This window comes from Rahnella inusitata, assembly GCF_018288855.1.
Taxonomy (GTDB): domain Bacteria; phylum Pseudomonadota; class Gammaproteobacteria; order Enterobacterales; family Enterobacteriaceae; genus Rahnella; species Rahnella inusitata.
Genome location: NZ_CP065024.1, coordinates 173015 through 634387, shown reverse-complemented (window position 1 = coordinate 634387; position 461373 = coordinate 173015). Strand labels below are relative to the sequence as shown.

The following is a 461373-nucleotide window of genomic DNA, read 5'->3' as shown; positions in this document are numbered from 1 at the left end:
CCATGCTGCAAGCAGCGCAGTCAGTGCCACCGCAATGATGCACACCGAAAGCAGCGTCAGGCCGCCGAGGCTGAAAATCCACACGCCAAGCGGCGCACCGATAGCCATCGCGCCGTAAGTCACCACCCCGCTCCACGAAATCACTTTGCCGATATGCAGGGAGCCGACCACACCAATGCCCCACAGTGTTGAGCCGGTTCCGGCAAAACTTTGCCCTGCGCCCAGCAGCAAACGCCCGACGCACAGCAGCGCCAGACTGGCTGCCGGTGATGCATCAAACCACAGCGCCAGCAGGTAAAACACGCCGCTGAGCAGGCACCCGCTCAGCCCGAACATGACGACTTTTTTTGGCCCGACTTTATCGGCATAACGCCCGGCGTGCGGGCGACTCAGCAGCGTCGCGAAGTATTGCAAACTGATCACCAGCCCTGCCCAGAACGCGCTGTAACCAAGATGGTCATGCACGTAACCCGGCAAAATCGCCAGCGGTAAACCGATGGTCAGATAGTTGGCAAAATTAAACACCAGAATCGAAAGAATACGCAGTGTGGTCTTTGAGGAAGGGGCAGGAGAAATCTCGGGCGAAGCGGGACCAGGCATGGAAATCAGCGTCTCACGAAAGAAGGTTTAGCCGTTATAAGAAACCGCGCAGGAGCGTTGACTTTATGGGTATTTGGCTATTTTCGCAACAGATTGAACCGCCGTTTTATTCAGCCTTCCTCTTACTGCCACAAAAGTGACACATCGCTGTCACACGCGCTGCTTATGGTCGGATTACTTCAACTGGAGGACATCCTATGTTCAGCATGGATACCCTGTTTCAGGATCTCGACCCGCAGCACAAAACCCCTTCCTGGCAACGCCGTCTGTTAAAAACCCTGTTCCGCGAGAAAGAATTTCACCGCTTTGCCGACCAATATCAGCACCTGAAAGGGATCGATATGGTCGAGCAGGTGCTCGAGCAGTTTAACATTCGCTGTGAACTGACCGAACGCGACCGCGAGCAGATCCCAAGCTACGGCCCGGTAGTGGTCGTGGCGAACCATCCGATTGGTACGCTCGACGGCCTGGCGCTGCTGCACGCTGTAGCCTCGGTGCGCCCGGACGTGAAAGTGGTCGCCAATCAGCTGCTGTCGCTGGTTTCGTCGCTCGGCAGCCTGATGATCCCGGTGGATAACATGGGCAACCGCACGCGGCGTCATCAGGTGACGCAGATGCAGGAACATCTGGAGAATCAGGGCGTGCTGATTGTCTTTCCGGCGGGTGAAGTCTCGCGCCTGAGCTCGAAAGGGGTGCGCGACGGTAAATGGCACACCGGTTTTATCCGCCTCGCTGCCAAAGCCCGTGCGCCAGTGGTGCCGGTGCATATCAGCGGCAGCAACAGCGCGTTATTTTATTTCAGTTCAATGGTTTACCGCCCGCTCAGCACGCTGCTGCTGGTGCATGAGATGTTCGGCCAGCGCGGCAACAGCCTGACGCTGAAAATCGGCGCGCGCATCCCTTTTTCCAGCTGGCACGACGGACAAATGCTGGTGGGCGATCTGGCGGCACGTTTTCGTAAACACGTTTATCGTCTCGGCGCTGGCAAACCGGGTCTGTTCCATACTGAATCATCCATTGCCCGCGCCGAAGACCGCGCGGTGCTAAAACATGCTCTGGAAGCCAGCGAAGTGCTGGGCAAAACGCCGGACGGTAAGATGATTTATCTCTACCGCCGCCACGGCGAAGACACCGTGCCGATCCTACGCGAACTCGGGCGGCTGCGAGAAATTGCCTTTCGCGCCGTCGGGGAAGGCAGTGGCCGTCGTCGCGATCTCGACGGGTACGACGACGATTATTTCCATTTGGTATTGTGGGATCCGCAGGCGCTGGAAATTGTCGGCGCGTACCGGTTTATTCCAACTGCCGATCAGGTCGCAAGCAAAGGCCTGAACGGTATTTACAGCCAGAGCCTGTTCCAGTACGGGCATCAGATGGATCCGATTCTGGCGCAGGGAATTGAGCTCGGGCGCAGCTTTATTCAGCCTGCGTATTGGGGAAAACGCGGGCTGGATTATCTGTGGCTGGGCATCGGTGCCTATCTGGCGAAGTATCCGCAGACTCGCTATCTGTTTGGCCCGGTGTCGATTTCCGGCGGAATGCCGCTGCCCGCGCGTGATTTGCTGGTGGCCTTCTATCGCTTGTATTTCGCCCCTGCTCTTCCGCTGGCCACCTCCCGCCGTCCCTATCCGGCTTCACTGCCGGACGTGTTAGCGCAGTTTTGTGGTGACGATTATCAGGAAGATTTACAGCGTCTGAAACGTCTGCTGGCCAATCTCGGGAGCAGCATTCCGGCGTTGTATAAGCAGTATTCCGAACTTTGCGAAACCGGCGGCGTGCAGTTTATTGATTTCGGCAGCGACCCGGAATTCAATCACTGTATCGACGGGTTAGTGCTGGTCGATCTCAGCCGCTTAAAACCGGCAAAGTTTGAACGTTATATCGCTGTTCATCAGTAACTTATCCGCTTCTCACATCTGCACTTTTCACTCTTCGGACGCGTCCTACAACCATGAAGGACGCGCCTGACTGTTGATGGTTTCTTCATCGCATATAGTCGCTGGCAACAAACTCAGCGGATGAAGAGACACCCCACTCATGAACAAAATCTATCGCGTTATCTGGAACAGCGCCCTGCGCTGTTTTATGGTCACCTCTGAACTGGCGACCGGGAAAACCAAATCCAGCTCCGGCACTAAGGTTGGCATGATTACCACCGCCGTGCTGCTGACGTCCTTTACGGCGACAGCTGCACCGAACGGCCAGGTGGCCGTAAACAATGCCTCGGCCACTTACGATGATTATCAGGTCGCCACGACGGCCAACTCGCAATATGCTCTCTGGGCCGCAAACAATGCTGACCTGACCTTTACCAATAATCAGGCGTCCACCACCGGAAGCGCAGCTTATGCTGCACTGGTGCAGAGCGGCTCAACGCTGAATCTGGATAACGTGCAACTCGGCACGTTCGGTACGAATACCCACGTGCTTTATGCCACTGCCGCCACCGTCAACGCCAACAACCTGCGTATGCTGGCTGTCGGTGCGGGCACTTATGGGATTAATCTGCTCGGTAACAGCGTATTTAATGGCACCGACGTGAAGATTAGCAGCACCGCAACCGGCATTTTGGTGGCCGATTCGACACTGGATATCGATGGGTTAGAGATAATCACCAGTGGCGCTAGCGGCTACGGCATTCGTTACACCGGTGCCGCCGCCGATGCCAATGTCAAAAATGCCACGATCAATACTGCAGGTGACACCGGTGTGGGCATATTAGCTCAGGCGGGAAGCATGACGGGTAATAACATCGCCATCACCACAACGGGGAATAATGCCCGCGGTATATTCATGCAGGGCGCAGATACCCAGCTGAATATCGATACCCTGAGCATCGACACGCAGGGCACCAACAGTTATGGCATTCAGAGCGCGATGACCGGCAACGGCGCACTCCATGTCAGCAATGCGACCATCAGCACCGCTGGCTACGGTGCCAGTGGGATCCTCGCCCAAAGCGGTACCACGACAGCGAATAACGTCGCGATCACCACTACAGGCGTCAGCGCACGCGGTATTCTGGCGTCGGGGACAGACGCACAGGTGGTGGTTGACGGCGGTACGATTACGACATCGGGCGGCGGAGCCTACGGTGTTCAGGCTGCGGGGGGTGCCAGCGTTGACGTCAGTAATTTGGACATCACCATTAACAATACCGGGCAGTTAGATGTCGGTGGTGCAGCCGCTCTGGTGGCGACAACGGGCAGTACGCTGAAAGCCGACTCCATCAACATCACAACTAACGGCAACGCGGTGTGGGTATCTGATAGCCAGTTTGATGGTAATAACCTGATTATCAATAAAACCGGTGGATACCACGGCCCGGCAGTCTGGAGTTATGGTACGGGCATAATGAACCTGACCAATAGCCAGATCACCCTTAATACACCCGCGTCTTATGGCGTGGTGAGCGACGGTGAATCCGCCACGCTCAATAACGTGAGCATCAAAAGCGACGTCGGCGGTTGGGGTGTCGAGACCCGTTTTAACTCTCAGCTGAACGCCAAAAACGTCGATATTGTAATGAACAACGCTAACGGCGAACTGACCACTCTGCCTGAAGCGGGGATCTGGAACCGTAATGGCACAGGTCTTACAACATCAAGCTTTGAAGATTCCCGCGTCGTGGTGAACGGCAGTAATGCCACCGGCATACTGGCGAGCACCGGAGAGCAGCAAATCGCCTTAAAAAACACGCAGATTTCCAGTGATAACACGGCAGTGACGGTACTCGCAGGCTCTTCGTTCAACCTGAACGCAGACGGCTCAACGCTGAGCGCCAAAAATCTGCTGGTCGGCGGCCAGGCAAATGACGCTGGTGACACCGTCGGTTATATCAACATTAACGCCACCAACGGTTCGATACTGAGCGGAGACGTAAGCATCGACCGCGATGTGAACAGCAACACCGCGCTTTCCCTCGATGCATCCGCATGGAAAGGCGTATCCACTGGCCTGCATACGCTGAACCTGAACAACGCCAGCCAGTGGACGGTTACCGGTGATTCCAACATCGGCGCGCTGAACCTCAACGACAGCACCGTGATGTTCAGCCACTTTGATGACAGTTTCGAAACCGTCATCGTCGAGGGTGATTACACCAGCAGCGGCGGCACCTTAATCATGAACAGCGTGCTGGCGGGCGACAACTCGGCGCATGATTCCCTTAAGGTCACCGGCAACACCGCCGGCGACACCAACGTGGTCATGAACAAAGCCGGTGGCAGCGGCGCAGAGACCATACAGGGTATCGAAGTGATTTCGGTGGGCGGCAATTCCGACGGCGAATTCATCCAGAAGGGCCGTATCGTGGCCGGTGCGTATGATTATCACCTGATGCGCGGCCTCGGCGAACAGGCGAAAAACTGGTATCTGATAAGCGACGTGGCGCCCGTCGATCCGGTGAGTCCCATTGATCCTGTGGATCCGACAGTTCCTGTGGATCCTGTAAATCCGGCCAAACCGGTGGATCCTGTGGTGCGCCCTGTTGTGCCGACGAAAATGATCACCCGTCCGGAAGCCGGCAGCTATCTGGCAAACATGTCGGCGGCGAGCAATATGTTTAACCTGCGTCTGCACGACCGTGGCGGCGAAACGCTGTATACCGATGCGATCACCGGTGAAAAGAAAACCACCAGCCTGTGGATGCGTAACGTTGGCGGCCACAACACCAGCAAAGACAGCAGCGGTCAGCTGGATACGCAGACCAACCGCTACGTGTTGCAACTCGGCGGTGATCTGGGCAAATGGTCATTTGACGGCACCGACAGCCTGCATATCGGCGCGCTGGCCGGATACGGTAATGCACAGAGCACCACCGATTCCAACGTGACCGGCTACCGCTCGAAAGGTCAGGTCAACGGCTACAGCCTCGGCGTGTACGGCACCTGGTATCAGAATGCCGAAGCACAGACCGGCGCCTACGTGGACAGCTGGGCGCAATACAGCTGGTTTAACAACAGCGTGAAAGGCGACGGTTTGCCGCAGGAAAGCTATAAATCACAGGGCGTGAGTGCATCACTGGAAGGCGGTTACAGCTGGAAACTCGGTGAAGACAGCAAGAAAAACAGCTACTTCATTGAGCCTAACGCGCAGGTTATCTGGAGCAACATCCAGGCGGATTCACTGACCGAGAACAACGGCACCCGCGTCAGTACGCAGGGCAACGGCGACGTACAGTCCCGCGTAGGGGTTCGCGCTTCGATGAAAACGCACAGCGAAAAACAGCAGCCGGTGTTCCAGCCGTACCTCGAAGCGAACTGGATCAACAACAGCCAGAACGCGGGAGCGACACTCAACGGCGCCAGCATCGGACAGCGCGGCAGCAAGAATATCGCCGAAGTCCGCGCCGGTGTTGACGGGCAACTGACCCAGCGGGTCAATTTGTGGGGCAATATCGGCCAGCAGATGGGCAGCGAAAGCTATCGTGACACCAGCGCCACGCTTGGGGTGAAAGTCAGCTTCTGATGTAAAGACGTTAGATATACTTGAAATATCAATTTAAAGGGCTCACGTGTTGAGCCCTTTTTTATAGAGTAAGTTTTTCAGAAAACCGTGCTCAGATATTTCGCAGCCAACAGACTGACTTTATGGGCAGGTTCCCCGATAGTCGTCCGCCATTGCCATTTTCAGCAACAGGTCATGGCCGATATAATTGCTCCAGTTGAAAGAGTTCTGTAAGACAACGACCGCATTCTTATGCTTTTTATCGAAACCAATATAACTTGAGTACCCGCCAATATAACCAACCTGATAAGTGATCACCTGATTATCTTTATGGTCAGTAACCCACGCGATATTGGCTGCTTCGATATTACGCTCGAAATAAATCTTTTCAGACACTCTTATCGCCGAATTAAGCTCGCTTGGTTCTGAATCTGTAATATGCGCACGGAGGTATTTCAGCAAGTCGTCAACGTTACTGTATAAGTTCGCCGCAGCGACCATATTATTCGTGAAATACCAGTCGGGTACTACTTTGCCACGGCGGATAAATTTCGGCTGATCGCCCGCATGGCCTATTGCGCGATACGGATACGCTTTCAATGTCGGGCCGTGAAAACTGGTACTGCCCATTTTCAGCGATCTGAAAATAAAGTCATAAGACAGCTGCTGGATATCTTCGCCGGTCTTTAACTTCAGTATGTATCCGAGCAGCGCATAACCCAGATTAGAATATTGAGGCTCCGGCGTTTGCGGACGTTTAAACGAGGAGAGATCGTTCAATACCGCATCGCTGTCCAGTTCGTTATAGAAGTTATCACCAGTGTAGAGATACTTAAGGAAGCTCTGCAACATGTCTTTGTTCATGTTTTGGCGCGGTAAACCCGAGGTGTGGGTCGCCAGTTGCAACAAGGTAATGTTCTTCGCATCGTCACTCAGCGGGGTGTTTTTCGGCAACAAATCAGACAGTTTAGCGTCCCATTTCAGCAGCCCTTTTTCCACCAGCCCCGCCACGACTTCGCCGGTCACGCCTTTACTGATTGAACCCAGCGCGAACAACGTTTCTCCGTCGATTTTGTGAGCCTTGACCGCATCGGTATAACCGTAGCCCCACGTCCGGGAGGTACCGTCATTGCGGATGATGCCTATCGCCAGTCCGCTGGCCTTTTCCTTTTTGATATACTGGGAAACGATGCCATCGACCATCCCGTCGATATTTTTCGTGCAGGCAAGCTGCTTCACCGCCTGGGGACTTTCCTCCACCTGCATCTCAGACAGCGTGCCGCATGAGGTCAGCAGCAAAGGCAGCAGGGTACTTAAACCGGCCAGTCTTCCCGATACTCTTTTCATTGCATTGATTTATCAAGCGAAGTAGTACCGGAACAATGACGGGTGTACATCAGACGACCTTGCGAAAGTGGGGGACGCACGCCGGATGGCGCACTGCAGGCCGCACACTGAGTGATTTCGTTGATTTTTACAATCGGAATGTGACGCGAAAAACCAACATCAGGAAACCGTAAACACTCAGGCAGGCTCTGAAATCTCGTGGAACCCGCTGATAAAACCTTCCAGCGAGCGCCTGGCCTTTCGTCAGAGCAGAGTGTGAGGTCACAGATTACATAAACGCGATGTCATGGATGACAGTCTTTTGAGTGTTATTAACAACAACCTGAGTTTTTTAAATAAACCGAAAAATAGAAACTCATTTTATTTTGGAAACTTATCGTAGCGGGCTTCGTCCTAAAAAAGAGGCCGATCGTCAGATCGGCCTCCTTCATTTCACGCTATGCAAAAAAGCTATGCCCAATCAGGCAGAGGTCGCAGGTTTCTGCTCAGAACTCGCCTGAGCATTTTGCAGCATGCGTCGAACCGGAATGATCAGCACAAACAGCACCGCTGCGCAGATCAGCAACGCAATGGAACAGCGCGCGAAGAGATTCGGCAGCATATCCAGTTGATCGGCTTTCACGTGACCGCCAATCAGACCCGCCGCCAGATTACCCAGCGCACTGGCGCAGAACCACAGCCCCATCATCTGCCCGCGCATTCTTTCCGGTGCCAGCAGCGTCATGGTCGCCAGACCAATCGGACTGAGGCAAAGTTCGCCCAGGGTCAGCATCAGAATACTGCCTACCAGCCACATGGGTGATACGCCTGCGCCGCCGTTGGTCAGCACATTTTGTGCCGCCATCATCATGATGCCAAAGCCCGCAGCCGCACATAAAATACCGATGATGAACTTGGTGATGCTGCTTGGACGCACATTGTTGCGCGCCATCATCGGCCATGCCCAGCTAAATACCGGCGCAAGAATGATGATAAACAGCGCATTGATTGACTGGAACCATACGGCCGGGATTTCAAAATCACCGATCATGCGGTTGGTGTAGTCATTGGCAAACAGGTTGAATGAGGTCGGCTTTTGCTCGAACGCGGACCAGAAGAAGGCAGCAGAAACCAGCAAAATAAAGCAAACCAGTAACCGGGCGCGTTCTTTGCGGTTCAGGCCGGCAAACACAAACAGGTAAATAAAGTAGAGGGCCACCGAGGCGGCAATCACGTAGACCAGCACACTGGCGACCGCGACCGGATTGATCACAATCACGCCCTGAGCAATCAGCGCAACGACGATCGCCACACCTACCGCCAGCGCCAGTAACCATGCGCCAACGCCCTTTTTCTTCGCCACCGGGTTATTCCAGGTGGAATCTAAACCGACTTCGCTGTCATAGCGTTTCATCGACGGCACGGCAAACAGGCGGAAAATCACCAGTGCGATCAGCATCCCGATACCACCGATACCAAAACCCCAGTGCCAGCCATGGGTTTTTATCAGCCAGCCGGAGATCAGCGGCGCGATAAATGACCCCATGTTGATGCCCATATAAAACAGCGAGAAACCGCCGTCACGACGCGCATCGCCTTTTTTATACAGCGTGCCCACCATGACTGAGATACAGGTTTTGAACAGGCCAGAGCCGAGGACGATAAACATCAGGCCGATAAAGAACAGGCTGTCGCCCATAAAAGCAGAGAGCGCAATCGACAAGTGGCCGAGAGCAATAAGGATCGAACCGTACCAGACCGCTCTTTGCTGCCCGAGCCAGTTATCCGCCAGCCAGCCACCCGGCAGCGCGGCGAGGTACATACAACCCGCGAAGATACCGACGATAGCCGAGGCGTTTTCACGCGCGAGCCCCATGCCGCCTTCGTAGACCGTCGCCGCCATGAACAGGATCAGTAAAGGACGGATCCCGTAAAACGAGAAGCGCTCCCACATCTCTGTGAAGAACAGCGAGCGCAGCGGATAAGGATGGCCTAAGAAGGTCCGGCCTTCATTTTTACTACCAGAGGAATGCATAAATTCTCCAAAAAGTCTGACGGAGTGTTTGCGAACACTGAACTGCGCGGCGGCTGTCTGGTGGGCCGCTCATCATCATTCAGCCATTATTATTTGATAACAATTGGGGGTTATCTCTAGTGCCAACCGCAGGACTTTAAGATGAAAAGTCGACCATTGTCCACTTTTACAGACTTTTTGACGGTTGATAGGGGAAATGACGGTGAGGAAAATACGTGGCAGTGAGATGGATGAAAGTCATGTGGGAGCACATCATCAGAACGTTAATTCAAATGATCAAAGAGTTAAATTATCGTGTTAAATAAGGGGGCATTTCTTAGTTTACGCGTAAAATCACTGTCCGTGCCGTTGTCTGCGGCGCAGACTCCTAGACCGATTTCGTTGGCTAGGAATGCTCCTAAAGGAACTGATTAACACTATTTATTCAACAACGCTCGATTATTGATAAGTAATGTTAAGAGTAGCTGTAGCATTAGCTTTTCCACCTTTTACTACAGATTTCACTTGGTAATAACGAGCGGTAAATTGTAATAGTTCTTGCCCGCCAGCAGTGTGTTTGAGCATGACATTATTATTCAATACCAATGGCATGCTATTATATAAAATTTGCACACCAATTCCATCTGCAGTATCTGTACTCCCCGCACCGGTTAAGGCAAGCACGCTGGCATCGTCGGTTTCTGAGTTTTGTATTCCGCTCAATGAAACATTGATATTGACTCCGGCATCACATTCTAGGCCGACATTAAAGTCGTAAGATTTTGGCGTGCTTCCTATGCCAGTAAAACCAGAGATTGGCACTTCACCCAAGGGCGCTGAAATATTTTTTGTAGATATTGAGCATTGCAATGCTGTAACAGTTCCGGCATTTAAATAAACATTTTCTACTAGATCGCCATTATCAGCATTCATATATCCAGCTAGCCCAGACTTGAGAGTGCCGGATGTAATAGGCCCAGTTTTTATCAATTGATAATTGACACTGGATGAACCACCAAACCCACCAGTATAGTCAACCAAGTTCCAAACGCCAGGGCCAAGAGTGTAATAAAAATATTCATAATTAAAAGAAAATGCGAGTTTTAAACCGACACCGCTAATATTAGTTTCAAAAACATTAGTCATAGTGCTAGGTGTCGAACTGTAAGCCATTGTGATATATGCTTTACGTCCTGTTGCTGGATTACATGCTATAAAATTGTTTCCGCCTGTAATAGTATATCCTTCGGAAAGAATTGTACCTACAGGTGCATCCCTCGCTATAATAATATTAGGCGCAGTAATTGTGTTATTTTCTACAGGCCCAGACAGATGGCATGATGCTGCGGAACAAGATAATGAGTAAGATAAAGTGATTAATAAAAATAAATTTATAATGATTTTCATGCTAATTTCTCACATGTCTTATGTGTTATAATTCATGTCACGTTTGGCCATGCTTTATCGAAGTTAATAACAATGCAACAACGTGAGTTGTGCATCCCAACACGCGTTTTTGCGACAATTGACTATACATCCGCCTGGTAGTTATATGGCTCATTTTTTATATTGTAAATCCTCGTGGGAATTAGACCTATCACTAACTCCTCCGTAGATGTCCTTATAGGTAACGTTCAAGTTTCCACTGTTAGATCCATTAAATTTTTCGTATCCGTGTTGTAAACCCCTGCTCAGGTTATTGAACGCAAGCGCATACCACTAAACCACCGTCAGAGAACAAAATAACATGAAGGATGGATTTTGTTAAAATTTTTCAGTCCAAAATCAGACCTTCAGTTATGTCGATTAATATGGTTCTGGTACTGAACTGCCCCAACCACGGGCGTCTTTAATCGGCTAAAATACCATGCGAATTAAGGAATATATCCGTCAGCCATGTGCATTAGGTTTTGTTCAGGCCAGAATCAGCGCCTTTGTCACGATTCTCGACGACATACCCCACAGAACTCCCTGACTGGTTTTGAATTTCAATTTTGCCACGGGATACCGCGACAGGATGTAGGAATGTAGCCATCCGATTCTCATTGCGACAGAAAGTTCGTTTCATACAACGAAACAATAAGTAAACCAAGTGGATATCAAGCGCGTAAATTTTTTTCAACCCGGAGTTTTCACGTCTGTCAGCGATAACGTATAAATAAGGACCGCATTATCCTGCTTTGATGTTTTGCTTCCCGTAACATTTTTTACCGGGCTCGGTGGGATCACGATGGTAATCTGCCCGCCTTTACGAAGCAGTTTTATACCGTCACGCAGAACCGGCGGCATATTCTCCACGCGAAATAACTGTGTCGCGTCTTTATTATCAGCACCATCTACCACCGTGCCATCCTTTAGCGCGCCCTCATAATGCACTTCGACGAGATCAGTATCCTTAATCGCTGCGCCTTCACCTTTGTTGTTGATCTGATATAACAAACCGGCTGCCGTTTTCTTCACGTCGCTGTGAGTGGCAAAACCATCAAAATAGGCCTGCTCGTCGGCGAATTTTTTATTATTCGCCGCCTGCGTGAGGATGCCGACCTGCTCATCCATCGCGGCCAGCGTCCCCTGCACATCTTTATCGCTCATTTTACCCTGCCCGCTGAACGTATCATTGAGGCCAGCCATCAGGATATCGCGGTTTATTGTGATATGGATCGCTTTCTCACTGCTGATATTATCCTGAATATAATGCGCGAGAGCGACCCCGATGGCATAAGCCCGCCTTTGTTCTTCGCTGTCGTTCAAGTTCAGCGTTTCAATACTGGCTTCACTGGCTTTTGCTGCGGACTTTTCTATCGGCGCAACCGGATTCGGTTCGGCAACGGTGGCCTGAATGGTCACCGGCAGCCTGGCAACCGGCGGCATAGATTCAGAAGGCGGAGCCGGGGGCATTTCTATCGCCTCTTTGGCCTGTATTGTGGCGGGCTCCAAGGCCCTCCCCGTCAGGGGAAAGGCCGTGAGAATGATGAAGGTAATGAAGCCGCCGCGCTGTTTACTATTGAACATTGACATAACGCACCTGTATAAAATTAAGGGACAGAGACCGGCTAAGCCGTTCATTTAATGTGGGTCCATACCGAGGCAGGCACCTTGTCAAAAAGCTTATTCATCGTCAGTTCCGCCAGGCGGTGATCCGCCGCGGCATTAAAGGCTTCCATTTCCTGCAAGCTGAGGCTGTATCGGTTTTTTTCCATCACTTTTTCGAGCGTTTCCATGTGCCTACAGCGGCGCAGACGCAACAGCCATTCCTTTTTACTCAACATCGTTTACCCTCATAAAACACCCAGATAGATTAATGGGTTGCTTCACCGACCAGACTGCCAGTTCCAGCGCCCACGGCGACCCCTTTAATGACACTTTTACCGGTGGCGGCAGCGGCAACGCCGCCGACCACCGCGCCTGCGGCGCCGCCTTTACGGGCTGCTTTGCCGGTAGAGCCGCTCTTTAGCATCGCGCCGGTACCCGCGCCCACGACCGCGCCACCGACAGTACTTTTCACACTTTTTCCTGTGACGGCACCGATAGCCGCTCCGGCCAAAGCACCGCCGGTGGTTTTGTTAATGGCAAAAGCATTGCCTGCCAGCGTAAGGGTAAGAATAAAAACGCTTGAAATAAGAGATTTCATGAAGTGACTCCTGAAGATATGGGTTGATGGATATGCACATCCATTTGCGGATATGGCATATTGATATGGTGATCGTCGAAGGTGGATTTAATGTTTTCCATCAGGTCGAAATAGACGTCCCAATAGGTCGCATTTTGAGTCCACACCCGGACAACATAAATAAGCGATGATGGCCCGAATTCATTCAGACGCACGGTATGCCCCATCTCATGAATTATTCGGTCATCTCTTTCGATAATGAGCGTCAATAATTGTTTAATTTCATGTACACAAGTTTTGTAAGCCACGCTGACCGTGATATCGACGCGGCGGTGCTTTTGACGGGAATAATTGATGATGTCCCCGGCGATGATCTTACCGTTTGGCACCACCACCGTTTTATTATCTGAGGTGCGCAGCGTGGTCGAGAATATATGCACTTCCTCGATAACCCCGGCGTTACCGCCTACACTTGCATATTCACCGGCTTTGAATGGACGCAGTGATACCAGCAAAACACCCGCGGCAAAATTAGCCAGTGAGCTTTGCAATGCCAGGCCAATAGCCAGACCAGCAGCACCGATTATTGCAATGATAGAAGACGTTTCTACGCCAATTCGCCCCAGAGCAGCAATCACGGCAAAAGCTAATAATCCGTAACGTAACAAGGTGCTGCAAAACTGGGTGATGGTTTTATCTACGCCCCGGTTTGTCAGTAACCGTTTCAGTCCACTGGATAAAACACGGGAAATAAATATCCCCAGCAGAATTATGAAAATGGCACCAATAAGATTAATGAGCCCCTGTGCAATGGCTCCCTGATTATTGGCGACCCATGAATTAAACTCTCTCACTAGGGGAAAAGCTTTGATCTGCATAACGAAAAAAATCCTTAATAAAACAGTGGTCATAAACAGTCGCCTCTGACCGCAGTAGCAATATTTTAGATACCAGGATCAGTACTTGATCCGTCGCGCTTCCTGCCTGCCATCTTGTTTTTTCTGACGCTTATCCTGACGGCAGTCATGATTGCTCTTGTCGTCACTGGTCACACAGTCTTGTTTAGTGCTTCGCGCATCCTGACGGGTGTCCTGACGGGTATCCCTGGCCTCACGACGCTGATCGCCCCGTTCTGTGGCATTTGCGTGCTGAATAATAAAAGGGTAAACAAATAACGCGACTGTCAGCATAACGCCGAGAATACGACACTTCATATTTCCCATATTTCCCATATTTCCTATATTTCCTATATTTCCTATATTGTTAACAGGCTAATTTTATTGAAATAATTTGCGCTTGCATGCGAATTTATATTCATAGGAAGCCAGCGAATCTGGCGTAATTTCATTCCAGTTGTTAAAAGTGTATGAGTCTGTTAGGGTGACTTTCCCCGAGGCTTCGTAGCGGTTGATTTCCTTAATGGAGTACCTGCCTTTTTGACAGTCGATGACGTCTTTGGACAAGATCAGGGTCACGCCATGGGCATCTGTGGTTTTAAACCAGATCAGCGGTAATAATGGCGAGCCAGAGGCACGAATGGCATAGGATTTATTTCCGGTTGGTGAACTGGCCAGATAAGCCCATGCGCTGGCCTGAACCGAACAACATGAAAAAATAATAAAAAAAAGCATAATTGTTAGTTTCATTTTCATCAATACATAGTTAGTTAAAATTATTCTCAACCCAGCAACCAATTCACGATAAGCCAGGAGGAATCATTCTGCACAATGAAATACAAAGACATGAATATTAGAGCTAAACAAATGGCAATTAATAACATAGCGAAGACAACTTCTTATTGACATAAGTACATTTCATAACAACATCATAAAGTTTAATGCTTGTGTTTACGTTTAGCTTTCGCATGATACTTCTTTTGCAAAAACTGATCGTTTTTGTATTCATACCTCGGAACTCAGTACATTCAAAGATTGACTTTCCTGAACCTATACAGGCAATCATGCTTAGTTCGGCATCATTAAAGTTTTCCCGGATGCTCGGATAATCAAAAGAGAAGTCAAATTCACACCTTAATAAATCCATGAACTCATACAGTTGTGCTTTCCGACATATATATTTCACGATGACACCCTTTTTAGATTTTAAGAAGATATTTTCTTCGAGCATGCGGAAGTTATTAGTCGAGTCGACTATAAATATCAGCAAATCCGCATGCTCGATTTCTAACGCATCTTTTTTACTTATTATGGGCGCAGTCATCACGTCTATAATAAATACCGATTCAAAATTAACTCTTTTATTTAATAAAAAAAACAAATATTGAATCCCTTCTGAAATATAATTATCCTGACTGCAAATAGTGCATTTCATAGGAGTTCTCTTTTTTTTCGAAACATAAGTTTATTGGTAAGTAAAATCCATCATTACCACAGATTCAAACGCCCCAGACTCAACGCCACCCTGCGGGCTATATTCTCTGGCGGCGAAGGAGAAAAAGGCATTACGGCTGTCGTCGACTGCCGCAGTCAGAGTGCTGCCGTTGCTGTAAGTGGTTGAATGTGTGGAATCGGTTAATTCCAACATCACATTTTTGGCATCTTCAGTATTTGCAAAATACGTCGGATATTCCGGTGCAGCTGTGCCGCTAATTTTCATCGTCACGTTTTGCGTCCCGGTCGGGCATGCTGTGAGCAGCATGCTGAAACTTTTCCAGTTACTGGCCGAACCTGCTTCGCGCATTTTCCCTGTGTAAAGGTCTTCAAATGCAAACGTCTGATTAGTAGCGCTGATATTACAGGCACCTGACACCACAGTACCGGTGAGACTTATCTGCGACTCTTCAGCATGTGATGCTCCGGTGAACAGAATGCCGGATAAAAAGAGTATTGATAATTTCGATCTCATGAACAAACTTCCCCCTCAGAGCATTGGCTCGAATTTTTACTGATAAGTAAAGGAAACCTGAACAGCTGAAATAATTGTTCCCGGTGTTGCATTCCCTTTCGAATAGGCATTGGCCTTGAAGTGGAAATCAACGGTATGGTCTGCTTCGACGGGATAAGTTTCAGTCGAACCATTACCCTTTGGCAGCCCATTTGTAGAACCATAGATTTCAGTCACTACATTTTCAGCGCTGCCAGTGCTGGCATAAGCCGCTGCCGTTGCACTATCTGGCGCACCACTGAAGGTCAGCGTAACGTGTGTCGTCCCTGTCGGGCAGGCCGATAATTTGATTTCAAATTCTGTCGGAGCGGACTTTGAGCCAGCTTCGGCAAGCGCAGTTGCTTGTGTATCGGCTAAACCAACAGGAATATTCCCAGGGCTATCTATCTTACAAGGTGATGCAACCACGTTCCCGGTGATATTAATATTCACGGGGTCGGCTTTAGCCGTATATACAAAAGCTGTCATTATCATGAACGGCAGAGCCAAATTTTTAAATGTTGTTTTCATGATAATAAAACCTCTCACCGTGAAGGGTAATAATTCATGACCGTCTCGTGGTTTCTTTAGAATATGAATGTTTGAAAAAAACATAAGGCTTACCTGTTATTGACACTTAGTATTAACCATCAGCACACCACTTTCCGGTTTGCTTTCGGGTAATGAATAATGAATCTCACATTGCTCGCCCGCGTCTTTACCCCACTGGACATGCAATGCACCTTTATTTGCTAAACCGGTCAAATACACCTGCCCCTCTTCGCCGACAATAAAACCTTGAGAGTTGTTTTGAGTGAGGTCGGTAACCATCGCCCCGAACGGTACCGTCGCGCCGCCCTGTCGTAACACTGTCATCAATACACGGCTGCCCACGCTGGCGTTATATTTCGCCCGCACCACCGCGCCACGGGTCGGGATCACTGTCTGGGCCATACCGCTGACATCCACATCATCCGGCATACTTTCTGCATCCAGCGCGACAATATTGCGACGATACGGGCTGCTGTAGGGAACAACGGCATAACCCCGGTAGTCGGTTTTAACGCCGGGCTGATTCAGCACGCTCACGCCATTCGCGCCAGGTGCCTGCACCAGAACCACGGTTTCACCGAGTGGCTGGCTGAGCGTCACGCCATCTTTATGGGCTATCACACCTCCGGAAATACCGTAGTTAAGGCGCTGTGAATCCTGGTCGTAGCTATAGCCACCATTCACCTCGGCATACGTGCCTTTATAATCCGCATTCATGTTGCCGTTGGTGGTGGCATCGTGGTTGTCGTAACCTTGCTGAACGCTCCAGCTCAGGTTATTACCGGCAAGCATGGTGCCGCTTAAACCGACGTTCTGTGTGGTGCCGCCGCTGTCGCTGTTGTTTACGCTGTAACTTGCCTGAGTGTTGCTACCCGCCAGCCAGTTGCTAAATGGCACGCTGATACTCATGGCGATCACCTGATCTTTGTCATACGTTTTGCTGTCGTCGTTGTTTCCGGACGTCGAGGCGTTTTTGTTATAACTGTAGTTCACGCTATAACTGATGCCGTGCCAGGAGTTGTTATAACCAACCCCGTAGGAGCGCATACTTTTGCCGTCATTCCAGTAAGCTTCTTTCACCATGCTCAACGAGAGGTTGCCGCCCCCTGCCCACAAATTCTGGCTCAGCGTCAGCTCTTCACGATCACGCGGATGGTCTATCGGTCCGGCATCATCATTACTGGTCCAGGAGTCCAGCGTTTCCTGCAAGGTGTAATAACCTTTGGTCGAATAGCGATAACCCGCCACGGCAAAGTTGGTGCCGGTGTCGGCAAAATTCTTGCTGTAGCGCAACCGCCACGACTGGCCTTTTTCTTCGTCGTCGGGCTTAATCGACGCTTTTGCTATGGTCACATCGGCAGACAGCGCTCCCAGCCCCCCTAAGTTAGTCCCGAGACCGAGAGCCAGCGCCTTATACACTTTGGCTTCCTGCACCCCCCCGTAGACGGTCAGGCCATGTGGCAAACCGTAAATGCCGGTGCCCTGCACATAATCCGTCTTCTTTACGTCGCTGTCGTATGAGCGGTACTGTCCGCCGGTAAGGCTGTATTTAAATCGGCCTTCACGTTGCAACACCGGTAATGAGGCAAACGGCACCACGAAATTCTGTTCACTGCCGTCGGCTTCTTTGACCGTCACGTTGAGGTCACCGCTGCCGCCGGTCGGGTACATGTCGGTAATTTCAAAGGCGCCTGCGGGAACATAACTCTGGTAAATCAGATAGCCGTTCTGGCGGATGGTGACCTGTGCATTGCTTTTCGCGATACCGCGGACTACCGGCGCATAACCTTTCATACTGTCAGCCAGCATGTCGTCGTCAGAGGCAATCTGCGCCCCGCGAAAGGGCACGCTGTCAAAAACGTCGGCAGGCGAGGTGCTGTCACCCAGCGTCATCACACCTTTTAACGGCACCACGTCACGTTGCAGGTAGGTATAAACCGTGTCCCACTTGTCGTTGCCGTCGGTATCGCGAGACCAGGTGGTGTAGTTACGTAAACGCCATGGCCCAAAGTTGGCGCCCGGCCGCAGGTTGGCGTACTGGCTCTGACTGTCCTGCGCATTGCTGTTTTTGGCGTAGGTGTTATCCCCGCTCAGGCTGTAATTGAGCAGGAATGCATTAATCCCTTCATCCCACTGCTCGGGCGGAACATACCCGCGCGCCTGAGTATTGACAGCGGCCTGCGGAATATTTAAAGCCAGTTTCTGATTGCTGAAAATAAATTCAGCCGACGCTTCGGGAATAGCGCTCAAATCTGCACAGTCCTTTTGCTTATTTAAATCCGGATACAAAGTAGTTCTGACACCATAGTTTTTTAATTCTTCCACGCTCAGGCACGGCTGAAGGCTTTGCTTTCCGCCTGCAAGTTCAACCATGCGAAACTCTACTTCGCGGGTATCAACTTTATCGTTATTAAGATAAACATCGACGTGATATTTACCCGGCGCCTGCTGACCACTTTCAAATACGGTCAGATCGGTTTTTTCTTTTTGCGGGTTACCTATCTCTAATAACGCAGGATTAAAATACATTTCGTCTTGTCCGGCCCGGGCTAGTGCAGGCAGTGCCATGGTAAAAAAACCAGCCAGACAGATCCTCTGCAGGCTCATTGGAGATTTCATGTAATAGTTCCCCACGTATGTTTTTCCGAATAAGGCTCAGTAAAAACAACCGGAATATTTAAAATGAAGCAGTATGTTGTGCACCCGAAGAACCATAATCGTTGATCAACGCAAAGCTCAGACTGCTGCCCGACGCTCCGGCTGGAAGTGGGAATTCCGCGCTGGCGTGCGGTGCCGCATAGGTTACGTTTTTCAGCTCTATGCCGTTCACTTTAACATTATTGAAATTCATATAATAATTCCCCGGGTTGGTTACCTGGACATTATTTCCTAACCGTTTCCAGACCAATTTATCCGCATCCTGCTCCGCTGAATGTCCTTTTAATCCTGTCGGCCGATAAATCAATTTAATTGTGGTTTTAACCGCGATTTGTAAGGTATTTTGCGTAATTGATTTTCCCGTAGACGGAATGGATTTCACATTCAGCCAGTACATTGACTCATGATCTTGAGGTAAGTTACCTGCCTGAACAATACGCAAAACGTTTTGCTGATCCCCGTCCAGGCGAAAGAGTGGAGGAGTGATCACGAACGGCGCTTTATTATTGCTGCCGTCTGAACTGTTAATCCACGACTGGATTAAATAAGGGGTTTTATCCGGATTTGTCAAATTAAGTGAAGTTTCTTTCTTGCTAGCATCATAAATAACACGAGTACCACCGACCACAATACCGGCATACGCTGAGTTCAGCGTAAGCAGAAATAAACCAAGTAATGAGAGGGTTTTTAATTTCATCGTTAAATTTCCATTATATTCCGAATGATGTAATATCATCCGGAATATTAAATAATGAGATTAGTTATAGACAACGGTAAAGTTAGCTGCGGCATCTGCTACACCGGCTTTCACGGCAGCACCGGTTGAAATATAGCGGGCGGTGAATGGCAAATCGAACGTACCGGTGTCCGCAGTACCACCAGCTGTAGCAGGGATAGCCGTTGACGCTGTATATAAAGGAACAACTGCGCCTGCGGAATCAGTAATCTGGATACCCACTTGTTCAGCTGAGGGATCGTCTACAGTGCCCGCGGTCAATGCAAGAATACTGTCATCCCCCCCCATCGCCGTGCCGTCGAACTTGATGCTAGCCGTTGTCAGCGCATCCGGGCAGGCAGACAGTTTGATGTGGAATTTCGTGGCATCGGTGGTATCGCCTGCTGCCGCCAGCGAAGTTTTAGACACTTCGCCCATCGTAACGGTAATTGCGCCGTCCGTAGCGCCGTCGACGGTGCAGGCAGCATCCAGAATTTTTCCAGTGAATTTCACCTGGCCATCGGCAGCAAAGGCAGATGATGAGCTTAATGCAATAGCAGTTAACAGCACCGCGGTCTTAATATGTTTGTTCATTTTCAATAGCCTCAGGAAGTACAAATTAACGAGATAAAATTTGAAGAAGAAATAACAGGAGATGTATTTCTTAGGCGCATTTTGCTCCAGCACCGGACTTTTAGATACGATTTATCTGTCCGTTATCAGACTTTCAAAAAATGACTTGCTGGCGGTTGTTTTATGAGCTGATATCACTAAAGCGCCGTTATAGCTTTTGAGTGCTATACTTTAAAAATTGTCTTTTAAAAGACTGAAATTTATAAACTGGAGCGATTATGCAGCGGGAAAAAAAAAGGTCTTCTATATCATTACGTGATTTTAAACCTGTTGAAGACATTGAGATTTTACTTAAGGCCCTTGCCCCGCATGCCATTCCAATTTCTGCATGCAAAGGGCAGCGTTTTAGTTATCTTAGCAACGGCAGACCCATGTGTTATCTAATTGAAACCGGCAGCGTGACTATCCATCGCGCTTCTGATGGCCGAATATTAAGCACCGCAGACGCCCCTTTTCTTCTGGGAACGAGCAATTATATCATTCCTCTTGATCCGGTGTATATTTCGGCAAATGAATCAATGAAAATAGGTGTTATATCTATTGATGACCTGTCATCACGGCTTGAAGTGGATAATTTGTGGAAGGCATTTTCAATGATGCTACTGTTTACGGCCAGTAATTATCTCCATCATAATCTGAATATGGTCAGACCAACATCCTATGATAATGTTCGCATCTATATTCTAGAGCTAAATAAAGAGCCTGATGAAATAAAAAGTAAAACAAACCTTGCTCGTTACATCCAGGACAGAACATTATTATCGCGCAGCCACATTATGAAAATAATTTCTGAACTGAGGAAAGGTGGATACATTGATGTGCACCGTGGAATGTTGCTGAGTGTGACTTCTTTGCCCAAGGAGTTCTAACGGGGGATATGAGGGATTATCTCCCTCATATTTTGACTTTTTACTTAATATTTATTTCTGCGGTCATTTTACAGGTTGCCATTACCGACGTACCACGCGGGGTGGTAACCTGCACCTGATCGCCCGCTTGCTTGCCCTGGCATGGCTTAACCAGTGTTTCTTCGAAGCGTTTTTTCTCCTGCTGGGTTTGAGAATCAGCAGCCTGAGAAAAAGAAGAGACTAACGCAGAAGCTAAAATAGTGCTAAGTAAAATTTTCTTGAACATGATCAATCCGTTTTTAAATAAATTATCACCTGGATATCAGGCGTTCCGTAATCGACTTGCCAACATTTTTTGGCATGGAATTAAATACTTCATCTAACAATTAAATCCTTCCGTCTTATTTGTTATTGTGCCGAAATGGATCGATTACCCCTACTTTTTTATTGTCTGAAATAAGACAATAACGTGTTAATCAGCAAGTATAAAAGCGAAATTTTCTACGAACGTACGTTACTGCAGAGTTTTCATCCCATGGCAAGATATTTAATAACATACCATGTCATAACTTAGTAAATGTATTTTTCAGTGAGCGTAGAGGTTAAACCATAAGTCATAACACTGACTTATCTGTATAACACTAATACCCGTTAGGATAGACAGTAGAATTTAGTCCTATTTATTCTTAATGCCTGTTTCGGATTTATATAGATTTTGACTTTCCCACAGCTATACTCGCTATAAATATCTTCATGGGGTACTGATATTGTTCTCTACCTTGGCACATATTATGGTTTACTCACAGATAGCCCAATTATTTACTCAACTACCCCGTATCGGGGTTTGCTCTATATGTTTCAGTAGGTAAAGATGATAATGACGGACTGGGAAAGACTTCGCCTAAAGTCGCCCACATACTTACCACCTCTGGTCTAATTCATTAATATCATTGAATTGCATACCCTCTAATACAGTTAGGCGGCTCAAACGGGGGCGTTCCCGACCGTCCTATCCCTCCCACGCCAGTTGGGCTTTTTCCCGTATAGCCGAAAACTCCCCAAAACGACCGACCGTTATTTTGGTATTTATTCAGCTCGATCGCGACGGATATTTTGTTAAATAATTCTCTATTGAATAGAATACCTCTCCATGTGTAATGGATATTAGGAAGTTTTAATCGATGAATGCGGGAGTAACCGATTAATTATTAATAAAACCCCAATGAAAAAGATTACAAAACAATCATTCATAGATTAGGTATTCTTTGCATAACCAATCAGAAAAAAATCACAAAAACTTTAGGAGATGGCGATAATGGTTTTTTAGCTGAGGCTTGTGAATCAATACATTACCCCATTTGAGTTGGTCTAGTTGTTGGCCTCTAATCTGCTTTCACTTCCACTACGTGTTAGCTCTCGCCAGATGGTCATGACACCTATCTCCGGCATATTACCCAAAGAAGCCGGTTATTCCTGATTATGGCTGGATCACATACAGAGAGCGGGTCAACGCCACCAATGCTGACGTGATGGAGTGTAATTACTGTACAAAGTTTATTGTTCCAAAACAGCCACCAAATCCTGCGCACACGCCCACGCTGAACTCCATGCCCATTGGAAGTTATAACCCCCCAGCCAGCCGGTGACGTCTACCACTTCGCCGATGAAATACAGACCGGGGACTTTGGCCGCCGCCATCGTTTTCGAGGAAAGTTCTTTGGTATCGACACCACCGAGAGTCACTTCCGCCGTGCGGTAACCCTCGGTGCCGTTCGGCTGCACCTGCCAGTTCTGCAGTTGCTCAACCAGTTCGGCCTGTTGCGGCACGTTCAGCTGTTTCAGCGTGACGTCCGGTAGCTGACCGAGGGTTTGCAGGCATTCGACCAGACGCTTCGGCAGTTGCATCGCCAGCGTGTTTTTCAGGCTTTGATTCGGATGTTCCTGTCGCTGAGCGTTAAGAAATGCCGCCAGGTCAGTGTCTGGAAGTAAGTTAATGCTCACAAACTCACCCGGTTGCCAGTAGCTGGATAGCTGTAAAACCGCCGGGCCGGACATGCCGCGATGGGTAAACAAAATGCTTTCGCGAAAAACGGTGCCATCCTGCGCGGTCAGCACCGAAGGCACCGAGACGCCGGACAATGTCTGCAAATGGTCGAGCAGCGGTTTATGCAGGGTAAACGGCACCAGACCGGCGCGGGTCGGTAAAACTTTCAGGCCAAACTGCTCGGCCAGACGATAACCGAATGGCGTTGCGCCCAGCCCCGGCATGGAAAGCCCGCCGCTCGCCACCACAAGTGAGTGAGTACTTACAGTTGAGCCGTTCACTTTGATAATAAAGCCGTCTTCAGTTTTTTGAACGTCGGAAATCTCGCTACGCAGTCGTACATCCACATTCCCCAGCTCGCACTCTTTATCGAGCATAGCGACAATCTGTTGGGCGGAGTCGTCGCAGAATAGCTGGCCGAGCGTTTTCTCATGCCAGGCGATGCCGTAGCGGTTGACCATGTCGATAAAATCCCACTGGGTGTAACGCGCCAGTGCGGATTTACAGAAGTGCGGGTTTTCCGAAAGATAGGCAGCAGGTTCGGCATATAGATTAGTAAAATTGCAGCGTCCGCCCCCGGACATCAAAATTTTGCGTCCGGTTTTCTTGCCATTATCCAGCAGCAGAACCCGGCAGCCACCCTGTCCGGCCTGCGCTGCACAGAACATGCCTGCCGCACCCGCACCAATGACTACCACATCAACCTGTTCCACTTTTGGCCTCTCTTTTCGTAAAATTCAGCTACGTTTTAAATAGGATACGCTCTGCTTCTGGGCCGATTTTGCCCGCCATGCGCCGCGGATTGTAAGTGACTGACAGGGGTTACACCAGTCGCAGCAGGGTTTTATGGCGCTAAGTAAGCAAATGTTTCAATTAAGAAAGGGTAAATAAATCACTGATTATTATTGATTTAATCTCCGCTTCGGCTTTTTTTGACCCGTTTTTAATCAAAAAAATGTCATATTTTCCTTTTATAGACACCCTGTTCTCGCAGATAATGCGCGGCGTTCATGACCACTAACTGGCGTAACAATTATGCTGCATCTATTTGCCGGGTTGGATTTTCATACCGGTTCGTTATTGATTCTCGCGTTACTGTTTGTTCTGTTCTATGAAGCCATCAACGGTTTTCATGATACGGCCAATGCAGTAGCAACCGTCATCTATACCCGGGCAATGCGTTCGCAATTAGCGGTCGTGATGGCAGGGGTATTTAACTTCCTTGGCGTCATACTCGGTGGTTTGAGTGTGGCTTATGCCATCGTTCATTTGCTTCCAACCGATCTTCTGCTCAACGTTGGTTCCACGCATGGCCTTGCCATGGTGTTCTCGATGTTACTGGCAGCGATCATCTGGAACCTCGGCACCTGGTATTTTGGTCTGCCGGCGTCCAGCTCACACACGCTGATCGGCGCCATCATTGGCGTAGGGTTGACCAATGCATTGATGACTCACACCTCCGTGGTCGATGCATTAAACATTCCTAAAATGATCGGTATTTTTGCCTCTCTGATTATCTCGCCTCTGGTGGGGATGATTGTCGCAGGAACCATGATTTTCCTGCTGCGTCGCTACTGGAGTGGCAATAAGAAACATGCTCGTATCCACCTGACGCCTGCTGAACGTGAAAAGAAAGACGGCAAGAAGAAGCCACCCTTTTGGACCCGTATCGGCCTGATCCTGTCGGCTATTGGCGTGAGTTTCTCTCACGGCGCAAACGATGGTCAGAAAGGTATCGGCCTGATCATGCTGGTCCTGATTGGTGTGGCTCCGGCAGGTTTTGTGCTCAACATGAGCGCCACGGGTTACGATATCACTCGTACCCGCGACGCCGTGACGCACCTCGGACAGTACTATCAGCAGCATGTTGATGCAGTACCGCACGTGGTCGCGCAAACGCCTCTGGTGCCTGCGCCAGACGTGAATATCGCACCGACCGACGCTACGAAAGTGTTCCACTGCGACAGCAGCCACGCACTCGACGCTATCGGCCGCGCGCAAACGCTGCTGACCAATCTGCCGTCTTACAGCGCCCTGGCAACGGATGAACGCAGCCATATGCGTCGCCTGCTGATGTGTGTGTCTGATACGGCCGATAAAGTGGCGAAGCTGCCGGAAACCTCGCCTGCGGATAAACGCTTCCTCGGCGAATTGAAAACCGACATTCTTCAGACCGTCGAATATGCTCCGATCTGGATCATCATCGCGGTAGCACTGGCGCTGGCGCTGGGTACCATGATTGGCTGGAAGCGCGTTGCGACCACCATTGGTGAGAAGATCGGTAAGAAAGGCATGACCTACGCACAGGGCCTGTCTGCGCAGCTGACGGCGGCGGTGTCTATCGGCGTGGCAAGTTACACCGGTATGCCAGTCTCCACCACGCACGTGCTGTCCTCTGCGGTTGCGGGCACCATGATCGTGGACGGCGGCGGTGTGCAGTCTAAAACCGTGAAGAACATCGCGATGGCATGGATTTTAACCCTGCCGGTCTCGATTGTACTTTCCGGCCTGCTGTACTGGATTGCGCTGAAGCTTATCTGATAAACGTCTGAGCTGCGGCTCAGGTAAGAAAAAGGCGACCTTGTGAGCAATCACAGGTCGCCTTTTTGTTTCCTTTTTCACACATCCTCACAACGATTATTCAGGGTTAATACCAGATGAGCATCGCCAGCATACTGATGAGGATAAGCCCCACCAGCGCGGTCGTCAGAACAAACTGACCACGAACTCTCTCACAACGACGGATAAACTCAGGGTCGTGATGTTCAACGTAACGCTGAGCATAGATATATCGCACCAGCCTTATCTGCTTGCTCGGTTGGCCGTGAGACGTAAAGAATCCACCGCCATCCACGTACTGATACAGCAAGGGATCGCATCCCCGAAGCACCACCAGCAATGCGCGCAGAGAAGAGTAATAGCGCAGCATATTCACCACACACACAAAACATAAAGCCCAAAATAGCGCAACGGGACTGATCATGATTCCCCCTCAAGGAGAACTCACCCCGCGCGATGCGGCCCGCAATCGGCCACACACCCGACGTTTCGCCCTGCCTTTCCGCGATTTCACACCCCCGGACACAACGCGGTCCGCCCCTTTTCACATCACAGAAAATTGCCAAAGCAGGAGAACCCTGCATTCATTGAGTGTAGGAAACGAATCTGGAAATGGGGACGCTGGCTCATATTATTTCTATCTATGCTTTATCAGATAAGGAAATGGGATCTGTATGCTTGATTTCTTTAACCATTTTGGGGCTATACTAAAAGCATGAGTTTCGCATGATGCTGATATTGCTGTTAACCGACTTATGGAAGGAGTTTTCTTATGGCTTACAAACACATACTCATTGCAGTAGACCTGTCGCCAGAGAGCAAGGTTTTAGTTGAGAAAGCCGTCTCCATGGCGCGTCCGTATAACGCCAAAGTGTCCCTGATCCACGTTGATGTGAACTATTCGGACCTGTATACCGGCCTTATTGACGTCAATCTGGGCGACATGCAAAAACGAATTTCGGAAGAAACCCACCACGCGCTGAATGAATTGTCGCAAAACGCCGGTTATCCGATTTCCGAAACCCTGAGCGGCAGCGGCGATCTTGCGCAGGTGCTGGTCGATGCAATCAACAAATACGGCGTGGATTTAGTGCTGTGCGGCCATCACCAGGATTTCTGGAGCAAACTGATGTCCTCCGCGCGCCAGCTCATTAATACCGTCCATATCGACATGCTGATCGTCCCACTGCGTGACGAGGAAGAAGAAGCGTAAATCGCCAAAGCGTTGACGTAAAAATGCCCGCAGGTGAAAACCGGCGGGCATTTTTTTATCCAGAACGCAGGTGCGGTGCTTTCTGGTTTCTTTGCGATCTCGTTGTGTTCTTACAGCGGCGTATAAATATCAAACCGGTGGCTTTTGGTCACCACGGCGGCTTGCGCAGGAATATCGGCCATCGGTGGCGCGTAATCCGGGCGTTTTACCACGATGCGCTTGGTCGCTAAGCGGCGCGCCGGTTCCAGCAGACCATCGGCGTCATCATCCGGACCCACCAGCCCCTGAAACACGCGCATCTCTTTCTTCACCAGCGCACTTTTCTGTTTGTGCGGATACATCGGGTCGAGATACACCACTTCCGGTTTCGGCGAAAGCTCAGAGAGCGCCGTCAGGCTGGACGCATGCAGCAGCGTCATACGCTCACGAAGCCACGGTCCGATTTCCGCATCGCGGTAACCGCGCGCCAGCCCGTCATCGAGCAGTGCTGCCACCACAGGATTTCGCTCAAGCATCCGGACTTTGCAACCTAATGACGCCAGCACAAACGCATCGCGGCCCAGTCCAGCCGTCGCATCCACCACATCTGGCAGATAGCGCCCTTTGACACCCACCGCTTTCGCCACGGCTTCACCGCGCCCGCCGCCGAATTTGCGACGGTGCGCCAGGGTACCACCGACGAAATCGACAAAAATCGCGCCGAGTTTTGGCTCGTCGCGTTTGCGTAATTCCAGACGTTCAGGCGTAAGAACCAGCGCCATCACCGCGTCGGGGTCAGACGTCAGATTCCAGCGCTGCGCCAGAACAGATAAGGCGCCTTCGTCGGCGCCTTCTTCACACAGTAAACACACACTCACAGGCAGAGGTTATCCTTTGATACCGTAATGGCGCAGCATAGCATCCAGCTGCGGTTCACGCCCGCGGAAGCGCTTGAACAGCTCCATCGGCTCTTCGGAACCCCCACGTGAAAGGATATTATCGAGGAATGACTGACCGGTTTCGCGGTTGAAAATCCCTTCTTCTTCGAAGCGGGAATACGCATCAGCTGACAACACTTCTGCCCACAGATAGCTGTAATAACCAGCCGCATACCCGCCGGCAAAAATATGGCTAAACGCGTGCGGGAAACGTCCCCAGCTCGGTGATGGCACCACGGCAACCAGCTTCTTGATTTCACTCAGGGTTTGCAGGATCTGCGCGCCTTTTGCCGGGTCATATTCCGCATGCATACGGAAATCGAACAGACCGAACTCCAGCTGACGCAGAATAAACAGCGCCGCCTGATAGTTCTTCGCCGCCAGCATCTTATCCAGCATCTCTTTTGGCAGCGGTTCGCCCGTTTCGAAATGGCCGGAGATGAATGCCAGTGCGTCCGGCTCCCAGCACCAGTTTTCCATAAACTGGCTCGGCAGCTCGACGGCATCCCAAGGCACACCGGAAATACCGGCGACTCCCGGAGTATCGATGCGGGTCAGCATATGATGCAGGCCGTGACCGAACTCATGGAACAGCGTGGTAACTTCGTTGTGGGTGAACAGCGCCGGTTTATTGCCGACCGGTCCGTTAAAGTTGCAGGTCAGGTAGGCGACCGGCTTTTGCAGCTCGCCGTCGGCTTTACGCATGCTGCCGACGCAGTCGTTCATCCATGCACCACCGCGTTTGTGCTCGCGGGCGTACAGGTCGAGATAGAAACTGCCGCGAAGTTCGCCGGTTTCATCAAACAGATCGAAGAACCGCACGTCTTTGTGCCAGGTTTCCACGTCTTTACGTTCTTTAGCGGTGATGCCGTAAATGCGTTTCACCACTTCGAACAGCCCTTCCAGCGCGCGCTGTTCAGGGAAATACGGACGTAGTTGCTCATCGTTGATGGAGAACAGATGCTGTTTCTGTTTTTCGCCGTAGAACGGCAAATCCCAGGCTTCCATCTCATCAACGCCGTAATGTTCTTTCGCGAACGCGCGCAGCTGAGCCAGTTCCTGCTCACCTTGCGGACGCGCACGGGTCGCCAGACCACTGAGGAAGTCGATCACCTGTTTCGGGCTTTCGGCCATTTTGGTAGCCAGCGACATATCCGCGTAAGAATCAAAGCCCAGCAACTGTGCCAGTTCGTGACGCAGTGACAAAATCTCCGCCATCACTTCGCTGTTGTCCCACTTACCGGCATTCGGGCCCTGATCGGACGCGCGGGTACCGAACGCGCGGTACATTTCTTCACGCAGCGCGCGGTTTTCGCCGTAGGTGATGACCGGCAGATAGCTCGGGATATCCAGCGTCAGCAACCAGCCTTCCTGCTCTTTGGATTCGGCCAGCGCTTTCGCCGCCGCCAGCGCGCTTTCAGGTAAACCTTTCAGATCATTTTCATCAGTGATGAGCTTGCTCCAGCCCATCGTGGCATCGAGCACGTTGTTGCTGTAGGTCGAACCGAGCTCAGACAGACGTGCAGAAATTTCGCCATAGCGTTTCTGCTTTTCCAGCGGCAAGCCAATGCCGGAAAGCTCGAAATCACGCAGCGCGTTATCAATGGCTTTTTTCTGCGCCACGGACAGCGTAGTAAAATGCTCGCTGGCTTTTAAATCGCAATACGCCTGATACAAACCGGCGTGCTGACCCGCCCAGGTACTGAATTCAGACAAAATCGGCAGGCACTGCTCGTAGGCTTCGCGCAGCTCCGGGCTATTTTTTACCGCGTTCAAATGACCGACCGGTGACCAGATGCGCCCCAGACGGTCGTCGCTTTCCGCCAGCGGCTGGCACAGATTTTCCCAGGTATACGGCGCGCCTTGCGCGACCACACGTTCGATGGTCTGACGGCTTTCTTCGATCGCAGACTTCATCGCAGGGACAATATGTTCAGGTTGGATCGCAGAGAAAGGCGGCAGGGAGAACGGTTTTAAGAGCGGATTCGACGCGTTTTGCTGTTCAGTCATAGGGCCAGTCCTTCGTTATAGCGTTGGGGGTGATACGCCTGTGGCGCACCACGCCGTGAATTCGGGTCGTCTTAAAGATGACGTAACTTCTAACATGCGGTCAAGGGATGGGGAAATCAATGGGGGGCGGCGATTTCGCCCGCCAGCCACAGACATTCATGTTTTCAATGAGTCCAGTCCGTTACATCAGGCTGCAAGTAGACCTGCTTCGCATTTTTGACCTTTGCCCCTAGCCGCCCGTTAAACCCTGTTTACAGCAGAGTTAATCCTGTTATTTTCATCTGGCATACGCCAGTTTAACTACATCACGATTAAGGGAATAAACGGATATGAAAGCACTCAAAATTGTCACGATAGGCGGAGGCTCAAGCTACACACCGGAACTGATCGACGGTTTTATCCGGCGTTACGATGAAATGCCTGTCTCGGATTATTATCTGGTCGATATCGCCGCCGGTGAGGAAAAGCTGAAAATCGTCGGGGCGCTGGTGCAAAGAATGGTGAAAAAAGCCGGAATACCGATGACGGTGCATCTGACCACCGACCGCGAGGCCGCACTGCGCAATGCGGATTTCGTCACCACGCAGTTGCGCGTTGGCCAGCAGGAAGCGCGTATTCACGACGAGGCGATCCCGCTGAAATACGGCGTTCTCGGGCAGGAAACCACCGGCGCAGGCGGGTTTATGAAAGCGCAGCGGACCATCCCCGTGCTGTTAGATTTGTGCCGCGATATGGAAAGGCTTTGTCCGGATGCATGGCTGATCAACTTCACCAATCCGGCCGGTATTGTCACTGAGGCCATTGAAAAATATTCGCGCATAAAAACGCTGGGTATTTGCAGCGGCGCGAACAGCATGATGATGGATATCGCGAAGGTTTATGACGTGTGTCGTCAGGACGTTTATGCCCGCGTAATGGGGCTGAACCACCTCATTTTTGCCGATCAGATCGCCGTAAAAGGCCACGACGTTACGGCAGAATTCATTGAAAAACTGGCGCAGGGCAATGGCCAGAATCAGCAGAAAAATATCCCCGATACCGGATTAATGCCTGCTTTTATCCGCGCGCTCGGGCTGTATCCCCTTTCCTACCTGAAATATTTCTATCTGCAGCGTGAAATGGTGGCGCACAGCGTGGAGGACAGCCAGATGCGCGGCACGCGTGCAGAGCAGACACGGGAAATTGAACGCCATCTTTTTGAAATCTATAAAAACCCGCGGCTGGATACTAAACCGAAAGAACTGGAAAGCCGTGGGGGCGCGTATTACTCCGATACCGCCTGTTCAATCATCAGCGCGATTTTTAACAACAAACAGGAGATCCACGTCGTCAACACGCTTAATCGCGGCGCAACGCCCGATCTGGATGAAAACAGCGTGATTGAAACGAACGCGGTGATTGATCGTCAGGGCGCGCACCCGCTGGCCTATGGCCGTTTACCGGCGAAAATACGCGGTCTGATCCAGAGCGTCAAAGCCTTTGAAGAACTCACGATCGAAGCTGCCGTCACCGGAGATTATTCCACGGCATTAATGGCGCTTTCGGTGCATCCGCTGATCCCGTCAGTGGATATCGCGGAAAAAATTCTCGATGAATACCTCGCGGTTAACCGGCCTTTTCTGCCGCAATATTAACAATGACAGGCATATAACATCATGATGAAATTCATAGAGTCACGGCTGGTGCCCTGTCTGGTGAAAGTCGGGGATAACGTTATTCTGGTTGCGGTGCGCAACGGTATTACCCTGACGCTGCCGTTTATTATCTCCGGCAGTATTTTCCTGATTATCGCCAACCTGCCGATCACCGGCTGGACTGAATATTTAGGTCAGTTTGGCACGGCGCTGAATGCTCCGGTTCTCGTCACCTTCGGGATCATCGGTTTAATTTCGGCAATGGGCATCAGTTATAATCTTGCGAAACATTATAAGCTCGACGGGCTGACCTGCTGCGCTATTACTGTCGCCGTTTTTCTGATGGCGCAGTTGAATGATGATTACACGCTAAATGTCGATAATCTCGGGGCTTCAGGGTTATTTTCGGCCATTATTCTTTCCATTCTGACCGTCTATATCATCCGCTTTTTCATCGAACATAAAATCTATATCCGTCTGCCGGACAATGTCCCCCCTGCCGTTCTGCAATCCTTTGTCAGCGTCATACCCGCCATTGTTTGCCTGGCGCTGGTGTGGTTTGTGCGGGTGATTTTGCATTTTGATATTAACGCGTTTTTCACGCTGATCCTCAGCCCACTGGTTATCGGGCTCGGCACGCTGCCGGGCATGCTGATTCTGGTGTTTCTTATCTCGTTGCTCTGGTGCTGCGGCATTCACGGCACCAACGTACTTTCTGGTATTACCGCACCGATATTTCTCAAGTTTATTGTTGAAAATACGCAGGCGTATCTCAGCCACCAGCCGATCCCGCATATTTTTGCCGAGGGCTTTTATAATTTCTTTATCTGCACAGGCGGTTCCGGCGCAACCATGGGGCTGGTTCTGGCGATGATGATGTCGAAAAGTCGTTATTATAAATCGCTGGGCAGAATGTCTTTTGCGCCCTCGCTATTTTGTATAAATGAACCGGTCATTTTTGGTGTTCCGATGGTGTTTAATCCGTTGATGATGCTACCGTTAATCATTACGCCCATGCTGCTGTGTACGATGTCTTATTTCCTGATGGCATTTAATATTATTGGCCGCCCTGTATTGCAAATCCCCTGGACGATGCCGCCGTTCCTGAATGCGTATTTTGCCACCGGTGGGAATATCCCTGCGGCAATCTGGTCAGGCGTCATGATTATTATTTCGACAATCATTTATTATCCTTTCTTCCGGCTGATGGAAAAGAAACAGCTGGCACAGGAAGAGGCAACAATCCCTGCGGCGGCAGCGCAGGCCAATGCATAAACGCGGAACACAGAAGAAGGAAATATCATGAAGATAAACTGTGCGTTTGTAGGATTCGGAAAAAGCGCGACACGCTACCATTTACCCTACGTTTTGCAGCGACGCGATACTTTTCAGGTTAAAACCATTTTCGATATCACTCGTCATCCGGACATTGAAAAAGAAGAGGCTTATCAGGGCATCCGCTTCACATCCGATCTGAACGATATTCTGCTCGACGACAGCATTACGCTGGTGACGCTGTGTACGCCGCCGCAAACCCATTTTGACTACGCCAAACTGTGCCTGGAGCACGGTAAAAATGTCATTGTCGAAAAGCCGTTTACACGGACGCTGGCAGAAGCGCAGTTGTTATTTTCGCTTGCGGCGGAAAAAGGACTGACAGTGACACCTTATCAGAACAGGCGTTTCGACAGCTGTTTTCTGGCCGTAGAAAAAGTCATCAGCAGTGGCGTGCTGGGTAACATTGTCGAGTTAGAAAGTCATTTCGATTATTTCCGTCCTGACGCGCCCGATGCACCGGCAGATTATACCCATGGTGCGTTTTACGGGCTCGGTGTTCATCTGGTCGATCAGGTCGTCAGCCTCTTCGGTCGGCCCGAATGCGTGCATTACGATATACGTTCAGTGCGTAATAAAAGTAACCCTGACGACACATTTGAACTGCAACTTTATTATGGCGATACAAAGGCCATTATTAAATGCAGCCATCTGGTGATGCAGCCTTATCCGAAATTCATCCTTCACGGGGAAAAAGGCTCATTTATTAAACAAAATATTGACCAGCAGGAAACGTGTCTGAAAGCCGGGAAATTACCGGGGACGTCAGACTTTGGTCAGGAAACGGAATACGGTGCGTTGAAATATCTGGATGCACAGGGGGAAGCCCTCACCGAACGTGTTGATGCGGGCAACGGGGATTATGGACGCGTTTACGATGCCGTGTATGCCACGTTATGTCAGGGGGCACCGCCGTATGTCTCTGTAGCGGATGTGATGACCACCATGGAAATTCTGCACCGTGCGTTTGAACAACCCACTCCGGCGCTTGTCAGACTCAGCTAAAACGCCTGCCGGCCGGGAGTTGAGGCTTCCGGTTGGCGGTGCGAATGTCTATACTGTTCGAAAATACACCACAACATGAAGAAGTTACCCCCATGGTCGCCCGTTATATTGATATTAAAAACAGCCTGAAACAGGCGATCCTCAATAAAGAATATCGGGTCGGGGACAAAATTCCTTCTGAGCGGGAACTGGCTGTGCGTTATGAAGTGACGCGCGTAACACTGCAAAAAGCCATGCATATGCTGGAGCAGGAAGGCTTTATTGAGCGCATTCATGGCAAAGGCATGTACGTCACCAAAGTTATTGAAGACAACGTTTATCTGCTCAATAACGGCACCAGCGATTCTATTCTCGGTTTTTCGCGCGAATTTAAAGATAACGTCAAAGTTTCCAGTCGCTTAATCAGCCTGAAGACCCTCAAAGCGGATGACTATATCGCCGGTCAGCTGGATATAGATGAAAATGACGACGTGCATTTTATCCGCCGCGTCAGACTGGTGGACAATATTCCGGTACTGGTCGAAGACTCCTATATTCCCTGCGCGGTCGTCGACATTATTCCCGAGTACATTTTACAGAATGCGTCTTTATATGAATTTATTGAGAATAAAGTCGGCCGGAAAATTAAATTCTACAACTCAGTGATCGAAGCCTCGCTGTTTGACGACACGCTTTCAGCACTGCTGGAGAGTGAATCCGGCCTGCCAATGCTGAAGGTGTCGGGGATCACCAAACTGGAAGACGGCAAAACCTTCAACTACTCAATCAGTTATAACCGCGCAGACAAATTCAAAATTAAGAACAGCTGGGTCGGTAAGTGAGATTGCATCTGCAACGTGAAGTATGAAGGATGTAAACAGTTTATACTGTCGGCATTACGCCAATCCGGAACAATAAAGTTATGCTGAGTTACCGCCACAGTTTTCACGCAGGCAACCATGCCGACGTACTGAAACACACCGTGCAGAGCCTGATCATCGAGTCTCTGAAAGAAAAAGATAAGCCCTTCCTTTATCTCGACACCCACGCGGGTGCCGGGCGTTACCAGCTGAGCGGCGAACACGCCGAACGCACGGGTGAATATCTGGAAGGTATCGCGCGCATCTGGCAGCGTGACGATATTCCTGAAGAACTGGCGGCTTATATGTCCGTCGTCGGCCACTTCAACCGCAACGAGAACCTGCGTTATTACCCTGGTTCGCCGCTGATTGCCCGTCAGCTGTTGCGAGAAGAAGACAAACTGCAACTGACCGAATTGCACCCGAGCGATTTCCCGCTGCTGCGCAGTGAATTCCAGAAAGATGACCGCACCCGTGTTTCGCGCGCCGATGGTTATCAGCAGCTGAAAGCTCAGTTGCCGCCACTGTCACGCCGTGGCTTTATCCTGATGGATCCGCCATACGAACTGAAAACCGATTATCAGGACGTGGTCAAAGGCATTCAGGAAGGCTACAAGCGTTTTGCCACTGGCACTTACGCGCTGTGGTATCCGGTGGTCATGCGTCAGCAGATCAAAAAAATGCTGCGCGATCTGGAAGCCACGGGCATTCGCCGTATCCTGCAAATCGAACTGGGCGTGCGCCCGGACAGCGATCAGCGCGGGATGACGGCCTCCGGCATGATTGTCATCAATCCGCCGTGGAAACTCGAGCAGCAGATGAAAAACGTCCTGCCGTGGTTGCTGAAAGTGCTGGTGCCCTCCGGTACAGGTCACACGACGGTCAAATGGGTCGTGCCTGAGTAATCCCACCTTCTGTTGTGCCGGAGCCTGTTTTCAAAGGCTCCGGCTATCAAACCTATCGCAATCATTGATCCAATCTTTTCCACAACCAGCTAAACTCTTGGGCAATTATTTAGATTAGCGACGCCGGTATGGCGTTCTTCATTTTTCACAATTCATGGAAAATCCGATGACCAAACATTATGACTATCTGGCAATTGGCGGCGGCAGCGGCGGTATCGCATCAATCAACCGTGCAGCCATGTATGGGAAAAAATGCGCGCTGATCGAAGCTAAAGAGCTGGGCGGCACATGCGTCAACGTGGGTTGTGTCCCGAAAAAAGTGATGTGGCACGCCGCGCAGATCGCCGAAGCTATCCGCAACTACGGCCCGGACTACGGTTTTGATACCACCGTTAACAGCTTCAACTGGAAAACGCTGGTCGCCAACCGTACCGCGTACATCGACCGTATCCACACCTCTTACGACAACGTGCTCGGCAAAAACAACGTTGATGTGATCAAAGGATTCGCGCGTTTCGTTGACGATCATACTGTTGAAGTGAACGGCGAGAAAATCACCGCAGATCACATCCTGATCGCCACCGGCGGTCGCCCGAGCCATCCCAATATTCCTGGTGCTGAATACGGCATCGACTCCGACGGTTTCTTCGATCTGACCGAAATGCCGAAACGCGTTGCTGTCGTAGGTGCAGGTTATATCGCGGTTGAAATCGCCGGTGTGATGAACGGTCTGGGGGCAGAAACTCACCTGTTCGTGCGTAAACATGCGCCGCTGCGTACCTTCGATCCGCTGATGGTCGATACGCTGGTGGAAGTCATGGAAGCCGAAGGCCCGGCACTGCATAAAGAATCCATTCCTAAAGAAGTGGTGAAAAATGCCGATGGCAGCCTGACACTGAAGCTGGAAAACGGCGAAGAATTTGAAGTCGACAGCCTGGTCTGGGCGATTGGCCGCGAACCGGAAACTGACAATTTCAATCTGAAAGCGACCGGCGTGAAAACCAACGAAAAAGGCTATATCGTCGTCGATAAATTCCAGAACACCAACGTAAAAGGCATTTACGCTGTGGGCGATAACACCGGTGCGGTCGAACTGACACCAGTGGCCGTTGCGGCGGGTCGTCGTCTTTCCGAACGCCTGTTCAACAACAAGCCGGATGAGCATCTGGATTACAGCAACATCGCCACCGTGGTCTTCAGCCACCCGCCAATCGGCACGGTCGGCCTGACAGAACCGCAGGCCATCGAGCAGTTCGGTGAAGACAACGTGAAAGTCTACAAATCGCAGTTTACCGCTATGTACACCGCCGTCACGCAGCACCGTCAGCCGTGCCGCATGAAACTGGTGTGCGTCGGTAAAGACGAGAAAATCGTTGGCATCCACGGCATCGGTTACGGCATGGACGAAATGTTGCAGGGCTTCGCGGTCGCACTGAAAATGGGCGCAACCAAAAAAGACTTCGACAACACCGTCGCGATCCATCCGACCGGCGCGGAAGAATTCGTTACCATGCGTTAATCGAGGAAAATCCTCCCTGCACCTTTGTAACGTTGAAAAACTGGCCGTAACAGGCCAGTTTTTTTATATCTGGCATCACTCCCTGACGATCGTCACCGCTACAGATCTAACGCGTTCTTCACCGCATCTGGCATCGAGGGACGCCCGTTAGTCAGGCAGGTGGCAACAAAAGTGGCGTCGGCGAAAACGATGCCTTCAACTTTGATCTGCTGAACGAAGTTAACGCGATTACGTTTTTCATTTCTCTCAAGTACGCATGTCACTTCAACCTGATCGCCTTTTTTCAGGCTTTTACGAAAGCGCATGGAGTACTCTAATACCATGTACAGGTTGCCCTGAGTAAATTCCGCTTCGATATCAATTCCCAGTGCTTCTCGCATGTAGGCGTGGCGCGCCCACTCCATGTAAAACGGATAGTACAAACCATCCACCACACCCTGAAAATCGATATGGGCCTCATCCACTTCATATTGTTTACTAAACATTTCTTCGCCTTATTCCCATAGTTGCGTAAATGGTTGCGTAACAAAGCATCAGATATACAGCAGTAATTTCATTAGGTAAAAACCAACATGTTTCAAGATGATACCAATCAGAAACTATTTGTTTTGGATACAAAAAGGCCCGGGATCGCATGATCTCAGGCCTGTTTGTTTTAATGCATCGTTATTTTACCGGTAATTCCAGCACATCTTTGGTGGTTATTATTTCAGCGAAAACATCCGCGACTCCTGCCAATGCAGCGCGTTGCAGCGTCGCGTGATCGACGATTTTATTATCCCACGTTGCCAGATCGCGGGTTGCCGTCGCATCCTCCGGGATGATCACTTCATAACCCAGTGGCACGGCGTCACGCGCGGTGGAAGACACACACATGTGCGTCATCAGGCCAGTGACGATGATTTTTTTGATGCCCAGCGCTTTGAGCTGTTTATCCAGATCGGTGCCGACGAACGAGCTTGGCGTTTCTTTGGTGATCACCCGATCGTTACCCGCTGGCTGCAAATCTTTATGGAATTCAGCGAATTTACTGCCCTGGGCAAACAGCGGACCGTTAGCCGGGCCGATGTGACGCACAAAGAACACCGGCATTTTATGCTGATGGGCAAATTTGACTAAACTTTGGGTATGGGTCAGCGCTTTCATGCCGTCGGGGATCGGCATTTTGCCGCTGAAATATTCATTCTGAAAATCGATCACAACCAGCGCTGTTTCATCCGCAACCAGGGACGTGGTCGCCTGCGCGCCGCTCATGGTGCGGATCGTCGGTGCCTGCTCTGCGGTCAGCGTTTTGGCAGCGAAAGCCATGCCGGAAGTCGCCATCGATAAAGCCAGTACGCTGTAAGCCATTAATTTTTTCATCAGTATTCATCCTGTTGTTAAGATTCGCCGGGAGACGTTTCCCCTTTGCGGTACGGGATGCATTGTGTAGATTTACACCGCTGCTCAACAGCCACGCAGGTGACGAAAAGCAGTCGTTTTAGGCCAAAACCACCATTAAGGAGCAATTATGTCGGTTATCAGGGTCGGTATTGTGGTGTTTGACCAGATCATTCCATTTCATCTTTCCGTCCCTTGTGCGGTGTTTGAAAAAGCCCTGAGCGCGGACGGCACGCCGCTCTACCAGTTGCAGGTCTGTTCGGCAGAACCCGGCCAGCTGAGAACCAATGCCGGGTTTTCAATTGTTGCTGAGCATTCTTTGGCCGTGCTGGAACGGGCAGATATGGTGATTGTGCCGAGCTGGAATGATCCGGATGTGCCGCCGCCTCGCCAGCTGACGGATGCCTTAATACAGGCACATCGCCGTGGCGCGAAGATTATCGGTCTGTGTATGGGCGCGTTTGTGTTGGCCGCTGCCGGATTGCTTAATGGCCGCCCGGCGACAACGCACTGGAACTGGATGGCAGACTTTTTGCGGCTCTACCCGTCGGTCTCCGTCGACCCTAACGTGCTTTACGTCGATGACGGCGATATCGTGACCTCCGCTGGCACCGCCGCCAGCATCGACTGTTGTCTGCATCTGGTGCGCCAGCAGTGTGGCGCAGAGACGGCGAACTCCGTGGCGCGGCAGCTGGTGGTTCCGCCGCACCGGCAAGGCGGGCAGGCGCAATTTATTGAACAGCCGGTTTATAACACCGTCAGCGGCGACCGGTTTATGCAGGCACTGAGCTGGGCGTCTGCGCATCTGCAAGAGGATCTGACCGTCGATGTCATGGCCGAAAAAGCCTGCATGAGTCGTCGCAGCTTCACCCGTCGCTTTCAGCAAACCACCGGCACAACCGTCACACAGTGGCTGCTGAATCAGCGTCTGGCCGTGGCGCAGCGTTTTCTCGAGAAAACCGATCAGCCTGTCGAACGCATCGCACAGGAATCCGGCTTCACCTCCGCCCTTTCCATGCGCAGGCACTTCCAGCAGCAGTTCAAAACCTCGCCGTCTTTATACCGCCGGGAATTCCGGCTAAATGTGGAGTAGCGGGTAAGAAAGACACCTCAATCCAATAAAATAATCTTCGGCGTGTCCGGCGCAAACAGCGGTTTACAGAGGATTTTGTAGCTGTCGCGGTCAAAATGTGGGACGGCAATATCAAACTCTTTTGCGGCTTCCAGCGTTTTTACCGTACCCAGATAGAACCAGTGATTGATGACGTGATAATCCGTCTGACCATTCGCTTCTTCGGCGATGGCAATGCGACCGGGATAGGGCCAGCTGCGGATTTTCAGGGCGCTGAGCGCATTCCTCAGACGTTCGTGATGCGCCTCCGGCGTTTCTTTTCCACAGCACACACCGGCGCATTTTCCGAGAGAAAACCGGAAACACGCGCGGTTTTTAGCCAGTTTTTCCAGCCCCAGCGCGCCATAACAAAGCTTCTCCTGATCGGCGATATCCCGGATTTTCTCCACCGCAGACATTTTTGTTTTGAACAGCCCAAACAGGTCTTCGCTGTGGGAGAAATCCACTTCATTGCTGAACACAATATTGGCGGTAAATCCCTGAAGCCGGATGGAGCAAAGTTTGCGGGCGGTACGCAGCCGTTTATTAAACAGCGGACGCCGCGATTTGATCAGATCCGATTCCAGCAGCAATGCGCCGACTTCACCGATAGTCTGGACATAATCGATGTCGCGCGTCATGTGCAGCAATTTTGCCTCTGCGGGATTGCGAAAATGCGACATCACGCGGCTGCGGATATTTACGCTTTTACCGATATACAGCGGAAAAGTCTGGTCATCACCATAGAAAATATACACACCACTGCTGCCAGGCAGGTTCTCTAAAGTATGACGAAGATGTTCAGGATACTGATAAAGCTCGGTAAAAAGCTCTTTCTCGGGATTCCACAAATTAGCTGACCTGCTGTTGCCTGATAAAAACGTATAAAAAATATTCGACAAATAATACTGTCTGTTTATACAGCTCGCAACCCTGCTGGATAAAAAAAGCACGCCCGGCGAAGGAAGTGCCATTTCTTTTGAGCACCGCCTGCGGTTATGTCACCGGCAGTTTATCCAGAATGGCCTGCGCGGTGTTCACATCCGTCACTAAGGAATTGATCATCCCCGAACGTACCGCGCCGATAATCCCCGCGGCTTTTTCTGGCGTGGCGGCGACGCCAATGGTCAGCGGCGTTTTACGCAACTGCTCGACGGAGGCGGCAATCATCCGCTCCTCGCCTTCCCAGTGCAGCAACTCGCCGGACTCGGTGAAGTAATGGCGCAGCACGTCGCCCGCCGCATCGCTCAGCGCCTGCTCGCCCGGCGTGGCGGTGGTGGATTCACTCGGTTTTGGCGTGTGCGTCAGACCGATGCCGACAATCGCCGCATCGAGGCGATCCCACAGCGAAATGATTTCCTGCACGCTGCGATCGGCGAGAAATGCATCGCGCAGCGGCGCTGAAGAAAGATAAGGCGCATGTAAGAAATACGGCGTGCCTTCCATCTGTTCCGCCGCCCGGCGCACAAACTCAGTGATCTGGAAATGGGGCGCAGACTGTTGCATCCCGCCGTTCAGCGCCACGGTCATGATGCCGGGCAATCGCGGCATACCGGCCAGCGTCACTTCGCGCACCGCCCTTCCCCAGCCAATGCCCAACACCGAACCCGACCCTAATCCCGCGTCCTGCAACAGTGAGGACAGCGGTGTCGCCAGCGCGCCCAGCACATTTCCCGGTGGCGCATCGACCACGTAAGCCTGCTTTAATCCGAGGCGTTTGACCAAATCTGACGTCATGTCTTCCGGCGAAGATAATCCCACCACTTCGATGCGCACAATGCCCGCCGCACGGGCCTTATTGAGCAATCTTGAGATGGTGGCCGTTGAGACATCCAGCTTGCGAGCAATCTCGACCTGAGACATATCAGACTCGTAATGCAGCTTCGCCACTAAATGCATCATGGCACGCGTTGCTGCAATATCTTGCAAAATTGGCTCTTTCAGCTTGAAATTCCTTTCAGTAATGAATTACACTCAAATCGTCGATTGAGGGATTATTGCGCAACACCTGTAAAAATGCAATGTGCCGGATCGGGCTTCAACCCTTGTAAACCGGCGTGTTACGCGATTTCTCACCCCTTTTTAGTCCGGGGTAAAGACAGAACGTCCAGTGTAATCGAGATTTTTTCATCTGTAATAAATTTCACGCAAAGGAGAGTTCCATGTCAAAAATGTCTACTTCAGAATTACGCAGCTATCAGCAGATTTGTGGCAAGAATGGCGCAATGCTGGTGATCGCCTGTGACCAGCGCGGTGCCATGCGCAGCCTGCTGGCCAGCGACCCTCAGCAACAATCGGCGATTTCAGAACATGAACTCGGCCTTATCAAAGCGGACATCACCCAATACCTCGCCAGCAAAGCTTCCTGTGTACTGGTTGATCCGGTGTGCGCCGTGCCACAACTGGTGGACGACGGCATTATCGCCCGCGACACCGCCCTGCTGATCGGCCTCGATGCGTCCGGCTGGGATAATTCGCCGGAAGGCTACCGTCTGTCGCGACTGGTCGCCAATGTGGATGCACGCCGTGTGCGCGAGTTGGGCGCCACCGGTGGGAAAATCATGGTGTATTTGCGCTCCGATCAGGAAGAAGCTAACCGCCACAACATTGAAATCCTGCGTCAGTGCATCGACGATTTTGCCCGCGAAGATTTGCTGCTGGTGGTGGAATTCCTGACCTACAAACTCGATAACGAAACCGAGGAAGAATATAAGGAAAAAGTCCCGTCGCTGATTTATGGTGGAACGAAGATTTGTCTGGAATGCGGCGCGAAAGTACTGAAGCTGCCTTATCCGGGCTCCAGACAGGCCTGTGCAGATATCACCACACTGGCGGGTGACGTACCCTGGGCGGTGTTGTCAGCGGGCGTTGATCACACAACCTTCCTCAAGCAAGTGGCGGACGCGATGAGCGAAGGGGCATCGGGCGTTATTGCCGGGCGTTCACTGTGGAAAGACTGCATTTCTCTCGACCGCAGCGCGACCAAATCCCGACTGGAATCACTTGCCGTGCCGCGTCTGAACGAGCTTCAGGCGGTGATCCAACAGTATTTCCGCGCCCCCGCGCACAACCAAACTGAACAGGTGGAACATGTCTGAAAACAGAAGCGCCTCACGAAATGGCTTTGCCGGAAAACGCGTTGTCCTGGTCAACGGGATCCCCGCATCGGGTAAAAGCCGGCTCGCCGTTGAGCTTTCTGAACACAGCGGCTGGCTGCAACTGTCGCTGGATGGCATCAAAAATCCGTTCCTTCAGCGACTGCAAAATGTCGATCGCCCGTTTAACCGCGTGCTGGGTCAGGCCAGCTATCAGGTGATTTGGGATATCGTCGCCAGTGCGCCACAGGGCAGCACCTTTATTGTCGATGCCTGGTTCGGTTTCCAGCCGAAAGACGTTTTGCAGGCATATCTGCAACAGGCGGGCGTGACGCAGGTGGTGGAAATCTGGTGCAAGATTGATGCACAACGCGTGGCTGACCGATTTTCTTCACGGCTTGGCGAACGGTTACCGGGGCATGTTGGGGCAGAATATATTCCCGAATTAAAAATTCTTGCAGGAAATGCGCAGCCCATGGCGCTGGGGCCGGTATATTCTCTCGATCAGAATAATGTCGATGAAAATAGACCTGTAGATATTGTTGTTATTCACGAATGGATAATGAATTCATTCCTTACACAAACCCAATAAAGTAAACAGGGGGATATTACGTTACTGAACAAAAAAAACAGACTGATGTGTGTTTTTTGGCTCAATCATTTATTACGACACATCGTTTTACATTCTTATCTTTGATAAATGAAAGTTTAATTAATAGCAAACAGGGTTGGACAGATCACAGTTTTTATTTAATTTAAATATCATACTGAGAAAAGACCCTATTCATGCGATGAGGTAATATGTTAAGCGACTGGATCAATGAAAGTAATATACAGATAATTCCTAAAACCGATGACTGGAAAAGTGCCGTGGCATTCGCGGTGCAGCCATTAATTGATTCCGGTGCGGCAGAAAGCCGTTATCTGCAGGCGATATATGATATGCATCGGGAAATCGGTCCTTATTATGTTTTGGGCGAAGGCATTGCAATGCCTCACGCCAGGCCGGAAGAAGGGGTTATCAGAACGGCCCTGTCGCTGGTGATTGTTTCTGAAGGTGTTGAGTTCGGCAGTGAAGATAACGATCCGGTTTACGTTATTTTCGCGCTGGCCGCTGTCGACAGCCATTCGCACATTGAAATGATCGCCAGTCTTTCTCATCTGTTCTGCGACGACGAGGCGGGGAAAAGATTAAAAGAGAGTAAAAACAAGCAGGAAGCCTTAGAGATCATCCGACAGTTTTAGACGTGAAGTGAAGAGATATGAACATAACTCGTGATTCATCACCTACAAAATGCGTAAGGAATTCTCATGAAAAGATTATCGATTTTAGCCGTCTGCGGCGCAGGTCTGGGCAGCAGCTTCGCCTGTGAAATGAGTATCGAAGCCGCGTTAAAAGATTTAGGCGTCGAAGCGGATTTATCACACTGTGATATTTCCAGCGCCACGTCCACCCGTGCCGATATTATTATGACCGGTGAAAATTTCCGCTCGCAGTTCCAGCATTACACCATCAACGCCAATATTATTTATCTCAAGCGACTGGTGGATAAAAATGAGATTAAAACCAAGCTGACGCCGGTACTTCAGGAAATGGGTCTTCTTACTGTCCAATAATAAAAACATTGCTTTCCAATAGAACAACTCTACATCTCTACTACAGGGGACGCTTATGTCTTTCCTTCACTTTATTGTTAATGATGTATTAGGCCAGGCATCAATATTAATATCGCTGATCGCGATGATCGGTTTGATCGCATTGAAAAAAAGCCCCGGACAAATTATCACCGGCACACTAAAAACATTGCTGGGATTTTTAGTCTTACTTTCCGGTGCAGGAATTATTGTGAATGCGCTGACCTTTCTGGGGGAGATATTCCAGAAAGGCTTTAATATGCGCGGCGTGGTGACTGACGTCGGGTCGATTGCCGGGATCGCACAACAAACGCTGGGGCGAGAAACCGCATTAATTATGGTGCTGGCGTTTATCGTCAATATTCTGATTGCCCGCCTGACGCGCTTTAAATATATCTTCCTGACCGGTCAGGCTTCCTTATGGATGGCGACCGTCTGTTCGGTCATCGGCTATATGGGCGGCCTGCGCGGTGCGGAGCTTATCATTACCGGCGGCGTGATAGCCGGTGTGATGGCGGTGGGTATGCCTGTTCTGGCGCAGCCGATTGTGCGCAAAATTACCGGTTCGGATGACTTTGCGCTCGGCCATTTCTGCACCATCGGCTATATCGTGCAGGCCGGGGTGGCGAAAGTCACCGGTGACGTCAGCAAAAGCACCGAAGACTTCGAGCTGCCGCAAGCCTTCTCATTCCTGCAGGACACCTATCTGTCGATGATGGTGGTGATGATCCCGATATATCTCATCCCCGCTATCGCCGCCGGTCCGGACGTGGTCGCGCCGTTCTCTAACGGCGTCAACTATCTGGTCTACGCCTTCCTGCAATCGATACAGTTTGTGGTGGGCGTGTATGTGCTGCTCTCCGGCGTCCGTCTGCTGCTGGCTGAAATCGTTCCGGCCTTCCGCGGGATCGCCCTGCGCATCGTTCCGAACGCGATTCCGGCGCTTGATTGCCCGGTGCTTTTCCCGTACGCCCCGAACGCAGTCATCATCGGTTTTATTTCCACCACTATCGGATCCGTCATCGGCATGTTCCTGTTCCCGAGCCTTGGGCTGGCGATGATTTTACCGGGCATGCTGACCAACTTCTTCGCAGGCGGCACGGCGGGGATCTTTGGTAACGCCGTGGGCGGACGTCGCGGCGCGATTATCGGGGGCATCTTCCACGGACTGTTTATCACCTTATTACCGGCGCTGTTGTTACCGCTGCTCGGCAAATTCGGGTTCTCGAACGTGACGTTCAGTGACTCGGACGTCATCAGCGTCGGGCTGGTGTTCGGCCATATTCTCAACTTCTTCCACTAAGCGACCCTGAGGATTTTCAGAGATGGATATACGCATTGAGCAAATTTTAGCGCAGCAGCTGCCACCGCAGGAATCGGCCAAAGCGCTCAACGAGCTGGGAAAGCAATATCAGGAACAACAGGAACTGGATGCCGCCATCGCCTGCTGGGAACAAAGCATGGCCTGTTACGGCAAGCCGGGCTTTGCGCAGGCGCAGCTGATGAAAGCGTACAACGCGCGGCGACGTGAGTGCTCACAAGCCGGTGACGGCAAAGGGCTGGAAACCTTTTCCCAGAAGATTGATGCGCTGATGCAGCAAAGTAAGGATGCGATCCGCTACGGATTCTGAGCGGACGGAGAAACGAAAAAAGCCAGAACATGATGTTCTGGCTTTTGCTTTTTAAAGATATTGATAATCTTAAGGATTCAGCGATTTTGTCCGCTGTGCAAAACTCTTACGCAATTTCTGCAATTTAGGTGGGATCACCGCCATGCAGTAACGGTTTTGCTGGCCCGCTCCATCCCAGTAATTCTGGTGATAGCCTTCGGCCACATACACTTCGCCCAGCGGTTCGATGCTGGTCACAATCGGCTGACTGTGATCCGGCTGCGCGCGCAAAATGGCGGCTTCCGCTTCGGCCTTTTGCACGTCATCGACCGGGAAAATCACCGAGCGATATTGCGTGCCGACGTCGTTGCCCTGGCGGTTAAGCTGGGTCGGATCGTGCGTGACAAAGTGGATATCCAGCAGATCACCGTAGCTCAGTTTTTCCGGGTCAAAACCCACACGAATGGCTTCCGCATGGCCGGTGGCACCGCTGCAAACCTGCTCATAGGTCGGGTTGGGCCGCGCACCGCCGGTATAGACACTTTCTACTGACTCTACGCCGATGACGTCTTTGAATACCGCTTCCGTACACCAGAAGCAGCCGCCGCCGAAAATAGCGTATTCGATTGTCATAAAGACTCCTTCACGTTGAGTACAAGGTAAATATGAGGGCATAAATATAAGGATAAAGGTATCACAACAAAATAAAGCCCACTGGTATTTATCAGGAAGGTCAAAGCGTCTTTATGGATAAAGTCATTTACCTTGTAAATAATAGTGGTATTGCGTCTGATTGATCTGCTTATTTATTCGTGGCAGTATCATTGCGATTGAAATACATGGAATTCCCACATGAAAGACGTTATTGAAGGTTTCCTCAGATTCCAAAAAGAAGCGTTCCCCCAACGCTCTAAGCTCTTCAAAAAGCTCGCATTAAATCAAAATCCTAAAACACTTTTTATTTCGTGTTCAGACAGCAGGCTGGTACCCGAATTAGTTACCCAACGTGAACCGGGTGAACTGTTCGTTATCCGAAATGCCGGTAATATCGTGCCGCCATTTGGACCTGAACCTGGCGGCGTTTCCGCGACCGTCGAATATGCCGTTAAGGCACTGGGCATAAAGGATATTGTCATCTGCGGACATTCCAACTGCGGGGCAATGAGCGCAATCGCCAACTGCACCTGTCTGGATCACATGCCTGCGGTCGCCCACTGGCTGCGTTATTCGGATGCGGCAAAAGCCATCAACGAAGCCACTGAACATGAAACACCGGAAGCCCGCGTAAACGGGATGGTGCATCAGAATGTGGTAGCACAGCTCGGTAATCTGCGCACGCACCCTTGTGTGGCGGTCGCTTTAGCCAAAGGCGAAATTACCCTGCACGGCTGGGTTTATGATATTGAATCCGGCTCTATTGAAGCCTATGACGGCAAGACTTTCATCTCGCTCTCCGATAACCCGGAAGTCACCGCCTCATAATACCTCCCAGCCGGGGGCCAAATAGCCCCCGGCAGACCGCCCGACCCTGCCCACTTTCTCACCGGAAAAGCTCATGCCGATAACCGCGTTAAACCGTCTGGCCGATTTGCCCGCCGCACAGTGGGACGCGCTGGTGCCTGCGCAACAACCGTTTCTCAGCCACGCGTTTTTATCCACACTGGAAGAGAGCGGCAGCCTCGGGCCGAATTCAGGCTGGAGGTCCGAACATCTGCTTTGGCAGGAAAACGGTGAAATCCGCGCCGCCATTCCGGGTTACCGCAAGCGTCATTCGTACGGCGAATATGTGTTTGATCAGGGCTGGGCAGATGCGTGTCAGCGTTCGGGCATTGCCTATTATCCGAAATGGCTGGGCGCGGTGCCGTTTAGTCCGGTGACCGGCGCACGTTTGCTCGGCGATGAAACAGCGGCCATCCGTCTTTTACAGGCATTGCCGGAATATCTGGTGGAAAACGGCCTGACCGGCGCACACATCAATTTCACCGACACCCGCGCCAACCGGCTGCTCGGCGAAGAACCCCTGTGGCAGCACCGGCTCGGCTGTCAGTATCACTGGCAAAACCGCGGCTACCGCGATTTTCAGGATTACCTCGACGCCCTGACCTCACGTAAACGAAAGCAGTTTCGCAAAGAGCGCGAACAGGTCGCGGCGCAGGGCATCGAATTTGTCTGGCTCAAAGGGGCCGAAGTGACCGAGGCGCAGTGGGATTTTGTCTACCGCTGCTACAGCAACACCTACGCGGTGCGCGGTCAGGCGCCGTATCTGACCCGTGATTTTTTCAGCCTGCTGGCGCAGCGGATGCCAGAGGCGATCCGTCTGGTCGTCGCGCAGCAAAATGGCCGTGACGTGGCGATGGCGTTCAGTCTGATCAGCGGCGATACGTTTTACGGACGTTACTGGGGATGCCTCGCCGAGTTCGACCGGCTGCATTTCGAGACCTGCTTTTATCAGGGAATGGAATACGCGATTGCCAGCGGGCTGGCACGGTTTGACGCGGGTGCTCAGGGCGAACACAAATTACTGCGCGGCTTTGAGCCGGTGATCACCGACTCGTGGCACTATCTACGGCATCCGGGTCTGCGCGATGCCGTAGAAGATTTCTTAGTAGAAGAGCGTGCCGGCGTGCAGCGCTGGGCGGATGAAGCCCGTGAGATGCTGCCTTACCGGCACAGCGCCGAACCTTAATCCATCCCGACAAATCCACCGGTCTGATGCTGCCATAAACGGGCGTAAAGCCCGCCGTGCGCCAGCAGTTCGGCGTGATTGCCCATCTCGACAATCTGCCCTTTCTCCAGCACCACCAGACGATCCATTTTGGCAATCGTCGATAAGCGGTGCGCGATGGCGATCACCGTTTTGCCGCCCATCAGCGTCTCCAGACTTTCCTGAATTGCTGCTTCCACTTCGGAATCCAGCGCCGACGTGGCTTCATCCATGATCAGAATCGGTGCGTTTTTCAGTAACACGCGCGCAATCGCGATACGCTGACGCTGCCCGCCGGAGAGTTTCACACCGCGCTCACCGACATGCGCATCCAGCCCGGTTCTGCCCTGTGAATCATACAGTTGCGGAATAAACTCATCAGCACGCGCCTGGCGGACCGCCAGCAACAGCTCCTCTTCCGTCGCACCCGGTCGGCCATAAAGCAGGTTATCGCGAATGGAACGATGCAGCAGCGAGGTATCCTGCGTGATCATCCCGATCTGCGCGCGCAGACTTTCCTGCGTGACGTCGGCGATGTTCTGCTCATCAATCAGAATGCGGCCACCGTCGATGTCATACAGGCGCAGCAGCAGGTTCACCAGCGTCGATTTCCCCGCGCCGGAAGGCCCGATCAGGCCGATCTTCTCGCCGGGGCGGATCGCCAGATCCAGATTCTGGATCACCCGCGCGCCCTTCCCGTAGTTAAAGTTAATATGATCGAAGTGGATCGCCCCGTGATCGACCTTCAGCGCTTTCGCCTGCGGTTTATCCGTGACGGTCAGTGGCTGCGCGATGGTGTGCAAGCCATCCTGAACCGTACCGATATTTTCGAAAATCCCGTTCACCACCCACATGATCCAGCCGGACATATTCACAATGCGGATGACCAGCCCGGTTGCCAGCGCAATCGCCCCGACGGAGATGAGAGATTGCGTCCATAACCACAGCGCGAGCCCCGTACTGGCGACAATCAGCAAACCATTCAGTGTGGTAATGGCGAACGCCATACCGGTGAGTAAACGACCCGCCAGTTGCGTTTTGTAAGTCTGTTCGGTGATCGCATCACGGGCATACTGCTGCTCCAGATCGCTGTGGGCGAACAGTTTGAGCGTCGCGATATTGGTATAGCCATCGACGATGCAGCCCATCAGTTTCGAGCGCGCCTCGGAGGATTCCACCGAACGCTGCTTCACGCGCGGCACGAAGAACCACAGGCAAATGGCGTAGCAGAAAATCCAGATAATCAGCGGGATCATCAGCCGCCAGTCGGCTTCGGCGAACAGGAACAGCGCACTCGCGGCGTAAATCACCACGTGCCAGATGGCATCGACCATCTGCACCGCCGAATCCCGCAGCGAGCTGCCGGTCTGCATAATGCGTTGGGCAATACGCCCGGCAAAATCACTCTGGAAAAAGTTCAGGCTCTGCTTAAGCACATATTTGTGGTTTTGCCAGCGCACCATGCTGGTCATGCCCGGCGTCAAAGTCTGATGCACCAGCAAATCGTTCAGCCCGAAAAACACGGGCCGCAGGATCATCGCGACCGCCGCCATCCAGAGGAGTTCCCCCATATGCTCAGAGAAGAAACTGCCCGGCGGCGTGTCTTTGGTGAGATCGATGATCTGGCTGAGATAGCTAAACAGCGACACTTCAATCAGCGACGCCACCAGCCCGACCACCAGCAGCACGGCAAAACTCGGCCAGACCTGACGCAGATAATAGAGATAGAAAGGAAAGACTTTGCCTGGCGGCTCCCCGCCCGGCGCCTCACGGAAGATGTCGATCATTCGCTCGAAACGGCGAAACAGCATGGTGATCCCCTTTTTAATTGTCCCTAAAAAATACCGGCGCTGATATTTTCCAGCGCCGTAAAGGGGAAAGCTTAGTGCAAATCACACGCAGTGCCGCCGGTTATTTCTTCAGCACCGCATCTTTTTGCAACAGCGACAGCACGAACGCCAGCACCATCACACCGGCGGAAATCTGATACACCGAGTGCAGCGCTGAGGCGAATGCCTGTAAATAATCATCGCGGATGGCCGCCGGTAATTGCTGCACCGCCTGCGCACCCAGTGAGTGCGGGAGCTGCGTGCCTTCGGGGATCAGCTTCTCCAGCTGCGTGCGTAAACCGTGGGTGAACAGTGCGCCAAACGCCGCCACGCCGATAGAACCGCCGATAGAACGGAACAGCGTCACGCTGGATGTCGCCACGCCCAGTTGTTTCATCGACACCGAGTTTTGCACCGCCAGCACCAGCACCTGCATCACCATACCCAGACCGAAGCCAAGGACGCCGATATACAAATATAGCTGCGGCAGCGTGGTGCTCAGTTTGAGATTGCCGAGCATCAGCATGCCGATAAAACTCAGCAGGGTGCCGAAAATCGGGAACATCCGGTAGCGACCAATGCGACTGATAATGCGCCCACTGACAATCGAACTGACCAGCAGCGCGCCCATCAGCGGCAGCAGCTGCATCCCGGCCTGGGACGGCGACGAGCCTTTTACCACCTGCAAATAAAGCGGCAGGAAGGTCATCGAGCCCATCAGCGACATCCCGATGATAAAGCTGATGGCGCAACTCAGCAGGAATGTGCGGTCGCGGAACAGCCCGAGCGGAATGATCGGCTCCGCCGCCAGCGTCTCTTCATAAATGAAACCACCGAGGGTCACCAGGCCAAACGCCAGAATGCACCACAGCTGCGGATCCGACCACTGATAGACCGTGCCACCTTCGCTGGTAAACAGAATGATGCTGGTCAGCGCCGCCGCCAGATAGGCCGCGCCAAGGAAGTCGATTTCGTGGCGAATACGCGCGGTTTGGGATTTAAGCGCGACACCGATCACCAGCAGCGCAAAAATACCCAGCGGCAGGTTAATGTAGAAAATCCAGCGCCACGACATATGCTCCACCAGAAAACCACCGATCAGCGGGCCGATGACCGTCGCCAGCCCGAACACCCCGCCGAACAGCCCCTGATATTTTCCGCGCTCAGCCGGCGGGATCACATCACCCACCGCGGCCATGGTGACCACCATCAGCCCGCCGCCGCCCAGCCCCTGCAATGCACGCATGAGGATCAACTGGGTCATGTTCTGCGCCAGCCCGCAGAGAACCGAGCCGAGCAGGAACACCACAATCGCCGTTTGCAGCACAATTTTGCGGCCCAGCAAATCACCGAACTTACCGTACAGCGGCACCACGATGGTCGACGCCAGCAGATACGACGTCACCACCCACGAAAGCTGATCCAGGCCGCCCAGCTCACCGACGATGGTCGGTAATGCCGTTGAGACAATGGTCTGGTCGAGCGCGGCCAGCAGCATCACCAGTAACAGCGCGGAGAACAGAAGCTTGATCGAAGGCTTCGCTTGCGTCACTTCGCTCTGCGCCGAGTTCATAGTTGTCATGAATGCAATCCTGACTTGTAATTAATTAACTGTATAATTAATATTGACGCATCACTTTCATCCGGTCAATGGATCACCCCGCTCATGACAGACAGAAAAATCTCAGAAAAAGCGACGACAGCACAAAAGGTTCAAAAAGAAGGCGTAACACCCCCACGCCGTCCGGGTCGCCCGAGCGGGGTTAAAAAAGGCGTGGATAAGCGTGAACTGCTGCTGGATGCCGCCCTGAAACTCTTTGCCCAGTCCGGCATCGCCGAAACACCGCTGAGCATGATCGCCAAAGAGGCGGGTGTGACCACCGCGATGCTGCATTACTATTTCAATACCCGCGAGCAGCTACTGGACGTCCTCATCGATGAGCGTTTTCAGCCGGTGCGCGCCGGTTTCAGCGATATCTTTGATATCCACGCCGACGATCCGCTGATGGCGATCACCTCAATGGCGCAGTGCATGATCGATGCGGCAGTAAAATATCCCTGGGTCGCCCCGCTGTGGGTGCGCGAAGTGATCAGCGAAAGCGGCATGTTAAAAAAGCGGATGGAAGAACGTAATGGCGATAAGAATCGCAAAATCGTGCACGACTGTATCACCCGCTGGCAAGCCGAAGGCCGCCTGAATCCGGAACTCGATCCGGCGCTGCTGTTCATCACCCTGTTCGGCCTGACGCTGTTCCCGCTCGCCTCGATGAAAATGCGCCAGGGCGCCGCCTCACCGATTTCCCCCGAAGCACTGCGTAAACACGTTTCAGTGTTGCTCTTTCATGGGGTGGCGCCGCAGAAGCTATGATTAGCGTTAATTAATTTTATTAAATTGTTAGTCCTTCAATGAATAAGAGATCAAACATAAGCTCTTAAATCTGGTTTTATTTCCCTACATTATTTTAAAGAAGGCAATTAATCTAATCCTGAGACGCAGCAATATGCGAAATTGAGAACGGATATTCTCTCAAGGCTGTAGCAAGGAGTTGCTGTTTATGGACTGGCATTAACGTTGTACCAGGAAAGAACCCTCCTTTATTTGAATATGTTGCCCTTGAAAAACTATGTGATACATATCCCCCTTCCTTAGAATTTAATGAAGTTGAACTAAACTTAAGTTGTGCAAATGAATCATTTATTTTTATTAATGAAAATCCGTAACAATAAAGTTCAGGAAGTTTATTTTTACGCATGACAGCAGTATGATGTGTCATACCGACTGCTCTGTTGGCCAACCAATTTCCTTCCTTGTAGGTTTTGAAAGGTGTCATCATTCCCCTGCTCTCTCCCGGCGCACCTGAAGCATAACGATTCATTCCATTGCTAGAAAAGTTGTTTATAACATCATCATCGAGTCTGTCACCCCTTTCCTCAAATATATTTACTGGGGAAATGTAAATCCCTGTTGGTTTAGTGCAAAAAACACCAATAAACCATTGGCCTGACTTAGCCAATTTAAAATCCTCGAAATCAATTTCATTATACATATAGTTCATTTATATATTCCATAAAATACATTAACTAAGATTATAAAGACCAGCTCCAATATAACAAAACTCACAATAAATTAGAGATTTTTTAAATAAAACACATGATTTATTATTTAAGGAAAAGTAACTCATGACAGATTAAATTTGGCCTCATGTTCATCTAAAGGTACTTCCCGATGGCCTCAAGGAAAAGATAGCGTTGAACCGCAGAAGCCTTAGATTTGAACTTTATCCGCTCCGAGAATCAGCGCACATCTCGCTTAAATACCGCATTTTTGTATCGAAAAATACTGCGCAGACTCGACTATTATCATTGGCTAGCCGTCATCATCAATACATAGGGAATGCCTTAAGAATGAAGGGAATGCCGCCGCTGATCCTCGCGCTGCTCGCCAGTTCGTTAGTACTTACTATCGGGCGTGGCGTCACACTGCCGTTTATCACGATTTACCTGACCGAGCACTACCATCTGCTGCCGAAAAGCGTCGGGATTATCCTCGGTGCCAGCCTGGCAATCGGTATTCTCAGCGGCCTGTACGCCGGTTATCTGGTGGATAAATTTAATCACCGCACCCTCATCACCGTATCCATCAGCTCTTTCGGCCTGAGTTTTTTACTGCTGCCGGTGCTGCCGAACGTCACCGGCGTTCTGCTGGTGCTGGCACTGCTTAACGCCTCTTATGCGCTGCTAAGTATTACGCTTAAAGCCTGTATCGCCAGCTGGCTGCCGATCGAGAAACGGGTAAAGGCATTTTCGATGAACTACACGCTGGTAAACGTCGGCTGGGCGGTAGGCTCTTCTCTTGGCGTATGGCTGGCGGGGTTTAGCCCGATGCTGCCATTTGTGATTTCCGGCGTACTGGCCCTCGGGACGGTAATTTCTCTCGGCTGGGGGTTACGCAATATTCCTCACAAGCCGCCGCAGACCGGGCAGGAACAAAAACCACTGCCAAAACCCAATCTGCGCCAGACACTGGGCATTCTCGCCCGCGATCGCCGCCTGATTTACTTCACGCTGGGCAGCACGCTCGGCTCAGTCGTCTTCGGCCAGTTTGCCGGATATCTCTCGCAATATCTGATACTGGTGTCGAATGCGGAGTTTGCCTATAAAATCATTGGCGCGGTGATGATCACCAACGCCGTGATTGTTATCGCCTTCCAGTACGTTTTAAGCAGCCGGATGAAGCAGCAAACGCTGCTGAAATGGCTGTTTCTCGGCACGGTATTCTTTATCGTCGGGCTGATCGGATTTATGACCGCCGGAGAGTCGGTACTGTTCTGGATGATTGCGATGGCGATTTTCAGCTTCGGCGAACTTATCGTCATTCCGGTGGAATATATGTTTATCGACTTTATTGCCCCGGAAAACATGAAAGGCAGCTACTACGGCATGCAAAACCTGAGCAATCTTGGCGGCGCAATCAACCCGGTCATGTGCGGCTTCCTGCTCAGCTACACCGCACCGGCGGTGATGTTTATCGCACTGATCGCCGCTTCGGTGACCGGGCTGGTGTTCTTCTGGATGGGGCACAGGCTGGCGGCGCAAGGCTCCCATTAAACTCCAGCGAGCTACTTTGTTAGTGATACGCCATGAGCCATTTTTAGCGCAGGGGCGATTCTCTGCTCCGCCTGGTGAAGAACGAGACGGCGCAGAGAATCTACTTCCGGATTCATAACGGTTATCCAACTGCGCGCCTGAAATTTACGACTCATATTTCTTCTGAGTTAAAAAACCTAAATAAAGTGCCTGAATAAAGGAAAACTCACGCTATTAACTTTAAATTGATTAATATGTGAAATATTAATTAATTGCATCTCATCTATTCGTCTGATCAATTTTATTTCCATCATTGCATAGATCTTTCTATTATCTATAATGCATATCGGCTTTTTAATTTTCATCACTTAAATGAACGTCATCAAGACGCCAGATGATATGAGCGAGACCGTCTTGAGGCGAGATAACCCACTATTTTTCAGTGTATCATCAATAATACTCACCTGTAAAAACAGTCAGTTAAACAACGAATAATGTGTTTACAAGCCAGAGGGCAATATGAAAAGGAATTTCCCATTAAATCAAGATCGATACTTGGAAAATTTAACCAACGAAAGCCATTTACAAAATGGGGTTTGTTTTGCGATGACTCAGGACTGGCTAATGAACGAAATGTCAGCAACCAGAAAAGACAAGCAATATTATAAAGAGGTTCATCGTTTCTTTTCCCGTCAACGGGCATACTGTGAATTTACCTGGCTCACGCTGGGACAAATGTTGGTATTAAAAAGCGATCGTTATAAATCAACAGATGAAAAGTTACTTCGGTGCTATGAAGGTCAAAGAATTCATCAAGATAATAAGAATGGGTTCTATTTTGTAGCCGTCGTAAATGATGTGGATTTTTTCCACTGTATTGGCGTATCTGTTAATCAGAAAACTTATCGAGTATTTGATGCTAACTATGGCGAGTTTGAATGCTTTAGTCACAATGAAGAAGAATCTAAGTTAAAACTTCGGAGTTGGATAATGGAAAAATATTATTCTCGCAAAAATGCCCCTTACCTGACAATTGCCCGCTTATCGCCTAAATAAACGAAGAGAATGAAGAGCTTAAAAACGGCGGGTATCCTACCCACACCCGCCGTTCATCATTCTTTTCCGTTATTCTTCGAGCCCCCTGTTCTTCAGCATCGGCTCAATTGACGGTGCTTTACCGCGCCAGGTTTCGTACAGTTTTTCGAGATCTTCGCTGTTACCGCGCGAAAGGATTTGATCGCGGAATTTCTGTCCATTTTCTCGCGTCAGCCCGCCCTGCTCGGTGATACCCGCAAAGGCGTCGTCGGCCAGCATTTCGGTCCACAGGTAGGCGTAATAACCGGCGGCGTAGCCGTTGCCCCAGATGTGCTGGAAGTAGCTGGAACGGTAACGCGGCGGGACGTAAGCCAGATTCACGTTGTCCTTCGCCAGCGATTCGGCTTCGAACTTATCGACATCCTGCTGCGGATCGCTCGCGCTCAGGCTGTGCCAGTGCATATCGAGCAGCGCAGCGGCCAGCAACTCGGTCATGTCATAACCTTTGTTAAACTTATTGGCCTTCTCGATTTTGTCCTGCAATGCCTGCGGCATCACTTCACCGGTCTGATAATGTTTGGCGAAGTGAGTAAACACTTTCGGGTCACTCGCCCAGTGCTCGTTGAACTGTGACGGGAATTCGACAAAATCACGCGGCGTCGCGGTGCCGGAAAGGCTCGGGTATTGTTGATCGGCGAACAGCCCGTGCAGGGTGTGGCCGAACTCATGGAACATCGTGATCACGTCATCCCACGACAGCAAAGCCGGTTGCCCCGCAGCCGGTTTCTGGAAGTTCGCAACGTTGTAAATCACCGGTTTTGTGCCCAGCAGTTTGGACTGATCGACGTAGTTGCTCATCCACGCGCCACCGCCTTTATTGTCGCGCTGGAAGTAATCGGCGTAGAACAGCGCCATTGATTTGCCGTCTTTGTCGAACACTTCAAAAACACGTACGTCGGGGTTATACACCGGCAGGTCTTTACGCTCTTTAAAGGTGACGCCGTACAACAGGTTCGCCGCGTAGAAAACGCCATTTTCCAGCACATTATTCAGCTCAAAATAGGGTTTGATCTGCGCGTCGTCGAGGTCATATTTTTCTTTGCGTACCTGCTGCGCATAAAACTGCCAGTCCCACGCCGCGACCTTAAAATCGCCGTGCTGTTTATCGATCTGAGACTGAATATCTTTTGCCTCACGCTCTGCCCGGGCAGTCGCTGCCGGAACAATTTTGTGCATGAAATCCAGCGCGGCCTGTGGCGTTTTCGCCATCTGGTCTTCCAGCTTCCACGCGGCATAGCTCGGAAAACCAAGCACTTTGGCCTGTTCGGCGCGGACTTTGGCCAGTTTCGCGATCAGTTCGCGGGTGTCATTGGCATCGCCTTTCTCTGCGCGATTGATTGAGGCTTCGTACAGTGCTTTGCGCGTTTCGCGGTTTTCCAGCGACTGCAACAACGGCTGCTGCGTGGTATTTTGCAGTACCAGCAGCCAGGCGTTATCCAGCTTGCGGTCTTTGGCAGCCTGCGCGGCGGCGGAAAGCTCGGCATCACTCAGCCCGGCCAGTTGCGCTTTGTCTTTCACCGTCAGACCGCCCGCTTTGGTGGCGGCCAACAGTTTGTTGGTGAACTGAGTGCTGAGCGTGGCCGCCTGCTGATTAAGGGCTTTGAGTTTATCTTTATCCGCATCGGACAGATTCGCGCCTGACAGCTCAAAATCCTTATACGTCACCTCGATCAGGCGCTGGGATTCGGCATCGAGTTTTAGCGACGCGCGCTGGTCATAGACCGCTTTCAGCCGCGCAAATAATTTGCTGTTGAGATGAATAGTGTCATCCATCGCGGCAAGCTTCGGCGACATGTCTTCATCTATTTTTTGCAGCGTATCGTCAGTATTCGCCCCGGTCATCGCGCCAAAGACGTTCTGGACGCGCTGCAACATCACGCCGGATTTTTCCAGTGCGACATACGTATTCTCAAAGGTCGGCGAAGAAGTGTCATCGGCAATTTTATCCACTTCAGCCAGTTTCTGACGGATGCCTTCAAGCAGCGCAGGTTCGTAATCACTGTCTTTATAGAGATTAAATTGCGGAGCCTGATACTCGAGCGGGCTGGCTTTTAAAAAAGGATTATCGGCGTTGATCGCGTGATTCATGACGTGCTCCTGCGTGGCGGGCGGCGCGGATTCTGCCGCCATTGCGTACTGGCTGAACGCCAGACTGGTTGCCATAAAGAGGATGGACAGACGCATTTCAGTCTTCCTTAGCTGATTGAAAGATGGACTCCGTTAAGCCTTTGAGAATAGACGCCTGCCAGCCGATCGGCAAAACGAATACTTAAGTAAATCGTGTTATTACGAGGCAGGTTCCATATTTTCGATCTGTATTTTCTGTCAGGATAAGCCCCTTCGCGGCGGGAAAAATGACAGAGAACGAGATGATCAAAGACCAGACTTTCAGCGACCAGCGGTTTAGCCAGAAGCAGCTGACGGGCGAAATATTTCATGATTGCCGGTTCCTGCGCTGCCGTTTCGACAGCAGTGATCTGTCTGAAGTCGCCTTCGTGAACTGTATTTTTTACGATGATGAAACGCAGGCAGGTTGCTCTTTTCAGCATGCGCAGCTGAAAGACGCCAGTTTCAAAAACTGCGATTTAACCATGGCCGACTTCAAAAATATTCAGGCGCTGGGTCTGGAAATCCGCGAATGCAAAGCCACCGGCGCAGATTTCAGCGGTGCCAGCTTTATGAATATGATCACCTCGCGCACCTGGTTTTGCAGCGCGTTCATGACCAAAAATAACTTCAGCTACACGAACTTCAGCAAAGTCATTCTGGAGAAATGTGAACTGTGGGAAAACCGCTGGACCGGTGCGAATGTGCAAGGCGCGAACCTCAGCGGCTCCGATCTTTCCGGCGGCGAATTCACCGAGTTTGACTGGAACAATGTGAACATCACCCATTGTGACCTGACGAATTCCGATCTTGGCGAACTGAACCTGCGCAAGGTCGATCTCGACGGCGTGAAAATCGATGACTGGCAGCAAAGTCATTTGCTGGAGAAATTAGGCGTGATTGTGATTCATTCGAAGTAAGGAAGAGATTGAAATTTTAAGAAGTGAGAAAAGGTTTTTTGTGCCGGAAATTCAGCAACTGAAACCCAAAAGTGCGCTTCCCCCATGCCCGTCATCAGAATCCTTTGGCTTTGTGCTATAACAGACCTTCGCTGTAACCACGAAATTAACCTCATGAAAGATAATAGTATTTACTCACCGAAAACCTCTGTTCCGGAAAAATCACGGACATTAGGTTGGGCTGATTTATTCTCGCTTTGGTTCTCGCTCGGCATGGGCCTGATGGTATTGCAGGCGGGGGCGATTCTGGCTCCGGGTCTGGGGCTCGCGGGATCGCTGGCGGCTGTTGTGTTGGGTTCCGCAGTGGGCGTTGCACTGCTGGCGCTGGTCGGGGTGATCGGCGGACAGACGGGAATGTCGTCGATGGCATCGCTGAGGCTGAGCCTCGGTAAACGCGGCGTGGCGTTGCCGGTGGTGTTTAATCTGATCCAACTGGTCGGCTGGGGAGCGTTCGAAATCGTCGTCATGCGCGATGCGGCCACACTTCTGGCAAAACGGGCGTGGGGCGATGGCGGCTTGTGGGCCAATCCGACACTCTGGACGATTATCTTCGGCGCAATCGCCACGCTGCTGGCGGCCAGCGGGCCTCTGGCATTTATCCGCGTGGTGTTGCGCCGCTGGGGGATCTGGTTGCTTCTGGCAAGTTGCGCGTGGCTGACCGGTTACCTGTTCCTGCATGCGGATTTATCCACGCTCTGGCACAAAGCGGGAGACGGCTCGATGCCGTTCGCGCTGGCCTGTGACATCGTGGTCTCGATGGCCTTTTCGTGGCTGCCGCTGGTGTCGGATTACACCCGGTTCGGCAAAACCGCCAGACAGAACTTCTGGGGAACGGCGTGCGGATATTTTCTCGGCAGCGTATGGATGATGTCACTCGGCGTGGGCTACACGCTGGCGTTCGTCAGCACATCGACTGACGCTAACGCCCTGCTGCTGGCACTTTCCGGCATCGCGCTGGGCATTCCATTGTTACTGATTCTGGTGGATGAACACGAAAACGCGTTCGCGGATATCCATTCGGCGGCGGTCTCGGCGGGGACATCGTTGCCCATCAGCATCGGAAAACTCACACTGGGCATTGGCTTGCTGTGTACGCTCATCGCATGGGGTGTGCCGCTCACGCAGTATGAAAACTTCCTGCTGCTGATTGGCTCAGTGTTTGCGCCCCTGTTCGGCGTCGTGCTCACCCATCATTTTGTCCTGCACGCTCAGACCCATAAAGACCTGAATGTGCATTCACTGGCAGCATGGATTATCGGTATCGCGGTCTATCATCTGATGGCTCACCTGCTGCCGGACATCGGCGCGACCCTTCCGTCGCTGGTGGTCGCAGGGCTGGTGTGCTGGGGATTAGGGCGCAAATCCTGACCTACGAAAACCGCCCCGAGGGGCGGTTACGGCCACTGGATTATTTCAACTTACCCTGCCCGAAAAAATCGTTATACAACATATATAGATGCGCGGCGCTCCATGAGAAATTCGGGGCGCCCTGCTGCTTACCGTTGAGCGGGTTGTAATTCTCACGGATCGGGCCGTCGGTGATCAGTCCGTCGGCGTGGTCGAAGAAGGTCTGCGCCATAGCGATGGCATCATCGCGATAGCCATATTGCTCCATGCCTTTTAAGCCGAAATAGAGCTGATCGACCCACACGAGGCCACGCCAGTAGATGTCTGCACCGAACGCCGGATTGGTCAGCGAGGCGGTGCCGAGTGGCACGTAGGTGTTGAACTCTTTCGGGTCTTTCATGACTTTTACTACCGCGTCGGCGTGGGCCTGCGTCGCTGCGCCGTTGAACAATGGGGACCAGCCTTCGGGACCTTTGCCACGTTCGACAATCGGCTTGCCTGCACAGCCATTTGCCAGCGGTTTGTCTTCAATACGGATGTCGTAGAAGAAGCCGCTGTGACTGTCGAACATGCAGGTATTGATGTAATCAGCCAGTTTCGCGGCTTTGCTGCGAAAAGCTTCCGCTTCGGATTTCTTGTCGAGAATGTCCGCCATTTCAGCCAGATATTTATTGTCACTGAACATATAGCTGGCTTCGTCCACCGACTCCTGCAACAGCGAATAGCCTAACAGCGTGCCGTCGGCGGCGCGGTTTTCGGCGAAGCTGACCTGCCAGTCCTGTTTTTTACCTCCCTTTTCGACGTATTTCGCCAGCTGTTTGGCATCGATGAAGCCAAAGGCGGCGGCATCGTCACGGCCAGATTCCCAGGAGGCCGCAACTTGCGCGGGGATCTCAATGCTGTCGTATTTTCCTGACTTCACGACCTTGTCGTAATTCTTCAGCCCGGATTCTGTCTGTTCTTTTTGGCCGTCTTTGACGGTAAACAGCATCTTGCCGTCGGCAGTGTTATGCGCTTTATCGCGGGTCGCGCCATATTCCGGCACGCCGTTATGGTTATGATCACGGTTGCGCAACCACCAGTCATGATAAGCGACCAGCTTTGGGTACATCTCAGCCAGCCACGCCTTATCGCCAGTGGTTTTGTAGACTTCCATCACCGACCACGCCGCCAGACTCGGCTTGGTGTTGCGCTCATTCCAGTTGGTACCGTCCCCGCCGCGCTCGGCGCTCGGGTTATAGGCAATAAGATCGGGAACAAAACCGGCATCCCAGGGACGCAACGGATCGCCGGGCTGGATCTGAAACGCAAACACCGCACGGATATTGTCTTTCGCCACCTGCGGATTGAAATGGGCCATCGCGTACGCCTGTTTCCAGGTGTCCCATGGCCAGGTCTGATTACCAGAGAACCAGCGGCCGGTCACCGACGGCGTGACAGAATCAAACTTCATCGCGCCTGCCGCACCGCGCCAGTTACCGTTAAGGGTCTCGATGGCTTTTACCGCCACGCGTTCCTGTGCTTTTGTCGCGTGTGCGTTGGTCAGCCCTTTATTCAAATACCCTTCCCAGCGCTCTTCACTTGCGGTGAGATAAGTGTGCGGATGGAGGAGAATATCGGCGATTTTCGGCTGTTCCTGCTGCACTTCGGCGGCAGTCAGCAGATGCGAATAGGTGGTGTAAATCGTAGTGGATCCGGAGATGTCCGCCTTGCCGGTAAACTGATGCCCCTCGACGGTCGTCTGCATCGGCAGAGATTTGTGGATCTGATACTGTGATTCCCCTGATGTCATCAGGCTGGAAGGCGCACGGACTTTGCCGAAGGTAACGCGCAGCCCGTCAGCCGTCGGGAGGATAGTACGCGTATAGCCGGGATATTCCTGTTCGATGGTTTTATCCGACTGCGGCTTGCCTTCCTGAGCGTGAAGTTTCTCCAGAAGCTGGCCGTCCCACACCAGTTCCAGCGGGGAATCGGTGGTGATTTTGGTTTCAAGCAACGACGTGCGCGAGGTGACGAAACGCAGGGTCAGATCGATACGGATGCCGGGCGCAGTTAGCGTCTGAACAAGCGCGCCGGGAATGCTGTACGCCGTCATTCTCAGCGCGACTTTCTTACCTTCTTTGAAGACCGTCAGGCGGTCAAAATTCTCCGCCATAAAGTTGATGTATTCTTCGGTCAGCAGCGCCGGGCCAGGAAATCCGCCCATACTTTGCGGGCCTGCCGGTAATAAATGTCCATGCCACGCACCGTCATCAAATAACGGATTAAAACGCTGGTGCTCATCGAAATCATAATCGAGCATATATTGTGGCGCACCGGTACGGTTAATGACGTTTTTATAATCCCCTGCATGCAATATCTTGGCATTATTGGCTAGTGCAGTGCCGGAAATAAATAATGCCGCTGAGACCAAAAGTGTGGCGTATTTAAGTCTGCTGACGTTTTTCATTATGATTTACCCCAATAGAAATATTGCATCAGAAATACTGAATTACTGGCGCCGGTATTGTCGTTGCTCATATAAAATTTACTGTCTAATGCCGTCGCGAAGCGGCCACCGTAATATTCATACCAGATCCCAGCCTGTGCATAGGAAGTCGTGGTGTCAGCCGCATTATCTAAATGGTGTTCGGCATAGCTGTACGCGGTGGATAAATAGAGGCCTGACGCGGCTTCCGCCATCGCGCTGACCATCATCCCGGATTCGCTGCCCGGATGATTGCCATCGCCCTTGCCGGTGTGATGCCAGATGCGCCCGGCGAGATTTTTGCCCTGCAAACCGGCGAGAAACAGCTGCCCGGTGCCGTCGGTAAGCTCAAGGCCGTTGAGCAGCGTCAGCCCTTCCGTCAGGTCATATTGCGTATAACCGTTGACCATCGCCCGATATGTGTATTTATCTGAATAACGGTCATATTTTCCAAAATGCAGCAGCGCCTTGCTTTCATCGACACGGCTTTCCGGCGCGGCGGTCACGCTATAGCGAAACTTGCCGGTGAGGTTCTGAATTTTCGCAGCCTGAGTTAAATCGCGCGTATTGGGAATAACGTAACCGTATTCCGGTGTGAAATCGCCCCACCATTGCAGGTCATCGAGTGAGGAATCGTTGCGCATACTGAGGATCATCTCGGTGCCGCTATCCGTACGATAGCCGCCATAAAACCGGTTCAGGCCACCTTCAAATCCGCCCCAGCTATGGTCCGGCACCCAGGCATTTCCCTGATGATCGGCCTGCACTGTCCAGCCTTCGCCATAAATAAGCCCGAACCAGTTGCCGTGCTTTATTTCCAGCCCGCCTTCGATATAAGTTCCATCGCTGTATTTATGCTGATCTTTACCGTTTAAATAGACGCTGCCGCCGCCGCCCATTTCACCATAAAAACGGTAGGCGGTCGCATCCGGGTATTTAGGCGTTATTTCAGGCGGGATTAATACATTGTGTTCGGCAGGTACGGCCTGTTCCTGCGCCCCTAAAGTCATTGGCGAGGCGAATAATAAAAGCATTAATATTTTATTGAGTGATATTTTCTTCATGGTTATGCGCTTCGCTCAGAATGAGAAGTTTTAGGTGAGCCAAAAAGTAAAACGCATAGTAGTAAATATTTTACTAAAATATACTGAATTATTGGTAAAGCGTTAACCTTGTCACATTGCTTTTTTGGGCGCTCACGCAGCCGCAGCGGGTGTACATAAGCGGCTGATCACATTAAGCTACGGCTTTCGTTTACCTATTTATGAGACGCTGATGGCTACTTTGAAGGAAATCGCTGAGGCCGCGAACGTATCCGTTGCGACGGTTTCGCGCGTGCTAAATGACGATCCGAGCCTGAGCGTGAAAGCGCAAACCCGGCAGAACATTCTGGAAGCGGCGGAGCGTCTGGAATATAAGCTGTCCCCTTCCAAACGCAACGCGACGCACCGGATGACCTTCGCGGCGCTGTTCACCTACCGCCAGGGGCTGGAAATCGATGATCCTTACTATCTTTCCATGCGCTATGGCGTTGAAACGCAATGTGAAAAACTCGGTATCACGCTAATTTCTGGTTATGATTTCAGTGGCGATAAACCGTTGCCGTCCGCCGACGGATTTCTGGTCATCGGCCAGCCGCAGACCGCGCTGCATCAGCAACTCAGTCAGCAATCCTGCCCGGTGGTCTTCATTGACGGCGTGATGGAAGACGCACAGTTTGACTGCGTGAATGTGGATCTCTTTAAAATCAGCCAGAAAGTGATCGATTTCTTCATCGCCCAGGGTTACTCGCGCATCGGTTTTATCGGCGGGCGCGATCATCCGGAGTTCGCCGACCAGCGTGAGCAGGCGTTTGTGGAATATGGCCGGCTGAAAAACGTCGTGCAGCCACGGGATATTTATTACGGCGATTTCACTAGCCAGTCCGGCTATCAGTGTGCGAAGAAAATGCTGGCAGAGAACGCGCCCTGGCCACCGGCATTGCTGATTGCCACCGATTCGATTGCGCTGGGCGTGACCCGTGCGCTGCTGGAACATGGCGTGAAAATCCCCGAGCAAATCGCGCTGATAAGCGTCAACGACATCCCGACCGCCCGCTTTGTTTTCCCTTCATTATCAACGGTTCGCATTCATTCAGAAACCATGGGTGCGCAGGCAGTCAACCTGCTGACTGAACGCCTGCGCGATGAACGCAGCGTACCGCTTTCGCTGTTTGTACCGAGCTCTTTGCAGTTGCGCGACACCACGCGCCGCTGATCCGGGGCTGGCACGAACCACTCTCTGGCACGCGGCTTTTCGATGAAAAGGCGGTGTCAGAGGGATCTTCGACGATCGGTAAAATTAACTGCATGATCCTCAAACACATTTTTAAAATTGTGTGATCTCTCTGACAATCAGTAAATGTTTTTAGTTATTTTTACTAAATATTTACTATCTTATTTCCCATAGAAACACGTCTCAGGAGAGATCACGTGAATAATTGGGAAAACATCGACAAGCAGTCAGAAAACCGTTTACCGCCTCGCGCCCGGTTTTTCAGTTATGAAAACGCGCAGCAGGCGCTGAGCTTTGACCGCGCCGCCAGCCAGAATTTTCAGCTGCTTAGCGGCCGCTGGCAATTCCGCTATTTTGCGCATCCGGCGTTAGTTCCTGATGAATTCTACCGTCAGCCCGTGAGCGGCTGGGGTGATATCGCCGTGCCGGGGATGTGGCAAATGGAAGGCCACGGCCAGCTGCAATATACCGACGAAGGTTTTCCCTTCCCGATCGACATTCCTTTCGTGCCCACCAACAATCCGACCGGCGCATATCAGCGCACATTTTGTCTGGATGCTTCATGGGCAGGCAAACAAACCCTGATTAAATTCGACGGTGTCGAAACCTACTTCGAAGTTTACGTGAACGGCCATTACGTCGGTTTCAGCAAAGGCAGCCGCCTGTGCGCGGAGTTTGATATCAGCGCGGCGGCGCAGCCGGGCGAAAATCTGCTGTCGGTGCGCGTAATGCAGTGGGCGGATTCGACCTACATCGAAGATCAGGACATGTGGTGGATGGCGGGGATTTTCCGCGATGTGTATCTCACCGGCCAGGACCCTGTCCATCTGCAGGATTTTTCCGTCGTCACGGCATTCGATGAAAACTACTGCGATGCGACATTGAATATTGATGTCGCTCTGCACAACCTTCATCAGCCGGTCAGCGGTTACCGGCTGCATGCGCAGCTTTGGGATGGCGAACGCTGTATCGCGGAGTTGTCGGCAGAAGGCTTGTGTATCAGCGACGAAACCCGTTGCAGGCTGGAGATGCCGGTCAGTCAGCCACGTCAGTGGAACGCGGAACATCCGGCGTTATATCAGCTGCTGCTGACGCTGTATGACGACGCGGGCAAGGTGATTTCCGTAGTGCCGCAACGCGTCGGATTTCGTGATATCACCGTGCGCGACGGGCTGTTTTATATCAACGGGCGCTACCTCAAACTGCACGGCGTGAATCGGCACGACCACGATCACCGCAAAGGGCGCGCGGTCGATATGGCGCGGGTTGAGCGCGATATCATCCTGATGAAACAGCACAACATTAACTCGGTGCGCACCGCACATTACCCGAACGATCCGCGCTTCTACGACCTGTGCGACATCTACGGCTTATTCGTCATGGCCGAAACCGATCTGGAAAGCCACGGTTTCGCCAACGTCGGCGATCTGAGCCGTATCACCGACGATCCGCGCTGGGAACGGGCCTATGTTGAACGCATCGAGCGACATGTGATGGCGCAGAAAAACCATCCGTCGATAGTGATGTGGTCGCTCGGCAACGAATCCGGTTATGGCTGCAATATCCGCGCCATGGCCACGCGCTGCAAAGCTCTCGACCCGACGCGTCTCATTCATTACGAGGAAGACCGCGACGCCGAGGTCACTGACGTCATCAGCACTATGTATTCCCGCGTTCAGATGATGAACGCGTTCGGCGAATATCCGCACGCTAAACCGCGCATTATTTGCGAGTACGCCCACGCAATGGGCAACGGCCCCGGCGGACTCGCGGAATATCAGGCCGTGATGAACCGTCACGCCAGCCTGCAAGGACATTACATCTGGGAATGGTGCGACCACGGCCTGCTGGAAACCGCCGAAAACGGGAAAATACGCTACACCTATGGCGGCGATTACGGCGATTATCCGAATAATTACAACTTCTGTATGGACGGCCTGATTTACCCTGATCAGACGCCAGGCCCCGGTCTGCGCGAATACAAACAGGTGTTGTGCCCGGTGGAAATCAGTCGCGATGGCGACGCGCTACGCGTCAAAAACCGTTACTGGTTCAGCTCACTGGCGGATATCACGCTGACGCTGACCGTACAGATTGCCGGGCGCTGCGCAGAAACCCGTAAAATCACCCTGCCGCACCTGCAACCTGGCGAATGTGAAGAAATTCCACTGCCGGAATTCACCGTCAGCGGCCAGGAAACCTTCCTTAACGTCAGCATCAGTAAAAATAGCCCGACCGCATACAGCGAAGCGAATCATCCGCTCGGACATTATCAGGTGCTGTTGCAGGCCGCAGAGACGCTGGCGACCTTACCCGATGCGGATAGCCGCATACCGCTGGTTTGCGACGAGCAGAAGCTACTGATTATCGTCAGCGGTCAGGGCTTTCGCCTTGAGTTTTCCCGCCTCGACGGCGAACTGAAAAGCTGGCAGGTCGACGGAGAAGAAATCGTTGGCCGCGCGCCCACACTCAACTTCTTCAAACCGGTAATCGACAATCATAAGCCGGAGTTTGAAGGCATCTGGCAGCCTAATCATTTGCAGATCATGCAGCAGCATTTTCGCTCGCTGCATTGTGAGCGATTGAACAACGACGTCGTGATTGAAGTGCGCACGGTGATCGCTCCGCCGGTGTTTGATTTCGGTATGCGCTGCGTTTACCGCTGGCGGATATCGCCACAGGGCGCGGTCAGTCTGGATCTGTCCGGCTCGCCCTATGGTGATTTTAGCCACGTTATCCCGAAAATCGGGCTGGATTTTGGCATCAGCCGCCGTTTTCAACAGGTGGAATATTACGGTCGCGGGCCGGGCGAAAACTATCAGGACAGCCGTCAGGCGAACCTGATTGGCCATTACCAGCAGCCGGTAAACAGCCTGTTTGAGGACTACCCGATGCCGCAGGACAACGGCAACCGTCAGGATATCCGCTGGCTCAGCCTGCGCGATAACGCCGGAAACGGGATTTTCATTCAGCCGCGCCAGCCGATCAATTTCAGCCTGTGGCCGTACAGTTCGCAAATGGTGCAGCAGGCGCAGCACATCGACGAGCTCACGCCGGATAGCTGCCTGACCCTCAACCTCGACCATCAAATCATGGGGCTCGGCTCCAACTCCTGGGGCTCGGAAGTGCTCGATTCATACCGCGTTTACTTCTCGGCGTTCAGCTACGGCTTCACGCTGGTGCCTTTCCGCCAGCAGGACACCGACAGCCTGAGCCTTGCCGAACAATCCTTTCAACCCCAGCCCTTAGAAACCCCGGAGGCGAACTGATGATTATTCTTGACTCGTTAACTGAATTTCAGCGGCTGTACGGCACAGGAAAAAAATGGCTGCGCTGCATGGAAGCAGTCAATAACGTTGAAAATATCCGTCCCGGCGTTTTTCACTCTGTCGGCGATTCGCTGGTATACCGACTGGCGTCCGGCGCGGAACCGCAGCGGGCAGAATTTGAAGGCCACCGGCGTTATTTCGATGTTCACTACTACCTCGAAGGGAGCGAAGACATTGAATTCGCTGCCAAATCACGGCTTAACATTTTCGCGCCCTACAGCGATGAAACCGATCGTGAACTCTTCACCGGCAGCGGCGAAAAAATCACAGCGCGAAAAGGCCACGTCATCATTTTTGAAAATCACGAAGCCAGCCGCTTCCGGCCAGAAAAAAACGTTAAAAAAGTCATCCTGAAAGTGACCATCGAAGAAAGCTATTTCTTAAACAAATAATAAAAAACTCACCCTACAAATATCGCAGTTGGAGATTCACTATGGCCGGGTCCAGTCGCAATACGATCGGTAAATTTGGATTGTTATCCATGACGTTTGCCGCCGTTTTTAGCTTTAATAATGTCATCAATAATAATATTCAGTTGGGCATCGCCTCCGCGCCGGTCTTTCTGGTAGCGACTGTGCTGTATTTCATTCCGTTTTGTCTGATCATCGCCGAATTTGTCTCGCTGAATAAAAACTCGGAAGCCGGCGTTTACGCCTGGGTAAAAAGTGCGCTCGGCGGTCGCTGGGCATTTATGACGGCGTACACTTACTGGTTCGTGAATTTATTTTTCTTCACGGCGCTGCTTCCGCGCGTTATTGCTTACGCCTCGTACGCATTTTTAGGGCATGACTATATTTTCACACCGGTCACCACCGCCATCATCAGCATCTGTTTGTTCGCTTTTTCCACGCTTATTTCCAACAGCGGTGCGAAATTACTCGGCCCGATGACGTCGGTTACCTCCACATTAATGTTGCTGCTGACGTTTTCTTATATCGTGCTGGCGGGCGCGGCATTAATTGGCGGTGTCGAGCCGGCGAATCCGATCAATGTCGACGCCATGACGCCGCATTTTAACTGGGCATTCTTAGGCATTATCGCGTGGATATTTCAGGCGGCAGGCGGTGCGGAATCGGTCGCGGTATACGTCAATGACGTCAAGGGCGGCAGCCGCGCATTCGTCAAAGTCATCATCATTTCCGGGCTGGTGATCGGCGTGCTTTACTCCATCGCGTCACTGCTGATCAACGTATTCGTGGCGCAGTCTGCGCTGCATTTCACCGGCGGCACGGTGCAGGTATTCGAAGGATTATCGGCACACTTTGGTTTACCGGCGGTAATGATGAACCGCTTCGTCGGCGTCGTTTCATTTACCGCGATGTTTGGTTCACTGCTAATGTGGACGGCCGCGCCGGTCAAAATCTTCTTTACTGAAATTCCTAAGGGGATTTTTGGGGAGAAAACCATCCGTCTGAATAAACACGGCGTGCCGACGCGCGCGGCGTGGATCCAGTTTCTTATCGTCATCCCGCTGATGTTAATTCCGACCCTGGGCTCAAACAGCGTGCAGGAATTAATGAATACGCTGATCAATATGACAGCCGCGGCATCCATGTTGCCACCGCTGTTTATTATGCTGGCGTATCTGAATCTGCGGCTGAAATATGACAACGTTGAACGCGATTTTAAAATGGGCTCTAGAAAGCAGGGGATCACCATCGTCAGTACACTGATTGTGATTTTTACCGTCGGATTTATCGCCTCAACATTCCCGACCGGCGCCAGCATTTTAACCATTGTGTTTTATAACGTCGGCGGGCTGGTGCTGTTCCTCGGTTATGCAGGGTGGAAATACAATAAATATTCTAAAGGGCTGGATGCACAAACGCGTTATCACGAAGACACCCCTTTGGCGAGAATTGTACTGGAATCGCAAAACGAAACGGCCCGCATAAAGGAGGCGAATATCGCAAAATCCCTTTCCGGCGCATGAGGAAAATAAAGGCATAAAAAAAACCGCCTGAGGTTAACAGGCGGTTTTGTTGTTTCCCGGTTAAGGAATTACAGCGCGATATCCGCTGGCAGATTGGTTTCTTCCTGCGCCTGTGCATCGAGCGGGCGCAGCTGAACCACCTCGGCGACCGGCGTCGTCTTCATGGAAGGCGTCTCGAGTTGCAGAATACGGCTGGTTTCCAGCAGCTCTTTCTCGGTTGCTTCCACATTGCCGTTCAGTTTTGTGCCATACGACGGGATGATCTCCCGGAATTTGGCCTGCCATTGCGGGCTGGCGGCTTTCTCTTTAAACACGGTTTCCAGCAGCTTCATCATGATTGGCGCAGCAGTGGACGCGCCCGGAGAGGCGCCCAGCAAGGCGGCGATGCTGCCATCTTTCGCACTGACCACTTCAGTGCCCAGACGCAATACGCCACCGTGTTTGCCATCTTTTTTGATGACCTGCACGCGCTGCCCCGCCACCCAGCGTTTCCAGTCTTTCTGCTCGGCCTGCGGGAAGAATTCCTTCAGCGCTGCATGACGGTCGTTATCACTGAGCATCACCTGCCCGACCAGATATTTCACCAGGTCGAAGTTACCCATGCCGACGTGCGTCATTGGCAGTAAGTTCGAGCTGTTGACGCTCCCGAACAGATCCCACAGGGAACCGTTTTTGAGGAATTTGCTGGAGAAGGTCGCGAACGGCCCGAACAGCAGAACCTGTTTACCGTCGATGATACGGGTGTCGAGATGCGGAACGGACATCGGCGGCGCGCCCACGGCGGCCTTGCCGTACACCTTCGCCAGATGACGTCTCACCACGTCCTGATTCTCAGTCACCAGGAATTCACCGCCGACCGGGAAACCGCCGTAGTCACGCGCTTCCGGAATACCGGATTTTTGTAACAGGGTCAGCGACGCGCCACCGGCACCGATGAACACAAATTTCGCGTTCACGACGTGATGTTTGTGACTGTGTTTGAGATCGGTGATAGTCACACGCCAGCTTCTGTCCGGATTGCGCTGGATGTCGCGCACTTCCTGGCCATTCGCCAGCGTGAAATTGGATTTTTTCTGCAGGGCTTCCACCAGCTGACGCGTTACTTCGCCGAAGTTCACGTCGGTGCCTGCCGTGGTGCGGGTTGCCGCCACTTTTTGCGCCGGATCACGGCCATCCATTACCGCCGGGATCCACTGTTTGATTTGTTCCGGATCTTCCGAATATTCCATCCCGCGGAACAGCGTACTTTCCTGCAGGGCAGCAAAACGTTTGCGCAGGAAATCGATATTTTCATCGCCCCAGACAAAGCTCATATGCGGCACGCTGTTAATGAACGAGCGTGGATTATTCAGCACACCTTTTTGCACCTGATACGCCATAAACTGACGGGAAACCTGAAAGGCTTCGTTGATCGCCACAGCTTTGGTGATATCGACGGAGCCGTCCTGCATCACCGGGGTGTAGTTCATTTCTGCCAGCGCGGAATGGCCTGTCCCGGCGTTATTCCAGCCGTTCGAGCTTTCCTGCGCCACGCCGTCCATGCGTTCGATCATATGGATCGACCAGTCCGGCTCGAGTTCCTGAAGATAGGTCCCGAGCGTAGCACTCATAATTCCGCCGCCGACCAGCAATACATCAACGGATTTTTCGTCTTCTGCGGCCGCAGGCTCGCTGGCACCCAGTGAGTCACGGTTGAGAAGCATACCAAGTATCTTTCTCATGACGTCTGTTTCTCTAAATGTTCAGTTCTGTTTCGTTATGACGATTTGTTATGACTTCTGTTATCACAATCGAACAAGAAATTAGCAAAAAAACACGCGGGAACGTTACTGAATCTTCATTTTTTCAAATGATGGCAACGAATATAACATTATCACTACATAATTTAAAAAAGGATTTAACCTTTCAAAAAAAGAGGAGATGAGAACGTCTGACTTGCGCGCAGGCCGCAATCCGACAGGGTTTTCGGGGATTTATGACGATGTTTTTGACAGATTTGTGGCGTACAAAGAACGCGCAATTCGTGCTAAATCGGGTTTGAGGAAGGAAGAATCTGGAGGAGATTGTTAAAAAGGCGCGGTCTCCCGCGCCTTCCTGATAACGGCTTTAAGATTCAGATTACAGAGCGACGTCAGCCACTTGTTTCTGCTCCTGGCCTTGCTTCGGTGCTGAAGAGTTGTCCGCCGCCGGTGCCGGTTCGACCGGTTTTGGCTGTGGATTATCCAGCATCAGAACGCGGCTGGTGTCGCCCAGTTCTTTCTCCGTTGCGGCCACGTTGCCGTTCAGCTGCGTGCCGTAAGAAGGGATGATTTCCTTCAGTTTGGCCTGCCACTCTGGCGTCGCGACTTTGTCTTTGAACACTTTTTCCATCAGGTGCAGCATGATCGGTGCAGCGGTAGAAGCGCCCGGTGATGCGCCCAGCAGAGCGGTGATGCTGCCGTCTTTCGAGCTGACCACTTCGGTGCCCAGACGCAGAACGCCGCCTTCTTTCTCATCTTTCTTGATGATCTGCACGCGCTGACCCGCTTCCCACAGACGCCAGTCTTCTTTCTTCGCATCCGGGAAGTATTCACGCAATGCATCGAAACGGTCATCGTCGGAGAGCATGACCTGGCTGACCAGATATTTCACCAGATCGAAGTTGTCGATGCCCACGTGGGTCATCGGCATGATGTTGGAGAAATTGACGCTACCGAACAGATCCCACAGGGAACCGTTTTTCAGGAACTTGCTGGAGAAGGTCGCGAACGGCCCGAACAGCAGAACTTGTTTACCATCGAGAATACGGGTGTCGAGGTGCGGAACGGACATCGGCGGCGAGCCAACGGACGCTTTACCGTACACTTTTGCCAGATGACGTTTCACGACGTCCGGGTTCTCAGTCACCAGGAATTCACCGCCAACCGGGAAGCCGCCGTAGTTATCCGCTTCAGGAATACCGGATTTTTGCAGCAGGGTCAGGGACGCGCCGCCTGCACCGATAAACACGAATTTGGCTTTGATGACGCTTTCTTTGTCGCCGTTTTTCAGATCAGCAACCGTGACGTTCCAGGTGTTATCCGGGTTACGTTTGATTTCACGGACTTCATGGCCAAGGCTCAGGGAGAAGTTAGGTTTCTTCTGCAAAGAGGCCACCAGCTGGCGGGTTATTTCGCCGAAGTTCACGTCGGTACCGATTGGAATGCGCGTTGCGGCCACTTTCTGTTGCGGGTCACGACCTTCCATCACCAGCGGGATCCACTGTTTGATTTGCGCCGGGTCTTCAGAGTATTCCATGCCACGGAACAGCGTGCTTTGTTGCAGCGCGGCGTGACGTTTACGCAGGAAATTGATGTTGTCATCACCCCACACAAAACTCATGTGCGGCGTGCTGTTGATGAAAGAACGCGGGTTGTGCAGAACGCCGTTTTCGACCTGATATGACCAGAACTGGCGGGAGATCTGGAAGGATTCGTTGATCTCCACCGCTTTGGAAATATCGATGCTGCCGTCGGGTTTTTCCGGCGTGTAGTTCATTTCTGCCAGCGCAGAGTGACCGGTACCGGCGTTGTTCCAGCCATTGGAGCTTTCCAGTGCAACACCGTCCAGACGCTCAACCATATTGATTGACCAGTCCGGTTCTAATTCCTGAAGGTACGTCCCCAGCGTCGCGCTCATAATGCCGCCGCCGATCAGTAATACATCGACGGGCTTCTCATCTTCTGCGAACGCTGACTGACTGAAGGCAACCACGTTAAGGCAGAGGATCATGGCGAATATCTTTCTCATGACGTCTGTTTCTCTGAATGTTTAGTTTTAGTTTTGCAGGTGAAAGCTATCCAAATTTCCCTGGATAAACGAAATCAACAACCCGATGCGGTGGGAAACAAGCGATTGTTTCCACAGAGTATGAAAGGACAATAATGGGGAGTAACGAAAACTGCGGTGACTAACGACAATTCAACCACACAAATGTTACCGATTACTCATATTATCGAGATTTCGTAAACATTTTAACATTGCCGTTACGTGCATTAAAAATAGTTTAATACTTTAAATAATTACATAAGTTAGTTCCGTGACGAAACTATCTGCCACACACTCAGGCTAATTTTGCCTGCAAACTGGCCGCATGTTCCGCCAGAACCGGCGCCGGACTGTGGCCTATCAGCATGAAGTTATAGCCGGACTGCCTCCAGTAAACGACGTTCATTTTCTGCCGGATTTCACTCTCCTGCGCCGTGTCGTCGCGCTGTTCGCTACGGGTAATGCACAGCGCCATCGGGCCGAAACGTGTGTCCAGATAGGTGATCTGCGCGATGTCATATTCATCGTAATGCAGCATTCGGGCATTTTTCAGCGCCGCGCCCTGCACACTCAGCGCCGCCGGTGTTAACACGATCCCCAGCGATTTCTGCACCCGCGACAGCTGGAGTTGCTGCTGTTCAGGGGAATCGTTGATGTCCGCCAGCGTCTGCGCGGTGTAGAGCGACATGTAATCAGCCACGCGATCGCGCCAGGTGATGTCGGCATACAGCAGGGTCGAATAACGCCCGGCGAGCAGCCCGACCGCCAGAAAACTCACCGATGCGGCAAGCAGTGCGCGACGGCTGACGCCGCGCGAAGCGGCGGCAGGTACATCCGGGATCGCATCCAGCGTGGCCTGAAGCCTGCCGACTGGCGCATCCTGCAACATTGCGCCAAAAGCATCGTGGAAAGGCAGACTGCTGCGCGCCATCTGCGCCAGCCGCTCAGCCAGAACATCGTCGTGCGCCAGCTGTCGTTCAAACTGCGCGCGCTGTTTTGCGCTCAGCTGATTATCGAGATATGCCACTAAGGCTTCATCGGAAAAGGGAGAAGACAGGATTTCACGGTTCATTTTTTTTCTCCCTGTCGTGATGACATTCCGGTATTTTTTGCCAGCGTCAGCCGTGCGGATGCCAGACGGCTCATGATGGTGCCAATCGGCACTGACAGCGTCATCGCCGCCTCCTGATAGGTGAAACCTTCGACATACACCAGAAAAACCGCGTTGCGCTGGGCTTCAGGCAGGCGTTTCACCCGCTGCATCACCTGCGTATGCCAGTGCCTGTCTTCAAAGGTAAACGTCTCTGCGGGTTCATCCAAATCATCCACATCCACAAATCCCTGTCCCTGGCGAACGTGCTGCGCCCTGAGTTCATTGACCCAAACGGAGTGCAGAATTGAAAAGAGCCAGCGATCGACCCCGGCGCTCTCCTTCACCTGCGCGCAGCGCTCCAGCGCCCGCACGCAGGTGGATTGCACCAGATCGTCCGCCACATCGCGCTTATGCGATAATACCATCGCGTAGCGCCACAGGCGGGCCAGACACTGGCTCAGTTCGTGACGTAATTCTGTCGGTGAAATTTATCGTTCCCCGTACTCAGGATTCGGGATGGCCGTCGATAGCTGCACTCAGATCGCGATATTCCTCGCAGCCGGTGCCGCATAAGCCTTTGATGGTTGCCAGCTGCGCTTTGGCGAGATCGGGACGCCCTTTAATCATATAAGCTTCGCCGAGATACTCGCGCACTTTGGCGTAATTCGCATCAATGGCGATGGATTTCTGATAATAGCCGATGCCTTCATCGGTGCGCCCGAGTTTGCGGGTCGCATAGCCGCGATAATTCCATGCCTCTTTGGTGTTCTGATCTTTTAGCGTATTCAGCACCGTCAGGGCTTCCTGATATCGGCCTGTTTTTGCCAGATGGTAGGCGTACTGAGTTTTATCCTGATCCGAAATCATACTGCCTTTATCTACCATGCAACTTTTGGTTTTGCTGTCGTAGATTTGTCCTTTCGGACAATCCGGCGTTTTCTTCGCATCTGAGTCGTCGCCCATCGCGCTGGCGCCTGCACTGAACAACAAGATATTGCCCGCGAAACAAATCACTGACAGCGCCTGAATCATCGTTTTTGTCTTCATTTTGATGTCCTGTAGAGAGGGATCGTTAACTTCGGCTGATTACCAGGACGACACCGTGAAGACGGTTTGAAGAAGCGCGCCGCCCCGACAGTGTTCGTTTAAAGGTAAACACCTGAGCGCGGCTTTCTATTCGGTTTATTTGGTGGTGGGAGCAAAAAATCATACTCAGGTGGGTGAAATATCGCCTATATATAATTCAGGGCGGTTCAAAGCCGCCCACTGACCGCAGAATTTTACTTTGAGCCAGTGAAAATATCAGGGTTAACCCAATAAAGATTTGTTCTGAGTGGCCGATAACCGTAGTGGGCGCTTTATACGTCAAAGGCTGCGCCAACATTTTGTGATTACTGCATATAGAGGTGTGGCAGGTGAGCGAAGTACCCAAAGAGTCGTTTGCTAAGCGTAACACGCTGGCAATTTTGTCCGTTTTACGGGACCTGAAAAAAAATCAGACGCTGGTCATGATCACCCACACCCGTGGTCAATTTATCAGTAAAATTCTGGACGTGAACGCCGACGGCCATCAGTTCTTATTCGATCTGGGCAGTTCCGATTACGAGAATGGGCTGGCGATGGAAGCAGAATCGCTGACCTTTGTGGCGGAACCGACCGGGGCAAAAGTCGAGTTCTCGTGCAGCAAAGTCCGCCAGGTGACGTTTGACGGCCTGCCGACATTTATCTGTGATATTCCGCCAGTGCTGTATTTCATCCAACGCCGTGAGTATTTCCGCGTTAATGTGCCGTGGCTGCCGGACTACCGTTGCAGCGGCAAACTCTCCAATGCCACCGAGTTTGCTTTTCGCGTGAGAGACATTTCGCTGGGCGGTCTGGGGCTGGAAATTGAGGGCACCACGCTGCCGGAAATCACCTCTGGCGAAGTGCTGAAAGATTCCGTGATCCAGCTGGCCGAGCTCGGTACGTTTAAACTGGATTTGCAGTATATCGGCTCGATGCCGCGTAAATCGGTGAGCAACAAAGGCGAGACGGTCAGCTCCCAGCGTCTGAGCTTTAAGTTTCCACGCTTATCGCCCGCGCAGGAACGAGACCTGCAACGGGCGATTTTCGAACTGGAAAAACAACAGCATATGAAAGCGAAACGTTTCCAGCACGATTAACGCTGCCATCAGATAAACATGCCGCCTGATGCTTCGACGCGCTGGGCGGTCATCCAGCCCGCTTCATCGCTGAGCATCAATGCCACCATATCGCCGATATCATCCGGCAATCCGACACGGCCCAGCGCGGTGTTACCCGCCACCATTTTATTCACCTGCGGATTATCGCGCACCATGCCGCCGCTGAAATCCGTCGCAATCGCGCCGGGTGCCAGCACGTTGGCGGTGATGCCGCGCTCGCCTAATTCCCGCGCCTGATAACGGGTCAGCACTTCGATTGCGCCTTTCATGATGGCGTAGGCGGATGAGCCCGGCAGCGCAAAGCGCGCCAGCCCGCTTGATACGTTGAGGATACGGCCACCGTCAGCCATCAGCGGCAGCAGTTTTTGCGTCAGGAAGAACGGACCTTTCAGATGGATGTTCATCATCAGATCGAACTGTTCTTGGGTGGTCTCAGCGAATGCTTCGTGCAGACCGACACCGGCATTGTTCACCAGAAAATCGAAGTTATCGCGCTGCCAGACCGCCTGCAACTGCGCTTTCACCTCTGCGACAAAGGCATCAAAGCTGCTGCTGTTGCCCGCATCGAGTTTGACAGCCACCGCCTTCCCGCCCGCCGCTTGCACCGATTTCACCACCGCCTGCGCCGCATCCTGCTGGCTGTGGTAGGTCAAAATGATATCCACGCCCTTTTTTGCCAGCTTTTCAACGGCATTCTTACCTAAACCACGGCTTGCGCCGGTCACGATAGCGATTTTACGACTCATTTCAGACCTCATTGGGGTTATGTCACTTCTGCCTCGGATGAAACCCAGCCTATTGGATTACCCGCGCGTGATAAATGGTCCATAATGAGTTTCACTGTCTCAATCCAAACAACAATCGGATAAAATGTGGATAAAATACAGTCAATGCAGGTTTTCGTGCGCGTCGCCGAGCTGAGTAATTTTACCCGCGCCGCTGAAAGTCTGGGATTACCGAAGGGCAGTGTGTCTCGTCTGGTACAGCAGCTGGAGACGCGGATGTCCGCCCGCCTGTTGCATCGTTCAACGCGTCGCGTGCAGCTGACGCAGGACGGGCAGGTGTTTTATCAGCGCTGCAAGGAGTTGCTGGCCAACATGGATGAGCTGGAGACGATGTTTCAGTCGAACCCGGCGAACATCAGCGGGCGGCTGCGGGTGGATATGTCAGTCGGTATGGCGACGCATCTGGTGTTACCGCGTCTGGCGGAATTTCTGAACCGCTATCCGGCGCTGGAGATCGAGCTGAGCAGCACCGATCACCGGGTGGACGTAGTGCGCGAAGGATTCGACTGCGTGATCCGCTCGGGCACACTGAAAGACTCGGGGCTTATCGCCCGTCCACTTGGGCATCTGAGCGTAATCAACTGCGCCAGTCCCGGTTATCTGCAACGTTACGGCACGCCGGATCACCCCGACCAGCTGGCTCATCATGCGATGGTGCATTATGAGCAAACGCTCGGCAGCCACACGTCCACGTTCGAATACCTCGATGGCAAGCAGGTGAAAAGCATCAAAAGCGGCGGCGCGGTGACGGTCAACAGCACCGAAACCTACGTGGCGGCCTGTCTGGCCGGGCTGGGGATTATTCAGGTGCCGCTGATTGGCGCGCGGGACGCGCTGGCAAGCGGCCAGCTGGTGAGCATTTTGCCGCAATTTCGCGCGCCGCCCATGCCGGTTACGCTGGTTTATCCCCACCGTCTAAACCTGTCGCGCCGCGTGAAAGTGTTCATGGACTGGCTGACGGAAATCACCCAAACGTTCATTGCCTGACCGCTTAAGCCTGTGCGGGCTCGTCTGCGCCGCACAGGTGTCTATACTTAAGGCCGGATGCACTTTTAAGGATAACATGGATCAATGCCCCTAATTTCAAAAGAAGACCTTTCAAAACACGCGCCGGCAAAGCAGGAAGAACCGACGCCGCTGATTAACATCAAAACCGGCAATCACACGGTAGACAAAAATATCGGCAGATTTTCGCGTCTGGTTGAGCACGTCAAATCCTGGGGATGGGTCGCGCATCTGCTGCGCACCACCGAACGGTTTAACGATCGTCTCGGCAGCCAGTTTGGCGCGGCCATTACCTATTTTTCGTTCCTGTCGCTGATCCCGATTTTGATGGTGTCATTCGCCGCCGTCGGTTTTGTGCTGGCCTCGAATCCGGATTTGCTGGCCGGGATTATCAATAAAATCGTCAACAGTATCAGCGATCCCAATCTGGCGGCCACGCTGAAAAGTACCGTGAATACGGCTATCGAGCAGCGTACCGCCGTAGGTTTGTCCGGGCTGCTGATTGCGCTTTATTCCGGTATCAGCTGGATGGGCAATCTGCGTGAAGCGATCCGTGCGCAGTCCCGCGATGTATGGGAGCGTAACCCGCAGGATCAGGAGAAAATTTATCGCCGCTATTTTCGTGATTTTATCTCCCTGACCGGGCTGGTGCTGGCGCTGATTATCACGCTCTCACTGACCTCTATTGCCGGTTCGGCGCAGAAAACTATCGTGGATGCGCTGGGGCTGGGCGGTATTGAATGGCTGAGGCCAGTGATGACCAGCATCGCGCTGGTGATTTCGATTGCCGCCAACTACCTGTTGTTCTTGTGGATTTTCTGGATGCTGCCGCGTCACAAGCCGCGTAAAAAGGCCCTGTTCCGCGGGACGCTGCTGGCGGCAATCGGTTTTGAGGTTATCAAGTTTGTGATGACCATGACGCTGCCGCGCCTTGCGACCTCGCCTTCCGGTGCCGCTTTTGGTTCGGTGATCGGCCTGATGGCGTTCTTCTATTTCTTCGCCCGCCTGACGCTGTTTGTCGCCGCATGGATCGCCACCGCGCAGTACAAGGATGATCCGCGCATGCCAGACAGCAAAGAACGGGCAGCAAAGAAGAAAGCCGCAACGGTAAACGACAGCGAATTTACGCAAGACCATATCATCGTGCCAGATGATATTCATATCGCAGACGTTAATGCTGACAATGAAATAAGAAGGCAGTGATTACCACTGATTTCACACCATCCTGACCCCAAAAACCAGAATAACTGACTGAGAGCTGCACTTTAATTTCGCCATTTCCCTGTCAGTTATTCTGCATTTCATCTATTCACCGAACGTATGTCTGGTGAAACAAGATGTTAATAAAACAATCGGCCAATCCCGCCTGAAATCCGCTTTCCCCTGCTTTCTGACGCGTTGAAATGCCGCCGCGCTCTGCATAAGATGACTTTTCGCTATACATTTATTTACATTAGTTCCCTCTCACTCATTACAAATAAGAAACACTTATGCAAGCCACCATCACTCCTGAATTAGAAGCTGACGCGCACCTGGTGAGTCAGAACTCCCGCGGCAAAGTCATCGTGGCATCGCTGATCGGTACGGCCATCGAGTTCTTCGACTTTTACATCTACGCGACCGCCGCCGTTATTGTGTTCCCGCATATTTTCTTCCCGCAGGGCGACCCGACCGCCGCGACGCTTCAGTCGCTGGCAACCTTCGCTATTGCCTTTATCGCACGCCCAATCGGTTCTGCGTTGTTCGGCCACTTTGGCGACCGCGTCGGACGTAAAGTGACGCTGGTTGCCTCGCTGCTGACCATGGGCGTTTCCACCGTGGTCATCGGCCTGCTGCCGACTTACGCCACCATTGGCGTCTTCGCCCCGCTGCTGCTGGCACTGGCGCGTTTCGGTCAGGGTCTGGGCCTCGGCGGCGAATGGGGCGGTGCGGCATTGCTCGCGACAGAAAATGCGCCACCAAAAAAGCGCGCGTTGTACGGTTCTTTCCCGCAACTCGGCGCACCGATTGGCTTCTTCTTCGCCAACGGCATGTTCCTGCTGCTGTCGTGGCTGCTGACCGACGAACAGTTCATCGCCTGGGGCTGGCGCGTGCCGTTCCTGCTTTCCGCCGTGCTGGTACTGGTTGGCCTGTATGTGCGTGTGTCCCTGCATGAAACGCCTGTTTTCGCCAAAATCGCTAAAGCAGGCAAACAGGTAAAAGTGCCGATCGGTACCCTGTTCACTAAATACAAAAAAGCGACGCTGCTGGGCACTTTCATCATGGTGGCCACTTACACGTTGTTCTACATCATGACGGTTTATTCGCTGGGCTACGGCACGGCGGCGCAGCCTCTCGGGTTAGGCATTCCGCGTAACGAATTCCTGCTGATGCTGATGATTGGCGTGATCGGATTTGGTGTGATGGTGCCGATTGCCGGCCAGCTGGCGGACAAATTTGGCCGTCGTAAAACTATGATCTGCATTACGCTGCTGATGATTGTCTTTGCGCTTAACTTCCCGGCGATTCTGGGTTCCGGTTCTCAGGCGCTGGTGATGGTCTTCCTGCTGTGCGGATTCATGGTGATGGGCCTGACATTTGGTCCGATGGGCGCGCTGCTGCCGGAGCTGTTCCCGACCGAAGTTCGCTATACCGGCGCCTCCTTCTCCTATAATGTGTCTTCGATACTGGGTGCATCCGTTGCGCCGTACATCGCCACATGGCTGGCAACCCATTACGGGTTGTTCTATGTGGGCGTTTATCTGGCCTTTATGGCAACGCTAACCTTGATAGCGCTGCTGCTGTCCAAAGAAACGGCCCATCAGTCACTGTAACTGACCTGGACACCGTGCCCGGTACGCGCCCGGTACGGTGCCTTCTGCGAAGGTTTCTTATGCGCTTACGACGATTGATCCTGCCTGTCCTGCTCCTGCTTATCGTGATTGCCGCCGCCCTCTGGTACTTCTGGCCTCACAGCTCTAATCCCAACGCCCTGTGGAATATCATCAGCCAAAAATGCCTGCCGAATCAGCAGAGCAACGGCAAGCCCGCGCCCTGTGCGCAGGTCGATGAACAACAGGGATTTGTGGTGCTCAAAGACATGAACGGCCCGCTGCAATATTTGCTGATGCCCACAGCGCGCATCACCGGAATGGAAAGCCCGGCGCTGCTGGAGCCGGCCACACCAAACTTCTTTAGTCAGGCGTGGGCCGCACGGCATTACATGGCGGAAAAGTACGGCAAACCGATTGATGACAGCAATGTCTCATTGGCAATCAATTCTCAGTACGGGCGTTCACAGAACCAACTGCACATTCATATTTCGTGCCTGTTGCCAGAGGTGAAAAACCGGCTTATCAAAGACGGCGCGGCGATGGGATATGACTGGCAGGAACTGCCTGACAAGCTGCTCGGCCACACCTATCTGGCACGCAAAGTCACCCCTGCTGAACTGAATCAGAGGGGCGCTTTCCGCATTCTGGCCGAAGGTGTGCCGGAGGCTGATAAAAAGATGGGACACTTCGGTATGGCGATGGTCAGCCTGCAAGGCGGCGATTTTCTGCTGCTCGCCAGCGAACGCGACCTGCTGAAACTGAACAACGCTTCAACCGAAGAAATCCAGGATCATGACTGTAAGGTGCTGAACCCACGCCCTTAATGATGAAAACTCCTCCCCTGCACAGAGGAGGAGCTGAATATTATTTCTCCTTCATCTGCTGCAATATCGGGCCGCACTGGTTTTCTGCGCTATCGCTCGGCGAGATCAGCGCGAGCAGCGCGGCGGCAGGTGCCACGACAGCGCCTAACGCGACAGCGGCGGCGCCACGGGCAATGAGCGGCCCCGGTTTGACACCAGCATCCGGATTTTTATAGGTGCCGCGCACGTACAGCGGCGAGCGCAGGGTCAGGACACGCAACCCCTTACTTTCCGGGTCGATGGTGAGATCCAGACGCTCGGTCGCCATGTTGGTGCTGCCGGTGATAGTGATCACAGCATTCTCGGTATCGAATACGAACAGACGCGGCGTGACCAGACCGTTTTTGATATTCACATTGGCGGCAGCGCAGTTGATCGCCACTTCATCATCGCCGAACAGCTTCCCGACCAGATAATTCCCGACGTTCAGCCCGGCCAGTTCCATCAGGCTGCGGCTGATGACGCCGTCATTTATCAGGATTTTCATGTCACCGTTGCTGCTGCCCAGCAGCGCCGCGACAGAGTTACCGGTGCCGGTCAGCGTCGCATCACCGTTCAGATCGCCCAGACTGCGCTCCATCGACTCCATTTTCGGCAGCAGCTGTTTCAGTTTTAAATGACGGGCGTGCAGATCGGCACGCGCACGCATCGGCGATTTATCCCCTTCCAGACGAATAGTCGAATTGAGGCTTCCGCCCGCGACGCCAAAACGCAGCGGATCGAGCAGGATTTCACCATTATTGAGTTTCAGATGCGTGCTCAGGTCGCTTAGCGGCAGGGATTCGCCATGCTCGATGCGTTTCGCGCTGAACTTCACGTCAGCATCCATCGCCCCCCAGCTTTTCGTGTCGAATTTCTCCACCGGCAGGACTTTGTCCGCAGGCTGACGCGTCGTCTCACCGCGTTTGGCTTTGTCTTTATTGGAATCAGCACCGATAAGCGGCGCCAGATCGGCAAAGCGCAGCTGTTTAGACACCACTTCACCGGTCAGTTTTGGCCGCGGTTTACTGGCCTGATAGGTCAGGGAGCCGTGGATGTCACTGTCGCCAATTTCCCCGTTAAAGTTCTGATAACGGTAAATTGCGCCGTTTTTATCGTGTAACGTCGCCGATAAATGGCCGTCGGTAGAATACGGTGGCGTTTGCGGTAACAGGACACCGGTCAGGCCGTACAAATCAGACAATGTCTGGCCTGAGAATTTCAAACGTAAATCCAGACCACCGAGGTTCATCGGATCCTGAAGCGTTCCGGCGACGGCCACGCGGGTATTACCCGAGCGCACATCAGCCTGCAACGGGAACAGCGCATCGGCGTCTTTCAGCGCTAACATGCCGCCGATTTTCCCGCTGCCTGAGAGCGATTCACCCTTGTATTTGCCATCCACTTTCCAGCCAAACACGAACGGCGGCGTTTTAGTTTTCGGCGCGTCTTTCTTATCGCCCATGACTTCGGTAAACGGCAGCGGTTTGCCCAGCGGGTCAATCACTGCGCGGAAATCGGCTTTCATTTGAGCGTCTTTGTAATCAATCTGTCCGCGATCAAAAACGATATCGTTAAGCGTGAACGACCAGGCTGACGGCGGCTGCGCCGGGTCTTTCTTGTCGCTGTTGGCGAGATTGAACGTCCAGTTATTTTTGCCGTTGGCTAAACGCAAGAGCGAGGCGTCAGGCTGTTTCAGCCAGATGCGCGGGATCAGCACTTCTTTGTGCAGCAGCGCGAGCGGCGCAATGCTGGCGTCGACGCGGGCAAGTTTCACCATCTGCGCGTCTTTCTCGCCGCCCTGAACGTCGGGAGGGTTACCCAGCACAATGTCTTCGGCGTGAATATGCGGCCACGGCACCCACGCGCGCCAGCCTGCCTCATCCTTCTGACGAGACCAGTCCACACCCAAATCGCCACGGATGGCGAACGTCCGGTTAAGCTCGGTGCTGACTTTTTGGTTGATAGTGGGTTTGAGGCGATTCCAGTCGAACATCGCAATGAAAATGACGATGGCGACCAGCAGAATGATAATCACGCCTGCAATCCACGAGATCACCTTACCTGTGCGCGTCATAAACGGGTTCCTTTCAGACAGTTAACGAATTCCAGAGTTTAAACATAGTTGAATTCGACATAGCTTGCCTGAAACGACACAAAGGCGACGGGACCATACGGAGGGTGGGATTGAGTATAAATCACGTAAAATCAAGGTGATGGGAATGTATCACACCAGTGCAACTCACCCGGCATTTTGAGACTTGCCTGAGCTAAGTTTGGTGTGATTCATTATCCTTCGAAATGTATTGGCAGGTTGTCGAGGCCGTCAAACGTCGCCGGGCGCGCCAGATAGTATCCCTGAGCGGCTAACGCGTCAGATTTACACACCATTGCCCACTCTGCGGCGGTTTCCACGCCTTCAATAATCACGCCTTTGCTGTAGCGGTTCATGAGCGTCACCAGCGTGTAAAACAGGCGCGAGCCCTCTTCGCTCTGACACAGCAGAATAAACAGGTCGCGGGCAATTTTGATGTACTCATAATGCCAGGTCGTGAAAGAAGAAAAGTTGGCGATACCCTGGCCAAAATCATCCAGCCAAAGGCGATCAGACTGTTCTATTTGCGAAAGCGGAATACTCAGCGCATTTTCGGCACTTTCGACCAGTTCAAACCGTACATATGGCATCGCGCTGATTTGTGCGCGCAGCGATGATTCGGACTGCAACATCTCCAGCACCTGACCGTCGACGTTGATCGACGCCAGCAGGCCGTTATCGATAAACAACCGCTGCCAGCGCTGCAAAAGGTCGAGCTGTTCCTGCACGATTTGCAGGCGTTTACCTACCGCTATCGCGACAAAATAATGCTCAGGCGAAATAAATTTCTGCGGTTCCCCGGGATGGAAAACGCCGGTCAGCAATTCAATGCCCAGTAATTTTCCAGTTGTACGGTAAATGGGCTGAAAACGGTACACTCTCTGACATTGACGCCAGTAAGACTGTGCTTTCACGCGCTCAAGGGCGGTAAAAGAAGGCGTAATCAGCCCTAACATCATCTTAGTTATCATATTTTTCTGCCGTCATGAATAAGAGTCAGATAATCAGGGACATGCGGCAACATGTCTTCCGTGACTACAATGTATGACGTGCCGACAAAGTAGTTCGATTTCCTGGCTTTCTTTTGTAGAGATATCTATCGGCGCAGCGCGCAGAAACTTTAATCACTCCGCATTTCCCTGCGACTTTTCCGCACAAAAAACCGTAAACCGGCGCTGGAAGTTCTTTTGTGCAGGCTCTACATTGGAAGCCCTGCAACACTTCATTAACCGCACGTTCCGATTCGGAGAGAAAAATGCCTTACGTCAATATCAAAATCACCCGCGATGGCGCGACTGCCGAACAGAAGAAAGCGCTGATCGCAGGCGTGACCCAATTACTGGTCGATACACTGGGCAAAAATCCAGCGACCACCACGGTAATCATCGATGAAATCGACACGGATAACTGGGGGCTGGGCGGGCGTCCGGTGACGGAACTGCGTAAAGAAAGCAAATAACGCGCTTTTCTATATGTCTGATGTGGAAGCCGCGCGGCTTCCACTTTCACCTCACTTGCACGCTTTTTTCGATCTTCCTCGTAAAAAATAAAACCTCGTTTTAATTTTATTGACTGACCGCATTCTTATGCAGAGACTAGAGCGCAATAATGACGGACTTTTCTTCTCTTTCGTTTTAATGCTTCAGACATAGGCCAGGTACAATGACTCGCAAAAACATTGCCGTTATCGGCGAATGCATGATCGAATTGTCACAAAAAGGCGACGCTTTAAACCGGGGTTTTGGTGGCGATACGCTGAACACGTCAGTTTATATTGCCCGTCAGGTGTCGCCCGACGCGCTGAACGTGCATTACGTCACCGCCCTCGGCACCGACAGTTTCAGCAATGAAATGGTGCAGGCGTGGCAGAAGGAAGGGGTTAAGACCGATCTGACCCAGCGTCTGGATAACAAGCTCCCTGGCCTGTACGTGATTGAAACGGATGAGACTGGCGAGCGCACCTTTTACTACTGGCGCAATGACGCCGCCGCACGTTACTGGCTGGACAGCCCGCACTCTGAAGAAATCTGTCAGAAGCTGGCGCAATTCGATTATCTGTACCTGAGCGGCATCAGTCTGGCTATTCTGAACGACGAAAGCCGCGACCGCCTGATGAGCCTGCTGAAAGCCTGCCGTTCACGCGGTGGCAAAGTGATTTTCGATAATAACTATCGTCCACGTCTGTGGGCCAGCAAAGAGCAGACGCAATCGGCCTACAACGCCATGCTTTCCTGTACCGATATCGCCTTCCTGACGCTCGACGACGAAGACATGCTGTGGGGCCAGAAGCCCTACGAGGAAGTGATTGCCCGCACGCACGCGCTTGGCGTGAGTGAAGTAGTAGTGAAGCGCGGCGCTGACAGCTGCATCGTCTCCAGCGCCGAGGGCGAGCTGCATGATGTGCCTGCGGTGAAACTGCCGAAAGAGAAAGTCGTCGATACCACCGCTGCCGGAGATTCTTTCAGCGCGGGATATCTCGCGGTGAGGCTCACAGGCGGAAGCGCGGTGGAAGCGGCCATGCGTGGACATGAAACAGCGAGCACGGTGATCCAGCATCGCGGGGCGATCATCCCGGTGGAGTTTATGCCGAAGCGGGCATAAGGCGACACTGAGCAGGGCGCAGGTTTGAAAAGCGTGGGGAGTGCAGAGGGGAAAGGCTTTTCCCCTCTTCCAGGTTTCGACGCAGAAAGTCATGTGATAACGGCTGCTGAAAAACCGAATGACTCTCGATCAGATTAAAAAGGGATTTATAAGGAAATCCCTTATTGCACCGCTGCCGTCGGTGCGGCTTCCACCGCCGGACTGGCTTCAGCGGGAGCCATAATCTTATCGTATATCGCCCGCAACTCCCCGGCATTGACCTCCGGTTCGCCTTTCGGCTGCGCGACAATTAACGCCGGATCACGTGACAATTGCTGTTTCAGCTCCTGATTTAACACCGGTAACGTCAGGGTGGAAAGGAACTGTTGACGCAATTGCTGATACTGCTCCGGAGCAATGTCCACGACGCCGTTCTGCTGTGAACGCAAACGCTGACTCATCAGCACGTCGGTGTCGGTGCGAGCGTAGGTGGCGAAAAGTTTGCTCAGCTGATCGTTTTTCTGGGCAATCAGCGCATCGAATTCTGCCTGTGAGATGCCTTTATCACGCATCACCAGTAGCTCTTCGGAAAGGCGTTTAAACAGCTCCGGAAGTTTGGCCTGCGATGCTTCGATGCGGATAGAGCACTGAGCGCGCTGGAACTGAACGTTGCAGTCAAAACCTAATCCCGGTGCGGGCGTTGTGGCGTCTTTCTTACTTTCGAATGTGGTTTTCAGCACTTCATGTAAATGCCAGAACAACGCTTCACGGGCTAAATCGCTACGCCAGTAAGCAGCCAGAGCCTGTGAATCCTGAATCGGTTGCCACGCGCTATCCCACATTAATGACAAACGATCCTGCGTCAGGTTGTCGTCCATCAGCGTCATGGATTTCGTCGTCAGCTCAGAGAGCGTCGGCAAAGTTTGCGGCGTCTGTCGGCTGCCCTTCAGCGGTGAAAAAGTACGGTTGATTTGTTCATTCAGCGTACGGCCATCGACGTTGCCGACCACGAATAATGTCATCACGTCCGGCGTATACCATTGATGATAAAACTTGATCAGGGCATCGATATTGACCGGTTTAGTCGGTAACTGGTCAGGGTTATGTCCCACCAGCGTTGAGCCGGTAATACGTGCACGCCAGAAAGCGTCCTGAGTATCTTGTGGCAATGCCCCCACCGGATCCTGCGATTCCTGACGGGCGGCGCTTACCAAAGCAGGCGTCACCGAGATTTTCCCCGCCGTGTTCGCCAGCCAGTTCAATGCGTCTTTCAGCAAATCCGGACGGTTGTTCGGCAGGCTCAGATTATACAGGGTGAAATCATACGAGCTGACGGCGGGCGGTAATGGCCGTTGCGGATTGATACCCTGCTGCCAGAGAGACTGGAGTTGGGCCGTGCTGAATCCTTCGCTGTGCATTAATGCCAGACGAGGGAGGAAATGGGTGTAGCCAGACTGTTGGGCAGACTCTGCCAGCGAACCGGTGCGTACCAACAGGCGTAATTCAATGCGATCGCTCGGACGTTGTGGTGTGGTCAGAAGCTGCCAGGTGAACCCGTTATCTAATTTCCCCTGCTGCCAGGCCGGGTCGGGTTGTAATGTTTCTGCCTGCACATGACTTGCCGCTGCTGCCAGCAGCAATCCACCAATGAGTAAACGGATTTTGGTGCCCTGCATGTGAACCCCTACGTAATGACAATCTAATTATCAGAGTGCTGTCCTGCCGGTGTCTTAAGACGCGCCCACAGGAACTGAATGCGTAAAATAAAGGCCGAAAAATTGCGGCTCTTCGTTAGACCGCGGGTTTTTCGCAATGTCGCGCACCCGACGAAAATATTCTGGGAAATACCGCAGTGAGCGGTGTTTGAGAGGCATATTATGAAGATAATCCACCGGTTACATCAAGTAAACGGTGGATATTAGGGGGGATTGAGGCCAATTAAATGCGTTTTTTGGAACCTTGAGCGGGTTTTATGCACAGATATCACCCGCTATTTGGAAAGGTTTAAGCGCCTGAAGCTGACTTCTCCGCTTCTGTCAGGCCTTTCTGGCCGTTCAACGTCGCCTTAAGCTGGCCTTCATCGAGCTGACCGCACCACTTCGCGACCACAATAGTTGCCACGCCGTTACCCACAAGATTGGTCAGCGCACGCGCTTCTGACATGAAACGGTCGATGCCCAAAATCAGCGCCAGACCCGCTACCGGCAAATGCCCCACTGCCGATAATGTCGCCGCCAGAACGATAAACCCGCTGCCGGTCACGCCTGCCGCACCTTTTGAGGAGAGCAGCAATACCACAATCAGGGTGATCTGATGCCAGATATCCATGTGGGTATTGGTGGCCTGCGCGATAAAGACCGCCGCCATTGTCAGGTAAATCGAGGTGCCGTCGAGATTGAAGGAATATCCCGTTGGGATCACCAGCCCGACCACCGACTTCTTACAGCCCAGACGCTCCATTTTATCCAGCATACGTGGCAGCGCCGACTCAGAAGAAGATGTCCCCAGCACGATCAGCAGTTCTTCTTTGATGTAGTTAACAAACTTGAAGATGCTGAAACCGGTGAAGCGCGCGATAAGCCCGAGTACGACCACCACGAACAGCACGCAGGTCAGGTAGAAGCACAGAATCAGCTGGCCGAGTTGCACCAGAGAACCTACGCCGTATTTGCCGATGGTGAACGCCATCGCGCCGAATGCCCCCAGCGGTGCCAGACGCATGATCATATTAATGATACCGAAAATGACCTGCGAGAAACTGTCGATTACGTTGAAAATCAGCTGGCCTTTGTGGCCAAGGCGGTGCAGCGCAAAGCCAAACAGTACGGCGAACAGTAAGACCTGCAGGATATTCCCGCTGGCGAAGGCACCGATTACGCTCGAAGGAATGACATCCAGCAGGAACGGAATGATGCCCTGGCTTTGAGCCTGTTCGGCGTAGATTGCGACCGCTTTAGCATCCAGCGCCGCCGGGTCAACGTTCATTCCCGCACCTGGCTGAACGATATTGACGATCACCAGCCCGATAATCAGTGCGAGAGTGCTGACAATTTCGAAATACAGCAGCGCGATGGCTCCCGTACGTCCGACCGCTTTCATGCTTTCCATGCCGGCGATACCGGTGACGACCGTACAGAAGATGACAGGCGCGATGATCATCTTGATCAATTTAACAAAACCGTCACCTAACGGTTTCATTTGCGCGCCGAGGTCAGGGTAGAAATGTCCCAGCAGGACACCCAGGGTTATTGCCAGAAGCACCTGGAAATACAGGCTTTTGAAGAGAGATATTTTCATGACTAGCCATCCTGATGTGAGAGTATCGCCCTCTGTTTTGTAGGGGTACGGATAATGGGCGACTGCCGAAAAGTAACACCATCACAACATCATGGAAATATTTTGTTTCCTCCCGAAAAGACGGGTCATGAAAAAACAGAACTGAAAGCATTCAGCAGACGGAGAGTAAGTAAAAAAAGTACGAAAAGTGACGGTCTGGAGGGGAATTCCTGCCCTGAGGCAGGTTATTCAGTGGGGCAAAACTTTTGTTCGAAGAGGTCTTTTGACAGCGGCGCAGAGAATAAATAGCCCTGGCCCAACAGAATGTTTTGTTCAAGCAGCCACTGGCGTTGCGCTTCAGTTTCGACACCTTCGGCCACTAACTGGATGTTCATCGCTCGGGCGATGGACGCCACAATGTTGACCATGACGTCGTCCTGCGGCAGAACGCCGACAAAGCTGCGGTCGATTTTAATGACATCGATCGGCAACGAGCGCAGGCGGTTCAGGTATTCCAGACCCGAATATCCGAGGCCAAAATCATCCAGTTCGATCGACACGCCCACGGCGCGCAATTCGCCCAGCAGCAGCAGTGCGCGATCTAAATCGTCGATGCGCGCGGTTTCGGTGATTTCCAGCACCAGCTGCCCCGGATTGATTTTATAACGGCTCAGCAGACTGCGAAGTTCAGGCAGGAAATTGCGCTGCTGTACCTGAACACCGGACAGATTCACCGAGAGCGGTAAATTGATGCCACGACTCTGCCAGTCCGCGAGGATCACGCAGCCCAGTTCAAGAATCTTGTAGCCCAGCATACTCATGACGCCAATTTCTTCCGCCAGCACGATGAAATCACTTTCCAGACCGTAGCTGCCGTCGGCCATTTTCCGACGCAACAGTGCTTCAGCACCGACCACCGCGCCGGTGCGCATATTCACCTGCGGCTGGATAAACAGCGTGAAATCATTTTGTTCCATCGCGTGCAGAATGTCGTTTTCCTGCAACAAACGCTTTTGAATCTTTTCCGTTAATTCCGGCTCGAAGAACAGGATTTGATTTTTACCCTGCTGATAAGCCGAAACGCGCGCGGCGCGGGCATTGACCATCAGCTGCTGCGCGGTCGCCGGGGATTCGCCGGTATGCTGCACTATCCCGATGCTGCCGGTCGGATGCAGAGACATATTGCCTGCATCGCTTTCCTGCGGGGCATTGATGCGCTCCATGATTTGTCGGGCAAGGCGCATTGCCATAAACGGTCGGGCAATATCCCCCGCCAGCAAAGCAAATTCGTTATAGCTTAGACGCGCCAGTAAGCAGTGGTCAGGAAGCGCCTCAATGATTGAAGAGACCAGCGGGCAATCCACATGACCGTCATCGCGCAGGCTTTCAATACCGATTAGCAACAGATGAAAGCCCTTTTCAGGCTCGGTGGACTGCAACCTGTGTTGCAGACGCGCCATAAACTGTTCTTCATTACTGACACAGTTTTGCGCGGGCGGCGGCGCGTCACTGATGTGTTGCTGTATTTTTTGTAGCTGTTGCTGATTGCGGTTGTAGCTGCGCACCAGCATTCCGATTTCATCATCTTCATGCAGCAAAGGCATGGTTAGCTGATGAAAGGGCACGTCGCTTTCCGGCAGGGACTCCAGCTCGCGGGCAATAGTGCGCAGCGGTTTGACGATGAGCCGGTTGATGACCCAGCTCAGTGAAATGGTCAGGATCAGCGCCAGCAGCAGGTAAGTCGTCAGCATGGTCGACAGTGCGCTGACAATAAACTGGTACATCCGGTACGAGTCAGCCTGCAAAACCAGATAGGCCAGCGGTTTCGGATCTTTAGGGCTGGCCGCAGCGGAATAAAGAGGAACAGAAATAGTCACCGGCAGATTAAACCCGCGGGAGATCCACGGTGGCACCGGGCGACCCGCCGGGAAGTTGGTGTGCAACGCGGCGATTTGATTAGGCATCACGACTTTCGCGCGGCTGAGGATCCCCACCGGTTGCAGTGTATTCAGGATGTCCTGAGTTTCATTCAGATCCACATCCAACACCGCCTGAGACAGGGGCTCCCTTACAGAATGTGCTATGTTTTCAAGCTGCTGGGCGTAATCATCCCTCCGTTGTTGCACAAAGTGAAACAACTGGATGACGATAAAAAAACAAATAGTTATCGCAGCCACGCTCGACACGGCTGCCATCTGTTTGATTGTTAACGAACGCCTGACCCGCAACATAGTTCTCCATCAACCGCCGACCTGTTTTGCTCCGTGTACCTTATCAGGAACAGTATTTGTGCGCAGTATACCTTATATCGTGTTATTTCGAGGCGAAACAGGGTCGTTTGGTTATAAAAAACAACGTCTTTGCCAGGCAACATTTATCACAGAATGACTTAATGTGTTTTTACTGACGTAAAACCTGCACCCGACAGTAACCCGATGATTTGTGATGTTATTAAAATTCTGAGTTTAGCGCTTCTGATAGAATCAATGTGCTGTGCATCACACTAAAAACAATGGTTTCATCTCACATAACAGAAAGTTTCAGCTCAAATAAATAAAAAACCTTTTGTGACAGCGGGTTAAAGGGGTAATGTTTTCTATGGTGCAATTCCTAATTTTTGTAAAAAGTGCTCTATGCTGTAAAAGAACTGATATATTAAGATTATTCTTATCCCGAAAAAAAACGCTAAAAAATTAAACCTTTTACACTCTTTGTTAGCGGTTCTCGTGTGGCCGTTTTGACGTCCAGATAATCCCCACACAAATATAATCCTACCGGGCGGGATAATATGAATAAATATGACGACATTAAGCGTTTTATGGATAAGACCAACCTTAAAGAGCTTGATTATAAAGAGCTTAATGATAAATCCACCGGCGAATCTATTACTGGTTCAATGAATCAATGGACGTTAATAAAACAGGTTTCTGCCAGCCAGACACCCGGCGGTCCTTTAGACAGCGGGCGCTCCACCCAGCCCACGCCGCAGGCCATTTCTGCTGATGAGTTCTCGCCGTCTTCGGCACAGGAAACGCTGAACGCACAGCATTTGCCCCCCTTTACCGACGCCTCGCATACGCACGACGAGCCACGTTCTTCGGAAGTTTCTCCTCCGGCGGCGGGCTTTGGATTGCTGGATGCTCTGCGTGAAACACTGCCGCCCGCGCCTGCTCATCCGGCCCCCGCGCCAGCGCCGCAGCCAGTTCACTCAACGCCGTCGTTGCACGCACAGTCTGTGGTACCAGACAGCGGTTCGGGTTTGCTCGATTCACTGAGAAAAGCCATGCCTGAAACCGTGCGTCAGCCGCCTGTCGCCCCGGCCGCTCCCGCACAACCGGCTACGCCGGTCTCAACCGTACCGGTTCACTCGCCAGCACCGACGTCCCGTTCAGCCCCATTACATACTCCGGCCCCCGCGCCCGTGGCGTCAGCGGATAGCGAACAGCGCTTTAAACAAATGTTTAAACAGCGGGCTCCGCAGCCTGTCAGCGCTTATCTGCATCGCGACACACCGCTTCAACCTTTGTTAGAGATGATTGCCTCATGCCGTTAGTTTGCGTTTGTTCACCGAAAGGTGGAGTAGGAAAAACCACGGTGGCCTCCAACCTGGCCTACTCGCTTGCCCGTAGCGGCAGCAAAGTATTGGTCATCGACTTTGATGTGCAGAATGCCCTGCGCCTTCATTTCGGTGTGCCGATATCAGATACCCGCGGTTTTGTTGCCGGTTCAGGTAATGAGTCCGACTGGAGCCAGTTCATTCTCAAAGCCGGTTCCAACACCTTTGTTCTGCCGTATGGTGAAGTGAGCGAAGATCAGCGACTGGAATTTGAACATCAGTTAGCCAGCGATCCGCATTTTTTACAGCGAGGATTAAATACCGTTCTAAATTATCCGGGTTTAATTATTATCGCGGATTTCCCTCCCGGTCCAAGTCCGGCATTAAAAGCCGTGCAAAGTATTGCGGATTTACACGTAGTGGTAATGCTGGCGGATACGGCATCGTTATCTTTATTGCCATTAATGGAAAAGAATAAATTAATTGGCACGCCCCTGAATAATAAAAAAGGGGAATATTACGTAGTAAATCAAAGTGACACCCGCCGGACATTAAGTCGCGACGTCACCCAATTCTTCGAACAACGTTTGAATGAAAGATTATTAGGCACAATCCACAGGGATGAATGTGTGCCAGAGGCGAATGCCTCGCAGCGCTCTATTATTGATTTCAGTCCGGTATCCGCGTCCGCGTTTGATATTGAGCTGATCAGCAAAAAAGTCGCCGCTATTTTAGGGATTAAAGTCGGTGATGGTGAGTTACACGCCGCGCCTAAAACCGGCAGTTATTAACTGTCACTGATAACAGCGATCCCAAAGCGATGAATAAATTCCTGTTTTCCCTGCTTGTGCTCCTGCTGCTGCCGGTGGCAGCAGTTATCGTCATCACGCCAATGGACAGCCAGAAGCAGTACATCTTCGGGCTGATAAGCATTAGCCTTTTATTTTTACTGGGCATCAGCAAAAGCCGGCGGATAAGCGTGGTGATGGTCATCATGTCCGTCATGATGTCGACGCGCTATATTTACTGGCGCGCGACGGAAACGCTGCATTTCAATTCCACCATTGAAGCCATTTTAGGCATCGGGTTATTCCTCGCCGAACTTTACGTCTGGCTTATTCTGTTACTCGGTTATCTGCAAACCACCTGGCCGCTGAAACGCACCATCGAACCCTTGCCGGATGACACCACGCTGTGGCCGACGGTCGATGTGTATATTCCGTCTTATAACGAAAGTCTGGACGTGGTGCGTGATACCGTTCTGGCGGCGCAATGTATCGATTATCCAAAAGATAAAATCAAAATATACGTGCTTGATGACGGCAAGCGCGACGAATTTGCTGTGTTCTCCGCCGATGCAGGCGTGGGATATATCACCCGTGATAATAATGCCCACGCGAAAGCCGGTAACCTGAACCATGCGATGAAACTCACCAAAGGCGAGCTGATTTGCGTCTTTGACTGCGACCACGTCGCCACCCGCGCATTTTTACAGGCGACCGTCGGCAGCTTCCTGAAAGACCCGCGTCTGGCGCTGATCCAGACGCCGCACTATTTCTATTCACCCGATCCGTTTGAACGCAACCTCTCTGCTGGGCGCACCATGCCAAACGAAGGCGCGCTGTTCTACGGCCCGGTTCAACAGGGTAACGATAACTGGAACGCCACGTTCTTCTGCGGTTCCTGTGCGGTGATCCGCCGCGTGGCGCTGGAAGAAGTCGGCGGTTTTGCGGTAGAAACCGTGACCGAAGACGCCCACTCGGCGTTGAAAATGCAGCGCCGTGGCTGGAACACTGCGTTTCTGGATATTCCGCTGGCGGCCGGTCTGGCGACAGAACGTCTCGGTCTGCACGTCATTCAGCGTACCCGCTGGGCGCGCGGCATGACGCAGATTTTCCGCGTCGATAATCCGTTATTTGGCCGTGGTCTGAAATGGCAGCAACGCCTGTGCTATCTCAACGCCATGCTGCACTTCCAGTTCGGCCTGCCGCGCGTGGTGTTCCTGACCGCACCGCTGGCCTTCCTGCTATTCAACCTGAACATCATCTCCTCGTCCGCCAGCCTGATTTTTGCGTATGCGCTGCCGCATCTGGTGATGTCGCTGTACATCAACTCCCGCATGAATGGCCGCTTCCGCTATACGTTCTGGGGTGAAATTTACGAAACCGTGATGGCGTTCCACCTGATCCTGCCGACGATTGTCACCCTGCTTGCGCCAAAACGCGGCAAGTTTAACGTGACCGACAAAGGCGGCCTGCTGGACGTGGGCTTCTTTGACTTCAACATCGTCAAGCCGCACCTGATCGTCGCCATTCTGATGATTATCGGTATCGGCTACGGCTTAGTGCGTGCAGTCTTCCATAACTACTTTGCCATCGACCCGAGCGTAATCGCGCTGAACGTGGCGTGGGGCAGCTTCAGCGTGCTGATCCTGCTGGCAGCCATTGCCGTGGCGAAAGAAACCCGTCAGGTGCGTAAAACCATCCGTATTGATGTGGCGATCCCGGCCATCATTCATTACGCCAACGGCATTTCCCTGCGCACCACCACCATCGATATGTCGATGGGCGGCGTGCAGCTGTTGACGCCGGACGTGCGTTATCTGGACGAAGAAATTGAAGAGGTAGAAATTCAGCTGTCCTCGGGCGCGGAAAGTTTTCCGGTGACGCAAATCAGTGGCAACAAAGAGCGTATCCGTCTGCAATTTGAAAATCTGCCGTTGTCGAAACGCCGTGAACTGGTGCGCGTTGTCCTGTGCCGTGCGGATGCCTGGATCGGTGAAGAATATCCACCGGACAATCCGTTCCGCTCGCTGCTCAGTATCATCCGCTGCGTATTTGAGTTGTTCTACAACACATGGAAAGAACGTCGCGGCAAAAATACCCCCGCTGAGACCACCAGCAAGAGTGAAGCAGCATGAAACGACCACGTAAGCCGATGATCAAGCGCCGTTTATTTGCTGTGCCGGGTGCGTCCCTGCTCAGGAAAATCTCCACCGGCCTGCTGCTGACCTTCAGCGGCCTGCCGTTTACGCATGCGGAAGAAGCCCCTGCCCCGGCGATCGATCCGGCCACCAGTCTGCCTGCGGCACCGTCATGGCTGCCGCCCACGCCAGCGATGCCGGAAGAAGCCGCGCCTGCTGACACCGCAGCGCCAGTTGCACCTCAGGCGGTGCCGTCAGAATATATGCCTCAGGCGGATACCACGCCGGTCAATAACAGCGATTCGGCCAATGCAGCAACCCCGGCCATGCCGGTGGCCGATCCCGCAGCCGCGCCTGCGCCAGTGATCCCGCTGGTTCAGCCGGTCACCAGTAATATTACCGTTGCCGAAATGGGCCAGCCAAAAGGCCTGACCCTCAGCGGCGGCCAGTTGCAGTCCGGCATTCTCTTCACCCTGCCGGCAGATGAAGTGGTGACCAACGCCCATCTCTCGCTGGCGCTGAAAATTTCTCCGGCGCTGATCGCCCGCGATACCACGCTGGAACTGATGCTCAACGGCCAGCCGCTGGGTAACCTGCCGCTGAACCAGACCAGCAACGGCGGCGATGTCTACGAGCTGGATATCCCGTCAGCGATGGTGGTCTCGAGCAACAACCTGAGCTTTCGCGTGCATGACAGCAACACCATGACCTGCGAGAAGGATCAGTCGGACAAATATTGGGTCACTATTTTGCCGACGACCAGCATTGGTCTGGAAGGTCAGCAACTGAACATTGGGCGCAATCTGGGCAACTTCCCACGTCCGTTCTTCGACAGCCTGCAAATGCAGGAGTCCAAAATCACCATGGGCTTCCCGGCATCAATGAAACCGGGAGATGTCAGCGCCGCCGCGATGGTCTCTTCTTATCTCGGCATGTTGTCCGATTATCGCGACGTTGATTTTCCGGTTATTCTGAATGATTTGCCCGATCAGAACGGTATTTTGTTCGGTAAACCTGGCGATAAAATCGGCTCTCTGACGCTGCCTGCCAGCAGCGGTGCATCGATTCAAATCATTGATAACCCGATTAATCCGGTCTACAAGCTGCTGCTGGTTCTGGGTAACGATGACAATCAGTTGCGTCAGGCGGCTTACCGGCTGATAAGCGCCGGAATGCCGAACAACACCGATCATCTGGATGTCGCACAGCAAACCATTCCGCCCCGCAAGCCGTATGACGCCCCGCGCTGGATCGACACGTCGCGCCCGGTCACGCTGGGTGAACTGGCAGGCAAAGATCCGGATTCGCTGATTTCCAACGGTATTTATCACGATGGCATTCAGGTGGCGTTCCGCGCCGCGCCGGACTTGTTCATGTGGGATGGCCACAACATTCCGGTTCGTATTGATTATCGCTTCCCGACGGAAAACTGGATTGATGAAGATAATTCGCGCCTGAATGTCTCCATCAACAGCAATTTCCTGCGCAGCCTGACGGTGAACAAAGTCGGTCTGGTAGAAAACATCTGGCGTCGCCTCGGCGGTGACAGCCGTCAGGAACGCTACACCATGCAGCTCGCGCCGTACCTGATTTACGGCGACAACCAGTTGCAGTTCTATTTCGACATCAAACCGAAAAAAGACGCGCCGTGCAGCATATTGACCAGCGATAACATCAAAAGCCGTATCGATCCGAAATCCTTCATCGACCTGAGCGGAAGCTACCATTTCGCGCAGTTACCGAACCTGTCGTATTTCGTCGGTGCATCCTATCCGTATTCCAAACTGGCCGACTTCTCCGACACGCTGATGCTGCTGCCGCCGGAACCGACGGCTGATGAAATTCACACCTTGCTGAACCTCACCGCCCGCGCGGGCAAAGCCACCGGCGTGCCGGTGAGTCATGTGCAGATTGCCTTTGGTCTGAAGGGTGACGAGCAGGGAAATCCGCTGTTTGACCGCGATATTCTGGCGGTCACCACGCTGGGCGATTCCTCCTTTAATCAGCAGTTACTGGCTGATTCGCCGTTTGGCCTGAACGCGAATTCGATGGGCGTAAAAACGCCAACCGAAGTACAGCGCATCGTGGCGTGGCTGACCGGTGACTGGTATCGCCAGCCGGTGGATGCCGACCGCTATCTGTCATCAACCGGCGCATGGCGCGGGTTTGTCAGCTACCGCTCGCGCTGGTCTAACGATCACGTGGTGGTCGTGGCAACCGGTACTGACGATCAGCAGTTGCTGAAAATCCACAGCGATTTGAAATTGCCACAAATCAACGCCAACGTACGCGGCGATCTGGCGATCATTACTGATGAAAACGGCATCCGCAGCTTCTCGGTCGGCCAGCAATTCCCGACCGGACAAATGCCGTGGTACATGATGGTGCTCTGGTACGCCAGCACGCACATCGTGATCCTGTCGCTGATTGCCACGCTGGTCTCGCTGGTGGTGGGCCTGAGCCTGTTCGTCGTTCTGCGTCGCCATGCGGCTAAACGTCTGGGCCACAAATGAAAAGCCTTAAAACAAAAAGAACAACAACGAAGGTAGCCTTTACTCCCGGCTATAACCTGGCGATTACCGGAGCTGGAAAATGAAAAAACATAAACTGTCCTTGGCGGTGATCAGGGCTATTTATCTGGTAGGGATCGCCGGAGTCGTGAGTTTTAGCGCCTCAACGTTTGCCGCGGATACGACCAATCCGGCCATGAAAGCCCTGTTCGATCAGGCGGCTTACTGGCACGAACGCGCCCATGACGATCTGGCGAAAGACGCCTTGCAGAAAGTGTTGCTGGTCGAGCCGAACAACGCCCAGGCGCTGTATCTGATGTCGCTGTACTCGATGCAAAGCGGCGACAAAACCGCGGCAAACCAGTGGCGCGAAAAGCTGTCTGCCGCGTCGCCGGACGATCCGCGCTTAGCATCGCTAAACAGCGCCAAAGCCATGCAGTCAATTCCCCCGGCGCAGCTAGCCTCTGCACGCCAGATGGCCGCGCAGGGTAACGTCAGCGGTTCACTTTCGGCCTACCGCACTATCTTTAATGGCAACCAGCCGCTCGACAGTCTGGCAACCGAATATTACCTGACCATGGCGGGTGATAAATCGCTCCAGCCGCAGGCAATTGCGGGTTTGCAGCAGCGCGTAGCGTCCCGTCCGGACGATACGCAGGCGCGTCTGGCGCTGGGTAAAGTGCTGACCTATCAGGAATCTTCCCGCCGCGACGGCATCAAATTGCTGAGCACCATGGCGGGCAGCAGCAGCGACGCTGACCGCTCGCTGCGTCAGGCGCTGTTATGGATGGCACCGCAGGAAAGCGATCGCGATTTGTATCAGGGCTATCAGGCGCGTCATCCGAATGACACCGGCGTAATGGCCTATTTCCAGAAAAATATCGGTGGCGCGGCGAAAGGTCAGGGCTTTACCGCGCTGAACAGCGGCGACGTCACCGATGCGAAAGCCAAGTTTGAAAGCGTGCTGGCGGGCGATCCGAACGATGCCGACGCACTGGCCGGTTTGGGTTACATCGCGCAGCGCAGCGGCAATTTCGAAGCCGCCTCGCAGTATCTGAGCAAAGCCGCCGCACAGGGCGGACCGAACAGCGCACAGCTGAGTAATCAGGCACAGGATTCTGCGTTCTACGCTCAGCTGGCGAAAGCCAAAGAAGCCGCCGGTTCGGGCAGTTATGACGCCGCGCTGGCCGCGGTCACGCCGCTGACACAGGTCGGCGGGGAGAAAGGTCAGTCCGCAGGATTACTGCGCGCCGACATTCTGCGCCGCAAGGGCGATCTGCCCGGTGCCGAGCAGCAATTCAGCGCGCTTGGCGATAACGCCGATGCCCGCGCAGGATTGTTCTATGTGCTGCGTCAGCAGAACAAAACAGCCGAAGCCAATCAGGTTCTCAAAACGCTGCCGGCGGATATTCAGACCAAGATGAATCCGCCAAAAGTGGCCGACGTCATCGAGCCGTTGCGCCGTCAGGCTGCACAGGCCGTCGCGAACAACGATCCGCAGCGCGCGCTGAACTTACTCCAGCAGGCGCAGGAACGTCAGCCGTCCAACGTCTGGGTGAAACTGGACATGGCGCGCATCCTACAATCTCAGGGACAAACTGCGCAGGCGCAGTCGATCATGGCACCGTCCGCGCGCCCAGGAGCCTCGTCTGCCGATCTCTACGCCGCGGCCTTATTCGCGTCGGAAACCAAAAACTGGTCCACCTCCAGCGCCCTGCTCTCGCGCATTCCGCGCGGCAGTCAGAATCAGGGTATGCGTGAACTGGCGCAGCGCGCCAACTTCAATGCGCAAATGGCCGATGCCGAAAACTATCTGCAACAGGGCAACAGCGCGGCCGCTGCCAATACCCTGCGTGCGCTGGCGCAGAACCCGCCAACAGCACCGGCTGACGTGGGTGCGCTGGCGAAAAATCTGGCCGCCACCGGGCAGCTTCCGCTGGCGGTGCAACTGGTGCGCCAGAACATGCGCAACGGCGTGAAAGGTAACGCCGGGGATTACGCCGATCAGGTCACTGTGCTGAATCAGGCCGGGCTTGGCAACGAAGCGCAGGCGTTCCTGCAAAATCCGGAAATTCAGTCCGGCACGTCGCCGACGGCGCTGGCCAATCTGCGTAACGGTTTCGTTATCTCGCAGGCCGATCAGCTGCGCGAACAGGGTCAGTACGCAGCGGCGTACGACAAGCTGGTGGTCGCGCTGCAAGCCGATCCGCAAAACCGCGATCTGATGTTGGCGATGGCGCGCCTGTATCAGTCCGGCAAACTCAATAAACAGGCCGGTCAGGTTTACAACTACCTGATGGCCAACGACACACCGACGCAGGATGCCCGCGTCGGGGCGATCAATATCGCGCTGGGCGAAGGCGATACGCAGCGTGCGCAGCAGCTGATGAACGGGCTGACCGGCCCGCGCACGCCAGACCGCCTGTTGCTGGCGGCACGCGTTGCCGAGGCACAGGGCGATCATCAGCAGGCGATGGCGCTGTTACGTTCAGCGAAGGGCAAGATGATCGGGCTGGAAGGCGCAGACGGTTCGGCGCAGGTCGCCGGATTGCAGCTGAGCGACAACCCGTTCATCAACCGCTCGACGCGCACCACGGCTTCACGCCCGACAACGCAATCCTCTTACGGCGCCGTCATGCCGTGGCAGGTCTCCGATCAGGTTTCCACGCCGGGGAATATTCCTGCGACCACCGCAGAACCGACGGCAGTGACACAGCGTAATGCGACAGAAAAACAGATCGACGACATGCTCGACGATTTGCAGGGCAAAACCGCCACCTGGGCGCAGGGTGAGATGTCGATTCGCGGACGTGACGGCGAAAGCGGCCTCAGTCAGCTGACCGAAGCCAAAGCGCCGATGACCTTCGCCTTCGTGCCGTTTGATACCTCGCGCCTGAGCATCGGCGTGACGCCGGTTTCGCTCAGCGCAGGCAGCCCGTCCGGTACATCCAACAGCCGCTTTGGGCAAGGCGCGCTGGCTCAGGCGCAGTCCGCGCAGAAAGATGTGGCAGCGGCGGCGTCGGCGGCAGGTCTGAACATCGCCGATTACAGCACTTTCGCCAAACTGCAGGCGGCGGCTTCCACCAATTCCAGCGCAAACTGTAGTTCGACCAACGCGGCCTCGGCGCAGTGCGTGGCCTATAACACCATCACGGGTACCGATCCGACCACCTATTCCGCCCCGGATGCCGGTAATCAGAAAGCCACCGGTGTGGAAGTCAACGCCGCGCTGACCGGTGACAGTTACAAAGCCGATGTGGGCAGTACGCCGCTCGGGCAGGATTTGAGCTCGCTGGTCGGTGGCGTGCAGTGGGCACCGAAACTGACGGACTTCACCACGCTGACCGTGACCGCAGAACGTCGCGCGATCACCGACAGTATTTTGTCCTACGTCGGTACCAAAGATAACTACAGCGGCAAAGAGTGGGGTCAGGTCACTAAAAACGGCGGCAGCGTTAACCTTTCTTACGATGACGGTGACGCGGGCTTTTACGCCGGTGCCGGTTACTACAGCTATCTCGGTAACAATGTGAAGAGTAACCAGTCGGTCAATGCCAACGCCGGGCTGTACGTTCGTCCGTACCGTTACGACGATCGCGAGCTGAAAACCGGGGTTAACGTCGGTTACATGAACTTCGACAAAAACCTCAGCTACTACAGCTACGGTCAGGGCGGTTACTTCAGTCCGCAGAACTACGTCAGCGTCTCCTTCCCGGTGGAATATACCCAGAAGTATGACGACTGGGATATGAAACTCTCGGCATCCGTCGGTTATCAGTCCTATTCTCAGGATAAGAGCGCCTACTTCCCGAATAACCCGGATTTGCAGAAACAGCTGGAAGATCTGGTGGCGGCGGGCTACGGCACCGAGGCTTACTATTCCGGTAAAACCGAAAATGGTATCGGCTGGAATGCTGGCGTCGGCGGCAATTATCATCTGAACAAGAACATGCAGATTGGCGGTCAGGTGGGCTACGATACTTTCGGCGATTACAACGAAAGCAAAGCGCAGGTCTACTTCCGCTATCTGATGGGCCAAAATTAATCCCGGTGGAATAAAACCATGCAAGAACAGAACTATACACAGGTCGCGCAGGAATATTACCGCCAGCGGCACTCCACTCCGGGCTGGCAAAGTCTGGTGCAGGTGCTATTTTCAGGTATTCTGGCATCCGCCGAAGACGAAGATGGCCGCCGTTTTCTCACGCTGATGGGCGGTAATCTGGGGCGACAGCATCCTCTGCCGGTGTGCGCCACGCTCGGCGAACTGGAAGAAAACATCAACCACATTCTCAGCCGTTTCGACTGGGGCGTGGTGAAAATTGAAGCTACCCAGCAACAGCTTGCGCTGGTGCACATCGCCTGGCCGGTTTCGCCGCAAGGTGAAGACGACGAACTGTGGCGCATCGCGCTGATTTCGCTGTTTGAAGGGCTGTATGCCCAATGGTTGCAGGCGCAAGGCGGACAGCCTTACGTTCCCCTGCGCTGGCAGGAAAGCACATCGGAAGGCGCATTCGTCTTCCGCTATCAAAATGGTTTGTAAGGAATTTTTATGTTGGCATTTCGACGCTACGGCCTGGTGCTGTGGTTCGGTCTGGTTTTCTCGTTTTTCACTACCGCAGTAATGGCGCAGGATCAGGGCTGGTCAGCCTACAAAAGTCGCTTTCTGATGCCTGACGGCCGGATCATTGATACCGCCAATAAAAACGTCAGTCACACCGAAGGCCAGGGTTTCAGCATGCTGCTGGCGGTCTTCAATGACGATCAGGCTACTTTCGATAAGTTGTGGCAGTGGGCGAACACCACGCTGTACCGCAAGGACATCGGCCTCTATTCGTGGCGTTACGACCCGAATAACAGCGTGCACGTCGCTGATAAAAATAACGCCTCTGACGGCGACCAGCTGATGGCGTGGGCACTCCTGCTGGCGGGCGATAAATGGAATGACACGCGCTACACGAAAGCCTCCGAGAAATTACAGACGGCACTGATCAAATATAACGTGATTGATTACGCCGGTTACAAAGTGATGCTGCCGGGCGTGACCGGGTTCAATCAGACCAGTAACGTGACGATCAACGCCTCCTACTTCCTCTTCCCGGCGTGGAAAGCGTTTTACGCCCACAGCCACCTGAAAGTGTGGAAGGATCTCGATGAAAGCGGCACCGCGATGCTCAGCAAAATGGCGTTCGGCGAATTACGTCTGCCGACCGACTGGGTAGACATGCAGGCCGATGGCAGCATGAAGCCCGCCAGCCGCTGGCCGACGCGTTTCAGTTATGACGCCGTGCGTATCCCGCTGTACCTCGGCTGGGCGCATCCGGGCAGCCCGCAGCTGGCACCCTTCATTCTCTGGTGGCAGAAGTCGCCACGCACCGCGACACCGGCCTGGATTGATGTGATGACCGGCACCAAAGCGGGCTACAACATGTCGCCGGGCTTACTGGCTATCCGTGATTTCACCATGGCCAACGCCGCTGCCATCAGCCCGAACCTCGCGCCGAAAGATGATTACTATTCGTCTACGCTGCAACTTCTGAGCTGGTGGGCGAGTAAGCAAGGGTAATTTTCTCCGCTGAATAAAAAAGGCCGCTTTCGCGGCCTTTCTCATTTCTATACGTCACCTGATTTACGCGACGGTCTGCGTGGTACCGTTCTCGTCCTGATCCACGGCGAAACAGGCGACCAGCTGATCGCCGTACTGTTTCAGTTGTGGCTGGAATTGTTTGCAGGTGCCGAACGCGCGACGGCAGCGGGCGTTGAAGGCACAACCGGCTGGCGGGTTCAGCGGGCTTGGCAGCTCGCCGGTCAGCTTGATGCGTTCACGGCGCTCGTCCGGGTTCAGACGCGGCGTTGCAGACAGCAAAGCCTGCGTGTACGGATGACGCGGATTGTTGAAGATGGCGTCTTTCGAGCCCTTTTCCACACAGCGGCCAAGGTACATCACTATCACTTCGTCGGCGATATGTTCAACCACCGACAAATCGTGCGAGATGAACACGTAGGACAGCCCCAAATCCTGCTGCAAATCCATCATCAGGTTCAGAACCTGCGCGCGGACGGAAACGTCGAGCGCGGAAACCGGTTCATCGGCGATGACCACGTCAGGATCCAGCATCAGACCACGGGCAATCGCGATACGCTGACGCTGACCGCCGGAGAACATGTGCGGATAGCGGTCGTAATGTTCGGTTTTCAGGCCGACTTTCGCCATCATCGCCAGCGATTTTTCACGACGCTCGGCGCTGCTCAGTTTGGTGTTGATCAGCAACGGCTCTTCGAGGATCTGCCCGACTTTCTTACGCGGGTTCAGTGACCCGTAAGGATTCTGAAACACGATTTGGATCTTCTGACGGCGCAGCTTTTCCGCTGTCGCATCAGGTTTCAGCAAATCCTGCCCGCGGTAATACAGCTCACCGCCTGTCGGGACTTCGATCATGGTCAGCAGACGGCCCAGCGTGGATTTCCCACAGCCAGATTCACCCACCACCGCCAGCGTTTTACCGCGTTCGAGAGTGAATGACACGCCGTCGAGGGCCTTAACTGTACGTTCCGGGGCGAACATCCCTTTCTTCACCGGGTAGTGCTTTTTCAGGTCAATCGCATGCAACAACGGCTGCGATGCGGTGTTATCAGGACTCATAAGTAGGTCTCCCGGCATCATCGAGCGGATAATGACACTTCGACTGACGCCCGTTCGCGAGATCGCGCAGCGCCGGTTCTTCTTTACGGCAAAGATCGGTGGCATACGGGCAACGCGGGTTGAGCAGGCAACCGTTCGGACGGTCATATTTGCCCGGCACTACGCCCGGCAATGACTGCAAACGTGCTTTGTCAGCGGCAAATTCCGGCAAGGATCGCAGCAGCGCCTGAGTGTACGGATGACGCGGCGCACGGAAAATCTCCGTGGCTCTTGCCGATTCCACTACCTGACCGGCATACATCACGATGATGTGCTGCGCGGCTTCGGCCACCAGTGCGAGGTCATGGGTAATCAGCATCAGCGCCATGTTCTCTTGCTGTTGCAGCTCGAGCAGCAATTCGATGATCTGCGCCTGAATGGTCACGTCGAGAGCGGTCGTCGGTTCATCGGCGATCAGCAGTTTAGGACGGCAGGCGATCGCCATCGCGATCATTACGCGCTGACTCATCCCGCCGGAAAGCTGATGCGGATACACGTCGAGACGCGAAGCCGGATCGGGGATGCCGACCAGATTCAGCAGATCGATGGTGCGCTGACGACGGGTCTTTTTGTTGCCACCCTGATGCACCTTGATGGCTTCCATAATCTGGAATCCGACGGTGTAGCACGGGTTAAGGCTGGTCATCGGATCCTGGAAAATCATCGCGACTTCGGCGCCGACAATCTGGCGGCGCTCTTTTTCGCTCATGCCTTGCAGATCACGGCCACCGAACTCCAGCTTTTCAGCCATCACTTTGCCGGGGAAATCGATAAGTCCCATCAGCGCCAGTGAACTGACCGATTTACCGGAACCGGATTCGCCGACAATCCCGACCACTTCGCCCTGTTTCACACTGTAGCTGATACGATCTACGGCGCGAAACGGCGTGCCTTCGTCACCAAAATGCACGGAAAGCTTATCAACGGTCAGCAGCGTTTTGCCGACCGGTACGTCTTGAATTAATGTGGTTTCCATCTCTCGTCCCCTACTGCTTGAGTTTAGGGTCAAGGGCGTCGCGCAGGCCGTCACCCATCAGGTTAAATGCCAGTACCGTCAGCAGAATGATCACACCAGGGAAGGTCACAACCCACCAGGCGCTTTGAGCAAACTGTAAGACGTCGGACAGCATCGTGCCCCACTCCGGCGTTGGCGGTTGCGCGCCCATGCCGAGGAAGCCGAGAGCCGCCATATCGAGGATGGCGTTGGAGAAACCGAGCGATGCCTGAACGATCAGCGGCGCTAAGCAGTTAGGTAAAATATTGATGAACATCTGACGCGTCGCACCGGCACCCGCCACGCGCGAAGCGGTCACGTAGTCGCGGTTCACTTCCACCAGCACCGCCGCGCGGGTAAGTCGCACGTAGTGTGGCAAGGCGACGAACGTCAGCGCCAGCGAGGCGTTGACTATCGACGGACCGAAAATTGCCACCAGCACCAGCGCCAGCAACAGGCTTGGCAAGGCCAGCATGATATCGACCACACGCATGATGATAGCGTCGATGACACCGCCGTAATATCCGGCAAACAGACCGAAAATCACGCCGAGGATCAGCGAAAGCACCACGACCAGGCAACCGACCAGCAGCGATAACCGTGCGCCGTACATCAGACGCGACAGAATATCGCGGCCCACGTCGTCGGTGCCTAACAGGAATTTCCAGCTTCCGCCTTCCATCCAGACCGGCGGACGCAGCAGGGCATCACGGAACTGTTCAGCCGGGGCGTGTGGCGCGATCACATTCGCCCCAATCGCAATCACCAGCATGATGATGATATAAGCCAGGCCAGTCACGGCCCCTTTATTACGCTTGAAGTAATGCCAGAATTCCCGCAATGGCGGCATCGGCACTGGCGCAGCCGTCACGATTTCATTCGCAACGGGCTCTGTAACCTGAGACATTTTGCGCCCCTTATTTTCTGTGGCGAATACGCGGGTTGACCACACCGTAGAGCACGTCTACCAGCAGGTTAACCACGATGATCAAAGTAGCGACCAGCAACACTCCGCCCTGCACGACCGGATAGTCGCGGCGCTGGAGTGCATCGATCAGCCACCGGCCAAGTCCCGGCCAGGAGAAGATGGTTTCCGTCAGAATGGCGCCGCCCAGCAGCGTCCCGACCTGCAAACCAATGATGGTCACCACCGGCAGCAGCGCATTGCGCAGTGCGTGGACGACAATCACCCGCATACGGCTGACGCCTTTGGCGCGCGCGGTACGGATATAATCTTCACCCAACACTTCCAGCATGGAAGAACGGGTCATACGCACGATAACCGCCAGAGGAATGGTGCCGAGCACCAGCGCAGGCAAAATCATGTGCATTACGGCGTCTTTGAAGTCGCCCGGCTCGCCCCAGATGAGGGAGTCGATCAACATAAAGCCGGTCAGCGGCATGCTGTCATCAAGGAAAACGGTATCGCTTATTCGCCCCGATACGGGCGTGAGGTTGAGCTGCACCGAGACCAGCATCACCAGCATGATCCCCCACCAGAATATCGGCATGGAATATCCGGTCAGCGAGATCCCCACTGCCGTGTGGTCGAATATCGATCCGCGTTTGACCGCCGCCAGCACGCCCACCGGAATACCGACAACAATCGCGAAAATCATCGCGCAGATGCCCAGTTCCAGCGTGGCTTTAAAACGCGGGACAAACTCCTGCCAGACAGGGGTTCGGCTTTTTAAGGAAGTGCCCAGGTCGCCGTGCAGCACCCCGTTCACATAGTGGAAGTATTGCTGATAAAGAGGCTTATCGAGCCCCATATCTGCCATTAACTGGGCGTGACGTTCGGGGGAAACACCGCGTTCGCCTGCCATGATGGTGACCGGGTCGCCTGGTATCATATGTACGAAGGCAAAAGTCAGCAAAGTTATGCCGATAAACGTTGGGATAACTAACCCCAAACGTCGGAGTATGAACTGAAACATATCCCGTACTCTCTGTATAAAATGCCCGGAGAACCGTAGCTCGCCGGGCTTATTAGTAGCTCACAAAACTCTATACCGCTGAACTAAAAGACGTAGTGAGCGCGCTGCGAGCAAGGCGGAGGAGCACAGCAATTGAAACATACCCTCAGGCAGGCGAAAATTGCGAGCACCGCACAACGCAGCTCCCTGTGCGCTCAATCGTCAATCATTCCATGCTGACGTTTTCGAAGTGGTGTTTGCCTAACGGGTCAACGACATAGCCTTTGACTTCTTTACGGACAGGTTCGTACACGGTGGAGTGAGCGATGATCAGTGCCGGAGCCTGGTCATGCATCACAACCTGTGCCTGCTGGTACAGCGCAGCACGTTTGGCGTGATCGGATTCAGCACGGGCTGGCTGGATCAAATCTTCAAACGGCTTGTAGCACCAGCGGGAATAGTTGGAACCGTCTTTGGCGGCCGCGCAGCTGAACAGCGTGGCGAAGAAGTTGTCCGGATCCCCATTGTCCCCGGTCCAGCCCATCATCACAGACTGATGTTCACCGGCTTTAGCACGCTTGAGGTATTCGCCCCACTCGTAGGTGACGATGTTGGCTTTCACGCCCACTTTCGCCCAGTCAGCCTGGATCATTTCAGCCATACGGCGCGCGTTCGGGTTGTACGGACGCTGTACCGGCATCGCCCACAGATCGATAGTGAAACCGTCTGCGTGACCTGCTTCTTTCAGCAGCTCTTTGGCTTTCTCAGGGTTGTAATCGTAATCCACAACGTCTTTGTTGTAGCCCCACATAGTCGGTGGGATCAGGTTTTTAGCCGGCTGGCCAGCACCCTGATAAACCGCATCGATGATGGCTTTTTTGTTCACAGCCAGGGTCAGTGCCTGACGCACTTTCACTTCATCCAGTGGTTTTTTCTCAACGTTGAAGGACAGATAACCGACGTTCAGACCTGGCTGTTGCATCAGGTTGATGGTTTTATCTTTCTTCATTGCCGCGATATCAGCGGGGTTCGGGTATGGCATGACCTGGCATTCGTTTTTCTGCAATTTCGCGTAACGCACGGAAGCGTCAGGCGTGATGGAGAAGACTAAACGGTCGATCTGCGGCTTGGTGCCCCAGAAACCAGGGAAAGCTTTGTAGAGGATGCGTGAATCTTTCTGGTATTGCACAAGCTGGAACGGACCGGTACCGATCGGATCCAAATCGACTTTCTCAGGTGTTTTCGCTTTCAGCATGTTATCCGCGTATTCCGCAGACAGGATGGAAGCGAAGTCCATCGCCAGGTCAGCCAGGAATGGCGACTCCGGGCGGTTGAGCACAAACTGAACGGTATTGTCGTCAACTTTGACAATCTTGTTGATCAGATCGCCCATACCCATGCCTTCGAAGTATTCGTAGCTACCGCCAGAAACGCCGTGGTATGGATTGTTTTTGTCGAGCTGACGTTCGAAGGAATACACCACGTCATCCGCATTGAAATCACGGGTTGGTTTGAATTCCTTGTTGTCCTGCCATTTCACGCCTTTGCGCAGATGGAAGGTGTAGGTTTTGCCGTCTGCCGACACGTCCCACTTCTCAGCCAGACCCGCCTGAATTTCTGTGGTCCCGATCTTGAACTCAACCAAACGGTTGTAGATAGGCACGGAGCTGGCGTCATACGTGGTGCCTGAGGTGAACAGCTGAGGGTTGAAGCCTTCAGGTGAACCTTCAGAACAATACACTAACGTTTTTGCCTGCACGCTTGCCGCAACGGTCAGCGCAATCAGGCCCATACTGAATTTCAGTAGCCCCGACTTACCTAAAGAGATTGTCATCGCTTCTGCTCCATTGATTAATGGTGATGTGGATGTGTGTGTTGTGTTTGCAGCTCACGCCACCCTTTATTTTTATTTGCGGGTGACTGTGTTGGTGTGCGCTGCATTAAGTCCAACCAGAGCATGGTGAACTGCCATTTTTTTCCTTCGAACTGTAAAGCGGGCTTTACGGATCTTTACCGGAAATAATCACTGGTCTTCCTTGGGGCTATCAATTTGGCAACTCCTATCCCTGACGTCAATATAACCATCAGGCATTTACACAGACTGTGAGTAACAGCAAACAAACATAAAAAAACATTCCGTTAACCAAATCAGGATGAATGTTCAGTTTTTGAACCCGAAACCCACACAATCAACTTTGTAAAAGAATATTCCTGGGGGTTTTGCACATATTAAATCCCTAAAAATTTCTCGCTAAATGATGAATATATGAACGGTTATTTTTGAGATAGGGGTGGAAACCAGCTGAAAATGCTGAGAAGAGCAGCAGATGACATGGGACTGTCATAAATGGGCTTCACGCACTGACCCCTTCAAACACCCCAAAAAGGCGCAGATGCCCGATGATGGTGCAGCCACCCTCGTGGATATGTTTCGTGTGTTTTTTCACCGAAAGGCACTGTGCGGGCTGAAATACCCCGAAACCAAACTGTTCTTATAATCCAAAGACTGGCGCGTTTTTTGCTTAAATCAGGGGGTATCTGGATTTATGGCAGCAGGTTTTTTGAATATCACCGGCCAGAGGTTTTGTGATGGAACTAAAGTGGTTTGAAGATTTTCTCAGCGTATCTCATTGCTACAGCTTCACGCGCGCCGCCAGCGAACGAAATATCACTCAGTCCGCACTCAGCCGCCGCATCCGCCAGCTGGAAGAGTGGCTCGGCGTTGTGCTGTTTGACCGCAAAACTTACCCCATCCGCCTGACCCCGGAAGGCGAAGAATTCCTCCACGTCGCCCATGCAACGGTATTTTCCATGACGCGGTTACGCCGCAGTTTTCGCGCTAAAGCGCATGAGACGGATGTAACAGTGTGAACAGATTTTATTTGTTTCGCGACAGCGCGAAGAACCGGTAATACCGTCGGCTTCTCCTTTCTTCACCGCGTTGCCGCCGACTATCAGAACTCTACAAATCACAGGAAAGAGGATTTGAAGCTGATGAGGTTAAGGGAGCGCACACAACAAAAAGCCCGCAACCAGAAAGCAGCGGGCTTTTTATAGACGAAAAAAACCTGCTTTAAAAGCAGGTTTTTCAAATGTGGTCGGCGAGAGAGGATTACGCGCATCTTCGATGCTTGCCCTGCGGGCCGTTGCTAAAGCAACGTGGTCTCGCTTCGCTCGGCTCAAACCTCCTTCGGAGGTTCTCATCCTCTTAAACTGCAGGCGAAAAAAAACCTGCTTTAAAAGCAGGTTTTTCAAATGTGGTCGGCGAGAGAGGATTCGAACCTCCGACCCACTGGTCCCAAACCAGTTGCGCTACCAAGCTGCGCTACTCGCCGAATGGGGCGCATCTTACTGCGGTGGTTTCAGAGCGTCAACGGCTTTTTCATCCATATTCACCGACTGCCCAGAAATCATCCGATACGCCGCCAATTTAACCTATTACTTCTGTTCTGCCTGAGGTTTAGCACACCAGTTATTCGCCGGATTGATTCCGCCGTTCGGTGAGGTATAACCCAGACAACCCAGAATCGAGTCGAAAAGCTCGACGTGGCGCTTCTTCGCCCCTACACGCTGCTGCGCCTGAAGCTGCTCAAACGCCTCTTTGTGGTCCGGCTGTTCGAGGAAGCTGTCAGAAGCCCACACCATCATCGGCACACGGAACTGCTCAGGTGGCGCCATTTCGCGCGGCGTACCGTGCAGATGGGAGTTCTCATCAATCGACTCACCGTGATCGGAGGCATAAAACACCAGCGCCTTCTTGTCGCGCAGCTGATCAATCACGCTGTCGATGAAGGTGTCGGTGTAAAGCACGCTGTTATCGAAGGCGTTAATCAGCTCTTCTTTAGTACAGTTGGTTCTCTTACATTCCGGCGTATAACGCGCGTAGCTGCGCGGATAACGCTGGGAATAGAGATAATGCGAGCCTTTAGTGTGCAGGATCACCAGATGTTTCCCTTTCGGGTAATTTTTCAAAGACTGCTGCAATTCATTCACCAGCAACATATCGTCCACCGGTTTACCGTCATTACGCTTTTCAGACGCGATGATTTCACGGAAGGAGAAATTGTTGGTGTCGGCGTTGTTGTAGAACCACAACTCGCTTTGCATCGCGAAGAGTTCAGAAGTGAAACCCAAAGATTTCATCACCGCAAAGATGTTCTGCTCTTTTAGCGTCCGTTGCGGGTTATCTTCCGTCCCGCCTTCGCGCACAAACATGCAACGCAGCGAGAGCTTGGTGGCGGTATCGCAGGAAGTCCCGCGGAACGCCACCAGATTCTTCTCTTTCGACAGGCGCGGCGTCGTATCGCGCTCGTAGCCCAGAAGACCCATGTGATCCCAGCGGGTGGTTTCCCCGATGATAAACACCACGTAGGTGTCATCAATATCCGCCGGCGGCACGTAGGTAAACTCTTTCGCCGGGTCTAAATAATGGCTGGCATCCTGGCCTTCATCAATCTGGGTGTATGCGTACAACCCGAGGGCAGCCAGCCAGTTAGACGGTAAATAGGAGTGCGCGACAACGCCGCCGTAGCTCGGTAAATCGACGTTAGTTTTCTTCTCGTTCACGCTTTGTTTGTGATCAAGATAACGCAGCGGCAACCAGACCAGCAGCACCGTGGCCAACATAACGATCAGCGGCAACGCACGCTGCCCCGGCGTTTTCATCTGTTCAATCAGCGTCAGACGCAGATCATTTTTCCAGATCAGGAACAGCGGTATGGCACTGACCAGCGCCATCCAGATAAACAGTTGCGGCCCAATCACCTCTTTGCTGAGATCGATATCCGTGGTCATCACCGAGACCACGATGCCGTAGCCGATCACCACATTGAACATCACCATGTAATAACTGGCGGCGACGGAAATCAGAACCAGCAGGCTGGCAACGATGCGGAAAAACAGCCGTCCACCCAGCGACAACAAACGCAGCACGAAAAAAGTAAACAGGACGATCGCACACACTTCTGTGACGGCCTGTAGCAGTTCGGTGGAAGTGAAATGATTAATCAAGGCGGCAAAGCGGCGCTGAAACACGGAGACATTGAGGAAAATGCCAATATAAATCGCTAACAATAATGAAATATTTTGCTGCGATAGAGTCTTCACTCTATTCATGTAATGTGGTTTTCCGGAGGATTTTGAAAGATTCTGAATCATTGTGACATGTTTATGTCTGGTGAGTTCACAGATTATACCGAGATTACGTATATATACATACTTCCGGAATGTTCCGTGCCAAAGCGGCTTACAGGCGAGATGAAGGTCAGGCGGGGTCTTTATCGGGGAGAAATCCAGACATGAAAAAGGAGGCCGAAGCCTCCTGGGTATTTCTTAAAACGCCCCTGGTGAAGGCGGTACTTCTAAAAAATCATTTAATATTCAAAGTGACATCGATGTTGCCACGGGTGGCATTGGAGTACGGGCAAACCTGATGAGCTTTGGCAACCAGCGCTTCTGCGTCGCTGCGCTCAAAGCCAGGCAGAGTGATATCAAGCTGAACTTCGATACCGTAACCGCCGGGGATGGCACCGATGCCTACCGCGCCTTCAATTTTCGCGTCAGCAGGGATCTTAATTTTTTCCTGCGCGGCCACGGCTTTCAGTGCGCCGAGGAAGCAGGCGGAGTAACCGGCAGCAAACAGCTGCTCTGGGTTGGTACCGCCGCCCATGCCACCCATTTCTTTCGGCACGCCCAGTTTGATATCTAATACGCCGTCGTCAGAAACAGCACGGCCATCACGACCACCGGTAGCAGATGCATGAGCACGATACACAACTTTTTCGATAGACATATTTCGTTCCTTTTCGGGTCAGATTACTGAGAATCAAAGATGACTTAACTGGAAATATTTAACACGATTTAATCGTGCGCTATGTATTTAATACTAGCAGACAAACTCGAAAGCGCACTCCGGATTTGTCTGTTTGCTGCGATAGGTTTAATCAATCATTCGCTGAACGGCGTTCGTCAGGCTTTATCTTTTAAGTTCGCGCGCAGAGATTCCAGCTGCTGTTTGAGCGTGACCATTTCACTGAGCTCACACTCGGTCGCACACAAAATCGCTTCGGGGATCTCTTTGGCTTTGTCACGCAACTGCCTACCGGTGTCGGTCAGGGTGATAATGACCTGCCGCTCGTCCGCTTTGGCGCGACGGCGCAGCAGAAAACCGGCGGTCTCCAGCCGTTTTAACAGCGGCGTCAGGGTCGCGGAATCCAGAAACAGCTTGTCGCCGATCTCAGAGACGGTCACTTCATCACGCTGCCAGAGAACCAGCATCACCAGATACTGCGGATAGGTCAGATCAAGCTGGCCGAGCAACTTGCGGTAAACCTTATGCAATGCAAGATTCGCGGAGTAGAGCGCGAAACACATCTGCTGATCCAGATGCAGCATGCTGTTGGGCGTTGATTCGGTGTCTGTTTTCATGTTCATGCCGCCAATGTATATAGCGCGCGATATAATCGCAAGCGCTTTTGGGTGAGTATACTAACACTGGTAAATGCCTTCACGAGCTCAACTCTGACACAGATCTTCAAAATCCCCTGATTCTCTGCAACATGTAAGGATAAAACGGATTCGATGATACGCGCATCAGTTGATCCATGCTCACCACCAGCGCGCCATTCTCGCCGCGTGCGGCGAGCGTGCCCAGACGAATACCAAACTGCGCCGGGCCCTGCGGCGTGCGGCCATACAGCGAGTCATCGGGCGGGAACGGCAGCGCAACGTGTGAGAGCGAGAAGAATTCGGAAGGATAATCCAGCCCCAGCGGCGTCGCGACCCCGGCAGTCTGCCCCGCCGCTGTGATCTGCGCAACGGTTGCCGCCTGATCGGGCGCGGCGTTGGTGATCACCGTCGTCTGATAGCGCCTTGGCGCAGGCGGCAATAAGCGTTCAACCGCGGTTTCTGACGACGGACGCAGTAACGGCCCGACGTAGGCGCTGCGGTTGATATCAATTAACACCAGTTGGCTACCGTTGGCGGGCAACTGATTAAACAAAGCGGTGACTACCGCGCGGGTGCTGACGGTGGAATCCACTACCGACTGGAAGGCCAGCAAAGGCGGAAGCTGCGAAAGCCTGCCAGATTTCGCTTCTTTAATAATCTGCTGTTGCAGGATATCGGTCAGCAGATAGGACTGACGCGCCGCTTTCACCGGGAATGAATTGTATTTAAACGGATTGAACTCCGGCATCAGGTTCAGCCATGCGGTTTTAGCGAACGCCGGGAAGATCGCCGGCCAGCCCGCATAACCGGCGAAGCGGGCAAAACTGGTGACGCCAATCATCGGGGAAATCAGCACCACGCGGGAAGGGCGAATCAGGGACGCGTCGTCGAGCGTATCGAGCGTGTATTTCATCGCCAGCGCGCCGCCGTTAGAAAAACCGACCATCTGCAACGGCACCTCGACACCGGCGGCACGACGGGCTTCACGCACGGCCAGCCGCGTCGCCGCCATCCACTGTTCCCAGCCCACATTGGTGAGACCGCCCGGCACCGTGCCGTGTCCCGGCAGGCGAATGCCCACCGCCACGAACCCGCGCTGGCGGTAATCCTCGGCGATATGGCGCAGGCTATAAGGGGAATCCGTCAGCCCGTGCAACAACACGACTGCGCCGACAGGCTTGCCCGCAGGCATCAGCTCATAAGAACGGTTCCAGTCCTGCGCAAAATGTTCGGGATAAATCGGGCTGCGGTCGTAATAGCGGTTCAGCGGGATGCGCTCTTGGGCGTCCAGCTTATCTGTCACTTCCTGCTTCACTTCGACAAACGCCTGCTGTTCAGCGCGTAAATACGCTGGCCAGTCGCTGTTATCCAACTGCTCTGCGCTCAGTTCATCCGGCACCAGTTTGTGCCACGGCTCAAGTGGCGGGCCCTGCAAGGCATCATAGGTCCGCACAGCCAGCAGCGTGATAACCACCAGAATCAGTACCAGTAAAAGCTTTTTCAGCCGTCTGAAGAGAGTGCGAAGTGGCATCAAGTGCATTTTCCTAAAAGCGTCAAAGCGATATGAATATCTTAAAGATATGCCGTTCTTGCTAATTGTGGGCCAGATGATAATGCATTTAAGTTGAACCACGACTGCACGAAGTGCAAATCTTCGCCCCTTTTTTGCTCAGTTGCCCTCCTGTGATGGTGCAACAAACGTACAACGCATTCACAAGCCAAATAATAAATCACTTTAAATCAATAAGTAATGATGTGGCACAGGGCTTGCTTAGGTGAATTCAATCTTGTGTACCAGATGGAATTCAACCTATGACCCACGCTTCACATTCTACGAATTCGCCGTTTCGCGGTTTTACCCTGCGCGAATGGCAAGAGCACTACCGCACGGCGCCGGGCAGTTTGCGTACCACGCTTTCCATGGTGCTGGGCAGTCTGAGTCATACCGATAACGCCTGGATTTATCGTGCAACGGCCAATCAGCTGGAAGACCAGATTGCCCATCTGGAAAGCTTGCGTCAAAAGGCTGAAGGCTCGATAGCCGCCCTGCCGCTGTTTGGCGTGCCGTTTGCAGTCAAAGACAATATTGATATCGCAGGCTGGCCGACCAGCGCCGCCTGTCCGGCGTTCACTTACACCGCCGAAGCCGATGCTACCGTCGTCGCCAATCTGAGAGCTAAAGGCGCGATTGTCATTGGCAAAACCAATCTCGACCAGTTCGCCACCGGCCTGGTGGGCACCCGCTCGCCGTACGGTGCGGTGCGCAATACGTTCAACCCGGATTACGTCAGCGGCGGCTCAAGTTCGGGTTCCGCTTCAGTACTGGCGCGCGGTTTAGTCGCTTTCTCGTTGGGCACCGACACCGCTGGTTCTGGCCGCGTGCCTGCCGGATTCAATAACGTCGTTGGCCTGAAGCCCACAAAAGGCTGGCTGTCGAACAAAGGCGTCGTGCCCGCCTGCCGCCTGAATGACTCAGTTTCCATCTTCGCCCTGACCGTCGCCGATGCCCAGACCGTCGCCCACGCGGCGGGCGGATATGACGCCGCCGATGCCTATTCACGCCCGAATCCACGCACTGCGCCGGTGGCGATTTCCGCCCATCCGCGCTTTGCGGTACCCGACAGTCTGGAGTTTTTTGGCGATGCGCAGGCCGAATTTGAATTCGATCAGGCGCTGGATCGTATGAGCAGCAGCGGCGTCACGCTGGTTCCGATCGATTTCACGCCGTTCCGCGAACTGGCGGAGCAGCTGTATTACGGCGCATGGGTGGCTGAACGCACGGTAGCGGTCGGCCAGATTTTCGAGGAAAGCCCGGAAGTGATGGATCCGGTGGTGCGCGGCATTGTGGCGAACGGCCTGAACTACAGCGCCTGCGACGCCTGGCGGGCTGAATATTTGCGTGCGGAGCTGTCGCGCAAAATTAATCTGGCGCTGGAAGGGTTTGATGCGCTGGTGGTGCCGACCTCGCCGACAATCCGCACGCAGGAAGAAATGGTGCAGGAGCCGGTGCTCTATAACTCGCAATTCGGGATTTACACCAACTTCACCAATCTGGCGGATTTATCCGCGCTGGCGCTGCCATCGAGTCTTCGCGCTGACGGCCTGCCCGCTGGTATCACGTTGGTCGCGCCCGCCTGGCACGACGATGCCTTAGCCAGCTTTGGCCGCCAGTGGCAGCGCAGCCTGACCCTGCCGCTCGGCGCGACCGGCATTACGCTTAAGCCTGAAGAATATATGACGTCCACGCCGCTCACCGCCAGCGTGCGCGTCGCGGTTGTCGGGGCGCATCTCACCGGTATGCCGCTGAATTTCCAGCTCACCAGCCGCAACGCGGTGCGCATCGAGCAAACCACCACCGCCGCCACTTACAAACTCTACGCCCTTGCCAACACCACGCCACCTAAACCGGGGCTGGTACGGGCAGAAACCGGCAGCGCGATTATCGTCGAACTGTGGGACATCCCGCTGGCGCGCTTTGGCGAGTTCGTCGCCGAAATTCCGGCACCGCTTGGCATCGGCTCTCTGGAACTGGCCGACGGTCGCACGGTGAAAGGCTTTATCTGCGAGCCGTGGGCAATCCCTGACGCCACTGACATCACCCATTTTGGCGGCTGGAGAAGTTACATCTCTCACCTCGCCTCCCTGAAAAACGCCTGAGGAGCCACACCTATGTTCACGACTGTTCTGGTCGCCAACCGTGGCGAAATCGCCTGCCGCGCCATCCGCACGCTCAAACGCCTCGGGGTCACCAGCGTGGCCGTGTATTCCGATGCCGACCGTAATGCGCCGCACGTAGCCGATGCCGATATCGCCATTGCGCTGGGCGGCGAAAAGGCCAGCGAAAGCTATCTGATGATCGACAAAATTCTGGCCGCCGCGAAAGAAACCGGCGCGCAGGCGATTTATCCCGGCTACGGCTTTTTATCCGAAAGCGCAGAATTTGCTGATGCCTGCGACGCCGCTGGCATTGCGTTTATCGGCCCGACCGCCGGACAAATCCGTGAATTCGGCCTCAAGCACCGCGCCCGCGAATTAGCCGCAGCCGCCAGTGTGCCGATGACGCCGGGCACCGGTTTGCTGGCAAGCATTGAAGACGCGGTGATTGCCGCGGCGAAAATCGGTTATCCGATCATGCTGAAAAGCACCGCAGGCGGCGGAGGCATTGGCCTGACGCGCTGCGATGACGAAGACGGGTTGCGCGCCGCGTGGGACAGCGTGAAACGCCTGGGCGAACAGTTTTTTCGCGATGCCGGCGTGTTTCTGGAGCGGTTTGTGGATCGCGCCCGCCACGTCGAAGTGCAGATTTTTGGCGACGGTAAAGGTCGCGTAGTGGCGCTCGGCGAACGCGACTGTTCCCTGCAACGCCGCAACCAGAAAGTAGTAGAAGAAACCCCTGCGCCGAATCTGCCACCGGCCAGTCGTGAAGCCCTGCATCGCGCCGCCGTGCAGCTGGGCGAGTCGGTGAATTATCGCAGCGCCGGTACCGTCGAATTTATTTATGACGCCGCGCGCGATGAATTTTATTTCCTCGAGGTTAATACCCGTTTGCAGGTCGAGCATCCGGTCACCGAAATGGTCACCGGGCTGGATTTGATCGAATGCATGCTGCGCGTCGCTGCCGGTGAGCCGCTCGACTGGCCGCATCTGGAGCGGGCACCGCAGGGTGCATCGATGGAAGTGCGGATTTACGCCGAAGATCCGCTGAAAAACTTCCAGCCGAGCCCCGGCGTGCTAACCGAAGTCTTTTTCCCGCAGGATGTCCGCGTCGATGGCTGGGTTTCTACCGGCAGCGAAGTGTCAGCATTTTACGACCCGATGATCGCCAAGCTGATCGTCCACGGCACCGACCGTCAGGATGCGCTGGCAAAAATGTCCGCCGCGCTGGCCGCCACCCGTTTGCACGGCATCGCCACCAATATTGATTATCTGCGTCAGGTCGTAGCCACGCCGGTGTTCCGCGACGGCAATATGTGGACACGAATGCTCGACAGTTTTGCCTACGCGCCGAAGGCCATCGAAGTGATCGCCCCCGGCACCTACAGCAGCGTGCAGGATTATCCGGGCCGTCTCGGTTACTGGGATATCGGCGTGCCGCCGTCCGGCCCAATGGATGATTTTGCATTTCGCCTCGCCAATCGCATTGTCGGTAACCACCTTGACGCCGCCGGTCTTGAATTCACGTTACAGGGCCCGACGCTGCGTTTTCACTGCGATGCCACGATTGCGCTGACCGGTGCGCGCTGTCCGGCAGATCTTGATGGCGAGACGGTGGATTACTGGCAGCCGGTGGCGGTCAAAGCCGGTCAGACGCTGACCCTTGGCCGCGCCACGCAGGGCTGCCGTACCTATCTTGCGGTGCGTAACGGTTTCGACGTGCCGGTATATCTCGGCAGCCGTTCGACCTTTGCCCTCGGGCAGTTTGGCGGTCACGCTGGCCGCACGCTGCGCGTCGCCGATATGCTGACGGTTTCCCAGCCCGAACTCGCCGCCTGCACCACGCCCGCGCCGGTCGGTTTGCCGCAGCCTGCGGCCGACAACATCGTGCCGGTGTATGGCGATCTGTGGAACATCGGCGTGCTCTATGGCCCGCACGGCGCACCGGACTTCTTCACCAAAGAATCGATCGATACCTTCTTCGCCGCCGAATGGCAGGTGCATTACAACTCCAACCGCCTGGGCGTGCGTCTGGTCGGCCCGAAACCGCAGTGGGCACGGCAGGACGGCGGGGAAGCCGGTCTGCATCCGTCGAACGTGCATGACTGTGAATACGCCATTGGCGCCATCAACTTTACCGGCGATTTCCCGGTGATCCTGACCCGGGACGGGCCAAGCCTCGGCGGTTTCGTCTGCCCGGTGACCATCGCCAAAGCCGAGCTGTGGAAAGTCGGGCAGGTCAAACCGGGCGATAAAATCCGCTTCCATCCGATCAGTTTCGAACAGGCACAGGCGCTGGAACTGGCGCAGCAAGGCACTGTCGACTCGCTGATGCCGGTGAACGCCATGGCGCTGCCGGTGCCGTCGCTGCTGCCAGACGCCACCGCGTCCGCCACCATTCTCGCGGCGTTACCGGCCACGGCACAGCGGCCTTCGGTGGAATACCGGCAGGCGGGCGACGGCTACGTGCTGATTGAGTACGGCGACAACGTGCTGGATCTGGCGGTGCGGATGCGCATTTATCTGCTGATGAACGCCATCCGTGCGGCCGGTCAGGCGGGCATCGAAGAGCTCTCGCCGGGCGTGCGGTCTCTGCAAATCCGTTATGACAGCCGCGTGTTGCATCAGGGCGCGCTGCTTGAGCATTTACTGACGCTCGAACACAGTCTGGCGGATGTCAGCCAGCTCAAAATCCCGACCCGCATCGTGCATATGCCGATGGCGTTTGAAGATTCCGCCACGCTGGGCGCAGTGGAACGTTATCAGCAGACCGTGCGCGCCGATGCGCCGTGGCTGCCAAATAACGTCGATTTCATCCAGCGCACCAACGGGCTGGCAAGCCGCGAAGAAGTCAAAAACATCATTTTCGATGCCAGCTATTTAATCCTCGGGCTGGGCGATGTGTACCTCGGCGCGCCCTGCGCAGTGCCGGTCGATCCGCGCCATCGCCTGCTCAGTTCCAAATACAATCCGGCGCGTACCTACACCGCCGAAGGCACGGTCGGCATCGGCGGGATGTACATGTGCATCTACGGCATGGATTCGCCGGGCGGCTATCAGCTGGTCGGTCGCACGCTGCCGATCTGGAATAAATTCCTCAAGAACGAACAGTTCAAAAATGGCGAGCCGTGGCTGCTGCACTTCTTTGATCAGGTGCGCTTCTATGAAGTTACTGAAGCGGAGCTGGACGCCCAGCGCGACGCCTTCCGCGAAGGACGTGAACAGGTGCGCATCGAAGAGACAGAGTTCGATTTTGCGCAATATACCCAATTCCTTGCCGACAACGCCGCCGATATCGCTGACTTTCGCACAAAACAGACCGAGGCCTTTACCCGTGAAGTCGCGCACTGGCATGAAGCAGAAAGCGCGGCGGTGGACGCGGCAGCCAACGCCGTCCAGTTAGAGGAGGACGATGCGGATCAGGACGGGCATCTGGTCAGCGCCGATCTCAACGGCAATATCTGGAAAATCCTGGTCGAACCGGGCCAGCAGGTGGTGGAAGGTCAGCCGCTGATCGTCGTCGAGGCCATGAAAATGGAGCTGTCGGTCAACGCGCCGTGCGCCGGAACGGTATTAAAAATCAGCTGCCAGCAGGGCCGTCCGGTCGGGCCGGGCGATGCGCTGCTGTGGCTGGATTTAGCGGTTTAAGCGGGTGAAACCCACAAAGGATTTTTTATGCAACTGACAGGCGCCAAATCGACACGCACGAAAAGCAACCGTCCTGAAGGGCTGGCGGAACGTATTTATCAGCAGCTGAAAGCCGACATTTTCAGCTTTCGCCTGCTGCCGGGTGACCGCTTCAGCGAGAACGACATCGCCGATCGCATGGAAGTCAGCCGCACGCCGGTGCGTCAGGCGCTGTTCTGGCTCGAGCGTGAAGGTTATGTCGAAGTGTTTTTCCGCAGCGGCTGGCAGGTGCGCCCGTTCGATTTCGACTTCTTCGAGCAGTTGTATGACCTGCGCATTGTGCTGGAACTGGAAGCGGTGAAACGCCTGTGCGCCTGCCCGCCCGAAGCGCAGCCCCTGCAACTGGGCGAGCTGAAAGATTTCTGGATAGACCAGCCGCGCCTCGAAGACGGGCAGACGGTATCGCGCTTTGACGAGGAGTTTCACATGACGCTGGTCGCCGCCGCCGGTAACGCCGAAATGGCGCGTATTCACCGCGAGCTGACCGAGAAAATCCGCATCATCCGCCGGCTGGATTTCACCAAAGACGAGCGGGTAAGCGCCACCTACATTGAACACGCGAGCATTCTGCTCGCCATCATCGGGCAACGCACTGAGGAGGCACAACGCCAACTACACGACCATATTGCCGTCAGCAAAGCCGAGGTGCGCAAAATTACACTGCATATGCTGCATCAGGCTCGGGCGGAGAATGACGGAAGCCTTCCGTCATGACTTTTTTAAATGTGTTTTCGACTTTCTACATAACAGCGTTCTCTTAACTCATTCTCAGAGGGTACATCTATGCAACGTCGACGTTTTATTAAAGCCTTTGCTCTGTCCGCCACCGTAGTCAGCATGGGATTAGCCTGGAGCGCACAGGCTGCCGAGACCATCAAGGTCGGCATCATGCACTCCCTTTCCGGCACCATGGCGATTTCGGAAACGCCGCTGAAAGACATCGCGCTGATGACCATTGACGACATCAATGCCAAAGGGGGCGTATTGGGCAAAAAGCTGGAACCGGTGGTGGTCGATCCGGCCTCTAACTGGCCGCTGTTCGCCGAAAAAGCCCGCCAGTTGCTGACGCAGGATAAGGTGGCCGTAGTATTTGGCTGCTGGACGTCGGTTTCGCGTAAATCAGTGCTGCCGGTCTTCGAAGAGCTGAACGGTTTGCTGTTCTACCCGGTGCAATATGAAGGCGAAGAGATGTCGCCGAACGTCTTCTACACCGGCGCTGCGCCTAACCAGCAGGCGATCCCGGCGGTGGAATATCTGATGAGTGAAGACGGCGGTGCGGCGAAACGCTTCTTCCTGCTCGGCACGGATTACGTCTATCCGCGCACCACCAACAAAATTCTGCGCGCCTTCCTGCATTCCAAAGGCGTGAAAGACAGCGATATCGAAGAGGTCTACACGCCGTTCGGTTACAGCGATTATCAGACCATCGTTTCCAACATTAAGAAATTCTCCGCAGGCGGGAAAACGGCGGTGATCTCCACCATCAACGGCGATTCCAACGTGCCGTTCTACAAAGAGCTGGCGAACCAGGGCGTGAAAGCGACCGACGTACCGGTGGTGGCGTTCTCGGTGGGTGAAGAAGAGTTGCGCGGCATCGACACCAAACCGCTGGTCGGTGACCTCGCGGCGTGGAACTACTTCCAGTCCGTCGATAATCCAGCTAACAAGAAATTCGTCGCCGAATGGAAGGCTTACGCTAAAGCCCACAAACTGCCGAACGCCGACTCGGCGGTAACCAACGATCCGATGGAAGCGACCTACGTCGGCATCCATATGTGGGCGCAGGCGGTGGAAAAAGCCGGAACGACCGATGTGGATAAAGTCCGCGCCGCAATGGCCGGGCAGACCTTCGCCGCCCCGTCTGGTTTCACGCTGACCATGGATGCAACCAACCACCATCTGCACAAACCGGTGATGATCGGCGAAATCGAATCCAACGGGCAGTTCAATGTGGTCTGGCAGACCGACAAACCTATCCGCGCCCAGCCGTGGAGCCCGTACATCGCGGGTAATGACAAAAAGCCAGACACTCCTGTGAAAACAACGAACTGATTTTCAGCTTCCTCCCCTGCCAAGGTGAGGGTTGGGGTGGGGTATTAAAAACAACTCAGTCGTTTGCAAAACCCCCTCCCGGCCTCCCCCTTCGCAGGGGGAGGAGCAAACCACAATCAACTTTATGCGGCGAGAACATTATGAAAATCCTCTTCAGGCCACTGCTTTTCCTGCTCTGTTGCCTTCCGTTACTGGCGCAGGCCGGGGCGGCGAATGACTTTGCTGCCGCCAGCCGCAGCCAGCAAGCCACGTTGTTACAACAATGGGCGGCGGATCCACAGCCGGAAAGACTGCCGCTGCTCGAGGCGCTGAAGCAGGAAAACGTCGTCATCGACCAATCCAGGCACGCATTCATACAAAACGGCGACCAGCTCACGCCGCTGGAAGGGGACGCCAAACCGCAGGGCGACACCAAAAAAGTGTGGCTGAACAACCGGCTGCGCATTCTGATTGCCAATGCCCTTTCCGCCCACCGTTTAGTCAGTACCGACAGCGCCGTGCGTTTGCAGGCGGCAAAATCCTTACAGCGCGACGCGCAGGCCGATCAGCTGCCGTTGCTGACCCGTCGTTTTGAGCTGGAAAAAGACAGCACGGTGCATGACGCACTGGCCATCGCGCTGGCGAATTTACAGCTGGCGGACGCGGATCCGCAGGTGCGCCTGCACGCCGTCGAGCTGCTCGGCACCTCCGGCGATCCGGATACACAAGGCCGCCTGCAAAACCTGACCGATCCGAAAACCGAAGCCGACGCCACCGTGCGTGCCGCCGCTGCTGTCAGCCTGAAAGCGGTGCAACACCGCCTGCTGACAGGCGATCTGCTCGGGCAGGCGTTTACCGGTTTATCACTGGGCTCGATTCTGCTGCTCGCCGCGCTGGGGCTGGCGATCACCTACGGCCTGCTGGGCGTGATTAACATGGCGCACGGCGAGATGTTGATGCTCGGCTCGTATTCGACCTACATGGTGCAGTCGCTGTTTCAGCACTACGCGCCGGGGTTGCTGGCGATTTATCCGCTGGTTGCGCTGCCGGTGGCGTTTTTCATCACTGCCGGCATCGGCATGGCGCTGGAGCGTACGGTGATCCGCCATTTGTATGGCCGCCCGCTGGAAACGCTGCTGGCGACCTGGGGCATCAGCCTGATCCTTATCCAGGGCGTGCGCGTACTGTTTGGCGCGCAAAACCTTGAGGTCGCTAACCCCGGCTGGCTCTCCGGCGGCATTCAGCTGCTGCCGAATCTGGTGCTGCCGTACAACCGCATCGCGGTGATCATTTTCGTCCTGCTGGTGCTCGCGCTGACCTGGCTGTTGCTCAATAAAACGCGCCTTGGCATGAACGTGCGCGCCGTGACACAAAACCGCGCGATGGCGGCCTGCTGCGGCGTGCCGACCGGCCGCGTCGATATGCTGGCGTTCGGTCTTGGTTCCGGCATCGCGGGCTTAGGCGGCGTGGCGCTCTCGCAGCTCGGCAACGTCGGCCCTGAACTCGGTCAGGGTTACATCATTGATTCCTTCCTTGTCGTGGTACTCGGCGGCGTCGGGCAACTGGCGGGGACGGTGGTCGCGGCCTTTGGTCTGGGCATTGTGAACAAAATTCTTGAACCGGAAATCGGCGCAGTACTGGGGAAAATCCTGATCCTCGCGCTGATCATCCTGTTTATCCAGAAACGTCCACAGGGACTCTTCGCCTTCAAAGGCCGGGTGACTGACTGATGAGCCAACCTTTAACGATAACCGGCGTACAAAAAGCGCCGAAGATTGCGATTTCCGTGGGCGCGGTGGTGTTAATCGCGCTTTGCGTCATGCCATTTCTGGCGCTGCTGCCGGCGGAGAATCCGCTTTCGATCTCCACGTACACCCTGACGCTGGTCGGTAAGATCCTGTGCTATGCGATCGTCGCGATCGCACTCGATCTGGTGTGGGGCTACGCCGGTTTGCTGTCACTCGGTCACGGGCTGTTTTTCGCTCTCGGTGGTTACGCGATGGGCATGTATCTGATGCGTCAGGCGGCGGGCAGCGGCCTGCCGGATTTTATGTCCTTTCTCTCATGGACCGAGCTGCCGTGGTTCTGGGCAGGCACTCAGCATTTCGCGTGGGCGCTGTGCCTGATCGTGCTGGTGCCCGGCGCGCTGGCGTTTGTGTTCGGCTACTTTGCCTTTCGCTCGAAAATCAAAGGCGTCTATTTCTCTATCATGACACAGGCGCTGACCTACGCCGGAATGCTGCTGTTTTTCCGCAATGAAACGGGTTTTGGCGGTAATAACGGCTTCACAGGTTTCACCACCCTGCTCGGTTTTCAGGTCACCGCCACCGGCACTCGCGTCGGATTATTTTTGATGACCGTTTTCGTGCTGGTCGCCAGTCTGGCCCTCGGTTTTGCGCTGGCGCGCAGTAAATATGGACGTGTACTGACCGCCGTACGCGACGCAGAAAACCGGCTGATTTTTTGTGGCTACGATCCGAAAGGTTTCAAGCTGTTCGTCTGGACGGTGTCGGCCATGCTGTGCGGGCTGGCGGGCGCGCTTTACGTGCCGCAGGTCGGCATCATCAACCCGAGCGAAATGTCGCCAACCAACTCCATCGAAGCCGCCATCTGGGTGGCGCTCGGCGGGCGCGGCACGCTGATCGGCCCGATTCTCGGCGCTGGCATCGTCAACGGCGCGAAGAGCTGGTTCACCGTCGCCATCCCCGAATACTGGCAGTTTGTGCTCGGCGGCATGTTCATTGTGGTGACGCTGTTCCTGCCGCACGGCGTGATCGGCCTGTTGCGTAAGAGGAAATCCTGATGAGCCCGATGACCATGACCGAAGATCTGTTTACCCAGCCGCATCTGGCGGACAGGCACCGTGAACAGACCGACCCGATTTTGCAGCTGGAAAACATCAACGTCAGTTTTGATGGTTTTAAGGCGCTGACTAACCTGTCGCTCAACATCGGCGTCGGCGAACTGCGCTGCGTAATCGGCCCGAACGGCGCAGGTAAAACCACGCTGATGGATGTCATTACCGGCAAAACCAAACCGCAAAGCGGCCGGGTGTTTTACGATCAGCGCACCGATCTGACCAACCTCGATCCGGTGCGCATCGCGCAGTCCGGCATTGGCCGCAAATTCCAGAAGCCGACGGTCTTCGAAGCGCTGACCGTATTCGAAAATCTGGAGATCGCGCAGAAAACCAATAAATCAGTTTGGGCGTGCCTGCGCGCCAAAATGAACAGCGAACAGCGCGACCGCATCGATGAAATGCTCGGCACGCTTCGGCTGACCACGGAACGTCATCGTCCGGCGGGTTTGCTGTCGCACGGCCAGAAACAGTTTCTGGAGATCGGCATGCTGCTGGTGCAGGAACCGCATTTGCTGCTGCTCGACGAACCGGCTGCGGGCATGACCGACGCCGAAACCGAATACACCGCCGAGCTGTTTAAACAGCTGGCGGGCAAACATTCGCTGATGGTGGTCGAGCACGACATGGGCTTTGTGGAAAGCATCGCCGACCACGTCACCGTGCTGCATCAGGGGCAGGTGCTGGCGGAAGGCTCGCTGAAACAAGTGCAGGCCAACGAGCAGGTTATCGACGTTTATTTAGGACGCTGAGGAAAAAGTCATGTTGCAAGTCAATGAACTGAATCAGTTTTACGGCGGCAGCCACATTCTGCGCGGCCTGTCGTTTGAGGCGAAAATCGGCGAAGTCACCTGCCTGCTCGGGCGCAACGGCGTGGGTAAAACCACGCTGCTTAAATGCCTGATGGGGCTGATCCCGGCGAAATCCGGCACTATCAGCTGGCAGGATCAGGTGATCAACAGTCGCAAACCGCATCAGCGTGTGCAGGCGGGCATCGCCTATGTCCCGCAGGGTCGCGAAATTTTTCCGCGCCTGACCGTAGAAGAAAACCTGCTGATGGGGCTGTCGCGCTTTTCAGGCAGCGATGCGAAACAGGTACCGGACGAAATCTACCACCTGTTCCCGATCCTGCTGGAAATGAAGCATCGCCGCGGCGGTGATTTGTCCGGCGGCCAGCAGCAACAGCTGGCGATTGGCCGGGCGCTGGCCTGCAAACCCAGCCTGCTGATCCTCGACGAACCCACCGAAGGCATTCAGCCGTCAGTTATCAAAGAGATCGGCGCGGTTATCAAACAACTGGCCGTCAAAGGCGATATGGCGATCCTGCTGGTCGAGCAATTCTACGACTTCGCTGCCGATCTGGCCGACAGCTACCTGGTGATGTCACGCGGGAGCATCGTCAAACGCGGACGCGGGGAAGACATGGAAGCAGAAAATGTGCGGGGGCTGGTGGCGATTTAGCGCCGAACGACGTTTAACAAGACAACCATTAACTTTTCAGACACATTTGGGGCAGTTTTTCTCAAACATGCTGAAAAGGACACGCGCAGTATGAAAATCAAAAGTCAGGAAGCGCTGGTGCGTCAGCGCAAACGCTGGATAAAGCTCGCATTACTGCTGGCGATCATTGCCGGGTGTTATTTGTGGTGGAAGCAGGGAAAACTGATTTCAGAAACCTGGAGCCCCAACAAGCAATATGTGGTGCGCGAATACCGGACGTTCGAGTTTATTCCGCGCATAGCCATGCCGGGCGATGGCGGCCACTATTCCGGTTATATGCGTGTGTACAACCGCGACGGTAAAAAGTTCTACGAAGAGTATTCCGACCTGCTCGACTTTATTGAAGGGCCGTTCTGGGCGAAAGAAGGCGTGTACTGGATGGGCAATGATAATCAGGATATTGTGAGACTACCGACTTCACCGGTGGATTGACGTTTTTAAGAAACAAAAAAGCCGCGACACTGCGCGGCTTTTGTCTTTTTCTTCAGGCATAATGGAAAACCATTAGCTCCTGATTTTGCGGTAGATAAACAGAACCACAATCGCACCGATCACCGCGACAACGAAGCTGCCGAAGTTGAAACCGTCTACGCGGCCAAAGCCGAAGAACGTACTGATGTAACCACCCACTACAGCACCGACAACACCCAGTACTACAGTCAGAATGAAACCACCGCCATCTTTGCCCGGCATGATCCACTTAGCCAGAATACCTGCAATAAGACCAAAGATGATCCAGGATAAAATTCCCATTTTCGACTCCTCCGAATAAATTTCCGTTACCGTGAATATTGTTCAGCCAAGTCGGCCAAACAAAAGCAGAACCTTTTAGATGCTGCCGTCTGGGTGGCAGGTTTATTTTCATGCCCCACGCACAACCCGTTTCTGATACTACCCTGCAAGCGTAGCACCGAATCTACAAACCCGCCAAAAATCAGCAGGAAGGAGAAAATAGCAGCAAAGAGTGACGTTATTTAAGGCTGCGTCAGCATTACCGCGGTTTCGTCAGGTACCTGCACAGGGACGTAAAATTGCGTAAAAAGTAGCCCAAATATTTTGAATGACTTACTCAAATCAATCCGTTTTTCATCTGCCCGTATCAGGCCTATTATGCATCCATCGAAAGGCAACCACCTTTCACTCATACAAACCTGAATGGAATACTTATCATGAAAAACGTCAAAATTTTTGCTGTAGCTGCCACCCTCTCCCTGATTTCTTTCGGTAGCTTCGCGGCTCAGCAGGTTAATCAGCCTTCAAATGACATGCAGAAAATCGGTGTTATCTCCGCCGCCAACTCCACCACCCTGAGTGGCCTGGAAGCGAAACTGTCACAGCAGGCGAAAAACGCCGGTGCGTCTTCTTACCGCATCATCTCCGTGACCGGTAACAACAAACTGCACGCAGACGCTGAAATCTACAAATAATCGTCACCCCGATAAAAACTGCTGAAAAGCCTGTGGAAGCTCATCTTCCACAGGCTTTTTTTGGTTCCCCCGTCACCACTTTAAGATTTTCTTTATCTGCACATTGCATCTTCCCTGTCAGGTTCACTATTCTGGTTTTTTCGCTCATCAGGAAAAGTCATGACCGTCACCGAATCTCTGCTTTCTTACGCGCTGGCTGCTGGTATCTTGACGCTCACGCCCGGCCTCGACACCGCGCTGGTTCTGCGTACCGCGGCCAGTCAGGGCAGCAAAAAAGCGCTCTTGTCGGCATTTGGCATCAGCACCGGCTGTCTGGTGTGGGGCGCGATGGTGGCTCTCGGGCTCGGTGCGGTTCTTGCCGCCTCCGAAATCGCCTTTACGGTACTGAAATGGATTGGGGCAGCGTATCTGTGTTGGCTCGGCCTGCAAATGCTGTTGAAACCGCGCAGCGAAATGAATATGGCCGCACCGGAAAGTGGGAAAAAAGCCCTGCGCATCGGCAATTCGCCCTTCGTGCGGGGGTTATTTGGCAATGTGCTAAACCCGAAAGTCGGCGTGTTTTACGTTTCCTTTCTGCCCCAGTTTGTCGCGACCGGTTATCCGGTCGGCCCCTATATTTTTGGCCTGGCCGCCCTGCATGCTGTTATCGGCACGTTATGGTCTGTCACAATGATTTGTGCCACACGTCCGCTTTCCCGTTGGTTGCGCCGTCCGACGGTCGTCAGAACGCTGGATCGTTTGACCGGCACTGTTTTTATCGCTTTTGCAGTCCGACTCGCTACATCAAAACGCTAAAAAAGGAATCCTGTCATGAAGACCCGTCTCACCCATGCGCCCACCCCCGAAGACCTCGAAGAGATCAAAAGCGGTCTGCGCCGTTTCAACAGCAACTTTATACCTAAGCCGACATTCCGTGAGTTAGGGGTGTTTGTAGAGGATGAACATGGCAAGAAGCAGGCCGGGATTGTGGCTGAAACTGTCGGAAACTGGATGTACATTCAGATGCTGTGGGTTGATGAGTCGCTGCGCGGGAAAGATGTCGGCACGCAGCTGATTACCGAAGCGGAAGAAGAAGCCAAAGCGCGTGGCTGCCGTTACGCGCTGGTCGATACCTTCAGTTTTCAGGCGCGCCCATTCTATGAACGCATGGGATACAACATGCAGATGGCGCTGGAAGATTACATTGCGGACTCCCGCGCGCCGCAAGAGGCGCCTTCCACCCATACGCGCTTTTTCCTGACCAAATCCTTGTAATCCGCTTTCGCGCAGTCAGTTTTTCGACTTACTGCGCGCTTCATTTTATTTCTTCGCTGATAACGCCAGCCACTCTGACACTGAAGGTCTCTGCCACTGCGCTTCGGCGTATGCAGCGAGTTTTTCCGGCATCGGATCGCCATTCAAGCGCAGACGGTTTAGCATCAGCGCCAGATCCACATCCGCAATACTCCATTCGCCAAACAAATGCGTTTTATCGCCAAGCAGACGTTCCGCTGCATCAAAGAGCTTTTCTGCCGCCTGCTGACCTTTGGCGGAAAGCGCCGGACGTTTCGCACCGGCAAACACCACTTCGGTCGAACGTTCTTCACGGATGGGCATCAGATCGCTGCGCAGCCACGCCTGAACTTCACGGGCCTTGGCGCGGTTTTCCGGATCGAGCGGATAAATCGCTGGAAACGTCGGCGCGGGAAACAGCTCGTCGACATATTCGTCAATCGCGGAAGATTCGGATAACACAAAAGTGCCATTGGTGAGCGTCGGCACGCGGCGGGTGACGGAAATCGCCGAATACGTTTCCTTCAGGTTCTCCGCTTCGGCCAGATCGACGGTTTCCAGTTCGAACGGAATGCCTTTTTCGGTCATCGCGACAAAGGCTGACATCACGTAAGGACTGAAATAATTGGCGTCGGAATATAAAATCAGCGAAGGCTGGCTCATGACGAACTCCTGAAGAAATAAAGCAAAAGGATAAAAAACATAGCGCAGAAAAGGGGATGTGTCGTCAGAAAAAGCCTTCTCCCCGGCGGGAGAAGGCTGTGTAAATCACTATTTCAACCGGAACACCTGCACAATGTCGTTGAGGCGGCGAGCCTGATCTTCCAGCGACGCGGAGGCGGCAGAGGCCTGCTGCACCAGCGCGGAGTTTTGCTGGGTGACACCGTCCATCTCATGCACCGCCTGCGTGACCTGGCTGATACCGCGTGACTGCTCGTCGGACGCCGAAACGATTTCACTCATGATGTCGCGCACGTCGGTGATCGCTTTCATGATCTCTTTCATCGTCTCACCGGCATTTTTCACCAGTCCGACACCGTGATCGACGCGCGAGGTCGATTCCGCAATCAGGGCGGAAATCTCTTTTACCGCGTCGGCGCTGCGCTGCGCCAGGCTTCGTACTTCCGAAGCGACTACCGCAAATCCGCGCCCCTGCTCGCCCGCACGGGCAGCTTCCACCGCCGCGTTCAGCGCCAGAATATTGGTCTGAAACGCGATGCCATTGATGACTGACGTGATATCAGAAATTCGGCGCGAACTGTCATCAATCTCGCCCATAATGCCGACAACGTCGGACATAATGCTGTTCCCTTTTCCGGCAATCGTGGTGGCATTTTCGGTCAGTTCGGTAGCAATGTGCGCGTTGTCCGCGTTTTGTTTAACCGTCGCGGTCAGCTGTTCCATGCTGGCAGAAGTTTCTTCCAGCGCGGCGGCCTGCTGCTCGGTTCGCGAAGCCAGGTCGATATTCCCCGCTGCAATCTGCGACGCACCGCTGCCGACGGCGTGGCTGGTGGAAATAATGTCAGTCACCACGTGCCGCAGCTGCGCCTGCATAGTTTGCAGCGCGAAGAAGATGCTGGTGCGGTCATTTTTCTGCGTCACGATGGGATGCGTTAAATCGCCGTCGGCCACCGTCAGCGCGATTTTCGCGGCGTCTGCCGGTTCACCGCCGACCGGGCGCAGCACTTTGCGGGTGAAAATAATGCTCAGTACGGCGAAAACCACCACGATGCTCAACACCATCAGGACCAGCGCGGAATAGAGCTGCCGCGTGCTCTCTTTCATCACCGCGTTGACCGGCGCCACAATACCCAGCATCCACGGCGTGCCGGTATTGCCAATCTGAATCGGCACAAATTCGGCGAAGGCTTTTTCGCCCAGTATGGGATCCTGCTGCTCACTACTAAAAAATGTGCCGATCTGAATGCTTTTCAGCAACGGCGCATTGTTCTCCAGCTTTTGCGTCACCTGATCTTTTTTCGGTGAAGAGATGTAATTACCGGACTGTGAAAACAGCATCGCATAACCGGTGCCCTGATACGGCTTAATGCCGTTGACCATGGTCTGCAAGGTTTGCAGCGAGAAATCCGCCGTGACCGATCCGAGGAATTTACCCTCGACGATGATCGGCACCGCAATCGACGTCAGCAGCGTATTGACGCCGTTGTACGGATAGCTGTAAGGCTCGAGGATCACTTCCTTTTTCAGCTTACGCGGCAACAGGTAATAATCGCCGCTGCCCGGCGTTTCGTAATCAGTCAGATTGTGCAGCACGATGTTTCCGCTGGTGTCACGGTCAACGTAGCGGACATAGCGGCCGTCCGGATCCTGCCCCGGCTGCGCGGCTAACTCGTCATCCTTGCCATCGAATGCATCCGGCTCCCACGCCAGTGACATCGAAAGAAAATCCGGGTGATTTTTGAGGGCGTTTTGCAACAACGTATCGGCCAGTTTGCGGTCGGCATGTCCGGCTTCGCGCAGGCTCAGCATGCTCTGCCCCAGATCGCGGGCGGCATAGAGTGCAGTATCGAGTTTTTGACGGGCAAGATAGCCGTCGGTGTTAGCAGTCTGCTGGAGATAACGGCGGGCGATTTCACGCTGCTGATTGGCGGACTGCCAGCTCAGCAAAACGACCGTAATGATATAACCCAGACTGATCGTCAGCAGCCCGACAATCAGCATCAGCGTGCGGGTGCGCATCGCCTTCTTTTGCTGTGTTTTGTGTTTCTTTGGCGCAGCCGTGGCCGCAGGTGAGAACGCCTGAATCTGACTCATAAAACTCCCCGGAACAGTCAACGTGCTGTGAAAAACTCACTGTAGAAAATGGGTTATCTGTCCCTGATACAGGTCCTCTGTGGATGAGCAGGAATTCCGTTGTCGTCTGAATTATCGGCACTGACTGGAGATGCTTTAGCCAAAACGGTAAAAATCCACCCCGAAAAGATAAACGTTCGCATCCTGCCCACGTCTCCCTATACTGCTGTTATGTCGGCTGATTCAGACCTGTTCAGGAAACTCCTATGAAGTCATGGCTTTTACCTCTGTTGCTGCTTGTGCCGCTGTGCTCGCAGGCGGCATCAACGCCGAAAGAAATCAAAACCCGCTTTAGCCAGTTTAAGGTGGGCGACAAGACCATTTGCCTTGATGACGTTGTCTACGCCAACAACAATAAAATGAAGGTGATCGAGAACGGCTTTGTGGTGTCAAAACGCAAAAATGTGCTGATTTACCAAAGTAATACGCTTTTTTTGCTGGGCAATGAGATCACGGTAAACATCAAAGCGATCATTGAAAGCCGCATTGGCAAAACATCATTCAGTAATCAGTTTAAGCAGGCGATGATTCAGGTCGAAGGGCTTGATGATCCCGCTCGCGCCGATGAGAAAGCCAAAATCATTCAGTCTTTCCAGGAAGTGGTGGCGGATAAAGACAATCAGACGCCGTACAGCTCGGTGGCGCTGACCGACAACGGCTATATCATTACGCAGGCAGAAAGCCATTCGACCACCATCAGCGAATGCTATGTGACACCGTATAAAAAACCTTCAAAGGAGTGATATTTGTGACCGTTTTATCCCCAATGCGCGAGACCTATTTTCCGCAATTTTTAGAGCAACTCGCCGCAGATTACGCCAGCGAAAATGTCCGTTCGGGCCGCTGGCCGCAGGAAAATGCGCTGACGCGTTCGCAAAGCGAGCTAATGAGATTGCTGCCACAAGGCACCGCGACGCCGGACAATTATTTGTTTGAAATTAAAACCGATCCTGACGGGCAGACAGCCGGTTATATCTGGTTTGCCGTCAGCGAACGTCAGGGCGAGCGCAGCGCTTTTATCTATGAAGTTTCCGTGTTTAGCGAATTTCGCCGTCAGGGCCATGCCCGCGCCGCGTTTTTACAGCTGGAAGGGAAAGTGCGCGAGCTGGGTTTGAAATCCATCGGGCTGAATGTGTTTTATCACAACAGCGCTGCCCAGGCGTTGTATACCAGCCTGGGCTATGCACCCACCAATCTGACCATGGTGAAAACGTTAAAAACGAGTTAAGCGCGCCGTTTAACGGATATATTTCATAAAGTTGGTCGGCTGCCCTACCCGGTCATACAATTTGCGTGCGGTGTGGTTGGTGGTTTGCGTCATCCAGTAAACGTTGGCTTTGTCGTTCTCGTCAGCGTAAGCGTACACCGCTTCAATCAGCTTCTGTCCGATCCCCAGCTTGCGTGCGCTGTCATCGACGTATAAATCCTGCAAATACACGACCTGTTGCAGGTGCCAGCCGTGATCGTGATTCAGACAGTTCACCAGCCCGACCAGTTTCCCCTGATACTCCGCCACAAAGCCAAACATGCCCGCGTACTCCGGGTCCGAGAGACGCCGGAACGTGAAATCAAACTGCGAAGGATCGAGCTTCGACAGATAAAAATCGAGATAACCCCGCCACAGCGTTTCCCAGCCTTCACGGTCAGCGGGTGTTAACGGGCGGATAACAATGTGATCAGATTGGCTCATGGGCTTTCTCTCTGTTAAATATAAGTAATCTCTATCCAGTTTATTGCAACTGCCGTTCTTTTCGCCAGAAGGATTTTTCAGCCATGTCGTCACGTTTTAACGTCAGAGATCTCACGTTTTCGGCGGTGATCGCCGGATTTGTCGCCGTCTTAGTCGGATATACCAGCTCGGCGGCGATTATCTTTCAGGCGGCAGAAGCGGCAGGGGCCACTGCGGGACAGATTGGCGGCTGGCTGAGTATGCTCGGCCTCGGCATGGGCGTGACCAGCATCGGATTGTCGCTGTATTACCGCACGCCGGTGGTCACCGCCTGGTCAACGCCCGGCGCGGCGCTGCTGGTGACCAGCCTGCCCGGCACCTCGATCAACGAAGCGATTGGCGTTTTCGTGTTTGCCACCGGGCTGATTCTGCTGTGCGGTGTCACCGGATTATTCGCCAGACTGATGCATTACATTCCGCAGGCGCTCTCAGCCGCGATGCTCGGCGGGATTCTGCTGCGGTTCGGGCTGAACGCCTTCACGTCACTGCAAAGCAATTTCGCGCTGGCGGGAACGATGTGTCTGGTTTATCTGCTGGCGAAACGCGCTATGCCCCGTTACGCCGTGGTGCTCGCGCTGGCAGCAGGGCTTATCGTGGCCGGATTACAGGGCGATATCGCGCTGCACGGCCAGACGCTGACCTTTGCCACGCCGGAATTCGTGATGCCGCATTTCACGCTTTCCTCAATTGTCGGTATCGGCATTCCTTTCTTCGTCGTCACAATGGCGTCGCAAAACGCACCCGGCATCGCCACGCTGAAAGCGCACGGTTACAACCTGCCGGTTTCGCCATTAATTACATGGACCGCACTGACTGCGCTGATTCTTGCACCGTTCGGCGGTTTTACCGTCTGTATCGCCGCCATTACCGCCGCGATTTGTATGGGCGAGGATATTCATCCCGATCCGAAAAAGCGTTATATGGCCGCCGTTGCGGCAGGCGTGTTTTATCTGATTGCCGGTGTGTTTGGCGGATCGATTGGCATGGTCTTTACCGCGCTACCTGAGGCGCTAATCCACACCATCGCCGGTCTGGCGTTGCTCGGAACGATTGCCGGAAGTCTGTATCGCGCACTGGAAAACGAACAGCAGCGCGACGCGGCTATCATCACGTTTCTGATCACCGCCTCCGGCGTCACACTGCTGGGTGTCGGATCGGCATTCTGGGGGCTGGCCGGCGGTGTGATCACCCATCTGATTCTGAGTATTCCGGCGCGAAAAAGATGAGTCCGTTCAAGTTATGGGTAACAGGTTTTCGTAACACGGCGCAAAGTGATGGCGATCACATTTTTCACCGTCCAAACGCTCTTTACTGGGGATAATCAGGCAACACACGCCCCCTTTAAAGAGCGAGAAATCCATGACTATTGCCACGCAATCCTGCGTCGTGACCGGGAAAAAAGACGTTTCGGTGATCGACCAGACCATCGATTACACAGGCCAGGGCACTTTGGTGAAAATTACCCGCGGTGGCATCTGCGGCTCCGATCTGCATTACTACGAACATGGTGCGGTCGGTGATTTCAAAGTGCGCGAAGCCATGGTGCTCGGCCATGAAGTGGTCGGTGTGGTGGAGAAATCTGACAACCCGCGTTTACAGCCCGGCCAGAAAGTGGCGCTCAACCCAAGCAAGCCGTGCAAAGCCTGTAAATACTGCCTGTCCGGCGACGAAAACCAATGCACGACGATGAAATTTTTCGGCAGCGCGATGTATTTCCCGCACATCAACGGCGCCTTCACGCAGTACAAAATCGTCGACAGCGAGCAGTGCATTCCTTACGACAATCAGGTCAGTGACCGGCTGATGGTATTCGCCGAACCGCTGGCCGTTGCTATTCACGCCGTGAATCAGGCCGGTGATATAAGGGGTAAAACGGTGTTTGTGTCCGGTGTCGGGCCGATTGGCTGCCTCATCGTGCTGGCGGCAAAAGCCAAAGGCGCGGCACAGATCGTGGTCACCGACCCGAGCGAACGCTGCCGCACACTGGCACTGGCCGTCGGTGCGGGCAAAGCGCTGGATGCCGCACAGGGCGATTTCTCCGCGTATCAGGCAGACAAAGGCTTTTTCGATGTGTCCTTCGATGCTTCCGGCCACCCTTCTTCTATCCGCCGCTGTCTGGAAGTCACCCGCGCGCGCGGTACGCTGGTGCAGGTCGGGATGGGGCCGGTGGTCAATGAATTCCCGCTGATGATGCTGATTGCCAGGGAAATTAACTGGGTCGGCAGCTTCCGCTTCACCGAAGAATTCAATACGGCGGTGGAATGGCTGGCGAATAAAACGGTCGACCCGATGCCGTTGCTCTCCGCCGAATTCCCACAGGGCGATCTGCTGGAGGCCATGGAATTCGCACTGGATAAATCCAAAGCCTCAAAAGTTCAGCTGGTTTTCTAACCTGCAATTTTGCGGTCTGCCACTCAACTCACAATATCAAAACATCGTTTCATTTTATTATCTCCTCTGATTTTATCATTCAGAGGAGATTGATTATGGCGAAGGAAACCCCGAAAAAGCAGGTCGCCCTGCTGCTGGCAGACGGATTTGAAGAAGGCGAAGCGGTGATTGTGCTCGATATTCTTGAGCGACTGGAGATTCAGGTCACCACGCTGGCGTGTCAGAAAAGTCAGATGCTACGCAGTTATCACGGCATTCAGATGCAGGCTAATGCGTTGCTGAGCGCGCAGGGCGATCGCGTGTTTGACGCGGTGGTGATGCCCGGCGGTCCCGAAGGTTCCGTGGCGCTGGCGGCCAGCAGAGAGGTGGTCGAATTTGTCCGTCGCCACGACGAGGCCGGTAAACTGATTTGTCCGCTATGTTCCGCCGCTGCGCGTGTGCTCGGCGGCAACGGGCTGCTGAAAGGGCGTCGCTACGTCTGTTCCGGCGATTTATACAAAGACGTCAAAGACGGCGTTTATGTGAATCAGTCCTTCGTCGAAGACGGCAATTTGCTGAGCGGAAAGGGATTAGGGCTGGCATTCGATTTTGCTTTCCAGCTGGCGTACCGCCTGACCGGCAATGCCGAAGCCACCGATTTTCAGGCCGACCACATCGATTATCACCACTGGCGCGCTAACCAAAAAATCTGATCGCTTTCAGCGGACGGCGCAGGTCGTCCGCTGCGGTCAGCATCATGTCCGTTTTTGGCATTCTCCCGCCTCTTTTTCAGGCGCACACTGGTTTCACACTCACCAGATGGAGTCCGGAAATGACAAAAAGCGCCCTGTTAAACATCGACGTTCAACGCTCGTTTGAGCACAAAGATTTCTGGCAACAGAATGACTTACCGGCTTTCAGTGAGGCGCTAACCCGCCTGATTGACGGTTGCCAGACGCGCAATGTGCCGGTCGTGGATGTGTTCCACGTTAACGCGGAAGGCGTGTTCTCACTGGCGTCCGGGCTGGTCACACCGATGACATTCCTCAGCCATACGCCGCAAAAAACTGTTCACAAAAACGTGCATAACGCGTTGCTGGAGTCCGGGCTGGACGCATGGCTGCGCGAAGAAGGCATCACACATCTGATCATCGCCGGGATGCGCACTGAACAGTGCTGCGAGACCACGACACGCGTGGCATCGGACATTGGCTACAATGTGACGTTCGTGACCGAAGCGACGATGACGTTTCCGATGACGCACGCCAGCGGCGAAGTGTTCTCCACCGATTCCATCAAACGTCATACCGAGCTGGTGCTCGCCGATCGCTTCGCCACTATCACCGGCGTGGACGGCGCACTGGCGGAACTCGACCGGGCTGTGTGAAGATACGTTTTTGTGCGAACGGGTAAATGAAACGATATGCAGCGAAATGTCTACTTTGTGACGCTACCGGGTGTGATGTCGTTAGATCTGACCGGTCCGGCGGAAGCGCTGCGGCTGGCCGGGCAATTTCAGTTGCATTACATCGGCCCGCAGCCGGAAGTGTTGATGTCCACCGGGCTGACGGTGTCCCATTTGCAGCCGCTACCAGAAAGTCTGCCGCAAGGCAGTATTTTGATCATGCCGGGCGTGACCGAATCGGTGGAAAATTTTTCCTCACCGGTCGCGCAGACTGCCTGTGACTGGATGCGTCAGCAAAAAAATGCCATCGAAAAAGGCCACGTCACGCTGGTATGCATTTGTTCTGGCAGCCTGCTGGCCGGGAAAGCCGGGCTGCTGGACGGTTATCAGTGTACGACGCATCACGACGTGATCGACCGTTTACGCCAGCAGGTACCCACCGCGCAGGTGAAAGATAACCGGATATTTGTTGAAGACCGCTTCGTGCTGACCAGTGCAGGCATCAGCGCCGGTATTGATCTGGCGTTGCATCTCATCGCCACTCATCTAGGGCCACAGGCCGCACTGGATGTCGCCCGCGAAATGGTGGTCTATTTCCGCAGAGGCGGTGATGATCCGCAACTCTCTCCGTGGCTGCGTCACCGCAATCATCTGCACCCCGCCGTCCACCGCGCACAAAATCTGATGGCCGCTGAGCCGGAATCCCCGTGGCAGGTGGAAGATGTTGCCGCCAAAGCCCACATCAGCAGCCGCCACCTGACGCGCCTGTTCCGTCAGCATCTGGGTATCAGCGTGCGCGATTACCACGAGCAGCTGCGTATCGCCATCGCGCAACAGCGCATTCAGCAAGGCGCAGGTATTGAAAAAGCGGCGCTGGCTGCCGGATTCTCATCGGGCAGACAATTCAGACGGGCGCAGGAACGGTGGGAGTAATCCCGTTCAGCTTACCCATTTTCGCCGGTCCACTTTCCCCAACAGCATCGCCAATCCTAAACCGCCCCCCAGACCGCAGATAAACAGGAAGGCGACGTTCAGCAGTGGAAATTGCGGGAAATCCAGGTGGCGGCTACGCATGGCAATGATGATCAGCGCGTGAAATCCGTAGACCGCCAGAGAATGGCGAGAGATCAGACCAAATCCCGGCAGAATGTGGCCAGATAGTGCATTTTTAAACGTCACGAACAACGCCATCGCCGAGATAAAGACCAGTGGCCCGCTGTAGACGTAAAAGGTATCTGCAAAATTCTGATTGATCTGCATCTGCCGGTAAGTCCCTGCGGCAATCGTCAGTGTACTGAGAACAAAGATGGCGGCGGCCGCCAGCGTAATGCCACGTTTTCGGGTATCGAGTTGGCTGATGGCACGCCCCATCAGGGCGTACAGGACGTAATAAAACGTATCGCCACCGATGTAAAGATCCAGGGGTAAAAGGTGGATTTTCTGCCAGGTCAGCGCCGGCAGCTGCGGGTTTGCCAGCACACCGAGCAGGATCCCGGCAATCAGCAGATATTTCCCGGAGACCGCTTTGACGTGAATCAGCGGCGAAAGCAGGTAAATTACGATGATGGCGTAGAAAAACCAAAGGTGATAAAACACCGGTTTTTCCACGATCAGCCTCAGAGACGGCCAAAAACCGATTTTTGTCATGGTGAGGATGTAGAGCAGCGAAACGGCGCTGTAGAACAACAGGCAAAACGTGACGCGAAAGAAATGGCGTTTTTGCGCACTTTTTTCACCAAAGAACAGCGCGCCGGAAATCATGAAGAACAGCGGTACACAGACCCGCGACGCCGAATTGAGCAGGTTTGCCACCATCCACTCCGCCGTATGTACCGCCGCGAAACTGACCACCAGCGAGGTGCTGGCATGGACCATCACTACCATCATGCAGGCGAGCGCGCGCAGATTATCTATCCAGCTTATTTTTTCGCTCATGACCCGCAAATTCCTTCCCGTTGATGTGCTGTTTGCAGCCTATCCAGCTTTCAGACGGCTAACAAGGCAAAAGTGCCATTCTCAGATTGTGCTGAACGTGGATCCGAGGATTGCACCGCGCTCAAAAAATGGGCAAAATAGCCGCCATTACTGCCTCGCTTGCGAAACCCGCCCGGACAGTCTCTACTATTTCGCTAATTTTCAAACGATTAGCCTCAGTTTGTGAAATAACAAAAATGCATAATTCTCCAAATACTGCGTCCCTTCTGGGGCGACAGGCGCTTCTGTTCCCTCTGTGTCTGGTGCTTTTCGAGTTCGCGACCTATATCGGTAACGATATGATCCAACCCGGCATGCTGGCCGTCGTGGCCAATTTCAACGCCGGTGAAGAGTGGGTGCCTACCTCGATGACCGCGTATCTTGCCGGCGGAATGTTCCTGCAATGGCTGCTCGGGCCACTGTCTGACCGCCGCGGACGTCGTCCGGTCATGCTCAGCGGCGTCATCTTTTTTATCATCACCTGTCTGGCGATTCTCTTCGTACAGAACATTGAACAATTTATGGTGATGCGTTTTCTGCAAGGCATCAGCCTGTGCTTTATCGGCGCGGTGGGTTATGCCGCGATACAGGAATCCTTCGAGGAATCGGTGTGCATTAAAATCACCGCAATGATGGCGAACGTGGCGTTGATAGCCCCGCTGCTCGGCCCGCTGGCCGGTGCTGCGCTGATCCACGTTGCGCCGTGGCAGCTGATGTTCGTGATTTTCGCCGGGCTCGCCGCCATTGCGCTGTGGGGGCTGTGGAAATCGATGCCAGAAACCGCGTCACGGCTGGGTGAACCTTTCTCCATGCCAAGCCTGCTGCGTGATTACAAACATGTGCTGAAGAACCGTCAGTTCGTGTGCGGCGCGCTGGCGATTGGTTTTGCCAGCCTGCCGCTGCTGACGTGGATCGCGCAGTCGCCGGTCATTTTAATCAGCGGCGAAGGGCTTTCGACCTACGATTACGGCATGTTGCAGGTGCCGATTTTCGGTGCGTTGATCGTCGGTAACGTCACGCTGGCGCGTTTGACCGGTAAACGCACGGTGGAATATCTGATTAAACTGGGCGCAGGCCCGATGGTTGTTGGCCTGCTGATCGCGGCGGCGGCGACAATGGTGTCCTCCCACGCCTATCTGTGGATGACCGCCGGTCTGAGCCTGTACGCCTTCGGGATAGGCGTGGCGAACGCCGGTTTATACCGTCTGACCCTGTTCTCCAGCGACATGAGCAAAGGCACGGTTTCTGCGGCGATGGGTGTCATCAGCATGATGATTTTCACGCTGGGTATTGAGCTGGCCAAAGTGGCTTACGTTGAAGGCGGTGCGGGGATGTTCAATATGTTCAACCTGTTAAGCGGCCTTTCGTGGCTGGCGCTGGTGGTGTTTTTCCTGCGCAGCCGTCAGGTGGTGATGTCGCCGAATGGCGTGATCTGATACTGAAAACGCCAACAACGCCGATGCCGGGGCGTTATTGGCGCAGGGAGTTTGGACACGGACTGCACGGAAGAACCGGGCTGTACACAGAACACGTGAGGATTCTATGTACAGCCCGGATTCAACATACCAGGCAAAATAGCCCGTTAAAGCATCAGAACAGCCCCATCGGTTTGCTTGAATACGAAACGAGTAAACATTTCGTTTGCTGGTAGTGATCCAACATCATTTTGTGGGTTTCACGACCAAGACCAGACTGTTTGTAGCCACCGAAGGCAGCGTGCGCCGGATAGGCGTGGTAGCAGTTGGTCCAGACGCGTCCCGCCTGAATGTTGCGCCCCATGTGATACGCCACGTTGCCGTCGCGGCTCCACACGCCTGCGCCCAGCCCGTAAGCAGTATCGTTGGCAATTTGCAGCGCTTCATCCATATCTTTAAATGTCGTCACTGCCAGCACCGGCCCGAAGATTTCTTCCTGGAAGACGCGCATGTTGTTTTTACCCAGCAGGATGGTCGGTTGCAGGTAATAACCTTCGTTAAGCGATCCTTCCAGTTTTTTCTTCGCGCCGCCGGTCAGCACTTCCGCGCCCTCTTTTTTACCGATTTCGATGTAATCCAGAATGGTTTTCATCTGTCCGGCAGAGACCTGCGCGCCCATCTGCGTTTCCATATCCAGCGGATTACCGGTTTTAATGGCTTCGACGCGTTTTATCGCTCGCTCCATAAAGCGTTCGTAAATGGATTCCTGCACCAGCGCGCGGCTCGGACAGGTACAGACTTCACCCTGATTAAAGGCGAACAGCGCGAAGCCTTCCAGCGCTTTATCGAAGAATTCGTCTTCTTTATCCATCACGTCAGCGAAGAAAATGTTTGGCGATTTGCCGCCAAGTTCCAGCGTGGCCGGGATCAGATTCTGCGCGGCGTAACCGGCAATTTGCTGGCCGACTTCGGTCGAGCCGGTGAACGCGACTTTGGCAATGCGTTTGGAGGTCGCCAGATATTCGCCGATTTCACCGCCCGCGCCGTTGACCACGTTGATGACGCCCGGCGGCAAGATATCCTGAACCAGCTCCATCAGCAGCAATACGGAAAGCGGCGTCAGTTTGGCCGGTTTGAGCACGATGCAGTTACCGGCAGCCAGCGCCGGTGCCATTTTCCAGCATGCCATCAGCAGCGGGAAGTTCCACGGGATGATCTGCGCCACGACGCCCAATGGTTCATGGAAATGATAGGCGACCGTTTCGCTGTCTATTTCGCTGATCCCCCCTTCCTGTGCGCGGATGCAGGACGCGAAATAGCGGAAATGGTCGATGGCCAGCGGAACGTCCGCACCGCTGGTTTCGCGGATGGGTTTTCCGTTATCCCAGGTTTCGGCGTTGGCCAGCAGTTCGATGTTTTGTTCCATGCGATCGGCGACTTTAAGCAGTAAGTTCGCCCGCTGCTGCACCGGCATTTTGCCCCATTCCCCTTTGGCTTTATGCGCGGCATCCAGCGCCAGCTCGATATCGTCGGTGCTGGAACTCGCCACTTTGCACAACACTTCGCCGGTCACCGGCGTCAGGTTGTCGTAATATTCGTTTTTCACCGGCGCTACCCATTCCCCGCCTATGAAGTTTTCGTATTGTTTTTTGAGTTTGAGAGGGAAACCGTATTCTTCCGGTTTGACGGCATGAGGATTTTTATCATAAGCCATGATGGGACTCCTTTATGCAGCAGGTTTTTAGCAATGCGCTGCATAAAGCGTAGGCCGTAGACGCTTATCCGGTGGGATGTAAAGAGAACTCTTCGAGCGGCCTCACACCTTTTTCACTGCAAAGCTGGCGTTACCGCCTGCAGGCGGTGTGGTGCGCGCAAAACTCTCGCGCTGGAACAGGCGTTCGACCAGTTTAATCAGCTCCGGTCGCTCGACACACCAGCCTGGCGCGATACGGCGAAAGTTGATGTAACCCAGCGAGCAGGCGACGGCGATATCGGCCACGTTGAGGCTTTCAGAATTGAGTAACGTACGTTTCCCGGCGAGTTTTTCCAGCGCGTCCAGCCCGCGCAGCAGCTTTTCCCGCTGGCGCAAAACCCAGGCTTCGTTACGTTTATCCGGATCGCGTCGGCCTTCCAGCACCAGCGCTACGGCTGCGTCAGTGACGCCATCGGCCAGCGCTTCGATTTGCTTTACCCGCAGGGCTTCCAGCGGCTGCCACGGCAACAACGTCGGGGCGACGTTCATCAGCTCGATGAATTGAACAATGATAGGGGAATCGTAAAACACTTCGCCGTCGTCGGTGACCAGCGCGGGGACTTTGCCGAGCGGATTGAACTGGGTGATTTTGCAGCCCGGCTCGTGTGGTACGTCATTGATAAAATCGAACGGGATGCCCTTTTCCAGCAACATCACGGAAATTTTTCGCACATACGGGCTGGTATAGCTGCCGATCAACTTCATCAAACCCTCCACGTTTCACCGGAATCTCTATTAAACCTAGCAGCCGCACGCCTTTCTTTCCATCACGCGGCGGCTGCCAGATTCAGAGATTACTGCGCGGGAAACAGAAACGGATTGATGCCGCTGCCGGTGAACCCTTTTTCTTCCATACGATCATCGAGTAACAGCGTGGCGAGATCGTCCGCGACCGCCTCGGCCTGCGGATCTTTTTCCTGATAGATAACTTTCAGATAAGCGCCGCAGTCGTCACAGGCTTCGGCTTTCACCGCTGCCTGCTGGTCATCCACCGTTCCGTCCGTCACCGACCAATAGTGCAGATTTCCCATTTCGTCGCAGTTGCTGCATTTGGCGCGCACGACGTGCCATTCACTTTCGCACAGATTGCAGTGCAGATAGCGCAGGCCGCTGAGGGTGCCCATCGCTATCATCCCGGACACCGGCACGCTGCCGCAGACCGGACAGAACTGACGGTTTTCGCCGTAATCTGCGCGCCCTGCGCCACGCAGTTGCGTCGCCATTTGCGCCCAGTACAGCGACAGCGCGGCCCAGATAAACGGCGCCTGATCGGCAGGAATCTGTTTGAAATCCTGATTCAGCAGGTGCGTGGCCATCATTTCGCGTTGCAGGCCGGGCGCATGTTCGAGGTGTTCAAGCACGGCGTGTACCGGGCCGGAGGACTGTGGCTTGAGTACCGCGATCAGCGCGTCCAACAACCGGAGCCAGTGCGGCGTACGGGGAAACAAACGGCAATCGAGCGGCGGTTTTCCAGCGGCTTTTTGCAATTCGTCGCTGAGATCGATATTGAGTGGAAACTCCGCCAGCACGCGTTGCTGCGCTTCGCATAACGACGCCGCAAAATTCAGATATCCGTCCAGCGGGCTGTCTTCTGCCAGTTTGCGCAGGCGATCGGCGCGGCGCTGATACAGAGTTTTGAGGTTGGCGAACAGCACCGGCGGGATGTTCCCCGCCGTTTTTTTGCCGTCAGCCAGTTCGTCCTGAGGGACAATCTGGATGCTCATCCGGCTTTCCTCTCGTCTTCGTCTTTTTGCTTCTGTTTCGCCAGTTCTTCGCGATACCAGCGTGGATGGTGGTACTTCGCCCAGGACGCCGGCACTTTACCGCCGGTCATCGCATCGATAGAACCTTTCGCCCAGGTCGCGGCGTACACGTGCATGATGATGACCAGTATCAGCCCGATACCGGCCAGCGAATGCACCAGCAGGGCGAGACGGATCAACGGGATAGGGAAGAAATCGGCAAACCATGGCCGCCAGATAATGACGCCGCTGGCCATCAGCAGAACCAGGCAACTGATCGCTGCCCAGAACACACATTTCTGGCCAAAGTTGTAGCGGCCAGTGTCGCCGACTTCATGGTTGGTCAGCACTTTGTCGATATTTTTCGCCCAGACCAGATCGTCTTTTTCCGGCAGGTTGTGCTTCCAGTAGCGAAAGAACATCCCGAGGAACGAAACGAACATCACCACGCCGAAGAACGGATGGAGAATGCGCGCCAGCTGCGGCGTGCCGTAAATGTTCATCAGCCAGTTAAACGACGGAAAAAAGAACCCCAGACCGCTGAGCGCCAGGGATACAAAACAGAAAGCCACGATCCAGTGATTGAGGCGTTCCATCAGGCTGTAGCGTTGGATCATTTTCTCTTTTTTCATGGTTTCTTCTCCTCGTCATCGTGCTCTTCTTCCTCTTTCACATAGTTCGGTCCTACGCCGAGGAAGTGGAAGGCGGCAGCCGCAAAGGTCACCGCAAATCCGACGGCTGCGAGAGGTTTCCAGACACCTTTCCATAATGTTACTGCCGCACTGATCGCCGGGTCTTTCGGCAGGCCGTGATACAGCTCCGGTTTATCGGCGTGATGCAGTACGTACATGACATGCGTGCCACCGACGCCCGGCGGATCGTACAATCCTGCGTGTTCAAAACCGCGCCCTTGCAACTCGCTGACGCGCTCTGCGGCGAGGAATTTCATCTCATCTTTGGTGCCAAAATGAATCGCACCGGTCGGACAGGTTTTCACGCAGGCCGGTTCCTGACCTACGCTGACGCGGTCGACGCACAGCGTGCATTTGTAGGCACGGTTATCCTGTTTGTTAATACGCGGAACGTTGAACGGGCAACCGGCGATGCAGTAACCGCAGCCGATGCAGTGTTCAGACTGAAAATCGACGATGCCGTTGGCGTATTGGAGGATCGCGCCTTCCGCCGGGCAGGCTTTCAGACAGCCAGGATCGGCGCAGTGCATACAGCCGTCTTTGCGGATCAGCCACTCCAGCTTGCCGTTCTCCTCAACTTCAGAGAAACGCATCACGGTCCAGGATTTCGCAGTGAGATCCATCGGGTTGTCGTACACGCCGGTATTGATGCCGACCTCGTCGCGCAGGTCATTCCATTCGGAACAGGCGACCTGACAGCCTTTACAGCCGATGCAGGTGGTGACGTCGATAAGCTTCGCCACTTCCTGCTGATGATCGCGGGCACGCGGCGCTGGCGTGAACCCGTTAGTTGCGGACTTACGAAGTATGTCCTGAGATTGCATTGCCATAATTCGCCTCCGTTAGACCTTTTCCACGTTAACCAGGAACGCCTTAAATTCCGGCGTTTGCGAGTTAGCGTCACCGACCGACGGCGTCAGCGTATTGGCCAAATAGCCTTTGCGCGTTGCGCCTTCAAAGCCCCAGTGACAAGGAATGCCAATGGTTTCGACATGTTTTCCGTCGATGGTCAGCGGACGAATACGTTTGGTCACCACGGCTTTCGCCACGATGAAACCTCGCTTGGACGACACTTTCACGTCGTCACCCTGCGCGATACCTTTTGAAGCAGCCAGACCTTCGCCAATCTCAATAAACTGCTCAGGCTGCGCGATGGCGTTCAGCAGCGCGTGCTTGGTCCAGTGGCGGAACAATTCGGTGATCGAATATGTGGTGGCGACGTAAGGGAAATCTTTTGCCGTGCCCATATTCGGCACATCGCTGGCGAAAATACGCGCGACCGGGTTGGAGATAACATTCGGATGAAGCGGATTGGTGCCAATCGGCGATTCGATCGGTTCGTAATGCTCAGGGAACGGACCGTCGGCCATTTTGTCCGTAGAGAACAGGCGTCCGACGCCTTCCTGCTGCATGATGAACGGCCCGACACCTGTTCCCGGCGCAGCGTTGCTGTAATCCGGGACGTCAAAACCGGTCCACTTCGCGCCATCCCAGCGGATGATTTCGCGTTTGGGATCCCACGGCTGCCCCTGCGGGTCAACGGATGCGCGGTTATACAGAATGCGGCGGTTCAGCGGCCATGCCCACGCCCAGCCGGACGTACAGCCCAGACCGGAGGGATCGGCGTTATCGCGGCGTGCCATCTGATTACCGGCTTCGGTCCAGCTGCCGGCATAAATCCAGCAGAAACTGGCGGTGGTCCCGTCGTTTTTCAGATGGGCAAAGGTCGAGAGTTGCTGACCTTTTTTCGCCAGCAGATTGCCCTGATCGTCATGAATATCAGCCAGTGCTTTGCCGTTAGCTTCACGGGCAATTTCTTCCGGCAGCGGGTCTAGCGGATCCTGATAATCCCACGCCATATTCATCACCGGCAGCGGGTTCGCGCCGCCTTCTTTCTGATACAGCTCGCGCAGTTTCATGAACAGGCGGGCGATGATTTTGCCGTCATGCAGCGCCTCACCCGGCGGCTCAGAGGCCTGGAAGTGCCATTGCAGCCAGCGACCTGAGTTCACAATCGAGCCGTTTTCTTCTGCAAAACAGGATGACGGCAGACGGAACACTTCGGTCTGAATATCGGCGGTGCTGACGTCGTTCATCGCGCCGTGGTTTTGCCAGAAGTTCGAGGACTCGGTCACCAGCGGGTCGATCACCACCATGTATTTCAGTTTTGAGAGCGCACGCGAGGATTTATTTTTGTCCGGGAATGCGGCCAGCGGGTTGAAGCCCTGCACGATATAACCGTTCAGTTTGCCTTGGGTCATCAGCTCGGCCTGTTGCAGCACGTCGTAGCTTTTATCCCATTTTGGCAGCCAGTCAAAGCCCCAGTCGTTCTGCGCCGTGGCGTTGTCGCCCCAGAAGCTTTTCATCATGCTGACGAAGAAATTCGGGGTGTTTTTCCAGAAGTTGACCTGATTTTCGACCAGCGGCCCCGGCGTGATTTGTTTCAGGTAATCCGTCAGGTTGGTCTGTTTTTCCGATGGCAGCGGCATATAGCCAGGCAGGTTCAGCGAGAGCAAACCGAGATCGGTATATCCCTGAATATTCGAGTGGCCACGCAGCGCATTGACGCCACCGCCCGGCATCCCGATATTGCCAAGCAGCAACTGGATCATCGCCGCGCAGCGGATGATTTGCGCACCGCCGGTGTGGTGCGTCCAGCCCAGCGCATACAGGATGGTCGAGGTTTTATCGCGCGCACAGGTTTCCGCCAGGATCGAGCTTATCAGCAGAAAATCTTCTTTCGAGGTGCCGCACAGGCGCTCTACCAGCTCCGGCGTGTAACGGGAGACGTACTCTTTCAGCAAATTCCAGACGCAGCGCGGATCCTGCAAGGTTTTGTCCTGCTTCGCGAAGCCGTTTTCATCCAGCTGATAGTGCCAGCTGTCTTTATTGTAAGCTTTCTTCCCGGCGTCAAAGCCGCTGAACAGCCCGTCGTTAAACGCATAATCTTCCCGCACCAGCAGGCTGGCATTGGTGTATTCCCTGACGTACTCGGTCTGGATTTTATTATGCGTAATCAGGTAGTTGATCATGCCAAGCAGGAAAGCGGTGTCAGAACCGGCGCGGATGGGCGCGTAAATATCGGCTACGGCGGCACTGCGGTTAAAGCGCGGATCGACGACGATGACTTTGGCGTTATTTTTCGTTTTGGCTTCAATCACCCATTTGAATCCGACCGGGTGCGCTTCGGCAGCATTTCCGCCCATAATCAAAATCACGTTGGCGTTTTTGATATCTACCCAGTTATTGGTCATCGCACCGCGACCAAAGCTTGGCGCTAAAGCGGCGACGGTCGGGCCGTGACACAGACGCGCCTGGCAGTCGATAGCAACCATCCCGAGTGCGCGGGTGAATTTCTGATCCAGCAGACCGGTTTCGTTACTGGCCGCAGAAGAGCACAGCATTCCGGTGGTCAGCCAGCGATTGACCGTCACGTTGTTGTCGTTTTTCTCGACAAAGTTGGCGTCGCGGTCATCTTTCATCAGGCGGGCGATACGGGAAATCGCCTCGTCCCAGCTCATGCGCTGCCATTTATCAGAGCCCGGCGCGCGATATTCCGGGTATTTCAGACGCCCTTCGCTGTGAATGTAATCCAGCACGCCAGCGCCTTTCGGGCACAACGAGCCGCGACTGACCGGATGATCGGCGTCACCCTCGACGTGGAAAATGTTCTCAGTGACATTTTTTGCACCGTCGCCCTGGCTGTAAATCAGCATTCCGCAACCGACCGAACAATAGGTGCAGTTATTACGGGTTTCGCGCGAACGCAGCAGTTTGTACTGACGCGTTTTGGCCAGCGCCAGTGTCGGGGTAAACCCTAATAAAGCCGCTGTGGTGCCGGCCATACCGCCTGCACATATTTTGAATAATTGTCTTCTGCTGACTTGCATGAAAGACTCCTTCCCATCATTTGTTAACACATTGCTTTTAAATTGCCGCTTTCCGTTGCAGAGGCAGAAGCGGTAAAATTAAGACCTAAAGTCCTGACAGTTTGTACGGCTTATGTAGCCGGAATGTTTATAAGGTTATTGCCAATGGATGTCCATCAAGTAAACGAACTGGGCAAAAAAGATGATAAAAAAGTGACTCAGATCATCGGAGCGCGCCAAAAACCGGTGATGCAGCGCACACATCTTGGTGAGCCTGAAGACGACTGGATTGCTGAAGAAGTACCCGTTGCGCTGGTCTATAACGGGATTTCGCACGTGGTGATGATGGCCTCGCCGAAAGATCTGGAAGCCTTCGCGCTGGGCTTTTCGCTGTCAGAAGGGATTATCGAATCCGTCAGTGATATTCAGGGAATGGACGTGACGCCCAACTGCAACGGTATCGAAGTGAATATTGAGCTTTCGAGCCGCCGCTTCGCCGGGCTAAAAGAGCGTCGCCGCGCGATGGCCGGACGCACCGGTTGCGGGGTCTGCGGCATCGAGCAGCTCGGTGACCTCTTCCGCCCGCTCGCCCCACTGCCGTTCACCCAGACGTTCGATCTGCGGCATCTGGACACCGCGTTGTATCAGCTGAAATCCGTACAAACCATCGGACAACTGACCGGCTGCACCCACGCCGCAGCGTGGATCTCCCTGGAAGGGGAATTACTCGGCGGCTGTGAAGACGTCGGACGCCACGTCGCACTCGATAAAATGCTGGGAAATCGCGCCCGCCAGCCCGGCTGGAATTCCGGCGCCGCGCTGGTCTCCAGCCGCGCAAGTTATGAGATGGTGCAGAAAGCCGCGATGTGCGGCATCGAGATCCTGTTCGCCGTTTCTGCAGCCACGACGCTCGCCGTCGACGTCGCCGAAAAGTGCAACCTGACGCTGGTCGGTTTCAGTAAACCCGGCCGCGCCACGGTGTATACGCATCCGCAGCGGCTGAGGTAGTCTTCTAAGCACCCCGTGCCTTTAGACAATTTCGGATTCGCTGCTGTTATCTGGTTCTAAGCCACGTATAACAGGGGCTTACAAGTACCCGCACAAAGTGCGGAGCATAGATAATCATTTTCAATATCATTTAATTAACTATAATGATCCGACTGATTACGCGGTGCTCACAATGACGGTGCCGCCCTACACTATGGAGACGATGAACATGAGTTATTCACTGCCATCACTGCCTTACGCATACGACGCACTCGAACCGCATTTCGACAAAGAAACGATGGAAATCCATCACTCTAAACATCACCAGGCGTACGTGAACAACGCTAACGCTGCACTGGAAAGCCTGCCAGAACTGGCGAAACTTTCTGTTGAAGAGCTGATCGCTAACCTGGACAAAGTCCCTGCGGATAAGAAAGTCGCACTGCGCAACAACGCAGGTGGCCACGCTAACCACAGCCTGTTCTGGAAAGGCCTGAAAACCGGCACCACCTTACAGGGTGAACTGAAATCCGCTATCGAACGCGATTTCGGCAGCGTTGAGGCGTTCAAAGAAACTTTCGAAAAAGCAGCAACCACTCGTTTCGGCTCAGGCTGGGCGTGGCTGGTTCTGAAAGATGGCAAACTGGCTGTCGTTTCAACTGCTAACCAGGACAGCCCGCTGATGGGCGAAGCCGTTTCTGGCGCTTCCGGTTACCCGCTGTTGGGTCTGGATGTGTGGGAACACGCTTACTACCTGAAATATCAGAACAAACGCCCTGACTACATCAAAGCATTCTGGGATGTAGTGAACTGGGACGAAGCAGCAAAACGTCTGGCTGAAGCGAAATAATTTCGCACTGCCGCCCGTAACGGGCACGATGTTTTCGCCAATGGCGGGTCTGTGACCCGCCTTTTTTATGCGTGTAATATGCTGAAAACGTTACCCTGATCACCATAATCAAGTGAATCATTTTTTTGTACCCCGCTTTTTTCTGACTTTGCTCTCATTTATCAAAAATACACCGCAGCCCCTATAAAGTTTATTTTTACTCCACCGATAGATTGTTCACAAAGGCGTCACAAAACCGCTAATTTTCGCAGGGATGTACTACGGAGAACGATTATGGGTAACGGCACGGGTCTTTCGCAGTGGATGAATAATCTCAAGGTCGGCACCAAATTGGGCCTGGGATTTGGGTTGGTTTTATTGATCGCCGCCGTGATCACCGTGGCGGGCATGGTCAAACTGAATGACATCAGCCAGCGCGCTGAGAAAGTCGATTTCAGTAATCAGATGAATGCGTTACTTAATGATGCCCGTCTGAGCCGCACGCTCTATCAGCTTAAGTACGACCCGACCTATCTCCAGCAGAATCAGGAAAAAATCAACGCCCTGTCGCAGCTGATCGCTCAGTCAAAAGGCAAGCTGGAATGGGATGCCACCAGCCAGGCCAATCTCGGTCAGGTGCCGGTGAAAATCCAGGAATATCAGCAGGCGCAGGACGCGTTTAAAAAGGCCGTCGATAAAAAAGACGCCGTGCGCGCCAGCTGGAATCTTTCTGAAACAGAAGCCGTGGTGAAACGCTTACAAGATCAGCTGCGCGTGGAAGATGCCGATCCGTCCATCCGCCTTTCTCTGGCCGAAGTGATTCAGAAACTGATCAGCGTGCGTTACGACGTACGCGGGCTGTTACTCAATATGGATAAAGAATCCGAAACCACATTGCTGAAGGCCATTGACGATACCCAGGCCAATGCCAAAAAACTGAACGCGCTGTTGCTGCCAAATCAGCAGGCTACGCTGGCACCGCTGATGAGCGCACTGGCAGATTATAAAAGCCACGTCGTGGCCTATATGCCTGCCTATGAAGAAGAGCAGAGAAACTCGCAGCTGCTGTCGGTCAAAGCCAGTGAGATGAATACGCTGGTAGGCAAAATCTTCAAAAATGAGCTGGCAAATACGCATCTCGATATCAGCCGCGCGCAGTTAATGATGATGGTGATAACGCTGACAGTGCTGCTGGCCGGGATTTTGATCGCATGGCGGATCACCCGTCAGATTACTCAGCCGCTGCGCGCCACCTTGGAGACCGCCGAGCTGATTGCCAAAGGCGATCTGACCGCTGCACATCCGACGACGCGTCGCGATGAGCTGGGAATGCTGATGAATGCGGTTGCGGCGATGAGCCAGAACCTCAGCACCATGATTTACGAGATCCGCTCGGGGGTAACGCAGGTCTCCCATGCGGCTGCGGAAATTGCCGCCGGGAACACCGATTTGTCATCACGCACCGAACAGCAGGCCGCCGCAGTGGAAGAAACGGCAGCCAGCATGGAAGAACTGAGCGCGACGGTGAAGCAGAACGCCGATAACGCGCATCACGCCAGTAAACTCGCCAGTGAAGCCTCCGGCACTGCCACGCTCGGCGGTAAGCAAGTCAGCGACGTTGTCGACACCATGCAGCAAATTTCCGGCAGTTCGAAGCGTATTGCTGAAATTACCTCTGTCATCAACGGCATCGCCTTCCAGACCAACATTCTGGCGCTGAATGCCGCCGTTGAAGCGGCACGCGCCGGTGAACAGGGGCGTGGCTTCTCGGTGGTGGCCTCTGAAGTCCGCACGCTGGCACAGCGCAGCGCGCAGGCTGCGAAAGAAATCGAAGGGCTGATTGCCGAATCGGTAGAGCGCGTAAATACCGGCGCGAAACTGGTCGAAAACACCGGTCGCACCATGCAGGACATCGTCAAATCGGTCTCGCACGTGCGCGATATTATGGGTGAAATTGCTTCGGCGTCTGACGAGCAAAGCCGCGGCATCAGTCAGATTTCGCAGGCGATTGTCGAGATGGACAGCACCACCCAGCAGAACGCCGCGCTGGTGGAGCAGTCTTCTGCCGCCGCAGACTCTCTGGAGGATCAGGCCGCGACGCTGACACAGGCGGTATCGGTATTCCGTCTGGCGGACAACCGCAACATGCAGCACGCACCGGCGACCAATACGCTGCGTCGCCCGACGCTGCCACCCGCACAGGGCAAAGGCAGCCAGGAAAACTGGGAAACTTTCTGATCCTCTTTTCACCCTGCGCTTCTCCCACACAGCGCGCAGGGTGATTCTTCCTACTCATGACATCTGATGCGGGTTATGCTGAGTTCAACGACTGATTCCGAGCGGAGATCTTATGCATTATCCCGACGTCTATATTGGTGCTGTTGAGAATTACCCTGATTATTCGCCAAGCGCGATTGCCAAACGTCAGGTCAATGGCGGCATGCCATTAACGCCTCTGGGGCTGGAAGGCGATCAGCAAGCCGAAAAGTCTTACCACGGCGGGACAGACCGCGCACTTTGCCATTTTCCACGTGAGCACTACGCCTGGCTGCGTCAGCAATTCCCTGAAGAAGAAGAGCGCTTTCATCCGCCCGCCTTTGGCGAAAACTTGTCCACGCTGGGCATGACCGAAGAAAATGTCTTTATCGGCGATATCTTCCGCTGGGGCGAGGCGCTGATTCAGGTCACGCAGCCACGTGCGCCCTGCTATAAGCTGAACCATTTTCTCGACTGCAAAAATCTGGCGCCGTTACTGCAAAGCAGCGGGCGCTGCGGCTGGTTGTATCGCGTGGTGAGCACCGGTAATGTCAGCGGCGATCGTTCGCTGGAACTGCTGACGCGCAACAGCGACGTTTCGGTGGCCGGGGCAATTTCTATCGCATTCAACATGCCGTTCGATGAAGAACAGTATCGCCGTCTGATGTCAGCTGCGGGGATTTCTGCTAGTTGGAGCAAGACAATGCAAATGCGTCTGGTAAACCGCAAGATTGAGGATTTTGGACGGAGATTATTTGGGACCGAAGGGAAATAAACTTGCTCCTCCTTCTGCGAAAAGGGGAGCAAGTGAGGGGTATTGAAAAAGACAGAGATGCCCTTAATACCCCAACCCACCCCTTCGCAGGGGTGGGAGTTAAAATCAGAACGCTTTCTTAGCGAAACCGGTGACCACTTTCAGGCCCATTTCGCGGCCCAGCGCTGTCATCGGGTGAACTACCACGATACCGCGTACGGTTTTCTTCAGCGTGCCCATATCAGCCTGTTCTTTCTTGGTGATTTCACGGCTGAACGGCAGCTGCTCCAGCTTCTGCGCTTCGGTGCTGAGTTTTTTAACCCGCACATCTTTCAGACGCGCAATTTCAGCGGCCAGCTTTTCTTTCTCTTCTTCGTGCTTGGCGATCAGGTCAGAATTACCCTGCTGGATAACCGTAGGGTCTTTGTGATTCAGGGCATCAAGCATGTCGCTGAGGCGTTTAATCTCGGCTTTTTCGATTTCTTTCATGGTGTCAGATCCGTTCATGCCGCAGCGGGCAAAACTGTAAATTGGGAATAATAACCGTCAGTGTATCAGGAAGTGGGCAATTCTTCAGCTCACTCCTGCGTTTCTGCCAGCCCCGGAGGTAAACCGCACATCTCACAGGCGCGCTGACCGATGCGGATCATGGCCGAAATATACCGCGTGTCGAAGACATAACAGCAGGATAACCGCAGGCCGTTGGTGTAGCGGCCGCTCGGCGAATAAAGCTGACCGGGCGTCATGCAGATTTTATCCTCTAATAGTTGGCGGAATAGCGTCACGCAATCGACGCCCGCCGGGAAATCCACCCAAATCACGAAGCCGCCCGCCGGTTGTGTGGCACGGGTTCCCTGCGGAAAATGCCGCGCGATCAGCGCACGCGCCTGCTCGACCTGGGAGGCATACCGGCGGCGAAGCGCACGCAGATGATGGTCATAGCCGCCTGACTCCAGAAATAACGTCAGCGTTTGCGAGAGCAGCGCAGATTCGGCCATCGATGAGACCGCTTTCAGCTTGTGCAGCTTCGCGGCAAAGCGCCCGCCTTCCATCCAGCCGATACGAAAATCTGGCGCCAGCGTTTTGGTAAAACTGGTGCAAAACAGGATCCAGCCATCTCTGTCGAACGCTTTCACCGCCGGGGACAGCGTCGCGCCGAACTGAATTTCCGCATACAGGCCATCTTCAATCAGCGGCACCTGATGATCGTTCATCATCCGCGCCAGCCGTTTTTTCGCGGCTAACGGCATGGTGAAGCCCAGCGGATTTTGCGCCGTCGGCATGGCGATCACCGCGTTCAGACGTTTTTCGCTGAGCAGCATTTCCAGCACGTCCAGCGAAAGGCCGGTTTGCGGATCGGTCGGAATTTCCACCGCTTTCAGCCCCAGACTGGCGAGCAGCGGCAGCAGATAGAAATAGGTCGGCGTCTCCAGCCCCACACTGTCGCCGGGCTGCGTGGTCACGCGCAGCGCCAGTTGTAACGCTTCCATACAACCGTGCGTAATGGTGATGTCAGTCGGCTCTAAAATCATCCCAAGCGTCAGCGCCCGGCGGGCGATCTGCTGTCGCAGCGGCGGATGCCCCGGTGGCAGGGCGTATTGGCCAATCAGATTGGGCTGGCGGCGCAGCAGAGACGACATAATACGCCCCAGTTTTCCGCTCGGATAAAAGTCATTGGACTGCGGGCAGGCCAGCGACAAATTGGTGTAGGTCGGGTCGATTTGCGCGGCGAACACTTTGTCGATGAGATCCAGCACTTCATCCGCCGGTTCAGCCGCCTGCGTGTGTTGCTGCTCCTGCGGCTGATGCTGTTCAAGCGCAGGCAGAGCTGCTCGCACGTAAAAGCCGGATTGCGGCCGCGCCTCGATAAATCCGCGATCTTCCAGCCGCCGGTACGCCGCCACCACGGTATTAATACTGACTGACCAGGTCTGCGCGCTGCGTCGCACTGAGGGCAAACGACTGCCCGGCGCGAGCGTGCCACGGCGGATGGCTTCGGCCAGTTGTTCCGCCAGCTGGTTGTAACGAGTATCAGTCAGATCCGCGGTATCAGTCATGGTGTCAGTTCCGTGAAAAAGGGATGGGTACAGTGTGCGTCATCTCAATCTGTAACCCTGACAATAGCGTATTTCTGGTTCTGTTACCCTCCCATACAACACTTTATTCTGGTTATCTGGAATACAGGGGAGCAGGAAAGAAAATGATAGATACCGCTTTTGTCAGTTACGTCACCGTGATGTCGATTACGCCGGGCCCGAACAATCTGCTGCTGGCGGCTTCGGGCGTGAATTTCGGGCTGCGCCGCAGCGTGCCGATGATGCTCGGGATAACACTCGGCTGCGTCGTGCAATGTGCGCTGATGACCTCAATGCTGGCGATTTTACTGAGCTGGATGAACGCCGTACGCCTGCCGATGGCGGTCGTCGGCTGTGCCTATTTGTTCTGGCTGTCATGGAAAATCTACCGTTCCGGCACGCCGAAAGAAGGTGCGAAACAGCAACCGATGAACATGGTCGGCGGCGCGCTGTTTCAGGCGATCAACCCGAAAGCCTGGCTGATGGCCACCAACGTGGCGATCCTGTTTACGCCGCCGGACGGCAATATGCTGCATCACACGCTGCTGATTTGCGTCGGCTTCGCGCTGATCAACCTGCCATGCATTCTGGTGTGGGTGGTGATGGGTGACAGGTTACGTCAGGCGTTACGCGTTGAGTGGAAGCTGAAACTGTTCAATACAATCATGGGCGGCATGATGGCGCTCACCGCGCTGTGGCTGCTGGTCGGGGAAGTGCGTCATGCGATGATGTAAGCAGGTTATTTCTGCACGGGGGATAAACGTGACGGCTGCTGATTGCTGATGTGGGCGATAAGGCCGGTCACGGAAAGCACCATGGTAGAGCGGACGATTTGCTGATAACGCTGGCGTTGCATGGCAATCAGCGATTCGTCGGCTTCGCCGGGTTTCAGGAACGTCGGCGCTGGCGGTAACTCCGTCACGCAGTGCAATTCCCCGAACGGCCCCAGAATTTCATCGTCGGTAAAACGGTACTCTTCGCCGTCGTAGTTCAGCTCTTCACGCAGCGCCATCAATAATTCTGCATCTTCATATTCATGACGGCTGATGACACCCAGCGCATAAATCAGTTTAAGACGCACGGACAGATCGCCCAGCGGACCGGTGCCGGTCAGCAACGGTTCGACCGCGTATTTCACCGCGTAATCGTCTTTGCGAAAAACCTGCACCACCAGAATATCCAGCGCTTCGGCCAGTAATTCGACGGACGTCATCAAAAAGCTGCGCACGGTTTTACCCGCATTGAGCTTCTCGAGGACACGGTTTTCAAATGCCTGAGCTTTTTCCATTGGGCTTTCTTGCAATAAAGAACCGATGCTTTTAACGCCCTTGGCGTCATCCCTGAAACGCACATGTCGGGCAGTCACTGCCTGCCCGACAGGGCTTTCTTTGCCTGGTGTTGGCGAAATCAAAACGAACGCAGTATTAATGCATGGATTCGTAGATTTTTACGGCTTCAGCGACGACTTCGCCTTCTTCCGGCAGACCTGAAATCTGCGCGAGGGCGGCTTTCGGGCCGACTTTCTCCAGCAGCTCTGCCAGCTCTTTAGCCTGTGGATCCTGCTCACTGCGATAACGCATCGCGGCAGCAATACCGATAACCAGATTATTGTGCGGCAGGCGATATTCCTGCGTACCCAGCAACGGTTTGATCAGACGGTCGCCAGCGCTCAGTTTGCGCAGCGGCTGACGGCCAACGCGTTCCACGTCGTCATGCAGATACGGGTTTTCAAAGCGGGACAGAATTTTTTCGATGTATGCGCCGTGTTTTTGCGAATCGAAACCGTAACGACGGATCAGCACTTCGCCACTTTCGACCATCGCGCCGCGAACGATCAGACGCACTTTCTCGTCGAGAATAGCATCTCGGATCGTCGCGTGACCGGCCTGCTGGCCAAGGTACGCGGTGATAGCATGACCGGTGTTCAGGGTGAAGAGTTTACGCTCGACGAACGCCATCAGGTTGTCGGTCAGTTCCATCCCGGCGATTTCCGGCAAGGTACCTTTGAACTGAGTTTGATCGACAATCCACTCGCTGAAGGTTTCCACCGTCACTTCCAGCGGATCGGTGGTACCGGCTGCGGCTGGCGGAACAATGCGGTCTACGGCGGAATCGACAAAACCGATATGCGCTTCAACCCACACTTTCTCTTCTTCCGGCAGCGCGTTGAATACGTGCTGTTTGAACTGGCTGGTGCCGCGCACCATATTTTCACAGGCAATGATATTCAGCGGATTTTCGTTGCCCTGCTGGTGACGCAGAACCAGACCTTTCGCGACGTTTGGCGCAATTTTTTCCAGTACGGTCGGGCCCACGGCGGTGGTGACTAAATCGACTTTGGCGATCAGGTTAATCGCGTCCTGACCTGCGCTGTTCACTGCGCTGACGTTGCTGACCGGCTCAACGGTCGCCTGTTCACCCACGACATGCACGTCATAGCCTTTACGGCTGTTCAGCGCGTCCAGTAATACAGGGCTGACATCCGCAAAGGTCAGTTCAATCCCTGCATCAGCCAGTAATTTACCGATAAAACCGCGGCCAATGTTACCTGCGCCAAAATGTAATGCTTTCATAATATTTCCTTCAAATCGGGGGCCATCATTAGGTAAAGCTGGGGAGCCGCCCGGCTCCGAATCAACAAGCGGGTCTCGTAAGACCCGCTGAGTGACGCTCTATTTTTTTGATGCTTAAGTCTTAACCGCGAAGAATACTCAGGACTTCTTCGACGCTGGTGGTGTTGGCCAGTCGGTCAATCACACCATCTTCATCAAGCGCCGTGGTCAGTTTAGTGATCACGTTGATGTGCTCATTATTACGTGCGGCGATACCGATAACCAGACGCGCTGAGTCATCTTCGTCGTCACCCCAGCGGATACCCGCCGGATACTGGCAGAATACAATACCGGTTTTCAGTACGCGGTCTTTCGCTTCGATAGTGCCGTGTGGCACCGCGATGGATTCACCCAGATACGTGGAGGTCAGCTGCTCACGGGCCAGCATCGCTTCGACATATTCTGCCTGAACATAACCGCCTTTCACCAGTTGCTCACCGGCAAAGCGGATCGCGTCTTCTTTACTGGTCGCCTGCAGGCCGAGGAAGATGTTGCTTTCGCTCATACGGAACAGGTTTTCGTTATCAGTATCCGCCACGATGCTGTCGCCGAGCGTGGTGGTCACTTTCTCTTTGTACTGGCTGGCTTTGTTCACTTCAACCAGACGTGAAGTCAGGTCAGTGTACAGGCCGCTGTCGAGGAAGTTGGTCAGCGAGATGTGCTGCGCATGTGGCACCTGACGCATGGCGCGTTCAGTCAGGTCACGGTGGGTAATCACCAAATCCACGTCGTCAGGCAAGTTGTTGATTGCGCTGTTGGTGACGCTGATATTGGTCAGCCCCGCATCCTGCACTTTCTTACGCAGAACACCGGCACCCATTGCGCTGGAACCCATACCGGCGTCACAGGCTACGATAATTTTACGTACGGTGGACAGATCGCCCGCCACGCCCGTTGCAGAAGGTTTGCCGCCTTTAGATTCGGCTTTCATGTCCTGCATGCGACGCGTTGCTTCGTCCAGATCGTCGCCTTCTTTCGCTTTAGTGGTTTTCAGCAACAGCGCAGAGACCACGAAGGATACCGCAAATGCTGCCACGATAGCCGCGATGTTAGCGAAGTAAGCACCTTTTGGCGTCATCGCCAGCACTGCCAGGATGGAACCTGGTGAAGCCGGAGACACCAGACCACCGTTCAGCAGAGTCAGGGTGAACACGCCAGTCATACCACCGAGGATAACGGCCAGCAGCAGACGTGGGTTCATCAGAACGTATGGGAAATAAATTTCGTGGATACCACCCAGGAAGTGGATGATTGCCGCGCCGCCGGCTGATTGTTTGGCACTGCCACGACCGAAGAACATGTACGCCATCAGGACGCCCATACCCGGACCTGGGTTCGCTTCGATCAGGAAGAAGATAGATTTACCGGTTTCAGTCGCCTGCTGGATGCCCAGTGGAGAGAAGATACCGTGGTTAATAGCGTTGTTCAGGAACAGGATTTTCGCCGGTTCAACAAAGATTGAGGCCAGCGGCAACAGGTTATGAATAACCATGATGTGCACGCCTGCAGCCAGCACTTTAGACAGCGCTTCTACCAGCGGACCGATTGCCAGGAAGGCGAGGATCGCCAGCAGCATACCGATAATACCGGCTGAGAAGTTGTTAACCAGCATCTCAAAACCGCTTTTGATTTTACCGTCAACCCAACGGTCAAAGCGCTTGATACACCAGCCACCCAGCGGGCCACCAATCATCGCACCGAGGAACATCGGCATGTCCGCACCGACGATCACACCCATTACGGTGATGGCACCGACCACACCACCGCGATCACCACCGACCAGACGACCACCGGTGAAACCGATGAGCAGTGGCAGGAGATAAGTGATCATCGGGCCAACGAGTTTCGCTAATGTTTCATTAGGAATCCAGCCGGTTGGAATGAACAGAGCAGTAATGATACCCCAGGCGATAAACGCGCCGATGTTGGGCATTACCATGTTACTCAGGAAGCGACCAAAGTTTTGAACTTTGATCTTAACGTCTGGTGAAAACATAAAACGCACCCCTATTGATACGCGCTGACAATAGAGCGCGTGATATCAGTTAATTATCGGTGACGGTTAATTCGGTTTTATATGCCACTGCTTTAAAAATCCGTCCGTCGAATTGCTGTCTGCGAGGCGGACTCTACCACGTGATTATAGGCACCGCGTACCCACCCGGCATCCCGTGATGCGGATCACACCTATGAGCCCACTACCCCCTGCATTAGAGTGATCGCGATCACAAAAACACCCTGTAACCGGGCTACAGTGGCGAAAATGCAGCCATCACGGCGCTAAAAACGTGACTTAAGTCACCTTTTGTTAACGAGTCTTTATCATAAAAATGTGATATTTATCACAAAGTATTTTTCGCCGGACTTGTGTATTTAGCTTAAAAAGCATTCAGACGTGTCAGATCTGCACAGGAATGAGTTTACGGGGGAGATGTTGAAAGAAAATTACAGGGGACAGGAAACACAAACGGCGAGCAGTCAGACAGCCCGCCGTTTTATTTAGAACACTCTTTGAAGAATTACTTCCCGCCTTGCGCCTTAACGATGGCGGCCTGCAAATCGTCGGCGGACACTGCGCCCGGCAGTACGGTGGTATTTTCAGCGGTAGCGCCGCTGGTTGGCATCACGACAAAGCCCGGAGTACCGCTAAAACCGAGGGTACGTGCCAGTTCGTCGTTGGCGGCGATGGCTTCGTGCGTGGCTTTACGCTGCGCTTCAGTCGGCTGCGTAGCTTTGGCGGCTTTCACGGCACCGGCGATATCCGCTTCGGTCAGTTTTCCTTCGTCATGCCCGGTGCGGTAGATGCTGTTGTGATAATCGAAATACGCCTGCGCGCCCTTCTCTTTCCACACCGCTATGCCGGTTTCAGCGGCGGTGATTGATGGTTTCCAACGATCGCCGAAGATTGGCCACTCTTTGAAGACGAAACGCACATTTGGATTAGCTTTCACCGTTTTCTCGACCACGGGCGCCATGCGGCTACAGTACAGGCACTGATAATCGAAGAATTCGACAAACGCGACTTTGGCGTCTTTCGGGCCATAGCTTGGGGTCGCCGGATCGCTGGTGAGTTTGTCAGCGTTGGCCAGCACCGCACTCAGGGTTTGTTGCTGTTGCTGATCGGCCTGCTGCGCCTGCAATTTCTGGCTGACCTGCACAAGAATTTCCGGGTGCTGAAGCAGGTAATCTGCTGCGATTTTACCAATAGCCGCCTGCTGGGCCGGCGTGAAATCAGCAGTGGCACTGTCGGCAGCCATCACTAAGGTGGGCGCCATCACCAGCGAAGCCAGCAAAGTCATCGTCAGACGTTTCATCAAAAATCCTTAATTAACAGAAAACAGAAACAGATAAAGTTGCTGAAAAAGTAGAGTAGTTTTGTGTCTTTTGCAGGCAAAAAATTGTGATTTTTTATAAATCAGATTTTTGATAGCCATTGTCCGTGGCCATTTTCAACCGGATATCCGCCAGCTGGCTATGCTCCAGCACCCGCATGACGTTAGGCCCGTCGGTCATGCCATAGAAATCCTCCGCTTGTTGCGGGCTCAGGCCACCGCGGATTTTTCGCTCAACCAGGCGCCTGTGAAGTATGTCCGGGTCCGCCTCAATAAAAATGCTCACATCACATAGGGCAGAGAGCGACGCCCAGCCCGATTCATTGAGCAGCAACCAGTTACCCTCAACGATCAGCACCGGCGCGGTGACGCTGATGGCCTCTTCGACGGGCTCATGCAACGTACGGCTGTACTCCGGCCAGCGGCTGCCGGGCTTGCGTAATGCCAGTAACGCATCGCGTAATTTGGCCAGATCAAACGTTTCCGGCGTGCCTTTACGCTGGCGCAAACCGCGGGCATCCAGCCAACCGTTGCGGTGATGAAAACCGTCCATGGGTAAGGTTTGAAGCGGGACTAATTCTGGCATTTCGCAGGAGAGCTTTTGCCAGAAGGCGGACAACGTGGATTTTCCTGTGCCCGGAGGTGCCACCAGAAAGACAATCAGAGGCCGGTTTTGCTGGCGTTGAAGGGCAGAGAAATGCTGTAAAAGAGGCAGATGGAGTTGGTCGATATCTTTATGAGGGAAGCAAGCCTGCGTAGTAAGTCCGTTAATCGTCAGCGTTACGTTCATGGGTGAGTTCCTTGAGTAAATCCGTCACCGCCAGCGACAGCGCTGTCCTCACCAAATTGCCATAACGTGCATTATTGAATATCTCAAAACCGGCAAATTTCATTTTCTCAATGGACTGAAACATCAACAAATTACCCGTCACACAACGTAGATTCTGGATAAATTCATAAACGGTCTCTTCATGAAATTCCACAATCTCTGAACTCGTTTTCAGGTGCTCGTCCAGCTGAGAAAAAAGCAAAATATCTGCATAAACCGATTTTTTGATTTTCCCCAAGGCATAAATGAGCCTCAGGGAAACATCAATATTGTCCAGCGGACCGGATTTGGCGAGTAAAGGTTTCACAGCAAATTCACGGATATCCTCGTCATTATTAATAAAAAGCTGAGGGAGGAACTGTTTAATACCGCTGAGTAAAATGACATTGGCGGCATCCAGAAAATCATTGAGATTCGTCTGGCTGGAGAGCGTCTCCAGCACCTGATCTTCAGTGAGTACAGTCATCCTTCCCTTAGCCAATTCAGTAATGAGATGAATCGATCATATTACAGCCCGGTGGAAACACCAAAGTGGCTGAGTAAAGCCTGCTCCGCCTGCGCATTCCACACGCCGTGCGTTGGCGCCACCAGTTCGGCCAAACGTGCAAACAGCGGGTCACTTTTACCCCGTTCGGCAAAGTCGTCGATGGCCGTCAACGGCATGGAAATTCCGTTATAGATTAGCTTTTTACCGCCGGGAATATCAGGCAGATTGAGCACGGTTTCCGGCACGGCATCCAGCCCGCCGATGTGAGTGATCATATAGGAAGGCTGAATACGCCCCGCTGCCGTCAGTGCCAGCGCCTCCTCCATATCACCGGTCGACCCGCCCGAGGTGCCAACAATGTGCGTCGAGGAGTAGTGAACATGATAGAAATTAAAGGGAACGCTGAAATTTTTATCGGTCGGCCCGGCAAAGAAGTTCAGACAACCGTCTTCTGCCAGCAGGGCATCGCCCAGCTCGATCACTTGTGCGACGGCAGCGTAAACAAACACGTCATCGAATCCGTGGCCGCCGGTCAGTTCCCGCAGATGAGAAGCGGGATCTGACAACGTTTTGCTGTTGATGTAAACCAGCTCAACGCCTTTTTCCGCCGCCATGGCCACTGGCAATAACTGCTCGGCCCGCGCCAGACGCTGTTCATCAATATCGACCACCACCACGCGCGCAGGCTTCACATCGCCGTTAATCGCATAATCAATCGCACCAATGCCCATCGGTCCGGCACAGGCCAGCAGCGCCAGATTGCCCCCGGCTTTGATGCCCATCTGATGTTCATACACATACTGAGTGGTGTGATAACTGGCGTGGTACGCGCCAATAATGCAGCACATCGGTTCCGCCAGCGACGCCGCCGCGAAATAGCGGCCCTCGTAAGGCAACACGCAGCCCAGATCGATAGCCTGTTTCGGGATGATCATATAGGTGGCATTACCGCCGAAGGTTTCATAGCTATAACCGGCGGAATAACCGCTCGGCAGCCCCATCGCTGGTTGCAGCACGAAGCGTTTCCCCGCCTCAAAACGGCCATTGAGATTTTTCCCCACCTCAACGATCACCCCGGCGCATTCATGCCCGGTGACGGCAGGATGCTCAGCGATATCTTCCGGTACCCGTTTGTGTTCACTGCCGAGCAGAGCGGCTTTGTAGGTCGAGAGGCAAACGCTGTCTGACACCACATTTACCAGCAGTTCGTCATCGCCGATTTCCGGCAGTTCGAATTCCCGGATCCTGACGTCTTTCTTGCCATAAATGGCCGCAACTTTGGTTTTCATGCGAGGGCTCCTTGCTGAGGCTGTGAGGTGATATCGATGAGCAGCGCGTCGAGCGCCGGGTCGCCAAGATAGTTTTTAATCAGGATCAACGGTTTCTCCGTGACCCGCTGCGCGCGCCCTTCGAGGCTGGCATGGGTGACAATAATGTCGGCATCGGCAGGGATGTTTTCGATGGAGTAGTGTTTCACCTCAATCGCGTAACCCGCCTTCTCCAGCTTCTTGCGAAACGTCGTCGCACCCATGGCGCTGGAACCCATTCCGGCATCACACACAAAGGCGATCAGATTGATACGGGCAGCCAACGGTGATGTACCAGACTTGCCTTCGGCCTTACGTTTTTTGTTCGCCGTCTGGGAATCTGCGAAGTTATCTTCCGCCGGTGACGTATCAAGTTTCAAAATCACGGTAGCGACGACAAAAGAGACCACGGTGCCCGCCAGCACACCGGCGCAGGTGCCGATAAAACCACCGCGCGGCGTCAGGGCCAGATAGGCAAAGATTGAGCCAGGGCTTGGGCCAGCCACCAGCCCGGCGCCAAAGAGTTCGAAGACATAGATGCCGGTCATACCGCCTGCAATCATCGCGATGATCATCAACGGTTTCATCAGGACGTAAGGGAAATAGAGCTCGTGGATACCGCCAAGAAAATGAATGATCATCGCGCCGGGCGCAGATTTTTTGCTCAGCCCTTTCCCAAACAGCGAGAAGGCCAGCAGCATACCGAGGCCGGGGCCAGGGTTGGAGGCCACCATGAAGTAGATAGATTTTCCGGCCTGCGCGGTGTCCTGCATACCCAGCGGGTAGTAGACCCCCTGATCGATGGCATTATTCAGAAAGAGCACTTTCGCGGGTTCATTAATGACTGACAGTAACGGCAAATAGCCGGTCGCGACCAGTGCTTCAATGCCCTCTTTCACTACGTTATTGGCCGCCATCACCGCCGGGCCAATCACCTCATAGGCCAGCAGGCATAACAGCATGCCGAGAATACCCAGCGAAAAGTTATTGATGACCATTTCAAAACCAGCAGGGATGCGTTTCTCCAGCGCTTCATCTACTTTTTTGATCACATAACCGCCGAGCGGCCCCATCACCATTGCACCGATAAACATGGGAATATCGGCGCCAACAATCACACCCATCGTGCCAATGCCCCCCATGACCGCCCCGCGTTTACCGCCGATCAGGTGTCCGCCGGTGGAACCAATCATTAACGGCAACAGATAGGTGATCATCGGGCCAACCAGTTGGCCGAAGTGAAGATTAGGCGTCCAGCCCGTCGGAATAAATAACGCCGTAATAAAACCCCAGGCAATAAAAGCCCCAATATTCGGAATGACCATTGCCGTCAGAAAGCCGCCAAAAGCCTGCACTCTGGCGCGCATTGATTTGTTAGCCATATTTAATTCCTGTTTAAGAGGGAGGGTGAAATTAATAACGCCGAATGATGTTGGTTAATGCCTCAATATTTTCTGCATGAAGTAATTCATTAACCACATCATCTTCACACAACATTTCACTGAGTGCCTGAATGGCGGCAATATGAGAATCCGCATCGACGGCAGCCAGGCCGATCAGCAGATTTACCGGCGGACTATCGGCATCAAAACTCACGCCTTCGCGCAGCAGCGTCAGGCTGAGCGCCGTCTTCAGCGCCCCGCACTCTGGTCGTGCGTGGGGCATGGCGATATGCGGAGCCAGTAAATAATAGGGACCGATGTCCAGCGTGGTTTGTTTGATGGAGGCAATATAATTTTCCGTTACCCAATTATTCTCCAATAGATTTTCCATCGATAAATCTATCGCGTGCTGCCAACTCTTTGCGCCGGAATAAATACTGATCGCATCCTGATGAAAGAAACTTATTAATTCTGACATATTACACCCCTTATTCCCGCAACATTCATCCGGATAAAACCTCAAAGAATAATAACGGGCGTTGAATAATCAGGAGCATATTCTCACGTTACTTTTTTAGCAAACGGGCGGCATCTTGTGATCTCTGTCTAATAAAACAGAATCAGGGGGATAAAAGTGAATGGCGTTCACATTATTTTCTTATATTTTTAAATAAAAACAATAAGTCAATAGGTATTTTGTTAACCTAGTCACAATTGATGATTTTTATTAAAATGCTTTAATTGTGAACTTCGTCAAATTAGCACGCTTGTTTTAATTTTTTTACATTAAAAAAGCCACGTTATTTAACGTGGCTTTAGAGGTCCGTTCGCCGTATTCCTGCCGGAATAAATCTTAGTTGCTGAAATCGCCCTGCGCGACTTTCTGCGCCTGAAGCAATGTCTGCTGTTTGCCCACCAGATTCGACATCATGGTGTTGTACTGCGTCGCCTGTTGCTGCGTCGGGAACTGCACGCCGCCGTTGGCGAAAGCGACCTGAGTGCCCTGCTGTTGCAGATAGTCACCGACGGAGACGATATCCTGCGTGAAGCTTTGCAGCGCAGGTACCAGCGGTGTCAGTGCATTCGCAGGCTGAGTCACCACGGTGCTATATACCTGGCTGTAAACGGCTTTCAGATCGTCCGGCTGCTTCAGTGCAGCCATCGCAGTATCCGCTTTGGTTTTGGAATCACGCAGCTGTGCATTCAGCAGGCTCAGCGTACTGGCCGCCTGTTGCAGCGCACCGCGTTGCGTTATGTAATCCTGAGGCGTGCGCACCTGACCGATAGCGTTGACGACTGGCACGAAGCTGCCGTCTACCGCGCCTTTCATCTGACGGGAGAATGACAAAATAATGCCGTAGTCATTCGCGTAATTACCAAAACGTTGTTTTTGATCTTCACTCAGCGATGGCAGGTTTTGCCCGCTGCGCATCACGGTATTTTGCAAATAATCGATAAAGGCTTTGCGTTGCTCCGGTTCTTTATCGCCGCATGCAGTGAGCTGAAACACTACCAGCAGTGCGATAAACGGCGCCAGCCAGCGAGAAAATGCACCGCTTCTGATCCCTACAGCCATGAGTCCTGACTCCTGATTTCAATGTTCTTTTACCGGCAAGTTCCCTGCCGAGTTTATGCATTCCATGCGGGGTATAGGATAGAACATAAGGCGGGTATGCGATACCTGCGGCCCCGACGCTTTTTCATAAAGCGCTTAAATTCGAATACGGGCCGGTTTTGCTTTGCCCCTCCCCTTCGCAGAGGAGGGAGCGGATCGAGCCAGATTCGGGAACTTATTGCAGCAGCGAAATATCCGCTACCTGCAGGAACAACTCCCGCAGCTTAGATAACAACGTCAGACGGTTAATGCGCACCGCTTCATTCTCATCCATCACCATCACGGTATCGAAGAACTTATCGACGGTTTCGCGCAGCGCAGCCAGTTCGACCAGCGCTTCTTTGTACTGACCGGCAGCAAACAGCGGCTCGAGTTTATCGCGCAGCACCACCAGATGCGTCGCCAGTTTCAGCTCAGCAGGTTCTTTGAGCACGGAAGCGTGAACGTGATCGAGCAGAACGTCGGTGGATTTCGCCAGAATGTTGGAAACGCGTTTGTTGGCCGCAGCCAGCGTTGCCGCTTCATCCAGCGTACGGAAGTAGCTCACCGCTTTCACACGGGCATCGAAATCAGCCGGTTTGGTCGGACGACGCGCCAGCACCGCCTGAATGGTATCGACCGCGTGACCTTCTTCCTGATACCACGCGCGGAAACGACCGAGCATGAAATCAACCACTTCATTGACAACCTTGGCGTTGGTCAGCTTGTCGCCGTACAGGCGCACCGCTTCTTCGGTCAGGGTCTGCAGATCAAGCGTCAGGTTTTTCTCTACGATGATACGCAACACGCCCAGCGCTGCACGACGCAGTGCGAACGGGTCTTTATCCCCTTTCGGGTGCTGCCCGATGCCGAAAATACCGGCAAGGGTGTCCATCTTATCCGCGATCGCCAGCGCACAGGCCACCGGGGAAGCCGGTAAGGCGTCGCCCGCAAAGCGTGGCTGATACTGCTCGTTCAGCGCAACGGCGACTTCTTCCGCTTCGCCGTCATGACGCGCATAGTGCATGCCCATCACGCCCTGCGTGTCGGTGAATTCGAAGACCATGTTGGTCATCAGGTCACATTTAGACAGCAGACCGGCGCGTTTAGCGTTCTCCACGTCGGCACCGATTTTATCGGCGATCCAGCCGGAGAGCGCTTCGATGCGATCGGTTTTGTCACGCAGGGTACCGAGCTGTTTCTGGAACATCACGGTAGCCAGACGCGGCAGGTTATCTTCCAGACGTTTTTTGCGGTCGGTCTTGAAGAAGAATTCAGCATCGGCCAGACGCGGACGCACCACTTTCTCGTTACCGGAAATGATTTGCTGCGGGTCTTTCGATTCAATGTTGGCCACGAAGATGAAGTTCGGCAGAAGTTTGCCCGCGGCGTCGTACACCGGGAAATACTTCTGATCGCCTTTCATGGTGTAAACCAGCGCTTCAGCCGGAACCGCCAGGAATTTCTCTTCGAATTTCGCGGTCAGAACGACCGGCCATTCCACCAGAGACGCCACTTCTTCCAGCAGGCTTTCGCTCAGATCGGCAATACCACCTATCTCTTTCGCTGCTTTCTCGGCATCACGCTTGATGATGGCTTTACGTTGTTCGTAATCAGCGATCACTTTGCCGCGCTCGAGCAAAATCTGCGGATACTGATCGGCGTTGTCGATGGTGAATTCAGGCTCACCCATGAAACGGTGACCGCGAACAGTGCGCGCAGAATCGATACCGAGGATTTTCGCCGGGATCAGCTCATCGCCCAGCAGCAAAGTGACGGTGTGAACCGGACGCACAAACTGCACGTCTGAATCGCCCCAACGCATCAGTTTTGGAATCGGCAGTTTGGACAGCGACGTGGCGATCATCGCAGGCAGCAGCTGTTGTGCGCTTTCGCCTTTGACATGCGCACGGTAAACCAGCCATTCGCCTTTATCCGTGACCAGACGATCGGCCTGATCCACGGTGATACCGCAACCGCGTGCCCAGCCTTCGGCGGCTTTGCTTGGTTTGCCTTCGCCATCAAATGCCTGAGAAACCGCAGGGCCGCGTTTTTCTACTTCGCGATCGGCCTGAGATTCATGCAGGGCAGAGACTTTCAGCGCCAGACGGCGCGGTGCTGCAAACCATATGACGTCGCCGTGTGGCAGATTCGCCGCATCCAGCTCCGCAGTCAGGTTAGCGGCAAAAGATTCAGCAAGGCTGCGCAGAGCCTTCGGTGGCAGTTCTTCCGTGCCGATTTCCACCAGAAATGTTTTTTCAGTCATCACTGTTTCTCACTTCTCGTTCTTTTTGCACATCGGGAAGCCCAGCACTTCGCGGGAAGCGTAATACGCTTCAGCTACCGCTTTAGTCAGGGTACGGATGCGCAGAATGTAGCGCTGACGTTCAGTCACAGAAATCGCTTTACGCGCATCCAGCAGGTTGAAGCAATGAGCTGCTTTCAAAATGCGTTCGTACGCAGGCAATGCCAGCGGCTTTTCGAGTGCCAGCAGGGTTTGCGCTTCTTTCTCATGCTGTTCGAAGCAGGAGAAAAGGAAATCGACATCGGCGTATTCGAAGTTATAGGTGGATTGCTCCACTTCGTTCTGATGGAACACGTCGCCGTAAGTCGTTTTCCCCAGCGGACCGTTGCTCCAGACCAGATCGTAAACGCTGTCCACGCCCTGGATGTACATCGCCAGACGCTCAAGACCGTAGGTGATTTCACCGGTCACAGGTTTACATTCCAGGCCGCCAACCTGCTGGAAGTAAGTGAACTGCGTCACTTCCATGCCGTTCAGCCACACTTCCCAACCAAGACCCCAGGCGCCGAGCGTCGGGTTTTCCCAGTTATCTTCAACGAAGCGGATATCGTGGATCAGCGGATCAAGGCCCAGCTCTTTCAGGGAGCCGAGGTACAGCTCCTGAATGTTTTCCGGGGAAGGTTTGATCATCACCTGGAACTGATAATAGTGTTGCAGGCGGTTCGGGTTCTCACCGTAGCGACCGTCAGTCGGGCGGCGTGATGGCTGAACATAGGCTGCCGCAAAAGGCTCAGGGCCGAGCGCGCGCAGGCTGGTCATCGGATGCGAAGTACCCGCGCCAACTTCCATATCCAGCGGTTGAACAATGGTGCAGCCCTGCTGCGCCCAATAATCTTGCAGTGTCAGGATCAGGCCCTGAAATGTCTTAGTATCAAACTTTTGCATGTTGGATTCGCACGCGAGAAAGTGGGTTTATACACAAAATAATTCGACTGGCAGGCAGGCGACAAGCTCGTGAATCCCCTGGAGCTTAGATAACTAAGTGACGGGGGTGAGCGAGCGCAGTCAACGCATCTGCAACTCGAAGTATGACGGGTATTAAAGAGTCGGACAGTATACCCGCTGAACGGAAGATAATCAGCCAGAATCAGGCAACGGCTGCGCAGCGGAGAGAAAGTGTTTAATTTCGGGTGGGATTAGGGGGGCTGTCACCCCCTCAGGGTTTAAAACCGTGCACTGATCCCCGCGTTATAGGACGTTTGCTCGCCGGAATCCAGACCGGTGGTTTGGGAGACGGCGGCGAAGGCAGAGAGACTGTGAGTTAACTGGACGTTTAAGCCTGCTGTCATGTCGACCCAGTCTTTGTCCTGTTCGCCGGTGGTGCGGCTGAAGTGCGTACGGGTCGATTTTATCGCGCCCGTGGCGGTGTAGGTGTTATCGCTGAACTGACGGTCGTAGGTCACCTGCGCGTACGGATTCACGATGCCGAGTTCGGCGTTCAGACGCCAGCCCAGCGCGCCGATTTGCGAGTGGGACGTCTGGTCGCCAAAACGCATCGAGGTGCTGTTGTTGCCTTTCTCGCTGTAACCGTCAATGCTGCTGTAATCCCAGCTGTACTGCGCCACCGGGCCGGTTTTCAGCACCGGTAAAACCGGGAAATCCCAGCCAGCCGTGAGCCGTCCGCCAATCTGTTTACCGTCGGTATCGCCACGCTCAGTGCGGGTGGTTGGCCCCAATTTGATACTGCGGTTGATATCGTCGTAGTTTAGCGAACCATAATGAACATCGCCGTTTATCCAGCCATTTTCGGCGATTTTAACACCGCTGAAGGCCGTCGCCATCCAGCCTCGCGTGCGGTAGCTGTAATGGTCGGTCGGATCCTGTTTATCGTCTGAACCGGAAATCATCAGCCCCATCATCCAGCGATCGGTCATCTGATAATCCATACCGATATTCAGCGAGTTAGATGTCAGATCACCCTCACCCAGCGACGGATTGATTTTGCTGTCCGCACTCTGTCCGGCATAACCCCCGAACATGCCGAAAGTACCGGCGTCATTATCCTGCGAACGCAACTGCTGGTAGCGGCTGTCGAGCAGCCCCTGCGTATTGCGCGCCAGCGCCAGCGAGCCCTGATTCAGCGCGGTGACTTCCAGCGGACCGTTAATCACCGACTGCATGTACTCGGCGATCAGCGCGTGCGCCTGCGGGGTCGGGTGGAAATGGTCGGCAAACAGGAACGCTTTGCTGCTGTCGAAGCCCGGCAGGTTCGACGTACACTCAGAGGCCGAGGTACCGACCGGGCAGGCGGTGCCGGCGGTATTGGCGAAGCCGTACAGGTTCGGATCGGCAATCACTTCGCTGAACAGCCCGTTGATATCCACACGCGCAATATTGCCGCCGGTTTTCGCCAGCGCGATATCTTCGGTGGTGTTGTAGGTATCAGTGAGATCGCCTGCCACACTTTTCAACGCGTCATAGGCGGCGATCAGCCCTTTTGATAACAAATCCTGCACCAGTTCGGAATCCAGACCGGCGGTGGTTGAAGCCTTCAGCGCATTGTGAATCGCTTCAGTACGCGCATCGTTGTCCGGAGTGTTTTGTGCATTCAGATATTGGTAGGCCGCTTCCAGCGCCTGCTGCTGCACCGGCAGCAATCCGACCTGGATAATGCCTTCCATCAGCACCGGCGTGAGGCCGATATTCGGCACGGTCGGCACCACCACGGTTCCCGCTCCGGCTTTCAGCAAATCGTTCACCTGCGACGCGGCCTGGGTGGCACTGTTGGTGGCAATTTCTACGGCAGAAATCGGGTTCAGGCTCAGCGCGGCGGCGGCCAGATCGTTGCCGCCAATCCAGTGAATGTACAGCCCGTCAGGATCGGCTTTGCCCCCGGTCGAGTTCAGATAGCTTTTGACCTGATCCTGCGTGGTGTACTCAGAATCGAGGCCCGGCACCGCAACACCGCCGCCTTCGGCATAGTTCAGGCCTCCCTGGGAAGAAGGCGTCAGCGTAGTGCCGATATTTTTCGCCAGAATTTCGTCGTACAGCTGATGCGAACTGCTGTCGAAGGTCCAGCGGCCAATATTGCCAGTGTCACTCAGGCTGTCACCGAAGACATAAAGCTGACTGTAAGCCTGCGCCGGAGCCTGAAAACCTAAGCACATCGCCACGCCGAATGCCCCCTGTGTCATCCGTAAAACGGCGTTTTTTTGCCTGTCATCGTCGTGATATCCCGAAAATATTTGCGGTTCGCATCCCTGAATACGCAGGGATTACGTAATGAATGGCTTTAAATATTGTTCAGATCCGACCAGCGTCAAGTTGGGTGCACAGAAATTGCGACGTTGCAGAGTTATCCGGGAAGCCACACACTGACCCCATGTTTTCAGGCTTCTTAAAAGGATGACAGAATGGCGACCACCCGATGTAGCTGGGTTTCGAAAGAACCGATTTATCTCGATTATCACGATAAAGAATGGGGCGTGCCGGTCAAAGATGGCCGCGAATTGTTTGAAATGCTGTGTCTGGAAGGCCAGCAGGCAGGGCTGTCGTGGATCACTATCCTCAGAAAGCGCGAAAATTACCGCAATAACTTCCACAATTTCGATCCGGTGCGCATCGCCAAAATGACCGACGACGACGTAGAACGTCTGGTGCTCGACGCCGGGATTGTGCGTCATCGCGGAAAAATCAAAGCGATCATCCTGAATGCGCAAATTTATCTGGCCATGCAGGCCAATGGTGAAGATTTTTCAGAGTTCATCTGGAGCTTTGTTGACCATCAACCGGTCATCAATAATCCGCTCGGCCCGGAAGGCGTACCGGCCAAGACCGTCGTTTCCGATGCGATGTCTAAAGCACTGAAAAAGAAAGGCTTCAAATTCACCGGTTCGACGATTTGCTATGCGTTTATGCAGGCCGCCGGGCTGGTGAACGATCATCAGTCTTACTGTTTCTGCCATCCGAAAAATCAACCAGTATGATCCGTCTCTCCGCCCCTGCCGATGTCGAAGCCATTATGCGGCTATGGCTGCGCAGCACGCTGGCGGCGCATCCGTTTATTGATGAAACCTATTGGTTTGAAAGCGCACCCATGGTGCGCGAAACCTTTTTACCGCAGGCGGTGACCTGGGTTTCCACCGCTGAAGACGGCGGAATTAATGGCTTCATCAGCGTGCTCAATCATCAGTTTATCGGCGCGCTGTTTGTTGATGAAAAGGTTTATGGAACAGGCATCGCGCAGCAACTGATGCAGGAGGTGAAAAACCATTACCCGCTGTTGCTGCTCGAGGTTTATCAGGAAAATCACCGCGCCCTGGCTTTTTATCGCAAAGAAGAGTTCTTAGTGGTAAACGATACGGTTCACCCTGGAACCGATCTTCCTACCTGGGTTTTGCGCTGGCATCAGCCCCTTTCTAAATAAGCTTCTGAGATCCGTAAAAAGACAAAAACGGATAACCGGAATTCTCCTACTGCTAAACTCCACGAAATTACGCATAAATGGCGCCAGATCGCCGCAGGGCTGATATCTGCTCGTTGCAATTGTTTATGTTTTGTCACCTTTTTCTGTGCAACTTACCGGAAAGCGTGCAGTCATAATGGAGCGGTCAGGTTCTGAAAAAAGAACATAAAGAAAACATCCAGAAAGGAAATAAGATGAACAAAAGACTTCTTGTGGTTGCTGGCGTGCTTTGCGTCACGATGGGCCTGTCAGCCTGTACCACCAACCCGTACACCGGCGAATCAGAAGCAGGTAAATCCGGCATTGGCGCGGGTCTGGGCGCCGCCTTAGGTGCGGGCGTTGGGATGCTTTCTTCATCCAAACACGATCGCGGCAAAGGCGCACTGATTGGTGCCGCTGCAGGCGCTGCGCTGGGTGGCGGTGCGGGTTATTACATGGATGTGCAGGAAGCTAAGCTGCGCGACAAAATGAAAGGCACGGGTGTCAGCGTTACCCGTCAGGGCGATAACATCGTGCTGAACATGCCGAATAACGTCACCTTCGACACCAACAGCAGCACGCTGAAACCGGCGGGCGCAAACACGCTAACCGGCGTGGCGATGGTACTGAAAGAGTATCCTAAAACTGCCGTGAATGTCGTCGGTTACACCGACAGCACCGGTACCCGTGCGCTCAACATGAAGCTGTCACAGCAACGTGCTGACGGTGTCGGCAGCGCGCTGATCACTCAGGGCGTCGACGGCAGCCGCGTACGCACCACCGGCGCAGGCCCGGATAATCCGATCGCCAGCAACAGCACCGAAGCGGGTAAAGCGCAGAACCGCCGCGTTGAGATTACCCTCAGCCCGTTGCAGTAAAACCGCTGAAATACAAAATATGAACGGAGCCGCGAGGCTCCGTTTTGCGTTTATGTTATCCTCCGGCAACCGCTTCTCTCACCTGCGCAACGGATGCCAGTATGTCTCTGAAAGCTATCGCCAAAGATCTCGGTCTCTCTGTGACCACCGTCAGCCGTGCGCTGAACGGTTATGATGACGTTTCAGCGGACACCAAAGCGCGGGTGCTGGCGGCAGCGGATGTACGCGGTTACCGGCCCAATACCCTCGCCCGCCGTCTGAAGATGGGTAAGATCGACGCTGTGGGCCTTATTTTCCCCTTCACTTCCCATCCGTTAAGCAATTCTGCGTTTGTCGAAATGGTCGGCTGCATCACCCGCGAACTGGCAAAACATGAGATCGATCTGCTGCTGGTGCCGGATGAGCTGGGAACCTTTTCGTGGCGACGGCTCATCGAAAGCAAACGCGTAGACGCCATGCTGGTGGCACACACGCTGAATGACGATCCGCGCCTGCTGGATTTGCAGCAGCGCAATTTCCCCTTTCTGGCGCTAGGCCGCAGCACCTGCCTGACTCAGGATTATGCGTGGTTCGATTTCGATAACCGTGCTGGTATGCAAATGGCGGTCGATCATCTCGCGGGGCTTGGCCATCAGCGCATTGCGTTCCTCGGCGAAAACAATCAGCAATCTTTTATCAGCCAGCGTCGTCAGGGATATCTCGACGGGCTGATGGCCAATAAACTGCCGCTAAATCCGCAATACGTGAATAAAGTCAGCCCGAGCCGCCGCGCCGGTTATCAGGCGACACAGGCGTTGCTGGCATTGCCGCAGCCACCCACCGCCATTGTCTGCGACTGCAATATGCACGGCGAAGGCGCGGCGCTGGCGTTGTACGAAGCCGGATTGTTGCTCAGTGGCGCGGTCTCGCTGATTATCTACGATGGTTTACCCTCTGACAGCCTGCCCGACGTGGCCGTCACCGCTATTCGTCAGGGCACCCGCGAAGCGGTCGGGCTGCAAATCGCCGAGATGACGATGGCGTTGATCCGCAACGAACCGATGAGCCAGTTGCAGGTTCTCTGGCAGCCGGAATTGCAGGCGGGCGTTACCGCACATCCACCGAAGTTATAAATTCCCCTCAGACTATTTTTCCACCCTATATCACAAATTTGCATCTTCGCATTTCCCATCCGAAACGTTTCGGATCAATAGTTACTCCATCAGATAGCGTTTTATCGCTGCAAATTACCTTGTGGAGTCGTGACACTATGGAAAACCAGATCGTCCATTTAACCAGCGAACACACCAGCCTGATCGTGCGCTGTACGCCGTTCGCTGAAATCCTGTACTGGGGAAAGCGTCTGAGCCAGTTTTCAGCCGATGACGTAATTTCCCTTGCCCGCGCGGTACCCAATGGCCGCCTGGACGTGGAAGCTCCGCTAAATTTCAGCGCTGACACCGGACGCGGGTCTTTCGGTACACCGGGCGTTGAAGGCCATCGTGACGGTCTGGACTGGTCGCCGGTGTTCGACACCGTAGATGTCCGCCATCAGGGAAACCAGCTGACGATCACTACCGAGGATGCGATCGCCGGCCTGCAATTTCGCAGCGAACTGCGCCTCGATGACAGCGGTGTGTTGCAAACCCGCAATGCCCTGACCAATCTCAAACCCGGCACTTATCAGCTCACGCGCCTTGCCGTAACGCTGCCGCTGCCAGAACGCGCCGCCGAAGTGATGGCGTTTCATGGGCGCTGGATCAAAGAGTTCCAGCCACACCGCACGCAGCTCGATCACGGCGGCATCATTCAGGAAAACCGTCGCGGCAAAACCTCCTCCGAATATTTCCCGGCGATGATGATCGGTCATCAGGGCTTTAGCGAAGAACAGGGCGAAGTCTGGGGGATCCACCTGGGCTGGAGCGGTAACCACCGTCTGCGTGCTGACATCAAAATCGACGGTCGCCGTCTGGTGCAGGCCGAAGCGCTGTATCTTCCGGGTGAGCAGCGCCTCGAACAGGGCGAAACGCTGGAGACACCGTGGCTGTACGCCAGCTATTCCGCCCAAGGGCTGAACCGCATGAGCCAGCAGTTCCACCGCTTCGTGCGCGAAGAAATTTTGCATTTCCCGACACAGAAACCGCGTCCTGTGCATCTCAATACATGGGAAGGGATTTATTTCGATCACGATCCCGACTACATCATGCAGATGGCGACGGAATCAGCTGCGTTAGGCGTTGAACGCTTCATTATCGACGACGGCTGGTTCCGTGGCCGCGACCACGACCGCGCGGCGCTTGGCGACTGGTATCTCGATGAGAAGAAATACCCGAAAGGGCTGAAACCAGTGATCGACCATGTCAAAAATCTCGGCATGGAATTTGGTATATGGGTCGAACCGGAAATGATTAATCCGGATTCGGATTTGTATCGCGCCCACCCGGACTGGCTGCTGGCGCTGCCGGGTTATCAGCAACCCAGCGGCCGTCATCAGTTCGTGCTCGATCTGAACAATCCGCAGGTCTTTGATTATCTGGTGGAACGTATGAGCTGGCTGCTCGGCGAGCACGACGTTGATTATGTTAAATGGGACATGAACCGCGAAATCGTCCAGCCAGGACATGAAGGCCGCGCGGCGCTGACGGCGCAAACGCAGCAGTTTTACCGCCTGCTCGACGTGCTGGGCGAACGCTTCCCGCAGATTGAATTCGAATCCTGCGCCTCCGGCGGCGGCCGCATCGATTATGAAGTACTGAAACGCAGCCACCGCTTCTGGACGTCGGACAACAATGACGCACTGGAGCGGCAGAAAATTCAGCGCGGAATGAGCTATTTCTTCCCGCCGGAAGTGATGGGTTCGCACATCGGCAATAAGCTGTGCCATGCCACCTCACGCCAGCACAGTATTGAATTTCGCGGCCTCACGGCGCTGTTCGGACACATGGGCATTGAGCTCGATCCGGTGAAAGAAGGCGAGGAGGAGCGCGCCGGCTTCGCGAAATACACCCGTCTGCACCAGCAGTTGCGGCCATTGCTGCACAGCGGCGACGTCTATCGGGTCGATAGCAGCGATGACGCGATGCTGATCAACGGCGTGGTCAGCCAGAGCGGCGATCGCGCGGTATTTCTGGTGAGTCAGCTGGCGATGCCAACCTGGTCATTACCGGGAACGCTGCGGGTGCCGGGGCTGCAAGCCGATGCCCGTTATCGCGTGACGGTGCTGGACGAACCGGCGCTGCTGGCCGGTGGCGGCAGCGGCCACACCATGCGGGTACAACCGGCGTGGCTGCACGACGCACCGGTGCTGAGCGGAGAATGGCTGGCGAACGCCGGGCTGACGCTGCCGGTACTGGATCCGGAAAGTGCCCTGCTGCTCGGTTTTGAACGGGTGTAATCCGGAAAGTTGAAGAACACATAAACATAAAAAACGCCGGCGCTTCGGTGCCGGTTTTGATGGTTTCGGCAAGGAAATCACTATGAACCCTACACAAACTGGCGATCGTTGCTTCTATAAAAAAAATGCGAACTTCTGGATATTTGGCAGCTATTTCTTCCTCTATTTCTTCATTATGGCGACCTGTTATCCGTTTTTACCCATCTGGCTGTCTGACGTTATCGGCCTGAGCAAAACGGAAACCGGCATCGTGTTCTCCAGCATGTCGCTGTTCGCTATCCTGTTTCAGCCGTTCTTCGGCATTATTTCTGACAAACTCGGCCTGAAGAAACACCTGTTGTGGATCATTGCCGTACTGCTGTTCCTCTTCGCGCCATTCTTTATTTACGTGTTCGCGCCGCTGCTGAAAATCAATATTGTGCTCGGCGCCATTCTCGGCGGCGCGTACATCGGCTTCGTCTTCGCGGGCGGTTCCGGCGCGACCGAGGCGTATATCGAAAGGGTCAGCCGCAACAGCGCCTTCGAATACGGCAAGGCGCGAATGTTCGGCTGTTTCGGCTGGGGGATTTGCGCGTCAACGGCGGGGATACTGTTTAACATTAACCCGGACATCGTGTTCTGGATGGGATCCGGCGCAGCGGTCATTCTGATGGTTTTGCTGCTGATTTCCCGTCCGCAGGAAAATAAAAATGCGCAGGTACTGGATAAACTTGGCGCCAATCAGTCACAATTCTCGCTGAAAACCGCGGCTTTATTGTTGAAAGAACGCAAACTGTGGATGCTGATTTTGTACGTGGTGGGCGTCGCCTGCGTTTACGATGTTTTCGATCAGCAGTTCGCCACCTTCTTCAAAACGTTCTTCTCCTCACCGCAGCATGGCACCGAAATGTTCGGCTATGTCACCACCGCCGGTGAGCTATGTAACGCGCTGATTATGTTCTGTTCGCCATGGATAATTAACCGTATTGGCGCGAAAAATACGCTGCTGCTGGCCGGTACCATCATGTCGATTCGTATCGTCGGCTCTTCGTTTGCGACCACGGCGGCAGAAGTCATCCTGCTGAAAATGCTTCACGCGCTGGAAGTGCCGTTCCTGCTGGTCGGGGTGTTCAAATACATCACACAGATTTTTGATGTCCGGTTCTCGGCGACCATTTATCTGATCGGCTTTAACTTCGCCAAACAGCTGGCGGCGATTTTCCTTTCCGCCTTTGCAGGCAGTTTGTACGACCGCATCGGGTTCAGCGATACCTACCTGATCCTTGGAGGAATTGCCTTCAGTGTGACCATTATTTCAGCCTTCACGCTGAGCAGCCGTCCGCAGAAACAGACGGTTGCGGCGGCAAGACCGGTGGAAGGATTGCACTGAGTAACGTTTACAGCCTTTCGACACTCTGTGCTAGTCTCCGTGAAATAAGCATGAGGGGAGAAAGGTTGTGAGCAAAAAACAGGAGCCGGGCGCAGCGGGTCGCGCCACGATACGTGACGTTGCCAGTGCAGCAAAAACCGGAAAAACCAGCGTTTCACGTTATCTCAACGGTGAAAAACACCTGCTGTCCGATGATCTCAAGGAGCGCATCGGACGGGCAATCTCCCTGCTGGATTACCAGCCCAGCCAGATGGCGCGCAGCCTGAAAAGCGGTCAGACGCGTCTGGTGGGGCTGATCCTCGCCGATATTACCAATCCCTATTCTGTCGAAGTGATGCGTGGTGTCGAAGCCGCGTGCCGTCAGGAAGGGCTGACGCTGCTGGTGTGTAACACCAACAACGAGCTGGATCAGGAAAAACATTACCTCCAGTTGCTCAGCAGCTATCGCGTGGACGGCATTGTGGTGAACGCCGTCGGAATGCGCGAAGCGGCGATTTCCACGCTGCAACAGGCGAATCTGCCGATGGTGCTGATCGACCGCAAAGTGGCGGATTTCGCCTGCGACGTCATCGCGCTGAATAACGTGGAAGCCACACAGATGATGACCGATCATCTTCTGCAAAATGGTTTTGAAGCACTGCTTTTCGTCACCGAACCGGCCACGGTTAACACCCGACTGGATCGCCTGCGCACCTTTTTGCAGCGCATGCAGCAATCCCCGCAGTGCATCGCCGAACAGGGCGAAATCGAGCTGAGCAACTCGCAAGGGCTGGAAACGCTGCTGCGCGATTTTGTCGCACGCCATCCCGATAAGCATAAAGCGGTGATGTGCGTGAACGGTGCGCTGACGCTTCAGGTCGCGCGCGCCATGCGTCGTCTGGATATGACCTGGGGGCCGGATATCGGTTTGTCAGGCTTCGACGAACTGGTGTGGGCCGATCTCGCGGGCGTTGGGATAACGACCTTTAAACAGCCGACCTACGACATGGGCGTTGCGGCAATTGGCCAATTGGTGATGCGCATTCAGGGCAATACGGAGCCCGTTAAAGACATCGAATTCTCCGGCGAACTGATTGCGCGCGCATCGACCGCCGCCCGCTGATTTCCTTTTCCTTCCCCTTTTCTCTCCCGTTCTTCGTGAGCGGGATCATGTTTCTGGCTTTCAGGTCTTTTGATTGGAACCGGTTCCAATTAGGTTGTATAAAGCGAAACAAATTATTAACAAGAACCCGTTTAGCCATTTGTTCCACTAAGATTAGGTCTTCTAAACGGTCGCTGGCACCGCAATTCGGTGCGAATTAACAGGATAGAGAGTCATGCAAAGAGAGATCGTCATCGTTACCGCCGCGTACGGTAACAGTGTAGTGAAAGCCCTCGGCGGGCAGGCAGAACTGCTTTCGGTTATCGCCGGTGCAAAAGCTGACGGGGTGGAGATCCGCCGTGAATTATTCTCCGACACAGAGCTGGATGCACTGCCGCAGCTGGCGGAAAAAATTCAACAACACGGGCTGTTTGCCGTCTATTCGGTGCCCTTCGCGCTGTTCATTTCGGGCGGTAAGCTGAATCCGGATGCAGGACAGTATTTTGAAGAAGCACAGATTTTAGGTGCCCGAACGATCAAGTTTTCACTGGGCGAGTTTGAGCCTGGTGCCGATCTGACGCCGCTGAAAGTGCTGCTGGCCTCGCAGCCGGTGAAGCTGGTGGTCGAGAATGACCAGTCGAGCGAATGCGGCATTCTTTCGCGCATCAACGCCTTTATGTTTGCGGCGGAATCACTGCGCCTGCCGCTGACGATGACTTTCGATATGGCGAACTGGCTGTGGGTCGGACAAGATCCGGCCACCGCAGCGGAACGTCTGGCGCGACACGTCGGGTACGTGCATGTGAAAGCGGCGGAGAAACGCGCCGGAAAATGGCACGCCGTAGCGCTCGATGACAGCGACGGCAGCTGGAAAGCGTTGCTCAAAGCGCTGCCGCAGGATGTACCGCGCGGTATTGAATTTCCGCTCGAGGGTGAAGATCTGACCGCCGTGACGAAGTATTACGTCGATTTATTACGTCTGTAAGTCATGGCAACAAGAGGTTGTACGTCATTCTGACGAATAATCAGGAGAACCGTTATGAAGCCGTCCAGGATCGCGCCGCGTCGCTGGTGGTACATCATGCCGATCGTATTTATCACATACAGTCTGGCCTATGTTGACCGCTCGAATTTTAGCTTCGCCTCGGCCGCCGGAATTAATGATGATCTCGGTATCACCAAAGGAATGTCGTCCCTTCTGGGTGCGCTGTTTTTCCTGGGTTATTTCTTTTTCCAAATCCCCGGCACCATTTACGCCGAGCGCCGCAGCGTTAAGAAACTGATTTTTTGGTGCTTACTGCTGTGGGGCGGATTTGCGTCACTCACCGGTGTGGTGAACAATATTCCGATGCTGGCGGCGATCCGCTTCGCGCTCGGCGTAGTGGAAGCCGCGGTGATGCCCGCAATGCTGGTGTACATCAGCAACTGGTTTACAAAATCTGAACGCTCCCGCGCTAATACCTTTCTGATACTCGGAAACCCGGTCACCGTGCTGTGGATGTCGGTGCTTTCCGGCTATCTGATCGAATCCTTTGGCTGGCGTGAGATGTTCATCTTTGAAGGGATTCCGGCAGTCATCTGGGCGATCATCTGGTGGTTTACCGTGAAAGATAAGCCGGAACAGGTTGGCTGGATGAGCGAGCAGGAGAAGAAAGCCCTGAGCGACCAGCTGGCAAAAGAGCAGAAAGACATTCAGGCGGTCGGTGGCTATCGCGAAGCTTTCCGCTCACGCAGCGTCGTCTTGCTTTGCCTGCAATATTTCTTCTGGAGTATTGGTGTGTACGGCTTCGTGTTGTGGCTGCCGTCGATTCTGCACGATGGCAAAGAGATGGGTATGGTCGAAGCGGGCTGGTTGTCCTCCGCGCCATATCTGGCCGCCACCATCGCTATGATTGTGGTGTCGTGGGCCTCCGACAAGATGCAAAACCGTAAGCTGTTCGTCTGGCCGCTTTTGTTAATAGGCGCGCTGGCGTTCTTCGGTTCCTGGGCCGCCGGCAGCCACCACTTTTGGTTGTCTTACGGCTTACTGGTGGTTGCCGCTGCCGCAATGTATGCGCCTTACGGGCCGTTCTTCGCCATCATTCCTGAAATGCTACCCAGGAATGTCGCCGGTGGCGCGATGGCCTTGATCAACAGCCTCGGCGCGCTGGGCTCATTCTTTGGTTCCTGGTTTGTCGGGTATTTAAACGGCAATACCGGCAGCCCTTCCGCCTCCTTTATTTTTATGGCCGTGTCGCTCGTGCTCTCCGCAGGGTTAACTCTGCTGGTGAAACCACGACAGGCCACCACAAAATCCGAAGATGTTTCCTTAACTCAGGGGAGTAATAATTGATGAAGCCGTCTATTGTTCTGTACAAAAAACTGCCAGCCGATTTGCATCAACGTCTCGAGCAGCATTTCGCTATCACTGAATTTGATGGCATCACTGACGAAAACCGTCCTGCGGTGTTTGATGCGCTGCAAAACGCCGAAGGGCTGCTGGGATCTGGCGGAAAGATTGATAAAGAGCTGTTTGACCATGCACCGCGCCTGCGTGCGGTTTCCACCATTTCCGTCGGTTACGATAATTTCGACGTGGCCGAACTGACCCGTCGTGAAATCCCGATGATGCACACCCCGACCGCGCTGACCGATACCGTGGCTGATACCGTGATGGCGCTGGTGCTTTCCACTGCGCGTCGCGTGGTGAATGTCGCCGAGCGCGTAAAAGCCGGTGAATGGACCGATAACGTCGGCCCGGAATGGTTCGGCACCGACGTGCATCACAAAACCATGGGCATCGTCGGTATGGGCCGCATTGGTCTGGCACTGGCGCAGCGCGCGCATTTCGGCTTCGACATGCCGATTCTGTATAACGCCCGCAGCCAGCATAAAGAAGCCGAAGAGAAGTTTGGCGCCCGTAAATGCGAGCTGGATGAACTGCTCAAAAAATCTGATTTCGTGTGTATTTTGCTGCCGATGACCGAACAAACGTTCCACCTGATCGGTAAAGACGAACTGGCAAAAATGAAATCCAGTGCGATCCTGATCAGCGCCGGTCGTGGCCCGGTAATCGATGAACCGGCCCTGATCGAGGCTCTGAAAGCCGGTACAATTTATGGCGCAGGCATGGATGTTTTCGAGACTGAACCGCTGCCGAAAAACTCCCCGCTGCTGAGCCTGCCAAACGTGGTTGCGCTGCCGCACATCGGTTCCGCTACGCATGAAACTCGTTACGACATGGCCGCCTGTGCCGTCGATAACCTGATCGCCGCCCTGAAAGGTGACGTGAAAGAGTTCTGCGTGAACCCGGAAGTCCTGAAGAAGTAAGTCACAAAGAACACCCTGCCCTCTCCTTCCCTGCCCGTAATTACGGCGGGGAAGGACATTTCAAAACCCGGTGGTCCGATTGCACTGCTTTGCCGCAGGCGTTATTGTGGGCATCACATTTCGATAACATACAAAGCTTTCTATGACGTTTTCTGCTTTCGGTGACAAATTTACCCGTTTTTCAGGCATCACCCGTCTGATGGGCGACATGAATGACGGTTTACGCACGCCAGGCGCTGTGATGCTCGGCGGCGGCAATCCGGCGCAAATTCCTGAGATGCAGGATTATTTCCAGACGTTGCTCAGCGAAATGCTGGCCGAAGGCAAACTGACGGAAGCCTTGTGTAACTACGACGGCCCACAGGGCAAAGACGTGCTGCGTCACGCGCTGGCCGGAATGTTGCAAAAAGAATTGGGCTGGCAGCTTGATGCGCAAAACATCGCGCTGACCAACGGCAGCCAGAGCGCCTTTTTCTATTTGTTTAACCTGTTCGCCGGACGTCGCGCCGACGGCAGCATGTCCAAAGTCCTGTTCCCGCTGGCACCGGAGTATCTGGGCTATGCCGACGCCGGGTTGGATGAAAATCTGTTTGTCTCCGCCAAACCGAATATCGAATTACTGCCGGAAGGCCAGTTCAAATATCACGTCGATTTTGATCACCTCAATATTACCGAAGACATCGGACTGATTTGCGTTTCACGCCCGACCAACCCGACCGGCAATGTGATTACCGACGAAGAATTGATCCGTCTCGACGCGCTGGCGCAGCAGAAAAATATCCCGCTGCTTATTGATAACGCCTATGGCGTGCCGTTCCCTGGCATCGTATTCACCGATGCGACGCCGCTGTGGAACCCGAATATCATTCTTTGCATGAGCCTGTCGAAACTCGGCCTGCCGGGTTCACGCTGCGGCATTGTCATTGCCGATGAGAAAATCATCAAAGCGATCAGCAACATGAACGGCATTATCAGCCTGTCACCGGGCAGCGTCGGCCCGGCTATCGCGCATGAAATGATTGTGCGAGGCGATTTGCTGCGACTTTCCGAAGAGGTTATCAAACCGTTTTATTATCAGCGCGTGCAGGAAACGATTGCCACGCTGCGCCGTTATCTGCCGGAAGAACGCTGTCTGATCCACAAACCGGAAGGCGCGATATTCCTGTGGCTGTGGTTTAAAGATCTGCCGATCACCACCGAAGTGCTTTACCAGCGTCTGAAACAGCGCGGCGTGCTGATGGTGCCGGGCGATTACTTCTTCCCGGGGCTGGAACATCCGTGGGCGCACACCCACCAGTGTATGCGTATGAACTACGTGCCGGATTCAGAGCAAATCGAACGCGGCGTGAAGATTCTGGCGGAAGAAGTGGAAAAAGCTCACGCGGAAAATCAGTAATCCATTCCGCTTCGTCTGTATCACCTGTTTTAAAACATAAAAAAACCGGGGCTCATCGCCCCGGTTCTGTTTTCTGCTTAATGCCTGATAACTTACGACGTCTGGTTTTCCAGCGCCGGTTTGTCACTGCCTATCGCGATTTTCTGCGGTTGCAGCGCTTCCGGTACGTCACGCACCAGGCTGATGTGCAGCAGGCCGTTAACGAACTCCGCCGCTGAAACATGCATATGCTCAGCCAGCGTGAAGCTCAGGGTAAACGGCTTGATGACGAGCCCCTGATGCAAATACTCAACGTTGGTTTCAGGCTGAGCCGGCGTGCCGCTGACGGTCAAACGCGGGCCTTCCACTTCAATATTCAGATCGCTTTGTTTAAATCCGGCCAGCGCCAGCGAGATGCGATAGTGGTTATCGTCTGACTTCTCGATGTTGTACGGTGGAAATGCCTGGTCGGAACCCTGCATAGAACTGGCCAATTTATCGAAACCAATCCACTGACGCAGTAATGGAGAAATATCGTAATTACGCATGGTGTAACTCCTTCTTTGAAGCGAGATTAACAATCCCGTCAGCCATTTTGGATGTGACGGGGCAGCTCCCTGACGGCGAGCCTAAACTTTTTCATTTTCTGGCTGTCTTCACATAAGGTTTTTAAAATTCAGACAGCCCGTGAATTAGCGAATTTCGATACGCCGCGGTTTGGATGATTCAGGAACGATACGTTCCAGATCGATATACAACAAACCGTTCGCTAAGTTAGCGGCTTTAATTTGAATATGCTCAGCCAGCTGGAATTTGCGTTCGAAATTACGTTCAGCGATACCCTGATATAAATAGGTGCGGTCTGTTTCTGTCGGTGCATGTGCACCTTTGACCACCAGCATGTTGTCATGGGCCGTGATGTCCAGCTCGGATTCAGCAAAACCGGCTACCGCGATCGCAATCCGGTAATGGTTTTCATCCACCAGCTCGACATTATAAGGGGGATATCCGCCGCCCTGATTCTGACCCGATTCGATAAGATTAAATAAACGGTCAAAACCAATAGCAGAACGGTACAGCGGGGATAAATCAAAATTACGCATTACTACTTCTCCTGATATTCAGCGAGTATATTTGTTGAAGACCTTCCCTTGGGACAGGCCAGCGACACATTTGTTTATGAAAGAGGAAATACCCTTCCGGCGTATCTCTTCCTGCGTCGTAAATTAAAAATGGCGACTAAAGAAAAATTTTCAAGTCTGCCACCACAAAAAAAACGAAATTTTTTTGAGTTTGCCGGAACAGTAAAAGTTTAAAGACAAAGTGCGTGACGGAGAACTGCCCGCGAAGACGGACGGTTTTCAGCAAGATTTCAATTAGTCATTACACTTAATGAGATCGCAGCCACAGAGCTACAGCATGCTTTGTTAAATTTTTTAGTTGAGTGGTATAAGTCGTTTTGACGAAAAAACTCAGCCTGACAGCATAAGATGAGTTCTAACATGAAGAAATTTGTACTAGCGCCGCTGATAACCGGATGCGCATTTTTAGCAACCAGCGGCTGTTCCAGTGTCATGACCCATACCGGTGGCGATACGGGATATTATTCGGGCACACGCTCGGACGTAGAAATGATGAAGAGTGATGACACCAGCTGGGCAATGACACCGCTGTTGTTGCTGGATCTGCCGTTCAGTGCCGTGCTTGATACCGTACTGCTGCCGTATGACTATTTTCGCAGCGGCACAGTGACAGCCAGGGATCGCATCAAGGCCAGCGAAGAACGTAATCTCGCGCTGAGTAACGGCGTCGATATCGACCATGTGCCGCCGATGTCTGCAACCACACATTCGCAGAAATCATCCGCTCACAAAAAATAGCCCGTGCAGACATCAACAAACCGGCCAACGCAGGCCGGTTTCGTTTTTTGTAAGCCGCGCTAGCTGCCTGATGTCACTGCAATCTGCGCAAATTCCCCGCACTGGCGCATAAACGCCACTTTACTGCCATCCGGCGAATACACTACCGCGTCGGCGCAGGGGGCAATCTCCGTTCGGTCGGTCAGCCGGGTCATTTCGCCCGTAGCCACATCAAGGCGCATCACGCTGTTGTCGCACACCAGCGCCAGCGATTCTCCGTCCGGGCTCCAGCTAAAAGCAGATTGAATGCCCGTTGCCGTATGGCTGATTTGCAGCGGCTCGCCGCCATTCGGTGAGACCGTCCACACCTGAACCACGTCCTGCTTGTCTCTCATCAGAAACGCAATCTGTGTACCGTCTGGCGACGTGCGCAGCCAGTGGCGCGGCTGCGTCGCGATGCCTTTTTCGGTGAAAGTGATACGTCGCTGCTTCACGCCTGCAGGCGGTGCTGGCAGCGTTTCCGGCGTACCCTGCAACGGTTTTTCGCCCGCACGCAGATAATCTTCATCGTTGTGTGGCAAGTCCACCACGAAGATTTCAGGGTGTTTTTCGCCGTTTACTGACAATGTATCGCCGATAAACGCCAGCGCCCAACGCTGACGGCGGCCGTCAGGTTTCAGATAGCCTTCGCCGCCAATCCAGCCTTCTTCATACGCACGGTTGATATCGTCACTGCCCGGCGCAGGTGTCGCGGTGGTATCGCTGACCAGCACGCAGAAATGACTGCCATCATATTCACGTGGATGATGTTTTGCCGAAGCCACCGGATAACCGGACAGCGCGATACCGACGTTGCGCAAATCGAGCGCCGGATCTAATTCATGCAAAACGTGGTCATTATAGGTAAAACTGAGACGTGAACCGTCCGGGCTGAAGACGTGAACGTGCGTGCCGCCGCGCAGCGCGCCGGGTGTGTAGGGTGCGGTGATATCCATCGCATCGAGCGTGACGGCCTCATTGCGCAAAGGATCGGAGACGATAACACCGCGGCGGTGATGGAAATCATATTGCCAGCTGGCATCCGGATTTTCCGGACCGTGAATAAATACGTAACGTCCAGGCTGAACCGGCCTGGCCGTCACCACGCCGACATGTGCGCCTTCGGGAGCGCGGTATAACACCTGAGTTTCGCCGCTTGCGACATTCACCCGCTCAATGGTTGAACCGCTAAAAGAGCCGCCGTGCGGACGCACGTCATACACCAGCCACTGGCTGTCCGGCGTCCAGACGTTAATATTGGTCAGCTGATGCCCGCGGGCATCAGAGGTTAACTGTTTTTCCATGGCCGCGGCGGGCTCCTTTTCATCAGTCTCAGACGTTCAGAACAAACTTCTCCACGGCAAACGCCACACCGTCCTCGGTGTTGGTTTTGGTGACGAACTGACTGACCGCTTTCACACTGTCGAGCGCGTTGCCCATCGCGACGCCGAGACCGGCGTATTCCAGCATCGCAATGTCGTTTTCCTGATCGCCCAGCGTCATCACGCTCTCGCGTGCAAGACCCAGTTTTTCCACCAGCACTTTCACGCCTTCGCCTTTATTCACGCGCTTATCGAGAATTTCGAGGAAGTATGGCGAGCTTTTCATGATGGTGTAACGCGCTTTAGCGTCGTCAGGCAGCTGGCTGATGGCGCGATCCAGCAGTTCAGGATCATCAATCATCATCACTTTCGGGAAGGTCAGCGTCGGATCCATCTCTTCTGCCGGGCAGAACTGCAACGGGATACCAGTGGTGAAGGACTCATGCACGGTGTAGCTACTCACGTCGCGGTTAGCGGTGAACAAATCGGTTTTGGTCAGCGCATGGAAATGTACGCCGAGCTGACGGGAAAGTTGTTCGAAGTAGTGATAATCGTCAATTGTAAGGGCTATTTCGGCGATCACGCTGCCATCTTTAGCGTTATGTACCAGCGCGCCATTATTGGTAATGCAGTAACATCCGTCTTGCTGCAAATCCAGTTCCTGTAAATAACGCTGTACGCCGATAAAAGGACGTCCGGTCGCCAGAACGATCTGCACGCCTTTTGCACGCGCATCGGATAACGCTTTTTTCACAGCAGGCGTCACTTCGTGCTGCGGATTGAGCAACGTCCCGTCCATATCAATTGCAATCAATTCAATAGCCATAGCATCCTCAGAGTTGGAATAATCTTTCTCAATGCTAACGCGATCACAACCCTTAAAGCCAGACAGAATGCGGGCCGCGTCAGACGAAAAAAAAGTCCGAAGCGGTTTCCCGTTTCGGACTCTGTTCTTTATCAGTCAGCGCTCTGTCAGATATCGATATTGGCCGCTTTAAGGGCGTTCTCTTCGATGAAGGCGCGGCGCGGTTCAACCGCATCGCCCATCAGCGTGGTGAACAGCTGGTCCGCCGCGATAGCATCTTTCACCGTCACGCGCAGCATGCGGCGTTGTGTCGGATCCATCGTGGTTTCCCACAATTGCTCAGGGTTCATTTCACCCAGACCTTTATAACGCTGAATCGAAAGACCGCGACGCGACTCTTTCACCAGCCATTCCAGCGCCTGCTCGAAGCTGGTCACTGGCTGACGGCGTTCGCCACGTTCGATGTAAGCATCTTCTTCGATCAGGCCGCGCAGTTTTTCACCCAGGGTACAGATTTTGCGGTATTCGCCGCCCTGAATGAAGTCTGCATCGAGATCGTAGTCGGTATCCACACCGTGAGTACGAATGCGCAGGATTGGCTCGAACAGCTGGTGTTCAAGATTTTCGCGCACGATTGCACTGTAGCTGCTGCCGTGCTGCTCTTTCTCGTTCAGACGAGACACCAGCGTTTCAATCCATTCCTTCACTTTCGCTTCGTCGGCAAGTTCAGCACCCGCCAGCGTTGGCTGATAGACCAGATTATTCAGCAGCGCACGCGGATAACGACGTTCCATACGGCCAATCATTTTCTGCACGCTGTGATGTTCAGCCACCAGTTTCTCCAGCGGTTCGCCCGCCAGTGCTGGTGCATGGGCGTTGGCGTGTAACGTTGCCCCGTCCATCGCGATAGAGATTTGATACTGATCCATCGCTTCATCATCTTTAATGTACTGTTCCTGTTTGCCTTTTTTCACTTTGTACAGCGGAGGCTGCGCGATAAACACGTGGCCACGCTCTACAATTTCAGGCATCTGACGGTAGAAGAATGTCAGTAACAGGGTACGGATGTGCGAACCATCGACGTCGGCATCGGTCATGATGATGATGCTGTGATAACGCAGTTTATCCGGGTTGTATTCGTCACGGCCGATACCGCAACCGAGCGCGGTAATCAGCGTCGCCACTTCCTGAGAAGAGAGCATTTTGTCGAAGCGCGCTTTCTCAACGTTGAGGATTTTCCCTTTCAACGGCAGAATCGCCTGGTTCTTACGGTTACGGCCTTGTTTTGCAGAGCCGCCCGCTGAGTCCCCTTCCACTAAGTACAGTTCGGAATGTGCCGGGTCGCGTTCCTGACAGTCAGCCAGTTTGCCTGGCAGACCGGCCAGATCGAGCGCGCCTTTACGACGGGTCATTTCACGTGCTTTACGCGCGGCTTCACGCGCACGGGCTGCATCGATGATTTTACCGACAACGATTTTCGCGTCGGCCGGGTTTTCCATCAGATAATCAACCAGCTTCTCGTTCATCAGAGACTCAACGGCGGTCTTCACTTCGGAAGAAACCAGTTTGTCTTTAGTCTGAGAGGAGAACTTAGGATCCGGCACTTTTACCGAAACCACGGCGATCAGGCCTTCACGGGCATCATCACCGGTGGCGCTGATTTTGGATTTCTTGCTGTAGCCTTCTTTATCCATATACGCGTTAAGCGTACGGGTCATCGCAGAACGGAAGCCTACCAGATGGGTGCCGCCGTCGCGCTGAGGGATATTGTTGGTAAAGCAGTAAATATTTTCCTGGAAACCATCATTCCACTGCAACGCCACTTCCACACCGATATCGTCTTTCACGGTGGAGAAATAGAACACGGTTGGGTGGATTGGGGTTTTGTTTTTGTTCAGGTATTCCACGAAAGCTTTGATACCGCCTTCATAATGGAAGTGATCGTTCTTGCCATCGCGTTTGTCGAGCAGGCGGATCGCCACACCAGAGTTCAGGAATGACAGCTCACGGAGGCGTTTCGCCAGAATGTCATACTCGAATTCTGTTTGATTGGTGAAGGTGGCGTAGCTTGGCCAGAAGCGCACGGTCGTACCGGTCGCCTCGGTATCGCCAACCACTTTCAGCGGATCCTGCGGCTCACCGTGGACGTAAGTCTGGGTGTGCACTTTGCCTTCACGGCGGATAACCAGCTCCAGTTTTTCCGACAGGGCGTTAACGACGGAAACACCCACGCCATGCAGACCGCCGGAGACTTTGTACGAGTTATCGTCAAATTTACCGCCGGCATGAAGTACGGTCATGATGACCTGAGCAGCAGAAACGCCCTCTTCTTCGTGAATGCCGGTAGGAATACCACGACCATCATCCTGTACGGAAACAGAGTTATCCGCATGGATCGTGACCTGAATCTCTTTACAGTGGCCCGCGAGGGCTTCGTCGATAGCGTTGTCCACAACCTCGAATACCATGTGGTGCAGACCAGTGCCGTCATCGGTATCGCCGATATACATGCCGGGGCGCTTACGCACCGCGTCCAGCCCTTTTAATACCTTGATACTTGAGGAGTCATAAGAATTCGACATCAACGTTTCTCGCTCATTTTTAGTCCTGTGATAGAACGGCTATTTTACCTTGTTCCACGCGGAACATCTTGCCCTTTTCACCCATCATATCGGTCACTTGCTCAGCGCTTATCGCACTGACAAAAACCTGTGCCTGGGTGGCTTTCAGGCGATCGGCCAGCAACCGACGTCGGTCGGCGTCCAGCTCGGAGGCAAAATCGTCAAGAAGATACAGGCAACGCCGCCCGCTCTGTCGGGTGAGAAACTCACCCTGCGCTAACCGGAGCGCGCACATCAGCAATTTCAGCTGCCCACGGGACAGCAAATCTTCCACCGGCGTGCCGTCGGCACGAATGCGGAAATCCGCTTTATGCGGACCTGATGCGGTATAGGTTAAGGCTCTGTCGCGCTCAAAGTTACGCTCCAGCAACTCGCCGTACTCAGTTTCCTTGTCCCATCCACGCTGGAAAGAAAAACTGAGGTCGAATTCAGGCAGGAATTGCGCGCAGGTCGCGCTGATATCAGCCGCGATCGCTTCGCTGTACGCTGCCCGCCATTCGCTAATGCGCTCGGCTAACGGGATCAATTCCTGATCCCAGGCACGAATTTGCGCATAACGACTCACCTGGCGCAGCGCGGCGTTGCGCTGCTTGAGTAACCGTCGCAGGTTGCTCCAGGCGATAAAAAAACCGGGGTCGTGATGGAAACAACCCCAGTCGATAAACGCCCGCCGGTACTTCGGCCCGCCATTGAGCAGGGTGAAGCCTTCGGGGGTGATAAGTTGCATCGGCAACATCTGCGCCAGTTCGGACACTTTGTGGCCGTCACTGCCGTCGATGCGCACTTTACTGTCGCCCTGACGGCTTTTGCTCAGGCCGATCGACACTTCGCGATCGCCGCCGTCATCCACGCGGGCGTGAAGAACGAACTCCGGTTGGTCGTGACGGATCACGCGCCCTGCCTGCAAACTGCGAAAAGCACGGCCGTGCCCGAGCGTATACACCGCCTCGAGCACGCTCGTTTTACCGCTGCCATTGGGACCGACGAGAAAGTTAAAACCGGGCGACGGGTCTAAATCCGCCGCCTCAATGTTGCGGAAATCTTTTATCAGTAAGCGCGTTAAGGCCATTAATTCAGATCAAAGCCTCATCGGCATGACGACATAGGCCGCCGACTGGCTGGCGGCATCTTCGATCTGCACGCTGGACACAGAGTCTGTCAGCAGCAGATTCACGTCTTCGCACTTGAGCGCATTAAGCACATCCAGTACATAACTGACGTTGAAGCCGATTTCCATTTCGGTGCCTTCGTAGCCGACGTCCAGAATCTCTTCTGCTTCTTCCTGCTCCGGGTTATTGGCGGTGATTTTCAGCTGGTTATGGCTGACATACAAACGCACACCACGGAATTTTTCGTTGGACAGGATAGCTGCACGGGCGAAGGCCTGTTTCAGCAAATCGCACCCGGCTTGCAGCGTTTTGTCGGGATTCTTCGGCAATACGCGGCGATAGTCAGGGAAACGGCCATCAACGAGTTTGGAGGTAAAGATAAAGTCGCCGACATGAGCGCGAATATTGTTGCTGCCGATTTGCAGCTGCAACGTCGTGTCACCGCCGTCAAGCAGACGCACCAGCTCCATCACGCCTTTACGAGGCACGATCACCGAATGCGACGGCAGTGACTGGCCGATTGGCATGGAACATACCGCCAGGCGGTGGCCGTCAGTGGCGACAGTACGCAGTTCTTCACCTTCGGTTTCGAACAGCATGCCGTTTAAGTAATAACGAACGTCCTGATGCGCCATCGAGAACTGCGTGGCTTCGATCAGACGTTTCAACGTGGCCTGCGGCAGGGTGAATTCCACCTCGCTTTGCCAGTCGTCGAGATTAGGGAAATCTGTTGCCGGCAGGGTCGACAGCGAGAAACGGCTGCGGCCTGAGCGTACCAGCATGCGGTCACCGTCGAGAGCGACGGAAATTTCCGCGCCTTCAGGCAATCCACGGCAGATATCAAAAAATTTACGCGCCGGTACCGTCGTGGCACCCGCTTCATGGGGCTGGGACAGCGCGACTTTCGCCACCATCTCCATTTCCAAATCCGTCCCGGTCAGCGACAACGCGCCATCCGTCACCTGTAATAACAGGTTACCCAGAATAGGCAACGTCGGTCGTCCACCCAGCGGGCTACTGACCTGTTGCAGTGGTTTCAGCAAATGCTCACGTTCAACAATAAATTTCATAGCGCTAGGAAGATAATGTTCTGATTAAGTTGGAGAAATCTTCTTTGATGTCGTGACTTTCTTCACGCAACTGCTCGATTTTACGGCAGGCGTGCAACACCGTGGTATGGTCCCGACCACCGAACGCATCGCCGATTTCTGGCAGGCTGTGGTTGGTCAGCTCTTTCGCCAGCGCCATCGCCATCTGGCGTGGGCGGGCTACCGAACGGGAACGCCGTTTGGAAAGCAGGTCAGCGACCTTGATTTTATAATATTCGGCCACTGTTTTCTGAATATTATCGATAGTGACCAGCTTCTCCTGAAGCGCTAATAAATCTCGCAGCGCTTCACGAACGAAGTCGATGGTGATCGCGCGCCCGGTAAAGTTGGCATTGGCAATCACGCGGTTCAGTGCGCCTTCAAGCTCACGCACATTGGAACGCAGACGTTTAGCAATAAAGAAGGCCACTTCCCCCGGCAGACGGATATCGTTCTCGTCGGCCTTTTTCATCAGGATCGCCACGCGGGTTTCTAATTCAGGTGGCTCGATCGCCACCGTAAGGCCCCAGCCGAAACGGGATTTCAGACGATCTTCAACACCATTGATCTCTTTCGGATAACGATCCGAGGTCAGAATGATCTGCTGATTACCTTCCAGCAAAGCATTGAAGGTGTGGAAGAACTCTTCCTGTGAACGTTCTTTATTCGCAAAGAATTGAATGTCATCGATAAGCAACGCATCGACGGAGCGATAGTAGCGTTTGAACTCTTCGATGGCATTGTTTTGCAGCGCTTTGACCATGTCCTGAACAAAGCGCTCGGAATGCATGTACACCACTTTCGCATTGGCTTTACGCGCCATGATGCCGTTGCCGACCGCGTGCAATAAGTGGGTTTTACCGAGACCGGTGCCGCCATAAAGGAAAAGCGGGTTGTACGCGCCGCCCGGATTATCTGCCACCTGACGCGCCGCCGCGCGGGCCAGTTGGTTAGACTTACCTTCAACGAAGTTATCGAATGTGTGTTTCGGATTCACGTTAGAACGGTAAGACAGCTCAGGTTGTACCGGCGAGCTGTCCCAGCTTGGACGAGAAGGCGCCAGGCGCGGGATCGCCGGTGCTGACTGCGAACTGACGCTGGCCGCAACAGGCTGGCTGACGCGCTGAATTAACGGTTTGCTGCCCACTTCAAAGCGCAGCAACGGCGCGTTTGCACCGCAAAAATCATTGAGCAAACCATTAATGTTATTGAGATATTTGTCGCGAACCCAATCCAGGACGAAACGATTCGGGGCGTAAAGCGCCAGCGTATTGTCGTTGAGTTCCGCCTGTAGGGGGCGTATCCACATACTGAATTCTGTGGCAGGTAGTTCATCCTGCAAACGGGCAAGACATTGCTGCCAAAGCGAAAGTGACACGGCGGACTCCACTCGAACAAGATCAAAAAAAGAAAAGGATCAGGATATTTTTTAAATCATGATTTTTGACACACGTCCCGCCCGGTGAATGGGGGAAATTTCTTTCGCCACCCTGTCAGCGGCATAAAGTCACGTGCGAACCGCTTTTTGCGGTTTTTGTCGACAGCATCCCGGCTGGGATCACGATCGGAATGGCGGATCATAACGCAATCCGACACAGAGATCCTCCCCTTACTGACAGTTTAGATCCTTTTTATCCACAGGCAGCCATCAGCAAGTGGGTAAGCTTAGCCGATCCTTTTAAAATTAGGCGATGTAATCATCACTCTGGTGAAAAAATAGGACTCCGCTGAGGTATTTTTCAGCAGGACGCCGATAAGATCTCAGGCCTGTGGATAAGGATCAGACGAGGATCCTTGCGATTTGCCTCAGAGTCCGTATAATTCTCAGCCCTATGTGTCAAGCCTGTGTTCCTGATGGTCATAACCAGATGGATTTGCGGTGTGACCACGGGCCATTCTGGTAAACATTTGGACCCTTTCTGGCAATGTAAATTGACTCAGGACTGTACAGTTATTACAATCCCGCTTCTTTATATGTTGCGACAAGGGCATCGGTCGTATTTTCGCCGAAATGTCTTCGCGTTTACTGATCAGTAATAATTTAAGTTTAGGTAGAAATCGCTATGAAACGCACTTTCCAACCGTCCGTATTGAAGCGCAACCGCACCCACGGTTTCCGTGCTCGTATGGCAACCAAAAATGGTCGTCTGGTTCTGGCCCGCCGTCGTGCGAAAGGCCGTACTCGTCTGTCAGCTGCTTCCAAGTAATAAAGCTAATCGAATTAGTGGTTAAGCTCGCTTTTCCCAGGGAGTTACGTTTGTTAACTCCCCGTCATTTCACTTTCGTCTTCCAGCAGCCACAACGGGCTGGCACGCCGCAAATTACGATACTCGGCCGCCTGAACGAGCTGGGGCATCCCCGCATCGGTCTTACCGTCGCTAAAAAACACGTCAAACGCGCTCATGAACGCAATCGGATCAAACGCCTTACCCGCGAAAGTTTCCGACTGAATCAGCACGCGCTGCCGGCGATGGATTTTGTAGTGGTAGCCAAAAAGGGTGTCGCCGATTTAGATAATCGCGCGCTGACGGAAGCGTTGGAGAAATTATGGCGTCGACATTGCCGACAGGCACCCGCATCCTGATTAAACTGATACGTGGTTATCAGTTGTTCATCAGTCCTTTGCTCGGGCCGCATTGCCGCTTTCGACCAACCTGCTCTCAATACGGTATTGAAGCAATTGGTCGTTTTGGCGTGTTAAAAGGCAGTTGGTTGACTTTGAAACGCGTATTAAAATGCCATCCTTTGAACCCAGGTGGTGATGACCCCGTACCGCCGAAAACCGACAATAACAGAGAACTCTAACGATGGATTCGCAACGCAATCTTTTCCTCATCGCTCTGCTGTTCGTGTCTTTCATGATCTGGCAGGCATGGCAAACGGACCACGCTCCGCAACCGGCCAACCAGACCACGCAACAGACTGCGAATACTGCAAACGGTGATGCTGCTAACCAGGCTGTTCCTGGCAGCGGTCAGGGTAAATTAATTACAGTTAACAGTGATGTTCTGTCATTAACTATCAACACCCGTGGTGGCGACATTGAGCAGGCTCTGCTGACTGCTTACCCAACGACTCTGGGTTCTAACCAGCCTTTCCAGTTACTGGAAACCACTCCTAATTTCGTCTATCAGGCGCAAAGCGGTCTGACAGGCAAAAACGGTCCAGACAATCCGGCTAACGGCGAACGTCCTCTGTTCCAGGCAAGCTCGGATTCCTTCACATTAGCTGAAGGTCAGTCTGAACTGCGCATCCCGATGACCTATACGGCTCAGAACGGTGCGATTTACACCAAAACCTTCGTTATCAAACGTGGCTCTTACGCGGTGAACGTTGAATACAACATCAACAACACCTCGCCAGCCCCGCTTGAACTGACTATGTTTGGCCAGTTGAAACAAACCACCGATTTGCCTAAGCACCGTGATACCGGCAGCAATAACTTTGCTCTGCACACGTTCCGCGGCGCGGCATACTCCTCCAGCGATGACAAATATCAGAAGTACGCGTTCGATAAGAGCGAAGCGCTGAATGTCACCACTCAGGGCGGTTGGGTTGCGATGCTGCAGCAGTATTTTGCGACAGCGTGGATCCCGTCTGCGAAAGACACCAACACTTTCTTCACCACGGCCAACAACGGTATTTCAACGATTGGCTTTAAAGGCACACCGTTTACCGTGGCACCGGGTGCGCAGCAACAAGTTGCTTCCATCCTGTGGGTCGGCCCTGAAATTCAGGACAAGATGGCCGCTATCGCGCCTCACCTTGACCTGACAGTGGATTACGGTTGGTTATGGTTCATCTCTCAGCCACTGTTCAAACTTCTGAAATTCATTCAGGGCTTTGTCGGTAACTGGGGCTTCTCGATCATCGTTATCACCTTTATTGTCCGCGGTATCATGTATCCACTGACCCGCGCGCAGTACACGTCGATGGCGAAAATGCGTATGTTGCAGCCGAAACTGGCGGCCATGCGTGAACGTATCGGTGATGACAAACAGCGCATGAGTCAGGAAATGATGGCGCTGTACAAGTCTGAGAAAGTGAACCCGTTGGGTGGCTGTCTGCCGCTGGTTATTCAGATGCCAATCTTCCTGGCACTGTATTACATGCTGTCTGGCTCCATTGAATTGCGTCATGCGCCATTCATCCTGTGGATCCATGACCTGTCAGCGCAAGACCCGTACTACATTCTGCCGGTTCTGATGGGTATCACGATGTTCTTCATTCAGAAGATGTCGCCGACTACCGTGACCGATCCAATGCAGCAGAAGATCATGACCTTCATGCCGGTCATCTTCACCGTGTTCTTCCTGTGGTTCCCTTCTGGTCTGGTGGTGTACTACATCGTCAGTAACCTGGTCACCATCCTCCAGCAGCAGCTGATTTATCGCGGGCTGGAAAAACGTGGCCTGCACAGCCGCGACAAGAAAAAGTCATAAGTGATTGTCAGGGCGGCTTCCGTCCTGACAGCTAAACTTGATGATAAAAAGACAAAGGCGGTCATTTGACCGCCTTTTGCACATCCAAATACCCGGTATAATTCGAGCGCAGCCAACGCATCTGCAGGTTGATGTATGCCGGATATGAAAAGAGATAAAACGCTATGAGTACCTCAGATACCATTATCGCCCAGGCAACCCCTCCCGGTCGCGGCGGCGTTGGCATTTTGCGCATTTCAGGCCGTGCGGCGCGGGATGTGGCACTGGCTGTCTTAGGTAAGCTGCCCAAGCCCCGCTATGCCGACTATCTGCCGTTTCAGGATGCAGACGGCAGCACGCTGGATCAGGGCATCGCACTGTGGTTCCCCGGCCCGAATTCCTTTACCGGCGAAGATGTGCTGGAGCTACAGGGCCACGGCGGCCCGGTGATCCTCGATTTACTGCTCCGTCGCATTATCGCGCTGGAAAACGTGCGCATCGCGCGTCCCGGTGAATTCTCTGAACGTGCCTTCCTCAACGATAAGCTTGATCTGGCACAGGCTGAAGCGATCGCCGATCTCATTGATGCCAGCTCCGAGCAGGCCGCACGTTCAGCGGTAAACTCCTTACAGGGCGCGTTCTCTCAGCGAATTCATCATCTGGTGGAAGCACTCACTCACCTGCGAATCTTTGTGGAAGCGGCGATTGATTTCCCGGATGAGGAAATCGACTTTCTGTCTGACGGTAAAATTGAAGCCAAGCTCAATACCGTAATGGGCGATCTCGACGCCGTGCGTGCCGAAGCGCGTCAGGGCAGCCTGCTGCGTGAAGGGATGAAAGTGGTGATTGCCGGACGGCCTAACGCCGGTAAATCCAGCCTGCTGAACGCCTTAGCGGGTCGCGAGGCGGCGATCGTCACAGATATCGCCGGTACCACCCGCGACGTACTGCGTGAACATATTCATCTTGATGGCATGCCTCTGCATATTATCGATACCGCCGGTCTGCGTGAAGCCAGCGACGAAGTCGAGCGTATTGGTATCGAACGTGCATGGAATGAGATCGAACAGGCTGACTTAGTGCTGTTCATGGTCGATGGCACGACAACTGCCGCGACAGAGCCTGCCGACATCTGGCCAGAGTTTATGGCGCGCCTGCCCGCGACATTGCCGATCGTCGTGGTGCGCAACAAAGCAGACATTACCGGCGAAGCGCTGGGTCAAACTGAAGTGAATGGTCACTCACTTATCCGCCTTTCCGCCCGTACCGGCGATGGCGTTGATTTGCTGCGCGATCATCTTAAACAGGTCATGGGCTTCAACCACAATATGGAAGGCGGATTCCTCGCCCGCCGCCGCCACCTGCATGCGCTGGAAGATGCCGCACAGCATCTGGTTCAGGGTAAAGACCAGCTGTTAGGGGCGTGGGCCGGTGAATTGCTGGCAGAAGAGTTACGTCTGGCGCAGCAGTCGCTCAGCGAAATCACCGGTGAATTCACGTCCGATGATCTGCTGGGACGCATTTTCTCGAGTTTCTGTATTGGTAAGTGATTTGGGCACCTGAACGTAAAAAACCCACATCGCAAAATGTGGGTTTTTTATTATCTTTCACTCAATGCCCTGACCGGACTTTATAAACTCGTCCGGTCTGCGCGTTAACGTCCAATCTTGTTCAGAGCTTGAAGCCCGCCACCACGGTTTCCAGCTGAACGGTTTGATCCTGCATCGCCTGAGCGGCGGCAGACACCTGTTCCACCAGCGCGGCGTTTTGCTGCGTGGCGTTATCAAGCTGGGTGATCGCAATATTGACCTGCTCAATGCCGAGACTTTGTTCCTGACTGGAGGACATGATCTCGTTCATCAGCGTCGCCACGTTATTCACGCCGCCCATCACTTCATCCATTGTCGTACCCGCCGTGGCCACCAGTTGGCTGCCGGTGGCAATATCCGCCACCGAGTCTTCGATGAGTTTTTTAATTTCGCGGGCAGAGGTGGCCGAACGCTGCGCCAGACTGCGAACTTCCGATGCGACCACAGCAAAACCGCGCCCCTGTTCACCGGCGCGCGCGGCTTCCACCGCGGCATTGAGCGCCAGAATATTAGTCTGGAAAGCGATACCGTCGATCACGCTGATGATATCGACAATCTTGTGTGATGAACGGCTGATCGAGCCCATGGTCACTACCACCTGTTTCACTACGTCAGACCCTTTCTCAGCAACGGCCGACGCATCGCGCGCCAGTTGGTTTGCTCCTTCGGCATTTGCGGCGTTCTGTTTCACCGTGCTGGTGAGCTCTTCCATTGAGGCGGCCGTTTGCACAATAGAGCTGGCCTGTTCTTCCGTCCGTGCGGAGAGATCGAGATTTCCGCTGGCGATCTGCCGCGATGCCGAAGTGATTGCCATACTACTGTCACCGACCTGGCGCAGGATAGATTGCAGGAAAGACAGGAAGCTGTTGAAGCTCTGGTTGATCGCATTGAACTCAGGGCTACGGCTGTCCGGTAAACGACGGGTAAGATCCGCGCCCCCGGCAGAAAGCTGACTGATGTTTTTATGCAGCGCAGCCAGCTGGCGCATGAAAATTTTGATAGCGACGATCAGTACAATTAACAACAGCAAGACCATCGGGATTTGCACCATGCCAAGACTGGCAAGAATGCTGTGCGTGCGCGCCTGCAACTGGCTGGTGGGCATATCCGTGACGATATACCACGGCCCCTGAATGTTGCTCATAAACATCGTGTGGGACGTGCCGCCGCTGTCGTAATCCGCTACCACATTCGCCGCACCGTTAATCTGATCAAGGCTTTTGCGGATTTGCGCGGCAAGTTGGGACTGTTCCCCCAGTGACGCCAGTTTTGGCAGTTTTTCATCGCTGGCGTGGCTGGTGCCGACGATCGTCCCGTCTTTCTCAACGATGTAAATTGTCGCATTGACCTTTTTCTCCATCTCAGTCACCAGCTGGTTGAAGAAGCCCAGGGTGACATCGATAGTGGCTACGCCCCACTGTTTGTCACCTTTGTAAATTGGCATCGCACAGTTGGTTCGCGGCTGGGTGCTGGCGTCGTCAAAATAGGCCGGAGCCCAGACGCACTGCCCTTTTTCACCTTTTGACGCTGCCATATACCAGGATTGCTCGAAGTAGTTTGGCGATTCCGCGCTGTTCCAGAAGGTGTTGACCGTCAGTTCATTATTATTATTACGAGCAAAGAAGGTGCTGAATTTGATTTTTGCGGGATCGCGCTGATTTGGCAGCGGCCAGATACCTCCGCCAAAGACAGCGGCGTCACCATACTGATCGACCAGCGCAGGTAGCAGGCGATCAATGCTGTCGCTGTCCATCTGTGCCACGGTTTGCGTGATGGTGCGCACCTGTGATTCCACTTTATTCAGACGATCGTTGATGGCGACCGCCACATCATCTACCTGATTGGCAACCAGATTAGTTTCTGTTTGCTTAAGTTGGGGAGCGATAAAGACCTGGATAACAATGAGCGTAACGATGACCAGCACAATAAAAAACAAGCTGATCAATGCGATAAAGCGAGACTGTGTTGTTTTTAACATATTAGGGTACTCACCGGCAAAGCAGCGAGATCGCTGCTTAACTACTAACGGCATTTTCTGATGTTTCTTTATGTTGCTATAGTAGATATATCTGGTGGTCAGATCATCGGGGTGAAAAACCAGAACATCGTGCGGATGATATTCTTTCTCACTATCAAGCTAACAACGTGATAGCGTTCACTAAAGCGTTATGAAAAACTTTCTGAAACGTAATAAAACTGTGGTGTATCACGGGTTTTAAGCGGTTTTTAATGATTTCTCTTAATGTTATTCTTATCGCATGTTGAGAAAATATGGTCGAACCATTAATCATGGAGTGAACAATGGCGTGCCATTTTGCAAGATGGGCTGTAACGGATGCAGAACCTGATACACATCGGGTGCCCAGAGACATCGTATTATCCGCAAGAAACCTTTCCGAAAAACAGTGCCGACGCTTTCTGAACGGTCGCGTTCTGCTGGCAGAAATGATTTTCTATTTGTACGGCATTCCCGAGTTGCCCAACGTCATCACCTTACCCAGCGGTCGCCCAAGCTTTGAGTCCCCCGATTTGCCGGATTTCAGTCTGGCCTATGCCGGCAGCACGGTCGGCGTATTGATCAGCAGCGAAGGTAAAGTCGGGCTTGATCTCGAGATCATTCATGCCCGCAGCGCACTGGTGAATCCTCAACAGCAGGTGCAACTGTCCGCCGTTGAAAAAACCTGGATTGCCATGCAGTCCGATCCTGTCGAGTCCTCCCTGCAATTGTGGTGTATCCGCCAGAGCATGCTGAAGATGTCTGGCATCAATGATCAAAATCCCCTGACGCTCAGCTTAAATCCAGCCTCCGGACGTTTACGTTCAACCGTCACGCCGGAAGCGCAGGTGATGAGTGACATAGAAGGCTCGATCACCTGGGCGTGTGCGCAGTCGCCGTCGATTATCCGTTTGCAATGCTGGCGCTATGAACCGGAAAACGGGTTTACCCGCACGCAAACCCTATCAGTGGATCAGCAATCTGAATCGCCGCACTACATGAAATTCATCAGCCTGCCGCCAGCTAAATAAAACTTCACTTATGTTTTCATTAACGTTGTATATCGTGGAGCGGCTTTTCGTTTATGGTAGAACCCTACGTTAACCAAAGCAGGAGAACGCCATGTCAGCTCAGCCACTGAAGTTTGTCACACTGTTAGGGAGTCTTCGTAAAGGGTCTTATAACGCAATGGTGGCCCGCTCGCTGCCGAAAGTCGCGCCAGCCGGTGTCACCATTGAGGCGCTGCCGTCTATCGGCTCAGTGCCGCTATACGACGCCGACGTTCAGCAGGAAGAGGGGTTCCCGGCCGATATCGAGGCCATTGCGGAACACATTCGTCAGGCAGATGGCGTGATCATCGTGACGCCAGAATATAACTACTCGGTACCGGGTGGCCTGAAAAATGCCATCGACTGGATTTCCCGTTTGCCTAACCAGCCGCTGGCCGGTAAACCGGTACTGATCCAGACCAGTTCAATGGGGCCGGTTGGCGGTGCGCGCTGCCAGTATCATTTGCGTCAAATTCTGGTGTTCCTGGATGCGATGGTGATGAACAAACCTGAGTTCATGGGCGGCGTGATCCAAAGTAAAGTCGATGAACAGACCGGTGAAGTGATCGACCAGGGCACGCTGGATTTTCTTAAGGGGCAGCTTACCGCCTTTGCTGATTACACGCATCGCGTCAGTCAATAATTCCCGCATTACCCAATGCAAAAAGCCCGCTCACTGTTTAAACGTGAGCGGGCTTTTTTAATGCCTCAAGACGGGGCTCTTACCAATTAATGCCCGTCAACGAACGCGATTTTCAGCACGAACAGCAATGCCACGACCACTACGCACGGGCTGATTTCTCTCCAGCGGCCAGTGCCCAGTTTCATCACGACGTAAGAGATGAAACCCAGCGCGATACCTTCGGTAATGGAGAAACTGAACGGCATCATCACCGCTGTCACAAATGCCGGAACGGCTTCGGTCAGGTCATCCCACGACACGCGCGCCAGACTTGAGGTCATCAGAACGCCGACATAAATCAGCGCGCCTGCGGCGGCGTATTCCGGAACCATGCCTGCCAGGGGTGAAATAAAGATAACCAGCAGGAACAGCAAACCGGTGACCACGGCAGTCAGGCCGGTACGGCCACCCACAGAGACGCCTGAGGTGCTTTCGATGTAAGCGCCTACTGATGATGTCCCGATGAATGCGCCCGCCACAGAAGCCACGCTGTCGACATACAGCGCCTGCTTCATCTGCGGGAATTTACCCTGCGCATCGGCCAACCCGGCTTTGTCGGTCACGCCAATCAGCGTACCGGAGGAGTCAAACAGGTTAACCAGCATGAAGGAGAAAATCACGCCTGCCAGACCGATGTTCAGTGCGCCTTTCAGGTCCACCTGACCAACAACGGTAGTGATGCTCGGCGGCATCGACCAAAAACCGTTGTAATGCACATCGCCAATCGCCAGACCAATCAGCGTCGTAACGACAATAGACACCAGCACAGAGGCGTGGAAATTACGCGACGCCAGCACGGCAATAATGAAGAAGCCCAGCACGCCAAGCAGTACGTTGTGCGAGGTCAGGTTGCCGATGGTCACGATGGTGTCCGGGTTCGGCACGATGATCCCGGCGTTTTTCAGCCCCATCATGCCGATGAACAGCCCGATACCGGCGGTGATCCCCACGCGCAGGCTGATGGGAATATTGGCGATCATCCAGTAGCGGATGCGGAAGATGGTCAGCAGCAGCAAACCGACAGCGCCCCAGAAAATCGCGCCCATCCCGACTTGCCACGACACGCCCATCGCGCCCACGACGACAAACGCAAAGAACGCGTTCAGCCCCATCGCCGGTGCCAGCGCCACCGGCAGGTTAGCAATCACACCCATCAGGATGCTGCCAAACGCGGCGATCAGACAGGTGGTGACAAAGACAGCCTGCTTATCCATTCCCGCGACGCCCAGGATTTGCGGGTTCACGAAAACGATGTAGACCATGGTCAGGAAGGTGGTTAAACCCGCGATAGTTTCAGTGCGAACCGTGGTGCCGTGCTGCGTCAGTTTAAACAGACGCTCAGCCAGCCCTTTTCCACCGGTCGCGTTGCTGTGTGGTGTGCTCATGTGTGAGTTCCAAAATGGGGGAAAAACAATCGGGGGGTATCCTAAGGATTTTAGCCGAAAAGCGCCAGCACTGGATGGGGGCGGGAAGACTGACCGCAGTAGCGGTCAGTCGACATTGGCGATTAATCAGTCTTTGAGCACCGCGAGATCATGCGCCAGCATGCGTTTTTCCAGCTCCACCAGCGAGCGCAAGCCATCGGCCAGCGGCAGGGTTTTATCATTGAAGATTTCCAGCGACCACGGGCCGCGAAAGCCTTTTTGATTCAATGTACTGACGAAATCCACCAGCGGTAAATCGCCCTGTCCGGGATAACAACGGTAACTGCGGCTCCATTGCTGGACGTTCATGTCTTTGTAAGGCGCGTCGGCCAGTTGCAGGAAGCTGATTTTATCCAGCGGCACCTCGTCCAGCCGGTCGAGATTGTCACCGACAGCCAGAACATGAAAACTGTCGAGCACAATGCCGAGTGCCGGATGATTCACTTCGCGTACGCGATCCCATGCCTGCAGATAGCGGTTAACATGTTTCCCCCACGCCAGCGCTTCATAACCGATGCGGATGTCGTACGGCTGCGCCATTTCTGCCAGCGCAGCGAGATCGGCAATCTGAACGTCGCGTTCGGCTGAGCTGTCGGCGTCGGTATTGCTGCATACCAGCAGGTGGTCGCAACCCAGTTCGCTCATCAGATCAAACTGACGTCGCGCGCTGGCGAGCTTCTCCGGGCGTTTTCCTGGCGCAATACCTTCGAAATCGCGAAAAGGCTGCAGCAGGAAAATCTGCAATCCCAGAGAATCGGCCAGATTGCGGATAGCGATGGGTTTAACCGGGTTTTTCAACAAGTCATCTTCGAAGATTTCCACGCCATCAAATCCCGCCGCGGCAATGGCCTTAAGTTTTTCAGGCAAGGTTCCGGGCACAGAAACCGTCGCAATGGAGCGTAATCGTGAAGTTACTGGCAAAATAGCATCCTTTTTTTTCAGGTTTCGGTTCTTACAGTAGTGGACCCTGATCCCCGGTTCGTCAAGTGCCACCGGTGGGTGTGAATGCACGGATTGTCGCCCGGCGGATTGTAACTGAGCGGATCAATGGTTAATCTCTGGGACGTAAATGTGGTTAATGATGAGGGTAAGACGCTGAGCAGCCAAAGTTCCCCGGCGCCGGGACGTAAAAATGATCCGATAGGCCTGAAGCAGCGTATTTTTGACAGCGCGCTGGCTGAATTCGCCGAGTCTGGCCTGATGGGCGCGCGGATGGAGAATATCGCCTCCAATGCCAACACCACAAAACGTATGGTGGTCTACCACTATAAGACCAAGGAAGCGCTGTATTTACTGGTGCTGGAGCACGTTTATCGTGGGATCCGCCAGCACGAGCTGGATCTGGATTTATCGGCGTTTCCGCCCGCCGAAGCGATCGTCAAGCTGGTGGAAGCCAGTTTTGATTTCCACGTCTCGCATCCGGAATTTATCCGTATTGTTTCGACCGAAAACATGTTGCGCGGGCGCTTCATCCGCCAGTCCACCAGCATCCGTGAGATCAACAAATCGGCCTTAACGGTGCTGGAAGATATTCTCGAACGTGGAAAACAGAGCCACCTTTTCAAGGACGACGCGCAGGCGCGTGACGTTCACCGGCTGATCAGCAGCCTGTGTGTGCATCAGGTGGCTAACCAGTACACCTTCGGCGCATTGTTTGAAAATCCTGACGAAGTGGATTTGCAGGTCGCGCATTATCGCCAGCTGGCGGTGGTGGTAGCACTGCGGTATGTGATGAAATAACCGCTGATCGGACAGCAAAAAGGCCTCGTGTGAGGCCTTTTTTGTTTTTAGCGTTTCGCTGACGTTGCACTCAATAATTCGCGTTGCAGAAAGGCGAATGATGAAGGACAGATCACTCTTTCTTTTCTTTGCTGTCTGTCAGCAACTTATCTAATGCATCGCCGCCAACGTGACGGAAATCCTGACCTTTCACGAAGTAGAAGATGAATTCGCAAATGTTCTGACAACGGTCGCCGATACGCTCGATAGAACGGGCGCAGAACAGCGCAGTCAGAACGCTTGGAATGGTGCGCGGATCTTCCATCATGTAGGTCATCAGCTGGCGCACGATGCCTTCATATTCCTGATCCACTTTCTTGTCTTCACGGTAAATCCGCACCGCTTCGTCGAGATCCATGCGTGCGAAGGCATCCAGTACGTCATGCAGCATCTGCACGGTGTGACGGCCCAGTGACTCCAGGCTGACCAGCAACGGCTGATGCAGATGCGAGAATTTCTCCAGCGCGGTACGGCAGATTTTATCCGCCACGTCGCCGATACGCTCCAGCTCGGAAATGGTTTTAATGATCGCCATGACTAAACGCAGGTCGCTGGCAGTCGGCTGGCGCTTGGCAATGATGCGTACGCAGGCCTCGTCGATCGCCACTTCCATCATGTTCACTTTGTCATCGCCTTTGATGACCTGCTGCGCCAGCTCCGCGTCCTGATTGTGCATCGCGGTGATAGCGTCCGTCAGTTGCTGTTCAACCAGACCGCCCATCACAAGCACCTGGGTGCGGATGTGCTCAAGCTCTGCGTTGAACTGGCCGGAAATATGTTTGTTTAAGTTCAGGTTATCCATTTTTCTTACCTCAACCGTAGCGGCCAGTAATGTAATCTTCAGTCTGTTTACGCGCTGGCGAAGTGAACAGCGAATCGGTGTCGCTGTATTCGATCAGTTCGCCCAGATACATAAACGCAGTGCGGTCTGAACAACGCGCAGCCTGCTGCATGTTGTGCGTCACAATCACTACCGTGTAATCGGATTTCAGTTCGGTGATCAGCTCTTCGATACGGCCAGTGGAAATCGGATCCAGCGCCGAGCAGGGTTCGTCGAGCAGCAGCACGTCAGGGCGGATCGCGATACCGCGCGCGATACACAAACGCTGTTGCTGACCGCCTGAGAGGCTGTAACCGCTCTGATGCAATTTGTCTTTGGATTCATTCCACAGCGCCGCTTTGGTCAGCGCCCACTGCACGCGCTCATCCATATCGTTACGGGAAAGCTTCTCAAACAGACGCACGCCAAATGCGATGTTGTCGTAAATCGACATCGGGAACGGCGTTGGCTTCTGGAACACCATGCCGACTTTGGCGCGCAGCAGGGCGATATCTTGCTTATCGACCAGAATATTTTCGCCATCGAGCAGGATTTCGCCTTCCGCGTGCTGCTCAGGATACAGCTGATACATTTTGTTGAACGTGCGCAGCAGTGTGGATTTTCCACAGCCCGACGGGCCGATAAATGCAGTCACTTCGTTCTTGGCAATATCCAGGGAGATATTTTTCAGCGCGTGGAATTTGCCGTAATAAAAGTTCAGATCGCGAACCTGAATCTTGCTGTTGGATGCGTCAGTCATTCTCAGACATCTCTCTTATTCGCGCGCCGCATCGCGACGCCGGGAAAACAGTGACGGCAGCCGTTATCGCCTGCCATCCATCATGAATTATTGTTTTTTCTGCGCGAAAATCACACGCGCCAGAATATTCAGCAGCAGCACGCACAATGTAATCAGCAGCACGCCCGCCCACGCCAGTTGTTGCCATTCGCCAAACGGGCTCATCGCAAACTTGAAGATGGTCACCGGCAGGTTGGCAATCGGCTGCATCATGTCGGTGCTCCAGAACTGATTGGAGAGAGACGTGAACAGCAGTGGCGCGGTTTCACCGGCAATACGGGCAATCGCCAGCAGGATACCGGTGATGATGCCGGACACCGACGCTTTGAGCGTGATGGCGGAAATCATCTTCCATTTTGGCGTACCCAGTGCGTAAGCCGCTTCACGCAGGCTGTCCGGCACCAGTTTGAGCATGTTTTCGGTGGTGCGGATAACGATAGGGATTTGCAGCAGCGCCAGCGCCAGAACGCCCGCCCAGCCGGAGAAATGCCCCATTTTCGCTACCATAATGGTGTACACGAACAGGCCAACGACGATGGAAGGCGCGGAAAGCAGAATGTCATTGATGAAACGAATGAACTCCGCCAGCCAGGATTTGCGGCCATATTCTGCCAGATAAATCCCCGCCATCACGCCCAGTGGCGTACCGATCACGGTCGCCCACAAAATCAGTAATCCGCTGCCCGCGATGGCATTCGCCAGACCGCCGCCCGCCGTATTCGGTGGCGGGGTATTTTCAGTGAACAGCGCCAGCGACATTCCGTCGACGCCTTTCACCACGGTGGTGAACAGGATCCACACCAGCCAGAACAAACCGAACGCCATCGTCATCATAGAGACCAGCAGCGCCAGACGGTTTTTCTGCCGACGCCATGCCTGACGTTTGCGGCGCGACTCCAGCAGTTCAGGGGTGCTTTGCATTTCGAGTGTCGTCATCTTAACGGCCCTCTTTCTTAGCCAGACGCAGAATCATCACTTTCGACAGCGCCAGAACGATAAAAGTAATCACGAACAGAATCAGGCCCAGTTCCATCAGCGCGGCGGTATGCAGACCGGCTTCGGCTTCGGCGAATTCGTTAGCCAGCGCCGAGGTAATACTGTTGCCCGGCATATACAGCGAGACGCTGTCGAGCTGGTAGGTGTTGCCGATGATAAAGGTCACCGCCATGGTTTCACCCAATGCGCGCCCCAGCCCTAACATCACACCGCCAATCACGCCGTTTTTAGTGAACGGCAACACGATGCGCCAAATCACTTCCCACGTCGTACAACCGATGCCGTAAGCGGACTCTTTCATCATCACCGGCGTTTGCTCGAACACGTCGCGCATTACCGAGGCGATGTAAGGGATGATCATGATAGCGAGGATCACACCCGCAGCCAGAATACCGATACCAAATCCGGGACCGGCGAACAGGGCGCCAACAATCGGGATGCCGGAAAGTACGTCACCGACTGGCGTCTGGAAGTATTGGGCAAACAGCGGTGCAAAAACGAATAAACCCCACATGCCGTAAACTATGCTGGGAATAGCCGCCAGCAGCTCGATGGCAATGCCTAGCGGACGTTTCAGCCAGTTCGGAGCCAGTTCGGTGAGGAATAACGCGATACCAAAGCTGACCGGTACGGCAATCAGCAAGGCGATAATCGAGGTGACGACGGTACCGTAAATCGGCACCAGTGCGCCGAACTGCTCGTTCGGGGCGTCCCAGGTTTTATTCCAGAGGAAGGATAAACCGAACTTTTCAATGCTCGGTAAGGAAGCAATAAACAGCGAGACGATAATACCGCCCAGCATTAATAACACGATCAGCGCAGCCAGTTTGACCAGCGCGCCGAAGATGATGTCACCGTTTTTGCTTGGTGCCTTGATAGCCGGCTTGTATTCAGCCATACCACTCTCTTTTAATTCAGATTTAATTCCCTCCCCGGCCGGAGAGGGAATGAAGCAGAAGACTTGTACTCTATATCAGACGGAAGGTCAGATCCTAGTACAGTGCTTTGCCGCTGGAGTCTTTTACATTGGTTTTCCACGCTGCGCGGATCTGTTCAACCACAGAATCAGGCAGTGCGGCGTAATCCAGGTCGGTCGTCAGCTTGTTACCGTTTTTGTAAGCCCAGTCGAAGAACTTCAGCACTTCAGTGCCTTTAGCTGCATCTTGCTGGTCTTTGTAAATCAGGATGAAGGTGGTGGAGCTGATTGGCCACGCATTGTCACCTTTCTGATTGGTCAGGTCCTGAGCGAAGGTTTTCGTCCAGTCAGCGCCTTTGGCCGCTGCGCTGAAAGATTCTTCAGTCGGGGTAATGGCTTTACCGTCGGCATCCACCAGTTTGGTGTAAGCCAGGTTGTTTTGTTTCGCGTAAGCGTATTCTACGTAGCCGATAGAACCTGGCAGACGCTGCACGAATGCCGCCACGCCGTCGTTACCTTTACCGCCCAGACCGGTAGGCCAGTTAACGGTAGAACCAGAACCGATTTTCTCTTTCCACTCGTTGTTCACTTTCGCCAGATAGCTGGTGAACACGAAAGAGGTACCGGAACCATCAGCACGGCGTACCACCGCGATGTTAGTGTCTGGCAGTTTCACGCCAGGGTTCAGCTTAGTGATCGCCGCGTCGTTCCACTTTTTGATTTTGCCGAGGTAAATATCACCCAGCGTTGCACCGTCCAGAGTCAGCTGACCGGATTTGATGCCAGGGATGTTAACCGCCAGTACCACGCCACCGATCACGGTAGGGAACTGGAACAGGCCGTTTTTGGTCAGATCTTCTTCTTTCATCGGGGCGTCGGACGCACCGAAATCAACGGTTTTGGCGATGATTTGTTTCACGCCGCCGGAAGAACCGATGCCCTGATAGTTAACCTGATTACCGGTTTCTTTCTGATAAGCATCTGCCCACTTCGCGTAAACAGGTGCAGGGAAGGTACCGCCAGCGCCAGTCAGGTTAGAGGCAGCGAAAGCAGACATTGCTGTGAGGGAAAAAGTCGCTGCTACAAGACCGGCGACGGTGTTACGCATCAATTTCATGTTCCACTCCTGGTGGTTTTAAACTTCCCGACTAATGTCGACGTTAATTAAAGTGTTAGGCACAGGAGGAAAATAGGACAGTTTGGTGACAGTAAAATGTACGTTATATGACAGTTTTATGACAATGGTCATAATTCAGGCAATACGGCAAAACTGAGGGGTTTTGAGGCGTGCCCTGGTGGAGAAATGACCGCTTACGGCAGTGTTTCGTCGGAAACCGAGTGTTGAATACGCCGCAATAACTCTTTCTCTTCATCACCGGTCAATTCCCGTGATTCCCCCAACGGCAGCCCTTCCAGATGAATATTCATAATGCGCACGCGTTCAAGACGGGTCACCTCAAAACCAAAATACTTCGACATGCGGCGGATCTGACGGTTAAGGCCCTGCACCAGCGTAATACGAAAAATATATTCCGATTCTTTCACCACTTTGCAGGCTTTGGTCACGGTGCCCAGCATCGGAACGCCAGTGCTCAGGCCGAGAATGAATGCGTCGGTCACCGGCTTGTTGACGGTCACCACGTACTCTTTTTCATGATCGTTACCGGCGCGCAGAATTTTGTTCACCATGTCGCCGTGGTTGGTCAGTAAAATCAGTCCCTGCGAATCCTTATCCAGACGCCCGACCGGAAAGATACGTTTGCTGTGATGAATCAGTGTTCCGATGTTATCCGGCAGACTTTCGTCCATCGAGGTAATAATGCCTACCGGCTTGTTCAGCACGAGCAGCACCAGACCGGTTTCATCTCGTTGCCCTATGAGCTGGCCATCCACCTTCACTACATCGCCGTCAAAGACCTGAGCGCCAAATTCGGCCTGCAAATCGTTAATCAATACCCGCCCGTTTTCGACATAACGGTCAGCATCACGCCGCGAACACATGCCGCTGTCGCTGATGTATTTGTTAATCCGTATGGAAGAAGGGATCGGCATTGCGCAGAGAACCTCTGTAAAAGGCGGACTATACCTTGTTGCGTCGCAGAAATAAAAAAGCGCCCACGGGGGGCGCTCAGAAGCACAAATCTTAAAGACTTATTCTACCGTCACAGACTTCGCAAGGTTACGCGGCTGGTCTACGTCGGTGCCTTTGATCAGCGCGACATAGTAGGACAGCAGCTGGAGCGGAACGGTGTAGAAAATCGGTGCGACGATTTCTTCAACGTGTGGCAGCTGAATGATCTTCATGCCGTCGCTGTCGGTAAAACCGGCATTCTGATCGGCGAAGACATATAGCAGGCCGCCACGGGCGCGCACTTCTTCGATGTTCGACTTCAGCTTTTCCAGCAGTTCGTTGTTTGGCGCAATCACGATCACCGGCATATCGGCATCAATCAGCGCCAGCGGGCCGTGTTTCAGCTCGCCTGCTGCATAGGCTTCGGCATGAATATAAGAGATCTCTTTGAGCTTCAGCGCACCTTCCATCGCAATCGGGTATTGATCGCCGCGACCGAGGAACAAGGCGTGATGCTTGTCAGAGAAACCTTCTGCCAGAGCTTCGATGGTTTTATCCAGCGACAGCATCTGCTCGATACGCGCAGGCAATGCCTGAAGCGCATGAACGATGTCGTGCTCAACCTGCGGCGCTACGCCTTTCAGACGACCCATACGCGCCACCAGCATCAACAGAACGGTCAGCTGAGTGGTAAACGCTTTGGTCGATGCAACGCCGATTTCGGTGCCCGCTTTGGTCATCAGTGCCAAGTCGGATTCACGCACCAACGATGAACCGGCCACGTTACACACGGCCAGAGAACCGAGATAACCCAGTTCTTTGGACAGACGCAGGGCGGCCAGCGTATCGGCCGTTTCGCCGGACTGGGACAGCGTGATAATCAGGCTGCCCGGACGTACAGCAGATTTGCGATAGCGGAATTCAGATGCGATTTCCACATCACAAGGCATACCGGCCAATGATTCAAACCAGTAACGCGCGACCATACCGGAGTTATACGACGTCCCGCAGGCAATAATCTGGATATGCTGAACGCGTGACAAAATGTCGTCAGCCTTTTCGCCCAGTTCGCTCAGATTCACTTCACCATGGCTGAAACGGCCTTCCAGGGTGTTTTTGATCGCCAGAGGCTGTTCGTAGATTTCTTTCTGCATGTAGTGACGGTAAACGCCTTTATCACCCGCGTCGTACTGCACTTTGGATTCAATTTCTTCACGCTCAACTGCATGACCATTTTTGTCATACACGCTGACCGAGCGACGTTTCACTTCCGCCACATCGCCTTCTTCCAGGAACAGGAAGCGACGGGTGACCGGCAGCAATGCCAACTGATCGGAAGCAATGAAGTTTTCACCCACGCCACGACCGATCACCAGTGGACTGCCGGAACGGGCGGCGACCAGAACGGACGGATCACGGCTGTCCATCACGACAGTACCGTATGCGCCACGCAGTTGCGGGATAACACGCTGAACCACTTCCAGCAGCGTGCCGCCCTGAAGTTGTTCCCAATGCACCAGATGCGCGATCACTTCGGTATCCGTTTCGGAATCAAAACGGTAGCCGCGTTCAATCAGTAATTCACGCAGAGGTTCGTGGTTTTCAATGATGCCGTTATGCACCACCGCGATGTAATCGGACACATGGGGGTGGGCGTTAGCTTCAGAAGGTTCGCCGTGGGTTGCCCAGCGGGTGTGCGCAATACCGGTGCCGCCGTGCAGTGGATGTTGATCCAGCGCGTCAGCCAGCATCTGGACTTTGCCCAGACGACGCAAACGCCCCATTTTCCCTTGCGCATCAATCACAGCCAGACCGGCTGAGTCATAACCGCGGTATTCGAGACGGCGTAAACCTTCTAACAGAATTTCAGCAATATCGCGTTGCGCTACTGCGCCTACAATTCCACACATCAGTTTTATTCCTATTGAAGGTCTTTCGGGACCTTTTTTGATGCCTGACCTGATTTATCCGCGAGCCCCGTTTTCCGGTGTACTTACGGTTCCCCGAGCCTTGTAGAAGTTGGGGATTATTATGTAATGCTTATTATTTCTTCACCGGTTTTTGCCAGTCAGGTTTATGCACCTGAGGCACCCGGCTTAACAGTAAACCGTTGTCAGGAACATCGCGCGTCACAGTGGTGCCCGCCGCGATGGTCACATTGTTGCCGACAGTAACAGGCGCAATCAGCTGAGTATCGGAGCCGACAAACACGTCATTGCCGATAATCGTTTTGCTTTTGTTCACGCCGTCATAGTTACAGGTGATGGTGCCCGCGCCGATATTCACGTTGTCACCAATCTCAGCGTCGCCGAGATAAGAAAGGTGACCCGCTTTAGAGCCTTTGCCCAGACGGGATTTTTTGATTTCGACGAAGTTGCCGACGTGCGCGCCTTCGGCCAGCTCAGCGCCAGGGCGCAGACGGGCGAATGGCCCGACGGTACAACCGCTTTCCAGCACCGCATCTTCGAAGACGCTGTAAGGGCTGATTTCACAGTCATCGCCAATCACACAGTTTTTCAGCACGCAGCCCGCACCGATTTTCACCCGATCGCCCAGTTTGACGTGGCCTTCGATAATCACGTTGGTATCGATCAGGACGTCGATGCCATGAGACAGCTCGCCGCGCAAATCAAACCGCGCCGGATCCATCAGCATCACGCCTTCCAGTAGCAGGCGTTCAGCCTGTTCGCTCTGATACACGCGCTCAAGGCGCGAAAGTTGCAGGCGGTTGTTCACGCCATCCACTTCACTGTTACGCGCCGGATGAACGGTGGCGATCTGGTGCCCTTCGGCATGTGCCATCGCAATGATATCGGTGATGTAGTATTCACCCTGCGCATTATTGTTATTGAGTTTGCTCAGCCAGCGCTTGAAAGATGCTCCGTTGGCTACCAGAATTCCGGTGTTAATCTCCTGAATTTTAAGCTGTTCCTGGCTGGCATCTTTTTGTTCGATAATGCCGATCACTGTGCCATTTTCACGCACGATGCGACCATAGCCGGTTGGCTCGTCAAGCACGACGGTCAATAAACCAATACCGCCTTCCGGTTTGACTTTCAGCAGTTTGTCCAGCGTATCGACGGAAATTAACGGAACGTCGCCGTACAGCATCAGCACATCTTCATCATCAGCAAAGAAAGGCGCTGCCTGCTGCATAGCATGACCGGTACCCAGTTGCTCTGCCTGCAATACCCAGTTCAGATCACTGCCCGCCAGATTTTTCTTCAGCAACTCGCCACCATGGCCATAGACCAGATGCACGTTCTTCGCCCCCACCTGCATGGCGGCATCAATCACGTGTTGCACCATCGGCTTACCTGCCAAGGAATGAAGAACTTTAGGAAGGTTGGAGTACATGCGTGTTCCCTTGCCCGCGGCAAGGATGACCACACTCAGTGTGCTGTTCGACATAGGTAACCTGACAAATCCAATTTGAGTGACAAAAGTAACCCGTTCAGTGCCCGGATTACTACATATTTCGCTTCAAAAACCACCTGCAGGCCGCAGCCTGTAAGGGTTGAGCACGGTATAGACTACAGCAAAAAATCTGAGGGTAAAACGTCCACTTATTCCGCAAGTATTCCATTAAACGTGAATTTCCGCCTTCGGATAAACGCAGAAAAGTGTCTTATTTAAAGGTAAAAAAAAAGCGACCCGAAGGTCGCCTTTTACACTGATGTCGTTACATCGCTTTCCTGGTAAGTTCGATAACGCGAAGTTTCGCGATCGCCTTAGCCAGTTCTGCTGACGCCTGAGCGTAGTCAACGTCGCCGTGAGAACTATTAATATGTTCTTCCGCCTTGCGCTTAGCTTCAAGCGCGCGCGCTTCGTCGAGGTCTTGCCCACGGATTGCAGTGTCAGCCAACACGGTTGTTGCATTCGGCTGCACCTCAAGGATGCCGCCGGAAAGATAGATATACTCTTCTTCCCCGTGTTCTTTAACAATGCGCACCATGCCAGGCTTGATGGCGGTGAGCAGCGGAGCATGCCCCGGGAAAATACCCAGTTCGCCTTCGCTACCCGTCACCTGGATCTTCTGTACCATGCCGGAAAACATTCTCTTTTCCGCACTGACTACATCCAGATGGTAAGCTTTTTCAGCCATGTCATCCTCTCTCAATACCACAACAAACTAGCGTTACAGTTTCTTGGCTTTTTCCACTGCTTCTTCAATGGTGCCAACCATGTAGAACGCTTGTTCCGGCAGGTGATCGTAGTCGCCGTCCATAATGCCTTTGAAACCACGGATGGTATCTTTCAGCGAAACGAACTTGCCCGGAGAACCGGTGAAGACTTCGGCCACGAAGAATGGCTGGGACAGGAAACGCTGAATCTTACGCGCACGGGATACAACCAGTTTGTCATCTTCTGACAACTCGTCCATACCCAGGATCGCGATGATGTCTTTCAGTTCCTGATAACGTTGCAGAATAGACTGCACGCCACGAGCCACATCATAGTGTTCCTGACCAACAACCAGTGGATCCAGCTGACGACTGGTGGAATCCAGTGGGTCTACCGCCGGGTAGATACCCAGTGACGCGATCTGACGGCTCAGTACCACGGTCGCATCTAAGTGAGCGAAGGTGGTGGCTGGAGATGGGTCAGTCAAGTCATCCGCAGGGACGTAAACGGCCTGTACGGAGGTGATAGAACCACTTTTGGTCGAGGTGATACGTTCTTGCAGAACGCCCATCTCTTCCGCCAGCGTTGGCTGATAACCTACCGCAGAAGGCATACGGCCCAGAAGTGCGGACACTTCAGTACCGGCCAGGGTATAACGGTAAATGTTATCGATGAACAGCAGAACGTCACGACCTTCATCACGGAATTTCTCCGCCATGGTCAGGCCAGTCAGTGCTACACGCAGACGGTTGCCTGGTGGCTCATTCATCTGGCCATAAACCAGGGAAACTTTGTCGATAACGTTGGAATCGGTCATTTCGTGGTAGAAGTCGTTACCCTCACGAGTACGTTCACCCACGCCTGCAAACACAGAATAACCGGAGTGCTCGATCGCGATGTTACGGATCAGCTCCATCATGTTTACAGTTTTACCAACACCCGCACCACCGAACAGACCGACTTTACCGCCCTTAGCGAACGGGCACATCAGGTCCATAACTTTGATACCGGTTTCCAGCAATTCCTGGGAGTTCGCCAGCTCTTCGTAAGAAGGAGCAGGACGGTGAATTGAACGACGTTCTTCTTCGCCGATTTCACCTTTCATGTCGATTGGTTCACCCAATACGTTCATGATGCGACCCAGAGTCGCTACACCAACCGGAACTTCAATTGGGTGTTCCAGGTTGTTCACTTTCAGATTGCGACGCAGGCCATCTGATGTACCCATTGCGATACAACGAACAACGCCGCCACCTAACTGTTGCTGTACTTCCAGCACCAGCTTGGAGGTACCGTTTTCTACCTCAAGAGCATTGTACACATTCGGTACTGCATCCTGAGGGAACTCGACGTCCACCACGGCGCCGATTACCTGGATAATCTTTCCAGTAGCCATCTTGAATCCTCTACGTAATTCGTAAACCTAGCTTAAACCGCGGAGGCTCCCCCGACGATCTCGGTGAGTTCCTGAGTGATGCTGGCCTGACGAGCTTTGTTGTATACCAACTGCAGCTCTTTGATCAGGCTGCCGCCGTTATCGGTTGCGGCTTTCATCGCTACCATTCGCGCGGCCTGTTCGCTGGCCAGGTTTTCTACGACGCCCTGATAAACCTGAGATTCCACATAACGACGCAGGAGGGTATCCAGCAGCGCTTTAGGGTCCGGCTCATACAGGTAATCCCAGGATTTCTTCGCCAGTGCGCCGTCTTCTGCTGGTGGCAGAGGCAACAGCTGCACGATGCGTGGTTCCTGAGACATGGTATTGACGAATTTATTGCTAACAACGCATAACTTGTCTAAGCGACCTTCGTCGAAAGCCTGCAACATCACTTTAACCGGTCCGATCAGTTCTGACAGAGAAGGGTTATCCCCCATGCCAGTAACCTGAGCAACAACGTTGCCACCCACGGAGCCGAAGAAAGAGGCTGCTTTGGAACCGATCAGTGCGAGATCAACTTCAACACCCTTTTCGGACCAGCCTTTCATCTCTGCCAGCAGTCTTTTGAACAGGTTAATGTTCAAACCACCACAAAGACCACGGTCGGTAGACACCACCAGATACCCGACGCGCTTAATGTCACGCTCATCCAGGTAAGGGTGCTTATATTCCAGATTACCTAACGCAAGGTGACCAATCACTTCACGAATGGTTTCTGCATAAGGACGGCTGGCCGCCATACGTTCCTGCGTTTTACGCATTTTGGAGGCGGCGACCATTTCCATCGCTTTAGTGATCTTTTGCGTGTTTTGCACGCTGCTGATCTTACTACGTATCTCTTTTCCGCCGGCCATCTCTGCTTCTCCTCATTACCAAACGGCCCGCTGCTTATCTGCCAAATGCAGGACAGCAAGGCCGCTTAGTGTTACCAGGACTGGGTTGCTTTGAAGGTATCGAGGATATTTTTGAATTTACCCTCGATCTCATCGTTATACGCACCAGTTTGGTTGATTTGCTGCAGAAGCTCGCCGTGCTCACGGTCGGCAAACGCCAACAGTGCCGCTTCAAAGCTACCGACTTTGGACAACTCAACGTCTTCCAGATAACCACGTTCTGCTGCGAAGATGATCAGAGACTGCGCCACGATTGACATCGGAGCGTATTGTTTCTGTTTCAGCAGCTCAGTCACTTTCTGACCGTGGTTCAGCTGTTTACGGGTTGCCTCATCCAGATCGGAAGCGAACTGGGAGAACGCAGCCAGTTCACGATATTGTGCCAGCGCGGTACGAATACCACCGGACAGTTTTTTCATGATCTTGGTCTGAGCAGCACCACCAACACGGGATACCGAGATACCCGGGTTAACCGCAGGACGAATACCGGCGTTAAACAGGTTGGATTCCAGGAAGATCTGACCATCGGTAATCGAGATTACGTTGGTCGGAACGAACGCGGAAACGTCACCCGCTTGCGTTTCGATGATCGGAAGCGCAGTCAGGGAACCGGTTTTGCCTTTCACTTCACCCTTAGTGAATGCTTCAACGTAGTCGGCGTTTACACGCGCAGCACGTTCGAGCAGACGGGAGTGGAGATAGAAAACGTCGCCTGGGTAAGCTTCACGACCTGGTGGACGACGAAGCAGCAGGGAAATCTGACGGTAAGCAACAGCCTGTTTAGACAGGTCATCATAAACGATCAGTGCGTCTTCACCGCGGTCACGGAAGTATTCACCCATTGCGCAGCCGGAGTACGGTGCCAGATATTGCAGTGCAGCAGATTCTGATGCAGTTGCAACAACAACGATGGTGTTTTCCAGTGCGCCGTGCTCTTCCAGTTTACGAACCACGTTAGAAATGGTGGACGCTTTCTGGCCGATAGCCACATAGATACATTTGATGCCGGAATCGCGCTGGTTGATGATCGCATCGATCGCCAGAGCAGTTTTACCGGTTTGACGGTCACCGATGACCAATTCACGCTGACCACGACCGATTGGGATCATGGCATCAACGGATTTGTAACCTGTCTGCACAGGCTGGTCTACGGATTGACGTTCGATAACGCCAGGTGCGATTGCTTCGACAGCTGAGAAGCCGTCATGCTCTACCGGACCTTTACCGTCGATTGGCGCACCCAGGGTGTTAACAACGCGACCTAACAGGCCACGGCCAACTGGAACTTCCAGGATACGGCCAGTACATTTTACTTTCATCCCTTCGGCGAGGTCAGCGTAAGGGCCCATAACAACAGCACCTACGGAGTCGCGCTCCAGGTTCAGGGCGATAGCGTAACGGTTACCCGGCAACGCAATCATTTCCCCTTGCATGACATCGGCTAAGCCGTGCACGCGGATGATCCCGTCACTGACGGAAACGATAGTACCTTCATTGTGAGCTTCGCTCACTACATTGAACTGAGCAATGCGCTGCTTTATCAGTTCGCTGATTTCGGTGGAATTCAGTTGCATGCTCCAGTCCCCTTAAGACTGCAAGACGTCTGCCAGGCGTTCAAGACGACTGCGAACGCTGCCATCAATCACCATATCACCTGCACGGATAATGACACCGGCAAGAACAGACTTGTCAATTTTGCAATTCAGCTTAACTTTGCGAGACAAACGTTTTTCCATAGCAGCAGCAATTTTTGCCTGCTGTTCTTCCGTCAGTGGACTTGCTGAAGTGACTTCAACCTCAGCACTAGCCTCCAGTGAGGCGCGCAGTTCGATGAACTGCTGCAACACTTCCGGAAGAACGCGTAAACGTCCATTTTCAGCCATTACCCTAATCAGGTTCTGGCCTGCGTCGTCGAGTTGTTCACCACATACGGCAATAAACGTCTTAGACAGCGTTTCTGGTGCCGTTGCACCGGAAAGCAGTTCTTCAATCATTTCATTGCGCGTGACTTCAGCCGTGAACGCTAACATAGACTGCCAGCGATCTAAGCTTTGGTGCTCAACGGCAAAGTCAAAAGCTGCTTTGGCGTAGGGGCGAGCTACAGTTACAAATTCAGACATCAGCCCCTCCCTCCTTACAGTTCAGCGACCAGTTTATCAACGATGTCGCTGTTAGCAGCTTCATCCACGGAACGTTCGATGATCTTCTCGGCGCCAGCAATGGCCAAAATCCCGACCTGTTTACGCAACTCTTCACGTGCACGTTGGCGTTCGGCGTCAATCTCTGCCTTAGCTTGCGCTACGATCTTGTTACGTTCCTGCTCGGCTTCGGTCTTCGCTTCGTCGACGATCTGTGCTTTACGCTTGTTCGCCTGGTCGATGATTACCTGAGCTTCAGCTTTGGCTTTCTTCAGTTGGTCGGTCGCATCGGCTTGCGCTAAGTCCAATTCTTTTTTGGCACGTTCTGCAGAAGACAAACCTTCAGAAATCTCTTTCTGACGTTTTTCGATGGCTGCCATAATCGGCGGCCATACGTACTTCATGCAGAACAGAACAAACAGGACAAACGCGATAGCCTGGCCGAGGATTGTTGCGTTAAGATTCACAGCACAATGCCTCTTTCAAAGTGAAATATTTGATGTAGTTCGTTTAACCGTGAGCAAGCTCAGAGTTAAGCGACAGCAAACATCACGTACAGACCCAGACCAACAGCAATCATTGGGATTGCATCGACCAGACCCATAACGATAAAGAACTGTGTACGCAACAGAGGGATCAGGTCAGGCTGACGTGCAGCACCTTCCAAAAATTTACCACCCAAGATGCCGATACCGATTGCAGCACCGATTGCCGCCAGGCCCATCATCACAGCGGCAGCCATGTACAGCAGATCCATACTCAGGTTTTCCATGACAGTCTCCAGTTTGTTTCAGTTAAAACGCAGTAGTGTTGAAAGAAAAATCAGTGTTTTTCAGATGCCATCGAGAGATAGACAATCGTCAGAACCATGAAGATAAAAGCTTGCAGCGTAATGATCAGGATGTGGAAAATGGCCCAAGGCACACTCAGGATCCACTGTGACCACCACGGCAGCAGGCCAGCAATAAGGATGAAGATCAACTCACCCGCATACATATTGCCAAACAGTCGCAGACCCAGTGAAACTGGTTTAGACAGCAGGCTGACACCCTCAAGAATCAGGTTAATCGGAATGAAAACCGGATGATTGAATGGCTGCATTGTCAGTTCTTTAACGAAACCGCCAATGCCTTTCATCTTAATGCTATAGAAAAGAATCAGAATGAATACGCCGAGCGCCATGGACAACGTGATATTCACGTCAGCCGTGGGTACAACACGCAGAGCCGGCAGACCAAGAAGATGTTCGCCGATGTATGGCAGAAAATCGATTGGCAGCAAATCCATCATGTTCATCATGAACACCCAGACGAAGACAGTCAGAGCCAAAGGCGCTATGACTTTGCTTTTGCCGTGATACATGTCACGCACGTTGCTATCGACGAAGCCCACAACCAGCTCGATGGCCGTTTGCAGTTTCCCCGGAACACCACTGGTGGCGTTTTTAGCGACGCGATGGAAGATAACCAGAAAGAGTACTCCGAGGAACACGGAGAAAAACATCGAATCGATGTTAATCGACCAGAATCCCGTCCCTACCTGAAGCTGAGTCAGATGGTGACCGATATACTCTTGTGGAGTAGAGATTTCTCCTGATGCAGACATGATGCCTCTTACCCTTTAGTAGTTAAGTACGGTAACTGTTAATGACGGCCGGTGCCAAAATCTGAGTCATCAACACCGATAAATAGGCCAACCCCAACGGAGCGAACGCCGCCTTAAACAGGCCAAGTGCGACAATCATTAAGATTATCGTAACCAGCACCTTCAGCGCCTCTCCGATAGCAAAGGACCAGGCAACCCGTCCAGAGACCGTTGTTTGCGCCTGATGGCGCCATGCAAACAGCATGAACAGTACATTTGGCAGCCAGGCGGCCAAACCACCCATAAGAGCTGAAGTGGTCCATTCCAGGCTTTTAAAGCCAAAGACTGCACTGAGCAGAACAAAGGTCAATAACTGCAGTAGTAACAGCTTTCTGGCAACCTTCACACTATGCGTACTGTGTAAAATACCGGATACAGACATGACGTTTGTTCTCTCCGTATCGAGTACCTAGCTGGAGGTATGCTGAATGCCGTATATCACTGCCTTTACTGTTTTGAGTCAAGCAGCAAAAACCGAGCAAATTATACGGTGCACAGGAACGAATTCAATGGATAAGTAGCGAAAAGGTGAACAATTATTTAAATTTTCCTCTTCATCGCTATTTTGATTACGAAACTATAGCTGAATTTGCCCTTTTTACTTTGCTGCGGTTATTTCATCACCTGACAAAGAAGCGTGCACTGGATCACATAATTAACGCGACCCTATTTATATACCCTGCACCGCTCGAATGTCTTTAGCTAAACCGGCCTTTTAAAAATGATATAAATCATATTGTTAAAAGAACCGCGATTGAGAAAACATCTTATTTAAAAATAGACATCATCCGATGATACAACTAGCCAACAAATATCAACATTTTCATTACAAGTTGAATATCACTGGCCTGATGCCGATTAAATTTCACAAGTGACTATCTCGGTACGGATTAAAAATAAAGGTCACCTAATTGCTAACAGTGTGTAAAAAAGAGGTGATTGGTCGAAAGTCACCGCTATTTAATTAGCCTGCTCATTTTAACTCTGTTAACACACATATTTTTTAAGGATTATTTGATAATTCTCAACTTTAGTTTGCACTAAGAATTATCAGATGACGTTCTCCGTCAAGTTCCGGAACCTGCAGTTTCACCACACTTTCCAAAGTGATACCGTCAGGTAACGCCGTCAGTTCATCATCGGGACACACGCCCTTGAGCGCATAGAAGCGCCCCTGCCCTTTCTTTGGCAGATGATGACACCAGGACAACATGTCCTGTAACGAGGCAAACGCACGGCTTATCACACCATCAAATGGCGGTTCAGGTTCAAACTCTTCCACACGGCTTTGTACCGGCTCAATATTCTTCAACCCCAGCTCATGCTGAACCTGACGCAGGAAGCGTACGCGTTTGCCGAGGCTGTCCAGCAATGTGAAATGCGAGTCCGGACGGACGATAGCCAGTGGAATGCCCGGTAAGCCCGGCCCCGTACCCACATCAATGAAACGACGGCCCTGCAAATGCTCATTTACTACGATACTGTCCAGAATATGGCGCACCAGCATTTGCATCGGATCACGTACCGACGTCAGGTTGTAGGCTTTGTTCCACTTATGCAGCAGTTCAACATAGGCAATCAGTTGGTGTTTTTGCTGATCGGGTAACGCTATTCCTGCCGCAGCAAGCAGCGAGTCCAGTTTCTTTTGCACAGTGAAAATCCTCTGACAGAGTCGGTATTCCGGGAACAGCCCGGTGGGGGAATGATAAAGCAGCCAAAAAGGCGGGGAAAGCGAGAATTGACCGCCGCCTTGGGATCAAAGGGCGGTCATCAGAGATGTGTCTCAGGCGCTACGGCGCAGCAAGCCTTGTTTTTTAAGCCAAATCAGCAGAATTGAGATAGCAGCCGGTGTGATACCGGAGATCCGCGAAGCCTGACCGATCGACGTCGGCTTGTGATCGTTTAGCTTGGCGATCACTTCGTTCGACAGACTGTTCACCTGACGGTAATCCAGATCTGTTGGCAGCAAAGTGTTTTCATTGCGCAGCTGTTTGTCGATTTCTTCCTGCTGACGTGCAATGTAGCCTTCGTACTTGATTTGAATCTCAACCTGTTCAGCAGCCTGTACATCTGGCACGCCCGGCGAAAAAGGAGACAATGTGGTGATCAGCGCATACGTCATTTCGGGACGACGGAGCAACTCTTCAGCATTGGCCTCTTTTGAGAGCGGCGCGGAAAGGTGTGCGTTGATTTCGCTGACCTGTGCGTGATGAGGATTGACCCAGATCCCGCGCAGACGCTGACGTTCCTGCTCGATCATCTCCAGCTTCTGGTTGAAGCGTGCCCAGCGGGCATCGTCGACCAGGCCTAATTCACGCCCTTTTTCCGTCAGACGTAAATCGGCGTTATCTTCACGCAGCATCAGACGGTATTCAGCACGCGAGGTAAACATGCGGTACGGTTCTTTGGTACCCAGCGTACACAGGTCGTCTACCAGCACACCCAGATAAGCCTGATCACGGCGTGGCGCCCAGCCTTCATCGTCGGTGGCGCTGCGTGCAGCGTTCATACCGGCCAGCAGACCTTGTGCCGCCGCTTCTTCGTAGCCGGTTGTACCGTTGATTTGTCCTGCAAAGAACAGTCCAGCAATAAATTTGCTTTCCAGCGTCGGTTTCAAATCACGCGGATCAAAGAAATCATATTCGATGGCATAGCCGGGACGAACGATCACCGCATTTTCCATCCCCTGCATGGAACGTACGATCTGCATCTGTACGTCAAACGGCAGGCTGGTTGAAATTCCGTTTGGATAGACTTCATTGCTGGTCAGGCCTTCCGGTTCAAGGAAGATCTGATGAGAATTACGATCGGCAAACCGCATGACTTTATCTTCGATCGACGGGCAATAACGCGGGCCGATCCCTTCGATGATCCCGGCATACATCGGGCTGCGATCCAGATTGTTGCGGATCACATCATGGGTTTTTTCGTTGGTATAGGTCATGTAACACGGGATTTGTCGCGGATGTTGCGACGCGTTACCCATGAAAGAGAATACCGGAGCCGGATTATCGCCGTGCTGTTGAGCCAGTACGCTGAAATCAATGGAGCGGGCATCGATACGCGGCGGTGTACCTGTTTTAAGACGGTTCACGCGTAACGGTAATTCACGAAGACGCTGTGAAAGGGAGATAGCAGGAGGATCACCTGCACGACCGCCGCTGTAGTTTTCCAGTCCGATGTGGATCTTGCCGTCCAGAAAAGTACCGACGGTCAGTACTACCGTTTTGGCGCGGAATTTCAGCCCCATCTTGGTCACGGCACCGACAACGCGATCGTTTTCCACAATGAGATCTTCGACTGACTGCTGGAAGATCATCAGGTTTGGCTGATTCTCTAAGGCAGTGCGAACTGCCTGACGGTAAAGCACACGGTCAGCCTGAGCACGGGTTGCCCGTACAGCAGGGCCTTTGCTCGCGTTTAGTATCCTAAACTGAATGCCCGCATGGTCGATAGCTGTGGCCATCAAACCGCCGAGAGCGTCCACTTCTTTTACCAGATGTCCCTTCCCGATCCCGCCAATTGCCGGGTTACACGACATCTGTCCCAGCGTGTCGATATTGTGGGTTAATAATAAGGTCTGACGTCCCATGCGTGCAGATGCCATGGCAGCTTCAGTACCTGCATGACCTCCACCGATGATAATGACGTCAAATTGATCCGGATAAAACATGCGACTGCACCTCAGCGTTCAAGCGAACTTTCTTTGTATGGCGTTGGGAGGAGGGATTCTACTCAAGTTTAGATCTTCCACAAGCCCCGGAGGATCTTCCCTAATTAAAAGAAGATCTTTTTTATTTAAAGATCTCTTATTAATACTTCTATTAGGATCGCGATCCTCTGTGCATAAGTCATTTTTCTCAATGAAGATCAATATGCTAAGAAGGATCGAATGCTGTGAATGATCGGTGATCCTGGACAGTATAAGCTGGGATCAGAATTGAGAGTTATGCACAGGCTGAAAAGCGTACAGGAGTTGTTAGAGGGATAACTACCGGTTTTACACCGCTTTAAAGCATAGTTATCCACATCTGATCGGCTGAAATTTACACTTATTTGAGTAAATTAATCCAGTTGATCACCCAAACCTCTGCCGGATCCTCAGGAATTTCATGCTGAGTCACGTCGATCTCAAGTCGATCACCGATCCGTTTTGCCCCTAATGACGTCAGTTTCTGATCGAGAGAATTGATCGCGCCACAGAAAGTGTCATATTCGCTGCTGCCTAAACCTAAGGCACCAAAACGAACTTTTGACAGATCCGGTTGCTGATCTTCCAGCTGTTCCAGGAAGGGTTGCAAGTTATCAGGCAACTCTCCGGCACCGTGTGTGGAGCACACCACCAACCAGATCCCTTCTAAAGGGACTTCATACAGTTCCGGACCATGAAACATCTGTGTAGAAAAACCGGCTTCTTCCAGCTTCTCTGCCACGTGTTCAGCAACATATTCGGCACTGCCAAGTGTACTTCCACTGATCAGGGTTACGTCAGACATAGAACTCTCACCCGAGAAAAGGAGGACATTGTACGCTGTGAATGAGCTGGGATCTACCTGTGGATAATAGGGGTATAGAAATCAGTGCTCAGGGCTGGATGGTGCGTGTGATGGGGTTCTGCAGGGAGATCAGCGTCTCTGTTGACTGGATCTCGTCAATGGTCTGGATCTTGTTGATAAGTACGTGTTGCAGAGAATCAATCGAGCGGCACATGATCTTAATGAAGATGCTGTAGTGGCCGGTGGTGTAATAGGCTTCGACCACTTCTTCGATACTTTCCAGTTTTTTAAGCGCAGACGGATAGTCCTTGGCGCTTTTCAAAATGATGCCAATAAAGCAGCAAACGTCGTAACCGAGTTGCTTAGGATTTACGGTGATGTGCGCACCCGTGATGATTCCAGCCTGCTTCATCTTTTCGACGCGCACGTGGATAGTTCCGGGGCTGACGGTGAAGACTTTTGCCAGTTCGGCGTAAGGTGTTCTGGCGTTGTCCATCAACGCATTGAGGATCCCGCGATCCAACTCGTCGAGCTGATAGATTTCAGACATGGTGTTCTTTCTCTTTAAGGTTAATTTCTTTGCCAGCGGCGTTGTACACGGCTTTTCACGCCGGTATCAAAGCGCCAGATATGATCGAAAATACGCAGGATCCCGGGCTTGCCATAATGCGACATCGCCAACGCATGAAAGCGGTGCTGCTTCTCCCGCTGGAGCATTTTGACCTTCTTCTGTACCTCGTCAGGCAGCCGTTGAGCGATGAAATCGGAGATCACCACTGCGTCGGCGTCATGCCATTCCGGTGATGCCAGTTTGTCCAGGGTGGCATTCAGGCAGGCTGCCAGATCGGTGCCGCCGCGAAAATGTTGCCCGAGAAAACGCAATGCCTGATCCAGTCCACCGGCGGAGGTCAGTTCATAATGAATTACTTCGCTGGCAAACAACATGATGTAACAGCGACGGTTATCGGCAAGGGCGATCCTCAGCAGCGCCAGGCAAAAGGCTTTCGCACACTGTTCATTGAATCCCCCCATAGAGCCTGAGGTGTCCACACACACCACAAATGGGCCACGGGGCTGCGGTTCTTGCTGCTGCCAGACCACCGGACGCTTCACCACTTTCTCGCGCCAGACGTCTCCCTGCAGGCGGTAAGTCATCAGCCGCTTTTCCAGTAACCGGCGGTAAAATTCGTATTCGAGTTCAGGGATACCCAGCGTACCCAGTTCGGTCGGCATCAGCCGCAGGATATCGTCGCTTTGGTGAATGCCGTTCACTTCCTCCGGCACTGTCGCGGGTTCGCGGACCATCAGCCGATGCGTTTCCATTTTGGCATCTTCATGCGGACTGGTTTTGGCCGTCTGACTGCGCCCCAGTTGCTCTGCCAGATGAACCAGCTCAGGCTGTTGTTGCAGGAAAGCACCAAAGCGGGCCAGTGACTGGATATCCCCGCGCAGACGCTTTCCTTTACTCATATCCCAAAGACGTCCTGCCGCGGTATCGTTCTCTGCTAATAAAGGAGACAACTCGCTGCTCAGTTCAAGACGCTGAAGTAACTCCTCCTGCAATTTCTCCTGTTCCTGCTCCAGTAACTGGTGATGAACGTTCACCGTCTGGAATGTCAGGTTCAGGCGCCAGCGCTGGAGGAAGAGAGTCTGAAAACTATTGCCAGTTCTTGCCGTTCGCGATTCCTCATTGTTCTCGAATAATGTACGGGCCTCGGTAGTAAAAGGAGAGTTCAGCCGGAACAACTCATCAATCAGCGCCGGCAGCCCGGTCTGAAAGGTGGTGATATCGGTCTGCTGGCATTGCTGGTAAAGGTAGAATTCTTTCGCCAGATCGGGCGGTACGGGCGTTTCATGGATCCTCTGGCGCAGCCGCAGCTTCCATTCGGGAAGATCTTTGGTCAGCGCGCGTTTGAGGCGGGGGAATTTCTCAAAGAAAACGGCCAGCGCAGGCGCGGCAAGCAGTCCGACGATCAGTTCCTCGATCAATTCGGCTTCGCTGATCGCCAGCAGCAGATCCAGAGATTCCAGGCTGAACATAGTTAGTGCCCGCTGAACGTCTGCTGCTGATGGCGCAGCTGTTCGGTGACCTGCAGCAGGCTGGCTTCGATTTTCGCCATCCATTGCGCCGGAACAAACAGGCAGTTTTGCTGCTGGCCAAATTCATGCCGCTGCTGCGCGAGTTTTGCACTCAGATCGCTCAGCGTATTCTTCATCTCGTCGGGAACGGCGATATGTTCGTTGCCTGGCAAAGTCAGCGGCGTGCTCTGGCGACTGACGTCCAGCACCAGCAACTGCTGTTTATCATCAATCTCGGCATCGATGGTTTGCACAAAGCCGATGCCATTTAGCTTCGCTTTCAGTACGCCGCCTTTATTGAGCCACTCTTCCAGCGCCGTGCGGTCGAAGAGCAAGTGAGTGACTTTTATTTCATGCAGGTGCAAAGGTGTTTGCAGTAATAACGTCAGGTGAGTGGCGGAAAGGCTGTCCGGCAAGCTGTGTTGTGGTTTGCGACTGAACATCCCGGCTTTTTTGCCGAGCTTGATGGACTGACGTGAGCTTTGTTGCTGCTGGTACTGCATCCACTGCTGATCTAACTGCTGGATTTTCATCAGTAATGTTTGCTGCTGATAGGCCTGCTCGGTGATCAGCTGCTCGATTTGAGTTTGCAACAGCTGATACGTATTGAGGTCATGCCACAGGCAGTCTTTAAGCAGGATCAGATCAACAGGCGTGATGGTGTTTCGCCCGCTGAAGAATGCGCAGGCCTGCAACAGACGCAGTGCCTTTTTCCAGCGGCGATCTGAAACATAAGGCGCGGTGTCGAGCGCATCAAGACGCTGACGAAGCTGGAAAACCAGTTCAAAGCACGCATTCGGCAGATTGACTTTATCGATCTCCGGCTGCCATTGTTGATACTCGTCGTCGCTGATACTCAATGATTCGGCCACCGGATTGGCGCTTTCGTTGGTGCGGCTGGTGAGCAGTGAGCGGAAATTCTGCTTATCCTGTACCTTATCCAGCCACAGGCGGATCAACATGCGGTCATATAGCGCTTCCAGGCTGCCGTCGGCTTCAGGCAGTTCGTTAGAGGTGCTGACCAGCAGGCGTAAAGGGATCGGTTCTTCGCGTTCGCCATTCCGGAAACGGCGTTCGTTGATAGCGGTCAGCAAGGTATTGAGGATCGCAGGACCTGCTTTCCAGATTTCATCAAGGAAGACGATTTCAGCTTCCGGTAAGTAACCTTCGGTCAGACGCAGATATCGGCCTTCATCTTTCAGGGCCTGAATTGATAGCGGGCCAAAGACTTCTTCCGGCGTGGAAAATCGCGTCATCAGATATTCAAAGGCACGAGCATGACGGAAGGCGAATTTTAAACGGCGGGCGATCAGGCTCTTTGCGATGCCCGGCGGGCCGAGCAGAAAAACGCTTTCGCCGCACAGTGCGGCCAGCAGGCATAAACGAATGGCGTCCTGTCGCTCGTACAAGCCATGTTCCAGTGCGTTAGCAAGACGGGCAATCCGTTCTGCCAGAAGGGGAGATTGCGCCATACTGTCTCTTCCGGTTTTCATTTAGATATTGAATAGTGTACTGGCTCGCAGCGATAAGCCATGATTATTTTTCACTGTATAGCTTGTTGATTAATAAAAATTTTCTATTATGAGATTTGTGACCTCGTTCCTCTGAACGCCGGTTTAGCTGCACATTTAAGGGTAGGCAATCTGATTTATTCGTGCATACTGTGCGCCTTTTAGTGGGCATCATTGGACTGAGCGCACGCATCGCTTACGGATGTTCGAGCAAAAAAGAAACGAAATATGAGCACTGAACATAAACGGTCACTCCCAGCAGTAACCCTGGCCGCCATTGGTGTGGTCTATGGCGACATTGGTACCAGTCCTCTCTATACCTTAAGAGAGTGTTTTTCAGGACACTACGGTTTCAATGTTGAGCCTAGCGTCGTATTTGGTTTTCTCTCTCTGATTTTCTGGATGCTTATCCTTATTGTGTCGCTCAAGTATCTCACGTATGTGATGCGGGCGGACAATGCGGGCGAAGGCGGCATACTGACGCTGATGTCTTTGGCGGGCAGAAACACGTCATCACGCACCACGGCGGTGCTGGTGATACTTGGCCTGATCGGTGGCAGCTTCTTCTATGGCGAAGTAGTGATCACTCCGGCCATTTCGGTGCTTTCCGCAATGGAAGGTCTGGAGATCGCCGCGCCATCACTCGATCCTTATATCGTTCCTCTTTCTATTACTGTTCTGACGCTGCTTTTCATTATTCAGAAACACGGAACCGGTATCGTGGGCAAACTCTTCGCCCCGGTGATGCTGGTCTGGTTCCTGACGCTCGCCGTTCTTGGCGTAAACAGCATCATGCAGAACCCTGAAGTCTTACGCGCCATGAACCCGATGTGGGCGGTAAACTTCTTTATCGAACATAAATCCTTCTCCTTCCTGGCACTCGGCGCTGTCGTTCTGTCGATTACCGGTGTGGAAGCGTTGTATGCCGATATGGGGCACTTCGGGAAATTCCCGATCCGTCTGGCATGGTTCACGGTGGTATTGCCGTCTCTGGTGCTGAACTACTTCGGTCAGGGCGCGTTACTGCTGAAGAATCCTGAAGCGATCAAAAACCCCTTCTTCCTGCTGGCGCCTGACTGGGCGTTAATTCCGTTACTGGTATTAGCCACCTTAGCGACCATCATTGCCTCTCAGGCTGTGATTTCCGGCGTGTTCTCCCTGACGCGTCAGGCTGTGCGATTGGGCTATTTACCGCCGATGCGCATCATCCACACCTCGGAAATGGAAGCCGGTCAGATTTATATCCCGGCCATTAACTGGTTGCTGTATTTCGCAGTGGTGATTGTGATTGCCAGCTTTGAGCATTCCAGCAATCTGGCGGCGGCGTACGGTATTGCCGTGACCGGTACAATGGTGCTGACCAGCATTCTTTCCTGTACGGTGGCGCTGAAAAACTGGCACTGGAAACCGTTCCTGGTTGGCATTTTGCTGATCGGTCTGCTGTTTATGGATATTCCACTGTTTGCCGCAAACGCCACCAAGCTGTTCTCCGGCGGCTGGCTGCCGCTGACGCTCGGCCTGTGCATGTTTATCGTCATGACTACCTGGAAAAGCGAGCGTTTTCGTCTTATGCGCCGCATGAACGAACACGGGAATTCTCTGGAGGCAATGATCGCCTCGCTGGAGAAATCCCCGCCGGTTCGTGTTCCGGGAACGGCGGTGTATATGTCGCGAGCCATCAACGTCATTCCGTTTGCGTTGCTGCATAACCTCAAGCACAACAAGGTGCTGCATGAGCGCGTGGTTCTGCTGACGCTGCGAACGGAAGATGCGCCTTATGTGCACAACGTCCGGCGTGTCACTATCGAGCAGCTGTCGCCGACGTTCTGGCGTGTGGTGGCAAGTTACGGATTTAAAGAAACGCCGAACGTGGAAGAGATTTTCCACCGCTGTGGTCTGGAAGGTTTGCCGTGCCGGATGATGGAAACGTCGTTCTTCATGTCGCATGAATCGCTGATCCTGACCAAGCGGCCATGGTATCTCTACTTCCGGGGTAAGCTGTTCATGGCGCTCAGCCGTAACGCCTTGCGCGCACCGGACCAGTTTGAAATCCCGCCAAACCGCGTTATCGAACTGGGAACGCAGGTGGAAATATAATCCTGCCTTTTGCCGCTCACAGGGTACCTTCGGGTACCCTGTTTTGTTTGTGCCTTCTCCTTTCTGAAATGACTAACTCAAATTGCCTCCCTATTTCTGAATCATTCAGCGAAACGTTTCGACGCTGATCACAATTCCATCACATCTTCGTTGCCTTGTGCGGCCAGTTTCATAAACTCAGTGGTGAGCGAAACGTTTCGCTGTAGGAGTCAAAATGAAGAAGTCACCGCTATTAAATGCCGAAATCTCAACTGTTATTGCCCGGTTAGGTCATACCGATCAGCTGGTTATTGGCGATGCCGGACTTCCGGTGCCAGCAGCTTGCCAGCGCATCGATCTGGCGCTAACCCAGGGAGTTCCCACCTTTTTACAAGTCTTAGAGGTAGTGACACACGAGATGCAGGTTGAGCGGGCTATCCTCGCAGAGGAAATCCTCACCAAAAATCCTCAACTCCATGAAGCGTTACTCGCCCGATTGACACAACTCGAACAACACCAGGGAAACACCATTGCTTTGGATTACGTCAGTCATGAGGCATTCAAAGCGCAAACCGAAAAAAGTCGGGCTGTCATCCGCAGCGGGGAATGTTCGCCGTATGCGAATGTGATCCTGTGTGCCGGCGTAACCTTCTGAGGCCTTTATGCAACCTTTGCTGCAACTGACAGGGATTGATAAAGCCTTTCCCGGCGTGAAAGCACTTTCCGGCGCGGCGCTCAGCGTTTATCCGGGACGTGTCATGGCGCTGGTGGGTGAAAACGGCGCGGGTAAATCCACGATGATGAAAGTGCTGACCGGCATCTATCAGAAAGATGCCGGCTCAGTACATTTCCTCGGCAAGGAAACCGCGTTCAGTGGCCCGAAAGCTTCGCAGGAAGCGGGGATCGGTATCATCCATCAGGAACTTAACCTGATCCCTCAGCTGACTATTGCTGAAAACATTTTTCTTGGCCGTGAGTTTGTAAACGGTTTTGGCCGCATCAACTGGAAAAAGATGTATGCCGAAGCGGACAAACTCCTGGCCCGCCTGAATCTGCGATACAAAAGCGATCGCCTGGTCGGTGAATTATCGATTGGCGATCAGCAGATGGTCGAAATCGCCAAAGTGCTGAGTTTCGAATCCAAAGTCATCATTATGGATGAACCGACGGATGCGCTGACTGACACTGAAACCGCCTCTTTGTTTAACGTCATTCGCGAACTCAAAGCGGCTGGCTGCGGCGTGGTGTACATCTCCCACCGCATGAAAGAAATTTTTGAGATCTGCGATGACGTCACCGTATTCCGTGACGGGCAGTTTATCGCAGAGCGTCCGGTCAGCGAGCTGGAAGAAGACACGTTGATCGAAATGATGGTTGGCCGTCGTCTGGAAGAGCAATACCCACGCATTAACCACGCACGCGGCGCGCTGCGCTTGCAGGTTCGTGATGTCTGCGGGCCGGGCGTGGATAACGTCAGTTTTGAGTTGTACAGCGGCGAAATCCTCGGTGTCTCCGGGCTGATGGGGGCTGGCCGCACCGAGCTGATGAAAATCCTCTACGGCGCGTTGCCACGTAAAAGCGGCTACGTTTCGCTCGATGGCCGCGAAGTGGTTACTCACTCGCCGCAGGACGGTCTGGCGAACGGTATTGTTTATATCTCCGAAGATCGTAAACGCGATGGATTAGTGCTCGGGATGTCGGTGAAAGAAAACATGTCGCTGACCGCACTGCGTTATTTCAGCCACGGCGGCGGACGCCTCAAGCATGCGGATGAACAGCAGGCCGTCGGCGACTTCATTCGCCTCTTCAATATTAAAACGCCATCGATGATGCAGCCGATTGGTTTGCTCTCCGGTGGTAATCAGCAAAAAGTGGCGATTGCCCGCGGTTTGATGACGCGGCCAAAAGTCCTGATCCTCGACGAACCGACGCGCGGCGTTGACGTCGGTGCCAAAAAAGAAATTTACCAGCTTATTAACCAGTTCAAGCGCGAAGGGCTGAGCATCATTTTGGTTTCCTCAGAAATGCCGGAAGTGATCGGTATGAGCGACCGGGTTCTTGTGATGCATGAAGGTCATTTAAGCGGTGAATTCCCAATAGAACAGGCTACGCAAGAAGTGTTGATGGCAGCCGCTGTCGGCAAGCAATACCGCGTGACGCAGGAGTAATCAGATATGAGTTCTCAGACATTGTCAGCCAAAAAGCGCTGGATCAGTAAAGAGTGGTTGTTGGAGCAGAAGTCTCTGATTGCGCTGCTGGTGTTGATTGCCGTGGTCTCTTCTATGAGCCCGAATTTCTTCACCGTGAATAACCTGTTTAACATCCTTCAGCAAACGTCCGTCAACGCCATTATGGCCGTGGGCATGACGCTGGTGATCCTGACGTCAGGTATTGATTTATCCGTCGGTTCTTTGCTGGCGCTGACCGGTGCGGTTGCGGCCTCTATCGTCGGGCTGGAAGTGAATGCGCTGGTTGCCGTGGCAGGCGCGCTGGCGCTGGGTGCAGGTATCGGCGCCGTCACAGGCATGATTGTCGCCAAAGGTAAAGTGCAGGCGTTTATCGCCACGCTGGTCATGATGTTGCTGCTGCGCGGTATCACCATGGTGTACACCAACGGCAGCCCGATCAGCACAGGCTTTAATGATGTGGCAGATGTGTTTGGCTGGTTTGGTATCGGGCGCCCGCTGGGTATTCCGACACCGGTCTGGCTGATGGCCGTGGTGTTTATTGCAGCCTGGTACATGCTGCATCACACCCGGTTAGGGCGTTATATCTACGCGCTTGGCGGCAATGAATCCGCTACGCGTCTGTCAGGTATCAGCGTCGATAAAGTCAAAATTATCGTCTACTCCCTGTGTGGTTTGTTAGCCGCTCTGGCCAGTATCATCGAAGTGGCTCGCTTGTCTTCAGCGCAGCCTAACGCAGGTACGGGCTACGAGCTGGATGCGATTGCCGCTGTTGTTTTAGGGGGAACCAGCCTGTCCGGGGGTAAAGGGCGCATTGTTGGAACGCTGATCGGTGCATTGATCCTTGGCTTCCTGAATAACGGTTTGAACTTATTAGGTGTTTCTTCCTACTACCAGATGATCGTGAAAGCAGTTGTCATTCTGCTGGCGGTTCTGGTGGATAACAAAAGCAACAAATAAACTCTCCTACAGGACTTATGACCATGAATATGAAAAAACTGGCTGTCTGGGTTTCCGCCGCAGCGATCACCGCGTCTTTCAGTGCTAACGTGATGGCGAAAGACACCATCGCGCTGGTCGTTTCAACACTGAACAACCCGTTCTTTGTTTCCATGAAAGACGGTGCGCAAAAAGAAGCCGACAAACTGGGCTACAACCTGATTGTTCTCGATTCGCAGAACAACCCGGCGAAAGAGTTGGCAAACGTGCAGGACCTGACCGTTCGCGGTACCAAGCTGATGCTGATTAACCCGACTGATTCTGATGCCGTAGGCAACGCTGTCGCGATGGCTAACCAGGCGAAAATCCCGGTGATCACCCTTGACCGTCAGGCGACTAAAGGCGTCGTTGCCAGCCACGTGGCCTCTGATAACGCCTTCGGCGGCAAAATGGCAGGTGACTACATCGCGAAGAAACTGGGCGAAAACGCCAAAGTGATCGAACTGGAAGGCATTGCCGGGACTTCCGTTGCCCGCGAACGCGGTAAAGGTTTCGCCCAGGCCGCTGAGAAACACCATTTCCAGATCCTCGCCAGCCAGCCTGCTGACTTCGACCGCACCAAAGGCCTGAACGTTATGCAGAACCTGCTGACTGCGCATCAGGACGTACAAGCCGTCTTCGCTCAGAACGACGAAATGGCGCTGGGCGCATTGCGTGCCCTGCAAACTGCCGGTAAAACTGACGTGCTGGTTGTCGGCTTCGACGGCACAGAAGACGGTATCAAAGCTGTAAACAGCGGTAAAATGGGCGCGACTGTGGCACAACGTCCGGAACAAATCGGCGTGATCGGTGTTCAGACGGCTGACAAAGTGCTGAAAGGCGAAAAAGTCCCGGCTGTTATTCCTGTTGATTTGAAACTGGTTGCTCAGCCGTAATACCCGCATGCTCGATGCTGTAACCTGCGCCTCCTTTTGGGGGCGCTCTTTGACTCAGGGATCTCCACATGAAAACAGGCAAACTGGTGGTACTCGGCAGTATTAATGCTGACCACATTCTGAATATCAACCACTTCCCGCAACCGGGTGAAACGGTCATCGGCAAGCAGTACACCGTGGCTTTCGGTGGCAAAGGGGCGAATCAGGCGGTAGCCGCCGGTCGCAGTGGCGCAGATATTTCTTTTATTGCCTGTGTGGGTGACGACGATATTGGTGAGCGCGTCCGTAAACAGCTGGCCAGCGACCACATTGATACGCAACCTGTCGAAGCCATCAAAGAAATGACCACCGGCGTTGCGTTGATTTTCGTGAATGCAGAAGGTGAGAACGTCATTGGTATTGATGCGGGAGCCAACAGTGCGGTGACGCCGGACTACCTTGAACGCTATAAACAGCAAGTCATCGATGCTTCTGCTTTATTAATGCAGCTGGAATCGCCGTTAGAGACGGTGATTGCGGCGGCGAAGTTAGCCAAAGAAAACAGCACGCAGGTCATTCTTAATCCAGCCCCGGCCTGTGAATTGCCGGACGAACTGCTGTCGCGGGTGGATATTATCACCCCGAACGAAACTGAAGCGGAGAAGCTGACCGGGATTAAGGTCGAGAATAATGACGATGCGGCACGAGCAGCCAAAGCCCTGCACGATAAAGGCATCGCGACGGTTATCATCACGCTGGGCAGTAAAGGTGTCTGGCTGAGCCAAAACGGGGAAGGCAAGCAGGTCGCCGGATTCCGCGTCAAAGCCGTGGATACTATCGCCGCGGGTGATACCTTTAATGGCGCACTGGTGACTGCATTGCTGGAAGGTCAGGCGATGGACAGCGCGGTACGTTTTGCTCACGCCGCTGCCGCGATTGCAGTGACGCGTCCTGGCGCTCAGCCTTCCGTACCATGGCGCAAAGAAATCGACGATTTCCTTACGCAGCAGGAGGCCTGATTGGCCACCATGAAAGATGTCGCCCGTCTGGCGGGCGTTTCAACTTCTACAGTTTCTCACGTCATCAACAAAAATCGCTTTGTCAGTGATGCCATCGCTGACAAGGTGAATGCCGCCGTTGAACAGCTCAACTACGCACCGTCCGCGCTGGCACGCAGCCTGAAACTGAATCAAACCCGCACCATCGGCATGTTACTGACGGCCAGCAGCAACCCGTTTTATGCGGAAGTGGTGCGCGGTGTTGAACGCAGTTGCTATGAACGTGGCTACAGCCTGATCTTATGTAATACCGACGGCGATGCTGAGCGCATGAACCGCAGTCTGGAAACGCTGCTGCAAAAGCGTGTCGATGGCCTGTTGTTAATGTGTACTGAAAATCACCGGCCATCGAAAGATGCCATCAGCCGCTATCCTTCCTTACCGATTGTGATGATGGACTGGTCACCGTTTGATGGCGCGAATGATGTGATTCAGGACAATGCGCTTCTGGGCGGAGAGATGGCGACGGAGTATCTGATCCGTCAGGGCTATCGCAAAATTGCCTGCATCACCGGACCGCTGGATAAAACCACCGCGCAGGAACGGCTGAATGGTTATCGTCAGGCAATGAATAAAGCCGGGCTGGTCATCCCTCCCGGTTATGAAGTCAGCGGCGATTTTGAATTCGAAGGAGGCGTACCAGCGATGGAAAAATTGCTGTCGTTACCCGAGCCGCCTCATGCGGTCTTTGCGGGGAATGATGCAATGGCAGTCGGTGCGTATCAGGCGTTGTATCAGCGTGGATTGCGTGTGCCGGATGATGTCGCAGTAATCGGCTACGATGATATCCAGCTGGCGCAATACATGATGCCGCCGCTGACGACTATCCATCAGCCTAAAGATTCACTCGGAGAACTGGCGGTGGATGCATTATTACATCGTCTGCAGGACCCCCAGGCGGAGCCGCAGATTCTGGTGCTCACGCCGGAATTGGTGGTACGTCAATCCGTGGGTTCATTCGTCGCTAAGTAATAGATGCTGACAGGCTTTCAGCGCCGCATTGGCATCGCCGCCAAGAATGGCATCGGTCAGGCGCTGATGTTGTTCCAGCTTGATAACCTCATTTCCCGTGATCGCCCGAAAGTAACTCTGATAGACCGAACTGAATAAATTTGAGAACGACGTCAGAAAAGGGTTTTTCCCCGCTTCATAGATCAGTTGATGAAAGTGCGTATCCACCGTAATCCACTGTTCCCGATCAAAACTTTTGTGCAGCTGGCGCATTTCATTCATATAGAGTGAAAGCCGATGCTTTTGTTCTTTACTGGCTGAGACAGCGGCTAATGCACAAGCCTGCGGTTCAAGCGCTCTGCGCAGCACGATAAAATGCGCCATGACCTGATCGAAGTTTTCGCGTGTCATCCACCAGGTCAGCAAGTCCTGATCGAGAAAGTTCCAGCTGGACTGAGGCATGACCCGCGTGCCAATTCGCGGGCGGGGCAAAAGCATGCCCTTTGCCGCCAGTGTCTTCACCGCTTCACGCACGGCTGTCCGGCTGACGCCAAAAATCTCCCCTAACTCATTCTCACCGGGAAGTATCGACCCCTCGGGGTAATCACCGGATAAAACGCGTTGTGCAATCTTCTCCGCCAGTAAATAGGAAAGGTTTCGCTGAGCAGCTTGTTGATGTGCATTAAGTAGCATGTAGGGTATTCCTGAATATCTTTCATTATTATAAAGCGAGTTTACTCCAGCCTCGGGCTTTAAACAGGCGTGTTTTGAGCTGGATCCGTTCGTTAATCCTCCGTTTCGGGCTTTTTTGTTGGATTTGTGAACGGTTGATAAAATAATTGAAATTAGGGGTTGCGGCCTTCTGAGAACTCCCTATAATGCGCCTCCACTGACCGGGAACAACGACTCCTCTAACGAGAACCAAGTCGCCCAGTCAGGAAGAATCAACCCGGTGAAAACACCGCATCTCGATGAGAAAATGGTTGACTCTTCAGTGGGAAAGCGTATTATCTGCCTCCCACGTTGCTGAGTTAAGTCTCGCAATGAACGCTCTTTAACAATTTATCAGACAATCTGTGTGGGCACTCACAAGACGATATCAGCCACCTCGGTGGCAAAAAAAATATCAAGTCTTAGAGTGACCAAGCAGTAATTCATTTAGTTGAATTATTACGAAGTAATCTTTGAGCACCGCTTAACTTGTTTAAGCAAATCGAACTTTTAATTGAAGAGTTTGATCATGGCTCAGATTGAACGCTGGCGGCAGGCCTAACACATGCAAGTCGAGCGGTAGCACAGGAGAGCTTGCTCTCTGGGTGACGAGCGGCGGACGGGTGAGTAATGTCTGGGAAACTGCCTGATGGAGGGGGATAACTACTGGAAACGGTAGCTAATACCGCATGACCTCGCAAGAGCAAAGTGGGGGACCTTCGGGCCTCACGCCATCGGATGTGCCCAGATGGGATTAGCTAGTAGGTGGGGTAATGGCTCACCTAGGCGACGATCCCTAGCTGGTCTGAGAGGATGACCAGCCACACTGGAACTGAGACACGGTCCAGACTCCTACGGGAGGCAGCAGTGGGGAATATTGCACAATGGGCGCAAGCCTGATGCAGCCATGCCGCGTGTGTGAAGAAGGCCTTAGGGTTGTAAAGCACTTTCAGCGAGGAGGAAGGCGTTGCAGTTAATAGCTGCAGCGATTGACGTTACTCGCAGAAGAAGCACCGGCTAACTCCGTGCCAGCAGCCGCGGTAATACGGAGGGTGCAAGCGTTAATCGGAATTACTGGGCGTAAAGCGCACGCAGGCGGTTTGTTAAGTCAGATGTGAAATCCCCGAGCTTAACTTGGGAACTGCATTTGAAACTGGCAAGCTAGAGTCTTGTAGAGGGGGGTAGAATTCCAGGTGTAGCGGTGAAATGCGTAGAGATCTGGAGGAATACCGGTGGCGAAGGCGGCCCCCTGGACAAAGACTGACGCTCAGGTGCGAAAGCGTGGGGAGCAAACAGGATTAGATACCCTGGTAGTCCACGCTGTAAACGATGTCGACTTGGAGGTTGTGCCCTTGAGGCGTGGCTTCCGGAGCTAACGCGTTAAGTCGACCGCCTGGGGAGTACGGCCGCAAGGTTAAAACTCAAATGAATTGACGGGGGCCCGCACAAGCGGTGGAGCATGTGGTTTAATTCGATGCAACGCGAAGAACCTTACCTACTCTTGACATCCACGGAATTCGCTAGAGATAGCTTAGTGCCTTCGGGAACCGTGAGACAGGTGCTGCATGGCTGTCGTCAGCTCGTGTTGTGAAATGTTGGGTTAAGTCCCGCAACGAGCGCAACCCTTATCCTTTGTTGCCAGCACGTAATGGTGGGAACTCAAAGGAGACTGCCGGTGATAAACCGGAGGAAGGTGGGGATGACGTCAAGTCATCATGGCCCTTACGAGTAGGGCTACACACGTGCTACAATGGCATATACAAAGAGAAGCAAACTCGCGAGAGCAAGCGGACCTCATAAAGTATGTCGTAGTCCGGATTGGAGTCTGCAACTCGACTCCATGAAGTCGGAATCGCTAGTAATCGTAGATCAGAATGCTACGGTGAATACGTTCCCGGGCCTTGTACACACCGCCCGTCACACCATGGGAGTGGGTTGCAAAAGAAGTAGGTAGCTTAACCTTCGGGAGGGCGCTTACCACTTTGTGATTCATGACTGGGGTGAAGTCGTAACAAGGTAACCGTAGGGGAACCTGCGGTTGGATCACCTCCTTACCTAAAGATACGCATTGTGCAGTGTCCACACAGATTGTCTGATGAAATTAATGAGCAAGAGCACCTGTTGATGCGGTAAGGGAGACCTTACGCTGATGCGAAAAGTGCCAAGCCCTTTTGGGGGTCTGGTGCGGATTTTTCGTGTCCCCATCGTCTAGAGGCCTAGGACACTGCCCTTTCACGGCTGTAACAGGGGTTCGAATCCCCTTGGGGACGCCACTCCGATAATGTGTGAAAGACATTATCACCGAATATCTTAAAGATGACTTTAACGAGTCGTGTTTAAGATATTGCTCTTTAACAATCTGGAACAAGCTGAAAATTGAAACATTACAGCTGAACATCACTCTCCGTAGAAGTACTGAGTGATGATTTTGTCTGTAATAGAGTCTCTCAAATAATCGCAATGCGACGATGTCTTTTAAGACACCTTCGGGTTGTGAGGTTAAGCGACTAAGCGTACACGGTGGATGCCTAGGCAGTCAGAGGCGATGAAGGGCGTGCTAATCTGCGAAAAGCGTCGGTAAGGTGATATGAACCGTTATAACCGACGATACCCGAATGGGGAAACCCAGTGTGTTTCGACACACTATTGCATGGTGAATACATAGCCATGCAAGGCGAACCGGGGGAACTGAAACATCTAAGTACCCCGAGGAAAAGAAATCAACCGAGATTCCCCCAGTAGCGGCGAGCGAACGGGGAAGAGCCCAGAACCTGAATCAGTTTGTGCATTAGTGGAAGCGTCTGGAAAGTCGCACAGTATAGGGTGATAGTCCCGTACACAAAAATGCACTTATTGTGAGTTCGATGAGTAGGGCGGGACACGTGACATCCTGTCTGAATATGGGGGGACCATCCTCCAAGGCTAAATACTCCTGACTGACCGATAGTGAACCAGTACCGTGAGGGAAAGGCGAAAAGAACCCCGGCGAGGGGAGTGAAATAGAACCTGAAACCGTGTACGTACAAGCAGTGGGAGCCTACTTTGTTGGGTGACTGCGTACCTTTTGTATAATGGGTCAGCGACTTATATTTTGTAGCAAGGTTAACCGAATAGGGGAGCCGTAGGGAAACCGAGTCTTAACTGGGCGTCAAGTTGCAAGGTATAGACCCGAAACCCGGTGATCTAGCCATGGGCAGGTTGAAGGTTGGGTAACACTAACTGGAGGACCGAACCGACTAATGTTGAAAAATTAGCGGATGACTTGTGGCTGGGGGTGAAAGGCCAATCAAACCGGGAGATAGCTGGTTCTCCCCGAAAGCTATTTAGGTAGCGCCTCGTGAACTCATCTTCGGGGGTAGAGCACTGTTTCGACTAGGGGGCCATCCCGGCTTACCAACTCGATGCAAACTCCGAATACCGAAGAATGTTATCACGGGAGACACACGGCGGGTGCTAACGTCCGTCGTGAAGAGGGAAACAACCCAGACCGCCAGCTAAGGTCCCAAAGTCATGGTTAAGTGGGAAACGATGTGGGAAGGCATAGACAGCCAGGATGTTGGCTTAGAAGCAGCCATCATTTAAAGAAAGCGTAATAGCTCACTGGTCGAGTCGGCCTGCGCGGAAGATGTAACGGGGCTAAACCATGCACCGAAGCTGCGGCAGCGACGCTTAGGCGTTGTTGGGTAGGGGAGCGTTCTGTAAGCCGTCGAAGGTGTCCTGTGAGGGGTGCTGGAGGTATCAGAAGTGCGAATGCTGACATAAGTAACGATAATGCGGGTGAAAAACCCGCACGCCGGAAGACCAAGGGTTCCTGTCCAACGTTAATCGGGGCAGGGTGAGTCGACCCCTAAGGCGAGGCTGAAAAGCGTAGTCGATGGGAAGCTGGTTAATATTCCAGCACTTGGTGTTACTGCGAAGGGGGGACGGAGAAGGCTAGGCTAGCCGGGCGACGGTTGTCCCGGTTCAAGCGTGTAGGGGGTGTGACTTGGTAAATCCGGTTACATATTCAACCCTGAGGCGTGATAACGAGCCACTACGGTGGTGAAGTAGTTGATGCCATGCTTCCAGGAAAAGCCTCTAAGCTCCAGGTAACACGAAATCGTACCCCAAACCGACACAGGTGGTCAGGTAGAGAATACTCAGGCGCTTGAGAGAACTCGGGTGAAGGAACTAGGCAAAATGGTGCCGTAACTTCGGGAGAAGGCACGCTGGCGCGTAGGTGAAGAGACTTGCTCTCGGAGCCGAAGCCAGTCGCAGATACCAGCTGGCTGCAACTGTTTAATAAAAACACAGCACTGTGCAAACACGAAAGTGGACGTATACGGTGTGACGCCTGCCCGGTGCCGGAAGGTTAATTGATGGGGTTAGCAGCAATGCGAAGCTCTTGATCGAAGCCCCGGTAAACGGCGGCCGTAACTATAACGGTCCTAAGGTAGCGAAATTCCTTGTCGGGTAAGTTCCGACCTGCACGAATGGCGTAATGATGGCCAGGCTGTCTCCACCCGAGACTCAGTGAAATTGAACTCGCTGTGAAGATGCAGTGTACCCGCGGCAAGACGGAAAGACCCCGTGAACCTTTACTATAGCTTGACACTGAACATTGAGCCTTGATGTGTAGGATAGGTGGGAGGCTTTGAAGCGTGGACGCCAGTCTGCGTGGAGCCAACCTTGAAATACCACCCTTTAATGTTTGATGTTCTAACTCGGCCCCGTGATCCGGGGTGAGGACAGTGTCTGGTGGGTAGTTTGACTGGGGCGGTCTCCTCCTAAAGAGTAACGGAGGAGCACGAAGGTTAGCTAATCACGGTCGGACATCGTGAGGTTAGTGCAATGGCATAAGCTAGCTTGACTGCGAGAGTGACGGCTCGAGCAGGTACGAAAGTAGGTCATAGTGATCCGGTGGTTCTGAATGGAAGGGCCATCGCTCAACGGATAAAAGGTACTCCGGGGATAACAGGCTGATACCGCCCAAGAGTTCATATCGACGGCGGTGTTTGGCACCTCGATGTCGGCTCATCACATCCTGGGGCTGAAGTAGGTCCCAAGGGTACGGCTGTTCGCCGTTTAAAGTGGTACGCGAGCTGGGTTTAGAACGTCGTGAGACAGTTCGGTCCCTATCTGCCGTGGGCGTTGGAAGATTGAGAGGGGCTGCTCCTAGTACGAGAGGACCGGAGTGGACGCATCACTGGTGTTCGGGTTGTCATGCCAATGGCATTGCCCGGTAGCTAAATGCGGAAAAGATAAGCGCTGAAAGCATCTAAGCGCGAAACTTGCCTCGAGATGAGTCTTCCCTGTGGCTTTAAGCCACCTGAAGGGACGTTTAAGACTAAGACGTTGATAGGCTGGGTGTGTAAGTGCAGCGATGCATTGAGCTAACCAGTACTAATGACCCGAGAGGCTTAACCTTACAACACCAAAGGTGTTTTGATTAGAGTGACTCTGCTGCGCGCGAGCGTGGTGAAGTAGATTTTCAGCGACGTTCCGAGATTGGTTCGTATGGCGAGGCGTTGTGAGAAATCACGGTGCGTGGCGGTATGGATGAAACAGAATTTGCCTGGCGGCACTAGCGCGGTGGTCCCACCTGACCCCATGCCGAACTCAGAAGTGAAACGCCGTAGCGCCGATGGTAGTGTGGGGTCTCCCCATGCGAGAGTAGGGAACTGCCAGGCATCAAACAAGTGGAAAGCCCTGTACTGACGTACAGGGCTTTTTGCTGTCTGGGATTTGGTGAAAACTGGCAAATAAAGACATTCTATTTGTTCTGGTTTCCGAGCCATGTGACGATAAATTCTCCGATTTCATCGATCTTATTAAGATCAAGTAACGTAATTGATTCCAAGACGAGTGGCGGCAAACGATTACTGGCCACGGCGATGACATGAGAATCAATCAGACCCTCTAAAGATCTGCCGTTTTCCTTTCTGTGCAGCACAATTTTGTCGATTTCTTCGTGTTTAAATCCTTCGACTAAAACCATATCCAGATTACTACGATCAAAACGCGATGCCAGATACCCCAGATCAGGAGCTTCCTGCTGTGGTGTTTCTGTCATTAAAGCCCATCGATGACTGCTGGCGACCATCGTCTGGTCCGCTCCTGCCTTTCTTAGCTCAAAACTGTCTTTACCGGGCGTATCAACGTCAACTGCATGATGAGTATGCTTTATCAGCCCGATGCGAATACCGCGCTGTCTGAGATAAGGAATTAGCTGTTTCAGTAATGTTGTTTTACCTGTTCCGCTGTACGCAACTATGCCAAGCAGTGGGATATCCGTTTTGTTCATTGTGGATGCCCTGTCTGGCTGTTCTGCCAAAGTAAAACATCTCCCTGAGTATTGAGATTGGAGAACTGTGACGCATCGTGAAAAAGAACGGGTTTGGCATCAATATTATCGAAAAAAATCATCACTTTCCGATCGCCATTTTCCAGGTATGTTTTTAATGTCGGGATAAGGCTACGGTTTAGCAGACAAAGAGTAGGGTGTTCCCGCACAGCATCCCGCGCATAGGCGGCTTGCTGGCCTGCAATTTCCGCCAGAAAAGCATCTGCTAAGTTGTCTGGGAATCCGGGGACATCACAAGGCACGAACAACACCCATTCTGTTTTGCTTACTGTTAAAGCGGCCAACATGCCGGCGAGCGGGCCGGAGAAATTCTGAATAAGATCAGGGACTGTCCGGAACTCTTTGCCGTACTGTTCAGTGTTCTGGTTGCAGCTGATCAGGATCTCTCCCACCTGCGGACGAAGCCTCTCAGCGATGTGTTCAAAGAGGGGCTTGCCGTTGGCCTTAACCAGCCCCTTATCCTCTCCCATTCTGCTCGACCGGCCACCAGATAAAATGACGCCGGTAATACAATTGCGCTCCATGATATTCCCCTGCAAAAGTCTCAGTATTCTGGTCATTGTAACGTCTTACTTCCAACCCAAGCAGGTTTAACTTTGCTGCAATAAGCTTGTTCTTTCCCTGAGGAAATAACCCTGTTATTTTTAAGGTCTGATACATATGGAAAGAGAACATCATGAAAGAACATCGCGTAAACGAGTTGATTGAGTTATTACACCCGGCATGGAAAGAAGACTGCGACCTTAACCTGATGGAGTTTATTCAGAAACTGGCGGGAGAGAGCGGATATCAGGGTCCCTTAGCGGAATTGAGCGACGATACCTTGATTTATCACCTTAAAATGCGTGGTACTGACAGCTCAGCGGAAATCCCTGGTCTGAAGAAAGACTATGAGGATGATTTTAAAACGGCACTTTTGCGTGCCCGCGGTGTGATTAAAGATTGATGTAAACTTATGTGAACTTCATGCGAACCGCGAAAAATAGATGATACTATTTCCCATTGTCATTTTTCTGCGCGGCCAATCCGAATGAAGTTATGAATAATTCAGCTTTCAATTTTCAGGCATTGTCGCCGGATCTTATCCTTGATGCGCTAGAGAGTGTCGGCCTGCGTGCAGAGTCCGGCCTCACTGCCTTAAACAGCTATGAGAATCGGGTATATCAGTTTCTCTGCGAAGACAGAAAACGCTATGTGGTGAAGTTCTATCGTCCGGAACGCTGGACTGAAGAGCAGATTCATGAAGAGCACCGTTTTTCACACGATATGTCTGAGGCTGAAATACCTGCAGTAGCCCCGCTTGCCATCAATGAAAACACATTACATCATCATCAGGGTTACATGTTTACCGTGTTTCCCAGCGTGGGTGGCCGCCAGTATGAAATCGATAACCTCGACCAGCTGGAGTGGGTTGGGCGTTTCCTGGGCCGTATTCATCAGGTAGGCAGAGAAAGTCTCTTTGCTGCCCGCCCGACGATGGGTCTTGATGAATATTTTGCGCAACCGCTTGAAGTACTTGCAAAATGTCCATTGATCCCCAAAAGCCTGCGTGAGCCTTTCTTACAGGCAACAGATAATCTGATCAACACGACAAAAGAGTATTGGCATACTGACTGGCAGCCGCTGCGCCTGCATGGCGATTGTCATCCGGGTAATATTCTCTGGCGTGATGGCCCGCTTTTTGTCGATATGGATGATGCGCGCAATGGCCCCGCGATACAGGATCTCTGGATGTTACTTCACGGTGATCAGAGCGAACAGCGCCTTCAGCTGGATGTTTTGCTGGAAGCGTATGAAGAATTCGCTGATTTTGATGCCCGCGAACTGACATTAATTGAACCGCTGCGTGCGATGCGCATGGTCTATTATCTGGCCTGGGTTGCTCGTCGCTGGGAAGATCCTGCGTTTCCTAAAAGTTTTCCGTGGATGACGGACGAAGACTTTTGGCGAGGTCAGATTGCTGCGTTTAATGAGCAAATTAAGAAACTAAAGGCACCTCCTTTGCAGTTGATGCCTATGTATTGAGTCATGATTAACGTCGAAATTTAATTAATTGGAGATAGGCTTTATATGAAAAAGATATTCCTGGCACTGGTTGGTATGGTTATGGCCTTCAGTGTATCTGCGGCACAATTTTCAGATGGTGCACAGTACGTTACTTTAGATAAAACCGTTGCTAATGAGCCACAGGTACTCGAGTTTTTCTCATTTTATTGCCCACACTGTTATCAGTTTGAACAAGTCTGGCATGTATCTGACAGCATCCGTAAGAACCTGCCTAAAGATGTTAAATATACCAAATACCACGTTGAATTCCTGGGCCCGTTAGGTAAGCAATTAACACAGGCGTGGGCTGTGGCCATCGCGCTGGGCGTAGAAGATAAAGTCAGCCCGTTGATGTTTGATGCCGTGCAGAAGCAACAGTCTGTGCAGAATGCTGATGATATTCGTAAAGTCTTTATTCAGGCCGGTGTGAAAGGCGAAGATTACGATGCCGCACTGAACAGCTTTGTGGTGAAATCTCTGGTTGTACAACAAGAGAAAGCCGCCGCTGACCTGGGTCTGCAAGGCGTTCCCTCTGTATTTGTAAATGGCAAATATATGGTGAAAAACGACGGTCTTGATACCAGTTCTATGGATATGTATGTCAAACAATATTCAGATGTGATCAATTTCCTGGCGACCAAAAAATAAGAATTCATCATCCCAATGCCAGCTAAGTAGCTGGCATTATATCCTCCAAAAATGGATGTTTTAAGTTAGGAAAAAACCTGCAATATAAATGATTTTAATTATGTTCCACTTCCAATGAATATTACTATCCACAATAGCTATTAAGTTTCTATTACATCAATCTTTCATGTTAAAACGCGATAACCTGATGATAGCAGTACTTAAAATTAGAGATGATTTTCTCACCACCCTCAACTAATCATTTCCTATAAAAACTATTCACAAACTTATCCACAGGATGATCCTTCGAGATCCCCCGCAAGTTTGCAATGAATTTCCTTCGCAAGGTTCGTCTTTCCCGCCGGCTATGGCATCCTTAGGGCATGTCTGATCACGAATAAAGAAGAGTTATGGCCCAGATAGCAGAAAACCCATTGATCCTGGTAGACGGTTCGTCCTACCTCTACCGCGCTTACCATGCGTTTCCCCCGTTGACCAACTCCCAGGGTGAACCGACGGGCGCGATGTACGGCGTGCTGAACATGTTGCGCAGTTTGTTGCTGCAATACACGCCGAGCCATGTTGCTGTGGTGTTTGACGCGAAAGGCAAAACCTTCCGTGATGAACTCTTTGATCAGTACAAATCTCACCGTCCCCCAATGCCTGACGATCTGCGTTCGCAAATTGAACCCCTGCATCAGATGGTGAAAGCGATGGGATTACCGTTGCTGGTGGTGTCAGGCGTAGAAGCGGACGACGTGATTGGCACACTGGCACTCGAAGCTGAGAAGGCGGGTCATGCCGTGCTGATAAGTACCGGCGACAAAGACATGGCGCAGCTGGTCACGCCGGGTGTGACGCTGATTAACACCATGAACAACGCGATCCTCGGGCCTGATGAAGTCGTTGAAAAATATGGCGTGCCCCCGGAACTGATTATCGATTTTCTGGCCCTGATGGGTGATTCCTCGGACAACATTCCGGGTGTGCCGGGCGTTGGCGAAAAAACTGCGCAGGCACTATTACAGGGGATTGGTGGACTCGATGCGTTGTATGCCGACCTTGATAAGATTTCTACATTAAGCTTCCGTGGTTCTAAAACTATGGCGGCGAAACTGGCTGATAATAAAGACGTTGCTTACCTCTCTTACCAGCTGGCAACGATCAAAACTGACGTCAAACTGGATGTGACTTGTGCCGAGCTGACAGTCTCCGAACCGGACGCCGATGAACTTCATCAGCTGTTTGGCCGTTATGAGTTCAAGCGCTGGCTGACCGATGTTGAATCCGGCACCTGGCTGAGCGGTAAAAAATCAGCTGCAAAAGTGACATCTTCTGCCAAGAAAGGCTCACTCGCTGCAGATATGCCTGCGGCTGAACCCGTCGAGCGTAATCAGCTTACTCAGGACGGTTACGTCACTATTCTCGATCAGGACACGCTTGATCAGTGGATCGGCTACCTGAAAGCCTCTGAAGTTTTCGCATTCGATACTGAAACCGATGGCCTGGATACTCTGACGGCTAATCTGATTGGGTTATCTTTCGCGACTGAAGCGGGTAAAGCGGCTTATCTTCCCGTCGCGCATGATTATCTGGATGCACCGACGCAGCTGGATCGCACTGATGTACTGAAACAACTCAAGCCTTTGCTGGAAGATGAGAAGCAGTTGAAAGTCGGACAAAACCTGAAATTCGATCGCGGCATCCTGCTGCGCTATGACATCGAAATGAAAGGAATTGCGTTTGATACCATGCTCGAATCTTACGTGCTCGACAGTGTCTCAGGTCGTCATGATATGGACAGCCTGGCAGACCGTTATCTGGGCCATAAAACGGTCGGTTTTGAAGAAATCGCCGGCAAAGGTAAAAACCAGCTGACTTTCAACCAGATCGCGCTTGAACAGGCTGCGCCGTATGCAGCGGAAGATGCCGATGTCACGCTACAACTGCATCAGACTCTCTGGCCGCGTATTCAGGAAAGCGAATCACTGAAGAAAGTATTCACCGATATCGAAATGCCGCTGGTGCCGGTTCTGTCTCACATTGAGCGTACTGGTGTCCTGATAGACCAGCATATTTTAGCTGCGCATTCCAAAGAACTGGCCATCCGCCTGAATGAACTGGAAAACAAAGCGCATGAGCTGGCGGAAGAACCTTTTAACCTGTCGTCGACTAAGCAGTTGCAGGCCATTTTGTATGAAAAACAAAAGCTGCCGATACTGAAGAAAACGCCGGGTGGAGCACCTTCAACAAATGAAGAGGTGCTGGCTGAACTGGCGCTGGATTATCCACTGCCGAAAGTCATTCTGGAGTATCGCGGTCTGGCGAAGCTGAAATCGACGTACACCGACAAACTGCCGTTGATGATCAATCCGCAGTCTGGCCGCGTGCACACGTCTTATCATCAGGCTGTCACAGCGACCGGACGCCTGTCATCCAGTGATCCAAACTTGCAAAACATTCCGGTGCGTAACGATGAAGGCCGTCGCATCCGTCAGGCTTTTATTGCACCGAAAGATTACTGCATTCTGGCTGCTGACTACTCGCAAATCGAATTGCGCATCATGGCGCATTTATCGAAAGATGAGGGGCTGCTGAAAGCCTTTGCGGAAGGTAAAGATATTCACCGGGCTACAGCGGCTGAAGTCTTTGGCACACCGCTGGAGAGCGTCACCGGCGAGCAGCGCCGTAGTGCGAAGGCCATCAACTTCGGCCTGATTTACGGCATGAGCGCATTTGGTCTTTCGCGCCAGTTGAACATTCCGCGTAAAGAATCCCAGCGTTATATGGATCTCTATTTTGAACGCTATCCGGGCGTTCTCCAATATATGGAACGCACGCGGACGCAGGCTTCTGAACAAGGCTATGTTGAAACGCTTGACGGTCGCCGCTTGTATCTGCCGGATATTAAATCCAGCAACGCCATGCGTCGTAAGGGTGCCGAGCGCGCCGCAATCAATGCCCCAATGCAGGGAACGGCTGCTGACATCATCAAGCGAGCGATGATAAAGGTCGCGGACTGGCTGAAACAACCAGATGCCCCGCGTGCCCGCATCATTATGCAAGTACACGATGAATTGGTTTTTGAGGTTCATAATGACGACGTTGAGGCCGCAAGTGAGAAAATCCGCGATCTGATGGAATCAAGCATGGAACTGGCCGTTCCGTTGAAAGTGGATGTAGGTACTGGCGAGAATTGGGATCAGGCTCACTAAGTGGATAGTTATTAAGCTTTTTTTGTAATTAAGCTACAGGATTATAGGTTCAGACCATGAAGGTGATCGCATAATCCTCAATTATTGTGTAAGTAAACTACAAAAAGTTCTTTTTCCCCGTCATGAAATAGGGTAAAGTTTCTCTCGTAGGGTACAGAGGTAAGATGTTCTATCTTTCAGACCTTTTACTTCACGTAATCGGATTTGGCTGAATATTTTAGCCGCCCCAGGCATTTATGTCTGGGGCGTTTTTTATTGTGCTTTTATCAGGATAACTGGCCGGTTTTGATGTTGAATTCAGTCAGCAAGTGGAAAAGTGCAAAAAAAAACGGACGACCCGATGGCCGCCCGTGATGTTCTTTACTTACAGTTTTTGTCTGCGGCTCATTCGCCGGAAAGTTCATCTTCCAACACTTCTGGCGGAATTTCATTGAACCAGGTGTTCAGCTTGTCATTGAGTTTGTCCACACCCATCTTCTTCGGCGAAGAGAACGCTTCGACCTGGATGTCACCCATAAATTCTTTTACGGCTTCACGGACCATTTTGACTTGTGCCTGACGTGCGCCCGAGGCCAGTTTGTCAGCCTTGGTCAGCAGCAACATCACTGGCGTACCCACATCAACAGCCCACTGAATCATCTGCTGATCGAGATCTTTAAGCGGGTGACGGATATCCATCAACACCACCAGCCCTTTCAGCGAATTACGCATTTGCAGGTATTCGCCCAGCGAACGCTGCCATTTGCGTTTCATTTCTTCCGGGACTTGCGCATAGCCATAACCCGGAAGATCGACCAGACGAATACCTGGCTCCACTTCAAACAAGTTAATTAATTGCGTACGGCCAGGGGTTTTACTGATTCGCGCCAGGCTTTTCTGCTGGGTCAGCGTATTCAGCGCACTGGATTTGCCGGCGTTTGAACGACCAGCAAATGCGACTTCAATGCCTGCGTCACTCGGCAGATGCCGGATATCCGGGGCGCTCAGGACGAAATGGGTCATATGATAGTTGTAAGTTTGGCTGGTCAAAACGTGCGTCTCCGTGAGGCTTGTGTATCTGGCTGACTGGCGATTATAACTGCAACTGCGCCCGGATACGTTCAGTGTTTTTACAATCCGAATGATGATGCGAAGGGACCACAGAGATGAAGGCGGGGGAAAATGGCCTTCATGATGTAAGACATTTGCTATTCATAATGCGGGTTATTGCGCTTATTGGGTCGCCAAATTTTTTAATTCACTTTAGATTCAATGCGATAAAAATAAAGCACTGGCTGGAAGCATAAGACGACAGGGCAGTATCTTGAGCCTTTGCGGCGATAGGGTAAAGTATTTCTTACGCAATGAAGGCAAGAATGGAAACATGGACGATAAGAGCCTTCAGGGAATACAGGAAATGCAGGGCGCTTTAAGGATGAACGGGGCGGGAGGCCCTGAAAGGCAAAGGAAAAACCGGGACGTTGACGCTATACAGGGAAAGTGTTTGATGAATATCCTTCGCACGAAGGAAAGAAAAAGGCAGCAAGGTCCACTTGCTGCCTTTTTTCTTTGTTCGCTTTCTGCTAGATTCCGCCGCAAATCTATACTAAATGTACACACCTAAGAGCAGAAGCCATGAAACAGCCAGCGAAAGCCCCGCGCGCCAATACCGCGACAGCTAAACCGAAGAGAAAAAAGAATCGCGTCGAGCTCGATATTGAAGCGCGTGAACGCAAGCGTGACAACCGCCGCCGCGGCCGTAAGGCAGGTTCCCGTGCGAACCCGGATGCAAACCAAAACCAAAGCGGTGCAGCGGCGAAGAAAACCGATCCGCGCATCGGCAGTAAAAAAGCAGTGCCATTGATCGTTGAAACCGTCATGAACAATGCACCGAAAGCGAAGAAAGTCGCACAGCCAGTGCAAGACCCGAAACCAAAAATGACGCCGGAAGAAGAACTGACGTTGCTGGAAAATGATCAGCGTCTGGATGGTTTGCTGGATCTTATTGATGACGGCAAAGCACTGAGCGCCGAAGATCAGGCATATGTTGATCAGACTCTGGATCGCATCGACGTTCTGATGGAATTGCTGGGTATCGAACTTGGCGATGACGAAGATGATGAAGAAGAAGAAAAGAACGAAGACATGATGCAGCTGCTCAAGCGTGGGAACCCGACAGACGGTTTCTAAGCCATGAGCTGGGTCATTCCGGCAATAGCCTTACTCTTTGCATGTTATCTGCTTTGGTTATTCGGTAAACTATGGCGGTTATCGAAAACCAAAGCACGTTTGCGCAGAGCGACCTTTGCACGGCAGGCCAAAAGCCTGCCGGTAAGGCGAACCGGTAGCATCCGACGCCGGAAGGAGTGAGTCACCCATGTCAGAACAGACAACCGTCTGGGATTTAGCGCTGATCCAGAAGTACAACTACTCGGGTCCGCGATACACATCCTACCCAACAGCACTTGAATTCAGCGAAAGCTACGACGATGCAGCCTTTGAAAAAGCCGCTGCCCGTTATCCCGAGCGTTCCCTCTCGCTTTATGTGCACATTCCGTTCTGCCATAAGCTCTGCTACTTCTGTGGCTGTAATAAGCTGGTCACCCGTCAGCAGCACAAAGCCGAAGAATACCTGAACGTACTCGAGAAAGAGATCCGCCACCGTGCGCCGCTCTTTAAGGGCCGTCACGTCAGTCAACTCCATTGGGGCGGTGGTACTCCAACTTATCTGACTAAAGCCCAGATAAGCCGTCTGATGGCCCTTCTGCGTGAACATTTCACTCTCCTGCCGGATGCAGAGATGTCGCTGGAGCTTGATCCGCGTGAAATCGAGCTGGATGTGCTGGATCACCTGCGCAACGAAGGCTTCAATCGTCTGAGCATGGGCGTGCAGGATTTCAACAAAGAAGTACAGCGTCTGGTAAATCGTGAGCAGGACGAAGACTTCATTTTTGCTTTGATCGAACGCGCGCGCGCGCTGGGTTTTAACTCGACCAATATCGATCTCATTTACGGCCTGCCAAAACAAACAGCCGAAAGTTTTGCCTATACGCTGCAACGCGTTGCAGCGCTGAACCCCGATCGCCTTAGCGTATTCAACTATGCGCATATGCCCAATCTTTTCGCCGCTCAACGCAAAATCAAAGATGCAGATTTGCCCGGTGCGAAAGAGAAACTGAAAATCTTGCAGGAAACCATCAGTTCACTGACAGAATCCGGTTACCGTTTTATCGGGATGGATCACTTTGCCCGCCCGAATGACGAACTGGCGATTGCGCAGCGCGAAGGCAAATTGCACCGCAATTTTCAGGGCTACACCACGCAGGGCGACAGTGATTTGCTTGGCATGGGCGTTTCCGCGATCAGCATGCTGGGTGATACCTATGCGCAAAACGAGAAAGACCTGAAAACTTATTACGCGCGGGTTGAAGGGCAGGGAAATGCACTCTGGCGGGGGCTGGAGATGACCCACGATGACTGCCTGCGCCGTGATGTGATCAAAGCACTGATCTGCCATTTCGAACTGGATTTTGCAGATATCGAGAAACGTTACGGTATTGAGTTCAATGAGTACTTTGCCGAAGACTTAGCGTTGCTGGTGCCGCTGGTGGAAGACGGACTGGTGGAGGTGAGCAAGAAACATATTCAGGTCACGCCGCGCGGACGTCTGTTGATCCGCAATATTTGCATGTGTTTTGATATCTATTTACGCCGCCAGGTCCGTCAGCAGCAATTCTCCCGCGTGATCTGACCGGCGAACTCAGCGTTTCCCCAAACAAAAACAGCCGCTTTTGCGGCTGTTTTGCTTTTCACACGGGTGTTATTCCATGCCCAGTTCTTTGAGTTTACGTGTCAGGGTATTACGCCCCCAGCCCAGTAAACGAGCGGCTTCCTGCTTGTGCCCTTGCGTATGGCGCAGCGCCGTGGTCAGCAAAGTACGTTCCATTTCAGGCTGTGCTTCTGACAACAGGTTTTGATGACCGGAACGCAGCGCGCGATCCGCCCACTGTGCCAGCAGCGTTGCCCAACTGTCTGGCAAACTCTGTCCGCCCGCTTCGGGCGCCGAGGTTTCAAACAGCTCGCTCGGCAAGTCCTGAATCAGCACTTCCTGACCGGCCGCCATCACGGTTAACCAGCGACAGGTGTTCTCCAGCTGGCGCACGTTACCTTGCCACGGCAGACGCGTCAGCGCAGTTTCTGTTTCCGGATGCAAGTTCTTCGCTTCTACGCCCAGCTCCTTCGCGGCAACTTGCAGGAAGTAGCGTGCCAGACGCGGAATATCTTCACGACGTTCACGCAGCGGTGGCAAATGCACGCGGATCACATTCAGACGGTGGAATAAATCCTCACGGAATTTGCCTTCCTGAACCCGAAGTTCCAGATTCTGGTGAGTCGCTGCGATGATTCGCACATCGACTTTCACCGGCGCATAGCCACCGACGCGATAGAACTGACCGTCTGCCAGCACGCGCAGCAGGCGGGTTTGTACGTCGAGCGGCATATCGCCAATCTCATCGAGGAACAGCGTGCCGTTGTCGGCCTGCTCAAAACGCCCCTGACGAACAGTATTCGCGCCAGTAAATGCGCCTTTCTCGTGGCCGAACAGTTCCGACTCGATCAGGTCTTTCGGGATTGCCGCCATATTCAACGCGATAAAAGGGGCTTTAGCGCGCGGGCTGTGGCGGTGAAGAGCATGCGCCACCAGTTCTTTACCGGTGCCTGATTCTCCGTTGATCAGCACACTGATCGACGAGCGGGACAGACGGCCAATGATGCGGAAAACATCCTGCATGGCTGGCGCTTCGCCAATAATGTCAGCCGTCGGACCGCTGGCGGGCTGCGTGCGGGCCGGTTGTTGTTGTTCCTGATAATGACTGATGGCGCGTTCTACCAGCGCTACGGCTTCATCAATGTCGAAGGGTTTTGGCAGATAATCAAACGCGCCTTGCTGATATGCACTGACGGCAGCATCGAGATCGGAATGCGCGGTCATTATGATGACCGGAAGCATCGGATGGCGCTGTTTAATCTGTTTCAGCAGCGCTAAACCGTCCATGCCGGGCATGCGAATATCTGATAACAATACGTCAGGGGTTTGAGTCGCAATGGCTTCCAGCACGTCATTACCGCTTTCAAACGTAGTGCAGTGTAAACCTGCCCCAGTGAGCGCACGTTCAAGTACCCAGCGGATGGAGCTATCGTCATCGACGATCCAGACTATCCCTCGTTGCATAAGAACCTCACTGGCGAATAGGCAGGAAAACCGAGAATTCGGTGTGTCCTGGCCAACTGTTAAATTCAACTTTACCCGAATGCTGATCAATCAAACTGCGCGCGATGGACAGGCCCAAACCTGTGCCTCCCTCGCGGCCACTGACCATGGGGTAAAAAAGGGTGTCCTGCAAATGGGCCGGTACGCCGGGGCCGTCATCTTCAATATCGATACGGGCCGCCAGACGATAACGCACGCCATGTAACGTGATCTGGAAAGCAGTGCGCGTACGCAGTGTAATTGTGCCGCCTTCCTCCCCGAGTGCCTGCAGAGCATTGCGGGTGATGTTCAACAAAATCTGTTCAATCTGATCGGGATCGTGCGCCAGTTCTGGCAGGCTCGGGTCGTAGTCCCTCACCAACTGAACATTATCCGGCTTCTCCATCGACACCAGCTGGCAAACACGTTCTGCAACCTGATGAATGCTTTGTGTCACGTGCTGGCTTGGGCGCTGTGGCCCCAGTAAACGATCTACCAGATTACGCAGGCGGTCGGCCTGCTCAATAATGACTTTGGTGTATTCCAGGAGCGCCGGATCAGGGAGCGCTCTGGATAACAACTGAGCTGCGCCACGCAATCCACCGAGCGGATTTTTAATTTCATGCGCCAGACCGCGGATCAAATCACGCGCGGCAACTTGTTGAGCATGTTGCAATTGTTCCTGGCTCAGCTTGCGCTGATTATCCATTGGGGCCAGTTCCACCAGAATGAAACCTTCTGGCAGCATCTGGGCGGTCAGTGACAGCACATGCGCGCGGCCATCCACCACCAGAGTGACTTCGCTGTCTGTAAAGCCCTGTCCGGCCGTCAGACTTTCACGCATCAACTCGATATTCAGCGAAAAATATCCCACCAGCTCTGGCAAAGGTGTGCCAAAAAGTTTGCGGGAACTTTGCGCCAGCAGCTGCTGAGCCGCCGGATTGGCGTAATGCACCGCCAAATCGTCGTCCAACAACAGAACGCTGTTGATTAAGGAATTCAGGATCTGCCCAGCATCGGGCAGTTTGCCAGTTGCCATACCGCAGTCTCCCGCACCGGATGGGTGCATTTTATCTCGTTACCCGGCAGATTCACGGGTCAGAGGGGTTGAGCAGGAAAGAGTGTGGAGAAAAAAGCCCATCCGGAGATGGGCTGAAAGTTTCCACGGCAACAAATTAAATCGTCTTACTTGATTTTGACGCTGAAGGTTTTCTCACTACCTGACCTTCAGTCGGGTATTCCGCTCAGCGCCTGTACGAAGACGGGCGCTGAGTTCAGCTCTGATCGAAAGAGCAGACGCTGATTTATTAAACGCTGTAGTACAGTTCGAACTCAACCGGGTGCGGAGTCATACGAACGCGATCCATCTCTTCTTTACGCAGAGCGATGTAAGCATCGATCGCGTCATCGGTGAACACGCCGCCACGGGTCAGGAACTCGCGGTCTTCGCTCAGGCAGTTCATCGCTTCTTCCAGTGAACCTGCAACTTTTGGAATTTCTGCTTCTTCTTCCGGTGGCAGGTCATACAGGTTTTTATCCATCGCATCACCAGGATGGATTTTGTTGATGATACCGTCGACGCCAGCCATCATCAGCGCAGCGAACGCCAGGTATGGGTTAGCCGCTGGATCAGGGAAACGTGCTTCGATACGCATCGCTTTAGGGCTTGATACGTGTGGAATACGGATGGATGCAGAACGGTTACGCGCAGAATACGCCAGCATTACTGGTGCTTCGTAGCCCGGGACCAAACGCTTGTAGGAGTTGGTGGTCGGGTTAGCGTAGGCGTTGATCGCTTTAGCATGCTTGATGATACCGCCGATGTAGAACAGTGCCATTTCAGACAGGCCGCCGTATTTGTCGCCAGAGAACAGGTTGTTACCGTTCTTGAACAAAGACATATGGCAGTGCATACCGGAGCCGTTATCGCCAAACATTGGTTTTGGCATGAAGGTCGCGGTTTTGCCAAATGCGTGAGCCACGTTGTGAACCACGTATTTGTAGATTTGGATTTCGTCAGCTTTCTTGGTCATGGTGTTGAAGCGGGTTGCCACTTCGTTCTGACCAGCAGTTGCTACTTCGTGGTGGTGAGCTTCAACAACCAGGCCCATTTCTTCCATGGTCAGACACATGGTAGAACGCAGATCCTGAGAGGAGTCGACCGGAGGTACCGGGAAGTAGCCGCCTTTTACTGCAGGACGGTGGCCTTTGTTGCCGCCTTCGTATTTGGTCGCAGAGTTCCATGCGCCTTCGATATCATCGATAGCGACGTGAGAACCGGAGATGCTGCTGCCGAAACGCACATCATCAAACAGGAAGAATTCTGGCTCTGGCCCGAACAGAACGGTGTCCGCGATGCCGGAAGCACGCAGGAAATCTTCTGCACGCTTAGACGTTGAACGTGGGTCACGGTCATAACCTTGTAGCGTTGTTGGCTCAAGGATATCGCAACGAATGATCAGCGTGGTTTCTTCAAAGAATGGGTCCAGAACAGCAGTGCTGGCATCTGGCATCAGAACCATGTCAGATTCGTTAATGCCTTTCCAGCCACCGATTGAAGAGCCATCAAACATTTTACCTTCTTCGAAGAAGTCGGCGCTAACCTGGTGTGCAGGAATGGTGACGTGCTGTTCTTTGCCTTTGGTATCAGTGAAACGTAAATCTACAAATTTCACTTCATGCTCATTCAGCATCGTCAAAACGTGTTCAGCGGACATACTAGTTCTCCCGAATTTCTCATTATCGTCGTGGAACGAATAACCATTTTTTGGTCTTTAGTTGGAAATAACAGCCTTACTGGAACTGGCGTGTGGCCTAAACAGCACTATTATTGTCTGATAAGACTCTTTTCACCCTGTAAAGGGTATAGCGAAAACTGTGCCAACTTTGAGAAAATGCTAACAACGCCATTTTACAGGGCTCTTGCTCTCAATAAGTATGCACCATAACGGAAGTTATGCACTACAATGGTGCTAATCGTGAGATGTAAAGCACCAAAGTGGTGCGTCATATTGGTTCAGTGTTCTTTTTGCACCGTGAAAGGGATCACAAAGTAACCATCCTTAAGTTGTTTCAACAAGATCCTTGTGATCTTGTTTAGAACCTCGCTTAATACGTGTACAATAGCGCGCTATTTCTAATGCCTGAGGCAAAGCTGTGATCGAAAATTTGCGTAACATCGCCATTATTGCCCACGTTGACCATGGTAAAACCACCCTGGTCGACAAGCTGCTGCAACAATCCGGTACTTTCGGAGAACGTGCAGAAGCTACCGAACGCGTAATGGACTCCAACGATTTGGAGAAAGAGCGTGGGATTACCATCCTCGCAAAAAACACCGCCATTAATTGGAAAGACTACCGCATCAACATCGTGGATACCCCAGGACACGCCGACTTCGGCGGTGAGGTTGAGCGTGTGATGTCAATGGTCGACTCGGTGCTGCTGGTTGTGGATGCAATGGATGGCCCAATGCCGCAAACCCGCTTCGTGACTAAAAAAGCCTTCGCTAATGGTCTGAAGCCGATCGTGGTAATCAACAAGGTTGACCGCCCTGGCGCGCGTCCTGACTGGGTTGTTGATCAGGTCTTCGACCTGTTCGTAAACCTGGACGCAACCGACGAACAACTCGATTTCCCAATCATCTATGCATCTGCATTGTTGGGTATCGCGGGTACTGACCATAACGATATGGCCGAAGACATGACCCCGCTGTATCAGGCGATTGTTGACCACGTATCTCCGCCACAAGTTGAGATGGAAGCACCTTTCCAGATGCAAATCTCTCAGCTGGATTACAACAACTACGTTGGCGTTATCGGCATCGGCCGTATCAAACGTGGTACGGTTAAGCCTAACCAACAGGTCACTGTGATCGACAGCGAAGGCAAAACCCGTAACGGTAAAGTCGGTAAAGTTCTGACCCACATGGGCCTTGAGCGTATCGAAGCGACCGTTGCTGAAGCGGGCGATATCATCGCAATCACCGGTCTGGGTGAGCTGAACATTTCCGACACTATCTGTGACCCGGCAAATGTAGAAGCACTGCCAGCGCTGAGCGTTGATGAACCAACCGTTACCATGTACTTCAACGTCAACACCTCTCCGTTCTGTGGTAAAGAAGGCAAGTATGTGACTTCACGTCAGATCCTTGATCGTCTGAACAAAGAGCTGGTGCACAACGTGGCATTGCGCGTTGACGAAACTGAAGATGCTGATGCATTCCGCGTTTCAGGCCGTGGTGAACTTCACCTGTCGGTTTTGATCGAAAACATGCGTCGCGAAGGTTTCGAGCTGGCGGTTTCCCGTCCTAAAGTAATCAACCGTAAAATCGATGGCCGCATGCAAGAGCCATTCGAGAACGTGACACTGGATATCGAAGAGCAACACCAGGGTTCTGTTATGCAGGCCATGGGTGAGCGTAAAGGCGATGTCAAAGACATGATCCCAGACGGCAAAGGTCGTATCCGTCTTGATTATCTGATCCCAGCACGTGGCCTGATCGGCTTCCGTACTGAATTCATGACCATGACTTCAGGTACCGGTCTGCTGTACTCCACATTCAGTCACTACGATGATGTTCGTCAGGGTGAAATCGGCCAGCGTCAGAACGGCGTGCTGATTTCTAACGGTCAGGGTAAAGCAGTTGCGTTCGCACTGTACAGCCTGCAAGACCGCGGTAAATTGTTCCTGGGCCACGGCGCAGAAGTGTATGAAGGCCAGATCATCGGTATTCACTCACGTTCTAACGACCTGACTGTGAACTGTCTGACCGGTAAGAAACTGACCAACATGCGTGCGTCTGGTACTGACGAAGCAACGACTCTGGTTCCTGCTATCAAAATGTCTCTGGAGCAAGCTCTGGAATTCATCGATGATGACGAACTGGTCGAAGTGACTCCTCTGTCTGTGCGTATCCGTAAACGTCACCTGACCGAGAACGATCGTAAACGTGCAATGCGTGGTCCTAAAGAAGCGTAATCTTCTTTAACGTAAGCCGTTACACAGAAACAGGGTGCCTTTGGTACCCTGTTTTTTTTATGTTTTTTTTCTGCCCCTGCGTGCCATCCCGCAATTCTGTCACTGTTCAGCTGTACGTTTTACCGCTAAAGTTAACAGTCATCTTTGAAATCAGGAGCGTGCAATGCTGTACATTTTTGATATGGGAAACGTCATTATTGATATTGATTTCAAACGTGTTCTTGGCGTGTGGAGCAATTTCAGCGGAACCCCGCTTGCGACGCTGACTGAGCGATTCTCAATGGGCGAAGTCTTCCAGAAGCACGAACGGGGTGAAATCAGCGACGAAGAGTTTGCCGCCGAACTCTGCCATGAATTGGGCATCGCGCTGAGCTTCGAACAGTTCAGCCTTGGCTGGCAGTCGGTGTTTGTCGGCTTGCGCCCTGAAGTGATTGAGATCTTCAAGACGCTGCGCCAGCAGGGGCATCGCGTGGTGGTCTTATCGAATACCAACCGCCTGCATCTGGATTTCTGGCCGCAAAATTATCCTGAAATTGAAGCCAACACCGACGCCATTTATCTTTCACAAAACATCGGCATGAGAAAACCTGAGCCGGGCATTTTCCAGCATGTGCTGGCCCATGAAGGCGTGAGTGCCGGTGAAGCCGTATTCTTTGATGATGTGATCGAGAATATCGAAGCGGCGCGTGCCGTGGGGATTGAATCTGTGTGGGTGGAAGATAATCAGACAGTACCGAAGTACTTTTCCTGAAGGATGTTGTGATGCAGAAACGGGCACTGAGCCACTACCCGAAATCATGCTGGAAATTTACGCGCCTGCTTCTGCGGCGTTCAGATAAGGATGGCCTGACGCTTCTGGCGGGCCATTTAGCCTATGTCTCCTTGCTTTCTCTCGTGCCGCTTATCGCAGTGGTCTTTTCGTTGTTCGCCTTATTTCCGGTTTTTTCGGATATCAGCGCGCAGCTCAAAACCTTTATTTTCTCTAACTTCATGCCTGCGACCGGCAATACCATTCAGCGTTATCTCGAACAATTTGTGGCGAACTCCAGCAAAATGACCGCCGTGGGCACCTGCGGCTTAATCGTCACCGCGCTGCTTTTGATAGCCTCGGTAGACAGCGTGCTGAACAAAATCTGGGACAGCAAAACGAAACGCCCGATCGTATTCTCCTTCGCCGTGTACTGGATGGTGCTGACTCTCGGGCCAATCCTGCTGGTCGCCAGCGTGGCCATCAGCTCCTATTTGCTATCGCTGAATTGGCTGAATATCAGCGGCGTACATTCGCTGATCGACCATGCTCTGCGCATTCTGCCATTGCTGATTTCATGGATATCTTTCTGGCTGTTGTATCAGGTCGTACCGACGGTCAGAGTACCGGCGAAAGATGCGCTGATTGGTGCGCTCTTCTCTGGTGCATTATTTGAATTAAGTAAGAAAATCTTTGCTTTATATATCCAGCTTTTCCCGTCATATCAGCTGATTTATGGCGTTCTGGCGGTGATCCCCATTTTATTTCTTTGGGTCTATGTCAGCTGGTGTATCGTGCTTTTGGGGGCAGAAATCACCGTGACGCTCGGCGAGTTTCGGTCTCTGAGAAAATTGCAGTCTGCTCAAGATGTGGCAGCAGAATAATCAGTCAGAAGGGTTTTTATGATTGCGTTAATTCAGCGGGTGTTAAATGCCAGCGTCACCATTGATGGCGAAATCTGTGGTGAGATCGGGCCGGGATTGCTGGTGTTACTGGGTGTCGAGCAGGGGGATGATGAGCAAAAAGCCAAACGCCTGTCTGAACGGGTCATCGGGTACCGGATATTCGGTGACGAAAACGACAAAATGAATCTAAACGTCCAGCAGGCGGGAGGAAGCCTGCTGGTCGTATCGCAGTTTACGCTGGCGGCGGACACGCAAAAAGGCATGCGCCCCGGTTTTTCACGCGGCGCAGAGCCGCAGGAAGCCGACCGTCTGTATCAGTATTTCTGCGGGCAGTGCCGTGAAAAAGGTATCGCTACCGAAACCGGCCGCTTTGCTGCGGATATGAAAGTGGCGCTGGTGAACGACGGGCCGGTGACCTTCTGGCTACAAGTCTGATCGAAGAGGCATAAACGCCGGAGAGAACACAATTATGTATCACCTGAGAGTACCGACGACCGAAAAAGAACTGGCCGACTATTACCGATTTCGCTGGGAAATGTTGCGCAAGCCGTTGCGTCAGCCCGAAGGTTCAGAGCGTGATGCTTACGATTCCATTGCGCATCATCAGATGGTGGTGGATGAGCAGGGCTGTCCGGTCGCTGTAGGCCGTTTATATATTAATGCCGACAATGAGGCCTCTATCCGCTTCCTGGCGGTTGACCCCGATGTGCAGGATAAAGGGCTGGGAACGCTGGTGGCGATGACCCTGGAGTCTGTGGCGCGTCAGGAAGGCGTTAAGCGCGTGGTGTGTAGTGCCCGTGAAGACGCCGTAGAGTTTTTTGCCAAACTGGGTTTCATCAACCAGGGGGAAATTACCACGCCGCAAACCACGCCGGTGCGCCACTTCCTAATGATTAAACCGGTTGAAACGCTGGATGACATACTCCATCGCCCCGACTGGTGCGGTCAGCTGCAACAAGCCTGGTACGATCATATTCCTCTCAGCGAAAAAATGGGCGTGCGGATCAGCCAGTATACCGGCCAGCGGTTTGTTACCACGATGCCGGAGAACGGCAATCAGAATCCGCACCATACGCTTTTTGCGGGCAGCTTATTTTCACTCGCGACGCTGACCGGCTGGGGGCTGATTTGGTTACTGCTACGTGAGCGTCACCTTGGCGGGACTATTGTTCTGGCCGATGCGCATATTCGGTACAGTTCGCCGGTGACCGGCAGGCCGCGTGCGGTGGCCGATCTTGGTTCAATCAGTGGCGATCTGGACCGTCTGGCGCGCGGGCGTAAAGCTCGTGTGCAGCTTGAAGTGAATTTATACGGCGATGAGGCCGAAGGCGCAGTGTTTGAAGGCACGTATCTTGTTCTGCCTGCTGCACCCGGTGCGCCGCTGGAACCTGCAATTAACTAATTTTCAGCCCACTGTAAGCGCATAAAAAAGCACCGCGATGGCGGTGCTTTTTCGTTTCAGAATACAGCGCTGGCAGTTATGGCGCTGTCGCGCCGGAAACCAGTCCGTTCAGCATTCTCTGGTTGATAATCTGACCGTTGGCGCCGTTCACCTGAAGTGTGCCATTCAGCGTTGGCTTGTAATCCACGTTAGCCGGCATCTGCCCTTGCAGATTGAGCTGCATATTGGCGTTACCTTCAAGTTGCAGATGCGGCCATCCCCAGTTTTCCAGCTGATTAGCGGGCACGGCGCGCCCGGTCATTTTCACCGAAAACTGGCGCTGTGGTTGCTGATCCACCATCCCGGTGGCTTCCAGCAATCCCTCTTTCGTGAACGCACTCAGCTCTGAAATATTTACCTGACGGTCATTAGCCTCCAGAGTAATGGAAGGGCGACGCACGTCGTTGCGGTTGAATGTCGCTTCGCTGGCGTTCAGATTCAGCTTACCATTCCAGATCCCCCACTGATGGTTACGCGCCAGCAGCAGATTATTACCCAGCCCGTCCAGCGCTGTCAGCTGGAAGGGGAACTGTGGATCGATGTCAATAATCAGGTTTCTGTTGGCAATCAAACGGCCAATCGAGATTTCAGCCAGTGAATCCGGCAGTGGCTGTAACCAGAGCTGTCTCCAGTTTTGCGGCAGCGTGTATTCCAGCCCGGCGACAGAAAGCTCATCAAGTTGCAGGCGTTTATTAGCGCGGAGCCAGTTGCCGGTGGTACGCAACAAACTGCGCTCCCAGCGTGCCGTAGCCTGCTTGATTGAAATGCCTTGCGCAGTCAGGTCGAGATTGATGATCGGATCCTGAATATGCAAATTGCCGTTAATCATATCAGTCGCGTTTAGCGAGATTTCGCCGTCATCGCTTTGCCAGTCGCCTTTTTCCAGCGTCACATCCTGTACGGAAAGATCAACATCGCTGAATGCCCAGTCGGTTCCCTGCAAACGGGCGTCGATCAGATCAAGCCGTTTGAGGGTGACTTTTGGCAACGTCTGGAAATCATCGAAAAACTCAGAAAGCGATTTGGACGTTTGCAGGCGTACATTGCTCAGACGCAGATTTTCAATGTTCCAGCTGCCGTCCGCTGCCTGAGTGGCTTTGCCGGTGAGCTGACCGCGCGCCAGATCGCCGCCAAAATTGCCCAGCGTGAGAATTTTATTATTCAGGTTACCCTGAATCAGGACGTTTTCAGTGGGAAGTCCGTTGACGGTCAGATTCGCCGCGCTCAACTGAAAATCTGCTTTATCGCCCAGCAGTTGGTGGGGTTTGGGTTGCCATGGCGAAATCCCGGCATTGATCTGCTGACCCTGGATCTCCATTCCTGCCGCATTGCCGGTCAGCGCCATTTTGCTCAGTTGCAGCGTATTGGCCTGCAAAGGCAGGTTCATGGCGGAAGGGCTGATGTTCAGTCGCCCGTTGACCAGCACGACGCGGTCGAAAAAGCGGGGTTCAGTAATCTGACGCCAGCTTAAATCGAGATCGACTTCACCGGCGCTGAGAGTTTCTGGCTGATTTTTCTGCCCGAAGATGACATTGGTGAGCGTCACCCGCCCCGGCGTTGACCAGTCATGGTCCACTTTTTCGACGGCGAGCCGGTAATCACTGTTATCCGTGACCCAGGTACTGAGTTTGCCCGCCGCCCAGCGGGTCTGTAATAGGACGTACACCAGCACGATCGCCAGTACCAGAAGCAGGACGAACGTCAGCAAAATTTTACCGATAAATCTCATCGTCTGGGGCCTGTAGCGTGAATTAGGGATAAAGGTTCTCTGTTTATGCCGCAAACAGCGAATTTTCTCAACAGCTTAGCAGACTGGAGACAATAAAAAGCGGCAGGGGTTCCAGACCACCTGCCGCTGTTGCATGCGTATTACAGTCGGTTATGACTTTTCGTGAGGAAAAACCAGATTCAGAACAATCGCTGTAATCCCGCCTGCTGCAATGCCGGAGGAGAGCAGGGTTTTAATCCAATCTGGCGCGAATTGCAGGATCAATGGTTGCTGGGACACCCCCATGCCGACTGCCAGGGACAGCGCCATGATCATAATCGCGCGGCGGTTCAGACGTTCACGGGAAACAATACGTACACCGGAAGCCGCGATGGTACCGAACATCACGATGGTCGCGCCGCCAAGAACCGGTTCAGGGATGTGCTGAACGAATCCGGCAACCGCAGGGAAAAGCCCCAGGACGATCAGCATCAGTGCCACGACAAACCCTACATAACGGCTGGCGACGCCGGTCAGTTGGATCACGCCGTTATTTTGGCCGAAGCAGGAATTCGGGAAGGTATTGAATACCGCAGAGAGCATGGAGTTCAGGCCGTTGGCCAGTACGCCGCCCTTGATGCGCTTCATGTACAGCGGGCCGCTGACCGGTTGTTCGGAAACGTCGGAGGTCGCGGTGATATCACCGATGGTTTCCAGCGAGGTAACCATAAAGATAAGCATCAGCGGGACCAGAAGATTCCAGTCAATTCCCAGACCATAGTAAAGCGGCGTCGGGAAGGTGATCCAGCTGGTTTGCGTCGGGGCCGTTACGGTCGGCAACATCCCCATCATCCATGCGGCCAGATAGCCCACCGCCATCGCAATAACCAGGGAAGCCACACGCAGGTACGGGTTACGCTGACGGTTAAGCAAAATAATCACCACCAGAACCACAGCGGCCAGCATCAGGTTTTTCGGTGCGCCAAAGGTGTGATCGCTCATCGCGGCATATCCGCCACCGATGGATGTCAGACCGACCTGAATCAGCGACAGGCCGATAATCATCACGACAATCCCGGACACCAACGGAGTGATCACGCGGCGGGCAAGATGCAGGAAGCGGGAAAGAATGATTTCAGTACAGGAGGCCAGCATCAGTGTACCGAATAGCGCGGCCATCATCGTCGGGACATCGGCACCACCATTTTTCAGCGCCAGCCCGCCCATTATCAACGGAGACACAAAGTTAAAGCTGGTGCCCTGAATGGAAAGCAGTCCTGAGCCCACCGGACCCCAGGTTTTAATTTGTAAAATGGAAGCCAGACCAGAGGCAAACAGCGACATGCTGATGATGTGCTGGGTGTCCTGCGCGGGGAGCCCCAATGCCTGACAAATCAGTAATGCCGGGGTGATCACGGCAACAAACATCGCCAGCAAATGCTGGCAGGCGGCAAATAACGTCTGAGGAATGGGAGGACGATCTTCGAGCCGGTAAATCAGTTCACTTTTAGTCTGGCGGGAAAGGTCGGATTGCTGTGTTTCTTGTTCTGCGGTTTGCGTACTCATGTTGTGGCATTCCAATAAGCGGCAAAGCGGGCATTTTTATTGAAATTGACAATAAAAGCAATCGTTTGCTTGCACGGATTTGTCGCCATTAATTTGAGTTAATGAGTTTGTTAAGATCCGTTTTTCTTGCGTAATTCAGCACTATTGACTTCTAATTCATCCTCTGGGAAAAAACAGGCAATTGATAAAGCTATAACTCAATAATTTTATTGGATTTATTACAAAATGGAGTTCGTGAATGATTCAGCTCGATACCTACGGCACGTTGGTGGCCGCCACGCTGGTTCTCCTTTTAGGACGAAAATGCGTTCAGTCGATCAACTTCCTTAAAAAATACACTATTCCTGAACCTGTCGCGGGTGGTTTGCTGGTTGCCGTTATGCTGTTGATCGCCAACCGGATATTTGGCTGGGAAATTGGTTTTGATGTCTCGTTAAAAGAACCTTTGATGCTGGCATTCTTCGCCACCATCGGTCTTAACGCGAATCTTGCCAGCCTGCGCTCCGGTGGCAAAAGCCTGATGCTGCTGGTGTTTGTCGTCGTCGGATTGTTGTTGCTGCAAAACGTTATCGGCATAGGCATGGCTAAAATGCTGGGGATGGATCCGCTGATGGGGTTGCTGGCCGGTTCCGTTACGCTGTCCGGCGGTCACGGCACTGGCGCGGCGTGGAGCAAGGTGTTCGTCGAACGCTATGGCTTTGAGAATGCCACTGAAGTGGCGATGGCTTGTGCGACATTCGGGCTGGTGCTCGGCGGTATTATTGGCGGGCCGGTGGCGCGTTATCTGGTGAGCCACTCTTCAATGCCTGGCGGCTCGCTTGATGATTCAGCCGATCCAAGCGCATTCGAAAAACCTGCGATTGGCCGCATGATAACCCCGCTGGTGCTGGTGGAGACGATTGCGCTGATCGCCATTTGTCTGAGTGCAGGCACCCGTATTTCCGAATTGCTGCATGGCTCCGCTTTCGAAATTCCGACCTTTGTCTGTGTTCTGTTTGTTGGCGTGATCCTGAGTAATCTTCTGGCATGGCTGGGTTTCTACCGCGTATTTGACCGTGCGGTCTCGGTGCTCGGTAACGTCAGTCTGTCGCTGTTTCTGGCGATGGCGCTCATGAGCCTCAAACTCTGGGAAATGGCGTCGCTCGCGTTGCCGATGATGGCCATCCTGCTCGTGCAGACTATCGCGATGGCACTGTATGCGATTTTCGTTACCTATCGCGTGATGGGCAAAAATTACGATGCAGCGGTGCTGGCGGCAGGCCACTGCGGTTTTGGTCTGGGCGCAACGCCAACGGCGATTGCTAATATGCAGGCGATCACTAACCAGTTTGGCCCTTCGCATCTGGCATTTTTAGTTGTTCCTATGGTCGGCGCGTTCTTCCTTGATATCGCCAATGCCATCGTCATTAAATTGTTCCTGATGCTGCCGGTCTTCCCGGCGATTGCTTAACGGCCTTAGCAAAAAAAAAGGGCACAAAAACCAATATTTTGTGCCCGATTCATCACTTCAAATTTGCTTAATTCGCTGCGTCAGCTTGCTCAGTAAACACTTCTTCGGCTTCCGCTGCTTTCTCCTGAGTCAGTAACTGCTTCTCGTAGACTTTGAAGAACGGGTAGTAAATCATCATAGACAGGGCCATCAGCATGATGACCAAAATCGACACTTTGAAATCCCAGCCCATCGCCCAGGCTGCGCCAATCGGCGCCGGAGACGTCCACGGAACCAGTGAGATCATGTGCGGGAGAAGATCGGTGGAAACGGCCAGATAAGCGATCACGGCATTGACCATCGGAGCCAGCAGGAAGGGGATGAAAAATACCGGATTCATTACGATTGGGGTACCGAAGATGACCGGCTCGTTGATGTTAAAACAGCTTGGCACCAGACTGAGTTTCCCCATGGTACGCAGATGTGCCGACTTACTGCGGCAGAACAGCAGCACCAGCCCGATTGTGGCGCCAGAACCGCCAATGACGATCAGGAAATTCCAGAACGCCTCAGTCATGATGTGCGTCATCGGCAATCCGGCGGCCAGCGCGGTCTGATTCAGCCCGAGATTGGTCAGCCAGAACGCCTGCAACATCCCCGAGACAATCGCCGAGCCGTGGATCCCGGCAAACCATAGCAGATGACAAATCAGCACCGCCACCAGAATAGCCGGAAGCGAGTCTGCGGCGGAAATCAGCGGTTCAAACAGTGCCATGATGGCCTGTGGTAGCAGCATGTCAAAGCCTGACTGCACCAGCAAACTGATCGGGAACAGTGTAATCACTACGGCAATAATCGGGATCAGCAGATCAAACGAATGTTTGATGTTTGAAGGTACCTGTTCGGGAAGGCGAATGCCGATATTGTATTTCTTCAGCAGCCGCGTCAGTTCGGTGACATAAATCGCGACCAATATCGCGGTGAAAATACCCACACCGCCCAGCGCCTCCGTCGACATCTTTTTATCAACCTGCGGCGCGGCGACTAACAGGAACGACATCAGCGACAGCATAGCCGTCATAAATGGGTCAAGTTTGTAGCTTCTCGCCAGGTTGTAGGCAATGGAAGCCGCGATGTAGATCGACATGATGCCCATCGTCATATTGAACGGCGTCAGTATCTGGAGCTCATATTTCGCCGATAACGCCAACCAGCTGCGGGCAAACTCCCAGGAGGATTCCGGCGAAAAAGGCGGATGTACGAAAACCAGCAGAAACGAGCCGACAATCATAAACGGCATTGCTGAAATAAAGCCGTCACGCACCGCCATAACATGACGTTGAGAGGACAAGCGAGCTGCGAACGGACTAATTTTTTGTTCGATAAACTGAAACAGAGACTGGCTGATGCTCATAATGATATTGGCCTTATGGTGAAGAAATCACGCAGGGTTGCCTTAATTATCATCAGTGTAGATGCGGAGTGTGAAACCGGTTACAGACTTTGTGCGAGTCTGTGAAGGTCATCAAATAACCAGGGAAGAAAGAGGTTGAGGACGATTTTTGAACAAAAGTCTGAGGAATAGTTATTAAGGAAACATCATTTTTAATGATGTTTTGGCCAAAAAAGGAGGGATCAGGCGTTGGTGTAACGTACTCTTTCCGGCAGCCAGCGTTCTATCAACGCTTTGGCATGTTCGGGGAATTGTTGCTGAAGATAGCGGGCGATACGCTGCACATCCGGGATCATCGCCTGATCGCGAAGCAGATCGGCCACTTTGAACTCGGCGCTGCCGGTCTGACGCGTACCCAGCAATTCACCCGGACCACGAATTTCTAAATCCTGCTGAGCAATGACAAAGCCATCGTTACTGTCGCGCAAAACCTGCAAACGTTTCTGTGCGGTCTTGCTGAGCGGCGTTTTGTATAACAGTACACAGTGAGAAGCCACCGCACCACGGCCAACGCGGCCACGTAACTGATGCAACTGCGCTAAACCCAGCCGCTCGGGGTTTTCGATGATCATCAGGCTGGCATTCGGCACGTCGACTCCCACTTCAATCACGGTCGTTGCCACCAGCAGCTGTACTTCGCCTTTTTTGAACGCCTGCATGACGGCCTGTTTTTCCTGCGCCTTCATACGGCCATGAACCAACCCGATATTCAGCGCAGGTAGCGCTTCTTTCAGACCTTCCCATGTGGCTTCTGCCGCCTGTGCTTCAAGCATTTCTGATTCTTCGATAAGCGTACAGACCCAATAGGCCTGACGATTTTCCAGCTCACAGGCACTTTTTACGCGGCTGATTATGTCGCTGCGGCGCGTATCCGGGATGGCAACGGTGGTCACCGGCGTGCGTCCCGGCGGTAACTCATCAATCACCGAGGTATCCAGATCGGCGTAAGCGGTCATCGCCAGCGTTCGTGGAATTGGAGTGGCGGTCATAATTAACTGATGCGGGTGAAAGCCTTGCTGCAACCCTTTCTCCCACAGTGCCAGGCGCTGATGAACACCAAAACGGTGTTGTTCATCAATGATCACCAGAGATAACGAGGAGAAAAGTACCTGTTCCTGGAAGATGGCATGAGTGCCGACCACCATAGATACCTGGCCGCTGGCAATCGCTTCCTGCTGCGCCTGCCGGGCTTTGCCTTTTTGCTTACCCGCCAGCCAGCCAACCTGAATTCCCAGCGGTTCGAACCACTGGCGGAAGTTATTGGCGTGCTGTTCGGCGAGTAACTCCGTCGGTGCCATCAGGCCGACCTGCTGCCCCTGCGCGATGGCGCAAAGTGCGGCGAGAGCAGCGACCAGCGTTTTACCTGAGCCGACATCGCCCTGCACCAGACGCATCATCGGATAACTTTTTGCCAGATCCTGCTCAATTTCGGCAACAACGCGATCTTGCGCACCGGTAGGGCTGAACGGGAGAGAAGCGAGGAACTGTTTTTTCAGGCGATCGTCGTGATGTAACGGCAACGCTTTATAACTTTGCGTACCAGCGCGCACGGCCAGCATGCTGAGATTGTGCGCCAGTAACTCTTCCATTATCAGACGGCGCTGTGCCGGATGATGACCTTTCTCGAGGTCGGCAAGCTGAATGTCCGGAGGTGGGCGATGCAGAAGATGCAGTGCCTCAGGCAATGAAATCAACGAGCGGCTTAGCTCTTCCGGCAATAGCTCGACGATAGGAACAGTATCAAGGAGTTCAAGCGCCTGATCGGTCAGTTTGCGCAGCGTCGCCTGACGAATGCCTTCGGTGGTTGGATAAACAGGCGTCAGCGACTCCTGCAAAACGACTTCGCTGTTTTCGCCCTGAATGCGGTATTCGGGATGAATTATTTCCGCGCCAATCGTGCCGCGTTTGATTTCGCCATATGCGGTCACACGTCGGCCTGCGGCCAGGCTGTTTTTCATCGCGGCGTTGAAGTTGAAGAAGCGCAGTGTGACCAGCCCGGTGCCATCACTGATCTGACAGGTCAGCATTCTGCGACGACCAAAGCTGATATCACTGCGCAGTACTTCGCCTTCAATGGTGGCAAACAGTCCGGGTTGTAAATCGCTTATGGCGTACAGACGGGTGCGGTCTTCATAGCGCAGGGGAAGGTGAAGCAGTAAATCCTGAATAGTTTCAAGGCCGAGCTTAGCGAGTTTGTCTGCCTGACTGGCTCCGACGCCAGAAAGTGACGTGAGTGGGATGGCGTCGAGCAGGCGGCCTTTCATCTTTTTTTGACCGTCATTTGCATCGCTGTCCACCATTCGTCATCAGCAATAATCTGACCTGTTTCATCGATGAACGGGCGCGGTAACTTCTTTCTTTTAGCCACGTTAGACAGAACCGGATAGCCGCCTTCAAACAGCAAACGCTGTTGTTCTTTCTCGCTCAACACGGTGCTTTCGCGACGATACATCCCGGCATTTTCGCGCTGGCGCTGGGCTTCATAAAGAATCAGCGCGGAGGCCACGGAAACATTTAACGACTGCACCATGCCAATCATTGGAATGATGATGTCGCTGTCTGCCAGTGCGAGTGCTTCAGGCGTAATGCCGGTTTTTTCCTGACCCAGTAAAATACAGGTCGGACGGGTGTAATCAATTGCGCGAAAGTCGACGGCTTTTTCAGAGAGGTTTGTGGCTAAGATTTGCATACCCTGCGCCTTCATTTTGGCGACGGCATCTTGAATGGTTTTGTGTGTTTTGACCTGAACCCAACTGTTGCTGCCTGCGGCAGAAGAGACCAGCGTTTTCATTCTTGTCGTCGGCCAGACCGCATGTATTTCATGCACACCCACTGCATCGGCGGTGCGAATGACAGCAGAAACGTTATGCGGTTTATGCACCTGTTCCATACAGACTGTGAGGTCTGGCTGGCGGGCCGTCAGCATTTCACGAATACGTGCATAACGTTCTGGGGTCATAACAATCAGTTTCGGTTGCGGGTTACTTTGATAACGTCCGGCATGATACGAATTTTACGCATAATATTCGCCAGATGAACACGATCGCGGGTCGTCAGGCGGATAAAGGCGCTGTAGACGCGGCCGTCTTTTTCTTCCGTGCTCAGGCTCTGGATATTCGACTGCGCGGCATTGATTGCTGCTGTCAGGTTGGCCAGAGCACCCTGATGATTGAACATATCGACTTTAATTTCAGCGATAAATTCCTGATCGGTTTCCTGATGGTCATCCCAGTCAACGGCCATGAATTTCTCAGGTTCTTTCTGATAGCCGCGGATATTACGGCAGGATTCATGGTGGATCACCAGACCTTTGCCTGGACTGATGTGGGCAATGATCGGGTCACCTGGAATTGGACGACAGCATTTGGCGAAGGTAATCAGTACGCCATCCGCGCCTTTAATCGGCAGATTGCGTGTGCCAGAGGTCGCCATGGAAGACTGGTCGCCCATCAGATTTTTAGCCACAACAACGCTCATCGCGTTACCGAGGCCAATTTCAGCCAGTAAATCATCCATCGCCGTGAGCTTCATACGGTCCAGCTCATTTTTGATGTTCTCTGGTGGAATGTCTGACAGTTTCTTACCGGCTCCCAGCGCATGATTGAGCAGGCGACGGCCCAGAGAAACCGAGTCATCACGCTTGAGGTTCTTGAGCATCTGGCGAATTTTGGCGCGTGCGCGCGAACTCACCACAAAGTTCAGCCATGCGGCATTCGGGCGTGCACCTGGAGCGGTAATGATTTCGATAGTCTGGCCGCTGGTCAGCGGCTGCGAAAGCGGATACGGCTGGCGGTCAACGCGCGCACCTACGCAGGCATGACCAATATCGGTATGCACAGCGTAAGCGAAGTCGACCGGCGTCGCACCGGCAGGCAGTTCGACGATTCGGCCTTCAGGCGTAAAGACGTAGATCTCATCCGGGAACAGATCTGATTTCACGCTCTCGATAAATTCAAATGAGTTACCCGCACTTTGTTGCAGTTCGAGCAAACTCTGTAACCAACGCTGGGCACGAATTTGCGCCGTCGTGCTGGTTTCACTGTTCTCTTTATAAGCCCAGTGAGCGGCAACCCCCATCTCTGCCATCTGATCCATATCTTCAGTACGGATCTGCACTTCAACCGGTACGCCGTGAGGCCCGATCAGAGAAGTGTGGAGAGATTGATAGCCGTTGGCCTTGGGAATCGCGATGTAATCTTTTACCCGACCTGGACGCGGTTTGTACAGGCTGTGCGCCTGTCCTAATACGCGATAACAGGTATCGAGTTCTTTTACGATCACCCGGAACGCGTAGATATCCATAATCGAATGGAAACGCTGTTCTTTCAGGTGCATTTTGCAATAGATAGAGTACAGGTGCTTTTCGCGACCGCTGACGCGGCACTGAATACCAGCTTCTGTTAAACGGCCTTCTATCTCGGAGAGGATCTTCTGAATCATCTCTTTACGGTTACCACGCGCGGCTTTCACCACTTCTTTAATGACGCGATAACGGTTCGGATAAAGGGCTTCGAAGCCAAGCTCTTCGAGCTCGGTTTTCAGATGATGAATACCCAAACGGTGAGCCAGCGGGCTGTAAATTTCCAGCGTTTCGCGGGCAATGCGGCGACGTTTATCCGGGCGCAAAGAGCCCAGTGTGCGCATATTGTGGGTACGGTCAGCGAGTTTGATCAAAATGACGCGGATGTCTTGCACCATCGCCATGACCATTTTGCGAAAGTTTTCCGCCTGTGCTTCTTTCTTATCGCGGAATTTCAGCTTGTCTAACTTTGAAACGCCTTCAACCAGTTCAGCAACGCTTTTGCCAAACAGTTGTTCCATATCCTGGTAGGTTGCAGGCGTGTCTTCGATAACGTCGTGTAATAACGCCGCCATCAGAGTCTCATGATCGAGCCTCATTTCAGCCAAAATACATGCCACGGCGACCGGGTGAGTAATATAAGGCTCACCGCTGGAACGTGTCTGCCCCTCATGCGCGTCCCGCGCAACAAGGTAAGCCTGCACGAGGCGCTTAATTTGCTCCTCCGGCAGGTATTTTTGAATCAGTTGATTCAGGCTTTCAAAGATATACAAGTGAGATCCGTTTCGTTAATTAACGACGACCTTCAGCGATGGCAGTAACTGCCTGAATCTCTGCGGCTTCCTGCTCTTGCTGTTCCTGACGATCGCGAACATCAAGGATTTTGTTCGTGATCAGGCCTTCTTCGATTTCGCGCAGAGCGATAACGGTGACCTTGTCGTTTTCTTCAGCGACCAGTGGATCTTTACCACCAGATTGCAGCTGGCGTGCGCGACGAGCAGCCACCAACACCAGGTCAAAACGGTTACCAATTTTTTCTACAGCGTCTTGAACAGTTACGCGTGCCATATATGTGCTACTCCACAGGGTGACGAAAGACTGGGCATAATACTGAAAGTGACTTCAGTCTGCCAATAGTTTGGTGATTAATCCGTCATGACGGAGTTTTTGACGGCTCAGACGAAGACGTTCGGCGCGAATAATGGTTTTTAAATCCGACAGAGCCAGATCAAAATCGTCATTCACGATTAAATAATCGTATTCGGCATAGTGCGTCATTTCTGCCACAGCTTGTGCCATACGTTTTGCGATCACTTCTTCGCTGTCCTGACCACGGCCACGCAGGCGACGATCCAGTTCATCTTTCGATGGCGGCAGCACGAAAATACTGCGCGCCTGCGGCATTTTTGTGCGGATTTGCTGCGCACCCTGCCAGTCAATATCCAGAAAAACATCCACGCCAGATGCTAAAACCTGCTCAATGGTGACACGTGAAGTTCCGTAGTAATTACCGAACACTTCGGCATGCTCTAAGAAATCATCTTTTTCGATCATCTCAATAAATTCATCTTTTGAGACAAAGAAATAGTGCTCGCCATGTTTCTCGCCCGGACGTTCTGAACGGGTCGTGTGTGAAATAGAAACCTGCGTGTCGTAGAGCGGTTGCGTTTTAAGTAAAGCCTGAATCAGACTTGATTTACCTGCTCCACTGGGAGCGGAGATGATATACAGCGTGCCTTGAACCATGATGATGACGTTTCAACTGAATGGGTTGATAGGAAGTATGCGAAGAGTGATCTCTCGCACAGTATACACGCTCGCCGCATCCGGTGCAGCGTCCAGTCGTATTTCATCGCAACTTCGCGACAGAAAATAGCCCTTCTTTAAAGATTTCCGCGCCGTATTCCAAAATTTCTTGCCGTTGCTGCAACAAATGAAATAACCGGGGAGGCATCGCGCAATCATGAAAAGTGGTACTGGCAGGAAAGATGTCACCGACGTCTACTTGCATCCACAAGGAGGTGCCTATGCGCCATTTGATTATCAGTCTGATGTTTCTATCATTTTATTCTGTTGCCAGTGACGTCTCGCCAGAGACATGTCCCGTATGGTCATCAGCGCGCCTGACTCAGGAAACCCGCCAGCTCACAACACAGTTGGCGCAGTGGGATAAGGATTATCATCAGTCCGGCAGCAGCCCGATTGAGGATGCGGTTTACGATAATTTGCGCCAGAAACAACAATTGTGGCTGCAGTGTGCCGGTCAACCCGTCCCGGTCATAGCTGTGCCGGGCGGTGATGATGCGGTTTATGCTCATCCTGTTGCCCATACCGGACTGAGTAAGTTGCGTGACAAACAAGACGTTGCGAACTGGATGCGCGGGCGCAAAAATCTTTGGGTCCAACCTAAAATCGACGGCGTTGCCGTCTCACTGGTATATCGGCATGGAAAACTTGCCGCGTTACTCAGCCGCGGTGATGGTCAGAAAGGCCAAAACTGGACGACCAAAGCGGCTTTTATACCTTCAATACCTCTTAAGATCGCAGACATCCGCCCCGAACTGGTATTGCAAGGTGAGTTGTATCTGAAGATGACCGGTCATCAGCAAAGTGCTGAGGGTGGCGTCAATGCGAGATCCAAAGTGGCTGGCGCAATGATGCGTACTTCCGCCACTGAACTGCTGAATCAAATGGGCGTGTTCATCTGGTCATGGCCAGACGGCCCCGCCGTGATGTCCGATCACCTTCAGCGATTGAGTCAGCTCGGGTTCCCTGTTGTTTCAGAATTTACTCTTCCGGTAAGCTCGGTGGATGACGTCGCGAAATGGCGCGATGCCTGGTTTGTTCAGCCAATGCCTTTTGCAACTGACGGTGTGGTTATCCGTCAGGAGGAAGAGCCCGCAGGGAAATACTGGCAGAACAAACCTGCTACCTGGGCTGTGGCATGGAAATATCCACCCGTGCGGCAACTCACGGAAGTTTCAGGAATTTCCACGACGACGGGGCGCAGTGGCAAGGTAACGGTCATTCTTAATCTGAAAGCGCTAAAGCTTGATGATAAATGGGTGAGCAAAGTGAATGTCGGTTCCGTTTCCCGTTTTAAACAATGGGATGTGCTTGTTGGAGATCAGGTGGCCATTACGCTGGCCGGTCAGGGGATCCCCAGGCTGGATGAAGTGGTATGGCGGGTAAGCGAGCGGCCACAAATGGGATTACCAGACCCTCAGTCATACGGCCCACTTTCTTGTTTTACCCCGGAAACAGGCTGCAGAGCGCAGTTTCTCTCACGGTTAATCTGGCTGAGCGGCGCTGAAGGACTTGATATGGCGGGCTTTGGTGGAGCGACATGGCAAAAGCTGGTGGATGGCATTCCGCTCAACTCTTTAACGGACTGGCTCACGTTGGATGAAAAAGAAATGTCGGCAGTTCCGGGGATAGGTATTAAACAAGCGCAGAAACTAATGGCGCAAATTCAGTTGGCTCGGCAGAAAAGCTTTCGACGCTGGTTGTCTGCATTAGGTTTCCCGTCGTTTGCCCTGACATTTGCGCAGCAACAGCAAACGTGGCGTCAGATCCAACAGCTGACACCGCAAGACTGGGAGATGACGGCAGGTATGGGTAAAAAACGCACCTCTCAGGTATTGGATTTTATCCATCATCAAGAGGTTGCCGCTATGATCGATGCGTTAAAACAGGCGCAATTACCCGCCTTTCAGTGACGGGTAAACGGATAAATATTTAGTGATCTGAATGCGGGTAATTAAAGACCGGTAACCCAAGGCGGAACCGCAGGGCGATCAGGCGGGCAATAAAGCCAACCAGCAGGGTAATAATGATCACCAGATTATGTGGCAGGGAGAAATATTGCAGGCCGATGTATACCCAGGCCGAGGCGAAGGAAATGCCTGCGTAGATTTCCTTCTGGAATACCAGCGGGATCTGATTGCACATCATATCCCGCAGTACGCCACCGAATACGCCGGTGATCACGGCACTGACGGAAGCGATAATGGCGCCGTGGCCCATATCGAGCGCGACCTGTGTCCCGATAATTGAGAACACGACCAGACCCAGTGCATCAAGCACCAAAAAGAGCCTGCGCAGATGTTGCATCAGCGGGGCAAGCCATGTGGTCATAATCGCAGCAACGGCAACAATGACAATGTATTCCGGGTGTTTGACCCATCCGAGCGGGTAGTGACCCAGCAACATATCCCGCACAGAACCCCCGCCAATCGCCGTAGCAGAGGCGATAATGATGACGCCAAAGGAGTCCATCTTGCGCCGTCCGGCAGCCAGAGCACCGGTCATGGCTTCTGCGGTGATCCCAATAATATAAAGAACAGTGAGTAACATGTGTGTGCGCCGGACGTGTCAGGAAAAATGAGAAAACAGTAGCCGCGTAGAGTAATGAGGTTTTCAATTCCACTCGACTGATTTTTTCTTTTGCATCGGATTTAAAATTAATAAAACTAATGTGAAATGACGCTCAATCATGCATTGCAAAAGGAATTGAGACAGTAATGACGTATTTTAGATTAGAAAAATCGTAAATACTTGGCTGTTTACTGTCCTTGATCGGTGTTCAAAGGAAATGTCCGATCCCCGGCCCCGGTCAAAATCTACTGCTTATTGGTTACGATTATGTATAATCGTTACTAACTCACACACCGATTAATTGATTTACCTATCCGGAGGAGTTTATGAAACCCGTTATTCCGGTTGCGTTAACTCAGCGTGGACCTCCCGAACATGAACGGCGTGAGCAAATCATTAATGCAGCATTCGAACATTTCCGACTTTATGGGTATGCCAAAACCTCCGTGGCCGATCTGGCAAAGTCCATCGGTGTCTCGAGTGCTTATATTTATAAGTTTTTTGAATCAAAACAGTCAATTGGCGAAGCGATTTGTTCTCAGCGCGTCGGACAAATAGATCAGGCCTTGTTGCTGATCGCAGAAAGTGATCAAAGTGCCACTCTGCGCCTGCGATCCATTTTTAAAACGCTGCTTACGCGTAGTCTTGATCTCTTCTTTCAGGACAGAAAGCTGCACGACCTTGCGGCGATAGCCTCGGCTCAGCAGTGGAAATCGACGCTAAATCATCGGGCTATGATTTACAGCATTATCGAGAAAGTCGTCACTGACGGCCGTGAATCCGGTGAGTTTGAGCGTAAAACCCCGCTTGACGAGGTGTGTATGGCGATCACTACCGTGACGACGCCATTCTCACATCCGCTGTTGCTGGAGCAAAAAACGCCTGAGCAACTTGAAGAGCGTGTAACCGCAATCACCAGTCTGGTTCTACGAAGCCTGGCGAAATAGTGGCGACAAAATTGTCGGGTTACGGGTTTGCAAAATCGTAATTCGTCACATACTGTCAGCCTTTACAAAAACCTGTTTCTGCCGGACTTCTGAAAGTCCCAGCAAAAACGTATGCATTAACGGACAGAGAGGAACATTTTATGTCTCATCGTCGAGTGGTTATTACCGGCATGGGGGCTGTGAGTCCTCTGGGCTGTGATATCGAAACTATCTGGAAGCGCCTGCTGGCCGGTCAGTCTGGTATCCGTGTTTTGCCGGAAGAGATTGTAGAAACGCTGAGCGTCAAAATTGGTGGTCAGGTGCAAACCAAAGAACAAGATCCCGAGTCTGGTTTCGATCCGGATCAGTTCGTGGTGCCGAAAGACCAGAAAAAAATGGATCGTTTCATTCTGTTCGCGATGGCAGCAGCAGAGATGGCCATTACCAATGCGGGCTGGAAAGCGGAAACTGCTGAGCAGCAGGAACGTACGGCGACCGTAATCGGTTCCGGTATCGGTGGTTTCCCGGCCATTGCACATGCGGTGCGTACGAATGACAGCCGTGGTGCCAAACGCTTATCGCCTTTCACCATTCCTTCATTCCTGGTGAATCTGGCTGCCGGTCAGGTCTCTATTAAGCATCAGTTCAAAGGTCCAATTGGCGCACCGGTTACCGCTTGTGCGGCAGGTGTTCAGGCTATCGGCGATGCCGTGCGTTTGATTCGTAACGATGAGGCCGACGTTGCTCTGTGTGGCGGCGCCGAAGCGGCGATCGATACTGTCAGCCTTGGTGGTTTCGCGGCAGCTAAAGCAATGTCCGCAGGTCACACCGATCATCCGGAGAAAGCATCCCGTCCATTCGACAGCGGCCGTGATGGTTTCATCATGGGCGAAGGCGCCGGTATGCTGGTCATCGAAGAGCTGGAACATGCGAAAGCGCGTGGTGCCACCATTCTTGCTGAGATCGTGGGTTACGGGACAAGCGGCGATGCTTATCACATGACATCTGGTGCGGAAGACGGTAATGGCGCAGGTCGTGCGATGAAAATCGCATTGCGGCAGGCCGGTATTCAGCCTTCAGACGTACAGCATTTGAATGCACACGCGACCTCTACCCCGGTAGGCGATCTCGGCGAAATCAATGCGATCAAAACCCTGTTCGGTACCGATGGAAAACTGGCAGTGACCTCTACCAAATCCGCGACTGGCCATCTGCTGGGTGCGGCTGGTGGTCTGGAAACCATCTTCACCATTCTGGCCATCCGTGATCAAATTGTTCCACCCACGCTGAATCTGGAAAACAAAGATGAAGCCGCTGCCGGCCTGAACATCATCGGTAATACTGCCCAAAAGCACGGTATTACCTATGCTTTGTCGAACGGTTTCGGTTTCGGCGGCGTGAATGCCTGTGTATTGCTCAAGCGCTGGGAAAATTAATTTTTCTCTCCGTTAAGTATAAAAAAAACGCCTCGGGTTGTGATGACCAGAGGCGTTTTTTATTATGGAGGCGCTGAGGATTTACTCAATATTCTGAATCTGCTCGCGCATTTGTTCGATCAGCACTTTCAGCTCGATTGCTGATGTAGTGACATCGGCATTGATTGATTTAGATGCCAGCGTGTTCGACTCGCGGTTGAATTCCTGCATCATGAAATCAAGACGTCGGCCAACAGCTTCCTCTTTCTTCATGATTTTATGAGTTTCTTTGACGTGTGCTTCCAGCCGGTCCAGCTCTTCGGCGACATCAACGCGTTGTGCCATCAGCACTAATTCTTGTTCCAGACGGGTGTTTTCCAGCTGAACCTGTGCGTCTTCCAGTTTGCTGACCAGACGCTCACGCTGCCATTGCAGAATGTTCGGCATATGGGCGCGAACTTTCAGCACTTCGGCACTGACGCCGTCGAGACGTTGCTCGATCATCACTTTCAGTGCGGCACCCTCGCTTTCGCGGGCGCTGATAAAATCATCCAGTGCGGTTTCCAGTGCCAGCAGCAGCTCGGTGCTGATGGCGTCCAGATCCTGTTCTTCTGCCAACATCACACCCGGCCAGCGCAGAACTTCCAGCGGATTGATTTCGCCTTCGTCGCTCTGCATTTTCACCCACTGCGCCGCTTCAACCAGTTGCTTAGCCAGTTTTTCATTGAGCTGCAATGAGCTTTGCGCGCCAGGGTCGAGATCAAAGCGCAGGTTACATTCGACTTTACCACGGGTCAGACGGGCACGAATGCGCTCGCGCACGACCGGCTCCAGGCTGCGGAATTGCTCCGGAAGACGGATATAAGTTTCAAGATAACGTTGGTTTACAGAGCGGAGTTCCCACGCTGCGCTGCCCCAGTCACCCTTAATTTCGCGTCGGGCATAAGCGGTCATACTACGAATCATGTATGCGTACCTGTTGATGTAAAGATTGAGCGATTATAGCTTCGGTGGGCGGGTCATGATAGGCATTACCTCATGAAGTCCGCATATCCCCGTCATCCTGAAAGCTGCCTCTGCGTTAGCCGCCTTGATGCAACTCGAATGATTTTGGGTATAATGCGCAGCCAAACATGATTTCGCGACCCGGAGTATTATCCATGCGTCCAGCAGGCCGAACTGCACAACAAGTGCGCCCCGTAACACTGACCCGCCATTACACTAAACACGCTGAAGGTTCCGTGCTGGTGGAGTTTGGTGAGACCAAAGTGCTGTGTACCGCGACGGTGGAAGAAGGTGTTCCGCGTTTTCTTAAAGGCCAGGGTCAGGGCTGGATCACCGCAGAATACGGCATGTTGCCGCGTTCTACCCACACCCGTAACCCGCGTGAAGCCGCTAAAGGTAAGCAGGGCGGACGTACTCTGGAAATTCAGCGTCTGATTGCCCGTTCGCTTCGTGCAGCGGTAGATCTGAAAAAACTGGGTGAATTCACCATCACTCTCGACTGCGATGTGTTGCAGGCCGACGGCGGCACGCGCACCGCGTCCATCTCCGGCGCTTGTGTCGCGCTGGCGGATGCGCTGAATGCACTGGTTGCTGCGGGTAAACTGAAAGCCAATCCGATGAAAGGGATGGTGGCTGCGGTATCTGTGGGCATCGTAAAAGGTGAAGCGCTGTGCGATCTTGAGTATGTCGAAGACTCCGCCGCTGAAACCGACATGAACGTGGTGATGATGGAAGACGGCCGCATGATTGAAGTGCAGGGCACCGCCGAAGGCGAACCGTTCAGTCATGAAGAGTTACTCAATTTACTGGCCCTCGCGCGAGAGGGAATCGACACTATCTTCCAGGCGCAGAAAGCGGCGCTGGCGTTATAATTTTTTAAGGCGACTGAGAAGTCGCCTTAAATTTGATGCAGTGCATTGAAATAAAAGGATTTATTTATAACGATGTCCACATCGTGACCATCTCGATATTAAAAGCTCCGTTCGCGGGGCTTTTTTTATATTCGTAATTTGAAATAGCTAAAATGTCGTTGGCAAGATGCTTAGATAAAACAGATTATATCCATAAAAAACCCGCTTTCGCGGGCTTCTGTTGATGTGTGTTTTCAGTGCATCTGGAAGGACTGCTGCTGATGCTTATCTGGATGCAGTTGAACAGCGTGAACCGTTCCTGGCTCAACAATGATATCTGCGATCGACTCGTGGGTTTTAAACGTGCAACTGCAATTAATATTCTGACACTGGTGATAACGCTCTTTGGTATTAGTGCTGAGGTAGCGGCTTGAACGGGCGTGGGCAGCGTGCTGACATTTGGGGCAGTGCATCATAGTAATCACCATTAAATCATTTTAAATCAGATTTAATCATTGTATGTGATTGCTGCAAACATACATCTGGGATTACAGTGTTTTACATAACAGGGATAATTACCCACGGTGGATGAGATGACAAATCAGGACGATATACAAAGTGCGATTCGTGAAGCTAACGAAAGGGAACGCTATATCTGGCGTCGTGCCCGTTGGTTTATGAAGGCAGTATTGGTTTGCTTACTTATATACGCATTCTTCCCAATGGTATTTTGGATATACTACTGTTTTTAAAAATATTACATAAGATCATTATGAAGCTTAGCATCATTCATTCACAAGCTATCGTCCCCGCTCGCCTCGTAATTTACATCCGATAGTAATACCTCCAGATTCAACGTTGTCACAAATCCACTGCCGCCCAGGCTGTGCGTCACTTTGCTGATTATCCATGGCTGTGCATCGATCACGGATTTAAAACCGGACACGGCTACCGGCGTCTCAGGGAATAAATCAGCCCGCCCGCGAGCCAGGGAGATCGTGAACTCTGCGACACCGCGCTGGAGTTTGTCCCACTTCGCCTGGGCTGCCCGCATGGCGGCCTTTTGGGTGGCGTAGATGGTGGTGAGGTTAAACACGTTTTCATCGCTGCCCGCCAGATAATCCCCTTCCTTAGCCTCCGGCGTCTTCTGCACTTTCGTGCTTACCTTCTTCGCTTTTGGATGTTGCAGGGCACGCAGGTTCTGCACTTTCGGTTTCCGCTGCACCTTCACTTTTTTAGGCTTTGGATCTTTGGTATGCAGCCAGCTTGCCGACACGCCGGTATAAGCCCCACGGTCAGCAATATTGAACGTGTGCCCGTCGCCGTCGCTGCGCACTATTGTCATCTGCGGGATAGGCTTACCGCTCGCCGTCTTTGCCGAGCCAGGCTTGATAAACAGCAGGCTTCCCGCTTTGATGGCGACAACGGCGCCGTTCAGCTCAGCTAGGCGCGTGATAAATTTCGCATCCGTTTCCTGCGTCTGGTCAATGTGCGACACCTTCACGCCCCTGAACGGCTCAGCCACGGCGGGCTTGAGGTTGTTACGCGCCGCCACGGCGGACACCACGGCCTCCAGCGTCGTGTCGTGGTAAGAGTTATCACGGCGGGAATTCAGGCTGCCGCGATAGTCCGCACTGCGGGCGCGGACGGTCAGCGTGTCCGGCGTTCCGCGGTGCTCCACCTCATCCACGGTAAAGTCGCCTTTATTCGTCAGTGCCTGGCCTTTCCAGCCAAGCGCGATATTAATCACCGCGCCGCGCGGCGGCATATCCAACAGGCCGTCGGTGTCGCTCAGCTCGATGTCGAGCTGGTCAGCCTCAAAGCCGCGGTTGTCCGTGAGCGTCAGCGAAATCAGCCGGTTGCTCACGTCCTGCGTAATATCCTGGCCGCCTACGGTCACGGTGAAGTCCGGCGCAAACTGCGCACCGGCTGCAATGGTCATATCGGTAATCACAGCAGCCCCCCAAACTGACCGGCAAGTCCACCAGCCTGATCCAGCAGCCCGTCGGCCTGGGCTTTCATGTCTCCGAACATCGACGCCAAGGATTCATCAACGCGGGTCAGCGTTAGCGTGAATTCAATCTTTCGGGCGGCTCCGTTGGAGAAATGCTCCGTGTGGGTTTCGCTCACGCTGTTCACCACGAACATTCCGTAAATGGTGCCGCTGCCTTCCAGCAGAGGCCACGCCTTGCCCTCGTCCGCCATCAGATTCAATACCATCAGCGACAACTTTCCGCCGGTGATTTCCGGCATCAGCACGCCGGACAGGGTGATTTTCTCCTCATTGACGCCGAGAAACTGCGGCAGCGGGCGCAGGCCGACGCGGCTGTTAACAGGCCAGCGGTAATCGACGGCGCGCTGCAACGTTTGATAGGGGACGGTCTGCAACTGAAACACAAATAATCCGAGCGTTAACATCATGCGAATATTTCCTTAATCGTTATCCATGCGCGAACGTTGCTGTGCGGCGCGTGCGCGGTCACGGGCTTCCAGCTCGGCGCGGATCTGGCGGCTGTTATCCTGCCCACCCAAACCGGCACCGGCAGAAATCTGGTAATGGTGCGTGCTTTGGTCAACATAGCTGCGACCGCCACCCGCCAACACCGGCGTATATCCCGCCCCCGTCAAAAATTCAGCCGGTGGGGCAAACGGATTAGGATTGTCCAGGGGCGCATTCTCAGGGGGAGCGTCGTCATGGCCGGATTGTGAATGCCGGTCAGCTCTGTCGGCGTTCTTATCAATATCTGCTGACTCAACTTTGATAACGCCCAGCTTTTCCAGCACCCAGTCAATGCCCTTACGCAGCTGATTCAACGCGTCAAGCGGCACGCGTAACGCCTTACCAATGACTTCACCGAACGCTTTCCCCGCGCTGCGGCAGTTATCCAGCGTTTCCTGCGTCGATTTCACCGGCGCGATCAGTTCTTTAAACCACGCCCACGCCTGTTTCACCTTCTCGGCTATCCAGCCAAACTGATCGGCAAAAGGCGACAGGGCTTCACCCACCGGAAGAAACGCGGCCTTGATGCCCTCCATCACGCCGCCAAAGAAGGCGCTGATAGGTTCCCAGTATTTACGGATAACCAACACCGCCGCGACGATAACGGCCACTGCGGCGACCACAGGCAGGCTTATAGCACCAAACACAGCCGAGATGGTGCCGCCCGCAATGCTGAATGCGGTGCCTAAATATCCCGCCCCGGCGATCAGGGCGTTAAATCCGGTGATAACCGGCCAGGCAATCAGGCCAATTGCGCCTAATGCGCCCACGAGAGCGGCCAAAGACCCCGCCACGGTCACGAGCGTCTGCGTCAGTTCTGGATTTTTCTTCACCCAGTTGCCGACCTCAGTAAGCCATTTATTGGCAGATTGCGTCAGGCGGCGCAGGCTGCTGTCCTCTTTGTCGAAAACCTCAATTTGCAAATCCTCAAAAGCGGATTGCAGGTTTTTTAGGTCACCGTCGAGATTGTCCGTCTGGATCCCGGCCACTCTTTTCGCCGACCCGGCGGAGTTGTCCAGCGCCGCTTTTTTCTCGCCTAACCTGCCGTTGCCTGCGGCCTCGACCAGCTTCACCGCGCCTTTCATTGCCTCTTCACCAAAAATCACTTTCAGGTATTCGGCCTGCTGCGCCGTGCCGAGTTTGTTCTTTTTGAAAGAGGTATTGATGTCGGTGAGGATTTTTTTAATCGGCAGCATGTTGCCTTTCTTATCCCGCGTGGTGATCCCCAGCTCACGCAGCGCCGCCGGTGATTGCCCCGTGGGGGCTTGCAGGCGGCTAAACATCGCGCTGGCACCCGTGCCCGCCATGCTGCCCTTAATGCCGTTGTCCGCCAGAACGCCGAGCATCGCGGTGGTGTCTTCGATGCTGGCACCCGCCGCTTTCGCAATCGGTGCCACATATTTCATGGCTTCGCCCAGCTCCATTAAGTTGGTGTTGGAGCTGGTAAAGCCTTTGGTCATCACGTCAGACACGCGTTCAATTTCATTCATCGGGATATTAAACGCGGACTGCATATTCGTGACGATATCCGCCGCGTCGGCAATGTCCAGACCGGATGCCAGTGACAGATTGACCGTCGATTCCGTTGAGCCGAGGATTTGGTCGGCGTTATACCCTGAGCGAGCCAGCACGCCCTGCGTGCGGGCAACGTCGCCGGGAGAAAACGCGGTGGTGCCGCCGATGTCGCGCGCCTGCTTGCGGATGTCCGCCAGCTTCTTGTCGCTTTTATCCAGCCCCAGGATCGCCTGAGTGCCTGACATCTCCTTATCAAACCCCATCCCAGGCGCGATGAAACGCGCACCGGCATATAGCGCGGTCGTTGCCGCCCCCAGCGCGACTGCGCCGCCATTGCGCACCCCGTTTGCCAGGTTCTTTCCCGACTGATAGCGGTTATTAATGCCGTCGAGCCTCTGCTGCTGCTGGCTCAGCCTGGCGAGTGATTCACGCTGGCGTAGGAGCGTGGCGTTGGCCTGCTGCGTGCTGCTATGCAGTCGGCGCTGCTCGGCGGCCAGGTTATGCGTTGAAATACCGGCGGCGTTCAGCTCCTGCCGTTGCCGTTGCACGGAAAGGCGCAGGGTGTTGTGCTTGTTTTGTAACTCGCTGGCGGCACGTTTGGCCGACTCCATCAGGCGGATTTGCGCCGCCGTCGGGTTTGCGGTGTTGCGATAAGCGACGGCCAGCCTTTCTGCGTCTTCTTTCGCTTTCTTCAGCGCCTGACCGGTAACGGCCAGCTGTGCGCTGCTCTTACGAAATCCGTCAATTTTTGCGGCCTGTGCGTTCAGTGCTTTGAGAGAATCCTGCGTGCTGCGAATATCGCCGGACAGGGATTTACTGGCATTTTGAATAGCTTTAAAAGGGCGGGTGGCCTGGTCAACCGCCTTTAACAGCACCTCTAACTTGAGATTACTCACGGGTGGCTCCGCTGCGCGCTAAGGCTTTTTGACGCCAGCCACAGAGTTCGGTCAGCGTCATGGTGTTCATTTCCGACGGCGGCCAGTGAAAAATCACCGCAATATCCGCCATCAGATCGTCCACGCCCAGATAGGCTGGGAGTTTTACCGTTCCGATTTCGGCGACAAAAAACCGATCACCTTGCCCGCCAGCGCAATCAGGTCGGGCAAGTTCAGGCTTTTACACTCCTGCGTCGTCAGGTTCGGGAGGGTGATGCGCGGCAGAATAACGGTCAGCGCATCAACGTCGGCGTTCGCCAGGGAGGCGAGGCCAATCCCGCGCAGGTGTCCGGCGTTCGGCTTGATGATTTCAACCTGGCTAATTTCCATTTCGCCGCGCTTGATCGGTTCTTCCAGGATAACGATGTTTTCATTGTGTTCTGACATAGCGGTGTCTCTTATTCAAAGGGGTTGATCAGCGCCGCCGTCCGGCGCTGGTTAAGGTTTTACAATCCGATGTTTTTGCGGTGCTCCGCCACGCGGTCAACGCCGCCGACGATCTCCACCATGTTCACGGTATCGACTTCAATCATGTCTTTGCCGTCGATCACCAGCTTGAAATAGGTGCATTGGGTGGTGATTTTGGTTTCCGTGTCTTCACCTTGTTTGTACTCGCCAAAATCCATTTCTTTGTGGCGTCCGCGCATGGTGACTTCCACGGCAGAGGTTTCGCCGGTGTCGTCACGCTGGAAGGAACCGGCAAAGCGCAGCGGCACGGCGTCGACCGCGCCCCACTGCTTAAGCACCAATTCATCCAGGCCGCCCACCGTCCATTCAAAGCTCAGCGCGTCGTCGTCCAGGCCAAAATCAATGGAGGCGGAACCGGTCATGCCGCCGCCGCGATAGTTCTCCAGCTTGCGGGTGAGTTTTGGCAGCGTCAGCGCGCTGACCATGCCGAGGTAGCTGTTCCCGTCGTTAAACAGGTTCAGGTATTTCAGTTTTTTAGGCAGTGCCATTTTCTAAGCGCCTCTTAGCTGTTAACGGACGTGGCGAACTCCGCCAAGTACTGATCGGTGATGCGCTGACGCAGGGTTAAATCTTCCAGCGGCGGCACCGGCGTATAGTCGTAATCAATGAACAGCTTGCCCGCTTTCAGCGTTTCGACGGTGTTCGCTTCGGGGTCATACCAGCAGTTGCCGTCAATGATCAGACCGGCGGTCTTCATCTCGCGCAGTTTGGCGTTGATGCCCGCAATCATGTCTTTGATTAGCGTCGGGGTAACGGGTTTATCAACCGCCCACAGATGCCCCTCCGCCATGGTGTCCGCCAGCACCTGCGCGGTGCGGGTGTAGTTTTCAAACAGAAACAGCGGATCGTCAGAGCAGGTGCGCTGCCCCCAGAATTTAAAGCCGCCTTTGCGGATAAGCGTGGTGACGCACGCCTGGTTCAGCAGATCGGCGTCGGTGCCTGGGGTCTGCAAATCCCAGTAGACGCTGGCAGACAGGCCGGTGACGCCGTTGATGCCGACGTTAGACAGGGTTTTATGCCAGCCGGTTTCGGCGTCGATTTTGGCACGCAGGCCGAGGGCACAGGCGGTGGCGGGTGCGATATCGCTGGCGTTCGTGGTGGTGTTCCAGGCGACGAAATCCGGCCAGATGACCATCAGCTCACGCTGGCTGAAATTTTCGCGGTATTTAATGGCATCGGACACGGTTTTGCAGCCGTAGGCGCTGACGTAGCCGAAGGCGCGCAGCTGCTGACAGACGGCCCCGAGCGCCGTCGCAACTTCCAGATTATCCAGCCCCGGCACGCCGAGGATGCGCGGTTTTACGCCGAGTTCGGTTTGGGCAGACAGCAGGGCTTTCATGCCGGTATACATGCCCGTGGCATCGGTGCCGCCGATGATGCTGGAGGTGGTTTCCGCCTCGGTGTCACCTTCGGCAACGCGCACGACGACGACAACGGGTTTCACCTGGTTGGCGATTGCCATCAGGGATGAACGCAGCGTGCCTTTTTTTCCGGCCTTACCGGCGGCGGTCAGTACGTTGGTGATGAGCACCGGTGTATCAAGCGGGAACGCGTCGGCGTCCGCATCATCGCTGGTGCAGACCATCCCGATGATGGCGGTGGAAACGGTGGAGATAACGCGGGTGCCGTCATTGATTTCAACAACTCGCACGCCGTGATGATAATCAGCCATGGTGTTTTTTTCCTGTGATTGGGGTGAGGTCAATCATCGCGTGTTGTGTACGCGCAGGCACGGCGGGCGGGGTGTGTGGGGATTGGCACAACGTGGTGAAGGCCAGATACAAAAAAGCCCCTCAAGGGGGCAGTGGTCAATAGAATTGAAAAGTGGGGGAGTTAATTCTCCAACCCTAATTTTTCAGCCAGCCGGTGTAAAGCGCAAACAGACATCACTTCCTCAGCCGCTTGTGAAAATGCCGCCCAGTTTGCCGCGATAAATCCCGCAACCATCTCCGCTTCTTCCTGGTTTAATTCCATTTCATCCTCCTAAAAAGTCTGGGGATATCCTTGGACATATGCGGGACATGTTCAAATAGTTACTACTGATCAATTATCCGTAATTGATCGTTTTCAGCGATCAATTTACTCAGGTACAGCAGGCCAGTCGATATCCGGCGCAGCGGCTAAATCCAGGCGATTCAGCGCAACGCGGTATTTCTTCCAGGCTTTCAGACTTGCCAATTCTTCGTCGGTGGCGTCGTCAACATCAACCGCATCCTGTAGCGGAGCAATGGCGGCGGCGGCCTGACTGAGCAACGTACTTTTTTGCTGTGCGGCGACCTCACTCGCTGGTTGCACAAATTTCACGAATTCGCCGTTCTCATAGCTGTAAGGGTGATCGCTGATATCTTCGGGCAACGTTTCCGGGCTGATTTCGTAAACGCTCACGCCTTCAGATAGGGTGAGAAAGTTCGGGTTATCCGCCCAGGTAGAAATAAATCCGTCTGCACCGACGGCAATGAAACAGCTTTCACCCTGCCATTTTTCATCTCGCAGTTTGTACCAGTCCTGACCCGTTTCATCTTCAAAATAAAGCACGGGAAGGGGGATGCCATCTTCTAAAACCTGCTTAGCAATTTTGATATTTTTAAATGTGATCATCTTAGTTACCCACCTGTCGCCAGCTTCCACTGGCCGATCTAATCATTAACGCGCGGTAGTATTTCCCCATCATTCGGCAATCGCCCATATCCGGGCGGATGTTTAGCCCCGTCATGAAACACCCGGTTGGCGCTTCCCAGTTCTGCTGCGCCGTCCATCCCGCGTTCTCCAGCGCCTGACTGCCACGCTGCACGTCGTAAACAAAACGACTATCCGACCAGTTGCGATCCGCAAGATAAACCACGGCGTCACTTGCCTCATGCCGCATGTAGGGATTGGCCACGTTCCCGCTCGCAAATCCGGCAGTTTTGACGCTATCACGCGCAATATAATGCGCATTACTTTCAGTCTTAGAATAAGCATCAACAAAAGGCGGTTTGTTCTGCGTTGTGTAAACCTCCCCCATATCAGAGGCATCTACCTGAATTTTTACCTTCGCCCCCGTCCAGCCGATATAGATTTTATTCGTACCCATACCGACACCGCCGCCTTGCTGAACGGCGGCGAAATTCCCGACATTGCCCAGCCCGACATTCGAGTTGGTGAGGTTGATGTCTTTGGTGCCGTCAAAGGCTACACCGGCAATCTTGCGGGCGGTGGCGAGTTTAGTCGCTGCTAGTGCAGTGCCGCCCGATGGCAGTGCGCCGACGTTTCCTGCGCTGATACTGATATCATTTGTGCCGTCAAAGGCCACACCGGCAATCTTGCGTGACGCCGCGAGCTTTGTCGCAGCAACAGCCGTTCCTTCAGCAGGTAATGCGCCTACGGCGTCGGCACTGGGTGGGTTATTGGTGTAATAAAGCTCTCCCATTTGGATGCTATCCACTTGAGCCAATAACTTTTTGCCGCTCCATCCAATACGGATCGTATTGCTCGACATTCCCGTTCCGCCACCCTGCTGGACAGCGCCAACATTAGCGGCGGTGATGCTGATGTTCTTCGTGCCATCAAATGCCACTCCGGCAATCTTTCGGACAGTGGCTAATTTTGTTGCCGCTGCCGCTGTACCACCGGAAGGGAGCGCCCCCACGTCTTCGGCAGTGGGCTTGTTGGACTCATCATAAACGCCGGTATATTCACCCCACTTTCCGGCACTTTTTGCGCGGTGATACATCCTGCTAACGGAGCTACCGCCTGCACGCCAGGCGATTTGCTTCGCTGAATTATTATCATATCCAGCATGAATAACTTCGGCATGCGTCCCCGCCACGGGGGCGTTATCGGCTCCTTTAGGGAGCAGATAAAAACCATTAGCGTCGATGGCGTTTGCATCCTGAACGCTTTTTCCGTAACTGCCGACCCCAAAATCACCCGGTGCTAAAGCGCCCACATCAGTGGCGGTAATATTGACGTCTTTAGTGCCATCGAACGCCAAACCTGCAATCTTTCGAGCGGTTGCAAGCTTAGTTGCAGCGACCGCAGTCCCGCCGGAAGGCAGTCGCCCGTTGGCGTTGTCATTCACAGCCTTCACCGCTTTTGGCGTGGCGGCCAGTGCTTCGCTGGTACTGGTGACCGAACTGCTCAGCTGGACAAAACCCTTTGCCGTCAGCGTGCCGTCAGGGTGGTTGCGTGATTTCTCATGCGCGGCCAGCAGGTCATTCACATACTGTTCCGTTGCCATAATCACCGAGTCGTCGATCAGCAGGCTGATCGCTTCGGTGTTGCTGACCGCAATGACCATGCGCAACGTCTGCGTGCGGCCTGAACCTTCTGCCAGCGTTGGTTTATAGGTGTCCGCCATGTTGCAGACGGCAATCAGCGCGCCGTCGCTGCTGAAAAGCCCCATTTCGCGCATCCAGAAGCCGCCGACGCTGGCAGACAGCACCGCTTCGGCAATCACCCAGTTTCCGTGCGACGGGTCAAGCTTCAGCGAGTTGAGCGGCGTGCGGTAGACCTCTTTAACCAGCTTAGTCTGTGTGGCAACCGGCGTGGTCGCCTTGCCGTTGCCGTCGCCGACGGCCAGCTGCGTAATGTTGGTGTCAGTCCCCGCCGCAATGGCCGCCGCGATGCGCGCCTGGCCGAGCGTGGTGACAACGGATTTAAATGTGCTCATATCGTCCTCTTATGCGGGGTAAACGGTCAGCAGCTCGCCGACGTACTGCGCTGCGCCAATGTAAACATCGCCTTTGATATCCTGGGTGATGGTCAGGCCGATCAGATGGCGGCTTGCGGGTTTGGCGTCGGCAATCAGCCGCTCCATCTCTAAATACATTTCTTCGGTGATGCCGGTTTCCAGCACGCCGATGTCCAGGCGAAACGTTCCTGGTTCGTCGTTGGTTTCCCACCACTCGGTCACGTTGATCAGGTAGCCGAGCGGCTCCACCACGCGCCGGATAGCGCCGATGGTTCCCTTGTGGCAGTGAATGAACCAGGCCGACTGAATGACACGGCGCTTAGTGGCAACCGGCCAGTGTTCATCCCAACGGTCAACCGACAGCGCCCAGGCCAGATACGGTAAGAACTTCACCGGACAGGCCAGCGGATCCCAGAGCTGCCGCAGCGGCACCGGCACGTTTTCAAGCGCGGCGCAGGCGTCGGCGGCGTCAACTTCAAGCTGGGAGGAACCGACGGGCAGCAGGCGATCACTCATCGTAGCCACCCACTTTTAAGGTGTAGGCGGTGCAGAATGACGCCTGGGTTTTGTCCAGCTCGATGTCGGCCTTCGGGCTTTTCAGCTCCACCCGCTGGACGCCCTCAACGTGCAGCGCGGCGTAAATGGCTGACAGCCGGATGTCGCGGCCTAGCCGGTGCTGCGCGGTGGTGTAGGCGATAAGCTTCGCCTCGGCGGCTTCGCGAATGGGTTCGGCTTCGGGACCAGGGAACAGATACAGCACGGCGTCAATGGTGTAATTCACGACGGTGGCTGACTGGACGGTCACGCGGTCAGCCACGGGGCGCACGTTTTCATCGTTGAGCGCGGCCTGCACTTTCGCCAACAGGTCAGCGGGGGCGGTGCCGTTGCCGGTCTGTGCCAGCACGGAAATAGTGACGCAGGCGGGCGACGGACTGATCACCGAAATGTCCGCCACGCGCCCGTCGGCAGAGCGCCCGTGATACTCATACGCGCCGACCGGACCCGCCACGCTCAGCCCTTCAAACGCCTGCTGCGCACGGATACGTAAATCCGCATCGCTTTCCATCACCGCCGCCACGGCGGGCACGCTGACGGTATCCGCAGGCGTGATCGTCAGGCGTTGCACGCTGAACTTCGCCGCGATGTTGTCCAGGTCTGCGCCGGTGGCATAGGCCAGCATCACGGCCTGCGCCGCCTCGTTAACCCGCTGACGCAGGATCACTTCGCGGTAGGCGTTCTCCTCCAGCAGTTTCACAATCGGCTCGGACTCCAGCGTCAGCGTGCGGGCGATGGCGACCTGCTGGTCTTCGGGGTAAAGCGACACCAGCGTGGCTTTGCGCTCCGCCAGCAGAATTTCATAATCCAGTACCTCCACCACGTCGGGGGCGGGTAACTGGCTCAGGTCGATAGTTGCCATAATTCAGCTCACTGGAAGGGTTAAGGAGATGGCGGCGGAGGTGTCTTTGCGGATGCCGGTGAGTTCAACCACCGCTTTCCCGTCAAACGTCGTTTCAAAGGTGATGCCGGTGAGGCTGACGCGCGGCTCCCACTTGAGGATCGCGCTGTAACAGGCCGCCATAATTTGCAGCCGCAGCGCCGCGTTCTGCGGGCGGTCAGTCAGCTCAGACAGCAGCGAACCATAGTCACGGCGCATGACGCGGGAACCGACGGGCGTGCGCAAAATGTCGCTGACCGACTGCTGGATGTGCGCAAGGTCTTCGACGCTGCGCCCCGTATCGCGAGCCAGCCCGATGTATTTTGCGTTACTCATGACGGCACCTGCGTTTGACCGCCGCCCGTCTGTACGCCGCCGTGTTTATGGGTATGCACAACCACGCCGTTTGACGTGATGCCGCCGCCTGAATGGGTGAGGTTGCCGGTCATGGTGCCGCCCTTTTTAATCTCGATGGTGGCGGTGGTGAGTTTGTTAGTGCAGACCACTTCCGGCGTGTCGAGCGTGATGCGCGTTTTCGCCGTGCAGGTAATCAGCGGGGCAGTCACCGCCACCTTATCAGTAGCGTTCACCGTGGCAGACTTAATGCCGGTTGCCAGCAGTGCGCCGGTTTTGGGTTCGTACTCGATCACCGCGCCGTCGGGGAAAGTGACGTGTACGGCATCCGCCGAGGCAGACGGGGCGGGGAATTCATCAGAGAAAACGCCAGGCATCACAAAGGCGGTGTCGAGTTCGCCGCCCAGGCAGAACAGCAGAACCTGCTCACCGGCAGACGGTGCCCACCAGGAACGTGAACGCCCCGCACGGGAGGTCAGCCAGTGCAGCCAGTCGGTGACGTTGCCGCCGGTGTTCACGCGACAGGTGCCCGCAACTAAATCCACCTCGTCAACGGTGCCAATGCGGATCAGATTGCGCAGCAGGCGCGGAATGTCGTGTTTGGGGATGGATGTATTCATGGGATGAAGCATGTCTTTTATTAAGCTCATGCTTCAACTATGGTGCGGTGTGCTATCTACGACACAAAAGTAGGTTTATTCTTTATGATGCTCAATCTGTAAAACAGTATTCTCAGCTTCCAATTTCTCCTCATTTTGTATACCTAATGATCTCTTAATAGGCTCCAATGAAAATGCCTCGAAATATTCAAATAACCTCCTCACATGATCGAATATTTTATCTTTATCTATTAATTCATATATACTTGACTCCCATAGTTCATTAGCGTCTTGCATGACTTCGCCATCCCACCCTACAGTAATTGAATGAGAAACATAATTGAATACCACCATCTGAGTTCGGGATATGAAAGGGACAATATAAAGTGTTGATGAGTTTACGTTGTCAAACAATGACACTGCCTTTATTTCCAAGGCTTTAAAAGGCACCTCGATGATATTCTCCACTCCTTTAGGAACATTAATTTTTTCTTCGACAGTTTTATAGTCATCATCCTCCTCTAATCCCCCCATTCGCATTAGTGAACTATAAAAAGCATGTCTGTTTTTGAGTACTTTTTTCTCTCTTATTTCTACTGCGTAGGTGGGAGATGCAAAAAATAAACCCGGATGGGAATGAAGCCATTTTGAAATCTGAGATATTTTTGGTATTGGTTTATAATCATCAATTTTCAACACGGACACATCAAATATATTTTTCCCGTCATTTTTGAATTTTTTATTCTCGTTAGCTATGTCTATTATTTTCTTGTAAATAGCCATGGCTTCTTCTTGTTTCATAAATCTTTTTGAATCTTCTTTTATCCTATCAATCAAAGTTGCTTGGGGTATTTTCTCTAATTGAAGTTGTGCGAGGCCTCGTAAAGAGTTGTTGAGAATTTCCTTTAATGAACTATCTTGACTTATGAATATCTCAGTGTAATTTGCTTGATTTATAAATAAAGGTGTCTGCTCTTTGTTACTCATGAAAGAATCTGAAATATAATCCATCAAATCCTTATAACGAATGGATTCAGTTTCTGAATTTGCTATGCATTCGATAAATGACTTAGTGAAAAAACTTAAATTATTATCTGCAAAAGAATTTTGCGATGATTCTGAAGATAACATAAAATAACAATGTTTAAATTCTGATTTTCTATCATGAAGTGCTTTGCTGTAACCGTCTAAATCTTTTATATAATTAACACCAGCATTGCAAGCATCAACAATTTTAACAGTCAAGTCAGGGGATAAGGATTTTATCAATTGGTCTATTTCAGAGTTTTCGTATGTGGTATTTTTAATTCTTTTAGGGTCGTAGTCAGTCAATGCATAATGAAACTCTCCATCGGTAAACATGCCATGCCCACTGAAATAGAAAAATATTTCTTCTATTGTTTCATTTTCATGTTGTCGAATAAAATTCGACACTTTTTCTTTTACAGATGCGCTACTTGTTTCACTATCAATCAATAGTACAGATTCGTATTTTCCAGAGTGTGTAATTACCTTGTTAATTATTTGAACGTCATTCTTACAAGCGGGCAATTTTGTCGCTCTGATGTAATCACTCACCCCAATTAAAATAGCTATGTTCATAATTATCCTTAAGTAGGTTTTTAAAGTATAAAAAATGTAGCACACCAAATAATCTAATAACCATATGTATGTGGATATTTTTGATATCTAGCTGGTAGTTTTGTTTAGATTTGAAATTATTTCATCTAAAACTATCCTTGTATCCTCCGCGTCCAGCCCTAAAAGCGGGCGCGCCTGATACTGCACTTCTTTTGCCCTGACCGACGGGCGATCCCGAAGCCCGTACTGATGCACCTTCGCCATCCGTTGCACCTGGCCGGTGAATTCCACCACTGCGTCTTTGTCCGTACCTTTGGCCTTCATGTATTTAGCCGTGCGCAGTTTGGCGAACATCTCCCGCTTGATGCGGCCTTTCTTCGCCCGCAGAGGCTGCGCCCGTCGTGGGGCGAACGGCTGCCCCTCCGGCGTAACCTGCCGTTTGATTCGCTGTTGCTGATGTTTGCGCAGACGCTTCGCAATGGCCGCCGCCATCGCTATCCGGCTTTGCGGTGAGAGCGCCGCAATCAATCCCGCCAGACGGGTATCAAAGGCTGACAACTCACTCATTCCACTGACTCACTAACTCGCCGTGCAGGTACAGCTCACGCGGCCTTTCCACCGGCTCCGGTAGCGGCGGCTCAGGGAAATGCTCCACGTGCAGACCGGCATCAATCTGTTTAACGATTACGCGCTCGGTAAGCTGTACATGCACAGCGATGTCATAAACGCCATCATTGAGCATGTCGGCGGTGAATTTAAAGCCAGTTTGTTGCTTTTCCGGCGTCGCCATGATGTCCGGCTGATGCTCACGCAGCCAGGCCAGAATGGGCACCACGATCAGATCGCTGTCCTGAGTAAAGTCGGTGATCAGCAGTTCGACCTGGTACTGATATTCAAAAGACAGCGAACTGGCTAACGTGGAAACGATGCGCCCATTGTCCACAAACATCCGCAGTTGGTCGGGGCTGGTTTGCAGCACCGGCACGGCGTCAGTTAACGCTTTTCGCAGCTGTGCGGGTTTTAACACGGTGTTCCTCCTGGCATTGTTTGACCGCTTCCACCTGAAGGCCGCAGGCTACCAGCTCGGCCTCCAGGTTTCTGACATCGGCGCTTAGGTCGCCGTTAGTGACCGGTGAGCTTGCCGGTATCGGGCAACTGGTTACCGCCGGACAGCCAACGTAAATAATCTGCGGCGCTGGCAAAGGCGGGGCGTGCGTGCATCCGGCCAATACCATCAGGCAGAGGAGCAGAGTACCAATCGCGCATTTCCTGATTTTCATTAAGTAACCTCTGAATGTCATATTCACGATCCCGCGCCTGCTGACTTGCCCGTGCGAGCTGGGTGCGCAGACTTTGTTCCTGGCGTTCCCGCGTCACGGCTTCATCGTTTAGGCGGTGAATGGCGTTGTCGCGGCTTTCGATACCGGCGGACAGCGTGCCGATGATCCGCTGCGCCTGGTCTGCCTTATCAGTCAGGCCGCCAATACGCCAGGTTTGCAGCCCCGCCAGCGCGCACGCGGCCAGCATTAACAAAATTAAAATGCGCATCAGACACCCCGCAGGCAGTAGGCCAGCTCATTCGCGCGGCGGCGTTCCAGGCCAGTGACGCGCACACCGTTCACAAACACCCAGCGCGGCAGCTGTTCGCAGGCTTTTCGCCATTCCCCCTTGTTGATGAACAACGCCAGGGTGGATTTACACGCCGCCGTCACGCCGACGTTGAACGCAAAGGATGCAACGGCGTCGTACACCTGCTGCGGCATGCCGATCGGCATACAACGCGCAATGCCTTGCTCCACCCGCATCACGTCTTCCAACAGGTTCACTGCGGCCTGCCGTTCGCTGATGTGCGTTTGCGGTTTCACGCCCGCCGTGTGCCCGATGCCGTTTGTCCAGACGCCCGCGCTGCACTGGTACGCCGACAGGCGGCAGCCTTCAAAGTCAGCGATAAGTGCCAGACCGGCGGCGGACGTTTTCAACGTCGGCGTTTGTGGCAGCATTGCGGCAATCGCCAGGACAGCGGCGACCGCGCAGCGTCTAACGATTGATGGCTGCATTAATTTCTCCACTGATGCCCATCTTTTTCAGCAGGCGATAGGTTTTGCGCCGGTAGTACCAGTTCACCAGAAAGGTTGCGACGCCGACGGCGGCACCGACCAGAAAGGCGATATCCTGCGGCGACATCGCGCCGAGCCACGCAAGAAAGGCCGCGACGCAGTAACAAATAAACGAGGTGATGCGCTCCATGGTCATCAGTCCCAAAGTGAGACGGTTTCACTGACTGCGGCCTGAGTAATGTCCGGCAGTTCCACCGCGTAGCCATGGGGCAATATTGCCCCGCGAGCGGCTAACCCAACGTTAGCCGCGTAAACCTGCTCAACCACCGACTCGGTGCGCCCGTAGTAACGCCAGCAGAGCGAATCTACGGTGTCGCCCTGTTCGGCAATGACTTTCATCAGAGCAGCCCGATGATGCAGTGAGACACACCGGCGACGTCGCTGATCGCATTTCGACCATCACGCCATAAATCATCAACGGTGCTTTCGACGATCGCGGCCTTTTTGCTGCCCGCGTCGGTGGTGTCGCTGTTCGGGTAACGTTCAGCCAGATACGCGGCGGCAATGGACGCCACGGCGCGTTGATAGGCACCGACCTTCACGCTTTCATCGTCAATCTGGTCGGCGGGGACGTCTTCCAGCGTCTTAAATCCTTGGGACTTTTGCGCTTCGCGAAAGCTGTACAGCTCAGCGTTTACCTCGGTCATGGCGAACTTCGCGGCGGCGCGCAGGCGCTTAGGCGTGACGGTGCCCTCCAGCCGCAGCGTGTCGCGCAGCTCAACCGGATCAACATCAGGCCAAAAATGGGTGTTCTTAATCGCGGGTTCCGTCGCGGCGTCCGGCTTTGGTGCAGGTATAACAAGAGACGACATGTTGACCTCTGAATGGGGGGCGGTGGACGCCAGCGTTGAACAGGGTCAAAGACCAGTCTCGGCTGGCGTGCCGCCCTGCGCGGGGCGCATTCTTTTAGCTGCCGGATGCCTTTCTGATGGCGGATTCCAGACGCTCAATGTCTTTCTTAACGCCTGATTTGTTATCAAGAATTAAGGCGTTTTTCAGGCGTTCCAGGGCTAACGCGTCCTTGCCGCCGTCGCGGTAGAGATAGCCGATAATCTTGTGCAGCTGGGCACGGACTTTATCGGGCATATCCTCGGCGTCGGTCAGCTCCAGCACCTCCAGCATCAGCTCAATGCTGACCGGTTCACCGGCGTCGCGGGCGCGCGTGGCCTGGTCGATCACTTCCTCGGTGAAGGCGCAGCCCGCGGTGCGGTTGCCGAACGGCATGGCGAGCCGGTGCTTAAAGGCGTAGCGGGCAATGTTCAGCGCCCCGGCTATATCACCGGCATCGATACGCCAGATCATGACGGTCATCAGGATGGCGTCTTGCGCGCCGTTCCCTTCGGCCAGCACGCCCGACACCCACGGGGCGTATTCCGGCAGCAGGCGGCGTTTGACTTCCGCTTTGGCCTGGAAGGACTGATGCTTGCTCAGTTGCTGCTTATCCGCATTGAGTCGCTGCATTTGCAGTTCGTAGCCGGTGGCGTGACGCAACAGGCCGGAGGCCTGCTGCGCTGCGTTGATAGCTGACTGCCGCAGCATGTGACGACGGCAAGGGCTGATCATGATGTCCCCCTTTATTCCGCTGATTCAGGTGCGGCAGCTTTGAAGGTGCCGAGCTGGATGTTTTCGACCAGGCAGCCGCCGCGATAGTCTTCCACCACGAAATCCTCATTGATGGATTCGTAGTTTTCGATGCGGTCACGCTTCGGCACCTCTTCGATGTGACGGCGGTGCGTGCCGTCCTGCCAGTAGATGGACAGGTTATCCAGACGGGTGATCAGGAACGCGTTAGCGGGGAAGCCCGGCACGCGCACCGCCGGTAAGTTACCGATGCGCTTCTGGCTGATAATCATGTCCGCCGCCAGGCTTTCGGAGTTCTCCTGCTCCTTGTTCACCAGCGGGAAGTATTTATCCGCCAGCAGCTGACGGCCACAGATCACCACCAGGCCGGTGTCGTCCTGATAAATTGGATCAACCATGTTGTTGGTCGCATCCATCACCAGCGCATCCAGATTTTCATAGTCACCACCGGAGCCGACGCGGACGGTGGCGGAGATCACCGCATCGTCGTCGCCGACAATCTTGCTCATCACGCGCTCAGGCGCATTGAGGCGGTACTTTTGCAGCCAGCCCACGTTCACGTCCTGCAACAGCGGGTATTTCGTGCGGCTTGAGGTGGCCGCACGCTCAACGCCGTTGAAGCCGATGGTGATGCGATCCAACGCCTGACGCTTAACGATGGCGTCGCGCAGGCGCGCCTGGAAGTCCTGATAGCGTGCCCAGAGATCGAGCGTGGCATAGCGGAAATGGAAATCGTAGTTCGTCTGACGGCACTCGTAGCCCTCGGCGGTCAGGGTGTTGAAGTCAGCAGTTTTACGCTCACCGTCGCCGGTAGTGTCCGCCGTGCTGGCAATGGAGCCGGACACGCCTACGCCCACCTTTTCACCCTTCATTTCGTCCACGGGGATGATGTTAATCATCTGGAGGAACGCGGAGGACTCCTGCACGCGGGTCATCAGCGTCTGCGTGACCGACGGCTCAACACTGAATTTTTTATCCAGGTCGCCGGTGTCCACTGAGTTCAGCTCTGCGATGCGGGACAGGTAGGCGTTAAATTGAAAACGGGTGGTTTGTTTCATGCGTTTTTTTCCAAAATGGTTAACGGGTTAATCGGTTTTTTGTGCTTAGCAGTCAGTGATATCCGCCGCATTCCCCTTACCGCCGCCGCTTGAAACGGGGCGCTGCGTGTAGTTCTGCGGTGCGGATTTCTCCAGCTTGCCTTTCAGCGTGCTGAACTGTTCGCGGTCATCAGCGGTGGTTTTTTCCAGCGCGCTGAGGCGTTGTGTCAGGGATTTTTCAAGCGAGGACAGCTTTTCGTCGCTGGCCTTCATGCCGGTTTCGACGTGCTCGACCACCACCTCCACGGCGTCGTGGACGTCTTTGAATCGGGCATCATCCGAGGCGGATTTACTGGACAGCAGCTGTTTCACGCGGGAGAACAGCGACGGGGCAACCGGTTTATCTTCTTCAAACTCGAACGCCGTTTCTTCGGCGACGGTGAACAGGTTTCCAGCATCCTGTTTGCGGCTCGCCAGCGGGTTTTGCTGCGCCTTCGCGCTGAATTGCAGGTACTCGGTGCCGAGGCTCGCGGGGCTGTCGGTCACTGCCAGGCCAATCAGATAGGCTTTGCCGGTATCGGAAAACGAGGGGTTCACTTCGATGGAGGTGTAAACCTTCTGGCGGGCTTTCACCAGCGACACTAAATCAGCCGTCGGATCAATGTCGGCATACAGTGCCAGCTTGCCTTTGAGCGCGCCGTCGGCAATTTCTTCGGCATAAACGCCGGTCACATCGCCGTACATGCGGAAAGGACTGTCAGGCGTGTATCCCTTGATGTGCTCCATGTTGATGCGCGCGCCGTAGACCTTTGGGTCATAGGTCGCGGCCATCTGTTCAATCCAAGCGCGGGTAATTTCGCGCCCGTCGGTGGTTGCCCCTTCAGTACAGATACGAAAGCGCCTTGTTGCTTTTGCCATTTGTCGGACTCCAGTCGGTGTGTGCTTCTGAGAACCCCAAGTTTCCCGACACACACTCGACACCGCCAGCCAAGGCGGGTTGATGCTCGATGGCACAACGTGGGCAGCGCGAAAAGCCGCAGACCAGCCGGTAACGTTACGTCCATGAAAACGACAAACTCAACCATCATCAGCGACCCACGGCGACAGGCGGCACTGCTTTACTGGCAGGGGTTTTCTGTGCGTCAGATTGCGGAACTGCTGACCCAAAAAATACCGACGGTGCAGAGCTGGAAAACCCGCGACGCGTGGGAGAACGCCGCGCCGATTACCCGCGTGGAGTCCAGCCTGGAGGCGCGTTTAATTCAGCTCGTCACGAAAGACGTGAAGGGGAATGCGGATTACAAGGAGATTGATGCGTTAGGCCGGATGATTGAGCGCCTGGCACGGGTGAACCGCTATAGCCAGAGCGGGAACGAGGCCGATTTAAATCCGAACGTTGCCAACCGCAACAAAGGCGAGCGCAAGAAGCCGACAAAGAACTATTTCAACGACGAAGCCCTGGAGAAGCTGGAAGGTATTTTTCTTTCTCAGTGCTTCCAGTATCAGCGCGTCTGGTATGACGCAGGGCTTAAGCACCGCATCCGCGACATCCTAAAATCACGCCAAATTGGCGCAACATTCTTCTTTGCCCGCGAAGCGCTGCTTCGCGCGCTCGCCACCGGCCACAACCAGATATTCCTGTCGGCCAGTAAAACCCAGGCTTACGTCTTCCGTGAGTACATCATTCACTTTGCGCGGCTGGTCGATGTCGAACTGACCGGCGATCCGATAGTGCTCGGCAACAACGGCGCAAAGCTGATTTTCTTAGGCACCAACTCCAACACCGCCCAAAGCCACAACGGCGATTTATACGTGGATGAAATCTTTTGGATCCCGAACTTCCAGAAGCTGCGCAAGGTCGCCAGCGGCATGGCGTCGCAGGAGCATCTGCGCACTACCTATTTCTCCACGCCGTCAGCGCTGACGCACGGCGCGTATCCGTTCTGGTCGGGGGAGTTGTTCAACAAGGGGCGGGAAAATCCCCGTGACCGGATTGAACTGGATATCGGCCATCACGCCCTGGCAAAAGGTCGGGTTTGTGAGGATGGCCAGTGGCGGCAAATCGTCACCATTGAAGACGCGTTAGCCGGTGGCTGTAACCTGTTCAATATCGACACGCTGAAACAGGAAAACAGCGCCGAGGATTTCCGCAACCTGTTCATGTGCGAATTTGTAGACGATCAGGCGTCGGTGTTCCCGTTCGCCGAGCTACAGCGCTGCATGGTGGAAAGCGCCGAGGAATGGGAGGATTTCAGCCCGTTCGCCGTGCGTCCGTTTGGTTATCGCGCCGTCTGGATTGGTTACGACCCGTCACACACCGGCGACAGCGCGGGCTGCGCCGTCGTGGCTCCGCCGCTGTTGGACGGGGGCAAATTCCGCGTGCTGGAGCGTCACCAGTGGAAAGGCATGGACTTTGCCGCCCAGGCGAAAAGCATTGAGGAGTTAACGAAACGATACTGCGTGGAATATATCGGCGTGGATGCCACCGGCATCGGCCAGGGCGTTTTCCAGCTTGTCCGGCAGTTCTTCCCCGCCGCGATGGAAATCAGATATAGCCCGGAAACCAAAACGAAAATGGTACTGAAAGCGAAGGATACCATCACGTCCGGACGCCTGGAGTACGACACCAACCACAAAGACATCACGTCGTCATTCATGGCGATCCGCAAAACCATGACCGCCAGCGGCAGCCGTTCCACCTACGAGGCCAGCCGCAGCGAGGAGGCCAGCCACGCGGATGTCGCCTGGGCAATCATGCACGCACTGCTTAACGAACCCCTGACCGCCGCGAACGGCGGCCAAAGCCCTAACATTCTGGAGTTTTATTAATATGAGTAAGCGCAAATTTCGCAAAGCGGCATCAACTACCGTTACAGCAGCCGCACAGCAGACAAGCGGCGCGGAGGCGTTCAGCTTTGGCGACCCGACGCCGGTGTTAGACCGCCGCGAAATTCTGGACTACATCGAGTGCACGGGTAACGGTCAGTGGTATGAGCCGCCGGTCAGCTTTGACGGACTGGCTCGCACGCTGCGGGCAGCGGTTCACCACAGCTCATCGCTATATGTAAAACGTAATATTCTGGCCTCGACCTTTGTCCCGCATCCGCTGTTATCACAGCAGGAGTTTAGCCGGTTTGCCCTGGATTATCTGGTATTCGGGAATGGTTTTTTAGAAGTGATCCGCAACCAGCTCGGCGACGTCGTGGTGATGAAAACCGTGCCTGCCAAATATGCACGGCGTGGCGTTGAGCCGGATACATACTGGTTTGTGCAGCAATGGAAGGACGCGCATCAGTTTGAAGCCGGTAGCGTGTTTCATCTGATTGAGCCGGACATTAATCAGGAGCTGTACGGCCTGCCGGAATATCTCAGCGCCCTGAACTCTGCCTGGCTGAATGAGGCCGCGACGCTGTTCCGCCGCAAGTATTACCAGAACGGCGCGCACGCCGGGTATATCCTCTACATGACCGACGCGGCACAAAGCAGCTCCGACATCGATCAGATGCGCAAAGCAATGCGCGACACGAAAGGCCTGGGCAATTTCCGCAACCTGTTCATGTACGCGCCAAACGGCAAGCCGGACGGGATCAAGATTCTGCCGTTAAGTGAGGTCGCGACGAAAGATGATTTCTTCAATATCAAGAAGGCCAGCCAGAACGACTTGCTTTGCGCGCACCGCGTGCCGCCGCAGATGATGGGGATTATTCCGGAGAACAGCGGGGGCTTTGGTGATTCGGTTAAGGCATCTCAGGTGTTTGTGCGTAACGAACTGACGCCGTTGCAGGAACGTTTTAAAGAGCTAAATGCGTGGTTTGGGGAGGAAGTGATTAGGTTTACTTGTTATGAACTTACGCCGGAGTAAAACTGCAAAGCCCCAAGATATGGGGCTTAAAATTTCTATTATTATTACTCGAACAGTCATCTAAAAGCGAAAATCAATTGTAGGGCTTTACGCAACTGGTTTTTCAGCATGGTGAATGATTGTATTGATGTCCTAAAGCTGGTTTGAATACGAACGATAAAATCAGGGTGCTGAACTATTTTTAATTTTAAGAGAATTAAAATGTTCTATAACTTTTACTAGACGTTCTAATAGACTTGTAAATCCGCTAAAATCAATATCATGCTTATTAGCATGAATAATATGTTTAGAAAAAGCTTCTTTACTTAAATCATTATTAGGATCGCGTAGTGAAACTGTATTAAAAGATTTCCCTTTATATTGTCTAAGTCGATCTTTATCTTTAAAGAAATGTTCTATATCAGTTTCAGAATAACCCTTGGTTTGGGGGGTGAGCACCAAGTATAGATTATGAAAAACATGTACAAAATCAGAAGAACGTATGTCTTTCAATCCCTTAGGAAAAATGCTCGCATTATCAATTTTATTAATATAATTAATAAGGTCTTTTGGGCCGGTATCATTATCAACAAAGATGATTACTGGGTGTGATGGTTCTGGAGCAGTATAGTATTTATAATATGACTTATAGTGTATGACAAAATCTTTCAAGTAATCAGCACCACCAAAGAGTTCCAGTAAATATTTAGTTCTCTCATTGTAATCAAGAAATCTTGTTAGACTTTTATACGGAGACCCTGCACTTTTCTCTGATGCTAATTTAGGGAACAACGCAGCTAGTTTATGTATTGCTGCCTTTAAATAAACATTATCAGTTTTACCTTCCGTAAGTATTGTCGGTAGAGTATTGCCATAAAATAGACGATAAAATAAAAATCTACTAAACGTACTTTCTCTACCCCCATGCAAATAACGCCTAGTTTTAGCTTGTGTATTTTTAGTTGGATCTTTTTTTAATTGGTACTTTGGATTCAATTTTTCAGCTTGACGTAACCGATTATAGTGATCAAGTTGATCTATAAAATTCAGTTTACCCTCAAGTCTATTAATATTTCCTTTTATCTCAATGTCGTCGATCTTTTCTACGAATGTACCATATTTAAATAAATGGTCGCATTGAGCACGTACAAGCCTCCAGTATTCTTTTTTTGTATTGGGTTTTTTATTTACAATCAGACCAGTAACATCTTGTCTTGAATCTTTATATTGATTTCTTGTCTTTTTATCATTAATTAAAAAACCTGAGCGAACTATTTCACTTCTAAGTTTTTTACTAGGTGCAAACTTACCGCACTTATCATTAGCTATGAAAGAAGGAAAATCGATCTTTCTCGTTGAAAAAGTAATGTCATCAGCATATCGTGTATATGTACATGAGTTTTTTACTGCTAGTGCTGCAAGCTTAATATCTAAAGAATGTGTGATTAGGTTAGTGATTACAGGAGAAGATGGGCTACCTTGAGGTAATTCATTATTATAGCAAGCAATTTTAGCTATTACTGTAGCGATTTCTTGATCTAGTTCAAAATTTCTATTCTTTATAAAAAAACCACGAACTCTTCCGAAGTTAAAACTTCCGAAGAAATTCTCCAAGTCTATGTTAAAAACATTCTTTTTCCCTAAGTGCATCATTGCATTTGTTATAATTGAACGCTTTCTTTCAAATCCATGAGATAATGAGGGTTGTTTTATTTCCGCAGCGGAGCATTTTATCTTTAATACTTTTGAATTGTTTGCTTTTTCCGCTGCCAGTTCTGAATCTGGAAACTTATTGAAAATAATCTCATCAAGGCAATCAAGTAGAAGTTTAGATAGAGATGATTGAATCGACTTTAACAATCCATTCGGAGCATTAATTGTTCTTTCACCACCATTTTTTTTAGGAATCTTAAATTGAGTATACTGATTTTCAGGCTTTAATATATAAAGACAATAAGTTAACGCTGAAGGTTTAACATCCAATAATTTAGCTAAATCGGGCTTAGTTTTCGCTTCTTTTAATGATTGTAGTCTATTCACTATATCACCTTAAAATGAATGGTTTATGGGCACTCTTACGCAAACTTGACAAGACCGTCGAGTAACGCCAGGAACGTGAGCCCCTGAAAGGCAATCCTATTGGACATTTTTTTCACTGATCGCGAAACGCGATCCAAAATCTGCCCATAAACCATCCATACCGTAGCATTACTTTAATGATTGGTAAACTGCTCATATCACGATAGTTGATGTGGGCTACACTTCAGCAATTAATATATTAGACGGCTGCCTATCCGTGCTACTTACGATCTAGGGAAGTAGCAAATTCAACTTATCACTTGGTACCAACCAAGCGCCAAACATCTGTCTGTAATCGTAGCTAACCAACCTAAATGCAAATATACCTCCTACATGATGATGGCTGCGCAGTTTTTAAAACCTCGCAGCTTGGCGCGCGCAATGTTACCCGCCTGCCCGCTTCAGACTTATCTCACCGTTTTTAATGCATGACTCAGATCGCCGCAAAGCACGGCCAGAATGGCGATAAGATATTTTTTGATCCTTTCGGGATCATGCAAAACCATGCGCATAATGCATGCATGGCTCATCCATATAACTGCGGCCGATAAACATCATTTGTTTCAGCTCAGACTTCAACTGACACAACTACGGCACAGAGCCAAAGCAAACCTGAGAGGCAGCTCTGTGCCAATAGCAGACGTTCAAGTTATTCTGTCCAATGCATGACAGTCCGCGATCAAGGAGTGAAGTCAGGCCGGCTTAATGCAATTTTTTCAGATACATTCTCGATAAGTTGCAAACAGCTTTCGAGAAAGGAATCATCAACTTTTATTAGCCCCTCAATTCCGGTTAGTTCTCCTTCTTCAAAAATTGGATTTGATGGAGTTCCTACTACGAAATGAACTGAATGAATTTTACTGACCAGGGTTTTATAACTACTCCCTTCCCCATGCTTTAACGCGTTGACTGCGAGATAGCAGTTATGAAAATCCTCTTTTAACGCGAATTCACCTGCATTTTCGAGAATTGTCTCTGCCTCTTTAAAACCGTTACTGCAATTTAGTCTTCGTTGCAGATGAGCTTCAAAAACTGAAAACATTCCTACTACATGAATCATCCTTTGCAGGTTGAACGCTTGTAAGTTTTTTATTAGTGGTGTAGAACCCGTTTTCGACAGAAGCGCCAATGATTGAGATTCAGCTTCATTTATCATCGACAATGAAAAATGAGTACATCTATATGCAAGCTCGTAAAAGGTGTGCATTTTTTTGTCTAGCCTTCAGATGAGTGGTTACTGCTTTTAGCATAGCTTTTCGATTCAATCCTTATCATTTTAATCTGGCTCCCCCTGCACAGTTAGGGAAGGTGCGAACAAGTCCCTGATATGAGATCATGTTTGTCATCTGGAGCCATGGAACAGGGTTCATCATGAGTCATCAACTCACCTTCGCCGACAGTGAATTCAGCAGTAAGCGCCGTCAGACCAGAAAAGAGATTTTCTTGTCCCGCATGGAGCAGATTCTGCCATGGCAAAACATGGTGGAAGTCATCGAGCCGTTTTACCCCAAGGCTGGTAATGGCCGGCGACCTTATCCGCTGGAAACCATGCTACGCATTCACTGCATGCAGCATTGGTACAACCTGAGCGATGGCGCGATGGAAGATGCTCTGTACGAAATCGCCTCCATGCGTCTGTTTGCCCGGTTATCCCTGGATAGCGCCTTGCCGGACCGCACCACCATCATGAATTTCCGCCACCTGCTGGAGCAGCATCAACTGGCCCGCCAATTGTTCAAGACCATCAATCGCTGGCTGGCCGAAGCAGGCGTCATGATGACTCAAGGCACCTTGGTCGATGCCACCATCATTGAGGCACCCAGCTCGACCAAGAACAAAGAGCAGCAACGCGATCCGGAGATGCATCAGACCAAGAAAGGCAATCAGTGGCACTTTGGCATGAAGGCCCACATTGGTGTCGATGCCAAGAGTGGCCTGACCCACAGCCTAGTCACCACCGCGGCCAACGAGCATGACCTCAATCAGCTGGGTAATCTGCTGCATGGAGAGGAGCAATTTGTCTCAGCCGATGCCGGCTACCAAGGGGCGCCACAGCGCGAGGAGCTGGCCGAGGTGGATGTGGACTGGCTGATCGCCGAGCGCCCCGGCAAGGTAAGAACCTTGAAACAGCATCCACGCAAGAACAAAACGGCCATCAACATCGAATACATGAAAGCCAGCATCCGGGCCAAGGTGGAGCACCCATTTCGCATCATCAAGCGACAGTTCGGCTTCGTGAAAGCCAGATACAAGGGGTTGCTGAAAAACGATAACCAACTGGCGATGTTATTCACGCTGGCCAACCTGTTTCGGGCGGACCAAATGATACGTCAGTGGGAGAGATCTCACTAAAAACTGGGGATAACGCCTTAAATGGCGAAGAAACGGTCTAAATAGGCTGATTCAAGGCATTTACGGGAGAAAAAATCGGCTCAAACATGAAGAAATGAAATGACTGAGTCAGCCGAGAAGAATTTCCCCACTTATTCGCACCTTCCTTAGGTATTTCCGTCGCCGTATTGGATGCTCAGGCTATTCCGTCCAATAGACAGGCTGTTCACTCCAAGATAGTATAGATTTATAATTCAATCTTTAGGTACACTTATGAGTTCATCTGCTTTTGTCACCGTTGTTACTGGAGTAAGCGTTTTTGTTCTTGGTCAACTCATCGTTAAGGGGGCTATTGAACCTTACATTTCATTCAGGGAACAATTGGGAAAAATATCAAATCTGTTATTGCTTAACCAGGCAAAAATAACAACTCCTTGTTCTGACATAAACCCTGAAATCATCCATGATTTGAAAAATGCCGCAGCTCAGTTAATGGCGAAGTATTCAGCCTTGCCTTTCTATATCAAAAAATTCCATATCGGCTTGCGCCTTGTTCCATCAACGTATGAAATTCTTGGAACGGCGCAAAATTTGAATTTGATAGCATCAATACATGAAGGGAAAAGCAAGGAAAGCACATGGGAACACATAGCCGAAATTGGACGTATGCTCAAAATCCCAACCACCTATTATCCTTAATCTCCGCGCCGATCTGGACGTTCAGGTAATTCTGTCCAGTAATCCCGGCTTTATCCTCCCGCTTCTGTGAATAAAACATACTTGGTTCCCCTGTGCCAGTATCTGCAGTATTGATAGCTTTCGCATCGTAAAAATCGTTCTTTTCCACATAGACGAATGAGCACCTTCGGAAAGAATTTCTAGTGACAAAGTCAGTCAGATCGGAATTAATCATATTTACTTTAATGTGTAACTTCAAATCGCGCTGTTTCTAAAAATTATATGTCCGCTGTTCGCTCACAGTGGACCTTTCATAACCAGAGGTCCGCTCTGTGCCAGAAGCGGACTTTTTAAAAATATTGCGTGCCAAACAATTGGGCGCAGGCCAGGAAAATAAGTAGAAAGCCAAGACACCAAGTACCCTAAAAATTATAGAGAATACCTGAAATTTTTGTAGACCGAGGTTTTGTTCCCCTGCCGGACCAGCGGCATGTGGTTAGTTTAGTGATCAGAAATGTCGAGCGTTTGGTCGTTCATTGATGCTGGATCTTCCAACGGTTCCACATGAGTGGTGATATGGATAAAAGGCAGTGCTGTGCGGATATCATGCTCTATACGCTCGGCCCAGTCGTGCCCATATTGAACAGTCCATAGCCCAGGAACTAGGATGTGCATTGTCATAAACGCCCGCCCGCCAGCCTGGCGTGTGCGTAGTGCATGGAAATCAAGCCCCTGTTCACGATATCCCGCCAGCAGCGACTCTATTTTTTTGAGTTCTTCCGCGGGTAGCGATACGTCCATCAGACCTGCAGCTGAACGACTCATAAGCTGATAACCAGCCCAAACGATGTTGGCTGCGACCAGTAATGCAACGACCGGATCGACCCAAAACCAGCCGGTCAGATAAACCAGTCCGACACCAAAAATGACACCGACCGAAGTCCAGACATCGGTCAGCAGGTGATGAGCATCTGCCTCAAGAGTGATCGAGTTGTGCTGCTTGCCAGCCCTTAACAAGATGCGTGCCGTCACAAAATTAAGGACTGATGCGACTGTCGAAACAAGTAGTCCGAGACCAATCTCCTCAAGCGGCTGCGGAGTTAACATCCGCTCAACTGCGGTATAGGCGATACTGGCTGCCGCCAATAGGATCAGAAATCCTTCGAAAGCACTCGAGAAATATTCGGCTTTGCCGTGCCCATATGCGTGGTTCTCATCGGCTGGAAGCGCAGCCAAGGTCAGCATCCAGAGCGCCATTAGGGCTCCTGCGAGGTTAACTACGGATTCGATGGCATCAGATAGCAGACCGACCGAACCGGTCATTTTCCACGCCACACCTTTGAGTCCGATAGTGGCAATAGCCGTGGCAATGGAAAGCCAAGCGTAGTGCGTTAGCGGACGAGGTAACCCTTTTGTTTTAGTCATTATTAACTTCCTAAAATAGGACGACTAACTCACATTTCTATCCATGTTATATAATTAAACAATCATTTCGCCATGAATATTTTTTCGTTTTTATTAAATTTCTTTAAAAATTCTCTGCAAGTGCTGTTTCATCCTCTAGTAAACTAAATTTTATTTTTAGGATTTTCTACAACTTGAAATAATATTATCGCACAACAGATTAGTCACTTAGGTTAACTGGGCGACTTTTATATTTTTCAATTAAAATATGCAAAACTCCCATTGCACCATGTGCATAAAAATAGACCTCAATGAAAGTAGTGAAGAACTTATGCCAGTGTATTACTGTTTCAGCCAGATTTGACTGTATGGTATTCAACAAGAACCATAGGCCACCTGAAAGTGCTACAATTAGCAATGCTAGAACTCCAAATCCTTGTATTGTACTGGCAATACCTCCAGAATGGGCATCGGGCAGGCGGAAACTAGTCAACGTTTTTATATCTTGTTTAATGCCACTAAAGTCAAGCCCTACCCATGAAAAGTAATAAGTAAAACCTCTTTGAGTAAGCATCCAGCTTAACATTATAAAACCACAAATAATCAGTCCTAATCCTGAAATAATGTGCATCCAGGTTATAACTCCTTCAAGACTATGCTCACCAATTGCTTCGGTCTCTGTCAGATTAGAGTTAATAATTTGTGACAATATTAGAAATGCCACAATGATGTGAAGAATACGAAAAAAAGGAGCGTAATCATGCGGTAATAGATTCCAGAGTCGCAATTTCATTTATGAGCCCTTAGTAAAATCATCGATGACATTAATCATACAAAAGAATTATTAGGATAACCTTAATTCCTAAAATTGCAGCAGACATTAGTTCACCTCATGATATTGCCACTCGAGAAATGGTAATGGTAACTATTATTACTATGTGTTTACGTACTGTTCTTGTTACGCAGAAAAGTCTCTACGCACATTAATTTTAAATATAATTTCCTGCTGAGGTTGATCTGAGCAAATGCACATCATTCAAATTCAGCCCAATCCGGAAGCGGTGCAAAACTCATAACCACATCACCAAAGCTGATTTCTGCCCCACGGCTTAACGCTTCCAGCTCCCAGCGTTCCGCCGTGATGTTGTGTTTCATCAATTCGCGTTCGATTTCAGGCAAACGCGCCCGTTCTTCTGCCGTCAATCTTGCCGACGGGGCAACATCGCGGCCTTTTGACGGGTTGAAACTACGCTGCGCCTTGCTGACTCTCGGCGTTTCCTCGCGTATGCGTGCCACAATCGCCCTCACGGCGGCTGTGTCTGTCCAGTCAATTACCGGTTGGTTTGCAGAAATGAACGTTGTAGCGGCGCTCCCAGCCTGGCTATCACGACTATTTGCAGTCGGTTTATTTCCACCTAACCCACAGTTATTGACAGGACTCCGAGGCGCGCCGGAGGCGCTTTTTAAAGTCAAAACCTCAACGTCAACGGCAGAGGAAACGATGCGCCATTGTGTTGTCCGGGTTTCGTAAACATGAGAATCGCCAAGGTGAGGCGCGAAAATGCCAACAACCTTTTTCACTTCTTCATCGTAGGCGTTCAGCTCAGCAGCTACGCGGCGAGCTACACGCACGGTCTGTTCGTCGCGGGGAATATTTGCGCCGCCCTGGGCTGCCATGTACGCCATAAAGTCACCGACATCAGCAGCAGCGCGAACGGCCTCAACTTCTTCATCAAAGGTTTCAGTAAGACTGATTGAGCGGATGCGGCGGCACTCACGGTATGATCCCATGGTAGGCAGGCCAATAGGGCGAAATTGAGGGATCCGCCAGGTAGCAGCCCAGGCAGTAACAGCAGCCGCGGCGTCTGTTAGCAGCTCGCCGGTTTCATGGTCGCGCTCGCCTTCTAGCGCGTAACCGTCAATGTTCTTTGCGATGTATTTGGCAATGTATCCCGCAGCACCGCCACGGTTTAGATGTTTGCAGTCAAAGCGATTCTTAGCCGCCCCGCGTTCGTCGCCGTCTTCTCTCATGGCGTATTTACGCATGATATCGATCACCGGCTGACGCATAGCGGGCTTAGTGAATAACATCATGTGCCAGTGCGGGGTCGCGTCGTGGTGTGGTTCCACCACCCGCATCCCGTAAACAGACAAATCGTTATCCTTGAACGCGGTGCGCATTTTGCTCCAGATCCCGCACAAGTAACGCTGTGCATCTTTCGGCGTATAGGCTTCTTTGTCCCATGCGTGATTACGCAGAACGCGCTTTTTATCGCCTTTGCCTACGATGCGCGTCGGGTGATATTTGGATGGTGTGGTGATAGTCAGGAACATCCCGACGTCACCATTTGCAGCGGCGTACTTCTCGGTGCCGGCGATCGTACTCATCAACTCCATGCGGCGAATTTCAGGGTTTGAAATACTCGCCATCACCTTGTCGATCAGGCTGATGCGCTCGCCAGTCTCAATGTTTTCAAGGTCGCAGTTTTTGAGGTAGTCGAGATTCGACAAACGGCGCGCGCGTACTTCGCGGATCGCTTGCTTGCTGGCATACGGAGATGCGTCGCGGTTTACCTTGCCGATAGCAATAAGCAAAGACTCACGCCAGCGGGTGCGCTGGCCTTTTAACTGGCCTAACCACCAGTCAGGATTAACCAGGCGGGACATACCGGCGATGGCTGAAACTGTATCTAATTTACCTTTGCAGTATTTCTTCCAGTACATCGGCGTGACGTTGAAAGCGCGGGACATGCCAGCAATATCACAGTACAACCCGAGCTGAGTTTTAAGCTCAAAAAGAATGGCGTTGTCACCGTCATTTTCAGCAAGCAACTGATCGCACCGTTCCTCATAGATTTCCTTGAGCTGACCGGCGATGTCCTGAGCGAACCGGCGCAGCGGCTTATCGCTCATGCTCGGCAGGCGGTGATAAGTATCAGCTTCAGACAGGAATTTCATAGAGGCATTAACATTCATCGCGTGAGCCGCATTCACGGCTTCAACGCGCGGCAGAATGCTGCGGCCAAGGGTATAAACCAGGTATTTATTCGCGGCGTGGATGCCCTGAGTTTTCAGCAGGTGCTTATGGCGGCCTGTGAAGATTTCCTGCAGATCGGTTGAAAGGGTTTTTAGTTTGATTAAAACAGCTTGCCCCTGATCGTACTCGTCACGGGTAAGCGGTCTTTCCAGGCCAGAAACGGCCTGGCGTGGTTTGTTCCAGGGAAACGCCCAGGCTTTGGGCGTTTCAATTTGCGGAGGGATAGGTATAAACCGCATCACATACCATCTTTGATATCGGAAACCAAAAAGCCAGCGTTCACAACAGCGAGCGCAAACAAAGCCACCGTAAAAATCATCATTGATTGCCCCGATAATGTTTTGCGCTGATTTCTGCTGCTGCCTTGCAGTACACGCAAAGCTCCACACCTGGCAGAGCTACGCGGCGCTCTTCTGGGATAGCCTGATCGCAGGAGATGCAAAACATTGCAGATGTGCCCGTTACGTTTGTGCGGGCGGCTTGAATTTGAGATGCCAGGATCAGGTCTGCGCGCTCCTGGGCGGTGTCGATTACATCAGCCATTAATCACCCCCTGCTGAGTGATTTTTACAATGGCTGCGAATACGAGATCGGTCGCGCGGTTATATTCATTTCGCATCGCTGCGGCGCTGGTAACGCGCTTTGCCCAAATGGCTCGATCAACAAAACGATGAATAAACTCAGACGCAAGGCCGAATTTTGTCTGAAAAGCGGCGAGCGTGGAGCAATACTGTGTATTGGTTTTCTTATCCGTCTTAATCTCGGCCAGAATCAAATCACCGTTCTTTTTAGGGATAATGGTGAATGCCAGATCAATATCGACGCGCTTTGCTATTGCTTCCGCCATCTCAGGCGTAGCTTCTTCGTGTTTCATCATTAGTGCAGGTCTCCCGATTCATTTTGAATGCGGGTTGCTTCCTGGCGTAAAGCTTCGGCAGCTTCGGTTCCTGTCATTTCCTGCTGAATGATGAAACAGGCGATAGCTTCCAGGCGGGAGGCGAATACTTTGGCACGGTTGCCGCGCTCGTCATTACGGGCGGCATTGAGCATTAAGGTCAGTTCACCGGTGTAATCACCCTCAGCTGAGGCCATGTCAAAACCGACAACAGGCAGACCAGCAAAGCCGAGTGGGGATTTATTAATCATTTCTTTCATATATGAAACTCCTGTTTTTAGGCAAAAGAATGCCCGGCGGGTTTACGCCTCTTAATTTGAATTCGGGTTAGTGATTAATATTTATTTTGCAATCGTCTTCACTGATAAATTTTGGCAGTGACTCAGTTAGACCAAGTAAAGAATTTAGCGCCGCAACTACTTGATGCCTTTCCGTGGGGGTTAACTCTGCAAACTTCATTTCAACATGGCGGCGATTCAGGCCTGCATGGAAACAAATTGTCTTACGCATATGCAGCGGCTGAGTATCAAATGTTTCCTGCGCTACATTCTTTTTGTGTTCTAACATCTCTTTAATTTTAGAGAGATGCTTTTTACCTATTTGAATATGTTCCTCACTTCCTAAAAACATAATCACCTCAACTAAACAGACGCTTTAAAAGCGGCTTAGAATTTCTAACAGCCTGCGGGGCAGTGGCTTTTGACAATGAAGGATTCCAGCGTTTTCCGCCTGGCAGTTCAATGCAACCGTGGCCGTAATGACGTAAAGGACTTTGCTGTTTCAAAAAGGGTGCTATTGAGATCGGCATAATCACATTATCCCGTTTGTGGCTACGCTTGCGACAGCACCCACGGCAGAGGCCAGCACAGGCGAACCATCTATGCGTCCCTGGATAGCCAAACCGATCAGCGAAAGGTGGCGGATCCCAGCATTCACGCTTTCCATAATTGCGTTTTTAGCCTGGCGTGTGTGGCGTTCCTTAGATACAGCCCCCGCAGCCACTGAACCAAGAGCCGCAGTTGCATGAAGCGTATAGGCCGCAATGTTGTCCTCTGCCAGTTCATTAACAGGAACAGCAGGCATACATTTCATTTGTGCCAGCAAGCCATCGATCAGCGTGGCATCCTCTGTGACATCAGTGATCACTGCGATTTCAATGGCCGTGAGCTGATGCACCTGATCAGGATTCAGCTTATTACGCAGGGTCTGTTCTTTCATTCCAATACTGCGAGCAAGTTTTGACAGATTGTGACGCACTGAAAAAGCACGGCATGCGTTATTAAAATGGGGCTGGTTGGAAACCTGAAAATCAAACATGTTCAACCCACCCTAATAAGACAAAATTAATTAACCGCAAGCGACACGTTGGATTGTTCATGCCGCCACCCCTTGACCTTTCGCGCTGCGATGCTTGTTAGGCTTACCGGCTGATAGGCGGTCTTTCCAGCCATGCCATTCAGCCGGTGCACTTTCGACTAGCTGAGCTGCATATTTGTCCCACTCTTTACGGTTAACCCAAAGTTCAGCATTTCCGCCTGGCTTTAAAGGGTCAACCATATAGAACGCCGGCAGCTTTCCGGCCTTCGCCATGCAAACCACAGCGTTCGGAGTCTTGCCGACATACTGCGCAAAACCCTCTTTCGAGAGGAGGTCAGAAGGGCTTGCCGCCAGTTTGATAGCGTCGCGTTTCGACGGTTTTGTTACACCTTCCAATTCGGAATCTGGCACAAAGTTATGGCTATCGCTTTTCATTTGATATTCTCCAATTTGGTTCAGTATCTCCAACTAGCACCACCTAGCCCTAGTTGAATACAACCGCACATTCAATATAGTTGATAAAATATGAGATATTAAATCACATGTCAAATGTTCAATCAGAGAAGCTGAAGCTCATTAGGGATTCCGAGCGGATGAAAACTAAGGAAATTGCTGATTTGGTAGGGATTAATTATCCAAGCTATCACGGCTATGAATCCGGTAAGTCTAAGATGCCAATGGAAGCTGGTATGAAGTTGTTCAAGCATCCTCGTTTTAGAAAATACCGTGACTGGTTTATGTTCGATGAAACTAATCCTGAGGCCGGGCAGATCGCGCCGGTTCTCTCTCTTAGTGGGCCAGATCAAAAAACATCGTCCCAATCAGAAAAGAAAACTGGCTAAGCGTATATAAAATATACATTTTCACTATTTGTTACCAAGACGATGATTTTGTCGGAGGGTGTTCTTATGTCTATTAAGAAGCTCGACGATGGTCGTTATGAAGTGGACGTTAGGCCGCAGGGTTCCGAGGGAAAACGGATCAGGCGGAAATTTAATACTAAGGGCGAGGCGCAAATTTACGAACGTCACATCCTGGTTAACTATCACAATAAAGAATGGCTAGAAAAACCGGCAGACCGGCGCAAGCTGACTGACCTGTTGGATGTTTGGTGGATACATCATGGTAAGCATCATGTTCGCGGTGAGAAAGAGAGGGAGCGATTAACGGCCATCATCAAGACGATGAAGGAACTAGGTTTGCAGCGCGCTGACCAGTTAACTGTAAAAGCGGTTAAAGACTATCGGGTGCACATGCTTAACCAAGGTTTGAAGGCCTCAAGTGTTAATCGTCACCTGGCGATTATGAGCGGTATGTTCACCAAGCTCATTGATGCAGGCGAGTATCACAGCGAACATCCTATTCGCGGCATTAAGGCATTCAAAGAGGGCGAATCAGAGATGTCATTTTTGACCGCCAGCGAAATAGATACCTTACTTGACCTGCTCGATGGAGATGATCGCAAAGCCGCGCTGTTATGTTTGGCGACGGGCGGCCGCTGGGGAGAGGTTGCCAACCTTAAGGGCATACATATCATTCAGGGGAAAGTGATGTTCATGAAGACGAAGAACGGCAAACGTCGAACTGTTCCGATTTCTTCTGACCTAGAAGCTCTTGTTAAAGGGGACAAAACAGGAATATTGCTTCGCCCAGATTATGTTAGGGTGCGTACCACGCTGAAAGCCATGAAGCCCGATTTGCCGATGGGGCAGGCTGTCCATGTCTTGCGCCATACGTTCGCCACGCATTTCATGATGAACGGAGGTAATATCATCACGCTCCAGCGGATTCTAGGACACGCGACCATTCAGCAAACTATGACATATGCGCACTTCGCTCCTGACTTTTTACAGGATGCAGTTGCGTTAAATCCTGTTGCCAGAGTGTCCATATAGTGTCCACCGAATAGCATTATTTAGCACTAATTAAACCGAATGCGATTTATTAAGTGACTGTTTTGTAAGAATTAACCCCGTCTGGGCGGGGTTGTGAATGTCACTGAGAAGTCGCCTTTTTTATGGCCTGCGGGCTGACAATGTCAGAAACACGATCTTATCAAGGAGACCATCAATGAAAGCCTATCAGCGCCAATTTATTGAGTTCGCACTGAACAAGCAGGTTTTAAAATTCGGCGAGTTCACCCTGAAGTCCGGGCGCATCAGTCCTTACTTCTTCAATGCCGGTCTGTTTAATACCGGCCGCGATCTGGCGTTACTGGGCCGTTTTTATGCTGAAGCATTGATGGATTCAAAAATAGATTTCGATTTAGTGTTTGGCCCGGCCTACAAAGGTATCCCGATCGCGACGACCACGGTGGTTGCGCTCGCTGAGCATCACGAACGCGATGTGCCGTATTGCTTTAACCGTAAAGAAGCCAAGGATCACGGCGAAGGTGGCTTGCTGGTCGGCAGTCCGTTACAGGGGCGTGTCATGCTGGTCGACGATGTCATCACCGCCGGGACGGCCATCCGCGAGTCTATGGAAATCATCAATGCGAATAAAGCCACGCTGGCTGGCGTATTGATTTCTCTCGATCGCCAGGAGCGCGGACGTGCGGATATCTCTGCTATTCAGGAAGTAGAACGTGATTATCACTGCAAAGTGATTTCAATTATCACGCTGGCAGATCTGATCGACTATCTGGAAGAGAAAACGGAAATGGCTGATCATCTGGCCGCTGTGCGGGCGTATCAGCAAACCTATGGCATATAAGATTTTGCAGAAATGAAAAAGGGCCTTCCGGCCCTTTTTTAACATCTGATGCTTAACGCTATTGCAGCTGCGCTGAGATAAGCGGCCAGCGGGTATCAAAGTCCTGCGTGGGACGATACTTGAACTCTGAACGCACAAACCGTGACAACATACCTTCGCAGTAAGCCAGTAACTGGCTGGCAAGAAGAGTTTCATCGTACGTAAATCCGCTGCCTTCGCGCATTTTCTTCTCCCGTAAAACCTGACGCAGTTGCGCTTCAATCCGCTCGAAAAGCTGATTAATACGACCCTGCAGGCGGTCTTGTTCGAACATCAATGCGTGACCGGTCATAATGCGTGTCAGGCCAGGATTGCGTTCTGCAAACCCCAATACCAACAGCAAAATCAGACGGATCCGGTTTAACGTATCTTTTTCATCTTGCAGGATGAGATTGATACGGCTGATCAGACTGTCTTCGATAAACTCGATTAAGCTGTCGAACATCCGCGTTTTACTGGGAAAATGACGATAAAGAGCTGCTTCCGAAACACCTACGCTGGCGGCAAGTTTCGCGGTAGTGATCCGCTGGCTGCCATCGCTGGACTGAAGCATTTGCGCTAACGCCTGCAAAATCTCTTCGCGCCGGTTCCTTTTTGTCGTTTCTTTCTCTGCCATGTCTGAATAGACCCTTGCTAAAAAACGGCTAAAATCATGGAGAAACCGCACAACTGCCGCATGAATCGCTGTGATCCTGCGGCTTATTTCGTTCCCTTGGGTTGTTACGGTCTGATAGTGATAAGGATCTGTTTAATATCGCATCAAAATCTGCGGTGCTGAACAGGTTCTTATTGACGGCCTGAGTGGCCAAAACCACCTTCACCGCGTTCACTGGCGTCAAAATCTTCCACCAGATTGAATTCAGCCTGAACGACAGGCACAAAGACCATTTGAGCAATACGCTCGCCTGGCTCGATTACAAACGTTATCTGCCCGCGGTTCCAAACGGAAACCATCAGCTGACCCTGATAATCGGAGTCGATAAGCCCCACCAGATTGCCAAGAACTACGCCGTGTTTATGACCCAGACCGGAACGTGGCAGGATCACCGCCGCCAGATTCGCATCACCGATGTGGATAGCCAGACCGGTTGGCAAAAGTGTGGTTTCGCCGGGTTTGAGTTCAACAGAAGCATCCAGACAGGCGCGTAAATCCAGACCTGCGGACCCAGGCGTGGCGTAGGCAGGTAAAGGGAAAGTCGAACCGATGCGCGGGTCGAGAATTTTAATGTCGATTTTTTTCATCATAACGGCTGACAATCTCTTCTAATAAACGTTGACCAAGCAGGGACTTATCGCTGAGCGGTAAGATTTTATCCCCGTCCTGCCAAAAAAGATGCAGAGCATTGGTATCGGTATTGAAACCTTGCCCGGCAAGTGAAACGTCGTTGGCGCAGATCAGATCCAGATTCTTGCGGATCCTTTTTTGCCGCGCGTATTCTTCCACATTCTGGGTTTCGGCGGCAAACCCAACGACGTAGGGGCGCTGCTCTTTCAGTGCGGCAACGCCAGCTACAATGTCCGGGTTCTTGATCATTTTCACAGTGATTTCATCACCTTGCTTTTTGATCTTCTCATCGGCAATGAGCTCTGCACGGTAGTCCGCAACCGCGGCGCAGGAGATGAAAATATGCTGCGAGCCCACAGAATCATGGACGGCCTTTTGCATTTCCAGCGCGCTTTCCACATCAATACGGCGAACATTGGCAGGCGTAAGTTGCGTTACTGGCCCGGCGATAAGCGTGACATGCGCACCGCGGTCGGCAGCGGCTTTGGCAATGGCAAAACCCATCTTGCCTGAACTGTGATTACTGATGAAGCGTACCGGATCCAGCGCTTCGCGCGTCGGGCCGGCGGTCACCATGATGTTCAGATGCGCTAAATCTTTACGCGAGGAGAAATGGCTGTTCGCCATATCAACAATCACCAGTGGATCAAGCATCCGTCCCGGGCCGATATCGCCGCAGGCCTGACTGCCACTGTCCGGGCCCCATAATAAGGTGCCTCTGGCGGCAAGTCTTTGCAGATTTTCCTGTGTGACGGCCGCGCGATACATTTGCTGGTTCATTGCCGGTAGCACCGCAATAGGCGCTGCGGTGGCCAGACACACCGTGGACAGCAGGTCATTGGCCATGCCGGCAGCCATGCGGGCGAGTAAATCCGCCGTGGCGGGAGCGATCAGCACTAAGTCCGCCCATTTGCCTAACTCAATATGCCCCATCGCCGCTTCAGCCGCGGGATCAAGCAGGTCATCAGACACCGGATAGCCGGAAACGGCCTGCAGGCTCAGCGGCGTCACAAAAGATTTCGCCGCATCCGTCATGACCACGCGCACTTCTGCGCCCCGCTCACGTAAGCGACGTACCAGTTCTGGTGCTTTATAGGCAGCGATACCACCGCTGATACCGAGCACAATATGTTTGCCGGAAAGTCCCGTCATCATCATTGTCCGATTAATTGAAAGCCTGAAGAAGCGACATTTTAGCATAACGCGCAATGATGACAGCTATTGGCGATGCGGCGGAACAGGAGGAATAAAATTTCTGCGTGATGTCTCGCAGGCTGATGGTGCCAAAAAGCAGGAGGTCTGGCGCTGTGGCACAATCGCCGCGAAAAGGAGTCAAGATGACGAAATCACAAAGCGGCTGGCAAGATTCGTTGAAACCCCGCGAAAAATTATTAGAGCAGGGGGCGAAGGGATTGACCGATCAGGAACTGCTGGCGATTTATTTACGCATTGGTTCGCGAGGACAGCATGTGATGGAGCTGGCAAAGAATCTGCTCGACGAGTTCGGTTCGCTACATAAATTGCTTATGGCCGATTTTGACGCCATGTCGCGTATTAAAGGCATGGGGGTAGCGAAATTTGCCCAACTTGTTGCGGTCTCTGAGTTATCCCGTCGTGCCTATCTGCGACACCTTAGCGCTGAAAATGCCATGCTCAGCCCGGAGGTTATCAGGGAATATCTGCAGAATTTGCTGGTTTTTCGTGAAAGGGAGGTTTTTCTGGTACTTTTTCTCGACAACCAGCATCGGGTTATTCGCCATGAGGAGATGTTTGCTGGTACTATTGGGCACGTAGAAGTGTATCCTCGCGAAATTGTTCGTGGAGCGATGAAGGTTAATGCGGCAGCGTTAATTCTGGCGCATAATCATCCGTCCGGTCGGGCTGAACCCAGCCTGATGGACAGAAAAGTGACTGAACAAATTATTCGAGCGTGCCAACTGCTGGAAATTCGTGTTCTCGACCATTTGGTTGTAGGTCACGGAGAAACGGTGTCTTTTGCCGAACGCGGTTGGATTTAGCGTCGTTTTTTGAAGATCCTTTGGGATCTTTAGCTGTTCGGGACTTGAGCACTTACGCTACAGAGCGTATACTACGCCACCTTTGAGAATCTTGGGTTTGGCGTTAAGAGCCTATCTCAGCAGGTTTCATACCTGATGAAATGGTTTTTACCCGACGACAGTGAGTCGGTTCTCAGTGGAGTTTGCTGAGATGGGCTCTAAAAGCCTGACGAGGCGGCCATACCCTATACGAAGCTCGAGCTGATTTGATTTTTGGAGATATAGACATGTCCCGAGTCTGCCAAGTTACTGGCAAGCGCCCGGTGAGCGGTAACAACCGTTCCCACGCAATGAACGCGACCAAACGCCGTTTTCTGCCAAACCTGCACTCACACCGTTTTTGGGTTGAGGCTGAGAAGCGCTTTGTAACTCTGCGCGTATCTGCTAAAGGTATGCGTGTTATTGATAAGAAGGGTATTGAGACGGTCTTGGCCGATCTGCGTACCCGCGGTGAGAAGTATTAAGGAACTGAATCATGGCTAAAGGTGTTCGCGAGAAGATCAAGCTGGTTTCTTCTGCTGGTACTGGTCACTTCTATACCACTACGAAGAACAAGCGTACGAAGCCGGAAAAATTGGAACTGAAGAAATTCGATCCAGTTGTCCGTCAACACGTGATCTACAAAGAAGCTAAAATTAAGTAATTTTAGCGGATTAATAAAACCCGGCTCCGGCCGGGTTTTTTATTGCCTGAAATCCGGGATACCGGCCCGGAATGACTTTTGTTTGCCTGAGACCGACGTCTGCGACACACTCTGATTACGATTCTGTTACGGGAGAGGATATGCCTGAATTACCTGAAGTTGAAACCAGCCGCAGAGGGATTGAGCCCTATCTTAAAGGCCACACGATTATGCACGCCGTCGTGCGTAATTCGCGTTTGCGCTGGCCGGTCTCTGCGGAAATTTTGGCGTTAAGCGATCAGCCCGTTCTCAGCGTTCAGCGCCGTGCAAAATACCTGCTGGTAGAGCTCAACACGGGCTGGATCATCATTCATCTGGGAATGTCGGGCAGTCTGCGAGTATTGCCGGAAGAGACCGAGCCGGGCAAACACGATCACGTCGATTTGGTGATGGATACCGGCCATGTGCTGCGCTATACCGACCCGCGTCGTTTCGGCGCATGGCTTTGGTCTACCGATCTGGCAGGCAGCAACGTTCTGTCCCACCTGGGCCCTGAGCCGTTAAGTGAGGATTTCACGGCGGATTATCTGTTTCAAAAATCACGCACCAAGAAATCACCGATTAAGCCATGGCTGATGGATAACAAACTGGTGGTCGGCGTCGGGAATATCTACGCCAGCGAATCCCTGTTTGTCGCCGGAATTTCCCCTGACAGGCCCGCGCATTCACTAAAACGTGATGAAACCGCGTTGCTGGTCAGCACCATCAAAGCTGTGTTGTTACGCTCGATTGAGCAGGGTGGAACCACGCTGAAAGACTTTTTACAGTCGGATGGAAAACCGGGATATTTTGCGCAGGAATTGCAGGTGTATGGCCGCGCAGGAGAACCCTGCCGGGTCTGTGGCACGCTGATCGAGAGCAAAAAACATGCCCAGCGCACCACCTTTTTCTGCCCTCGCTGCCAGCGTTAGGCATGAACTCAGGCGCTGATTTTTTCCATCAGTGCCTGCGTGACTACCTGGGGCAGGAACGGGGTGATGTCACCGCCGTGACGGGCGACCTCTTTCACCAGCGAAGAAGAAATAAATGACCATTCCTTTGACGGCATCATAAACACGCTTTCCAGCGTAGGTAGCAAGTGCCGGTTCATGTTCGCCAGCTGCATCTCATATTCAAAATCAGACACTGCACGTAAGCCCCGCACCAGCACATTCGCCCCTTGTGCTTTGGCGAAGTTCGCCATTAAGTCGCTGAAACCAATGACTTCAACGTTCTTCAGATGTGAAGTGACCTGTGTCGCCAGCGCAACGCGTTCTTCCAGCGTAAACATCGGTTTTTTGCTCGGGCTGGCGGCAATCGCCAGAATAACGTGATCGAACATCAATGCCGCACGGCTGACGATATCGAGATGCCCGTTAGTCATCGGATCAAAAGTGCCGGGATAAATCGCTTTAGTGCTCATACTGGCTCACTTTTGCAGTTGGTGGCTGAGTGCCCACAGGGCAGCATATTTATTGAAAGTATACTGTGCATTGACGCCCGCCAGAATCAGCCCCTGTTTGCCGTCCAGAAAACCGGCGCGCAGGATCCAGGTTTTCACAAACGCGCCCAGCGTATGAGAAATCACCGAGAAGAAACTGCAACGACGCCCCTGTTGATGACGCTGTATGGCCCAGGCTTCGGCATAGCTAAGCTGTTTGCGCTGAAAAGCGAAGAAATCACGGCAGGTCAGGTGCAGCAAATCACCCTGCAATGGAACGACATTCGCGTCTTTCGTCATAAGGGATTCATGAACGAGATCATCGTTATAACGAAAATTGGCAGGATAAAGGCGGTTCACGCGATCCGGATACCAGCCGCTGTGACGCATAAACTTTCCGAGAAACAAGTTACTGCGGCCAAGGCTATACACGGTATTTTCCGGCGGATTATGAAGGACGTTTTCAACCGACTGGCGAAGTTCAGGTGATACCCGTTCATCAGCATCGATCATCAAAATGTAGTCGCCAGTAGCATGGCTTTGCGCCAGCTGGCGCTGTTTGCCAAAGCCTGGCCAGTCCGTATTCGCAAAGACTTTTGCGCCAAACCCGCGCGCAACGTCCAGCGTCCCGTCTTCACTGCCGGAATCCAGCAGGATGATTTCGTCCGCCCAGGAGACTGATTCCAGACATTCGGCTAATAAACCGGCTTCGTTGCGTGCAATCAGTACGACCGATAAGCGTTTTTTGTCAGCCATCAATGACCCCGGACAGGCAGGTAAGGCTCCAGTAAATGCAATAGTCGTTGCAGTGCACCCTGGTTCTGGTGCAGCACTTCAACGGCGTGACGCCCGTAGTACAGACGATAGTCTTCGTCTGTCAGCAGCGTGGAAATCTCTTTCACCAGTGATGCGGTATCAGTGACGGTGATCAGACCATCGTCCTGAGCCAGTTTGGCACAAATATCTTTGAAGTTGATGGTGTGCGGCCCCATCAGCACCGGGATAGCATGCGCCGCAGCTTCCAGCGGGTTATGTCCACCGCGTTCTACCAGACTGCCGCCGACGAAGGCCAAATCAGCGATTCCGTACAGCAACATTAATTCACCCATGGTGTCGCCGATAACGACCTGTGTCCCTGAGGAGGGAACTTCACCGGTGCTGCGCTGTGTGAACGTCAGACCGGCTTTACGGGTGAGTTCACAAGCCACCGGGAAACGCTCCGGATGTCTCGGCACCAGAATAAGCAGCAACGTGGGATGGTTTTTCAGTAACTCTTTATGCGCTTCCAGCAGCAGGGTTTCTTCACCCTCGTGCGTACTGGTCGCAATCCACACCTGACGGCGCGATGCCCACTGGCTGCGCAATGCGATGGCTTTAGCCGCCAGCTCCGGGGTGACGGAAATATCAAATTTCAGGCTGCCGGTAACGGCGAGCTGATTGCGCTTCAGGCCTAAAGACAGGAAACGCTCGCCATCTTCCTGATTTTGCGCGGCAATAAGAGTGATGCGTTGCAAAATAGTACGAATGAATTTGCCGAGTTTTTGGTAACCCCTGGCGGAGCGGGCGGAAAGACGTGCATTGGCAATGACCAGAGGGATTTTACGGCGATGCAGGGCGCTGATGAGGTTTGGCCACAGCTCGGTTTCCATGATGATAACCAGTTTGGGGTTCACTTCATCAAGGAAGCGATTGACCGAACCTGCCAGATCATAGGGTAGATAAACGTGATGTACGCCTTTGCCAAATGCAGACTGAACGCGTTCGGAGCCTGTCGGTGTCATCGTTGTGACAGTAATGGGTAACGACGGATAGCGATGGCGCAATGCACGCACCAAAGGGATTGCCGCCAGTGTTTCGCCAACGGAGACAGAATGCAGCATGATGCCGCCAGGCACGACTTTACCTTTGCAAAAGCCATAACGTTCAGCCCAACGTTTACGGTAGGCCGGTGATTTACGGCTGCGTAAAAGTAAACGGATCCAAATTAATGGCTGAATTAAATATATGATTATATTGTAAAAAATATTCATTTTTTATGAGGCATTGCGTTAGGGAAAGTCAATTTCATAGAGTGAACATAATCCCGGCGGTTAGATAGGCACATGGTATCAGATAAGTGCTATCGACTCATCATGCCTGCGTAAACGTCATCAGATAAGCAGCGAGTGATACAGCGCCACCAGCTGTTGTGAAAGGTTTTTAGGTGAATAAGGCAATATGCGTTCTCTGGCGGCGCGGCCCATTGCGGCATTTTCCACAAGGGAAGGGATTTTCTTCACATATTCATTGAGTCTGGCTACGTCCAGGGCATCGCAAACATAGCCCTCATGCCCTTCAGTGATGAACTCTGCACCACCACAGGTCTGGCTGGTGATGACCGGCAAACCACAGGCCATCGCTTCGAGGATCACGTTGGGGAACGGGTCATACAGCGTCGGCAGGATCATGCCGTCAGCGGCGTGATAATAAGGCAGCACGTTATTTTGCACGCCCATAAAGCGGATGCGATCAAAACACCCAAGCTGGCGTGCCAGAGTTTCATATTTCTTCTGCGATTTATCCTGGCCGACGACGATGAGATAGCGGTCACTGGACGCTATGGCCTGAATCGCAGGTTTTAGCCCTTTACGCTCAAAACCTGATCCCACATAAATCAGTGTGACAGCCTGTTCCGGGATAGACATTTCTGCCCGCGCTGTGCGGCGTTGCTCTTGCGTTGCAGGTGTAAATTTCTCAGCATCGATGGCGTTATAGATAACCTCGAAGCGGGAAGCATCTACACCATAGCACCGCATGATGTCGCGCTTTACCATCTCCGAGTTACAGATGATTTTTTTCAATTGCGCAGAGTGAAACATCTCTTCTTCGGCACGTAACACGTAGCGATGATACGGGCTGAGACGCGTAAGAAAGCGCTGAGCCGGGGAGATAACCCGTGCGCGCTGTTCCAGCCAGACGCGGTGTGCGCCATCGCCGGCGCGGAAAATATCACAGCCCGGTATACGTTCATGGCTTTGGACGATATCGAACTGTGCGGCTTGCCAGCATTTCTGCGCTGCTACCGCGAAGCCTTTCTCCCGTGAGACCCGACCCTGTTTTGCAGGATTACACAGGTGAATTTTCCACTTTGGATTGGGTTTGCCTTCCCATTGACGGGTAATGATATTGAGCTCGATATTCTGATCGTCCAGAGCCTCAAGCGCGCGGGAGATGAAGCGCTCGGCTCCGCCATCCGGGCGGTATTTCTGCCTGACGATCGCCAGCCTGATAGTCTTCATAGCATCAGCCATGCAAATAACTCCTGGCAGCATCCAGCACATCGCTGACCGGAATGGCGTGCAGATAACGTTGCTTTGTTTTCGTATCGATGGAATCGGGCGTTGGCAGCGGCGCGTAATCACCGGCCCAAATTGTGGTGTTATTGTTGCCCCACGGACGCCAGTGCTGCATTTTCGTTGGCCCGAATAACGCGACGCAAGGCGTATTCAACGCCGCAGCCATGTGCATTGGCGCAGAATCTACCCCAATAAACAGTTTTGCGCCGTCAATCATGGCAGCCAGTTGCGTCAGTGATAACTGACCAGCGACAGAAATTACCTGAGGATTATGTGTGAGATCCTGAATCTTACGCACCATCTCCAGCTCTTTTTTATCGGGGCCGGCCGTCATGACGACAGTCATTCCTGTATCGCCTAAACCGTCGATGACACTGGCAAATTTTTCGTCGTCCCAGCATTTAAAAATCCAGCGTGAGGTAGGCTGAATGACAATATATCCGCCGTCGACCTTATTCTTCTTCAGCAACTGCTGGCAGAATGCCTTATCGCTTTCTGAATAATGCATAGACGTTTGGGCATCTTCGACAGAAAGACCGAGCGCGGACAGAATCGACATGTTCTGCTCAACAGTATGCAATTTGCTGTGGTTTTCAGTGGTCACCAGATGAGTATGACCCGCGCGCCAGAGCAAAGATCGGCGTTTTTTGTAGTCAAAGCCCAGCCGTACCTTCGCGCCCGTGAGCATCGAAAGCAGGGAACTGCGCCACTGATCGGCGAGGTTGATGACCAGGTCATAATGCCGCGCACGCACGGCTTTAAGTAACAGCAACTCCTGCTTCAGCTGATAGCGAAGGCCTTGTTTTTTCCATGTCCTGTCAATGACATGGATAACGGAGAGGGCAGGATGTTCGCTCAGAATTGGTCGTGTTTCTTTATATAAAAGCACGTCAATTTCAGCATCAGGATAATGTTGGTGGAGCCTGTTTATCACCGGCGTCGTCAGCACCATATCTCCGTGATGACGGAGTTTGACCAGCAGAATTCTTCTGGGGGTGAACGCTGCATATTTGGCTTCGGAGTTAGGCATTCTATTATCTGATTTAGAAGATAGTGAGTTGATTCTAGGTGAAGAATCGAATGCTGTGAAGTTATTTATCTGGCTGATATAGAAAGATAAATAACTTCGTTTGTGAATGAGTTATAACGCAGTTACAGACGTAAAAGAATCATCTCTTTCTGAAACATCTTAAGCGAGTTTGTTGCGCAGCGTGTGAAGGCGTTTTAGCCACAGCAACAATTGCCACCACTGCTTAGGGCCACGCGCATTACGCATCATTATCTGGCGTGTGCCGCTGGAGTAGATATCGTCAATCATGGCCTTTTGCGCGGCAGGATCGGGTTCCCGGCGGACGGAGTGACACACGGTCAATGCTTCGCGGGTCACCTGTCTTGGAAACTCAGAATAGATTTTGATTTTGCTTTTGTAACGCTGATTCAGCTCATCGAGCATTTTGGCAATCTTTAGGTAGTGCCTCTGATACTCAACATTTTTCATCCCGGTACGTTTCTGGTTACTGATTGACTGCCCATGGATGTAATAACGATAAAGTATTTTTTGGGTATATCTTACGCGCTGAGCGTTGAACATGACCTCGGTCGTCCAGGGAATATCCTGATGATGTAAACCGGGTTCAAAATAGAGCTGGTGCTTCTTAATCAGCGCAAGACGATAAACACCGAGCCAGACAACGTGCAGATAGCGGTTGGTTGCCAGAGCCGTTTTAAGCCAGGTGGGACCATCCATCACTGCCGTGGATGTTAAACGGTCAACTGGAATAATCGGTTTTACTTTTTCCGACCCGACGAAGTAACGCTCACCGTTGCACTGTGCGACATCTAAATCATCCTGTTCACACATATCAATTAACGCCTGGTACATCTGCGGATTGAGTATGTCATCGGCATCGGGGAAGGTGACATAACGCCCTTTGGCGATATTTAAACCGGCATTGCGCGCACGGGAAACGCCACCGTTAGGCTGACTGATGACCGTAATATGCTGATGTTTTTCGGCATATTCTCGTGCAACCTGCTCGGAATTATCGGTTGAACCATCATTCACAATGATGATTTCAAGGCTGCTCAGCGTCTGCGCGACCAACGAATCCATAAAGTTTCTGAACATCTCCCCTGCGTTGTATAAGGGGATGATCGCGCTAAGCCTGATGTCTTCAGGCATCGTTGTCGGGGTCATATCCACAATTTCCACTGATAAGGATGACAAGCAAACGGGGAGTCAGCTTGGCGTACTCCCCGTAAAAATCACTTTTTCTCTGACGAAATGCGGTGACACATTCTCAGCATCAGCAAGTAACCAAACACCAGCACAACAAAATACGGTGATTCACGATTATAGAACTGAGTATCACCCTGACTGAAATAAATTACCGGCACCGAGAGTAGTAAGAACTCGTATCCTTTGGGTACCAGTTTGAAGGGATACAGCAATAAAACCGCGAAGAACAACAGCATAATGATGCCGCCAAAAATCCCCTGCAAGGAGAGCGTATCGATAATGTCATTGTGCAGATGGAATTGCAGGTTACGGATTGCTTCCGGATTACCGCCTTCATGCTGATTGATGAAGGTGGTTGCCAGAGCGTTACGGCTATCCGCTGATTGACCCAGCGGATGTTGTTTAAATACATCTATTCCGGCACGCCACATTGAAAAACGAGCACCAACAGATGTATTGCGGTCGCCCTGATTATAGGAGGTAATTTCGGTTTGGAGATTATCAATACGGTCTAACACCCTGTTGTAATAAGGGTGTCCAGAGATAGCCCCGGCCAGAATTAAACCACCAATAGCGAAGCCGTAAATTATTTTCGAGGTATGAGAGCTTTTGGCAAAATCGAGAATAACGCTGCCAGCACTAAATAGTACAAACAGCATAATGGCTGAGCGGGTTTCTGTTGCCGCCAGTACAGCAAAAGTCATTGTCATGACAATCAGACAGGCGAGTCTGTAGTGTTTCAGCACATAGTACTTCAGGCTATACATCAGCAGAAGTGAGAAAATAGTGAAGGTATACGCCCCGGATGTGGGGGCATCAGAGTTGATTTTTATTCTTTCGCCGGTTTTTAAATAAAAAACAATATGCGAAACCGAAATAACGATAAAAAGCAACGTCATGATTGTGACACCAATACGCAACGTTAGAATGGATAATTTCCACTTGTGTAAATTATGTTCTATCGCGTAAAGGACAAAGGCTGCCAAGATCAGCCTTTTACCGCTGATCTGATAATGGTAAGCAATTAACGGATACTGTTCATTTGTAGTTAACATTACCCAAAGTAATTTACTGAGGCCCAATGCAAAAACAATCCATGAGAAAAGGTAAAAATGGATTTTCTTTTCTTTTTTTAAGGTAATGAAGATGAAATAGATAATGGCGATATAGGTGATGATGTAGAAAAAGTTACGTGTAACCTCACCTGAGTACATAAAAAATGAAATGGATATCGATATAAACAGGAAGAAAATTGCAGCCAGTTTATCGTCCATGGATATCTTATTAATTGCTGACAGCGAGTTCCTGATCATAAAGAGTGATTCCTAAAAACCTTACTGTTCATATACTTAACCATCCAGCGTAAGCTGTTCATATATTGACGTTCGTGCCAGAGTGCTTGCGCATAACGTTTCATCTCTTTGTAAGAAACCGGCATGTCATGAGGAACGTTACGCCATGGTGATTTCTCATAGTACTGATCATAAAGACTGGCTAATTCACCCATTCCCCAACGATGCCACGGCTTACATTTACCTGTGTAATGAATCAGGATTGTATCCTCCGGAACGGGTGTTTTCTTCCCCACTTTATTGAGGATAATGTCGCAGACAAGGTTGTATTTTTTAGGTAGCAATAAAACTTCATGCTCAAGAGCAATGTTAAGCGCATCCTGATCCGGGAACTTGAGTTCTGTTCCATGAATCGCCAACGTCTGAATAATTCTCTCTGTCGTTTTTTTATTAATCCATACCGGAATATTGATATACAAAAAACCAGAGTTAAAATAGTTGCCGCTGGTCAGGCCTAAGTTGGGGCACAGTTTGTTACGCGCCCGCTCGGTGTCATTTACCGCAGCCAGTGTGTAACGGCTGATATCCTTTTCGTGAAGTTCTTTATAACTGCCCAAACATAATGTGTCAGCATCCAGGTAAAAGAATTTTGATGTGACATCAGCAAGAATATAAGGTGTAAAAAGGCGGTAATAAATCGCCTGAGGATAGCGGCCTATTAACGGTAAATCAGCAAATGCAGACTCTTTGAATACATAACAGGTGATGGCTAAAGAATGACCTATGGCCAGTTCGAGAAGCCGGGATTTTGATTTTTCATCCAACGGACTGCCAAACACGTGAATATGGAAAGCTAAGTCAGGATTATTTTCCAGAATCGAAAACACAGTGATGCCCATACCGCGCGCATACGCGTTATTGATGCCGAAGGCGATATGGACAACCGGCAATTCTGAAACCCCTAAATTGTTAACGAGCTCTTCTTTGTGCTCAAGATAACTCAGGTATTCCTGATTAGGCATGGTTCTGTTCCTGACCTGTTTTGCTGATGACAAAAGAACGTATCTGATTCAACTGTACATCACTGAGCGAAAAGAGTTCTTCCGCGCTGTGTCTGAACGTATAAGGCGCTGAGAAAATAAAGGATTCCGGCGCGAGCTTTGGATCTTCCGGGGTTAAAATTAACGGCGCAAACGTCGGATGTTGTTCAGCCAAATCACAAGGGCCTGCGAGGCAAACCACCGGCGTTTCTACGGCATCGGCGATATAAATATTACCCGAGTCAGAAGCGATATACACATCCATCTGCGAGATGGCATGAGGCACTTCATGTAATTTTAACTGACCAATCAGACTGATAATGTGTTCACTGTCAGTCAGTTTTGCGAGGAGCTGGTCGAGATAGGGTTGTTCATTCTCAGGGCCAAAAACGTAAAACTGACAAGGTAAACCGTGCAGACAATTGAGAATTTTTATCCATACATCAGTCGGAATGGTTTTTGCTTTGTTCCCTGCAGAAATACTGATGCCGATTTTTATCTGCTGATTCTTTGCCAGTGCTGGCAGCGTTTGTTCCGGAACCCACAATGGCCAGGTAGCATGCTTTTTGTAGCTATCGGCGGTAAACGCGGGGTCGGCCAGTTTCAGGTAACTTTCCAGAGTGAAATCTGTTTTTCTGTGCAGGCGAACAATATCTGCGGTCTGATAAAAAATGCTGTGGTACCACTTGCGGGTATATGCGATCAGAAAAGCTTTTCCCGCCGCATTACAGAATGCGGCATAGAAAGCATTCACACTGTTTGGTTGAAGCAGATACACGTTGTCGTAGCGATTGAGTAAATGGAATGCGAGACGAATCTTACTGAGTAAGGATTTTTTGTAATCTTCAATCAGATAAATGGAATCAATCGTTGCATCGTGTTCTGCCAGCGGCAAAACCGTTTTACTGATCAGTACGTCAGATTTCTTTAAATGCTTCAGGAGCGGCGTAATATTAACGAAATCCCCAATCTTAGCGGTTTGGATCACCAGATTGCGCCCGGTACGTCGATGAAAAGGTTTCATCAGCATTTTGAACGGCCACAGCAAGATAAAAATTATCACGTAGCTCATGGTCAGTTCGTTTCCTTTTCGACGGACATCACGGCATTCAGCTGCTCAAATACGCGTTCAGCCGGCAGATTTTCCAGCGAGTTTTTCTCAGCTTTCAGGATGAACTGATTTTGTCCGTAACCACCAATTAATCCCGGATCTGTGGGTCCGTAGAGCGTGATATTAGGACGATCCAGTGCCGCAGTCAGATGGCTTAAGCCGGTATCGACGGAGATGACAGCTTTCGCGCCAGCCAGTACTTCGGCGACTTTTTCCAGGCTTAACTTTGGCAGAACGTCCACGTGCGGGAAACCTTCCGCCAGACGCAGCGCTCGCTGATACTCGTGCTCTGCGCCCCAGGGAAGTTTTATGCGAAGTTGTTGCGCACTGAGCATGCCGATTAACTCCCGCCAGTGTGCTTCCGGCCAGTGTTTATCTGCACGCGTCGTCGCGTGGAGAAATACCAGATACTGACCTGCATCAGCGGGAAGGTGTGACAGGAAGCGTGCCGCGATGGCGTAATCACCCTGAGCGGAGGGTTTCTCATAGCCCAGACTTTTGGCAAACAGTTCTCTGGTGCGCTCAACCGCATGCTGTTTCTTATCAATTTCATGACGATGATTGTAGAACCAGCTGGCAAAGGGCTCGCGGGCACTTTTGCAGTCCTGCCCGTGTTTTTCACCTTTAGCGACGCGGGTGATCAGTGCTGCGCTTTTGATCAAACCCTGTGCGTCGATGACGGCATCATAAGTCTGAGACTGAACTTCACGTTTGAAGTCACAGCGTTGCTGACGGGTTTCAGACCCGAACCAGTTTTTTCGCCAGCGTCGTATGGCGACCGGAATCACGCGATCGACCGCCGGATGCCAGCCCGGGATCTGTGTAAAACCTTCTTCGACGACCCAGTCAAAGCGGATCCCCGGAATAGCCTGTAACGCATCTGTCAGTGCAGGAAGCGTGTGCAATACGTCACCCATTGACGATGTTTTGACGATGAGAACCCGCATTACTGCTCCTTCCTTGTGCTCAGTAACAGGTTTAGTTCCTGATACACCTGCTCTGGCTGAATATCGATCAAGCTTTGATGATAACCTTCTTCAGCATCACCTTTGCGGACTTTATGATAGCCGGTGATCAGGCGGATAACTTTTGCCTGATGGCTGAGCGGTGGTGTGAAATCAGGACTGCTTGGGCCGTAGAGCGCAACAAGGGGCTTATCCAGCGCAGCTGCGACGTGCATCAGGCCTGAGTCATTACTGACAACGGCGTTGCAGGCAGCAATCATCACTACCGCCTGATCCAGCGAGGTTTTTCCGGCCAGATTAAGACAGAAAGGCTGTGCGTTTTCAGTCAGCGCAAGGCGAATTTGCTCGCCTGCGGCATGGTCTTTGGCGGAGCCAAACAAAACCACCTGTTGGCCTTCGGCGATCAGTTTTTCTGCTAACGCTGCGTAATGATAATGCGGCCAACGTTTTGCCGGGCCAAATTCTGCGCCGGGGCAAAAACCAATTAAAGGCCGGTCATTATTGACAGATAATGCCCTTTTAACGGCAATGACTTCTGCTTCAGAGACCTGCAATTTCGGCCACAGAATTGGCTGCGGCAGATCTGCGGCTGTGCGGATTTGCGCAGCATCGTATCCCAGCGCGGCGTAGCGCTGAACCATCAGGGGGAAACCGGCCTTATCCAACACGCGTATATCGTTAAGCAGGCCGTAGCGCATTTCGCCTCGCCAACCGGTGCGCACAGGAATGCGCGCAAAGAAGGGCACCAGCGCGGATTTGAACGAGTTGGGCAACACGTAGGCGCGCTGATAACGTTCGTTGCGCAGAGAAATGCCCAGACGGCGGCGCTCACCCAATTCCAGTGCGCCATGACCCAGCGGCATCGCCAGCGCCTGATTCACTTCAGGCATTCTGTCGAGCAGCGGACGGCACCATGCGGGTGCCATCACGTCAATTTGTGCGTCCGGGTGCGCCACTTTCAGGGTGCGGTAAAGACTTTGTGACATCATCATGTCACCGACCCATGACGGCCCAATTACCAGTATTTTCATACCGTTAATCCATTCCTCAATGTGCGGTTCTTAGACTGTGCGGTTGAGCCAGCTCATGTATTCCGTCACACCTTCGGCAACCGTTTTGAACGGCTTGTCATAACCCGCTTTACGCAGAGCCGTCATATCAGCCTGCGTGAAAGACTGGTAACGACCTTTCAGTTTTTCCGGGAAGGGAATGTATTCGATATCGCCCGATTTGTGATAGGCCACGACGGCATCCGCTACAGCCTGGAAAGATTCTGAACGGCCGGTGCCGCAGTTGAAAATACCGGAAACGCCGTTCTGCCAGAACCACAGGTTTACCGCCGCCACATCACCTACATAGATGAAATCACGTTTAAACCCTTCGCTGCCAGAGAACAATTTAGGATTCTCACCGGCGTTGATTTGGTTATTCAGATGGAATGCAACGCTGGCCATGCTGCCTTTATGACCTTCACGTGGGCCATAAACGTTGAAGTAGCGGAAACCGCAGATCTGAGATTCAGCGTGCGGCAAAATTTCACGAACATACTGGTCAAACAGGAACTTAGAGTAACCGTACACGTTCAGCGGTTGCTCGTACTGACGTTCTTCAACAAAGCTGGTGCTCTGGCTGCCGTAGGTCGCAGCGGAAGAGGCGTACAGGAAAGGAATGCTACGGTCGAGACAGAAATGCAGGATATCTTTCGAATACTGATAGTTGTTATCCATCATGTATTTGCCGTCCCACTCCGTGGTGGACGAGCACGCGCCTTCATGGAAGATTGCGTCGATATCACCCAGATCATCGCCGGCAACGATGCTGGCGATGAAGTCTTCTTTATCGCAGTAATCCGCAATATCCAGATCGACCAGATTGACGAATTTGGTGCCGTCTTTCAGGTTATCGACCACTAAAATATCGCGATATCCCATATCATTGAGCGATTTAATAATATTGCTGCCGATAAAACCAGCGCCGCCAGTGACGATTATCATGGGACTCACCTTTAATCATTTTAAAATCACGCACCATGCGTGATTTATACAGTTGGCAATATCATAACACTTCATTATGAAGCTCACATTGGGAAGGTGTCCGATAACACGCATTCTTATGTTTCAGGGCGTAAGGCGTGAACTATGCTGCAAAATGAAGATATTGTGAGCGTTTTCATCGTTATTTCATATACAGATTAGTAATGTATTCCGTGAATGAGTCATTTCAGGAGAATACTGTATGTCTGTTTCGTTTTATCGCCAATTGGAAGACCAGCTCGATCAGGCGCGGGTTGATGGATTGTTTAAGGAAGAACGCATTCTCACCACGCCGCAGCAGCCAGAGGTTTCGGTTGCCGGTGGTAAGCCGGTCATTAATTTTTGCGCGAATAACTATCTCGGGCTGGCGAACCATCCCGCATTAATCCAGGCCGCGAAAGCCGGGCTCGACAGCCACGGTTTTGGCATGGCCTCGGTGCGTTTTATCTGCGGCACACAAGATACGCATAAACAACTCGAACATCGTCTGGCGGATTTTCTCGGTATGGACGATGCCATTCTGTATTCCTCCTGTTTCGACGCTAACGGCGGTTTATTTGAAACGCTGTTAGGTGAAGAAGATGCGATTATCTCCGATGCGCTTAATCATGCGTCGATAATTGACGGTGTGCGTCTTTGCAAAGCCAAACGCTATCGTTATGCCAACAACAATATGGCGGAGCTGGAAGCGCGTTTACAGCAGGCGAAAGATGAGGGTGCGCGGCACATTCTGGTCGCGACCGACGGTGTCTTTTCCATGGACGGCGTGATTGCCAACCTCAAGGGCGTATGCGATCTGGCCGAGCGTTTCGATGCGCTGGTGATGGTCGATGATTCCCATGCCGTCGGCTTTGTCGGCGCCGAGGGTCGGGGAACACACGAATATTGTGACGTCATGGGCCGCGTGGACATTATCACCGGCACGCTCGGCAAAGCGCTGGGTGGCGCATCTGGCGGTTACACGGCGGCGCGGCAGGAAGTGATCGACTGGCTGCGTCAGCGCTCGCGTCCCTATCTCTTCTCGAATTCTCTGGCGCCGTCGATTGTTGCTGCGTCTCTTGAAGTTTTGTCGATGCTCGAAAAAGGCAGCGAATTGCGTGAGAAGCTTCTCTCCAATTCCAAACTGTTTCGCGAAAAAATGACCACTGCCGGTTTTACGCTGGCCGGTGCCGATCACGCCATTATCCCGGTCATGCTCGGCGAAGCGCGTCTGGCGCAGGATTTCGCCGCTCAGTTGCAACAGGAAGGCATTTACGTTACCGGTTTCTTTTATCCGGTGGTGCCACAGGGACAGGCGCGGATTCGTACCCAAATGTCCGCGGCGCATACCACGGAACAGATCGAACAAGCCGTTGACGCCTTCACCCGTATCGGCAAAAAACTTGGCGTGATCGCCTGAGGAGTGTCCATGAAAGCGTTAGCAAAACTGAAACGTGAAGAAGGTATCTGGATGACCGATGCGCCGGTGCCGGAGTTAGGGCACAACGATTTGCTGATCAAAATCCGCAAAACGGCGATCTGCGGCACTGATGTGCATATTTATAATTGGGACGCATGGTCACAAAAAACTATTCCGGTGCCGATGGTGGTCGGGCATGAGTATGTCGGCGAAGTGGTCGGGATCGGGCAGGAAGTTAAAGGCTTCACTCTGGGTGACCGTGTTTCCGGCGAGGGGCACATCACCTGCGGGCATTGCCGTAACTGTCGCGGGGGTCGCACGCATCTTTGCCGTAATGCGCAGGGTGTGGGCGTTAACCGTCCGGGGGCATTTGCGGAATATCTCGTTTTGCCGGCGTTCAATGCTTTTAAAATACCTGACAACATTTCAGATGATCTGGCCGCGATTTTCGACCCGCTCGGTAATGCGGTGCACACCGCGCTGTCGTTTGATCTGGTTGGCGAGGATGTGTTGATCAGCGGCGCCGGGCCGATCGGCATCATGGCCGCGGCCATTTGCAAACACGTCGGCGCGCGTCACGTGGTCATTACTGACATGAACGAATACCGGCTGGAACTGGCGCGCAAAATGGGCGTTACGCGGGCGGTCAATGTGAGCCAGCAGAGCCTGCCTGAGGTGATGGAAGAGCTGGGCATGACCGAAGGGTTTGATGTCGGCCTGGAAATGTCAGGCGCTCCCGCCGCCTTTCGCAGCATGCTCAGTGCGATGAACCACGGTGGCCGTATTGCGATGCTGGGTATTCCTTCGGCTGAAATGGCGATCGACTGGAATCAGGTGATCTTCAAAGGGCTGTTTATCAAAGGGATTTATGGCCGTGAAATGTTTGAAACCTGGTACAAAATGGCGGCGCTGATCCAGTCGGGATTAGACCTCACGCCACTGATTACTCATCATTTCCCGATTGATGACTTCCAGAAAGGCTTCGACGCCATGCGTTCTGGCCATTCCGGAAAAGTGATCCTGGACTGGTAACATTCTCTGAAATGACAAAGGCCCGCTAAATCAGCGGGCCTTCTGTTCATGGTTGGCAAAAAATTTAAACTGCCGGATCCGCCGTTTGCTTTTCAGCATCCGTCAGATAACGGACTTTGCGCGTGTAATCCTGCCCCTTGAACAATAACTCGTTATCCGGCGAGGCCAGATACTTTTGCCATTCAGTCAGCGGGAAACCACCGTGTGCGCCAATCACTTCTTTGGGGATAATTGACGGCGTGCCACCAATTTTCTTCGACACCGGCCAGTTCATCCAGTCGCCTAAATTGACGCTTTTAATGTCCAGCGTATCGAGCATCGCGGCAAGCGGTAATTGATCCGTTGGCGGCTGATTGTCAGGCAGAATATTCCAGGTGTCGCGGAAGAACATAATCCACAGCGGACACAAACGTTCCCAGGTTTTACGCGTTGCGGCTAAGAATGCGCCGTTGACGTGATCAACGATGTAAGGCCGCACGCTGTCTTTGTAATAAGCCGGAATGATCGCCGGATCGCATCCGTCGAGTTTTGCGATCATTTTTCCCTGACGGAAGCTCGAGTAAATGTGATTTTCATGCAGCTGAATTTCAGGCATCTTCAGCAAGTTCAAATCAGAATCGATCATCAAAATACCGTCGGTTCTGGCCTGCAAAGGAGCCATTAGTTTGATCAAACGGCTGAGATAAATTTGCTTATAGCGATAATCGCCAGACTTTGTCTCCGGGTTCAGCGTCACAATGCGGACTTTTTCCGGCAGCGGCCTGAACTGGCTGGCGTCCTGATCGGTCACGATAACAATTTCCTGCAGCTGGGTGGCAAATTTGTCAGCAAATTCTGCGCACAAACAGGCTTCTTCAATATAGTCAGCGCCCGCGGAAGGGATTACCACGGACGTCACGCTGTTCTCAGGCAAGCCTGCTGTCACTGTCTGCGAATAAGGCAGATTGTGGCGCGAAAGAATGTGACGATATTTTGAATTCAGGAATTTGAACATGTTCAGCCTTGTTTCTTTTTGACACTGCTTAAAACGGTTTCAACGCCAGAGACATATTTCTCAATGGCAAATTTATCGCGAACATTGGCGTTCGCCTGCTGTGCTATCTCGTTACGAAGATGCTCGTTGAGATACAGTGTTTTCATATGGTTAAAGAGCATTTCAACGTCGCCGTACTCAAATAACATGCCTGTTTCAGCGTTCTTTACCAGTTCAGCGGTACCGGTTACGTTGGAGCCAATGACCGGCGTTTCCAGCAGCATCGATTCTAAAACAACACGCGGCAGTCCTTCGCTTTTCGACCCTAAAATAAAGGCATCGAACGCGGACAGATACTCCAGCGCGTTGCTTTGAAAACCGGTAAAGACCACTTTATCCATCATGTTAAGGCTTGCAGCCTGCTGGATAAGGCGACGTAAATTTGGCCCTTCGCCGACAAATACCATCATCCATTTTGCTTCCGGGAAAGCCCGGTTAAATTTATCCAGTGCCAGCAAGGTGAAATGATGTGCTTTACGGTTGATCAGCGAGCCGATGCTGCCAAAGATGAAAGTCTCATCGGTCGCGCCCAATTCCTTGCGGATATTGGCGCCATCGGGCAAGGGTTGATTGATATCAATACCGTTGAAAACGGTAAAACATAATTCACTGCGCACTCCGCGCTTTAGCAACTGTTCCTGCACGCCCTGAGAAACAGAAATAATGCTGTGGCAGAACTTATTCACAATGCGCACGACATCGCGGTTCAGCACCGGCTCAATGCGGCAATGCTGCACAATAGCCGTCGGCAAACCTGCGGTGGAATAATACCCTTCAACGTTAGAGCTGGGCTGATTATTCATATACAGAATGTCGAACTGGCCGAGCTCGAGCAGGGAGTGGATCTTGCGAATGTTGGGGTTGATTCGCCAGACTTTATCAACGGAGTAAATGGCTTTCTGACGCAGATGACTACTGAAGAAAAACAGGGTACGCAGCACTTCTTTAGTGATTTTTGCCCAGGCAGGTTGTTTAACCTGCGGGATAAAGAAGACGGGAATGTTCAGCGAGTTCAATATCTGGCTGATGGTTTCCCCATTATCCCGCGAATAATCATTGTAAAAGCAGCAGCTAATTTCAAATTTTTCCCGATCGATTCTTTTCAGCAGCTCTAACATACTGTTAGTGCCACCTCCCCATTCTTTGCCGCTGTCGAGCAGCAGAATTTTAGATCGATCTTGTCCCATTTGTGAGCGCCCCTGCGCAGTCTGAATCCAAAAACATGCAGCGCCCATTATAGGGGGCAAATTCTTTAAGCTCTACCTATTTGGTTTTGGGTGCTAAAATCATGTTTATCAATAGGTTGAATTCTCATTTATTTTTTGGGCCAGGGTTTATCTCTGTTGCCGGTTCAACCGGCGCGGATCCCTGCATGTGTGGGAACGTTGTCAACGCATGATACTGGCGCTCGATGAACAGGACGGCCGGCGTCGTCGCCAGACTTTCACCGATGACTTTAAACATGCTATCCGCATAAATCTGAGCAACAGGATGTTTCACGCGACAAACGCTGATGCCTTTAGCAGCTGATTTGGCCGGTGTGATCTTCGGCGGTTTACCCGCAGAGGCTGAACTGCGTATTGGTTCATTGAGCAGATCGCTTGGCCGCACCAGCACGATATCGGAAGGCAAATTCGGCAGCATTTGTTGCAGTACTTTCACCGTCGTGGGATGCGGATGGCCTATGGCGATCGCATAGCCGTTTTTGCGTGCCAGTTGAATGGCGCGCTCAAACTGACGACGAATTTCAGCCTCATTTTGTACATCATCTAAAAAGACGTTGCGCTTAATGACTTTCACACGGGTTCCCTCAGCGGCCTGGACCGACTTGGTATTGCCGATAGTCATGCTGTCGAGGAAGAACAGATTGTGAGCGTTCATGGCCTGCATGACGTTTTCCATACCGGTCAGGCTGGAGGTCATGGCGCTGCCCATGTGGTTGTTGATGCCAATCGCGTAGGGAATGTTGGCGATCGCCTGATCGACTATGCGCTTCACTTCCCCGGCGCTCATACCGGGAGTCAGCGTATTTTTCTCTAGCGGTTGTTTGCTCAGCGGCGCCATCGGCAGATGGATCAGAATTTCACGCCCCTGCTGGTGGGCCTTGTTCATCATCATCTGCGAATCGGGTGCATTGGGGAAAATCGCCACGGATACCGCTTTTGGCATCTGAAGTACCTGGTTTTCCTCATGCTGGCGATAACCAAAGTCATCAATCAGAATGGATAATTTCGCTGCCTGAACCTGACAAACGAATAACGCAGTACCACAAAGGGCAGCTAAAACGGACTTTTTATATTGCAATGCTATCTTCCCAACCACGGCTGTGGGTTAACGGCCTGGCCCTGACGACGAATTTCAAAATACAGCGATGGCTGGCCTTGTCCGCCGCTGTTCCCTACTTTGGCAATGGCCTGACCGGTTTTCACCTGATCGCCCACGCTGACCAGCGCATCCTGGTTATATCCGTAAAGGCTCATGTCACCCCTGCCGTGGTCGATCACCACAACGAGCCCGTAGCCTTGTAACCAGTCCGCCAGAATGACGCGGCCTTCTGCAATTGCACGCACATCACTGCCTTCACGTGCCGAAATTACAATTCCTTTCCAGCGTAGTTCACCCTGCAACTGTTCGCCGAAACGGTGTATCAACGAACCGGTAACCGGCCACATATTCTGTCCGGATGGCCTTCCCAGCCCGCCGGTGCGCGCCATCAGCGATTGCTCGCTTTGCGTCGGTTTGTAGGTGGACCCTTTTTTCTTCGCTTGCTGCTCTTTCGCCCGCACGGCGGCGGCTTCGCGCGCTTCTTTCTCAGCACGGGCTTTTGCGGCACGCTCAGCGGCCGCAATTTTGTTTTGCAGGCTCGATTCGTTGGCACGCAGTTCGGTCAGGCTTTGCTCATCTTTTTGCAAAGAAGACTCGAGCGCTGTCAGCGTTTGTTTGCGCGCTGCGCGAGCTTGCTCAAGCTTTTGCTGCTGAGTCTGCTGCTCGCCTAGCAGGCTTTTCTGCTGGGTTTGTTTGGACTCTAACGAAACCCGCTGTTCGCCGAGCGTGGTGCGCGTTTGTTTGAGTTCTTCGATGGTCTTCTGGCGGGCTTCATTCAGATAGCCGAAATAGGCCAGGATCCGCTCGCTGCGCTCGCCCTCTTCACTACTGAGAAGGAGTTGCAGGCCTTTATGCTGACCGATGCGGAATGCGGAATCGAGCTGTTTGGCGAGAATGGTTTCCTGCGTTTTTTGCTGTTTCTGCAATTTGTCGATAGACAGCGTCAGCCCGGAGATATCTTTCCCAAGGGTACTCAGCGTCGATTGTGTGCTGCGAAGCTGGGAACTGGCCGAAGCAATGGTTTTTTCCTGCGCCTGCAATTGTTGCAACAGCGTGCCGCGTTGTTGTTTCTGCTGTTTAACGCTTTTCTCTTTTTCTGCGATGTTTTGCTGAATGGTTTTGAGCTGATCTTTATTGTCATCAGCATGGGCAGTAAGAGAGAGCGTCAGTAAAGAGGCGCAAAGCAATAAGGCTGAAGATGGGAAGGCGGATACGACCTTGTCCGAAGCGGAAAGGCGGTTTCTCATCAGGCTGAAATGAATGAATTTGCTCAAACTTTTTTCCGCTTGTCGACCGTGGATGATAGACAATATGGCTGTCCCTGGCCGTATCGTAACACTAATCAACCGGCTGATGCACAAACAAAAAAGGCGTACCTGCCCGAGCAGATACGCCTGTATTTCAGGGCTTTTAAGGAAATTAGCGTGCGATAAACAGCGGTTTGCCACTCATTTCTGGCGGAATTTCCATTCCCATCAGAGAGAGCATAGTAGGTGCGATATCCGACAGTTTACCGCCTTCCACGGCCTCTGCGTTGCCACCAACATAAATCAGCGGGACTGGCAGGCTGGTGTGCGCGGTGTGCGCCTGACCGGTGGCCGGATCACGCATCTGCTCTGCGTTACCGTGGTCAGCTGTGATCAGCAGCTGGCCGCCAACGGCTTTCACGGCGTCAACCACTTGCGCAACACAGTTATCCAGCGTTTCCACCGCATTGACGGCTGCTTCATAAACACCCGTGTGGCCGACCATGTCGCCATTCGGATAGTTACAAATAATGGCGTCGTATTTGCCGCTGGCAATGGCGCCCAGCAGTTTGTCAGTGAGCTCTGCGGAGCTCATTTCCGGTTGCAGATCATAAGTTGCCACGTTCGGCGATTTCACCAGGATACGGTCTTCGCCGGTAAACGCATCTTCCATACCGCCGTTGAAGAAGAAGGTCACGTGTGCGTATTTTTCAGTTTCGGAGATGCGCAACTGCGTTTTGTCGTGCGCCATCAGCCATTCACCCAGGGTATTTTTCAGGGATGCAGGGGGATACGCGCAGGCTGCGTCGATGTCGGCAGCATATTCGGTCAGCATGACGAAATCGCCGAAGTTAATCACTTTTTCGCGCGTAAAGCCGTCGAAGTCCGGGCTGATGAACGCGCGGGTGATTTCGCGTGCGCGGTCGGCGCGGAAGTTCATAAAGATCATCGCGTCGCCATCGTTGATCGCAGCGGTTTCTTCCCCGGCAGCCTGCAATACGGTCGGTTTCACAAATTCATCATTTTCATCACGGGCATACGCAGCTTGCAGACCTGCCAGTGCGTTATCGGCCGTGAACGCGCCTTTTGCCTCAGCCATCAGGTCATAGGACAGTTGTACGCGATCCCAACGATTATCGCGGTCCATGGCGTAGTAACGGCCAACGATTGATGCAATCCGGCCTGTGCCGATCTCAGCGAATTTCTCAGTGAAACGTTTTAAGGCGGATTCTGCGCTGCGCGGTGGCGTATCGCGGCCATCAAGGAAAGCATGCAGGTAAATCGCTTTTGCGCCGCGACGATGGGCCAGTTCGACCATGGCCATAATGTGGTCTTCGTGACTATGAACGCCGCCCGCAGAGAGAAGCCCCATAATGTGAACTGCTTTGCCTGCACTGACGGCGCGATCAACAGCGGCGGTCAGTACGCTATTATTAAAGAAATCGCCTTCTTTGATCTCTTTATCGAGGCGGGTCAAATCCTGATACACAATGCGACCCGCACCTAAATTGACATGGCCGACTTCGGAGTTGCCCATCTGGCCGTCAGGCAGGCCGACGTCCAGACCGGATGCGGCGATCAGCGTATGGGGTTGGGTCGCCCAAAGATTATCCATGACCGGTGTTTTGGCATTCAGAATCGCGTTGTCTTGTTGTTCTTCACGATGGCCGTAACCATCAAGAATCACCAGAACCATCGGTTTTTTGTTGCTCGACATGTCAATTGACCTCAGTTTGAAAGATGAAATGCTCAATAGCCTCGCCGGCTGAACAGGCGTAAACAGGCGCGGCTATGTGCATTCAGGCGGGCTGATTTTACCCCAGTGCGCGAGGCGAATAGCCGTGAGAGATCAAAGATGGGGTGAGGTGAGGGTTAACTTTCATCATAAAGGCGTGTTAATTTTTCGGGATGTGCCGCAGATTGTGGCATTAGCCCGTGCTTACTGGCTGTATTTGCTCCGACGCGCAGGTATACTCTGAAGCCTTGAATTTTCCCCTAACTGACGGGAGTTGCTACACCCCATGCAAGATATTATGCCATTCATCAGTGCGCATCCGGTTCTCAGCCTGGCGTGGGTTGCGTTACTGATTGCAGTAATTGTGACCACCTTTAAAACACGTTTTTCTAAAGTAAAAGAGATCACCCGTGGTGAAGCAACCCGCCTGATCAACAAAGAAGATGCCGTCGTTGTCGATGTGCGTACGCGTGAAGAGTTCCGCAAAGGCCACATCGCCACGTCCCTGAATGTGCTGACCACAGACATCAAAAGCAATAATCTGGGTGAGCTGACTAAACATAAAGCGCAGCCGGTTATTGTGGTATGTGCAACAGGCCAGACTTCCCGTACAGCGGCAGAAGGCCTGATCGCAGCCGGTTTTGAACGTGTTTTCACGTTGAAAGAAGGCATCAGCGGCTGGAGCAGTGAAAATCTGCCATTGGCGCGCGGTAAATAAGATCTCAGCCCAATCGCAACGGCATTAAAATCTACGACTTAGAGGTGGAACCCATGGCTAAAATTGAAATCTACACCAAGGCAACCTGTCCTTATTGCCATCGTGCGAAAGCCCTGCTTAACAGCAAAGGCGCTTCATTCGATGAAATCGCGATTGATGGCGATGCGGATAAACGTGAAAAGATGATCGCCCGTAGCGGTCGCTCAACCGTTCCTCAGATTTTTATCGATGGACAGCACGTTGGCGGTTGCGATGATTTACATGCACTTGATGCACGCGGTGGTCTCGACCCGTTGCTGGGGTAATCGGGGCGGCTGCGTATTTTCATTAAGTGTTTAAAGGACTTTTAACTCAAGGGTACTACTCACATGTCAGAACAAAATAACACCGAGATGTCTTTCGAGATCCAGCGTATTTACACCAAAGACATCTCTTTTGAAGCGCCAAACGCACCTCAGGTTTTCCAGAAAGACTGGCAGCCAGAAGTGAAACTGGATCTTGATACCGCATCCAGCCAGCTGGCTGAAGGCGTGTACGAAGTCGTATTGCGTGTAACGGTAACGTCTTCACTGGGCGACGAAACTGCGTTCCTGTGCGAAGTTCAGCAAGGTGGTATCTTCAGCATCTCCGGTATTGATGGCAACCAGATGGCGCATTGCCTGGGTGCATACTGCCCGAACATTCTGTTCCCGTATGCCCGTGAGTGCATCACCAGCCTGGTTTCCCGCGGTACCTTCCCGCAACTGAATCTGGCACCTGTCAACTTCGACGCGCTGTTTATGAACTATCTGCAACAGCAAGCTGAAACCGAAGGTGCTGAACCACATCAGGATGCCTGATGAAAACCGTCAATGCGTCAATGACTGTAATCGGTGCCGGCTCGTACGGCACCGCTTTAGCAATTACCCTTGCCAGAAATGGCCATCCCGTTGTGCTGTGGGGACACAATCCCGACCACATCAACGCCTTGCAACGCGCCCGTTGTAATCAGGAATTCCTTCCTGATGTGCCATTCCCCGACAATCTGTTGCTCGAAACTGACCTGTCCGTCGCGTTAGCGGCCAGCCGCAATGTGCTGGTTGTCGTGCCGAGTCATGTGTTTGGTGACGTGTTGCGTCAGTTGAAACCCCATCTGCGTGCTGATGCGCGTGTGGTATGGGCGACCAAAGGTCTGGAAGCAGAAACCGGACGTCTGTTGCAGGATGTCGCGCGTGAAGAACTCGGCGATACCATCCCGTTAGCCGTGGTTTCTGGCCCGACGTTTGCCAAAGAGCTGGCGGCGGGAATGCCGACGGCGATTTCTCTGGCGGCCACGGATGCCAGTTTTGCTGACGATTTACAGCAACTGCTGCACTGTGGCAAAAGCTTCCGCGTTTACAGCAACCCCGATTTCATCGGCGTGCAGCTGGGCGGTGCGATTAAAAACGTGATTGCCATCGGTGCCGGTATGTCTGACGGCATTGGTTTTGGTGCAAATGCCAGAACGGCATTGATCACCCGTGGTCTGGCAGAAATGAGCCGCCTCGGCACCGCGCTGGGTGCCGATCCTGCCACCTTTATGGGCATGGCAGGTCTGGGTGATTTGGTGTTAACCTGCACAGACAACCAGTCACGTAACCGCCGCTTCGGTATTATGCTGGGGCAGGGGATGGATGTTCAGACCGCGCAGAACACCATCGGTCAGGTTGTTGAAGGCTATCGCAACACCAAAGAAGTACGGGTACTGGCGCAGCGTCATAACGTTGAAATGCCTATTACGGAACAGATTTACCAGGTCCTATACTGCGGTAAAGATGCCCGTGAAGCCGCCACGAATTTACTTGCCCGTGCGAGCAAGGACGAAAAACACAGCCACTGACCGGCGATAAGTAGCATAGCCACCTTGTCGGAGATCCCCACAGGGCGGCTTTTTATTATCCGAACCTGCAAAGTCGTAAGGAACAGTGATGTCGTTAGAAGAATTAGAACTGGTCTGGAATAACATTAAATCAGAGGCGCGAGCACTGGCTGAGTGTGAACCTATGCTGGCGAGCTTCTTCCACGCGACGTTGCTTAAGCATGAAACGCTGGGCAGTGCGTTGAGCTATATTCTGGCCAACAAACTGGGCAACCCGATCATGCCTGCGATGGCGATCCGTGAAGTCGTCGAAGAAGCCTATCGCAACGACGAACAAATGATCCTCTCCGCCGCGCGCGATATTCTGGCAGTGCATCAGCGCGATGCTGCCGTCGATAAATACTCCACGCCGCTGCTTTATCTGAAAGGATTCCATGCGCTACAGGCGTATCGCATTGGCAACTGGCTGTGGAAGCAGGACCGCAAAGCATTGGCGATTTATTTCCAGAATCAGATTTCCGTTTCCTTCGGCGTGGATATCCACCCTGCGGCGCGTATTGGTTGCGGCATTATGCTCGACCACGCCACAGGTATTGTTATCGGCGAAACGGCTGTAGTGGAAAACGACGTCTCTATTCTGCAATCCGTTACGCTCGGTGGTACCGGTAAAACATGTGGTGACCGACATCCGAAAATTCGTGAAGGTGTCATGATTGGTGCGGGCGCGAAGATTCTCGGCAATATTGAGGTCGGCGTGGGGGCTAAGATTGGAGCAGGGTCAGTGGTCTTGCAGTCAGTGCCCGCCCATACCACGGCTGCAGGTGTGCCCGCGCGTATTGTCGGCAGGCCGGAGAGCGAGCGTCCTTCGATGGATATGGATCAACACTTCAACGGTATCGTGCAGGGTTTTGAATTCGGCGACGGTATCTGACACAAAAATGGCATGCCTGTGCATGCCATCGTTTTATTTTATCCCCTTCAGATTCATTCCTTCAGCAACGCCCCCGGATATCCCAGCTGGCGCCACGCTTCATACACCACCACAGACACGGCATTCGACAGATTCATGCTGCGACTTTCCGCGAGCATCGGAATACGGATTTTATGACTGGCAGGCAGATTATCTAAGATGTATGCCGGAAGACCGCGCGTCTCGGGACCAAACACCAGAAAATCATTGTCCTGATAGCTCACCGCGCTGTGCGCAGGTGTACCTTTGGTGGTCAGCGCGAACAGGCGCTGCGGACTTTCGCTGGTGAGAAAGGCGTCATAATTCGCATGATGTTTGATGCTGGCGAATTCGTGGTAATCCAGCCCGGCGCGGCGCAGGCGTTTATCGTCCCAGCCGAAACCTAAAGGTTCGATAAGGTGAAGCTGACATCCGGTGTTGGCACACAGGCGGATGATGTTGCCGGTATTTGGCGGGATTTCTGGTTCAAATAAAACGATGTTAAGCATGCGTCCCCCTGATAGAGGGACGCAGAATAGCAGAAACTTAACGCTGGTGCAGTGGCAGCCAGATAATCAGCCTCAGGCCGCCCAGCGGGCTATCTTCGGCTCTGACCTTACCGCGATGCTGCTGAACCGCCGTATCGACGATAGCCAGCCCAAGGCCGGTACCGCCAGATTCACGATCGCGTGCTTCATCGGTGCGATAGAACGGGCGGAAAATCTGTTCGCGATCGGTTTCACTGACGCCAGGACCGTCGTCGTCCACGGTGATGGTGATCCCGTCGCTGTCGTGAGCGAAGTTCAGTGCAATGTGGTGATGCGAATAACGCAGGGCGTTACGCACGATGTTCTCCAGCGCACTGTCGAGCGCGGCGGCATTACCGATGAGTTTCCACGGACCCGGAGGTGAGGTCACTTCCAGCGTTTTGCCCATTTGCTCGGCTTCAAACTGCGCGTCGTCAATAACACCGGCCCATAACTCATTGGCCTTCAGCGTTTCCCGCGACAACTCATTCTTATGCTGACTGCGTGATAACACCAGTAAGTCATTGATCATGCTATCAAGACGTTGCGCTTCGTTTTCGATACGTTGCAGCTCTTTGCCTTCACCGTGACGACGACGCATCAGCGCAGTTGCCAGTTGCAGGCGCGTCAGTGGCGTGCGCAGCTCATGCGAGATGTCCGAAATCAGCCTTTGCTGTGCGGTCACCATGCGTTCGAGAGCGCTCACCATCTGATTGAAGCTGGCGCCTGTGGCGAGAAATTCCTGCGGTCCGGCTTCAAGCTCCGGATGCTGTTTGAGGTTTCCCCTGGCCACGTCGTCCGCCGCATTTTTTAACTTACGCGCCGGTTTCGCCAGGCTCCACGCCAGCCAGAGCAGCAGCGGGGCGCTGATCAGCATCGTGACAATCAGCAGCAACAACGGTCGGTCAAACATCAGGTTAATGAAGTCGGACTGGGAACTGCTGGCCGGACGCATCAGATAGAGCTGATAGTTATCTTCGCCGTCACGCACCGAGAACGGGCCAACCATTTCAACGCGGCCATATTTTTTCTTTTTCGGACGGTCTGAATTATCAGACTGCCCGATAAAGTTACGCACAATTTGCATTTCATTGCGTTGCGCGCCAATCACCCGGCCTTCGCTGGTGACCAGTAGCAAGCGCTGGCCCGGCGGCGCCCATTTGTCGATCGCGCGGAACAGCCTGCGCCACCACATCAAATCATTTGCCGGATCGTTCACCAGCTCAGCTTCGACGTGTTGTTCAATCATCAGGCCTTGCCGTTGTTCATTATCGAGCAACGGCGTTATCTGGCGTGAATCGAGTTTCGGCACCATCAATACCAACATTAGCACCAGTGCTAATGTGAACCAGAAAATGGCAAAAATACGTGCCGTAAGGCTGTTTATCATGAAGCAGAAACCATCAGATAACCGCGTCCGCGAAGGGTTTTAAACCACGGATGTCCGTCCTGACGATCGGGCAATTTACGGCGTAAATTCGAAATATGCATATCAATGGCGCGGTCAAACGGTGTCAGACGTTTCCCCAGTACTTCCTGACTCAGATGTTCACGGGAAACAACCTGGCCGAGATGTTTTGCCAGTAAATACAACAGGGTAAACTCAGTACCGGTTAAATCCAGCGCTTCACCGTCAAAGCTGGCTTCCTGACGCCCCGGGTTCAGCTGCAAACCGTCGACTTCCAGCGTTGGGGAACCATTGTTTTCAGTGGTCTGCTGTTGTTCGCTCCAGTTGGAACGGCGCAGCATTGCACGAATTCGTGCGACCAGTTCACGGTCATTAAACGGCTTTGGCAGGTAATCATCGGCGCCAAGTTCCAGCCCCAATACGCGATCCAGCTCACTGCCGCGCGCGGTTAACATAATCACTGGCGTCTGATGACGCTGGCGTAATTCTTTAAGGGTTTCAATGCCGTTTTTCTTCGGCATCATGACGTCAAGCAACAGCAGATCGATAGTGTTATCAACTTTCTCTAATGCCTGCTCACCGTCGTAAGCAACCACAACATTAAAGCCTTCCATTTCGAGCAATTCTTTCAAAAGTGAAGTCAGTTCACGGTCATCATCAACTAACAAAATTTTATTCATTGTATTTACCTCTAGACGCAAAATACGTCATCAATTGCCGCTATTCCATGACTTTACGTACTTTTACAAGCACTGACGCTTGTTTGCAGCAGCAGGTTTAGACTGCTTTTCAATGATTCGCGATGAGCGATAAAGACTTTTAGGAGTGTGTGATGTTTAAGGCAGCTTCACTAGGTTTGGCCACGCTACTGACACTGAGTTCAGGTGTCGCTTTAGCAGAGGGTGCAAAACCGATGTCGGCGATGCCAGCAGAACATAATAGCACGATGTTGGATAAGCCTCAGGAACGCAACACCATGTTTGATGGTGTAAATCTGACGGAGCAACAACGTCAGCAAATGCGTGACCTTATGCATCAGGCGCGAAAAGATTTGCCTGATATAAATGTAGAACAGTTAGAAACGATGCACCGACTGGTTACTGCTGAAAAATTTGACCAGAAAGCTGTGCGTGCACAAGCCGAATTAATGGCTCAGGAACAGGTGGATCGCCAGGTCGAAATGGCCCGCATCCGCAACCAGATGTTTAATCTGCTGACGCCTGAGCAAAAGAACGTACTGAACCAGAAACACGAGCAGCGCATTGAACAGATGCAACAGCAGTTATCTGGCTTACAAACCCCTTCTGCCCAGAAGACGAGTAGTACCAGCAAGACCGAGTAAGATCCCTGTTTTTCCTTGCCATAGACACCATCCCTGTCTTCCCCCGCCGAAAGGTGGGGTTTTTTTTGCCTTCGCTTTGCCAACTTTCATAAAACAGGCAATTAACAAGATAGAAATCTGCCGGTAACGAACCGGAAATATCTTGTAAAAGCCGTATGAATCAGTAAATTGCGAAGTACAGAGCGTTGTATGCGTGTTCTTGCTGACTTGAATCAATTCAGCTCCGCTGTTTTGTTATACTATAGGCTCAAACGCTAATAAGCCCTTTGGCAGCACAAGTAATTCCGCCCAACAGGCAGGCTCAAGATTCTTAAGAAATTGCATCTACAAGTTCAGAGGTAGTCATGATCAAAAAAATTGGTGTACTGACAAGCGGTGGCGATGCCCCAGGCATGAATGCTGCGATCCGTGGCGTTGTGCGTGCGGCTTTATCAGCAGATTTGGAAGTTTACGGTATCGAAGATGGCTACCTCGGCATGTATGAAAACCGCATGAGAAAACTTGACCGCTACAGCGTGTCAGACATGATCAACCGCGGCGGTACTTTCCTGGGTTCAGCACGTTTCCCTGAATTCCGCGATCCGGGCATGCGTAAAATTGCTTTGCAGAATATGAAAGATCGCGGCATTGATGGTCTGGTGGTGATTGGTGGTGACGGCTCCTACGCCGGCGCGGACCTGCTGACCAAAGAAGGCGGCATTCGCTGTATCGGCCTGCCGGGCACTATTGATAACGACGTGGCCGGTACCGACTACACCATCGGTTTCTTCACTGCACTGGGCACCGTGGTTGAAGCCATTGACCGTCTGCGTGACACTTCTTCATCACACCAGCGCATCTCTATCGTTGAAGTCATGGGCCGTTATTGCGGTGACCTGACTCTGGCTGCTGCCATCGCAGGTGGTTGCGAATTTATCGCTATCCCTGAAGTCGAATTTAAACGTGATGATCTGGTTGCTGAAATCAAAGCCGGTATCGCGAAAGGTAAAAAGCACGCTATCGTCGCCATCACTGAAAAGTTAGATGATATCGATGAGTTGGCTAAATACATCGAGAAAGAAACCTGTCGTGAAACCCGTGGTACCGTATTGGGTCACATCCAGCGTGGCGGTGCGCCAGTCGCTTACGACCGTATCTTAGCTTCCCGCATGGGTGCTTATGCGGTCGATCTGCTCCTTGAGGAAGGTCGTGATTATTCTCAGGGCGGTTTCTGCGTCGGTGTTGAAAACGAAAAAATGGTGCATGAATTAATCTCCGTGTGTATCGCGCCAGAGAACAAGAAAAGCAAATTTAAAGAAGACTGGTACAATACTGCTAAAAAACTGTTCTAAAACAGCAAATTGCCCGAGTCAAAGAGCCTCCTTAACCGGAGGTTTTTTTTAGTCTTTTTTTTGGTTATTCCATAAAGTAATAGTAGAAAACCTTTTATTCTTTATTCGTTTTCTTTTTCTCTGGCACGCTCTCTTCATCAGATCAAACAAATGAAATCCATAGAAACTATCTTCGGGAGAGAGTGCGATGCGTAAATGGGGTGCAGGCCTGGCATTACTGCTGGTAGCAACAGGGGCGATTGCCAAAGACATTCAGATTCTGAACGTGTCGTACGATCCAACCCGCGAATTCTATGAACAATACAACAAAGCCTTCAGCAAATACTGGCAAGGCAAAACCGGCGATACTGTGACTGTACGTCAGTCGCACGGCGGTTCAGGCAAGCAGGCAACGTCCGTTATCAATGGTATTGAAGCCGACGTGGTGACGCTGGCGCTGGCTTATGACGTAGATGCTATTGCAGAACGTGGCCGTATCGATAAAAACTGGATCACCCGTCTGCCGGACAACTCTGCGCCATACACCTCGACCATCGTGTTCCTGGTACGTAAAGGCAACCCGAAACAAATTCATGACTGGAATGATTTGATCAAACCGGGTGTATCCGTGATTACGCCGAACCCTAAAACATCAGGCGGCGCGCGCTGGAACTATCTGGCTGCTTGGGGTTACGCACTGCATCACAACAATAATGACAAAGCCAAAGCGCAGGACTTTGTGAAAGCGTTATACAAAAACGTCGAAGTGCTGGATTCCGGTGCGCGTGGCGCGACTAACACCTTCGTTGAGCGTGGTATCGGCGATGTGCTGATTGCGTGGGAAAACGAAGCCCTGCTGGCCACCAAAGAAGTGGGTAAAGACAAGTTTGAAATTGTGACGCCAAGCGAGTCAATTCTGGCTGAGCCAACGGTTTCTGTGGTGGATAAAGTGGTTGATAAGCGTGATACACGCACCGTGGCGGATGCTTACCTGAAATACCTGTATTCACCGGAAGGCCAGACCATCGCGGCAGAAAACTATTATCGTCCACGTGATGCGGAAGTAGAGAAAAAATTCGCGTCAGAATTCCCTAAACTGAAACTGTTCACGATTGATCAGGTGGCAGGTACATGGGCACAGGCGCAGAAAGAACACTTCGCGACTGACGGGATTTTCGACCAAATCTCCAAACGCTGATGCGCTGAGTTTAAATATTCAGGCAATAAAAAACCCCGGCATGCCGGGGTTTTTTGTGCGCAGAAGAAACAGACTTACGCTTTTTTAGCTTCGGCTGCCGCTTTCACGATCACTGCGAAAGCATCAGCTTTCAGTGATGCGCCGCCAACCAGAGCACCATCGATGTCTGGCTGAGTGAACAGTTCTGCCGCGTTAGCTGCGTTAACAGAGCCGCCGTACTGGATGATCACTTGTTCAGCAATCGCAGCGTCTTGTTTTGCCACGTGGTCACGGATGAATTTGTGAACGGCCTGAGCCTGCGCAGGGGTAGCTGATTTGCCGGTACCGATCGCCCAGACAGGTTCGTAAGCGATAACTGCACCTTCGAACGCTTTCGCGCCCAGGGTGTTCAGTACGGCGTCCAGCTGCTTAGCGCAAACGGCTTCAGTCTGACCCGCTTCATTTTCTGCTTCGGTTTCACCGATGCACAGAACCGGGATCAGGCCAGCATCTTTCAGCACGCCGAATTTCTTCGCGATAAATTCATCGCTTTCTTTGTGATAAGTGCGACGTTCTGAGTGACCGATGATGATGTATTTCGCACCAATATCTTTCAGCATGTCGGCAGAGATTTCACCGGTGAATGCGCCGGACAGGTTAGCGTCAACGTTCTGAGCACCCAGCGCGATACGGCTGCCAGCCAGAGCGTGTTTAGCCTGTGACAGGTAAACTTCTGGTGGAGCAATCGCAACGCCACAACCTTCGACCGTGCTCAGTTCAGTACGCAGAGCAGCAATCAGTTCGTTAACCATGTGGGTGCTACCGTTAAGCTTCCAGTTACCCATCACTAATGGATGTCGCATGTTTTTTCCTCCAAAAGGGGACGCGAGTGTCGATTAAAATTTCTGCCAAACAAGCAGATTACCTGTCCAACAGTATAGAGATCATTGAAGGCAAAGGCTTTGCTTTTTGTCATTAAATACCGTCATCTCATGGCTCAGCCAGTGCCAGCTTGACCGGCTCAACGGCAAACGTCAGCCCTTTTTCGCCATTATCTGAAACGACAAAACGCACAGCACCGACCTCCTGCTGATAATACTGCTGCCCTTTTCCTTTTTGGATAAGCGAAGCCACTTTCGCCACGCTTTGTTCGGTCGTTAGGGTGGCATCAAACTGGCGCATGAGATTCGCCATGTAGCTTATTGCCAGGGTGCGTGCGGCTTTTTCCTCTGCTCCCTGAATCGGCAGATAGGTTATTTGCAGCGTTTTGATTTTGCCGGTGCCTTTTTCCAGCGCGGTGGAGGCGTAGAGATTTTCATTAATCTTGCTGGCCGCGCGGGTCAGCGGGCTGTTGGCCGCTTTTTCATTGATGGAGCGGAATTCGCCAATCTGTTGAGTCGGATTGGCTTCATTATATTTTGCGCGAAAGTTAACAAGCGTCGTTTCAAAGGTGGGCGCACCGGCGAGCAGATAAGGGGCTTTTGGCATTTCTTCCGTGCCGGAGTGATCGACCGGCGGCTCGGCGAAGGCCATCTTTGAGCCTGCGAGCATCAGCAATGCCGGGAGTGCCAAAGATAAAAGGATTTTTGCAGCATTCATAAGTTTTTTCTTACCGTCTCTGAATAGTCCGATTAAAGCGGGGATCGGGGGGTAATGTCAAAAGGAGACCGTAAACATTCTCACGGCGACGATCGCTGGGTTACACTCGCTCCGGTTTATCATTTTACTCCCATTGTCTTCTATGGAACTGACTGTCAATGACGTTACAGCACGCACTGTTTTCTTTTAATGGCCGGATGGGCCGCCGGGATTTTTGGCTCTGGATGGTTAGCTGGCTTGTCCTGATGGCGGCTGATTTCTTCTTTGCTGCGCAGGAATGGATAACTTATCAGTCCGCCGGATTTGCGCTGGTCGTTTTACTCTGGCCGACCGCCGCTGTGCTGGTGAAAAGGTTACATGACCGCAATAAATCGGCGTGGTGGGCGCTGTTGTTTGTACTGGCCTGGATGTTGGTCGCCGGTAACTGGGCCGCGGCGATGCCGCAGACGTGGAGCTGGGTATTAGGCCGGCTGGTGCCGTCGGTTATCTTTATTCTGCTGATTATCGACTGCGGCGCGTTTGTCGGTACACCTGGCACAAATCGCTTTGGCCCGGAACCGGACGAGGTCCGGTTTAAATAGGGACTTACCAGTAATGCTCGCTGGTCATGTGCCCCGGTTTACGTTTGAGATGTTTGCGCATACCCCGGGTGTCTTTCAGCACCTGCTGGGTATCGCGTACCATCTGCGGATTGCCGCACAGCATCACGTGGCTGTCGTCAGCGAGCATTTTCAGGCCGACCGCTTCTTCGAGCGTGCCGTTCTCGATCAGCGCAGGTACACGCCCGGTCAGTGAGCCAGAGATTTCTTCGCGGCTGACCACCGTCTGGATGTGCAGTTTTCCCTCATAGCGGCGCTGAAGTGCCTGCATCAGGGGCAGATAACTGAGATCGGCAGCGAAGCGTGCGGCGTGTACCAGAACGATATTTTTGAAGCGCTCCAGTCCTTTGCCTTCCTGCAAAATCGATAAATAAGGCCCGATTGCGGTACCGGTCGCCAGCATCCAAAGCTGGTCGCACTCTGGCACTTCATCGATCACGAAGAAACCTGCGGCCTCTTTCGTGACCTGAATTTCATCACCGGGCTGCATTACGTGCAGATGGGGGCTGAGTTTTCCCTCCGGCACGTTCACCAGGTAGAACTCCAAATCGCTGCTGGATGGCGGATTCACATAGGAATAGGCGCGCTGAACGCGCTCGCCGCCGATTTCTAACGAGAGTTTTGCAAACTGACCTGCGGTGAAAGGATCGGCTGGCGCATTGACCGTAATGCTGAACAAATTGTCCGTCCAGTGCTCAACTTTTGTGACTTTTCCCGTGACCCAGTCAGCCATAAAAACTCCCGTCTTTTTTGATTACCGAATGTATGTGCTGATTTTATTTCAATTTTTTTCGATCCCTTATCGGTTAAATGTTATCAACCTGTTCCTCGCCCGTTATGCCCTGTCGAATTCCGTACACTTTGCGTTACACCACTGGTTCCTGCCGCTGCCAGCGGGGGCACAGGAGAGTTGGCCGTAACCCTCGCTTATTCATCTTAATTTGTTAACTTATGCGCCGCCGTAACACGCTCGAATTAGCGGTTATTTGTTCTGCTCTTTCCCAACTCCATTTGATAATGAACTGAAAAATGAAAAATCTGGAAAACATTCACCTGTTAGTGATGTTGATTTTGCTGGTGGCCGTCGGGCAAATGGCCCAAACCATTTACGTGCCGAACATCGCGGATATGGCGACCAGCTTGTCGGTTAAACCGGGGGCGGTACAGCGGGTGATGGCGGCGTATCTGATAACCTACGGCGCTTCGCAGCTGGTATATGGGCCGTTATCTGACAATATTGGTCGCAGGCCTGTGATCCTGACCGGGTTGATGATTTTTATGCTCGGTGCGGCTGGCGCGATGATGTCCTCGAGTCTGAACATGTTGATTGTCGCCAGCGCCGTGCAGGGAATGGGCACCGGCGTGGCGGGCGTGATGGCGCGAACTATGCCGCGCGATCTATACAGCGGCGGCGCATTACGCCATGCCAACAGCCTGCTGAATATGGGCATTCTGGTCAGCCCGCTGATGGCACCGGTGATTGGTGGCGCGCTCTCGGCATGGTTAGGCTGGCGCGCCAGTTTTGGTTTTCTGCTGATCCTGTGTGCCGGTGTGGCGTTTTCAATGTATCGCTGGCTGCCGGAAACGCGCCCGGCATTCACCGCCGATCATCAGCCACGCAAAATGTTGAGCAGCCTGCGTCTGCTGCTGGCTGACGGCAACTTCAGTCGTTATCTGGTAATGCTGGTAGGCGCACTGGCCGGTGTGGCGGTGTTTGAGGCGAGCTGCGGCGTGCTGATGGGCGGCGTGCTTGGCCTGAGCGGGCTGATGGTCAGCATTCTGTTTATCCTGCCGATCCCGGCGGCATTTTTCGGTGCCTGGTACGCTGGCCGTTCGGAGAAAAGCTTCCAGCAACTGATGTGGCATTCTGTCATCAGCTGTTTGCTGGCAGGGCTGGCCATGTGGATCCCCGGCTGGCTGGGTATCATGAACATCTGGACGCTGATCGTTCCGGCCTCTTTGTTCTTCTTCGGCGCCGGGATGCTATTCCCGCTGGCGACGACGGGTGCGATGGAGCCTTTCCCGTATCTCGCGGGTGCGGCGGGTGCGCTGGTGGGCGGATTGCAGAATATGGGATCGGGGCTGGTGGCGTGGATGTCGGCGATGTTGCCGCAAACCGGTCAGTTCAGTCTTGGCCTGCTGATGTTTGCGATGTCGCTACTGATTTTGCTGTGCTGGTGGCCGATGTCCAACCGTCAGCAAGAGCAGGGACATACTGTGTAATCCACTTTTCAGGCCAAAAAAAAGCAGAGCCAGTCGCTCTGCTTTTTGTTTTTCTGGCGTCGGATCAGATAATAAATTCGTGCAGCGCAGCGTCTTTGCGGTCGAGATAATGCGTCGAACGGATACGGCGGATGGTGCGGGATTTACCACGGATCAGCAGGGTTTCGGTGGTCGCCATATTGCCCTGACGGCTGATGCCTTCCAGCAAATCGCCCTTGGTGATGCCGGTTGCCGAGAAGATAACGTTATCGTTGCGCGCCATATCATCGAGCTTAAGCACTTTGCCGGCTTCGATGCCCATCGCTTTACAGCGCGTTAACTCTTCTTCGCCCATGCGGCGATTTTCAGGTGTATCGCCTTTCACGTCATGGCGCGCCAGTAAACGGCCCTGCATGTCGCCGTCAAGCGCACGGATCACCGCGGCTGAAATCACGCCTTCCGGTGCGCCGCCGATGCCGTACAACACATCGACTTCACTCTCCGGCATACAGGTCAGAATGGTTGCGGCGACATCGCCATCCGGGAAAGCAAACACGCGTACACCGGCGGCGAGCATTTCACGGATCGCTTCATCGTGACGCGGTTTTGCCAGTACGGCGACGGTCAGTTCGGTCAGCGGTTTGTTCAGCGCGCTGGCAATGTTCGACAGATTTTCCGCCAGCGTCAGATCCAGATTAATCGCGCCTCTGGCGCCCGGACCGACGGCGATTTTTTCCATGTACATGTCCGGCGCGTTGAGGAATGAGCCCTGATCGCCGACCGCCAGCACTGCCAGTGCGTTGGACTGGCCCATCGCCGTCATGCGCGTGCCTTCAATCGGATCGACCGCGATATCCACCGCATCGCCGTTGCCGGTTCCCACTTTTTCGCCGATATACAGCATTGGCGCTTCATCAATTTCCCCTTCGCCAATCACGATGGTGCCATCGATATCGACGTTGTTGAGCATGATGCGCATCGCCTGAACGGCGGCGTTGTCGGCGAGGTTTTTGTCGCCACGGCCAAGCCACTTATAACCGGCAAGCGCAGCCGCTTCGGTCACACGGGAGAACTCGATTGCTAATTCACGTTTCATTGGAAAGCCTGTAGAAAGAAAAAAGAGGTCGGTGAGGCAAAGGCTCATCTGTGCGGGGATTTTAGCACAATGGGAAAGAGGCATAAAAAAACTCCCCGACGGGGAGTTTTAGAGAAGGATTTTTGCAGTGAAACCCGGCGATTACTCGTCGTGATCTTCCCATGAGCGCACGCGGGCAACGGCTTTCTGCCAGCCTTTGTATCGCACATTACGTTCTGTCGTTTCAATGCTTGGGCGGAATTCACGTTCGATGGTCGCTTTGCTGCGCACTTCGTCCAGATCGTTCCAGAAACCGACGGCCAGACCGGCGAGGAAGGCTGAACCCAACGCGGTGACTTCCAGGACGGCAGGGCGCTCAACGCGTGTGCCAAGAATGTCTGACTGGAACTGCATCAGGAAGTTGTTGGCAACCGCGCCGCCATCCACGCGCAGAGATTGCAGGCGGGTGCCTGAATCAGCCTGCATCGCATCAAGTACGTCGCGAGTCTGGTAAGCGATGGATTCCAGCGTTGCACGGATGATGTGGTTGCTGTTCGCGCCACGGCTCAGGCCGAAGATCGCACCACGGGCATACGGATCCCAGTAAGGCGCGCCGAGGCCGGTGAAGGCTGGCACCACGTAAACGCCGTTGGTGTCTTTCACTTTGCTGGCGAAATATTCGGAGTCTGTCGCATCGCTGATCAGTTTCAGCTCGTCGCGCAGCCACTGGATGGAAGCACCGCCGACGAAGACCGCACCTTCCAGCGCATAGTTCACTTCGCCACGCGGACCGCAGGCGATGGTGGTCAGCAGGCCATTTTTCGACGTCACGGCTTCTGTACCGGTGTTCATCAGCAGGAAGCAGCCGGTGCCGTAGGTATTTTTCGCCATACCCGGTTGAACGCACAGCTGGCCATACAGCGCGGCCTGCTGGTCACCAGCGATACCGGCGATCGGAATACGCGTACCGCCTTTACCACCAATGTTGGTCTGGCCGTAAATTTCTGATGAAGGACGGACTTCCGGCAGCATGGCGCGCGGGATATCCAGCACTTCCAGCATGCGTTCATCCCATTCCAGATTGTGGATGTTGAACATCATGGTACGAGAGGCGTTGGTGTAATCGGTAACATGAACGCGTCCCTGAGTCATTTTCCATACCAGCCAGGTGTCAACGGTGCCGAACAGCAACTCGCCGCGGGCAGCGCGTTCACGGGAGCCCTCAACGTGGTCGAGGATCCATTTCAGTTTGGTACCGGAGAAGTAGGGGTCAACCACCAGGCCGGTGTTGTGACGGATGTACTCTTCCATCCCGTCTTTCTTCAGCTTTTCACAGATGTCAGCAGTACGGCGGCATTGCCACACAATCGCGTTGTAAATCGGCTTGCCGGTTTCTTTTTCCCACACGATGGTGGTTTCACGCTGGTTAGTAATACCGATACCGGCGATCTGATCTGAATTGATGTCGGCTTTCGCCAGCACTTCTACCAATACCGAGCTTTGCGATGACCAGATTTCCATCGGGTCGTGTTCTACCCAGCCGGATTTTGGGTAGATCTGGGTGAATTCGCGCTGTGAGACGCTGACGATGTTGGCATCATGATCCAGAACTACGGCGCGTGAGCTGGTCGTACCCTGGTCGAGCGCGACGATGTATTTTTTTTCGTGAGTCGTATCTGCTGACATAATTTTCATCCTGCGAATAAGTAAGCTTTGGAACAGTTTAGCCGATCAGGCTTTACGCTGTTTGGATGGCTGAGGTGCTTTTTCTTCTGCAATATCATTGATCTGATGTGGCAGATGGCGGCCAATCAGCGATTTATACGCGATGGCACCCAGAGAAGCGCCGAGCAGCGGGCCAAAAATCGGTACCAGGAAGTAAGGGATATCACGTGCGCCGGTGAAGGCCACTTTGCCCCAGCCTGCGAAGTAAGCGAACACTTTCGGGCCGAAGTCACGCGCCGGGTTCAGTGCGAAGCCGGTGAGGGGCCCCATGGAGGCACCGATTACCGCGATCAGAATACCGATCAGTAACGGAGCCAGCGGGCCGCGTGGAATACCATTGCCGTCGTCGGTCAGGCCGAGGATCAGGGCCATCAGAATGGCGGTGATCACGGTTTCAACCAGGAAGGCCTGCAACACGCTGATGTGTGGGTTTGGATAGGTCGAGAAGATACCGGCCAGATCCAGACTTTCGACACTGCCGCGCACCATGTTGTGGCTTTGCTCGAAATCGAAGAACAAGTTGTAATAGAGACCGTAGACCAGCGCAGCAGCGCAGAAGGCACCGGCGACCTGCGCCACGATGTAAGGCAGAACTTTGCGTCCTTCAAAGTTTGCAAACAAACAAAGCGCGACGGTCACCGCCGGATTCAGGTGGGCGCCTGAGATAGCGGCGGTCAGGTAGATGGCCATTGCCACACCCAGACCCCAGATGATGCTAATTTCCCACTGGCCAAAGGTAGCACCGGCCAGTTTCATTGCTGCGACACAACCCGCACCAAAGAAAATGATAAGCCCGGTACCCAGAAACTCAGCGATGCACTGACCTTTTAATGTGGAACTCATGGTTTGGCTCATAGTTGGATCCTGCTAAGGATGATGTTAATGGTTAGTTATAGTTTTTCTGTTATGCGTACGTGAACGTAATCGGATTTTGCCGTTCATCACTAAATGAGAACGTAATGTGAATTTATCGTTAACGAGCATAAACGAGAAATAGCGAAATCAAATTTTGTGTGTTGTGTCATAAAAATGAGCGATTTCGCGTGTTCAAAGGTCATGCTGACCGGCGAAAAGTCCACGCCGTAGTATCTTAGCGAAGGTATTTTCCCTGAACACGCATGTCAGGGCGGCGCTCAGGGTATTCGGTATTCCGTGACATTTCTGGTGAGTGCCTCTGCTTTTTAAGCATTTCCTGATACCCAGCCCGATAAAATTGCAACAGACTGCGTGCAGAGAGGGGTTCTTGCTAGACAGGGCAAGGCTGGCTACATACAATCAACCGTTAAGACACCCGCCGGTTTTGAAGGGTTCAGACGTTTTTCTGGTTTGAATTTGTTATAAAAATCGATGGAGTGCAGGAATTTTTGAGCCGTGTCCGGACGATGCGGCAGAACATAAGATGTGCGCCTTGCGAACATAAGGGGACCGAAAAATGTCATTTGAAGTATTTGAGAAACTAGAAGCTAAAGTTCAGCAAGCGATCGATACCATTACTCTGTTGCAGATGGAAATCGAAGAACTGAAAGAGCAGAACAACAGTCTGTCTCATGAAGTTCAGCAGGCGAGTGGTAATCACGAGTCGCTGGTGCGTGAAAATGCGCAACTGAAAGAAGAACAACACGTGTGGCAGGATCGTCTGCGTGCGCTGTTGGGAAAAATGGAAGAAGTCTGAGGACTTCCGCCGCAGTGCTTGATGTATAAGCATAAAAAAGGACGCCAGGGCGTCCTTTTTTGTTGCTGAAAGCGAAGGTTATTCGATATCGAGCGGGTCTTCTGAAAGGATGATACCGGTGTTATCGGCATACAGATGGTCACCGGAGAAGAAGGTCACGCCGCCGAAATTGACACGAATGTCGCTTTCGCCGATCCCTTCACTGCCTGCGCCAGCCGGAATCGCTGCCATCGCCTGGATGCCAATATCGAGCTCTTCCAAATCGTCCACCTGACGAACCGCACCGTAAATCAAAATGCCTTCCCATTCGTTTTGCAGTGCCTGACGTGCCAGACCGGCATCGAGCAACGCACGACGAACAGATCCCCCACCATCGACCACCAGCACACGGCCACGGCCATTCTCTTCCAGCAGGTCATAAAGCAAGCCATTGTCTTCGAAACACTTCACTGTCGTGATTTGCCCGCCAAATGAAGTACGTCCACCAAAGTTGGAGAACAGGGGTTCGACAACATTCACTTCTTCATGGTAGATATCGCAAAGTTCGGAAGTATCGTATTTCATAGGATTTCATCTGGTTGCTGCATGAGTGTTCAGTATATCCCTTTACAGCGGATGTTGGCAAAATCATCAATTGTTAAATGTGAAAAGCAGCGCGATTAGCGCACGCCCGGCCACTTTCCATCAATTGAGTAACAGACCGGCTGCAAACAAGACGTTAGTCAGTAACGCGGCTTTTACCATGTGCTCCAGCAGAGGGCGCACTTCCAGCGACGTTTTGGCATGATTTACGCGTTTGATGTGAACCGCCAGCATCGGCAGTGCCAGAAGGAACAGCCAGCCGGTCCAGTGGTGCAGATGAACGGCGGAGAATATCGCCAGACACAGCGCAGCTGCACTGAGAATGGTGGCGTGATAACGGCGGGCGTTTACCGGCCCGAGGCGCACAGCCAGCGTATTTTTGCCGTTGGCACTGTCGGTTTCGATATCGCGCAAATTGTTGATGTTAAGCACCGCGGTCGCCAGCAAACCGGTCGCCGTCGCCGGTAACATGACTATCCAGTCGAAATGACCGGCCTGCAAATAGAATGTCCCCGCTACGCTAATCCAGCCGAAGAAAATCAGTACCGAAATATCCCCGAGCCCCATATAACCGTAAGGGCGGGTGCCGACGGTGTAGGTGATCGCCGCGCCAATCGACAGTAAACCGAGGATCAGGAAACCGACCACGTCGCTCGGCTTATGACACGCCACGGCAATAAGCGCGATGCCGCAAACAATGGTCAGCGCGATAGTCAGCATAATGGCGCGTTTCATCTGTGCGGCCGTAATCATCCCTTTTTGCATTCCGCGCAACGGCCCGACGCGATCCGGCGTATCGCTGCCTTTTTCGGCATCGCCATAATCATTGGCCAGATTCGACAGGATTTGCAAACACCCGGCGGTGAGCAACGCCAGCAGGGCAGTCAGCGGATGGAAAACGCCTTGCAGGCTGGCAATGGCAGAACCCATGACGATGGAGGCAAAAGCCAATGGCAGCGTTTTGGGACGCAGGCTTTCGAGCCAGGCGCGGGTGGGCGTCGTCGGAGTGCAGGGAGTCATAGTGCTCATAGTGGATTCGCTCAGGTGAACAAGTCAGTCCGAAATCTAAAAAAAAACAGGGAGGCAAACGCCTCCCTGAAGATCACTTTCGGAACGTATGAGCAAATTATAAGATAAAACGGCTCAGATCTTCATCAGCTACCAGCTGATCAAGGTGGCTTCTAACATAATCTGCATCAATGTTTATGGAAATACCGTTGCTTTCGCTGGCGTCGTAAGAGATATCTTCCATCAGACGCTCCAGAACGGTATGCAAACGACGCGCACCAATGTTCTCGGTGGTTTCGTTTACCTGCCATGCCGCTTCAGCGATACGGCGGATACCGTCAGCGGTAAAATCAATCGTCACACCTTCGGTCGCCATCAGTGCTTTGTACTGATGAGTCAGGGAAGCACTTGGCTCGGTCAGGATGCGTTCGAAGTCTTCCGTCGACAGTGCCTGCAGTTCCACACGGATCGGTAAACGACCCTGCAACTCTGGGATTAAATCGGACGGACTTGCCGTCTGGAAAGCGCCGGAGGCAATAAACAGAATGTGATCCGTTTTCACCATGCCGTGCTTGGTGGACACCGTACAGCCTTCCACCAGCGGCAGCAGATCGCGCTGAACACCTTCGCGGGAAACGTCAGGGCCAGAACTCTGTCCGCCGCGTTTACAGATTTTGTCGATCTCATCGATGAACACGATCCCGTGCTGCTCAACGGCTTCAATCGCCTGTTCTTTCAGGTCTTCCGGGTTAACCAGTTTTGCCGCTTCTTCTTCAATCAGCAGCTTGTAGGCTTCTTTGATTTTTAGTTTGCGCGGTTTCTGTTTCTGCCCGGCCATGTTCTGGAACATGGACTGCAGCTGGTTGGTCATTTCTTCCATGCCCGGAGGGGACATGATTTCAACGCCCATCTGTCCGGAGGCCAGACTGATTTCGATTTCTTTGTCGTCAAGTTGGCCTTCACGCAGTTTCTTACGGAAGTTCTGGCGCGCGGCAGAGGGTTCCTGCGCTTCTTCCGGCTGGCCCCAGTTGTTTTTAGCCGGCGGGATCAGCACATCGAGAATGCGCTCTTCGGCCAGTTCTTCGGCGCGATAACGGTTTTTATCGATGGATTGCAGACGGATCATTTTCACGGCGGAATCGGTCAGATCGCGGATAATAGAATCCACTTCTTTCCCGACGTAACCGACTTCTGTGAATTTGGTCGCTTCGACTTTAATGAACGGCGCGTTCGCCAGTTTTGCCAGACGGCGGGCGATTTCGGTTTTACCCACACCGGTTGGACCGATCATCAGAATGTTTTTCGGGGTGACTTCATGGCGCAGCACTTCGTCGAGCTGCATGCGGCGCCAGCGGTTACGCAACGCAATGGCCACGGCGCGTTTCGCCTTATCCTGACCAATGATGTAGCTGTCTAGTTCGCTGACAATCTCGCGCGGGGTCATCTCAGACATAATTTTCGATCCTTACGCTTTAGAAGACAATTCTTCGATGGTGTGGAATTGGTTGGTGTAAATGCAGATATCACCGGCGATGCTTAGCGATTTCTCGACAATGTCACGCGCGCCCAGTTCGGAATTTTCCAGCAGCGCACGGGCAGCAGCCTGCGCATAAGGGCCACCGGAACCAATCGCGATCAGATCATTTTCAGGCTGAATAACGTCACCGTTGCCGCTGATAATCAGCGAGGCATTTTCATCGGCAACTGCCAGCAGCGCTTCCAGACGGCGCAGCATGCGGTCTGTACGCCAGTCTTTCGCCAGTTCCACAGCGGCTTTCACCAGATGACCCTGATGCATTTCCAATTTGCGTTCGAACAGCTCAAACAGCGTGAAGGCATCAGCAGTACCGCCGGCAAAGCCTGCGATCACTTTATCGTTATACAGGCGACGTACTTTTTTGACGTTGCCCTTCATGACGGTATTTCCCAATGTGGCCTGACCATCACCACCGATAACGACCTTGCCGTTGCGGCGTACACTTACAATTGTTGTCACGAGCGGTTCCTCGTTGCAGACGGGAAAGATCCCCGCAGGCTTGTGGGACACACTGTGTGTCTCACAAGCTTACGAGGCATATTGAAAGTATAGATTGGGGAAGGATTACGGGTTTTCAACCCCCGGTTGCGAGGGGAATGCAACCGGAGATGCCTGCGTTCTTCAGGCGGGCTAAGGTGCTGTCGGCACCGGAACGATTGTTATACGGGCCGATCACGACGCGATTCCAGCCACCGCCGGTGGTGATCCGGCCTTCAAAACCTTCGAAGGCCAGCTTGGCGCGCTGGGATTCCGCCTGCTCGGTACCGTGGAAGGAACCGCACTGAACCATAAAGCGCTGGGTTTTTTCCTGCTCTTTCGGTTTCTCTGGCGCAACCTGCGTGATGGCGGCAGGCTGCTGGGTTTTAGGTTGTTCCTTCGGCTGCTCTTTCACGGTTTCTTTCGGCACAGGTTTTGGTTTCGGCTGTACCGGTTGTGTCTGAACCTGAGCCTGCGGCGCCCGTACCGGCTGGGTTTGCGGCGTGTACGTTGGCTGCTGCTGGACCTGACGCGGCTGGGTCTGCACCGGCTGCTGCGTATAAGTCGGCTGCTGTTGCTGCTGGACCTGACGCTGAGCTGGCGCAGTACGCGTAGCCTGATTAGGATCGTTATACGGCACTTCAGACAGCTGTGTTGGCGTCTGGCGCATATCGGCCTGCATCTGCTCAAGCAACTGACGTTGTTCCGGCGTCAGCTGAGTTTTAGATTCTACCTGGCCGCCCGCCGTCGGTTCTGTCGGCGTGGTGACGCCCATCTGACGGTTTTCCAGTTCTTTAATATAGCGCCAACGTTCTTCCGGTTTAGGCGGCAAGCCGTTACCCGGACGAACAGGGTGGGTTGGCACAACGACCGCTTCTTCGTGCTTATTGTGAGCAATAAAATAGAGGCCACCGACAAACACCACCAGCACCGCAACGGCTAACACCACCATGGTTTTGGAGATCGTTGTGGAATTGCGTTTTTTACTCCGGCTGGTACTTTTCCGCCGCGCTCCTGAGCGCCCACGGCTTACATAGTCTTTCTGTGCCACTATCGTTTCGCTGTGTCGTGATGATTTAAGAATAAGTGCGTCATGTTACTTAACCCTGAACATTTACTGAAATTAAAACTTCATGATTGGATAAAAAAACAACTCACGCTTTGGGTGCCGCTGTACTTTCACGAACGATGAGCTCGCTGTCGAGCAGCAGTGAACCGTTTTCTCCCGGATTCCCTTGTAACTGTTCAAGTAATAATAACATGGCCTGACGACCAAGCTGGAATCGAGGCTGCGCCACGGTGGTCAGCGGAGGGTCGGTGAACTGACTGGCTTTGATGTCATCGAAGCCGACAATCGACAGATCTTTCGGAATCTTCAGACCCATTTTCTTCGCCTGGAACATCGCGCCAATCGCCATCACGTCGTTATGGCAGAAAATCGCCGTCGGCGGCGTCGGCAGAGACATCAGCTCAATAACCGCCTGTGCGCCTGATTCATAGCTAAAATCACCATGCACGGTGAGCGCGCTTTCGACGCTGATGCCGTTACGGCGCAGCGCCTGAACGTAGCCCTGAGAACGATACTGGCACAGCGGCATGTGTTTCGGGCCGGCAATGCAGGCAATACGCTGATGCCCGAGCTTAAGCAAATAATGCACGGCTTCAAAGGCGGCGGTCAGGTTGTCGATATGAACGGTCGGCAGCTCAAGTTCCGGCGCAAATTCGTTGGCCATCACCATTGGCGGCAGATTACGCTGTTCTTCTTTGCTGGCGTCGAACGGTAAATCGGAGCCGAGCAGAAGCATGCCGTCAATTTGTTTGGTGATGATCAGATTGATGAAGGTTTTTTCCTGCTGGTTCTGATGAGCACAATCGCCGATCAGCACCAGATAGCCACTTTTCGCCGCCGTATGCTCGATCCCCTGGATCAGATCGGCGAAAAACGGATCGCAGATATCCGGGACGATCACCAGAATCGTGCGGGATTCGTTGCGTTTTAAATTGCGTGACATGGCATGAGGCGAATAGCCCACGGCCATGACCGCCTGATCCACTTTCTGACGGGTGGAAGCGGAGACTTTTTCCGGATTCATTAACGCGCGGGATACCGTTGCTGTTGAAACGCCTGCCTGTTCAGCCACATCTTTCATTGTCGCGGCGGGTAATTCTTTCTTGTGCTCCAACGCATCTCTCCTTGCAACTGCATCAAACGGACACGACAACATCAACCTTCCTTACCTGCTACGCCTGCGTGCTGTGTAGCTCATCACATTCTAAACAGAATGTGAGTAGGATTTGTTACCTAATTTGCATGAAAAGTGTGACGCAGATGCTTTTTTTAGATCCATCACGCAGAAATCCCACGCTTTTATGTGGATTAGCTGTCGATGGGATCGACATCCAGCGTCCATTTCACCTTTCTGGCCTGCGGCAGGCTGGCGATAAGCGGCTGAGAACTCTTGATCAACTGCTGTAAAACGCGACGGGACGGATGCTGCAATAACAGCTGCCAGCGGAAGCGTCCGTTGCGTTTAGCCGCGAGTGCGGGAACCGGCCCTAAAATCCACAGCGAGTCATCTTTGAGCGGGCTGGATTCCAGCAGATTACGTAACTGCTGGAGAAACAGCGGGGCTTGCTGATTATCGTGATCTTCAGAGCGGATCAAAATATGGCTGGTGTAAGGCGGTAAAAATACGCTTTTACGCTCGGCAAGCGTCTGCCTGGCAAATTCGTCATAACCTTTTTGCAGCAAAACCTGTAACAGCGGATGTTCAGGATGATGGGTTTGCAGCACCACTTCGCCCTGTTTACCGGCTCGTCCTGCACGGCCTGACACCTGGGTATACAGTTGGGCAAAGCGTTCTGCCGAGCGGAAATCCGCCGAGAACAGCGCGCCATCGACGTCCAGTAACGACACCAGCGTGACATCCGGGAAGTGATGACCTTTCGCCAGCATTTGCGTGCCGATAAGAATACGTGCGCCGCCACGGTGGATTTCGTTCAGATGCAGTTCCAGCGAGCCCTTACGGCTGGTGGTATCGCGGTCGATACGGGTAATCGGCGTATCCGGGAACAGCGGCGCGAGTTCGTTTTCCAGCTGTTCTGTGCCGACGCCAACGGAAACCAACTGCGTCGAGCCACAGTGCGGACACTGATGTGGCACCGCGCGCTGGCTGTCGCAGTGGTGGCAGCGCAACTGACGCTGGTTCTGATGAATCGTGTAATAGTGGTCGCAGCGCTGGCATTCGGCGATCCAACCGCACTCATGGCACAGCAGGGCAGGCGCGTAGCCACGGCGATTGAGGAACAGCATGACCTGATTATCGGCTTTCAGATGCTCATGCATTTTCTGGATCAGCGGCTGCGACAGCCCGACTTTCAGTTGTAACCCTTTCAGGTCGAGCAAATTCTGTCTGGCGAGCTTAGCGTTACCGGCGCGTTTGGTCAGCTTCAGCTGGCGATATTTCCCCAGCTCAACGTTATGCAGCGTTTCCAGCGCGGGCGTCGCAGAGCCCATGATAATCGGAATGTTTTCGGCGTGAGCGCGGTACACCGCCAGATCGCGGGCGTGATAGCGCCAGCCTTCCTGCTGCTTATAAGAACTGTCGTGTTCTTCATCGATGATGATCACGCCAAGACGGGCAAACGGCGTAAACAGCGAAGAACGCGTGCCGATCACAATACCCGCTTCGCCGTTGCGGGCGCGCAGCCAGACGGCGAGACGTTCACTGTCATTGAGGCCGGAATGCAGGACATCCACTGGTGCACTAAAACGTTCGCGAAAGCGGGCGATAGTCTGCGGCGTCAGGCCGATTTCCGGCACCATCACCAGCGCCTGCCGTCCCTGTTCGAGAATGTTCTCCAGCACGCTGAGATACACTTCTGTCTTGCCCGAACCGGTCACACCTGCCAGCAGCCAGGCGGAGAATTGCTGATCTTCACTGCGGATCGCGCCGACAGCGGTAGCCTGTTCAGTATTCAGACGTAAACGCTCGCCGACCACCGAAAAATCTTTGCGCCAGTCTGCGGCATCGGGCGCGATGCTGCGTAAATCCGTCAGCCCTTTCGCCCGCAGCGCCTGTAAAGCGGTATCGGTGAGATCGAGACTGGCGACCTGATGGCGGTAGACCGGTTTTTGCATCAGCGCGGCCATCGCCTGCTGCTGTTTGGGGGCACGCTTAAGCGAATCAAGCGGCGTTGCGCGCCCCTGCTCGGTGGCGAACCATTGCCAAAGCGGCGTCAGTTCGGCGGGTTTTCCCTGACGCAGCAACACCGGCAGCGCGTGGAACAGCACTTCGCCAATCGGGAAATGGTAATAGTCGGCGGCCCAGAACAGGATGCGCCATAAATCGGGAGTAAAAAGGCTGGAGCGGTCGAGCACGTCGCGTACGGGTTTCAGCTTCTCCAGGCCGAATTCGCTGGAGTCACTGATCTTCGTCACAATGCCAATCGCGTCGCGTTTACCAAAAGGCACACTGACCCGACAACCCTGCGTCACCTGCATTCCGGGCGGCAGTAAATAATCGAAAGTACGGGCAAGCGGAACAGGTAAAGCAACGTGGGCAACAGGCATCGGGGGTCCAGACTTTGAAAAAATGACGAGATAGTGTACACTGTGTCCTTCGAAATGCATGAACATCATTGCGCGGTTATCAGAGATTCTGTATGATTCGCCGCCTTTAGTGCATTTCGTACTAAAGCCTATCATCCACTACGCGTGGTGTCTGACGGAACAGGGTTGGATAGCGACGCGGCCTTAAGAAGAGGTTTTCCCATGAAACAAGGTATTCACCCTAAATACGTAGAAATTACTGCAAACTGCTCATGCGGTAATGTTATCAAAACTCACTCCACAGTGGGTCACGACCTGAACCTGGACGTTTGTGGCGAATGCCACCCGTTCTATACTGGTAAGCAACGTGAAGTCGCTACCGGTGGCCGTGTTGACCGCTTTAACAAGCGTTTCAGCGTGCCAAGCAGCAAATAATATTGCTGGCTTGAGAGCAAAAAAAGGCGCCGATGGCGCCTTTTTTGTTGCCTGTCGTTCCACTTCCCGCCAGACAAATCTTCCCGATGAAACCCTGCGTTAATCATCCGATACACTGAAACCCGCACAATCGTCCGCACGGGATTTTCAGCGGTACTCAGTTAATCAATATTCCCAGGTATCAGGATCCACACCCAATTCACGCATCAGGATCTTCGCCGCTTCCGGGATTTCGTCACTGCGTTCTTTACGCAGGTCTTCGTCATTCGGCAAAGGCTGACCGGTAAAGGCATGCAGGAAAGCCTCACACAATAATTCACTGTTGGTCGCATGACGCAGGTTGTTGACCTGACGACGGGTGCGTTCATCGGTGAGAATTTTGAGGACTTTCAGCGGAATGGATACCGTGATTTTCTTAACTTGTTCGCTTTTCTTACCGTGTTCAGCGTAAGGGCTGACATATTCGCCGTTCCACTCAGCCATGGGACACCTTAAATTTATCAAAAAATAAAATTCTGAAAACCCGGCGATTATGCCCGATTTTCACTGTTCTCACTAAGTAAATGTCCGTATTTAACAGGGTTATCTCACGATTTACCCCGGGGCATTGTTCATTTTGTCGCCTGACGCCGGGTTGTATTCAGTGGCCTGTGCGTCCGCGATCGGCCAGACATTCTCATAACGCCATAATTTTAGCGGGTATTGCGCCGTTGCTCAATCTATACGCAAAGAAGTTTAGATGTCCAGATGTATTGACGTCTATAAATCCGGGCGTTACTCTTTATCACCTCACCCTTCGCATATCGCAGGAAGAAAAGACTATGACGCACAAGCAAGCCACCATTGCCGTGGGCAGTGGCCTGAACAATGATCAGCAATATGGTTGTGTAGTTCCGCCAATCGCGCTTTCCAGCACCTACAACTTTGAAGACTTCAATCAGCCAAGAGCCCACGATTATTCACGTCGCGGAAACCCGACGCGTGATATCGCTCAGCGCGCACTGGCGGATCTGGAAGGCGGCGCGGGGGCGGTACTGACCAGCAGTGGCATGTCTGCGATTCATCTGGTGTGTACGGTCTTTCTGAAACCTGGCGATTTACTGCTGGCTCCGCACGACTGTTATGGCGGCAGCTACCGCTTGTTCGACAGCCTGAGCAAGCGCGGCGCGTATCGCGTGCGCTTTGTCGATCAGGGTGATCCGCAGGCGCTGGCCGAGGCGCTGAAGGAAAAACCGGCGCTGGTGTTGATCGAAACCCCAAGCAATCCGCTGCTGCGCGTTGTGGATATTCAGGCGATTTGTGCGGCTTCTCATGAAGCGGGGGCGCTGACGGTGGTTGATAACACCTTCCTCAGCCCGGCGTTGCAAAACCCGTTACAGCTCGGCGCGGATTTAGTTGTTCATTCTTGTACTAAATATCTTAACGGCCATTCTGATGTGGTCGCCGGTACGGTAATATCTAAGACCGCTGAACATGCGACGGAACTGGCCTGGTGGGCAAACAACATCGGCGTCACCGCCGCCGCCTTTGACAGCTATCTGTTGCTGCGTGGTCTGCGCACGTTAACGGTTCGCGTGAAACAGCAGCAGGAAAATGCACTGGCGATTGTTGCTTATTTACAGCAGCAATCGCAGGTCAAAAAGCTGTATCATCCGTCGCTGCCGGAAAACCAGGGGCATGAAATTGCCCGCCGTCAGCAACGTGGCTTTGGCGCCATGATCAGTTTTGAATTTAACGGTGATGAAGCGCAGCTGCGCCATTTCCTGAAAGAATTGAAGTTATTTACCCTCGCAGAATCCTTGGGAGGTGTCGAAAGCCTGATTTCTCATACCGCCACCATGACGCATGCCGGTATGGCGCCTGAGGCGCGTAAAGCCGCCGGGATTTCTGACAGCTTGCTCCGTATTTCTGTAGGTCTTGAAGACAGTGAAGATTTGATTGCTGATCTGGAACACGCATTCCAGTCAGTGGCAACGAGGTAAGTATGAATGCAATAGCGGTCGCAGCACCGGCGGGAAGCCGGCAGTTGCACAAATTTGGTGGTAGCAGTCTGGCCGACGTGAAATGTTATCTGCGCGTCGCAGGCATTATGTCCGAGTACGCCAAACCGGGCGACATGATGGTCGTGTCGGCGGCGGGCAGCACGACGAACCAGCTGATCAGCTGGTTGAAACTGAGCCAGACTGACAGGATTTCCGCGCATCAGGTCCAGCAGACACTGCGCCGCTATCAGAGTGATTTGATTTCCGGTCTGCTACCGCCGGAAATGGCTGAGCCGCTTATTGCTTCCTTTATTCACGATCTCGAACGTCTGGCCGTGCTGCTCGACGGCAAGGTAACCGACGCGATTTATGCGGAAGTGGTCGGGCACGGCGAAATCTGGTCCGCCCGCCTGATGTCGGCGGTGCTGTGCAAGCTGGAGCTTCCGGCTGCCTGGCTGGATGCCCGCGAATTCCTGCGCGCCGAACGCGCCGCGCAGCCACAGGTGGATGAAGGCCGTTCTTATCCGCTGCTGCAACAGCTGCTCGCGCAACATCCTCAGCAATATCTGGTGGTGACCGGCTTTATCTCGCGCAATGACGCGGGTGAAACCGTGCTGCTTGGCCGTAACGGCAGCGACTATTCCGCCACCCAGATTGGCGCACTGGCTGATGCCAGCCGCGTAACAATCTGGAGCGACGTTGCCGGTGTGTACAGCGCTGACCCGCGTAAAGTGAAAGATGCCTGTTTACTGCCGTTGTTGCGTCTGGATGAAGCCAGTGAACTGGCGCGTCTGGCCGCTCCCGTTCTCCACACCCGCACTTTGCAGCCGGTCTCCGGCAGCGACATCGATTTACAGCTGCGTTGCAGCTATCAGCCGGAGCAGGGCTCGACGCGCATTGAGCGCGTGCTGGCGTCCGGTACCGGCGCGAAGATTGTCACCAGTCACGATGATATTTGCCTGATTGAAGTGGCGATCCCGTCCGGTCATGATTTCGGCCTGGCGCAGAAAGACGTCGAACTGTTGCTCAAGCGTGCGCAGGTCAAACCGCTGTGCACCGGCGTTCATCCTGACCGCAATCTGCTGCAACTTTGCTACACCTCCGAAGTGGCGGGCAGCGCATTGCAGGTGTTGGAAGAAGCGGCACTGCCGGGGCGTCTGACGCTGCGTGAAGGGCTGGCGCTGGTGGCGCTGGTCGGTGCGGGCGTGTGTAAAAACCCGCTGCACAGCCACCGTTTCTATCAGGAAATGAAAGATCAGCCGGTTGAATTCATCTGGCAAGCCGAGGACGGGATCAGCCTGGTCGCGGTTCTGCGCATTGGCCCGACGGCGCACCTGATTCAGGGGCTGCACAAAACGCTGTTCCGCGCTGAAAAACAAATCGGCCTGATGCTGTTTGGTAAAGGGAATATCGGTTCGCGCTGGCTGGAATTATTTGCCCGCGAGCAAAAGAACATTTCTGCCCGCAGCGGCTTTGAGTTTGTACTGGCCGGCGTAGTCGACAGCAAACGCAGCCTGCTCAATTACGAAGGGCTGGACGCCAGCCGGGCGCTGGCCTTCTTTGATGACGAATCTCAGGCGCACGATGAAGAGTCGCTGTTCCTGTGGATGCGTGCGCATCCTTACGACGATCTGGTGGTGCTGGATGTGACCGCGAGCGCCGAACTGGCCGATCAGTATCTGGATTTCGCCAGCTACGGGTTCCACGTGATCAGCGCCAACAAACTGGCGGGCGCATCTGACAGCAATAAATACCGTCAGATCCGCGATGCCTTCTCCAAAACCGACAGCCACTGGCTTTACAACGCCACCGTTGGCGCGGGTTTACCGGTGAACCATACCGTGCGTGATTTACGCGAAAGCGGCGACAGCATTCTGGCGATCAGCGGGATTTTCTCCGGCACGTTATCCTGGCTGTTCCTGCAATTCGACGGCACGCTGCCGTTCACCGAGTTGGTGGATCTGGCGTGGCAGCAGGGGCTGACAGAGCCTGATCCGCGCGACGATTTATCGGGTCAGGACGTCATGCGCAAGCTGGTTATTCTGGCGCGCGAGGCGGGTTATGATATCGAGCCGACGCAGGTTCGTGTGGAATCACTGGTGCCGCCAGCTTGTACCACCGGCTCTGTCGATCAGTTCTTTGAAGACGGCGAGGCGCTGAATCAGCAAATGTTGCAGCGTCTCGAAGCGGCCCGGGAAATGGGGCTGGTGCTGCGCTACGTGGCGCGTTTCGATGCCAATGGTAAAGCGCGTGTCGGCGTCGAAGCGGTGCGTGAAGACCATCCTCTGGCGTCTTTGTTGCCGTGCGACAACGTCTTTGCCATCGAAAGCCGCTGGTACCGCGATAACCCGCTGGTCATTCGCGGTCCGGGTGCCGGGCGCGATGTCACCGCTGGCGCGTTACAGTCCGACCTTAACCGCCTGACGCAATTGCTTTAATTCTTTGCGCCTTCCCCGGCTTATGAGGGGAAGGCGCTTATTCCCCGCAGCAAAATTTCACCAAAATGAAATTCTTTCAGATTGCGTGAAGATTAATCATCCCCCGAAATCATTTTCACGTTGACACCTTGCCCGCTTTCCGTCATTTTCTATCTATACGTTTAGACGTCCAGACGTTCATCATAAAAAATCATAATGAAAACGCAGTGATCTATGAGGTAGTGTTATATGAGCTTTTTCCACGCAAACCAGCGCGAAGCGCTGAATCAAAACCTGGCAGAATTGCAGGGTCAGATTAACGTCTCTTTCGAGTTTTTCCCGCCGCGTACCAGCGAGATGGAAGATACGTTGTGGAGCTCTATCGACCGTCTGAGCAGCCTCAAACCTAAGTTTGTTTCCGTCACCTACGGCGCAAACTCCGGCGAGCGCGACCGCACGCACAGCATCATCAAAGGCATTAAAGAGCGTACCGGTCTGGAAGCAGCCCCGCACCTGACCTGTATTGACGCTAACCGCGATGAACTGCGCCAGATTGCACAGGATTACTGGCAGAGCGGCATCCGTCACATCGTGGCACTGCGCGGCGATTTACCTGCGGGCAGCGGCAAGCCGGAAATGTACGCCACCGATCTGGTTCACCTTCTAAAAGAAGTCGGCGATTTTGATATCTCTGTCGCGGCTTACCCGGAAGTTCACCCTGAAGCAAAAAGCGCACAGGCGGATCTCATCAACCTGAAGCGTAAAATAGATGCCGGTGCCAACCGCGCCATCACCCAGTTTTTCTTCGACGTGGAAAGCTACCTGCGTTTTCGCGACCGCTGCGCCGGTCAGGGCATTGACGTGGAAATCGTGCCGGGCATCCTGCCTGTCTCTAACTTCAAACAGCTGACCCGCTTTGCGACCATGACTAACGTCCGAGTGCCGCACTGGATGAACAGCATGTTTGAAGGGCTGGATGACGATGCCGAGACCCGCAAAATGGTCGGTGCCAACATCGCGATGGACATGGTGAAAATCCTCAGCCGCGAAGGTGTGAAGGATTTCCACTTCTACACCCTGAACCGTGCAGAAATGAGTTATGCGATTTGCCATACCCTGGGTGTTCGCCCTGAAATCGCCGTCCCCGTTCGTGCCTGATCCCTTGCATCACGAATGCTGAAAACAAAAAACCCGCGAATTCGCGGGTTTTTGCTTTAGAGCGTTGAGACATTACTAGCCGGTATTGCGCATACCTGCCGCCACGCCAGCAATCGTCACCATCAGTGCCTGTTCGATATTGGCATCCTGCTTGCCGTCTTTTTCCAGTTCGCGTGAACGGTGCAGCAGTTCAGCCTGCAGAACGTTCAGCGGATCGGTATAGACGTTACGCAGTGCGATGGATTCAGCAATCCATGGCAAATCTTCCATCAGATGATCATCGTTGGAAATCGCCAGAATGACTTTGATATCGCTGGCCAGCTGATCGCGCAGCTGCTGGCCGAGCGGCCACAGTTCTTTTTCCACCAGACGGTGATCGTAGTATTCCGCCAGCCACAGATCGGCTTTGGCAAACACCATTTCCAGCATCCCGATGCGGGTGGAGAAGAACGGCCAGTCGCGGCACATGGTTTCCAGCTCGTCACGTTTTCCGTCATCCACCACGGCTTGCAAACCGGCACCAGCGCCCAGCCAGGCAGGCAGCATCAGACGGTTTTGCGTCCAGGCGAAGATCCACGGAATAGCACGAAGGCTTTCGACGCCACCGCTGGCTTTACGTTTTGCAGGGCGTGAACCCAGTGGAAGCTTAGCCAGTTCCTGCTCCGGCGTTGCGGCGCGGAAGTAAGGCACGAAGTCTTTGTTCTCGCGGATGTAACCACGGTACATCTTGCAGGACACGTCAGACAGCTGTTCCATGATGTCCACCCAGGCTTTTTTCGGCTCAGGCGGTGGCAACAGATTGGCTTCCAGAATGGCGGAGGTGTACAGCGCCAGACTGCTGATAGTGACTTCCGGCAGGCCAAACTTGAAGCGGATCATCTCGCCCTGTTCGGTTACGCGCAGTCCACCTTTCAGGCTGCCCGGAGGCTGAGACAGTAACGCCGCCTGTGCCGGGGCACCGCCACGGCCAATGGAACCGCCGCGTCCGTGGAACAGTGTCAGAGCAATGCCCGCTTTCTCGCAGGTTTTGATCAGGGCATCCTGCGCGCGGTATTGCGCCCATGACGCCGCCATCACGCCCGCGTCTTTCGCGGAGTCGGAATAGCCAATCATCACCATCTGTTTGCCCTGAATGAAACCGCGATACCAGTCGATGCTCAGCAACTGCTTCATCACGTCGTCGGCGTTGTTCAGGTCGTCCAGCGTTTCGAACAGGGGCGCTACCGGCATCGGGAACGGGCAACCCGCCTCTTTCAGCAACAGATGCACAGCCAGCACGTCAGACGGGGTACGTGCCATGGAAATCACATAGGCGGCGATAGACCCTTCCGGCGCTTCAGCTATAACCTGACAGGTATCCAGCACTTCTTTGGTATCAGCGCTCGGTTCCCAATGACGCGGGACCAGTGGACGCTGAGAATTCAGTTCGCGGATCAGGAACGCCTGCTTGTCAGATTCTGACCAGCTTTCATAATCGCCCAGACCCAGATAACGGGTAATTTCTGCGATGGCGTCGGTGTGACGGGTACTTTCCTGACGCACATCGATACGCACTAACGGTACGCCGAAGCAGCGCACGCGGCGCAGGGTATCAAGCAACTGACCGTTGGCGATGATGCCCATGTTGCAGGCCTGCAAGGACTGATAGCAGGCGTACAGCGGTGCCCACAGTTGGTCATTTTTCACCAGTAAATCATGTGGACGCGTGACGCGTTCGCCTTTCAGGCGCGCTTCCAGATAGACCTGCGTGGAGGTCAACTGACTGCGCAACTGTTTCATGATTTCACGGTACGGCTCGATAATGTCAGAACCGCCCGCCAGCTCGCGCAGCTCAGGCGTACATTCGGTCATCGACAGTTCAGATACCAGCACTGCGATATCGCGCAGGAACAGGTCGGTCGCTTTCCAGCGGCTCAGCAACAGGACGTGGCGGGTAATATCGGCGGTCACATTCGGGTTACCATCGCGGTCACCGCCCATCCAGGAGGTGAAACGAACCGGTACCGCTTCCACCGGCATTTTGTAATCCAGCGAGGTTTCCAGCTGCTCGTTGAGTTCGCGCAGGAAAGCAGGAACGCCTTCCCACAGGCTGTTTTCAACGACCGCAAAACCCCATTTGGCTTCATCAACCGGAGAAGGGCGGTTTTTGCGGATTTCATCGGTATGCCATGACTGCGCGATCAACTGGCGCAGGCGGCGCATAATCTGTTTGCGTTCGTAATCGGCCAGATCGTTGTGGTCGAGCTGCTTGAGGCAGTTATTGACTTCGACCAGTTTGTGGATAAGCGTTCTACGGGCGATTTCGGTCGGGTGCGCGGTCAGGACCAGTTCAATGGAAAGCTGTTCAACGGCGTCACGTAATTGCTGATCAGAGAGATTTTTGGATTTCAGACGTTCGAACAACAACGCCAGCGCTTCGGGATTGCTGGCCGCCTCGCCGTGCGGCGAAATGCTGTGATATTGCTCAGCCACGTTGGCTAAATTCAGGAACTGGCTGAATGCGCGGGCAACCGGCAGCAGTTCATCATTCGACAGATTTTGCAGCGTTGACAGTAATTCCTGACGATCCGCTTCGTTTCCGGCGCGGGAGGATTTAGACAGTTTACGAATTTGCTCAACACGATCGAGGATATGTTCTCCCAACGTATCTTTGATCGTATCGCCCAGCAGTTTACCTAACGTACTGACATTACTTCGCATTGCGGAATATTGTTCGTTCATATCACCTCTGACCCGTTCTCTCGTTTAATTTTTATATTCTGTAAATAACTTTCACCCGTCAGGCATTCTTGCCCCGTTCACCCTGCCAACCTGGCCACACTTTTCAAAAGCAGCCCCTGTTTTAACCCAAAAAGCCCCGATCACTCACGTGAAAAATGGTCTTTTTAGCAATGTCGCTGAAATTTAATTACAACCGCGACGATATCAGTTTGGCTAATCCACTTTTGCGAACTCGTTTTGTACAGTAGCAAAGGGCGCCCCGGAGCGCCCTGATTGTTTCTTCATCAACCCTGATTCAGGATCAGTGATAACAGAAGTGATGCACAACCTGAGATATCAGCTCACGTGTCGGTTTAATGAACGCGGTATCAATATATTCATCTGGCTGATGCGCCTGATCGATAGAACCGGGGCCAAGCACCAGCGTCGGGCACAGCTCCTGAATAAATGGCGCTTCGGTGCAGTAGTTAACGATTTCCGTTTCCACACCCAGCAACTTCTCAACCACCTGCACCAGCTGATGATCCGGCGGACATTCATAGCCAGGGATCGGCGGATGCAGTTCTTCAATCACGATGCGTCCGGGCCAGCGCTGACTCACCGGCTCCAGCGCTTCGTTCAGCAGGCCGTTGATTTCGGACAGTGTCAGACCCGGCAGCGGGCGGATATCCATATGCAGTTCACAACAGGCGCAGATGCGGTTTGGCGCATCGCCGCCGTTGATATGACCAAAGTTCATGGTCGGATAGGGGATCACGAAACCACTGTGGTTGTATCGGGTTTTCAACGTATTGCGCAGGGTCATTAAATGGGTAATCGACTCGTGCATCAGCTCAATGGCATTCACGCCGCGCGAAGGATCGCTTGAGTGGCCGGACTGACCGGTGATGCGGATGGCGTTCGATAAATGACCTTTATGCGCACGAACCGGCTTCAGCGAGGTCGGTTCGCCGATGATCGCGCAATCAGGGCGGATTTTGGTATTTTTAGAAAAATAGCTGGCACCGGCCATGGTGGTTTCTTCATCGGCGGTCGCCAAAATATACAGCGGTTTAGTCAGTTTAGTCAGATCCACGTCGCGCAGTGAATCGAGGATAAAGGCGAAGAAACCTTTCATATCGGCAGTACCCAAACCATAGAGCTTATTTTCGTGCTCGGTGAGGGTGAAAGGATCGCGCGTCCAGCGGCCATCGTCGAACGGAACGGTGTCCGTATGACCGGCCAGCAGCAAGCCGCCTGCACCTTCACCGGTGCTGGCTAACATATTGAATTTGTTTCGGGTTCCCGGCACGGGCTGCACTTCTACTTTAAAGCCCAAATCTCCAAACCAGCCTGCCAGTAAGTTGATTAGCGTTTCATTGCTCTGATCCAACGCGCTGTCTGTGGCGCTGATGGAAGGGGTTGCGATTAACGCCCGATAGAGCTCAATAAAAGGAGGTAATTTCATCTTCACTGTTGACAGCCTTTAGTTAGGGTAGTATTCATATTCATGCAATAATTGTGAATAAAAATACAATAAGCCAGCGCGTAAGGAAACCGGAAAAAATTCCGGTAAGGTAAAACGACACGGCTGAATCTCGCGGGTGAGCGGCGTACAACGCAGTGACCACCTGTTACCTGTTGAAGTCCCTGTATCGCAAAGCCATACAGATAAGTTGAGAAGGTGAACAGACCCTATGTTGAATACGCTGATTGTTGGTGCCACAGGTTATGCCGGAGCTGAACTCGCTGCTTACCTTAATCGCCACCCACATATGAACATAACCGGTTTAACGGTTTCAGCGCAAAGTGCAGATGCAGGAAAGTTGCTTTCTGATTTGCATCCTCAATTAAAAGGTATTGTCGATCTGCCTGTTTTGCCGCTGACGGACGTTGCCGAAGCCGCAAAAGGCGTCGATGTCGTGTTTCTGGCGACCGCGCATGAAGTCAGCCACGATTTAGCTCCGCAGTTTCTGGCGGCGGGCTGCGTGGTGTTTGACCTGTCCGGTGCCTTTCGCGTCAGCAAACCTGAGTTTTATACCGAATTCTACGGCTTTGAGCATCAGCACCTCGATCTGCTGGATAAAGCCGTGTACGGCCTCGCCGAATGGCAGGCGGGCAAACTGAAAGATGCCGAGCTTATCGCCGTGCCGGGTTGCTACCCGACCGCGTCACAGCTGGCGCTCAAACCGCTCATCGAAAACGGATTGCTCAATGACAGCCAGTGGCCGGTGATCAACGCCACCAGCGGCGTCAGCGGCGCAGGGCGTAAAGCCACGCTGGGCAACAGTTTCTGCGAAGTCAGCCTGCAACCTTACAAACTGTTCAGCCATCGTCATGAGCCTGAAATCGCTGAGCACCTCGGCGTGCCGGTGATTTTCACGCCGCATCTGGGCAACTTCCCGCGCGGAATTCTGGCAACCATCACCTGTCGTTTGAAAGCGGGCGTGACGGAGCAGGACGTAGCGGAAGCTTTCCACAATGCGTATCACGATAAACCGCTGGTGCGCTTATACACCCAAGGCGTACCGGCGCTGAAAGACGTGGTCGGGCTGCCGTTCTGCGATATCGGTTTTGCCGTGAAAGGTGAACATCTGATTGTGGTGGCGACGGAAGATAACGTGCTGAAAGGCGCGTCGGCGCAGGCGGTGCAGTGTATGAACATTCGCTTTGGCTTCCCGGAAACGCAATCACTGCTTTAACAATCAGTCAGATTGTCAGCAAAAAAACAACCGTCCCTGAGCGTTTATTCAGATGCGCAGGGATGTTAGATTAAATTAAACATATTGTTATTCATTAACATAAACAATTGGTCGAGGCGCAAACAGCTATGAATCCGTTAGTCATCAAATTGGGTGGAGTGTTGCTGGATAATGAAGAAGCACTTGAGCGCCTGTTCATGGCGGTCGTCGCTTATCGTCAGGAATATCAGCGCCCGCTGGTGATCGTCCACGGTGGCGGCTGCCTGGTTGATGAGCTGATGAAAAAGCTGAATCTGCCCGTCGTTAAGAAAGCTGGCCTGCGCGTCACGCCTGCCGACCAGATTGACATCATTACCGGCGCACTGGCCGGAAGCGCCAACAAAACTCTGCTGGCGTGGGCCGTGAAAAATCACATCAACGCGGTCGGCCTTTCACTGGCAGACGGTGGCTCGGTCAGCGTAACGCAACTGAGCGAAGAACTGGGCAACGTCGGCAAAGCCGAAGCGGGTAACCCGGCGCTGATCAACACCCTGACCGGCGCAGGGTACCTGCCAATCGTCAGCTCTATCGGGATCACCGCAGCCGGTGACTTGATGAACGTCAACGCCGATCAGGCCGCGACAGCTCTGGCCGCCACACTGGGTGCCGATCTGATTCTGCTTTCCGACGTCAGCGGCATTCTTGATGGCAAAGGTCAGCGCATTCCGGAAATGAGTGCGGAAAGGGCCGAACAGCTGATCGACCAGGGCATTATTACCGACGGTATGATCGTCAAAGTTCACGCCGCACTGGACGCTGCGCGCACTCTCGGACGTCCGGTGGATATCGCCAGCTGGCGTCACGCCGAGCAATTACCGGCACTGTTTAACGGCGTCGCTATCGGTACACGTATTCTGGCGTAACACCTTTCGGCAGACACTTTTTTCAGGGCGCAGCATAGTGCGCCCTTTTGTATAAAAATTTCAGGAGCGGGAAAATGGCACTTTGGGGCGGACGTTTTACTCAGGCGGCGGATCAGCGGTTTAAAGAACTCAATGACTCACTGCGTTTCGATTACCGGCTGGCAGAGCAAGATATCGTCGGTTCCGTGGCGTGGTCGAAAGCGCTGGTCACCGTCAACGTACTGACGGCTGACGAGCAGATTGAGCTCGAAGGCGCGCTGAACGTGCTGCTGGAAGAAGTCCGTGCGAATCCCCGCGCTATTTTAGCCAGCGATGCAGAAGATATTCACAGCTGGGTAGAAGGCAAACTGATCGACAAAGTCGGTAACCTCGGCAAAAAACTGCACACTGGCCGCAGCCGTAACGATCAGGTCGCCACTGACCTCAAACTGTGGTGCAAGGCGCAAGTGATTGAACTTGGCGATGCATTGCATCATCTGCAACAGGCACTGGTCGCGACTGCACAAGCCAATCAGGATGCGGTTATGCCGGGTTACACCCACCTGCAACGTGCCCAGCCGGTGACCTTCGCGCACTGGTGTATGGCGTATGTGGAAATGCTGGCGCGTGACGAAAGCCGTCTGAAAGATACCCTGACCCGTCTGGACGTCAGCCCGCTGGGTTGTGGCGCACTGGCCGGTACCGCCTATCCGATGGATCGTGAACAGCTGGCCGGCTGGTTAGGTTTCGCGTCTGCAACCCGCAACAGTCTCGACAGCGTTTCCGACCGCGACCACGTGCTGGAGTTGCTGTCCAACGCCGCCATCAGCATGGTTCACCTTTCCCGTTTCGCCGAAGACCTGATCTTCTTCAACACCGGCGAAGCGGCGTTTATCGACCTGTCTGACCGTGTGACTTCCGGCTCTTCCCTGATGCCACAGAAGAAAAACCCGGACGCGCTGGAGCTTATCCGTGGCAAATGTGGCCGCGTGCAGGGCGCACTGACTGGCATGATGATGACCATGAAAGGCTTGCCGCTGGCCTACAACAAGGACATGCAGGAAGACAAAGAAGGGCTGTTCGACGCGCTCGACACCTGGATGGATTGCCTGAATATGGCGGCGCTGGTGCTCGATGGCATTCAGGTGAAACGTCCGCGTGCGAAAGAAGCCGCGCAGCAGGGCTATGCTAACTCCACTGAACTGGCGGATTATCTGGTCGCCAAAGGCGTCCCGTTCCGTGAAGCGCACCATATTGTGGGTGAAGCGGTAGTGGAAGCGATCAATCAGGGTAAAGCGCTGGAAGCGTTGTCTTTGCAAGATTTGCAGAAATTCAGCAGCGTGATTGGCGACGATGTGTACCCGATTCTCGAGCTGCAATCCTGCCTCGACAAACGCGCAGCCAAAGGCGGCGTGTCTCCTCAGCAGGTTGCACAGGCGATTGCCGATGCGAAAACCCGTTTAGGGCTGTAAGTCTTTGCGTTTCTCCCCCTGCAAAGGGGGGATCCCTCTTCAAAATTCACTCTTTTTCCATGCCCCCGGCCTTTGCGTCATCATCGTCCTGCCATACAAAATGTATCGACCGCAAAGTGTCGCAGCAGAAGGTCATAAAAACACGTGGGATCTCAGAACAGGGATGGATGAAGCAAAAAAAAGGCGGACCCAAGGTCCGCCGAAAGTTCACGTAGTCTAACTTTGCTTTTTTGTTGGTAATGCAGGGACTCTTGTCTTATTTCTAACTCTGGGTATTCACTGACACTTATTGTGCAACTTCGCACACTTCCTGAGTTTCTGAATGCAGGTAAACATCCAGATCGTCGCTTCCGCCGATGTGGCGTCCACCGATGAAGACCTGCGGCACGGTCGCACGGCCTGTAACGGCACGCAGGCTGACGGTGGTCGCGTCTTTACCTAATACAATTTCTTCGTACTGGATACCGCGTTCCTGCAGCATCTGTTTGGCTTTAGCACAGAACGGACAGCCCGGTTTAGTGAACACGGAAACGGACTCCTGCACTTTATATTCTGGTGCCAGGTACTTCAGCATGGTGTCTGCATCAGACACTTCAAACGGGTCGCCCGGCTTGTTTGGCTCGACGAACATTTTCTCGACCACGCCGTTACGCACCAGCATGGAATAGCGCCATGAACGCGGACCGAAGCCTAAATCGGCTTTTTCCACCAGCATGTCCATCCCTTTGGTGAACTCGCCGTTACCGTCCGGAATGAAGGTGATGTTGGCGGCGCTTTGTTCTGCTTTCCACGCGTTCATCACGAAGGTGTCATTCACGGAGACGCACAGAATGCTGTCTACGCCATGGCTTTTGAACACCGGAGCCAGCTCGTTGTAACGCGGCAGGTGGCTCGAAGAACAGGTTGGGGTAAATGCCCCCGGCAGTGAAAAGACGATCACTGTTTTATTTTTGAACAGCTCATCCGTCGTGAGGTCAACCCATTGGTCGCCCTGACGGGTGTGAAAAGTAACGTGTGGTACGTGTTTCCCTTCCTGGCTTGCAAACATGAATAACCTCTTAATTAATCTATAAATTGAACAATGTTTTCGGCGGCGCCGTTTCGATGGGGGGCATTATTAACGATTGTGGTTGATAGATATAATCGTTGGTTGCTATCTTATCTATCGTTAACGGCTATCGCATTGCCTATGAGGGACTGGGGGAAAAATGAACATTCGTGATTTAGAGTATCTGGTAGCACTGGCAGAGTTTCGTCACTTCCGCCGCGCCGCAGATTCATGCCACGTCAGCCAGCCAACGCTGAGCGGGCAAATCCGTAAGCTGGAAGATGAGCTTGGCGTCATGCTGCTCGAAAGAACCAGCCGCAAAGTACTGTTCACACAAGCCGGTCTGCTGCTGGTGGATCAGGCGCGCACGGTGTTGCGTGAAGTAAAAGTGCTCAAAGAGATGGCAAGCCAGCAGGGCGAAGCGATGTCCGGGCCGATGCATATCGGTCTGATCCCAACCGTCGGGCCTTACCTGTTGCCGCAAATTATTCCAACACTGCACAAAACTTTTCCGAAACTGGAAATGTATCTGCACGAAGCGCAAACCCATCAGTTGCTGGCGCAGCTCGACAGCGGAAAGCTCGATTGTGCCATTCTGGCGCTGGTGAAGGAGAGCGAAGCGTTTATTGAAGTGCCGCTGTTTGACGAGCCGATGAAGCTGGCAATCTATGACGATCATCCGTGGGCATCGCGCGATCGTGTGGCGATGGCCGATCTGGCCGGTGAGAAACTGCTGATGCTGGAAGATGGCCACTGTCTGCGCGATCAGGCGCTCGGTTTTTGCTTCCAGGCGGGTGCGGATGAAGATACCCATTTCCGCGCCACCAGTCTTGAAACGCTGCGCAACATGGTCGCGGCAGGAAGCGGGATTACGTTACTGCCATCACTGGCCGTGCCGCGTGAGCGCAGCCGTGATGGTGTGACTTATCTTACCTGTGACAAACCGGAGCCCCGGCGCACGATCGCGCTGGTTTATCGCCCCGGTTCGCCACTGCGCGGGCGTTACGAACAGCTTGCCGAAGCTATCAAAGAACATATGCAGGCTTACTGGGATAACGCCGCTGCCTTAAAAAAGGCGGTTTAATCCGTTTAGCGCAGCCACGCGATAGGCTTCGGCCATGGTCGGATAGTTGAAGGTGGTATTGACGAAATACTCGATAGTATTACCTTCACCTTTCTGTTCCATGATCGCCTGCCCGATATGAATGATTTCGGCGGCACGCTCACCGAAACAGTGAATGCCCAGAATTTCCTTGGTTTCACGGTGGAACAGTAATTTCAGACTGCCCACGTTCATGCCGGCGATTTGTGCGCGAGCCAGATGCTTAAACTGCGCGCGGCCAACTTCGTATGGGACTTTCATCGACGTCAGTTCCTGCTCGGTTTTACCCACCGAACTTATCTCCGGAATGGTGTAAATCCCGGTCGGAATGTTTTCGATCAAATGGACTTTGGCTTCGCCCTGGATCATCGCCTGTGCGGCAATGCGTCCCTGATCATAAGCCGCTGACGCCAGACTTGGGTAACCAATCACATCACCGACAGCATAAATGTGCGACAGTGCGGTCTGATACATGCTGTTTACTTTCAGCAAGCCACGGCTGTCTGCTTCCAGCCCGATATTTTCCAGACCCAGTTTGTCCGTGTTACCGGTGCGACCGTTCGCGTAAAGCAGCGCATCGGCTTTCACTTTCTTACCGGATTTCAGGTGCATAATCACACCATCTTCCACACCTTCAATCTTCTCGAACTCTTCGTTATGGCGGATAACCACGCCGTTATTCCAGAAGTGGTACGAAAGCGCGTCTGACATTTCCTGATCAAGGAAAGACAGCAGGCGGTCGCGGGTGTTGATTAAATCCACTTTGACGTTCAGACCACGGAAGATCGACGCATATTCGCAACCGATCACGCCCGCACCGTAAATAATCACGTGGCGCGGTTCATGGCTGAGTTCAAGGATTAAATCGCTGTCATAAATGCGCGGGTGACCAAAATCGACGTTGGCCGGGCGGTATGGGCGTGAGCCACAGGCGATGACGATGTTATCCGCGGTGATCTGCTCATGCGTGCCGTCGGCGTAGCGGATGCTGATGGTATTAGCATCGACAAAACTGGCGTCGCCGGAAAACAGCTGGCACTGGTTTCTTTCGTAGAAACCCTGACGCATGCGGGTTTGCTGATTAATGACCGAATCCGCATGCCGCAGGATATCGGGAAAGCTGGAACTCATGGTGCGCGAGTTATCGCTGTAGAGCGGATTCTGGTTAAATTCGATGATTCGGCTGACGGCGTGACGCAGTGCTTTGGAAGGGATGGTGCCCCAATGTGTACAACCGCCACCGACGTTGTTATAGCGTTCGATGACTGCAACTCTGGCGCCTTGTTTAACCAGTCCCATCGCGGCGCCTTCTCCGCCAGGGCCTGAGCCAATGATGATGGCATCAAAATGTGAGTGCTGTTGCATTGTTCGAAACCTATTTTTATACAAAATCACAACGAGAAAGTAACATATTACACCTATTTACCCCACATGCAGTTGTCATTTAATGGGAATGTTGCAACATTCAGACCCACTTTATGCTGCTGTTTCTATGACTCGGACCGATAAAAATTTTGGTATAGTGACACCATGTCGGGCTAACAACTAAAAAGAAGAACACTATCCGGATGAAGGTTATGGGAGTCAGAGCACAACAAAAAGAGCGTACGCGTCGCACGCTGATTGAGGCGGCTTTCAGCCAACTCAGCGCTGAGCGCAGCTTCGCCAGTCTGAGTTTGCGTGAGGTCTCGCGCGAAGCAGGCATTGCGCCGACGTCCTTTTACCGGCACTTCCGTGATGTGGATGAACTCGGTCTGACGATGGTGGATGAAAGTGGTCTGATGCTGCGCCAGCTGATGCGTCAGGCGCGTCAGCGTATTGCCAAGGGCGGCAGCGTAATCCGCACCTCGGTCTCGACGTTTATGGAGTTCATCGGCAATAACCCTAACGCATTCCGGCTGTTGCTGCGTGAACGTTCCGGGACCTCTTCAGCGTTTCGTGCCGCCGTCGCCCGTGAAATTCAGCATTTTATTGCGGAACTTGCCGACTATCTGCAACTCGAAAACCATATGCCGCGCAGTTTTACGGAGGCGCAGGCGGAAGCCATGGTAATTATCGTGTTTAACGCCGGTGCGGAAGCGCTGGATGTTGACCTCGCGCAGCGCCGTCAGCTCGAAGAGCGTCTGGTACTGCAATTGCGGATGATTTCTAAAGGTGCGTATTACTGGTATCGCCGTCAGCAGGAACGCACGGCGGTGACCCCCATTAATAAGACCCGAGGTAAAGAAGATGACCGAACAAGCGAACCAGGATAATGGCACTCTGGTTTTGTCTTTAATTGCCGGGCTGTCGATCAGCGGCACATTTGATGCGTTATTCAGCTCTGTCGTCGCGTTTTCGATATTCCCGATTATTGCTCTGGTGTTAGCGGTGTACTGTCTGCACGTTCGCTACCACAAAGGTGAAATGCCGAAAGGCTTACCGGGGATGGCGGCGGCCTGTTTCCTGCTGGGCCTGCTGTTGTACAGCACGATTGTCCGCGCTGAATATCCTGAATTAGGCTCGAATTTCTTACCGTCGCTTATCTGTGTGGCGCTGGTATTGTGGATTGGTGTAAAACTGAAAAAGCGCAAATCGTCCACGTAACGCGTTTTCTCTTTCACCTTCCTGAAGGCAATCTGCGGATTGCCTTTTTTATGCGCCCTCGCTCGACTTATTCTCTACGCTAAGCATTTTCCTCCCTCTTAATGAACTGTCATTTCATTAATATCAAACCCATGTTCATAATTTAGATATAGATCGCCCACTTCTTTATTTCTTTGCCATAAAGTGCATCCGGGTGGCAAAAACCAAAAGGTTTTCATGTCGGCTCCTCGCTAATTTGAATCATGGCCGGACGACGCATTTTCGTTCGCATTCAGCCTACGCCTAAAGGTGATTAACAGGGGCAACACGGCAATGAAAACACGTAAGATCGGATTCTTCACTTATATCGCTTATGGTTCCGGGGATTTCCTCGGTGCAGGCACGACCGCGCTGACTGCGGCCTGGTTATTGTATTTCTACACGACGTTCTGCGGGCTTTCGCCCATTCAGGCAACGTTCATTTTCGCGACCGCACGCGTCGCCGATGCGGTTCTCAGCCCGCTGATGGGGTATCTCACCGATAACTTCGGCAATACCTGGCTCGGCAAACGCTTTGGCCGCCGTAAATTCTTTATTCTGCTCGGTATTCCCTGCGTCTTCAGCTACAGCTTTATGTGGGTGGGCGAAATGGGGTACGTCTATTATCTGCTGACGTATCTGCTGTTCGATATCGTCTACACCATGATTTTGGTGCCGTATGAAACGCTGGTCCCGGAAATGACCGATGATTTCAAACAGAAAACCAAATTCTCTGGTGCGCGCATCGCGCTGGCACAGCTGTCAGCGATTCTGGCGGCGTTCCTGCCCGGCATTCTGTTACAGCATTTCGGCAAAGATAACGCCATCTCCTTCTTCTATTCGAGTCTGGTCTTCGCGGTGATTTGTTCACTGGTGCTGACGCTGGTGTATTTCTTTACATGGGAACGTCCTGAAGAGCTGAAATCGGAAGCGACTAAGAAAATTGAACGTGAGCGGCAGCAGCTGACGCTGTCACAGAGCCTGAAGCGTCTGAAAGTCGAATTGTCTTCAACGCTGCGCATCAAGATTTTTCGTCAGCATCTCGGTTTGTATCTGGGCGGCTACATTGCACAGGACGTTTTTAACGCCGTGTTCACTTATTACGTGGTGTTCGTGCTGATGCAAAGCGCCGCCGTCGCTTCAAACCTGATGGGCATGATGGCAATTCTGCAATTTGTTGCGGTCATCGGAATGATCCCGTTATGTATCCGTTTTGGACCGGCGCCGTCTTACCGGCTGGCGGTGACACTCTTCGGGCTGGCGGCGATTTCCTATGGTGGCCTGTATTACGCCGGGATGAATGACTCAATGTCACTGTTGTTGCTGATTTCTGCGCTGGCCGGTCTGGGACGCGGGGGGATCAACTACGTGCCGTGGAATATCTACACCTATATCGCTGACGTGGATGAAACCATCACCGGCCAGCGCCGCGAAGGGATTTTCGCTGGCGTGATGACCCTGACCCGCAAAGCCTCGCAGGCCGGTGCAGTGATGCTGGTGGGGATTATCCTGCAACTCGCCGGGTTTGTTTCCGGCCAGAGCCAGCAGGTGCCTGCGGTCGGTCATACCATTCTGGGTGTTTTGGTGTTCGGTTCACTGCTGATGCTTAGCATGGGCTTTATCATCTCGCTGTTCTTCCGCCTCAATCAGAGAACACATGGCGTGCTGACCCGTGAAACGCACAAGATGCGCGAAGCAAATCGCATCGTGCCGGAGCAGATCACGCCGGAAGATCGCGCCACTGTCGAAATGCTGACAGGGATGAAATACGAATCTCTGTGGGGCAATAACAATATCGGTTATCTGCATCGCAATAACCCGCCACCTGAAAAGCTGACCCGAGAAAATACCGCCGAAGTGCCGGTCCAGGGACGTTTGTAATCCATTCACAGGAGAACGTTATGAAAGTATTTGAAGTTAAACACAGTGCCTTGCTGCGTCAGCCGGAGCATTTCATCTCACGCAACGAACTGAAAGCGCTGATTCACAATGTGACCGACAATCTGGTGAATATCGAAGATAAAACCGGTGAGTTCCTGTTGCGGCTGGACGATGGCCGCGTGATTGACACCAAAGGCTGGGCGGGCTGGGAATGGACGCACGGCATCGGACTCTACGGCATCTATCAGTATTATCAGCAGACCGGCGATGAAAAGATGCGTGCGGTGATCGACGACTGGTTTACCGCACGCCTGACGGAAGGCACGCCAACCAAAAACGTCAATACGATGAGCCCGTTCCTGACGCTGGCGTATCGCTACGAGGAAACGGGGAATGAAGAGTGGCGCCCTTATCTTGAGCGCTGGGCTGAATGGGTGATGTTCGAAATGCCGCGCACGGACAAAGGCGCGATGCAGCACATTGTTTATAACAATGAAAACCATCAGCAGATGTGGGACGACACGCTGATGATGAGCGTCCTGCCGCTGGCGAAAATTGGTAAACTGCTGGATCGTCCTGAATTTATCGAAGAAGCGACGTATCAGTTTCTGATCCACGTGCAATATCTGATGGATCGCCAGACCGGTCTGTGGTTCCACGGCTGGACGTTCGACGGTCATCATAACTTTGCGCAGGCACGCTGGGCGCGTGGCAACAGCTGGCTGACCATTGCCATTCCTGAATTCCTCGAACTGGTGGGTTTGCCGGAAAATAACGCGACCCGCCGCTATTTATTGCAGGTGCTGGAAAGCCAGGTCAGCGCGCTGGCGAAATGTCAGGACGACAGTGGTTTATGGCACACGCTGCTCGACGACCCGCACTCTTATCTTGAAAGCTCGGCCACGGCTGGCTTTGCGTACGGTATTCTGAAAGCGGTGCGTAAGCGTTATATCGACGCGTCTTATGCGCCGGTGGCGGAGAAAGCCATTCAGGGCGTGATTAAACATATCAATCCGGCGGGGGAACTGACGCAAACGTCGTTCGGTACAGCGATGGGATCAGACCTTGAGTTTTACCGCCAGATTGCGCTGACGTCGATGCCTTACGGGCAGGCGATGGCGATTCTGTGTCTGTCAGAATATCTGCGCGTGTACTTGTAATGATCTCTCGGCAGTAAAAAAACGGGCACGCTGAGGTGCCCGCTTTTTCTTTTAGTTTTCGCCGATCAGATCTTTTCCAGCAGAACGCCGGATTCCATATGGTGGGTGTACGGGAACTGATCGAACAACGCGAGGCGCGTGACTCGGTGTGTTTGGCTCAGCGTTTCCAGATTCGCGCACAGCGTTTCCGGGTTACAGGAGATATACAAAATACGGTCATAGCCCTGCACCATCTTCACGGTTTCATCATCCAGCCCGCTGCGCGGTGGATCGACAAATATCGTATTGCATTCATATCCGCTTAAATCCACATCCTGCAGACGACGGAATTCACGTACGCCGTTCAGTGCCTGAGTGAAGTCTTCAGCAGCCATGCGGATGATTTGCACATTGTCGATATGGTTTGCCGCAATGTTGAACTGCGCTGCCGCTACTGACGGTTTGGCAATTTCTGTCGCCAGCACCCGGCGGAAATTGCGCGCCAGTGCCAGAGAGAAATTGCCGTTGCCGCAGTAAAGTTCCAGCAAATCGCCAGTCGAGTTTTGCGTGGCGTCCAGTGCCCACTCCAGCATCTGAATATTCATCTCGGCGTTTGGCTGAGTGAAGCTATTTTCTACCTGACGGTAAATCATATCGCGGCCTGCGACCGGCAGGACTTCATCAATATAATCCTGATCGAGCATGATTTTGGTTTTGGCGGCGCGGCCAATCAGCTGGATATCAAACCCGTCGGCGCGAAGCTGGTCGCGTAGTAGCGTGGCGGCCTGCTGCCATTCTTCATCAAGCTTACGGTGGTACAGCAAAGAGGCGATGATTTTACCGCTGCGTGTCGAAAGATAGTCGATCTGGAAGATCTTACGGCGCAGAGCCGGATCTTGCTTCACAGCGGCGATCAGCACTGGCATTAGACGGTTAATCAGCTCGCTGCCGGCCGGGAACTGGTCCACACGCACGCGGGCTTTGGTCTGCTGATCAAACATAATATGGTACAGGTCGCCTTCGTCGTGCCAGACGCGGAATTCGGCACGCATACGATAATGGCTGACCGGAGAACGGAAAACGTCAGGCTGCGGCGCATTAAAAGGCGACATCATCGCCGTGAGACGTGCGGTCTTTTCCGCCAGCTGGTCGTCGTACTGTTCAATGGGCAGGTTTTCAGGCGTCATCGGTTATCTCGTCTAACTGGGGGTAAATGGACAAACTTTTGGGGGATTCTAGGGAATCACACTGCAAAGTCCAGCTTTCCCCGTCGTCCTTAACCTTATAACCGCGTTAGCTGCATTCGTTTACCCGAATCACTGACCAGAGTCAGCTCATCGGGATTCTCTCCTTTATTGCCTTGTTCTACCGCCAATAACGTTGGGCAAACAGGGGAGTCATTACGGATGTCTGGATTTCCAAATGGGTTGATCGTACGATTGCCGTTCGGCCTCATGACTGAGTTAAAAGGGAATCCGGTGTGAATCCGGAACTGGCGCGCAGCGGTATGGGGAAATCACGGCGATCGCATTCTTTATAATGCAGACACTGTTTCTTCTTTCTATATAGATAAGAAAGAGGGAATGGGAAGTCATCGCCCGGTGTGGGTTATCTTAATTACTTCTCTTGTAATGAATAAGCCTGCAAATCCTAAGTCCGAAGACCTGCCGATGTTACGTCGCATTAATCATCGTCGTCGCGAAATACCGTCGGTGATCCTCTGCGGCATCCGCCAATTAAGTTTGGATGCTCGATTCATGACAATTAAAAAGCACGTGCTGTTGACGGCATTATCCGTCACGGCTTTTTCAGGGTGGGCGCAAGACAGTACTTCCACAGACAACAGCAGCGATAATCTGGTCGTCACGGCTAACCGTTTTCCACAGCCGGTGTCTTCCGTACTGGCACCGACCGATGTGGTGACGCGTGATGATATCGACAGATGGCAGTCAAAATCTGTCGCCGATGTATTACGTCGTTTACCGGGTGTCGATATTGCCCAGAATGGCGGACTGGGGCAGCAGACGTCTTTATTCGTTCGCGGCACCAATTCCAGCCACACGTTAGTCTTAATCGACGGTGTGCGTCTTAATCAGGCCGGTATTTCCGGCGCCGCGGATATCAGCCAGATCCCGCTTTCACTGGTTCAGCGTATTGAATTCATTCGTGGGCCGCGCTCTGCGGTTTATGGCTCTGATGCGATCGGGGGTGTTGTTAACATTATCACCACGCGTGATAAAGATGGCACGACGCTTGGCGCAGGCGTGGGCTCTCACGGTTACCAGAACTATAATGGCTCCACACAGCAGAAGCTGGGTGAAAACACTACGCTGACGGCGGCCGGGGATTACACCTATACCCGTGGCATCGACGTTGTCGCAGATGGCAATACCGGTGGCGTACCTCAGCCTGACCGCGACGGTTTCATGAGCAAGACGCTGTATCTGGCGCTGCAACATCAGTTCAGTCATGAAATCAGCGGCTTTGCCCGTGCGTACGGCTACGACAACCGTACCGCTTATGACGCCTACTCTTCGCCGGACAGTGCGCTTATCGATACCCGCCAGCTCTACAGCCGCACGTACGACACCGGTTTGCGTTACGAGAACGGTATCTACGCTACGCAGCTCATCGGCAGCTACAGCCACGTTAAAGACTACAACTACGATCCGAAATACGGTCCTTACGATGCGTCGGCGTCGCTGGATGACTCCGATCAGTACAACGTGCAATGGGGCAACACATTCCAGATCTGGAAAGGTGAAGTCAGCGCCGGTCTTGACTGGCAGAAGCTGACCACTGAGCCGGGCACTAGCGCTCTGGATGATGGCTATAACCAGCATAACACCGGCGTTTATCTGACGACTCAGCAGAAAATCAGCGATGTGACGCTTGAAGGCGCAGTGCGCAGTGACGATAACTCCCAGTTTGGCCAGCACACTACCTGGCAGAGCAGCGCGGCGTGGGAATTCATCGATGGATATCGTCTGATTGGTTCTTACGGTACGGCCTATAAATCCCCGAACCTGGGGCAGCTTTATAGCGGGTTTGGCGGCAATCCAGATCTTAAGCCTGAAGAGAGCGAGCAGTGGGAAGGGGGACTGGAAGGTCTGACCGGTCCGTTGGACTGGCGTTTATCGGTGTATCGTAACGACATCGACCAGATGATCGCTTATGACAATTCAAACTTCGGTTATTACAACATCGGCAAGGCGACCATCAAAGGCGTTGAATGGACCGGCTCATTCGATACCGGCCCGTTGCAGCACCAGATTACGCTTGAATATCTCGACCCACGTAATGCCGAGACCAACGAAATTTTGGCGCGTCGGGCCAAACAGCAGGTGAAATACCAAATTGACTGGAATGTGGCTGACATTGACTGGTCCATCAATTACCAATATCTGGGGCAGCGTTACGACACCGACTACGGGTCGTATCCTTATCAGACGGTTAAGCTTGGCGGCGTAAGCTTATGGGATCTTGCTGCATCATATCCCGTAACCTCACATCTGACGGTTCGTGGTAGAATTGCCAACTTGTTTGATAAAGATTACGAGACGGCTTATGGCTATGCCACACCAGGACGTGAGTTCTACCTTACTGGAAGCTATACCTTCTGATACAACCCAGGTTCCTGGCCGCCCGACGGTGCTGGTTTTCGATTCCGGCGTCGGCGGGTTGTCAGTTTATCAAGAGGTCCGGCAGATGTTGCCGGACCTGCACTATATCTATGCCTTCGATAATGTCGCTTTTCCTTACGGCGAGAAATCTGAAGAGTTCATCGTCGAACGCGTGGTCGAGATTGTCACCGCCGTCGCGAAACGCCATCCCCTCTTTATTATCGTCATTGCCTGTAACACGGCGAGCACCGTCTCACTTCCTGCATTGCGCGCTAAATTCAGCTGCCCGGTTGTTGGCGTTGTACCTGCGATCAAACCTGCTGCGAAACTAACGCGTAACGGCGTTGTGGGATTACTGGCAACGCGCGCAACAGTTCAGCGTCCTTATACGCATGATCTGGTGGCGCGGTTTGCGACGGATTGTCAGATTCTGATGCTGGGCTCAGCGGAACTGGTCGAGCTGGCGGAAGCGAAGCTGCATGGTGAAGAGGTCTCACTGGCGGCACTGAAGAAAATCCTCCATCCGTGGCTGCGTTTGCGTGAACCTCCGGACACCGTCGTATTAGGCTGCACGCATTTTCCGTTGCTTTCCGAAGAACTCGCGCAGGTTTTACCCGACGGCACACGTATGATCGACTCCGGTTCTGCGATTGCCCGCCGTGCACATTGGTTAATTGAGACGTCGCATGTGCCTATTCCACAGAAAAAAGCAGACGTGCAAATAGAGAGTGTCGCCTACTGCATGGCGATGACCGCCGAGGCGCAAAGTTTACTGCCTGTTTTACAGTCATATGGCTTCAGAAGTATCCAGGAATTGCCGCTTTAAACGGCATTTGGCGAAAGAATCAGCGGTCAGTAAATTATTTGTATTTTAGGGGTTGCGGCCTTCTGAGAACTCCCTATAATGCGCCTCCACTGACCGGGAACAACGACTGAGAAGTCGCTCGGACAGGAAGAGAAAAAGATGAAAGTTCAAATGAATAATCTCTTGACTCTTCAGCGGGAAAACGTAATATACGCCTCCCGCGCCGCATAAGATTCCTTGCGAACCGCGGCATGCTCTTTAACAATTTATCAGACAATCTGTGTGGGCACTCACAAGACGATATCAGCCACCTCGGTGGCAAAAAAATATCAAGTCTTAGAGTGACCAAGCAGTAATTCATTTAGTTGAATTATTACGAAGTAATCTTTGAGCACCGCTTAACTTGTTTAAGCAAATCGAACTTTTAATTGAAGAGTTTGATCATGGCTCAGATTGAACGCTGGCGGCAGGCCTAACACATGCAAGTCGAGCGGTAGCACAGGAGAGCTTGCTCTCTGGGTGACGAGCGGCGGACGGGTGAGTAATGTCTGGGAAACTGCCTGATGGAGGGGGATAACTACTGGAAACGGTAGCTAATACCGCATGACCTCGCAAGAGCAAAGTGGGGGACCTTCGGGCCTCACGCCATCGGATGTGCCCAGATGGGATTAGCTAGTAGGTGGGGTAATGGCTCACCTAGGCGACGATCCCTAGCTGGTCTGAGAGGATGACCAGCCACACTGGAACTGAGACACGGTCCAGACTCCTACGGGAGGCAGCAGTGGGGAATATTGCACAATGGGCGCAAGCCTGATGCAGCCATGCCGCGTGTGTGAAGAAGGCCTTAGGGTTGTAAAGCACTTTCAGCGAGGAGGAAGGCGCTGTAGTTAATAGCTGCAGCGATTGACGTTACTCGCAGAAGAAGCACCGGCTAACTCCGTGCCAGCAGCCGCGGTAATACGGAGGGTGCAAGCGTTAATCGGAATTACTGGGCGTAAAGCGCACGCAGGCGGTTTGTTAAGTCAGATGTGAAATCCCCGAGCTTAACTTGGGAACTGCATTTGAAACTGGCAAGCTAGAGTCTTGTAGAGGGGGGTAGAATTCCAGGTGTAGCGGTGAAATGCGTAGAGATCTGGAGGAATACCGGTGGCGAAGGCGGCCCCCTGGACAAAGACTGACGCTCAGGTGCGAAAGCGTGGGGAGCAAACAGGATTAGATACCCTGGTAGTCCACGCTGTAAACGATGTCGACTTGGAGGTTGTGCCCTTGAGGCGTGGCTTCCGGAGCTAACGCGTTAAGTCGACCGCCTGGGGAGTACGGCCGCAAGGTTAAAACTCAAATGAATTGACGGGGGCCCGCACAAGCGGTGGAGCATGTGGTTTAATTCGATGCAACGCGAAGAACCTTACCTACTCTTGACATCCACGGAATTCGCTAGAGATAGCTTAGTGCCTTCGGGAACCGTGAGACAGGTGCTGCATGGCTGTCGTCAGCTCGTGTTGTGAAATGTTGGGTTAAGTCCCGCAACGAGCGCAACCCTTATCCTTTGTTGCCAGCACGTAATGGTGGGAACTCAAAGGAGACTGCCGGTGATAAACCGGAGGAAGGTGGGGATGACGTCAAGTCATCATGGCCCTTACGAGTAGGGCTACACACGTGCTACAATGGCATATACAAAGAGAAGCAAACTCGCGAGAGCAAGCGGACCTCATAAAGTATGTCGTAGTCCGGATTGGAGTCTGCAACTCGACTCCATGAAGTCGGAATCGCTAGTAATCGTAGATCAGAATGCTACGGTGAATACGTTCCCGGGCCTTGTACACACCGCCCGTCACACCATGGGAGTGGGTTGCAAAAGAAGTAGGTAGCTTAACCTTCGGGAGGGCGCTTACCACTTTGTGATTCATGACTGGGGTGAAGTCGTAACAAGGTAACCGTAGGGGAACCTGCGGTTGGATCACCTCCTTACCTAAAGATACGCATTGTGCAGTGTCCACACAGATTGTCTGATGAAAAAGTAACGAGCAGAAATACCTTTATAGGCTTGTAGCTCAGGTGGTTAGAGCGCACCCCTGATAAGGGTGAGGTCGGTGGTTCAAGTCCACTCAGGCCTACCAATTCTTTCCTTCTCTGCGTTGTCCCTCCCTCGTTTGCTAACGCAAACGTCGTGTGACTCCGCCTTGATAAGAAATGAATTGGCTGACTCATCTAGCGATGAGATAGATAAAGGTATCTGTAAGTGACTGTATGGGGCTATAGCTCAGCTGGGAGAGCGCCTGCCTTGCACGCAGGAGGTCAGCGGTTCGATCCCGCTTAGCTCCACCATTACCGTACAGCCTTTAAATAATACTTCAGAGTATATTGGTAACAGTATGCTGCGAAGTATTTTGCTCTTTAACAATCTGGAACAAGCTGAAAATTGAAACATTACAGCTGAACATCACTCTCCGTAGAAGTACTGAGTGATGATTTTGTCTGTAATAGAGTCTCTCAAATAATCGCAATGCGACGATGTCTTTTAAGACACCTTCGGGTTGTGAGGTTAAGCGACTAAGCGTACACGGTGGATGCCTAGGCAGTCAGAGGCGATGAAGGGCGTGCTAATCTGCGAAAAGCGTCGGTAAGGTGATATGAACCGTTATAACCGACGATACCCGAATGGGGAAACCCAGTGTGTTTCGACACACTATTGCATGGTGAATACATAGCCATGCAAGGCGAACCGGGGGAACTGAAACATCTAAGTACCCCGAGGAAAAGAAATCAACCGAGATTCCCCCAGTAGCGGCGAGCGAACGGGGAAGAGCCCAGAACCTGAATCAGTTTGTGCATTAGTGGAAGCGTCTGGAAAGTCGCACAGTATAGGGTGATAGTCCCGTACACAAAAATGCACTTATTGTGAGTTCGATGAGTAGGGCGGGACACGTGACATCCTGTCTGAATATGGGGGGACCATCCTCCAAGGCTAAATACTCCTGACTGACCGATAGTGAACCAGTACCGTGAGGGAAAGGCGAAAAGAACCCCGGCGAGGGGAGTGAAATAGAACCTGAAACCGTGTACGTACAAGCAGTGGGAGCCTACTTTGTTGGGTGACTGCGTACCTTTTGTATAATGGGTCAGCGACTTATATTTTGTAGCAAGGTTAACCGAATAGGGGAGCCGTAGGGAAACCGAGTCTTAACTGGGCGTCAAGTTGCAAGGTATAGACCCGAAACCCGGTGATCTAGCCATGGGCAGGTTGAAGGTTGGGTAACACTAACTGGAGGACCGAACCGACTAATGTTGAAAAATTAGCGGATGACTTGTGGCTGGGGGTGAAAGGCCAATCAAACCGGGAGATAGCTGGTTCTCCCCGAAAGCTATTTAGGTAGCGCCTCGTGAACTCATCTTCGGGGGTAGAGCACTGTTTCGACTAGGGGGCCATCCCGGCTTACCAACTCGATGCAAACTCCGAATACCGAAGAATGTTATCACGGGAGACACACGGCGGGTGCTAACGTCCGTCGTGAAGAGGGAAACAACCCAGACCGCCAGCTAAGGTCCCAAAGTCATGGTTAAGTGGGAAACGATGTGGGAAGGCATAGACAGCCAGGATGTTGGCTTAGAAGCAGCCATCATTTAAAGAAAGCGTAATAGCTCACTGGTCGAGTCGGCCTGCGCGGAAGATGTAACGGGGCTAAACCATGCACCGAAGCTGCGGCAGCGACGCTTAGGCGTTGTTGGGTAGGGGAGCGTTCTGTAAGCCGTCGAAGGTGTCCTGTGAGGGGTGCTGGAGGTATCAGAAGTGCGAATGCTGACATAAGTAACGATAATGCGGGTGAAAAACCCGCACGCCGGAAGACCAAGGGTTCCTGTCCAACGTTAATCGGGGCAGGGTGAGTCGACCCCTAAGGCGAGGCTGAAAAGCGTAGTCGATGGGAAGCTGGTTAATATTCCAGCACTTGGTGTTACTGCGAAGGGGGGACGGAGAAGGCTAGGCTAGCCGGGCGACGGTTGTCCCGGTTCAAGCGTGTAGGGGGTGTGACTTGGTAAATCCGGTTACATATTCAACCCTGAGGCGTGATAACGAGCCACTACGGTGGTGAAGTAGTTGATGCCATGCTTCCAGGAAAAGCCTCTAAGCTCCAGGTAACACGAAATCGTACCCCAAACCGACACAGGTGGTCAGGTAGAGAATACTCAGGCGCTTGAGAGAACTCGGGTGAAGGAACTAGGCAAAATGGTGCCGTAACTTCGGGAGAAGGCACGCTGGCGCGTAGGTGAAGAGACTTGCTCTCGGAGCCGAAGCCAGTCGCAGATACCAGCTGGCTGCAACTGTTTAATAAAAACACAGCACTGTGCAAACACGAAAGTGGACGTATACGGTGTGACGCCTGCCCGGTGCCGGAAGGTTAATTGATGGGGTTAGCAGCAATGCGAAGCTCTTGATCGAAGCCCCGGTAAACGGCGGCCGTAACTATAACGGTCCTAAGGTAGCGAAATTCCTTGTCGGGTAAGTTCCGACCTGCACGAATGGCGTAATGATGGCCAGGCTGTCTCCACCCGAGACTCAGTGAAATTGAACTCGCTGTGAAGATGCAGTGTACCCGCGGCAAGACGGAAAGACCCCGTGAACCTTTACTATAGCTTGACACTGAACATTGAGCCTTGATGTGTAGGATAGGTGGGAGGCTTTGAAGCGTGGACGCCAGTCTGCGTGGAGCCAACCTTGAAATACCACCCTTTAATGTTTGATGTTCTAACTCGGCCCCGTGATCCGGGGTGAGGACAGTGTCTGGTGGGTAGTTTGACTGGGGCGGTCTCCTCCTAAAGAGTAACGGAGGAGCACGAAGGTTAGCTAATCACGGTCGGACATCGTGAGGTTAGTGCAATGGCATAAGCTAGCTTGACTGCGAGAGTGACGGCTCGAGCAGGTACGAAAGTAGGTCATAGTGATCCGGTGGTTCTGAATGGAAGGGCCATCGCTCAACGGATAAAAGGTACTCCGGGGATAACAGGCTGATACCGCCCAAGAGTTCATATCGACGGCGGTGTTTGGCACCTCGATGTCGGCTCATCACATCCTGGGGCTGAAGTAGGTCCCAAGGGTACGGCTGTTCGCCGTTTAAAGTGGTACGCGAGCTGGGTTTAGAACGTCGTGAGACAGTTCGGTCCCTATCTGCCGTGGGCGTTGGAAGATTGAGAGGGGCTGCTCCTAGTACGAGAGGACCGGAGTGGACGCATCACTGGTGTTCGGGTTGTCATGCCAATGGCATTGCCCGGTAGCTAAATGCGGAAAAGATAAGCGCTGAAAGCATCTAAGCGCGAAACTTGCCTCGAGATGAGTCTTCCCTGTGGCTTTAAGCCACCTGAAGGGACGTTTAAGACTAAGACGTTGATAGGCTGGGTGTGTAAGTGCAGCGATGCATTGAGCTAACCAGTACTAATGACCCGAGAGGCTTAACCTTACAACACCAAAGGTGTTTTGATTAGAGTGACTCTGCTGCGCGCGAGCGTGGAGAAGTAGATTTTCAGCGACGTTCCGAGATTGGTTCGTATGGCGAGGCGTTGTGAGAAATCACGGTGCTTGGCGGTACGGATGAAACAGAATTTGCCTGGCGGCACTAGCGCGGTGGTCCCACCTGACCCCATGCCGAACTCAGAAGTGAAACGCCGTAGCGCCGATGGTAGTGTGGGGTCTCCCCATGCGAGAGTAGGGAACTGCCAGGCATCAAATTAGTTCCTTTTCCCCTGACAAGGAAAATAACAGGAACAAACTTGTATCAGACGTTTTCTGATGTGAGTGAAAGAACCGGTGGAGCGGTAGTTCAGTTGGTTAGAATACCTGCCTGTCACGCAGGGGGTCGCGGGTTCGAGCCCCGTCCGTTCCGCCAATTATTAAAAATTATGCCTGCTAACTTTAGCAGGCATAATGTTAAGCGTAATTTAGGGGCGTAGCTCAGTTGGTAGAGCACCGGTCTCCAAAACCGGGTGTCGCGAGTTCGAGTCTCTCCGCCCCTGCCATATTAAGAGCCCTTCGCGAAAGCGAGGGGCTTTTTTTTGTTTTAAATCCTGCAATTTCCCCTCTTTAGCTCAATTAATCCTCACCACTGATCCTTTTCCTGCGTCTTTTTGCACCATTTCAGTTCAATTCTTTTTATTTTCCTGGTTATTTTTGGTTATATTTTGGCTAAATACATGCACTAAATGATTGTTATTCCCGTATGTGACCCCGCTCATGCTCCCTTTTTCCCTGTGTACTAAACCTAATCATCGTCCTATGACGACAACCAGAACCGGGCATGACTTTTTTCGTTCTTTTTACGGCGTAATTATCGTAATGAGCGAGAACATATATCCGGTGAGTGTTCTGGCCGTACCCAACGAGTCATAACAAAAAGTAGCTCAGACTACACGCGAGGAAAGAGACATGTACAAACGCTTATTTGTGGCAGCAGCAGTAGCAACAGCACTTTGTGGCGCGGCACAGGCAGCTCCGCTGGTTGTAGGTTTTTCTCAGATCGGATCAGAGTCTGGTTGGCGTTCTGCAGAAACTAAGGTATCCAAATCGGAAGCGGAGAAACGCGGGATCACGCTGAAAATTGCGGATGCTCAGCAAAAACAAGAGAACCAAATCAAGGCAATCCGCTCATTCATTGCGCAAGGTGTCGATGCGATCTTTATTGCACCGGTTGTCGCAACCGGTTGGGCCCCCGTTCTGACCGAGGCCAAAGAGGCGAAAATCCCCGTATTCCTCTTAGACCGCACGATTGAAGTCAGCGATCCGTCGTTGTATACCGCAGCTGTGGCTTCTGACAGCGTGTATGAAGGTAAAGTCGCCGGTGACTGGCTGGTGAAAGATGTGGCCGGCAAGCCGTGTAACGTGGTCGAACTTCAGGGAACCGTCGGCGCGAGCGTTGCGTTAAACCGTAAAAAAGGTTTTGCTGATGCACTCAAAGCCGCGCCGAATGTCAAAATCATTCGTTCTCAATCCGGTGACTTTACCCGCAGTAAAGGTAAAGAAGTCATGGAGAGCTTCATCAAGGCTGAGCAAAATGGCAAAAACATTTGTGCCGTCTACGCACATAACGATGACATGGCGATCGGTGCTATTCAGGCCATCAAAGAAGCCGGTCTGAAACCGGGTTCGCAGATCAAAATCGTTTCAATTGATGGGGTTCCTGATATCTACAAAGCGATGCTGAATGGCGAAGCGAATGCCTCTGTAGAGCTCACACCAAACATGGCTGGCCCGGCATTTGATGCGTTGATCGCTATGAAAAAAGACGGTACTCAACCGAAGAAATTTATTCAGACGCAGTCTGCGCTTATCCTGCCGGACATGGCTCAGAAAGAATATGACATGAAAAAAGACATGGGTTATTAAGCCGATTTTACCGGTCTGTCTCACGGGCAGGCCGGTAAAAATTATTCCCATTCCGCCGGTAGCGGATGCAGCAGGAGTAGTGATGTGACGGATAATCCAGGTTCAGCAGTGCTGCTTGATGTGCGCGGCCTCTCAGTAGAGTTCCCCGGCGTTAAGGCGCTGGAAAATGTCGATTTTACTCTCGAACGTGGTGAGATCGTGGCCCTTTTAGGGGAGAACGGTGCCGGTAAATCCACAATGATTAAAGCCCTGACTGGCGTATATAAACGTTCTGCCGGTCAGGTTTATTTGAATGGTATTCCCATCGAACCGGTCAATACGGCCCATGCGCAGTCGCTTGGGATTGGTACGGTTTACCAGGAAGTGAATCTCCTGCCGAATATTTCCGTGGCGGCTAATCTCTTTATTGGTCGCGAACCTACCCGGTTTGGTCTGGTCAATCAGCGCAAAATGGAACAACAGGCAGAGGTGCTGCTGGAGGGCTACGGATTACATCTCGATGTCAGCCAGCCGCTTTCCACCTATTCCATTGCCATCCAGCAAATCGTGGCGATTGCGCGAGCTGTCGACCTTTCTGCGCAGGTATTAATCCTCGACGAACCTACCGCCAGTCTCGATGCTAAAGAAGTCAGCATGCTGCTGGATATTCTCGTGCAGCTGCGTGACAAAGGTGTTGGGATGATTTTCGTGACCCATTTCCTCGATCAGGTTTACCGCATCAGCGACCGTATTACAGTGCTGCGCAACGGCAAACGTGTGGGGTCAGAGCGCACGGTTGATTTACCACGTATGGATCTCGTGCCGATGATGCTGGGACACAGCTTTGATGAAAGTCTGCTTAAACGTACTGAACATCGCAATGTCACCGGTGAACCGCTGGTGGAATTTAAGGATTATGGCCGTCGTGGCGTGGTCGAGAATTTCGATCTGAAAGTCCGTCGTGGTGAAATTGTCGGCCTTGCCGGATTGTTGGGATCCGGGCGGACAGAAACCGCTCAGTTGATTTTCGGCATCAAAGGTCATGACAGCGGCAAAGCTCGGGTTGATGGCAAGGAAGAGACCATCAGTACGCCGCGTAAAGCGGCCAAACTCGGATTTGGTTACTGCCCTGAGGATCGCAAGACCGATGGCATTATCGGCGCAGCCACCGTCCGTGAAAATATCATTCTTGCACTACAGGCTCAGCGCGGCTGGTTACGACCTCTGCCGATGAAAGAGCAGCATCAGATCTCAGAGAAATTCATCAAACTTCTCGGTATTCGAACACCCGGCACCGAGCAGGAAATTCAATATCTCTCCGGCGGGAATCAGCAAAAAGTCCTGCTTTCGCGCTGGCTTGCCACCAATCCTCGCTTTCTCATTCTTGATGAACCGACCCGCGGCATTGACGTCGGCGCGCATGCTGAAATCATTCGCCTGATTGAAAAACTGTGCGATGAGGGGCTGGCATTGCTGGTGATTTCATCCGAGCTGGAAGAGTTGTCGGGCTATGCAGACCGCATCGTGGTGTTACGCGATCGCCGTCATGTTGCCGAAATTGAGCAGGCTGAAATCTCCGTGCCAGCCATTATGAAAGCCATCGCGGCGCAATGAGGAGATATCGATGAGTAACAGGAGTCTGCCGATGACAGGATCACCGCGCAAAGTTCGATGGGTATTTCCAAAGGGTGCTACGCAAATCGGGGCATTCATTGCCATTTTACTGATCGATAGCCTGGTCGCGCCGGGCTTTTTCTCAATCCACATTCAGGATGGCCGACTATTTGGCAGTCTGGTGGATATCTTTAACCGCGGTGCGCCGGTGGCTCTGCTGGCTCTCGGTATGACGCTGGTAATTGCGACAGGAGGCATAGATCTCTCGGTGGGTGCCGTGATGGCCATTGCCGGAGCAACGGCGGCCACCATGACGGTGCAAGGTTATCCGCTGGCAATGGTGCTCCTGGCTTCCGTCGGTGTAGGTGCGGTTTGCGGCCTGTGGAATGGCTTTCTGGTCGCCGTGCTGCAGATTCAGCCGATCGTGGCGACGCTGATGCTGATGGTCGCTGGTCGCGGAATCGCGCAGCTCATCACCGAGGGACAAATCGTCACGTTCGAACACAATGGTTTATCGCAGTTCGGCAGCGGTTCCCTGTTTTATCTGCCGATGCCGGTGATCATTGTGGTCGTGATGTTGGTTCTGGTGTGGGCGCTGGCGCGTAAAACGGCGCTTGGGCTATTTATTGAATCCGTCGGAATCAATATCCGATCCGCATACAACGCCGGCGTAAATGCGCGTCTGGTGCTGATTTCTACTTACGTAATTTGCGGGATTTGTGCAGCGGTCGCGGGGGTTATCGTCACGGCGGATATTCGCGGTGCCGATGCCAATAATGCCGGTTTATGGCTGGAACTGGATGCGATTCTGGCGGTGGTCATTGGTGGTGGTTCGTTGCTCGGAGGGCGATTTAATCTGCTCCTTTCGGTTATCGGTGCGCTCATCATTCAGGGCATGAACACCGGCATTCTGCTCTCCGGTTTTAAACCTGAGTTTAATCTGGTACTCAAAGCGTTGGTGGTGCTGGCCGTGCTGGTGGTGCAGTCGCCCCGGGTGTCGCTCAGTAATCTGTTTCGGAGGAAGGGATAATGCTCAAAAGAAATCTGCCCCTGCTGATTACTATCGTGGTGTTTGTGGCCGGATATGGTTATTGCTTCACCCAGTTTCCCGGATTCGCCTCCACGCGCGTCTTCTTTGATTTACTGACAGATAATGCCTTTCTCGGGATTGTAGCCGTCGGGATGACCTTCGTGATCCTCTCAGGCGGCATCGATTTGTCGGTAGGCTCAGTGATCGCTTTTACCGGCGTTTTACTGGCGAAACTGATTGGCGATTACGGCGTTGCGCCCGGTTATGCCTTCGTGATTGTCCTGCTGATGGGAGCGATGTTTGGCGCACTGATGGGTTGGATCATCGATACGCTGAAGCTTCCGGCGTTTATTATTACCCTGGCAGGAATGTTTTTCGTTCGCGGTATGAGCTTTATCGTTTCCGAAGAATCGCTGCCCATTAATCATCCAGTTTATGATTTTCTGGCGAATTACGCATGGAAAATGCCGGGCGGGGGACGTTTCACGCTGCTGGCGTTAATCATGCTGCTGGTCGTCTTCGTGGGGATTATTTTGGCGCACCGGACACGCTTTGGGAACAACGTCTACGCGGTCGGTGGCAGTAACGTGTCGGCGGCGCTGATGGGCGTTCCGGTGAGGCGGACAACGATTTACATCTACATGCTGTCGAGCACGCTGGCTGTCCTTTCCGGCATCGTGTTTTCACTCTATACCTCCGCCGGATACGCGCTGGCAGCCAGTGGGGTAGAACTGGATGCTATCGCTTCTGTCGTCATCGGAGGAACCTTGCTGAGCGGCGGCGTAGGGACCGTACTTGGAAGCCTGTTCGGCGTTCTGATTCAGGGCCTGATCCAAACCTACATCACGTTCGACGGTACACTCAGCTCGTGGTGGACCAAAATCGTCATGGGTATCCTGCTGTTTGTCTTTATCGGCTTGCAGAAGGGCATGAGCTCATTCTGGACCGCCAGAAGAGCACGACATCCGCGCCCCGAGCCGACCTGATGGCGGAGGGCTCAGAGATGGGTGATCAGCGGCGTTTTAAGTAACTGACGGATAAGAACCTGCTGATCGCTATTTTGCAGCCATACGGCGTACAGCGGGCGGATAACCGGTGGAATCTCTTCATGCGCTGCCAACTGGGGATATTCTTTTGCCCAGTGTGACGGCAGGAAAGCGCAGCCACCGGTCTGCTCCAGTAATTGTCGCGTCAGATGCGCTGATGTGGTGGTCAGAACGGGTTCCTGATCGCTGTTTTGCAACTTTTCCTGCTGAGGAAAATCGGCGCCCCATTCCAGTTTCACATAAGGCGATTGTTCCCCTCTGACTGTTTTCTTCGATGAAAAAAGTCGTAACGAGAAATTACCCAACAGCTGACTTGAGAGCTCGTCCATTTTTGGCGGCTCGGTGGTGATCAGCAAATCCAGTTGTCTTTCATGCAATTGCTTTACCAGCGACTGGCGCAACGCGATGCGTGCTTCCAGCCGCAAAGTATCACGTTGCACGTAGAGCGACTGCATCCACGGCGTCAGATAGGCTTCCCATAGCGAGGCCGTGGCACCAATCGACAATTCTGTGTGCTGTAACGAGCGTAACACCTCTTTTTTCGCCAATTGCCAGGTAGACATCAGATTCTCGGCGTAAGGCAGCAGACGCTCTCCTGCGGGCGTTAAGCGGATATTATTTCGATGGCGGGTGAACAAATTTGCGCCAAGTTGGGTTTCCAGTTGCCGGATACGAAAGCTGACAGCGGATTGCGTCAGATAAAGCGATTCCGCTGCCCGACCAAAGTGGCGAGTTCTACTGACCTCCAAAAAGGTTTTCAGTAATTCCGTGTCCAAAACCATCTCCAATTATTTTTGTCGTTAAGATTTAAATGTTTTGTTTTACACAATGTCAAGCCTAACTAATACTCCGCGCCATAACAGCACGACCATGAGAGAATTAGGAGCGTGTCAGATGGCGGAAAGCTTCACCACGACAAGTCGTTTTTTTGATAATAAACATTACCCTCGCGGGTTCTCCCGGCATGGCGATTTCACCATTAAAGAAGCGCAAATGCTAGAACGTTACGGCTTTGCCTTTAACGAACTGGATTTGGGAAAACGCGAGCCAGCAACCGATGAAGAAAAGCTGTTCCTTGAGGTTTGCCGCGGTACGCGCGAACCGGTAACGGAAGCTGAAAAAGTGTGGAATAAGTACATCATCCGCACCCGTCGTCCGAAGAAATTCCACACGCTGTCCGGCGGTAAACCGCAGGCAGACGCTGTAGAAGACTACACGGAAAGCGACGACTAATGAAACGGGGCTATGCCCCGTTTTTTATGCCAGACTCTTATGCAGAGTTAACAATAGCCTATCCATGGTGCGATAGCTCAGCGCCTCAGCAATATGTTTGCGTTCAATGGCTTCACTCCCCCCGAGATCGGCCAGTGTTCTCGCGACTTTCAGAATGCGATGCCAGGCTCTCACCGATAATCCCAGTTTATGCAGCACTTCTTCCAGAAACTCAGCATCCGCCTTCGTTAACACACAATACGTTTCCACCTCACTGCTGTTCATATGTGCATTGATTTTCCCCGCACGTTTTAACTGAACGTCTCTGGCTGTCAGCACCCGTTCCCGAACTTCTGCACTGCTTTCCCTGGCGGTCGGTGCATGGTTTTGCTGGCTGAGGATCCCTGGTGGTAAAAGTGGCACTTCAATCGATAAATCGAACCGGTCCAGAAAAGGGCCTGATAGTCTGCCCAGATAGCGCAGAACCTGCTGGGGCGGTGTGCGGTTGTGAATGCCCTGATAATGCCCTGTCGGGCTGGGATTCATGGCTGCGATCAGTTGTGCTCTTGCCGGATAGCGCACTTTCGCTCTGGCGCGGGAAATGGTGATTTCGCCGGACTCCATCGGCTGGCGCAGCGCATCTAACACCTGCCGCTGAAATTCCGGCAGCTCATCGAGAAACAGAACGCCGTTGTGTGCCAGCGAAATTTCTCCGGGCCTCGGCAGCGAGCCGCCACCGACCAGTGCGCTCATCGACGTACTATGATGCGGTGCGCGAAAAGGCCGCACGCGGGAGAACTCACCGTCCTCCTCCGGGTTATACACCAGGCTGGCGATGGCCGCTGTTTCCAGCTTCTCCTCATTGCTTAGCGGCGGCAATAATCCCGGTAACCGGCTGGCGAGCATGGTTTTTCCCGTTCCCGGCGGACCAATCAGCAGCAGGTTATGTCCGCCCGCTGCGGCGATCTCCAACGCACGCTTGGACTGCTCCTGGCCAATGATCTCCGCGATATCGGGCTGATGCACAGAGGCGGGTGGCTCTGTGGGATAGTCGATGGGCGGCAGGCTGTCCTCGCCTTGCAGGAAAGCGCAAACCTGTAGCAGGTGCCCGGCGATCTGCGCTACCCCCGGATCGAGCAGCGTCATTTCCATCTGGTTGTTCTGCGGCAGGATCAGTATCCGCCCCTCTTTCTGCGCCTCAAGTGCTGCCGGGATCGCGCCATTAACGCTGCGTAACGCACCAGAAAGCCCGAGCTCACCCAAAAACTCGTAGGCCTCCAGCTTATCGCCCTGCAACTGCTCAGAAGCCACCAGAATCGCCAGCGCGATCGATAAGTCATATCGTCCGCCTTCTTTGGGCAAATCTGCCGGGGCGAGATTGACGGTGATGCGCTTGGCAGGAAAGGTGAATCCGCAGTTGATGATGGCGCTGCGCACGCGATCTCTGGCCTCTTTGACGGTGGTTTCGGGCAGCCCCACCAGCGTCAGTGCCGGTAAACCGTTGCTGATATGCACTTCGACAGAAACACCGGGCGCCTGAACACCGAGCGATGCGCGTGTATACACCACGGCTAATGACATGCTTTTTCCTTTGCTGTGAAAATTCCTGTCAGTAGCATGCCGGAATGCAAAACCGCAGCGGAAATAAGATGGCAGCCTTGCGCAGCATCGCGTGAAAAATTTTTAGAAATTACACCGTGAAATCAAAAGGCTGTGCGATGTCTCGCAAAGTCTGCAACATTCTTTAACAGCCTGAGGTTTCTGGAAACAAATTAGCTGGCTAATTAAGTTGCCGGTTTGCGAGGCAGAGGTGTTTAATTTGAGTGTATTTAACAATAAATAAACAAATACGCATTATTAATTAACATCTCTCTGCCTCACAGAGGATTTTCCGGATCGGCTCGTGAGCGCATTGCCTACATCTTTCCGGAATAGGGATACACCCATGTTTGGTTGGACTTCTCGGCAACGAAATGTTGCCATCGCCAGTTTCTTAAGCTGGACCCTCGATGCCTTCGATTTTTTCATTTTAGTCTTTCTGCTTAGTGATATAGCGACGGCATTTCAGGTGGATATCAAAGAGGTGACGCTGGCGATTTTGCTGACACTGGCAGTTCGGCCAATAGGGGCATTGTTGTTCGGGCGGGCAGCGGAAAAATATGGCCGTAAACCGGTGCTGATGGTAAACATTGCCTGCTTTTCAATTTTCGAACTTTGCACGGCAGCGGCGCCTTCACTGACCGTTTTCCTGATCCTGCGCGTGATTTACGGCGTGGCGATGGGCGGAGTCTGGGGCGTGGCGTCATCACTGGCGATGGAAACCATCCCAGACCGTTCACGCGGGATGATGTCCGGGATTTTTCAGGCCGGTTATCCGTTTGGTTACCTGCTGGCGGCGGTGGTTTACGGCTTGTTCTCTGAACTGGTCGGCTGGCGTGGCATGTTTGTGATCGGCGCTGTCCCCGTCTTTCTGCTGCCGTTCATCTGGTTCAAAGTTCAGGAATCGCCGGTCTGGCTCGCCGCCCGCGAACGCAAGGAAAGTACCGCTTTGTTACCGGTGCTGAAATCGCACTGGAAGCTCTGCGTCTATCTGGTGGTGCTGATGGCGGCGTTTAATTTCTTCAGCCACGGAACGCAGGATCTTTACCCTTCATTCCTGAAAGTTCAGCACGGTTTTGATGCCCATACGGTCAGCCTGATTGCGATCGGTTACACCATCGCCTCAATCATTGGCGGTATCTTCTTTGGCACGCTGTCGGAGAAAATCGGGCGCAAAAAAGCCATTATTATCGCGGCGTTACTCTCTTTACCGGTGATCCCGTTGTGGGCCTTCTCCAGCGGAACCTGGACTATCGGTCTGGGCGCATTTCTGATGCAGTTTATGGTGCAGGGCGCGTGGGGCGTGGTGCCGTCGTACTTAACCGAGTTGGTGCCCGCGAATACCCGTGCCGTGCTGCCCGGATTCGTTTATCAGCTGGGGAATCTGCTGGCATCGGTCAATGCGACCTTGCAGGCGAGCATCGCCGAAAGCCACGGACATAACTACGGTCTGGCGATGGCAATTGTTGCCGGGACGGTGGCAATCGTGATTTCCATACTGGTTGCATTTGGGCGGGATACGCGCGGAAAAGCCATAACAGGTGCAATAAATAATCAGACGGCGGATCAACCCGCTAAGGTTTGATTTTCCATATTTTTTTTGGCGGATTGTGCAACGGCGCGCAAATAATAACGCAAGAAAAATGTTGTCATTAAATGCATTACTGTGATAACTCTGTAGGCAATCGTTCGCAATATGAATTATAGAAACCTAAAAATGAAAGCCCTTCTCCTCGTAGTTAGCCTAGTCGTGATTCGCGTGGTGGTGATTATTATCCCACCGTGCGGGGCTGCACTTGGACGAAGAAAGGCTTATTAAACAAGCCTGAACCTGAAAAGAAACCCCGCACCGAAAGGTCCGGGGTTTTTTTTTGGTTCGGTGATTTCAGTGAACAATGAAGCGAGGTCGGAAAATGAGCAACAGCATAATATTCTGCACTTGTCGCAAAAAGGCAGGAGAATAAGGATGAACGGAGCACAGTGGGTAGTACAAGCGTTGCGTGCGCAGGGGGTAGATATGGTGTTTGGTTATCCCGGCGGGGCAATCATGCCGGTATACGATGCACTGTATGACGGCGGCGTGGAACACCTGTTGTGCCGGCACGAGCAAGGTGCCGCAATGGCCGCCATCGGCTATGCCCGTTCAACCGGAAAAGTCGGCGTGTGTATCGCCACTTCCGGTCCCGGCGCCACCAACCTGATCACCGGTCTGGCTGACGCGCTGCTGGATTCCGTTCCTCTGGTGGCAATCACCGGTCAGGTGGGTTCCGCGTTTATCGGCACTGACGCCTTTCAGGAAATCGACGTTTTAGGTTTATCTCTGGCCTGTACCAAACACAGTTTCCTGGTGGAATCACTGGATGCGCTGCCTGAAATCATGGCCGAAGCTTTCGCCATCGCCAGCTCTGGCCGTCCAGGCCCCGTGCTGATCGACATCCCGAAAGATATCCAGCTGGCAACGGGTGAACTGCCGCCGCACCTGCTGGCCGTCGAAGAATCCTTCCCGCATCCGGCTGTTGAACTGGAACAAGCCCGCGCAATGATCGCTGCGGCCCAAAAACCTATGCTGTACATCGGCGGCGGCGTTGGCATGGCTCAGGCAGTGCCTGCCTTACGCGAATTCATTTCGACCACCGGTATTCCCGCGGTGGCGACGCTGAAAGGTCTGGGTGCACCGGATGCCACCGACCCTTGTTATCTGGGCATGTTGGGTATGCACGGTACCAGAGCGGCCAATCTGGCGGTGCAGTCTTCTGACTTGTTGATCGCCGTTGGTGCGCGTTTCGATGACCGCGTGACCGGCAAGCTGAACACTTTCGCACCGCACGCCGCCGTTATCCATATGGATATCGACCCGGCGGAGCTGAACAAACTGCGTCAGGCACACGTCGCGTTACAGGGCGATTTAAATGCACTGTTACCGTCGCTGCAACAACCACTGAGCATCGACGCATGGCGTGACGAAGTGATGACCCTGAAAGCGCAGGGCGAATGGCGTTACGACCATCCGGGCGAGTCCATCTACGCGCCACTGCTGCTGAAACAAATCTCCGATCGCAAAGATGCCAATACCGTGGTGACCACCGACGTCGGCCAGCACCAGATGTGGACCGCACAGCACATGCAGTTCTCGCGTCCTGAAAACTTCATCACTTCCAGCGGTCTGGGCACGATGGGCTTCGGCGTACCTGCTGCCGTCGGTGCGCAGGTTGCACGCCCTGACGATATGGTGATCTGCGTTTCGGGCGATGGCTCCTTCATGATGAATGTGCAGGAACTGGGCACCATCAAGCGAAAACAGTTGCCCGTAAAAATCCTGCTGCTGGATAACCAGCGGTTAGGGATGGTTCGACAGTGGCAGGAATTGTTCTTCGACGGACGCTTCAGTGAAACCAACCTCTCCGATAACCCCGATTTTGTGACGCTGGCCAGCGCATTCAATATTCCCGGCCAACGTATCAGCCGTAAAGACCAAGTCGATGCCGCACTGGATGCCTTTTTCAACAGCAAAGGCCCGTATTTGCTTCATGTCTCCATCGACGAAAATGAAAATGTCTGGCCTCTGGTACCACCGGGCGCAGGCAACGAAACCATGTTGGAGAAAATGTCATGATGCAGCATAACGTCTCAATCCAGGCCCGTTTCCGCCCTGAAATGTTGGAGCGCGTATTACGCGTTGTTCGCCACCGTGGTTTTCAGGTCTGCGCGATGAACATGACCCCGATGGTCAATGCAGAAAATATAAATATCGAATTGACCGTTGCCAGCCAGCGGCCGGTAGATTTACTGTCTTCACAGTTACGCAAACTTATGGATGTCGCCTGTGTCGAAATCCAGCAACACACATCACAACAAATACGCGCGAATGCGTGAGTAATAGGGACGAATAGAATGACGAAGAAAGCTGATTACATTTGGTTCAATGGCGAGATGGTTCCGTGGGCAGAAGCAAAGGTTCACGTGATGTCCCATGCGTTGCATTACGGCACCTCTGTCTTCGAAGGCGTGCGTTGCTACGACTCCCATAAAGGCCCGGTCGTTTTCCGCCACCGTGAACATATGCAGCGTCTGCGCGATTCCGCAAAAATCTACCGTATGCCGGTTTCTCAGAGCGTGGATGAGCTGATGGAAGCCTGCCGCGAAACGCTGCGTAAAAACAATCTGGTCAGCGCGTATATTCGTCCGCTGGTGTTTGTGGGCGATGTCGGTATGGGCGTGAACCCGCCGGATGGCTACAAAACTGACGTCATCATCGCCGCCTTCCCGTGGGGCGCATATCTGGGTGAAGAAGCCCTGGAGCAGGGTATCGACGCAATGGTCTCCTCATGGAACCGCGTTGCCGCCAACACCATTCCGACCGCCGCAAAAGCCGGTGGTAACTACCTGTCCTCATTGCTGGTCGGCAGCGAAGCACGCCGTCACGGTTATCAGGAAGGGATCGCGCTGGATATTCACGGTTACGTCTCAGAAGGCGCGGGCGAAAACTTGTTTGAAGTGAAAGAAGGCATCTTGTTCACACCGCCGTTTACCTCTTCTGCACTGCCGGGCATTACCCGCGATGCAATCATTAAACTGGCGAAAGACATGGGTCTGGAAGTGCGTGAGCAGGTGCTGTCCCGCGAATCTCTGTATCTGGCTGACGAAGTGTTCATGTCCGGAACTGCGGCGGAAATCACTCCGGTACGCAGCGTGGACGGCATTCAGGTCGGAATCGGCAAACGCGGTCCGGTCACGAAACAAATTCAGGATGCGTTCTTCGGCCTGTTCACCGGCAAAACCGAAGACAAATGGGGATGGTTGGACCCAATTAATCCACAGTAATCTAAAGAACAAGAATGATGCAGGTGGCGATTTCGCTGCCTGCTAAACAGAAATGATTTGGAGTAACTGAGCATGCCTAAGTACCGTTCCCATACCACCACTCATGGCCGTAATATGGCTGGCGCCCGCGCATTATGGCGTGCCACCGGCATGACCGATGATGATTTCGGCAAGCCAATTATTGCCGTCGTTAACTCCTTTACCCAGTTCGTACCAGGCCACGTGCACTTGCGCGATCTGGGTAAACTGGTTGCTGAGCAAATCGAAGCGTCCGGCGGTGTGGCAAAAGAATTCAACACTATCGCAGTGGATGATGGTATCGCGATGGGGCACGGCGGCATGCTGTATTCATTGCCTTCCCGTGAACTGATCGCCGATTCCGTTGAATACATGGTGAACGCGCACTGCGCCGATGCCATGGTGTGTATTTCCAACTGCGACAAAATCACCCCGGGAATGCTGATGGCGTCATTGCGCCTGAACATTCCGGTGATCTTTGTTTCCGGCGGCCCGATGGAAGCCGGTAAAACCAAGCTGTCTGACAAAATCATCAAGCTCGATCTGGTCGATGCCATGATTCAGGGCGCAAACCCGAACGTCAGCGACGCCGACAGCGAGCAGATCGAACGTTCTGCCTGTCCGACCTGCGGCTCCTGTTCCGGTATGTTTACCGCCAACTCCATGAACTGTCTGACCGAAGCGCTGGGTCTGTCGCAGCCGGGTAACGGTTCATTGTTGGCGACGCACGCTGACCGCCGCGAACTGTTCCTGAACGCCGGTCGCCGCATCGTTGAGCTGACCAAACGTTATTACGAAAAAGATGACGAAACCGCACTGCCACGCAACATCGCCAGCAAAGCGGCATTCGAGAATGCCATGACGCTGGATATAGCGATGGGCGGCTCGACCAACACCGTTCTGCACCTGCTGGCTGCCGCGCAGGAAGGCGGAATCGAATTCGATATGATCGATATCGACCGTCTGTCACGCGTCGTACCGCACCTGTGTAAAGTCGCACCGAGCACGCCGAAATACCATATGGAAGACGTTCACCGCGCCGGTGGCGTACTGGCGATTCTGGGCGAACTGGACCGCGCGAACCTGCTGAACCGCGACGTCAAAAACATCCTTGGCCTGAACCTGACGGAAACGCTGAATCAGTACGACATCATGCTGACCAAAGATGAAGCCGTGAAAAAAATGTTCCGCGCCGGTCCGGCCGGTATCCGCACCACGCAGGCGTTCTCACAGGATTGCCGCTGGGACACACTGGATGATGACCGCGCCGAAGGCTGTATCCGCTCGCTGGAAAATGCGTTCAGTCTGGAAGGCGGGCTGGCCGTGCTGTACGGCAACATCGCCGAAGCCGGCAGTATCGTGAAAACCGCAGGCGTGGATAAATCTAACCTGACCTTCCGTGGCCCGGCCAAAGTCTACGAAAGCCAGGACGATGCCGTGAGCGCGATCCTCGGTGGCAAAGTCGTTTCAGGCGACGTCGTGGTTATCCGCTACGAAGGGCCAAAGGGCGGGCCGGGTATGCAGGAAATGCTGTATCCGACTACCTATCTGAAATCCATGGGGCTCGGCAAAGAGTGTGCGCTGATCACTGACGGTCGTTTCTCAGGCGGCACATCCGGCCTGTCTATCGGTCACGTTTCTCCTGAAGCGGGCAGCGGCGGCATGATTGCGCTGGTTGAGGATGGCGACTTTATCGACATCGACATTCCAAACCGCAGCATGGTGCTGGACGTTCCGGCTGCCGAACTGGCAGCGCGTCATGCAGCAGAAGAGGCTCGTGGCGATCAGGCGTGGACGCCGAAGAACCGCGTGCGTGAAGTCTCCTATGCGCTGCGTGCTTACGCCATGTTGGCGACCAGTGCCGACAAAGGCGCCGTTCGCGACAAGTCTAAGCTGGGAGGCTAAAGGCCATGGCGGTATCTCAACCTTTGCCCGACCAGCCGTGCGGCGCAGAATATCTGCGCGCCGTGCTGCGTGCGCCGGTGTATGAAGTCGCACAGGTGACCCCTTTGCAGGTCATGGAAAAGATCTCTTCCCGGCTGGGTAATACCATTCTGGTGAAGAGGGAGGACCGCCAGGCTGTTCACAGTTTTAAACTGCGCGGCGCGTATTCCATGATAGCCAGCCTGACCGAAGAGCAGGCCGCCCGTGGCGTGATCACGGCCTCGGCCGGTAACCATGCGCAGGGTGTTGCGCTGTCGGCCACCAAAAAGGGCATCAAATCTCTGATAGTGATGCCGGTGGCGACCGCGGACATCAAAGTCGATGCGGTGCGCAGTTTCGGTGGTGAAGTATTGCTGTTTGGCGCGAATTTCGACGAAGCCAAAGGCAAAGCTATCGAGCTTTCGCAGCAGCAGGGCATGACGTTTGTCCCGCCGTTTGACCATCCGGCGGTGATCGCCGGGCAGGGCACGCTGGCGATGGAGCTGCTGCAACAGGATGCGCATCTCGACCGCGTATTCGTGCCGGTCGGCGGCGGCGGTCTGGCAGCGGGCGTCGCGGTGTTGATCAAACAGCTCATGCCGCAGATCAAAGTGATTGGCGTCGAAGCCGAAGATTCTGCCTGCCTGCGCGCAGCGCTGGATGCCGGTGAACCTGTTGATCTGGCGCGCGTCGGGCTGTTCGCTGAAGGCGTGGCGGTGAAGCGTATCGGTAACGAAACGTTCCGCCTGTGCCGTGAATATCTTGATGACGTGATAACCGTCGACAGCGATGCCATCTGCGCCGCGGTGAAAGATTTGTTCGAAGACGTGCGTGCGATTGCCGAGCCTTCCGGGGCGCTGGCGCTGGCGGGACTGAAGAAATACGTGCAGCAGCACAACATTCAGGGCGAACGTCTGGCGCACGTGCTATCAGGCGCGAACGTCAACTTCCACGGTTTACGTTACGTATCGGAACGCTGCGAGCTCGGCGAACAACGCGAAGCGCTGCTGGCGGTGACCATTCCTGAGCGCAAAGGCAGCTTCCTGAAATTCTGTCAGCTGCTGGGTGGCCGTTCGGTGACCGAGTTCAACTACCGTTATGCCGATGCGGATAACGCCTGCATCTTCGTGGGCGTGCGTCTGACGCGCGGCCACGCAGAGCGGCTGGAAATCATCGACGAGCTGAATCGCGATGGCTATCAGGTGGTGGATCTCTCTGATGATGAAATGGCGAAACTTCACGTGCGGTACATGGTGGGCGGGCGTCCAACCAAGCCTTTGCGCGAGCGGCTTTACAGCTTTGAGTTTCCGGAATCACCGGGCGCGTTGCTGAAATTCCTGCATACGCTGGGCACGCACTGGAATATTTCGCTGTTCCATTACCGCAGCCACGGCACCGATTTTGGCCGCGTGCTGGCCGCGTTCGAGCTGAATGAACAGGAACCGGAGTTCGAACAGAACCTGAAGGCGCTGGGTTATGACTGCCATAACGAAAGTGATAATCCTGCGTTCCGCTTCTTCTTAGCGGGCTAAAAATCTAAGGGCCCGCACGGGCCCTTTTTCTTTGCCATCATTTTGTCGTGAACGCGGGTTATAACAGTTGCCAGAACGCGTCGATCAGCGGTTCGTTCAGGCGTTTTTTCTGCACGCAGACGCCCAGCTCCAGCGGTGCGCCGACCGTGACGTTATCCAGAATCGTAATGCGGTTGCGGATGGATTCCGGACTGTTATCGACGACGACTGACGGGATAAGCGCGATGCCGCAACCGAGCGCCACCATCGAAACAATCGCTTCGTGGCCGGAGACAGTGGCATAAATCAGCGGATTGCTCAGACGGTTGCGTTTGAACCAGATGTCGATGCGTTTTCGTGCCGGGCCGTGTTCCGGAAGAATGAACGGAATTTGCGACCAGTCGGGCTGTGGTTCACTGACCTGCGTCCGAACCGCGCAGGGCAGGGAGGGCGAAATCAGGATCATCGGAATTTCACCGATTTTTGTGAAATCGACGCTGCCCGGTAGCGTTTCAGGATGCCCGGCGATGCCTAAATCCGCTTCGGTGGATTGCACTTTCTCAACCGCATCGGCGGCATCACCGGTGGTCAGTTTGATTTCTACCAGCGGATGTTGCGCGCGGAAGCGGTCGAGGATGGGCGGCAGATGGCTGTACGCGGCGGTTACCGAGCAGAACAAACGCAGTTCGCCGCTCAGCGTCGGACCATGCTGATCCAGCCCGCTGCGCAGCTGCTGGTAATGCAGCAGCGTCTGCTGGGCAAAGTTTTTGAGTTGTTCGCCTGCACTGGTCAGTTGCACTGTGCGGTTATCACGCTGAAAAAGCGGCTGGCCAAGTTCTTCCTCCAGCCGTTGGATCTGGCGCGACAGCGTTGACGGGCTGACATGCATCGCCTTCGATGAACGGCCAAAATGGCGGCTTTCCGCCAGATGCAAAAACAGTTTCAGATCACGTAAGTCCATAAAGATTACCCGGCTCTTTGGTTTCACAGATGACAAAACAAGAGTATTGCAGATTTTGCAACGTCATCTTCGTAATATATCAATTTAAGCAATGTGTCGCATGACATATAGTGAATTCACGGCGTTCACCGGTTCACGGGTGAAACAAAAAATAACAGCACTTACCTCGAAAGAACGGAGCAAGACATGGCTAACTATTTCAACACACTGAACCTGCGTCAGCAGCTGGCACAACTGGGCAAATGCCGCTTCATGGGTCGCGATGAATTCGCAGACGAAGCCAGCTACCTCAAAGGTAAAAAAGTGGTGATTGTGGGCTGTGGCGCACAAGGTTTGAACCAGGGTCTGAACATGCGTGATTCTGGCCTGGATGTGTCCTACACCCTGCGTGCAGAAGCGATTGCTGAGAAGCGTGCTTCATGGCGTAAAGCGACAGAAAATGGCTTTAAAGTCGGCACCTACGAAGAACTGATCCCGCAGGCGGATCTGGTCGTTAACCTGACCCCAGACAAACAGCACAGCGCAGTGGTTAAAGCAGTTCAGCCACTGATGAAAGACGGCGCGACACTGGGCTACTCTCATGGCTTCAACATCGTTGAGGTAGGCGAGCAGATCCGTAAAGACATCACCGTAGTGATGGTGGCTCCGAAATGTCCGGGTACTGAAGTCCGTGAAGAATACAAACGTGGTTTCGGTGTTCCAACGCTTATCGCCGTTCACCCGGAAAACGATCCTAAAGGCGAAGGCATGGCGATTGCTAAAGCCTGGGCTGCGGCTACCGGCGGCCATCGTGCGGGCGTTCTGCAATCTTCCTTCGTTGCTGAAGTAAAATCTGACCTGATGGGCGAGCAGACTATTCTGTGCGGTATGTTGCAGGCCGGTTCTCTGCTGTGCTTTGACAAACTGGTCGCTGACGGCGTTGATGAAGCCTACGCAGAAAAACTGCTGCAGTTCGGCTGGGAAACCATCACCGAAGCGCTGAAACAAGGCGGCATTACGCTGATGATGGACAGACTGTCTAACCCGGCGAAACTGCGTGCTTATGCGCTGTCCGAGCAGTTGAAAGGCATCATGGCACCGCTGTTCCAGAAACATATGGACGATATCATTTCGGGTGAATTCTCCAGCGGCATGATGGCTGACTGGGCGAACGACGACAAAAACCTGCTGACCTGGCGTGAAGAAACGGGCGCTACCGCGTTCGAAAACGCACCACAGTTCGACGGTAAAATTTCCGAGCAGGAATACTTCGACCACGGTGTTGTGATGATTGCGATGGTGAAAGCGGGCGTTGAGCTGGCCTTCGAAACCATGGTGGCGTCCGGTATCATTGGAGAATCTGCTTACTACGAATCACTGCACGAACTGCCGCTTATCGCCAACACCGTTGCGCGTAAGCGTCTGTACGAAATGAACGTGGTTATCTCTGATACCGCAGAATATGGTAACTACCTGTTTGCTAACGCAGCAGTACCGTTGTTGAAAGAATTCATGACCACCCTGCAGGCGGGTGATTTGGGTAAATCCGTTGCTGAGACTCAGGTTGATAACGCGCAGTTGCGTGACGTTAACGAAGCTATCCGCAACCACCCGATCGAGTCCATTGGTCGCACCCTGCGTGGCTATATGACTGATATGAAACGTATCGCTGTAGCCAGCTGATATCCTTCATCGTTCGAACTACAGATGCGTTGGTTTCCTGTAGATCGAATTATTCGGGTCTCCAGATGCAAAAAAAGGGCACTGCATGAAAATGCGGTGCCCTTTCTTTTTACTGCGACTGCGCCGAAACGGAAACTCAGTTGCGGTATAAAATCTTGATGATGTGGTAACCAAACTGAGTGTGCAGCGGGCCTTGTGGCTCGATCAGCGGCGCGGAAAACACCACTTTATCGAAAGCAGGCACCATGGCACCTTGCTTGAATTCGCCCAGATGGCCGCCTTTTTTACCTGACGGGCAGGTAGAGTGTTTTTTTGCCAGCTTTTCGAAATCGCCGCCGTTTTTCAACTGGGCCAGAATTTCATTCGCCTGTTCTTCTTCCTTAACAAGGATATGCATTGCTGCTGCGGTTTTTGCCATGATTAAGACCCTTTCTCGAGATATGTTCCAAAGGCGTAATGTAACATTTGCAACCGCACATGTGGACTTCGGCCTGCATTCCACAAGCAACAAATTGCGCGGTAAAGCCTGTCAATCTCAGGCGACGTTTCTGCTACAATCGCCGTCCTTGTCTATCAGGTGAGCAAAAATACGCCATGCGATTAAACCCCAGCCAACAACACGCCGTCGAATTCGTCACCGGACCCTGCCTGGTTCTGGCGGGTGCTGGCTCCGGTAAAACCAGGGTAATTACCAATAAAATCGCGCACCTGATCCGCGAATGTGGCTATCAGGCCCGCCATATTGCGGCCGTCACCTTTACCAATAAAGCCGCGCGCGAAATGAAAGAGCGTATCGGGCAAACCCTCGGGCGCAAAGAAGCGCGTGGTTTGCTGATTGCCACGTTCCATACGCTGGGTCTTGAAATCATTAAGCGCGAATTCGCTGCGCTGGGCATGAAATCTAACTTCTCCCTGTTCGACGATCAGGACCAGCTGGCGCTGCTTAAAGAGCTGAGCGAAAAGTGGCTGGAGAACGATAAAACGTTGCTGCAGCAGTTGGTTTCGACGATCTCAAACTGGAAAAACGATCTGGTAGATCCCTCCCATGCTGCTGGCCTTGCACGATCCGAACGTGATCAGATCTTCGCACACTGTTACAGCCTTTATCATGACCACATGCGCGCCTGCAATATTCTCGATTTTGATGACTTGATCCTGTTGCCGACGCTGCTGTTGCAGAAAAACGAAGAAGTGCGCGAACGCTGGCAGAACAGGCTGCGCTATCTGCTGGTGGATGAATACCAGGACACCAATACCAGCCAGTACATGATGGTGAAACTGCTGGTCGGCAACCGTGCGCGTTTTACCGTGGTCGGCGACGACGATCAGTCGATCTACTCCTGGCGTGGTGCGCGCCCCCAGAATCTGGTGCTACTGAAAGAAGATTTCCCGCAATTACAGGTCGTTAAGCTTGAGCAAAACTACCGTTCGACGCAGCGTATTCTGAAAGCCGCTAACATTCTGATCGCCAATAACCCGCACGTTTTCGAGAAGCGTCTGTTTTCTGAGCTGGCGTACGGCGAAGCGCTGAAAGTGGTGACGGCCAACAATGAAGATCATGAAGCCGAGCGCGTGGTCGGCGAGCTGATTGCCCATCACTTCATCAACAAAACTCAGTATGGTGATTACGCTATTTTGTACCGCGGTAATCATCAGTCGCGCCTGTTTGAAAAAATGCTGATGCAAAACCGCATCCCGTACCGAATTTCCGGCGGCACATCGTTCTTTTCTCGCCCTGAGATTAAAGACTTGCTGGCCTATCTGCGCGTTCTGACCAATCCTGACGACGACAGCGCATTCCTGCGCATCGTCAACACGCCACGCCGCGAAATTGGTGCGGCGACCTTGCAGAAGCTCGGCGAGTGGGCGAATCAGCGCAACAAAGGCCTGTTTAAAGCCAGCTTCGACATGGGGCTGAGCCAGTCGCTGACCGGGCGCGGGCTTGAATCCTTACAGCGCTTTACCCACTGGATGGGCACGATTTCCGATTTGGCCGAACGCGAGCCGGTAGCCGCCGTGCGGGATTTGATTCACGGCGTCGATTACGAAAGCTGGCTGTTCGAAACGTCACCGAGCCCGAAAGCAGCAGAAATGCGCATGAAAAACGTCAACCAGCTCTTCAGCTGGATGACCGAAATGCTCGAAGGCACCGATCTCGATGAGCCGATGACGCTCACTCAGGTGGTGACACGCTTTACGCTGCGCGACATGATGGAGCGCGGGGAAAATGATGAAGAGCTGGATCAGGTTCAGCTGATGACGCTGCATGCCTCCAAGGGGCTGGAGTTCCCGTATGTTTATCTGGTGGGCATGGAGGAAGGGTTGTTGCCGCATCAGAGCAGCATTGATGAAGACAATGTGGATGAAGAGAGGCGTCTTGCGTACGTGGGCATTACCCGTGCGCAGAAAGAGCTGACTTTCACGCTGTGCCGCGAACGTCGCCAGTACGGCGAGCTGATCCGCCCCGAGCCGAGCCGTTTCCTGATGGAGTTACCGCAAGATGATCTGGCATGGGAAAGCGAACGTAAGGTGGTGAGTGCGCAGGAGAGGATGGTGAAAGGGCAGAGCCATCTGGAGAAAATCCGCGAACAGCTGGCAAAAGCCAAAGGCGGAAACTGAAAGATTAAGATGTAAAAAAGGCAGGGGATCAACCCTGCCTCAATAATCTACTGATTTATCAGGAAATCAGCGTTGCTCTTCGACAAACAAAGGCCAGTGGACATAACTTTGCCAGTGGCTTTCCTGCTCTAACTCTTCGGCGCGCAGCGGATGCTGTTCCAGCCAGCCCTGCGGCACAATCACACTCAGTTCATCATCATTCGCACGTAAACGCACTGCAGGCAATGTGTCGTCACGACGACGGCTGGCGAAGATGATCGCCAGTCGCAGAATGCGGCAAAGGCGCTGCGCCAGACGCGGCGGCAGAGCATTTTGCTCATTGAGCAAAGGTAAATCGAGCGTGCCGTTTTGATTCTGCAACAGCGTCGCCAGCAGTTTTTTCTGTGCCGGCGTGAAACCCGGTAAATCCAGATGACGGATCAGGTATGCCGCGTGTTGCGGGGCTTTTTTGAAATCGACACTCAAACCGATTTCGTGGATCAGACAGGCGCTGTTAAGCAACTCACGGGCACGGGCATCCAGCTTCCATTCCTGTGACACCTGTATCGAGAAGTTCTCGGCCAGCTGTGCCACGCGTTGCGCCTGTTCGTTATCCAGCAGATAGCGACGTTGCAAATTACGCAATGTGCGCTGACGGATATCCTGTTCGATCGGCAGATGCAGCATCCCGTACACCAGACCTTCGCGCAGTGCTCCGCCAGCCAGTGTCATGGTTTCGATATTCAGGGTTTTGAAGATGGCGATGAGAATCGACAGTCCGCTTGGAAAAACCAGCGCACGTTCCAGCGTCAGACCTTCAATTTCCAGCTCTTCCAGTTTGCCGCACTGAATCGCGCGCTGTTTGAGCTGCTGAAGTTTCGGCAACGTGATGCGCTCGTCCATGCCTTGCGCCACCATGATTTCCTGCAAAGCCTGCACCGTACCGGATGCGCCGACGCAAATCTGCCAGCCGTTAGCGATAAGATCCGGCGCAACGGGCAGGATCATGTCGATCGCGGCCTGTTCGGCCTGATCGAAGTTTTCCTTCGCCAGATTGCGATCGCTAAAATAACGCTCAAGCCACGTGACGCAGCCCATCGGCAAACTGAACAGCGTGGTCGCCTGCGCACCAACGCCGGTCACTAACTCGGTGCTGCCGCCGCCAATATCGACCACCAGACGCTTATCCGGACCACCCGTGGTATGGGCGACACCGTGATAAATCAGACGGGCTTCTTCTTCCCCGGCGATGACCTGTATCGGGCAACCGAGAATGTCCTGCGCTTTACCGAGAAACTCCTCGGCGTTGCTTGCGAGTCGTAAGGTGGCAGTCGCCACCACGCGGATTTGTTCGCGCGGGATATCCTGCAATCGTTCAGAGAACAATTTCAGACATTGCCAGCCGCGCTGCATCGCTTCCTGAGAAAGCAGGTTTTGCTTATCCAAACCTGCGGCCAGACGCACTTTGCGCTTTATTCTGGCGAGGGTCTGGATACTGCCTGCCACCTCACGAACAACCAGCATATGAAAGCTGTTAGAGCCCAGATCGATTGCTGCGTAGAGTGAGGTGGAGCTTAGCATAGGTTATCAGCCCGGACGTTTACGGTTGCTACGCGGTGCGCTGCTGCGACGCGAAGACGAATTGCTGTTACGGCGTGGACCGTTACCGGTACGTGCACGCGCCAGACGTTTCGGAGCAGGCAAATCGGTTAACAGTGCTTCGCTGCTGTATTTGCTGACCGGAATGCTGTGGCCGGTATAGGTTTCGATTGCCGTCAGGTTCAGCGCGTATTCTTCACACGCCAGGCTGATGGAGTGACCGCTCAGGCCAGCACGGCCGGTACGGCCAATACGGTGAACGTAGTCTTCACAATCGTCAGGTAAGTCATAGTTGAAAACGTGTGTTACTGCAGGAATGTGCAGACCACGTGCGGCTACGTCAGTCGCCACCAGAATATCCAGCGTGCCTTTGGTGAAGTCTTCCAGAACGCGCAGGCGCTTTTTCTGAGGGACGTCACCGGTCAGCAGACCCACGCGATGTCCGTCAGCAGCCAGATGGCCCCAGACGTCTTCACAGCGGTGCTTGGTGTTAGCGAAAATGATGCAGCGGTCTGGCCATTCTTCTTCAATCAGCGTCTGTAACAGGCGCATCTTTTCTTCATTAGAAGGGTAGAACAGCTCTTCCTGAATACGGTGACCGGTTTTTTGTTCCGGTTCGATCTCAATCGACTCGGCATTATTCATGTTTTCGAACGCCAGCTCTTTCACACGCCAGGAAAGAGTAGCGGAGAAGAGCATGTTCAGACGTTGTGTTGCTGGCGGCATCCGGCGGAAGATCCAGCGGATATCTTTTATGAAGCCCAGATCGAACATGCGGTCTGCTTCATCCAGTACCACCACCTGAATCGCGCCCAGGTCGATGTGGTTCTGTTTTGCATAATCGATTAAACGGCCAGTGGTTCCGATGAGGATATCCACGCCGCTTTCCAGTACTTTAAGCTGTTTGTCGTAGCCGTCGCCGCCGTATGCCAGACCTAATTTCAGCCCGGTAGACTCGGATAATGCTTCGGCATCAGAGTGGATCTGCACAGCCAGTTCACGCGTCGGTGCCATGATCAAGGCACGCGGTTGGTTGGTCTTACGACCTTCCGCAGCAGGGTGAGAAAGCAGATAATGGAAAGTAGACGCTAGAAAAGCCAGCGTCTTGCCGGTACCGGTTTGCGCCTGACCTGCAACATCACGCCCAGCGAGCGTGATTGGCAAAGCTAATGCCTGGATAGGTGTGCAGTAATGGAACCCTTTCTTTTCAAGGGCTTCTACTGCAAGCGGGTGCAGGGCGAAGTCGGAAAACTTCTTTTCGGTCAAGTGTGTTTTGCTCATAGTGTGGTAGAATATCAGCTAACTATTGCTTTACGAAAGCGTATCCGGTGAAATAAAGTCAACCTAATGTTGGTTAATGCTACATCAACAAGGTAAAGATAATCCTTTGGAGTAGAACATGAGCGATAAAATTATTCACCTGACCGATGACAGTTTCGACAACGACGTATTGAAAGCCGAAGGGCTGGTGCTGGTCGATTTCTGGGCAGAGTGGTGTGGTCCTTGCAAGATGATCGCTCCGATTCTCGATGAAATTGCCACTGAGTTCGAAGGCAAGCTGACCATCGCGAAGTTGAACATTGATGAAAACCCAGGTACTGCACCTAAATACGGCATCCGTGGTATTCCTACCCTGCTGTTATTTAAAGGCGGCGAAGTCGCAGCAACTAAAGTTGGCGCACTGTCGAAAGGTCAGCTGAAAGAGTTCTTAACAGCTAATCTGTAAGCGGTCGGGATGACCCAGACCAGGTGTTTAGCGGGCTGCCGTGTTTTTCACAATGTCCGCTAGACGCCTGTCACGAAGCGTGCTAAGTTTACGCTTACTGCAAATAGAGCTTACCTGTAGTTTGATTCTTACGTTTTACTCTGTTGTGTCAAAAACATCTGCCTGATAGTTTCTTTGAATAAAAATTATATTGAACTGGCACTGTGCTTGACCATCTAACGGTTTTGAAAAAATCGGCTTTAAGACACCTCAATATCAGTTTGCCCCTCTAAAATCGCCCGCTGGCGACTGCCATCGGCTGGATTTTTAAGCTGTTATTTGAGTGTTGTTCTACACAAACAGGCACGGATGACCCTGCCATACCCATTCACGACAGATGTTCGAGACATACCCCGAGTTTAAGAACCCACCATTATGAATCTTACCGAATTAAAGAATACGCCGGTCTCTGACCTGATTGCACTCGGCGAAAATATGGGACTGGAAAACCAGGCCCGCATGCGCAAGCAAGACATTATCTTTTCAATATTGAAGCAGCATGCTAAAAGCGGAGAAGACATCTTCGGTGATGGCGTACTGGAGATATTGCAGGATGGATTTGGTTTCCTCCGCTCCGGAGACAGTTCCTACCTCGCAGGCCCCGACGACATCTACGTATCTCCCAGCCAAATCCGCCGCTTCAACCTTCGCACTGGCGACACCATTTCCGGTAAAATCCGCCCACCTAAAGAAGGTGAACGTTATTTTGCCCTGTTGAAAGTTAATGAAGTTAACTTCGACAAACCAGAAAACGCCCGCAACAAAATCCTGTTTGAAAACTTAACCCCTCTGCACGCAAACTCTCGTCTGCGCATGGAACGTGGTAACGGTTCAACCGAAGATTTGACTGCGCGCGTACTGGATCTGGCTTCCCCAATTGGCCGTGGTCAACGTGGTCTGATTGTGGCGCCGCCGAAAGCCGGTAAAACCATGCTGCTGCAAAACATTGCCACCAGCATTGCGTACAACCATCCAGACTGTGTGCTGATGGTTCTGCTCATTGATGAACGTCCGGAAGAAGTGACCGAGATGCAGCGTCTGGTGAAAGGCGAAGTTATTGCATCCACCTTTGACGAACCGGCTTCCCGCCACGTTCAGGTAGCCGAAATGGTTATCGAAAAAGCGAAACGCCTGGTTGAGCATAAGAAAGACGTCATCATCCTGCTCGACTCCATCACCCGTCTGGCTCGTGCTTACAACACCGTGGTTCCTGCTTCAGGTAAAGTCCTGACCGGTGGTGTGGATGCGAACGCCTTACACCGTCCAAAACGTTTCTTCGGTGCAGCACGTAACGTGGAAGAGGGCGGAAGCCTGACCATCATCGCGACCGCGCTGGTCGATACCGGTTCTAAAATGGATGAAGTTATCTATGAAGAATTTAAAGGTACCGGCAACATGGAACTGCATCTGGCGCGTAAAATCGCTGAGAAGCGCGTGTTCCCTGCTATCGACTACAACCGTTCTGGTACGCGTAAAGAAGAGCTGTTGACCACGTCTGAAGAGCTGCAAAAAATGTGGATCCTGCGCAAAATCATCCATCCAATGGGTGAGATTGATGCGATGGAATTCCTCATCAACAAGCTTGCCATGACCAAAACCAATGACGACTTCTTCGATATGATGAAACGTTCGTAATTTGGTGTAAAAGTCAGCTAACGCCACGCTAAGCCGTGGCGTTTTTTGCTTTTGGTCGCTACCATTGTGCGACTTAGGAGAAACAGTCAGTTTATTCGGATAATAGCTGATGGCTTTTCCATTGCCCTTTCTTTATTTTGTCGACGGACTCCCTGATAACATAAAGAAAGGGCAACAGATAAGGTATTGCCTGAGACAAAACCATAACTGTCACCCCCGGATAGATATAAGGCTGTGAGGTTTATGATGTTCTTGCGCTCAATCCCACGCACCTTATTTTTGCAGAGATCTCTTAACTGTGAACCTACTCACTATGAGTACTGAACTCGTCATTGTTTTCTTATTTTCATTCCTGTTTCTACTTGCTGCCAGAAAGGTAGCGACCAAAATTGGTCTGGTCGATAAACCCAATTTCCGCAAACGCCATCAGGGTCTGGTTCCGCTGGTCGGTGGCATCTCTGTTTACGCCGGTATCTGCTACACCTTTTTCATCACCGATTACCACATTCCCCACGGTCACCTTTATCTCATCTGCGCAGGATTACTGGTGCTGGTTGGGGCGCTGGACGATCGCTATGACATCAGTGTGAAAATTCGCGCGCTGGTGCAAGCCGGTGTTGCCGTCGCCATGATGAGCTTCGCCAATCTGACATTGCGCAATCTTGGGCACCTGATTGGTCCCTGGGAAATGGTGCTCGGGCCGTTTGGCTATCTCTTCACGCTTTTCGCCGTCTGGGCTGCAATTAACGCATTCAATATGGTTGATGGTATCGATGGCCTGCTCGGCGGGCTTTCTTGTGTCAGCTTCGGCGCTATGGGCATCATCATGTACGACAGCGGCCATATGGATCTGGCACTGTGGTGCTTCGCGATGATTGCGGCCACACTTCCCTATATTCTTCTCAATCTGGGCATCTTAGGCCGCCGCTATAAAGTCTTCATGGGCGATGCCGGCAGTACGCTGATTGGTTTCACGGTGATTTGGATCCTGTTGCAAAGTACGCAGGGGGAATCGCATCCGATGAATCCGGTCACCGCACTTTGGCTTATCGCCATCCCTCTGATGGATATGATTGCTATTATGTACCGTCGTCTGCGCAAAGGGCTGAGTCCGTTCTCGGCTGACCGCCAGCATATTCATCATTTGATCATGCGCGCCGGTTTTACTTCCCGTCAGGCATTTGTTTTGATCACCGTCGCTGCGGCGCTGCTGGCAGCAATTGGCGTCATTGGGGAGCACCTGCCGCTGGTGCCTGAATGGCTGATGTTAGTATTATTTTTCTTCGCGTTCCTGCTTTATGGCGTGTGTATTAAACGCGCCTGGCGGGTTGCACGGTTTATTAAGCGGGTCAAAAGGCGTTTGCGCCGCTCCACCGTTCACTAATATTTATAACCCGAGGCTTACTGGCTGTGGATAAATCAGAAATGACAAGTAACCAGAATGAACGCGCCATCGAAAATGAACTCGATATCCGTGGCCTTTGCTGCACCTTATGGAACGGTAAGTTGTGGATTGCGGGTCTGGGGATCCTCTTCGCTCTCGTGGCGCTTGGTTCGTCCTATCTGATGAAGCAGGAATGGAGTGCCACCGCGATCACCGATCGTCCGACGGTGAACAACCTGTCGTCCTATTTCTCTCAGGCGCAGTTTCTGCGTAATCTGGATATGCGCAATGCGCCGCAGACTGACTCCAGCCGCCCGCCGATTTCTGATGAATCCTATAATGAATTTGTGATGCAACTGGCGGCCTATGACACCCGCCGCGATTTTTGGCTGCAATCGCCGTATTACAAGCAACATCAGGAAGGCGATGCGCGGGCGAATGCCGTGTTGCTTGATGATCTGGTTAACGATATTCAGTTCACCGCGCGTGACGGCCTGAAAGTCCCGAATGATATCGTCAAACTGACGGCAGATAACTCCGTCGATGCCAATAAGTTGCTGCGCCAGTACGTTAATTTCGCCAGCGCCCGCGCCTCCCAGCATCTTTATGATGAACTTCAGGGCGCATGGGCCGCGCGTACGCAGTCGATGAAAGCGCAGGTGAAGCGTCAGGAAGAAGTCGCGCAGGCCATTTTCAAACGTACTGCGAACAATACGGAGCAGGCGCTTAAAATCGCTCAGCAGCAGAATATCAATAAGAGTGTGACGGATACGCCAGCCGAAGAGTTGCCGGACTCCGACATGTTCCTGTTGGGCGTCCCGATGTTGAAAGCGCGTCTCGAACTGCTACAAGCTTCCGGTCCGGGGTACGATCTGGAGTATGATCAGAATCGCGCGATGCTTTCTACGCTGAATGTCGGCCCGACGCTGACCGCAAAGTTTCAGACTTACCGTTATCTCAGAACGCCTGAAGAGCCTGTAAAACGTGACAGCCCTCGCCGCGTATTTTTAATGATCATGTGGGGTGTTGTCGGTGGTTTAATCGGGGCTGGCGTTGCCCTGACGCGTCGTAAAAATAAGAGAAACACATTGTGAAAGTGTTGACGATTTTCGGCACCCGTCCGGAGGCCATAAAAATGGCGCCGCTGGTGCATGCTTTGTCGCAGGATGCGGCATTTGAATCCAGAGTTTGTGTCACGGCACAGCACCGTGAAATGCTTGATCAGGTACTTCGACTGTTTGAAATTACACCCGATTATGATCTCGACATCATGAAGCCGGGGCAAGGTCTGACTGAAATAACCTGCCGCATTCTGGCCGGGCTGAAACCCGTACTGGATGATTTCAAACCGGACGTCGTGCTGGTTCATGGCGATACCACGACGACGCTTTCAGCCAGTCTGGCCGCGTTTTACCATCAGATCCCGGTCGGTCACGTTGAGGCCGGATTACGTACCGGCGATCTTTCCTCGCCGTGGCCGGAAGAAGCTAACCGTCTGCTGACGGGGCATCTGGCAACGTGGCATTTTGCGCCGACCGAAAATGCCCGCGCGAATTTACTCAAAGAAAATATCCCTGGGAAGGGCATTTATGTCACCGGCAATACGGTGATTGATGCCTTACTGTGGGTCAGGGATCGCTTCAGCGGAGATACCTCATTGGCGCAACAGCTCGCCGCGAGTTACCCCTTCCTTGATGCCGACAAAAAACTCATTCTGGTTACCGGCCACCGCCGCGAGAGTTTCGGTGACGGGTTTGAGCGGATCTGCTCCGCGCTGGCCGATATCGCCCGCCAGCATCCTGATGTTCAAATTGTCTATCCGGTTCACCTCAATCCTAACGTCAGTGAGCCGGTGAACCGAATCCTGCATGGTATCGACAACATTGTGCTTATCGATCCGCAGGATTACCTGCCGTTTGTCTATCTGATGGATAAGGCCTATCTGATCCTTACCGATTCCGGCGGCGTGCAGGAAGAAGCACCGTCACTGGGCAAACCGGTGCTGGTGATGCGTGAAACCACGGAGCGCCCGGAAGCCGTCGATGCCAAAACGGTCATTCTGGTCGGAACGGATCCCGCCAGAATTGTGGAAGAAGTAAACCGGCTGCTGACGGATGAAAATGAATACAACAGCATGAGCCGCGCACACAATCCTTACGGTGACGGCCATGCGTGTCACCATATTCTTGAAGCACTGAAAAATCATTGGGTATCACAATGAGTTTTAATACGATCTCTGTTATCGGACTGGGTTACATCGGTCTTCCTACCGCCGCCGCGTTTGCTTCGCACCAGAAAAAAGTGGTCGGCGTGGACATCAATCAGCATGCGGTCGACACCATTAACCGCGGGGCGATTCATATTGTCGAACCGGATCTCGATCTGCTGGTGAAGCGGGCCGTCGAAGACGGATTCCTGCGCGCCGTGACCACGCCGGAACCCGCAGACGCTTTCCTGATTGCCGTACCGACGCCTTTCAAAGGCGATCATCTGCCCGACATGAAATTCGTCGAATCCGCCGCGCTTTCTCTGGCGCCAGTGCTCAAAAAAGGCGATTTGATCATTCTGGAATCAACTTCACCCGTTGGCGCGACCGAGAGAATGGCCGCGTTACTGGCCGAAGTGCGTACCGATTTGACCTTCCCGCAACAGGCGGGCGAGCAGGCAGACATCAATATCGCCTACTGCCCGGAGCGCGTTTTGCCGGGGCAGGTGATGGTCGAGCTGATTAAAAATGACCGCGTCATCGGCGGCATGACGGCGCTGTGTTCCCAGCGTGCGAGCGAGCTTTACAACATTTTCCTTAAAGGCGAATGTGTCGTCACCAACTCCCGTACCGCTGAAATGTGCAAGCTGACTGAAAACAGTTTCCGTGATGTAAACATTGCGTTCGCCAATGAGCTTTCGCTGATTTGCGATGCGCAGGGTATCAATGTGTGGGAGCTGATCGGTCTGGCAAACCGCCATCCGCGCGTCAATATTTTGCAGCCGGGACCGGGTGTGGGCGGCCATTGTATCGCCGTCGATCCTTGGTTTATCGTCGCACAAAACCCGGAGCTGGCGCGCATTATCCGCACCGCGCGGGAAGTGAACGACAGTAAGCCGCACTGGGTGGTCGATCGCGTGAAAGCAGCGCTGGCGGATTGCCTGACCACAACAGGCAAACGTGCAGCTGACGTCAAAATCGCCTGCTTTGGTCTGGCGTTTAAACAAAACATCGACGACCTGCGCGAAAGCCCGGCCGTTGAAGTCACGCATTTGATAGCAGACTGGCACGCAGGAGAAACCTGGGCGGTCGAACCGAATGTTCACCAGTTGCCAGATTCGCTGGCCGAAAAAGTGACGTTGCATACGCTCGATGATGCGCTGAAAAATGCCGATCTGCTGGTGATGTTGGTCGATCATGCTTCCTTCAAAGCGATTCCCGCCGATCAGATTGAGCAGTCGTGGATTGTGGATACCAAGGGCGTATGGCGATAAGCCTGCGCGGCAATGTTGACTCCCTCAGCTGGGAGAGTGAATTCTTCCAGTTGCAGAGCGCGAAACTGACGCTCGATGCCGCCGCGCCTGAAGTGACGCCACTGGATTTTGCGCCGTATGCGCTGGTGCAGGCGAAAGTGGACGCCGATCGGATGGATACGCTGGATGCCCTTTCGACGCTGGGTTTCCGGCTGGCAGAGGGTGAAACCGACGTCTGTGTGGCGATAAATCCGCAGGATGCCGCGCTTGCCGCCGGGCGTCTGGCCGTGCCGGAGGAAATTGCTGATGTGGCGGATATCGCCCGAGAGGCATTCCGGCTAAGCCGTTTTCGTGCGCCGTGGTACCACCCGCAGGACAGCGCGCGTTTCTACGCGATGTGGGCGGAGAAAGCGGTGCTCGGCACCTTCGACCATCTTTGCCTGTGGGTCGATGATGAACAGGGCAATGGGCTGGGTTTCGTTACGCTTCGAAGGCTCTCGCCCGAAGAGGCAAGAATTGGCCTGCTGGCCGTCAAACCTGATTGTCAGGGACGGGGAGCGGGCCGGAAATTAATGGCGGCTGCGAAACAGTGGTGTGCTGAACAGGGAGTGTTGCGTTTACACGTCGCCACCCAAACCGGCAATCTCGCGGCCTTAAACCTTTATCTCGCCAGCGGTGGCAAAGTCACGCGCATGGCGTACTGGCTGTACAGGTGAAACAATGATCCCTTTTAATGCGCCTCCGATCGTGGGTACTGAAATTGATTTCATGCGTGAGGCGATGAGCAGCGGCAAATTATGCGGTGACGGCGGCTTTACCCTGCGCTGCCAGCAATGGTTTGAGCAACGTTTTCATTGCCCGAAAGTGTTGCTGACGCCGTCCTGTACGGCTTCTCTTGAAATGGCCGCGCTGCTGCTCGATATCCAGCCCGGCGACGAAGTTATCATGCCGAGCTTCACCTTTGTTTCCACCGCCAACGCGTTTGTGCTGCGTGGCGCGAAAATCGTGTTTGTCGATATCCGCCCGGACACGATGAACATTGACGAAACCCTGATTGAAGCCGCCATCACTGACAAAACCAAAGTGATTGTGCCCGTGCATTACGCCGGAGTGGCCTGTGAAATGGACACCATTATGGCGCTGGCCGAAAAGCATCGACTGTTTGTGGTGGAAGATGCCGCGCAGGGTGTGATGTCCACCTACAAAGGCAAAGCGCTCGGCACTATCGGCCATATCGGCTGTTTCAGTTTCCACGAAACCAAAAACTACACTGCCGGTGGCGAAGGTGGCGCGACGCTGATTAACGACGCAAAACTCATCGACCGCGCGGAAATCATTCGTGAAAAAGGCACCAACCGCAGCCAGTTCTTCCGGGGGCAGGTGGATAAATATACCTGGCGCGATATCGGTTCAAGCTATCTGATGTCGGATTTGCAGGCCGCATATCTGTGGGGAAATCTGGACGCCGCTGAGAAAATTAACCAGCGCCGCCTGTGCATCTGGAATGAGTATTACGAAGCCTTACAGGATCTGTCCGACGCCGGTCGCATCCAATTGCCGGGCATTCCGCAGGATTGCGTGCAAAACGCCCACATGTTCTACGTGCGTCTGAAGGATATCGAAGACCGTGATGCCTTTATCCGCCACATGAAAGCCGCGGATATTCTCACCGTCTTCCATTATATTCCGCTGCACGCCTGCCCGGCGGGTGAAAACTTTGGCCGTTTCGACGGCACTGACCGCTTTACCACGCAGGAAAGCGAACGTCTGGTGCGCCTGCCGCTGTTCTACAACATGACCGATGACACGCAGCGCCTGGTGATTACGGCCATGCTGCAATACTTCGCCTGATATGTCGCTGGCAAAAGCATCTGTCTGGACCGCTGGCTCAACGCTTATCAAAATCGGGGCCGGGCTGCTGGTGGTCAAGCTGCTGGCCGTGGCGTTCGGGCCGGAAGGTGTCGGGCAGGCGGGGAATTTCCGTCAGCTGGTGACGGTGCTGGGCGTATTGTCCGGTGCCGGAATTTTCAATGGTGTCACCAAGTATGTCGCTGAACACCACGAAAATCCTGAGCAGCTTAAAGCGGTCCTTGGCACGTCATCATCGCTGATTTTAGGGTTTTCTACCCTGCTGGCGGCGGTGTTTCTGCTGGCGGCAGCGCCGGTTAGCGTCGGGCTATTTGGGCACGATCGCTATCAGGCTGTGGTTCGTGCCGTGGCCTTTATTCAGATGGGCATCGCCTACGCCAACTATTTTCAGGCCATCCTGAAAGGCTATCGCGATGCGATGGGCAATGCGCTGGCGGTCATCGGTGGCAGCCTGATTGGGTTGCTGGCCTACCTGCTGTGTTTCAATCTTGGCGGTTATGAAGGCGCACTGGCTGGTCTGGCGCTGGTGCCTGCGCTGGTGATTATCCCAGCAGCGGGTATGCTGTGGCGGCGCAGATCCTTTCCGCTGGCGTATCTGAAGCCGGGCTGGGATCGTTTTATCGCCAGTCATCTGGGCAAATTTACGCTGATGGCGGTGATCACCTCCGTCACCATTCCGGTGGCCTATGTGATGATGCGAAATCTGCTGGCAGAACATTACAGCTGGAAAGAGGTGGGGATCTGGCAGGGCGTCAGCAGTATTTCCGACGCGTACCTGCAATTTATCACCGCCTCTTTCAGTGTGTATTTACTGCCGACGCTTTCGCGACTAAAAGACAAGCAGGCGATTTCCCATGAGATCGTCAAGTCGCTGAAATTCGTGCTTCCCGCCGTCGCTGCCGTCAGTTTTACGGTATGGCTGCTGCGGGATTTCGCCATCTGGCTGCTGTTTTCCAAACAGTTTATTGCGATGCGCGATTTGTTCGCCTGGCAGCTGGTAGGTGATGTACTGAAAGTCGGCTCGTATGTTTTTGGGTATCTGGTGATCGCCCGTGCGTCGTTGCGTTTTTACGTGCTGACTGAAATCAGCCAGTTCGCGTTACTGACCGGATTCTCACACTGGCTGATCCCGATTCACGGTTCCCTGGGCGCTGCGCAGGCGTATATGGCGACGTATATCGTCTATTTCGCGCTGTGTTGTACCGTATTTCTTCTTTATCGTAGACGAGCATGACAACGCTGATTCACGTTTTGGGATCTGACATTCCCCACCATAATGTCACCGTACTGCGCTTTTTTAACGACGTGCTGGCCGAATGCGCGCCTGAAAAGCTGATTTGCCATTTTATGGTGGCAGCGAAAGACGCGTCAGCGTTTGCTGCGTTCACGCGTCTGGATATTTGCGTTTATCCTGACAAAAAGTCGCTGGCGGCGGCGGCCATCGCCCGCGCGCAGGTGCGGACGCACCGCTTTTTCTTCCACGGGCAATTTAACCCGACGCTCTGGCTGGCCATCCTGACCGGCAAAATCAAATCGCAGCAGGTGAGCTGGCATATCTGGGGCGCGGATTTGTATGAATCGGCAGGTAGCCTCAAATTTCGGCTGTTTTATATGCTGCGCCGTCTGGCACAGGGACGTATCGGGCACGTTTTTGGCACGCGCGGCGATTTGATTCATTTCCATCAACGGCACCCCCGTGTTCCCTCATCTTTACTCTATTTCCCGACACGCATGGATCCCGCGCTGACTCAGCCGGCAGATCTGCCGGAACCACAAGGGCCGATGAGCGTGCTGGTCGGAAATTCCGGCGATCGCAGCAATCGCCACATTGAAGCCCTGCGATCCTTGCATCAGCAGTTCGGCCCGGATATCCGCGTGATTATTCCGATGGGCTATCCGGCCAATAATCAGACCTATATCGAACTGGTGCGGGCGGAAGCGTTGAAACTTTTCACTCCTGACCATGTTGAACTGATGACCGATGCAATGGCGTTTGAGGATTATCTCAACGTGCTGCGCCGCTGCACGTTGGGCTATTTCATTTTTGACCGGCAGCAGGCGATTGGTACCCAATGTTTGCTGATCCAGTTCGGCGTGCCGTTTGTGGTCAGCCGCCAGAATCCGTTCTGGCAGGATCTGGCGGAACAGCATCTGCCGGTGCTGTTTTACGGTGACGCACTGGATGCGAATACCGTGGCCGAGGCGCGTCGCCAGTTGCTCAATACCAACCGGCAGAACATTGCTTTCTTTAACCCGAATTACGTTACCGGCTGGCAGCAGGCGCTGCTGCTGGCGGCGGGAGAGGCATCATGACGCTGGCACAGTTAGGTGGCCTGTCTTTGGTTTACGCGCTCTCGCTGCTGTTTATCCTGACGCTGACCTATAAAGAATTCCGGCGGGTGCGTTTCAACTTCAACGTCCTGTTTTCGTTGCTGTACCTGCTGACATTTTATTTCGGTTTTCCACTGACCTGTGTGCTGGTTTTCCAGTTTGATGTCAAAGTGGTACCGGTGGAAAACCTGTTGCAGGCCATGCTCGCCGCCACCTGTTTCTACGGCATTTACTACGTCAGTTACAAAACGCGGCTGAAGGCCAAACGTGACGGGCCTTCACGGGCGATATTCACCATGAACCGGGTGGAGACGCACCTGACGTGGATCCTGCTGGCGCTGATCGCTGTGGTAACGGTCTCTGTCTTCTTTATGCACAACGGTTTTTTGTTGTTTAAGCTGAAGTCCTACAGCCAGATTTTTTCCAGCGACGTTTCCGGCGTGGCCCTCAAACGCTTCTTCTATTTCTTCATCCCAGCCATGCTGGTGGTATTTTTCCTCAAGCCGGATGTGCGCCGCTGGCTGTTTTTCCTCGCCAGCACCGTTGCGTTTGGTTTCCTGACTTACGTTATCGTCGGCGGCACACGCGCCAACATTATCATCGCTTTTGCGTTGTTTCTGTTTATCGGCATTGTGCGCGGCTGGATCTCGTTGTGGATGCTGGCGGCCGCAGGCGTGCTGGGGATTGTCGGGATGTTCTGGCTGGCGCTGAAGCGCTATGGCCTGAACGTCAGCGGCCCGGAAGCGTTTTATACCTTCCTGTATCTGACGCGCGATACCTTCTCGCCCTGGGAAAACCTCGGCCTGTTGTTGCAGAACTACGACAAAATCAGCTTCCAGGGTCTCGCACCCATCGTGCGTGACTTCTACGTCTTTATCCCCGGCTGGCTGTGGCACGACCGTCCGAGCGTGGTGCTTAACTCTGCCAACTATTTCACCTGGGAAGTGCTCGATAACCATTCAGGTCTGGCGATTTCCCCAACGCTGATTGGATCGCTGGTGGTGATGGGCGGCGTGTGGTTTATTCCGCTCGGTGCCGTCGCTGTGGGCATGATCATCAAGTGGTTTGACTGGCTATATGAGAAAGGCAAAGCTGATGCAAATAAGTATAAAGCGGCGATTCTGCAAAGTTTCTGCTTCGGCGCAGTCTTCAATATTATCGTGCTGGCCCGTGAAGGCGTGGATTCCTTCTTCTCACGGGTGGTGTTTTTCTGTGTCGTGTTCGGTGCCTGTCTGATCGCAGCCAAATTGTTGTGCTGGATGTTGGACGCTGCGGGGCTGATCCGTGCCAAAATGCCGCGCAATGAAAACCCCATCGGGACGGTAGCTGTCAGGAAAGCCAATGAACTCTGAAAAAAATAACATTCCACACTATGACATACGCGGGATAAGCCTCTGGGGCTTTCGCGATATGGCGCATTTTCTCGATTATTTGTTTGCCGGTCATCAGGTGAAAACCGGTGCGCTGGTGGCAATGAATGCTGAGAAAGTACTGACCGTCGAAAGTAATCCGGAACTCAGCACGCTGATTGGCCAGGCAGAATACAAATACGCAGACGGGATCAGCATTGTGCGTGCCATCCGCAAGAAATATCCCCAGGCGAAAGTGTCACGCATTGCGGGTGCCGATTTGTGGGAAGGCCTGATGCAGCGCGCAGGCGCAGAAGGTACGCCGGTGTTTCTGATCGGCGGTAAACCGGAGATTCTGCAACAAACCGAAGACAAGTTGCGCGCGCAGTGGAACGTCAATATCGCCGGCAGCCAGAGCGGGTATTTCACGCCGGATCAGCGCGACGCGTTATTTGAACGGGTGAAAGCCAGCGGCGCGGCGATCGTGACCGTCGCGATGGGCTCGCCGAAGCAGGAAATCCTGATGCGCGACTGCCGCCTCGTTCACCCGGACGCGCTGTATATGGGGATCGGCGGCACCTACGACGTGTTTACCGGCCATGTGAAACGCGCCCCGAAGATCTGGCAGAAGATGGGGCTGGAGTGGCTTTACCGCCTGATTTCGCAACCGAGCCGTCTGCGCCGTCAGCTGAAGCTGCTCAAATTCGTCCGCTATTACTATACGGGAAGTCTGTAATTATCTTCGCCGTCCTGAATAAACCTCAGGGCGGCGCGTCACCTCTCATTTCTCACTTCTCCTCTCTGCAATTTGCAGTCTGTCTTGCCTATCAATGCGTATCTTTCTCAATTGTGGTTTGCAACTCATCTGAAAATACGAAACCATAACGCCGTTTTTCCGCGGTCTGCGGGGGATCTCACAATAAAAATAACATTCCGGTCATTCCGGAAGGCAAACACCAACACAGAGAAATTGAGGATCTATGGCGAATCAAGAAGAGAAGGGTGGGCTACACCGCGGGCTGGAAGCCCGGCATATTGAGCTTATCGCGCTGGGCGGTACCATTGGTGTCGGACTGTTTATGGGCGCGGCGAGTACGCTGAAATGGGCGGGGCCTTCCGTGCTGCTGGCGTACATTCTGGCGGGGATTTTTGTCTTCTTTATCATGCGTTCAATGGGCGAGATGCTGCATCTGGAGCCGGTGGCCGGGTCATTTGCGGTTTATGCGCACAAATATCTCGGGCCTTACTATGGCTATCTGACAGCCTGGAGCTACTGGTTCATGTGGATAGCGGTGGGGATTTCAGAAATCACCGCTATCGGCGTCTACGCGCAATACTGGTTCCCTGAATTACCGCAGTGGATCCCGGCGCTGATGGCTGTGGCAATTGTCGCTGCAGCCAATCTGGCCGCCGTGAAACTTTACGGTGAGATGGAATTCTGGTTTGCGCTGATCAAAATCACCACCATCATTGTGATGATTGTGGTCGGTCTGGCCGTAATCTTCTTCGGTTTCGGTAATCACGGTGAACCGGTTGGCTTTGCCAATCTGACCGCGCACGGCGGTTTCTTCGCCGGTGGCTGGAAAGGGTTCCTGTTTGCGTTGTGTATCGTCGTGGCGTCTTATCAGGGTGTCGAACTGGTGGGTATTACCGCTGGTGAAGCGAAAAACCCGCAGGTGACGCTCAAGCGTGCCATCAACAATATCCTGTGGCGTATCCTGATTTTCTACGTGGGCGCGATTTTCGTCATCATCACCATCTTCCCGTGGAATGAAATGGGGACGCACGGCAGCCCGTTCGTGCTGACGTTCGCGAAGATTGGTATCGCCTCGGCGGCGGGCATCATCAACTTTGTAGTGCTGACGGCGGCGCTGTCCGGTTGTAACAGCGGCATGTACAGCTGCGGGCGCATGCTCTATGCATTGTCTAAGAATCGCCAGTTGCCTGCGTTTTTGAGCAATGTTTCGAAAAGTGGCGTGCCGGTGTACGGCATCGCGATCACCATTTTATGTCTGCTGGTCGGCTCATGTCTGAACTACCTGATCCCGAATCCTGAGAAAGTCTTCGTCTACGTTTACAGTGCCAGCGTCCTGCCGGGCATGGTGCCGTGGTTCGTGGTGCTCATCAGCCAGCTGCGTTTTCGTGAAGCACATAAAGAGAAACTGAAGAACCATCCGTTCAAATCAATTCTGTTCCCTTATACCAACTATCTGACGCTGATTTTCCTGACCTGCGTACTGGTGGGCATGGCGATTAACCCGGATACGCGCATTTCGTTGCTGGTAGGCGGTATTTTCATCGCGGGAGTGTCCCTGATATACTTCGGCCTTGGCATGCATAAGCGTGCTGCGCTGATGACGGAAAAGGCAAAATAACGTCGTAAGTCATGGGTGGGGAAGGTAAGGCGCTTACTTTTAATGCGTATTGGACAAAGCGTAATCAAACGCAATATTTCTGATAAAAAGCACTAGACAGCTAGTCGTTAAAACCGTAGTATCCCCACCCGCAACGGCGCTAAGCGCCCGTAGCTCAGCTGGATAGAGCGCTGCCCTCCGGAGGCAGAGGTCTCAGGTTCGAATCCTGTCGGGCGCACCATTAAGTTTGCGCTAGAGTTGCGGTGGTCTTGTTTGAAGTTGAACGGTCCACGATGTAGAAAAGTTTGAAATGGTGGCTATAGCTCAGTTGGTAGAGCCCTGGATTGTGATTCCAGTTGTCGTGGGTTCGAGCCCCATTAGCCACCCCAAATTTTTTAAATGATTTTGTGATTGTGACATGCGATGGTGGCGGAATTGGTAGACGCGCTAGCTTCAGGTGTTAGTGTCCTTTGGATGTGAGGGTTCGAGTCCCTCCCTTCGCACCACACACACAAAAAGCATTTAAATGATGCAGTTAGCGTCAAGAAGTAGTAAGATGCACGACATCGGCGAGTAGCGCAGCTTGGTAGCGCAACTGGTTTGGGACCAGTGGGTCGGAGGTTCGAATCCTCTCTCGCCGACCAATTCGAATAAAGAGCCCTGCAGAAATGCGGGGCTTTTTGTTATCTGCGATTTGATCAATTCCCTTTCCACGCCTGTTGTTGCTTTTCGGCGACTTCATACCTTCATTTTGTCTCTGTATTGAGACGCTTATATCATTGATAAGATAGGGTAATTTCATTTTCATTCAGTAGTGTCGTCATCAGGAGACAGATCAGGGGCTATGGCAGGAGATTCGCGGAGGTTTGAAAAAGTACGCGTGTTTGACGAATAATAAAAACCTTGATAATCATAACGATAAAATATTTCTCCTCAGGTCTTGCCAGAGTGGCACGCGTCCTGCAATATTCCCGCCGTAGATGCTCATTCCACCCATTATGTTTGCTCCGGCTTCATAAACCTGGGAATGATGCAGAGCCAATTTATAGTGCCTATTGTCACCCTGACCGATAACGCTTCGGCATTATCATGCAGATGACAAAACGTTGAGTGAGGCACTCACTGTTGTTCTGACCTGATTGTTTTAGACACCTGACATTGTGCAGGTGTTTTTTTTTGCCCATACCCGCCATCCTTGGAGCCGCAGATGTGTTGGCCGCCTGCCTGCGATTCCTATGATTCAGGGTATAAGTTTGATGACGTAAAAAAGGCTCCCGAAGGAGCCTTTCTGATAGCGCGATGTCTTTACGGCTGCTGCGAGTTGTTCAGCGTTAACATCAGCCCTTCACGGCGCATCTCTGCCGCTTCAGCCGGCTTGTGCAGTTTATCTAATGCATCCGCCAGCCACGCATAGTCATACGCGTCAGGACGCTGTTTCAGCGCCTCACGGAAGGCTTCGCTGGCCTGCATCCATTCGCCATGCTTCATCAGCAACTGACCGAGTGTACTGCTCAGCAGCGGCGTGGTGCCGTTTTGCTTGATCAACTGACGCAGCGTTTTTTCCAGCTGTTCCGGATCCCCTGAACGCAGCTTCGGCATCAGCGCGACCAGACGATCGTCGTATTGGCGTTTCAGTCCATCGAGGATCACTTCCTGCGCCAGATCCTGATCGTTACATTCAATCAGATGCGTGGCCATCGCGACCTGCAACGCGACTTCATGACGGGTTTTACGATTCTGATCTTTCCACCAGCGCTTCAGCCCATCGCTGCCTTCTTCAGCCATCAGCTGATTCATCATGCCGATATAAGCCTGTTCCTGCAGAACACGGATTTCGTCATCCGTATGGATATCCGCTTTCGCCATGGACGGCAGAATTTCCAGCAGCGATCCGTACGCGCCGGTGCGCAGATAAGCCTGCTCTGCTAGTCGTAGAATTTCCGGATGACGCGGCGACTGGCCGAGTAAACGGTCTACGCCGTGACGCGCGGCGTGAATTTCGCCCTGCGCCAGCTGGATGCGTACGCGGGTGATATCCACTGGCATCTGGTCGGTATCGGCGATTTCTGCCGCGCGCTCCAGATACTGATTGGTGCGGATGGTGTCGCCACGTTGCTGTGCCGCTTCCGCTGCCAGCAGGTAGTTCACCACCGGCTGATCGGCGTGGTCGGCGTTGCGCGCCAGCAGTTTTTCCATCTTACGATGATCGCCTTCTGCCAGCTTGAGCATCGCCTCTTTGGTCTGCTTACGCGCTTTGGAGCTTTTGCGCCCAGCAAACCAGCCGCGGGTACGCGCGCCGGTGCGCAGAACGCGGCGCAGGATCCATTCGATGAAAAACAGCACCAGAATCAGGACGATCAGCATAATCACTAAGCCGGTCACGCTGGTTTCGATGTTGTAGTTATCGGTCTGAATCAGCACATAGCCCTGATGGCCTGCCAGCATCGGTCCGACGATAATCCCGGCAAACACAATCAGAAATAACACGAAAACTCGTAACATGCGTTATTCCCCCTGCGTTGCGGCGGCGGGCTGCTGAAGCAGATTACGCACGCGGGTTTGCATCAGTTTTTCCAGCATCGGCTGGCTTTTCAGCTGATCCGGCACGTCCATCGAAATGGATTGCTGGCTGAGATTATCCAGTTCTTCCAGGAACGCTTTGGTCGAGGGATCGGTCGTATCGAAATAGGCACGAACCCACGTGGATACGCTTTCCAGCGACTGTTTGTAGACTTCATCCTGATGACGCGGAACGGCCTGCGCTGCGATCAGCAGTCGGGAGCGGATATTCTCGCGCAGATAGACGTCCTGATTCGGCGCCAGCAGCGGTTCAGCTGTTGAATCACGGCGGCGGATGGTGATGAAATCATCCATAAAGTTGTGCCAGCTTTTGGTCAGGTTCTGCCGCCATTCGGTCAGTGAACCAGACAGGCTGGTGCTGTCGCTGTCCATCGGTGAATCGTCGGTATCGTTATCGGCCAGGCGGAGATTATCCACCTGATTCGACAGCTGATTCAGCTTGAGAATAATGCCGTCGAAATCGACCTGTGTGACCGCAGACAAACTGCTCACGTCTTCATTGAGCGCACGGCGCACTTCAATCAGGCTGGGATCGTTCATGTCCGCCAGGCTGGCGTCGGCGCTTTTCAGCAACGCTGCGGCGGTAGTGACATCCTGATCGCTCCACAGTTTGCGACCGGCCAGTTTCACCAGATAATCGGCCTGAGCCAGTAACCAGGTTTTGGCATCACTGCCGGAAATGCTGGCGACTTTATCCTGCAGTTCGTTCAGCTGACGGCCAAACGACGCCTGCTGGCGATCGGCGGCCTGCTGGGTTTTCTCCTGCTGAGCCAGCAGGGCAGCGATTTGCTGTTTATCCTGTTGCTGACTTTTTTGCAGGCTGTCGAGTTGTTCAGAAAGCGATTCATCCGAGGCGGCCTGAGCCAGCGCCTGCTGGTGGCCGTGATAGTAAAGACCCGCGCCGAGCGCGATCACTAAAACAATGGCGATAGCGCCCAGGACGGGCGCAGTGCGCTGCTTTTTACGCAGGGTTTTCAGCTCCTCATCCCGTTCAAAAGCATCTGGCTGGGGGCTCTCAACCGCCGGGGCGATAACAATTTCATCATCCGGAGCGGAAGGATTTTTTTGTTCCGTCATTTTGGCACTTCCCTTAGTCAGGTAATTGTAATGCGCGAATCAGCGCATCATTGTCTGCATTCTCGGCAACCCGAATAGCGCTCCAGCCGAGCTGGCGGGCGAGGATTGCCAAACGTTCACTGACCACCACCAGGCTACAGCGCAGTAACCATGAATGTCGGTAATAATCAGGAACTAACGTATACAACTGTTGCAGCATTTCACCGCTGGTCACCACCAGCGTATCCACACCGGCGCGTTGCCATACGGCACTTTGCTCGCTGGCGTCGTAGTGGATCGGGCTGCGCTGATAACACTCGCAGTACGATACTTCGACGCCGCGTTCAGTCAGCGTTTCCGCCAGTTTTTCGCGTCCGCCATTGCCGCGTAAAATCAGCGCTTTCTTGCCATGAATACGCTGCAAAGACGGAAGGTTCAGCAACATCTCGCTGGTTTCGCCATCCTGGGGATAGAGAACCGGCAGACTGCTTGCACGATGAAACAGCAGGCCGGTGGTGCGGCCGATCGCGTAATAATTCACATTGCCCGGCCAGCGCGTGGCGGACTGACGTAATGCGCGATCGGCGTAGTTCACGGCATGTTGTGACAGCACAAATACCAGATCCTGCTGATCTAAAGAGGATAGCAGGTTCGGCAGCATAGCGAGTTGGTTCCCCGGCGCAAATTCAATCAGCGGGGAATGGAAGGCGACCCGACCCAGAGCGCGCAGCCGGCTGACCAGCATTTCTCCTGCGGGAGAAGGACGGGTAACCAGAATGGTCATTTTGGTGCGTTCCCCTGATAGACCTCTTGCAGAATTTCACGTGCACCGTTTGCCAGCAACTCATCAGCCAGACTGATGCCCATGCTTTCCGCACTGGCCGCAGGACCACGGCGTTCGCCGCAAACCATCTGACTGCCGTCCGGTGCGCCAACCAGCGCACGCAGCCATAGCTGGTCGCCTTCAAGTTCAGCGTAACTGCCGATCGGCACCTGACATCCGCCTTCGAGGCGCATGTTCATGGCACGTTCCGCCTGAACGCGCAGCGTGGTTTCACGGTGCGCCAGCGGGGCGAGTAATTCGCGGGTGTGATGATCGTCGAGACGACATTCGATGCCGACGGCACCTTGCCCGACGGCGGGCAGGCACTCTTCCGGGGTCAGCGCTGCACGGATGCGGCTGTCGAGCCCCAGACGTTTCAGGCCAGCGACGGCGAGAATAATGGCATCATAATCGCCGTTATCCAGCTTGGATAAACGGGTGCCGACGTTACCACGCAGATCGCGGATTTGCAGATCAGGTCGTTGCTGACGCAGCTGGCACTGGCGGCGGAGGCTGGATGTACCGACCACACTGCCATGCGGCAATTCGGCCAGAGAGGTGTAACGGTTGGAGACGAACGCGTCGCGCGGGTCTTCGCGTTCACAAATCGTCACCAGCCCCAGACCTTCCGGGAACTCGACCGGTACATCTTTCATAGAATGCACGGCAATATCCGCACGGCCATCGAGCATCGCCAGCTCAAGTTCTTTCACAAACAACCCTTTGCCGCCCACTTTGGCCAGCGGGGTATCTAAAATGATATCGCCCTTGGTGACCATCGGAACCAGTTCGACCTGCAAACCGGGGTGACAAGCCATTAACTGGCTTTGAACATATTGTGCCTGCCACAGAGCCAGCGGGCTCTGGCGGGTGGCAATTCGAATGATTTTGTCTAACATGTTTGTTACCGTTTATCTGTCTCTGTGACCATCCTACCACTGACAATAGAAAGCTGTCAGCGTAAGAAGCCATTCGCAAAAGAAGGGTAACGGGCGTAAAGGAGATTTGTTCTGTTTGACAGCAAACGGTAAAATCGACAGAAGCGGAAGAGTAATTGTGGTGCGTTACTTTCTTTACGGTCAATCAGCAAGGTGTTAAATTGATCACGTTTCCAGCAATAATTCGTCAACTATTTGCACAATCGCGGTTGTTCAAAGCATAAGCATCACGATAAATGGCGGATTTGGAACGGGGTTCTTTCCAGACACTGTATAATCAGGCGAAACGTCTTGTACCTCTACATCGAGACACTGAAGCAAAGATTGGATGCGATCAACCAGTTACGAGTCGATCGTGCACTGGCGGCAATGGGGCCTGCGTTTCAACAGGTCTACACGTTGCTTCCCGTCTTTTTACATCATCATCACCCTCTGATACCGGGATACCTTGAAGGTAAGGTTCCGCATGGTATCTGCCTCTTCACGCCTGATGAATCGCAAAAAACCTATCTGACCGACCTCGAAGACAAATGGGGCAGCGCACTTGAGCCTATGGCGAAGGGCGAATTGCCGATAACCGGTGTCTATTCGATGGGCAGCACATCATCAATCGGTCAAAGCCAGAGCTCCGACCTGGATATCTGGGTCTGCCATCAGTCCTGGCTTGATAATGAAGAACGCAACCGCTTACAGGAAAAATGCAGCCTGTTGGAAAAATGGGCCGCGTCGCTGGGTGTGGAAGTCAGCTTCTTCCTGATCGACGAAAACCGTTTCCGTCACAACGAAAGCGGTAGTTTGGGTGGGGAAGACTGCGGTTCCACGCAGTACATCTTATTGCTCGACGAATTCTACCGGACGGCCGTGCGTATGGGCGGCAAGCGTATTCTGTGGAATATGGTGCCGGGTGAAGAAGAAGCGCATTACGATGAATATGTGCTTTCTTTGTATGCGCAAGGCGCGCTGACGCCAAACGAATGGCTCGATCTTGGCGGACTCAGCACGCTGTCAGCGGAAGAGTATTTCGGCGCCAGTCTGTGGCAGCTGTATAAAAGTATCGATTCACCGTACAAAGCGGTGCTCAAAACGTTGCTGCTGGAAGCCTATTCTTGGGAATATCCAAAAACGCAGTTACTGGCGATGGACATCAAACAGCGTCTGCACCAGGGCGAGATCGTCAACTTCGGTCTGGATTCCTATTGTATGATGCTCGACCGCGTGACCCGTTACCTGACCCAGATTGAAGACACTACCCGCCTCGATTTAGTCCGCCGTTGTTTCTATCTCAAAGTCTGCGAAAAACTCTCCCGCGCCCGAGCGTCAGTCGGCTGGCGTCGTGAAATTCTCAGCCAGCTGGTGGCCGAATGGGGCTGGGATGAAGAGCGTCTGGTTATGCTGGATAACCGTGCTAACTGGAAAATCGAGCGCGTGCGAGAAGCGCATAACGAACTGCTTGATGCCATGATGCAGAGCTATCGCAACCTCATCCGCTTTGCCCGTCGCAACAATTTAAGCGTCAGCGCCAGCCCGCAGGATATCGGCGTGCTGACCCGTAAGTTGTACGCCGCTTTCGAAGCGCTGCCGGGCAAAGTGACACTCGTGAACCCGCAGATCTCGCCTGACCTGTCAGAGAACGATTTAACCTTTATTCATGTGCCGATTGGCCGCGCCAACCGCACCGGCTGGTATCTGTATAACCAGTCACCGTCGATGGAATCGATCGTCAGCCATCAGCCGCTGGAATATAACCGCTACCTCAATAAACTTGTGGCGTGGGCATATTTCAACGGGTTGCTGACGTCCACCACGCGCCTGCACATCAAAAGTGGCGGCCTGTGCGACATCGCCAAACTGCGCGAGCTGGTGGCGGATGTCTCGCACAATTTCCCGCTGCGTTTAGCGGCACCGACGCCAAAAGCGTTGTACAGCCCGTGTGAAATCCGTCATCTGGCGATCATCGTCAATCTCGAACATGATCCGACCGCCGCCTTCCGTAACCAGGTGGTGCATTTTGATTTCCGTAAGCTGGATGTGTTCAGCTTCGGGCAGAATCAGGAATGCATGGTCGGCAGTATTGATTTGCTGTATCGCAACTCGTGGAACGAAGTGCGTACGCTGCATTTCAGCGGTGAGCAGGCGGTGCTGGAAGCGTTGAAAACCATTCTGGGCAAAATGCATCAGGACGCCGCACCGCCGGAGTCGGTGGAAGTATTCTGCTACAGCCAGCATTTGCGCGGCCTTATCCGCACGCGTATTCAGCAGCTGGTGACTGAGTGCATCGAGCTGCGTCTGTCGAGTAAACGCCTCGAACCGGGCCGTTTCAAAGCCGTGCGCGTTGCCGGACAAACCTGGGGTCTGTTCTTCGAACGCCTGAGCGTGTCGGTGCAGAAGCTGGAAAATGCGATCGAATTCTACGGCGCAATTTCTAATAACAAGCTGCACGGTTTGTCGGTGAAATTGCAGACCGATCAGGCGCACCTGCCTGCGGTGATTGACGGCTACGCCAGCGAAGGGATTATTCAGTTCTTCTTTGAAGACAGCGCGGATGAAATCGGTTTTAACATCTATATTCTCGATGAGTCGAACCGCGTTGAGGTGTACCACCATTGCGAAGGCAGTAAAGAGGATCTGGTGCGCGACGTCAGCCGCTTCTATTCTTCCTCGCACGACCGTTTCACATACGGCTCAAGCTTCATCAACTTCAACCTGCCGCAGTTCTATCAGATAGTGTCCCTTGATGATCGTATTCAGGTGATCCCTTTTCGCAGCAATGCGTTATCTGCCGTCTGCGCCACTCTGCCCGAAAGCGAGATCGAACCTTCCCGGCTGACACAGCAATTCCAGCTCCATTAGAAAAAGGTTCTGCATCGCCTGCGCGCGGCAGATTATCCGGCTTTCCTTCCCTTTCACTGCTGAAAATGTGCCTGCGGGTTTTATCGATTCCTGTTGCTTTTCATGATCCACCTGCGATTATAGAGAGCTTGGTCGCATGAATTACAGGCATTCATAAAATGAAAAACGCTTTACGCTGGTCTCTGGCCGCGACGATATTATTTTCTCTCTCCGGTTGCGGACTGAAAGGGCCGTTATATTTCCCGCCTGCGGATAAATCTTCCACGCAGAAAACCAGTCAGGTTCCGGGCACCGCTAACGACGGTTCATCGCAGCAAAAAGGTGTATCACCAGAAGATCTCTCGACGAATTCCAGAGATTAATCAGCCCTCGGGCTGAGGTTCCGGCGGGTTTCCGCCGGGTCCGTCTCATCAAGGGATCATCGCGACTGGATTTGACCAGCGGTAAACGGAGTCAGTTATGCAGTTCTCCAAAATGCACGGTCTGGGCAACGACTTTATGGTTGTTGACGCCGTTACTCAAAATGTCTATTTCTCCCCTGAGTTGATCCGCCGTTTGTCCGATCGCCATCGTGGCGTGGGTTTTGACCAGCTGCTGGTGGTAGAGCCACCTTACGATCCTGAGTTAGACTTTCATTACCGTATCTTCAACGCCGACGGCAGTGAAGTTGCGCAGTGCGGCAACGGCGCGCGCTGTTTTGCCCGTTTTGTCCGTATCAAAGGGCTGACCAACAAACGCGATATCCGCGTCAGTACGCAGACAGGTCGCATGACGCTGACGGTCACCGAAGATGAAGATGTTCAGGTGAACATGGGCGAGCCGGTCTTTGAACCGCAGCAGGTACCTTTCCGTGCCGCGAAACCGGAAAAGACCTATATTCTGCGCGCCGAAGAGCGCACAGTATTTTGCGGTGTGGTTTCAATGGGCAATCCGCATTGCGTGTTGCAGGTTGAAGACGTGCTGACGGCCGAAGTCGATATTCTCGGGCCGATCCTCGAAAGCCATGAACGTTTCCCTGAGCGCGTGAACGTCGGTTTCATGCAGATAGTCAGCCCGGATACCATCAAGTTACGTGTTTACGAGCGCGGCGCTGGCGAAACACAGGCGTGCGGAAGCGGCGCATGTGCTGCGGTGGCCATTGGGATTCAGCAAGGATTACTCGCAGAAGAAGTACAGGTGGAACTGCCGGGAGGCAGCCTCGAAATTCGCTGGCAAGGGCCGGGTCATCCGCTGTATATGACCGGACCTGCCACTCATGTTTACGACGGATTTATTCATCTATGAACAATCTTGATGACCAGATTGACCCGGTGATAGCACTCGACGATGACAGCGTGATGCAGTATCTGCTGCAAAACCCGGATTTCTTTATTCGCAATGCCCGCAGCGTCGAGCAACTGCACGTACCGCATCCGGTGAAAGGCAGCACCTCGCTGGTTGAATGGCAACTCGGGCGTCAGCGTCATCAGATTGCTCAGCTTGAAGAAGAAATCACACTGCTGATGGAACAGGCGTCGATCAACGAATCCCTCTTCGGACGGATGATCGAGCTGCAGGCGACGCTTGCCGCCGCCAGTGGCTTGCAGGATATGCTCAACCGCCTGCAACGCTGGTCGCGCAGCCTCGGTCTGGCAGGGGCGAACGTGCGCCTGTTCAGTGAAAGTTGGCGCATCGGCGCGCCATCGGATTTCACCCATCTGGCGGTCAGCCGCAGCGCGTTTGAATCCATGCGCATTCAGCGTCTGGGCGAAACTCCGCATTACCTCGGCAGTCTGAACGGCCCGGAATTACTGTTACTCTTGCCGCAGGCGAAAGCCGTCGGTTCCGTCGCGTTATCGCTGATGGGCGAGCAGGGTGAACTGGGCGTTCTCATCTTCAGCAGCCGCGATCCGCAGCACTATCAGCCGGGAATGGGCACCGTGTTGCTCGACCAGCTGGCAAAAATGCTGCCTGGTTTACTGGAACGCTGGATAGAACGGGTATGACACAGACTGAATCGCCCCTGTATCCCGCAGTTGAGGCGTTTCTGCGTTATCTGCACGTCGAGCGTCAGCTCAGTCCGCTGACCTCGACCAACTACAGCCGCCAGCTTGACGCACTGATCGAGATGGCCGCTGAAATCGGTATTTCCCACTGGCAACAGCTTGATGCGCCGAAAGTTCGTATGCTGCTGGCGCGTAGCAAACGCGCGGGTTTAGGTCCGGCGAGTCTGGCGCTGCGCATGTCTTCGCTGCGCAGTTTCCTCGACTGGCTGGTGCGTCAGGGCGTCCTGAGCGCCAATCCTGCCAAAGGCATATCCACGCCGCGTTCGCCGAAGCATTTGCCAAAGAATCTCGACGTCGATGAAGTGAATAAGCTACTGGAAATCAATCTCGACGACCCGCTTTCAGTGCGTGACCGCGCGATGCTGGAAGTGATGTACGGCGCTGGCATTCGTTTATCGGAACTGGTCGGTATCGACTGTAAACATGTCGATATGGCCTCTGGCGAAGTCCGCGTCATGGGTAAAGGCAGCAAAGAGCGTCAGGTGCCGATTGGCCGCACCGCCGTCACCTGGCTGGAACACTGGCTGGAACGACGTCCGCTGTTTGGCCCGCAGGATGATGCGATGTTTTTATCCAGTCAGGGTAACCGCATTTCAGCGCGCAACGTACAAAAACGCTTTGCCGAGTGGGGCGTAAAACAGGGTGTGAACAGCCATATCAATCCGCATAAGTTGCGGCACTCCTTTGCGACACACGTTCTGGAGTCGAGTGGCGATCTGCGTGCGGTGCAGGAGTTGCTGGGTCACGCCAATCTGTCCACCACCCAAATCTATACCCACCTCGACTTTCAACATTTGGCGACGGTGTACGATGCCGCCCATCCCCGCGCAAAACGAGGCAAATCCTGATGAAGTTCTATCGTCCGCTGAAACGCATTGAAGCGATCACTTTCGATTTAGACGACACGTTGTATGACAATTATGACGTTATCCGCCGTACCGATTCCGAAACGCTGAAGTTTATTCAGGGTTTCCACCCCGCACTGGCTGAGATGTCGCCGGATGCAATCCGCCTGATGCGCGCCGAATTGCTGGCAGAAGATGCACAGATTTATCATGACGTGACCGAATGGCGGCGTCAGGCAGTTTTGCTGGCCATGACCCGCGCCGGTCTGAGTGAGAGTGATGCCAGGCAGGGCACGAAAGCCGCTATGGAAACCTTCGCCTACTGGCGCAGTAAGATTTATGTGCCGGAAGAAAATCATAATGCGCTTGCCGCTCTCGCCGAACGCTGGCCGCTGGTGGCCGTCACCAATGGTAATGCCGATCCGCATGCCTGCGGTCTGGCGCAGTATTTCCAGTTTACCTTGCGCGCGGGCGATCATGGTCGGGCGAAGCCGTATGCCGACATGTATAAAAAGGCGTCGAATAAGCTGGGCATTCCGCTGGAAAATATTCTGCATGTAGGCGACGATCTCACGACCGACGTCGCGGGTTCCGTGGCCTGCGGAATGCAGGCGTGCTGGATAAACCTGCGCGAAGGCAACTTGATGCACATCCGTGATGCCCGCCTGTTACCGCATATTGAGATTTCGCAGTTGGCATCGCTGACAGCATTGCTATAATCCCCTCATCAATTACTCTGTATAAATTCACAGTAGAAAAGCGTTCATGGCGGCATTTATCGCCGGGGTGCTTTTCTCATCCTGACAAACGGTGCCTATGGACGTTTCTGACCTGCTCGACAGCCTGAATGAAAAACAACGTGAAGCCGTGGCCGCGCCGCGCAGCAATCTGTTGGTGCTGGCCGGGGCAGGCAGTGGCAAAACCCGCGTGCTGGTGCATCGCATCGCCTGGCTGCTGTCGGTAGAAAACTGCTCGCCGTATTCCATTATGGCGGTGACCTTTACCAACAAGGCGGCGGCGGAAATGCGTCACCGTATCGAACACCTGATTGGCACCAGTCAGGGCGGCATGTGGATCGGCACTTTCCACGGGCTCGCGCACCGTTTACTGCGTGCGCACCATCTGGACGCCAAACTGCCGCAGGATTTTCAGATCCTCGACAGCGATGATCAGCTGCGCTTAATTAAGCGTCTGCTCAAAGCGCTGAACATCGACGATAAGCAGTGGCCGCCGCGTCAGGCGATGTGGTACATCAACGGCAAAAAAGACGAAGGTCTGCGCCCGCATCACGTCGAAACCTACAACAACCCGATTGAAGCCACCTGGCTGCGTATCTATCAGGCGTATCAGGAAGCCTGCGACCGCGCGGGACTGGTGGATTTCGCCGAGCTGTTACTGCGCGCGCATGAGTTGTGGCTGAACAAGCCGCATATCCTGCAACATTACCGTGAGCGTTTTACCAACCTGATGGTGGATGAGTTCCAGGACACCAACAGCATTCAGTACGCGTGGAT

Annotated in this window: 405 protein-coding genes, 10 tRNA genes, 6 rRNA genes, 1 other RNA gene, 1 pseudogene and 1 riboswitch (2 of these 424 only partly in view); of the genes and pseudogenes, 201 read left to right on the top strand and 222 right to left on the bottom strand. The window is 53.0% G+C overall.

Annotation, left to right across the window (positions count from 1 at the left end):
- Nucleotides 1–600: the beginning of an MFS transporter gene (locus tag I2123_RS02880; protein WP_112167507.1), read on the bottom strand. The gene continues 627 nt to the left of window position 1, outside the view; the window shows 600 of its 1227 coding nt (coding positions 1–600); it begins with the start codon at nucleotides 598–600; its stop codon lies beyond the left edge, outside the window.
- Between the two features lie 197 nt (nucleotides 601–797).
- Between I2123_RS02880 and olsF the strand changes: the two genes are divergently transcribed.
- A complete protein-coding gene (gene olsF / locus I2123_RS02875; protein ID WP_112167506.1) occupies nucleotides 798–2498 on the top strand; it encodes a bifunctional ornithine lipid synthase OlsF in 1701 nt (566 codons plus the stop codon).
- Between the two features lie 139 nt (nucleotides 2499–2637).
- Nucleotides 2638–6069 carry an autotransporter outer membrane beta-barrel domain-containing protein gene (locus tag I2123_RS02870; RefSeq protein WP_213052458.1) on the top strand — a complete coding sequence of 1144 codons (3432 nt, stop codon included), beginning with the start codon at nucleotides 2638–2640 and terminating at the stop codon, nucleotides 6067–6069.
- A gap of 120 nt (nucleotides 6070–6189) precedes the next feature.
- On the opposite strand, the gene I2123_RS02865 is transcribed toward I2123_RS02870, so the two are convergent.
- The 15 genes from I2123_RS02865 to I2123_RS02800 form a co-directional block, all read right to left on the bottom strand.
- Nucleotides 6190–7395, bottom strand: coding sequence for a serine hydrolase domain-containing protein (locus tag I2123_RS02865; RefSeq protein ID WP_213051775.1), 1206 nt, complete (start codon nucleotides 7393–7395; stop codon nucleotides 6190–6192).
- Nucleotides 7396–7855: 460 nt separating this feature from the next.
- A complete protein-coding gene (locus tag I2123_RS02860; RefSeq protein ID WP_112167503.1) occupies nucleotides 7856–9409 on the bottom strand; it encodes a peptide MFS transporter in 1554 nt (517 codons plus the stop codon).
- A 438-nt stretch (nucleotides 9410–9847) separates the two neighbouring features.
- On the bottom strand, nucleotides 9848–10795 hold the full coding sequence (locus I2123_RS02855; RefSeq protein WP_213051774.1) for a fimbrial protein: 948 nt from the start codon (nucleotides 10793–10795) through the stop codon (nucleotides 9848–9850).
- A gap of 496 nt (nucleotides 10796–11291) precedes the next feature.
- A complete protein-coding gene (locus I2123_RS25645) occupies nucleotides 11292–11423 on the bottom strand; it encodes a hypothetical protein (protein WP_274611816.1) in 132 nt (43 codons plus the stop codon).
- A gap of 83 nt (nucleotides 11424–11506) precedes the next feature.
- Nucleotides 11507–12454 (bottom strand): FKBP-type peptidyl-prolyl cis-trans isomerase N-terminal domain-containing protein, encoded by a 948-nt coding sequence (locus tag I2123_RS02850; protein WP_213051773.1) that lies wholly within the window; start codon nucleotides 12452–12454, stop codon nucleotides 11507–11509.
- A complete protein-coding gene (hha, locus tag I2123_RS02845) occupies nucleotides 12451–12657 on the bottom strand; it encodes a hemolysin expression modulator Hha (RefSeq protein WP_420834343.1) in 207 nt (68 codons plus the stop codon). Before hha ends, I2123_RS02850 begins: the two co-directional genes overlap by 4 nt.
- A 29-nt stretch (nucleotides 12658–12686) precedes the next feature.
- Nucleotides 12687–13019: a glycine zipper family protein gene (locus I2123_RS02840; RefSeq protein WP_213051772.1), complete on the bottom strand. Its 333-nt coding sequence runs from the start codon at nucleotides 13017–13019 to the stop codon at nucleotides 12687–12689.
- On the bottom strand, nucleotides 13016–13876 hold the full coding sequence (mscS, locus tag I2123_RS02835) for a small-conductance mechanosensitive channel MscS (RefSeq protein ID WP_213052456.1): 861 nt from the start codon (nucleotides 13874–13876) through the stop codon (nucleotides 13016–13018). The genes I2123_RS02840 and mscS overlap by 4 nt, the downstream gene beginning before the upstream one ends.
- Nucleotides 13877–13954: 78 nt before the next feature.
- Complete coding sequence (locus I2123_RS02830) at nucleotides 13955–14221, bottom strand: hypothetical protein (protein WP_244879875.1); 267 nt, start codon at nucleotides 14219–14221, stop codon at nucleotides 13955–13957.
- A 54-nt stretch (nucleotides 14222–14275) separates the two neighbouring features.
- On the bottom strand, nucleotides 14276–14644 hold the full coding sequence (locus tag I2123_RS02825; RefSeq protein ID WP_213051771.1) for a surface-adhesin E family protein: 369 nt from the start codon (nucleotides 14642–14644) through the stop codon (nucleotides 14276–14278).
- A 715-nt stretch (nucleotides 14645–15359) separates the two neighbouring features.
- On the bottom strand, nucleotides 15360–15863 hold the full coding sequence (locus I2123_RS02820) for a fimbrial protein (RefSeq protein ID WP_213051770.1): 504 nt from the start codon (nucleotides 15861–15863) through the stop codon (nucleotides 15360–15362).
- A gap of 36 nt (nucleotides 15864–15899) precedes the next feature.
- Nucleotides 15900–16496, bottom strand: coding sequence for a fimbrial protein (locus I2123_RS02815; protein ID WP_213051769.1), 597 nt, complete (start codon nucleotides 16494–16496; stop codon nucleotides 15900–15902).
- Between the two features lie 12 nt (nucleotides 16497–16508).
- Nucleotides 16509–19052 carry a fimbria/pilus outer membrane usher protein gene (locus I2123_RS02810; protein WP_213051768.1) on the bottom strand — a complete coding sequence of 848 codons (2544 nt, stop codon included), beginning with the start codon at nucleotides 19050–19052 and terminating at the stop codon, nucleotides 16509–16511.
- Nucleotides 19053–19110: 58 nt separating this feature from the next.
- Complete coding sequence (locus I2123_RS02805) at nucleotides 19111–19788, bottom strand: fimbrial biogenesis chaperone (RefSeq protein WP_213051767.1); 678 nt, start codon at nucleotides 19786–19788, stop codon at nucleotides 19111–19113.
- A 60-nt stretch (nucleotides 19789–19848) separates the two neighbouring features.
- Complete coding sequence (locus I2123_RS02800) at nucleotides 19849–20400, bottom strand: fimbrial protein (protein WP_213051766.1); 552 nt, start codon at nucleotides 20398–20400, stop codon at nucleotides 19849–19851.
- 257 nt (nucleotides 20401–20657) lie between these two features.
- Between I2123_RS02800 and I2123_RS02795 the strand changes: the two genes are divergently transcribed.
- A complete protein-coding gene (locus tag I2123_RS02795) occupies nucleotides 20658–21308 on the top strand; it encodes a helix-turn-helix domain-containing protein (RefSeq protein WP_213051765.1) in 651 nt (216 codons plus the stop codon).
- A 40-nt stretch (nucleotides 21309–21348) separates the two neighbouring features.
- Here I2123_RS02795 and I2123_RS02790 read toward each other — a convergent pair whose 3' ends face one another.
- Together I2123_RS02790 and I2123_RS02785 are read right to left on the bottom strand one after the other, a co-directional pair.
- On the bottom strand, nucleotides 21349–21573 hold the full coding sequence (locus I2123_RS02790) for a hypothetical protein (protein WP_213051764.1): 225 nt from the start codon (nucleotides 21571–21573) through the stop codon (nucleotides 21349–21351).
- A 1268-nt stretch (nucleotides 21574–22841) separates the two neighbouring features.
- Nucleotides 22842–24044, bottom strand: coding sequence for a BaiN/RdsA family NAD(P)/FAD-dependent oxidoreductase (locus I2123_RS02785; protein ID WP_213051763.1), 1203 nt, complete (start codon nucleotides 24042–24044; stop codon nucleotides 22842–22844).
- Nucleotides 24045–24366: 322 nt separating this feature from the next.
- Here I2123_RS02785 and pitA point away from each other — a divergent pair, with 322 nt between their 5' ends.
- Entirely contained in the window at nucleotides 24367–25872 is a 1506-nt protein-coding gene (gene pitA / locus I2123_RS02780) for an inorganic phosphate transporter PitA (RefSeq protein ID WP_213051762.1), read from the top strand.
- A gap of 106 nt (nucleotides 25873–25978) precedes the next feature.
- On the opposite strand, the gene uspB is transcribed toward pitA, so the two are convergent.
- A complete protein-coding gene (uspB, locus tag I2123_RS02775) occupies nucleotides 25979–26314 on the bottom strand; it encodes a universal stress protein UspB (protein WP_112167500.1) in 336 nt (111 codons plus the stop codon).
- Between the two features lie 348 nt (nucleotides 26315–26662).
- Between uspB and uspA the strand changes: the two genes are divergently transcribed.
- A complete protein-coding gene (uspA, locus tag I2123_RS02770; protein WP_014333460.1) occupies nucleotides 26663–27103 on the top strand; it encodes a universal stress protein UspA in 441 nt (146 codons plus the stop codon).
- A 110-nt stretch (nucleotides 27104–27213) separates the two neighbouring features.
- On the opposite strand, the gene rsmJ is transcribed toward uspA, so the two are convergent.
- Both rsmJ and prlC read right to left on the bottom strand, forming a co-directional pair.
- Nucleotides 27214–27960 carry a 16S rRNA (guanine(1516)-N(2))-methyltransferase RsmJ gene (gene rsmJ / locus I2123_RS02765; RefSeq protein ID WP_112167499.1) on the bottom strand — a complete coding sequence of 249 codons (747 nt, stop codon included), beginning with the start codon at nucleotides 27958–27960 and terminating at the stop codon, nucleotides 27214–27216.
- 9 nt (nucleotides 27961–27969) lie between these two features.
- A complete protein-coding gene (prlC, locus tag I2123_RS02760) occupies nucleotides 27970–30030 on the bottom strand; it encodes an oligopeptidase A (RefSeq protein ID WP_213051761.1) in 2061 nt (686 codons plus the stop codon).
- A 329-nt stretch (nucleotides 30031–30359) separates the two neighbouring features.
- Between prlC and I2123_RS02755 the strand changes: the two genes are divergently transcribed.
- The 6 genes from I2123_RS02755 to gorA all read left to right on the top strand — a co-directional run bounded on the left by I2123_RS02755 (nucleotide 30360) and on the right by gorA (nucleotide 37267).
- Entirely contained in the window at nucleotides 30360–31664 is a 1305-nt protein-coding gene (locus I2123_RS02755) for a 6-phospho-beta-glucosidase (RefSeq protein WP_213051760.1), read from the top strand.
- 21 nt (nucleotides 31665–31685) lie between these two features.
- Nucleotides 31686–32939, top strand: a complete 1254-nt coding sequence (locus tag I2123_RS02750) for a PTS sugar transporter subunit IIC (protein ID WP_213051759.1) — start codon at nucleotides 31686–31688, stop codon at nucleotides 32937–32939.
- Between the two features lie 27 nt (nucleotides 32940–32966).
- Nucleotides 32967–34004 (top strand): oxidoreductase, encoded by a 1038-nt coding sequence (locus tag I2123_RS02745; RefSeq protein ID WP_213051758.1) that lies wholly within the window; start codon nucleotides 32967–32969, stop codon nucleotides 34002–34004.
- A gap of 44 nt (nucleotides 34005–34048) precedes the next feature.
- Nucleotides 34049–34825: a GntR family transcriptional regulator gene (locus I2123_RS02740; protein WP_244207772.1), complete on the top strand. Its 777-nt coding sequence runs from the start codon at nucleotides 34049–34051 to the stop codon at nucleotides 34823–34825.
- Nucleotides 34826–34905: 80 nt separating this feature from the next.
- Nucleotides 34906–35748 (top strand): 23S rRNA (adenine(2030)-N(6))-methyltransferase RlmJ, encoded by an 843-nt coding sequence (locus I2123_RS02735; RefSeq protein WP_112167494.1) that lies wholly within the window; start codon nucleotides 34906–34908, stop codon nucleotides 35746–35748.
- Between the two features lie 166 nt (nucleotides 35749–35914).
- Nucleotides 35915–37267, top strand: a complete 1353-nt coding sequence (gene gorA / locus I2123_RS02730; RefSeq protein WP_112167493.1) for a glutathione-disulfide reductase — start codon at nucleotides 35915–35917, stop codon at nucleotides 37265–37267.
- Between the two features lie 98 nt (nucleotides 37268–37365).
- On the opposite strand, the gene I2123_RS02725 is transcribed toward gorA, so the two are convergent.
- Together I2123_RS02725 and I2123_RS02720 are read right to left on the bottom strand one after the other, a co-directional pair.
- Complete coding sequence (locus tag I2123_RS02725) at nucleotides 37366–37752, bottom strand: acyl-CoA thioesterase (protein WP_112167492.1); 387 nt, start codon at nucleotides 37750–37752, stop codon at nucleotides 37366–37368.
- Nucleotides 37753–37933: 181 nt separating this feature from the next.
- The gene (locus I2123_RS02720) at nucleotides 37934–38629 is read right to left on the bottom strand and encodes a cysteine hydrolase family protein (RefSeq protein ID WP_213051757.1); all 696 of its coding nucleotides are present in this window, start codon (nucleotides 38627–38629) and stop codon (nucleotides 37934–37936) included.
- Nucleotides 38630–38777: 148 nt separating this feature from the next.
- On the opposite strand from I2123_RS02720, the gene I2123_RS02715 reads away from it, so the two are divergent.
- Entirely contained in the window at nucleotides 38778–39740 is a 963-nt protein-coding gene (locus tag I2123_RS02715; RefSeq protein ID WP_112167490.1) for a GlxA family transcriptional regulator, read from the top strand.
- Nucleotides 39741–39757: 17 nt separating this feature from the next.
- Here the strand turns inward: I2123_RS02715 and cho are convergent, their stop codons facing one another.
- Both cho and I2123_RS02705 read right to left on the bottom strand, forming a co-directional pair.
- Nucleotides 39758–40609, bottom strand: coding sequence for an excinuclease Cho (cho, locus tag I2123_RS02710; RefSeq protein WP_112167489.1), 852 nt, complete (start codon nucleotides 40607–40609; stop codon nucleotides 39758–39760).
- A gap of 145 nt (nucleotides 40610–40754) precedes the next feature.
- Nucleotides 40755–41687: a sugar-binding transcriptional regulator gene (locus I2123_RS02705; protein WP_213051756.1), complete on the bottom strand. Its 933-nt coding sequence runs from the start codon at nucleotides 41685–41687 to the stop codon at nucleotides 40755–40757.
- 233 nt (nucleotides 41688–41920) lie between these two features.
- Between I2123_RS02705 and I2123_RS02700 the strand changes: the two genes are divergently transcribed.
- The 6 genes from I2123_RS02700 (at nucleotide 41921) to I2123_RS02675 (ending at nucleotide 46119) form a co-directional block, all read left to right on the top strand.
- Nucleotides 41921–42856: a tagatose-bisphosphate aldolase gene (locus I2123_RS02700; RefSeq protein ID WP_112167487.1), complete on the top strand. Its 936-nt coding sequence runs from the start codon at nucleotides 41921–41923 to the stop codon at nucleotides 42854–42856.
- Nucleotides 42849–43445 carry a P-loop nucleotide/nucleoside kinase family protein gene (locus tag I2123_RS02695; RefSeq protein WP_213051755.1) on the top strand — a complete coding sequence of 199 codons (597 nt, stop codon included), beginning with the start codon at nucleotides 42849–42851 and terminating at the stop codon, nucleotides 43443–43445. The genes I2123_RS02700 and I2123_RS02695 overlap by 8 nt, the downstream gene beginning before the upstream one ends.
- 209 nt (nucleotides 43446–43654) lie before the next feature.
- Complete coding sequence (locus tag I2123_RS02690; protein ID WP_112167485.1) at nucleotides 43655–44098, top strand: PTS sugar transporter subunit IIA; 444 nt, start codon at nucleotides 43655–43657, stop codon at nucleotides 44096–44098.
- A gap of 66 nt (nucleotides 44099–44164) precedes the next feature.
- The gene (locus tag I2123_RS02685; RefSeq protein ID WP_213051754.1) at nucleotides 44165–44470 is read left to right on the top strand and encodes a PTS sugar transporter subunit IIB; all 306 of its coding nucleotides are present in this window, start codon (nucleotides 44165–44167) and stop codon (nucleotides 44468–44470) included.
- A 55-nt stretch (nucleotides 44471–44525) separates the two neighbouring features.
- Complete coding sequence (locus tag I2123_RS02680; RefSeq protein WP_112167483.1) at nucleotides 44526–45791, top strand: PTS sugar transporter subunit IIC; 1266 nt, start codon at nucleotides 44526–44528, stop codon at nucleotides 45789–45791.
- Between the two features lie 22 nt (nucleotides 45792–45813).
- Nucleotides 45814–46119, top strand: a complete 306-nt coding sequence (locus I2123_RS02675; protein WP_213051753.1) for a hypothetical protein — start codon at nucleotides 45814–45816, stop codon at nucleotides 46117–46119.
- A gap of 69 nt (nucleotides 46120–46188) precedes the next feature.
- Here the strand turns inward: I2123_RS02675 and msrA are convergent, their stop codons facing one another.
- Nucleotides 46189–46731, bottom strand: a complete 543-nt coding sequence (gene msrA, locus I2123_RS02670) for a peptide-methionine (S)-S-oxide reductase MsrA (RefSeq protein WP_112167481.1) — start codon at nucleotides 46729–46731, stop codon at nucleotides 46189–46191.
- 219 nt (nucleotides 46732–46950) lie between these two features.
- Between msrA and I2123_RS02665 the strand changes: the two genes are divergently transcribed.
- Nucleotides 46951–47580 (top strand): carbonic anhydrase, encoded by a 630-nt coding sequence (locus tag I2123_RS02665; RefSeq protein ID WP_112167480.1) that lies wholly within the window; start codon nucleotides 46951–46953, stop codon nucleotides 47578–47580.
- A gap of 73 nt (nucleotides 47581–47653) precedes the next feature.
- On the top strand, nucleotides 47654–48784 hold the full coding sequence (locus I2123_RS02660; protein WP_213051752.1) for a GNAT family N-acetyltransferase: 1131 nt from the start codon (nucleotides 47654–47656) through the stop codon (nucleotides 48782–48784).
- Here the strand turns inward: I2123_RS02660 and I2123_RS02655 are convergent.
- Both I2123_RS02655 and I2123_RS02650 read right to left on the bottom strand, forming a co-directional pair.
- Nucleotides 48781–50613, bottom strand: a complete 1833-nt coding sequence (locus I2123_RS02655) for an ABC transporter ATP-binding protein (protein ID WP_112167478.1) — start codon at nucleotides 50611–50613, stop codon at nucleotides 48781–48783. The genes I2123_RS02660 and I2123_RS02655 overlap by 4 nt on opposite strands.
- 100 nt (nucleotides 50614–50713) lie before the next feature.
- Complete coding sequence (locus I2123_RS02650; RefSeq protein ID WP_112167477.1) at nucleotides 50714–52213, bottom strand: MDR family MFS transporter; 1500 nt, start codon at nucleotides 52211–52213, stop codon at nucleotides 50714–50716.
- Nucleotides 52214–52297: 84 nt separating this feature from the next.
- Here I2123_RS02650 and I2123_RS02645 point away from each other — a divergent pair, with 84 nt between their 5' ends.
- Nucleotides 52298–52999, top strand: a complete 702-nt coding sequence (locus I2123_RS02645) for a TetR/AcrR family transcriptional regulator (protein ID WP_213051751.1) — start codon at nucleotides 52298–52300, stop codon at nucleotides 52997–52999.
- A gap of 112 nt (nucleotides 53000–53111) precedes the next feature.
- Here the strand turns inward: I2123_RS02645 and I2123_RS02640 are convergent, their stop codons facing one another.
- Complete coding sequence (locus I2123_RS02640) at nucleotides 53112–53687, bottom strand: hypothetical protein (protein WP_213051750.1); 576 nt, start codon at nucleotides 53685–53687, stop codon at nucleotides 53112–53114.
- 349 nt (nucleotides 53688–54036) lie between these two features.
- Between I2123_RS02640 and I2123_RS02635 the strand changes: the two genes are divergently transcribed.
- On the top strand, nucleotides 54037–55239 hold the full coding sequence (locus I2123_RS02635) for an MFS transporter (protein WP_213051749.1): 1203 nt from the start codon (nucleotides 54037–54039) through the stop codon (nucleotides 55237–55239).
- A 498-nt stretch (nucleotides 55240–55737) separates the two neighbouring features.
- Nucleotides 55738–56274, top strand: a complete 537-nt coding sequence (locus tag I2123_RS02630; protein WP_112167473.1) for a hypothetical protein — start codon at nucleotides 55738–55740, stop codon at nucleotides 56272–56274.
- Between the two features lie 69 nt (nucleotides 56275–56343).
- Here the strand turns inward: I2123_RS02630 and dcp are convergent, their stop codons facing one another.
- Nucleotides 56344–58497, bottom strand: a complete 2154-nt coding sequence (dcp, locus tag I2123_RS02625) for a peptidyl-dipeptidase Dcp (RefSeq protein ID WP_213051748.1) — start codon at nucleotides 58495–58497, stop codon at nucleotides 56344–56346.
- 185 nt (nucleotides 58498–58682) lie between these two features.
- Between dcp and I2123_RS02620 the strand changes: the two genes are divergently transcribed.
- Nucleotides 58683–59339, top strand: coding sequence for a Qnr family pentapeptide repeat protein (locus tag I2123_RS02620; protein ID WP_112167471.1), 657 nt, complete (start codon nucleotides 58683–58685; stop codon nucleotides 59337–59339).
- A gap of 153 nt (nucleotides 59340–59492) precedes the next feature.
- Nucleotides 59493–60746, top strand: coding sequence for a putative hydroxymethylpyrimidine transporter CytX (cytX, locus tag I2123_RS02615; RefSeq protein WP_213051747.1), 1254 nt, complete (start codon nucleotides 59493–59495; stop codon nucleotides 60744–60746).
- Nucleotides 60747–60786: 40 nt separating this feature from the next.
- Here cytX and ygjK read toward each other — a convergent pair whose 3' ends face one another.
- Both ygjK and ygjJ read right to left on the bottom strand, forming a co-directional pair.
- Nucleotides 60787–63174, bottom strand: coding sequence for an alpha-glucosidase (ygjK, locus tag I2123_RS02610; RefSeq protein WP_213051746.1), 2388 nt, complete (start codon nucleotides 63172–63174; stop codon nucleotides 60787–60789).
- Nucleotides 63174–64256 carry a protein YgjJ gene (gene ygjJ / locus I2123_RS02605; RefSeq protein ID WP_213051745.1) on the bottom strand — a complete coding sequence of 361 codons (1083 nt, stop codon included), beginning with the start codon at nucleotides 64254–64256 and terminating at the stop codon, nucleotides 63174–63176. The genes ygjK and ygjJ overlap by 1 nt, the downstream gene beginning before the upstream one ends.
- A gap of 211 nt (nucleotides 64257–64467) precedes the next feature.
- Here ygjJ and ebgR point away from each other — a divergent pair, with 211 nt between their 5' ends.
- The 4 genes from ebgR (at nucleotide 64468) to I2123_RS02585 (ending at nucleotide 70728) form a co-directional block, all read left to right on the top strand.
- The gene (gene ebgR / locus I2123_RS02600) at nucleotides 64468–65448 is read left to right on the top strand and encodes a transcriptional regulator EbgR (protein ID WP_167457488.1); all 981 of its coding nucleotides are present in this window, start codon (nucleotides 64468–64470) and stop codon (nucleotides 65446–65448) included.
- Nucleotides 65449–65663: 215 nt separating this feature from the next.
- On the top strand, nucleotides 65664–68735 hold the full coding sequence (gene ebgA / locus I2123_RS02595; RefSeq protein WP_213051744.1) for a beta-galactosidase subunit alpha: 3072 nt from the start codon (nucleotides 65664–65666) through the stop codon (nucleotides 68733–68735).
- The gene (locus I2123_RS02590) at nucleotides 68735–69187 is read left to right on the top strand and encodes a beta-galactosidase subunit beta (protein ID WP_213051743.1); all 453 of its coding nucleotides are present in this window, start codon (nucleotides 68735–68737) and stop codon (nucleotides 69185–69187) included. Before ebgA ends, I2123_RS02590 begins: the two co-directional genes overlap by 1 nt.
- A 41-nt stretch (nucleotides 69188–69228) precedes the next feature.
- The gene (locus I2123_RS02585) at nucleotides 69229–70728 is read left to right on the top strand and encodes an amino acid permease (RefSeq protein ID WP_213051742.1); all 1500 of its coding nucleotides are present in this window, start codon (nucleotides 69229–69231) and stop codon (nucleotides 70726–70728) included.
- Between the two features lie 68 nt (nucleotides 70729–70796).
- Here I2123_RS02585 and mqo (I2123_RS02580) read toward each other — a convergent pair whose 3' ends face one another.
- From mqo (I2123_RS02580) to I2123_RS02560, 5 genes are all read right to left on the bottom strand, one after another.
- Nucleotides 70797–72449 (bottom strand): malate dehydrogenase (quinone), encoded by a 1653-nt coding sequence (gene mqo / locus I2123_RS02580; protein WP_112167463.1) that lies wholly within the window; start codon nucleotides 72447–72449, stop codon nucleotides 70797–70799.
- A 397-nt stretch (nucleotides 72450–72846) separates the two neighbouring features.
- Nucleotides 72847–74496 (bottom strand): malate dehydrogenase (quinone), encoded by a 1650-nt coding sequence (gene mqo, locus I2123_RS02575; protein WP_112167462.1) that lies wholly within the window; start codon nucleotides 74494–74496, stop codon nucleotides 72847–72849.
- A gap of 313 nt (nucleotides 74497–74809) precedes the next feature.
- On the bottom strand, nucleotides 74810–75586 hold the full coding sequence (locus I2123_RS02570) for an anti-sigma factor family protein (protein ID WP_213051741.1): 777 nt from the start codon (nucleotides 75584–75586) through the stop codon (nucleotides 74810–74812).
- Nucleotides 75583–76068 carry a sigma-70 family RNA polymerase sigma factor gene (locus I2123_RS02565; protein ID WP_338053241.1) on the bottom strand — a complete coding sequence of 162 codons (486 nt, stop codon included), beginning with the start codon at nucleotides 76066–76068 and terminating at the stop codon, nucleotides 75583–75585. Before I2123_RS02565 ends, I2123_RS02570 begins: the two co-directional genes overlap by 4 nt.
- A 43-nt stretch (nucleotides 76069–76111) precedes the next feature.
- Nucleotides 76112–76654 (bottom strand): tetratricopeptide repeat protein, encoded by a 543-nt coding sequence (locus I2123_RS02560; protein WP_213051740.1) that lies wholly within the window; start codon nucleotides 76652–76654, stop codon nucleotides 76112–76114.
- A 368-nt stretch (nucleotides 76655–77022) separates the two neighbouring features.
- Between I2123_RS02560 and I2123_RS02555 the strand changes: the two genes are divergently transcribed.
- Nucleotides 77023–77769 carry a flagellar brake protein gene (locus I2123_RS02555; RefSeq protein ID WP_213051739.1) on the top strand — a complete coding sequence of 249 codons (747 nt, stop codon included), beginning with the start codon at nucleotides 77023–77025 and terminating at the stop codon, nucleotides 77767–77769.
- Nucleotides 77770–77777: 8 nt separating this feature from the next.
- On the opposite strand, the gene I2123_RS02550 is transcribed toward I2123_RS02555, so the two are convergent.
- The gene (locus I2123_RS02550) at nucleotides 77778–78536 is read right to left on the bottom strand and encodes an SDR family NAD(P)-dependent oxidoreductase (protein ID WP_213051738.1); all 759 of its coding nucleotides are present in this window, start codon (nucleotides 78534–78536) and stop codon (nucleotides 77778–77780) included.
- 126 nt (nucleotides 78537–78662) lie between these two features.
- Here I2123_RS02550 and I2123_RS02545 point away from each other — a divergent pair, with 126 nt between their 5' ends.
- The 4 genes from I2123_RS02545 (at nucleotide 78663) to I2123_RS02530 (ending at nucleotide 83217) form a co-directional block, all read left to right on the top strand.
- Nucleotides 78663–79562: a LysR family transcriptional regulator gene (locus I2123_RS02545; protein WP_213051737.1), complete on the top strand. Its 900-nt coding sequence runs from the start codon at nucleotides 78663–78665 to the stop codon at nucleotides 79560–79562.
- 84 nt (nucleotides 79563–79646) lie between these two features.
- Nucleotides 79647–80783, top strand: a complete 1137-nt coding sequence (gene yhjD / locus I2123_RS02540; RefSeq protein WP_213051736.1) for an inner membrane protein YhjD — start codon at nucleotides 79647–79649, stop codon at nucleotides 80781–80783.
- A gap of 287 nt (nucleotides 80784–81070) precedes the next feature.
- Entirely contained in the window at nucleotides 81071–82393 is a 1323-nt protein-coding gene (locus tag I2123_RS02535; protein ID WP_112167455.1) for an MFS transporter, read from the top strand.
- Between the two features lie 59 nt (nucleotides 82394–82452).
- Nucleotides 82453–83217, top strand: a complete 765-nt coding sequence (locus I2123_RS02530; protein WP_213051735.1) for a CDP-diacylglycerol diphosphatase — start codon at nucleotides 82453–82455, stop codon at nucleotides 83215–83217.
- Nucleotides 83218–83257: 40 nt separating this feature from the next.
- Here I2123_RS02530 and I2123_RS02525 read toward each other — a convergent pair whose 3' ends face one another.
- Both I2123_RS02525 and pdeH read right to left on the bottom strand, forming a co-directional pair.
- Nucleotides 83258–85312: an AsmA family protein gene (locus tag I2123_RS02525; protein ID WP_213051734.1), complete on the bottom strand. Its 2055-nt coding sequence runs from the start codon at nucleotides 85310–85312 to the stop codon at nucleotides 83258–83260.
- A 212-nt stretch (nucleotides 85313–85524) separates the two neighbouring features.
- Entirely contained in the window at nucleotides 85525–86301 is a 777-nt protein-coding gene (gene pdeH / locus I2123_RS02520; RefSeq protein WP_112167452.1) for a cyclic-guanylate-specific phosphodiesterase, read from the bottom strand.
- Nucleotides 86302–86585: 284 nt separating this feature from the next.
- Between pdeH and I2123_RS02515 the strand changes: the two genes are divergently transcribed.
- On the top strand, nucleotides 86586–86789 hold the full coding sequence (locus I2123_RS02515) for a 2-hydroxymuconate tautomerase family protein (RefSeq protein ID WP_112167451.1): 204 nt from the start codon (nucleotides 86586–86588) through the stop codon (nucleotides 86787–86789).
- A 203-nt stretch (nucleotides 86790–86992) separates the two neighbouring features.
- Nucleotides 86993–87931, top strand: a complete 939-nt coding sequence (gene kdgK / locus I2123_RS02510) for a 2-dehydro-3-deoxygluconokinase (RefSeq protein ID WP_112167450.1) — start codon at nucleotides 86993–86995, stop codon at nucleotides 87929–87931.
- Between the two features lie 161 nt (nucleotides 87932–88092).
- Here the strand turns inward: kdgK and I2123_RS02505 are convergent, their stop codons facing one another.
- The 3 genes from I2123_RS02505 to hmsP form a co-directional block, all read right to left on the bottom strand.
- Nucleotides 88093–89586: a M16 family metallopeptidase gene (locus I2123_RS02505; RefSeq protein WP_213051733.1), complete on the bottom strand. Its 1494-nt coding sequence runs from the start codon at nucleotides 89584–89586 to the stop codon at nucleotides 88093–88095.
- 328 nt (nucleotides 89587–89914) lie between these two features.
- Nucleotides 89915–91207, bottom strand: a complete 1293-nt coding sequence (locus tag I2123_RS02500; protein ID WP_213051732.1) for a dicarboxylate/amino acid:cation symporter — start codon at nucleotides 91205–91207, stop codon at nucleotides 89915–89917.
- A 224-nt stretch (nucleotides 91208–91431) separates the two neighbouring features.
- Nucleotides 91432–93414, bottom strand: a complete 1983-nt coding sequence (hmsP, locus tag I2123_RS02495) for a biofilm formation regulator HmsP (protein ID WP_213052454.1) — start codon at nucleotides 93412–93414, stop codon at nucleotides 91432–91434.
- Nucleotides 93415–93974: 560 nt separating this feature from the next.
- Here hmsP and I2123_RS02490 point away from each other — a divergent pair.
- The 7 genes from I2123_RS02490 (at nucleotide 93975) to I2123_RS02460 (ending at nucleotide 105741) form a co-directional block, all read left to right on the top strand.
- Nucleotides 93975–94739, top strand: a complete 765-nt coding sequence (locus I2123_RS02490) for a cellulose biosynthesis protein BcsO (protein ID WP_112167447.1) — start codon at nucleotides 93975–93977, stop codon at nucleotides 94737–94739.
- Complete coding sequence (bcsQ, locus tag I2123_RS02485; RefSeq protein WP_112167446.1) at nucleotides 94730–95533, top strand: cellulose biosynthesis protein BcsQ; 804 nt, start codon at nucleotides 94730–94732, stop codon at nucleotides 95531–95533. Before I2123_RS02490 ends, bcsQ begins: the two co-directional genes overlap by 10 nt.
- A gap of 29 nt (nucleotides 95534–95562) precedes the next feature.
- Complete coding sequence (gene bcsA / locus I2123_RS02480) at nucleotides 95563–97662, top strand: UDP-forming cellulose synthase catalytic subunit (RefSeq protein ID WP_213051731.1); 2100 nt, start codon at nucleotides 95563–95565, stop codon at nucleotides 97660–97662.
- On the top strand, nucleotides 97659–100178 hold the full coding sequence (gene bcsB, locus I2123_RS02475; protein WP_213051730.1) for a cellulose biosynthesis cyclic di-GMP-binding regulatory protein BcsB: 2520 nt from the start codon (nucleotides 97659–97661) through the stop codon (nucleotides 100176–100178). Before bcsA ends, bcsB begins: the two co-directional genes overlap by 4 nt.
- 79 nt (nucleotides 100179–100257) lie before the next feature.
- Nucleotides 100258–104220: a cellulose biosynthesis protein BcsC gene (locus tag I2123_RS02470; protein WP_213051729.1), complete on the top strand. Its 3963-nt coding sequence runs from the start codon at nucleotides 100258–100260 to the stop codon at nucleotides 104218–104220.
- A gap of 18 nt (nucleotides 104221–104238) precedes the next feature.
- A complete protein-coding gene (gene bcsD, locus I2123_RS02465; RefSeq protein ID WP_112167442.1) occupies nucleotides 104239–104718 on the top strand; it encodes a cellulose biosynthesis protein BcsD in 480 nt (159 codons plus the stop codon).
- A 9-nt stretch (nucleotides 104719–104727) separates the two neighbouring features.
- Nucleotides 104728–105741, top strand: a complete 1014-nt coding sequence (locus tag I2123_RS02460) for a family 8 glycosyl hydrolase (protein WP_112167441.1) — start codon at nucleotides 104728–104730, stop codon at nucleotides 105739–105741.
- A gap of 63 nt (nucleotides 105742–105804) precedes the next feature.
- On the opposite strand, the gene dppF is transcribed toward I2123_RS02460, so the two are convergent.
- The 5 genes from dppF to dppA form a co-directional block, all read right to left on the bottom strand.
- Complete coding sequence (dppF, locus tag I2123_RS02455; protein ID WP_213051728.1) at nucleotides 105805–106818, bottom strand: dipeptide ABC transporter ATP-binding subunit DppF; 1014 nt, start codon at nucleotides 106816–106818, stop codon at nucleotides 105805–105807.
- Nucleotides 106808–107833 (bottom strand): dipeptide ABC transporter ATP-binding protein, encoded by a 1026-nt coding sequence (dppD, locus tag I2123_RS02450; RefSeq protein WP_112167439.1) that lies wholly within the window; start codon nucleotides 107831–107833, stop codon nucleotides 106808–106810. The genes dppF and dppD overlap by 11 nt, the downstream gene beginning before the upstream one ends.
- A 10-nt stretch (nucleotides 107834–107843) precedes the next feature.
- Nucleotides 107844–108758 (bottom strand): dipeptide ABC transporter permease DppC, encoded by a 915-nt coding sequence (dppC, locus tag I2123_RS02445; protein ID WP_112167438.1) that lies wholly within the window; start codon nucleotides 108756–108758, stop codon nucleotides 107844–107846.
- A gap of 10 nt (nucleotides 108759–108768) precedes the next feature.
- Nucleotides 108769–109788 carry a dipeptide ABC transporter permease DppB gene (dppB, locus tag I2123_RS02440; RefSeq protein WP_112167437.1) on the bottom strand — a complete coding sequence of 340 codons (1020 nt, stop codon included), beginning with the start codon at nucleotides 109786–109788 and terminating at the stop codon, nucleotides 108769–108771.
- Nucleotides 109789–109993: 205 nt separating this feature from the next.
- Nucleotides 109994–111601 carry a dipeptide ABC transporter periplasmic-binding protein DppA gene (gene dppA, locus I2123_RS02435; protein ID WP_112167436.1) on the bottom strand — a complete coding sequence of 536 codons (1608 nt, stop codon included), beginning with the start codon at nucleotides 111599–111601 and terminating at the stop codon, nucleotides 109994–109996.
- A 755-nt stretch (nucleotides 111602–112356) separates the two neighbouring features.
- Here dppA and I2123_RS02430 point away from each other — a divergent pair.
- Entirely contained in the window at nucleotides 112357–112638 is a 282-nt protein-coding gene (locus I2123_RS02430) for a LysR family transcriptional regulator (RefSeq protein WP_414060058.1), read from the top strand.
- A gap of 224 nt (nucleotides 112639–112862) precedes the next feature.
- Here the strand turns inward: I2123_RS02430 and I2123_RS02425 are convergent.
- From I2123_RS02425 to I2123_RS02400, 6 genes are all read right to left on the bottom strand, one after another.
- A non-coding RNA gene (locus I2123_RS02425) (RtT sRNA) lies at nucleotides 112863–112992 on the bottom strand.
- Nucleotides 112993–113025: 33 nt separating this feature from the next.
- Nucleotides 113026–113102: transfer RNA gene (locus I2123_RS02420), tRNA-Pro, on the bottom strand.
- A 103-nt stretch (nucleotides 113103–113205) separates the two neighbouring features.
- Nucleotides 113206–114882 (bottom strand): kdo(2)-lipid A phosphoethanolamine 7''-transferase, encoded by a 1677-nt coding sequence (gene eptB, locus I2123_RS02415; RefSeq protein WP_112169538.1) that lies wholly within the window; start codon nucleotides 114880–114882, stop codon nucleotides 113206–113208.
- Between the two features lie 253 nt (nucleotides 114883–115135).
- Entirely contained in the window at nucleotides 115136–115558 is a 423-nt protein-coding gene (locus I2123_RS02410; RefSeq protein ID WP_056775755.1) for an organic hydroperoxide resistance protein, read from the bottom strand.
- Nucleotides 115559–115734: 176 nt separating this feature from the next.
- Entirely contained in the window at nucleotides 115735–116193 is a 459-nt protein-coding gene (locus tag I2123_RS02405) for a MarR family winged helix-turn-helix transcriptional regulator (protein WP_112169540.1), read from the bottom strand.
- A 106-nt stretch (nucleotides 116194–116299) separates the two neighbouring features.
- Nucleotides 116300–117745, bottom strand: coding sequence for an alpha/beta hydrolase (locus I2123_RS02400; protein WP_213051727.1), 1446 nt, complete (start codon nucleotides 117743–117745; stop codon nucleotides 116300–116302).
- Between the two features lie 281 nt (nucleotides 117746–118026).
- Here I2123_RS02400 and atzF point away from each other — a divergent pair, with 281 nt between their 5' ends.
- From atzF to I2123_RS02355, 9 genes are all read left to right on the top strand, one after another.
- The gene (gene atzF / locus I2123_RS02395) at nucleotides 118027–119871 is read left to right on the top strand and encodes an allophanate hydrolase (RefSeq protein ID WP_213051726.1); all 1845 of its coding nucleotides are present in this window, start codon (nucleotides 118027–118029) and stop codon (nucleotides 119869–119871) included.
- A 12-nt stretch (nucleotides 119872–119883) separates the two neighbouring features.
- Nucleotides 119884–123516 carry an urea carboxylase gene (gene uca / locus I2123_RS02390; RefSeq protein ID WP_213051725.1) on the top strand — a complete coding sequence of 1211 codons (3633 nt, stop codon included), beginning with the start codon at nucleotides 119884–119886 and terminating at the stop codon, nucleotides 123514–123516.
- Between the two features lie 27 nt (nucleotides 123517–123543).
- Nucleotides 123544–124269: a GntR family transcriptional regulator gene (locus I2123_RS02385; protein ID WP_112169547.1), complete on the top strand. Its 726-nt coding sequence runs from the start codon at nucleotides 123544–123546 to the stop codon at nucleotides 124267–124269.
- Nucleotides 124270–124338: 69 nt separating this feature from the next.
- The gene (urtA, locus tag I2123_RS02380; RefSeq protein ID WP_213051724.1) at nucleotides 124339–125607 is read left to right on the top strand and encodes an urea ABC transporter substrate-binding protein; all 1269 of its coding nucleotides are present in this window, start codon (nucleotides 124339–124341) and stop codon (nucleotides 125605–125607) included.
- A 140-nt stretch (nucleotides 125608–125747) separates the two neighbouring features.
- Nucleotides 125748–127316 carry an urea ABC transporter permease subunit UrtB gene (gene urtB / locus I2123_RS02375; protein ID WP_213051723.1) on the top strand — a complete coding sequence of 523 codons (1569 nt, stop codon included), beginning with the start codon at nucleotides 125748–125750 and terminating at the stop codon, nucleotides 127314–127316.
- Entirely contained in the window at nucleotides 127316–128389 is a 1074-nt protein-coding gene (urtC, locus tag I2123_RS02370; RefSeq protein WP_213051722.1) for an urea ABC transporter permease subunit UrtC, read from the top strand. Before urtB ends, urtC begins: the two co-directional genes overlap by 1 nt.
- Nucleotides 128390–128403: 14 nt before the next feature.
- Nucleotides 128404–129195, top strand: coding sequence for an urea ABC transporter ATP-binding protein UrtD (gene urtD / locus I2123_RS02365; protein ID WP_112165450.1), 792 nt, complete (start codon nucleotides 128404–128406; stop codon nucleotides 129193–129195).
- Nucleotides 129196–129205: 10 nt separating this feature from the next.
- Nucleotides 129206–129904 (top strand): urea ABC transporter ATP-binding subunit UrtE, encoded by a 699-nt coding sequence (gene urtE, locus I2123_RS02360; protein ID WP_213051721.1) that lies wholly within the window; start codon nucleotides 129206–129208, stop codon nucleotides 129902–129904.
- A gap of 90 nt (nucleotides 129905–129994) precedes the next feature.
- Nucleotides 129995–130375, top strand: a complete 381-nt coding sequence (locus tag I2123_RS02355) for a hypothetical protein (protein ID WP_213051720.1) — start codon at nucleotides 129995–129997, stop codon at nucleotides 130373–130375.
- Nucleotides 130376–130447: 72 nt separating this feature from the next.
- Here I2123_RS02355 and I2123_RS02350 read toward each other — a convergent pair whose 3' ends face one another.
- A complete protein-coding gene (locus I2123_RS02350; protein WP_056775793.1) occupies nucleotides 130448–130696 on the bottom strand; it encodes a GlsB/YeaQ/YmgE family stress response membrane protein in 249 nt (82 codons plus the stop codon).
- 416 nt (nucleotides 130697–131112) lie between these two features.
- On the opposite strand from I2123_RS02350, the gene bhsA reads away from it, so the two are divergent.
- The 3 genes from bhsA to I2123_RS02335 all read left to right on the top strand — a co-directional run bounded on the left by bhsA (nucleotide 131113) and on the right by I2123_RS02335 (nucleotide 132624).
- Nucleotides 131113–131370, top strand: coding sequence for a multiple stress resistance protein BhsA (bhsA, locus tag I2123_RS02345; RefSeq protein WP_112165251.1), 258 nt, complete (start codon nucleotides 131113–131115; stop codon nucleotides 131368–131370).
- Between the two features lie 159 nt (nucleotides 131371–131529).
- Complete coding sequence (locus I2123_RS02340; RefSeq protein ID WP_213051719.1) at nucleotides 131530–132165, top strand: LysE family translocator; 636 nt, start codon at nucleotides 131530–131532, stop codon at nucleotides 132163–132165.
- A 15-nt stretch (nucleotides 132166–132180) separates the two neighbouring features.
- Nucleotides 132181–132624, top strand: coding sequence for a GNAT family N-acetyltransferase (locus I2123_RS02335; RefSeq protein ID WP_112165255.1), 444 nt, complete (start codon nucleotides 132181–132183; stop codon nucleotides 132622–132624).
- A gap of 45 nt (nucleotides 132625–132669) precedes the next feature.
- On the opposite strand, the gene yfcF is transcribed toward I2123_RS02335, so the two are convergent.
- Both yfcF and I2123_RS02325 read right to left on the bottom strand, forming a co-directional pair.
- Nucleotides 132670–133305: a glutathione transferase gene (gene yfcF, locus I2123_RS02330; protein WP_112165258.1), complete on the bottom strand. Its 636-nt coding sequence runs from the start codon at nucleotides 133303–133305 to the stop codon at nucleotides 132670–132672.
- 108 nt (nucleotides 133306–133413) lie between these two features.
- Nucleotides 133414–135417, bottom strand: a complete 2004-nt coding sequence (locus I2123_RS02325) for a methyl-accepting chemotaxis protein (protein ID WP_476727103.1) — start codon at nucleotides 135415–135417, stop codon at nucleotides 133414–133416.
- A 245-nt stretch (nucleotides 135418–135662) separates the two neighbouring features.
- On the opposite strand from I2123_RS02325, the gene I2123_RS02320 reads away from it, so the two are divergent.
- Nucleotides 135663–136199, top strand: a complete 537-nt coding sequence (locus I2123_RS02320; protein ID WP_112165261.1) for a hypothetical protein — start codon at nucleotides 135663–135665, stop codon at nucleotides 136197–136199.
- A 5-nt stretch (nucleotides 136200–136204) separates the two neighbouring features.
- The gene (locus I2123_RS02315) at nucleotides 136205–136684 is read left to right on the top strand and encodes a GNAT family N-acetyltransferase (protein WP_112165263.1); all 480 of its coding nucleotides are present in this window, start codon (nucleotides 136205–136207) and stop codon (nucleotides 136682–136684) included.
- A 9-nt stretch (nucleotides 136685–136693) separates the two neighbouring features.
- On the opposite strand, the gene I2123_RS02310 is transcribed toward I2123_RS02315, so the two are convergent.
- Nucleotides 136694–137146: a GNAT family N-acetyltransferase gene (locus I2123_RS02310; protein ID WP_112165265.1), complete on the bottom strand. Its 453-nt coding sequence runs from the start codon at nucleotides 137144–137146 to the stop codon at nucleotides 136694–136696.
- A gap of 83 nt (nucleotides 137147–137229) precedes the next feature.
- Between I2123_RS02310 and I2123_RS02305 the strand changes: the two genes are divergently transcribed.
- The 5 genes from I2123_RS02305 to I2123_RS02285 all read left to right on the top strand — a co-directional run bounded on the left by I2123_RS02305 (nucleotide 137230) and on the right by I2123_RS02285 (nucleotide 141893).
- Nucleotides 137230–138411 (top strand): benzoate/H(+) symporter BenE family transporter, encoded by a 1182-nt coding sequence (locus I2123_RS02305; protein WP_213051718.1) that lies wholly within the window; start codon nucleotides 137230–137232, stop codon nucleotides 138409–138411.
- Nucleotides 138412–138544: 133 nt separating this feature from the next.
- Nucleotides 138545–139576, top strand: coding sequence for an L-idonate 5-dehydrogenase (idnD, locus tag I2123_RS02300; protein ID WP_213051717.1), 1032 nt, complete (start codon nucleotides 138545–138547; stop codon nucleotides 139574–139576).
- Nucleotides 139577–139671: 95 nt separating this feature from the next.
- Nucleotides 139672–140268 carry a DJ-1/PfpI family protein gene (locus tag I2123_RS02295; RefSeq protein ID WP_112165271.1) on the top strand — a complete coding sequence of 199 codons (597 nt, stop codon included), beginning with the start codon at nucleotides 139672–139674 and terminating at the stop codon, nucleotides 140266–140268.
- Between the two features lie 119 nt (nucleotides 140269–140387).
- Nucleotides 140388–140942, top strand: coding sequence for a cysteine hydrolase family protein (locus I2123_RS02290; RefSeq protein ID WP_213051716.1), 555 nt, complete (start codon nucleotides 140388–140390; stop codon nucleotides 140940–140942).
- Nucleotides 140943–140978: 36 nt separating this feature from the next.
- Nucleotides 140979–141893, top strand: coding sequence for a GlxA family transcriptional regulator (locus I2123_RS02285; RefSeq protein WP_213051715.1), 915 nt, complete (start codon nucleotides 140979–140981; stop codon nucleotides 141891–141893).
- Nucleotides 141894–141899: 6 nt separating this feature from the next.
- On the opposite strand, the gene I2123_RS02280 is transcribed toward I2123_RS02285, so the two are convergent.
- Nucleotides 141900–142895: an acyltransferase gene (locus I2123_RS02280; RefSeq protein WP_213051714.1), complete on the bottom strand. Its 996-nt coding sequence runs from the start codon at nucleotides 142893–142895 to the stop codon at nucleotides 141900–141902.
- Between the two features lie 236 nt (nucleotides 142896–143131).
- Between I2123_RS02280 and I2123_RS02275 the strand changes: the two genes are divergently transcribed.
- Nucleotides 143132–144370 carry an MFS transporter gene (locus tag I2123_RS02275; protein WP_112165277.1) on the top strand — a complete coding sequence of 413 codons (1239 nt, stop codon included), beginning with the start codon at nucleotides 143132–143134 and terminating at the stop codon, nucleotides 144368–144370.
- Nucleotides 144371–144524: 154 nt separating this feature from the next.
- On the opposite strand, the gene exaC is transcribed toward I2123_RS02275, so the two are convergent.
- The 6 genes from exaC to fdnG all read right to left on the bottom strand — a co-directional run bounded on the left by exaC (nucleotide 144525) and on the right by fdnG (nucleotide 152426).
- Entirely contained in the window at nucleotides 144525–146063 is a 1539-nt protein-coding gene (gene exaC, locus I2123_RS02270; RefSeq protein ID WP_112165278.1) for an acetaldehyde dehydrogenase ExaC, read from the bottom strand.
- Between the two features lie 102 nt (nucleotides 146064–146165).
- Nucleotides 146166–146807, bottom strand: a complete 642-nt coding sequence (locus I2123_RS02265) for a glutathione S-transferase (RefSeq protein WP_112165280.1) — start codon at nucleotides 146805–146807, stop codon at nucleotides 146166–146168.
- A gap of 89 nt (nucleotides 146808–146896) precedes the next feature.
- The gene (gene fdhE, locus I2123_RS02260) at nucleotides 146897–147826 is read right to left on the bottom strand and encodes a formate dehydrogenase accessory protein FdhE (RefSeq protein WP_213051713.1); all 930 of its coding nucleotides are present in this window, start codon (nucleotides 147824–147826) and stop codon (nucleotides 146897–146899) included.
- Nucleotides 147823–148476 (bottom strand): formate dehydrogenase cytochrome b556 subunit, encoded by a 654-nt coding sequence (fdoI, locus tag I2123_RS02255; RefSeq protein WP_112165284.1) that lies wholly within the window; start codon nucleotides 148474–148476, stop codon nucleotides 147823–147825. Before fdoI ends, fdhE begins: the two co-directional genes overlap by 4 nt.
- Nucleotides 148473–149366 carry a formate dehydrogenase subunit beta gene (gene fdxH / locus I2123_RS02250; RefSeq protein WP_213051712.1) on the bottom strand — a complete coding sequence of 298 codons (894 nt, stop codon included), beginning with the start codon at nucleotides 149364–149366 and terminating at the stop codon, nucleotides 148473–148475. The genes fdoI and fdxH overlap by 4 nt, the downstream gene beginning before the upstream one ends.
- A gap of 12 nt (nucleotides 149367–149378) precedes the next feature.
- The gene (gene fdnG, locus I2123_RS02245; RefSeq protein ID WP_213051711.1) at nucleotides 149379–152426 is read right to left on the bottom strand and encodes a formate dehydrogenase-N subunit alpha; all 3048 of its coding nucleotides are present in this window, start codon (nucleotides 152424–152426) and stop codon (nucleotides 149379–149381) included.
- A gap of 144 nt (nucleotides 152427–152570) precedes the next feature.
- Here fdnG and fdhD point away from each other — a divergent pair, with 144 nt between their 5' ends.
- From fdhD to yiiM, 4 genes are all read left to right on the top strand, one after another.
- A complete protein-coding gene (fdhD, locus tag I2123_RS02240) occupies nucleotides 152571–153413 on the top strand; it encodes a formate dehydrogenase accessory sulfurtransferase FdhD (protein WP_213051710.1) in 843 nt (280 codons plus the stop codon).
- Nucleotides 153414–153621: 208 nt separating this feature from the next.
- Nucleotides 153622–154242, top strand: a complete 621-nt coding sequence (sodA, locus tag I2123_RS02235) for a superoxide dismutase [Mn] (protein WP_112165303.1) — start codon at nucleotides 153622–153624, stop codon at nucleotides 154240–154242.
- A gap of 273 nt (nucleotides 154243–154515) precedes the next feature.
- On the top strand, nucleotides 154516–156459 hold the full coding sequence (locus tag I2123_RS02230; protein ID WP_213051709.1) for a methyl-accepting chemotaxis protein: 1944 nt from the start codon (nucleotides 154516–154518) through the stop codon (nucleotides 156457–156459).
- Between the two features lie 112 nt (nucleotides 156460–156571).
- The gene (gene yiiM, locus I2123_RS02225; protein ID WP_112165307.1) at nucleotides 156572–157252 is read left to right on the top strand and encodes a 6-hydroxyaminopurine reductase; all 681 of its coding nucleotides are present in this window, start codon (nucleotides 156572–156574) and stop codon (nucleotides 157250–157252) included.
- Between the two features lie 105 nt (nucleotides 157253–157357).
- Here yiiM and I2123_RS02220 read toward each other — a convergent pair whose 3' ends face one another.
- The gene (locus I2123_RS02220) at nucleotides 157358–157720 is read right to left on the bottom strand and encodes a YibL family ribosome-associated protein (protein ID WP_112165309.1); all 363 of its coding nucleotides are present in this window, start codon (nucleotides 157718–157720) and stop codon (nucleotides 157358–157360) included.
- 89 nt (nucleotides 157721–157809) lie between these two features.
- Nucleotides 157810–159288 carry an aminotransferase-like domain-containing protein gene (locus tag I2123_RS02215; protein WP_213051708.1) on the bottom strand — a complete coding sequence of 493 codons (1479 nt, stop codon included), beginning with the start codon at nucleotides 159286–159288 and terminating at the stop codon, nucleotides 157810–157812.
- A gap of 143 nt (nucleotides 159289–159431) precedes the next feature.
- On the opposite strand from I2123_RS02215, the gene I2123_RS02210 reads away from it, so the two are divergent.
- Nucleotides 159432–160040, top strand: coding sequence for a LysE family translocator (locus I2123_RS02210; RefSeq protein WP_213051707.1), 609 nt, complete (start codon nucleotides 159432–159434; stop codon nucleotides 160038–160040).
- A gap of 5 nt (nucleotides 160041–160045) precedes the next feature.
- On the opposite strand, the gene I2123_RS02205 is transcribed toward I2123_RS02210, so the two are convergent.
- The 13 genes from I2123_RS02205 to I2123_RS02145 form a co-directional block, all read right to left on the bottom strand.
- A complete protein-coding gene (locus tag I2123_RS02205) occupies nucleotides 160046–160594 on the bottom strand; it encodes an MltR family transcriptional regulator (protein WP_056775860.1) in 549 nt (182 codons plus the stop codon).
- A 136-nt stretch (nucleotides 160595–160730) separates the two neighbouring features.
- Complete coding sequence (locus tag I2123_RS02200; RefSeq protein WP_213051706.1) at nucleotides 160731–161879, bottom strand: mannitol-1-phosphate 5-dehydrogenase; 1149 nt, start codon at nucleotides 161877–161879, stop codon at nucleotides 160731–160733.
- A gap of 121 nt (nucleotides 161880–162000) precedes the next feature.
- Nucleotides 162001–163914: a PTS mannitol transporter subunit IICBA gene (locus I2123_RS02195; RefSeq protein ID WP_213051705.1), complete on the bottom strand. Its 1914-nt coding sequence runs from the start codon at nucleotides 163912–163914 to the stop codon at nucleotides 162001–162003.
- A 523-nt stretch (nucleotides 163915–164437) separates the two neighbouring features.
- Nucleotides 164438–165232, bottom strand: a complete 795-nt coding sequence (locus I2123_RS02190) for a DsbA family protein (RefSeq protein WP_213051704.1) — start codon at nucleotides 165230–165232, stop codon at nucleotides 164438–164440.
- 94 nt (nucleotides 165233–165326) lie between these two features.
- Entirely contained in the window at nucleotides 165327–166040 is a 714-nt protein-coding gene (locus tag I2123_RS02185; protein ID WP_213051703.1) for a nucleoside/nucleotide kinase family protein, read from the bottom strand.
- Nucleotides 166018–166545 (bottom strand): MltR family transcriptional regulator, encoded by a 528-nt coding sequence (locus I2123_RS02180; RefSeq protein WP_213051702.1) that lies wholly within the window; start codon nucleotides 166543–166545, stop codon nucleotides 166018–166020. The genes I2123_RS02185 and I2123_RS02180 overlap by 23 nt, the downstream gene beginning before the upstream one ends.
- 41 nt (nucleotides 166546–166586) lie before the next feature.
- On the bottom strand, nucleotides 166587–167855 hold the full coding sequence (locus I2123_RS02175; RefSeq protein WP_213051701.1) for a zinc-binding dehydrogenase: 1269 nt from the start codon (nucleotides 167853–167855) through the stop codon (nucleotides 166587–166589).
- The gene (locus I2123_RS02170; protein WP_112165327.1) at nucleotides 167852–169255 is read right to left on the bottom strand and encodes a PTS mannitol transporter subunit IIBC; all 1404 of its coding nucleotides are present in this window, start codon (nucleotides 169253–169255) and stop codon (nucleotides 167852–167854) included. The genes I2123_RS02175 and I2123_RS02170 overlap by 4 nt, the downstream gene beginning before the upstream one ends.
- A 31-nt stretch (nucleotides 169256–169286) precedes the next feature.
- Complete coding sequence (cmtB, locus tag I2123_RS02165) at nucleotides 169287–169733, bottom strand: PTS mannitol transporter subunit IIA (RefSeq protein ID WP_213051700.1); 447 nt, start codon at nucleotides 169731–169733, stop codon at nucleotides 169287–169289.
- 375 nt (nucleotides 169734–170108) lie between these two features.
- Nucleotides 170109–170831 (bottom strand): DUF3053 domain-containing protein, encoded by a 723-nt coding sequence (locus I2123_RS02160; RefSeq protein ID WP_112165331.1) that lies wholly within the window; start codon nucleotides 170829–170831, stop codon nucleotides 170109–170111.
- Nucleotides 170832–171045: 214 nt separating this feature from the next.
- Nucleotides 171046–173115, bottom strand: coding sequence for a glycine--tRNA ligase subunit beta (glyS, locus tag I2123_RS02155; RefSeq protein ID WP_213051699.1), 2070 nt, complete (start codon nucleotides 173113–173115; stop codon nucleotides 171046–171048).
- 9 nt (nucleotides 173116–173124) lie between these two features.
- On the bottom strand, nucleotides 173125–174039 hold the full coding sequence (glyQ, locus tag I2123_RS02150; RefSeq protein ID WP_056775883.1) for a glycine--tRNA ligase subunit alpha: 915 nt from the start codon (nucleotides 174037–174039) through the stop codon (nucleotides 173125–173127).
- 278 nt (nucleotides 174040–174317) lie between these two features.
- On the bottom strand, nucleotides 174318–176261 hold the full coding sequence (locus tag I2123_RS02145; protein ID WP_244879906.1) for an autotransporter outer membrane beta-barrel domain-containing protein: 1944 nt from the start codon (nucleotides 176259–176261) through the stop codon (nucleotides 174318–174320).
- Nucleotides 176262–176507: 246 nt separating this feature from the next.
- Between I2123_RS02145 and I2123_RS02140 the strand changes: the two genes are divergently transcribed.
- From I2123_RS02140 to I2123_RS02090, 11 genes are all read left to right on the top strand, one after another.
- Nucleotides 176508–177080, top strand: coding sequence for a DNA-3-methyladenine glycosylase I (locus I2123_RS02140; protein WP_112165337.1), 573 nt, complete (start codon nucleotides 176508–176510; stop codon nucleotides 177078–177080).
- Nucleotides 177077–177520 (top strand): N-acetyltransferase, encoded by a 444-nt coding sequence (locus I2123_RS02135; protein ID WP_112165340.1) that lies wholly within the window; start codon nucleotides 177077–177079, stop codon nucleotides 177518–177520. The genes I2123_RS02140 and I2123_RS02135 overlap by 4 nt, the downstream gene beginning before the upstream one ends.
- Before the next feature lie 233 nt (nucleotides 177521–177753).
- On the top strand, nucleotides 177754–178416 hold the full coding sequence (locus I2123_RS02130) for an OmpA family lipoprotein (RefSeq protein ID WP_112165343.1): 663 nt from the start codon (nucleotides 177754–177756) through the stop codon (nucleotides 178414–178416).
- Between the two features lie 101 nt (nucleotides 178417–178517).
- Complete coding sequence (locus I2123_RS02125) at nucleotides 178518–179528, top strand: LacI family DNA-binding transcriptional regulator (protein ID WP_213051697.1); 1011 nt, start codon at nucleotides 178518–178520, stop codon at nucleotides 179526–179528.
- Between the two features lie 137 nt (nucleotides 179529–179665).
- Complete coding sequence (locus tag I2123_RS02120) at nucleotides 179666–181789, top strand: alpha-galactosidase (RefSeq protein WP_213051696.1); 2124 nt, start codon at nucleotides 179666–179668, stop codon at nucleotides 181787–181789.
- 82 nt (nucleotides 181790–181871) lie between these two features.
- Nucleotides 181872–183158: an MFS transporter gene (locus I2123_RS02115; protein WP_112165350.1), complete on the top strand. Its 1287-nt coding sequence runs from the start codon at nucleotides 181872–181874 to the stop codon at nucleotides 183156–183158.
- Between the two features lie 67 nt (nucleotides 183159–183225).
- Complete coding sequence (locus tag I2123_RS02110; protein ID WP_112165352.1) at nucleotides 183226–184260, top strand: LacI family DNA-binding transcriptional regulator; 1035 nt, start codon at nucleotides 183226–183228, stop codon at nucleotides 184258–184260.
- Between the two features lie 214 nt (nucleotides 184261–184474).
- The gene (locus I2123_RS02105; RefSeq protein ID WP_213051695.1) at nucleotides 184475–185224 is read left to right on the top strand and encodes a sugar phosphate isomerase/epimerase family protein; all 750 of its coding nucleotides are present in this window, start codon (nucleotides 184475–184477) and stop codon (nucleotides 185222–185224) included.
- 54 nt (nucleotides 185225–185278) lie between these two features.
- Entirely contained in the window at nucleotides 185279–186571 is a 1293-nt protein-coding gene (locus I2123_RS02100) for an MFS transporter (RefSeq protein ID WP_213051694.1), read from the top strand.
- A complete protein-coding gene (gene ghrB, locus I2123_RS02095) occupies nucleotides 186571–187548 on the top strand; it encodes a glyoxylate/hydroxypyruvate reductase GhrB (RefSeq protein WP_213051693.1) in 978 nt (325 codons plus the stop codon). The genes I2123_RS02100 and ghrB overlap by 1 nt, the downstream gene beginning before the upstream one ends.
- Nucleotides 187549–187690: 142 nt before the next feature.
- Nucleotides 187691–188944, top strand: coding sequence for a valine--pyruvate transaminase (locus I2123_RS02090; protein ID WP_112165360.1), 1254 nt, complete (start codon nucleotides 187691–187693; stop codon nucleotides 188942–188944).
- Between the two features lie 92 nt (nucleotides 188945–189036).
- Here I2123_RS02090 and ibpB read toward each other — a convergent pair whose 3' ends face one another.
- A complete protein-coding gene (ibpB, locus tag I2123_RS02085; RefSeq protein ID WP_112165362.1) occupies nucleotides 189037–189471 on the bottom strand; it encodes a small heat shock chaperone IbpB in 435 nt (144 codons plus the stop codon).
- A 144-nt stretch (nucleotides 189472–189615) separates the two neighbouring features.
- Entirely contained in the window at nucleotides 189616–190026 is a 411-nt protein-coding gene (gene ibpA, locus I2123_RS02080; protein WP_112165364.1) for a small heat shock chaperone IbpA, read from the bottom strand.
- Between the two features lie 48 nt (nucleotides 190027–190074).
- Between ibpA and I2123_RS02075 the strand changes: the two genes are divergently transcribed.
- Together I2123_RS02075 and I2123_RS02070 are read left to right on the top strand one after the other, a co-directional pair.
- Nucleotides 190075–190239, top strand: coding sequence for a hypothetical protein (locus tag I2123_RS02075; RefSeq protein WP_213051692.1), 165 nt, complete (start codon nucleotides 190075–190077; stop codon nucleotides 190237–190239).
- Nucleotides 190240–190425: 186 nt separating this feature from the next.
- Nucleotides 190426–190803 (top strand): YceK/YidQ family lipoprotein, encoded by a 378-nt coding sequence (locus tag I2123_RS02070; protein WP_112165366.1) that lies wholly within the window; start codon nucleotides 190426–190428, stop codon nucleotides 190801–190803.
- Nucleotides 190804–190862: 59 nt separating this feature from the next.
- Here I2123_RS02070 and I2123_RS02065 read toward each other — a convergent pair whose 3' ends face one another.
- The 6 genes from I2123_RS02065 to dnaA all read right to left on the bottom strand — a co-directional run bounded on the left by I2123_RS02065 (nucleotide 190863) and on the right by dnaA (nucleotide 199144).
- Complete coding sequence (locus I2123_RS02065; protein WP_213051691.1) at nucleotides 190863–192125, bottom strand: YidR family protein; 1263 nt, start codon at nucleotides 192123–192125, stop codon at nucleotides 190863–190865.
- 28 nt (nucleotides 192126–192153) lie between these two features.
- The gene (gene yidA / locus I2123_RS02060; protein ID WP_213051690.1) at nucleotides 192154–192969 is read right to left on the bottom strand and encodes a sugar-phosphatase; all 816 of its coding nucleotides are present in this window, start codon (nucleotides 192967–192969) and stop codon (nucleotides 192154–192156) included.
- 146 nt (nucleotides 192970–193115) lie between these two features.
- Nucleotides 193116–195530: a DNA topoisomerase (ATP-hydrolyzing) subunit B gene (gene gyrB, locus I2123_RS02055; protein ID WP_112165372.1), complete on the bottom strand. Its 2415-nt coding sequence runs from the start codon at nucleotides 195528–195530 to the stop codon at nucleotides 193116–193118.
- Nucleotides 195531–195549: 19 nt separating this feature from the next.
- The gene (gene recF / locus I2123_RS02050) at nucleotides 195550–196638 is read right to left on the bottom strand and encodes a DNA replication/repair protein RecF (protein WP_112165374.1); all 1089 of its coding nucleotides are present in this window, start codon (nucleotides 196636–196638) and stop codon (nucleotides 195550–195552) included.
- A gap of 9 nt (nucleotides 196639–196647) precedes the next feature.
- Complete coding sequence (gene dnaN, locus I2123_RS02045) at nucleotides 196648–197748, bottom strand: DNA polymerase III subunit beta (RefSeq protein ID WP_195825566.1); 1101 nt, start codon at nucleotides 197746–197748, stop codon at nucleotides 196648–196650.
- A gap of 4 nt (nucleotides 197749–197752) precedes the next feature.
- Entirely contained in the window at nucleotides 197753–199144 is a 1392-nt protein-coding gene (gene dnaA, locus I2123_RS02040; protein WP_112165378.1) for a chromosomal replication initiator protein DnaA, read from the bottom strand.
- Nucleotides 199145–199829: 685 nt separating this feature from the next.
- On the opposite strand from dnaA, the gene rpmH reads away from it, so the two are divergent.
- The 5 genes from rpmH (at nucleotide 199830) to mnmE (ending at nucleotide 203737) form a co-directional block, all read left to right on the top strand.
- Nucleotides 199830–199973, top strand: a complete 144-nt coding sequence (rpmH, locus tag I2123_RS02035) for a 50S ribosomal protein L34 (protein ID WP_072158100.1) — start codon at nucleotides 199830–199832, stop codon at nucleotides 199971–199973.
- 17 nt (nucleotides 199974–199990) lie between these two features.
- Complete coding sequence (gene rnpA / locus I2123_RS02030) at nucleotides 199991–200350, top strand: ribonuclease P protein component (protein WP_072158101.1); 360 nt, start codon at nucleotides 199991–199993, stop codon at nucleotides 200348–200350.
- Nucleotides 200314–200571, top strand: a complete 258-nt coding sequence (gene yidD, locus I2123_RS02025; RefSeq protein ID WP_072158102.1) for a membrane protein insertion efficiency factor YidD — start codon at nucleotides 200314–200316, stop codon at nucleotides 200569–200571. Before rnpA ends, yidD begins: the two co-directional genes overlap by 37 nt.
- Nucleotides 200572–200573: 2 nt before the next feature.
- The gene (gene yidC / locus I2123_RS02020) at nucleotides 200574–202208 is read left to right on the top strand and encodes a membrane protein insertase YidC (protein ID WP_112165380.1); all 1635 of its coding nucleotides are present in this window, start codon (nucleotides 200574–200576) and stop codon (nucleotides 202206–202208) included.
- A 164-nt stretch (nucleotides 202209–202372) separates the two neighbouring features.
- Entirely contained in the window at nucleotides 202373–203737 is a 1365-nt protein-coding gene (mnmE, locus tag I2123_RS02015) for a tRNA uridine-5-carboxymethylaminomethyl(34) synthesis GTPase MnmE (protein WP_213051689.1), read from the top strand.
- Nucleotides 203738–203858: 121 nt separating this feature from the next.
- Here the strand turns inward: mnmE and I2123_RS02010 are convergent, their stop codons facing one another.
- Complete coding sequence (locus I2123_RS02010) at nucleotides 203859–205754, bottom strand: methyl-accepting chemotaxis protein (protein ID WP_213051688.1); 1896 nt, start codon at nucleotides 205752–205754, stop codon at nucleotides 203859–203861.
- A 323-nt stretch (nucleotides 205755–206077) separates the two neighbouring features.
- Here I2123_RS02010 and I2123_RS02005 point away from each other — a divergent pair, with 323 nt between their 5' ends.
- Together I2123_RS02005 and I2123_RS02000 are read left to right on the top strand one after the other, a co-directional pair.
- Complete coding sequence (locus tag I2123_RS02005; RefSeq protein ID WP_112165386.1) at nucleotides 206078–206803, top strand: 4'-phosphopantetheinyl transferase family protein; 726 nt, start codon at nucleotides 206078–206080, stop codon at nucleotides 206801–206803.
- A 91-nt stretch (nucleotides 206804–206894) separates the two neighbouring features.
- Complete coding sequence (locus I2123_RS02000) at nucleotides 206895–207464, top strand: NADPH-dependent FMN reductase (RefSeq protein ID WP_112165388.1); 570 nt, start codon at nucleotides 206895–206897, stop codon at nucleotides 207462–207464.
- 86 nt (nucleotides 207465–207550) lie between these two features.
- On the opposite strand, the gene I2123_RS01995 is transcribed toward I2123_RS02000, so the two are convergent.
- Both I2123_RS01995 and I2123_RS01990 read right to left on the bottom strand, forming a co-directional pair.
- Nucleotides 207551–208888 (bottom strand): NCS2 family permease, encoded by a 1338-nt coding sequence (locus I2123_RS01995; protein ID WP_112165390.1) that lies wholly within the window; start codon nucleotides 208886–208888, stop codon nucleotides 207551–207553.
- Nucleotides 208889–209041: 153 nt separating this feature from the next.
- Nucleotides 209042–209848 (bottom strand): annotated as a pseudogene (locus tag I2123_RS01990) (sugar phosphate isomerase/epimerase family protein); the annotation flags it as partial.
- Between the two features lie 126 nt (nucleotides 209849–209974).
- On the opposite strand from I2123_RS01990, the gene I2123_RS01985 reads away from it, so the two are divergent.
- Entirely contained in the window at nucleotides 209975–210667 is a 693-nt protein-coding gene (locus I2123_RS01985; protein ID WP_112165394.1) for a TetR/AcrR family transcriptional regulator, read from the top strand.
- Nucleotides 210668–210779: 112 nt separating this feature from the next.
- Here I2123_RS01985 and phoU read toward each other — a convergent pair whose 3' ends face one another.
- The 23 genes from phoU to ravA form a co-directional block, all read right to left on the bottom strand.
- Entirely contained in the window at nucleotides 210780–211508 is a 729-nt protein-coding gene (gene phoU / locus I2123_RS01980; RefSeq protein WP_112165396.1) for a phosphate signaling complex protein PhoU, read from the bottom strand.
- Between the two features lie 10 nt (nucleotides 211509–211518).
- On the bottom strand, nucleotides 211519–212286 hold the full coding sequence (gene pstB, locus I2123_RS01975; RefSeq protein ID WP_112165398.1) for a phosphate ABC transporter ATP-binding protein PstB: 768 nt from the start codon (nucleotides 212284–212286) through the stop codon (nucleotides 211519–211521).
- A gap of 87 nt (nucleotides 212287–212373) precedes the next feature.
- The gene (gene pstA, locus I2123_RS01970) at nucleotides 212374–213261 is read right to left on the bottom strand and encodes a phosphate ABC transporter permease PstA (protein WP_112165400.1); all 888 of its coding nucleotides are present in this window, start codon (nucleotides 213259–213261) and stop codon (nucleotides 212374–212376) included.
- A 1-nt stretch (nucleotide 213262) separates the two neighbouring features.
- On the bottom strand, nucleotides 213263–214219 hold the full coding sequence (gene pstC, locus I2123_RS01965) for a phosphate ABC transporter permease PstC (RefSeq protein WP_112165402.1): 957 nt from the start codon (nucleotides 214217–214219) through the stop codon (nucleotides 213263–213265).
- A 94-nt stretch (nucleotides 214220–214313) separates the two neighbouring features.
- Entirely contained in the window at nucleotides 214314–215354 is a 1041-nt protein-coding gene (gene pstS, locus I2123_RS01960; RefSeq protein ID WP_112165404.1) for a phosphate ABC transporter substrate-binding protein PstS, read from the bottom strand.
- 194 nt (nucleotides 215355–215548) lie between these two features.
- Nucleotides 215549–216289: a 23S rRNA pseudouridine(2604) synthase RluF gene (gene rluF / locus I2123_RS01955; protein ID WP_213051686.1), complete on the bottom strand. Its 741-nt coding sequence runs from the start codon at nucleotides 216287–216289 to the stop codon at nucleotides 215549–215551.
- 99 nt (nucleotides 216290–216388) lie between these two features.
- Entirely contained in the window at nucleotides 216389–218218 is a 1830-nt protein-coding gene (gene glmS, locus I2123_RS01950) for a glutamine--fructose-6-phosphate transaminase (isomerizing) (protein WP_112165408.1), read from the bottom strand.
- 133 nt (nucleotides 218219–218351) lie between these two features.
- Nucleotides 218352–219719 (bottom strand): bifunctional UDP-N-acetylglucosamine diphosphorylase/glucosamine-1-phosphate N-acetyltransferase GlmU, encoded by a 1368-nt coding sequence (glmU, locus tag I2123_RS01945; protein ID WP_213051685.1) that lies wholly within the window; start codon nucleotides 219717–219719, stop codon nucleotides 218352–218354.
- A 271-nt stretch (nucleotides 219720–219990) separates the two neighbouring features.
- Nucleotides 219991–220413, bottom strand: a complete 423-nt coding sequence (locus I2123_RS01940; RefSeq protein ID WP_112165412.1) for a F0F1 ATP synthase subunit epsilon — start codon at nucleotides 220411–220413, stop codon at nucleotides 219991–219993.
- A 33-nt stretch (nucleotides 220414–220446) separates the two neighbouring features.
- Nucleotides 220447–221829 carry a F0F1 ATP synthase subunit beta gene (gene atpD, locus I2123_RS01935; RefSeq protein ID WP_056775954.1) on the bottom strand — a complete coding sequence of 461 codons (1383 nt, stop codon included), beginning with the start codon at nucleotides 221827–221829 and terminating at the stop codon, nucleotides 220447–220449.
- A gap of 32 nt (nucleotides 221830–221861) precedes the next feature.
- Complete coding sequence (gene atpG / locus I2123_RS01930; protein ID WP_112165415.1) at nucleotides 221862–222725, bottom strand: F0F1 ATP synthase subunit gamma; 864 nt, start codon at nucleotides 222723–222725, stop codon at nucleotides 221862–221864.
- Between the two features lie 71 nt (nucleotides 222726–222796).
- Nucleotides 222797–224338, bottom strand: coding sequence for a F0F1 ATP synthase subunit alpha (gene atpA, locus I2123_RS01925; protein WP_112165417.1), 1542 nt, complete (start codon nucleotides 224336–224338; stop codon nucleotides 222797–222799).
- A 12-nt stretch (nucleotides 224339–224350) separates the two neighbouring features.
- Nucleotides 224351–224884, bottom strand: coding sequence for a F0F1 ATP synthase subunit delta (gene atpH, locus I2123_RS01920; RefSeq protein ID WP_112165419.1), 534 nt, complete (start codon nucleotides 224882–224884; stop codon nucleotides 224351–224353).
- A gap of 14 nt (nucleotides 224885–224898) precedes the next feature.
- A complete protein-coding gene (gene atpF / locus I2123_RS01915) occupies nucleotides 224899–225369 on the bottom strand; it encodes a F0F1 ATP synthase subunit B (protein WP_056775959.1) in 471 nt (156 codons plus the stop codon).
- Between the two features lie 65 nt (nucleotides 225370–225434).
- On the bottom strand, nucleotides 225435–225674 hold the full coding sequence (gene atpE, locus I2123_RS01910) for a F0F1 ATP synthase subunit C (RefSeq protein WP_004093904.1): 240 nt from the start codon (nucleotides 225672–225674) through the stop codon (nucleotides 225435–225437).
- 50 nt (nucleotides 225675–225724) lie between these two features.
- Nucleotides 225725–226507 (bottom strand): F0F1 ATP synthase subunit A, encoded by a 783-nt coding sequence (gene atpB / locus I2123_RS01905; protein ID WP_112165421.1) that lies wholly within the window; start codon nucleotides 226505–226507, stop codon nucleotides 225725–225727.
- Nucleotides 226508–226529: 22 nt separating this feature from the next.
- Nucleotides 226530–226928, bottom strand: coding sequence for a F0F1 ATP synthase subunit I (atpI, locus tag I2123_RS01900; RefSeq protein WP_112165423.1), 399 nt, complete (start codon nucleotides 226926–226928; stop codon nucleotides 226530–226532).
- Nucleotides 226929–227576: 648 nt separating this feature from the next.
- Complete coding sequence (rsmG, locus tag I2123_RS01895; protein ID WP_213051684.1) at nucleotides 227577–228197, bottom strand: 16S rRNA (guanine(527)-N(7))-methyltransferase RsmG; 621 nt, start codon at nucleotides 228195–228197, stop codon at nucleotides 227577–227579.
- 132 nt (nucleotides 228198–228329) lie between these two features.
- On the bottom strand, nucleotides 228330–230219 hold the full coding sequence (gene mnmG, locus I2123_RS01890) for a tRNA uridine-5-carboxymethylaminomethyl(34) synthesis enzyme MnmG (RefSeq protein ID WP_213051683.1): 1890 nt from the start codon (nucleotides 230217–230219) through the stop codon (nucleotides 228330–228332).
- 379 nt (nucleotides 230220–230598) lie between these two features.
- Nucleotides 230599–231042, bottom strand: a complete 444-nt coding sequence (mioC, locus tag I2123_RS01885; protein WP_112165429.1) for an FMN-binding protein MioC — start codon at nucleotides 231040–231042, stop codon at nucleotides 230599–230601.
- 88 nt (nucleotides 231043–231130) lie between these two features.
- Nucleotides 231131–231592, bottom strand: a complete 462-nt coding sequence (asnC, locus tag I2123_RS01880) for a transcriptional regulator AsnC (protein WP_056775967.1) — start codon at nucleotides 231590–231592, stop codon at nucleotides 231131–231133.
- A 20-nt stretch (nucleotides 231593–231612) separates the two neighbouring features.
- Nucleotides 231613–233082: an ATPase RavA stimulator ViaA gene (viaA, locus tag I2123_RS01875; RefSeq protein WP_112165431.1), complete on the bottom strand. Its 1470-nt coding sequence runs from the start codon at nucleotides 233080–233082 to the stop codon at nucleotides 231613–231615.
- A gap of 2 nt (nucleotides 233083–233084) precedes the next feature.
- Nucleotides 233085–234593, bottom strand: a complete 1509-nt coding sequence (ravA, locus tag I2123_RS01870; protein WP_213051682.1) for an ATPase RavA — start codon at nucleotides 234591–234593, stop codon at nucleotides 233085–233087.
- 267 nt (nucleotides 234594–234860) lie between these two features.
- Between ravA and kup the strand changes: the two genes are divergently transcribed.
- The 7 genes from kup (at nucleotide 234861) to rbsR (ending at nucleotide 242777) form a co-directional block, all read left to right on the top strand.
- Nucleotides 234861–236729, top strand: a complete 1869-nt coding sequence (gene kup / locus I2123_RS01865) for a low affinity potassium transporter Kup (RefSeq protein WP_112165435.1) — start codon at nucleotides 234861–234863, stop codon at nucleotides 236727–236729.
- Between the two features lie 214 nt (nucleotides 236730–236943).
- Nucleotides 236944–237363, top strand: a complete 420-nt coding sequence (rbsD, locus tag I2123_RS01860; RefSeq protein ID WP_112165437.1) for a D-ribose pyranase — start codon at nucleotides 236944–236946, stop codon at nucleotides 237361–237363.
- Between the two features lie 7 nt (nucleotides 237364–237370).
- Nucleotides 237371–238876, top strand: coding sequence for a ribose ABC transporter ATP-binding protein RbsA (gene rbsA / locus I2123_RS01855; protein WP_112165440.1), 1506 nt, complete (start codon nucleotides 237371–237373; stop codon nucleotides 238874–238876).
- A 6-nt stretch (nucleotides 238877–238882) separates the two neighbouring features.
- Entirely contained in the window at nucleotides 238883–239854 is a 972-nt protein-coding gene (gene rbsC / locus I2123_RS01850; protein ID WP_112165442.1) for a ribose ABC transporter permease, read from the top strand.
- Nucleotides 239855–239877: 23 nt separating this feature from the next.
- Nucleotides 239878–240768: a ribose ABC transporter substrate-binding protein RbsB gene (gene rbsB / locus I2123_RS01845; protein WP_056775977.1), complete on the top strand. Its 891-nt coding sequence runs from the start codon at nucleotides 239878–239880 to the stop codon at nucleotides 240766–240768.
- A 68-nt stretch (nucleotides 240769–240836) separates the two neighbouring features.
- A complete protein-coding gene (rbsK, locus tag I2123_RS01840; protein ID WP_213051681.1) occupies nucleotides 240837–241766 on the top strand; it encodes a ribokinase in 930 nt (309 codons plus the stop codon).
- A complete protein-coding gene (gene rbsR, locus I2123_RS01835) occupies nucleotides 241767–242777 on the top strand; it encodes a ribose operon transcriptional repressor RbsR (protein WP_112165446.1) in 1011 nt (336 codons plus the stop codon). It abuts the gene before it with no gap.
- Here rbsR and I2123_RS01830 read toward each other — a convergent pair.
- Nucleotides 242760–243449: a FadR/GntR family transcriptional regulator gene (locus tag I2123_RS01830; RefSeq protein ID WP_213051680.1), complete on the bottom strand. Its 690-nt coding sequence runs from the start codon at nucleotides 243447–243449 to the stop codon at nucleotides 242760–242762. The genes rbsR and I2123_RS01830 overlap by 18 nt on opposite strands.
- A gap of 529 nt (nucleotides 243450–243978) precedes the next feature.
- On the opposite strand from I2123_RS01830, the gene I2123_RS01825 reads away from it, so the two are divergent.
- The 4 genes from I2123_RS01825 (at nucleotide 243979) to rrf (I2123_RS01810) (ending at nucleotide 249136) form a co-directional block, all read left to right on the top strand.
- Nucleotides 243979–245521, top strand: a 16S ribosomal RNA gene (locus tag I2123_RS01825).
- A 143-nt stretch (nucleotides 245522–245664) separates the two neighbouring features.
- Nucleotides 245665–245740 (top strand) — tRNA-Glu (locus tag I2123_RS01820).
- 224 nt (nucleotides 245741–245964) lie between these two features.
- Nucleotides 245965–248874, top strand: a 23S ribosomal RNA gene (locus I2123_RS01815).
- Nucleotides 248875–249020: 146 nt separating this feature from the next.
- Nucleotides 249021–249136, top strand: a 5S ribosomal RNA gene (gene rrf / locus I2123_RS01810).
- The 16S, 23S and 5S rRNA genes sit together here with 1 tRNA gene alongside, the layout of an rRNA operon.
- 83 nt (nucleotides 249137–249219) lie before the next feature.
- On the opposite strand, the gene mobB is transcribed toward rrf (I2123_RS01810), so the two are convergent.
- Both mobB and mobA read right to left on the bottom strand, forming a co-directional pair.
- Nucleotides 249220–249750, bottom strand: coding sequence for a molybdopterin-guanine dinucleotide biosynthesis protein MobB (gene mobB / locus I2123_RS01805; RefSeq protein WP_213051679.1), 531 nt, complete (start codon nucleotides 249748–249750; stop codon nucleotides 249220–249222).
- Nucleotides 249747–250334, bottom strand: coding sequence for a molybdenum cofactor guanylyltransferase MobA (gene mobA / locus I2123_RS01800; protein ID WP_213051678.1), 588 nt, complete (start codon nucleotides 250332–250334; stop codon nucleotides 249747–249749). Before mobA ends, mobB begins: the two co-directional genes overlap by 4 nt.
- Before the next feature lie 152 nt (nucleotides 250335–250486).
- On the opposite strand from mobA, the gene I2123_RS01795 reads away from it, so the two are divergent.
- The 5 genes from I2123_RS01795 (at nucleotide 250487) to spfP (ending at nucleotide 255910) form a co-directional block, all read left to right on the top strand.
- Entirely contained in the window at nucleotides 250487–250756 is a 270-nt protein-coding gene (locus I2123_RS01795; RefSeq protein ID WP_112165227.1) for a YihD family protein, read from the top strand.
- 92 nt (nucleotides 250757–250848) lie between these two features.
- Complete coding sequence (locus tag I2123_RS01790; RefSeq protein ID WP_213051677.1) at nucleotides 250849–251835, top strand: serine/threonine protein kinase; 987 nt, start codon at nucleotides 250849–250851, stop codon at nucleotides 251833–251835.
- Between the two features lie 45 nt (nucleotides 251836–251880).
- On the top strand, nucleotides 251881–252504 hold the full coding sequence (gene dsbA, locus I2123_RS01785; protein WP_056777623.1) for a thiol:disulfide interchange protein DsbA: 624 nt from the start codon (nucleotides 251881–251883) through the stop codon (nucleotides 252502–252504).
- Between the two features lie 389 nt (nucleotides 252505–252893).
- Nucleotides 252894–255698: a DNA polymerase I gene (polA, locus tag I2123_RS01780; RefSeq protein ID WP_213051676.1), complete on the top strand. Its 2805-nt coding sequence runs from the start codon at nucleotides 252894–252896 to the stop codon at nucleotides 255696–255698.
- 164 nt (nucleotides 255699–255862) lie between these two features.
- On the top strand, nucleotides 255863–255910 hold the full coding sequence (gene spfP / locus I2123_RS25855) for a small protein SpfP (RefSeq protein WP_071892919.1): 48 nt from the start codon (nucleotides 255863–255865) through the stop codon (nucleotides 255908–255910).
- Nucleotides 255911–256082: 172 nt separating this feature from the next.
- Here the strand turns inward: spfP and yihA are convergent, their stop codons facing one another.
- Nucleotides 256083–256727, bottom strand: coding sequence for a ribosome biogenesis GTP-binding protein YihA/YsxC (gene yihA / locus I2123_RS01775; protein WP_112165221.1), 645 nt, complete (start codon nucleotides 256725–256727; stop codon nucleotides 256083–256085).
- 585 nt (nucleotides 256728–257312) lie between these two features.
- On the opposite strand from yihA, the gene yihI reads away from it, so the two are divergent.
- Both yihI and hemN read left to right on the top strand, forming a co-directional pair.
- The gene (gene yihI, locus I2123_RS01770) at nucleotides 257313–257867 is read left to right on the top strand and encodes a Der GTPase-activating protein YihI (RefSeq protein ID WP_112165219.1); all 555 of its coding nucleotides are present in this window, start codon (nucleotides 257313–257315) and stop codon (nucleotides 257865–257867) included.
- A gap of 187 nt (nucleotides 257868–258054) precedes the next feature.
- On the top strand, nucleotides 258055–259428 hold the full coding sequence (hemN, locus tag I2123_RS01765; RefSeq protein ID WP_213051675.1) for an oxygen-independent coproporphyrinogen III oxidase: 1374 nt from the start codon (nucleotides 258055–258057) through the stop codon (nucleotides 259426–259428).
- Nucleotides 259429–259497: 69 nt separating this feature from the next.
- Here hemN and glnG read toward each other — a convergent pair whose 3' ends face one another.
- The 3 genes from glnG to glnA form a co-directional block, all read right to left on the bottom strand.
- Entirely contained in the window at nucleotides 259498–260910 is a 1413-nt protein-coding gene (glnG, locus tag I2123_RS01760) for a nitrogen regulation protein NR(I) (protein ID WP_112165213.1), read from the bottom strand.
- A 7-nt stretch (nucleotides 260911–260917) separates the two neighbouring features.
- Nucleotides 260918–261967: a nitrogen regulation protein NR(II) gene (gene glnL / locus I2123_RS01755; protein ID WP_112165211.1), complete on the bottom strand. Its 1050-nt coding sequence runs from the start codon at nucleotides 261965–261967 to the stop codon at nucleotides 260918–260920.
- 268 nt (nucleotides 261968–262235) lie between these two features.
- Nucleotides 262236–263645, bottom strand: a complete 1410-nt coding sequence (gene glnA, locus I2123_RS01750; RefSeq protein WP_112165209.1) for a glutamate--ammonia ligase — start codon at nucleotides 263643–263645, stop codon at nucleotides 262236–262238.
- 439 nt (nucleotides 263646–264084) lie between these two features.
- On the opposite strand from glnA, the gene typA reads away from it, so the two are divergent.
- The 5 genes from typA to fabY all read left to right on the top strand — a co-directional run bounded on the left by typA (nucleotide 264085) and on the right by fabY (nucleotide 268963).
- Complete coding sequence (gene typA, locus I2123_RS01745) at nucleotides 264085–265908, top strand: ribosome-dependent GTPase TypA (RefSeq protein WP_112165207.1); 1824 nt, start codon at nucleotides 264085–264087, stop codon at nucleotides 265906–265908.
- 163 nt (nucleotides 265909–266071) lie between these two features.
- Complete coding sequence (gene yihX / locus I2123_RS01740) at nucleotides 266072–266659, top strand: glucose-1-phosphatase (protein ID WP_213051674.1); 588 nt, start codon at nucleotides 266072–266074, stop codon at nucleotides 266657–266659.
- A gap of 11 nt (nucleotides 266660–266670) precedes the next feature.
- A complete protein-coding gene (locus I2123_RS01735; RefSeq protein WP_112165203.1) occupies nucleotides 266671–267540 on the top strand; it encodes a virulence factor BrkB family protein in 870 nt (289 codons plus the stop codon).
- Between the two features lie 18 nt (nucleotides 267541–267558).
- Nucleotides 267559–267996 (top strand): D-aminoacyl-tRNA deacylase, encoded by a 438-nt coding sequence (gene dtd, locus I2123_RS01730; RefSeq protein WP_112165200.1) that lies wholly within the window; start codon nucleotides 267559–267561, stop codon nucleotides 267994–267996.
- A 34-nt stretch (nucleotides 267997–268030) separates the two neighbouring features.
- Nucleotides 268031–268963, top strand: coding sequence for a fatty acid biosynthesis protein FabY (gene fabY / locus I2123_RS01725; protein ID WP_112165198.1), 933 nt, complete (start codon nucleotides 268031–268033; stop codon nucleotides 268961–268963).
- Between the two features lie 76 nt (nucleotides 268964–269039).
- Here the strand turns inward: fabY and I2123_RS01720 are convergent, their stop codons facing one another.
- Entirely contained in the window at nucleotides 269040–270731 is a 1692-nt protein-coding gene (locus tag I2123_RS01720) for an AsmA family protein (protein ID WP_213051673.1), read from the bottom strand.
- Nucleotides 270732–270881: 150 nt separating this feature from the next.
- Complete coding sequence (locus tag I2123_RS01715) at nucleotides 270882–272276, bottom strand: nucleobase:cation symporter-2 family protein (protein WP_213051672.1); 1395 nt, start codon at nucleotides 272274–272276, stop codon at nucleotides 270882–270884.
- Nucleotides 272277–272514: 238 nt separating this feature from the next.
- On the opposite strand from I2123_RS01715, the gene gltS reads away from it, so the two are divergent.
- Nucleotides 272515–273726 carry a sodium/glutamate symporter gene (gene gltS / locus I2123_RS01710; RefSeq protein ID WP_112165192.1) on the top strand — a complete coding sequence of 404 codons (1212 nt, stop codon included), beginning with the start codon at nucleotides 272515–272517 and terminating at the stop codon, nucleotides 273724–273726.
- A gap of 67 nt (nucleotides 273727–273793) precedes the next feature.
- Here the strand turns inward: gltS and I2123_RS01705 are convergent, their stop codons facing one another.
- From I2123_RS01705 to gmk, 6 genes are all read right to left on the bottom strand, one after another.
- A complete protein-coding gene (locus I2123_RS01705; RefSeq protein ID WP_213051671.1) occupies nucleotides 273794–275119 on the bottom strand; it encodes a PTS sugar transporter subunit IIC in 1326 nt (441 codons plus the stop codon).
- A 221-nt stretch (nucleotides 275120–275340) separates the two neighbouring features.
- Nucleotides 275341–277422, bottom strand: a complete 2082-nt coding sequence (recG, locus tag I2123_RS01700) for an ATP-dependent DNA helicase RecG (protein ID WP_213051670.1) — start codon at nucleotides 277420–277422, stop codon at nucleotides 275341–275343.
- The gene (gene trmH, locus I2123_RS01695) at nucleotides 277419–278117 is read right to left on the bottom strand and encodes a tRNA (guanosine(18)-2'-O)-methyltransferase TrmH (RefSeq protein WP_112165186.1); all 699 of its coding nucleotides are present in this window, start codon (nucleotides 278115–278117) and stop codon (nucleotides 277419–277421) included. The genes recG and trmH overlap by 4 nt, the downstream gene beginning before the upstream one ends.
- 5 nt (nucleotides 278118–278122) lie before the next feature.
- Entirely contained in the window at nucleotides 278123–280231 is a 2109-nt protein-coding gene (gene spoT, locus I2123_RS01690) for a bifunctional GTP diphosphokinase/guanosine-3',5'-bis pyrophosphate 3'-pyrophosphohydrolase (RefSeq protein WP_213051669.1), read from the bottom strand.
- Nucleotides 280232–280250: 19 nt separating this feature from the next.
- Complete coding sequence (gene rpoZ, locus I2123_RS01685) at nucleotides 280251–280526, bottom strand: DNA-directed RNA polymerase subunit omega (protein WP_056777549.1); 276 nt, start codon at nucleotides 280524–280526, stop codon at nucleotides 280251–280253.
- A 54-nt stretch (nucleotides 280527–280580) separates the two neighbouring features.
- On the bottom strand, nucleotides 280581–281204 hold the full coding sequence (gene gmk / locus I2123_RS01680) for a guanylate kinase (RefSeq protein WP_112165182.1): 624 nt from the start codon (nucleotides 281202–281204) through the stop codon (nucleotides 280581–280583).
- 281 nt (nucleotides 281205–281485) lie between these two features.
- On the opposite strand from gmk, the gene ligB reads away from it, so the two are divergent.
- Nucleotides 281486–283177, top strand: a complete 1692-nt coding sequence (gene ligB, locus I2123_RS01675) for an NAD-dependent DNA ligase LigB (protein ID WP_213051668.1) — start codon at nucleotides 281486–281488, stop codon at nucleotides 283175–283177.
- Between the two features lie 19 nt (nucleotides 283178–283196).
- On the opposite strand, the gene I2123_RS01670 is transcribed toward ligB, so the two are convergent.
- Complete coding sequence (locus I2123_RS01670) at nucleotides 283197–283814, bottom strand: trimeric intracellular cation channel family protein (RefSeq protein WP_112165178.1); 618 nt, start codon at nucleotides 283812–283814, stop codon at nucleotides 283197–283199.
- A gap of 347 nt (nucleotides 283815–284161) precedes the next feature.
- On the opposite strand from I2123_RS01670, the gene I2123_RS01665 reads away from it, so the two are divergent.
- Together I2123_RS01665 and fabF are read left to right on the top strand one after the other, a co-directional pair.
- Nucleotides 284162–284782 (top strand): TetR/AcrR family transcriptional regulator, encoded by a 621-nt coding sequence (locus tag I2123_RS01665; protein WP_213051667.1) that lies wholly within the window; start codon nucleotides 284162–284164, stop codon nucleotides 284780–284782.
- Nucleotides 284783–284922: 140 nt separating this feature from the next.
- A complete protein-coding gene (gene fabF / locus I2123_RS01660; protein ID WP_213051666.1) occupies nucleotides 284923–286197 on the top strand; it encodes a beta-ketoacyl-ACP synthase II in 1275 nt (424 codons plus the stop codon).
- A gap of 81 nt (nucleotides 286198–286278) precedes the next feature.
- Here fabF and I2123_RS01655 read toward each other — a convergent pair whose 3' ends face one another.
- Nucleotides 286279–287142, bottom strand: a complete 864-nt coding sequence (locus I2123_RS01655; RefSeq protein WP_112165171.1) for a YicC/YloC family endoribonuclease — start codon at nucleotides 287140–287142, stop codon at nucleotides 286279–286281.
- Nucleotides 287143–287336: 194 nt separating this feature from the next.
- On the opposite strand from I2123_RS01655, the gene rph reads away from it, so the two are divergent.
- Entirely contained in the window at nucleotides 287337–288053 is a 717-nt protein-coding gene (rph, locus tag I2123_RS01650; protein ID WP_213051665.1) for a ribonuclease PH, read from the top strand.
- A 233-nt stretch (nucleotides 288054–288286) separates the two neighbouring features.
- Here rph and I2123_RS01645 read toward each other — a convergent pair whose 3' ends face one another.
- The 27 genes from I2123_RS01645 to I2123_RS01515 all read right to left on the bottom strand — a co-directional run bounded on the left by I2123_RS01645 (nucleotide 288287) and on the right by I2123_RS01515 (nucleotide 307744).
- Nucleotides 288287–288508: a DNA-binding transcriptional regulator gene (locus tag I2123_RS01645; RefSeq protein WP_072158112.1), complete on the bottom strand. Its 222-nt coding sequence runs from the start codon at nucleotides 288506–288508 to the stop codon at nucleotides 288287–288289.
- Nucleotides 288509–288825: 317 nt separating this feature from the next.
- On the bottom strand, nucleotides 288826–289974 hold the full coding sequence (locus I2123_RS01640) for a phage late control D family protein (protein WP_420834348.1): 1149 nt from the start codon (nucleotides 289972–289974) through the stop codon (nucleotides 288826–288828).
- 8 nt (nucleotides 289975–289982) lie between these two features.
- The gene (locus tag I2123_RS01635; RefSeq protein ID WP_213051663.1) at nucleotides 289983–290453 is read right to left on the bottom strand and encodes a phage tail protein; all 471 of its coding nucleotides are present in this window, start codon (nucleotides 290451–290453) and stop codon (nucleotides 289983–289985) included.
- A gap of 12 nt (nucleotides 290454–290465) precedes the next feature.
- Entirely contained in the window at nucleotides 290466–292943 is a 2478-nt protein-coding gene (locus I2123_RS01630; RefSeq protein WP_213051662.1) for a phage tail tape measure protein, read from the bottom strand.
- Nucleotides 292936–293055 carry a GpE family phage tail protein gene (locus tag I2123_RS01625; RefSeq protein ID WP_213051661.1) on the bottom strand — a complete coding sequence of 40 codons (120 nt, stop codon included), beginning with the start codon at nucleotides 293053–293055 and terminating at the stop codon, nucleotides 292936–292938. Before I2123_RS01625 ends, I2123_RS01630 begins: the two co-directional genes overlap by 8 nt.
- Before the next feature lie 32 nt (nucleotides 293056–293087).
- Complete coding sequence (locus tag I2123_RS01620; RefSeq protein WP_213051660.1) at nucleotides 293088–293369, bottom strand: phage tail assembly protein; 282 nt, start codon at nucleotides 293367–293369, stop codon at nucleotides 293088–293090.
- 59 nt (nucleotides 293370–293428) lie between these two features.
- On the bottom strand, nucleotides 293429–293938 hold the full coding sequence (locus tag I2123_RS01615) for a phage major tail tube protein (protein ID WP_213051659.1): 510 nt from the start codon (nucleotides 293936–293938) through the stop codon (nucleotides 293429–293431).
- Between the two features lie 14 nt (nucleotides 293939–293952).
- Complete coding sequence (locus I2123_RS01610; RefSeq protein ID WP_213051658.1) at nucleotides 293953–295122, bottom strand: phage tail sheath protein; 1170 nt, start codon at nucleotides 295120–295122, stop codon at nucleotides 293953–293955.
- A 161-nt stretch (nucleotides 295123–295283) separates the two neighbouring features.
- Nucleotides 295284–295424: a hypothetical protein gene (locus I2123_RS01605; RefSeq protein WP_213051657.1), complete on the bottom strand. Its 141-nt coding sequence runs from the start codon at nucleotides 295422–295424 to the stop codon at nucleotides 295284–295286.
- Nucleotides 295425–295529: 105 nt separating this feature from the next.
- Complete coding sequence (locus I2123_RS01600) at nucleotides 295530–296048, bottom strand: tail fiber assembly protein (protein WP_213051656.1); 519 nt, start codon at nucleotides 296046–296048, stop codon at nucleotides 295530–295532.
- 1 nt (nucleotide 296049) lies between these two features.
- On the bottom strand, nucleotides 296050–298101 hold the full coding sequence (locus tag I2123_RS25405; protein WP_244879873.1) for a phage tail-collar fiber domain-containing protein: 2052 nt from the start codon (nucleotides 298099–298101) through the stop codon (nucleotides 296050–296052).
- 9 nt (nucleotides 298102–298110) lie between these two features.
- Nucleotides 298111–298638 (bottom strand): phage tail protein I, encoded by a 528-nt coding sequence (locus tag I2123_RS01585; protein ID WP_213051655.1) that lies wholly within the window; start codon nucleotides 298636–298638, stop codon nucleotides 298111–298113.
- Complete coding sequence (locus tag I2123_RS01580; protein WP_213051654.1) at nucleotides 298631–299539, bottom strand: baseplate assembly protein; 909 nt, start codon at nucleotides 299537–299539, stop codon at nucleotides 298631–298633. Before I2123_RS01580 ends, I2123_RS01585 begins: the two co-directional genes overlap by 8 nt.
- Nucleotides 299540–299542: 3 nt before the next feature.
- Nucleotides 299543–299893 (bottom strand): GPW/gp25 family protein, encoded by a 351-nt coding sequence (locus tag I2123_RS01575; protein WP_136375978.1) that lies wholly within the window; start codon nucleotides 299891–299893, stop codon nucleotides 299543–299545.
- Complete coding sequence (locus tag I2123_RS01570; protein ID WP_213051653.1) at nucleotides 299890–300531, bottom strand: phage baseplate assembly protein V; 642 nt, start codon at nucleotides 300529–300531, stop codon at nucleotides 299890–299892. The genes I2123_RS01575 and I2123_RS01570 overlap by 4 nt, the downstream gene beginning before the upstream one ends.
- 75 nt (nucleotides 300532–300606) lie before the next feature.
- Nucleotides 300607–302112, bottom strand: coding sequence for a caspase family protein (locus tag I2123_RS01565; RefSeq protein WP_213051652.1), 1506 nt, complete (start codon nucleotides 302110–302112; stop codon nucleotides 300607–300609).
- A gap of 87 nt (nucleotides 302113–302199) precedes the next feature.
- Nucleotides 302200–302658, bottom strand: a complete 459-nt coding sequence (locus tag I2123_RS01560) for a phage virion morphogenesis protein (RefSeq protein ID WP_213051651.1) — start codon at nucleotides 302656–302658, stop codon at nucleotides 302200–302202.
- Nucleotides 302651–303118 (bottom strand): phage tail protein, encoded by a 468-nt coding sequence (locus tag I2123_RS01555; protein ID WP_213051650.1) that lies wholly within the window; start codon nucleotides 303116–303118, stop codon nucleotides 302651–302653. Before I2123_RS01555 ends, I2123_RS01560 begins: the two co-directional genes overlap by 8 nt.
- Nucleotides 303081–303326 carry an Rz1-like lysis system protein LysC gene (gene lysC / locus I2123_RS01550; RefSeq protein WP_244879872.1) on the bottom strand — a complete coding sequence of 82 codons (246 nt, stop codon included), beginning with the start codon at nucleotides 303324–303326 and terminating at the stop codon, nucleotides 303081–303083. Before lysC ends, I2123_RS01555 begins: the two co-directional genes overlap by 38 nt.
- The gene (lysB, locus tag I2123_RS25400) at nucleotides 303214–303639 is read right to left on the bottom strand and encodes an Rz-like lysis system protein LysB (protein WP_244879871.1); all 426 of its coding nucleotides are present in this window, start codon (nucleotides 303637–303639) and stop codon (nucleotides 303214–303216) included. Before lysB ends, lysC begins: the two co-directional genes overlap by 113 nt.
- Complete coding sequence (locus I2123_RS01545; RefSeq protein ID WP_213051648.1) at nucleotides 303639–304148, bottom strand: lysozyme; 510 nt, start codon at nucleotides 304146–304148, stop codon at nucleotides 303639–303641. The genes lysB and I2123_RS01545 overlap by 1 nt, the downstream gene beginning before the upstream one ends.
- Nucleotides 304129–304338, bottom strand: coding sequence for a phage holin (locus I2123_RS01540; protein ID WP_213051647.1), 210 nt, complete (start codon nucleotides 304336–304338; stop codon nucleotides 304129–304131). The genes I2123_RS01545 and I2123_RS01540 overlap by 20 nt, the downstream gene beginning before the upstream one ends.
- Nucleotides 304339–304343: 5 nt before the next feature.
- Nucleotides 304344–304547 carry a tail protein X gene (locus I2123_RS01535; protein WP_122096221.1) on the bottom strand — a complete coding sequence of 68 codons (204 nt, stop codon included), beginning with the start codon at nucleotides 304545–304547 and terminating at the stop codon, nucleotides 304344–304346.
- A complete protein-coding gene (locus I2123_RS01530) occupies nucleotides 304547–305020 on the bottom strand; it encodes a head completion/stabilization protein (protein WP_213051646.1) in 474 nt (157 codons plus the stop codon). Before I2123_RS01530 ends, I2123_RS01535 begins: the two co-directional genes overlap by 1 nt.
- A 94-nt stretch (nucleotides 305021–305114) precedes the next feature.
- Entirely contained in the window at nucleotides 305115–305771 is a 657-nt protein-coding gene (gpM, locus tag I2123_RS01525) for a phage terminase small subunit (RefSeq protein ID WP_213051645.1), read from the bottom strand.
- An 11-nt stretch (nucleotides 305772–305782) separates the two neighbouring features.
- Complete coding sequence (locus I2123_RS01520) at nucleotides 305783–306847, bottom strand: phage major capsid protein, P2 family (protein WP_213051644.1); 1065 nt, start codon at nucleotides 306845–306847, stop codon at nucleotides 305783–305785.
- A gap of 45 nt (nucleotides 306848–306892) precedes the next feature.
- Nucleotides 306893–307744, bottom strand: a complete 852-nt coding sequence (locus I2123_RS01515; RefSeq protein ID WP_213051643.1) for a GPO family capsid scaffolding protein — start codon at nucleotides 307742–307744, stop codon at nucleotides 306893–306895.
- Nucleotides 307745–307888: 144 nt separating this feature from the next.
- Between I2123_RS01515 and I2123_RS01510 the strand changes: the two genes are divergently transcribed.
- Both I2123_RS01510 and I2123_RS01505 read left to right on the top strand, forming a co-directional pair.
- Nucleotides 307889–309655: a terminase ATPase subunit family protein gene (locus I2123_RS01510; RefSeq protein WP_213051642.1), complete on the top strand. Its 1767-nt coding sequence runs from the start codon at nucleotides 307889–307891 to the stop codon at nucleotides 309653–309655.
- Nucleotide 309656: 1 nt separating this feature from the next.
- Nucleotides 309657–310688 (top strand): phage portal protein, encoded by a 1032-nt coding sequence (locus tag I2123_RS01505; RefSeq protein ID WP_213051641.1) that lies wholly within the window; start codon nucleotides 309657–309659, stop codon nucleotides 310686–310688.
- A gap of 162 nt (nucleotides 310689–310850) precedes the next feature.
- On the opposite strand, the gene I2123_RS01500 is transcribed toward I2123_RS01505, so the two are convergent.
- On the bottom strand, nucleotides 310851–312707 hold the full coding sequence (locus I2123_RS01500; protein WP_213051640.1) for a retron Ec67 family RNA-directed DNA polymerase/endonuclease: 1857 nt from the start codon (nucleotides 312705–312707) through the stop codon (nucleotides 310851–310853).
- 718 nt (nucleotides 312708–313425) lie between these two features.
- Entirely contained in the window at nucleotides 313426–313953 is a 528-nt protein-coding gene (locus tag I2123_RS01495) for a hypothetical protein (protein ID WP_213051639.1), read from the bottom strand.
- 164 nt (nucleotides 313954–314117) lie between these two features.
- Between I2123_RS01495 and I2123_RS01490 the strand changes: the two genes are divergently transcribed.
- Nucleotides 314118–315098, top strand: coding sequence for an IS5-like element IS5 family transposase (locus I2123_RS01490; RefSeq protein WP_000019402.1), 981 nt, complete (start codon nucleotides 314118–314120; stop codon nucleotides 315096–315098).
- 252 nt (nucleotides 315099–315350) lie between these two features.
- Nucleotides 315351–315776, top strand: coding sequence for a hypothetical protein (locus tag I2123_RS01485; protein ID WP_213051638.1), 426 nt, complete (start codon nucleotides 315351–315353; stop codon nucleotides 315774–315776).
- Between the two features lie 480 nt (nucleotides 315777–316256).
- Here I2123_RS01485 and I2123_RS01480 read toward each other — a convergent pair whose 3' ends face one another.
- From I2123_RS01480 to I2123_RS01435, 10 genes are all read right to left on the bottom strand, one after another.
- Nucleotides 316257–317180, bottom strand: coding sequence for a cation diffusion facilitator family transporter (locus tag I2123_RS01480; RefSeq protein WP_213051637.1), 924 nt, complete (start codon nucleotides 317178–317180; stop codon nucleotides 316257–316259).
- A gap of 199 nt (nucleotides 317181–317379) precedes the next feature.
- Nucleotides 317380–317952, bottom strand: a complete 573-nt coding sequence (locus I2123_RS01475; protein WP_213051636.1) for a cytochrome b/b6 domain-containing protein — start codon at nucleotides 317950–317952, stop codon at nucleotides 317380–317382.
- Nucleotides 317953–318191: 239 nt separating this feature from the next.
- The gene (locus I2123_RS01470) at nucleotides 318192–320435 is read right to left on the bottom strand and encodes a replication endonuclease (protein WP_213051635.1); all 2244 of its coding nucleotides are present in this window, start codon (nucleotides 320433–320435) and stop codon (nucleotides 318192–318194) included.
- A gap of 79 nt (nucleotides 320436–320514) precedes the next feature.
- Nucleotides 320515–320739, bottom strand: coding sequence for a TraR/DksA C4-type zinc finger protein (locus I2123_RS01465; RefSeq protein ID WP_213051634.1), 225 nt, complete (start codon nucleotides 320737–320739; stop codon nucleotides 320515–320517).
- On the bottom strand, nucleotides 320732–321073 hold the full coding sequence (locus I2123_RS01460) for a DUF5405 family protein (RefSeq protein WP_213051633.1): 342 nt from the start codon (nucleotides 321071–321073) through the stop codon (nucleotides 320732–320734). The genes I2123_RS01465 and I2123_RS01460 overlap by 8 nt, the downstream gene beginning before the upstream one ends.
- Complete coding sequence (locus I2123_RS01455; RefSeq protein ID WP_420834342.1) at nucleotides 321073–321351, bottom strand: DUF2732 family protein; 279 nt, start codon at nucleotides 321349–321351, stop codon at nucleotides 321073–321075. The genes I2123_RS01460 and I2123_RS01455 overlap by 1 nt, the downstream gene beginning before the upstream one ends.
- A 67-nt stretch (nucleotides 321352–321418) precedes the next feature.
- Nucleotides 321419–321721, bottom strand: a complete 303-nt coding sequence (locus tag I2123_RS01450) for a hypothetical protein (RefSeq protein ID WP_056774423.1) — start codon at nucleotides 321719–321721, stop codon at nucleotides 321419–321421.
- 7 nt (nucleotides 321722–321728) lie between these two features.
- On the bottom strand, nucleotides 321729–321899 hold the full coding sequence (locus I2123_RS01445; RefSeq protein ID WP_072158083.1) for a phage filamentation protein Fil family protein: 171 nt from the start codon (nucleotides 321897–321899) through the stop codon (nucleotides 321729–321731).
- Between the two features lie 2 nt (nucleotides 321900–321901).
- Complete coding sequence (locus tag I2123_RS01440; RefSeq protein WP_213051632.1) at nucleotides 321902–322408, bottom strand: phage regulatory CII family protein; 507 nt, start codon at nucleotides 322406–322408, stop codon at nucleotides 321902–321904.
- 57 nt (nucleotides 322409–322465) lie between these two features.
- Entirely contained in the window at nucleotides 322466–322843 is a 378-nt protein-coding gene (locus I2123_RS01435) for a Cox family DNA-binding protein (RefSeq protein ID WP_213051631.1), read from the bottom strand.
- Between the two features lie 107 nt (nucleotides 322844–322950).
- Between I2123_RS01435 and I2123_RS01430 the strand changes: the two genes are divergently transcribed.
- The 3 genes from I2123_RS01430 (at nucleotide 322951) to pyrE (ending at nucleotide 325120) form a co-directional block, all read left to right on the top strand.
- Nucleotides 322951–323250, top strand: a complete 300-nt coding sequence (locus tag I2123_RS01430) for a helix-turn-helix domain-containing protein (RefSeq protein ID WP_213051630.1) — start codon at nucleotides 322951–322953, stop codon at nucleotides 323248–323250.
- 66 nt (nucleotides 323251–323316) lie between these two features.
- Nucleotides 323317–324303 carry a phage integrase gene (locus tag I2123_RS01425; protein WP_213051629.1) on the top strand — a complete coding sequence of 329 codons (987 nt, stop codon included), beginning with the start codon at nucleotides 323317–323319 and terminating at the stop codon, nucleotides 324301–324303.
- Nucleotides 324304–324478: 175 nt separating this feature from the next.
- Nucleotides 324479–325120 carry an orotate phosphoribosyltransferase gene (pyrE, locus tag I2123_RS01420; protein WP_112165167.1) on the top strand — a complete coding sequence of 214 codons (642 nt, stop codon included), beginning with the start codon at nucleotides 324479–324481 and terminating at the stop codon, nucleotides 325118–325120.
- A 58-nt stretch (nucleotides 325121–325178) separates the two neighbouring features.
- Here the strand turns inward: pyrE and slmA are convergent, their stop codons facing one another.
- The 3 genes from slmA to coaBC form a co-directional block, all read right to left on the bottom strand.
- The gene (gene slmA, locus I2123_RS01415) at nucleotides 325179–325775 is read right to left on the bottom strand and encodes a nucleoid occlusion factor SlmA (RefSeq protein ID WP_056774442.1); all 597 of its coding nucleotides are present in this window, start codon (nucleotides 325773–325775) and stop codon (nucleotides 325179–325181) included.
- A 170-nt stretch (nucleotides 325776–325945) separates the two neighbouring features.
- Nucleotides 325946–326404 (bottom strand): dUTP diphosphatase, encoded by a 459-nt coding sequence (dut, locus tag I2123_RS01410; RefSeq protein WP_213051628.1) that lies wholly within the window; start codon nucleotides 326402–326404, stop codon nucleotides 325946–325948.
- The gene (coaBC, locus tag I2123_RS01405) at nucleotides 326382–327599 is read right to left on the bottom strand and encodes a bifunctional phosphopantothenoylcysteine decarboxylase/phosphopantothenate--cysteine ligase CoaBC (RefSeq protein WP_213052451.1); all 1218 of its coding nucleotides are present in this window, start codon (nucleotides 327597–327599) and stop codon (nucleotides 326382–326384) included. Before coaBC ends, dut begins: the two co-directional genes overlap by 23 nt.
- Before the next feature lie 182 nt (nucleotides 327600–327781).
- Here coaBC and radC point away from each other — a divergent pair, with 182 nt between their 5' ends.
- From radC to mutM, 4 genes are all read left to right on the top strand, one after another.
- Nucleotides 327782–328462 carry a RadC family protein gene (gene radC / locus I2123_RS01400; RefSeq protein ID WP_112165165.1) on the top strand — a complete coding sequence of 227 codons (681 nt, stop codon included), beginning with the start codon at nucleotides 327782–327784 and terminating at the stop codon, nucleotides 328460–328462.
- 266 nt (nucleotides 328463–328728) lie between these two features.
- Entirely contained in the window at nucleotides 328729–328965 is a 237-nt protein-coding gene (rpmB, locus tag I2123_RS01395) for a 50S ribosomal protein L28 (protein ID WP_004953342.1), read from the top strand.
- A gap of 11 nt (nucleotides 328966–328976) precedes the next feature.
- Nucleotides 328977–329144, top strand: coding sequence for a 50S ribosomal protein L33 (gene rpmG / locus I2123_RS01390; protein WP_004392084.1), 168 nt, complete (start codon nucleotides 328977–328979; stop codon nucleotides 329142–329144).
- 140 nt (nucleotides 329145–329284) lie between these two features.
- Nucleotides 329285–330094 carry a bifunctional DNA-formamidopyrimidine glycosylase/DNA-(apurinic or apyrimidinic site) lyase gene (gene mutM / locus I2123_RS01385; RefSeq protein WP_213051627.1) on the top strand — a complete coding sequence of 270 codons (810 nt, stop codon included), beginning with the start codon at nucleotides 329285–329287 and terminating at the stop codon, nucleotides 330092–330094.
- A gap of 8 nt (nucleotides 330095–330102) precedes the next feature.
- On the opposite strand, the gene coaD is transcribed toward mutM, so the two are convergent.
- The 12 genes from coaD to rfaD form a co-directional block, all read right to left on the bottom strand.
- The gene (gene coaD, locus I2123_RS01380; RefSeq protein ID WP_112165161.1) at nucleotides 330103–330585 is read right to left on the bottom strand and encodes a pantetheine-phosphate adenylyltransferase; all 483 of its coding nucleotides are present in this window, start codon (nucleotides 330583–330585) and stop codon (nucleotides 330103–330105) included.
- Between the two features lie 6 nt (nucleotides 330586–330591).
- Entirely contained in the window at nucleotides 330592–331359 is a 768-nt protein-coding gene (locus I2123_RS01375) for a glycosyltransferase family 2 protein (RefSeq protein WP_112165159.1), read from the bottom strand.
- Nucleotides 331359–332633 carry a lipid IV(A) 3-deoxy-D-manno-octulosonic acid transferase gene (gene waaA / locus I2123_RS01370; RefSeq protein ID WP_112165157.1) on the bottom strand — a complete coding sequence of 425 codons (1275 nt, stop codon included), beginning with the start codon at nucleotides 332631–332633 and terminating at the stop codon, nucleotides 331359–331361. The genes I2123_RS01375 and waaA overlap by 1 nt, the downstream gene beginning before the upstream one ends.
- A gap of 120 nt (nucleotides 332634–332753) precedes the next feature.
- A complete protein-coding gene (locus I2123_RS01365) occupies nucleotides 332754–333881 on the bottom strand; it encodes a glycosyltransferase family 4 protein (protein ID WP_112165236.1) in 1128 nt (375 codons plus the stop codon).
- Nucleotides 333882–333885: 4 nt separating this feature from the next.
- Nucleotides 333886–334968, bottom strand: coding sequence for a putative lipopolysaccharide heptosyltransferase III (rfaQ, locus tag I2123_RS01360; RefSeq protein WP_213051626.1), 1083 nt, complete (start codon nucleotides 334966–334968; stop codon nucleotides 333886–333888).
- A 159-nt stretch (nucleotides 334969–335127) separates the two neighbouring features.
- Nucleotides 335128–336135 carry a glycosyltransferase gene (locus tag I2123_RS01355; protein ID WP_244879870.1) on the bottom strand — a complete coding sequence of 336 codons (1008 nt, stop codon included), beginning with the start codon at nucleotides 336133–336135 and terminating at the stop codon, nucleotides 335128–335130.
- A 68-nt stretch (nucleotides 336136–336203) separates the two neighbouring features.
- Complete coding sequence (locus I2123_RS01350) at nucleotides 336204–337451, bottom strand: O-antigen ligase family protein (protein WP_244879869.1); 1248 nt, start codon at nucleotides 337449–337451, stop codon at nucleotides 336204–336206.
- A gap of 35 nt (nucleotides 337452–337486) precedes the next feature.
- Complete coding sequence (locus I2123_RS01345) at nucleotides 337487–338491, bottom strand: glycosyltransferase family 8 protein (protein WP_213051624.1); 1005 nt, start codon at nucleotides 338489–338491, stop codon at nucleotides 337487–337489.
- Nucleotides 338484–339581: a glycosyltransferase family 9 protein gene (locus I2123_RS01340; RefSeq protein WP_112165148.1), complete on the bottom strand. Its 1098-nt coding sequence runs from the start codon at nucleotides 339579–339581 to the stop codon at nucleotides 338484–338486. The genes I2123_RS01345 and I2123_RS01340 overlap by 8 nt, the downstream gene beginning before the upstream one ends.
- A gap of 2 nt (nucleotides 339582–339583) precedes the next feature.
- Complete coding sequence (rfaC, locus tag I2123_RS01335; RefSeq protein ID WP_213051623.1) at nucleotides 339584–340567, bottom strand: lipopolysaccharide heptosyltransferase RfaC; 984 nt, start codon at nucleotides 340565–340567, stop codon at nucleotides 339584–339586.
- The gene (gene rfaF / locus I2123_RS01330; RefSeq protein ID WP_213051622.1) at nucleotides 340567–341616 is read right to left on the bottom strand and encodes an ADP-heptose--LPS heptosyltransferase RfaF; all 1050 of its coding nucleotides are present in this window, start codon (nucleotides 341614–341616) and stop codon (nucleotides 340567–340569) included. Before rfaF ends, rfaC begins: the two co-directional genes overlap by 1 nt.
- A gap of 30 nt (nucleotides 341617–341646) precedes the next feature.
- Nucleotides 341647–342579 (bottom strand): ADP-glyceromanno-heptose 6-epimerase, encoded by a 933-nt coding sequence (gene rfaD, locus I2123_RS01325; protein ID WP_112165143.1) that lies wholly within the window; start codon nucleotides 342577–342579, stop codon nucleotides 341647–341649.
- A 241-nt stretch (nucleotides 342580–342820) separates the two neighbouring features.
- On the opposite strand from rfaD, the gene I2123_RS01320 reads away from it, so the two are divergent.
- Both I2123_RS01320 and tdh read left to right on the top strand, forming a co-directional pair.
- Nucleotides 342821–344017, top strand: coding sequence for a glycine C-acetyltransferase (locus tag I2123_RS01320; protein WP_112165141.1), 1197 nt, complete (start codon nucleotides 342821–342823; stop codon nucleotides 344015–344017).
- A gap of 9 nt (nucleotides 344018–344026) precedes the next feature.
- Complete coding sequence (gene tdh / locus I2123_RS01315; protein WP_213051621.1) at nucleotides 344027–345049, top strand: L-threonine 3-dehydrogenase; 1023 nt, start codon at nucleotides 344027–344029, stop codon at nucleotides 345047–345049.
- 64 nt (nucleotides 345050–345113) lie between these two features.
- Here tdh and I2123_RS01310 read toward each other — a convergent pair whose 3' ends face one another.
- From I2123_RS01310 to gpmM, 5 genes are all read right to left on the bottom strand, one after another.
- Complete coding sequence (locus I2123_RS01310; RefSeq protein ID WP_213051620.1) at nucleotides 345114–346043, bottom strand: hypothetical protein; 930 nt, start codon at nucleotides 346041–346043, stop codon at nucleotides 345114–345116.
- A gap of 2 nt (nucleotides 346044–346045) precedes the next feature.
- On the bottom strand, nucleotides 346046–347269 hold the full coding sequence (locus I2123_RS01305; protein ID WP_112165135.1) for a glycosyltransferase: 1224 nt from the start codon (nucleotides 347267–347269) through the stop codon (nucleotides 346046–346048).
- A 124-nt stretch (nucleotides 347270–347393) separates the two neighbouring features.
- Nucleotides 347394–348386, bottom strand: a complete 993-nt coding sequence (locus I2123_RS01300; RefSeq protein WP_213051619.1) for a divergent polysaccharide deacetylase family protein — start codon at nucleotides 348384–348386, stop codon at nucleotides 347394–347396.
- Nucleotides 348387–348388: 2 nt separating this feature from the next.
- Nucleotides 348389–349654 carry a murein hydrolase activator EnvC gene (gene envC, locus I2123_RS01295; protein WP_244879905.1) on the bottom strand — a complete coding sequence of 422 codons (1266 nt, stop codon included), beginning with the start codon at nucleotides 349652–349654 and terminating at the stop codon, nucleotides 348389–348391.
- 172 nt (nucleotides 349655–349826) lie between these two features.
- The gene (gene gpmM / locus I2123_RS01290) at nucleotides 349827–351371 is read right to left on the bottom strand and encodes a 2,3-bisphosphoglycerate-independent phosphoglycerate mutase (RefSeq protein WP_112165131.1); all 1545 of its coding nucleotides are present in this window, start codon (nucleotides 351369–351371) and stop codon (nucleotides 349827–349829) included.
- Nucleotides 351372–351675: 304 nt separating this feature from the next.
- On the opposite strand from gpmM, the gene I2123_RS01285 reads away from it, so the two are divergent.
- From I2123_RS01285 to cysE, 5 genes are all read left to right on the top strand, one after another.
- The gene (locus I2123_RS01285; protein WP_112165129.1) at nucleotides 351676–352107 is read left to right on the top strand and encodes a rhodanese-like domain-containing protein; all 432 of its coding nucleotides are present in this window, start codon (nucleotides 351676–351678) and stop codon (nucleotides 352105–352107) included.
- Nucleotides 352108–352160: 53 nt separating this feature from the next.
- Nucleotides 352161–352412: a glutaredoxin 3 gene (gene grxC / locus I2123_RS01280; protein WP_056774530.1), complete on the top strand. Its 252-nt coding sequence runs from the start codon at nucleotides 352161–352163 to the stop codon at nucleotides 352410–352412.
- 63 nt (nucleotides 352413–352475) lie between these two features.
- Nucleotides 352476–352946 (top strand): protein-export chaperone SecB, encoded by a 471-nt coding sequence (gene secB, locus I2123_RS01275; RefSeq protein WP_213051617.1) that lies wholly within the window; start codon nucleotides 352476–352478, stop codon nucleotides 352944–352946.
- Nucleotides 352946–353965 (top strand): NAD(P)H-dependent glycerol-3-phosphate dehydrogenase, encoded by a 1020-nt coding sequence (gene gpsA, locus I2123_RS01270; protein ID WP_112165123.1) that lies wholly within the window; start codon nucleotides 352946–352948, stop codon nucleotides 353963–353965. Before secB ends, gpsA begins: the two co-directional genes overlap by 1 nt.
- A gap of 88 nt (nucleotides 353966–354053) precedes the next feature.
- The gene (cysE, locus tag I2123_RS01265; RefSeq protein ID WP_112165120.1) at nucleotides 354054–354875 is read left to right on the top strand and encodes a serine O-acetyltransferase; all 822 of its coding nucleotides are present in this window, start codon (nucleotides 354054–354056) and stop codon (nucleotides 354873–354875) included.
- Nucleotides 354876–354928: 53 nt separating this feature from the next.
- Here cysE and trmL read toward each other — a convergent pair whose 3' ends face one another.
- Genes trmL through cpxR form a run of 3 tightly spaced genes read right to left on the bottom strand, consistent with a single transcriptional unit; the run spans nucleotide 354929 to nucleotide 357508 of the window.
- Nucleotides 354929–355402: a tRNA (uridine(34)/cytosine(34)/5-carboxymethylaminomethyluridine(34)-2'-O)-methyltransferase TrmL gene (gene trmL, locus I2123_RS01260; RefSeq protein WP_213051616.1), complete on the bottom strand. Its 474-nt coding sequence runs from the start codon at nucleotides 355400–355402 to the stop codon at nucleotides 354929–354931.
- A 37-nt stretch (nucleotides 355403–355439) separates the two neighbouring features.
- Nucleotides 355440–356810 (bottom strand): envelope stress sensor histidine kinase CpxA, encoded by a 1371-nt coding sequence (cpxA, locus tag I2123_RS01255; protein ID WP_056774544.1) that lies wholly within the window; start codon nucleotides 356808–356810, stop codon nucleotides 355440–355442.
- Nucleotides 356807–357508, bottom strand: coding sequence for an envelope stress response regulator transcription factor CpxR (cpxR, locus tag I2123_RS01250; RefSeq protein ID WP_112165116.1), 702 nt, complete (start codon nucleotides 357506–357508; stop codon nucleotides 356807–356809). Before cpxR ends, cpxA begins: the two co-directional genes overlap by 4 nt.
- A gap of 152 nt (nucleotides 357509–357660) precedes the next feature.
- On the opposite strand from cpxR, the gene cpxP reads away from it, so the two are divergent.
- The 3 genes from cpxP (at nucleotide 357661) to I2123_RS01235 (ending at nucleotide 360678) form a co-directional block, all read left to right on the top strand.
- The gene (cpxP, locus tag I2123_RS01245; RefSeq protein ID WP_112165114.1) at nucleotides 357661–358170 is read left to right on the top strand and encodes a cell-envelope stress modulator CpxP; all 510 of its coding nucleotides are present in this window, start codon (nucleotides 357661–357663) and stop codon (nucleotides 358168–358170) included.
- Between the two features lie 344 nt (nucleotides 358171–358514).
- Entirely contained in the window at nucleotides 358515–359501 is a 987-nt protein-coding gene (pfkA, locus tag I2123_RS01240) for a 6-phosphofructokinase (protein WP_112165112.1), read from the top strand.
- A gap of 187 nt (nucleotides 359502–359688) precedes the next feature.
- On the top strand, nucleotides 359689–360678 hold the full coding sequence (locus tag I2123_RS01235; protein ID WP_120078316.1) for a sulfate ABC transporter substrate-binding protein: 990 nt from the start codon (nucleotides 359689–359691) through the stop codon (nucleotides 360676–360678).
- Nucleotides 360679–360752: 74 nt separating this feature from the next.
- Here the strand turns inward: I2123_RS01235 and tpiA are convergent, their stop codons facing one another.
- Nucleotides 360753–361520 carry a triose-phosphate isomerase gene (tpiA, locus tag I2123_RS01230; protein WP_112168894.1) on the bottom strand — a complete coding sequence of 256 codons (768 nt, stop codon included), beginning with the start codon at nucleotides 361518–361520 and terminating at the stop codon, nucleotides 360753–360755.
- A gap of 127 nt (nucleotides 361521–361647) precedes the next feature.
- Nucleotides 361648–362256: a DUF1454 family protein gene (locus tag I2123_RS01225; RefSeq protein WP_213051615.1), complete on the bottom strand. Its 609-nt coding sequence runs from the start codon at nucleotides 362254–362256 to the stop codon at nucleotides 361648–361650.
- A 158-nt stretch (nucleotides 362257–362414) separates the two neighbouring features.
- Here I2123_RS01225 and I2123_RS01220 point away from each other — a divergent pair, with 158 nt between their 5' ends.
- On the top strand, nucleotides 362415–362837 hold the full coding sequence (locus I2123_RS01220) for a DUF805 domain-containing protein (RefSeq protein ID WP_112168896.1): 423 nt from the start codon (nucleotides 362415–362417) through the stop codon (nucleotides 362835–362837).
- A 4-nt stretch (nucleotides 362838–362841) separates the two neighbouring features.
- On the opposite strand, the gene fpr is transcribed toward I2123_RS01220, so the two are convergent.
- Nucleotides 362842–363588 carry a ferredoxin--NADP(+) reductase gene (fpr, locus tag I2123_RS01215; protein ID WP_213051614.1) on the bottom strand — a complete coding sequence of 249 codons (747 nt, stop codon included), beginning with the start codon at nucleotides 363586–363588 and terminating at the stop codon, nucleotides 362842–362844.
- A gap of 296 nt (nucleotides 363589–363884) precedes the next feature.
- Here fpr and emrD point away from each other — a divergent pair, with 296 nt between their 5' ends.
- Nucleotides 363885–365078 carry a multidrug efflux MFS transporter EmrD gene (gene emrD / locus I2123_RS01210; protein ID WP_213051613.1) on the top strand — a complete coding sequence of 398 codons (1194 nt, stop codon included), beginning with the start codon at nucleotides 363885–363887 and terminating at the stop codon, nucleotides 365076–365078.
- 64 nt (nucleotides 365079–365142) lie between these two features.
- Here the strand turns inward: emrD and glpX are convergent, their stop codons facing one another.
- The 3 genes from glpX to I2123_RS01195 form a co-directional block, all read right to left on the bottom strand.
- A complete protein-coding gene (gene glpX, locus I2123_RS01205; RefSeq protein WP_112168899.1) occupies nucleotides 365143–366153 on the bottom strand; it encodes a class II fructose-bisphosphatase in 1011 nt (336 codons plus the stop codon).
- A gap of 141 nt (nucleotides 366154–366294) precedes the next feature.
- Nucleotides 366295–367818, bottom strand: coding sequence for a glycerol kinase GlpK (gene glpK, locus I2123_RS01200; RefSeq protein WP_056774575.1), 1524 nt, complete (start codon nucleotides 367816–367818; stop codon nucleotides 366295–366297).
- Between the two features lie 45 nt (nucleotides 367819–367863).
- A complete protein-coding gene (locus I2123_RS01195) occupies nucleotides 367864–368712 on the bottom strand; it encodes an MIP/aquaporin family protein (protein WP_112168900.1) in 849 nt (282 codons plus the stop codon).
- A 577-nt stretch (nucleotides 368713–369289) separates the two neighbouring features.
- Between I2123_RS01195 and zapB the strand changes: the two genes are divergently transcribed.
- Complete coding sequence (gene zapB, locus I2123_RS01190) at nucleotides 369290–369529, top strand: septal ring assembly protein ZapB (protein ID WP_112168901.1); 240 nt, start codon at nucleotides 369290–369292, stop codon at nucleotides 369527–369529.
- A gap of 78 nt (nucleotides 369530–369607) precedes the next feature.
- Here the strand turns inward: zapB and rraA are convergent, their stop codons facing one another.
- From rraA to priA, 7 genes are all read right to left on the bottom strand, one after another.
- Nucleotides 369608–370093, bottom strand: coding sequence for a ribonuclease E activity regulator RraA (rraA, locus tag I2123_RS01185; RefSeq protein WP_112168902.1), 486 nt, complete (start codon nucleotides 370091–370093; stop codon nucleotides 369608–369610).
- Between the two features lie 120 nt (nucleotides 370094–370213).
- Entirely contained in the window at nucleotides 370214–371140 is a 927-nt protein-coding gene (locus I2123_RS01180; protein ID WP_213051612.1) for a 1,4-dihydroxy-2-naphthoate polyprenyltransferase, read from the bottom strand.
- A 97-nt stretch (nucleotides 371141–371237) separates the two neighbouring features.
- Nucleotides 371238–372572: an HslU--HslV peptidase ATPase subunit gene (hslU, locus tag I2123_RS01175; protein ID WP_112168904.1), complete on the bottom strand. Its 1335-nt coding sequence runs from the start codon at nucleotides 372570–372572 to the stop codon at nucleotides 371238–371240.
- A 12-nt stretch (nucleotides 372573–372584) separates the two neighbouring features.
- Nucleotides 372585–373115 (bottom strand): ATP-dependent protease subunit HslV, encoded by a 531-nt coding sequence (gene hslV, locus I2123_RS01170; protein WP_056774599.1) that lies wholly within the window; start codon nucleotides 373113–373115, stop codon nucleotides 372585–372587.
- Between the two features lie 115 nt (nucleotides 373116–373230).
- Nucleotides 373231–374184 carry a cell division protein FtsN gene (gene ftsN, locus I2123_RS01165; RefSeq protein ID WP_112168905.1) on the bottom strand — a complete coding sequence of 318 codons (954 nt, stop codon included), beginning with the start codon at nucleotides 374182–374184 and terminating at the stop codon, nucleotides 373231–373233.
- 103 nt (nucleotides 374185–374287) lie between these two features.
- Complete coding sequence (gene cytR, locus I2123_RS01160) at nucleotides 374288–375316, bottom strand: DNA-binding transcriptional regulator CytR (RefSeq protein WP_213052449.1); 1029 nt, start codon at nucleotides 375314–375316, stop codon at nucleotides 374288–374290.
- A gap of 194 nt (nucleotides 375317–375510) precedes the next feature.
- Nucleotides 375511–377706 carry a primosomal protein N' gene (gene priA / locus I2123_RS01155; RefSeq protein WP_112168907.1) on the bottom strand — a complete coding sequence of 732 codons (2196 nt, stop codon included), beginning with the start codon at nucleotides 377704–377706 and terminating at the stop codon, nucleotides 375511–375513.
- Nucleotides 377707–377907: 201 nt separating this feature from the next.
- Between priA and rpmE the strand changes: the two genes are divergently transcribed.
- On the top strand, nucleotides 377908–378120 hold the full coding sequence (gene rpmE, locus I2123_RS01150) for a 50S ribosomal protein L31 (protein WP_112168908.1): 213 nt from the start codon (nucleotides 377908–377910) through the stop codon (nucleotides 378118–378120).
- A 165-nt stretch (nucleotides 378121–378285) separates the two neighbouring features.
- Here rpmE and metJ read toward each other — a convergent pair whose 3' ends face one another.
- Entirely contained in the window at nucleotides 378286–378603 is a 318-nt protein-coding gene (gene metJ, locus I2123_RS01145; RefSeq protein ID WP_004392248.1) for a met regulon transcriptional regulator MetJ, read from the bottom strand.
- 338 nt (nucleotides 378604–378941) lie between these two features.
- Between metJ and metB the strand changes: the two genes are divergently transcribed.
- The 3 genes from metB to metF all read left to right on the top strand — a co-directional run bounded on the left by metB (nucleotide 378942) and on the right by metF (nucleotide 383677).
- Complete coding sequence (gene metB / locus I2123_RS01140) at nucleotides 378942–380102, top strand: cystathionine gamma-synthase (RefSeq protein ID WP_112168909.1); 1161 nt, start codon at nucleotides 378942–378944, stop codon at nucleotides 380100–380102.
- A gap of 2 nt (nucleotides 380103–380104) precedes the next feature.
- Nucleotides 380105–382540, top strand: a complete 2436-nt coding sequence (locus I2123_RS01135; protein ID WP_213051611.1) for a bifunctional aspartate kinase/homoserine dehydrogenase II — start codon at nucleotides 380105–380107, stop codon at nucleotides 382538–382540.
- A 228-nt stretch (nucleotides 382541–382768) separates the two neighbouring features.
- Complete coding sequence (gene metF, locus I2123_RS01130) at nucleotides 382769–383677, top strand: methylenetetrahydrofolate reductase (RefSeq protein WP_112168911.1); 909 nt, start codon at nucleotides 382769–382771, stop codon at nucleotides 383675–383677.
- Between the two features lie 75 nt (nucleotides 383678–383752).
- Here the strand turns inward: metF and ppc are convergent, their stop codons facing one another.
- Both ppc and argE read right to left on the bottom strand, forming a co-directional pair.
- Nucleotides 383753–386398: a phosphoenolpyruvate carboxylase gene (gene ppc / locus I2123_RS01125; RefSeq protein ID WP_112169523.1), complete on the bottom strand. Its 2646-nt coding sequence runs from the start codon at nucleotides 386396–386398 to the stop codon at nucleotides 383753–383755.
- 301 nt (nucleotides 386399–386699) lie between these two features.
- Nucleotides 386700–387851: an acetylornithine deacetylase gene (gene argE / locus I2123_RS01120; protein WP_213051610.1), complete on the bottom strand. Its 1152-nt coding sequence runs from the start codon at nucleotides 387849–387851 to the stop codon at nucleotides 386700–386702.
- 223 nt (nucleotides 387852–388074) lie between these two features.
- Between argE and argC the strand changes: the two genes are divergently transcribed.
- The 3 genes from argC to argH all read left to right on the top strand — a co-directional run bounded on the left by argC (nucleotide 388075) and on the right by argH (nucleotide 391432).
- Complete coding sequence (argC, locus tag I2123_RS01115) at nucleotides 388075–389079, top strand: N-acetyl-gamma-glutamyl-phosphate reductase (protein ID WP_112169519.1); 1005 nt, start codon at nucleotides 388075–388077, stop codon at nucleotides 389077–389079.
- A 128-nt stretch (nucleotides 389080–389207) separates the two neighbouring features.
- Nucleotides 389208–389981 carry an acetylglutamate kinase gene (gene argB, locus I2123_RS01110; RefSeq protein ID WP_112169517.1) on the top strand — a complete coding sequence of 258 codons (774 nt, stop codon included), beginning with the start codon at nucleotides 389208–389210 and terminating at the stop codon, nucleotides 389979–389981.
- 74 nt (nucleotides 389982–390055) lie between these two features.
- A complete protein-coding gene (gene argH, locus I2123_RS01105; protein ID WP_112169515.1) occupies nucleotides 390056–391432 on the top strand; it encodes an argininosuccinate lyase in 1377 nt (458 codons plus the stop codon).
- 286 nt (nucleotides 391433–391718) lie between these two features.
- Here the strand turns inward: argH and I2123_RS01100 are convergent, their stop codons facing one another.
- A complete protein-coding gene (locus I2123_RS01100; RefSeq protein ID WP_112169513.1) occupies nucleotides 391719–392480 on the bottom strand; it encodes a glutathione peroxidase in 762 nt (253 codons plus the stop codon).
- A gap of 160 nt (nucleotides 392481–392640) precedes the next feature.
- Between I2123_RS01100 and oxyR the strand changes: the two genes are divergently transcribed.
- A complete protein-coding gene (gene oxyR, locus I2123_RS01095) occupies nucleotides 392641–393564 on the top strand; it encodes a DNA-binding transcriptional regulator OxyR (protein ID WP_112169511.1) in 924 nt (307 codons plus the stop codon).
- On the opposite strand, the gene sthA is transcribed toward oxyR, so the two are convergent.
- Entirely contained in the window at nucleotides 393547–394947 is a 1401-nt protein-coding gene (gene sthA, locus I2123_RS01090) for a Si-specific NAD(P)(+) transhydrogenase (protein WP_056774645.1), read from the bottom strand. The genes oxyR and sthA overlap by 18 nt on opposite strands.
- 212 nt (nucleotides 394948–395159) lie before the next feature.
- Between sthA and fabR the strand changes: the two genes are divergently transcribed.
- The 4 genes from fabR (at nucleotide 395160) to bglB (ending at nucleotide 399227) form a co-directional block, all read left to right on the top strand.
- On the top strand, nucleotides 395160–395837 hold the full coding sequence (gene fabR / locus I2123_RS01085) for an HTH-type transcriptional repressor FabR (protein WP_167457529.1): 678 nt from the start codon (nucleotides 395160–395162) through the stop codon (nucleotides 395835–395837).
- Nucleotides 395812–396168: a YijD family membrane protein gene (locus tag I2123_RS01080; protein ID WP_213051609.1), complete on the top strand. Its 357-nt coding sequence runs from the start codon at nucleotides 395812–395814 to the stop codon at nucleotides 396166–396168. Before fabR ends, I2123_RS01080 begins: the two co-directional genes overlap by 26 nt.
- 312 nt (nucleotides 396169–396480) lie before the next feature.
- Nucleotides 396481–398067, top strand: coding sequence for an MFS transporter (locus I2123_RS01075; RefSeq protein WP_112169505.1), 1587 nt, complete (start codon nucleotides 396481–396483; stop codon nucleotides 398065–398067).
- 20 nt (nucleotides 398068–398087) lie between these two features.
- A complete protein-coding gene (bglB, locus tag I2123_RS01070; protein WP_213051608.1) occupies nucleotides 398088–399227 on the top strand; it encodes a beta-galactosidase BglB in 1140 nt (379 codons plus the stop codon).
- Nucleotides 399228–399292: 65 nt separating this feature from the next.
- Here the strand turns inward: bglB and trmA are convergent, their stop codons facing one another.
- Complete coding sequence (gene trmA, locus I2123_RS01065; RefSeq protein ID WP_112169501.1) at nucleotides 399293–400393, bottom strand: tRNA (uridine(54)-C5)-methyltransferase TrmA; 1101 nt, start codon at nucleotides 400391–400393, stop codon at nucleotides 399293–399295.
- A gap of 247 nt (nucleotides 400394–400640) precedes the next feature.
- A riboswitch (cobalamin riboswitch) is annotated at nucleotides 400641–400892 on the top strand.
- A 71-nt stretch (nucleotides 400893–400963) separates the two neighbouring features.
- Between trmA and btuB the strand changes: the two genes are divergently transcribed.
- The 13 genes from btuB to yjfF all read left to right on the top strand — a co-directional run bounded on the left by btuB (nucleotide 400964) and on the right by yjfF (nucleotide 414612).
- Nucleotides 400964–402829, top strand: a complete 1866-nt coding sequence (btuB, locus tag I2123_RS01060; RefSeq protein ID WP_213051607.1) for a TonB-dependent vitamin B12 receptor BtuB — start codon at nucleotides 400964–400966, stop codon at nucleotides 402827–402829.
- A complete protein-coding gene (murI, locus tag I2123_RS01055) occupies nucleotides 402774–403655 on the top strand; it encodes a glutamate racemase (RefSeq protein ID WP_112169497.1) in 882 nt (293 codons plus the stop codon). Before btuB ends, murI begins: the two co-directional genes overlap by 56 nt.
- 404 nt (nucleotides 403656–404059) lie before the next feature.
- Nucleotides 404060–405602: ribosomal RNA gene (locus I2123_RS01050) — 16S ribosomal RNA — on the top strand.
- Nucleotides 405603–405674: 72 nt separating this feature from the next.
- A tRNA-Ile gene (locus I2123_RS01045) sits at nucleotides 405675–405751 on the top strand.
- Nucleotides 405752–405883: 132 nt separating this feature from the next.
- Nucleotides 405884–405959: transfer RNA gene (locus tag I2123_RS01040), tRNA-Ala, on the top strand.
- A 215-nt stretch (nucleotides 405960–406174) separates the two neighbouring features.
- Nucleotides 406175–409084 (top strand): 23S ribosomal RNA (locus I2123_RS01035).
- 146 nt (nucleotides 409085–409230) lie between these two features.
- A 5S ribosomal RNA gene (rrf, locus tag I2123_RS01030) occupies nucleotides 409231–409346 on the top strand.
- 87 nt (nucleotides 409347–409433) lie between these two features.
- Nucleotides 409434–409510 (top strand) — tRNA-Asp (locus I2123_RS01025).
- A 54-nt stretch (nucleotides 409511–409564) separates the two neighbouring features.
- Nucleotides 409565–409640 (top strand) — tRNA-Trp (locus tag I2123_RS01020).
- 406 nt (nucleotides 409641–410046) lie between these two features.
- Nucleotides 410047–411003, top strand: coding sequence for a galactofuranose ABC transporter, galactofuranose-binding protein YtfQ (gene ytfQ, locus I2123_RS01015; RefSeq protein WP_056772381.1), 957 nt, complete (start codon nucleotides 410047–410049; stop codon nucleotides 411001–411003).
- 84 nt (nucleotides 411004–411087) lie between these two features.
- Nucleotides 411088–412596 carry a galactofuranose ABC transporter, ATP-binding protein YtfR gene (ytfR, locus tag I2123_RS01010; protein ID WP_213051606.1) on the top strand — a complete coding sequence of 503 codons (1509 nt, stop codon included), beginning with the start codon at nucleotides 411088–411090 and terminating at the stop codon, nucleotides 412594–412596.
- 10 nt (nucleotides 412597–412606) lie between these two features.
- Nucleotides 412607–413626 (top strand): galactofuranose ABC transporter, ATP-binding protein YtfT, encoded by a 1020-nt coding sequence (ytfT, locus tag I2123_RS01005; protein WP_213051605.1) that lies wholly within the window; start codon nucleotides 412607–412609, stop codon nucleotides 413624–413626.
- Nucleotides 413626–414612 carry a galactofuranose ABC transporter, permease protein YjfF gene (gene yjfF / locus I2123_RS01000; RefSeq protein ID WP_213051604.1) on the top strand — a complete coding sequence of 329 codons (987 nt, stop codon included), beginning with the start codon at nucleotides 413626–413628 and terminating at the stop codon, nucleotides 414610–414612. The genes ytfT and yjfF overlap by 1 nt, the downstream gene beginning before the upstream one ends.
- 11 nt (nucleotides 414613–414623) lie before the next feature.
- On the opposite strand, the gene hdfR is transcribed toward yjfF, so the two are convergent.
- On the bottom strand, nucleotides 414624–415448 hold the full coding sequence (gene hdfR, locus I2123_RS00995) for an HTH-type transcriptional regulator HdfR (protein ID WP_112165626.1): 825 nt from the start codon (nucleotides 415446–415448) through the stop codon (nucleotides 414624–414626).
- Nucleotides 415449–415566: 118 nt separating this feature from the next.
- Between hdfR and I2123_RS00990 the strand changes: the two genes are divergently transcribed.
- Nucleotides 415567–415905, top strand: a complete 339-nt coding sequence (locus tag I2123_RS00990; protein ID WP_112165461.1) for a MaoP family protein — start codon at nucleotides 415567–415569, stop codon at nucleotides 415903–415905.
- Between the two features lie 24 nt (nucleotides 415906–415929).
- Here I2123_RS00990 and I2123_RS00985 read toward each other — a convergent pair whose 3' ends face one another.
- On the bottom strand, nucleotides 415930–417465 hold the full coding sequence (locus I2123_RS00985) for a YifB family Mg chelatase-like AAA ATPase (RefSeq protein WP_213051603.1): 1536 nt from the start codon (nucleotides 417463–417465) through the stop codon (nucleotides 415930–415932).
- A 364-nt stretch (nucleotides 417466–417829) separates the two neighbouring features.
- Here I2123_RS00985 and I2123_RS00980 point away from each other — a divergent pair, with 364 nt between their 5' ends.
- The 7 genes from I2123_RS00980 (at nucleotide 417830) to ilvA (ending at nucleotide 425777) form a co-directional block, all read left to right on the top strand.
- A complete protein-coding gene (locus I2123_RS00980; RefSeq protein ID WP_213051602.1) occupies nucleotides 417830–419068 on the top strand; it encodes an MFS transporter in 1239 nt (412 codons plus the stop codon).
- 132 nt (nucleotides 419069–419200) lie between these two features.
- Complete coding sequence (gene ilvL, locus I2123_RS00975) at nucleotides 419201–419302, top strand: ilv operon leader peptide (protein WP_112165468.1); 102 nt, start codon at nucleotides 419201–419203, stop codon at nucleotides 419300–419302.
- 147 nt (nucleotides 419303–419449) lie between these two features.
- Nucleotides 419450–421096 carry an acetolactate synthase 2 catalytic subunit gene (gene ilvG, locus I2123_RS00970; RefSeq protein WP_213051601.1) on the top strand — a complete coding sequence of 549 codons (1647 nt, stop codon included), beginning with the start codon at nucleotides 419450–419452 and terminating at the stop codon, nucleotides 421094–421096.
- The gene (gene ilvM / locus I2123_RS00965; protein WP_013577547.1) at nucleotides 421093–421356 is read left to right on the top strand and encodes an acetolactate synthase 2 small subunit; all 264 of its coding nucleotides are present in this window, start codon (nucleotides 421093–421095) and stop codon (nucleotides 421354–421356) included. Before ilvG ends, ilvM begins: the two co-directional genes overlap by 4 nt.
- An 18-nt stretch (nucleotides 421357–421374) precedes the next feature.
- Nucleotides 421375–422304: a branched-chain amino acid transaminase gene (locus I2123_RS00960; RefSeq protein ID WP_104924025.1), complete on the top strand. Its 930-nt coding sequence runs from the start codon at nucleotides 421375–421377 to the stop codon at nucleotides 422302–422304.
- Nucleotides 422305–422376: 72 nt separating this feature from the next.
- Nucleotides 422377–424227, top strand: coding sequence for a dihydroxy-acid dehydratase (gene ilvD, locus I2123_RS00955; RefSeq protein WP_112165472.1), 1851 nt, complete (start codon nucleotides 422377–422379; stop codon nucleotides 424225–424227).
- A gap of 5 nt (nucleotides 424228–424232) precedes the next feature.
- A complete protein-coding gene (gene ilvA, locus I2123_RS00950) occupies nucleotides 424233–425777 on the top strand; it encodes a threonine ammonia-lyase, biosynthetic (RefSeq protein WP_213051600.1) in 1545 nt (514 codons plus the stop codon).
- A gap of 58 nt (nucleotides 425778–425835) precedes the next feature.
- Here ilvA and ilvY read toward each other — a convergent pair whose 3' ends face one another.
- Nucleotides 425836–426717 carry an HTH-type transcriptional activator IlvY gene (gene ilvY / locus I2123_RS00945; RefSeq protein WP_213051599.1) on the bottom strand — a complete coding sequence of 294 codons (882 nt, stop codon included), beginning with the start codon at nucleotides 426715–426717 and terminating at the stop codon, nucleotides 425836–425838.
- Nucleotides 426718–426903: 186 nt separating this feature from the next.
- On the opposite strand from ilvY, the gene ilvC reads away from it, so the two are divergent.
- Nucleotides 426904–428379 (top strand): ketol-acid reductoisomerase, encoded by a 1476-nt coding sequence (gene ilvC / locus I2123_RS00940; RefSeq protein ID WP_213051598.1) that lies wholly within the window; start codon nucleotides 426904–426906, stop codon nucleotides 428377–428379.
- Nucleotides 428380–428515: 136 nt separating this feature from the next.
- Here ilvC and ppiC read toward each other — a convergent pair whose 3' ends face one another.
- Nucleotides 428516–428797, bottom strand: coding sequence for a peptidylprolyl isomerase PpiC (ppiC, locus tag I2123_RS00935; RefSeq protein ID WP_112165480.1), 282 nt, complete (start codon nucleotides 428795–428797; stop codon nucleotides 428516–428518).
- 176 nt (nucleotides 428798–428973) lie between these two features.
- Here ppiC and rep point away from each other — a divergent pair, with 176 nt between their 5' ends.
- On the top strand, nucleotides 428974–430998 hold the full coding sequence (rep, locus tag I2123_RS00930; protein ID WP_213051597.1) for a DNA helicase Rep: 2025 nt from the start codon (nucleotides 428974–428976) through the stop codon (nucleotides 430996–430998).
- A 66-nt stretch (nucleotides 430999–431064) separates the two neighbouring features.
- Here rep and gppA read toward each other — a convergent pair whose 3' ends face one another.
- Both gppA and rhlB read right to left on the bottom strand, forming a co-directional pair.
- Complete coding sequence (gene gppA / locus I2123_RS00925; RefSeq protein ID WP_112165484.1) at nucleotides 431065–432558, bottom strand: guanosine-5'-triphosphate,3'-diphosphate diphosphatase; 1494 nt, start codon at nucleotides 432556–432558, stop codon at nucleotides 431065–431067.
- A gap of 6 nt (nucleotides 432559–432564) precedes the next feature.
- On the bottom strand, nucleotides 432565–433857 hold the full coding sequence (gene rhlB, locus I2123_RS00920) for an ATP-dependent RNA helicase RhlB (RefSeq protein ID WP_112165487.1): 1293 nt from the start codon (nucleotides 433855–433857) through the stop codon (nucleotides 432565–432567).
- Between the two features lie 118 nt (nucleotides 433858–433975).
- On the opposite strand from rhlB, the gene trxA reads away from it, so the two are divergent.
- The 17 genes from trxA (at nucleotide 433976) to I2123_RS00835 (ending at nucleotide 449366) form a co-directional block, all read left to right on the top strand.
- Complete coding sequence (gene trxA, locus I2123_RS00915) at nucleotides 433976–434302, top strand: thioredoxin TrxA (protein ID WP_013577537.1); 327 nt, start codon at nucleotides 433976–433978, stop codon at nucleotides 434300–434302.
- Between the two features lie 414 nt (nucleotides 434303–434716).
- Nucleotides 434717–435976, top strand: a complete 1260-nt coding sequence (gene rho / locus I2123_RS00910) for a transcription termination factor Rho (protein ID WP_056772325.1) — start codon at nucleotides 434717–434719, stop codon at nucleotides 435974–435976.
- A gap of 298 nt (nucleotides 435977–436274) precedes the next feature.
- Complete coding sequence (wecA, locus tag I2123_RS00905) at nucleotides 436275–437360, top strand: UDP-N-acetylglucosamine--undecaprenyl-phosphate N-acetylglucosaminephosphotransferase (RefSeq protein WP_112165488.1); 1086 nt, start codon at nucleotides 436275–436277, stop codon at nucleotides 437358–437360.
- A 41-nt stretch (nucleotides 437361–437401) separates the two neighbouring features.
- The gene (wzzE, locus tag I2123_RS00900) at nucleotides 437402–438454 is read left to right on the top strand and encodes an ECA polysaccharide chain length modulation protein (RefSeq protein WP_112165489.1); all 1053 of its coding nucleotides are present in this window, start codon (nucleotides 437402–437404) and stop codon (nucleotides 438452–438454) included.
- On the top strand, nucleotides 438451–439581 hold the full coding sequence (gene wecB / locus I2123_RS00895) for a non-hydrolyzing UDP-N-acetylglucosamine 2-epimerase (RefSeq protein WP_112165491.1): 1131 nt from the start codon (nucleotides 438451–438453) through the stop codon (nucleotides 439579–439581). The genes wzzE and wecB overlap by 4 nt, the downstream gene beginning before the upstream one ends.
- Nucleotides 439578–440840 (top strand): UDP-N-acetyl-D-mannosamine dehydrogenase, encoded by a 1263-nt coding sequence (wecC, locus tag I2123_RS00890; protein WP_112165493.1) that lies wholly within the window; start codon nucleotides 439578–439580, stop codon nucleotides 440838–440840. The genes wecB and wecC overlap by 4 nt, the downstream gene beginning before the upstream one ends.
- Nucleotides 440831–441535, top strand: a complete 705-nt coding sequence (gene rffC, locus I2123_RS00885) for a dTDP-4-amino-4,6-dideoxy-D-galactose acyltransferase (protein WP_213051596.1) — start codon at nucleotides 440831–440833, stop codon at nucleotides 441533–441535. The genes wecC and rffC overlap by 10 nt, the downstream gene beginning before the upstream one ends.
- A gap of 4 nt (nucleotides 441536–441539) precedes the next feature.
- Complete coding sequence (gene rffA / locus I2123_RS00880) at nucleotides 441540–442670, top strand: dTDP-4-amino-4,6-dideoxygalactose transaminase (protein ID WP_213051595.1); 1131 nt, start codon at nucleotides 441540–441542, stop codon at nucleotides 442668–442670.
- A gap of 1 nt (nucleotide 442671) precedes the next feature.
- Nucleotides 442672–443922, top strand: a complete 1251-nt coding sequence (gene wzxE / locus I2123_RS00875; RefSeq protein ID WP_213051594.1) for a lipid III flippase WzxE — start codon at nucleotides 442672–442674, stop codon at nucleotides 443920–443922.
- Nucleotides 443919–445001, top strand: a complete 1083-nt coding sequence (locus I2123_RS00870) for a TDP-N-acetylfucosamine:lipid II N-acetylfucosaminyltransferase (RefSeq protein WP_213051593.1) — start codon at nucleotides 443919–443921, stop codon at nucleotides 444999–445001. The genes wzxE and I2123_RS00870 overlap by 4 nt, the downstream gene beginning before the upstream one ends.
- Nucleotides 444998–446371: an ECA oligosaccharide polymerase gene (gene wzyE / locus I2123_RS00865; RefSeq protein WP_213051592.1), complete on the top strand. Its 1374-nt coding sequence runs from the start codon at nucleotides 444998–445000 to the stop codon at nucleotides 446369–446371. The genes I2123_RS00870 and wzyE overlap by 4 nt, the downstream gene beginning before the upstream one ends.
- Nucleotides 446361–447104 (top strand): lipopolysaccharide N-acetylmannosaminouronosyltransferase, encoded by a 744-nt coding sequence (gene wecG, locus I2123_RS00860; protein WP_213051591.1) that lies wholly within the window; start codon nucleotides 446361–446363, stop codon nucleotides 447102–447104. Before wzyE ends, wecG begins: the two co-directional genes overlap by 11 nt.
- A gap of 244 nt (nucleotides 447105–447348) precedes the next feature.
- A complete protein-coding gene (gene thrP / locus I2123_RS00855) occupies nucleotides 447349–448743 on the top strand; it encodes a bifunctional threonine/serine APC transporter ThrP (RefSeq protein WP_112165508.1) in 1395 nt (464 codons plus the stop codon).
- 143 nt (nucleotides 448744–448886) lie between these two features.
- Nucleotides 448887–448963: transfer RNA gene (locus I2123_RS00850), tRNA-Arg, on the top strand.
- A 72-nt stretch (nucleotides 448964–449035) separates the two neighbouring features.
- Nucleotides 449036–449111: transfer RNA gene (locus I2123_RS00845), tRNA-His, on the top strand.
- Between the two features lie 31 nt (nucleotides 449112–449142).
- A tRNA-Leu gene (locus I2123_RS00840) sits at nucleotides 449143–449228 on the top strand.
- Between the two features lie 61 nt (nucleotides 449229–449289).
- Nucleotides 449290–449366 (top strand) — tRNA-Pro (locus tag I2123_RS00835).
- Between the two features lie 661 nt (nucleotides 449367–450027).
- On the opposite strand, the gene hemY is transcribed toward I2123_RS00835, so the two are convergent.
- The 4 genes from hemY to hemC are packed head-to-tail and all read right to left on the bottom strand — an operon-like array spanning nucleotide 450028 to nucleotide 454080.
- Complete coding sequence (hemY, locus tag I2123_RS00830) at nucleotides 450028–451224, bottom strand: protoheme IX biogenesis protein HemY (RefSeq protein ID WP_112165510.1); 1197 nt, start codon at nucleotides 451222–451224, stop codon at nucleotides 450028–450030.
- A gap of 3 nt (nucleotides 451225–451227) precedes the next feature.
- Complete coding sequence (gene hemX / locus I2123_RS00825) at nucleotides 451228–452379, bottom strand: uroporphyrinogen-III C-methyltransferase (protein ID WP_213051590.1); 1152 nt, start codon at nucleotides 452377–452379, stop codon at nucleotides 451228–451230.
- A 13-nt stretch (nucleotides 452380–452392) separates the two neighbouring features.
- Nucleotides 452393–453142, bottom strand: a complete 750-nt coding sequence (gene hemD, locus I2123_RS00820; protein ID WP_213051589.1) for a uroporphyrinogen-III synthase — start codon at nucleotides 453140–453142, stop codon at nucleotides 452393–452395.
- Complete coding sequence (hemC, locus tag I2123_RS00815) at nucleotides 453139–454080, bottom strand: hydroxymethylbilane synthase (protein ID WP_213051588.1); 942 nt, start codon at nucleotides 454078–454080, stop codon at nucleotides 453139–453141. The genes hemD and hemC overlap by 4 nt, the downstream gene beginning before the upstream one ends.
- A 330-nt stretch (nucleotides 454081–454410) precedes the next feature.
- Here hemC and I2123_RS00810 point away from each other — a divergent pair, with 330 nt between their 5' ends.
- From I2123_RS00810 to uvrD, 7 genes are all read left to right on the top strand, one after another.
- Nucleotides 454411–456969 (top strand): class I adenylate cyclase, encoded by a 2559-nt coding sequence (locus I2123_RS00810; RefSeq protein ID WP_112165518.1) that lies wholly within the window; start codon nucleotides 454411–454413, stop codon nucleotides 456967–456969.
- A gap of 158 nt (nucleotides 456970–457127) precedes the next feature.
- Nucleotides 457128–457331 carry an LPS translocon maturation chaperone LptM gene (gene lptM / locus I2123_RS00805; RefSeq protein ID WP_112165520.1) on the top strand — a complete coding sequence of 68 codons (204 nt, stop codon included), beginning with the start codon at nucleotides 457128–457130 and terminating at the stop codon, nucleotides 457329–457331.
- A 97-nt stretch (nucleotides 457332–457428) separates the two neighbouring features.
- Nucleotides 457429–458253 (top strand): diaminopimelate epimerase, encoded by an 825-nt coding sequence (gene dapF, locus I2123_RS00800; RefSeq protein ID WP_112165521.1) that lies wholly within the window; start codon nucleotides 457429–457431, stop codon nucleotides 458251–458253.
- Nucleotides 458250–458954, top strand: a complete 705-nt coding sequence (locus tag I2123_RS00795) for a DUF484 domain-containing protein (RefSeq protein WP_112165523.1) — start codon at nucleotides 458250–458252, stop codon at nucleotides 458952–458954. The genes dapF and I2123_RS00795 overlap by 4 nt, the downstream gene beginning before the upstream one ends.
- Nucleotides 458951–459862 (top strand): tyrosine recombinase XerC, encoded by a 912-nt coding sequence (gene xerC / locus I2123_RS00790; protein ID WP_112165525.1) that lies wholly within the window; start codon nucleotides 458951–458953, stop codon nucleotides 459860–459862. The genes I2123_RS00795 and xerC overlap by 4 nt, the downstream gene beginning before the upstream one ends.
- Nucleotides 459862–460578: a 5-amino-6-(5-phospho-D-ribitylamino)uracil phosphatase YigB gene (yigB, locus tag I2123_RS00785; protein WP_112165527.1), complete on the top strand. Its 717-nt coding sequence runs from the start codon at nucleotides 459862–459864 to the stop codon at nucleotides 460576–460578. Before xerC ends, yigB begins: the two co-directional genes overlap by 1 nt.
- Nucleotides 460579–460675: 97 nt before the next feature.
- Nucleotides 460676–461373, top strand: partial view of a DNA helicase II gene (gene uvrD / locus I2123_RS00780; protein WP_112165529.1) — the beginning only. It continues 1468 nt past the right edge of the window; 698 of the gene's 2166 nt are visible here — the first part of the coding sequence; the start codon lies at nucleotides 460676–460678; its stop codon lies beyond the right edge, outside the window.

Bases quoted from the DNA above. Each gene is read 5' to 3' on its own strand.
- I2123_RS01510 (WP_213051642.1), top strand. From the start codon at position 307,889: ATGAAAACGACAAACTCAACCATCATCAGCGACCCACGGCGACAGGCG.
- glyQ (WP_056775883.1), bottom strand. From the start codon at position 174,039: ATGCAAAAGTTTGATACTAAGACATTTCAGGGCCTGATCCTGACACTG.
- I2123_RS01715 (WP_213051672.1), bottom strand. From the start codon at position 272,276: ATGAGTACGCAAACCGCAGAACAAGAAACACAGCAATCCGACCTTTCC.
- I2123_RS02175 (WP_213051701.1), bottom strand. From the start codon at position 167,855: ATGAAAACCAAAGTTGCGGCCATTTATGGCAAGAAAGACGTCAGGATC.
- I2123_RS02490 (WP_112167447.1), top strand. From the start codon at position 93,975: ATGAATAAATATGACGACATTAAGCGTTTTATGGATAAGACCAACCTT.
- kup (WP_112165435.1), top strand. From the start codon at position 234,861: ATGAGCACTGAACATAAACGGTCACTCCCAGCAGTAACCCTGGCCGCC.
- I2123_RS01535 (WP_122096221.1), bottom strand. From the start codon at position 304,547: ATGAAAGTCATTGCCGAACAGGGCGACACCGTAGATTCGCTCTGCTGG.
- I2123_RS02840 (WP_213051772.1), bottom strand. From the start codon at position 13,019: ATGAAATCTCTTATTTCAAGCGTTTTTATTCTTACCCTTACGCTGGCA.
- sodA (WP_112165303.1), top strand. From the start codon at position 153,622: ATGAGTTATTCACTGCCATCACTGCCTTACGCATACGACGCACTCGAA.
- I2123_RS02525 (WP_213051734.1), bottom strand. From the start codon at position 85,312: ATGACGCGCACAGGTAAGGTGATCTCGTGGATTGCAGGCGTGATTATC.
- tpiA (WP_112168894.1), bottom strand. From the start codon at position 361,520: ATGCGACATCCATTAGTGATGGGTAACTGGAAGCTTAACGGTAGCACC.
- lptM (WP_112165520.1), top strand. From the start codon at position 457,128: ATGAAAAACGCTTTACGCTGGTCTCTGGCCGCGACGATATTATTTTCT.
- glpX (WP_112168899.1), bottom strand. From the start codon at position 366,153: ATGAAACGTGAATTAGCAATCGAGTTCTCCCGTGTGACCGAAGCGGCT.
- gpsA (WP_112165123.1), top strand. From the start codon at position 352,946: ATGAAAACCGTCAATGCGTCAATGACTGTAATCGGTGCCGGCTCGTAC.
- pstC (WP_112165402.1), bottom strand. From the start codon at position 214,219: ATGGCTGAATACAAGCCGGCTATCAAGGCACCAAGCAAAAACGGTGAC.
- cpxA (WP_056774544.1), bottom strand. From the start codon at position 356,810: ATGATAAACAGCCTTACGGCACGTATTTTTGCCATTTTCTGGTTCACA.
- atpD (WP_056775954.1), bottom strand. From the start codon at position 221,829: ATGGCTACTGGAAAGATTATCCAGGTAATCGGCGCCGTGGTGGACGTC.
- dppA (WP_112167436.1), bottom strand. From the start codon at position 111,601: ATGACAATCTCTTTAGGTAAGTCGGGGCTACTGAAATTCAGTATGGGC.
- I2123_RS02805 (WP_213051767.1), bottom strand. From the start codon at position 19,788: ATGAAATTAAAAACCCTCTCATTACTTGGTTTATTTCTGCTTACGCTG.
- I2123_RS01620 (WP_213051660.1), bottom strand. From the start codon at position 293,369: ATGTCAGAACACAATGAAAACATCGTTATCCTGGAAGAACCGATCAAG.
- gpM (WP_213051645.1), bottom strand. From the start codon at position 305,771: ATGATCAGCCCTTGCCGTCGTCACATGCTGCGGCAGTCAGCTATCAAC.
- I2123_RS02010 (WP_213051688.1), bottom strand. From the start codon at position 205,754: ATGTTAAAAACAACACAGTCTCGCTTTATCGCATTGATCAGCTTGTTT.
- thrP (WP_112165508.1), top strand. From the start codon at position 447,349: ATGGCGAATCAAGAAGAGAAGGGTGGGCTACACCGCGGGCTGGAAGCC.
- I2123_RS00870 (WP_213051593.1), top strand. From the start codon at position 443,919: ATGACAACGCTGATTCACGTTTTGGGATCTGACATTCCCCACCATAAT.
- bcsD (WP_112167442.1), top strand. From the start codon at position 104,239: ATGCAAGAACAGAACTATACACAGGTCGCGCAGGAATATTACCGCCAG.
- I2123_RS02280 (WP_213051714.1), bottom strand. From the start codon at position 142,895: ATGAGCGAAAAAATAAGCTGGATAGATAATCTGCGCGCGCTCGCCTGC.
- uspB (WP_112167500.1), bottom strand. From the start codon at position 26,314: ATGATCAGTCCCGTTGCGCTATTTTGGGCTTTATGTTTTGTGTGTGTG.
- atpG (WP_112165415.1), bottom strand. From the start codon at position 222,725: ATGGCCGGCGGAAAAGAGATACGTAGTAAGATCAGCAGCGTGCAAAAC.
- urtB (WP_213051723.1), top strand. From the start codon at position 125,748: ATGAAAATCCTCTTCAGGCCACTGCTTTTCCTGCTCTGTTGCCTTCCG.
- I2123_RS02340 (WP_213051719.1), top strand. From the start codon at position 131,530: ATGACCGTCACCGAATCTCTGCTTTCTTACGCGCTGGCTGCTGGTATC.
- I2123_RS01365 (WP_112165236.1), bottom strand. From the start codon at position 333,881: ATGAAGACTATCAGGCTGGCGATCGTCAGGCAGAAATACCGCCCGGAT.
- gyrB (WP_112165372.1), bottom strand. From the start codon at position 195,530: ATGTCGAATTCTTATGACTCCTCAAGTATCAAGGTATTAAAAGGGCTG.
- ilvY (WP_213051599.1), bottom strand. From the start codon at position 426,717: ATGGACTTACGTGATCTGAAACTGTTTTTGCATCTGGCGGAAAGCCGC.
- viaA (WP_112165431.1), bottom strand. From the start codon at position 233,082: ATGTTCAGCCTGGAATCTCTGGATCTGCTGCTGGCGATCAGCGAAGCC.
- wecG (WP_213051591.1), top strand. From the start codon at position 446,361: ATGAACTCTGAAAAAAATAACATTCCACACTATGACATACGCGGGATA.
- ygjJ (WP_213051745.1), bottom strand. From the start codon at position 64,256: ATGAAGAAAATATCACTCAATAAAATATTAATGCTTTTATTATTCGCC.
- btuB (WP_213051607.1), top strand. From the start codon at position 400,964: ATGACAATTAAAAAGCACGTGCTGTTGACGGCATTATCCGTCACGGCT.
- fabR (WP_167457529.1), top strand. From the start codon at position 395,160: ATGGGAGTCAGAGCACAACAAAAAGAGCGTACGCGTCGCACGCTGATT.
- glyS (WP_213051699.1), bottom strand. From the start codon at position 173,115: ATGACTGAAAAAACATTTCTGGTGGAAATCGGCACGGAAGAACTGCCA.
- I2123_RS02820 (WP_213051770.1), bottom strand. From the start codon at position 15,863: ATGAGATCGAAATTATCAATACTCTTTTTATCCGGCATTCTGTTCACC.
- grxC (WP_056774530.1), top strand. From the start codon at position 352,161: ATGGCTAAAATTGAAATCTACACCAAGGCAACCTGTCCTTATTGCCAT.
- I2123_RS02230 (WP_213051709.1), top strand. From the start codon at position 154,516: ATGGGTAACGGCACGGGTCTTTCGCAGTGGATGAATAATCTCAAGGTC.
- I2123_RS01940 (WP_112165412.1), bottom strand. From the start codon at position 220,413: ATGGCTGAAAAAGCTTACCATCTGGATGTAGTCAGTGCGGAAAAGAGA.
- trmA (WP_112169501.1), bottom strand. From the start codon at position 400,393: ATGACGCCTGAAAACCTGCCCATTGAACAGTACGACGACCAGCTGGCG.
- sthA (WP_056774645.1), bottom strand. From the start codon at position 394,947: ATGCAACAGCACTCACATTTTGATGCCATCATCATTGGCTCAGGCCCT.
- glmS (WP_112165408.1), bottom strand. From the start codon at position 218,218: ATGTGTGGAATTGTAGGCGCAGTAGCGCAACGCGATATTGCTGAAATT.
- ilvM (WP_013577547.1), top strand. From the start codon at position 421,093: ATGATGCAGCATAACGTCTCAATCCAGGCCCGTTTCCGCCCTGAAATG.
- rph (WP_213051665.1), top strand. From the start codon at position 287,337: ATGCGTCCAGCAGGCCGAACTGCACAACAAGTGCGCCCCGTAACACTG.
- I2123_RS02750 (WP_213051759.1), top strand. From the start codon at position 31,686: ATGATGAAATTCATAGAGTCACGGCTGGTGCCCTGTCTGGTGAAAGTC.
- I2123_RS02850 (WP_213051773.1), bottom strand. From the start codon at position 12,454: ATGAACGGCTTAGCCGGTCTCTGTCCCTTAATTTTATACAGGTGCGTT.
- argB (WP_112169517.1), top strand. From the start codon at position 389,208: ATGAATCCGTTAGTCATCAAATTGGGTGGAGTGTTGCTGGATAATGAA.
- I2123_RS01610 (WP_213051658.1), bottom strand. From the start codon at position 295,122: ATGGCTGATTATCATCACGGCGTGCGAGTTGTTGAAATCAATGACGGC.
- gmk (WP_112165182.1), bottom strand. From the start codon at position 281,204: ATGGTTCAAGGCACGCTGTATATCATCTCCGCTCCCAGTGGAGCAGGT.
- uca (WP_213051725.1), top strand. From the start codon at position 119,884: ATGTTCACGACTGTTCTGGTCGCCAACCGTGGCGAAATCGCCTGCCGC.
- I2123_RS02065 (WP_213051691.1), bottom strand. From the start codon at position 192,125: ATGGAAAAACAGTTAACCTCTGATGCCCGCGGGCATCAGCTGACCAAT.
- I2123_RS01540 (WP_213051647.1), bottom strand. From the start codon at position 304,338: ATGGAGCGCATCACCTCGTTTATTTGTTACTGCGTCGCGGCCTTTCTT.
- I2123_RS02825 (WP_213051771.1), bottom strand. From the start codon at position 14,644: ATGAAACTAACAATTATGCTTTTTTTTATTATTTTTTCATGTTGTTCG.
- I2123_RS01615 (WP_213051659.1), bottom strand. From the start codon at position 293,938: ATGGCACTGCCTAAAAAACTGAAATACCTGAACCTGTTTAACGACGGG.
- bcsA (WP_213051731.1), top strand. From the start codon at position 95,563: ATGAATAAATTCCTGTTTTCCCTGCTTGTGCTCCTGCTGCTGCCGGTG.
- I2123_RS02635 (WP_213051749.1), top strand. From the start codon at position 54,037: ATGAAGGGAATGCCGCCGCTGATCCTCGCGCTGCTCGCCAGTTCGTTA.
- I2123_RS02870 (WP_213052458.1), top strand. From the start codon at position 2,638: ATGAACAAAATCTATCGCGTTATCTGGAACAGCGCCCTGCGCTGTTTT.
- I2123_RS01565 (WP_213051652.1), bottom strand. From the start codon at position 302,112: ATGAACATAGCTATTTTAATTGGGGTGAGTGATTACATCAGAGCGACA.
- I2123_RS01310 (WP_213051620.1), bottom strand. From the start codon at position 346,043: ATGTTCAAATTCCTGAATTCAAAATATCGTCACATTCTTTCGCGCCAC.
- mutM (WP_213051627.1), top strand. From the start codon at position 329,285: ATGCCTGAATTACCTGAAGTTGAAACCAGCCGCAGAGGGATTGAGCCC.
- I2123_RS02740 (WP_244207772.1), top strand. From the start codon at position 34,049: ATGTCTATACTGTTCGAAAATACACCACAACATGAAGAAGTTACCCCC.
- I2123_RS01655 (WP_112165171.1), bottom strand. From the start codon at position 287,142: ATGATTCGTAGTATGACCGCTTATGCCCGACGCGAAATTAAGGGTGAC.
- I2123_RS01340 (WP_112165148.1), bottom strand. From the start codon at position 339,581: ATGAGCTACGTGATAATTTTTATCTTGCTGTGGCCGTTCAAAATGCTG.
- ebgR (WP_167457488.1), top strand. From the start codon at position 64,468: ATGGCTACTTTGAAGGAAATCGCTGAGGCCGCGAACGTATCCGTTGCG.
- I2123_RS02815 (WP_213051769.1), bottom strand. From the start codon at position 16,496: ATGTTTTTTTCAAACATTCATATTCTAAAGAAACCACGAGACGGTCAT.
- glnA (WP_112165209.1), bottom strand. From the start codon at position 263,645: ATGTCCGCTGAACACGTTTTGACGATGCTGAATGAGCATGAAGTGAAA.
- dppD (WP_112167439.1), bottom strand. From the start codon at position 107,833: ATGGAAACCACATTAATTCAAGACGTACCGGTCGGCAAAACGCTGCTG.
- hha (WP_420834343.1), bottom strand. From the start codon at position 12,657: ATGTTGAGTAAAAAGGAATGGCTGTTGCGTCTGCGCCGCTGTAGGCAC.
- fpr (WP_213051614.1), bottom strand. From the start codon at position 363,588: ATGGCTGACTGGGTCACGGGAAAAGTCACAAAAGTTGAGCACTGGACG.
- priA (WP_112168907.1), bottom strand. From the start codon at position 377,706: ATGCCTGTTGCCCACGTTGCTTTACCTGTTCCGCTTGCCCGTACTTTC.
- rfaC (WP_213051623.1), bottom strand. From the start codon at position 340,567: ATGCGGGTTCTCATCGTCAAAACATCGTCAATGGGTGACGTATTGCAC.
- I2123_RS01735 (WP_112165203.1), top strand. From the start codon at position 266,671: ATGCAGAAACGGGCACTGAGCCACTACCCGAAATCATGCTGGAAATTT.
- trmL (WP_213051616.1), bottom strand. From the start codon at position 355,402: ATGCTTAACATCGTTTTATTTGAACCAGAAATCCCGCCAAATACCGGC.
- I2123_RS01460 (WP_213051633.1), bottom strand. From the start codon at position 321,073: ATGATGAAACACGAAGAAGCTACGCCTGAGATGGCGGAAGCAATAGCA.
- I2123_RS00985 (WP_213051603.1), bottom strand. From the start codon at position 417,465: ATGTCATTAGCCGTGGTGTATACACGCGCATCGCTCGGTGTTCAGGCG.
- dut (WP_213051628.1), bottom strand. From the start codon at position 326,404: ATGATGAAAAAAATCGACATTAAAATTCTCGACCCGCGCATCGGTTCG.
- bcsQ (WP_112167446.1), top strand. From the start codon at position 94,730: ATGCCGTTAGTTTGCGTTTGTTCACCGAAAGGTGGAGTAGGAAAAACC.
- I2123_RS25645 (WP_274611816.1), bottom strand. From the start codon at position 11,423: ATGGCTACATTCCTACATCCTGTCGCGGTATCCCGTGGCAAAATTGAA.
- envC (WP_244879905.1), bottom strand. From the start codon at position 349,654: ATGAGAAACCGCCTTTCCGCTTCGGACAAGGTCGTATCCGCCTTCCCA.
- tdh (WP_213051621.1), top strand. From the start codon at position 344,027: ATGAAAGCGTTAGCAAAACTGAAACGTGAAGAAGGTATCTGGATGACC.
- I2123_RS01320 (WP_112165141.1), top strand. From the start codon at position 342,821: ATGTCTGTTTCGTTTTATCGCCAATTGGAAGACCAGCTCGATCAGGCG.
- mqo (WP_112167463.1), bottom strand. From the start codon at position 72,449: ATGAGAAAGATACTTGGTATGCTTCTCAACCGTGACTCACTGGGTGCC.
- I2123_RS00960 (WP_104924025.1), top strand. From the start codon at position 421,375: ATGACGAAGAAAGCTGATTACATTTGGTTCAATGGCGAGATGGTTCCG.
- yjfF (WP_213051604.1), top strand. From the start codon at position 413,626: ATGCTCAAAAGAAATCTGCCCCTGCTGATTACTATCGTGGTGTTTGTG.
- mioC (WP_112165429.1), bottom strand. From the start codon at position 231,042: ATGTCTGACGTAACCCTGATCAGTGGAAGTACACTTGGCAGTGCCGAA.
- I2123_RS01445 (WP_072158083.1), bottom strand. From the start codon at position 321,899: ATGCCGATCTCAATAGCACCCTTTTTGAAACAGCAAAGTCCTTTACGT.
- I2123_RS02210 (WP_213051707.1), top strand. From the start codon at position 159,432: ATGATAGATACCGCTTTTGTCAGTTACGTCACCGTGATGTCGATTACG.
- yiiM (WP_112165307.1), top strand. From the start codon at position 156,572: ATGCATTATCCCGACGTCTATATTGGTGCTGTTGAGAATTACCCTGAT.
- I2123_RS01100 (WP_112169513.1), bottom strand. From the start codon at position 392,480: ATGTTTGCAAGCCAGGAAGGGAAACACGTACCACACGTTACTTTTCAC.
- I2123_RS01640 (WP_420834348.1), bottom strand. From the start codon at position 289,974: ATGACCATTGCAGCCGGTGCGCAGTTTGCGCCGGACTTCACCGTGACC.
- wzyE (WP_213051592.1), top strand. From the start codon at position 444,998: ATGACGCTGGCACAGTTAGGTGGCCTGTCTTTGGTTTACGCGCTCTCG.
- I2123_RS02860 (WP_112167503.1), bottom strand. From the start codon at position 9,409: ATGCATTCCTCTGGTAGTAAAAATGAAGGCCGGACCTTCTTAGGCCAT.
- rbsD (WP_112165437.1), top strand. From the start codon at position 236,944: ATGAAGAAGTCACCGCTATTAAATGCCGAAATCTCAACTGTTATTGCC.
- I2123_RS02855 (WP_213051774.1), bottom strand. From the start codon at position 10,795: ATGAAAATCATTATAAATTTATTTTTATTAATCACTTTATCTTACTCA.
- I2123_RS02655 (WP_112167478.1), bottom strand. From the start codon at position 50,613: ATGCTGTTTCGCCGTTTCGAGCGAATGATCGACATCTTCCGTGAGGCG.
- rbsA (WP_112165440.1), top strand. From the start codon at position 237,371: ATGCAACCTTTGCTGCAACTGACAGGGATTGATAAAGCCTTTCCCGGC.
- I2123_RS02585 (WP_213051742.1), top strand. From the start codon at position 69,229: ATGGCCGGGTCCAGTCGCAATACGATCGGTAAATTTGGATTGTTATCC.
- I2123_RS02755 (WP_213051760.1), top strand. From the start codon at position 30,360: ATGAAAGCACTCAAAATTGTCACGATAGGCGGAGGCTCAAGCTACACA.
- fabY (WP_112165198.1), top strand. From the start codon at position 268,031: ATGTATCACCTGAGAGTACCGACGACCGAAAAAGAACTGGCCGACTAT.
- I2123_RS02675 (WP_213051753.1), top strand. From the start codon at position 45,814: ATGGATATACGCATTGAGCAAATTTTAGCGCAGCAGCTGCCACCGCAG.
- rpmG (WP_004392084.1), top strand. From the start codon at position 328,977: ATGGCTAAAGGTGTTCGCGAGAAGATCAAGCTGGTTTCTTCTGCTGGT.
- I2123_RS02735 (WP_112167494.1), top strand. From the start codon at position 34,906: ATGCTGAGTTACCGCCACAGTTTTCACGCAGGCAACCATGCCGACGTA.
- I2123_RS00990 (WP_112165461.1), top strand. From the start codon at position 415,567: ATGGCGGAAAGCTTCACCACGACAAGTCGTTTTTTTGATAATAAACAT.
- I2123_RS01425 (WP_213051629.1), top strand. From the start codon at position 323,317: ATGTCTATTAAGAAGCTCGACGATGGTCGTTATGAAGTGGACGTTAGG.
- kdgK (WP_112167450.1), top strand. From the start codon at position 86,993: ATGACTCGCAAAAACATTGCCGTTATCGGCGAATGCATGATCGAATTG.
- urtE (WP_213051721.1), top strand. From the start codon at position 129,206: ATGTTGCAAGTCAATGAACTGAATCAGTTTTACGGCGGCAGCCACATT.
- radC (WP_112165165.1), top strand. From the start codon at position 327,782: ATGACGAAATCACAAAGCGGCTGGCAAGATTCGTTGAAACCCCGCGAA.
- I2123_RS01545 (WP_213051648.1), bottom strand. From the start codon at position 304,148: ATGCAGCCATCAATCGTTAGACGCTGCGCGGTCGCCGCTGTCCTGGCG.
- bcsB (WP_213051730.1), top strand. From the start codon at position 97,659: ATGAAACGACCACGTAAGCCGATGATCAAGCGCCGTTTATTTGCTGTG.
- slmA (WP_056774442.1), bottom strand. From the start codon at position 325,775: ATGGCAGAGAAAGAAACGACAAAAAGGAACCGGCGCGAAGAGATTTTG.
- I2123_RS02275 (WP_112165277.1), top strand. From the start codon at position 143,132: ATGCATAATTCTCCAAATACTGCGTCCCTTCTGGGGCGACAGGCGCTT.
- rfaF (WP_213051622.1), bottom strand. From the start codon at position 341,616: ATGAAAATACTGGTAATTGGGCCGTCATGGGTCGGTGACATGATGATG.
- I2123_RS02305 (WP_213051718.1), top strand. From the start codon at position 137,230: ATGTCGTCACGTTTTAACGTCAGAGATCTCACGTTTTCGGCGGTGATC.
- fdoI (WP_112165284.1), bottom strand. From the start codon at position 148,476: ATGAAAAAAGAGAAAATGATCCAACGCTACAGCCTGATGGAACGCCTC.
- phoU (WP_112165396.1), bottom strand. From the start codon at position 211,508: ATGGATAACCTGAACTTAAACAAACATATTTCCGGCCAGTTCAACGCA.
- dapF (WP_112165521.1), top strand. From the start codon at position 457,429: ATGCAGTTCTCCAAAATGCACGGTCTGGGCAACGACTTTATGGTTGTT.
- ibpA (WP_112165364.1), bottom strand. From the start codon at position 190,026: ATGCGTAATTTTGATTTATCCCCGCTGTACCGTTCTGCTATTGGTTTT.
- zapB (WP_112168901.1), top strand. From the start codon at position 369,290: ATGTCATTTGAAGTATTTGAGAAACTAGAAGCTAAAGTTCAGCAAGCG.
- I2123_RS01440 (WP_213051632.1), bottom strand. From the start codon at position 322,408: ATGTTTGATTTTCAGGTTTCCAACCAGCCCCATTTTAATAACGCATGC.
- I2123_RS02550 (WP_213051738.1), bottom strand. From the start codon at position 78,536: ATGAGTCGTAAAATCGCTATCGTGACCGGCGCAAGCCGTGGTTTAGGT.
- I2123_RS02385 (WP_112169547.1), top strand. From the start codon at position 123,544: ATGCAACTGACAGGCGCCAAATCGACACGCACGAAAAGCAACCGTCCT.
- ilvC (WP_213051598.1), top strand. From the start codon at position 426,904: ATGGCTAACTATTTCAACACACTGAACCTGCGTCAGCAGCTGGCACAA.
- mobB (WP_213051679.1), bottom strand. From the start codon at position 249,750: ATGAACAAAACGGATATCCCACTGCTTGGCATAGTTGCGTACAGCGGA.
- I2123_RS02460 (WP_112167441.1), top strand. From the start codon at position 104,728: ATGTTGGCATTTCGACGCTACGGCCTGGTGCTGTGGTTCGGTCTGGTT.
- I2123_RS02335 (WP_112165255.1), top strand. From the start codon at position 132,181: ATGAAGACCCGTCTCACCCATGCGCCCACCCCCGAAGACCTCGAAGAG.
- lysB (WP_244879871.1), bottom strand. From the start codon at position 303,639: ATGCGCATTTTAATTTTGTTAATGCTGGCCGCGTGCGCGCTGGCGGGG.
- I2123_RS01350 (WP_244879869.1), bottom strand. From the start codon at position 337,451: ATGGACGATAAACTGGCTGCAATTTTCTTCCTGTTTATATCGATATCC.
- recF (WP_112165374.1), bottom strand. From the start codon at position 196,638: ATGGCCTTAACGCGCTTACTGATAAAAGATTTCCGCAACATTGAGGCG.
- I2123_RS01305 (WP_112165135.1), bottom strand. From the start codon at position 347,269: ATGGGACAAGATCGATCTAAAATTCTGCTGCTCGACAGCGGCAAAGAA.
- argC (WP_112169519.1), top strand. From the start codon at position 388,075: ATGTTGAATACGCTGATTGTTGGTGCCACAGGTTATGCCGGAGCTGAA.
- I2123_RS01600 (WP_213051656.1), bottom strand. From the start codon at position 296,048: ATGATCACATTTAAAAATATCAAAATTGCTAAGCAGGTTTTAGAAGAT.
- I2123_RS01790 (WP_213051677.1), top strand. From the start codon at position 250,849: ATGAATAATTCAGCTTTCAATTTTCAGGCATTGTCGCCGGATCTTATC.
- dtd (WP_112165200.1), top strand. From the start codon at position 267,559: ATGATTGCGTTAATTCAGCGGGTGTTAAATGCCAGCGTCACCATTGAT.
- hslU (WP_112168904.1), bottom strand. From the start codon at position 372,572: ATGTCTGAGATGACCCCGCGCGAGATTGTCAGCGAACTAGACAGCTAC.
- bhsA (WP_112165251.1), top strand. From the start codon at position 131,113: ATGAAAAACGTCAAAATTTTTGCTGTAGCTGCCACCCTCTCCCTGATT.
- rfaD (WP_112165143.1), bottom strand. From the start codon at position 342,579: ATGATAATCGTCACTGGCGGCGCTGGTTTTATCGGCAGCAATATTATT.
- I2123_RS01235 (WP_120078316.1), top strand. From the start codon at position 359,689: ATGCGTAAATGGGGTGCAGGCCTGGCATTACTGCTGGTAGCAACAGGG.
- ravA (WP_213051682.1), bottom strand. From the start codon at position 234,593: ATGGCGCAATCTCCCCTTCTGGCAGAACGGATTGCCCGTCTTGCTAAC.
- I2123_RS02295 (WP_112165271.1), top strand. From the start codon at position 139,672: ATGGCGAAGGAAACCCCGAAAAAGCAGGTCGCCCTGCTGCTGGCAGAC.
- I2123_RS01480 (WP_213051637.1), bottom strand. From the start codon at position 317,180: ATGACTAAAACAAAAGGGTTACCTCGTCCGCTAACGCACTACGCTTGG.
- I2123_RS02645 (WP_213051751.1), top strand. From the start codon at position 52,298: ATGACAGACAGAAAAATCTCAGAAAAAGCGACGACAGCACAAAAGGTT.
- I2123_RS01665 (WP_213051667.1), top strand. From the start codon at position 284,162: ATGAAACCCGTTATTCCGGTTGCGTTAACTCAGCGTGGACCTCCCGAA.
- I2123_RS02590 (WP_213051743.1), top strand. From the start codon at position 68,735: ATGATTATTCTTGACTCGTTAACTGAATTTCAGCGGCTGTACGGCACA.
- I2123_RS02570 (WP_213051741.1), bottom strand. From the start codon at position 75,586: ATGAACCGTGAAATCCTGTCTTCTCCCTTTTCCGATGAAGCCTTAGTG.
- I2123_RS02720 (WP_213051757.1), bottom strand. From the start codon at position 38,629: ATGAAAAAATTAATGGCTTACAGCGTACTGGCTTTATCGATGGCGACT.
- I2123_RS02830 (WP_244879875.1), bottom strand. From the start codon at position 14,221: ATGGGAAATATGAAGTGTCGTATTCTCGGCGTTATGCTGACAGTCGCG.
- pitA (WP_213051762.1), top strand. From the start codon at position 24,367: ATGCTGCATCTATTTGCCGGGTTGGATTTTCATACCGGTTCGTTATTG.
- I2123_RS02410 (WP_056775755.1), bottom strand. From the start codon at position 115,558: ATGTCTATCGAAAAAGTTGTGTATCGTGCTCATGCATCTGCTACCGGT.
- I2123_RS02185 (WP_213051703.1), bottom strand. From the start codon at position 166,040: ATGAACGTAACGCTGACGATTAACGGACTTACTACGCAGGCTTGCTTC.
- I2123_RS01355 (WP_244879870.1), bottom strand. From the start codon at position 336,135: ATGACCCCGACAACGATGCCTGAAGACATCAGGCTTAGCGCGATCATC.
- I2123_RS02865 (WP_213051775.1), bottom strand. From the start codon at position 7,395: ATGAAAAGAGTATCGGGAAGACTGGCCGGTTTAAGTACCCTGCTGCCT.
- I2123_RS02680 (WP_112167483.1), top strand. From the start codon at position 44,526: ATGTCTTTCCTTCACTTTATTGTTAATGATGTATTAGGCCAGGCATCA.
- I2123_RS02290 (WP_213051716.1), top strand. From the start codon at position 140,388: ATGACAAAAAGCGCCCTGTTAAACATCGACGTTCAACGCTCGTTTGAG.
- I2123_RS02205 (WP_056775860.1), bottom strand. From the start codon at position 160,594: ATGGAAAAAGCTCAGGCATTTGAAAACCGTGTCCTCGAGAAGCTCAAT.
- I2123_RS25405 (WP_244879873.1), bottom strand. From the start codon at position 298,101: ATGAGCACATTTAAATCCGTTGTCACCACGCTCGGCCAGGCGCGCATC.
- I2123_RS01530 (WP_213051646.1), bottom strand. From the start codon at position 305,020: ATGTCGTCTCTTGTTATACCTGCACCAAAGCCGGACGCCGCGACGGAA.
- I2123_RS02530 (WP_213051735.1), top strand. From the start codon at position 82,453: ATGCGCTTACGACGATTGATCCTGCCTGTCCTGCTCCTGCTTATCGTG.
- hemC (WP_213051588.1), bottom strand. From the start codon at position 454,080: ATGTTAGACAAAATCATTCGAATTGCCACCCGCCAGAGCCCGCTGGCT.
- I2123_RS02190 (WP_213051704.1), bottom strand. From the start codon at position 165,232: ATGAAACGTCTGACGATGACTTTGCTGGCTTCGCTGGTGATGGCGCCC.
- I2123_RS02715 (WP_112167490.1), top strand. From the start codon at position 38,778: ATGTCGGTTATCAGGGTCGGTATTGTGGTGTTTGACCAGATCATTCCA.
- I2123_RS01450 (WP_056774423.1), bottom strand. From the start codon at position 321,721: ATGTTTTTAGGAAGTGAGGAACATATTCAAATAGGTAAAAAGCATCTC.
- bglB (WP_213051608.1), top strand. From the start codon at position 398,088: ATGAAAGTATTTGAAGTTAAACACAGTGCCTTGCTGCGTCAGCCGGAG.
- I2123_RS02790 (WP_213051764.1), bottom strand. From the start codon at position 21,573: ATGTTCAAGAAAATTTTACTTAGCACTATTTTAGCTTCTGCGTTAGTC.
- dppC (WP_112167438.1), bottom strand. From the start codon at position 108,758: ATGTCTCAGGTTACAGAGCCCGTTGCGAATGAAATCGTGACGGCTGCG.
- I2123_RS01585 (WP_213051655.1), bottom strand. From the start codon at position 298,638: ATGAGTGATCGCCTGCTGCCCGTCGGTTCCTCCCAGCTTGAAGTTGAC.
- metF (WP_112168911.1), top strand. From the start codon at position 382,769: ATGAGCTTTTTCCACGCAAACCAGCGCGAAGCGCTGAATCAAAACCTG.
- yidD (WP_072158102.1), top strand. From the start codon at position 200,314: ATGGCGTCGACATTGCCGACAGGCACCCGCATCCTGATTAAACTGATA.
- I2123_RS01195 (WP_112168900.1), bottom strand. From the start codon at position 368,712: ATGAGCCAAACCATGAGTTCCACATTAAAAGGTCAGTGCATCGCTGAG.
- ilvD (WP_112165472.1), top strand. From the start codon at position 422,377: ATGCCTAAGTACCGTTCCCATACCACCACTCATGGCCGTAATATGGCT.
- I2123_RS01485 (WP_213051638.1), top strand. From the start codon at position 315,351: ATGAGTTCATCTGCTTTTGTCACCGTTGTTACTGGAGTAAGCGTTTTT.
- oxyR (WP_112169511.1), top strand. From the start codon at position 392,641: ATGAACATTCGTGATTTAGAGTATCTGGTAGCACTGGCAGAGTTTCGT.
- ygjK (WP_213051746.1), bottom strand. From the start codon at position 63,174: ATGAAAAACGTCAGCAGACTTAAATACGCCACACTTTTGGTCTCAGCG.
- olsF (WP_112167506.1), top strand. From the start codon at position 798: ATGTTCAGCATGGATACCCTGTTTCAGGATCTCGACCCGCAGCACAAA.
- I2123_RS02430 (WP_414060058.1), top strand. From the start codon at position 112,357: ATGGAACTAAAGTGGTTTGAAGATTTTCTCAGCGTATCTCATTGCTAC.
- ghrB (WP_213051693.1), top strand. From the start codon at position 186,571: ATGAAGCCGTCTATTGTTCTGTACAAAAAACTGCCAGCCGATTTGCAT.
- rhlB (WP_112165487.1), bottom strand. From the start codon at position 433,857: ATGAGCAAAACACACTTGACCGAAAAGAAGTTTTCCGACTTCGCCCTG.
- coaBC (WP_213052451.1), bottom strand. From the start codon at position 327,599: ATGATGACGGGACTTTCCGGCAAACATATTGTGCTCGGTATCAGCGGT.
- rpoZ (WP_056777549.1), bottom strand. From the start codon at position 280,526: ATGGCACGCGTAACTGTTCAAGACGCTGTAGAAAAAATTGGTAACCGT.
- mnmG (WP_213051683.1), bottom strand. From the start codon at position 230,219: ATGTTTTATCCGGATCAATTTGACGTCATTATCATCGGTGGAGGTCAT.
- I2123_RS01220 (WP_112168896.1), top strand. From the start codon at position 362,415: ATGACGTTACAGCACGCACTGTTTTCTTTTAATGGCCGGATGGGCCGC.
- yihI (WP_112165219.1), top strand. From the start codon at position 257,313: ATGAAACAGCCAGCGAAAGCCCCGCGCGCCAATACCGCGACAGCTAAA.
- I2123_RS02685 (WP_213051754.1), top strand. From the start codon at position 44,165: ATGAAAAGATTATCGATTTTAGCCGTCTGCGGCGCAGGTCTGGGCAGC.
- I2123_RS01580 (WP_213051654.1), bottom strand. From the start codon at position 299,539: ATGGCAACTATCGACCTGAGCCAGTTACCCGCCCCCGACGTGGTGGAG.
- I2123_RS02700 (WP_112167487.1), top strand. From the start codon at position 41,921: ATGTCAAAAATGTCTACTTCAGAATTACGCAGCTATCAGCAGATTTGT.
- I2123_RS00795 (WP_112165523.1), top strand. From the start codon at position 458,250: ATGAACAATCTTGATGACCAGATTGACCCGGTGATAGCACTCGACGAT.
- I2123_RS02100 (WP_213051694.1), top strand. From the start codon at position 185,279: ATGAAGCCGTCCAGGATCGCGCCGCGTCGCTGGTGGTACATCATGCCG.
- ytfQ (WP_056772381.1), top strand. From the start codon at position 410,047: ATGTACAAACGCTTATTTGTGGCAGCAGCAGTAGCAACAGCACTTTGT.
- rffC (WP_213051596.1), top strand. From the start codon at position 440,831: ATGGCGATAAGCCTGCGCGGCAATGTTGACTCCCTCAGCTGGGAGAGT.
- I2123_RS02745 (WP_213051758.1), top strand. From the start codon at position 32,967: ATGAAGATAAACTGTGCGTTTGTAGGATTCGGAAAAAGCGCGACACGC.
- cpxP (WP_112165114.1), top strand. From the start codon at position 357,661: ATGTTTAAGGCAGCTTCACTAGGTTTGGCCACGCTACTGACACTGAGT.
- I2123_RS01285 (WP_112165129.1), top strand. From the start codon at position 351,676: ATGCAAGATATTATGCCATTCATCAGTGCGCATCCGGTTCTCAGCCTG.
- I2123_RS01225 (WP_213051615.1), bottom strand. From the start codon at position 362,256: ATGAATGCTGCAAAAATCCTTTTATCTTTGGCACTCCCGGCATTGCTG.
- yhjD (WP_213051736.1), top strand. From the start codon at position 79,647: ATGCCCCTAATTTCAAAAGAAGACCTTTCAAAACACGCGCCGGCAAAG.
- ytfT (WP_213051605.1), top strand. From the start codon at position 412,607: ATGAGTAACAGGAGTCTGCCGATGACAGGATCACCGCGCAAAGTTCGA.
- asnC (WP_056775967.1), bottom strand. From the start codon at position 231,592: ATGTCTGAAATCTATCAGCTCGACGAGTTGGATCGCGGGATCCTCAAT.
- mqo (WP_112167462.1), bottom strand. From the start codon at position 74,496: ATGAGAAAGATATTCGCCATGATCCTCTGCCTTAACGTGGTTGCCTTC.
- secB (WP_213051617.1), top strand. From the start codon at position 352,476: ATGTCAGAACAAAATAACACCGAGATGTCTTTCGAGATCCAGCGTATT.
- pstB (WP_112165398.1), bottom strand. From the start codon at position 212,286: ATGACTGACGCATCCAACAGCAAGATTCAGGTTCGCGATCTGAACTTT.
- I2123_RS02130 (WP_112165343.1), top strand. From the start codon at position 177,754: ATGAACAAAAGACTTCTTGTGGTTGCTGGCGTGCTTTGCGTCACGATG.
- yidC (WP_112165380.1), top strand. From the start codon at position 200,574: ATGGATTCGCAACGCAATCTTTTCCTCATCGCTCTGCTGTTCGTGTCT.
- urtA (WP_213051724.1), top strand. From the start codon at position 124,339: ATGCAACGTCGACGTTTTATTAAAGCCTTTGCTCTGTCCGCCACCGTA.
- I2123_RS01720 (WP_213051673.1), bottom strand. From the start codon at position 270,731: ATGAGATTTATCGGTAAAATTTTGCTGACGTTCGTCCTGCTTCTGGTA.
- rbsK (WP_213051681.1), top strand. From the start codon at position 240,837: ATGAAAACAGGCAAACTGGTGGTACTCGGCAGTATTAATGCTGACCAC.
- xerC (WP_112165525.1), top strand. From the start codon at position 458,951: ATGACACAGACTGAATCGCCCCTGTATCCCGCAGTTGAGGCGTTTCTG.
- I2123_RS01575 (WP_136375978.1), bottom strand. From the start codon at position 299,893: ATGAGTAACGCAAAATACATCGGGCTGGCTCGCGATACGGGGCGCAGC.
- I2123_RS02665 (WP_112167480.1), top strand. From the start codon at position 46,951: ATGAAAGACGTTATTGAAGGTTTCCTCAGATTCCAAAAAGAAGCGTTC.
- emrD (WP_213051613.1), top strand. From the start codon at position 363,885: ATGAAAAATCTGGAAAACATTCACCTGTTAGTGATGTTGATTTTGCTG.
- I2123_RS01180 (WP_213051612.1), bottom strand. From the start codon at position 371,140: ATGAGCACTATGACTCCCTGCACTCCGACGACGCCCACCCGCGCCTGG.
- I2123_RS02310 (WP_112165265.1), bottom strand. From the start codon at position 137,146: ATGAGCCAATCTGATCACATTGTTATCCGCCCGTTAACACCCGCTGAC.
- ilvL (WP_112165468.1), top strand. From the start codon at position 419,201: ATGAAAGCCCTTCTCCTCGTAGTTAGCCTAGTCGTGATTCGCGTGGTG.
- gpmM (WP_112165131.1), bottom strand. From the start codon at position 351,371: ATGTCGAGCAACAAAAAACCGATGGTTCTGGTGATTCTTGATGGTTAC.
- I2123_RS02695 (WP_213051755.1), top strand. From the start codon at position 42,849: ATGTCTGAAAACAGAAGCGCCTCACGAAATGGCTTTGCCGGAAAACGC.
- yidA (WP_213051690.1), bottom strand. From the start codon at position 192,969: ATGGCTATTGAATTGATTGCAATTGATATGGACGGGACGTTGCTCAAT.
- I2123_RS02285 (WP_213051715.1), top strand. From the start codon at position 140,979: ATGCAGCGAAATGTCTACTTTGTGACGCTACCGGGTGTGATGTCGTTA.
- I2123_RS02160 (WP_112165331.1), bottom strand. From the start codon at position 170,831: ATGGCTGTAGGGATCAGAAGCGGTGCATTTTCTCGCTGGCTGGCGCCG.
- I2123_RS02125 (WP_213051697.1), top strand. From the start codon at position 178,518: ATGTCTCTGAAAGCTATCGCCAAAGATCTCGGTCTCTCTGTGACCACC.
- atzF (WP_213051726.1), top strand. From the start codon at position 118,027: ATGACCCACGCTTCACATTCTACGAATTCGCCGTTTCGCGGTTTTACC.
- glnL (WP_112165211.1), bottom strand. From the start codon at position 261,967: ATGGCAACTGGCAAACTGCCCGATGCTGGGCAGATCCTGAATTCCTTA.
- ppc (WP_112169523.1), bottom strand. From the start codon at position 386,398: ATGAACGAACAATATTCCGCAATGCGAAGTAATGTCAGTACGTTAGGT.
- mscS (WP_213052456.1), bottom strand. From the start codon at position 13,876: ATGCAGATCAAAGCTTTTCCCCTAGTGAGAGAGTTTAATTCATGGGTC.
- I2123_RS01080 (WP_213051609.1), top strand. From the start codon at position 395,812: ATGACCGAACAAGCGAACCAGGATAATGGCACTCTGGTTTTGTCTTTA.
- I2123_RS01490 (WP_000019402.1), top strand. From the start codon at position 314,118: ATGAGTCATCAACTCACCTTCGCCGACAGTGAATTCAGCAGTAAGCGC.
- rho (WP_056772325.1), top strand. From the start codon at position 434,717: ATGAATCTTACCGAATTAAAGAATACGCCGGTCTCTGACCTGATTGCA.
- I2123_RS01375 (WP_112165159.1), bottom strand. From the start codon at position 331,359: ATGGCTGACAAAAAACGCTTATCGGTCGTACTGATTGCACGCAACGAA.
- urtD (WP_112165450.1), top strand. From the start codon at position 128,404: ATGACCGAAGATCTGTTTACCCAGCCGCATCTGGCGGACAGGCACCGT.
- wzxE (WP_213051594.1), top strand. From the start codon at position 442,672: ATGTCGCTGGCAAAAGCATCTGTCTGGACCGCTGGCTCAACGCTTATC.
- I2123_RS02535 (WP_112167455.1), top strand. From the start codon at position 81,071: ATGCAAGCCACCATCACTCCTGAATTAGAAGCTGACGCGCACCTGGTG.
- I2123_RS02505 (WP_213051733.1), bottom strand. From the start codon at position 89,586: ATGCAGGGCACCAAAATCCGTTTACTCATTGGTGGATTGCTGCTGGCA.
- cytX (WP_213051747.1), top strand. From the start codon at position 59,493: ATGAAAGATAATAGTATTTACTCACCGAAAACCTCTGTTCCGGAAAAA.
- I2123_RS01795 (WP_112165227.1), top strand. From the start codon at position 250,487: ATGAAAGAACATCGCGTAAACGAGTTGATTGAGTTATTACACCCGGCA.
- I2123_RS02640 (WP_213051750.1), bottom strand. From the start codon at position 53,687: ATGAACTATATGTATAATGAAATTGATTTCGAGGATTTTAAATTGGCT.
- I2123_RS01830 (WP_213051680.1), bottom strand. From the start codon at position 243,449: ATGCTACTTAATGCACATCAACAAGCTGCTCAGCGAAACCTTTCCTAT.
- I2123_RS02070 (WP_112165366.1), top strand. From the start codon at position 190,426: ATGAAGAAATTTGTACTAGCGCCGCTGATAACCGGATGCGCATTTTTA.
- I2123_RS01505 (WP_213051641.1), top strand. From the start codon at position 309,657: ATGAGTAAGCGCAAATTTCGCAAAGCGGCATCAACTACCGTTACAGCA.
- I2123_RS02325 (WP_476727103.1), bottom strand. From the start codon at position 135,417: ATGAGTCAGATTCAGGCGTTCTCACCTGCGGCCACGGCTGCGCCAAAG.
- dcp (WP_213051748.1), bottom strand. From the start codon at position 58,497: ATGCGTCTGTCCATCCTCTTTATGGCAACCAGTCTGGCGTTCAGCCAG.
- cpxR (WP_112165116.1), bottom strand. From the start codon at position 357,508: ATGAATAAAATTTTGTTAGTTGATGATGACCGTGAACTGACTTCACTT.
- I2123_RS01435 (WP_213051631.1), bottom strand. From the start codon at position 322,843: ATGAAAAGCGATAGCCATAACTTTGTGCCAGATTCCGAATTGGAAGGT.
- dnaN (WP_195825566.1), bottom strand. From the start codon at position 197,748: ATGAAATTTATTGTTGAACGTGAGCATTTGCTGAAACCACTGCAACAG.
- I2123_RS01495 (WP_213051639.1), bottom strand. From the start codon at position 313,953: ATGCACACCTTTTACGAGCTTGCATATAGATGTACTCATTTTTCATTG.
- gorA (WP_112167493.1), top strand. From the start codon at position 35,915: ATGACCAAACATTATGACTATCTGGCAATTGGCGGCGGCAGCGGCGGT.
- I2123_RS01985 (WP_112165394.1), top strand. From the start codon at position 209,975: ATGGTTAATCTCTGGGACGTAAATGTGGTTAATGATGAGGGTAAGACG.
- I2123_RS01605 (WP_213051657.1), bottom strand. From the start codon at position 295,424: ATGGAATTAAACCAGGAAGAAGCGGAGATGGTTGCGGGATTTATCGCG.
- mobA (WP_213051678.1), bottom strand. From the start codon at position 250,334: ATGGAGCGCAATTGTATTACCGGCGTCATTTTATCTGGTGGCCGGTCG.
- atpI (WP_112165423.1), bottom strand. From the start codon at position 226,928: ATGTCTGTATCCGGTATTTTACACAGTACGCATAGTGTGAAGGTTGCC.
- I2123_RS01995 (WP_112165390.1), bottom strand. From the start codon at position 208,888: ATGAGCACACCACACAGCAACGCGACCGGTGGAAAAGGGCTGGCTGAG.
- pdeH (WP_112167452.1), bottom strand. From the start codon at position 86,301: ATGATAACTAAGATGATGTTAGGGCTGATTACGCCTTCTTTTACCGCC.
- I2123_RS02220 (WP_112165309.1), bottom strand. From the start codon at position 157,720: ATGAAAGAAATCGAAAAAGCCGAGATTAAACGCCTCAGCGACATGCTT.
- eptB (WP_112169538.1), bottom strand. From the start codon at position 114,882: ATGAATAGAGTGAAGACTCTATCGCAGCAAAATATTTCATTATTGTTA.
- cmtB (WP_213051700.1), bottom strand. From the start codon at position 169,733: ATGTCAGAATTAATAAGTTTCTTTCATCAGGATGCGATCAGTATTTAT.
- pstA (WP_112165400.1), bottom strand. From the start codon at position 213,261: ATGACGACACTCGAAATGCAAAGCACCCCTGAACTGCTGGAGTCGCGC.
- I2123_RS02620 (WP_112167471.1), top strand. From the start codon at position 58,683: ATGATCAAAGACCAGACTTTCAGCGACCAGCGGTTTAGCCAGAAGCAG.
- coaD (WP_112165161.1), bottom strand. From the start codon at position 330,585: ATGAGCACTAAAGCGATTTATCCCGGCACTTTTGATCCGATGACTAAC.
- I2123_RS02145 (WP_244879906.1), bottom strand. From the start codon at position 176,261: ATGTGCTTAGGTTTTCAGGCTCCGGCGCAGGCTTACAGTCAGCTTTAT.
- I2123_RS02725 (WP_112167492.1), bottom strand. From the start codon at position 37,752: ATGTTTAGTAAACAATATGAAGTGGATGAGGCCCATATCGATTTTCAG.
- yigB (WP_112165527.1), top strand. From the start codon at position 459,862: ATGAAGTTCTATCGTCCGCTGAAACGCATTGAAGCGATCACTTTCGAT.
- I2123_RS02560 (WP_213051740.1), bottom strand. From the start codon at position 76,654: ATGAAGACAAAAACGATGATTCAGGCGCTGTCAGTGATTTGTTTCGCG.
- rluF (WP_213051686.1), bottom strand. From the start codon at position 216,289: ATGCCGATCCCTTCTTCCATACGGATTAACAAATACATCAGCGACAGC.
- I2123_RS01075 (WP_112169505.1), top strand. From the start codon at position 396,481: ATGAAAACACGTAAGATCGGATTCTTCACTTATATCGCTTATGGTTCC.
- I2123_RS00980 (WP_213051602.1), top strand. From the start codon at position 417,830: ATGTTTGGTTGGACTTCTCGGCAACGAAATGTTGCCATCGCCAGTTTC.
- yfcF (WP_112165258.1), bottom strand. From the start codon at position 133,305: ATGAGCCAGCCTTCGCTGATTTTATATTCCGACGCCAATTATTTCAGT.
- I2123_RS02180 (WP_213051702.1), bottom strand. From the start codon at position 166,545: ATGACTGTACTCACTGAAGATCAGGTGCTGGAGACGCTCTCCAGCCAG.
- rpmB (WP_004953342.1), top strand. From the start codon at position 328,729: ATGTCCCGAGTCTGCCAAGTTACTGGCAAGCGCCCGGTGAGCGGTAAC.
- I2123_RS02000 (WP_112165388.1), top strand. From the start codon at position 206,895: ATGTCAGCTCAGCCACTGAAGTTTGTCACACTGTTAGGGAGTCTTCGT.
- I2123_RS02115 (WP_112165350.1), top strand. From the start codon at position 181,872: ATGAACCCTACACAAACTGGCGATCGTTGCTTCTATAAAAAAAATGCG.
- trxA (WP_013577537.1), top strand. From the start codon at position 433,976: ATGAGCGATAAAATTATTCACCTGACCGATGACAGTTTCGACAACGAC.
- rfaQ (WP_213051626.1), bottom strand. From the start codon at position 334,968: ATGCCTAACTCCGAAGCCAAATATGCAGCGTTCACCCCCAGAAGAATT.
- rffA (WP_213051595.1), top strand. From the start codon at position 441,540: ATGATCCCTTTTAATGCGCCTCCGATCGTGGGTACTGAAATTGATTTC.
- metJ (WP_004392248.1), bottom strand. From the start codon at position 378,603: ATGGCTGAGTGGAACGGCGAATATGTCAGCCCTTACGCTGAACACGGT.
- I2123_RS01645 (WP_072158112.1), bottom strand. From the start codon at position 288,508: ATGATGCACTGCCCCAAATGTCAGCACGCTGCCCACGCCCGTTCAAGC.
- I2123_RS01345 (WP_213051624.1), bottom strand. From the start codon at position 338,491: ATGCCTAATCAGGAATACCTGAGTTATCTTGAGCACAAAGAAGAGCTC.
- I2123_RS01470 (WP_213051635.1), bottom strand. From the start codon at position 320,435: ATGCGGTTTATACCTATCCCTCCGCAAATTGAAACGCCCAAAGCCTGG.
- argH (WP_112169515.1), top strand. From the start codon at position 390,056: ATGGCACTTTGGGGCGGACGTTTTACTCAGGCGGCGGATCAGCGGTTT.
- I2123_RS01430 (WP_213051630.1), top strand. From the start codon at position 322,951: ATGTCAAATGTTCAATCAGAGAAGCTGAAGCTCATTAGGGATTCCGAG.
- ilvG (WP_213051601.1), top strand. From the start codon at position 419,450: ATGAACGGAGCACAGTGGGTAGTACAAGCGTTGCGTGCGCAGGGGGTA.
- fdhD (WP_213051710.1), top strand. From the start codon at position 152,571: ATGGATGTCCATCAAGTAAACGAACTGGGCAAAAAAGATGATAAAAAA.
- rpmH (WP_072158100.1), top strand. From the start codon at position 199,830: ATGAAACGCACTTTCCAACCGTCCGTATTGAAGCGCAACCGCACCCAC.
- wzzE (WP_112165489.1), top strand. From the start codon at position 437,402: ATGACAAGTAACCAGAATGAACGCGCCATCGAAAATGAACTCGATATC.
- I2123_RS01635 (WP_213051663.1), bottom strand. From the start codon at position 290,453: ATGATGTTAACGCTCGGATTATTTGTGTTTCAGTTGCAGACCGTCCCC.
- ppiC (WP_112165480.1), bottom strand. From the start codon at position 428,797: ATGGCAAAAACCGCAGCAGCAATGCATATCCTTGTTAAGGAAGAAGAA.
- I2123_RS02405 (WP_112169540.1), bottom strand. From the start codon at position 116,193: ATGAAAACAGACACCGAATCAACGCCCAACAGCATGCTGCATCTGGAT.
- cysE (WP_112165120.1), top strand. From the start codon at position 354,054: ATGTCGTTAGAAGAATTAGAACTGGTCTGGAATAACATTAAATCAGAG.
- I2123_RS02810 (WP_213051768.1), bottom strand. From the start codon at position 19,052: ATGAAATCTCCAATGAGCCTGCAGAGGATCTGTCTGGCTGGTTTTTTT.
- ligB (WP_213051668.1), top strand. From the start codon at position 281,486: ATGCGCCATTTGATTATCAGTCTGATGTTTCTATCATTTTATTCTGTT.
- I2123_RS01705 (WP_213051671.1), bottom strand. From the start codon at position 275,119: ATGAGCATCAGCCAGTCTCTGTTTCAGTTTATCGAACAAAAAATTAGT.
- polA (WP_213051676.1), top strand. From the start codon at position 252,894: ATGGCCCAGATAGCAGAAAACCCATTGATCCTGGTAGACGGTTCGTCC.
- fdhE (WP_213051713.1), bottom strand. From the start codon at position 147,826: ATGAGCATCCAGATTGTCCCTCAGGACGAACTGGCTGACGGCAAAAAA.
- I2123_RS01560 (WP_213051651.1), bottom strand. From the start codon at position 302,658: ATGAGTGAGTTGTCAGCCTTTGATACCCGTCTGGCGGGATTGATTGCG.
- I2123_RS02265 (WP_112165280.1), bottom strand. From the start codon at position 146,807: ATGAAGTTGATCGGCAGCTATACCAGCCCGTATGTGCGAAAAATTTCC.
- rbsB (WP_056775977.1), top strand. From the start codon at position 239,878: ATGAATATGAAAAAACTGGCTGTCTGGGTTTCCGCCGCAGCGATCACC.
- I2123_RS02660 (WP_213051752.1), top strand. From the start codon at position 47,654: ATGCCGATAACCGCGTTAAACCGTCTGGCCGATTTGCCCGCCGCACAG.
- atpH (WP_112165419.1), bottom strand. From the start codon at position 224,884: ATGTCTGAATTTGTAACTGTAGCTCGCCCCTACGCCAAAGCAGCTTTT.
- yihX (WP_213051674.1), top strand. From the start codon at position 266,072: ATGCTGTACATTTTTGATATGGGAAACGTCATTATTGATATTGATTTC.
- I2123_RS02795 (WP_213051765.1), top strand. From the start codon at position 20,658: ATGCAGCGGGAAAAAAAAAGGTCTTCTATATCATTACGTGATTTTAAA.
- I2123_RS01520 (WP_213051644.1), bottom strand. From the start codon at position 306,847: ATGAAACAAACCACCCGTTTTCAATTTAACGCCTACCTGTCCCGCATC.
- atpA (WP_112165417.1), bottom strand. From the start codon at position 224,338: ATGCAACTGAATTCCACCGAAATCAGCGAACTGATAAAGCAGCGCATT.
- I2123_RS02170 (WP_112165327.1), bottom strand. From the start codon at position 169,255: ATGGCTAACAAATCAATGCGCGCCAGAGTGCAGGCTTTTGGCGGCTTT.
- I2123_RS02630 (WP_112167473.1), top strand. From the start codon at position 55,738: ATGAAAAGGAATTTCCCATTAAATCAAGATCGATACTTGGAAAATTTA.
- I2123_RS02350 (WP_056775793.1), bottom strand. From the start codon at position 130,696: ATGGGAATTTTATCCTGGATCATCTTTGGTCTTATTGCAGGTATTCTG.
- I2123_RS02120 (WP_213051696.1), top strand. From the start codon at position 179,666: ATGGAAAACCAGATCGTCCATTTAACCAGCGAACACACCAGCCTGATC.
- trmH (WP_112165186.1), bottom strand. From the start codon at position 278,117: ATGACCCCAGAACGTTATGCACGTATTCGTGAAATGCTGACGGCCCGC.
- I2123_RS02650 (WP_112167477.1), bottom strand. From the start codon at position 52,213: ATGACAACTATGAACTCGGCGCAGAGCGAAGTGACGCAAGCGAAGCCT.
- pyrE (WP_112165167.1), top strand. From the start codon at position 324,479: ATGAAAGCCTATCAGCGCCAATTTATTGAGTTCGCACTGAACAAGCAG.
- I2123_RS02500 (WP_213051732.1), bottom strand. From the start codon at position 91,207: ATGAAAATATCTCTCTTCAAAAGCCTGTATTTCCAGGTGCTTCTGGCA.
- dppF (WP_213051728.1), bottom strand. From the start codon at position 106,818: ATGAGTCCTGATAACACCGCATCGCAGCCGTTGTTGCATGCGATTGAC.
- fdnG (WP_213051711.1), bottom strand. From the start codon at position 152,426: ATGCAAGTCAGCAGAAGACAATTATTCAAAATATGTGCAGGCGGTATG.
- I2123_RS02140 (WP_112165337.1), top strand. From the start codon at position 176,508: ATGGCGACCACCCGATGTAGCTGGGTTTCGAAAGAACCGATTTATCTC.
- hemX (WP_213051590.1), bottom strand. From the start codon at position 452,379: ATGACGGAACAAAAAAATCCTTCCGCTCCGGATGATGAAATTGTTATC.
- I2123_RS02005 (WP_112165386.1), top strand. From the start codon at position 206,078: ATGGCGTGCCATTTTGCAAGATGGGCTGTAACGGATGCAGAACCTGAT.
- hemY (WP_112165510.1), bottom strand. From the start codon at position 451,224: ATGTTACGAGTTTTCGTGTTATTTCTGATTGTGTTTGCCGGGATTATC.
- I2123_RS02515 (WP_112167451.1), top strand. From the start codon at position 86,586: ATGCCTTACGTCAATATCAAAATCACCCGCGATGGCGCGACTGCCGAA.
- I2123_RS01570 (WP_213051653.1), bottom strand. From the start codon at position 300,531: ATGAATACATCCATCCCCAAACACGACATTCCGCGCCTGCTGCGCAAT.
- I2123_RS01465 (WP_213051634.1), bottom strand. From the start codon at position 320,739: ATGGCTGATGTAATCGACACCGCCCAGGAGCGCGCAGACCTGATCCTG.
- dppB (WP_112167437.1), bottom strand. From the start codon at position 109,788: ATGTTTCAGTTCATACTCCGACGTTTGGGGTTAGTTATCCCAACGTTT.
- I2123_RS01455 (WP_420834342.1), bottom strand. From the start codon at position 321,351: ATGAAAGAAATGATTAATAAATCCCCACTCGGCTTTGCTGGTCTGCCT.
- glpK (WP_056774575.1), bottom strand. From the start codon at position 367,818: ATGTCAGCAGATACGACTCACGAAAAAAAATACATCGTCGCGCTCGAC.
- murI (WP_112169497.1), top strand. From the start codon at position 402,774: ATGGCTATGCCACACCAGGACGTGAGTTCTACCTTACTGGAAGCTATA.
- uspA (WP_014333460.1), top strand. From the start codon at position 26,663: ATGGCTTACAAACACATACTCATTGCAGTAGACCTGTCGCCAGAGAGC.
- metB (WP_112168909.1), top strand. From the start codon at position 378,942: ATGACGCACAAGCAAGCCACCATTGCCGTGGGCAGTGGCCTGAACAAT.
- atpB (WP_112165421.1), bottom strand. From the start codon at position 226,507: ATGTCTGCATCAGGAGAAATCTCTACTCCACAAGAGTATATCGGTCAC.
- dsbA (WP_056777623.1), top strand. From the start codon at position 251,881: ATGAAAAAGATATTCCTGGCACTGGTTGGTATGGTTATGGCCTTCAGT.
- I2123_RS01670 (WP_112165178.1), bottom strand. From the start codon at position 283,814: ATGTTACTCACTGTTCTTTATATTATTGGGATCACCGCAGAAGCCATG.
- I2123_RS01135 (WP_213051611.1), top strand. From the start codon at position 380,105: ATGAATGCAATAGCGGTCGCAGCACCGGCGGGAAGCCGGCAGTTGCAC.
- mnmE (WP_213051689.1), top strand. From the start codon at position 202,373: ATGAGTACCTCAGATACCATTATCGCCCAGGCAACCCCTCCCGGTCGC.
- I2123_RS02195 (WP_213051705.1), bottom strand. From the start codon at position 163,914: ATGTTTTCACCAGACGTTAAGATCAAAGTTCAAAACTTTGGTCGCTTC.
- rraA (WP_112168902.1), bottom strand. From the start codon at position 370,093: ATGAAATACGATACTTCCGAACTTTGCGATATCTACCATGAAGAAGTG.
- lysC (WP_244879872.1), bottom strand. From the start codon at position 303,326: ATGGTATTGGCCGGATGCACGCACGCCCCGCCTTTGCCAGCGCCGCAG.
- waaA (WP_112165157.1), bottom strand. From the start codon at position 332,633: ATGAATATTTTTTACAATATAATCATATATTTAATTCAGCCATTAATT.
- ilvA (WP_213051600.1), top strand. From the start codon at position 424,233: ATGGCGGTATCTCAACCTTTGCCCGACCAGCCGTGCGGCGCAGAATAT.
- recG (WP_213051670.1), bottom strand. From the start codon at position 277,422: ATGAAAGGCCGCCTGCTCGACGCCATCCCACTCACGTCACTTTCTGGC.
- gppA (WP_112165484.1), bottom strand. From the start codon at position 432,558: ATGCTAAGCTCCACCTCACTCTACGCAGCAATCGATCTGGGCTCTAAC.
- glmU (WP_213051685.1), bottom strand. From the start codon at position 219,719: ATGTCGAACAGCACACTGAGTGTGGTCATCCTTGCCGCGGGCAAGGGA.
- rep (WP_213051597.1), top strand. From the start codon at position 428,974: ATGCGATTAAACCCCAGCCAACAACACGCCGTCGAATTCGTCACCGGA.
- I2123_RS02400 (WP_213051727.1), bottom strand. From the start codon at position 117,745: ATGCCACTTCGCACTCTCTTCAGACGGCTGAAAAAGCTTTTACTGGTA.
- urtC (WP_213051722.1), top strand. From the start codon at position 127,316: ATGAGCCAACCTTTAACGATAACCGGCGTACAAAAAGCGCCGAAGATT.
- I2123_RS02355 (WP_213051720.1), top strand. From the start codon at position 129,995: ATGAAAATCAAAAGTCAGGAAGCGCTGGTGCGTCAGCGCAAACGCTGG.
- hemD (WP_213051589.1), bottom strand. From the start codon at position 453,142: ATGACCATTCTGGTTACCCGTCCTTCTCCCGCAGGAGAAATGCTGGTC.
- wecC (WP_112165493.1), top strand. From the start codon at position 439,578: ATGAGTTTTAATACGATCTCTGTTATCGGACTGGGTTACATCGGTCTT.
- fdxH (WP_213051712.1), bottom strand. From the start codon at position 149,366: ATGGCAATGCAATCTCAGGACATACTTCGTAAGTCCGCAACTAACGGG.
- I2123_RS01515 (WP_213051643.1), bottom strand. From the start codon at position 307,744: ATGGCAAAAGCAACAAGGCGCTTTCGTATCTGTACTGAAGGGGCAACC.
- hemN (WP_213051675.1), top strand. From the start codon at position 258,055: ATGTCAGAACAGACAACCGTCTGGGATTTAGCGCTGATCCAGAAGTAC.
- fabF (WP_213051666.1), top strand. From the start codon at position 284,923: ATGTCTCATCGTCGAGTGGTTATTACCGGCATGGGGGCTGTGAGTCCT.
- I2123_RS02690 (WP_112167485.1), top strand. From the start codon at position 43,655: ATGTTAAGCGACTGGATCAATGAAAGTAATATACAGATAATTCCTAAA.
- idnD (WP_213051717.1), top strand. From the start codon at position 138,545: ATGACTATTGCCACGCAATCCTGCGTCGTGACCGGGAAAAAAGACGTT.
- msrA (WP_112167481.1), bottom strand. From the start codon at position 46,731: ATGACAATCGAATACGCTATTTTCGGCGGCGGCTGCTTCTGGTGTACG.
- I2123_RS01625 (WP_213051661.1), bottom strand. From the start codon at position 293,055: ATGGCGGATATTGCGGTGATTTTTCACTGGCCGCCGTCGGAAATGAAC.
- I2123_RS02800 (WP_213051766.1), bottom strand. From the start codon at position 20,400: ATGAACAAACATATTAAGACCGCGGTGCTGTTAACTGCTATTGCATTA.
- I2123_RS02200 (WP_213051706.1), bottom strand. From the start codon at position 161,879: ATGAAAGCATTACATTTTGGCGCAGGTAACATTGGCCGCGGTTTTATC.
- I2123_RS01475 (WP_213051636.1), bottom strand. From the start codon at position 317,952: ATGAAATTGCGACTCTGGAATCTATTACCGCATGATTACGCTCCTTTT.
- ibpB (WP_112165362.1), bottom strand. From the start codon at position 189,471: ATGCGTAATTACGATATTTCTCCATTACTGCGTCAGTGGATTGGTTTC.
- prlC (WP_213051761.1), bottom strand. From the start codon at position 30,030: ATGACTGAACAGCAAAACGCGTCGAATCCGCTCTTAAAACCGTTCTCC.
- I2123_RS02090 (WP_112165360.1), top strand. From the start codon at position 187,691: ATGACGTTTTCTGCTTTCGGTGACAAATTTACCCGTTTTTCAGGCATC.
- pfkA (WP_112165112.1), top strand. From the start codon at position 358,515: ATGATCAAAAAAATTGGTGTACTGACAAGCGGTGGCGATGCCCCAGGC.
- rbsC (WP_112165442.1), top strand. From the start codon at position 238,883: ATGAGTTCTCAGACATTGTCAGCCAAAAAGCGCTGGATCAGTAAAGAG.
- atpE (WP_004093904.1), bottom strand. From the start codon at position 225,674: ATGGAAAACCTGAGTATGGATCTGCTGTACATGGCTGCCGCTGTGATG.
- I2123_RS02105 (WP_213051695.1), top strand. From the start codon at position 184,475: ATGCAAAGAGAGATCGTCATCGTTACCGCCGCGTACGGTAACAGTGTA.
- I2123_RS02215 (WP_213051708.1), bottom strand. From the start codon at position 159,288: ATGACTGATACCGCGGATCTGACTGATACTCGTTACAACCAGCTGGCG.
- I2123_RS02470 (WP_213051729.1), top strand. From the start codon at position 100,258: ATGAAAAAACATAAACTGTCCTTGGCGGTGATCAGGGCTATTTATCTG.
- I2123_RS02320 (WP_112165261.1), top strand. From the start codon at position 135,663: ATGAAGTCATGGCTTTTACCTCTGTTGCTGCTTGTGCCGCTGTGCTCG.
- I2123_RS02135 (WP_112165340.1), top strand. From the start codon at position 177,077: ATGATCCGTCTCTCCGCCCCTGCCGATGTCGAAGCCATTATGCGGCTA.
- glnG (WP_112165213.1), bottom strand. From the start codon at position 260,910: ATGCAACGAGGGATAGTCTGGATCGTCGATGACGATAGCTCCATCCGC.
- exaC (WP_112165278.1), bottom strand. From the start codon at position 146,063: ATGGCTTATGATAAAAATCCTCATGCCGTCAAACCGGAAGAATACGGT.
- rpmE (WP_112168908.1), top strand. From the start codon at position 377,908: ATGAAACAAGGTATTCACCCTAAATACGTAGAAATTACTGCAAACTGC.
- gltS (WP_112165192.1), top strand. From the start codon at position 272,515: ATGATTCAGCTCGATACCTACGGCACGTTGGTGGCCGCCACGCTGGTT.
- pstS (WP_112165404.1), bottom strand. From the start codon at position 215,354: ATGAAATTGATGCGTAACACCGTCGCCGGTCTTGTAGCAGCGACTTTT.